General features: G+C 64.5%; 390 protein-coding genes, 13 tRNA genes, 1 other RNA gene, 8 pseudogenes and 1 riboswitch (2 of these 413 running past the window's edge). Of the genes and pseudogenes, 241 read left to right on the top strand and 171 right to left on the bottom strand.

Annotated features, from left to right (window positions below; genetic code table 11):
- The 7 genes and pseudogenes from U0042_RS15265 to U0042_RS15235 form a co-directional block, all read left to right on the top strand.
- Positions 1-154: the final stretch of a hypothetical protein gene (locus U0042_RS15265; protein ID WP_232833669.1), read on the top strand. Its footprint begins 185 nt before the window's first position; 154 of the gene's 339 nt are visible here — the last part of the coding sequence; its start codon lies off the left edge, out of view; its stop codon occupies positions 152-154.
- 95 nt (positions 155-249) lie between these two features.
- Positions 250-1,371: a hypothetical protein gene (locus U0042_RS15260; RefSeq protein WP_157977957.1), complete on the top strand. Its 1,122-nt coding sequence runs from the start codon at positions 250-252 to the stop codon at positions 1,369-1,371.
- 69 nt (positions 1,372-1,440) lie between these two features.
- Positions 1,441-1,911, top strand: coding sequence for a DUF2628 domain-containing protein (locus U0042_RS15255; RefSeq protein WP_114815496.1), 471 nt, complete (start codon positions 1,441-1,443; stop codon positions 1,909-1,911).
- Positions 1,912-2,204: 293 nt separating this feature from the next.
- Complete coding sequence (locus U0042_RS15250) at positions 2,205-2,576, top strand: VOC family protein (protein WP_114815495.1); 372 nt, start codon at positions 2,205-2,207, stop codon at positions 2,574-2,576.
- A 133-nt stretch (positions 2,577-2,709) separates the two neighbouring features.
- Positions 2,710-3,729, top strand: coding sequence for an IS110 family transposase (locus U0042_RS15245; RefSeq protein ID WP_327204977.1), 1,020 nt, complete (start codon positions 2,710-2,712; stop codon positions 3,727-3,729).
- Positions 3,730-4,093: 364 nt separating this feature from the next.
- Positions 4,094-4,384 (top strand): annotated as a pseudogene (locus tag U0042_RS15240) (helix-turn-helix domain-containing protein); the annotation flags it as partial.
- Positions 4,382-4,678 (top strand): annotated as a pseudogene (locus U0042_RS15235) (ATP-binding protein); the annotation flags it as partial. The pseudogenes U0042_RS15240 and U0042_RS15235, both read left to right, overlap by 3 nt.
- Before the next feature lie 115 nt (positions 4,679-4,793).
- Here U0042_RS15235 and U0042_RS15230 read toward each other — a convergent pair.
- The 4 genes from U0042_RS15230 to U0042_RS15215 form a co-directional block, all read right to left on the bottom strand.
- Positions 4,794-6,113, bottom strand: a complete 1,320-nt coding sequence (locus tag U0042_RS15230; protein ID WP_114815452.1) for an MFS transporter — start codon at positions 6,111-6,113, stop codon at positions 4,794-4,796.
- 410 nt (positions 6,114-6,523) lie between these two features.
- Positions 6,524-7,453, bottom strand: coding sequence for a polysaccharide deacetylase family protein (locus tag U0042_RS15225; protein WP_114815453.1), 930 nt, complete (start codon positions 7,451-7,453; stop codon positions 6,524-6,526).
- Entirely contained in the window at positions 7,450-8,364 is a 915-nt protein-coding gene (locus tag U0042_RS15220) for a polysaccharide deacetylase family protein (protein ID WP_114815454.1), read from the bottom strand. Before U0042_RS15220 ends, U0042_RS15225 begins: the two co-directional genes overlap by 4 nt.
- The gene (locus U0042_RS15215) at positions 8,361-9,041 is read right to left on the bottom strand and encodes an isochorismatase family protein (protein ID WP_114815461.1); all 681 of its coding nucleotides are present in this window, start codon (positions 9,039-9,041) and stop codon (positions 8,361-8,363) included. Before U0042_RS15215 ends, U0042_RS15220 begins: the two co-directional genes overlap by 4 nt.
- A 552-nt stretch (positions 9,042-9,593) precedes the next feature.
- Here U0042_RS15215 and U0042_RS15210 point away from each other — a divergent pair.
- From U0042_RS15210 to U0042_RS15175, 8 genes are all read left to right on the top strand, one after another.
- Positions 9,594-10,373 carry a GntR family transcriptional regulator gene (locus tag U0042_RS15210; protein WP_114815455.1) on the top strand — a complete coding sequence of 260 codons (780 nt, stop codon included), beginning with the start codon at positions 9,594-9,596 and terminating at the stop codon, positions 10,371-10,373.
- Positions 10,374-10,456: 83 nt separating this feature from the next.
- Positions 10,457-11,722, top strand: coding sequence for a 3-isopropylmalate dehydratase large subunit (locus U0042_RS15205; protein ID WP_114815456.1), 1,266 nt, complete (start codon positions 10,457-10,459; stop codon positions 11,720-11,722).
- Positions 11,719-12,237, top strand: a complete 519-nt coding sequence (locus tag U0042_RS15200) for a 3-isopropylmalate dehydratase (RefSeq protein ID WP_114815457.1) — start codon at positions 11,719-11,721, stop codon at positions 12,235-12,237. The genes U0042_RS15205 and U0042_RS15200 overlap by 4 nt, the downstream gene beginning before the upstream one ends.
- A gap of 1 nt (position 12,238) precedes the next feature.
- Positions 12,239-13,645, top strand: a complete 1,407-nt coding sequence (locus U0042_RS15195) for an FAD-dependent oxidoreductase (protein ID WP_419150436.1) — start codon at positions 12,239-12,241, stop codon at positions 13,643-13,645.
- A 5-nt stretch (positions 13,646-13,650) separates the two neighbouring features.
- The gene (locus U0042_RS15190; RefSeq protein WP_114815458.1) at positions 13,651-14,523 is read left to right on the top strand and encodes an isocitrate lyase/PEP mutase family protein; all 873 of its coding nucleotides are present in this window, start codon (positions 13,651-13,653) and stop codon (positions 14,521-14,523) included.
- Between the two features lie 208 nt (positions 14,524-14,731).
- Positions 14,732-15,892, top strand: a complete 1,161-nt coding sequence (locus U0042_RS15185; RefSeq protein ID WP_114815459.1) for a porin — start codon at positions 14,732-14,734, stop codon at positions 15,890-15,892.
- 72 nt (positions 15,893-15,964) lie between these two features.
- Positions 15,965-16,714 carry an electron transfer flavoprotein subunit beta/FixA family protein gene (locus U0042_RS15180; protein WP_114815460.1) on the top strand — a complete coding sequence of 250 codons (750 nt, stop codon included), beginning with the start codon at positions 15,965-15,967 and terminating at the stop codon, positions 16,712-16,714.
- Positions 16,715-16,729: 15 nt separating this feature from the next.
- On the top strand, positions 16,730-17,662 hold the full coding sequence (locus tag U0042_RS15175; RefSeq protein WP_114815463.1) for an electron transfer flavoprotein subunit alpha/FixB family protein: 933 nt from the start codon (positions 16,730-16,732) through the stop codon (positions 17,660-17,662).
- Between the two features lie 129 nt (positions 17,663-17,791).
- On the opposite strand, the pseudogene U0042_RS15170 reads toward U0042_RS15175, so the two are convergent.
- A pseudogene (locus U0042_RS15170) lies at positions 17,792-17,950 on the bottom strand (transposase); the annotation flags it as partial.
- 1,370 nt (positions 17,951-19,320) lie between these two features.
- Between U0042_RS15170 and U0042_RS15165 the strand changes: the two are divergent.
- The 13 genes from U0042_RS15165 to U0042_RS15105 all read left to right on the top strand — a co-directional run bounded on the left by U0042_RS15165 (position 19,321) and on the right by U0042_RS15105 (position 43,290).
- The gene (locus U0042_RS15165; RefSeq protein ID WP_198665446.1) at positions 19,321-21,996 is read left to right on the top strand and encodes a type VI secretion system Vgr family protein; all 2,676 of its coding nucleotides are present in this window, start codon (positions 19,321-19,323) and stop codon (positions 21,994-21,996) included.
- Between the two features lie 15 nt (positions 21,997-22,011).
- Positions 22,012-23,754, top strand: a complete 1,743-nt coding sequence (locus tag U0042_RS15160; protein WP_114815282.1) for a hypothetical protein — start codon at positions 22,012-22,014, stop codon at positions 23,752-23,754.
- Positions 23,755-23,830: 76 nt separating this feature from the next.
- Positions 23,831-25,075: a T6SS immunity protein Tli4 family protein gene (locus U0042_RS15155; RefSeq protein ID WP_232833641.1), complete on the top strand. Its 1,245-nt coding sequence runs from the start codon at positions 23,831-23,833 to the stop codon at positions 25,073-25,075.
- A 19-nt stretch (positions 25,076-25,094) separates the two neighbouring features.
- A complete protein-coding gene (locus tag U0042_RS15150) occupies positions 25,095-25,358 on the top strand; it encodes a PAAR domain-containing protein (RefSeq protein ID WP_114815280.1) in 264 nt (87 codons plus the stop codon).
- A gap of 189 nt (positions 25,359-25,547) precedes the next feature.
- The gene (locus tag U0042_RS15145; protein ID WP_114815279.1) at positions 25,548-26,351 is read left to right on the top strand and encodes a lipid II flippase Amj family protein; all 804 of its coding nucleotides are present in this window, start codon (positions 25,548-25,550) and stop codon (positions 26,349-26,351) included.
- A gap of 189 nt (positions 26,352-26,540) precedes the next feature.
- Positions 26,541-27,068, top strand: coding sequence for a GNAT family N-acetyltransferase (locus tag U0042_RS15140; protein WP_114815278.1), 528 nt, complete (start codon positions 26,541-26,543; stop codon positions 27,066-27,068).
- A 238-nt stretch (positions 27,069-27,306) separates the two neighbouring features.
- Positions 27,307-28,152 (top strand): protein-L-isoaspartate O-methyltransferase family protein, encoded by an 846-nt coding sequence (locus U0042_RS15135; protein ID WP_232833640.1) that lies wholly within the window; start codon positions 27,307-27,309, stop codon positions 28,150-28,152.
- Between the two features lie 210 nt (positions 28,153-28,362).
- A complete protein-coding gene (locus U0042_RS15130) occupies positions 28,363-28,728 on the top strand; it encodes a hypothetical protein (protein ID WP_157977931.1) in 366 nt (121 codons plus the stop codon).
- 607 nt (positions 28,729-29,335) lie between these two features.
- The gene (locus tag U0042_RS15125) at positions 29,336-37,567 is read left to right on the top strand and encodes a putative toxin (RefSeq protein ID WP_157977930.1); all 8,232 of its coding nucleotides are present in this window, start codon (positions 29,336-29,338) and stop codon (positions 37,565-37,567) included.
- Positions 37,568-37,577: 10 nt separating this feature from the next.
- Positions 37,578-38,390 (top strand): hypothetical protein, encoded by an 813-nt coding sequence (locus U0042_RS15120; protein ID WP_157977929.1) that lies wholly within the window; start codon positions 37,578-37,580, stop codon positions 38,388-38,390.
- 169 nt (positions 38,391-38,559) lie between these two features.
- Entirely contained in the window at positions 38,560-40,557 is a 1,998-nt protein-coding gene (locus U0042_RS15115; RefSeq protein ID WP_114815275.1) for a filamentous hemagglutinin N-terminal domain-containing protein, read from the top strand.
- An 80-nt stretch (positions 40,558-40,637) separates the two neighbouring features.
- Positions 40,638-42,410: a ShlB/FhaC/HecB family hemolysin secretion/activation protein gene (locus U0042_RS15110; RefSeq protein ID WP_419150529.1), complete on the top strand. Its 1,773-nt coding sequence runs from the start codon at positions 40,638-40,640 to the stop codon at positions 42,408-42,410.
- Between the two features lie 52 nt (positions 42,411-42,462).
- Positions 42,463-43,290, top strand: coding sequence for a peptidyl-prolyl cis-trans isomerase (locus tag U0042_RS15105; RefSeq protein ID WP_419150528.1), 828 nt, complete (start codon positions 42,463-42,465; stop codon positions 43,288-43,290).
- A gap of 282 nt (positions 43,291-43,572) precedes the next feature.
- Here the strand turns inward: U0042_RS15105 and U0042_RS15100 are convergent, their stop codons facing one another.
- The 8 genes from U0042_RS15100 to U0042_RS15065 all read right to left on the bottom strand — a co-directional run bounded on the left by U0042_RS15100 (position 43,573) and on the right by U0042_RS15065 (position 52,403).
- Positions 43,573-44,526 (bottom strand): tyrosine-type recombinase/integrase, encoded by a 954-nt coding sequence (locus U0042_RS15100; protein WP_232833638.1) that lies wholly within the window; start codon positions 44,524-44,526, stop codon positions 43,573-43,575.
- Between the two features lie 293 nt (positions 44,527-44,819).
- Positions 44,820-45,143 (bottom strand): hypothetical protein, encoded by a 324-nt coding sequence (locus tag U0042_RS15095; protein ID WP_157977928.1) that lies wholly within the window; start codon positions 45,141-45,143, stop codon positions 44,820-44,822.
- A gap of 134 nt (positions 45,144-45,277) precedes the next feature.
- On the bottom strand, positions 45,278-46,054 hold the full coding sequence (gene istB, locus U0042_RS15090; protein ID WP_327204976.1) for an IS21-like element helper ATPase IstB: 777 nt from the start codon (positions 46,052-46,054) through the stop codon (positions 45,278-45,280).
- Positions 46,044-47,570: an IS21 family transposase gene (gene istA, locus U0042_RS15085; protein WP_327204975.1), complete on the bottom strand. Its 1,527-nt coding sequence runs from the start codon at positions 47,568-47,570 to the stop codon at positions 46,044-46,046. The genes istB (U0042_RS15090) and istA (U0042_RS15085) overlap by 11 nt, the downstream gene beginning before the upstream one ends.
- Positions 47,571-47,649: 79 nt before the next feature.
- The gene (locus tag U0042_RS15080) at positions 47,650-49,137 is read right to left on the bottom strand and encodes a DUF3631 domain-containing protein (RefSeq protein WP_157977794.1); all 1,488 of its coding nucleotides are present in this window, start codon (positions 49,135-49,137) and stop codon (positions 47,650-47,652) included.
- Positions 49,134-49,625, bottom strand: a complete 492-nt coding sequence (locus U0042_RS15075) for a helix-turn-helix transcriptional regulator (protein WP_114810097.1) — start codon at positions 49,623-49,625, stop codon at positions 49,134-49,136. The genes U0042_RS15080 and U0042_RS15075 overlap by 4 nt, the downstream gene beginning before the upstream one ends.
- 338 nt (positions 49,626-49,963) lie before the next feature.
- Complete coding sequence (locus tag U0042_RS15070) at positions 49,964-51,166, bottom strand: hypothetical protein (protein WP_114810098.1); 1,203 nt, start codon at positions 51,164-51,166, stop codon at positions 49,964-49,966.
- Positions 51,167-51,176: 10 nt separating this feature from the next.
- Positions 51,177-52,403 carry a tyrosine-type recombinase/integrase gene (locus U0042_RS15065; RefSeq protein WP_114810099.1) on the bottom strand — a complete coding sequence of 409 codons (1,227 nt, stop codon included), beginning with the start codon at positions 52,401-52,403 and terminating at the stop codon, positions 51,177-51,179.
- A 134-nt stretch (positions 52,404-52,537) separates the two neighbouring features.
- On the opposite strand from U0042_RS15065, the gene U0042_RS15060 reads away from it, so the two are divergent.
- The 7 genes from U0042_RS15060 to U0042_RS15030 all read left to right on the top strand — a co-directional run bounded on the left by U0042_RS15060 (position 52,538) and on the right by U0042_RS15030 (position 58,735).
- Positions 52,538-53,086, top strand: a complete 549-nt coding sequence (locus U0042_RS15060) for a helix-turn-helix domain-containing protein (RefSeq protein ID WP_114810100.1) — start codon at positions 52,538-52,540, stop codon at positions 53,084-53,086.
- Positions 53,087-53,308: 222 nt separating this feature from the next.
- Positions 53,309-54,460, top strand: coding sequence for a PfkB family carbohydrate kinase (locus U0042_RS15055; protein ID WP_114810379.1), 1,152 nt, complete (start codon positions 53,309-53,311; stop codon positions 54,458-54,460).
- Positions 54,461-54,541: 81 nt separating this feature from the next.
- Positions 54,542-55,942, top strand: coding sequence for a toll/interleukin-1 receptor domain-containing protein (locus U0042_RS15050; protein ID WP_114810101.1), 1,401 nt, complete (start codon positions 54,542-54,544; stop codon positions 55,940-55,942).
- A complete protein-coding gene (locus U0042_RS29980; protein WP_114810102.1) occupies positions 55,939-56,646 on the top strand; it encodes a DNA lyase in 708 nt (235 codons plus the stop codon). Before U0042_RS15050 ends, U0042_RS29980 begins: the two co-directional genes overlap by 4 nt.
- Complete coding sequence (locus tag U0042_RS15040; RefSeq protein ID WP_114810103.1) at positions 56,643-57,233, top strand: 7-cyano-7-deazaguanine synthase; 591 nt, start codon at positions 56,643-56,645, stop codon at positions 57,231-57,233. Before U0042_RS29980 ends, U0042_RS15040 begins: the two co-directional genes overlap by 4 nt.
- A gap of 43 nt (positions 57,234-57,276) precedes the next feature.
- Positions 57,277-57,702 (top strand): TIR domain-containing protein, encoded by a 426-nt coding sequence (locus U0042_RS15035; RefSeq protein WP_198665257.1) that lies wholly within the window; start codon positions 57,277-57,279, stop codon positions 57,700-57,702.
- 166 nt (positions 57,703-57,868) lie between these two features.
- Positions 57,869-58,735, top strand: a complete 867-nt coding sequence (locus U0042_RS15030; protein ID WP_114810105.1) for a DUF4231 domain-containing protein — start codon at positions 57,869-57,871, stop codon at positions 58,733-58,735.
- Between the two features lie 495 nt (positions 58,736-59,230).
- On the opposite strand, the gene U0042_RS15025 is transcribed toward U0042_RS15030, so the two are convergent.
- From U0042_RS15025 to U0042_RS15010, 4 genes are all read right to left on the bottom strand, one after another.
- The gene (locus tag U0042_RS15025; protein ID WP_114810106.1) at positions 59,231-59,866 is read right to left on the bottom strand and encodes a riboflavin synthase; all 636 of its coding nucleotides are present in this window, start codon (positions 59,864-59,866) and stop codon (positions 59,231-59,233) included.
- 23 nt (positions 59,867-59,889) lie between these two features.
- Positions 59,890-61,011, bottom strand: a complete 1,122-nt coding sequence (gene ribD / locus U0042_RS15020) for a bifunctional diaminohydroxyphosphoribosylaminopyrimidine deaminase/5-amino-6-(5-phosphoribosylamino)uracil reductase RibD (RefSeq protein WP_114810107.1) — start codon at positions 61,009-61,011, stop codon at positions 59,890-59,892.
- Between the two features lie 83 nt (positions 61,012-61,094).
- On the bottom strand, positions 61,095-62,390 hold the full coding sequence (gene hemL, locus U0042_RS15015) for a glutamate-1-semialdehyde 2,1-aminomutase (RefSeq protein ID WP_114810108.1): 1,296 nt from the start codon (positions 62,388-62,390) through the stop codon (positions 61,095-61,097).
- Positions 62,391-62,646: 256 nt separating this feature from the next.
- Positions 62,647-63,132, bottom strand: a complete 486-nt coding sequence (locus U0042_RS15010) for a hypothetical protein (RefSeq protein ID WP_114810109.1) — start codon at positions 63,130-63,132, stop codon at positions 62,647-62,649.
- 169 nt (positions 63,133-63,301) lie between these two features.
- Between U0042_RS15010 and U0042_RS15005 the strand changes: the two genes are divergently transcribed.
- Positions 63,302-64,537, top strand: a complete 1,236-nt coding sequence (locus tag U0042_RS15005; protein ID WP_114810110.1) for a Bcr/CflA family multidrug efflux MFS transporter — start codon at positions 63,302-63,304, stop codon at positions 64,535-64,537.
- A 168-nt stretch (positions 64,538-64,705) separates the two neighbouring features.
- Here the strand turns inward: U0042_RS15005 and U0042_RS15000 are convergent, their stop codons facing one another.
- From U0042_RS15000 to zwf, 3 genes are all read right to left on the bottom strand, one after another.
- On the bottom strand, positions 64,706-66,622 hold the full coding sequence (locus U0042_RS15000; RefSeq protein ID WP_114810111.1) for a bifunctional transcriptional regulator/glucokinase: 1,917 nt from the start codon (positions 66,620-66,622) through the stop codon (positions 64,706-64,708).
- The gene (gene pgl, locus U0042_RS14995; RefSeq protein WP_114810112.1) at positions 66,600-67,304 is read right to left on the bottom strand and encodes a 6-phosphogluconolactonase; all 705 of its coding nucleotides are present in this window, start codon (positions 67,302-67,304) and stop codon (positions 66,600-66,602) included. Before pgl ends, U0042_RS15000 begins: the two co-directional genes overlap by 23 nt.
- Positions 67,305-67,417: 113 nt before the next feature.
- Positions 67,418-68,878 carry a glucose-6-phosphate dehydrogenase gene (zwf, locus tag U0042_RS14990; protein ID WP_114810113.1) on the bottom strand — a complete coding sequence of 487 codons (1,461 nt, stop codon included), beginning with the start codon at positions 68,876-68,878 and terminating at the stop codon, positions 67,418-67,420.
- Between the two features lie 516 nt (positions 68,879-69,394).
- On the opposite strand from zwf, the gene U0042_RS14985 reads away from it, so the two are divergent.
- The 4 genes from U0042_RS14985 to U0042_RS14970 all read left to right on the top strand — a co-directional run bounded on the left by U0042_RS14985 (position 69,395) and on the right by U0042_RS14970 (position 73,699).
- A complete protein-coding gene (locus tag U0042_RS14985; protein WP_114810114.1) occupies positions 69,395-70,642 on the top strand; it encodes an ABC transporter substrate-binding protein in 1,248 nt (415 codons plus the stop codon).
- Positions 70,643-70,767: 125 nt separating this feature from the next.
- The gene (locus U0042_RS14980; protein ID WP_114810115.1) at positions 70,768-71,703 is read left to right on the top strand and encodes a carbohydrate ABC transporter permease; all 936 of its coding nucleotides are present in this window, start codon (positions 70,768-70,770) and stop codon (positions 71,701-71,703) included.
- Entirely contained in the window at positions 71,693-72,550 is an 858-nt protein-coding gene (locus U0042_RS14975) for a carbohydrate ABC transporter permease (protein ID WP_198665258.1), read from the top strand. The genes U0042_RS14980 and U0042_RS14975 overlap by 11 nt, the downstream gene beginning before the upstream one ends.
- A gap of 30 nt (positions 72,551-72,580) precedes the next feature.
- The gene (locus U0042_RS14970) at positions 72,581-73,699 is read left to right on the top strand and encodes an ABC transporter ATP-binding protein (RefSeq protein ID WP_114810117.1); all 1,119 of its coding nucleotides are present in this window, start codon (positions 72,581-72,583) and stop codon (positions 73,697-73,699) included.
- Positions 73,700-73,792: 93 nt separating this feature from the next.
- Here the strand turns inward: U0042_RS14970 and U0042_RS14965 are convergent, their stop codons facing one another.
- From U0042_RS14965 to trxB, 3 genes are all read right to left on the bottom strand, one after another.
- Positions 73,793-74,413: a trimeric intracellular cation channel family protein gene (locus U0042_RS14965; protein ID WP_114810380.1), complete on the bottom strand. Its 621-nt coding sequence runs from the start codon at positions 74,411-74,413 to the stop codon at positions 73,793-73,795.
- Between the two features lie 73 nt (positions 74,414-74,486).
- Positions 74,487-75,272 (bottom strand): Smr/MutS family protein, encoded by a 786-nt coding sequence (locus U0042_RS14960; RefSeq protein WP_114810381.1) that lies wholly within the window; start codon positions 75,270-75,272, stop codon positions 74,487-74,489.
- Positions 75,273-75,517: 245 nt separating this feature from the next.
- Positions 75,518-76,513: a thioredoxin-disulfide reductase gene (gene trxB, locus U0042_RS14955; RefSeq protein WP_114810118.1), complete on the bottom strand. Its 996-nt coding sequence runs from the start codon at positions 76,511-76,513 to the stop codon at positions 75,518-75,520.
- 404 nt (positions 76,514-76,917) lie between these two features.
- Here trxB and U0042_RS14950 point away from each other — a divergent pair, with 404 nt between their 5' ends.
- Complete coding sequence (locus U0042_RS14950; RefSeq protein ID WP_198665259.1) at positions 76,918-79,245, top strand: DNA translocase FtsK; 2,328 nt, start codon at positions 76,918-76,920, stop codon at positions 79,243-79,245.
- Positions 79,246-79,355: 110 nt separating this feature from the next.
- Entirely contained in the window at positions 79,356-80,108 is a 753-nt protein-coding gene (gene lolA / locus U0042_RS14945; protein WP_232833297.1) for an outer membrane lipoprotein chaperone LolA, read from the top strand.
- A 39-nt stretch (positions 80,109-80,147) separates the two neighbouring features.
- Here the strand turns inward: lolA and cytX are convergent, their stop codons facing one another.
- Entirely contained in the window at positions 80,148-81,464 is a 1,317-nt protein-coding gene (cytX, locus tag U0042_RS14940; RefSeq protein ID WP_114810120.1) for a putative hydroxymethylpyrimidine transporter CytX, read from the bottom strand.
- A gap of 420 nt (positions 81,465-81,884) precedes the next feature.
- Between cytX and U0042_RS14935 the strand changes: the two genes are divergently transcribed.
- The 3 genes from U0042_RS14935 to U0042_RS14925 all read left to right on the top strand — a co-directional run bounded on the left by U0042_RS14935 (position 81,885) and on the right by U0042_RS14925 (position 84,921).
- Entirely contained in the window at positions 81,885-83,198 is a 1,314-nt protein-coding gene (locus tag U0042_RS14935; protein ID WP_114810121.1) for a replication-associated recombination protein A, read from the top strand.
- Positions 83,199-83,308: 110 nt separating this feature from the next.
- Complete coding sequence (gene serS / locus U0042_RS14930) at positions 83,309-84,601, top strand: serine--tRNA ligase (RefSeq protein ID WP_114810122.1); 1,293 nt, start codon at positions 83,309-83,311, stop codon at positions 84,599-84,601.
- Between the two features lie 229 nt (positions 84,602-84,830).
- Positions 84,831-84,921 (top strand) — tRNA-Ser (locus U0042_RS14925).
- 297 nt (positions 84,922-85,218) lie between these two features.
- Here U0042_RS14925 and U0042_RS14920 read toward each other — a convergent pair.
- Positions 85,219-86,011: pseudogene (locus U0042_RS14920) on the bottom strand (transposase); the annotation flags it as partial.
- Positions 86,012-86,404: 393 nt separating this feature from the next.
- Between U0042_RS14920 and U0042_RS14915 the strand changes: the two are divergent.
- From U0042_RS14915 to U0042_RS14875, 9 genes are read left to right on the top strand one after another with little or no spacing between them, the layout of a single operon-like run.
- A complete protein-coding gene (locus U0042_RS14915) occupies positions 86,405-87,964 on the top strand; it encodes an acetolactate synthase large subunit (RefSeq protein WP_114810123.1) in 1,560 nt (519 codons plus the stop codon).
- A gap of 37 nt (positions 87,965-88,001) precedes the next feature.
- On the top strand, positions 88,002-88,814 hold the full coding sequence (locus U0042_RS14910; protein WP_114810124.1) for an SDR family NAD(P)-dependent oxidoreductase: 813 nt from the start codon (positions 88,002-88,004) through the stop codon (positions 88,812-88,814).
- Between the two features lie 19 nt (positions 88,815-88,833).
- On the top strand, positions 88,834-89,871 hold the full coding sequence (locus tag U0042_RS14905) for a sialidase family protein (RefSeq protein WP_114810125.1): 1,038 nt from the start codon (positions 88,834-88,836) through the stop codon (positions 89,869-89,871).
- 19 nt (positions 89,872-89,890) lie between these two features.
- The gene (locus U0042_RS14900) at positions 89,891-90,406 is read left to right on the top strand and encodes a VOC family protein (RefSeq protein WP_114810126.1); all 516 of its coding nucleotides are present in this window, start codon (positions 89,891-89,893) and stop codon (positions 90,404-90,406) included.
- Positions 90,407-90,459: 53 nt separating this feature from the next.
- Positions 90,460-91,065 (top strand): amino acid synthesis family protein, encoded by a 606-nt coding sequence (locus U0042_RS14895; RefSeq protein ID WP_114810127.1) that lies wholly within the window; start codon positions 90,460-90,462, stop codon positions 91,063-91,065.
- A gap of 27 nt (positions 91,066-91,092) precedes the next feature.
- The gene (locus tag U0042_RS14890; RefSeq protein WP_114810128.1) at positions 91,093-91,971 is read left to right on the top strand and encodes an alpha/beta fold hydrolase; all 879 of its coding nucleotides are present in this window, start codon (positions 91,093-91,095) and stop codon (positions 91,969-91,971) included.
- Positions 91,972-91,974: 3 nt separating this feature from the next.
- A complete protein-coding gene (locus U0042_RS14885) occupies positions 91,975-93,603 on the top strand; it encodes a bifunctional 3-(3-hydroxy-phenyl)propionate/3-hydroxycinnamic acid hydroxylase (RefSeq protein WP_114810129.1) in 1,629 nt (542 codons plus the stop codon).
- Positions 93,593-93,922 (top strand): NIPSNAP family protein, encoded by a 330-nt coding sequence (locus U0042_RS14880; protein ID WP_114810130.1) that lies wholly within the window; start codon positions 93,593-93,595, stop codon positions 93,920-93,922. Before U0042_RS14885 ends, U0042_RS14880 begins: the two co-directional genes overlap by 11 nt.
- A 57-nt stretch (positions 93,923-93,979) precedes the next feature.
- Positions 93,980-95,449, top strand: coding sequence for an NAD-dependent succinate-semialdehyde dehydrogenase (locus U0042_RS14875; protein WP_114810131.1), 1,470 nt, complete (start codon positions 93,980-93,982; stop codon positions 95,447-95,449).
- A 21-nt stretch (positions 95,450-95,470) separates the two neighbouring features.
- On the opposite strand, the gene U0042_RS14870 is transcribed toward U0042_RS14875, so the two are convergent.
- Positions 95,471-96,196, bottom strand: a complete 726-nt coding sequence (locus U0042_RS14870; protein WP_114810383.1) for an IclR family transcriptional regulator — start codon at positions 96,194-96,196, stop codon at positions 95,471-95,473.
- Between the two features lie 302 nt (positions 96,197-96,498).
- Here U0042_RS14870 and U0042_RS14865 point away from each other — a divergent pair, with 302 nt between their 5' ends.
- On the top strand, positions 96,499-97,956 hold the full coding sequence (locus tag U0042_RS14865) for an APC family permease (protein WP_114810132.1): 1,458 nt from the start codon (positions 96,499-96,501) through the stop codon (positions 97,954-97,956).
- Between the two features lie 10 nt (positions 97,957-97,966).
- Here U0042_RS14865 and U0042_RS14860 read toward each other — a convergent pair whose 3' ends face one another.
- A complete protein-coding gene (locus U0042_RS14860) occupies positions 97,967-99,076 on the bottom strand; it encodes an ATP-binding protein (RefSeq protein WP_114810133.1) in 1,110 nt (369 codons plus the stop codon).
- Positions 99,076-99,765 carry a response regulator gene (locus U0042_RS14855; RefSeq protein WP_114810134.1) on the bottom strand — a complete coding sequence of 230 codons (690 nt, stop codon included), beginning with the start codon at positions 99,763-99,765 and terminating at the stop codon, positions 99,076-99,078. Before U0042_RS14855 ends, U0042_RS14860 begins: the two co-directional genes overlap by 1 nt.
- 736 nt (positions 99,766-100,501) lie before the next feature.
- On the opposite strand from U0042_RS14855, the gene U0042_RS14850 reads away from it, so the two are divergent.
- Positions 100,502-102,262 (top strand): ABC transporter ATP-binding protein, encoded by a 1,761-nt coding sequence (locus U0042_RS14850; protein ID WP_114810384.1) that lies wholly within the window; start codon positions 100,502-100,504, stop codon positions 102,260-102,262.
- Between the two features lie 59 nt (positions 102,263-102,321).
- On the opposite strand, the gene U0042_RS14845 is transcribed toward U0042_RS14850, so the two are convergent.
- Positions 102,322-103,821 (bottom strand): flagellar hook protein FlgE, encoded by a 1,500-nt coding sequence (locus U0042_RS14845; RefSeq protein ID WP_114810136.1) that lies wholly within the window; start codon positions 103,819-103,821, stop codon positions 102,322-102,324.
- A 306-nt stretch (positions 103,822-104,127) separates the two neighbouring features.
- On the opposite strand from U0042_RS14845, the gene fliD reads away from it, so the two are divergent.
- Positions 104,128-105,543 (top strand): flagellar filament capping protein FliD, encoded by a 1,416-nt coding sequence (gene fliD, locus U0042_RS14840; RefSeq protein ID WP_114810137.1) that lies wholly within the window; start codon positions 104,128-104,130, stop codon positions 105,541-105,543.
- A gap of 61 nt (positions 105,544-105,604) precedes the next feature.
- Here fliD and U0042_RS14835 read toward each other — a convergent pair whose 3' ends face one another.
- Positions 105,605-106,423 carry a flagellin domain-containing protein gene (locus U0042_RS14835; RefSeq protein ID WP_114810138.1) on the bottom strand — a complete coding sequence of 273 codons (819 nt, stop codon included), beginning with the start codon at positions 106,421-106,423 and terminating at the stop codon, positions 105,605-105,607.
- A 547-nt stretch (positions 106,424-106,970) separates the two neighbouring features.
- Here U0042_RS14835 and U0042_RS14830 point away from each other — a divergent pair.
- From U0042_RS14830 to U0042_RS14815, 4 genes are read left to right on the top strand one after another with little or no spacing between them, the layout of a single operon-like run.
- Positions 106,971-108,230, top strand: a complete 1,260-nt coding sequence (locus U0042_RS14830) for an efflux RND transporter periplasmic adaptor subunit (RefSeq protein ID WP_232833298.1) — start codon at positions 106,971-106,973, stop codon at positions 108,228-108,230.
- A gap of 7 nt (positions 108,231-108,237) precedes the next feature.
- Positions 108,238-111,375, top strand: coding sequence for an efflux RND transporter permease subunit (locus U0042_RS14825; RefSeq protein ID WP_114810140.1), 3,138 nt, complete (start codon positions 108,238-108,240; stop codon positions 111,373-111,375).
- The gene (locus U0042_RS14820; RefSeq protein WP_114810141.1) at positions 111,372-112,937 is read left to right on the top strand and encodes an efflux transporter outer membrane subunit; all 1,566 of its coding nucleotides are present in this window, start codon (positions 111,372-111,374) and stop codon (positions 112,935-112,937) included. Before U0042_RS14825 ends, U0042_RS14820 begins: the two co-directional genes overlap by 4 nt.
- Positions 112,934-113,935: a VirK/YbjX family protein gene (locus U0042_RS14815; protein WP_157977795.1), complete on the top strand. Its 1,002-nt coding sequence runs from the start codon at positions 112,934-112,936 to the stop codon at positions 113,933-113,935. The genes U0042_RS14820 and U0042_RS14815 overlap by 4 nt, the downstream gene beginning before the upstream one ends.
- 58 nt (positions 113,936-113,993) lie before the next feature.
- Here U0042_RS14815 and U0042_RS14810 read toward each other — a convergent pair whose 3' ends face one another.
- The 7 genes from U0042_RS14810 to U0042_RS14780 form a co-directional block, all read right to left on the bottom strand.
- Entirely contained in the window at positions 113,994-114,998 is a 1,005-nt protein-coding gene (locus U0042_RS14810; protein WP_114810143.1) for a WD40/YVTN/BNR-like repeat-containing protein, read from the bottom strand.
- Between the two features lie 8 nt (positions 114,999-115,006).
- Positions 115,007-117,391 (bottom strand): efflux RND transporter permease subunit, encoded by a 2,385-nt coding sequence (locus U0042_RS14805; RefSeq protein WP_114810144.1) that lies wholly within the window; start codon positions 117,389-117,391, stop codon positions 115,007-115,009.
- Positions 117,392-117,429: 38 nt separating this feature from the next.
- Positions 117,430-119,058 (bottom strand): DUF1302 domain-containing protein, encoded by a 1,629-nt coding sequence (locus U0042_RS14800; protein WP_114810145.1) that lies wholly within the window; start codon positions 119,056-119,058, stop codon positions 117,430-117,432.
- Between the two features lie 62 nt (positions 119,059-119,120).
- Positions 119,121-120,524 (bottom strand): DUF1329 domain-containing protein, encoded by a 1,404-nt coding sequence (locus U0042_RS14795; protein WP_114810146.1) that lies wholly within the window; start codon positions 120,522-120,524, stop codon positions 119,121-119,123.
- Between the two features lie 199 nt (positions 120,525-120,723).
- Positions 120,724-121,398 (bottom strand): cytochrome b, encoded by a 675-nt coding sequence (locus tag U0042_RS14790; RefSeq protein ID WP_114810147.1) that lies wholly within the window; start codon positions 121,396-121,398, stop codon positions 120,724-120,726.
- A 33-nt stretch (positions 121,399-121,431) separates the two neighbouring features.
- Positions 121,432-122,886 (bottom strand): aldehyde dehydrogenase family protein, encoded by a 1,455-nt coding sequence (locus tag U0042_RS14785; RefSeq protein ID WP_114810385.1) that lies wholly within the window; start codon positions 122,884-122,886, stop codon positions 121,432-121,434.
- Positions 122,887-122,924: 38 nt separating this feature from the next.
- Positions 122,925-124,268: an aspartate aminotransferase family protein gene (locus U0042_RS14780; RefSeq protein ID WP_114810148.1), complete on the bottom strand. Its 1,344-nt coding sequence runs from the start codon at positions 124,266-124,268 to the stop codon at positions 122,925-122,927.
- A gap of 421 nt (positions 124,269-124,689) precedes the next feature.
- Between U0042_RS14780 and U0042_RS14775 the strand changes: the two genes are divergently transcribed.
- The gene (locus tag U0042_RS14775) at positions 124,690-125,655 is read left to right on the top strand and encodes a helix-turn-helix domain-containing protein (protein WP_114810149.1); all 966 of its coding nucleotides are present in this window, start codon (positions 124,690-124,692) and stop codon (positions 125,653-125,655) included.
- Between the two features lie 95 nt (positions 125,656-125,750).
- Here the strand turns inward: U0042_RS14775 and U0042_RS14770 are convergent, their stop codons facing one another.
- Positions 125,751-125,873, bottom strand: coding sequence for a hypothetical protein (locus tag U0042_RS14770; RefSeq protein WP_269814034.1), 123 nt, complete (start codon positions 125,871-125,873; stop codon positions 125,751-125,753).
- A gap of 40 nt (positions 125,874-125,913) precedes the next feature.
- Here U0042_RS14770 and U0042_RS14765 point away from each other — a divergent pair.
- Positions 125,914-126,125 (top strand): annotated as a pseudogene (locus U0042_RS14765) (chemotaxis protein CheW); the annotation flags it as partial.
- On the opposite strand, the gene U0042_RS14760 reads toward U0042_RS14765, so the two are convergent.
- Complete coding sequence (locus tag U0042_RS14760) at positions 126,107-127,438, bottom strand: NYN domain-containing protein (RefSeq protein ID WP_198665260.1); 1,332 nt, start codon at positions 127,436-127,438, stop codon at positions 126,107-126,109. The pseudogene U0042_RS14765 and the gene U0042_RS14760 sit on opposite strands and share 19 nt — an antisense overlap.
- Before the next feature lie 313 nt (positions 127,439-127,751).
- Here U0042_RS14760 and map point away from each other — a divergent pair, with 313 nt between their 5' ends.
- The 5 genes from map to minE all read left to right on the top strand — a co-directional run bounded on the left by map (position 127,752) and on the right by minE (position 131,334).
- The gene (gene map / locus U0042_RS14755; RefSeq protein ID WP_114810386.1) at positions 127,752-128,537 is read left to right on the top strand and encodes a type I methionyl aminopeptidase; all 786 of its coding nucleotides are present in this window, start codon (positions 127,752-127,754) and stop codon (positions 128,535-128,537) included.
- A gap of 152 nt (positions 128,538-128,689) precedes the next feature.
- Complete coding sequence (locus U0042_RS14750; protein WP_114810151.1) at positions 128,690-129,223, top strand: GNAT family N-acetyltransferase; 534 nt, start codon at positions 128,690-128,692, stop codon at positions 129,221-129,223.
- A gap of 159 nt (positions 129,224-129,382) precedes the next feature.
- Positions 129,383-130,177 (top strand): septum site-determining protein MinC, encoded by a 795-nt coding sequence (gene minC, locus U0042_RS14745; RefSeq protein WP_114810152.1) that lies wholly within the window; start codon positions 129,383-129,385, stop codon positions 130,175-130,177.
- Positions 130,178-130,249: 72 nt separating this feature from the next.
- Entirely contained in the window at positions 130,250-131,065 is an 816-nt protein-coding gene (gene minD / locus U0042_RS14740) for a septum site-determining protein MinD (protein ID WP_114810153.1), read from the top strand.
- Between the two features lie 14 nt (positions 131,066-131,079).
- The gene (gene minE / locus U0042_RS14735) at positions 131,080-131,334 is read left to right on the top strand and encodes a cell division topological specificity factor MinE (protein ID WP_114810154.1); all 255 of its coding nucleotides are present in this window, start codon (positions 131,080-131,082) and stop codon (positions 131,332-131,334) included.
- Between the two features lie 107 nt (positions 131,335-131,441).
- Here minE and U0042_RS14730 read toward each other — a convergent pair whose 3' ends face one another.
- A complete protein-coding gene (locus tag U0042_RS14730) occupies positions 131,442-132,842 on the bottom strand; it encodes a chloride channel protein (RefSeq protein WP_114810155.1) in 1,401 nt (466 codons plus the stop codon).
- Between the two features lie 237 nt (positions 132,843-133,079).
- Between U0042_RS14730 and waaC the strand changes: the two genes are divergently transcribed.
- Positions 133,080-134,102: a lipopolysaccharide heptosyltransferase I gene (waaC, locus tag U0042_RS14725; RefSeq protein ID WP_114810156.1), complete on the top strand. Its 1,023-nt coding sequence runs from the start codon at positions 133,080-133,082 to the stop codon at positions 134,100-134,102.
- A gap of 59 nt (positions 134,103-134,161) precedes the next feature.
- On the opposite strand, the gene U0042_RS14720 is transcribed toward waaC, so the two are convergent.
- From U0042_RS14720 to rph, 9 genes are all read right to left on the bottom strand, one after another.
- The gene (locus tag U0042_RS14720; protein WP_114810157.1) at positions 134,162-134,341 is read right to left on the bottom strand and encodes a hypothetical protein; all 180 of its coding nucleotides are present in this window, start codon (positions 134,339-134,341) and stop codon (positions 134,162-134,164) included.
- Between the two features lie 159 nt (positions 134,342-134,500).
- Positions 134,501-135,817, bottom strand: coding sequence for an MFS transporter (locus U0042_RS14715; RefSeq protein ID WP_114810158.1), 1,317 nt, complete (start codon positions 135,815-135,817; stop codon positions 134,501-134,503).
- 360 nt (positions 135,818-136,177) lie between these two features.
- Positions 136,178-136,708, bottom strand: a complete 531-nt coding sequence (locus U0042_RS14710) for an energy transducer TonB family protein (protein WP_114810159.1) — start codon at positions 136,706-136,708, stop codon at positions 136,178-136,180.
- A 235-nt stretch (positions 136,709-136,943) separates the two neighbouring features.
- Positions 136,944-137,156, bottom strand: coding sequence for a hypothetical protein (locus tag U0042_RS14705; protein WP_114810160.1), 213 nt, complete (start codon positions 137,154-137,156; stop codon positions 136,944-136,946).
- Positions 137,157-137,344: 188 nt separating this feature from the next.
- Positions 137,345-138,670: an MFS transporter gene (locus U0042_RS14700; protein WP_198665268.1), complete on the bottom strand. Its 1,326-nt coding sequence runs from the start codon at positions 138,668-138,670 to the stop codon at positions 137,345-137,347.
- A 294-nt stretch (positions 138,671-138,964) separates the two neighbouring features.
- A tRNA-Ser gene (locus tag U0042_RS14695) sits at positions 138,965-139,054 on the bottom strand.
- A 75-nt stretch (positions 139,055-139,129) separates the two neighbouring features.
- Positions 139,130-140,299, bottom strand: a complete 1,170-nt coding sequence (gene hemW, locus U0042_RS14690) for a radical SAM family heme chaperone HemW (RefSeq protein ID WP_232833310.1) — start codon at positions 140,297-140,299, stop codon at positions 139,130-139,132.
- Between the two features lie 41 nt (positions 140,300-140,340).
- Positions 140,341-140,988: an RdgB/HAM1 family non-canonical purine NTP pyrophosphatase gene (gene rdgB / locus U0042_RS14685; RefSeq protein WP_114810163.1), complete on the bottom strand. Its 648-nt coding sequence runs from the start codon at positions 140,986-140,988 to the stop codon at positions 140,341-140,343.
- Positions 140,985-141,722: a ribonuclease PH gene (gene rph / locus U0042_RS14680; protein WP_114810387.1), complete on the bottom strand. Its 738-nt coding sequence runs from the start codon at positions 141,720-141,722 to the stop codon at positions 140,985-140,987. Before rph ends, rdgB begins: the two co-directional genes overlap by 4 nt.
- Before the next feature lie 231 nt (positions 141,723-141,953).
- On the opposite strand from rph, the gene U0042_RS14675 reads away from it, so the two are divergent.
- From U0042_RS14675 to U0042_RS14655, 5 genes are all read left to right on the top strand, one after another.
- Positions 141,954-142,877 carry a YicC/YloC family endoribonuclease gene (locus U0042_RS14675; RefSeq protein ID WP_017774539.1) on the top strand — a complete coding sequence of 308 codons (924 nt, stop codon included), beginning with the start codon at positions 141,954-141,956 and terminating at the stop codon, positions 142,875-142,877.
- A 45-nt stretch (positions 142,878-142,922) separates the two neighbouring features.
- A complete protein-coding gene (gmk, locus tag U0042_RS14670; RefSeq protein WP_114810164.1) occupies positions 142,923-143,627 on the top strand; it encodes a guanylate kinase in 705 nt (234 codons plus the stop codon).
- Between the two features lie 36 nt (positions 143,628-143,663).
- Positions 143,664-143,867: a DNA-directed RNA polymerase subunit omega gene (gene rpoZ, locus U0042_RS14665; RefSeq protein WP_006999799.1), complete on the top strand. Its 204-nt coding sequence runs from the start codon at positions 143,664-143,666 to the stop codon at positions 143,865-143,867.
- 108 nt (positions 143,868-143,975) lie between these two features.
- Positions 143,976-146,342, top strand: a complete 2,367-nt coding sequence (locus tag U0042_RS14660; RefSeq protein ID WP_114810165.1) for a RelA/SpoT family protein — start codon at positions 143,976-143,978, stop codon at positions 146,340-146,342.
- A gap of 62 nt (positions 146,343-146,404) precedes the next feature.
- On the top strand, positions 146,405-146,899 hold the full coding sequence (locus tag U0042_RS14655; RefSeq protein ID WP_114810166.1) for a phage protein NinX family protein: 495 nt from the start codon (positions 146,405-146,407) through the stop codon (positions 146,897-146,899).
- A 90-nt stretch (positions 146,900-146,989) separates the two neighbouring features.
- Here U0042_RS14655 and U0042_RS14650 read toward each other — a convergent pair.
- Positions 146,990-147,066, bottom strand: a tRNA-Arg gene (locus U0042_RS14650).
- A gap of 72 nt (positions 147,067-147,138) precedes the next feature.
- Positions 147,139-147,215, bottom strand: a tRNA-Arg gene (locus U0042_RS14645).
- Between the two features lie 114 nt (positions 147,216-147,329).
- On the opposite strand from U0042_RS14645, the gene greB reads away from it, so the two are divergent.
- Positions 147,330-147,890: a transcription elongation factor GreB gene (greB, locus tag U0042_RS14640; protein WP_114810388.1), complete on the top strand. Its 561-nt coding sequence runs from the start codon at positions 147,330-147,332 to the stop codon at positions 147,888-147,890.
- 111 nt (positions 147,891-148,001) lie between these two features.
- Here greB and U0042_RS14635 read toward each other — a convergent pair whose 3' ends face one another.
- Both U0042_RS14635 and U0042_RS29975 read right to left on the bottom strand, forming a co-directional pair.
- Positions 148,002-149,135 carry a porin gene (locus tag U0042_RS14635; protein WP_114810167.1) on the bottom strand — a complete coding sequence of 378 codons (1,134 nt, stop codon included), beginning with the start codon at positions 149,133-149,135 and terminating at the stop codon, positions 148,002-148,004.
- Positions 149,136-149,668: 533 nt separating this feature from the next.
- The gene (locus U0042_RS29975) at positions 149,669-149,884 is read right to left on the bottom strand and encodes a hypothetical protein (RefSeq protein ID WP_114810168.1); all 216 of its coding nucleotides are present in this window, start codon (positions 149,882-149,884) and stop codon (positions 149,669-149,671) included.
- Between the two features lie 409 nt (positions 149,885-150,293).
- On the opposite strand from U0042_RS29975, the gene U0042_RS14630 reads away from it, so the two are divergent.
- Both U0042_RS14630 and U0042_RS14625 read left to right on the top strand, forming a co-directional pair.
- Positions 150,294-150,497: a cold-shock protein gene (locus U0042_RS14630; protein WP_017774545.1), complete on the top strand. Its 204-nt coding sequence runs from the start codon at positions 150,294-150,296 to the stop codon at positions 150,495-150,497.
- A 391-nt stretch (positions 150,498-150,888) separates the two neighbouring features.
- Positions 150,889-152,049: an exonuclease domain-containing protein gene (locus U0042_RS14625; RefSeq protein WP_114810169.1), complete on the top strand. Its 1,161-nt coding sequence runs from the start codon at positions 150,889-150,891 to the stop codon at positions 152,047-152,049.
- 16 nt (positions 152,050-152,065) lie between these two features.
- Here U0042_RS14625 and U0042_RS14620 read toward each other — a convergent pair whose 3' ends face one another.
- The 5 genes from U0042_RS14620 to U0042_RS14600 form a co-directional block, all read right to left on the bottom strand.
- Positions 152,066-152,662: a chorismate mutase gene (locus tag U0042_RS14620; protein ID WP_114810170.1), complete on the bottom strand. Its 597-nt coding sequence runs from the start codon at positions 152,660-152,662 to the stop codon at positions 152,066-152,068.
- Positions 152,663-152,912: 250 nt separating this feature from the next.
- On the bottom strand, positions 152,913-153,062 hold the full coding sequence (locus U0042_RS14615; RefSeq protein WP_017774549.1) for a hypothetical protein: 150 nt from the start codon (positions 153,060-153,062) through the stop codon (positions 152,913-152,915).
- A gap of 695 nt (positions 153,063-153,757) precedes the next feature.
- A tRNA-Thr gene (locus U0042_RS14610) sits at positions 153,758-153,833 on the bottom strand.
- Positions 153,834-153,887: 54 nt separating this feature from the next.
- Positions 153,888-154,904 (bottom strand): class 1 fructose-bisphosphatase, encoded by a 1,017-nt coding sequence (locus U0042_RS14605; protein ID WP_114810171.1) that lies wholly within the window; start codon positions 154,902-154,904, stop codon positions 153,888-153,890.
- Between the two features lie 108 nt (positions 154,905-155,012).
- A complete protein-coding gene (locus tag U0042_RS14600) occupies positions 155,013-155,945 on the bottom strand; it encodes a LysR family transcriptional regulator (protein WP_114810389.1) in 933 nt (310 codons plus the stop codon).
- 123 nt (positions 155,946-156,068) lie between these two features.
- Between U0042_RS14600 and metE the strand changes: the two genes are divergently transcribed.
- Complete coding sequence (gene metE, locus U0042_RS14595; RefSeq protein ID WP_114810172.1) at positions 156,069-158,465, top strand: 5-methyltetrahydropteroyltriglutamate--homocysteine S-methyltransferase; 2,397 nt, start codon at positions 156,069-156,071, stop codon at positions 158,463-158,465.
- A gap of 182 nt (positions 158,466-158,647) precedes the next feature.
- On the opposite strand, the gene pepN is transcribed toward metE, so the two are convergent.
- Positions 158,648-161,365: an aminopeptidase N gene (gene pepN, locus U0042_RS14590; protein ID WP_114810173.1), complete on the bottom strand. Its 2,718-nt coding sequence runs from the start codon at positions 161,363-161,365 to the stop codon at positions 158,648-158,650.
- Between the two features lie 216 nt (positions 161,366-161,581).
- On the opposite strand from pepN, the gene U0042_RS14585 reads away from it, so the two are divergent.
- Complete coding sequence (locus tag U0042_RS14585) at positions 161,582-162,283, top strand: DUF4136 domain-containing protein (protein ID WP_114810174.1); 702 nt, start codon at positions 161,582-161,584, stop codon at positions 162,281-162,283.
- A gap of 144 nt (positions 162,284-162,427) precedes the next feature.
- On the opposite strand, the gene U0042_RS14580 is transcribed toward U0042_RS14585, so the two are convergent.
- The 7 genes from U0042_RS14580 to U0042_RS14550 all read right to left on the bottom strand — a co-directional run bounded on the left by U0042_RS14580 (position 162,428) and on the right by U0042_RS14550 (position 169,693).
- Positions 162,428-163,000: a TMEM165/GDT1 family protein gene (locus tag U0042_RS14580; RefSeq protein WP_042299959.1), complete on the bottom strand. Its 573-nt coding sequence runs from the start codon at positions 162,998-163,000 to the stop codon at positions 162,428-162,430.
- A gap of 57 nt (positions 163,001-163,057) precedes the next feature.
- A riboswitch (yybP-ykoY riboswitch) is annotated at positions 163,058-163,201 on the bottom strand.
- A 133-nt stretch (positions 163,202-163,334) separates the two neighbouring features.
- A complete protein-coding gene (gene guaD, locus U0042_RS14575) occupies positions 163,335-164,690 on the bottom strand; it encodes a guanine deaminase (protein WP_114810175.1) in 1,356 nt (451 codons plus the stop codon).
- Positions 164,691-164,733: 43 nt separating this feature from the next.
- On the bottom strand, positions 164,734-165,810 hold the full coding sequence (locus U0042_RS14570; protein WP_114810176.1) for an adenosine deaminase: 1,077 nt from the start codon (positions 165,808-165,810) through the stop codon (positions 164,734-164,736).
- Positions 165,811-165,878: 68 nt separating this feature from the next.
- Positions 165,879-166,913, bottom strand: coding sequence for a xanthine dehydrogenase accessory protein XdhC (gene xdhC, locus U0042_RS14565; protein ID WP_114810177.1), 1,035 nt, complete (start codon positions 166,911-166,913; stop codon positions 165,879-165,881).
- A 64-nt stretch (positions 166,914-166,977) separates the two neighbouring features.
- Entirely contained in the window at positions 166,978-167,205 is a 228-nt protein-coding gene (locus tag U0042_RS14560) for a hypothetical protein (protein ID WP_327205061.1), read from the bottom strand.
- Between the two features lie 443 nt (positions 167,206-167,648).
- Positions 167,649-168,155, bottom strand: coding sequence for a disulfide bond formation protein B (locus U0042_RS14555; protein ID WP_114810178.1), 507 nt, complete (start codon positions 168,153-168,155; stop codon positions 167,649-167,651).
- A 149-nt stretch (positions 168,156-168,304) separates the two neighbouring features.
- Positions 168,305-169,693 (bottom strand): amidase, encoded by a 1,389-nt coding sequence (locus U0042_RS14550; protein WP_114810179.1) that lies wholly within the window; start codon positions 169,691-169,693, stop codon positions 168,305-168,307.
- A 215-nt stretch (positions 169,694-169,908) separates the two neighbouring features.
- Here U0042_RS14550 and U0042_RS14545 point away from each other — a divergent pair, with 215 nt between their 5' ends.
- Both U0042_RS14545 and U0042_RS14540 read left to right on the top strand, forming a co-directional pair.
- On the top strand, positions 169,909-171,666 hold the full coding sequence (locus U0042_RS14545) for a cation:proton antiporter (RefSeq protein WP_114810180.1): 1,758 nt from the start codon (positions 169,909-169,911) through the stop codon (positions 171,664-171,666).
- Between the two features lie 112 nt (positions 171,667-171,778).
- The gene (locus U0042_RS14540) at positions 171,779-173,119 is read left to right on the top strand and encodes a gamma-glutamyl-gamma-aminobutyrate hydrolase family protein (protein ID WP_114810181.1); all 1,341 of its coding nucleotides are present in this window, start codon (positions 171,779-171,781) and stop codon (positions 173,117-173,119) included.
- A gap of 21 nt (positions 173,120-173,140) precedes the next feature.
- Here the strand turns inward: U0042_RS14540 and U0042_RS14535 are convergent, their stop codons facing one another.
- Entirely contained in the window at positions 173,141-173,704 is a 564-nt protein-coding gene (locus U0042_RS14535; protein ID WP_114810182.1) for a GNAT family N-acetyltransferase, read from the bottom strand.
- Positions 173,705-174,027: 323 nt separating this feature from the next.
- Here U0042_RS14535 and U0042_RS14530 point away from each other — a divergent pair, with 323 nt between their 5' ends.
- The gene (locus U0042_RS14530; RefSeq protein ID WP_114810183.1) at positions 174,028-175,323 is read left to right on the top strand and encodes an MFS transporter; all 1,296 of its coding nucleotides are present in this window, start codon (positions 174,028-174,030) and stop codon (positions 175,321-175,323) included.
- A gap of 197 nt (positions 175,324-175,520) precedes the next feature.
- Here U0042_RS14530 and U0042_RS14525 read toward each other — a convergent pair whose 3' ends face one another.
- Positions 175,521-177,434, bottom strand: coding sequence for a tetratricopeptide repeat protein (locus U0042_RS14525; protein ID WP_114810184.1), 1,914 nt, complete (start codon positions 177,432-177,434; stop codon positions 175,521-175,523).
- Between the two features lie 202 nt (positions 177,435-177,636).
- Here U0042_RS14525 and U0042_RS14520 point away from each other — a divergent pair, with 202 nt between their 5' ends.
- A complete protein-coding gene (locus tag U0042_RS14520; protein WP_114810185.1) occupies positions 177,637-179,403 on the top strand; it encodes an FAD-dependent monooxygenase in 1,767 nt (588 codons plus the stop codon).
- Between the two features lie 61 nt (positions 179,404-179,464).
- Here the strand turns inward: U0042_RS14520 and U0042_RS14515 are convergent, their stop codons facing one another.
- Genes U0042_RS14515 through U0042_RS14500 form a run of 4 tightly spaced genes read right to left on the bottom strand, consistent with a single transcriptional unit; the run spans position 179,465 to position 184,830 of the window.
- Positions 179,465-179,698: a formate dehydrogenase subunit delta gene (locus U0042_RS14515; RefSeq protein ID WP_114810186.1), complete on the bottom strand. Its 234-nt coding sequence runs from the start codon at positions 179,696-179,698 to the stop codon at positions 179,465-179,467.
- Positions 179,699-179,702: 4 nt separating this feature from the next.
- Positions 179,703-182,684, bottom strand: coding sequence for a formate dehydrogenase subunit alpha (gene fdhF, locus U0042_RS14510; RefSeq protein WP_114810187.1), 2,982 nt, complete (start codon positions 182,682-182,684; stop codon positions 179,703-179,705).
- Between the two features lie 14 nt (positions 182,685-182,698).
- Positions 182,699-184,264 (bottom strand): NADH-ubiquinone oxidoreductase-F iron-sulfur binding region domain-containing protein, encoded by a 1,566-nt coding sequence (locus tag U0042_RS14505; RefSeq protein ID WP_114810188.1) that lies wholly within the window; start codon positions 184,262-184,264, stop codon positions 182,699-182,701.
- Positions 184,261-184,830: an NAD(P)H-dependent oxidoreductase subunit E gene (locus tag U0042_RS14500; RefSeq protein WP_419150517.1), complete on the bottom strand. Its 570-nt coding sequence runs from the start codon at positions 184,828-184,830 to the stop codon at positions 184,261-184,263. The genes U0042_RS14505 and U0042_RS14500 overlap by 4 nt, the downstream gene beginning before the upstream one ends.
- 93 nt (positions 184,831-184,923) lie before the next feature.
- Between U0042_RS14500 and U0042_RS14495 the strand changes: the two genes are divergently transcribed.
- Complete coding sequence (locus tag U0042_RS14495; RefSeq protein ID WP_114810190.1) at positions 184,924-186,024, top strand: substrate-binding domain-containing protein; 1,101 nt, start codon at positions 184,924-184,926, stop codon at positions 186,022-186,024.
- Between the two features lie 114 nt (positions 186,025-186,138).
- Positions 186,139-186,402, top strand: a complete 264-nt coding sequence (locus U0042_RS14490; protein ID WP_017774571.1) for a hypothetical protein — start codon at positions 186,139-186,141, stop codon at positions 186,400-186,402.
- 76 nt (positions 186,403-186,478) lie between these two features.
- Here the strand turns inward: U0042_RS14490 and ssrA are convergent.
- The 4 genes from ssrA to ompA form a co-directional block, all read right to left on the bottom strand.
- Positions 186,479-186,835: a transfer-messenger RNA gene (ssrA, locus tag U0042_RS14485) on the bottom strand.
- Positions 186,836-186,932: 97 nt separating this feature from the next.
- Complete coding sequence (gene gph / locus U0042_RS14480) at positions 186,933-187,646, bottom strand: phosphoglycolate phosphatase (RefSeq protein ID WP_114810191.1); 714 nt, start codon at positions 187,644-187,646, stop codon at positions 186,933-186,935.
- 33 nt (positions 187,647-187,679) lie between these two features.
- Positions 187,680-188,378, bottom strand: coding sequence for a bifunctional 2-polyprenyl-6-hydroxyphenol methylase/3-demethylubiquinol 3-O-methyltransferase UbiG (ubiG, locus tag U0042_RS14475; protein ID WP_114810192.1), 699 nt, complete (start codon positions 188,376-188,378; stop codon positions 187,680-187,682).
- A gap of 212 nt (positions 188,379-188,590) precedes the next feature.
- Positions 188,591-189,241: an outer membrane protein OmpA gene (ompA, locus tag U0042_RS14470; RefSeq protein ID WP_026121386.1), complete on the bottom strand. Its 651-nt coding sequence runs from the start codon at positions 189,239-189,241 to the stop codon at positions 188,591-188,593.
- A 503-nt stretch (positions 189,242-189,744) separates the two neighbouring features.
- On the opposite strand from ompA, the gene gyrA reads away from it, so the two are divergent.
- The 17 genes from gyrA to cysM all read left to right on the top strand — a co-directional run bounded on the left by gyrA (position 189,745) and on the right by cysM (position 209,184).
- Positions 189,745-192,387, top strand: coding sequence for a DNA gyrase subunit A (gene gyrA, locus U0042_RS14465; RefSeq protein ID WP_114810193.1), 2,643 nt, complete (start codon positions 189,745-189,747; stop codon positions 192,385-192,387).
- A 126-nt stretch (positions 192,388-192,513) separates the two neighbouring features.
- On the top strand, positions 192,514-193,113 hold the full coding sequence (locus U0042_RS14460) for a DUF2059 domain-containing protein (protein ID WP_114810390.1): 600 nt from the start codon (positions 192,514-192,516) through the stop codon (positions 193,111-193,113).
- A gap of 251 nt (positions 193,114-193,364) precedes the next feature.
- Positions 193,365-194,447, top strand: a complete 1,083-nt coding sequence (gene serC / locus U0042_RS14455; protein WP_114810194.1) for a 3-phosphoserine/phosphohydroxythreonine transaminase — start codon at positions 193,365-193,367, stop codon at positions 194,445-194,447.
- 57 nt (positions 194,448-194,504) lie between these two features.
- Positions 194,505-195,587, top strand: a complete 1,083-nt coding sequence (gene pheA / locus U0042_RS14450) for a prephenate dehydratase (RefSeq protein ID WP_114810195.1) — start codon at positions 194,505-194,507, stop codon at positions 195,585-195,587.
- Positions 195,588-195,803: 216 nt separating this feature from the next.
- Positions 195,804-196,916 carry a histidinol-phosphate transaminase gene (hisC, locus tag U0042_RS14445; protein WP_114810196.1) on the top strand — a complete coding sequence of 371 codons (1,113 nt, stop codon included), beginning with the start codon at positions 195,804-195,806 and terminating at the stop codon, positions 196,914-196,916.
- Positions 196,917-196,989: 73 nt separating this feature from the next.
- Complete coding sequence (locus U0042_RS14440) at positions 196,990-197,985, top strand: prephenate dehydrogenase/arogenate dehydrogenase family protein (RefSeq protein WP_114810197.1); 996 nt, start codon at positions 196,990-196,992, stop codon at positions 197,983-197,985.
- Between the two features lie 13 nt (positions 197,986-197,998).
- Positions 197,999-199,303, top strand: a complete 1,305-nt coding sequence (aroA, locus tag U0042_RS14435) for a 3-phosphoshikimate 1-carboxyvinyltransferase (RefSeq protein WP_114810198.1) — start codon at positions 197,999-198,001, stop codon at positions 199,301-199,303.
- Positions 199,304-199,307: 4 nt separating this feature from the next.
- Positions 199,308-200,018 (top strand): (d)CMP kinase, encoded by a 711-nt coding sequence (gene cmk / locus U0042_RS14430; RefSeq protein ID WP_114810199.1) that lies wholly within the window; start codon positions 199,308-199,310, stop codon positions 200,016-200,018.
- Positions 200,019-200,188: 170 nt separating this feature from the next.
- Positions 200,189-201,919: a 30S ribosomal protein S1 gene (gene rpsA / locus U0042_RS14425; RefSeq protein ID WP_081884853.1), complete on the top strand. Its 1,731-nt coding sequence runs from the start codon at positions 200,189-200,191 to the stop codon at positions 201,917-201,919.
- Between the two features lie 23 nt (positions 201,920-201,942).
- Entirely contained in the window at positions 201,943-202,266 is a 324-nt protein-coding gene (locus U0042_RS14420) for an integration host factor subunit beta (RefSeq protein WP_017774584.1), read from the top strand.
- A gap of 222 nt (positions 202,267-202,488) precedes the next feature.
- The gene (locus tag U0042_RS14415) at positions 202,489-202,782 is read left to right on the top strand and encodes a LapA family protein (RefSeq protein WP_042299931.1); all 294 of its coding nucleotides are present in this window, start codon (positions 202,489-202,491) and stop codon (positions 202,780-202,782) included.
- Positions 202,783-202,845: 63 nt separating this feature from the next.
- Positions 202,846-204,021, top strand: a complete 1,176-nt coding sequence (lapB, locus tag U0042_RS14410; protein WP_114810200.1) for a lipopolysaccharide assembly protein LapB — start codon at positions 202,846-202,848, stop codon at positions 204,019-204,021.
- A 112-nt stretch (positions 204,022-204,133) separates the two neighbouring features.
- The gene (locus U0042_RS14405; RefSeq protein WP_114810201.1) at positions 204,134-205,540 is read left to right on the top strand and encodes a UDP-glucose dehydrogenase family protein; all 1,407 of its coding nucleotides are present in this window, start codon (positions 204,134-204,136) and stop codon (positions 205,538-205,540) included.
- Between the two features lie 13 nt (positions 205,541-205,553).
- Complete coding sequence (rfaE1, locus tag U0042_RS14400; protein WP_114810391.1) at positions 205,554-206,516, top strand: D-glycero-beta-D-manno-heptose-7-phosphate kinase; 963 nt, start codon at positions 205,554-205,556, stop codon at positions 206,514-206,516.
- A 10-nt stretch (positions 206,517-206,526) separates the two neighbouring features.
- Complete coding sequence (gene rfaD / locus U0042_RS14395; protein ID WP_114810202.1) at positions 206,527-207,519, top strand: ADP-glyceromanno-heptose 6-epimerase; 993 nt, start codon at positions 206,527-206,529, stop codon at positions 207,517-207,519.
- A gap of 77 nt (positions 207,520-207,596) precedes the next feature.
- Entirely contained in the window at positions 207,597-207,959 is a 363-nt protein-coding gene (locus U0042_RS14390) for a ComEA family DNA-binding protein (RefSeq protein WP_114810203.1), read from the top strand.
- A gap of 322 nt (positions 207,960-208,281) precedes the next feature.
- Positions 208,282-209,184 (top strand): cysteine synthase CysM, encoded by a 903-nt coding sequence (cysM, locus tag U0042_RS14385; RefSeq protein WP_114810204.1) that lies wholly within the window; start codon positions 208,282-208,284, stop codon positions 209,182-209,184.
- A 136-nt stretch (positions 209,185-209,320) separates the two neighbouring features.
- Here cysM and mltB read toward each other — a convergent pair whose 3' ends face one another.
- Positions 209,321-210,568, bottom strand: coding sequence for a lytic murein transglycosylase B (gene mltB / locus U0042_RS14380; protein WP_232833300.1), 1,248 nt, complete (start codon positions 210,566-210,568; stop codon positions 209,321-209,323).
- 382 nt (positions 210,569-210,950) lie between these two features.
- Between mltB and U0042_RS14375 the strand changes: the two genes are divergently transcribed.
- Positions 210,951-211,874, top strand: coding sequence for a histone deacetylase family protein (locus tag U0042_RS14375; RefSeq protein WP_114810205.1), 924 nt, complete (start codon positions 210,951-210,953; stop codon positions 211,872-211,874).
- A gap of 10 nt (positions 211,875-211,884) precedes the next feature.
- Entirely contained in the window at positions 211,885-212,697 is an 813-nt protein-coding gene (locus U0042_RS14370; RefSeq protein WP_114810206.1) for an enoyl-CoA hydratase, read from the top strand.
- 11 nt (positions 212,698-212,708) lie between these two features.
- Here the strand turns inward: U0042_RS14370 and U0042_RS14365 are convergent, their stop codons facing one another.
- On the bottom strand, positions 212,709-213,647 hold the full coding sequence (locus tag U0042_RS14365; protein WP_114810207.1) for an alpha/beta hydrolase: 939 nt from the start codon (positions 213,645-213,647) through the stop codon (positions 212,709-212,711).
- 248 nt (positions 213,648-213,895) lie between these two features.
- Between U0042_RS14365 and U0042_RS14360 the strand changes: the two genes are divergently transcribed.
- The 6 genes and pseudogenes from U0042_RS14360 (at position 213,896) to U0042_RS14335 (ending at position 220,310) form a co-directional block, all read left to right on the top strand.
- The gene (locus U0042_RS14360; RefSeq protein ID WP_114810208.1) at positions 213,896-214,930 is read left to right on the top strand and encodes a methionine ABC transporter ATP-binding protein; all 1,035 of its coding nucleotides are present in this window, start codon (positions 213,896-213,898) and stop codon (positions 214,928-214,930) included.
- The gene (locus U0042_RS14355; RefSeq protein ID WP_114810209.1) at positions 214,920-215,573 is read left to right on the top strand and encodes a methionine ABC transporter permease; all 654 of its coding nucleotides are present in this window, start codon (positions 214,920-214,922) and stop codon (positions 215,571-215,573) included. The genes U0042_RS14360 and U0042_RS14355 overlap by 11 nt, the downstream gene beginning before the upstream one ends.
- A gap of 93 nt (positions 215,574-215,666) precedes the next feature.
- Positions 215,667-216,465 (top strand): annotated as a pseudogene (locus U0042_RS14350) (MetQ/NlpA family ABC transporter substrate-binding protein).
- A 256-nt stretch (positions 216,466-216,721) separates the two neighbouring features.
- Positions 216,722-217,471: an electron transfer flavoprotein subunit beta/FixA family protein gene (locus U0042_RS14345; protein ID WP_114810210.1), complete on the top strand. Its 750-nt coding sequence runs from the start codon at positions 216,722-216,724 to the stop codon at positions 217,469-217,471.
- Positions 217,472-217,485: 14 nt separating this feature from the next.
- A complete protein-coding gene (locus tag U0042_RS14340; protein WP_114810211.1) occupies positions 217,486-218,421 on the top strand; it encodes an electron transfer flavoprotein subunit alpha/FixB family protein in 936 nt (311 codons plus the stop codon).
- Between the two features lie 98 nt (positions 218,422-218,519).
- Positions 218,520-220,310 carry an acyl-CoA dehydrogenase gene (locus tag U0042_RS14335; protein ID WP_114810212.1) on the top strand — a complete coding sequence of 597 codons (1,791 nt, stop codon included), beginning with the start codon at positions 218,520-218,522 and terminating at the stop codon, positions 220,308-220,310.
- A 145-nt stretch (positions 220,311-220,455) separates the two neighbouring features.
- Here the strand turns inward: U0042_RS14335 and U0042_RS14330 are convergent, their stop codons facing one another.
- Entirely contained in the window at positions 220,456-221,742 is a 1,287-nt protein-coding gene (locus U0042_RS14330; protein ID WP_114810213.1) for a D-amino acid dehydrogenase, read from the bottom strand.
- A gap of 141 nt (positions 221,743-221,883) precedes the next feature.
- Here U0042_RS14330 and U0042_RS14325 point away from each other — a divergent pair, with 141 nt between their 5' ends.
- Positions 221,884-222,372 carry an Lrp/AsnC ligand binding domain-containing protein gene (locus U0042_RS14325; protein ID WP_114810214.1) on the top strand — a complete coding sequence of 163 codons (489 nt, stop codon included), beginning with the start codon at positions 221,884-221,886 and terminating at the stop codon, positions 222,370-222,372.
- Positions 222,373-222,513: 141 nt separating this feature from the next.
- Entirely contained in the window at positions 222,514-223,653 is a 1,140-nt protein-coding gene (locus tag U0042_RS14320; RefSeq protein WP_114810393.1) for a PA0069 family radical SAM protein, read from the top strand.
- A gap of 48 nt (positions 223,654-223,701) precedes the next feature.
- Here U0042_RS14320 and U0042_RS14315 read toward each other — a convergent pair whose 3' ends face one another.
- Positions 223,702-224,166 (bottom strand): NINE protein, encoded by a 465-nt coding sequence (locus U0042_RS14315; RefSeq protein ID WP_114810215.1) that lies wholly within the window; start codon positions 224,164-224,166, stop codon positions 223,702-223,704.
- Positions 224,167-224,572: 406 nt separating this feature from the next.
- Between U0042_RS14315 and rpsP the strand changes: the two genes are divergently transcribed.
- The 6 genes from rpsP (at position 224,573) to U0042_RS14285 (ending at position 228,968) form a co-directional block, all read left to right on the top strand.
- Positions 224,573-224,836 carry a 30S ribosomal protein S16 gene (rpsP, locus tag U0042_RS14310; RefSeq protein WP_114810216.1) on the top strand — a complete coding sequence of 88 codons (264 nt, stop codon included), beginning with the start codon at positions 224,573-224,575 and terminating at the stop codon, positions 224,834-224,836.
- A gap of 136 nt (positions 224,837-224,972) precedes the next feature.
- A complete protein-coding gene (gene rimM, locus U0042_RS14305) occupies positions 224,973-225,716 on the top strand; it encodes a ribosome maturation factor RimM (RefSeq protein ID WP_114810217.1) in 744 nt (247 codons plus the stop codon).
- A gap of 26 nt (positions 225,717-225,742) precedes the next feature.
- Positions 225,743-226,570 carry a tRNA (guanosine(37)-N1)-methyltransferase TrmD gene (gene trmD, locus U0042_RS14300; protein WP_114810218.1) on the top strand — a complete coding sequence of 276 codons (828 nt, stop codon included), beginning with the start codon at positions 225,743-225,745 and terminating at the stop codon, positions 226,568-226,570.
- 93 nt (positions 226,571-226,663) lie between these two features.
- Entirely contained in the window at positions 226,664-227,050 is a 387-nt protein-coding gene (gene rplS, locus U0042_RS14295; RefSeq protein ID WP_017774609.1) for a 50S ribosomal protein L19, read from the top strand.
- A 149-nt stretch (positions 227,051-227,199) separates the two neighbouring features.
- Positions 227,200-227,883, top strand: coding sequence for a CoA pyrophosphatase (locus U0042_RS14290; protein ID WP_114810219.1), 684 nt, complete (start codon positions 227,200-227,202; stop codon positions 227,881-227,883).
- 149 nt (positions 227,884-228,032) lie between these two features.
- Complete coding sequence (locus tag U0042_RS14285; protein ID WP_114810220.1) at positions 228,033-228,968, top strand: CobD/CbiB family protein; 936 nt, start codon at positions 228,033-228,035, stop codon at positions 228,966-228,968.
- 63 nt (positions 228,969-229,031) lie between these two features.
- On the opposite strand, the gene U0042_RS14280 is transcribed toward U0042_RS14285, so the two are convergent.
- Genes U0042_RS14280 through U0042_RS14270 form a run of 3 tightly spaced genes read right to left on the bottom strand, consistent with a single transcriptional unit; the run spans position 229,032 to position 231,596 of the window.
- Positions 229,032-229,349, bottom strand: coding sequence for a DUF2007 domain-containing protein (locus tag U0042_RS14280; protein ID WP_198665269.1), 318 nt, complete (start codon positions 229,347-229,349; stop codon positions 229,032-229,034).
- A gap of 40 nt (positions 229,350-229,389) precedes the next feature.
- On the bottom strand, positions 229,390-230,340 hold the full coding sequence (gene rsgA, locus U0042_RS14275; RefSeq protein WP_114810222.1) for a ribosome small subunit-dependent GTPase A: 951 nt from the start codon (positions 230,338-230,340) through the stop codon (positions 229,390-229,392).
- Entirely contained in the window at positions 230,337-231,596 is a 1,260-nt protein-coding gene (locus U0042_RS14270; RefSeq protein WP_114810223.1) for a M48 family metallopeptidase, read from the bottom strand. Before U0042_RS14270 ends, rsgA begins: the two co-directional genes overlap by 4 nt.
- Positions 231,597-231,686: 90 nt before the next feature.
- On the opposite strand from U0042_RS14270, the gene orn reads away from it, so the two are divergent.
- Positions 231,687-232,319, top strand: coding sequence for an oligoribonuclease (orn, locus tag U0042_RS14265; protein ID WP_114810224.1), 633 nt, complete (start codon positions 231,687-231,689; stop codon positions 232,317-232,319).
- Positions 232,320-232,410: 91 nt separating this feature from the next.
- On the opposite strand, the gene mog is transcribed toward orn, so the two are convergent.
- Positions 232,411-233,046: a molybdopterin adenylyltransferase gene (mog, locus tag U0042_RS14260; RefSeq protein ID WP_114810225.1), complete on the bottom strand. Its 636-nt coding sequence runs from the start codon at positions 233,044-233,046 to the stop codon at positions 232,411-232,413.
- On the bottom strand, positions 233,027-233,632 hold the full coding sequence (yjgA, locus tag U0042_RS14255; RefSeq protein WP_327205060.1) for a ribosome biogenesis factor YjgA: 606 nt from the start codon (positions 233,630-233,632) through the stop codon (positions 233,027-233,029). The genes mog and yjgA overlap by 20 nt, the downstream gene beginning before the upstream one ends.
- A gap of 201 nt (positions 233,633-233,833) precedes the next feature.
- On the opposite strand from yjgA, the gene pmbA reads away from it, so the two are divergent.
- Complete coding sequence (gene pmbA / locus U0042_RS14250; protein WP_114810227.1) at positions 233,834-235,204, top strand: metalloprotease PmbA; 1,371 nt, start codon at positions 233,834-233,836, stop codon at positions 235,202-235,204.
- Between the two features lie 167 nt (positions 235,205-235,371).
- On the opposite strand, the gene U0042_RS14245 is transcribed toward pmbA, so the two are convergent.
- The 9 genes from U0042_RS14245 to U0042_RS14205 all read right to left on the bottom strand — a co-directional run bounded on the left by U0042_RS14245 (position 235,372) and on the right by U0042_RS14205 (position 243,920).
- A complete protein-coding gene (locus U0042_RS14245) occupies positions 235,372-235,875 on the bottom strand; it encodes a dihydrofolate reductase (RefSeq protein WP_114810228.1) in 504 nt (167 codons plus the stop codon).
- Positions 235,876-235,949: 74 nt separating this feature from the next.
- On the bottom strand, positions 235,950-237,353 hold the full coding sequence (locus U0042_RS14240; protein ID WP_232833311.1) for a sigma-54 dependent transcriptional regulator: 1,404 nt from the start codon (positions 237,351-237,353) through the stop codon (positions 235,950-235,952).
- Positions 237,354-237,500: 147 nt separating this feature from the next.
- Positions 237,501-238,916, bottom strand: a complete 1,416-nt coding sequence (locus U0042_RS14235) for a hypothetical protein (protein WP_114810230.1) — start codon at positions 238,914-238,916, stop codon at positions 237,501-237,503.
- A gap of 158 nt (positions 238,917-239,074) precedes the next feature.
- On the bottom strand, positions 239,075-239,896 hold the full coding sequence (locus U0042_RS14230; protein ID WP_114810231.1) for a peptidase C39: 822 nt from the start codon (positions 239,894-239,896) through the stop codon (positions 239,075-239,077).
- A 6-nt stretch (positions 239,897-239,902) separates the two neighbouring features.
- Positions 239,903-240,616, bottom strand: coding sequence for a C39 family peptidase (locus tag U0042_RS14225; protein ID WP_114810232.1), 714 nt, complete (start codon positions 240,614-240,616; stop codon positions 239,903-239,905).
- Positions 240,617-240,738: 122 nt separating this feature from the next.
- Positions 240,739-242,127: a hypothetical protein gene (locus tag U0042_RS14220; protein ID WP_157977798.1), complete on the bottom strand. Its 1,389-nt coding sequence runs from the start codon at positions 242,125-242,127 to the stop codon at positions 240,739-240,741.
- 24 nt (positions 242,128-242,151) lie between these two features.
- Positions 242,152-242,733: a hypothetical protein gene (locus U0042_RS14215; RefSeq protein ID WP_232833301.1), complete on the bottom strand. Its 582-nt coding sequence runs from the start codon at positions 242,731-242,733 to the stop codon at positions 242,152-242,154.
- Positions 242,734-242,855: 122 nt separating this feature from the next.
- Positions 242,856-243,359: a hypothetical protein gene (locus U0042_RS14210; protein WP_114810235.1), complete on the bottom strand. Its 504-nt coding sequence runs from the start codon at positions 243,357-243,359 to the stop codon at positions 242,856-242,858.
- Positions 243,360-243,434: 75 nt separating this feature from the next.
- Positions 243,435-243,920, bottom strand: a complete 486-nt coding sequence (locus U0042_RS14205) for a hypothetical protein (RefSeq protein ID WP_114810236.1) — start codon at positions 243,918-243,920, stop codon at positions 243,435-243,437.
- 531 nt (positions 243,921-244,451) lie between these two features.
- Between U0042_RS14205 and U0042_RS14200 the strand changes: the two genes are divergently transcribed.
- Both U0042_RS14200 and U0042_RS14195 read left to right on the top strand, forming a co-directional pair.
- Positions 244,452-245,843, top strand: a complete 1,392-nt coding sequence (locus U0042_RS14200; RefSeq protein WP_114810237.1) for a sigma-54 dependent transcriptional regulator — start codon at positions 244,452-244,454, stop codon at positions 245,841-245,843.
- A 90-nt stretch (positions 245,844-245,933) separates the two neighbouring features.
- Positions 245,934-246,905: a thymidylate synthase gene (locus tag U0042_RS14195; protein WP_114810238.1), complete on the top strand. Its 972-nt coding sequence runs from the start codon at positions 245,934-245,936 to the stop codon at positions 246,903-246,905.
- Between the two features lie 162 nt (positions 246,906-247,067).
- Here U0042_RS14195 and U0042_RS14190 read toward each other — a convergent pair whose 3' ends face one another.
- Entirely contained in the window at positions 247,068-249,785 is a 2,718-nt protein-coding gene (locus tag U0042_RS14190; RefSeq protein ID WP_114810239.1) for a DUF6600 domain-containing protein, read from the bottom strand.
- Between the two features lie 215 nt (positions 249,786-250,000).
- Entirely contained in the window at positions 250,001-250,714 is a 714-nt protein-coding gene (locus U0042_RS14185) for an ArsR/SmtB family transcription factor (protein WP_114810240.1), read from the bottom strand.
- A 236-nt stretch (positions 250,715-250,950) separates the two neighbouring features.
- Between U0042_RS14185 and U0042_RS14180 the strand changes: the two genes are divergently transcribed.
- On the top strand, positions 250,951-251,073 hold the full coding sequence (locus U0042_RS14180; protein WP_269814036.1) for a hypothetical protein: 123 nt from the start codon (positions 250,951-250,953) through the stop codon (positions 251,071-251,073).
- Positions 251,074-251,190: 117 nt separating this feature from the next.
- On the top strand, positions 251,191-251,694 hold the full coding sequence (locus U0042_RS14175) for an acyl-CoA thioesterase (protein WP_114810394.1): 504 nt from the start codon (positions 251,191-251,193) through the stop codon (positions 251,692-251,694).
- A 75-nt stretch (positions 251,695-251,769) separates the two neighbouring features.
- Here U0042_RS14175 and fumC read toward each other — a convergent pair whose 3' ends face one another.
- The 4 genes from fumC to U0042_RS14155 form a co-directional block, all read right to left on the bottom strand.
- Positions 251,770-253,176: a class II fumarate hydratase gene (fumC, locus tag U0042_RS14170; protein ID WP_114810242.1), complete on the bottom strand. Its 1,407-nt coding sequence runs from the start codon at positions 253,174-253,176 to the stop codon at positions 251,770-251,772.
- Positions 253,177-253,328: 152 nt separating this feature from the next.
- Positions 253,329-254,921: a phospholipase D family protein gene (locus tag U0042_RS14165; RefSeq protein WP_114810395.1), complete on the bottom strand. Its 1,593-nt coding sequence runs from the start codon at positions 254,919-254,921 to the stop codon at positions 253,329-253,331.
- A 401-nt stretch (positions 254,922-255,322) separates the two neighbouring features.
- A complete protein-coding gene (locus tag U0042_RS14160; protein WP_114810243.1) occupies positions 255,323-256,732 on the bottom strand; it encodes an MATE family efflux transporter in 1,410 nt (469 codons plus the stop codon).
- Positions 256,733-256,857: 125 nt separating this feature from the next.
- Complete coding sequence (locus tag U0042_RS14155; RefSeq protein WP_017774638.1) at positions 256,858-257,079, bottom strand: RNA-binding S4 domain-containing protein; 222 nt, start codon at positions 257,077-257,079, stop codon at positions 256,858-256,860.
- A gap of 276 nt (positions 257,080-257,355) precedes the next feature.
- Here U0042_RS14155 and U0042_RS14150 point away from each other — a divergent pair, with 276 nt between their 5' ends.
- Entirely contained in the window at positions 257,356-259,470 is a 2,115-nt protein-coding gene (locus tag U0042_RS14150) for an ATP-dependent helicase (RefSeq protein ID WP_114810244.1), read from the top strand.
- 61 nt (positions 259,471-259,531) lie between these two features.
- On the opposite strand, the gene U0042_RS14145 is transcribed toward U0042_RS14150, so the two are convergent.
- The 8 genes from U0042_RS14145 to fdxA all read right to left on the bottom strand — a co-directional run bounded on the left by U0042_RS14145 (position 259,532) and on the right by fdxA (position 264,107).
- Positions 259,532-260,299, bottom strand: a complete 768-nt coding sequence (locus U0042_RS14145; protein ID WP_114810245.1) for a DUF4088 family protein — start codon at positions 260,297-260,299, stop codon at positions 259,532-259,534.
- A 351-nt stretch (positions 260,300-260,650) separates the two neighbouring features.
- Entirely contained in the window at positions 260,651-260,971 is a 321-nt protein-coding gene (locus U0042_RS14140) for an AzlD domain-containing protein (protein WP_114810246.1), read from the bottom strand.
- Positions 260,968-261,648, bottom strand: a complete 681-nt coding sequence (locus tag U0042_RS14135; RefSeq protein WP_232833312.1) for an AzlC family ABC transporter permease — start codon at positions 261,646-261,648, stop codon at positions 260,968-260,970. The genes U0042_RS14140 and U0042_RS14135 overlap by 4 nt, the downstream gene beginning before the upstream one ends.
- Positions 261,649-261,797: 149 nt before the next feature.
- On the bottom strand, positions 261,798-262,661 hold the full coding sequence (locus tag U0042_RS14130; RefSeq protein ID WP_114810248.1) for an AraC family transcriptional regulator: 864 nt from the start codon (positions 262,659-262,661) through the stop codon (positions 261,798-261,800).
- 47 nt (positions 262,662-262,708) lie between these two features.
- Positions 262,709-263,134 (bottom strand): CreA family protein, encoded by a 426-nt coding sequence (locus tag U0042_RS14125; RefSeq protein ID WP_232833313.1) that lies wholly within the window; start codon positions 263,132-263,134, stop codon positions 262,709-262,711.
- 273 nt (positions 263,135-263,407) lie between these two features.
- A tRNA-Asn gene (locus U0042_RS14120) sits at positions 263,408-263,483 on the bottom strand.
- 64 nt (positions 263,484-263,547) lie between these two features.
- Positions 263,548-263,623, bottom strand: a tRNA-Asn gene (locus tag U0042_RS14115).
- 160 nt (positions 263,624-263,783) lie between these two features.
- Positions 263,784-264,107, bottom strand: a complete 324-nt coding sequence (fdxA, locus tag U0042_RS14110) for a ferredoxin FdxA (RefSeq protein ID WP_017774646.1) — start codon at positions 264,105-264,107, stop codon at positions 263,784-263,786.
- Between the two features lie 301 nt (positions 264,108-264,408).
- Between fdxA and pncB the strand changes: the two genes are divergently transcribed.
- The 5 genes from pncB (at position 264,409) to U0042_RS14085 (ending at position 270,693) form a co-directional block, all read left to right on the top strand.
- Positions 264,409-265,611 (top strand): nicotinate phosphoribosyltransferase, encoded by a 1,203-nt coding sequence (pncB, locus tag U0042_RS14105; RefSeq protein ID WP_114810250.1) that lies wholly within the window; start codon positions 264,409-264,411, stop codon positions 265,609-265,611.
- A gap of 187 nt (positions 265,612-265,798) precedes the next feature.
- Positions 265,799-266,461 carry a LutC/YkgG family protein gene (locus U0042_RS14100; RefSeq protein ID WP_114810251.1) on the top strand — a complete coding sequence of 221 codons (663 nt, stop codon included), beginning with the start codon at positions 265,799-265,801 and terminating at the stop codon, positions 266,459-266,461.
- A 273-nt stretch (positions 266,462-266,734) separates the two neighbouring features.
- Positions 266,735-268,177 (top strand): sodium:proton antiporter, encoded by a 1,443-nt coding sequence (locus U0042_RS14095; protein WP_114810252.1) that lies wholly within the window; start codon positions 266,735-266,737, stop codon positions 268,175-268,177.
- Positions 268,178-268,222: 45 nt separating this feature from the next.
- On the top strand, positions 268,223-269,212 hold the full coding sequence (locus U0042_RS14090; protein ID WP_114810253.1) for a 2-hydroxyacid dehydrogenase: 990 nt from the start codon (positions 268,223-268,225) through the stop codon (positions 269,210-269,212).
- A complete protein-coding gene (locus U0042_RS14085; RefSeq protein ID WP_114810254.1) occupies positions 269,209-270,693 on the top strand; it encodes a DNA recombination protein RmuC in 1,485 nt (494 codons plus the stop codon). Before U0042_RS14090 ends, U0042_RS14085 begins: the two co-directional genes overlap by 4 nt.
- An 86-nt stretch (positions 270,694-270,779) precedes the next feature.
- Here U0042_RS14085 and U0042_RS14080 read toward each other — a convergent pair whose 3' ends face one another.
- The 6 genes from U0042_RS14080 to U0042_RS14055 all read right to left on the bottom strand — a co-directional run bounded on the left by U0042_RS14080 (position 270,780) and on the right by U0042_RS14055 (position 278,269).
- Positions 270,780-271,286: a GNAT family N-acetyltransferase gene (locus tag U0042_RS14080; protein ID WP_114810255.1), complete on the bottom strand. Its 507-nt coding sequence runs from the start codon at positions 271,284-271,286 to the stop codon at positions 270,780-270,782.
- Complete coding sequence (locus U0042_RS14075) at positions 271,287-271,562, bottom strand: hypothetical protein (protein ID WP_114810256.1); 276 nt, start codon at positions 271,560-271,562, stop codon at positions 271,287-271,289.
- 51 nt (positions 271,563-271,613) lie between these two features.
- Positions 271,614-272,927, bottom strand: a complete 1,314-nt coding sequence (gene glp, locus U0042_RS14070; protein ID WP_114810257.1) for a gephyrin-like molybdotransferase Glp — start codon at positions 272,925-272,927, stop codon at positions 271,614-271,616.
- 108 nt (positions 272,928-273,035) lie between these two features.
- Positions 273,036-273,650: a molybdenum cofactor guanylyltransferase MobA gene (gene mobA / locus U0042_RS14065; RefSeq protein WP_114810258.1), complete on the bottom strand. Its 615-nt coding sequence runs from the start codon at positions 273,648-273,650 to the stop codon at positions 273,036-273,038.
- Between the two features lie 13 nt (positions 273,651-273,663).
- The gene (gene moaA, locus U0042_RS14060; RefSeq protein ID WP_114810259.1) at positions 273,664-274,782 is read right to left on the bottom strand and encodes a GTP 3',8-cyclase MoaA; all 1,119 of its coding nucleotides are present in this window, start codon (positions 274,780-274,782) and stop codon (positions 273,664-273,666) included.
- Positions 274,783-275,038: 256 nt separating this feature from the next.
- Positions 275,039-278,269 carry an Rne/Rng family ribonuclease gene (locus U0042_RS14055; RefSeq protein ID WP_114810260.1) on the bottom strand — a complete coding sequence of 1,077 codons (3,231 nt, stop codon included), beginning with the start codon at positions 278,267-278,269 and terminating at the stop codon, positions 275,039-275,041.
- Positions 278,270-279,043: 774 nt separating this feature from the next.
- Here U0042_RS14055 and U0042_RS14050 point away from each other — a divergent pair.
- Genes U0042_RS14050 through U0042_RS14035 form a run of 4 tightly spaced genes read left to right on the top strand, consistent with a single transcriptional unit; the run spans position 279,044 to position 282,210 of the window.
- Complete coding sequence (locus tag U0042_RS14050) at positions 279,044-280,150, top strand: RluA family pseudouridine synthase (protein WP_114810261.1); 1,107 nt, start codon at positions 279,044-279,046, stop codon at positions 280,148-280,150.
- Positions 280,131-280,790, top strand: a complete 660-nt coding sequence (locus tag U0042_RS14045; RefSeq protein WP_114810262.1) for an HAD-IA family hydrolase — start codon at positions 280,131-280,133, stop codon at positions 280,788-280,790. The genes U0042_RS14050 and U0042_RS14045 overlap by 20 nt, the downstream gene beginning before the upstream one ends.
- Positions 280,787-281,179 carry a Rieske (2Fe-2S) protein gene (locus tag U0042_RS14040; protein ID WP_114810263.1) on the top strand — a complete coding sequence of 131 codons (393 nt, stop codon included), beginning with the start codon at positions 280,787-280,789 and terminating at the stop codon, positions 281,177-281,179. The genes U0042_RS14045 and U0042_RS14040 overlap by 4 nt, the downstream gene beginning before the upstream one ends.
- Before the next feature lie 17 nt (positions 281,180-281,196).
- Positions 281,197-282,210 carry a S49 family peptidase gene (locus U0042_RS14035; protein WP_114810264.1) on the top strand — a complete coding sequence of 338 codons (1,014 nt, stop codon included), beginning with the start codon at positions 281,197-281,199 and terminating at the stop codon, positions 282,208-282,210.
- Positions 282,211-282,303: 93 nt separating this feature from the next.
- Here U0042_RS14035 and U0042_RS14030 read toward each other — a convergent pair whose 3' ends face one another.
- Positions 282,304-283,029: an SAM-dependent methyltransferase gene (locus tag U0042_RS14030; protein ID WP_114810265.1), complete on the bottom strand. Its 726-nt coding sequence runs from the start codon at positions 283,027-283,029 to the stop codon at positions 282,304-282,306.
- Positions 283,026-283,661 (bottom strand): Maf-like protein, encoded by a 636-nt coding sequence (locus U0042_RS14025; RefSeq protein ID WP_114810266.1) that lies wholly within the window; start codon positions 283,659-283,661, stop codon positions 283,026-283,028. Before U0042_RS14025 ends, U0042_RS14030 begins: the two co-directional genes overlap by 4 nt.
- 259 nt (positions 283,662-283,920) lie before the next feature.
- Here U0042_RS14025 and U0042_RS14020 point away from each other — a divergent pair, with 259 nt between their 5' ends.
- The 22 genes from U0042_RS14020 to nagZ all read left to right on the top strand — a co-directional run bounded on the left by U0042_RS14020 (position 283,921) and on the right by nagZ (position 304,526).
- Positions 283,921-284,571, top strand: a complete 651-nt coding sequence (locus tag U0042_RS14020; protein ID WP_114810396.1) for a DUF177 domain-containing protein — start codon at positions 283,921-283,923, stop codon at positions 284,569-284,571.
- A gap of 148 nt (positions 284,572-284,719) precedes the next feature.
- Positions 284,720-284,899 carry a 50S ribosomal protein L32 gene (gene rpmF, locus U0042_RS14015; protein WP_017774665.1) on the top strand — a complete coding sequence of 60 codons (180 nt, stop codon included), beginning with the start codon at positions 284,720-284,722 and terminating at the stop codon, positions 284,897-284,899.
- Positions 284,900-285,032: 133 nt separating this feature from the next.
- A complete protein-coding gene (plsX, locus tag U0042_RS14010) occupies positions 285,033-286,139 on the top strand; it encodes a phosphate acyltransferase PlsX (protein WP_114810267.1) in 1,107 nt (368 codons plus the stop codon).
- Entirely contained in the window at positions 286,139-287,128 is a 990-nt protein-coding gene (locus U0042_RS14005) for a beta-ketoacyl-ACP synthase III (RefSeq protein ID WP_114810268.1), read from the top strand. The genes plsX and U0042_RS14005 overlap by 1 nt, the downstream gene beginning before the upstream one ends.
- 127 nt (positions 287,129-287,255) lie before the next feature.
- A complete protein-coding gene (fabD, locus tag U0042_RS14000) occupies positions 287,256-288,188 on the top strand; it encodes an ACP S-malonyltransferase (protein ID WP_114810269.1) in 933 nt (310 codons plus the stop codon).
- 142 nt (positions 288,189-288,330) lie between these two features.
- Positions 288,331-289,080 carry a 3-oxoacyl-ACP reductase FabG gene (gene fabG / locus U0042_RS13995; protein ID WP_114810270.1) on the top strand — a complete coding sequence of 250 codons (750 nt, stop codon included), beginning with the start codon at positions 288,331-288,333 and terminating at the stop codon, positions 289,078-289,080.
- Between the two features lie 165 nt (positions 289,081-289,245).
- Positions 289,246-289,485: an acyl carrier protein gene (acpP, locus tag U0042_RS13990; RefSeq protein WP_004197638.1), complete on the top strand. Its 240-nt coding sequence runs from the start codon at positions 289,246-289,248 to the stop codon at positions 289,483-289,485.
- A 183-nt stretch (positions 289,486-289,668) separates the two neighbouring features.
- Positions 289,669-290,907, top strand: coding sequence for a beta-ketoacyl-ACP synthase II (gene fabF / locus U0042_RS13985; protein ID WP_114810271.1), 1,239 nt, complete (start codon positions 289,669-289,671; stop codon positions 290,905-290,907).
- A 79-nt stretch (positions 290,908-290,986) separates the two neighbouring features.
- Entirely contained in the window at positions 290,987-291,418 is a 432-nt protein-coding gene (locus tag U0042_RS29970; protein ID WP_114810272.1) for a protein YgfX, read from the top strand.
- A 140-nt stretch (positions 291,419-291,558) separates the two neighbouring features.
- Entirely contained in the window at positions 291,559-292,158 is a 600-nt protein-coding gene (gene rpoE, locus U0042_RS13980) for an RNA polymerase sigma factor RpoE (RefSeq protein WP_017774672.1), read from the top strand.
- Positions 292,159-292,246: 88 nt separating this feature from the next.
- A complete protein-coding gene (locus U0042_RS13975) occupies positions 292,247-292,879 on the top strand; it encodes a sigma-E factor negative regulatory protein (protein ID WP_114810273.1) in 633 nt (210 codons plus the stop codon).
- Positions 292,880-292,884: 5 nt separating this feature from the next.
- A complete protein-coding gene (locus U0042_RS13970; RefSeq protein ID WP_114810274.1) occupies positions 292,885-293,952 on the top strand; it encodes a MucB/RseB C-terminal domain-containing protein in 1,068 nt (355 codons plus the stop codon).
- Positions 293,953-293,975: 23 nt separating this feature from the next.
- Positions 293,976-295,478, top strand: coding sequence for a DegQ family serine endoprotease (locus tag U0042_RS13965; RefSeq protein ID WP_114810275.1), 1,503 nt, complete (start codon positions 293,976-293,978; stop codon positions 295,476-295,478).
- A 16-nt stretch (positions 295,479-295,494) separates the two neighbouring features.
- Positions 295,495-295,764, top strand: a complete 270-nt coding sequence (locus U0042_RS13960) for a glutaredoxin family protein (RefSeq protein ID WP_114810276.1) — start codon at positions 295,495-295,497, stop codon at positions 295,762-295,764.
- Between the two features lie 200 nt (positions 295,765-295,964).
- Entirely contained in the window at positions 295,965-297,758 is a 1,794-nt protein-coding gene (lepA, locus tag U0042_RS13955) for a translation elongation factor 4 (protein ID WP_114810277.1), read from the top strand.
- A gap of 24 nt (positions 297,759-297,782) precedes the next feature.
- Positions 297,783-298,676 carry a signal peptidase I gene (lepB, locus tag U0042_RS13950; RefSeq protein ID WP_114810278.1) on the top strand — a complete coding sequence of 298 codons (894 nt, stop codon included), beginning with the start codon at positions 297,783-297,785 and terminating at the stop codon, positions 298,674-298,676.
- A 152-nt stretch (positions 298,677-298,828) separates the two neighbouring features.
- Entirely contained in the window at positions 298,829-300,265 is a 1,437-nt protein-coding gene (gene rnc / locus U0042_RS13945; protein WP_114810279.1) for a ribonuclease III, read from the top strand.
- 98 nt (positions 300,266-300,363) lie between these two features.
- Positions 300,364-301,227, top strand: coding sequence for a GTPase Era (era, locus tag U0042_RS13940; RefSeq protein ID WP_419150516.1), 864 nt, complete (start codon positions 300,364-300,366; stop codon positions 301,225-301,227).
- Positions 301,214-302,203: a DNA repair protein RecO gene (gene recO / locus U0042_RS13935; protein WP_114810281.1), complete on the top strand. Its 990-nt coding sequence runs from the start codon at positions 301,214-301,216 to the stop codon at positions 302,201-302,203. The genes era and recO overlap by 14 nt, the downstream gene beginning before the upstream one ends.
- Positions 302,200-302,964: a pyridoxine 5'-phosphate synthase gene (gene pdxJ / locus U0042_RS13930; RefSeq protein WP_114810282.1), complete on the top strand. Its 765-nt coding sequence runs from the start codon at positions 302,200-302,202 to the stop codon at positions 302,962-302,964. Before recO ends, pdxJ begins: the two co-directional genes overlap by 4 nt.
- A 61-nt stretch (positions 302,965-303,025) precedes the next feature.
- A complete protein-coding gene (gene acpS, locus U0042_RS13925) occupies positions 303,026-303,448 on the top strand; it encodes a holo-ACP synthase (protein ID WP_114810283.1) in 423 nt (140 codons plus the stop codon).
- 49 nt (positions 303,449-303,497) lie between these two features.
- Positions 303,498-304,526: a beta-N-acetylhexosaminidase gene (nagZ, locus tag U0042_RS13920; protein WP_114810284.1), complete on the top strand. Its 1,029-nt coding sequence runs from the start codon at positions 303,498-303,500 to the stop codon at positions 304,524-304,526.
- Positions 304,527-304,548: 22 nt separating this feature from the next.
- Here the strand turns inward: nagZ and U0042_RS13915 are convergent, their stop codons facing one another.
- The 3 genes from U0042_RS13915 to earP all read right to left on the bottom strand — a co-directional run bounded on the left by U0042_RS13915 (position 304,549) and on the right by earP (position 308,479).
- Positions 304,549-305,931, bottom strand: a complete 1,383-nt coding sequence (locus tag U0042_RS13915) for a sigma-54-dependent transcriptional regulator (protein WP_114810285.1) — start codon at positions 305,929-305,931, stop codon at positions 304,549-304,551.
- Positions 305,932-306,590: 659 nt separating this feature from the next.
- Positions 306,591-307,148: an elongation factor P gene (gene efp / locus U0042_RS13910; RefSeq protein ID WP_114810286.1), complete on the bottom strand. Its 558-nt coding sequence runs from the start codon at positions 307,146-307,148 to the stop codon at positions 306,591-306,593.
- A gap of 128 nt (positions 307,149-307,276) precedes the next feature.
- Complete coding sequence (gene earP, locus U0042_RS13905) at positions 307,277-308,479, bottom strand: elongation factor P maturation arginine rhamnosyltransferase EarP (protein ID WP_114810397.1); 1,203 nt, start codon at positions 308,477-308,479, stop codon at positions 307,277-307,279.
- Between the two features lie 155 nt (positions 308,480-308,634).
- Here earP and uvrC point away from each other — a divergent pair, with 155 nt between their 5' ends.
- From uvrC to U0042_RS13870, 7 genes are all read left to right on the top strand, one after another.
- Complete coding sequence (uvrC, locus tag U0042_RS13900) at positions 308,635-310,881, top strand: excinuclease ABC subunit UvrC (RefSeq protein ID WP_114810287.1); 2,247 nt, start codon at positions 308,635-308,637, stop codon at positions 310,879-310,881.
- Between the two features lie 140 nt (positions 310,882-311,021).
- Entirely contained in the window at positions 311,022-311,615 is a 594-nt protein-coding gene (gene pgsA / locus U0042_RS13895; protein ID WP_114810288.1) for a CDP-diacylglycerol--glycerol-3-phosphate 3-phosphatidyltransferase, read from the top strand.
- Positions 311,616-311,788: 173 nt separating this feature from the next.
- A tRNA-Gly gene (locus U0042_RS13890) sits at positions 311,789-311,864 on the top strand.
- Between the two features lie 60 nt (positions 311,865-311,924).
- Positions 311,925-312,000, top strand: a tRNA-Gly gene (locus U0042_RS13885).
- 115 nt (positions 312,001-312,115) lie between these two features.
- Positions 312,116-312,189, top strand: a tRNA-Cys gene (locus U0042_RS13880).
- Between the two features lie 134 nt (positions 312,190-312,323).
- Positions 312,324-313,343, top strand: a complete 1,020-nt coding sequence (locus U0042_RS13875; protein WP_114810289.1) for an alpha/beta hydrolase family protein — start codon at positions 312,324-312,326, stop codon at positions 313,341-313,343.
- Positions 313,344-313,456: 113 nt separating this feature from the next.
- Positions 313,457-313,987, top strand: a complete 531-nt coding sequence (locus U0042_RS13870) for a GNAT family N-acetyltransferase (RefSeq protein ID WP_114810290.1) — start codon at positions 313,457-313,459, stop codon at positions 313,985-313,987.
- 22 nt (positions 313,988-314,009) lie between these two features.
- Here the strand turns inward: U0042_RS13870 and U0042_RS13865 are convergent, their stop codons facing one another.
- The 3 genes from U0042_RS13865 to U0042_RS13855 all read right to left on the bottom strand — a co-directional run bounded on the left by U0042_RS13865 (position 314,010) and on the right by U0042_RS13855 (position 316,199).
- Positions 314,010-314,927: a cytochrome c oxidase assembly protein gene (locus U0042_RS13865; protein WP_114810291.1), complete on the bottom strand. Its 918-nt coding sequence runs from the start codon at positions 314,925-314,927 to the stop codon at positions 314,010-314,012.
- A gap of 24 nt (positions 314,928-314,951) precedes the next feature.
- Positions 314,952-315,428: a copper chaperone PCu(A)C gene (locus tag U0042_RS13860; RefSeq protein WP_114810292.1), complete on the bottom strand. Its 477-nt coding sequence runs from the start codon at positions 315,426-315,428 to the stop codon at positions 314,952-314,954.
- Between the two features lie 78 nt (positions 315,429-315,506).
- The gene (locus U0042_RS13855; protein WP_419150515.1) at positions 315,507-316,199 is read right to left on the bottom strand and encodes an SCO family protein; all 693 of its coding nucleotides are present in this window, start codon (positions 316,197-316,199) and stop codon (positions 315,507-315,509) included.
- Between the two features lie 506 nt (positions 316,200-316,705).
- Between U0042_RS13855 and otsB the strand changes: the two genes are divergently transcribed.
- Both otsB and otsA read left to right on the top strand, forming a co-directional pair.
- Positions 316,706-317,458, top strand: a complete 753-nt coding sequence (gene otsB, locus U0042_RS13850; protein ID WP_114810294.1) for a trehalose-phosphatase — start codon at positions 316,706-316,708, stop codon at positions 317,456-317,458.
- A 79-nt stretch (positions 317,459-317,537) separates the two neighbouring features.
- Entirely contained in the window at positions 317,538-318,995 is a 1,458-nt protein-coding gene (otsA, locus tag U0042_RS13845) for an alpha,alpha-trehalose-phosphate synthase (UDP-forming) (protein ID WP_198665261.1), read from the top strand.
- A 45-nt stretch (positions 318,996-319,040) separates the two neighbouring features.
- Here the strand turns inward: otsA and U0042_RS13840 are convergent, their stop codons facing one another.
- Positions 319,041-320,876: an ABC transporter ATP-binding protein gene (locus U0042_RS13840; RefSeq protein WP_114810295.1), complete on the bottom strand. Its 1,836-nt coding sequence runs from the start codon at positions 320,874-320,876 to the stop codon at positions 319,041-319,043.
- Positions 320,877-321,568: 692 nt separating this feature from the next.
- On the opposite strand from U0042_RS13840, the gene U0042_RS13835 reads away from it, so the two are divergent.
- Together U0042_RS13835 and U0042_RS13830 are read left to right on the top strand one after the other, a co-directional pair.
- The gene (locus U0042_RS13835) at positions 321,569-322,633 is read left to right on the top strand and encodes a glycosyltransferase family 4 protein (protein WP_114810296.1); all 1,065 of its coding nucleotides are present in this window, start codon (positions 321,569-321,571) and stop codon (positions 322,631-322,633) included.
- 230 nt (positions 322,634-322,863) lie between these two features.
- Positions 322,864-323,754: a hypothetical protein gene (locus U0042_RS13830; RefSeq protein WP_114810297.1), complete on the top strand. Its 891-nt coding sequence runs from the start codon at positions 322,864-322,866 to the stop codon at positions 323,752-323,754.
- A gap of 23 nt (positions 323,755-323,777) precedes the next feature.
- Here the strand turns inward: U0042_RS13830 and gudD are convergent, their stop codons facing one another.
- A complete protein-coding gene (gudD, locus tag U0042_RS13825; protein WP_114810398.1) occupies positions 323,778-325,136 on the bottom strand; it encodes a glucarate dehydratase in 1,359 nt (452 codons plus the stop codon).
- A 127-nt stretch (positions 325,137-325,263) separates the two neighbouring features.
- Positions 325,264-326,559, bottom strand: coding sequence for an MFS transporter (locus tag U0042_RS13820; protein ID WP_232833314.1), 1,296 nt, complete (start codon positions 326,557-326,559; stop codon positions 325,264-325,266).
- A 423-nt stretch (positions 326,560-326,982) separates the two neighbouring features.
- On the opposite strand from U0042_RS13820, the gene U0042_RS13815 reads away from it, so the two are divergent.
- Complete coding sequence (locus U0042_RS13815; protein ID WP_114810298.1) at positions 326,983-327,762, top strand: FadR/GntR family transcriptional regulator; 780 nt, start codon at positions 326,983-326,985, stop codon at positions 327,760-327,762.
- A 92-nt stretch (positions 327,763-327,854) separates the two neighbouring features.
- On the opposite strand, the gene kdgD is transcribed toward U0042_RS13815, so the two are convergent.
- Together kdgD and U0042_RS13805 are read right to left on the bottom strand one after the other, a co-directional pair.
- Complete coding sequence (kdgD, locus tag U0042_RS13810; RefSeq protein WP_114810299.1) at positions 327,855-328,766, bottom strand: 5-dehydro-4-deoxyglucarate dehydratase; 912 nt, start codon at positions 328,764-328,766, stop codon at positions 327,855-327,857.
- 168 nt (positions 328,767-328,934) lie between these two features.
- Complete coding sequence (locus U0042_RS13805) at positions 328,935-329,927, bottom strand: LacI family DNA-binding transcriptional regulator (protein WP_114810300.1); 993 nt, start codon at positions 329,925-329,927, stop codon at positions 328,935-328,937.
- Between the two features lie 289 nt (positions 329,928-330,216).
- On the opposite strand from U0042_RS13805, the gene U0042_RS13800 reads away from it, so the two are divergent.
- Together U0042_RS13800 and U0042_RS13795 are read left to right on the top strand one after the other, a co-directional pair.
- Positions 330,217-331,050, top strand: coding sequence for an NAD-dependent epimerase/dehydratase family protein (locus U0042_RS13800; protein ID WP_114810301.1), 834 nt, complete (start codon positions 330,217-330,219; stop codon positions 331,048-331,050).
- 41 nt (positions 331,051-331,091) lie between these two features.
- A complete protein-coding gene (locus U0042_RS13795) occupies positions 331,092-331,976 on the top strand; it encodes an SMP-30/gluconolactonase/LRE family protein (protein ID WP_114810400.1) in 885 nt (294 codons plus the stop codon).
- Between the two features lie 354 nt (positions 331,977-332,330).
- Here U0042_RS13795 and U0042_RS13790 read toward each other — a convergent pair.
- The 4 genes from U0042_RS13790 to U0042_RS13775 form a co-directional block, all read right to left on the bottom strand.
- Positions 332,331-332,405: transfer RNA gene (locus U0042_RS13790), tRNA-Val, on the bottom strand.
- A 48-nt stretch (positions 332,406-332,453) separates the two neighbouring features.
- Positions 332,454-333,218 (bottom strand): DNA polymerase III subunit epsilon, encoded by a 765-nt coding sequence (gene dnaQ, locus U0042_RS13785; protein ID WP_114810302.1) that lies wholly within the window; start codon positions 333,216-333,218, stop codon positions 332,454-332,456.
- Positions 333,219-333,294: 76 nt separating this feature from the next.
- On the bottom strand, positions 333,295-333,744 hold the full coding sequence (gene rnhA / locus U0042_RS13780) for a ribonuclease HI (RefSeq protein WP_114810303.1): 450 nt from the start codon (positions 333,742-333,744) through the stop codon (positions 333,295-333,297).
- Positions 333,741-334,583, bottom strand: coding sequence for a class I SAM-dependent methyltransferase (locus tag U0042_RS13775; RefSeq protein WP_114810401.1), 843 nt, complete (start codon positions 334,581-334,583; stop codon positions 333,741-333,743). Before U0042_RS13775 ends, rnhA begins: the two co-directional genes overlap by 4 nt.
- A gap of 19 nt (positions 334,584-334,602) precedes the next feature.
- Here U0042_RS13775 and gloB point away from each other — a divergent pair, with 19 nt between their 5' ends.
- The 7 genes from gloB (at position 334,603) to U0042_RS13740 (ending at position 344,900) form a co-directional block, all read left to right on the top strand.
- Entirely contained in the window at positions 334,603-335,400 is a 798-nt protein-coding gene (gene gloB, locus U0042_RS13770; protein WP_114810304.1) for a hydroxyacylglutathione hydrolase, read from the top strand.
- Positions 335,401-335,575: 175 nt separating this feature from the next.
- Positions 335,576-337,237, top strand: a complete 1,662-nt coding sequence (locus U0042_RS13765) for a transglycosylase SLT domain-containing protein (protein WP_114810305.1) — start codon at positions 335,576-335,578, stop codon at positions 337,235-337,237.
- Between the two features lie 259 nt (positions 337,238-337,496).
- Entirely contained in the window at positions 337,497-338,741 is a 1,245-nt protein-coding gene (locus U0042_RS13760) for an MFS transporter (RefSeq protein WP_114810306.1), read from the top strand.
- 507 nt (positions 338,742-339,248) lie between these two features.
- The gene (carA, locus tag U0042_RS13755; protein ID WP_114810307.1) at positions 339,249-340,415 is read left to right on the top strand and encodes a glutamine-hydrolyzing carbamoyl-phosphate synthase small subunit; all 1,167 of its coding nucleotides are present in this window, start codon (positions 339,249-339,251) and stop codon (positions 340,413-340,415) included.
- 99 nt (positions 340,416-340,514) lie between these two features.
- Positions 340,515-343,769 (top strand): carbamoyl-phosphate synthase large subunit, encoded by a 3,255-nt coding sequence (gene carB / locus U0042_RS13750; RefSeq protein WP_114810308.1) that lies wholly within the window; start codon positions 340,515-340,517, stop codon positions 343,767-343,769.
- A gap of 154 nt (positions 343,770-343,923) precedes the next feature.
- Positions 343,924-344,400, top strand: a complete 477-nt coding sequence (gene greA, locus U0042_RS13745; protein WP_114810309.1) for a transcription elongation factor GreA — start codon at positions 343,924-343,926, stop codon at positions 344,398-344,400.
- A gap of 23 nt (positions 344,401-344,423) precedes the next feature.
- Positions 344,424-344,900 carry a DUF4149 domain-containing protein gene (locus U0042_RS13740; protein WP_114810402.1) on the top strand — a complete coding sequence of 159 codons (477 nt, stop codon included), beginning with the start codon at positions 344,424-344,426 and terminating at the stop codon, positions 344,898-344,900.
- Between the two features lie 104 nt (positions 344,901-345,004).
- Here U0042_RS13740 and U0042_RS13735 read toward each other — a convergent pair whose 3' ends face one another.
- Positions 345,005-345,547: a YhbY family RNA-binding protein gene (locus U0042_RS13735; RefSeq protein ID WP_114810310.1), complete on the bottom strand. Its 543-nt coding sequence runs from the start codon at positions 345,545-345,547 to the stop codon at positions 345,005-345,007.
- A gap of 215 nt (positions 345,548-345,762) precedes the next feature.
- On the opposite strand from U0042_RS13735, the gene U0042_RS13730 reads away from it, so the two are divergent.
- The 11 genes from U0042_RS13730 to phoR all read left to right on the top strand — a co-directional run bounded on the left by U0042_RS13730 (position 345,763) and on the right by phoR (position 358,104).
- Positions 345,763-346,437, top strand: a complete 675-nt coding sequence (locus U0042_RS13730; RefSeq protein ID WP_114810311.1) for an RlmE family RNA methyltransferase — start codon at positions 345,763-345,765, stop codon at positions 346,435-346,437.
- Positions 346,438-346,604: 167 nt separating this feature from the next.
- Positions 346,605-348,500: an ATP-dependent zinc metalloprotease FtsH gene (ftsH, locus tag U0042_RS13725; protein ID WP_017776180.1), complete on the top strand. Its 1,896-nt coding sequence runs from the start codon at positions 346,605-346,607 to the stop codon at positions 348,498-348,500.
- 80 nt (positions 348,501-348,580) lie between these two features.
- The gene (gene folP, locus U0042_RS13720) at positions 348,581-349,468 is read left to right on the top strand and encodes a dihydropteroate synthase (RefSeq protein ID WP_114810312.1); all 888 of its coding nucleotides are present in this window, start codon (positions 348,581-348,583) and stop codon (positions 349,466-349,468) included.
- Between the two features lie 42 nt (positions 349,469-349,510).
- Positions 349,511-350,869 carry a phosphoglucosamine mutase gene (gene glmM, locus U0042_RS13715; protein ID WP_114810313.1) on the top strand — a complete coding sequence of 453 codons (1,359 nt, stop codon included), beginning with the start codon at positions 349,511-349,513 and terminating at the stop codon, positions 350,867-350,869.
- 345 nt (positions 350,870-351,214) lie between these two features.
- A complete protein-coding gene (gene pstS / locus U0042_RS13710; RefSeq protein WP_114810314.1) occupies positions 351,215-352,246 on the top strand; it encodes a phosphate ABC transporter substrate-binding protein PstS in 1,032 nt (343 codons plus the stop codon).
- Between the two features lie 175 nt (positions 352,247-352,421).
- On the top strand, positions 352,422-353,426 hold the full coding sequence (pstC, locus tag U0042_RS13705; RefSeq protein WP_114810315.1) for a phosphate ABC transporter permease PstC: 1,005 nt from the start codon (positions 352,422-352,424) through the stop codon (positions 353,424-353,426).
- Positions 353,423-354,319, top strand: coding sequence for a phosphate ABC transporter permease PstA (gene pstA / locus U0042_RS13700; protein WP_114810316.1), 897 nt, complete (start codon positions 353,423-353,425; stop codon positions 354,317-354,319). Before pstC ends, pstA begins: the two co-directional genes overlap by 4 nt.
- 15 nt (positions 354,320-354,334) lie before the next feature.
- On the top strand, positions 354,335-355,183 hold the full coding sequence (gene pstB / locus U0042_RS13695) for a phosphate ABC transporter ATP-binding protein PstB (protein ID WP_114810317.1): 849 nt from the start codon (positions 354,335-354,337) through the stop codon (positions 355,181-355,183).
- Positions 355,184-355,208: 25 nt separating this feature from the next.
- Entirely contained in the window at positions 355,209-355,913 is a 705-nt protein-coding gene (gene phoU, locus U0042_RS13690) for a phosphate signaling complex protein PhoU (RefSeq protein WP_114810318.1), read from the top strand.
- Positions 355,914-355,942: 29 nt separating this feature from the next.
- Entirely contained in the window at positions 355,943-356,644 is a 702-nt protein-coding gene (phoB, locus tag U0042_RS13685) for a phosphate regulon transcriptional regulator PhoB (RefSeq protein WP_017776188.1), read from the top strand.
- 146 nt (positions 356,645-356,790) lie between these two features.
- Positions 356,791-358,104: a phosphate regulon sensor histidine kinase PhoR gene (gene phoR / locus U0042_RS13680; protein WP_114810319.1), complete on the top strand. Its 1,314-nt coding sequence runs from the start codon at positions 356,791-356,793 to the stop codon at positions 358,102-358,104.
- Positions 358,105-358,192: 88 nt separating this feature from the next.
- Here phoR and ppk1 read toward each other — a convergent pair whose 3' ends face one another.
- Positions 358,193-360,256 (bottom strand): polyphosphate kinase 1, encoded by a 2,064-nt coding sequence (gene ppk1 / locus U0042_RS13675; RefSeq protein WP_114810320.1) that lies wholly within the window; start codon positions 360,254-360,256, stop codon positions 358,193-358,195.
- Positions 360,257-360,444: 188 nt separating this feature from the next.
- On the opposite strand from ppk1, the gene ppx reads away from it, so the two are divergent.
- The gene (gene ppx, locus U0042_RS13670; protein ID WP_232833302.1) at positions 360,445-362,025 is read left to right on the top strand and encodes an exopolyphosphatase; all 1,581 of its coding nucleotides are present in this window, start codon (positions 360,445-360,447) and stop codon (positions 362,023-362,025) included.
- 116 nt (positions 362,026-362,141) lie between these two features.
- Here ppx and U0042_RS13665 read toward each other — a convergent pair whose 3' ends face one another.
- Both U0042_RS13665 and sixA read right to left on the bottom strand, forming a co-directional pair.
- Positions 362,142-362,960 carry a GNAT family N-acetyltransferase gene (locus U0042_RS13665; RefSeq protein ID WP_114810322.1) on the bottom strand — a complete coding sequence of 273 codons (819 nt, stop codon included), beginning with the start codon at positions 362,958-362,960 and terminating at the stop codon, positions 362,142-362,144.
- 168 nt (positions 362,961-363,128) lie between these two features.
- Positions 363,129-363,590, bottom strand: coding sequence for a phosphohistidine phosphatase SixA (gene sixA / locus U0042_RS13660; protein ID WP_114810323.1), 462 nt, complete (start codon positions 363,588-363,590; stop codon positions 363,129-363,131).
- Between the two features lie 135 nt (positions 363,591-363,725).
- Between sixA and U0042_RS13655 the strand changes: the two genes are divergently transcribed.
- Positions 363,726-363,802 (top strand) — tRNA-Pro (locus U0042_RS13655).
- A 184-nt stretch (positions 363,803-363,986) separates the two neighbouring features.
- Here the strand turns inward: U0042_RS13655 and U0042_RS13650 are convergent.
- The 5 genes from U0042_RS13650 to U0042_RS13630 form a co-directional block, all read right to left on the bottom strand.
- Complete coding sequence (locus U0042_RS13650) at positions 363,987-364,127, bottom strand: NAD(P)-binding protein (RefSeq protein WP_198665262.1); 141 nt, start codon at positions 364,125-364,127, stop codon at positions 363,987-363,989.
- 97 nt (positions 364,128-364,224) lie between these two features.
- Positions 364,225-365,607, bottom strand: coding sequence for a TolC family protein (locus U0042_RS13645; protein WP_114810324.1), 1,383 nt, complete (start codon positions 365,605-365,607; stop codon positions 364,225-364,227).
- Positions 365,608-365,649: 42 nt separating this feature from the next.
- The gene (locus tag U0042_RS13640) at positions 365,650-365,859 is read right to left on the bottom strand and encodes a YgaP family membrane protein (RefSeq protein ID WP_114810325.1); all 210 of its coding nucleotides are present in this window, start codon (positions 365,857-365,859) and stop codon (positions 365,650-365,652) included.
- Between the two features lie 10 nt (positions 365,860-365,869).
- Positions 365,870-369,136 carry an efflux RND transporter permease subunit gene (locus tag U0042_RS13635; protein ID WP_232833303.1) on the bottom strand — a complete coding sequence of 1,089 codons (3,267 nt, stop codon included), beginning with the start codon at positions 369,134-369,136 and terminating at the stop codon, positions 365,870-365,872.
- Between the two features lie 16 nt (positions 369,137-369,152).
- Positions 369,153-370,133 carry an efflux RND transporter periplasmic adaptor subunit gene (locus tag U0042_RS13630; RefSeq protein WP_114810326.1) on the bottom strand — a complete coding sequence of 327 codons (981 nt, stop codon included), beginning with the start codon at positions 370,131-370,133 and terminating at the stop codon, positions 369,153-369,155.
- 537 nt (positions 370,134-370,670) lie between these two features.
- On the opposite strand from U0042_RS13630, the gene U0042_RS13625 reads away from it, so the two are divergent.
- The gene (locus U0042_RS13625) at positions 370,671-371,030 is read left to right on the top strand and encodes an ArsR/SmtB family transcription factor (RefSeq protein ID WP_198665263.1); all 360 of its coding nucleotides are present in this window, start codon (positions 370,671-370,673) and stop codon (positions 371,028-371,030) included.
- A gap of 90 nt (positions 371,031-371,120) precedes the next feature.
- Here the strand turns inward: U0042_RS13625 and U0042_RS13620 are convergent.
- Positions 371,121-371,721, bottom strand: a pseudogene (locus tag U0042_RS13620) (Spy/CpxP family protein refolding chaperone).
- Between U0042_RS13620 and U0042_RS13615 the strand changes: the two are divergent.
- The 7 genes from U0042_RS13615 (at position 371,708) to U0042_RS13585 (ending at position 383,828) form a co-directional block, all read left to right on the top strand.
- Entirely contained in the window at positions 371,708-371,857 is a 150-nt protein-coding gene (locus U0042_RS13615) for a hypothetical protein (protein ID WP_157977799.1), read from the top strand. The pseudogene U0042_RS13620 and the gene U0042_RS13615 sit on opposite strands and share 14 nt — an antisense overlap.
- Positions 371,858-372,035: 178 nt before the next feature.
- Positions 372,036-374,684: a PAS domain S-box protein gene (locus U0042_RS13610; RefSeq protein ID WP_114810327.1), complete on the top strand. Its 2,649-nt coding sequence runs from the start codon at positions 372,036-372,038 to the stop codon at positions 374,682-374,684.
- A gap of 93 nt (positions 374,685-374,777) precedes the next feature.
- Complete coding sequence (locus U0042_RS13605) at positions 374,778-375,956, top strand: ligase-associated DNA damage response exonuclease (RefSeq protein ID WP_114810328.1); 1,179 nt, start codon at positions 374,778-374,780, stop codon at positions 375,954-375,956.
- Positions 375,953-377,686, top strand: coding sequence for an ATP-dependent DNA ligase (locus U0042_RS13600; protein ID WP_114810329.1), 1,734 nt, complete (start codon positions 375,953-375,955; stop codon positions 377,684-377,686). Before U0042_RS13605 ends, U0042_RS13600 begins: the two co-directional genes overlap by 4 nt.
- A 223-nt stretch (positions 377,687-377,909) precedes the next feature.
- A complete protein-coding gene (gene imuA / locus U0042_RS13595) occupies positions 377,910-378,764 on the top strand; it encodes a translesion DNA synthesis-associated protein ImuA (RefSeq protein WP_114810330.1) in 855 nt (284 codons plus the stop codon).
- The gene (locus U0042_RS13590) at positions 378,655-380,406 is read left to right on the top strand and encodes a Y-family DNA polymerase (RefSeq protein ID WP_232833304.1); all 1,752 of its coding nucleotides are present in this window, start codon (positions 378,655-378,657) and stop codon (positions 380,404-380,406) included. The genes imuA and U0042_RS13590 overlap by 110 nt, the downstream gene beginning before the upstream one ends.
- A 5-nt stretch (positions 380,407-380,411) precedes the next feature.
- Positions 380,412-383,828: an error-prone DNA polymerase gene (locus U0042_RS13585; RefSeq protein ID WP_232833305.1), complete on the top strand. Its 3,417-nt coding sequence runs from the start codon at positions 380,412-380,414 to the stop codon at positions 383,826-383,828.
- A 28-nt stretch (positions 383,829-383,856) separates the two neighbouring features.
- On the opposite strand, the gene U0042_RS13580 is transcribed toward U0042_RS13585, so the two are convergent.
- Positions 383,857-384,849 (bottom strand): dTDP-4-dehydrorhamnose reductase family protein, encoded by a 993-nt coding sequence (locus U0042_RS13580; RefSeq protein ID WP_114810331.1) that lies wholly within the window; start codon positions 384,847-384,849, stop codon positions 383,857-383,859.
- 26 nt (positions 384,850-384,875) lie between these two features.
- Entirely contained in the window at positions 384,876-385,088 is a 213-nt protein-coding gene (locus U0042_RS13575; RefSeq protein ID WP_114810332.1) for a heavy-metal-associated domain-containing protein, read from the bottom strand.
- Positions 385,089-385,364: 276 nt separating this feature from the next.
- Here U0042_RS13575 and cueR point away from each other — a divergent pair, with 276 nt between their 5' ends.
- The 3 genes from cueR to U0042_RS13560 all read left to right on the top strand — a co-directional run bounded on the left by cueR (position 385,365) and on the right by U0042_RS13560 (position 386,935).
- The gene (gene cueR / locus U0042_RS13570) at positions 385,365-385,793 is read left to right on the top strand and encodes a Cu(I)-responsive transcriptional regulator (protein ID WP_114810407.1); all 429 of its coding nucleotides are present in this window, start codon (positions 385,365-385,367) and stop codon (positions 385,791-385,793) included.
- Between the two features lie 288 nt (positions 385,794-386,081).
- Positions 386,082-386,228 (top strand): DUF3563 family protein, encoded by a 147-nt coding sequence (locus U0042_RS13565; RefSeq protein ID WP_017776210.1) that lies wholly within the window; start codon positions 386,082-386,084, stop codon positions 386,226-386,228.
- Positions 386,229-386,536: 308 nt separating this feature from the next.
- Positions 386,537-386,935, top strand: coding sequence for a hypothetical protein (locus tag U0042_RS13560; protein WP_157977800.1), 399 nt, complete (start codon positions 386,537-386,539; stop codon positions 386,933-386,935).
- Positions 386,936-386,946: 11 nt separating this feature from the next.
- On the opposite strand, the gene U0042_RS13555 is transcribed toward U0042_RS13560, so the two are convergent.
- Positions 386,947-387,792 carry a 23S rRNA (adenine(2030)-N(6))-methyltransferase RlmJ gene (locus tag U0042_RS13555; RefSeq protein ID WP_114810333.1) on the bottom strand — a complete coding sequence of 282 codons (846 nt, stop codon included), beginning with the start codon at positions 387,790-387,792 and terminating at the stop codon, positions 386,947-386,949.
- A 214-nt stretch (positions 387,793-388,006) separates the two neighbouring features.
- A complete protein-coding gene (locus tag U0042_RS13550) occupies positions 388,007-388,978 on the bottom strand; it encodes a potassium channel beta subunit family protein (protein WP_114810334.1) in 972 nt (323 codons plus the stop codon).
- Positions 388,979-389,173: 195 nt separating this feature from the next.
- Here U0042_RS13550 and U0042_RS13545 point away from each other — a divergent pair, with 195 nt between their 5' ends.
- A complete protein-coding gene (locus tag U0042_RS13545) occupies positions 389,174-389,971 on the top strand; it encodes a 3-hydroxybutyrate dehydrogenase (protein WP_114810335.1) in 798 nt (265 codons plus the stop codon).
- Between the two features lie 17 nt (positions 389,972-389,988).
- Entirely contained in the window at positions 389,989-391,227 is a 1,239-nt protein-coding gene (locus U0042_RS13540) for a DUF3734 domain-containing protein (RefSeq protein ID WP_114810336.1), read from the top strand.
- Between the two features lie 119 nt (positions 391,228-391,346).
- Here the strand turns inward: U0042_RS13540 and U0042_RS13535 are convergent, their stop codons facing one another.
- Positions 391,347-392,546, bottom strand: coding sequence for an amino acid aminotransferase (locus U0042_RS13535; protein ID WP_114810337.1), 1,200 nt, complete (start codon positions 392,544-392,546; stop codon positions 391,347-391,349).
- Positions 392,547-392,974: 428 nt separating this feature from the next.
- On the opposite strand from U0042_RS13535, the gene uvrB reads away from it, so the two are divergent.
- The 5 genes from uvrB (at position 392,975) to U0042_RS13510 (ending at position 398,597) form a co-directional block, all read left to right on the top strand.
- On the top strand, positions 392,975-395,068 hold the full coding sequence (gene uvrB / locus U0042_RS13530; RefSeq protein ID WP_114810338.1) for an excinuclease ABC subunit UvrB: 2,094 nt from the start codon (positions 392,975-392,977) through the stop codon (positions 395,066-395,068).
- Positions 395,069-395,320: 252 nt separating this feature from the next.
- Positions 395,321-395,878 carry an iron transporter gene (locus U0042_RS13525; RefSeq protein ID WP_114810339.1) on the top strand — a complete coding sequence of 186 codons (558 nt, stop codon included), beginning with the start codon at positions 395,321-395,323 and terminating at the stop codon, positions 395,876-395,878.
- 89 nt (positions 395,879-395,967) lie between these two features.
- Positions 395,968-396,300 carry a cupredoxin domain-containing protein gene (locus U0042_RS13520; protein ID WP_114810340.1) on the top strand — a complete coding sequence of 111 codons (333 nt, stop codon included), beginning with the start codon at positions 395,968-395,970 and terminating at the stop codon, positions 396,298-396,300.
- Between the two features lie 36 nt (positions 396,301-396,336).
- Positions 396,337-397,179, top strand: a complete 843-nt coding sequence (locus U0042_RS13515) for an FTR1 family iron permease (RefSeq protein WP_114810341.1) — start codon at positions 396,337-396,339, stop codon at positions 397,177-397,179.
- Positions 397,176-398,597, top strand: coding sequence for a 4Fe-4S binding protein (locus U0042_RS13510; protein WP_114810342.1), 1,422 nt, complete (start codon positions 397,176-397,178; stop codon positions 398,595-398,597). Before U0042_RS13515 ends, U0042_RS13510 begins: the two co-directional genes overlap by 4 nt.
- A gap of 384 nt (positions 398,598-398,981) precedes the next feature.
- On the opposite strand, the gene hemP is transcribed toward U0042_RS13510, so the two are convergent.
- The 4 genes from hemP to U0042_RS13490 form a co-directional block, all read right to left on the bottom strand.
- Positions 398,982-399,242: a hemin uptake protein HemP gene (gene hemP / locus U0042_RS13505; protein WP_114810343.1), complete on the bottom strand. Its 261-nt coding sequence runs from the start codon at positions 399,240-399,242 to the stop codon at positions 398,982-398,984.
- A 304-nt stretch (positions 399,243-399,546) separates the two neighbouring features.
- Positions 399,547-400,029: an SRPBCC family protein gene (locus U0042_RS13500; protein WP_114810344.1), complete on the bottom strand. Its 483-nt coding sequence runs from the start codon at positions 400,027-400,029 to the stop codon at positions 399,547-399,549.
- Between the two features lie 87 nt (positions 400,030-400,116).
- Positions 400,117-400,515 (bottom strand): OsmC family protein, encoded by a 399-nt coding sequence (locus U0042_RS13495; RefSeq protein ID WP_114810345.1) that lies wholly within the window; start codon positions 400,513-400,515, stop codon positions 400,117-400,119.
- 95 nt (positions 400,516-400,610) lie between these two features.
- Complete coding sequence (locus tag U0042_RS13490; protein ID WP_114810346.1) at positions 400,611-401,483, bottom strand: pirin family protein; 873 nt, start codon at positions 401,481-401,483, stop codon at positions 400,611-400,613.
- Between the two features lie 124 nt (positions 401,484-401,607).
- Between U0042_RS13490 and U0042_RS13485 the strand changes: the two genes are divergently transcribed.
- On the top strand, positions 401,608-402,657 hold the full coding sequence (locus tag U0042_RS13485; protein ID WP_232833306.1) for a LysR family transcriptional regulator: 1,050 nt from the start codon (positions 401,608-401,610) through the stop codon (positions 402,655-402,657).
- A 439-nt stretch (positions 402,658-403,096) separates the two neighbouring features.
- Here the strand turns inward: U0042_RS13485 and U0042_RS13480 are convergent, their stop codons facing one another.
- The 3 genes from U0042_RS13480 to U0042_RS13470 are packed head-to-tail and all read right to left on the bottom strand — an operon-like array spanning position 403,097 to position 405,053.
- Positions 403,097-403,516, bottom strand: coding sequence for an ExbD/TolR family protein (locus tag U0042_RS13480; protein ID WP_017776227.1), 420 nt, complete (start codon positions 403,514-403,516; stop codon positions 403,097-403,099).
- A gap of 18 nt (positions 403,517-403,534) precedes the next feature.
- Positions 403,535-404,254, bottom strand: a complete 720-nt coding sequence (locus U0042_RS13475; RefSeq protein WP_114810347.1) for a MotA/TolQ/ExbB proton channel family protein — start codon at positions 404,252-404,254, stop codon at positions 403,535-403,537.
- Positions 404,255-404,297: 43 nt separating this feature from the next.
- The gene (locus tag U0042_RS13470) at positions 404,298-405,053 is read right to left on the bottom strand and encodes an energy transducer TonB (RefSeq protein WP_114810348.1); all 756 of its coding nucleotides are present in this window, start codon (positions 405,051-405,053) and stop codon (positions 404,298-404,300) included.
- Between U0042_RS13470 and U0042_RS13465 the strand changes: the two genes are divergently transcribed.
- On the top strand, positions 405,033-405,248 hold the full coding sequence (locus U0042_RS13465) for a hypothetical protein (protein ID WP_157977801.1): 216 nt from the start codon (positions 405,033-405,035) through the stop codon (positions 405,246-405,248). The genes U0042_RS13470 and U0042_RS13465 overlap by 21 nt on opposite strands.
- A gap of 168 nt (positions 405,249-405,416) precedes the next feature.
- Here U0042_RS13465 and U0042_RS13460 read toward each other — a convergent pair whose 3' ends face one another.
- The 6 genes from U0042_RS13460 to U0042_RS13435 form a co-directional block, all read right to left on the bottom strand.
- Positions 405,417-405,668: a (2Fe-2S)-binding protein gene (locus U0042_RS13460; protein ID WP_114810349.1), complete on the bottom strand. Its 252-nt coding sequence runs from the start codon at positions 405,666-405,668 to the stop codon at positions 405,417-405,419.
- A gap of 268 nt (positions 405,669-405,936) precedes the next feature.
- Positions 405,937-406,821 (bottom strand): glutamate racemase, encoded by an 885-nt coding sequence (gene murI, locus U0042_RS13455; RefSeq protein ID WP_114810350.1) that lies wholly within the window; start codon positions 406,819-406,821, stop codon positions 405,937-405,939.
- 16 nt (positions 406,822-406,837) lie between these two features.
- A complete protein-coding gene (gene bfr, locus U0042_RS13450; RefSeq protein ID WP_114810351.1) occupies positions 406,838-407,317 on the bottom strand; it encodes a bacterioferritin in 480 nt (159 codons plus the stop codon).
- Positions 407,318-407,545: 228 nt separating this feature from the next.
- Entirely contained in the window at positions 407,546-409,069 is a 1,524-nt protein-coding gene (locus tag U0042_RS13445) for a fumarate hydratase (RefSeq protein WP_114810352.1), read from the bottom strand.
- 76 nt (positions 409,070-409,145) lie between these two features.
- Entirely contained in the window at positions 409,146-409,754 is a 609-nt protein-coding gene (locus U0042_RS13440; protein WP_114810353.1) for a TIGR00645 family protein, read from the bottom strand.
- Positions 409,755-409,976: 222 nt separating this feature from the next.
- Positions 409,977-410,876 carry a DMT family transporter gene (locus U0042_RS13435; RefSeq protein WP_114810354.1) on the bottom strand — a complete coding sequence of 300 codons (900 nt, stop codon included), beginning with the start codon at positions 410,874-410,876 and terminating at the stop codon, positions 409,977-409,979.
- 375 nt (positions 410,877-411,251) lie between these two features.
- Between U0042_RS13435 and acs the strand changes: the two genes are divergently transcribed.
- The 4 genes from acs to U0042_RS13415 all read left to right on the top strand — a co-directional run bounded on the left by acs (position 411,252) and on the right by U0042_RS13415 (position 415,881).
- Positions 411,252-413,234 (top strand): acetate--CoA ligase, encoded by a 1,983-nt coding sequence (gene acs / locus U0042_RS13430; protein WP_114810355.1) that lies wholly within the window; start codon positions 411,252-411,254, stop codon positions 413,232-413,234.
- A gap of 116 nt (positions 413,235-413,350) precedes the next feature.
- Positions 413,351-413,716 carry a DUF4212 domain-containing protein gene (locus U0042_RS13425; RefSeq protein WP_114810356.1) on the top strand — a complete coding sequence of 122 codons (366 nt, stop codon included), beginning with the start codon at positions 413,351-413,353 and terminating at the stop codon, positions 413,714-413,716.
- On the top strand, positions 413,713-415,731 hold the full coding sequence (locus U0042_RS13420; protein WP_114810357.1) for a sodium:solute symporter family protein: 2,019 nt from the start codon (positions 413,713-413,715) through the stop codon (positions 415,729-415,731). The genes U0042_RS13425 and U0042_RS13420 overlap by 4 nt, the downstream gene beginning before the upstream one ends.
- A gap of 59 nt (positions 415,732-415,790) precedes the next feature.
- A tRNA-Ser gene (locus U0042_RS13415) sits at positions 415,791-415,881 on the top strand.
- Here U0042_RS13415 and U0042_RS29965 read toward each other — a convergent pair.
- From U0042_RS29965 to U0042_RS13405, 3 genes are all read right to left on the bottom strand, one after another.
- Positions 415,841-416,257, bottom strand: coding sequence for an ogr/Delta-like zinc finger family protein (locus tag U0042_RS29965; protein WP_419150527.1), 417 nt, complete (start codon positions 416,255-416,257; stop codon positions 415,841-415,843). The genes U0042_RS13415 and U0042_RS29965 overlap by 41 nt on opposite strands.
- A 51-nt stretch (positions 416,258-416,308) precedes the next feature.
- On the bottom strand, positions 416,309-416,686 hold the full coding sequence (locus tag U0042_RS13410; protein ID WP_114810359.1) for a hypothetical protein: 378 nt from the start codon (positions 416,684-416,686) through the stop codon (positions 416,309-416,311).
- A gap of 585 nt (positions 416,687-417,271) precedes the next feature.
- A complete protein-coding gene (locus U0042_RS13405) occupies positions 417,272-418,243 on the bottom strand; it encodes a LysR family transcriptional regulator (protein WP_198665264.1) in 972 nt (323 codons plus the stop codon).
- 186 nt (positions 418,244-418,429) lie between these two features.
- Here U0042_RS13405 and U0042_RS13400 point away from each other — a divergent pair, with 186 nt between their 5' ends.
- Positions 418,430-419,149 (top strand): type 1 glutamine amidotransferase domain-containing protein, encoded by a 720-nt coding sequence (locus tag U0042_RS13400; RefSeq protein WP_114810361.1) that lies wholly within the window; start codon positions 418,430-418,432, stop codon positions 419,147-419,149.
- Between the two features lie 30 nt (positions 419,150-419,179).
- On the opposite strand, the gene U0042_RS13395 is transcribed toward U0042_RS13400, so the two are convergent.
- The gene (locus U0042_RS13395; RefSeq protein WP_114810362.1) at positions 419,180-419,998 is read right to left on the bottom strand and encodes an IclR family transcriptional regulator; all 819 of its coding nucleotides are present in this window, start codon (positions 419,996-419,998) and stop codon (positions 419,180-419,182) included.
- Positions 419,999-420,297: 299 nt separating this feature from the next.
- Here U0042_RS13395 and U0042_RS13390 point away from each other — a divergent pair, with 299 nt between their 5' ends.
- The 11 genes from U0042_RS13390 (at position 420,298) to U0042_RS13340 (ending at position 432,284) form a co-directional block, all read left to right on the top strand.
- Complete coding sequence (locus U0042_RS13390; RefSeq protein ID WP_114810363.1) at positions 420,298-420,657, top strand: VOC family protein; 360 nt, start codon at positions 420,298-420,300, stop codon at positions 420,655-420,657.
- 27 nt (positions 420,658-420,684) lie between these two features.
- A complete protein-coding gene (locus U0042_RS13385; protein WP_114810364.1) occupies positions 420,685-421,743 on the top strand; it encodes an LLM class flavin-dependent oxidoreductase in 1,059 nt (352 codons plus the stop codon).
- 2 nt (positions 421,744-421,745) lie between these two features.
- Positions 421,746-422,864, top strand: a complete 1,119-nt coding sequence (locus U0042_RS13380) for a flavin reductase (RefSeq protein WP_198665265.1) — start codon at positions 421,746-421,748, stop codon at positions 422,862-422,864.
- A gap of 4 nt (positions 422,865-422,868) precedes the next feature.
- Entirely contained in the window at positions 422,869-423,747 is an 879-nt protein-coding gene (locus U0042_RS13375; protein ID WP_157977802.1) for an alpha/beta fold hydrolase, read from the top strand.
- Positions 423,748-424,256: 509 nt separating this feature from the next.
- Positions 424,257-425,468: a porin gene (locus U0042_RS13370; protein ID WP_114810367.1), complete on the top strand. Its 1,212-nt coding sequence runs from the start codon at positions 424,257-424,259 to the stop codon at positions 425,466-425,468.
- A gap of 35 nt (positions 425,469-425,503) precedes the next feature.
- Positions 425,504-426,943 carry an MmgE/PrpD family protein gene (locus U0042_RS13365; protein WP_114810368.1) on the top strand — a complete coding sequence of 480 codons (1,440 nt, stop codon included), beginning with the start codon at positions 425,504-425,506 and terminating at the stop codon, positions 426,941-426,943.
- Positions 426,944-426,973: 30 nt separating this feature from the next.
- A complete protein-coding gene (locus U0042_RS13360) occupies positions 426,974-428,143 on the top strand; it encodes a CaiB/BaiF CoA transferase family protein (protein ID WP_114810369.1) in 1,170 nt (389 codons plus the stop codon).
- Entirely contained in the window at positions 428,140-428,988 is an 849-nt protein-coding gene (locus U0042_RS13355) for an FAS1-like dehydratase domain-containing protein (RefSeq protein WP_114810370.1), read from the top strand. The genes U0042_RS13360 and U0042_RS13355 overlap by 4 nt, the downstream gene beginning before the upstream one ends.
- 71 nt (positions 428,989-429,059) lie before the next feature.
- Positions 429,060-430,442 (top strand): MFS transporter, encoded by a 1,383-nt coding sequence (locus U0042_RS13350; RefSeq protein WP_114810371.1) that lies wholly within the window; start codon positions 429,060-429,062, stop codon positions 430,440-430,442.
- Positions 430,439-431,410 carry a ketopantoate reductase family protein gene (locus U0042_RS13345; protein WP_114810372.1) on the top strand — a complete coding sequence of 324 codons (972 nt, stop codon included), beginning with the start codon at positions 430,439-430,441 and terminating at the stop codon, positions 431,408-431,410. The genes U0042_RS13350 and U0042_RS13345 overlap by 4 nt, the downstream gene beginning before the upstream one ends.
- A 52-nt stretch (positions 431,411-431,462) precedes the next feature.
- Positions 431,463-432,284, top strand: coding sequence for an HpcH/HpaI aldolase/citrate lyase family protein (locus U0042_RS13340; protein ID WP_114810373.1), 822 nt, complete (start codon positions 431,463-431,465; stop codon positions 432,282-432,284).
- 511 nt (positions 432,285-432,795) lie between these two features.
- On the opposite strand, the gene U0042_RS13335 is transcribed toward U0042_RS13340, so the two are convergent.
- The gene (locus tag U0042_RS13335; protein ID WP_232833309.1) at positions 432,796-433,215 is read right to left on the bottom strand and encodes a helix-turn-helix domain-containing protein; all 420 of its coding nucleotides are present in this window, start codon (positions 433,213-433,215) and stop codon (positions 432,796-432,798) included.
- Between the two features lie 130 nt (positions 433,216-433,345).
- On the opposite strand from U0042_RS13335, the gene U0042_RS13330 reads away from it, so the two are divergent.
- Complete coding sequence (locus tag U0042_RS13330) at positions 433,346-433,804, top strand: nuclear transport factor 2 family protein (RefSeq protein ID WP_114810374.1); 459 nt, start codon at positions 433,346-433,348, stop codon at positions 433,802-433,804.
- Complete coding sequence (locus tag U0042_RS13325; RefSeq protein ID WP_114810375.1) at positions 433,797-435,179, top strand: MFS transporter; 1,383 nt, start codon at positions 433,797-433,799, stop codon at positions 435,177-435,179. Before U0042_RS13330 ends, U0042_RS13325 begins: the two co-directional genes overlap by 8 nt.
- 166 nt (positions 435,180-435,345) lie before the next feature.
- On the opposite strand, the gene U0042_RS29960 is transcribed toward U0042_RS13325, so the two are convergent.
- The gene (locus U0042_RS29960) at positions 435,346-435,453 is read right to left on the bottom strand and encodes a hypothetical protein (protein ID WP_419150514.1); all 108 of its coding nucleotides are present in this window, start codon (positions 435,451-435,453) and stop codon (positions 435,346-435,348) included.
- Between the two features lie 80 nt (positions 435,454-435,533).
- Here U0042_RS29960 and U0042_RS13320 point away from each other — a divergent pair, with 80 nt between their 5' ends.
- Together U0042_RS13320 and U0042_RS13315 are read left to right on the top strand one after the other, a co-directional pair.
- The gene (locus U0042_RS13320) at positions 435,534-435,830 is read left to right on the top strand and encodes a hypothetical protein (protein ID WP_198665266.1); all 297 of its coding nucleotides are present in this window, start codon (positions 435,534-435,536) and stop codon (positions 435,828-435,830) included.
- 63 nt (positions 435,831-435,893) lie between these two features.
- Positions 435,894-436,448 carry a hypothetical protein gene (locus tag U0042_RS13315; protein WP_114810376.1) on the top strand — a complete coding sequence of 185 codons (555 nt, stop codon included), beginning with the start codon at positions 435,894-435,896 and terminating at the stop codon, positions 436,446-436,448.
- A 1,185-nt stretch (positions 436,449-437,633) separates the two neighbouring features.
- Here the strand turns inward: U0042_RS13315 and tssE are convergent.
- From tssE to U0042_RS13295, 4 genes and pseudogenes are all read right to left on the bottom strand, one after another.
- Positions 437,634-438,059 (bottom strand): type VI secretion system baseplate subunit TssE, encoded by a 426-nt coding sequence (tssE, locus tag U0042_RS13310; protein WP_114810377.1) that lies wholly within the window; start codon positions 438,057-438,059, stop codon positions 437,634-437,636.
- 12 nt (positions 438,060-438,071) lie between these two features.
- A complete protein-coding gene (gene tssH, locus U0042_RS13305) occupies positions 438,072-440,783 on the bottom strand; it encodes a type VI secretion system ATPase TssH (protein ID WP_114810378.1) in 2,712 nt (903 codons plus the stop codon).
- 153 nt (positions 440,784-440,936) lie between these two features.
- Positions 440,937-441,422 carry an Hcp family type VI secretion system effector gene (locus tag U0042_RS13300; protein WP_012733890.1) on the bottom strand — a complete coding sequence of 162 codons (486 nt, stop codon included), beginning with the start codon at positions 441,420-441,422 and terminating at the stop codon, positions 440,937-440,939.
- 99 nt (positions 441,423-441,521) lie between these two features.
- Positions 441,522-442,058 (bottom strand): annotated as a pseudogene (locus U0042_RS13295) (OmpA family protein); the annotation flags it as partial.
- Between the two features lie 100 nt (positions 442,059-442,158).
- On the opposite strand from U0042_RS13295, the gene istA (U0042_RS13290) reads away from it, so the two are divergent.
- Together istA (U0042_RS13290) and istB (U0042_RS13285) are read left to right on the top strand one after the other, a co-directional pair.
- Positions 442,159-443,685 carry an IS21 family transposase gene (gene istA, locus U0042_RS13290; protein WP_327204975.1) on the top strand — a complete coding sequence of 509 codons (1,527 nt, stop codon included), beginning with the start codon at positions 442,159-442,161 and terminating at the stop codon, positions 443,683-443,685.
- On the top strand, positions 443,675-444,451 hold the full coding sequence (gene istB, locus U0042_RS13285; RefSeq protein WP_327204976.1) for an IS21-like element helper ATPase IstB: 777 nt from the start codon (positions 443,675-443,677) through the stop codon (positions 444,449-444,451). The genes istA (U0042_RS13290) and istB (U0042_RS13285) overlap by 11 nt, the downstream gene beginning before the upstream one ends.
- A gap of 335 nt (positions 444,452-444,786) precedes the next feature.
- On the opposite strand, the gene U0042_RS13280 is transcribed toward istB (U0042_RS13285), so the two are convergent.
- Complete coding sequence (locus U0042_RS13280) at positions 444,787-445,806, bottom strand: IS110 family transposase (RefSeq protein WP_327204977.1); 1,020 nt, start codon at positions 445,804-445,806, stop codon at positions 444,787-444,789.
- Between the two features lie 171 nt (positions 445,807-445,977).
- Between U0042_RS13280 and U0042_RS13275 the strand changes: the two genes are divergently transcribed.
- From U0042_RS13275 to U0042_RS13250, 6 genes are all read left to right on the top strand, one after another.
- On the top strand, positions 445,978-449,208 hold the full coding sequence (locus U0042_RS13275) for an ImcF-related family protein (protein WP_114811168.1): 3,231 nt from the start codon (positions 445,978-445,980) through the stop codon (positions 449,206-449,208).
- Positions 449,205-450,794, top strand: coding sequence for a type VI secretion system protein TssA (gene tssA, locus U0042_RS13270; RefSeq protein ID WP_198665310.1), 1,590 nt, complete (start codon positions 449,205-449,207; stop codon positions 450,792-450,794). The genes U0042_RS13275 and tssA overlap by 4 nt, the downstream gene beginning before the upstream one ends.
- Positions 450,795-450,804: 10 nt before the next feature.
- On the top strand, positions 450,805-452,616 hold the full coding sequence (tssF, locus tag U0042_RS13265; RefSeq protein ID WP_114811167.1) for a type VI secretion system baseplate subunit TssF: 1,812 nt from the start codon (positions 450,805-450,807) through the stop codon (positions 452,614-452,616).
- Between the two features lie 8 nt (positions 452,617-452,624).
- Positions 452,625-453,716: a type VI secretion system baseplate subunit TssG gene (gene tssG / locus U0042_RS13260; RefSeq protein WP_232833387.1), complete on the top strand. Its 1,092-nt coding sequence runs from the start codon at positions 452,625-452,627 to the stop codon at positions 453,714-453,716.
- Between the two features lie 12 nt (positions 453,717-453,728).
- Positions 453,729-454,262: a type VI secretion system lipoprotein TssJ gene (tssJ, locus tag U0042_RS13255; RefSeq protein WP_114811166.1), complete on the top strand. Its 534-nt coding sequence runs from the start codon at positions 453,729-453,731 to the stop codon at positions 454,260-454,262.
- 1,160 nt (positions 454,263-455,422) lie between these two features.
- The gene (locus tag U0042_RS13250) at positions 455,423-456,613 is read left to right on the top strand and encodes a porin (protein WP_114811165.1); all 1,191 of its coding nucleotides are present in this window, start codon (positions 455,423-455,425) and stop codon (positions 456,611-456,613) included.
- 599 nt (positions 456,614-457,212) lie between these two features.
- On the opposite strand, the gene U0042_RS13245 is transcribed toward U0042_RS13250, so the two are convergent.
- Positions 457,213-458,007, bottom strand: a complete 795-nt coding sequence (locus U0042_RS13245) for a DNA-binding transcriptional regulator (protein WP_114811164.1) — start codon at positions 458,005-458,007, stop codon at positions 457,213-457,215.
- Between the two features lie 149 nt (positions 458,008-458,156).
- Between U0042_RS13245 and U0042_RS13240 the strand changes: the two genes are divergently transcribed.
- The 3 genes in view from U0042_RS13240 to mhpD are tightly spaced (at most 24 nt apart) and all read left to right on the top strand, a layout consistent with a single transcriptional unit that may run on beyond the window.
- Positions 458,157-459,965: a bifunctional 3-(3-hydroxy-phenyl)propionate/3-hydroxycinnamic acid hydroxylase gene (locus tag U0042_RS13240; RefSeq protein ID WP_114811163.1), complete on the top strand. Its 1,809-nt coding sequence runs from the start codon at positions 458,157-458,159 to the stop codon at positions 459,963-459,965.
- Positions 459,965-460,906, top strand: a complete 942-nt coding sequence (locus U0042_RS13235) for a 3-carboxyethylcatechol 2,3-dioxygenase (protein ID WP_114811162.1) — start codon at positions 459,965-459,967, stop codon at positions 460,904-460,906. The genes U0042_RS13240 and U0042_RS13235 overlap by 1 nt, the downstream gene beginning before the upstream one ends.
- Before the next feature lie 24 nt (positions 460,907-460,930).
- Positions 460,931-461,373 carry the 5' portion of a 2-keto-4-pentenoate hydratase gene (mhpD, locus tag U0042_RS13230; RefSeq protein WP_114811161.1) on the top strand. The gene runs 343 nt beyond the window's last position, so 443 of the gene's 786 nt are visible here — the first part of the coding sequence; its start codon is at positions 460,931-460,933; its stop codon lies beyond the right edge, outside the window.

The following is a 461,373-nucleotide window of genomic DNA, read 5'->3' as shown; positions in this document are numbered from 1 at the left end:
CTGGCGGTTGCTGGTCGATTCGGTATGGAAGATCGTCGGCGATGCCTCGTATCCGGTCGACGTTCGCAGGGAGCGCCTGATTGCCCTGCGACGCAACGGCCTCATTGGTGTGCCGGTGTTTGTGGCGTGCATGAAAGCGCTCAACACGCAGTAGCCGGGTCGGCGGCGAAACGCCACCGCAACGGCGAGCGTGAACGCATGCCGGACGGTGCCCGTCGCCCGGGGCTGCATTAACCCATCTACAGGAACATGAACTCCAACAGATCATTGAAGGGACTGCACATTGTTGTGCCGGCCATCGTGGCCGGCGCGCTTCTCGGCGGCTGTGACCGTCATTCAAGGCCTGACCTCGAGGATGTCAAAAGCGCGCTTCAGGCGAGGTACGGCGAATGTCCTCTCTGGACGCTCGGCAACGTTCGCCGGATTGATGGCGCGCCGAATCCTGACGGCTACGAGGTTTCCTACTCGTTCGTTCTGACCGTGAAGGATCCAGACGCACTGACCGGTCATGGTGCGCACGTTTCAGGGGAAGATGCCACGCACATTGCGGCGGCGATGTTCGGAGACACCAGCGACCCATGCTTCTATGGTGTGTTTCCGCTTGCCACGATTGCCAGCCAGCAGCAGCCGGTGTCTCGCAGCTACCAGGGAAGCGGCGACAGGATCTTTGTGCGTAGCGAGCAGGGCTGGCATTTGAATACTGCGCCGCCCAATCCCCGCGATCCGGCGACGTACGACCAGTTCTCCCCGATCGCCGATTCCACGCCGGCCGCACAGCCCGGCAGTGACGCCGACGCCACCGGTACCGCATCCGGAGCACGTGGTGACGTCGGTAACGGGAACGTCGCAGCTACCGCGGCAGTAGCAAACGCCATCGCGGCGCCCAATGGCGGCTCGACCGTCGCGGTAGCTGCTTCCGTTCCGAATCCGCCGCCGGCCGTTGATGCAGCTTCGGCGGTTTCGCCCGCCTCCCGTGCTTCTGCGTATTCGCCTGATATGCCGGACCTTGAGGGCGACTGGCGCGGCACCTATCAATGCGGGCCATATATCGGCCTGGGCTCGGTAACGAACCCGGATGCGTGGACGACACAGGTCACGATGACCGTCCACAACGGAGCGGCGACGCTGGTGCGGCAATCGACAGGCGACGGCCCGCCGTTCCGCGAAATGCTGGCGGGCAACGTTCTTCCGGACCGGTCGCTGCCCCTCAGCGGCGCGGGTCAGGCAACCGGCGCAGATCGCCCGTGGTACGTCGATTTCATGGGCCGCTTCGGCGGCAGCACCGGCGCAACGGTATACGAGGCCCGCGGCACGATCTCCGACTGGCATCGCGATGAGGTTCGGGCCTGCCGCCTGACGCTCGCGCGCTGATCCCTACCTCTTCATTTTCTTGAGCGTCGCCGTCCGGCGGCGCGCTAACTTCAACTGGAAATCACCGTCATGGCATTTTGCGAGCAATGCGGCGCGCAGCTTGGCGCGGATGCGTCTTTCTGTAACGGCTGTGGTAATCCGGCGACCGGACAGGTCGCTCCATCCGATGCCCTTCCGGGACTCCCGGAAAAATGGCGTCGACGCTTTGCCGCCATCGGGAAGGCGGGCGGCGAGGGCGTCCGCTGGTGGCGCTGGCCGAACGCTAAGGAGCTGACACGCAGGGAGAAGCGGCTGATCACGTCCAACCTGTGGGCGTTCGTGTTCGGGCCGTTCTATTACGTGTATCTCGGGATGTGGCGTAAGGCCATCACGCTGTCGCTCCTGGCGCTTGTCATCGATGCAATTCTCGGCATGGCGGGGGACGTGCTGAACGTGCCCGTCGATGGCTTCCTGTGGATCGTCTCGGCCGTCATGTTCAAGCAGTGTGCGAACGTCGATTACTACCGGAAGACTGTGCTCAAACGGCGGGAGTGGTGGTGACGACGTTTGATGATCTCGCTCGACCGGTTTCGAATTTGCGAAGCGGGCGAATTGTGGCTTCTCGCCACGGTTCGCTTTGCCTATTGCCTCATTCGATGCAACGAGTGGGCTTGGCACGCCGTCACCAACCTTCAGCACGGGGGTAGATCATCGTGTTGCCCATGTCTGCGTGCCTGGAGCAACTCGAGTTCAGTGCGGATGCCCATATGCCGACTGCTGCCGTGTTCAGGTGTGGCGGCACGGGTTCTAAATCATCTTTGGGTTCGCACCCGCCTCACACTTCAGGAAAACTCATGTCCGACCACATGAAATTCGGAGCCAGCGGCTACGAAGCGAGCAAAGCGTTCTTCCTGAAGGCACTCGAACCGCTCGGTGTAGCGGTTGTCCCGGACGGCCCGGCGACGTATGGTTTTGAGCTTCGCCCACAGAGCAAGATTTCATTACGCCTGTACCAGACCGGGCAGACGCCAGCGCATCTTCATTTGGTGTTCACGGCTGAAAATCGCGAGCAAGTCGACGCCTTCTATCAAGCAGCTCTCGCGGCGGGTGGCAAAGACAACGGCGCACCAGGTCTGCGACCGCACTACCACGCGAACTACTACGCCGCTTGTGTCACTGCTCCTGACGGACACAACATCGAAGTGGTTTGCCACAACGAGGCCTGAGCCATTTATCAACTGGACCGGCGAGAGCAGGGCCGGCCCCACTGTTGATTTACTGAGATGGACCCGACGCCCCTTCGGGGAAGCGCGATACTGCTGAATGTCCTCTTAACGGGACCACATCGGGAGGTTCATCATGGAAATCGATATTCTCGGCATTGATCTTGCCAAGCACGTCTTCCAGCTTCACGGTGCTGAACGTAGCGGGCGCGCGGTGCATCGATCCAAGGTCGGGCGTGGAGCATTGATCGAGACGGTTCAAAAGCTTCGCCCGCGAGTCATAGCAATGGAGGCTTGCAGTTCAGCCCATCATTGGGCACGTCGCTTTACCGGCATGGGTATCGAGGTTCGCCTGTTAAGTCCTCAATATGTAACGCCGTTCGTGAAGACAAACAAGAACGACCGCAACGATGCGGAGGCAATCGCCGAAGCAGCCTCACGTCCGTCGATGCGCTTCGTTAGCGTTAAATCGGTCGAGCAGGAAGACATCCAGGCCGTGCATCGAATGCGTGCCGTCCTGGTGCGCCAGCGCACGGCAGTTATCAACCAGATCAGAGGACTGCTGGCCGAGCGCGGCCTGATCGTCGCGCGCTCGGTGCAGGCTTTCAAACGAACCATCCCGACCTTATTGAGTAACGAGAGCTCCGAACTGACGACTTTCTGCCAGGCGCTGCTTACCGACATGCTGCAGCACCTGCAGGCGCTGGAAGCTCGGATTCAATGGCTGGAAGTGGCGATAAAAGACTTCGTAAAGAACTCGGCATTGTGCCGCAAGATTACCGCGGTCGAGGGTATCGGTCCATTAACTGCGAGCGCCGTTGTTGGCGCTATCGGCGATGCCAAACAGTTTTCCAACGGGCGTCACCTTGCAGCGTGGCTCGGGCTAGTGCCCCGTCAATATTCCTCGGGGGGCAAGGCCCGGTTGCAGGGCATCAGCAAGCGCGGCGATACCTATTTGCGAACTCTTCTGATTCACGGTGCAAGAACTGTTTTGCAATACGCGTCTGGCAAAGCTGACAGACGTAGTCAATGGTTGCAGCAACTGATCGCCCGACGCGGCTACAACTGTGCGGCAGTAGCACTGGCCAACAAGAACGCACGTATCCTTCAGGTCCTGCTGAGTACTGAAGCATCGTACAACCCAGCCGTGCAATGAACGCAGTACAGGTTTAGATTCCGGCATCACCCAGCGCAGGTTTGCGTAGCTCTAGTACATGATGACGAAATCGGTAGAACCAGCATCCTGAAACCTGTCTTCCGTGCCGGCCACGTAGCTCGAGCCGTTGATTTGCTCAGGACAAGGATGCGCGGATCTCGTCAAGGCTGCGGGCGTGCTTCGGCAACTGCCCACAAGCAAGCCGGATACATGCATGCAGACCATTTCCAATCATCGTCAAGAGCTTGCAAAGCGCGTCGGGTCCATACATGCACGGAAACCTGACCCGGCCAGGGCAGTAATTTGCATCGAATATTGACCCACGTAGAACACTGACCTGCTCGGCAACGGGCAGGGGAACGGAGTGATCGACGTGGCTATATTGAGCATCATCCGACGCTGGTACTTTCGCGATCAGGTCCCGTTGCGCGAGATTTCCAGACGGCTGGGCGTGTCCAGAAACACGGTCAGGCGTTACATCCGGGCCGGCACGGTTCTGCCTGCCTATCCCGAGCGCCACAGCCCCAGCAAACTCGACGGGTTTGCCGCGAAGCTCGCAGGCTGGCTCAAGACCGAGGCGAACCGGCCGCGCAAGCAGCGCAGGACGCTCAGGCAGATACATGCGGATCTGTGCGCGCTTGGCTTCACGGGTTCCCTCGCGTACCAGATGAAGGTGGCACGCTTCCCGGCGTACCGCGACATGGGCGGGTTCGACTTCAGCTGCAGCGATGCCGACGAGGCACTGGTGCGCCAGCTGTACCAGTGCGACTTCATCGACTCGGCGCACAACATCGTGCTGGTGGGTGGACCCGGCACGGGCAAGACCCATCTGGCGACGGCCATCGGTGTGCAGGCGCTCGAACATCATCGCCGCCGCGTGCGCTTCTTCTCCACCATCGAACTGGTCAATGCCCTCGAGCAGGAGAAGCTGGGCGGCAAGCCCGGACATCCGACACATCAGTCGGATACCCCTTGCGGTCGGTCGTTTTCATCCCGCCAGGATACCAGGTCTCAATCGAGGCGTCGTAGCGTTCGGCAGACGCCCGGGCAGTTTTATCTGGCGATCAGTCAGAAGCCTTTGGGCCCAAAAAGGTTGCCAGCATAGCGAAGCCACCGGAGATGACGAGCGGAATCGCGAAGTAGCCAAATGTCGTTGACAGCGCAGTGTTTGCTGCAAGCAGTGCGCCGCCGGCCATTGGCCCCAGAACAGCGCCGAAGCGGCCGAAACCACTGGCCCAGCCGATACCTGAACTACGGAGACGCGCAGGATAGATCAGTGCCGCGAGCGAGTAGAATCCGCTGAAGCCGCCCATCAGCGTGAAGCCCATGCCGAACGCAGCTAGAAGCGTGGCGGCAAGAGACATATGCTGAACAAACAAGATCATCATGCCCGAGCAGACGAAGAAAAACAGGGCAATCAGCTTGCCGATGTCACGGCGAATGGCAAGGTAGCCGATGACGACATCGCCGAAGACGCCGCCGAGGTTCGTCAGGCTGCCGGCCCAGATAGCGTTGGATTGGCTCAGACCAGCCATCACCGAAATCTTGGGAATCCAACTCATCAGGAAGTAAAGTACGCCATAGCTCAGAAAGGTTGCCATCCACAGCGCAATCGTCCCCTTGTAGAGTTCCGCGCTGAAGAGATCGCGAGGCTTCGGCAGGTTGCCTTTTTGACTGCGCGGGGGCAGTGCGCTGATCGGCTGCATACCCAGCCGGGCACGCAGGGCATTCGATCGGTGAAGTGCATTCTTCGGTTGGCGCACTTCGAGAAATGCGACTGATTCCGGCAGCGCGATCCACACGATAGGCAGCAGGACGAGCGTGATGATGGCTGCACCGAGCATCGTTGTTTGCCATCCGAACACCGGTATGGCGAAAACGGCCGCGACACCCGTCAGCACTGCGCCGACAGGGTAACCCGCCTGAAATATGCCAACTACCAGGCTGCGACGGCCCGGCGGAGCGTATTCGGCAACCAGTGCGCCGACCGATGCCAGCAGCGTTCCCAGGCCCAGACCTGTCAAGACGCGCATTGCCGAGAAAATGGCGAGATCGTGGGTCAGGCCTGAACCTAATGAACCCAGTGTCATCAGCACCAGCGCCAGCAGAATGATGGGCCGGCGCCCCCATGAATCAGCGAACGGCGCGATCACAATGCTACCGAGGACCATGCCGGTCATGCCGGCCGAAAACACCACGCCGAGTTGTGCAAGACTGATATGCCAATCCGAGGCCATGGCGGGAGCGATGTAGGACACAATCAGCAAGTCCATGCCATCTAGCGCATTCATAACCGTACAGAGTACGACGACTGTAATCTGTAGCGCCATCCATTTCACGGCTTTGTTGCCGCAGTCTGGAGAGGATTCTGCAACGTAGCTCATAATATATCCCGTCGAATTGTTATTGATAGACCCGTATTACACGGTGTAGCCAACAATCAAAGATCCGGCCCATACGTGCTTCTCGCACGAAAAACCGCCGGGGGAATCGATGAGTTATGCAGCTATGCGTCCCCCGCCCGCCAAGCTCTTCGCATCCGCCTCAAGCATTGCGGTCAGTATGTCCAGGCGCAGATTTTGATGGGCCCGATTTGACCACGTGATATTCAAAAATGGATATCGTCGCCGAATTGCAGCCCTTGCCGTTACGATTCACGTAGCGCAGGATTATCGTGATTCGCGGCGAAGGCCACGACGACGAGAACTCGGCACACGGTGTTTTGAGATTCAGCCATGGACGTGTGGGAAAACGTTAAGGAAACGTTCGCGTTTCCAAATGCCGGCGTCGTTCGTCAGGCGGGTTGCCCGGCCTTCCAGGCGTCGAGAATTTCACCGCCCGTTGCCGACCATACACCGCGATGGCGAGTGATGTGAGTGAGCGCCTCCTCGAGTGCACGAATGCGGTATGGCTGTCCGACGACCCACGGATGCAAGGAGATCGCCATGACCCGTCCATGATCTGCGCTCGATTCCTTGTACAGCACATCGAACTGATCGATCAGTTGATCGCGGAAGTCGTCTTCCGTGTGGTGGTTCTGAATCAGGATAGTCGCATCGTCGATATCGATCGGATGCGGCATCGCGTGGATCTGGCCTGCTCGCGTGTTCATGGCATACGGCATATCGTCGTTGACCCAGTCGCATAGGTAATCAATGCCAGCCTCCTTCAGCAGATCCGGCGTGTTCCACGATTCCGACTTTGCCGGGCTCAACCAGCCGCGAACCGGCTGGCCGGAGGCCTTGCGCAGAATATCGAGCGACGTGGTGATCAACGCACGTTCCTCGTCCTCGCCCATGCCGCCGTGATGCAAGTGATCCATATCGAGCCCGTTGCCGATGATTTCCCAGCCGCGATCCACACAGGCTTTCACCAGCGCCGGATAACGCACGGCTACGGCCGCATTCATGGCGGCGCTCGCTTTGAGCCCATGTTTTCCGAGGGCGTTCATGATGCGGAAGATCCCGACGCGGTTTCCATAGTCACGCAGCGTGTAGTGGCGCAAGTCAGGGTAGGCTGTTTGCATCGCGCCCATCGGCTTGAACGGCTTGCCCTGCATGTTCAGCGGAAACCATTCGAGAGCCGGGACGATCCAGAGCGCAACCCGGCGTTCATTTCCCAAGCTGACACCGGGACGCTGCGGCAGCATCGACCAGTCATAACGCGCGTGATCCATGCCGTAGCGGCGCAGCGGGTACTCCAGATATTCTTTGTCGACACTCATGGTGCTTCTCCGACGGCATGGGCAGCCTTTGCGAAGGCATCGTAGTAATGGGTGTTGAAGTGCTCTGCGATCTCGCGGCCGGTTGCAAGCCACACCCGGTCGTGACTCGTGATGTATCCAAGGGCTTCTTCGAAGGCCGCGAGCCGGTACGGCTGGCCGATCAGATAGGGATGCAGGGGGATGCACATCACCGTGCCCGACTTCTCGCCTTCGTGATACAGGCGGTCGAACTGACGCTTGATGATGTCGCCGTAACGGCGGGGTGAAACCTGGTTCACGTTATAGACGATGGTGTCGTTCATCTCGAGCGAATAAGGAATGGAGGCAAGCCTCCCTTTCGCTGTCTTGACCGGGCCGGGCTGGTCGTCGTGGAACAGGTCGCACACGTAGGTCAGCCCCATTTCTGCCACGAGTTCCATCGTGCGGTCGGTGTAGGTCAGGGCGGGGGCCAGCCAGCCGTCGAGCTTCTGGCCCGTGTGCTTCTTGATCGTGTCGATCGAATCCTGAATGACCGCGCGTTCCTGCACTTCGTCCATGCCCATGAGATAGCGCGTGTTGTACGTGCCGTGGGAATAGAACTCCCAGCCGTTCTCCGCGCAAGCCGCGATGACTTCCGGATGATGCTCGCACATGGCGACGTTGAGCGACACCGATCCGCGCATGCCGCAGCGTTTCATGACATCGAGCATGCGCCAGAAGCCTACGCGATTGCCATAGTCGCGATACGCATAGTTCTGTACGTCCGGTGCAGGCCGCGACCACGCTGCGCGCGACGGATTGCGCGGCGGATTGAGTTCGTAGAATTCGACGTTGGGCGCGACCCAGAAGGCCACCCTCGCACCGTTGGGCCACTCGAGCCGCGGCCGTGCGTCGTACGGCAGATAATCGTAGAAATCCGGATCGCGTTTCATCGTGCTTCCTTGGCCGGAATCTTGGCGATGGATTCCAGAATCTCGTGAACGGACAGCACATCGGCATACTTCACGGCCATGTCGTACAGATTCGCGAAGTGCGGGCTTTCGTGTTTGTCGGCCACGCACTCCTGCGCCACGATCGTGCGGAAGCTGCGTTGCAGACTGTCGACTACCGTGGCGCGCACGCAGCCCGACGTCGAACCGCCGGTGACGATCACCGTGTCCACGCCGTGAAACGTGAAGATCGAAGACAGGTTCGTTTCGAAGAACGCCGACGCCATGCGCTTGTTGACGATGATGTCCCGCGTCTGGTCAATGACCAGACGCGGATCGAACTCGGAACGCACCGAACCTACCTTGATGTTCTGCAACGAATCCGGCGTGTTGCTGCGCGTGCCCCAGATGCCGCAGTCCTCGCCCGAATCCATGTAGGCCACATACGTCCACACGACTGGAAAGCCCTTGGCGCGGAACGCGTCGGCGAGCTGATTCGTGTATGCCATTTGTTTCGGGTCGGTCTCGTACGCCGTCGCGAATTCGCCAACGCTCGTGTAGGCCTTCTGCAGATCCACGTTGATGAGGGCCGGCGTGCGACCAAAGCCGAAGCGCTTGCGCGTGGGGTTCGCCTTGAACTCTTCGAACAGTTGACGTGCGGTTTTGTCGGAAGTTTGCATGCGAAAGTCCATCCGTGATGGGGGCATCAGAAATCATGCGGACCGCTGTCAGCCAGGCTGACAGCGTGCACGGGCAATACGTTCTGGGCATGATGTGAGTGCATTATTATCCTGTCAATAGGACATTATCCGACGTCCTGGCGTCTTCCATGCGGCGTGGAACGACGACAGTGAAGGCCTATCAAGATCGCTTCATGGCCGCAGGAAATGCGTCGTGCCATCGCGCGCAGTTCAGGTTCGGCCGAGCCGCCTATGATGGCGCCCAGTCGACCGGTACTCGGCCCAGTTGTTGTCGGATAGTGATAGGCAGGTTCGCATACTGAAGTTCGGCACAGAAGACGCCGCGGCGATCGAGGTACGCCACGTGCATCCTCCCGATACAAGTCAATCTGCGTTGACCCTGCTTGACACCCCAGCAAAGCTGTCCTATCGTTGGAACAATAAACTATTTCGCAGGCGCTCGCAGTCTGACATGCGACAGCGACGTGAGCGGGAATTACGTGGGAATTTCGAGTGAAACACAGCACACAGGCTACTGCAGCAAAACCGGCAATGGGCTCGCTACCGCTCCCGAAATACCATCAGATCTACCTCGTGCTTCGGCAGAAGCTCGATGAAGGTCTCTATGACGATGGCGTTCCGCCTGAAAAGGAACTGGCGCAACAGTTCGGCGTCGGGCGCGTCACCGTGCGGCGCGCTCTGGAGCAATTGGTCAACGAGAACCTGATCGTTCGCGAGGCCGGGCGTGGCACGTGGCCGGCGCCGCGTGCCGAGCAGTTGGAGACGGCGTCGCAAGGAGACAACGTCAATCTGAGACTGGCCGGCCTGCTGAACAACATCGTCCAGGCGAGCCGACGGACCACCGTCAAGGTGCTGGAGTGGAGCGTCATCCGCGCATCGCCCATGCTCGCTCAAGCGCTACAGGTCGCGGAAGGGGAGCCGGTACGAAAGATCGTGCGTACGCGCAGCAGCAGCGCTGGGCCGGTGTCCTTCATCACTACCCATCTGCCTGAAGAACGTGCGGCGAGGTTGACCCGTGCCGACGTCGCCCGCAAGCCCGTTCTTCAACTGCTGGAAGAGTCCGGCGTGGAATGGGGGAGGGTGCGCCAGACGATTTCGGCGAGCCAGGCCGATGCAACCGTTGCTGCAGAGCTGGACGTCTCGATTGGCGCGGCGCTGCTATCGGTCCGGCGGCTGGTGTACGACAGCAGTGACCGGCCCGTTCAATTGCTGCACGGCCTATACCGACCGGATCGTTACGAATATCAAATGGAATTGACCCAGTTTGGTGATATCGAAGCACGCGTCTCTGAGGGCGAGATTTCGCCATGAAGCAACTGACGTCGAGCACGATCAGACTCCGCCACGGTGCCCGAGAGAAGCACCACCGACTATAGCGTACGCTTCCGATCCATATGACTCTTCCTGCCAACTTGGCCCAGAAGCTAATCGCCCGGGCCAGCGGTCGTCCACACGTTGCACCGGGGGAAATCGTCAATTGCAAGGTTGATCTTGCGATGTTCCACGATTCCTCCGGGCCGCGTCGCTTGAAACCCATGCTGGAAGAATTGGGCGCGCAAATATGGGACAAGTCGAAGGTCGTCCTTGTCCTCGATCACTATGTGCCCGCGCGGGACGAAGATTCGCGGCGCATCGTGCGCGTCGCGCGGGATTGGGCCTCCGAGCAGCAGCTGCCCAATATCTACGATAGCGAAGGCATCTGCCACATCGTCCTTCCGCAGAAGGGGCATATCCGGCCTTCCATGTTCTGCGTCGGCGGCGATTCGCACTCGCCCACCGGCGGCGCATTTGGTGCGTATATGTTCGGCGTCGGAAGTACCGAAATGCTTGGGGTGGTCGTCACCGGAGAAATATGGGTGCGTGTTCCAGAGACCATTCGCATGCGATGGGATGGCCGGTTGCCGGAGGGCGTGACGGCCAAGGATATGGCCTTGCACATGATCGCACGGTTCGGTATGAACGGCGGAAGATATCAGGCAATCGAGTTCTGTGGCGAGGCGGTGCGCGCGCTGTCGATGCAGGAGCGCATGACCCTGTCGAACATGAGCGCAGAGATGGGCGCTCAGGTTGGACTCATCGCTGCGGATGAGACTACGCGACAGTGGTTGCGTGCTGTCGGCGTGGCTGAGGTGGAGGTCGCCCAGTGGCAGAGCGACGAGGGCGCCGAAGCGACCACTCACCATTTCAATGCCGCTGAACTTGCGCCTCAGGTGGCGGCCCCCCACAGCCCCGCCAATACCCGCCCGGTCGGTGCCTATCAGGATGTGCCCGTGCAAGTGGCCTATATCGGTGCGTGTACCGGTGCCAAGCTCGACGATCTGCGTGCGGCGGCACAGGTCCTGACCGGTCAGCGCGTCGCGTCCGGTGTTCGCCTGATGGTTGCGCCTGCCAGCGTGAAGGATCAGCAGCATGCCGAAGCGGAAGGGGTGATGGACGTGCTCAGGGGGGCGGGCGCAGAAGTGCTGCCCGCGGCGTGCGGTGCATGTTCCGGCTATGGCGGCAGTATCCCGGACGATGCGAACGTAATCGCGACGACGGCCCGGAACTTCAAGGGGCGTATGGGATCGGCGAGTGCCCAGGTATACCTGGCGTCTCCTTACACCGTAGCTGCATCGGCACTGCGCGGCCGTATCACTGATCCGCGCGAGGTGCTGGCATGAGAGTGAGCAGCATACAAAATGCGCGTGTCTGGGCCGTCGGCTCCGATATCGACACCGATCAACTGGCTCCCGGCGCGTACATGAAGCTGGGGCTGGAAGGAATTGCGCCTCATTGCCTCGAGGCGGTACGTCCAGAATTTGCCGCAGAGGTCCGTGGGGGCGACGTGATCGCGGCGGGTCCGAACTTCGGCATCGGTTCTTCGCGTGAGCAGGCGGCGGAGGTGCTGGTGCGCCTGGGCGTGAAAGCGGTCATCGCGCCGTCCTTCAGCGGGCTCTTCTTTCGCAACGCATTCAACCTGGGACTGCTGCTGGTCACGTGTGCGGACGCCGGGTTTCTGCGCGATGGCCAGAGCGTGAGCCTGAGCCTGGAAGGAACGCGTCCCCTGGTGCATCGCGCAGACGGAGAAACGCTTTACTGCGAGCCCATCCCGGCATTTCTGCTTGACATGGCGGCTGTCGGTGGGTTGCTCAATCAACTGCGCAGCCGGTTTGGCAAAGCTCTCAAGGAGTTTTGAGATGACATTCGATTTCGCTGAACATCCTGCACTTATTGTCCGTGCTTTCAGGATGCCGGGGGACACGCCAGTCGTTCCCGCTGTGATCGTCGGAGCGGGTGCATGCGGTCTGACTTCGGCCATTCGACTACGCGAAGCCTCTATCGACTGTCTCTTGCTGGAACGCGATGCGGTGCCTGGCGGGTCGACCGCGCTGTCCTCGGGTTTCATTCCGGCAGCAGAAACACGTCTTCAGCGTGCATTTGGTATTCAGGACTCCAAATCCTTGTTCGCAGAGGACGTGATGAAGAAGTCGCATGGACAAGCGGCACCTCATCTGGTTCAGGCTTACATGCACGGCGTGACTGGAGCGATCGACACGATCGAACGTCTGGGCGTCAAGTTCCACATTCTGGACGGCTTTCTCTATCCTGGCCACCGCGCGCGGCGCATGCATACGACGCCAGAACGCACGGGTGCGGCGCTGATGGCTTGTCTGGAGCGTACCGCGGTGGCCCAAGGGGCGGACGTGCTGGTGGAGTCTGTCGTTCGCGAGCTTTGGCTTGACGAGAATGACCGGGTATTGGGCGTCGGTTACGCATCGCCGGACGGCACGATGGCATACGTCGCCTGCGAAGTCCTGATTCTGGCGTGCAACGGATTCGGCGGTAACGCTGCCATGGTGCGTGAACTTCTCCCGGCCATGGCCGATGCCGTCTTCGGCGGCCATATCGGCAATGACGGCTCGGCGATCGCGTGGGGCAAGGCGCTCGATGCGCAGATGGCGGATCTTGGCGGCTATCAGGGACACGGCTCCTGGATCACCCCTCAGGGTGCACTCATGACCTGGGCCGTGATGATGGAAGGCGGCGTGCAGATCAATGCTCGCGGCGAGCGTTTTCACAACGAGAATCTCGGCTACTCCGAAGCCGCGACGGAGGTGCTCGCCCAACCCGGTGCCATCGCCTGGAATGTGTTCGACGAACCGGTTCTGACGCTCGCGCGCACTTTTCCCGACTACGTCGAGGCTGAGAAAGCCGGTGCGCTGCGTATGGCCGAGGATGTTCTCGCGCTGGCGGCCTTGATCGGTTGCGACGTGGCAACGCTTCAAGGAACGCTCAATGGAATGGCCGCCGGTGTGACCGATTCATTCGGCCGTACCTTCAAGCGTTCGCTGCAGAAACCGTACTACGCCGTGAAAGTCACGGGAGCGCTGTTCCATACACAAGGCGGCCTCGATATCGATGCCGAATGCCGCGTGCTCCGCAAGGATGGCTCGCCGTTCCCGAATCTACTGGCTGCCGGTGGTGCGGCGCGCGGTGTATCGGGCAATGAGGTATGGGGCTATCTGTCCGGCAATGGTCTGCTCAGCGCCGTCGGAGGCGGCTGGGTGGCCGGCGCAACGGCTGCGGCGCAAATTCAGGGCTGACCGACATGAAGAACGAAAACTTGAAGGACCAATTGCGCGGAGATCGGGCAGTGCTTGCTCCCGGCATCTACGACGCGTTCACTGCATTGATTGCCGAGCAGGCAGGTTTCGGTGCCCTTTATCTCTCGGGCGCATCGATCGCTTACACCCGTTTGGGCCGCTCGGATGTCGGCCTGACAACTGCGACGGAAGTGGCTGACATTCTGGCGCGCATCACCGAACGCGTCACCACCCCCGTCATCGTGGATGGAGACACGGGCTTTGGAAATGCACTCAATACTCAGCGCACCGTACGCACCTTCGAGCGTGCTGGTGCGGCGATGATCCAGCTCGAAGATCAGACCTTTCCGAAGCGCTGCGGTCATCTGAATGGCAAAGGCGTCATTCCGGCAAGCGAGATGTGCGCAAAGCTGCGCGCAGCACTCGATGCTCGTCATTCGGAGCGAACCCTGATCCTCGCACGCACCGACGCGCTCGATGTCGAAGGCTTTGAGCAAGCGTTGGAGCGCGGCGAGGCTTATCTTGAATGCGGTGTCGATGCGCTCTTCATCGAAGCGCTCCGCACTCCAGATCAGATGGAAGCCGCCTGCGAACGCTTCGCACACCGCATTCCGCTGCTGGCGAACATGGTGGAGGGCGGCAAGACACCCGTGAAGAGCGCTGACGAATTGAGTTCGATCGGCTTCCGGATCGTGATCTTCCCCGGAGGTACGGCGCGTACGGCAGCCTACATGTTTCGGGAGTACTACGGCAGTCTGCACGAAATGCGTACCACGCTGCCCTGGCAGGATCGCATGCTCGATTTCAATGCGCTAAATGAATTGATTGGCACTCCAGATCTGTTGGCATTAGGCAGGAAATATGAGAGCGGAACCTGATTGGAAGCAAAGTGGCGAGGTGGCGCCACTTGGCCGATATAGCGAGCTCGGCCGCCGGCTCTGACACGCACATAAGCCTGTAGACAATAAAAGCAGCACCATCGCGATCAAATAGAACTAGTCGCGGCTCATGCATTTTTCATGCAGTAATTTTCGCCAAAAAACGTAGTACTACTAATTGACAAGACCAGATGAAAGGAGCCTTACGATGAAAAAGTTCGCTTTGACCGTTTTGGGTATGGTGCCTTTGGTTGCTCATGCACAGTCGTCGGTGACACTCTACGGTATTCTGGACGAAGGTTTGCAGTACCAGAGTAACGTGGAGGGCGGCAAGAGAGTGTCGATGGACTCGTTGTCGGGTCCGTTCGGCAGTCGCTGGGGTATCACCGGCGCGGAAGATCTGGGCGGTGGTGTTCAGGCCATTTTCACCGCTGAATCGGGTATCAACATGCCGAACGGGCAGGCGGCGCAGGGCGGAACCCTGTTCGGTCGCCAGGTGTTTGTCGGCATCAAGAGTGCGAAGTACGGTAGTGTGACCCTGGGGCGGCAGTACGACATGGTCTTCTACTTTCCCGAATTCATCTCCGGCTATGCGCTGATGGGCGGCCCGACTTCGGTGCATCCGGGCGATCTCGACAACGCGGCAAACTCGATTCGCTGGAACAATACCGTCCGCTATATGAGCCCGTCGTTTCATGGTCTGACGTTCGGCGGCTTGTACAGCCTCGGCGGTGTGGCGGGTAACTTCACTTCGCAAAGTGGCTATTCGCTGGGCGCCGGTTATACAAGTGGCGGCCTCAAGGTCGCAGCAGCGTACGAGTTTTTCAAGAACCCCACATCTACGGCGGGCAAGGGGCTGTTCACCGATAACCAAAGCGGGGCTTCGACTCTGAGCGGTTCGCTCAACTCGGGATACCAGGTCGCCCAGTCATATCAAGTGGCGATGTTTGCCGCTACCTATGCGATTACCGACAAGTGGACGATCGCCGGTTCATATTCGAACACCGAATACGGAAATCTCGGTGGAAATTTTCTCAATAGCGAAGCGAAATTCCACAACTTCGATATCGCCGTTTCGTACAAATTCAACCCGTTTCTTTCGACGGGACTGGACTATAACTACCTGAAGGCCGATGCTGTGGGTAAGGTCGGCAATAGCGACGTGGGCAACCAGCATTACAACCAGATTGCTTGGGCAACGAACTACACGTTGTCGAAGCGCACCGATCTATACGGTTCGATCGGCTACCAGATTGCATCGGGGACGAATTCGCTCGGGCAGAGCGCGGTGGCGAACATCTGCAACCTCGGTGATTCATCAACGAACAAGCAGGTGCTCGTTCGACTGGCTATTCGTCATCGCTTTTGAAGTTCAGGCGTCGAGCAACCTCCTGGCCTGCTGCGCCTATGCGATCGTTAATAATTCAATGAGCTTGCTGATATGAGAGTCCTTGTTGCAGTAAAACGGGTTATCGATCCGAATGTGAAAGTCGGCGTGAAGTCGGACGGCTCCGGAGTCGATATCGGGAACGTCAAGATGTCGATGAACCCGTTCGATGAAATCGCCGTGGAAGAGGCCGTTCGTCTGAAAGAGGCGGGCTTGGCGACGGAAGTCGTCGTCGTGTCGTGCGGTGTCCCGCAAGTACAGGAAACCTTGCGTACGGCACTCGCGATCGGCGCGGATCGCGCAATTCATATTGCCTCGGAAGCCGATCTTCAGCCGCTGGCCGTTGCCAAGCTGCTCAAGGCTCTCATGGACAAGGAGCAACCCTCGCTGATCGTGCTGGGCAAGCAGGCAATCGATGACGATTCGAACCAGACCGGGCAGATGCTGGCCGCTTTGGCGAACCTGCCACAGGCCACGTTCGCCTCGAAGCTCTTGATCGTCGATGGAAAAGTCATCGTTTCGCGTGAAATCGATGGCGGCTCCGAAACATTGTCGTTCTCTTTGCCAGGAGTGGTGACAACGGATCTGCGCCTGAATGAGCCGCGCTATGTGACACTGCCGAACATCATGAAGGCGAAGAAAAAGCCCCTGGAGACGATCAAGCCAGACGACCTGGGGGTGGATGTGACGCCACGTGTGAAGACGCTGAAGGTTGCGGAACCGGCGAGGCGTTCCGCCGGCATCAAGGTGCCGGACGTTGCGACGCTGGTCGAGAAGCTCAGAAACGAAGCGAGAGTGCTGTAAATGGAGCAGAAGAAAATGACGAGTCTGGTTATTGCCGAGCACGACAATCAATCGATCAAGGCTGCTACGCTGAATACGGTTGCCGCAGCGCAACAGATAGGCGGTGACGTGCACGTCCTGGTTGCCGGCTACAACGCACAGGCCGCCGCTGCCGAGGCGGCGAAGGTCCCTGGTGTGGCGAAGGTACTGCTTGCCGACGCGCCGCAACTCGAACACGGGCTTGCCGAGAACGTCGAGGCGACGGTGCTGGCTGTTGCGAAGCATTACTCGCACATCCTCGCGCCCGCCACGGCCGCGGGCAAGAACGTCGCGCCGCGCATTGCCGCGAAGCTCGATGTCGCGCAGATCAGCGACATCACGGCGGTTGAATCGCCGGACACGTTCGAGCGTCCGATTTATGCGGGCAACGCCATTGCGACGGTTCAGTCGGCCGATCCGGTCAAAGTCATCACGGTTCGCACCACGGCGTTCAATGGGGTGGCACCCGTTGGCGGCAACGCCGCCGTCGAGCGACTCGAAGCGGCGGCGGACAGCGGGCTGTTGCAGTTCGTGAGCCGCGAAGTCACGAAGCTGGACCGTCCCGAACTCACGAGCGCAAGGGTGATCGTCTCGGGCGGGCGTGGTCTCGGCGGCGGCGAGAATTACACGAAGATTCTCGAGCCTCTTGCTGACAAGCTCAACGCCGCGCTCGGTGCCTCGCGTGCGGCAGTGGACGCGGGCTTCGCGCCGAATGATTACCAGGTCGGCCAGACCGGCAAGATTGTCGCGCCGGAGCTTTACGTTGCGGTGGGCATTTCGGGTGCCATCCAACATCTAGCGGGCATGAAGGATTCGAAGGTGATCGTCGCAATCAACAAGGACGCGGAAGCGCCGATCTTCAGCGTCGCCGACTACGGCCTCGTCGAAGATCTGTTCACGGCCGTCCCCCATCTTGCCGATATGGTCTGACCAGGCGTGGTGTTCCGCGTGGAGGCGAGGCGCGCGAACGTGTGAAAAAGTCCGCCGCAAATTCGCTTGCATCATGGCACTGTTTACTGGGGGCCGCTCAGCACTCTTGTTGAGGGCCGCGAAGTGGACAAGCATAAGCACGGTGAATACGACGAAGTGCAGGCCGGCCAAGGTTTCGGGCAATCGCTCGTAATCTCTGGCCAGCCGCCGGAAGCGGTTCAGCCAACCGAAACTGCGTTCGACCACCCAGCGACGTGGCAACAGAACAAACCCTTTTTTCGCTTCCGGCAGCTCAGGGGTGTTGATTTGCACTGAGTCCTGACCCCCCGGGGGGTCAGGACTCAGTGCAAATCAACATGATCGCTGCGGGTCGCGTAGCGATGGCAACATGTGCTGGCACGATATGCAAAGTGCATGAGTCGAGGAGCAGCCAGTGCCTTCCGCTCAACCCAGCCATACAGCGGCCACTCGAATGGCTCGTCCTCTCCGAAACCTGCCGAAGGCTCCAGGCGTACGTTCGACCATAGCCGGCGTTCGGCAATGGACCAATCGAGAGGCAATTAACGACTGCTTCAGGCTGTCGTTCGACATCAAGTAACGTTGCCGCGCTGAAGGAACTGGAGGGGATGCGGATTCAACCTCGAAGGCCTTGAGATCAAGCCCGAGCCCCCTCCCCTGGCGAAGACCCCTGGCCGGAGTGAAACCCGGCCAAGCGTCGACGGTGGCGCTTGTGCTCAGAGCAGCCGGGCAAGGGCAGGGCCGATGAAGGGCCAAGCACCACCGCAGAACATAGCGAGGGTGCTCCATCCAGCTGCTTCCGCTGTCCAGAACCAGTATTTTCCTGCGGTTACAGGTTCAAGCGCCCGCTGCGGATCGAGCTTTTCGCTGTCGAGCGCAACGATACGCGAGAAAAACCTCTCTCTCGCGTCGCAAATGCCCCTGCGAATTGGCATACATGTTCAGCAATGCGCACACTAGTCCGAATGCAAAAAGGGCCGCAGATGGGTATGCGCCCAGATAAATCTTCGCAGCGCTATCGCTGGCATAAATTGCTGAGACGCCCGCTAGACCAGCAGTGTTGACGAGTGCGAGTGTCCGTACCGTTTCAAGGTTCCATGTTTGGAAGGCCGCGAGGAGTTGCGGTCGCCATTCAACCAAAGCTTGCCGCACCAGGCTACGGTGATGATTGTTGGGTGGGGGTTCTGTGCTCATGGCATGGTGAGAAGATAGCTGGCTGCGGAAAGCGTACCGCAGTTGATAGGAGAGCCACGATAGCCCAGTCTTCAGCGATTTAACGGGTTCGACATATGCTCGATTGGATTGGCGCAGGCTACCGCTGATGATCAGCGCCCTTTATGCGACGTGGATATCTCCGATTTTAGTGGCAGTCGTCCAACGATAATTAACATTTCCAGGTATGAAGAATTGATAAAATCGCGAGCGCCTACCGGGGCATGGTGAAGTCTTATCAAGACGGGGTGATTGCATGGACACGCAGCGGATATCGGTAAACGCAAGATTCCCGTAGCGGGACGGTCTGGCGTTTCAAAAAAGGCCGCCACCTAGGCGGTTTCCTAAAAAGTTCATCCTTCCGGCGGCAAAACGGGGCGTCCCCAAAGGCGCGCTTCGTTGCCGATGAGATCATGCCGATATCGTCATTGACTCCCGCCTCGAACCCGCTGGCGGGGCTTTCGGATGCGTTCCAGCAGTTCGACCAGCTGCTGTCGAAGTTCACCCAGTCGCAACGGCTGCTCAAGACGCAGTTCGCTCCCGACGCCGGTCTGCCCGCCAACGCGTTGCTGCCTTACCGGCTGACCGGCAGCGAAGGCATCTGCGAACCGCTTCATTACCGGCTGCAATGCCTGTCCACCGACATCCGGTTGCCCCTCAAGGCGGTGACCGGCGTGCCCGTCGCGTTCCAGATCACCGACTTCACCGGCAGCAGCCGCACCATCTGCGCCATCGTGACCGGCGTGGACCAGCTCGCGTCCGACGGTGGCTTCGTGCTCAGCGAACTGACGTGCGAGGATGGCCTGTCCATCCTGCGCGAGCGGGTCACGTGGCGCGTTTTTCCGTCGAAGTCTGTCGTCGATATCACGAACGACATCCTGACCGCCCACATCCAGGGCAACAGCGTGCTCGCCGGCGCATTCAGGCTGGATACCGGCAGTCTCCAGGAAAGCTATCCCAAGCGCGCCTTCACGATGCAGGCTGGCGAGAGCGATGCCGCGTTCCTGATGCGCCTGTGGCGGCAGGAAGGCATCAGCTGGTATTTCTCGCACTCCATCAACGATGGCTGGCCGGTGCACACGCTGCACCTGGTCGACAATCCGCATTCGTGGAAGGACAACCCGGCCGGAACTGTCCGGTTCCATCGCGCCGATGCCACGGAGAAGGACGATACGGTCACGTCGTTCCGGGCGCATCGCAGCGTGACGTCGGGCGGTGTGCTGGGCGGCTCGTCCGACTACCGCACCGGCCGCGTCCAGCAGGTCGAGGAAAGCAGCATCCAGGATCAGGGCAAACACGGCAAGGCACTCAGCGCAACGCTGACGCAGTACCACTACGACTCGCCCCACGTCGCGGACAGCGGCGAGCACTACCGGCAGATCAACCGCCGTCGCCAGCAGGCGCACGAGCTGCGGTCGAAGTACTTCTCCGGCGAGAGCGTGGTGCGCGCGTTCAGTGGCGCGGCGGGTACCGTGTTCTCACTGTCCGGCCACGTCGAGATCGACCAGCATCCCGCCGCGCAGCGCCGGTTCGTGCTGACTTCCGTCGAGACCGAGGTCCACAACAACCTGCTGCCGCAGTCTCCCGGGGACGCCCTGAAGGGCGCCGACCAGAACGAGCCGGGTTACGTGAACCGCTTTCGCTGCGTCCGGGCGGACATCCCGGTTGTGCCGGAATACGATCCGGCCAGCGCACCGTCTGTCGGCCCGATGACGGCGCGCGTCGTTGGCGCGCCGGGGCTGGAAATCGACGTGGACGAACAAGGCCGGATCGCCGTGCAGTTTCCCTTTGCCCGGCAGGAAGAGCACCCTGTCGCGGGCGCGAGCGGGACGCCGCGCGATTCCGCACGTATCCGGTTCGCACCACCCTGGGCCGACCAGCAGGCCGGCGCCGCCCTGTGGCCCCGTGTCGGCAGCGAGGTGCTGATCCTGTTCCAGCACAACGATCCCGACAAGCCCATCGCGATCGCCAGCCTTCACGGAGCGAACCACGCCCCGACGCAGTTCTCCGGCGCAGGCAGCCTGCCCGGCAACGCGGCGTTATACGGCATCCGTTCGAAGGAAGTGGGCGGCGTCGGATATGGCGAACTGCTGTTCGACGACACGACAGGCCAGACGAAGACAAAGCTCTCGTCCGAGTACGGAAAGACCCAGCTTAACCAGGGGTGGATCGGTCATCCGCGGGCGGAAGGCAAATCCGACAAACGCGGTGAAGGCTTCGAGCTGAGAACCGACCTCTCGGGTGCGATCCGCGCGGCGCAACTGCTCATTTCGACCGATGTTCGAGCGAACGCGACCGGCAAGGTGCTGGACCGGCAGGAGCTGATCGGCCAGCTGGAAGCGGCGCTTGCCATTGCAAAGCAGCTCGCCAGCCTGTCGGAAACGCACGAGGCCGACACGACGGACACCGGGCCGCAGCAAAAGCTTGTGGACCAGATCAAACAGTGGGACAGCGGCCAGCAGGACGGTGCCGCCATTGCGATGAGCGCGCCCGACGGCATCGCGCTGTCCAGTCCGCACAACGTCGTGGCTTCTGCCGGGACGCACATCGACGTCACCGCCGTCCAGGACGCCAACATCAGCGCGGGCCGCAGGATTCTGCTGCGTGCGGCACAGGGCCTGTCGGCGTTTGCGAAAGCCGGGATGAAGCTGATCGCCGGAACGGGCGACATCACCGTGCAGGCGCAACAGGGCAAGGCTGAAATCGGCTCGTCCGAACGGTTGCATCTGTATTCGCTCAAGGAACTGCTGATCGAGGCGCCGAGCGTCGTGATCAAGGCCAACGGCGTCACGTATTCGCTGGCGGACGGGAATGTCCTTGCCTCGTCGAGTGGCACGCACAAGATCGAATCGGCGGGCTTCTCGCATACGGGCGGCGGCGGTGGCAGCCCCGACCTGCCGCACATGCCTGCTTCCACCATGAAGACCGACGAGAAGTTTGCGGTGGCGACGCGCAACGGCCGCGCCTACACGAGTCTCCAGCACCAGGTCGAGGACGAGACGAGCGCCGTGCGGGATGCGGGCAAGCTGGCGACCGATGGCGCGAACCAGAACATCGTGCAGGATGCGCAAATCCGGCCGCTGACGTTAATTCCAAAACTCTAACTTTCGACTGGCGACATGAGCACCTCCACAGCAGAAATGGATGCACAGACCGCAGTCCACCAGAAGGCCCGCCGTCGCGTGCCGCTGCAGTTCGACGAGAATGGCGATCCGTATTTCGGGAGCGTGACGAGTCCGGAGAGCTTCAAGATGCGGGCGCTGTGCGTGATGCCGCCGCGGCACGTCATTCCCGTGATCTTCGTGCCGGGCATCATGGGCAGCAACCTGTGTTCGAACGGCAAGAACCAGAAGGAGGGAGCGAGTGCGTGGACGCCACCTAACGGCATATGGCAGGGTCTTGGCGAAGTCCGGCGGCGCAGCAGCCAGACGCCGGCGAACCGCCAGCAGCAGATGTCGCCGGATGCGGTGAAGGTCGACAATACCGGTCCGGTCCATGTTCCCCGCACCCTGTTCACGCTGACGGAAAAGGAAGCGAAGCGTCGGGGATGGGGCGAAGTGCATCTCGACAGTTACGGCAAGGTGCTGGCCGAACTGGAGATGGGGCTCAACGAGCAGTACAGCGACGCGGGGACGTCGGACCACAGCCTGCTGCCGGTGTGGCAGATCGCAAAAACGCTGAAGTACAGGAACGAGGATGTCCGCAAACACTGGAACCCCGTCAATCCAGACCTGCAGCCGTTGAGCGACGATGAATTCACGCGCCTGGACTACTACTACTATCCGGTATGGGCTTGCGGCTATAACTGGCTCGGCAGCAACGAAGCTTCGTCCGACCAGCTTGTCGCCCGGATTCAGGAAGCACTGGACTGGTACGCGAAAGGCAAGTACTGGATTCCCGTGGGCAAGGTCATCATCGTGACGCACTCGATGGGCGGACTCGTTGCCCGACGTGCTGTCCAGAAGGCGCAGGACAGGATTCTTGGCGTCGTGCATGGGGTGCAACCGGTGGGTGGCGCGCCGGTGGTGTATCGACGGATGCGCGCGGGCGTCGAGACGAACGGATGGTTTGACCTTGCCGGGATGGCAGCCGCGGCGGTATTCGGCTGGAGCGCGGCCGATATCACGTGCGTGATGGCGAACTCGCCCGGTCCGCTGGAACTGTTGCCGACAAAGCATTACCCGCCGGGCTGGTTGCGGTTTGAGCAGAACAGGGGTGGGAAGACGAAGGAATTGATGCCGGCGCTGCCGCTGGCCGATCCATATACCGAAATTTATGCGAAGCGCGTACAGGACGTGTGGTGGGGAATGATCGACGAGACGCTCATCGACCCGGCGCATCTCACTTCCGGCAACGACAGGGCACCGTTCATGCAATACAAGCGGGTTCTGAAGACGGCGATGGACTTTCACGAGGCAGTGAAGCTCGACTGTCATCCCGTTACGTATGCGCACTACGGGAGCGACCCAAAGCAGGTGTCGTTCGGCAAAGTCGTATGGACGACGACGGATGACGTCGGCTCCGATGCGTTGACGGGCCTGGCTATGTCAAAGGCACAATCGTTTACCTTGTTCGGAAAGTCGACGCTTCTCTTTGGCGACCAGAAGTTGACGTTGAAGCTGGAGGGGCATGAGTCTCCGACGGAGCAGGACAATACAAACGCGGGTGACGGCACGGTTCCCCTTTCGTCAGGCGCACTGATCTCCAAAGCAACACCTGAACCGAAGGCTTTCAGTATGACCGGCTTTGATCACGCCGCGAGCTACAAAGACGAGAATGTGCTGAACAACGTCCTGTATTGCCTCGCGAAAATTGCGCAGCTGGCACCTGCTGTCAGCACGCTGCCTTCCACCAAGGGATGACATGTTGGGACGATCGGTTCTGCTGGCTGTTGGTGCCAGCCTGATTTCATCAATCTGCTTCGCGAAAGAGCCTGTGATGAGCAACGTCAAAACGTATTGCTTTGGCCGCTATCTGGTCGATCTCCCCGCCGATGCAGTAGTAAACGGGCAAGCCTACCAATATATGTTCGGTCAGATTGATTCCGAACCCACCAATATCGACCAGAAGGGTTTTTCTGACATGCTCGCGAGGCGCTCCGATAGCCTGAAGTCAACGAGCGAGCTTAAAGGTCGTACGCTCAAGGGTGTTGTTTCGAACGGTCCAACAGCCGAAGCGCTCATAACGTCCGAGAAGATTTTTGGCGAAGACAACTACGGTTTCGAGGCGTACTGGTTCACGCCTCATCGTCTGTTCACTCTCAAGACGCAGGACATGGAGCAGTCCACTTTTCAGGCAAAGGTGCTGCCGCGGTTGAAAGAGCGATTGCTACCGAGTCTTCACGCAAGGAGTCGCGACGACGTCCCGTCACAACCCGGCTTCTGCCTCAAAGACGGCTTCATCGCCGACGATGGCAAGACCGCACAGTACGAAGAAGCCGGCATCAGCTTCAAGTTTCCGCAATGGCCAGGAATACTGGTATCCGTCAACTCGTCAACCGTAACGAAGCTCGGAGAGCCAAAACTGCTCGAGCGGATGGCGCAGGTGCCCATTCCTGATGCGTACAAGAGCTTGATGAGCGCAATCCACGATATTCGAAAAGGTACGCGGGTCGCAGCTGGCCGGGAGGGCGAGGAAGTCCTGTCGACGGTACCTACCGACGGCGGCTACCGGCTTCACCAGTTCCAGTGGGAAGCGCAGGGCAGCAAGATCAACGACCCGCTCGATCCCACACTGACTGTCGAATTCGAAAGCGGGATGACTCGTATAGACGGCCAGCCCGCGCGTCCCAAGCTTTCGGACGAAGAAGCCGTTCGCCTGTTCGACGCCGTAGTCAATTCGATACGGCTTCGTCCCACGGGCGGTAGCGGCAAAGTGTCGGGCATTGAACCGGTCCCGACGCTTCCGCTCGGAACGCTGGCGCAAACCGGCAGCGTCTGCCCTCAATCCGGGTGGTGGACCTGTCCCGAAGCCAACGGTCAAGAGATTGTCGGCGGGACGCGTCAGCACTTCGCCGCGGGCACGGTAATGCCGCAGGTTCGTGTCATCAGCCGTACGGCTTTTCTTGATCGCATGCTGGGCAAGCAGCAGGAGCACGCCGTCAATACGACCTGGAAACTGGTCGGCTTTGACGAAGAGCCGCCGACGGAAACGCCTGGCGACTCCGCGCCGAACGAAGCTTGAACGTGCGCGAGGACGCAACGTGAGAAACGTTATTCGCGTAGGTGACCCGACCAGTCATGGCGGTGTCGTGGAAACTGGCGATTCGACCTTCGAGGTCGACGGCCGCGCTGTCGCGCGTGTTGGAGACATCTGCACCTGCCCGATTGCCGGCCACCAGGGTTGCGTCATCGTCGAAGGCGATCCGGCTTTCGTGATAGGTGGCCGCGCTGTCGCGTTCGATGGACACAAGACGAGTTGCGGGGCCGTACTTTGCTCCACAGCCAGTACCTTCGGCGGCGAATGAAGGAGTCGTGATGTGGCGTGTTTCGAAGCGCAGGCTACAGGTTCTCGCGGTGCTTGAGGCTTGATTGCCGAATGCATGGAAATGCCTGCCAGTTTCGGGCATTCGGTATCGACCTTCAGTTTGATGATGATCGAAGCGGCAGCAGTGCTCCGGTAGACTTAAACCCTTGGCAAACCTCGTGGCAATCGCATGGACGCCCAGCTTTTCATTATCTGCGGACTGACATTCGTAATCCACGTTATCGCGACGCTGGCCTACGCGGTACGGATCGCTGGCGTCCGCACGCGACGTATCGCTGTGTCGTTCTCTCTGTTCGGGATCATCGCCCTTGTCTCCCGAACGGCGAACTCCTTTCAAGGGCCATTCATAGCCAAGCGCGTAGAGCTTGATATCGCCCAGCATCTTGAGCGTGGCCTGCTCGGTGATTTTCGTCTCTTCCTGGTGACAGCCACGGCGGCGAGCGTAGTCGGCGCGCTGCTGATCCCAACGTTTCAGCGATATTTCAGTCGTGCTGTCGAGCACTTTCAGGCCAAACGTTCATTGCCGCGCCTCGTGCTCCACTTTTTCAGCCGTGGCGGCATCAACTATCTGCGGGACGGTGCGCGGGTTCCGTCACGCCAAAACATCTCCCAGCTCGCGAGCGGTGCCGGGGTCTCGGGTATGGTGATAGCTCTCAACGTCTTCGCGATGGCCATCTGGACTGTCGGAGTTTTCGCGTCGCTCTACGCTGGATATCTGAAGCCAGATTTGCGTGTGACGTGCGCCAATCTATCGTCGGTGATTAATGGCTTTGCGACCGTGGTGTTAGCGGTGGTCATCGACCCGCAGGTTTCCGTCATGACGGACGACGTGATCGAAGGCCGGATCTCTGAGAATAGCTTTCGGCGAGCCATCACCACCCTTGCTTGTGCGCGTGTTCTCGGGACCCTTTGTGCGCAAATAATGCTTGTACCGGCCGCGCTGATTATCGTACGCATCGCCGAGCTGATTTAGATCTGAGTGCCCCGTCCCAACACGCTGCGCTTGACCGTTGACGGAGATAGTATGGCGGCGTCCGATTCATTGGCGTCGCACGGGCCGGGCCAGTTTCCGCCGCTCGCCATGCGCACCAAATGGATAGCAATCGGGGGATCTCCACGGCGATCTAGATGACAAACGCTACAACGAATGGAGCCACAAGCGATGGCCTCAAGAAGCATCCGCCGCGCAACAGCAGATGACGTCCGAGTTATTACGCAGATCCGAAACGACGCGCATGCGAACAAGGTGGCCCATGGCGATTATGCATGGGGCAGGGACGGAGATGGCTTTTCAGAGAGGTGGGTACTGAACAGTCTCTCGCGAAGAGCGGTGTATGTTGTCGAACACGACTGCATGCCGGTGGGGACGTTTTCTCTGGATTGGGATGATGAAACGTACTGGGGGCCTCAAGAACCAATTGCCGGCTATGTGCATGGACTGTCCGTGAGAAAGGGCTTCAACGGTCGTGGACTCGGCAGCTTCATGATCGATTGGTGCGCCACCCAGGTCAACATGCAGAACCGGCGTTTTGTTCGATTGGGCTGCGACGCGAGAAACACAAAGCTCTGTGCCTACTATGAGTCGCTTGGCTTTGTCCGTGTAGGAGTAAAGCCCATGCCCGAGCTTGGCGACTATGTCGATTCACTGTTTGAAAAATCGGCGAATCCGATGCGTGGGTCAGGATGCTAGATAGCGCTGGCGCTTTCGGCGCCGAACGGCCGCTTTGAAGCAAACTGAAGGTCCGGAGCGGGTCGCGTTATGCCCTTTGCATGAGAGGCCACATCCGCGACGATCGTCGAACTCTGTCGTCGGGCGCTAGCCGGCCACTTTCGGACGTTGGACATTGCGGGCTAGATTGTCGACAACCGATAATTTCGCTCGACTTCATCTGCTACGATAGCTCTGTCCCTTTACGGAGAAACGGTCGATGACGAACGTAGAAGTGCTTCGGGCCTTTTATGCGCGATACATAACGGCCATGGGAGCGTGCAGAGACCCGAAAATCCGGGAGGCGTTTGCGGTGGTCGAAAGGGAAAAGTATCTTGGTCCCGGTCCATGGAACGCATATACGCCGACAGGATACGTCTCGACCGACACGTCCGATCCTGCCGTTCTCTATCAGGACATTCTGATCGGGCTCAAGACCGATCGAGGCATCAACAACGGTGAGCCGAGCCTCCATGCACGTTGTCTGGACGCCGCGGGCATCTCGCGAGGCGAAACCATCACACACATCGGTTCGGGAACCGGCTATTACACAGCACTTCTTGCGCACCTCACCGGTGAAGCCGGGCGTGTGGCTGCGTATGAGATTGACCCGGGTCTCAGTGCGCATGCGACGTCGAACCTTGCTCACCTGGAACACGTCCGGGTGCTCGAAGAAAGCGGAACTAACGCAGTGCTGCCGCGATCGGATTTGATTTACGTGAGTGCGGGTGCGACGCACCCGTTGGATAGCTGGCTTGAAGCACTCAATGATGGCGGCCGCCTGATTTTCCCATTGACGCCAAACCGCGGTCTTGGCGGCATGCTGCTTGTGACACGTGTTGCGGCCAACTCATACGCGGCAAAGTTCATCTCTCCAGCGATGTTCATCGAGTGTATCGGCGCTCGTGACGATGCAACCGGGGAATCCTTGGTCAGGGCGTTCGAATCAAATACAACGGCGGCAGTCAGGTCTCTAAGATGGAAAACGCCTGCGGACCAATCTGCGTGGTTCGTGGGAGCCGACTGGTGGCTATCGACCTCCGACCCGCACGGTTTCTCTTCTTGATATAAAGGTCGAATTTGCGGTTTTGGCACATGTGGCAGACGCGTATGAGTCAAGTGCCGTCTATCGCCGATGGGCACGGACCGGCCAGAATTGGACGCTCGACGGGAATCCCGGAATCGTAAACAATCAGGCGATGGACCATGAGATGAGGTTAAATTCAAATCACGGCCAAATCCTGTCCCCGCGCACGGACCCCATCCGCCAAACAGAATGACGTGGACGCCTCCACCTCAAGGCAAGAGCAATGCGCCAACGTGGTTAAAGGCGAGCCTTACTCCGCTCTATCGCCTGCTATGCGCACTTTTGGTACTAGGCGCGCTTGTCCTCATTGTGATGCAAGTATTTGACATTCCGATTCCGTTCGATACGCTCCGGACGTTTTCGCTATTTATCCTGGCCGCGGGCGTGCTCGCGCTCACACACGCCTTGCGCACTTGGTTTTTGCGCCTGCCTATCCCGACCCGATACTCCCAACCGGTGCCATATGGCTATCCAGGATGGCGCGGCTTTCTCCAAGCCCAGTTTGCTACAGGATGTTTCCTGTTTTTCTTCGGTGCGCTGATGCTCCTGCTTTGAGTCGCAAACGTCGCCGAGTCTAATGGCCGCTTTGTAGAAAGATCGTTGTCTCTTATGGGTCCGACTCCGGAAATTCGCCGTGTGAATGCGCCGCCTCCTCTGCCTGAAGAGGTGCCATTGATGAGCCAGCGCGGGACGAACACGGCGTCCTGCAACGCGTACCAGGTAGGGAGTCCTTCGTCGCTGTGCTGATCCAGCCGCGCTTTGAACTGGACCAGCACCAGGGCGTCGTGCGACGGATAGGGCAGTAGGAGCAAATGCGTTCGAGAGCGCGCCGGCTATATGGCCTAGCCCTGCGAGCGCTGCATACATTGATCGTATAGCTCTGCGGCAGAGCGGCCCTGGACGGTCGCGCCTGGTCGCCCGATATGTCGAGAGTTCTGGAATTACGACTGGACGCGCAACAGAGACACGCGACGCGGTGGACCTATAGCGCGGAGGCGCACTGTTCGGTCGCAGGGACTTTATCTATCAAGCATATTCTTCGCGGGACGTTGTAAATCACCATCGGTTTAATTCTTCCTGACAGTGTTCGGGCGGTTTTAGCTGTAAATTTGCTGCCGTGCGGTAAGAGCCGGTAAGAAAAAACAAGCAGCTTACAGAAACCATGCGAACCACGGGGAAAGACATCCTCCGTCGCGCGATGCAGCGCACGGCGGCAAGGGACAGTGCGCGCTTCGCGCATGCTGAAGACCTGAACACGGTGCGGCCCGCACTGTGGCGCAGGGTCACGGCGGCCGTCATGGTCGTCGTGACGTACTTCGCGCCTGCGGTGTTCCTGGCCGACGCAACCGCGCATGCAGCGCCCATCGTCGATCCGCGCGCCCCCATCACCTTCCAGCCGACCATCACGCAGAGTTCGGCGGGCGTTCCCGTTATCAACATTCCCGCACCGAACGCACAGGGCATTTCCGCCTCGCAGCTCCAGAGCCTGTCGGCCGGCAGTGAAGGTCTGATCTTCAACAACAGCCTGGTCGCGGGGACTTCACTCATCGGCGGGCAGGTCGGCTCGAACCCGAACCTGGCTGGCCGCACGGCGTCGGTCATCCTCGCGCAGGTCATCTCAACCGGCAGGCAGTACGCTTCCGTCATAGCCGGGCCGCTCGAGATTTTCGGGAATTCTGCATCCCTGATCATCGCCAACCCCAACGGAATCAGCGTCCCGGGTGGCACGGCGCTCACCAACATCTCGAACCTGACGCTGACCACCGGCACGCCGCAGTTCATCACGGCAGCGGGTGGCACCCCGACCGACTTCGCGCATGCCGGCGCGCTCGCCTGGAGCGTGAACGGCGGCAACATCTCGATCAACGGGCCGCCGGGTAACGATGGCACGCCCGGGGCGGGTATCGAGGGCACCGTTGGCAACATCGACCTGATTGGCGAAACGGTTTCACTGGCCGCGCCGCTGAACGCGAACAACCGCGTCAACATCGTGACCGGCGACCAGCTCGTCACACCCACCTCGTCAGGTGCGACCGGCACCACCTGGACCACCTCATCGAACGGCAGCGCCAACACCGCCACCACCAGCGGTGCAGTCGCCATCGATGCGAGCCGGTACGGCTCGGTCACGTCAGGACAGGTGTACATCGTTTCCACCGCGGCCGGCATGGGCGTCAACATGCAGGGGCCGCTCGCCGCGACTGCCGGCAACGTGACGGTCACCTCGAACGGCGACATTGCCGTGGGCGGCACGTCCGCGACCGGGAACGTCAGCCTCGCGAGCCAGGGCAACACCACGGTCTCCGGCACGGGCGTCGCGAACCAGAACTACACCGTTTCGGCGACCGGCGACATCAACGTAACGGGTAGCGCATCGGCCGGACAGGACGCGACGCTCAATGCGGGCGGCAGCCTCAATGTCGCATCGGTCGCGGCCAACGGCAACAGCACACTCACGGCTGGCAACTCGATGACGGTGGGTTCCGTCTCCGGCCAGAACCTCTCGCTCAAGACGACGACCGGCGACATCACGGTCAACTCGGGCCTGACTGCGCCCGGCACGATCGCCGCGAACGCGGGCCGCGACCTCACCGTGAACGGCGCGGTCAATGGTGGAAGCACGGTCGGTCTTGCCGCCGCGCGCAATGCCGCCATCAATGGCGCGGTCTCGGGTGTCGGCGACACAACGATCATTGCACAGGCCGGCACGGCAAACGTTTCCGGTAGCGCCACGAGCAACGGCGCACTCATCCTCTCGTCGGCACAGGGCACGACGCTGGGCGGCACGGCCCAGGCGCAGGGGCCGGTCACCATCAGCTCGCAGTCGGGCCCGGTCACGGGCAGCGGCAACGTCGCCTCGTCGCAGGGCGCGGTCTCGCTAGCGGCGGGGCAGGACATCGGGCTCACGGGCTCGGTGCAGGCCGGCACGACGGTGACGGCGACGGCAGGCGGAAACGCCTCCCTCGGCGGTACGGTCACCGCACCCGGCGCCATCTCGGTGACCGCGGGGGGCAACAGCGCGCTCGGCGGTAACGCCACCAGCGGCAGCACACTCACCGTCACCTCGGGCGGCAGTACAGCTATCAGCGGATCGGCCTCGTCAGTGGGCGACATGAGCCTCGCTGCGAACGGTGGCACGCTCTCCACGACGGGCAGCGTGACGACGCTCGGCAACCTCACCGCGAATGGCCAGCAGGGCGTGAATCTCGGCGGTAACGTCTACAGCCAGGGCAATGCGCAGATCGGCTCCGGCGTGGGCAACGTGGCCGTCGCGGGTACGCTCACGACTCCTGGCACGGCCACCATCAGTGCTGGACAGGACGTCACCGTCTCTGGTAACGCGCACAGCGGCGGTAGCACGTCCATTGCGGCCACGCGCGACGTGACCCTGAACGGCGGGCTCGAAGCCGACGGCACCAGCAATGCGACCGTCACCGCAGGCCGCGACATTACGGGCAGCGGCGCGGTCGGCGTCGCGAACGACACGATGCTCTCGGCGGGCCGCAACATTGACATCACGGGCGCGATCCAGACCGGCAACAATCTCGCGGCGACGGCGGGCACGAGCCTCTCGGTGGGCGCGACCACGGCGGTCGGCACCGAAACGCTGACGGCCACGAACGGCAGCGCCACCCTCGGAGGTAATGCGCTGTCCGGCGGCGCGATGAACGTCACGGCGGGCACCGGCATCAGCGCGCAGGGCACTGTCCAGAGTCTGGGCGACCTGGGCATGAACGCGAAGGGCGGCGACCTGACGGCGGCCAGCACGGTATCGACCGCGGGCAATGCCACGCTCAACGCCGGCGGCAACCTGAACCTGAACGGCCAGACCACCGTCTCGAAGGACGCCACGCTCACGGGCGCGAACATCACCACGCAGGGCGTGGCGGTGGGCGGCAACCTGAACGCGACCGCCACGCAGAACCTCGACACGTCAGCGGGGCAGCTGAACGCCACGTACAGCCCGAGCGCGCCGGCACTGAGTGTGAACGGCGACGCGACGCTGAAGGGTGCGAACGTCACCACGGCCAATGCGGTCATCGGCGGCACGTACAGCGCGACCGGTACCACGGGCCTGACGACGGGTGGTACCGCGGCGTACATGGGCAACGCGACGCTCGCCGGCGGCACGGTAACAAACGTCGGCTCGCAGATGGCGAAGGGCAACCTGGCCGTCTCGGGCTCGAACGTCAGTAACCAGGGTTCGCTGTCATCGCTTGCCACGATGGCGGTTAGTGCGGCGAACCTCACTAACACCGGCACGATCTACGGCCCCACTAACGCGATCAACGTCAGCGGTGGCACCACGAACACGGGCGGACTGCTGGCGACGAGTGCGCTCAATCTCGTAACGGGCGCGCTCAACAACAGTAGCGGGTTAATCTACACAGGGGACGTGAACAATCCTGGCGCCGCCGCGGGCGATGTAACCGTAACCGTGAATGGGGGCAACGGCACATTCAACAACACGAATGGCCAGATTCTCGCGCAGCACAACCTGACGCTCTACCTGCCTAACCAGGCATTCGATCCGTCCGCAGCTGCGAGCGGCACGCTCAACCTCGGCAATGTGCTCACCATCAACGCCCAGCAGTTGAACAACTCCGGTACCTGGGCGATGCCGGGCAACAATGTGTCGATCAACGCTGCGCAGGGGTTCACGAACACGGGCACGATCAGCAAGTCCGGTGACATCACGCTGTCGACGTCCGGCACGCTGTCCAACAGCGGCACGATCACCGCAGGCAACAACGTCAACCTGTCCGGCACCGTCGTGAATCAGGCGGGCGGAACGATACACGCCGACAACGACGTGAACCTCACCGGTGTGGCCACGAATGCCGGAACGGTCAGTGCAGTACGGGATGTGAACGTCAACGGCAGCAGCTACGACAACAGTGGTGCGGTGACCGCTGCGGGCCGCAACTTCAGCGCAAACCTGTCGGGCGATCTGGCCAATACCGGTGGCACGATCACGGCACAGAACGACGTCACGATCAACGCTGCGAATGTCCTGAACAATCGTGCGGGTGCAAACAGTACGACCACGACCAGTATGGGCACGACGATTAGCGCGACTGGTCTGGGCTCCGCACTGCTCAGCGCACCGCTTGGTTTGCTGACGCTGGATGACCTCAGTACCACGCCGGACGGCTCTACAGCCGATTACCGCGCGACAATCACAGGCCGCGTAGGCGACCTGCAGCTTGCTGGCACTAATACCGCTACTGCGCCTGATCTGAGCAGCGGGGCGCTTTACGGTATTGCACTTCCGACCGTCACGCGGACCATCACAACCACGCAGCCCTCAGGGGCTGCGGGTGTGATTGCTGCTGGCCACGATCTCTCGATCACAACAGGCAATCTGGGTAATCACGGCAGCACGATTTCCGCTGGCAACAATGCAACACTGAGGGTCGCGTCGCTGGACAACGGTGGCGACGCAAGCATCACGACCGTCACGGACACCATCGATGCTGCCTCCTACGCTTCCTTCCTCTCACAGCTGAAGGCGGCCTACCAGGCAGGCACACTGCAGGCCCTGGAAGGTACCCAGACGGTGGGCGGTTCAAATGGCGCGGGCGACGTCTATATCGAAACCCTGTCGATCAACACAGGCACTGCTCCGCCGTCGGGCCAGACATCGACTTTGACCACGTGGACCAGCCAGAACGCTGGGCAGATTGTTGCTGGTAACAATCTCTCACTCACCGGCACGGGTGGCGGGCTTACGAACGCGGGCAATCTGTACGCGGCCCAGGATCTGGTTATCAGCGCCGGCAGTTTTACGAATCAGGGCTATCACACCAGTAACCTGACATCGACGTCGGGGTGTGCCGCGGGCGTTGCGCAGGATCAGTGCGGCATGTTCGGGGTGAACCTGGATAGCTCCACCAGCCTGCCGTGGACTTTCCAGCGGCCGGGTCAGGCATTCACCAATCCGTACACGACCCGCTTTCAGCAGCAGTACGTTCTTGGTAGCTACTACAGAGGCTGGGTGCCGGGCAACGATGGCTCTGCGGTTTATGGAGACCAGACCAGCACGCAGAGCTACAGCTACACGCAGACGAACAACACCGTGTTTGCCGGGCGTGACCTGATCATCGCCGCGCCGACGGTTAGCAACGCATACGGCAACCTGCTGGCGGGGCGTGACGTTGTGATCGGCGGTTCGGGCACTTCGCGCGACAACACCAATCTGGCCAGTCCGCAGACCACGCTTACGCAGGCTGGCAGCCTGACGAACAGCTCGGGGAATATCCAGGCCGGGCGCGACATGGCGCTTGCCGTTAGCTCGCTTGTCAATACGCTGACCGCACCTGCCCAGATCTATCAAAACTACGGAACCACGGCGCGCTACGGCTGCAGCGGGGCGTCATATCACTTCTGCGATGCATTCGTCGATGTGCAGTCCGGCGACGCCTCGACGATTACGGCAAACCGCAACCTGTCGGTCAGCGCGGGCACTGTGACGAATACCGGCAGCCTGATCACGGCGGGCAGCCAGGCCACCGTCACGGCCTCCTCCGGCATCACGAACCAGGACCAGACGCTCAACGCGTACTGGCACGACGCGTTCAATGGAGGGGTGATCGGCGGCTCAATGCCCCCGGACAACTTCGGCTGCGGCACATCCGGCAACTGCTCAACCCTGTTCGGCAGCGCGTATCGATCGGGCGATGGTGTCCAGCCGCCCACGCCGTACCAGAGCCTGCCCGGCACGATCCAGGCCCCGTCGCTCACAGTGACCGCTGGCGGTGCCCTGCAGAACTCCGGCAACGTGATGGGGCAACAGGTGTCGCTTACCGGTGCATCACTTGTCAACGGCCTGACCTCTCCCGGTGCCTATACCCCGCAGCCGACTGTATCGCAGCAGGTCATTCCGCTCGGGCCACCTGGCGTGCCGGTGATTGCCAGCACGGCGCTGAATGGCGCTAATGGCGTCAACGGTGCCGTTTTCCAGCCGTCCTCCATACACAGTACCGTAGGCCTGAGCGCGGGCACGGCGATTGGTGATCAGTCCGTCGGTGTGCCCGGTTCACCCGCTGTCTCCCGTGCGGGCGTGCCGTCGATGAGCAGTGTGCAGGCGGTGAATGGCCAGGCTAGTGTTTCGCCCTCGTACTTGCTCAACAATCCCGCGTCGCAGGTGATCGCCAGCGTAGGGCCGGCGCAACTGATCGCGAATCTGCCGGCTAACCTGCAGCCGTCGTCGAGCATCTTCTACTACGACCCGTTCACGGAGGATCAGGTCCTCCAGCAGGCTGCGCTCAACCAGACGGGGCAGGCCAGCTTCATCAGCGGGCTCACGTACGACAGCCAGAACCAGAAGTCGGTCACCGACCAGGAAAAGTCGGTCCTGTACGCCAACGCGATCCAATACGCCGAATCGCACAACGTTGCTCTCGGCACGGCCCTCTCACAGCAGCAGATCGCGTCGCTGGACGCGCCCATGCTCTGGTACGTCGAGGAGACAGTGCCTGAGCCGGGATGCACTGCAACGGGCACCGTCAGCTGCCCGACCGTGAACGCGCTGATGCCGCAGGTCTACCTGCCGCAAAATTATGCCGTCGTAGAGCACGACGGCGCGATTACCGGCCAGAACGTGACGCTCACAGCCAGCAACGGCGGCACGATCACCAACACCGGCGCTATCACGGCGACGGATTCACTGACCGTCAATGCCGGAACGCTGACAAACCAGCAACGCTCCACGGACATCGGTACGCAGTACACGATGGTCGGCCCTTACGGGCTTCTCACGACCACGGGCACCGTCACCCAGCAAGGCGGCTTTATGTCCGCCGGCAATTACGACCTGAACGTCGACAGGCTGGAACAGATCGGGGGGGCACTCCAGAAGCTGTCCACCGATGGTTCGATCGATACGGCGGGCACAACCCAGCAGCTTGCAGCGCTCAAGGCGCAGCTTGGCAGCAGCTTCGTACAGGGCACGGCAACCAACGACCTGCATACGAGCTTCACGTCGCTCGCGGACAGCCCGGGTGCGTTCGAGATGATCGGCATGGCTGTCACGGTTGTCGTGGCGTCGTTCATCACGGCGGGATTGGCGAGTGCCATGATGGGTCCCGTCATGGCGGGCACCGTCGGCGGTTCGATGGTCTCTGCTGGCGCCGCGGGATTCGTGGGCAGCGCCGTGTCGCAGGCCAGTACCGGTCAGTTCAGCTTTACGACGGCGCTGGAAGGCGGCGCGGTGGGAGCCGTCACAGCGGGTCTGACGAACGGCATCACGTATTCCGCCGACAATGGCTTTGGCTGGTCAGGGCTTGGCGCGAAGATCAGCGACAACAGCCTGTCGGCGCTGGCTGGAGTGAAGAACGTTGGCGGCGTGCTTGTACCTCAGGCAGGTGCCACGACGGCGTCGACCATCGGTCAGGTGGCTGTCGCGATGGGAGCGGAAGCCACGATCCAGGCTGGAGTGCAGACCGCCATCCAGGGCGGCAGCTTCCTTACGAACCTGCGCAACTCCGCGGTAAGTGACCTCGCGGCAGCAGCGGCCTACGGCATAGGTAATGCCGCCAGCGTACAGGGTTCCCCGATTGCTGTCGGCACGCCTGGCTATTGGCTCGCTCACGCCGCATTAGGCTGTGCAGCCAGCGCAGCGGAAGGCACCGGCTGCGCGGGCGGGGCGATTGGTGGTGCCACGAGTGCGGTGCTGTCGCCGTGGGTAATTGGTCAGATTGATCCGACTGGAAAACCGCTTGATCCCGGCCAGGCAGCGGCGGTGGCGGCGCTGGCTACGCTCAGTTCCGGAACACTGGCTGGATTGCTGGGGCAGAACGTCCAGGGAGCGATGACGGCGGCCCAGAACGAGGCGATCAACAACGCTGCGAAACACATCGGCGGGGTGAATCCAGACGCGGCAACGCATGATCCCGGCATGCAGGGTTACGACGCGGAGAACGATACGCACCGCGTGCTGCCTTCCTCTGGAGGAGTCGCCAACGAGGCGGAAGCCGGGGACAACGTAACCGTTGGGCAAGGCACGCCTGTTGGTGCGGGGGCTGCAGCGTACGCGCCCGGACAGGCATCGTTTCAGCGCGGGATACAATTCCAAGGCGATGCGCTGTCTGCGCTCGGTCTGCCCGAGAATACCGTACGAATTACCGTCACGTTACCCAATGGCTCGCCTGTCACAGTGGTTCCAGATGCTGTGGACGGCTCAACTATTATTGAGGTGAAAGATGTTGCAAACTTGTCGAATTCAAATCAGTTCAGAGGCTATCTGGCCACAGGTAACCCGATTCAATTAATCGTTAGTCCGAACACGAAGACAATTTCTCAGCCATTGCAAAATTTGATCAACAACTCTGGCGGATCAATTCGCGTCTTCAATCCAGCAACAGGAACATTTCGTCCATGGACGTCGAAATAGTGAGTGCCACGTGAAATTCAATATGCCGACGTGTGTCAATGTGTTGAGTCCATTGTCTCTTGTTAATTCAATGGATTTCGTGGATGCGGTTCGAACATTCCAGGAGTCGCTTCCAAAAATTAATCCTGAAAAATGGGGGTGGTGGGAGCCGCTTGATCGTGATTTTGATAGTCATGACGTCCAGAAGCTTGTCCCGGAAGGCGGACACTGCGAAACTATTTATTGGCAACGTAAGAAGCGGCCAAAGGCTGAAGGCTCGTTCGCAGTTCGGTGGTGTAGTAGGTCGCCAAAAGTTTTAGATACCCATTCCAATATTAGCTTTACAGTGGAATTAGGGCAGGTCAAGCAGGAATGTCTTGTCGCTTACTTAAAGAATGCGAGTGTTCGATCGAATGCAGACTTTGCACTTGTTGATACGCTGACGCCAGGTTACAGAGAGTTTGCGGTCGAGAGTGGGTCTGCCCCTTATGGCGAGCGATTTATGGTCGTGACGCATCTTTTGCGACACTGGCTTCCAGACGTTTTCTGGGGAACCGTCTTCGGTCCTGCATATGTACGTTTTTTTGGAATGGAACGCCTTTTAACAGCTCCGGCGTATGTCGTAGAGAAATTGGGTCCGGAAATGGTGTATGTGCAGTTAACCGAACGAATCGGAGACGCCATAGAAGACAGCGTCGGATTGCAGGTTTCTCGCCAGCTCTTTAAGGAACATCTCAGACATGATGCATTCTTCTTGTCAGGCCAAGGCTATGATCGCTTGGAACGAGGTCCGATTGGAGACGTATTCGCGGTGCCGACCTTTGAGTTGAGTGCGGATCGGTAGGTGACGGTGACCACACGCCATATTCGAAATGAACTGTGGCGCTACCCGCGAAAGCCGTGGCAGCTTGTTACGCAGATAATTGCAGATGAAAAAGAATAAACAACCGGGAGCGGTGCCAAAGGGAGGCGTCCTTCACGTCCGGGGAGTGGCCTCGCTGTGGGCCGGAGCAATGTGCCTAACGGGCATCGCACAGGCCGCCGGCATCGTCGCCGACGGCGGCACCGCAACTTCGGTGAGCACGGCCGCCAACGGCTACCAGACGGTTGCCATTGCTCCCGCCACAGGCGGCGTCTCGCACAACACCTATTCGTCGTTCAACGTCTCGTCCGCCGGCGCCGACCTGAACAACACCGGCATCAACGCCCGCACGATCGTCAACGAGGTGACGAGCACGAACCCCTCGCTCATCCAGGGGGCGATCGCCGTGCTGGGCCCGCGTGCGAACGTGATCCTGGCGAACCCCAACGGCATTACCGTCGATGGCGGCAGCTTCGTGAACGCCGGCCACGTGGTGCTGTCGACGGGGCAGGTGAGCTTCAGCGACCTCACGCTCTCGCCCGGCAACATCCAGCGCAACGTTGTGCTCGCCACCAGCGGCGGCACCATCACGATCGGTCCCGGCGGCCTGTCCGGCACGCTCGTGAACCTGGATCTCGTGGCGAAGCGCCTCGCGGTCAACGGTCCGGTCACGAACGACTTCACCAGCTCGGCGGGCGGCGTGCGCGCCACCATCGGCAGCAGCACGACCGCGTGGGATACGGGCTTCTCGCCTTCGGACAACGGCCACGACTGGCTCATCGGCACCACCACTCCTGGCAGCACGGCCTCGGGGCTTGCCGTCGACATCACGGCCGCCGGCGGCCTCACGGGCGGCCGTGTGCAGCTCATCGTGACGGACCAGGGCGCAGGCGTGCGCAACCTCGGGAAACTGTACGCGAGCGCGGGCGACGTGGTGGTCTCAGGCACCGGCGACATCACCACGGTAGACGGCTCCATCCGGGCCGAACACGACGTCGCCATCACCACACCCGGCACCGTTTCGCTGCAGGGCGGGCAGATGACCGCGGCGAACAGCGTCACGGTAAAGGCGGGGACGATCACGCTTTCCGACGATGCGACCGGACCGTCGACCCTGGCCGCAGCCGCAGGATCAGTCGGCCTCACCGCCACAGGCGACATCTCGAACACCGGCAGCGTGGTCCAGGCCGGTGGTGTCGCGGCGGACGGTACGGCCACGGGTGGCAACGTCACGCTCACCGCGGGCGGCAGCATCACGAACCGCTCGACCCATGACAACCTCGGCATCGTCTTTGCCGCGAACGGCGATGCGCAGCTCGCCGCCCAGGGCGACATCGTCAACGACAACGCCCGCATCCTCTCCAACCAGGGTGCGACGCTCGCCGCGCAGGGCGATGTGCTCAACATCATCGACCACACGGGCGGCACCAATGGTGGACAGCCCGTCGCGTACTCGCACCAGGGCGGCAGCTTCCTGTTCCTGACCCACACCACGAGCGGCTTTGACGTCGATTACGGCAGCGTGACCGAGCCGTCGCAGCTGGCGTACATCGCCTCGACGGCGGGGCCCGTCACGATCTCCGGGCACAACGTCACCAACTCGGGCGGCATCATCCAGTCGAACGGCGGCGACATCACGATCCACGCCGACGACGCCTTCACCAACGCCGCCGTGTTCTCGGGCCAGGCGAGCTACTCGCGAGGCTGCTGGATCTTCTGCCACGCGAGTGCATCGAGCACGGTGCAGCCGTATGGCGGCACGATCCAGTCAGGCAGCAACATCGCGATCACCGCGGGCAGCGTCGCGCGCAACATCGGCGGCAACGTGTTCGCGCAGGGCGACATCGACGTCACGGCACCCGTCACCTACGCGCAGGGCGTGACGGGCTACTCGGCGATCAGCCAGCAGCGCGGCTTCAAGGCGTTCTTCGGCAGCACGTGGGCGCAGATCATCGCGGCCGACGTCGGGGGCGGGTTCGCTGCAAACGGCGCCGTGTACCTGACGGGCGACGCGATCATCGACGGTGGCTCGATCAGCGCGCTGAAGGGCGTGTCCGCCACAGGCACCATCACGACGGTGCGCGCGCCGTCGCGCACGCCGGTGCAGATCGGCCAGCACCTGGGACTGACGACGTGGATCGGATACTGATGCTGGCCGTGCGCGCGCGTGACCGGCAGAACCGGTCCCTGATCCTGCAGGTGACGCTGGCTGCGCTGCCCATCCTGTTCGTGGCGCTGCCGGCGTTCGCGCAGACGCCGCCTGCGGCTCCGCCGGCGCTGCCGCCCGGCACGGCGCCGCGGCCCATCCAGGACCCCGGCCAGCAGCTGATCGACGAGCAGCGCGAACAGGCGCGCCAGCGCCAGCTCGCCCAGCCGCCCGCGTCGATCTCGGTGGCGCCGCAGGCGCCGGAGACGACGCTCGACATCCCGCCCGATACCCCGGTCGACCAGATCGTGGAGACCGGCCCCACGTTTCCGGTCAGCCGCATCGTGCTCGCGGAACCGGATGGCCGCCCGTACACGCCGCTGCCCGGCGTGCCGCGCGCGAAGCTCGACGCCATCGTCGCGCCGTTCACCGGCCACGCGCTGGGCTCGCACCGCGTCAACGTGCTGCTGAAACGCCTGACCGATGCCTTCGTCGCCGAAGGCTACGTCACCACGCGCGCGCTGCTCGGTCCGCAGAACCTGGGCTCGGGCACGCTCACGGTGACGGTCCAGGTGGGCCGCATCGGCGGCTTCAGGGTGAACGGCGAGCCGGTGTACCGCCTGAAGAAGGACGAAAAGGCGGCCGGAGGCGGCTGGCTGACCGACGCCGGCTACGAAAACGCCTTCCCCGCGGCACCTGGCGACGCACTGCGGCTGGAGGACATCGACCAGGGCGTCTCACAGATCAACCGGCTGCGCCGCAACCAGGCCGAGGTGCAGATCCTGCCGGGCCAGAGCCCCGGCGAGTCGGTGGTGGCGGTCGGCAACCGGTCCGGCGACCGGCTCTACTACAGCCTGGGTGTCGACAACTACGGCAGTTCCACGACGGGCGTGACACGCTACCGCGCCGGTGTCGAGGCGGACAACCTGATCGGCCTGCAGGAATCGCTGAGCCTGAACTTCATCGACAGCCTGGACAGCAATGCGCTGGTGGGGTCGCTCGCCATCCCGTTCGGGCGACATACCTTCAGCTACACGCTGTCGGACTCGGAATACCAGCAGGTAGTGGGTACCACCGCGCTGCTGTGGGGCCGCACGCTGAGCCACATCCTCGGCTGGAACTACACGCTGCTGCGCTCGCAGGCCGACATCGTGAACCTCGATGCGACGCTGTCGTGGCGGCGCACGGACCGCGAGCTGAACGGGAGCATCGACCTGAACCCGCAGCGGATTGCCGTGCTGCGCACGGGCGCAAACTGGCTGCACAGGTTCGCGCTCAACGGGTCGGCGGGCAACGTCACGCTCGATGGCGGCGTATCGCAGGGCCTGCCGTGGCTGGAGGCCGACCACGACGCGCACGGCATCGCGCGCACCGATGCGCACAGCCAGTTCACGAAGTTCGACATGACGGCCACGTATACGCTGCCGCTGCCGTCCATCGCGCGGGTGCAGCTGGCGTACCGTGGCGCGCTGGGCGGCCAGTACACGAACGTGGCGCTGTTCGGCTCGGAGCAGCTGTACCTGGGCGGCATGGATACGATCCGCGGCTTCCGCTCGGGCGAGATCGCGGGCGACCGGGGCATCTGGTCGCGCAACGAACTCGCGTGGGTGAATACGCCCGCGTGGCACGATGGCCGCGTCGAACCCTACGTGTTTCTCGATGCGGGCAAGGCGAACCTGGTTGCCGTGCCGGGTTTCCCGTCGCTGGTGGGGGTAGGCGCGGGCCTGCGCGCGCAGTGGCAATGGCATAAACAGATGCTGTCGGGCGAGCTGCTTGCCGGACGCGCACTCACGCAGCCGGCCGTCCTCGGGCCGAAGGCGACCCTCGTTCTTGGAACACTCAACTGGACCTACTGAAGGCACAACGATGAATAGAATCTCCCTGCGGATCACGGCGGCTGCCGTCCTCATGCTTGCGGCCGGCGTCGCTGTACCCGCAATGGCGCAGACCGCGTCTGCCCCCGCCGCTGTGCTGCCGGTGGGCACGGTGGCCACCGTCAATGGCGTGGCGATCCCGCAGTCGCAGCTCGATGAAGCCGTGCGCGTCGCGGCCCAGGTGGCGCACCAGCCCGACACGCCCCAACTGCGCCAGGCGCTCAAACAGCAACTGATCGCGCGCGAGCTGTTCCGTCAGAACGCGGAGAAGGCGGGCTACGGTTCGAAGCCGGAAGTCCAGCAGGCGATCGAAGCGGCAAAGACCAATGCCGAAACACAGCTGTACCTGAAGGACAGCATCCATGCCGCGCCGGTGACCGATGAGCAGGTGAAGGCGCGTTACGACCAGATCGTGGCGTCGCTGGGCAAGAACGAGTACAAGCCGCGCGTGATCGCGGTGCCTGACGCGATGACTGCGGCGACCGTGCTCAGCGAGCTGAAGGCGGGCAAGCGCTTTGACGTACTCGCCCAGCAGTACAGCGTGGCGCCGAGCAAGGCGAATGGCGGCGAGCTGCCGTGGGTGAGCTTCAAGACGCCCGTTACGGAGGGCAGGACGCAGGGCTTGCCGCTACCCGTTGCGCAAGCCATCACGCAGTTGCCGGCGGGCGGCGTGACGCCCGAGTCGATTCCGGTCGGTAGCACGAGGCTGATCGTAAAACTCGATGCGAAGCGGCCAACGCAGGTGCCGGCGTTCGACGCCGTGAAGGAGACGATCCGGCAGCAGTTGCAGGCGCTCGCGCTGGAGAAGGCCGCGGCCGACTTCACGGCAGGGCTGCTGAAGGGCGCGACGGTCCAGCAGTAGGCAATGTGCTGTGTGCAGTGGCACTCCTGCGGGAGTGCCTGCCCCCAGGAAAACATATCGGACAGGACGATAGGTCAGCTCGATACTTGTGACGATCCTTCGTTGCCGTCGTTTATCCAAATCAGGACAGACGGGTTGCTTCGGGAAGCGATCGAGACCAGGCGTCGGAAACCACACGAGACCGGGCTCGCGACGAGACATTTGAAAGGCCTTGGGCAGCCTGGTAACTGGGCGTAGAGATACGCAGGTCAGAGGTTTGCTGCGGGTTGTCCGGCGGCGAGATCAGTACGTCACCTTGAACGTTGGCGAATCTTCGGGGCGACTCTGGCGCCGGTCATAGAGCCGGGTCGTGGCGATGTTCGCGTGCCCGAGCCATTCCTGAACCTTCGCGATGTCGGCCTCATGTTCGAGCGCGTTCGTTGCGGCCGTCGCACGCAGCCCGTGGACGCCGAGGCTGTCTATGGCGATGCCTGCCAGCGTCGCGTATCTCCGGACGCATTTGTACACGCCGTCGCCCGTCATTGCGGAACCGGTTGGTCGTATCGGCTGGAACAGTGGCGATTCGGGCGATGCGCCATGCCCTGCCGATTCGAGGTATGTGTGCAGCCGCTCTGCGCTGGCCGGGTGCAACGGCACATGCCGCAGCTTGTTTCCCTTGCCGTGAATGCGCAGATGCGGCACGCCGCGCCGATCGTGGATGTCGCGCACCTTCAGCAAACACAGTTCCTCGCGACGCAGGCCGTGATAGAGCAGCACGGCGAGCATCGCACGGTCGCGCTTGCCTTTCAACGTATCTGGATCTGGCGCGCCGAGCAGCGCGCGGGCCTGGTGGTCGCCAAGCGCAGGCGTCTTGCCTTCGTTGCTATTACCTCGGGGCCTCTTCACGCCGGCGACGGGATTCAGCAGGACCGCGTTGCGTTCACACAGGTAATCGAACAATGAGGACAACGCGGCGAGTTTGCGCCGGATCGTCGCGCCGGACAGCTGACGAGCTTCGAGACGCTTGCGCCATGCGAGCACATGCGCGCGCGTGACGGTACGAAACTCGTCTGCCTGCGCGATGCCGGTGAAGGCCATGAAGTCGCGCAGATCGATTTGGTACGCGCGGCGTGTGCGTGGGTTGTCAAGGTTGGCGAACCATTCGGCCTCAGGCGGCACGTTCCCGAGCTGGTGGAATTCGGCGGCAGTCAGTTGTCGTCTGTCGGTGTGTGCGACGTGGGTCAGTCTGTTCGGCACGGTTATCTCCGGAGAAGGGCCGGGAAGGCCGTGCGCGCAAATCAGCGGTGAAATCGGATCTTTGACGGTAGCTGAATGCCGAAGCGAGCCGCGGCGCACGGCTGCTATTGATAATGTATTTTATCAATAGCTGTTAATCGGCAATGAGCCAAACAACTTTGTCAATATCGTGAATTGGATCTGCACTTGACGGCAACTACATGGTTGCCGTCAAGTGCCTGATATATGGAAAATACCGCTTCAAAGTGCGAGCGTTTCAGGCGCTCGCTGCACCGTCTGCGTATAATGGATGCTCAGGGGGCACGCTTACGAGTCAAGCTTGGTTTACTCGCCTTATTCTTTGCAGTAGGCCCAGCCTTGGTTGCTGGAGCTTTCTTCGTGCGCGGTTCAGCGGGTGCAACCACGCGCTTCGCGTCAGAAGCTGATTCCAATGCCTTGGCGAATTGAGCCCATGTATATGTGTGGGCATTGACCTTATTCCCTTTCGGCCACCATTCAACCGAGCCTTTACTGAAATTCAATTGCCCGATCTTCGTTTTCTTTGTGCTCCAGACGGTGAGGCTATGATCGACTTTGCCGATGTCAATCTCTGCGACACCCAGTTTTACGACAGCCATATGGTCTCCTTGTGTGAAATCGCCGGAAAGTATCTCACAGGCGAGCGCGCAAATCACGTGGTGTTGATTTGCACGGAAGCCTGACCCACGATTTGCATTGAATTCTGACCCACCCCTTGGACCAGCCTTGCGGGTTATGCGGTGGGTATCTGGGTCTTCTTTCGCTCCTTCTTTGGCTGTGTTGTGCTGTTTCTGAAACGATAGCTATCGTTGCCTGTTTCTACAATGTGGCAGTGGTGTGTGAGCCGGTCGAGCAGCGCGGTGGTCATCTTTGCATCGCCAAACACACTGGCCCATTCGGCGAAGCTCAGGTTGGTGGTGATGATGATGCTGGTGCGCTCGTAGAGCTTGCTGAGCAGATGGAACAGCAGCGCCCCGCCGGTCTGGCTGAACGGCAGGTAGCCGAGTTCGTCCAGCACCACGAGGTCGGCATACATGAGCCGTGTGGCCAGTTGCCCGGGCTTGCCGCCCAGCTTCTCCTGCTCGAGGGCGTTGACCAGTTCGATGGTGGAGAAGAAGCGCACGCGGCGGCGATGATGTTCGAGCGCCTGCACACCGATGGCCGTTGCCAGATGGGTCTTGCCCGTACCGGGCCCACCCACCAGCACGATGTTGTGCGCCGAGTCGATGAAGTCGCACTGGTACAGCTGGCGCACCAGCGCCTCGTCGGCATCGCTGCAGCTGAAGTCGAACCCGCCCATGTCGCGGTACGCCGGGAAGCGTGCCACCTTCATCTGGTACGCGAGGGAACGCACTTCGCGCTCGGCAATCTCCGCCTTGAGCAGCCCGGCCAGCACCAGCGAAGCCGCCTTGTACGCCGGCGAGTCCTGCGCTGCGAGTTCGCCCAGCGCCTGGGCCATGCCGTGCAGCTTCAGTGACTTGAGCATCTGCATCATGGCCTCAGGCTGCATGGCTGTCCTCCCGGCCACGCAGGCGGTCGTAGCGGCCGACGTTGGCCTGTGGCTCGACCTTCAGTGCGAAGGCCTGCGGCGTCTGCAGCGGCGGCACAGGCGGGCTGTCGAGCAGGCGGCTGAGGATGTTCAGTACCGTCTGCTTGTTCGGCACACCCGCCTCAAGCGCCCGCTCAACTGCGGTGAGCACCATCTGTTCGTCGTGCAGCAGCACCAGCGCCAGGATCTCGACCATCTCGCGGTCGCCGCCCGGGTGCCTGAGCAGCACGCCCTGCAGCCTGCGCAAGGCCTCCGGAAACTCGGCGAACGGTGCGCCATTGCGCAGTGCGCCCGGTTTGCGCTGCAGGACGGCCAGGTAGTGACGCCAGTCGTAGACCGTCTCGCCGCGGTCATGGCTGCGGTTGATACGCCGCCCGTGCTCGGCGATCACCTGCCCCTCGGCAACGAACACCAGCCTTGCGGCATACACACGCAGGCTGATGGGCCGGTTGGCGAACGACGCCGGCACGCTGTAGCGGTTGCGTTCGAAGTTCACCAGGCAGGTGGGCGAAACGCGTTTGACATGTTCGACGAAGCCATCGAACGGCTGGCCCACCGGCATCAGGTGGGGCCGCTCGGCCGACCACGCATCCCAGACCGTCATGTCCTGCTCCGGGTGCCGCGTCTGCTGCCACAGCAGTACGCACTGGTCGGCCAGCCAGTCGTTCAGCGCATCCAGTGAACCGAACGCCGGCACCTTCTGCCAGAGGCGGTGGCGGCTGTCCTGGACATTCTTCTCGATCTGCCCTTTCTCCCAGCCCGAGGCCACGTTACAGAACTCGGCATCAAACAGGTAGTGGCTCACCATCGCGCTGAAGCGCGCGTTGACCTCGCGCACCTTGCCGGGACGCACCCGGTCAACGGCAGTCTTCATGTTGTCGTAGATGCCGCGGCGTGGAATGCCGCCCCAGGCGACGAACGCATGATGATGCGCATCGAACAGCATCTCGTGGGTCTGCAGCAGGTAGGCGCGCAGGAAGAAGGCCCGGCTGTGGCTGAGCTTGAGCTGCGCGACCTGCAGCTTGACACGCTCGCCGTTGATCACCGCCCAGTCCTCGCTCCAGTCGAACTGGAATGCCTCGCCAGGGGCAAAGCGCAGCGGCACAAACGTTCCGCGTCCCGTGGTCTTCGCCTGCTCGTGCTGTTCCTGCCGCCACCGCCGGGCAAACGCCGCCACGCGGTCATAGGAGCCCGTGAAGCCAAGCGCGCACAGATCCGCGTGTATCTGCCTGAGCGTCCTGCGCTGCTTGCGCGGCCGGTTCGCCTCGGTCTTGAGCCAGCCTGCGAGCTTCGCGGCAAACCCGTCGAGTTTGCTGGGGCTGTGGCGCTCGGGATAGGCCGGCAGAACCGTGCCGGCCCGGATGTAACGCCTGACCGTGTTTCTGGACACGCCCAGCCGTCTGGAAATCTCGCGCAACGAGACCTGATCGCGAAAGTGCCAGCGTCGGATGATGCTCAATATAGCCACGTCGATCACTCCGTTCCCCTGCCCGTTGCCGAGCAGGTCAGTGTTCTACGTGGGTCAATATTCGATGCAAATTACTGCCCTGGCCGGGTCAGGTTTCCGTGCAAATCAACACTCTGTCCAGTAATTCCTCGCCGCCGAGACTTGCAACCGAGAGCAATGGTACGAAGTTGTCGGCCATACGACTGTCCGCGACACGCAGTCGTGGCGGACGCGCTTTTTCGATTGCAGATCTGTTATCGATAGCCCACCGCACGATTTTTGATTTCAGCTGCGCGAACTCAGCCTCGTTTGCGTAGTAGAGCGGTTCGACGGTTTCATTGGACAGCTTGCGACGCAGATGGATCGGGATGCTACGGTGGTAGATCGTGGCGGGTGGTCGTCCGATCATCGCTAAGACCTTTCCGCAGAATACTGGATGGGTCTTTGGCTGACCGTTGTTCATTTTCCCGACGAACCCGCTGATGCGAGTGTGACCAGAGTTGATGATGCCGGTCAGGTCGCTGTTCTTATGTACAAAGGTGTCGCCCTCGTCGATTAACATCGTCGGCATCCAGCGCGCGATGATGTGGTACAGGTACGCGGGCGTCAGGTTGGCGGCGACTATGGGCCGATAGACGAGAAGGCGCAGCACGCCGAGCACGGTCGTCTTGCCGCAGCCCTTGGTCGGCGAGTACAGGCCAAGGATCGGCGAGAACGGCATCAGGTCCATGACATGAGAGACGATAATCCAGAGGGCGACAACGAACGACTGGACATCGGTCAGCACGGAGAATCGGCGAACCGTTTGTTTCACGGTCGCCACGAGTTCGTTGATGTCGGGCGATTCGAGAGGCCACGGTGCAATGTCAGTAGGAGCACCATCGGTCGACACATTAGACTTCGGTACGTCCGCACTATCGACGAGCACACACAATGCATCTGCTCCCATTTGTTGATGGAGGTGGACGAAACTCTCGTAGCGGTACGATCCATTATCGGCACTCGGGGTTACCAGTGGTGCGCCGATCATGCGTGCTGCCACTTCGGCTGCGGTGCGCGAAACCTCGTCGCTACACACGACGACGCGGGTGGTCCGGTGCGCACTCGCCAGCGTTGCAGCGACAATTCCAACGCAGGCGGGATTTTCGGGTACCGCGACGCAATAGGGGGTGGCCGCGAACAGCGACGCGCCGTCGGAAAAGCTCCACGTCACCAACACCGTATCCGTTTTGCATGCGCCAAAGCGTGCATAGGCACCGACGTACTCTGAGTCGCCTCGTAGCCAGATGTCGCGCTCATCGCCATCCTCGTTCGTCACGATGAATCGGAGCGAAATGATCTCGTTTGTTGAGCCTTTGAAATACGGAACGACAACGGCATTCTGAATGTCCTCGCCGTTCACGAATCCCGGCTTGCCATATACCCAGACCAAATCTTCGCCAAGGCCATATTTGCGCCGGTAGGGGTGATCTCCTTCAGGTGCGGAACTGTTTTGCCAGATGGTGTTGGCCCTTTCCGAAAAGGCGGCCGTGTCGCGCATAAGCCATTCGCCGACATCTGCACCGTCGGCGGCCGGATGAAAGGCAATCGCGTTCATGCGTTCACCTCCACGTTGATGCGAGCGTCCAGTGCGGCGACGAAGTCTTTCATGCCGAAGCCGGGGGCGGCAACGCGCGAGAGGATCGTCGCAGCCTCGATCCATCCCATGACCTCCGATTCACGCCAGGCACTGGACTTGGTCCCCGTTTTGACTTGTTTGGGGAAAAGACCGAGGGAAACGTCGCGACGCATCGCTGCCTTTGATCGGCCAATCATCGGCAGCACCTCGCGTTCCTTCATAAGGCGATCGTGAGAGCAGGAGCGTACCTGCGCAATCAGCTTATCCAGAAGCGGGCTGCTCCTGACGTAGGCGATATTGGCGCTAGCGTTTGCGATCGACGGGGAATCTGTGGTCACGGAACTGTGGGCGCTGTCGCTCGTATCGGCCGACTGGGATCGCCGCCCGCGGCGAATTTGCGCAATCGGCGAGAGTGCCTGCGTGGCTTTCTCCGCCGCCCCAGTTGAGAGGAGGGTTTTTTGAGTCATGGAAGGCTCCGTTTGTCGATTCAAGTCTGTTCAGGAGTGAACGGAATGGATTTTCCGGGGCATGCTTCGGCTAGGCGAATCATCAACTCGCTGGTCCGGTTTCGGTCGCCTTTTTTGGAGCCAAGTTCATGATTTGACGTGGTGATATGCGTATGGTAAGGCGGCGCGCCATGTGAGCAGGTATTGAATAGGGGTGCGACTGTTCGCGGCCGCCGTACGCGAGTGGCTCGGCAGATGAGAGGGTCCGCGATGGACGAGGATGGACGTTAGCCCGTCTGTACCAAATGCACAGACGGGGCTAAGTACGGGGGTGATGAGGACGGGGAGTGGGTAGAACGCTAGCGTTTCGTCTTCTTCATGTGGCCAGATAGGGATACCTCAGCGTGAACAAGCCATCCATAGAAGTGGTTCACGAGATATTTCGCGCGGCGCAGATGCGTGCGGTGCATGCCTGCCTCAAAGTCTTCCATCCATTGAGGAGCAGTCGCGTCGTCCCGTGATATGCCAATCTCTTTCGCGATCACGTTGCCTAATCCCTTATAGTCTTTGATGATGCGATCGGGGGCGAACGCGTCGGTCGGCAGGTGCTCGGCAATTCGCAAAAGCGCTTTCAGATAACGATTGCTGCTAAGCGCAGGCTCGCTGTCTCGTGACGGCTTGGGCATTGGAAATCGCTCGCCAAAATGCCGGATCATGTCGGGCTCGTTGAGGCCGGGGTGCTTCATACGCCGTTTTTGACTTTCTTTGTCGAGATCCTTATATGTCGCAGTGAGCTTTTCGCGACACAGGTTTATCTGCTTCTTGATGGGACCGAGCACGTCGATCACGGCCGTTCTGGCCCAGTCGCGATTGGCGAAATCGTCGGCCCGAAAGATGCCGCTCCACTCTACCGATTCAACGATGGCCGTCGGTGCCGTCGTTGAACAGATCCGTCCGTTCCAGAATTCACGATGCTTGTGGGCGAGGGCTTCGAACGCTGTTAGTTGTCCTTCAACGGGTATGCTGCAATCGAAGGCAACGTGAAGTAGTCTGGGTTCGTGGGCTTTCTTCTTTCGTCCTACCGCCCGGTTGAGGTTGGGGTGTGGCACGCTTACCGAGTCGTATCCGAAAGGGGTCTCGCGAAAAGTTAGCCAAGGGTAGTATTCGAGTTTCTCCGGCAATTGCCCTCGTTGTCTCAGTACCTGTGCGCTGTCCTGCTGTTCGACGCGCCTGAGCGGAAAGAACCACGAATCGCCATCGTTCTTCAATTCGGGAAGGTGTTCGCTGTCTGGATTCAGCCATGCGCTAATGCCGAATCGTTCGCGACAGGTGTTGTCATGGGCGCACGCAACCATCCCGGGATATGGCGTTTTGACGTGGCTGACGATAGCCTCAAGTTCTGACGGACTGCTTTCCTTCTGGCTGAGTTCACGGAAAGCCGCTTGGTACTCCGGATTCCACTTGAGGAACTGCCATGCGGTATCGTCGGCTCCGAATTCCTTTTCGATTTCGTCAAGCGCGAATACGTTTGGGTCGAAGGCGTAGGTATCTTTGGTGTTCATGGTCGGTCCGTCATTGTTCGATTTCTTCGTTTTGGGGGAGCGGCACGGACAGCGTGCCGCCGGCCGTCGCCTGATCAGGCAATACAAAATCGGCCCATAACTGCATCGCGGCCACCCGCTCCGGCCAATAGTCGGCGCGATTGTAGGCCGCTCGCACGCGGTTGCGCTCCACATGAGCGAGTTGGCGCTCGATCACATCAGCGCGCACGCCGCGATTGTTCAGCCAGGTACTTGCCGTTGCTCTGATCCCGTGTGGCGTGAACCGGCTGCCATAGCCCATGCGCTCGAACACGACGTTAGGAGTCGACATGCCCATCGGCTTCAGGTTGCTGCCAAGGCTTGGGAACAGATAGGCCGAGGCGAATGAAAGCGGCTTCAACTGCTCCAGTGCTGATAGCGCTTGCCGACTCAGCGGCACGACGTGGGGATCACGCATCTTCATCCGTTCGGCTGGGATTACCCACACGGCATTGTCGAGATCGAACTCGTCCCAACGGGCTTGCACAATCTCGTTCTTGCGCACGAACGTGAGCAACATGAGGAGAATGCTGAGCTTTGTCGCCGCAGCCCCGGTATCGGCGTCAAGGCGCTCAACGAATTCAGGAATCTCATGCTCCCGCAGTGGTGCGTGGCTGATCTGAGCGGGAATGTCAGTCCATCCTTGCAGGACACGAGCGGGATTCACCTCTACCTTCAGTTTCCGCCGTGCGTGGTCGAATACCTGTACTGCCGTTTGCCGAACGCGCTCGGCAGTCTTGACGCCACGTTCGCGACGAACGGCTTCAAGCACATTGAGTAGCGCGTGGGCATCGATTTGATCGAGCGGCACGTTACCGATGTTCGGATTCAGGTCGCGCCGCAGATACAGGCTATGTGCTTCACGCCAAGGCTTCGAGCGCAGCTCACTCTTGCTGTCGTACCAGTGTTTTGCGGTGGCTTCGAACGTGTCACCGAACGATGCTTGGAGGGCAAGTTTCTCGAGGCGCTTGTGCGTAGCTGGGTCAACGCCGGTGGCGAGTAGTTGCTTCGCTTCCCGGTTGCGCGCCCGAGCTTGGGAGAGAGTCATGGCTGGGTACTGGCCGTGGACGACGGTGCCCCGGCGACCAGCAATCCGGTAGTCGGTTCTCCAGGACTTCGTAGTCTTGGTGACGTACAGGTATAGGCCGTTGCCGTCGGGCAGTTTCAGCGGCTTACCCCCGGGCGAGGCACGGGTGATCTCCAGCGTGGTCAGAGCCATTTGAGTCGTTTAACATGGAAGTTTTCAATGTTGAAAACGATATAGCATCGCCTCGGAGTCGTGTGGGCTAAATAACTTTGTGCACCAACGCGATTTAATATAGTAGGTGACAAGTGTGTCGGAGAAGGAACGATATGTTGGAGAAAGAGACTAGGCGGAACTTCGATGAGCTGAGTGAGCGAAGGCGGGTGGCGATGACCTTGCTCGAAGAAGGGGTGTCTCAGGCTGACGTCGCGCGTGAGCTGGCGGTAAGTCGGCAAACTGTATCCCGCTGGGCGAAGCTGAGGGAAGAATACCCTGACGAGGAGGCGTGGCGTAGGAGGCCACTGGGACGTCCGGGCGGTTTAAGCGAAGAGAAGAAGAATGTGCTCGCCAGGATGCTGATCAATAGCTACATACTCGAGTATGGAACCGAATATGCTGCACCCTGGACGCTCGCGCGCGTAGCTCGAATGATCGCAGCCGAGTTCGGAGTGTCTTACAGTTTGGTGCAGGTAAGGAACATTCTGGCTGGCTTGGCCGGCGGTGGCCGATTACCGCTTCGTTCCAGATACTTTTGGATGCGACTTATTCTGCGAACCTATCCGATTTTGTCGGGACAGAACCTGTTCGCTCCCGGCAAGACTCAAACGCTCCGAGATGTCGTTCTCAGCTTGGGCGATGGAGATTTCCCGCAATCCTGATGTGTTGGTAGAGCAGTAGTTCGTCGAAGTTGGCCTCCGGTGCCCCATCTCCCTGACCCAGCAGCAAGATTTTTTCAAATTCGATAGCGATAGAGAAGCCAATGGCATGGGAAGGCCATGTTCGGTCGGCCTCAAAACAAACGCCAGTCAGTGAAAAAGTGCCGATGGACTCTAAGGCGATGGTACGCAATAATACCCGCGGTGCTCATATTGGAGGGGTATATGCAGATAGTCGGCGGGCTTTATCGCGAACTATGTCACGTGCCCGCTTGGGATGCCGTTTTTGGGTCCGGTGTTCGTGCTGCCGCTGCAGTCTCCGTGCTTTCCCCGGGCAGCACCCTCCACACCTATGCGGAAGGCTTCGAAAGCTTAGATGCAACTTCGCTAAAAGAACAGGGGATCGAGGTGCGCCTAAGCAGGCGTCCGACTGCCATTGTTTTTGCATACTTTCATCCGCTGTCTCGACCACACATCCAACCGCCACTCGATGAGATTACGCGTCAGCAAACAATCGAAGTCAGTGGCGATGCCGTGCTGCGCTTCGGATTTCTCGAAGGAGATGCCGTCATCAATGCGTGCCGAGCCGTCTACGATCCACAGACTTGGCGAGACCCAGCTCCATTTGGTGCGAACGGGTCAATCGCGGATGAGTTGGCGATTGTCCTCAACGAACGTGAGCTTCAATCCGCAGCGGGATTGGACGATCTTAGCTCGGCTGCTTCGCGTCTCATGGAGCGCCAAAGCGCTGCAGTCATTGTTGTCAAAGGTGGGGTTCGTGGTGCGATGGTCTTTGAGCGGGGCGGTCGGGCCGCATATATCCCGGCGTACCGCTCGCCGCGCGTGTTCAAGATCGGTACCGGAGACGTGTTTAGCGCAATCTTTGCGCATCATTGGGCCGAAGCGAGATTGCCAGCGGTGGACGCCGCTGATATTGCCTCGCGATCGGTCGCGGCCTACTGTGGCGCCGTCCAGTTACCTTTGGCGGATAATGCGCATCGTAATCTGGTGCCGGTGAAATCTGCGGCGCCAGGCACGGTCTTGATCGAGGGGGCGGCCGACACCATTGGGCAACGCTACACCATGGAAGAAGCGCGGTTCGTACTCCGCGAGCTCGGCGTGGATGTCACCAGCCCGGCGTTGGATGGTACCGTCAAGACGAACGCCGCAGCCGTACTTGTACTTGCCGATGGTCTTGGCGATGAGACCATCACACAGGTACAGCGTGCGAAAGCGGCCGGTACGCCAATTGTGGTTTTGCGCGAAGGCGGCGTGCGGGCAACAGGCGTGCCAATCGGCGGGGCCGGCGTTACGGTCACGAATGACTTTGCCTCTGCGCTTTATTTTGCTGCTTGGGCCGCAGCGGAACGCTCCTGACTTATCGTGTAACTGCCGTACGATAGCTTGTCTGCTGTATATACAACTAACGATCAAACCAAGTCGAGGGTTAATCGGCGCATGGCAGATATCTACATCGCATACGCTCGCGAGGACCACGCAATTGCTGAGAAGCTCCATGGGCTACTGTCACAGCAATGGGACACTTGGTGGGACGATAAAATCACCGGCCGCTTCTCTATGGCAATCGAGTCGGAGATTCCAAAGGCAGGCTGCATGGTCCCTCTCTTCTCCGCATCGTCTAGGAGCAAGGACACTTTCACGGAAGAGTTGAGGCTTGGCCAGAAGCATGGTGTCCAACTCTTGCCCATCCGGCTTGACGACAGTGATCCGCCCTACCCCTTCGGGGCATATAGCTACACTGAGCTGCGGAACTGGAACGGCGAGGTTTACCACCCCGGATACCTGCAGTTGCTGCGACGCCTGGCAACCATCGTGCCCCCCAAAACCAAACCACAGCGACCGCTTGCGACCGCCAACGCCCGTGTACCACTACCGACACTGTTTCTGTCGGTCTCGTCGCATGAGACGCAGCTTGTACCGGTTGAAGCCGTGCAAGCGCTCCGTGTCTTTGCGGCGCCGACTATACTCGTCTCCGCCTACGACATGGTCGCGCGCCGTAAACCACAGGTGATGATCAACGAGCTTAAGGCGTACCGGGAGAACGGGGGCTTTGTTTTGGTGGACTCTGGCAACTATGAAGCATCCCGCTTGGGCTCTCGTCGATGGAAATCGACGGATTTGAAGGAGGCACTCGCTCAGACTCCGCATGATTGGGCATTTTGCTTTGATGTGATGAACCCGAAACAAGATCCAGATCGCGCCATTGACGAGATCGTCGAGGCGGTCGAGCGGGACAGGGAGTTCACCGATGCCCCGGTGCTTCCGATCGTACACGCTCCAAAGCTCAAGCAAGGGGGGTACAAGCTCGATCACATTCCGCGAATTATCTGCGAGGTCGCGGACCGGCTTGAGCCCCAGCTCATCGCCATTCCGGAGCGCGAGCTTGGCGCCGGCTTAATCGCTCGCGCCAAGACCGTTAAGGCCATTAGGAAGGAGCTAAGTAAGCTCCCCTTCTACCAGCCGTTGCATCTACTTGGCACGGGCAACCCCTGGAGCATCGCCGTCCTTACCGCAGCAGGCGCAGACACCTTCGACGGGCTTGAGTGGTGCCGAGTGGTTGCCGATCATGCCACGGACACGCTTCACCACTTTCAGCATTTCGACTTCTTTACCTATCAAACCGCGTTAGCCGACTCGATCGCTAGTGAGGCGCTCAACGACCCGGCCATCAACTTCACTGGCAAGGTCGCGTTTCACAATCTCGACTACTTCACGCGCTTTGCGAAAGATCTGCGAGAGGCCGTTACCGAGAGTAATTTAGAGGCGTTCGTGGTAGGGCTCGTCGGCAAAGATACCGCGAACCAACTGAAGAAACACGTTTCGGGCCTCTTCAAATGAACAGGTACACTTCTGAACGGCTGTCGAGCGCCGTCGCGGCCATCTGTCCGGACGTCCAGGCTCGGGTGAAACGCCCCTCCGCGCAACCGGGCGAGCGACAGTTGTGGTGGGAATTGTCATCTTGCATTCTCAGTAGCCAGGTCCCCTATGCCCTTGCTATCGCTGCCACCGATGCAATCGACTCTGAAGGCCTACTCCTTGATAGCTGTCGTGATCCGGAACCCCTAACGGCGCGGCTCCTCGGTGTGCTATGCAAGCCTTTTATAGTGGAAGGTCAGTCCCGAGGTTACCGATTTCCTGTAGCGCGTGCCCGTCAGATCGCTCAGACTCACACGGCCATCATGATGCAAGCGCCGTCGCTCCGCGCGCTCATCGACCGCTTTCATGATGCCACGGAAGCTCGTGCCTGGTTCGTTACTCATGCGCCAGGAATCGGGCCCAAGCAAGCGAGTATGTTCTTGCGTAATGTGGGTATGAGTTACGATCTCGCAATCCTTGACAGACACGTGTTGAATTACATGACGGCACTCGGCATTTACTCGGGGGTGCGGCTTTCTATCGCCAGCCTTACCCAATACCGTCGACTCGAAGCCGCGCTGCGGCAGCATGCCGACTGTCTGGAATGCCCGGTGGGTCTACTGGACTGGGCAATATGGATCGTCATGCGCGTGGCGAACCGAAAAATGGAACCTATTGCGATATGAGCATCGTCACCCTTGTCTCGGGCGGGCTGGATTCGACCCTTGTTGCCAAGCTGGCGCAAGAGGAAGGCTTGCGCCAGCATCCATTATTCATTGACTATGGTCAGCGATCCCGCGACCGGGAGTTGGGGGCCTGCCGTCGCGCGATGGCCGATCTGAACCTGCCCGAGCCGAAGGTAGCCAACCTCTCTGGCTTCGGCGCGCTCATTCGCTCGGGACTCACTGACCCTACGCTCCATATAGCCGACGACGCGTTCACGCCTGGACGCAACATGCTGTTTCTCCTTACAGCAGCAGCGCATGCGTACCAAGTGAATGCCGACGCTGTCTCAATCGGACTTCTCCACGAGGACACCAGCCTATTCCCTGATCAAACCTCGGCATTTCTGCGCGACGCCGAATGCGTGATAGCGCGCTGCATGGGTAGGGACATCAGGGTGCTCGCGCCGCTAGCGACATTCCGTAAGCCGGACGTTGTCGCCCTCGCCCATGAGAAAGGTATTCGGAATACCTATTCCTGCCACATGGGCGGCGAAAAACCCTGTGGCGCGTGCATCTCATGCAATGAGTTCAAATTTTTGGGGGCCTGAGATGGGCGGCAGCAGCAGCGGTGGGTGGAATAGACTTGGGGACGTGCGTTCGCTCGAGGAGAAAGCGAAAGCGGCGCTCCAAGGTGGTAAACGAAACGTCTTCATCAGCTTTGCAACCGAAGACATGGATGAGGTGAACCTGCTTCGGGCTCAGGCAAAGAACGAGAATAGTGACATAGAGTTCAACGACCATTCGGTACGCGAGCCCTACGAGAGTGAGAGAGCGGAATATATCAAACGCAAAATCGCGGAACGAATCGCTCGCTCCTCCGTAACTGTTGTCTACCTTTCCAAAGATACCGCGCAGAGTCGATGGGTTGAGTGGGAAGTCAAAAAGAGCCTTGAGCTCGGCAAAAAGGTGATCGCGGTTCACCCGGGTGACAGCTTTAAGGGCAGTCGACCTAGTTGGCTCGACCAGCATCGCATCGAGGTTGTGCCGTGGTCCAGACTAGGAGATAGGCTGAAGTAGCCCGGTTTGCGGTGTTCTCTTCGCGTCAGGCTACATACCTGGTCTCAACTGCCCGGTGTAAATCCTGAACATCCATATGAGAGTTGGGCCAGCGCTTCGCCGGCCACAAACAGAGAGACCGGACGAACGTCATTCATTCTAATGCAGTGTACGCAAAGCTCGGTCTATGACTGAAAGCGACTTCCCTTCCCTGTACCAGGCCGCTGATGCGGCATCGAACGGCGCACAAAAGAAGTTTCTATGGGCGCTGGGCGTCAATCTGACACTTCTCGTCGTCGCAGCCGCTATGTCCGTCGTGAACATACAAACGCGTAGCTTTGCACTGATCCAGATAGCTCCGTTGGTGGGCACACTAGGGTTGACGATCTACTTAGCAGTGAAGCGACCGGAACGCATTTGGTACGGTACGCGGGCTCTCGCTGAGTCCGTGAAGACTGTTGCTTGGCGATACATGATGCGGGCTGAGCCATTCAATCGTGACGACAATACCGACCGAGACCACTTTAGGCAGTCGCTGACCGCAATATTCAACTCAAATAAAAGCGTTTCAGCACATGCGGTAACAATGTCATCTGGTCCGCAAATTAGCTCAAAGATGGCTGATGTGCGGCGCATGACTCTTGCGGACCGCATCGAGCTGTATGAGAGAGAGCGAGTCCAAGATCAGCACGATTGGTATAGCAGAAAGGCAAGGTCGAACCAGCGCGCCGCCTCTCTCTGGTTCGTCGCCCTGATCATCCTGAACCTTGGAGCGTTAGGTTTCGCGGCCGGCAAAGTCGCGACTCCGGCCACGGATTACTGGCCCACCGATATCCTGGTAGCCGCTGCTGCATCGGTCATGGCGTGGATCCAAACGAAGCGTTTTCAGGAACTCTCCGCCTCGTACACTTTGACGGCGCACGAAATTGGGTTGCTGCGCATTGCTCTGCCGGTACGTCCGACCGAAGATAAATTCTCGACCTACGTGGGCGATGCTGAAAACGCTTTTTCTCGCGAACACACGCAATGGCAAGCGCGGCGCGACGTCGATTGAAGATAGAACCCCATCCGAAGGGGGCATGCAAGGTAACGATTGCACGGCGGATCAACTGGCCGGTCCACCCGTTGCGGCAGCTATGTCTAGTTCTCCTCCCCAAATTGACATAAGTTTGATTCGTATTCCTGCTGCACGTCTAAACGCGCAGCCACTGATGGGGCTAGCTCAACATAGATCGTGCCACCGTTGAGCCTGACGCAGATGCCGGAAACTCTGGTATTCATTGTCGGTATCGTGTCGCCCGCACAGATTGAGAAGCAGATAGGACACTGCACGAAAGCGCTCTGAAGCGGTATTGGCGACCCACTCAGATCCCAATGCTCGCGCAGCAAGCAGCCCTCTTAAGGATAACGCAGAGGTCAAGTGTCGGAGGCGTGACGGTATACGATCCGCAGAAAACAGCCGTATACCGTCAGAAATACCGTCACCAAACCGTGGCTTTAGCTGGATTCAGTGAGACGATGGTAGACGGTGAATCCTTGGAAAACCGAATTACTTCAACGGCTTATAGTCATCCTGAGCCGTCCCGAGCATCCGCTCCACATACCGCGCAATCAGATCCACCTCGAGATTCACCCGCGTGCCCGCAGCAAGGTGCTTGAGCGTCGTGACTTCGACCGTGTGCGGAATCAGGTTGATCGAGAATTCGCAGCCGTCGGCGCGGTCTTCCACCGAATTGACGGTCAGGCTCACGCCGTTCACGGTAATGGAGCCCTTGTAGGCCAGATAGCGGCCTATCTCGCGCGGCGCCAGTACGCGCAACTCGTGCGACTCGCCTACCTGCGCGAAGCGCGTGACCTCGCCCAGGCCATCCACGTGGCCGGAGACGATATGGCCGCCCAGCCGGTCGTGTGCCCGCAGTGCTTTCTCCAGATTCACCTCGCCGGTTTCGGCAAGGCCCACGGTGCGGTTCAGGCTTTCGCGCGACACGTCCACGTCGAAGCTGCGCGTGGTCTTTTCGATCACGGTCATGCAGGCGCCCTGAATCGCGATGCTGTCGCCGATCTGCACGTCCGCCAGATCGAGACTGCCTGCGTCCACGGTAAGGCGCACGCCCGCTTCCGGCGTGGTGCCGAGCGGGCGGATCGATTCGATGCGGCCCACTGCCGCGACGATTCCCGTAAACATCGTGTCGTTTCCTGTCAGTGTTGTCAGTGCGAAGGTTGAGCGGGGGTGAGGCGCGCGAGGATGCGCACATCGGTGCCGATCCGCTCTACCTGGTGAAACTCGAAGCGCATGCGCTGTTCGAGCGAGTCGGGTGCGAGCACGTTGACCATGCTGAGCGAGTTCGCGCCGAGCAGCGTGGGCGCCAGATAGACGAGCAGCTCGTCCACGCAGCCTTCGCGCAGCAACGAGCCGTTGAGCTTATAGCCCGCCTCGACGTGCAGTTCGTTCACGCCGCGTTCAGCCAGTTCCTTGAGCATGCCGGGCAGGTCCACCTTGCCGTGCTCGTTGGCAAGGGCGACGATTTCAGCGCCCCGCGCGCGCAGCGCCTCGGCGCGCTCCGCGTTGCGTTCGTCGAGCGAGGCGCAAAAGATCAGCGTGGGCGGCCCGGCCAGGATGTGCGCGTCGGGCGGCACTTCGAGCTTGCTGTCGATCAGCACGCGGCGTGGCTGGCGCGGCGTTTCCACGGCGCGCACCGTCATGCGCGGATTGTCTTCCTTGACCGTGCCGATGCCGGTGAGCACGGCCGATGCGCGCGCCCGCCAGGCATGGCCGTCGGCGCGCGCGGCTTCCCCCGTGATCCACTGGCTTTCGCCCGAGGGCAGGCCGGTGCGGCCGTCGAGCGAGGCCGCGATTTTCATGCGCACCCACGGCCTTCCACGCGTCATGCGCGAGACGAAACCGATGTTGAGTTCGCCCGCTTCGTTTGCGAGCAGGCCGCAGCGCACGTCGATGCCCGCATTGCGCAGCATGCCGAGCCCGCGGCCCGAGACCTGCGGATTCGGGTCTTCCATCGCGGCGATGACGCGTGCCACTTTGGCCTCGATCAACGCGTTCGCACACGGCGGCGTGCGGCCGAAGTGGCTGCACGGTTCGAGCGTGACGTACGCGGTGGCGCCGCGCGGATCGTTGCCGCGCGAACGCGCGTCTTTCAGCGCGCGAATCTCGGCGTGATCCTGGCCCGCGGGCTGCGTGAAACCTTCGCCGATCACCTCGCCGTCTTTGACCAGCACGCAGCCCACGCGCGGATTCGGGTCCGTGGTGTAAAGACCGCGCGCCGCCAAGGTCAGCGCGCGCTGCATGTGGACAAAGTCGGTTTGCGAGAACATCGGCTGGGTTTCTCCGCAGCGTTCAATAAGGGCGGTGAGGCACGACGGCGAGGCCGCCGGATCAAGCGACGATCAAGCGTCGATCAGGCAACGAGCGCGGCAAATGCGCCGCGCGCCGCGCCGATCGTCTCGTCGATCACGTCGTCGCCATGCGTGCTCGACACGAAGCCCGCCTCGTACGCGGACGGCGCGAAGTACACGCCGGCGTCGAGCATCTTGTGGAAGAACGCATTGAAGCGCGCGATGTTGCTCTTCGTGACGTCGGCGAAGCTTCCGGGCACGTGCTGCGTGAAGTAGAGGCCGAACATGCCGCCGAGCGAATCGGCTGCGAACGGCACGCCGGCTTCGCGCGCTGCGTCGGCGAGGCCGCGCACGAGCCGCGTGGTCTGTGCGCTGAGGCGGTCGTAGAAGCCCGGCGCCTGGATCAGTTCGAGCGTCTTCAGGCCTGCCGCCACTGCAACCGGATTGCCCGAGAGCGTGCCCGCCTGGTAGACGCCGCCCGTCGGCGCAAGGTGAGCCATGATGTCGCGCCGGCCGCCGAACGCCGCCGCCGGCATGCCGCCGCCGATCACCTTGCCGAGGCACGTGAGATCCGGCGTGATGCCGAAGAGTTGTTGCGCGCCACCCAATGCCACGCGAAAGCCGCACATCACTTCGTCGAAGATCAGCACGCTGCCGTACTCGTTCGTGAGACGCCGCAGCGCGTTGAGGAAGTCCGGCGTCGCCTTCACGAGGTTCATGTTGCCGGCCACGGGCTCGACGATCACGGCTGCGATCTCGTTGCCGAATGCCTTGAACGCCTCTTCGAGTGCCGCGACGTTGTTGTACTCGAGCACGGTGGTGTGCTTCGCGATGTCGACGGGCACGCCCGCCGAAGTCGGATTGCCGAACGTGAGCAAGCCCGAGCCCGCTTTCACGAGCAGGCTGTCCGCGTGGCCGTGGTAGCAGCCCTCGAACTTCACGATGCGGCTGCGGTTCGTAAAGCCGCGCGCGAGACGCAGCGCGCTCATCGTGGCCTCGGTGCCGCTCGACACCATGCGTACCTGTTCCATCGAAGGCACGAGCTTGCAGATCACTTCGGCGATCTCGATTTCGGCCTCCGTCGGCGCGCCGAACGAGAAGCCCTTCACCAGCGTGCGCTGCACCGCTTCGAGCACCTCGGGATGCACGTGGCCCACGATCATGGGGCCCCACGAGCCGATGTAGTCGATGTAGCGTTTGCCGTCGGCATCCCAGAAGTACGGGCCTTGCGCGCGTTCGATGAAGCGCGGCGTGCCGCCCACGGAACGGAAAGCGCGCACGGGCGAATTGACGCCGCCCGGAATGGTGCGCTGGGCGCGTTCGAAGAGAGCCTGATTCCTGGACTGGGTGCTGGACATGAGTGACCTGACCTGCTGTGACGTTGAATGAGCGTTGAAATGCGCGTCGAGCGTGAATGAAGGGCGTCGTCGCGGCGATGGGCGTCTCGTGTGCGCGGTTGTGTGCCTGTCTTGCGCGCCCATCTGCTCAGCCGCTGCTGCCGGTACCCGGATGCGCCCTGCAGGAGCCTTGCCGCGCGGGGCGCCGCGGCCGATCGTTCCTCGAAATTGTACCGGACTCCCGCGCGGCGAGCCGGGCCGCTGCCCGTGGGGCGCGCTAACGGCGTCCGGGCAACGACCCTGCCGGTAGCGACGCCGGCCCCGGCCGCCTGCCCGTGAGCGCCGCCCAGCGCTTTTCGAGCGCGCCTTCGGCAATCGGCTTGATGGTCGTGCCCGAACTCTGCGCATCCCACGTCTGCACGGAAAACGGATGTTCGCGCAGCGCCTCGCGCCCGATCACCACCTGCTCGTGCGCATCGACGAGCCAGTCGTAGACGAAGTCGATGCAGAGCCGGTAGCCGCGTTTATACGAGGCGTCGGGCACTTCGTAGGGCGCCCGCGTCACATAGCCCGAGCCGAACAGGCCGCGCGGCTCCGACGCCACGCGATGCAGGAACACGCGGTCGCCGGGCAGGATGCCGCGGGCGAAGCCGCATCCCCAGACGTCGGCGACGGCTTCGCCTGCGGCAACGCGCCGCGCCACGTCGGGCAGTTCGGGCCACGGCCACTTCTTCGGGCTCCAGATCAACAGGAAGGCGGTCATGCTGGCTGTCTGCAGGCGGATGAGAAGGGAAACCGCGAGCTTAACGCATCGCACGGGCAAGCCGCCGTGCGCATTAAGCACCGGGTTACAATCGGCTCTGCTCCGCCTTTCACAAGGCCTGAACCGCGGCCGTAGCGCTGCGGGAACGGGCCGATTCTTCCGGATTCCCATGTCTCACGTCGTCAGACGCCGGCCCGATGCCCGGCTGATCCTGCTGCTCGGTGCGCTTGCCGCGTGCGGGCCGCTCGCTACCGACATGTATCTCCCGAGCCTGCCGGCTATCGCGCAAACGTTCGGCGTGGCGCCCGGCGTGGCCCAGTCCACCCTCACGAGCTTCATGGCCGGCTTTTCGATCGGCATGCTGCTGTATGGGCCGGTTTCGGATGCCTATGGCCGGCGGCCGGTGCTGCTCGGCGGCATCGCGCTCTTTACGCTGTCGAGTGTGGCCTGCGCGTTTTCGTTCTCGGTGGGCTCGCTCGTGTTCGTGCGGTTTCTCCAGGCGCTCGGTGCGGGCGCGGCATCGGTGCTGGCGCGCGCCATCGCCCGCGATGCACACGAGCCTGCCGACGCAGCTCGCGTGCTCTCGATGGTCGCGATCGTGACCGCGGTCGGCCCATTGCTTGCGCCGCTGATCGGCGGCCAGTTGCTTCTGCTTGGCGGCTGGCGTGTGGTGTTCGCCGTGCTGACGCTGTTCGGCGCGCTATGCGCCACCGCGGCGTGGCTGCGGGTGCCCGAGACGTGGCCGCCCGAAAAGCGCGCGAGTCCGGCGGTGCTGAAGTCGTTCGCCGCCTATGGCCGGCTGCTGCGCGACCCCGTGGTGTGGGGGCACATGCTGTGCGGCGGCATGGCGTTCGCGTCGATGTTCACGTACATCTCGGCCACGCCGTTCGTCTACATCGAACACTTTCACGTCTCGCCGCAGCGTTACGGCTTCTTCTTCGGGGCGAACGTGTTCGGCATCATGATCGGCAACTTCCTCAACACGCGCTTCGTGGGGCGCTTCGGGTCGCTGCGCATCATCTCCGTGGCGGCTACGGTGAGCAGCGCGGCGTCGTTGTTCGTTGCGCTCGTCTGCGTGACAGGGTGGGGCGGCTTGTGGTCGATCGTCGTGGGACTGTTCTTCGTGGTGGGTGTGGTGGGGCTGCTCTCCGCCAATTGCGCGACGGACCTGATGCACCGCTATCCGCACAACGCTGGTGCCGCTGCGGCGGTATTCGGCGCGATGCAACTCGCGCTCGGCGCGCTGGCGAGCATCGTGGTCGGGCTCTGGCACGACACGACGCCGACCGGCATGGGCTTCACGATCGGCGCTGCGGGCTTGCTCTGCTATGCAGGCCGGCTGATGCTCGTGCGCTGGCATGACCGGCCGGTGTCGGAGTCGGTGACGGGGCGTATGGCGCCATAGGAGAGCGGATGTCACAGCGGGCATGAATCCCTGCCGGAGCGGCAAGCCCAAAGTGCGGGCCGAACCAAAAACAAGGGCCGTGATGCTTCTTCGCATCACGGCCCTTGTCGTTTTATCGCCGTTTCACTGCCGGGGCGGCTGCGGTAGCCGCCCAGCCGCCCGCTGTCGCTAGTCCTTCGCCGAGTACGCCGCGCCGTGGCTCAGCCAGTCGAGCACCGCGCTCGCATCGTCGTCGGCGCTTTCGCGGGCTCTCGCCACCGCCTCGCTTACCTCGGCGTCCGGTGCCGCACGGCGAATGGCCACGCCCACCGCGAGGACGTCGATCATGAGCAGGTGCAGGATGCGCGAGATCATCGAAAGCTGCGACTCGCGCATCTCGATGTGATCGGTTTCGAGCGCCACCGTCGCGCGCTTGGCGAGCGGCGTGTTGCTCGAGGTGATCGCGATGACCTTCGCGCCGGCCTGCATCGCCACTTCGAGCACGCGCAGCAGTTCCGGCGCGCGGCCCGACTTCGACACCGCCACGATCACGTCGCCCTTGCCGAGCAGCGCCGCGGACGCGGCCTGCATGTAGAGGTCGCCGTAAGCAATCGTCGGGATACCGAAGCGGAAGAACTTGTAGTGCGCGTCCTGCGCGACGATGTTCGAATTGCCGAGCCCGTAGAACTCGATGCGCCGTGCGCCGTTGAGCAGTTCGATGGCGCGTTCGACATGCTCGAAGTTCAGGTGCTCGCGCAGTTGCAGAATCGCCGAGACGGTATTGTCGAGCACCTTCGCGCCGAAGTCCGTGGCCGTGTCGCCCAGGTGCACCTGGCTGTGGCTCACGGGGATCGTGCCCGTGAGGCCGGTGGCGAGCTTGAGCTTGAAGTCCGAGAGCCCCTGGCAGCCGAGCGAACGGCAGAAGCGGATCACGGTGGGCTGGCTCACGTCGGCCTTGCGCGCGATGTCGACGATCGGATCGTTGATGATGGAGCGCGGATGATTGAGCGCGAGGTCCGCCACGCGGCGTTCGGCGGGCGTGAGCGCATCGCGCATCTGGCGGATGCGCTCGAAAACGGCCGACGAGCCGCCGCCCGCGCGATTCGACAACTGCTCCGCGAGAATCGCGGAGACGCCGAGGAACGCCGGGTACTCGGCGGTGATGACGTAGGTCGGAATGTTGGCGAGATAAGCCTCGAAACGGCCCTTGGCCTCGAAGCGTTGCCGGAACGACGAACGCGCGAAGAATTCGCCAAGCCGCGGCACCACGCCGCCGCCGATGTAGATGCCGCCCAGCGACCCGAGCGTCATCGCGATGTTGCCGGCGAACGTGCCGAGAATGCCGCAGAAGCACTCCACGGCTTCGGCCGAAAGCTCGTCGCCCTGCAACGCGCGCTTGACGACTTCCGAGGTGTCGAGCGACGCCGCGACGCGCTTCTTGTCGCGCGCGGCGAGCGCCCGGTAGATCACTTCGATGCCGGGCCCCGCGGCCACACGTTCGAACGAGACGTGCGACCACTTCTTGCGCGCGAACTGCAGCACCAGATCTTCACGCTCGTCCTGCGGCGAGAAGCTCGCGTGGCCGCCTTCGCTGCCGAGCGCGATCCAGCGGTCGTCGGCGGGAATGAGGCCCGATACGCCAAGGCCCGTGCCCGGCCCGAGCAGGCCGATCACGCTGTTGGGCCGACGCTGGCCGCCGCCCACCTGCACGCGTTGCGCGTCGGTCAAGCCAGGCAGCGCCATGGCGAGCGCGGTGAAGTCGTTGACGACGAGCAGCGTGTCGAAGCCGAGCGCGCGTCGCGTGGCTTCGATCGAGAAGCTCCAGTCGTGATTGGTCATGCGGACCTGATCGCCGTCCACGGGGTTCGCGATCGCGATGGCCGCGTGGTTCACGCGCCCGATCTTCGTGTCCTTCAGGTATTTCTTGATGACCTCGGCCACGCCCGGATATTCGGCGCACGGGTAGACCATCACCTGCGAGATGTCGCCCGGTCCCGTCTCCAGCGCGAAGCGCGCATTGGTTCCGCCGATGTCGGCGAGCAGCCTCGGTCCGTCGGCGTGCTGGCCCGCGCCGGGGGCTGTTCTAGTTTGCACACCAGTAGACATCGAGTCTCACTCCCTTGTCGTTCGCCAGCATCGAAATGGCGTTTTTTTGTGGGGCCGCGGCGGCCTGTTGGAGAACTTCGAGCTTGCGCTCGCCCGCGATCAGCAGGAACAGTCGATCCACCTGCTTCAACGCGCTGAGCGACCAGCTCACGCGTGCATGCGGCGCGTTGCCGGGATGCACGGCGACGAACGGCCGCGGCGTCGAGATCGCGAAGTCCCATTCGGGCGCATCCGCGAAGATCGACGCGGTGTGGCCGTCTTCACCCATGCCGAGCACCGCGACGTCGGGCAGCTTGCGCTGCGCGTCGGCGTTGAGCGCGGCCACGTGGGCATCGAGCGTCTGCGAAACGTCGACGAGCGGCAGGAAATGCGCGTGCTGCGCCGCGTTTTGCAGCAGCGTTTCGCGCACGAGGCGCGCGTTGCTCGCGCTGTCGCTTTCGGGCACCCAGCGGTCGTCCACGAGCGTCACGTCGATGTGCTCCCAGTCGAAGGCATGGGTCGAGAGGTCCTGCAGGAACGGACGGGGGCTCGTGCCGCCGGAAACGGCAAGCGTTGCGTGGCGTGCGCCGGTCACGGGCGCGGCCGCCTGAGCAGCAAGCGACGCCTGTAATGCGTCGCCCACCGCTCTCGCCAGCGCGTCGCGTTGGACGCGCGGGTCGTCGAAAGCGTGAAGCTCGATCACTTCTCCTCCATGCTGCTTTCTTGTGGTGCGGGGCGGATCATGCTGTGCGGCCGCCGCGCGGAACGACGCAGGTTACGCGTTCCGCGCGAGGGCCGTCGCCCCGCGCGAATTCATCAATTCTCTTCTTCCAGCCAGCAGGTGCCGTGCTGTGCCAGCATCGCGCTCGATGCCGCCGGTCCCCAGGTGCCCGCCGCGTACGGCTTCGGCGGCTTGTTCGAGTTGGCCCACTCGCCGAGAATCGGCTCGACCCAGCGCCATGCGGCTTCCTGCTCGTCGCGCCGCACGAAGAGCGCGAGGCGCCCGCTGATGACGTCGAGCAACAGACGTTGGTACGCCTCCATCTGGCCTTCGCGGAAGAACTGGTCGAACGCGAGGTCGAGGTGGACGCTGGCGAGATTCATGCCTTCGCCCGGCTGCTTGGCGAGGCAGTACAGGCGAATCGTTTCGTTCGGCTGCAGGCGGATGACGAGCCGGTTCGCGCCGGGCCGCAGCGCCGTCGCGCCGAGCGCCGAATGCGGCACGGGCCGGAAGTTCACGACGATCTCAGCGACACGGTCTGCGAGCCGTTTGCCGGTGCGCAGAAAGAAAGGCACGCCGGCCCAGCGCCAGTTTTCGATTTCCACCTTCAGGGCAACGAACGTTTCCGTCGTGCTGTCGGGCTTCACGCCCTTTTCGGTGGAATAGGCGGGTACCGGCGTGCCGCGGATACCGCCCGCATGGTACTGACCGCGCACCGCGACCTTGCTGATGTCGCGCGGGTCGATGGGCTTGAGCGAGCGCAGCACGCGCAGCTTCTCGTCGCGTACGGCATCGGCATCCATGGAATGCGGCGGCTCCATCGCGATGATGGAGAGCAGCTGGAGCAGGTGGTTCTGCACCATGTCGCGTAGCGCGCCGGTGTTGTCGTAGAAATCGCCGCGGCCTTCCACGCCCAGTTCTTCGGCGATGGTGATCTGGATGCTCTCCACCCATTCGCGGCGCCACAGCGGCTCGAAGAGCGCGTTGCCGAAGCGCAGCGCGAGCAGGTTCTGAACCGGTTCCTTGCCGAGGTAATGGTCGATCCGGTAGATCTGGCCTTCGGCGAAGATCTCGCCCACCGCGTCGTTGATCGCGTTCGACGAACGCAGGTCGTAGCCGAGCGGTTTTTCGAGCACGATGCGCGCGTTCTCGTTGAGCCCCACCGAGGCGAGCGCGCGGCAGATCGGCACGAAGAGCGACGGGCCCGTGGCGAGATAGAACACGCGGATGCCGGGCAGCGTGCCCACCGCGTCGCGCAGCACGCCGAAGTCTTCGGGACGCGACAGGTCGAGCTTCACGTAGAGGACACGCTCGAGAAAGCTGGTCCACGCTGCCTCGTCCAGCCCGTTCTTCGAGACATGGGGCTTCACGTGCTCGTTGACCCAGGCGAGGTAGGCGTCGCGATTGTCCTCGTGACGTGCGACCGCGACGATCTTGCCGGTTTCGGCGAGCAGACCCGCGCGATGGGCTTCATAGAGGGCCGGCAGGATCTTGCGCATCGACAGGTCGCCGGTGCCGCCGAACAGCACGAAGGTGAAGCTTGAATCGGTTTGCATGAGTCTCCGTCGCCAGTCCTTGAGGGCCGTCAGACGCGGCCGTAGTCCGATAAAGTTTTTTTTGACACTGAATTGTAGTTTAACTACAATCCAAATCAAGAGGTAACGCTCATTCGATAAAAAAGCCGTGCGCCGCCTGCGGTGTACGTGTTTTCCCGAAGGAGCGGAACGTTCCTGCATGTTAACGGACAACGCACTCGCGCATTGTATGGCTCGCCTGCCGGGCCGCCGTGCAGCAAGGATCGCTCCGTGTGACGCACGCGGTACCTCGGGCCAGCCACCGGATCGGGCAACGTACCCGGTGCTGGCGAAAACCAGAAGAGGAGACAGTCAGTTGCATTCCGAACCACTCATCTCTTGAGCGTCCCGCGGCCGGACACCGGCACGCGGCCCTGCATCCGCAGGTCAGCACCGACGCCCGACCGCCCAGTGTTTTGCCTGTTTGAACCAACCATCGCACCCTGGCGACATCAGGGGCTCATCGTTTTTTGTTCAGGTGTCTGGAGGAGATAAGCAATGAAATTCCGTGCGATCATGGGCGCCCTGTGCGCCGCAGGTCTGATGTGTGGCGTGTCGGCGGTGCAGGCGGCCGAGTCTCTCGAAGTGCTGCACTGGTGGACCTCGGGCGGCGAATCGAAGGCGGTCGGCGTCCTCAAGGACGACATGCAGAAGCAGGGCTACACCTGGAAGGACTTTGCGGTTGCGGGCGGCGCGGGCGCGGCGGCCATGACGGCACTCAAGACGCAGGTGATCTCGGGCAACGCGCCGAGCGCGGCGCAGATCAAGGGCCCGCTGATCCAGGAATGGGCGCAGCAGGGCGTGCTCGTGAACATCGATTCGGCCGCAACGGACTGGAAGAAGAACCTGCCGCCTGAAATCGACAAGATCATGCACGCGGACGGCCACTACGTTGCCGCGCCGTTCTCGGTGCACCGCGTCAACTGGCTGTACATCAACAAGGCTGCGCTCGACAAGGTGGGCGGCAAGGTGCCGACCACGTGGCCGGAATTCTTCGCCGTTGCCGACAAGATGAAGGCCGCGGGCATCATGCCGATCGCGATGGGCGGCCAGCCCTGGCAAGACCTGACGCTGTGGGAAGATGTGGTTCTCTCGCAGGGCGCGGACTTCTACAAGAAGGCGCTGGTCGACCTCGACCAGAAGACGCTGACCTCGGACAAGATGCTCCAGGTGTTCGATACGGTGCGCAAGATTCAGGGTTACTTCGATAGCGGCCGCACGGGCCGCGACTGGAACCTCGCCACGGCCATGGTCATCAACGGCAAGGCCGGCATGCAGTTCATGGGCGACTGGGCGAAGGGCGAGTTCGCGAACGCGAACAAGAAGCCGGGTAGCGACTACATCTGCGCCGCGGTGCCGGGCACGGAGAAGGCCTACACGTTCAACGTCGACTCGTTCGTGTTCTTCCAGCAGAAGGGCCAAAGCGCCGCAACGCCGGGCCAGCTCGCGCTCGCGAAGACCATCATGAGCCCGGCGTTCCAGGAGCAGTTCAGCCTCTACAAGGGCTCCATCCCGGTGCGCCTTGGCGTTTCCATGGCCAAGTTCGACGACTGCGCGAAGAAGTCCTACGCGGATGAGCAGACGGCGATCAAGTCGGGCGGCTACGTGCCGTCGCTGGCGCACGGCATGGCTCAACCGGATGCCACGGCAGGCGCCATCACCGACGTCGTGACGAAGTTCATGAACTCGTCGCAAGACTCGAAGAGCGCGGTGGAAGCGCTCGCGAAGGCGGCCAAGACGAAGTAAATGTGCAATACGGAACGCCCGGTGTACGCTCGCGCATACCGGGCGTTTCGTTGAGCGGTTGCAGTGCAACAGAGTCACATCAGCCGGCGCAGCATGAGGCGCCGGCATAGCTCAGGAGTCGAGTAGTGGCTGCCTCTCTTAGCGGAAACGGAAAGAACGCCGCGGCCCGCCGCGCGTCGCCCATGGCCGCGCTTGCCGACCGCTGGATTCCGAAGCTGGTGCTCGCGCCCAGCATCGCGATCAGCCTGGTCTTCATCTACGGTTTCATTCTCATCACCGGCTATCTGTCGCTCACCAACTCGCGACTGATGCCGCGTTACGACTTCGTCGGGTTCGACCGCTACAGCGAACTCTTCCAGAACGACGTGTGGTGGACGTCGGCGCAGAACCTCGGCTGGTTCGGCATCCCGTTCATCGGTATCTGCGTGGTGCTCGGCCTCTTCCTCGCCATCCTGCTCGACCAGCGCATTCGCAACGAAGGCGCGCTGCGCGCGATCTTCCTGTACCCGATGGCGCTGTCGTTCATCGTGACGGGCACGGCGTGGCAGTGGATCCTCAATCCAGGCCTCGGCCTCGAAAAGGTGATGCACGACTGGGGCTGGACGAGCTTTTCGTTCAACTGGCTGGGCGACCCGGACAAGGCCATCTTCTGTATCGTGATCGCCGCCGTGTGGCAGTCCACGGGCTTCGTCATGGCGCTCTTCCTTGCCGGTCTGCGCGGCGTGGACAGCGAGATCTTCAAGGCGGCCCAGGTGGACGGCGCGACGTTGCCCACCATCTACCGCAAGATCGTGATTCCCAGCATGCGGCCGGTGTTCTTTTCCGTGCTGCTGATTCTCTGCCACATCACCATCAAGACCTTCGACCTCGTCGTTGCGCTGACGGCCGGCGGCCCCGGCACGTCGTCGTCGCTGCCCGCCATCTTCATGTACACGTTCTCGTTCAACCGCGGACAGCTGGGCGTGGGCGCGGCGTCTTCGGTAATGATGCTTGCCACGGTCGTCGCGGTGCTCGTGCCGCTCATGTATATGGAATCGAGGAGCACCCGCAATGCAGCCTAAGATGACGATCAGCCGCGCCGTCATTTACGCGGCGCTGATCCTGTTCGCGCTTTATTTCCTGTTCCCGATCTACGTGATGGTGTCCACGTCGTTCAAGGACATCGACCAGTTGCGCACCGGCAACCTGCTGACGCCGCCGTCGCACTGGACCGTGGCACCGTGGGTGAAGGCGTGGAGCGAAGCCTGCACCGGCGTGCGTTGCGACGGCATGAAGCCGTTCTTCCTGAACTCCGTGCGCATGGTGGTGCCCGCGGTGCTGATCTCGTCGCTGATCGGCGCGTTCAATGGCTATGTGCTGACGCACTGGCGCTTTCGCGGCGCCGATGCGCTCTTCACGATGCTGCTGGTGGGCTGCTTCATTCCGTTCCAGGTGATCCTGCTGCCCATGGCGCGCGTGCAAGGCATGTTCGGTATGGCCAACACCATCACGGGCCTCGTGTTCGTGCACGTGGTGTACGGCATCGCGTTCACCACGATGTTCTTCCGCAACTTCTATGTGAGCGTGCCGGCCGAACTCGTGAAGGCCGCGCGCATCGACGGTGCCGGTTTCTTCACGATCTTCGCGCGTATCCTGCTGCCGGTTTCGCTGCCCATCTTCATGGTCTGCCTGATCTGGCAGTTCACGCAGATCTGGAACGACTTCCTGTTCGGCATCGTGTTTTCGGGCGTCGATTCGATGCCGATCACGGTCGCGCTGAACAACCTCGTCAACACGTCCACCGGCGTGAAGGAATACAACGTCGACATGGCCGGCGCCATCATCGCCGCGCTGCCCACACTGCTCGTCTACGTGATCGCCGGCCGCTACTTCGTGCGCGGCCTCACCGCCGGCGCGGTGAAGGGCTGACACCCTATCAGAGAGAAGAGGATTCACAGCATGGCAAGTCTTTCCATCCGTGACGTGTACAAGACCTACCCGAACGGGGTGCCGGTTCTGAAGGGCGTCAACATCGACATCGAAGACGGGCAGTTCCTGATTCTCGTGGGCGGCTCGGGCTGCGGGAAGTCGACGCTGCTCAACATGATCGCGGGCCTCGAGACGGTCACGAAGGGCGAGATTGCGATCGACGGCAAGGTGGTCAACAACCTCTCGCCGAAAGACCGCGACATCGCGATGGTGTTCCAGTCGTACGCGCTCTATCCGTCCATGACGGTGCGCGACAACATCTCGTTCGGCCTCAACATCCGCAAGGTGCCGAAGGACGAGCAGAACCGCATCGTGGACCGCGTCTCGCAGATGCTGCAGATCCAGCACCTGCTCGACCGCAAGCCGGGCCAGCTCTCGGGCGGCCAGCGCCAGCGTGTGGCGATGGGCCGTGCGCTCGCGCGCGATCCGGTGATGTTCCTGTTCGACGAGCCGCTGTCGAACCTCGACGCGAAGCTGCGTATCGAGATGCGCTCGGAAATCAAGCTGCTGCACCAGCGCCTCGGCACGACGATCGTCTACGTGACGCACGACCAGATCGAAGCGATGACGCTGGGCGATCGCATCGCGGTGATGAAGGACGGCATCGTCCAGCAGTTCGGTGCGCCGCAGGACATCTACGATTCGCCGTCGAACCTGTTCGTCGCGGGCTTCATCGGCGCGCCGCCCATGAACTTCATTCAGGGCAAGCTGGTGGAACAGGGCACGGGCGTGGGCATCGAACTCGACACGGGCATCGGCCGTTCCGTGCTGAACCTGCCGTTCGCCGCGGGCAAGCTGAGCTCGCACGTGGGCCGCGAAGTGATTCTGGGTCTGCGTCCGGAGCGTATTACCGACGCCCGCAGTTCGCACAACGGCCACGGCGGCGAGTTGCAGCCCGTGGAGGTGAAGGTGGACGTGATCGAGCCGACCGGCCCGGACACGCTCGTGTTCGCGCAGGTGAACGGCAAGCGTATTGTGAGCCGCGTGCATCCGGGTTCGAACCCGCAGCCGCTCTCGAACATGACGCTGCTGTTCGATGTGTCGAAGGCCGTGCTGTTCGATCCTTCGACGGAAGAGCGGATCGCCTGACCGGCGGCAGTGCGTTGTGATGCGAGGCGCCCGGGCGTTGGCCGGGCGCCTCGATTCGTTTGGCGAGCCTGCTTCGTGCGAAGCGCCTGCCGCTCAATGCGGAAGCCGCACGTCGAGCCGGAACGTGACGAGCCGCGCCAGCAGAATGAAGGCCGTGGCGATCAGCACGCTATAGACGTTGTCGAAACTGCTTCTGGCGAGCAGCACGTAGAGGCAGCAGCCCGCGAACGCGCAGGTCGCATAGGGCCGCGAATCGCGCAGGATCAGCGGCACCTCGTTGCAGAGCACGTCGCGCAAGACGCCGCCGAACACCCCCGTCACCACGCCCATCATCACGCAGGTGAACCAGGGCAATTGGGCGTCGATGGCAAGCGACGTCCCCGAAATGCTGAAGAGCCCGAGACCGATGGCGTCGGCCACGAGCAGCGTGCGCTCCGAAATAAGACGTGTGGCCCACTTCAGCAGCCACGGCGCAAAGAGCGACAGCCCGAAGATCGCGATCACGTAGTCCTGATGCTCGACCCAGTAGAACGGCCGGCGCTCGAGCAGCACGTCGCGCACGGTACCGCCGCCGAATGCACTCGCCATCGCGACGAGGAACATGCCCACGGCGTCGAGCCGGCGTTTGCGCGCTTCGATGAAGCCGGAGATGGCGTAGGCGAAGATGGCGAGCGCTTCCATGAGCGAAAGCGCGAGCGTGAGGCGCGGATGAATCACCGGTACTCCGTGGAGGCTGGATGAACGACTCGGATCGGCGCCGGATGGGAGGCCTGAATGACGGCCCGGCTCAAGGTTCGAGCCCGGGTTTGATCGCCGCGCTTTGCGGATTGGCGAGCCGCGGTTGCAGCAGAACGAGCACGGCACCCGATCCACCATCGTGGCCACGAGCCTCGCAGAAGGCGATCACCTCTTCTTTCTGCACGAGCCACGTGCGCACCTTGCCCTTCAGGACCGGCTCCTTGCCCACCGAACCGAGCCCCTTGCCGTGAATTACGCGCAGGCAGCGCAGGCCGCGCTTCACAGATTCGCGGATGAACGCCTGCAGTGCCTCGCGCGCCTCGTCGCGGCGCATGCCGTGCAAGTCGAGTTGCGCCTGCACGATCCAGGCGCCGCGCCGCAGTTTGCGCACGACCTCGGCGCTGATGCCGGGGCGATGGTAGTAGAGCGTGTCGTCGGTATCGAGCAGGGCTTCCGGATCGAATTCGTCGGAAATGGCTTCGTGCAGCACGGCTTCTTCGTCGCGCCGCGTCTGCAACGGCAGCGGCACAGGCGGCGTAACCGTGCGCGGCGCGCGCACCGGAGCCGAGAGGGGCGACACAGCGCCGATTTCGCGGCGGAACAGGTCCGCGTCCGCTGCGGCTTCGCGGCGCGTCTGCGCCGCAACCGCCCGTTCGCGCTCGCGGCGCGCGGCGTCGGCCTTTAGCGCGTCGCGCAATGCGCCGAGCCCGGCGAGTCCGGTCGACGCTTGAGGCGTGGGCGTCGCCGACGCAGCCGGCGCGGCGCTGGGCACGGGTGGTTGCGCCGTGGCGCGCGGGCGCTTCGGTTCGCCCGGATGAGGGACGTTTTTCGGCATGGCGGTGACGGGCTGCGAATAGCTGAGGCGATAAAACGACGTGCGGTGCTGCCGGGTGTTTCGACGGCGTGAAGGCGGCGCGGCAGAGTGCGGCTCGCCGCGCGCAACGCATAAGGGCCGCGGCGATTCGCCTGCGGCCCTCATTCGATGCACCGCCCGCCTGGTTTCACATCCAGAACGCTATTCTAGCGGCCCGGCCGCGGACGGTTCGTGCAGGCCGGCAGCGCTGCCGGCCCGTGCCTGCTTTAGCGGTCTGCTTCCTGGCTCATCACGTGCGGTGCGCTCACTTCGTGGATGCTTTCGAGATAGCGCTGCGCGTCGAGCGCGGCCATGCAGCCCGTGCCCGCGCTCGTGATCGCTTGGCGATACACGTGGTCTTGCACGTCGCCGGCCGCGAACACGCCCGGCACGCTCGTGCCGGTCGCATTGCCGTTCAGACCGCCGTTCGTGATGATGTAGCCGTTCTTCATTTCGAGCTGGCCCGCGAAGATGTCGGTGTTCGGCTTGTGGCCGATCGCGACGAAGAGGCCTTGCAGTTCGATGTCGGTCGTCGCGCCGGTCTGGACGTGCTTGATCCGCAGACCGTTCACGCCCGAGTCGTCGCCCTTCACTTCGTCCAGCACGTGGTTCCACTTGATCTCGACCACGCCTTCCTTTTCCTTCTCGAGCAGGCGGTCGATCAGGATCGGCTCCGCGCGGAACTTGTCGCGGCGGTGGATGACCGTGACCTTCTTCGCGATGCCGGCGAGGTAGAGCGCTTCCTCGACCGCCGTATTGCCGCCGCCCACCACGGCGACGTGCTGCTGCCGGTAGAAGAAGCCGTCGCACGTTGCGCAGGCCGATACGCCGCGGCCCATGAACGCCTCTTCCGAAGGCAGGCCGAGATACTGCGCGGAGGCGCCGGTGGCGATGATGAGCGCGTCGCACGTGTATTCGCCCGAGTCGCCGATCAGGCGAATCGGCTTCTCATCCAGCTTCGCCGTGTGGATGTGGTCGAACACGATTTCGGTGTTGAAGCGCTCCGCATGCTCGAGAAAGCGCTGCATCAGTTCGGGGCCCTGCACGCCGTTCGGGTCTGCAGGCCAGTTTTCGACGTCGGTCGTGGTCATCAACTGGCCGCCCTGCGCGAGTCCGGTGATGAGCAGCGGCGAGAGGTTCGCGCGCGCCGCGTAGACAGCGGCCGTATAGCCGGCCGGGCCGGAACCGAGAATCAGGACTTTGGCGTGTTTGCGTGATGACATGATCGAAATCCGTAACGATATTCGGGTAAATGCGCGCTTCGCGTAGCCTTCGAGGCCACCCGGGCGCCCGGCGCGTAGGCGCGCCGGCACAGCGGCAGCTGTCACATCAGTTGGGTATCAGAGCGCGATTATAAAGGTGGGGGCTGGGCGCCGCTTCATGAAGCTTTCCGATCGCGGCGATAGCGCCGGGCCAGAATCGGGTTACGTGAGGCGGCACGCGGCGTCATGGAGTCGCAGGCGGCGGTGTGCGGGCCGTTACCGTCATTTACAGCCCCGGCTCCTGCAACGCGTTTACAATAGCCCGGATCGCAGAACGGGCACCCGCCGCCACCACGGCTGCCCCGCCGCAGCCGGCGCGCACGCCCGTGCCGCGGCTGCATGAAGGATCAGCACCACCAGGATCAATGGCCAAAACTCCCTATTCGACGAACGCCACCAACGCGACGAATGCGCAGGCATTGCCGCATCGCATGTCGCGTCTTTTCACCGAAATCCGCTGGATTTTGCAGGTCGCGCTCGGCGTTTTCCTGCTGATGGCGCTCGTCAGCTACAGCCGGCGGGATCCGAGCTGGACCCACGCTGCTCAGGTCGATCACATCTCGAACTGGGCGGGCCGCGTCGGGGCGTGGACCTCGGACATTCTGCTGCTGCTGTTCGGCCTGTCCGCCTACTGGTGGGTCGTGCTGCTCGCCCGGCGTATTTCGGCCAACTACCGGCGCATCACGCGCGAGACGATCGAAGACGAAGATACGCCGCGCGACCATGGCTGGCTGGCCGAAGCCGTGGCGTTCGTCGTGGTGCTGCTCGCCTGCGACGGCATCGAGGCGCTGCGCATGTGGTCGCTCAAGGTGCCGCTGCCGCGCGCGCCAGGCGGCGTGATCGGCGAAGCCGTGGCGCGCGGCGTTTCGCACGCGCTTGGGTTCACAGGCGGCACGCTGGCTTTGCTGGTGCTGCTCGCCGTGGGTCTTTCGCTGTATTTCCGCTTCTCGTGGCTTTCGGTGGCCGAAAAGGTGGGCGACTCCATCATTTCGGCCGTCACGCTCGCGAAGCTGCGCCGCGAGGCGGGCCGCGACCGCAAGCTCGGCGAGGCCGCGGCGGTCAAGCGCGAAGGCAAGGTAGAACAGAGCCGCGTGAAGATCGAAGAGCACGAGCCGGTCACCATCGTGCCGCCTGTCGCGCCTCAGCGTTCGGAACGCGTCGAGAAGGAACGCCAGGTGCCGCTCTTCACCGACCTGCCGGGCGACTCCACGCTGCCGCCCATTGCGCTGCTCGATCCGCCGCCGGCCTCGCAGGAAACCATTTCGCCGGACACGCTCGAATTCACGTCGCGTCTGATCGAAAAGAAGCTCAAGGACTTCGGCGTCGACGTGAGCGTCGTGGCGGCCTACCCCGGTCCCGTCGTGACGCGCTACGAAATCGAGCCGGCGGTGGGCGTGAAGGGCAGCCAGATCGTGAACCTCGCGAAGGACCTCGCGCGCTCGCTCTCGCTCGTGTCGATCCGCGTGGTCGAAACGATTCCGGGCAAGAACTACATGGCGCTGGAACTGCCGAACCAGCGCCGCCAGACCGTGCGCCTTTCCGAGATCCTGGGATCGAGCGTCTATGGCGACGCACCGTCCATGCTGACGATGGGCCTCGGCAAGGACATCGGCGGCAAGCCGGTGTGCGCGGACCTCGCGAAGATGCCGCACCTGCTCGTGGCCGGCACGACCGGCTCTGGCAAGTCGGTGGGGATCAACGCGATGATCCTCTCGCTGCTCTACAAGGCGACCGCCGAGCAGGTCCGCATGATCCTGATCGACCCGAAGATGCTCGAAATGAGCGTCTACGAAGGCATTCCGCATCTGCTGTGCCCCGTGGTCACCGACATGCGCCAGGCCGGCAACGCGCTCAACTGGACCGTGGCCGAGATGGAGCGCCGCTACAAGCTCATGAGCAAGCTGGGCGTGCGCAATCTGGCGGGCTACAACAACAAGATCGACGAAGCGACGAAGCGCGAAGAGAAGATTCCGAATCCGTTCAGCCTCACGCCCGACGATCCCGAGCCGCTCGCGAAGCTGCCGCATATCGTCGTCGTGATCGACGAACTCGCCGACCTGATGATGGTGGTCGGCAAGAAGGTCGAAGAACTGATTGCTCGCATCGCGCAAAAGGCGCGCGCGGCGGGCATTCACCTGATTCTTGCGACGCAGCGTCCGTCCGTGGACGTGATCACGGGGCTCATCAAGGCCAACGTGCCGACGCGCATCGCGTTCCAGGTGTCTTCGAAGATCGACTCGCGCACCATTCTCGACCAGCAGGGCGCGGAGTCGCTGCTCGGCATGGGCGACATGCTCTACCTGCCGCCCGGCACCGGCCTGCCGGTGCGCGTGCACGGCGCATTCGTCTCCGACGAGGAAGTGCACCGCGTGGTGGAAAAGCTCAAGGAGCACGGCGAGCCGAATTACATCGAGGGGCTGCTCGAAGGCGGCCTGGCGGGCGAGGGCGACGAAGGGTCCGCGGGCGAGGGAACCGGCGCGGCAGGCGGCGAGTCCGACCCGCTTTACGACCAGGCCGTGGAGGTGGTGATCAAGAATCGCCGCGCGTCCATCTCGCTCGTGCAGCGCCATCTGCGTATCGGCTACAACCGCGCGGCGCGGTTGCTGGAGCAGATGGAGCAGTCGGGGCTCGTATCGGCAATGTCGTCCAACGGCAATCGCGAAATTCTCGTGCCCTCGCGCGAGACCGAGTGAGAACGGACCGGCGCGATTTTGCGCCGGCGGCTTCTTTTGCGCCGAGCCTCACCAGGTCTTCGCCTCCCTCAAATTTCTTGCCTCGTTCCAGTTTCAACACGGAGAGTCACATGCAGCATCACGCATCGTCCGGTGCCGGTTTCAGTCATGGCGGCACCGCCCGCCGTTTAACGTTTGACCGCGGCCTCGCGCTGCTTCGCGCGCTGCCTCGCGTCATGGGCCGCGTGGCGGCGGGCGCATCGCTGCTCGCCGCCTCGCATGCCTTCGCGAGCGGCACGGAGCAGCTCAAGCAGTTCGTCGCGCAGGTGCATTCCGCGCGCGGCACGTTCGTGCAGAAGGAAGTAAAGGCGCCCAGCAACGCGCAGGGTGCGAGCGGCACGCTTTCCACGGCTTCGCGCATGGGCGGCACGTCGAGCGGCACGTTCATGTTCGCGCGGCCGGGCAAGTTCATCTGGGAATACCAGAAGCCCTACGAGCAACTGCTGGAGGCGGACGGCGACAACCTCTACGTCTACGACAAGGACCTGAACCAGGTCACGGTGCGCAAGCTGGGCGGCGCGCTGGGCGCGAGCCCGGCGGCCATCCTGTTCGGCAGCAACGATCTGGAGAAGAACTTCACGCTGCACGATGCGGGCGTGAAGGCCGGCATCGACTGGCTCGAGCTGATTCCGAAGTCGAAGGACACGCAGTTCCAGCGCGTGGGCATCGGCTTTCGCGACGGCAACCTCGAAGCCATGGAACTGCATGACGTGTTCGGCAACGTGACGCTGCTCACGTTCTCGAACATCCAGAAGAATCCGCCGCTGCCGGCGGATCAGTTCAAGTTCAACGTGCCGAAGGGCGCGGACGTCATCAACGGCTGATCGCCCGGCGTCGCTACGTGGGCGCGTGCGGCGGGGTTCCTACGCGAACGCTTGCCGCCGCACGCCGGCCAGCACCAGATAGCAGAGCGCGCCGGCCGCCAGTGCCGGCAGCGTGGCGCCCACGTTCGGCAGCCACTGGTTGATCGCGTGATAGGCTGCGATGCCGGCGGCCCAAGCCACGAACGCGCTCAGATGCCAGCCGCCTGAGTAGCCGTAACGGCCGCGCACATCGGCGAGCGCGTCGACCTCGATGCGCCGCCGGCGCACCACGAAGTGATCGGCGAGCACCATGCCGAAGAGCGGCGCGAATACCGAACCGATCAGCAACAGGAAGTTTTCGTAACGCGCCATCGGCACGACGAGCGCGATCAATGTGCAGAGCGCGCCGAACGCGGCCGAGAGCAGCGGAATGCTGCCGCGTGCCCACAGCGTGCCGGTCGAGACGGCGGCCGAATGGATGTCCGCGAATGCGTTGTCCGCTTCGTCGATCAATACCAGCAGCAGTGCGATGCCGCCGCCCGCCTGGGCCAGCGCCGTGGTGAGCAGCGCGTCGCCGCCGCCCGCGGCGAGTCCGTAGATCGCGCCGAGTGCGTAGAACCACACGTTCGCAATGCCGTAGCCGATCAGCGTGCCGCGGAAGGTTTCGCCTGCGCGCCGGCCAAAGCGCGTGTAGTCGGCGATCAACGGCAGCCACGACAACGGCATGGCGACCACGAGGTCGATGGCGCTGCCGAACGGCATCTCGCCTGTGCCCGGCCGGGCGAGCAGCGCGGCGAGATCGTGCCTCGCGAGCACGCTCCACGTGAGCCAGCCCGCGCCGGCCAGCAGCAGCCAGAGGCCCCACGTGCGCAGGAAGCGCCGCACGAACGAGAGCGGGCCGCTTACCGCGAGCAGCGTGGCGAGCAGGCCGAAGACGAGCGTCCAGATGAGCGGCGACGAGAAGCCGAAGGCTTGTTTCGCGAGCGCGTCGGCGGAATCGCGCATCACGATGATCTCGAAGGCGCCCCAGCCCACGAGCTGCACGGCGTTGATCACGGCGGGCACCGAGGCGCCGCGCACGCCCAGCGTGGGCCGCAGCGACGACATCGCGGCCAGCCCCGTGTCGGTGCCGATCACGCCGGCGAGCGCGAGCAGCACCACGCCGATCGCGCTGCCCACGGCGATGGCGACAAACGCCAGCGACAACGAGAGCCCCGGCACGAGCAGTGCGCCGGCTTGGGCCACGAGCAGCCCGATGCCGAGCGAGAACCATAGTGCGAAGGCGTCGCCGGTGCGGAACTGGCGGCGGGCGTCGGGCACCGGCGTAAGCGGCGCGTAGGTGGGGCCGGCGTCGCCGGCGAGCGGGTCTTGTGCCATCGAGAAGCTTCCCTGTCTGTCGATCTGTTGCGTGTCGGGCGACCTCGAAAGGTCGCGCGTCCATTGTTTTTGCGGCGAGGCGCCGCCATTTGAAGGGGGCGGCAAGGCATCGGCGGTCGCCTGCGAGGTGTTCGACGGAAGCCGGCCTGGTCGTGGCCTGCGGTCCTTCCTTCCGGCGCGCGCAGCATGCTGTCGCGAGCGCCCCGCCCATCGCCCTCGGCGCCGGCTGTCATAATGCAGGACGACCCGGTTTCGGCGTGCCGTTACGCACCGTGCGGCACCGTTGAACCGTCGAGCCGATTGTGCCTCGCCATGCCGCTTCGCCGGAACTGCATGGCAAAGCGTGACGACCACCGGCTCCTGCCGCCTGAAGGCGGACCCCAAGGCCGCCCCCAAAGCCGACATTATCGCGAAATCGCCATGTTTGAAGAAACCCGCGCCAACGTACCGCTTGCCGAGCGACTGCGCCCGCGCACCATCGACGAAGTGATCGGGCAGAAGCATCTGCTCGGTCCGAACAAGCCGCTGCGCGTCGCGTTCGAATCGGGCGAGGCGCATTCGATGATCCTGTGGGGGCCGCCTGGCGTCGGCAAGACGACGCTCGCGCGGCTCATGGCGGATGCGTTCCATGCCGAGTTCATCGCGCTGTCGGCCGTGCTCTCGGGCGTGAAGGACATTCGCGAGGCCGTGGAGACCGCGCAGATGCACCGCGCGCATGGGCATCAGACGCTCGTGTTCGTCGACGAGGTGCATCGCTTCAACAAGAGTCAGCAGGACGCATTCCTGCCGCACGTGGAGTCGGGGCTGTTCGTGTTCGTCGGCGCGACTACGGAGAATCCGTCGTTCGAAGTGAACAGCGCGCTGCTTTCGCGTGCCGCGGTGTACGTGCTGAAGAGCCTCGACGACGACGAGCAGCGCGAGCTGCTCGAGCGCGCGCAACGCGAACTCGGCGGCCTCACGTTCACCGATGAGGCGCGCAACGCGCTCATTGCCTCGGCCGACGGCGACGGCCGCAAGCTGCTCAACAACCTCGAAATCGTGGCGCGGGCCGCGGCGCAACAGAAGACGACCGAGATCGACGGCGCGTTGCTCGGCAGCGCGCTGGCCGAAAACCTGCGCCGCTTCGACAAGGGCGGCGACGCGTTCTACGACCAGATCAGCGCGTTGCACAAGTCGGTGCGCGGCAGCAATCCGGACGGTGCGCTGTACTGGTTCTGCCGCATGCTCGACGGCGGCGCGGACCCGCGTTACCTCGCGCGGCGCATCGTGCGCATGGCGTGGGAGGACATCGGCCTCGCGGACCCGCGCGCGGCGCGCATCGCGCTCGACGCCGCAGAGACCTACGAGCGGCTCGGCACGCCCGAAGGCGAACTCGCGCTGGCGCAAGCCATTATCTATCTCGCGGTCGCGCCGAAGTCGAACGCGGGCTACATGGCGTACAACGAGGCGCGGCGCTTCGTCGGCAAGGACCAGTCGCGCGCGGTGCCCGTCCATCTGCGCAACGCGCCCACCAAACTGATGAAGGAACTGGGCTACGGTCACGAGTACCGCTACGCGCACGACGAGCCCGATGCCTATGCGGCCGGCGAAACCTACTTGCCCGACGGCATGCGCGAGCCGCACTGGTATGCGCCGACGCCGCGCGGGCTCGAAGGCAAGATCGGCGAAAAGCTCGCGCGGCTCTCGGAACTCGACGCGCAATGGCGCAGCGAGCACAAGACGAAGAAGGGATGACCCTTGCCGCCGGGCGCGGCGGGCGGTCTTCTCGCGACACGCTTGCGCGCCGGTAGCCCTTGCCGGTGCGCTAAAATCCGTCTTTCACACAACGAAACTCCGTTCTCCCCATGCTCGACATCCAGCTGCTGCGCAAAGACCTCGACGGCGTTGCGAAACGCCTCGCCGACCGCGGCTATTCCCTCGACGTGGCGGCGTTCTCCGCCCTCGAAGCGGAGCGCCGCGCCATCCAGACCCGCACCGAAGAACTGCAGGCGCGTCGCAACAGCCTGTCGAAGCAGATCGGCGCGATGAAGGGCCGCGGCGAGGACACGTCGGTGGTGATGGCGGAAGTAGGCGGCATCGGCGACGAGATGAAGGCGTCGGCGGCGCAGCTCGACGAGATCCAGAAGCGACTCTCCGAGCTGATGCTGGGCGTGCCGAATCTGCCGCACGAAAGCGTGCCCGTGGGCAAGGACGAAAACGACAACGTGGAAATGCGCCGCTGGGGCACGCCGCGCCAGTTCGATTTCACGGTGAAGGATCACGTCGACGTGGGCACGCCGCTCGGTCTCGACTTCGAGACCGGCGCGAAGCTCTCGGGCGCGCGCTTCACGATGTTGCGCGGGCCGATCGCCCGGCTGCATCGCGCACTCGCCCAGTTCATGATCGACACGCACACGCAGCAGCACGGCTATACGGAAATCTACACGCCGTACATCGTCAACCCCGAGATTCTCTACGGCACCGGCCAGTTGCCCAAGTTCGCGGACGACATGTTCCGCGTAGAGAAGGGCGGCGGCGAGAACGTCGTCACGCAGTACCTCATTTCGACGTCCGAAATTTCGCTGACGAATACGGTGCGCGAGAGCATTGTCGACGGGAGTGCGCTGCCCATCAAACTCACGGCGCACTCGCCGTGCTTTCGCTCGGAAGCGGGCTCGTACGGCCGCGATACGCGCGGCATGATCCGCCAGCATCAGTTCGACAAGGTCGAGATGGTGCAGATCGTGGCGCCCGAAACGTCCTACGATGCGCTCGAGCAGATGGTCGGGCACGCGGAGACGATTCTGCAGAAGCTCGAGTTGCCTTATCGCGTGATCACGCTGTGCACGGGCGACATGGGCTTCTCCGCAGCCAAGACCTACGACCTCGAAGTGTGGCTGCCGGCGCAGAACACGTACCGCGAAATTTCGAGCTGCTCGAACACCGAGTCTTTCCAGGCGCGTCGCATGCAGGCGCGCTATCGGAATGCGCAGGGCAAACCGGAACTCGTGCATACGCTGAACGGCTCGGGCCTCGCGGTGGGCCGCACGCTCGTCGCCGTGCTGGAGAACTTCCAGAATGCCGATGGATCGGTGACGGTGCCGGCTGTGCTGCGTCCGTATCTGGGCGGACTCGAACGTATCGAGGCGGCCGCTTGACTGACGGCCTCAGATGACGGCCGCTTGATCGTTTGAGCGATGGTTGTATGGACGGCTGGTTCGCGCTTTCTGCAAAAAAAAACTTGGAAAGCTGTATCGGCTGTTCTATAATCTTCGCTTCGCCAAGCAGCGACCCGCTTGGTGAGAAGTCAAAAGCCGAGTCGAACTCGCAAGATTTCACAGGGTTTCAGCGCCTTCCTGGCGCGTTGCTTGTGAAGTCATCCATCCCGGAAAGGTGGCAGAGTGGTCGAATGCGCCGGACTCGAAATCCGGTATACGGTTATACCGTATCGTGGGTTCGAATCCCACCCTTTCCGCCAGAATGCAGAAAGAACCCCCGCATAGTCCATAGCTTGCGGGGGTTTTTGTTTTTCAGTTCGTCAGTCAATCTATCGGTGGTTGTCTCGGTAGGGCAATGTAGGCGTGGCCGGCCACGATCGATCAGTGCGACGCGCTCTGTACTTCCTCGCGCAACCGCATATCTTCGCCAGGTGGAGTGCGAATGCAAATCCAGATCGAGCTTCCGGTCGACCATTGATTGAGTGCTGGAGCTTCTGTCAGGCTATCGCGAGGGCCATTTCTTCGGCCGACGAAAAACCCATCGAGGGCAGCGACTGTATCACCTGCCTGGTAAATTCCGATCCGTTATTGCACAACAGCGCACGCGGTGTTCCTCGCCTGAGGCGCAGTTCCTCCGGCACCCGCAAGACATCCCACGCTCCCAGCCGCTGACCAACGTCGATTGCCAGCGCTTCGCGCGTGAAGGCATCGACGATAGTCAGCGCACGAAATCGCTGACCGCCTGCCAGCTGGTCCGCAACGAAGTCCCGATTGCACGCGTGATTTGCCGCTGTGGTCCCCCACGCGGGCGGGGCGACTCATTTGTGCCCGTCGTTTGCGACTCGGCCTGTAGCGTAGCGACCAGGCCTTCTTCCCGTTGCAACAGCACGCGAATCTTGCGGTAGCCATATCGCACACAGGTCGCCGCGATTTCGCACATGCGCTGGCGCAGTGCCGTCTGCGGGTCGCGATGACTTCGATATTGATACACCGAGCGCGACAGCATCACCAGGCGGCAAGTCCGGCGCTCCGCAATTGCGTACGTTGACTTCAGATAGTCCGCGATGCTGTGCCTCAGGTGCGGCTTCACCATTTCTTTGGGGCGTCGGTCGGCATCGCCTTGTCCAGCGTCAGCTCGGCGACCAACGTCTTCAACTCGGCGTTCTCGTCCTGAAGCTGTTTCAACGGACGCACCTGGCCCGTCTGCAGCCCGGCGTGCACCTTCTTCCAGCGATAGAAGATCCGCGCCGAGATATCCACGTGACGAATCAGCTCGGCCACAGGCATGCCCGCTTCTGCCTGCTTTAACGCAGCCACAATCTGTTCGGCACTGAAGCGCTTGCGTTTCATCACGGCTCCGTTCTCATCGGAAAGTTCGTCGAAAACTCGCTTGCATCATGGCGCTGCTTACGCGAGCCACTTACGGAAGCACGCAGGTACCGACTCCAGGCGCCTCGGCAGCGCGGATGCTGGCGGTGTGCCGCCGTGGTACAGGAGTGAGTCAAGCTCAAAGTTAATATGCAAATCCCGTATTCCGGTACATGGCGTCAATCACGTCTCGTCGGTGTGGTCGCCGAGGCAAGCGTAGCAACAGCATTGATGCGGAAAAATATGGGGTTAACGCCGATCGGATCAACATCTCTTGCTTGCTCGCTTGAATTTTGACAAATCCCCTAATACGGGATTATAGTCACTTCGACCGACCTGAACTCAACCGAGCGTGACCGCATGGAGACTCCCCACATGGCCCCCGACCAACGCAACGGCGCATGCGTCGTGCTCGAGACCGCGCGCGATGCGGGCGTAGACGTGTGCTTTGCCAATCCCGGCACGACCGAAATGCCGTTCGTGCGGGCGCTGGACCTCGTAGCCGGGGTGCGTGCCGTTCTGGGGCTGTTCGAGGGCGTCTGCACCGGTGCCGCGGACGGCTATGGCCGCATGGCCGGCAAGCCCGCCATGACGCTGCTGCATCTGGGGCCAGGCCACGCGAACGGCATCGCGAATCTGCACAACGCGCGCCGCGCCCGCACACCCATTCTCAACATCGTGGGCGATCATGCGCGCGCGCATCTGCAGTACGACGCGCCGCTCACGTCGGATATCGAATCGTTGGCGCGCCCTGTGTCGGTCTGGTATCGCAGCGTGGCGAGCGAAGCGGACCTTGGCCACGATACGAACGACGCAATCGCCGCGGCCATGGGCGCACAGCGCGGCGTCGCCACGCTCGTGCTGCCCGTCGATCTGCAATCGGTCAACGTGCCGGCATCGCGTCCTGCAGGCGCGCCCGGTATCACCGCGCCGTCGTTCGATCCCGCGAACGTGGCGGCCGTTGCCAAGCTCGTGGCCGCAGGCATGCCGCTCACGTTTCTGATGGGCGACCGCGCGCTGTCCGCTCGCGGCCAGCGTGCCGCGTCGCGCATTGCAGCCGCCACGGGATCGACCTGCTTCAGCGAGACCTTCCCCGCGCGAACCGAACGCGGCGGAGGTCTGCCCGACATCGACCGGCTTCCCTATTTCCCCGAGCCCGCGCGTGAGGCGCTGGCCGGGCGCGTCGTTGTGCTCGTCGGCGCGCGCGCGCCCGTCACGTATTTCGCCTACGAGGGCATTCCTGGCGAGCTTGCCGCGCCCGAGAACGTCGTCACGTTGGCCGCACCGGGCGAGGCGTCCGACGATGCGCTGGAAGCACTCGTTCAGTATATCGAAGCAACAGCCGACGTGCCGGGTGTGGAAACAGGCCAATGGCCCGTGGATGATGGCCCGCTCACACCGCAGGCGGTGGGGAGAATTCTTTCCAATGCGCTGCCCGACAACGCAATCGTCTCCGTGGAGGGCGGCACCTGCGGGTATCCCTTCGTGACGGCATCGGCACGTGCCCGCCGGCACACCATTCTGACCAACACGGGCGGAGCCATCGGCCAGGGCCTGCCCGTTGCGTTGGGCGCGGCGGTGGCGTGTCCGGATCGCCGCGTGTTTGCGCTGCAGTCCGACGGCAGCGCGCAGTACACGATTCAGTCGCTCTGGACCATGGCGCGGGAGCGCCTGCCCATCGTCGTTCTGATCGCCTCGAACAGACGTTACGGAATCCTTCAGACCGAGTTGAAGCGCAGCGGATTTCCGGACGACATGCCGAACTCGCGTCGCCTCACGCTGCTCGACGACCCGCCCATCGACTGGCTTTCGTTGGCGCGCGGCTACGGCGTGCCGGCTGAAGCGGTAGGCACGACTCGCGCGCTCGAACAGGCGCTCGCAGGCGCACTTGCGGACACCGATGGACCGCGCCTGATCGAGATGCGGCTGCCTTGAATCGCAACTTCACTACTTCCTGAATACGGGCTTCGTCATGGATTTGCAACTCAAAGGAAAGGTCGCCTTCATTACCGGCGGCAGCATGGGGATCGGCAAGGCGGTCGCGCTGGAACTGGCGCGCGAGGGCGTCAACGTTGCCATTGCGGCCCGCCGCATGGAACACCTCGAAACGGCCGCGGCGGAAATTCGCGAGGCGCTCGCGCCGGCCGGCGACACCGTTGGCGCGATTCTGCCGGTCAGCGTGGACACCACGAGCATGGCCTCGGTCGAAGCCGCGATGGCCGCAACCGTCGAGCGCTTCGGGCGGCTCGACATTCTGCTGAACGGCGCCGCGCATCCGGGCGGGCTCGTGCGCGCAGAGCTGGAAAACGCGGACCCCGACGGCCTGCTGCAGGACATCGACATCAAGGTGGTGGGCTATCTGCGCTGTGCGAAAGCGGCGGCACCCTACATGCGACGCAACGGCTTCGGTCGCATCATCAACATCGGCGGGCTCACGGGGCGTGGCAGCAAGCAGCTTTCGGGCATGCGCAACGTCGCGGTCGTGCACATGACCAAGACGCTCTCGGACCAGTTGGGTCCGCATGGCATCACGGTCAATACGATTCACCCCGGCGTGGTGGAAACGCCGCACATCCACGAGCTTTACGAAAAGGAAGCGCAAAAGCAGGGGCTCACAGCCGATCAGGTGGAAGCCAACTACGTGAAGGCCACGCCGATTCGCCGTGTTTTGCAGCCCGAAGAAATGGGCTGGATCGTGGCGTTCCTGGCCTCGCCGAAGTCGGGCTCCATCACCGGCGAATCCGTGGGCTGCGACGGCGGCCTCACGCGCGGCATTTTCCTTTGACATGAAGGAGTACAGATTGATGAGTGCAACAGTACTGGTCGCAACCGCGGGGCAAGGCATTCTGCGCTCCAACGACGACGGCAAGACCTGGCATCGCCTTGGCCTCGAAGAACCCATCGAGTTCGACGGCATCGTTCGCGCACTGGCGGTGGATCCTTCCACGCCCTCGCGCATCTATGCCGGAGCGGACTCGGGCCTGTGTATCAGCGACGACGGCGGCGCGCATTGGCACCGGCCAACGAATATCCTGAATGGCCTGACGGTCTGGTCCATCGCGATCGACCCGAATCATCCCTCCGTGCTCTATGCCGGTACGGGCGCGCCTTCGCGGGCAGCGCTCTACAAATCGACGGACGCCGGGCTCACCTGGACGCGTGCGACGCCCGAATTCCCGGAGTTCTGCTCGGGCGTTCATCGTCCGCGCCTGCTGACTGTCTGCGTCGATCCCGATAACAGTCGCGACGTGTGGTTCGGCCTGGAAGAGGGCGGTGCCTGGCGCAGCCGCGACGCGGGGGCGAGCTGGACCCGCATCGACGGCCCCGGTACGGCCATCCGCAACAGCGACATTCATGCCATCACGGTGCTGCCCGCTACGCCCGACAAGGCGAAAACCACCGTGCTGCTTACCGTGAACGCTGTCTACGTGAGCGAAGACGATGGCCAGACATGGGACGGCAAACTTTCGCGCGAGCGCTTCGACGGCCTTTACTACACGCGCACTGCGACGCAGTTGCCCGGACCGGACGGCGATCTGCTCATGGCCATCGGAGACGGCACGCCCGGCAGCCGTACGCGCATCTACCGTTCGTGCGACCGCGGCCACGAGTGGATCGAGATGGAGCTCGACACGCCGCCCAACTCCACGTTCTGGGCATTTGGCGTGCACGCCGCGCAGCCGGAGCGCGTCTATGCAGGCACCAAGTACGGCCATCTGTTCTGCTCGCACGATGGCGGCCGACGCTGGACAAAGCAATGGCGCGAATTCAGCGAAATCACGGCGGTGGCATGGACGCCGTTCGAGGCGCCGCTGGTCGCCCACGTGCAATCCACGCACTGATGGATGAAGGAGACCAGCCATGACGCCTTCGGAAATAGAGCAACGCGTGCGCGCAGCGAATGCATCGGGGTTGCCGCTGCGCACGCCAAAGATCCAGCGCACGCACCTGTCGCTTTTCGTGCGCGACCCTGTCGCCTCCAGCGAATGGTATGCCGAGGTGCTGGGCATGACCGAGACTGCACGCAGCGAACAGTGGGTATTCATGTCGTTCGGCAAGAAGCACCACGATATCGCGCTGATCCGTGCGGCGTCGGACGCCGAACTCGGCACCATCGGCCTGCAACACTATGGCCTCGAAATTGCCGGCGACCTCACGGAACTGCGTCGCCTCTACGGCATGCTGCTCCGGCGTAACGTGCCCATCGTGAAGATTACCGATCACAAGGTGGGCATTGGCGTGTACTTCACCGACCCGGACGGCAACCGCCTCGAATTCTTCTGCGAGATGGTGAAAGACGACGAGGAGGGAAAGCGGGTGTTGAACGAGCACCACGCCCCAAGCGATCCGACCCAGCTGGAACCGCTGTTCGAGTAACCCATGACCGATGTGCCGTGCACGTCCAACTCATACATTTCGGAGTACTGTTAATGAGCAAGACCGCCAATTTCGAGACCTATCACATTCGCAAGTGGTACACGCAGATCGAAGACGCGCTCGCCAACGAATCGGGTGAACTGGCCGACGGCGAACCGCTGCGCAAGATCGTGATTGCCGCCGTGATCCACAACCCCTACGCCGGACGCTTCAGCCAGAATCTGGATGAACTCGTGGCGCCCTCGCCTGCGCTGGGCGCGGAGTTCGCTCGCAGAATCCGCGAGCTGAATGGCGACTCCAACATCGAGAGTTACGGCAAGGCTTGCCTCGTCGGCTCAGCGGGCGAGTACGAACACGGTAACGCACTGCTCACGGCGATGTTTGCCGACCCGGTGCGCAAGGCGCTGGGCGGCGGCAAGGCCTGGGTGCCGTCCACGGGAAAACGCGGTGGCATCAACACGGTGATCGATGTCCCGCTCGCGCACAAAGACGCCCTGTACGTCCGGTCGCACTACGACACCATGACGTGTCTGTTCCCCGATGCCCCGAACGCCGACGAAGTGGTCGCCATCTTCGCTTTCGCGACGCGCGGCCGCCTGCATGCGCGGCTCGGCGGTCTCAAGTCGTCGGAGGTCGTCGGCAAGGACGGCCTCGTCTAGACAGAACAACAGCGTGGAGAGCGAGCGATGAACACCTTGCCGGCGCAGGAAGGCTGGATAGCGAGCGACGGGCTGCGGCTGCGCTACGTCACCTGGGGACACGAGGACGCGCCGCCCATCGTGATGCTGCATGGCCTGCGCAGTTATGCGTGCACGTGGGAGCCCGTGGCAGCGGCACTGGTCGACCGTTACCGCGTGATTGCGCTCGACCAGCGCGGCCGCGGGTTGAGCGACTGGGACCCGCAGCGCAACTACTACGCCGAGGCCTATGTCCGCGATCTCGAAGTGCTCGTGGACGCGCTGGGGCTGCGCCGGTTCGTGCTCGCCGGTCATTCGATGGGCGGCGCCAACGCGTTCGTCTACTCGGGCAGGCATCCCACGCGCCTCGCGGGTTTGGTGATCGAAGACATGGGGCCCGGCGCGTCGGCAAGCTCGCAGGGTTCGGAGCGAATCAGACGCGAATTGCGCGACACGCCTGATGCCTTCGACTCCTGGGACGACGCGCGCGCGTTCTGGCGGCGCCAACGGCCCAACATACCGGATGCCGCGCTGGACTCGCGCGTCGCGCACTCGCTGAAGGCCGCCGAAAGTGGCCGCATCGTCTGGCGGCATGACGCGGCCGGCATCGCCGCGGCGCGTCTTGCCGCAACGCCCGAGCAACTGGTGGATTTGTGGCCGTTCGTGAGGGGCCTGACGATGCCGACGCTCGTGGTGCGCGGAGGCGATTCGGATTTTCTTTCCGAGGCGACGCTGAAGCAGATGGCCACGGCTTCGGCGCACATTTCTACGGTGAGCATTCCGCACGCAACGCACTACGTCCACGACGATCAGCTTGCCGCGTTCAACAACGCGCTGCGTGCGTGGCTCGACAATCTGAACGACGCAGCCTGGCGCGAGGGGACGTAAGCCGTGAAGACGGACAACAGACACCGGCCGTCGGTCGTCGTCGTGGGCGCAGGACCCAACGGCGCCGCGATGGCCAACATGCTGGGGCTGTACGGCATCGACACGGTGGTTATCGAAAAGACCCCGGAAATCGTGGAGTTTCCGCGCGCGGTCGGCATAGACGACGAAGCGCTGCGCCTCTTCCAGACCGCGGGGATCGCAGACGAACTGTGCCGCGACATCATCCAGAACGTGCCGCTGCGCATGTTCAAGGCGAACGGGCAGTGCTTCGCCGATATCCGGCCTTCCGGGCGCGAATTCGGCTGGTGGCGACGCAACATCTTCATGCAGCAGCTTGCGGAAAAGACCTTGCGTGCAGGGCTCAAACGCTATCCGCACGTATCGCTTCGGCTTACTGAAGAAGTGGTGGATCTGCAGCAGGACGACGCCGGCGTGACGTTGCACGTTCGCCGCGCAGACGGTCAGACGTACGTGCTCGAAGCCGACTATGTCGTGGCGGCGGACGGCGGCCGCAGTCCGCTGCGCGAGATGCTGGGCGTGAAGCTGGAGGGCACGACGCATCCCATCAAGTGGGTGGTGACCGACGTCAGGAACGCGGACATGGACCAGCCCTGTACGGCGCTCGTGTGCGACCCGCGCCGGCCGAACGTCTGCGTGTATCTGCCGTTCAATTACCGGCGCTGGGAGTTTCTCGTGTTCCCTCACGAGAACGAGGAAGAGATAGCCACGCCCGCATCGATCCGGCGGCTCATCGCGCCGTACGTCAACAACGTCGACGAAATCGAGATCGTGCGCGCGCGAACCTACACGCACCATTCGCGCGTGGCCAGCCGCTTCCTGGTGGGCCGCGTCGCGTTGATCGGCGACGCGGCGCATCTGACGCCGCCCTGGATCGGCCAGGGGCTCAACGCGGGCTTGCGCGACGTCGGCAACCTGGCGTGGAAGCTGGCGGGCGTGGTTCAAGGCCGGCTGCGGCCCGAGGTGTTGCGCACCTACGAGTCCGAGCGGCTCGACCACGTGCGCGCCATGATCGATCTGGCCGATACCTTCGGGGCCATGCTCATGCCAACGAATCGCGCGGCGGCATGGCTGCGCGACAGTTTCTTCAGCCTCGCGCGCCTTGCACCCGGACTGCGCAACTACGTGCTGCAGATGCGCTTCAAGCCCATGCCAAGCTACACGAACGGCGTCGTGCTGCCAGGCACCTCCAGCGCCACGGGCAAGATGATCGTGCAGCCCGACGTTGAAACGGCGGACGGCGTGCGCCGCAAGCTCGACGACGTACTGGGTCCGTGGTTCGCGATCGTGGGCTGGCGTTGCGACCCGCTCGCGTATCTCTCGGCTGAAGACCGGCGCTACTGGCATGCGCTCGGCGTGAAATTCGTGCAGGTGAACCGCTCGCGCAGCGGCAGGTCGCGCGAAGGCCGCGTAGATAGCGCGTACGGCAGCGAGTGCGTGGAGGACGTCGACAACGCGCTGGCCGACTGGTTCGAGAAGCATCCGGGGCCCATCGTGCTCGTACGGCCCGACCGTTACGTTGCTGCCCAGACCGACGTGATGGGGCTGTCGCATCTGGCCAGCCGCTTTCAGGCGTTCGCATCTTTACAGCGGGAGGAAGCCGATGTTTGTTGAGCAGCGTATCTACACGCTCGTGCCGGGCGGCACAGTGGACTATCTGCGGCTGTATGCCGAGCACGGGCGCGAGGCGCAGGAACGCATTCTCGGCACGATGCTCGGCTGCTATACGACCGAAGTCGGTCCACTCAACCAGCTCGTGTATCTGTGGGGCTTCGAGTCGCTTCAGGACCGCGCCGAACGTCGCGCGCGGTTGATGGCCGACGCTGCATTCAAGGACTTTCGCGGCAAGGTGCGCCATCTGCTCGTGCGACAGGAGAACCTGATTCTCAAGCAGGAAATCGGCGGCATGCTCGCGCGCCGGCCGCTTCAGTGATGTGGCGTTCGCGAGCGTGATCGAGTCACTCAAGACCAACCCCAGTTGAATACGCCCATGTCATCGAACGTCTCTTCTTCGCCGGCGCATGAGTCGGTCTATCCGTCGCTCTGCTTCTATATCGATGGGGTGTTCCATGCCGCCGGCCATCGTCGCACGCGCGCCGTCTTCGACCCCGGAACGGAGGCGGTGATCGGAGAGCTGCCGCTTGCCGACGCAGACGACGTCGCGCGCGCCATCGATGCAGCGCATCGCGCATTCGGACGATGGAAAAACGAGTCGCCGCTCGCGCGTTCCGACATTCTGCGCAGGGCAGCGGCGCTGATCCGCGAACGAGCCGCCGACATTGGCCGCCATATCACGATGGACCAGGGCAAGCCGTTGCACGAGGCAGTCGCCGAGGTGGCATCGTCGGCCGAACATCTCGAATGGCACGCCGAAGAGGGGCGGCGCGTCTACGGGCGCGTGGTGCCGGCGCGTTCGCCCGACGTGCAGCAGACGGTGTTGCGCGAGCCGGTTGGCGTGTGCGCCGCATTTTCGCCGTGGAATTTTCCGTTCAACCAGGCGTTGCGCAAGATTGCGGCCGCACTCGCCTCCGGTTGCACGCTCGTGTTGAAAGGACCGGAAGAGGCGCCCAGCGCCATCGTTGCGCTTGCCCGTGTGTTTCACGACGCGGGGCTGCCGCCGGGCTGCCTGAACGTCCTGTGGGGTGTGCCGTCCGAAGTCTCGACGCAACTCATCGAGTCGCCGAAGGTGCGCAAGATTTCATTCACGGGATCGGTGCCCGTCGGAAAGCAACTGGCCGCACTCGCCGGCGCGCACATGAAGCGCATGACGATGGAGCTGGGCGGCCACGCGCCCGTAATCGTCTGCGACGACGCCGATGTGGGGCGCGCCGCGGCCATGCTCGCCGCCTACAAGTTTCGCAATGCCGGGCAGGTGTGCGTCTCGCCCACACGCTTCTTCGTGCAGCGCCGCGTGTATGAGCGCTTCGTCTCGGCCTGGCTCGACGCGATGGCGACGCTGCGCGTGGGTCACGGCCTCGAACCCGGCGTCACGATGGGCCCGCTCGCGCACGCGCGGCGCGTGGCCGAAATGGAAGCCTTCGTGAGCGACGCCAAAGCGAAGGGCGCAGACATCGCAGCGGGCGGCACACGCCTTTTCAGTCGCGGCCATTACTTCGCGCCGACCGTGGTGCTTGCGCCAGCCGCCGATACACGCCTGATGTGCGAGGAACCGTTTGGTCCCATCGCTGCGCTCGTGCCGTTCGACGAACTCGACGCAGCGATTGCCGAAGCGAACAGACTGCCCTTCGGGCTCGCGTCTTACGCGTTCACCGCCTCGTCGCGCAACGCGCACCGCATCAGCCGCAACCTGGAAGCGGGCATGGTCAACATCAACCACTTCGGCATGGGGCCCGCCGAAATTCCGTTCGGCGGCGTGAAGGAAAGCGGGTTCGGCAGCGAAGGCGGCACGGAAACCTTCGACGGCTATCTGGTCACGAAATTCGTGACGCAACTTAATTGAAAGAAGGCGGGTATCGACAGTTCAGATGGCCTCGCCGATTCGCGTCGCCGCATCGACCAGAAGCTTGCCGAGCACGCTCTGGTCGAACAGCGAAAAGTGCTCTTCGCGAAACACCAGCGACACGCTGCTGCCGATGTCGCCGCTGCTCGCGGCAGCGATGGGCGCGGCAATACCGACGAACCCTGAGTCCAGTTCGCCGCGCGAAATGCAGTAGCCGGTTTCAACGATGTGCTGGCAGTGCCGCCAGAACGCGGTCCACTCTTCGAATTCGCCCATTTCCGCGCGGTGCCGTTCGTGCAGGCGCTTGAGGCGTGTGCGCGACATCGAAGCGACGATCGCCTTCGAAGACGCGCCGTGAAAGAGCGGCATGATGCGCCCGCGTCCGAAGCCCAGTTGCAGGTTCTCCACGCCGGTTTCGTGCAGGACGTTGATGATCTGTTCGTCGTACAGGCTCGAAACGAGCGCATCGCCGCCCGTAAGTTGCGCGAGCTTTTGCACCACGGGCGTGGCTGCCTTCAGCATCGGGTCCGACTGGCGCATGTTGTAGTCGAGATGAATGATGCGCGGGCCCAGCGTGTAAGCGCCGTTGTGGCTCACGAGCAGGCCCACGGAAACCAGTTCCTTGACGTAGCGGTAGCACGTGGTGCGGGAGAACCCCATGTGTTCGGCGATGCCCTCCGCCGTCATCGACATGGCCGAAGACGAGAAGACATCGAGAATGGAGAGCATTTTGGTGAGGCTCGACATGAACGATCCGTAGTGAAACAGGTTGGGCAAAAAGGCTTCGACGAGGGCCGCTGTGGTCAGATCCGGCCTTTCGCGGCAGGCTCGTATTGCGGGATTTCAGCAGGGAAATCGCGTTTTATGGCGTGGTAGTTTATCGCCAATCCTGCATTGTGCCGATTCGGGCTAACGGCGCGAATAATGGACTTCTAACATCGGGTTCGTGTAGCCGGATCGACGCGCGGGCGTGTGTGCCGCACCTCCGGCGCGGGACCGACGGGCGGTGTGCCGGCCCGACTATACCTACACATGACGGAGGAGACGTAATGCTTCAGCAGACGCAGGCCCCGCACCCCGGGCTCAGGCAGGGCGCCTTGAGTATCGGCTTCATCATCTTCTTCGTCGTTTCTGCGGCGAGCCCGTTGAGCGTGCTGGCGGGCGGCTTTCCCATCGGCATCATGCTGGGCAACGGCCCCGGCACGCCCGCGCTGCTGCTCCTGACGCTCGGCATTCTGCTGACGTTTTCCGCCGGGTATACCGCGATGGCACGCCACGTCACGAATGCCGGGGGCTTCTACGCGTTTTCGTGCCGCGGCCTGGGCGGTCTTCTGGGCGGTGGCGCAGGCATGCTCGCCATGTTCTGCTACAACATCCTTCAGATCGGCGTCTATGGTCTCTTCGGCGCCGTTGTTTCGGACACCGTTTCAACCACCTTTCATCTGGTGTTGCCGTGGTGGGTCTATTCGTTCATGGCGCTGGCGAGCGTCGCGATACTCGGCTACCGGCAGATCGATCTCTCGGCGCGCCTGCTCTCCGTCATGGTGACGGCCGAGTATCTGACCATCCTCGTGCTCGATGCCTGCATCCTGCTCAAGGGCGGCGAAGCGGGCGTCAACCTGGACGCGTTCAAACCGGCCGCCGTATCGAGCGGTTCGCCCTCCATCGGACTGCTGTTCTGCTTCGCCGCGTTCATCGGTTTCGAGGCCACCACGATTTACGGCGAAGAAGCGCGAGACCCGAAACGTGCCATTCCCATTGCCACGTTTGCGGCCGTGCTGCTGATCGGCGCGTTCTATTCGCTCTCGCTCTGGGCGATGGTGGTGGGGGCGGGCGCCAACAAGATCGTTCCCGCGCTACAGGCCATGCAGGACCCCACCACCTTCATCTACGGTCTGTCGGACCGCTATGCAGGCCACGGACTGACGCAGGTGATCCGCGTGCTCTTCATCGTGAGTATCTACGCCGGGCTGCTCGCCTTCCATAACTCCGCGGCCCGATATTTCTTCGCCAGCGGACGCGACCGCTTGCTGCCGCAAGTGCTGGGCCGCGCCCATTGCCAGCATCAGAGCCCGCACGTCGGGTCGCTGCTGCAATCGTGCATCGCCGCGGTGGTGGTGGGCCTGTTCGCGCTGCTGCATGCGGACCCGGTGCTCCAGCTGTTTGCGTGGCTTTCGAACGTGGCGACGCTGTGCGTGATCCTGCTCATGGCGATCACGTCGGCTGCCGTGATCGGTTTTTTTCGCAAGCGCTCGGCCCATCATTCCGTGAGAGGCGAGAGCTGGATGCGCACGCAGGCACTGCCGGCCATTTCGTGCGTGCTGCTAACTTATGTGCTCGTGACGGCGATCAGGCATTTCGACGTGTTGACCGGTGCCAGCGGCTGGCTGGCCGACGCGTTGTGCTCGCTCGTGCCGCTCGCGGTGCTGCTTGGCGTGGCATTGGCCGCGCGGTTGCGGCGGGTGTCGGCGGAGCATTATCGGCGGCTGGGTACTTACACGCCGTAGGCGCCCGGCATCACGGTTCGGGTTCGGGAACGGGCGCGCGCGGAATGTCGATTTCGAAGATGCTGCCGCCCGCGCTGGACGGCACATAGCGCACGTCGCCGCCATGGGCCATCGCGATGGCGCGCACCACGGACAACCCGAGCCCCGAGCCGCCGGATTCGCGCGAACGCGATGCGTCGCCGCGCGTGAACGGATTGAAGGCGTGACGCGCGAATTCCGGCGTGAGGCCAGGGCCGTCGTCCTCCACGCGCAGCACCACATGCGTGTCGCGCGGCTCCACGTCGATACGCAGCCGGCCGGGATGCGCATAGCGGCGCGCGTTGTCGAGCAACGCCAGCAGCGCCTGCCGGATGCGAGGGCCGTCGCAACGCAGAATGACCGGCACGATGCGAAGTTCGGCGCGCAGCCCCGCTTCTTCCAACGCAGGACGAATCGAATCGACGGCATGTTCCACTTCGGCGCCGATCTCGGTAGGCTCGATGCGCATTTGCAGGCGGCCGCTGTCTTGCAGCGTGACGACGCGCAAGTCTTCGACAAGACGCGAGAGGCCTTCCACCTGGAACAGCAGTCCGCGGAAAAGCGCTTCGTGCGGCTCGAACACGCCGTCGCTCAACCCCTGCAAGCGCCCCTTCAGAATGGTGAGCGGCGTGCGCAGTTCGTGCGCAATGGCGGCGTTCCAGGCGGCCATGTCGGCGGCCATGTCCTGGAGTTTCATGGCCATCGTGTTGAAGTCGTCGACGAGATGCGCCGTTTCGCCGAGCGAACGGTCGCCCGGCACCGCGCGCGCCGCAAGGTCGCCCGTTGCGATGCGGCGTGCGCTCTCGGCAAGCGAATTGAGCGGCGCGAGAATGCGCCGCGCCAGACGCAGCGCAATGATGACGGCGACGATAAGCGCCACGAGCAGCAGCGCGGCGAAGATCAGGTAGTCCGGCGCCTGCGGAATGAGCATGTCCTCGGGCGGACCAGGCGGGGGCGGCAGGAACGTATAGAGCAGGCCGTAGATCACGAACGAGCCCACGAACGCGATCAGTGTCGTGATAAGCGCGACGAGCCCCATCGACATGACGATCTGCCGGCTCAACCGGCCGCGCTGCGGCATCGGCCCTTCGGGCGTGGGCATCAGCTTTCCATGAGGCGGTAGCCTACGCCGCGCACCACCGACATCATGCCCGGCGCACCGCCCTGGTCTAGCTTCTTGCGCAGATTGGAGACGTGGCTGTCCACGGTGCGCTCCAGCGCGTCGCCGCCCGGCAGGCAGGCGTCGACCAGTTCGCCGCGGCTGAACACGCGGCTCGGCGATTTCGCGAGGTGCGCCAATATGCGGAATTCCGTCAACGTGAGCGCGAGCGATGCTTCGCCCGCTTCGCTGATCACCTTGGCGACGTAACGCTCGGTATCGATTTCGAGCTTGCCGACGCGCAGCACTCCCGGCGCGCGCGACACGCCGACACGTCTCAACACGGCGCTCACGCGTGCGACGACTTCCACGGGATTGAAGGGCTTCACGATATAGTCGTCGGCGCCGAAACGCAGGCCTTGCAGGCGGTCGATGGCCTGGTCGAGCGCCGTCAACATGATGACGGCCGTATTGCTGCGACGACGCAATTCGACCAGCACTTCCCAGCCGTCTTTCTTCGGCATCTTCACGTCGAGCAGCACGAGGTCCGGCTTGAGTACGGGATGCACGTCAATGGCGGTTTGCCCGTCGGTGACGCGGTAGGTGCGAAATCCTTCGCGTACGAGGTACGCATCGAGTATTTCGGCAATTTCCGGTTCGTCTTCGGCAATCAGGATCAGCGCATTGTTCATGCTGTTGTCTCGGGTCTCGGGCCGCGATCGGTCACTCGTTCAGGACTGCCATGCTGGCACAGTGCGAGACACCGGTTAATGGTCTCCACGGAATCTCCATGGTATCTCAACACGATCCGGCGCCCGCGCGCCTATGATGGGCGCACGCCGATACAGCGCGGCTGCAGGGCGCGTTCATGCGCACTTCACGACACCGCGCACCGCGGCGCTTCGGAATAGACGCGAAAACAACACGACGAGGTACGGGGATGCGCTTTCGCAGACGGGATGGTGTCATCGTGGAAGCCAGCCGCTGGTTTTTCCCGGAGAAACATCCGCACGTGCAGCTTCGCTGCGGCAAGTGGATGATGGCGACGCCTGACGGCTGGCGCGAAGTGAACGCCGGAGACTGGATTCTGACGGACGACACGGGCCATTCGTGGCCGATGTCGAACGTTTCGTTTTGCGGAGCATACGAGCCGGCTGGCGAAACGTAAGCCCGAGCGTGGGTGTCGTGCAGTTCGCCCGAGGCTCCGCGCGTTGGTCCGTGGAGTAGGAGCCTCCCTGGCCAGCCCTTGCGGGTTGGCCTTTTTTCATGGTGAAGGCGAATCCGCAGGCGAATCGCAACGGCCGCGCGGTGGTGATGCCCGCACAAGCCTTCATCGAATCTCCATCGAAACTCCATACGGCGTGGCGACGAACAACCGAGGATGCGCGTGCCGACGAGCGGCGTCGGTTCGCTATCCAGAGGTATTCGATGAGTCGCCACACGCATGCTGCGAGGCATGCTTACCTGCGCAGAATTCTCGCGCTTTTCAAGCCCTATTCGTTGCAGTTCGCCGTCGTGCCGGCGTTGATGCTGTTCGCCTCGATTGCCGGCGTGGCCGGTCCGTTCGTCATTCGCCGCATCATCGACGAAGCGCTCCCGAAGGGCGATCTGCGTCTTCTGCTGGGGCTGGTCGCGGTATTGGTCGCCATCGCGGCCGCCACCGCCATCGCGAGCACGATTCAAACCTTCGTGTCGACCCGCATCGGGCAGGCCATCCTGCACGACCTGCGCGTTCGCGTATATGGGCATTTGCAGAACCTGTCGCTGTCGTTCTTCACGAACACGCGGTCGGGCGAAATCCAGGCGCGCATTGCCAGCGACATCGGCGGCCTGCAGGCGCTCATCACGCACACCGCCGTGGAAGCCGCCCGGAACGCAAGCGTGGTCGTCATGACGTCGGTTGCCATGCTGGTGCTCGACTGGCGCCTCGCGCTGCTTTCGTTTGCGGTCATACCGGGGCTCGCGTGGCTGCAATATCGCATCGGGCTCATGCGCGAGGCCATCGTGCACGAGCAGCAGAAGCGTATTGCGGATCTGTCCTCGACCATTCACGAGTCGCTTTCCGTGGGCGGCATCGTGCTCGCGCGCACCACGGGACGTCTGCGCCATCTGCTGGGCGGATTCACGCGCACGTCGCGCGATGTGGCGCATCTCGAAGTGCGCTCGCACTCCGCAGGGCAGTGGGAGTGGAGCCTCGTCTACTTCGCGCTTTCCGTGCTGCCCGCGCTCACGCTGCTTGCCGGCGCGACGTTCATGAATCTCGGCATGCCCATGACTATCGGCACGCTCGTCGCCATGATCACGTTGCAGGAGCAGTTGTTCTGGCCGCTCGAGGAAATTCTCGCCGCCGGTATCGAGCTGCGCACGGCGCGTGCCCTGTTCGTGCGCATCTTCGATTATCTGGACAAACCGGTGGGCATTACCGAACGTCCGCACGCCGTGACGCTTTCGCGCGCGGCCATGCGTGGCGACGTGCGGCTCGATAACGTGACGTTCCGCTATGAAGGCAGCGATGGGCCGGCGATCTGCGGCGTGAGCATCGACATTCCGGCAGGCTCGCACGTGGCCATCGTGGGGCCCACGGGTTCGGGCAAGACCACGCTGGCCTACCTGCTCGCGCGCCTCTACGACGTGCAGGGCGGGCGTATCTGCTACGACGGTATCGACGTACGCGACATGAGCCTGGCGTCGCTGACCGACATGCTCGGCGTCGTGACGCAGCAGCCGTATCTGTTCAACGCATCCGTTGCGGACAACCTGCGTTTCGCCAAACCGGACGCGAGCGACGACGAACTGATTGCCGCTGCACGCGTGGCGCAGGTGCACGACGTGGTGGCGTCGCTGCCGCAGGGCTACGCCACGCGCGTAGGCGAAGGCGGTTATCGCTTTTCGGGCGGCGAGAAGCAGCGGCTCGCGCTGGCGCGCACCGTGCTGCGCAATCCGCCGGTGCTGCTGCTCGACGAAGCGACAAGCGCGCTCGATACGCGAACGGAGCGCCTGCTTGCCGATGCACTCGACGCGCTCGCGAAGAACCGCACGACCATCACCATCGCGCATCGGCTTTCGACAGTACGCAACGCGGACCAGATCATCGTGCTCGACAGGGGACGCGTCGTCGAGCGCGGAGACCACGAGAGCCTCGTCTCGCACTGCGGCATGTATGCCGAACTCGTCGGATCGATGAGCTGAATTCGGCGGTTCCTGCCGGCTTCAGCGGCAGGAACGGTTCACGGACAGGCGCCGGAGCGTTACAGGTTCATGAGCGTCTGATCGACCATGCGCTGCGTCTTGATGGTTTGCGCGTTGGCCTGGTAATTGCGCTGCGCGGTAATCAGGTTCACCAGTTCGTTGGTCAGATCGACGTTCGAATTTTCGGTTGCTCCGCCTTGCAGCGTGCCGTGGTTCGTCGAGCCGGGCGCCGATATCTGCGCGACGCCGGACGCGGCCGTTTCCTGAAACGCGTTGTTGCCCAGATTCACGAGACCGTTCTGGTTCGCGAAGTTGGCGAGCGCGATCTGACCCAGCGCCATCGTCTGGCCGTTCGTGTATTTGCCTGTCAGCATGCCGTCGTTGCCTATCGTGAAGTGCGTGAGCTGGCCTGCGGAGAAGCCGTCTTGCGCGAGCGCGTTGATGCCGTCCCGGCCACCGAACTGCGTCGTGCCGCCCAGCTTGAGCAGCAAGGGTTGCGGCGTGGCGGAACCGTTGCCGTTGGCGACAGCGAAATTGAACGCGAGCGCCGTGGCGGTCGGTTTGCCCGTCGCATCCACCGTGCCGGCGAGGTTGCCCGAGGTGTCGAATTTCGTGCTGCCGATGGGTGTACCCGGCACGTTGCCGGGCACGCCCGCATAGACGTCCCATGTGCCGGGCGCCTTCTTCACGAAATACATCGCGACCGATTGCTCGCCGCCGAGCGAGTCGTACACGGGCACCGACGTCGAAAAGTTGTAGGTGGAACTGTCCGTTGCGTTGAACGCGATCGGGTTCGGCGTGACGGTCACTTTGTCGCCTGCCACGGCTGCGCCGGTGAGCGTGAGCGTGGCGCCCGTCGCGAGTTTGATCGGCGCATTGGCCGCATACGTCAGGCCCGTTTGCGACACGCCGGAACTCGACGTCAGGTCGTAAGTCGTGGGGCTCGTGAAGGTCAGCGTCCACGTGTCCGCGTTGCTGCCCTGGGTGGCGTCCGTGATGACCGCGCCTTTGCTCTTCAGCGCACCCGTTGCGGTGACGGTGGGCGTGCCGAGCTTGAGCGCGTCGCGCGCGTTCAGGTTGAGGCTCGCTGTGATCGTCGTCGTGGCGGTCGGCGCGATGTTCGTGGTCGGCACTTTCAATGGAACCGTATTCGCCGTTTCGACAATACCGTTCGCATTCGCGGCGTAGCCCATCAGCTTCAGGCCGTCTGCGTTCGTGATGAAGCCGTTGCGGTCCAGCTGGAACACGCCGTTACGCGTGTACGTGAGCGCGCCCTGGTTCGACATCTGGAAAAAGCCATTGCCGTTGATGGCGACGTGCAGCGCGACGTTGTCCGTCGTGATGGTGCCTTGCGAGAAGTTCTGCTCGACGCCGGCGAGCCGCGAGCCTAGGCCGATCTGGTTGTGCACCGCCGTGGCGACCGAGTTTGCATAGATGTCTGCGAATTGCGCCTGCCCTTGCTTGAAGCCGGTGGTGTGCGCATTCGCGATGTTGTGGCCGATCACGTCGAGGTCTTTCGACGCGCCTGCCAATCCGCTCAGTCCTTGCTGATAACCCATGATGGTCTCCGTTTCCAGTTGAAGCCGCCTGCGTGGGGATGATGCTGACGGCCATCGAAGGCAGGCCGCTTCGCGCGGACATGCTGTGGCCAAACGCATCGGCATACAACGCGGTTCATCGAATCTCCATCGTGTCTCGACACGTGAGATCGCAACGCCACGAACGCCGCGGCGCGACGTCGTTCACGCGCTCGAATGGCAAACGGAATTCATCAGATATCCATATGAATTCGACCGAACCTCAACGGAACCATGCGTCACTAGCGGGGTAATCAGTTAAACGAACCGCCTGCCCGGAGCCCGCGCATGACGACGACCACTTCTTCTTCGAACGATACTGCTGCCCTGATCCGGCAAGCGACGCAGTCCATCATCAGCGGCGCGACGCGCTCGTCCATCGACGTCGATACGCTCGTGTCGGCGCTCGTTACCGCGAAGACCGCGGGGCAATCAGACATGCTCGGCAGAAAGCAGAGCGCCGATAACGTGGAGCTTTCGGCGGTCGGCAAGATTCAGGCGGTGCTTGCGTCGCTGCAATCCGCATTGCGGGGATTCACGGACGGCACGGCGCTCAATACCCTCACGGCGACGATGAGCGGCAACGGCCTGAAGGCGACGGCCGCGACGGACGCGGCCCCTGGCACGTACAGCATTGCCGTGAACCACCTGGCCAGCGCGAACAAGATTTCGTCGCAGGCATTCGCGCGCGACGAGCGTCTGGGCGCCGGCACGCTGACGGTCGGCGTGGGCGGCCGCACGATGCAGATCGACGTTGACGCGGGCAGTTCGCTTGCGAGCCTCGCCAAGGCCATCAACGCGGCCACCGGCAACCCGGGTGTTTCCGCGGCCATCGTGACGGCGTCGGACGGGCAGCACCTCGTGCTCACGTCGAAGCAGACCGGCGCCGCGAGCGCCATCACGATCTCGGCCGGCGGCGGTGCCAACACGAAACTCAATACGTCGAGCTTCCGGCAGATCACCGCGGGCAAGGACGCGAGCCTTTCGATCGACGGCAATACCGTGAGCAGTGCGAGCAACACCATTGAAGGCGCGCTGACAGGCATCACGCTCGTCCTGACGGGCGAGGCCGTGGGCACGACGCAAACGCTCTCCGTTACGCGCGACACGGCGGTTTCGACGAAAGCCATCACCGATTTCGTCGCGGCCTACAACGGCTACATCGCGACGGAGAAAAGCCTGACGTGGGACGCGTCCCAGCCCGTGGCCTCGCGCGCGGGCCCGCTGCTGGGCGACGCGATGACCCATGCCATCACCAACCGGCTCGGCAGTCTGATGAGCGGCGGCGTCGCCGTTGGCGGGCGAACGTACAGTCTGTCGTCCGTCGGCATCGATCTGCAACACGACGGCACGCTTTCCGTGAACACGGCGAAGCTGCAAAAGGCGCTGACTGAAGACAGTGCGGCGATCCCGGCGTTGTTCAATCCGACCAACGGAGTGGCGGTGAAGCTGAACACGTTCATTGGCACGTACACGAGGCCGAGCGGCACGCTCGAACAACGCACGCGCGCATTGAACGCCGACCTCGGCAAGGTGACGAACGATATGACGCAGCTCAAGCGCTACCAGGACACGCTGACGGCGCAATACAACGCGCAGTTTCGGGCGCTCAACGTGCTCATGACCACCATGCAGAACAACACGCGTTACCTGAATCAACTGTTCGGCGGCGCCGGCGCGGCCGGTACGCTGAATCGCCGGTAGGACGGCACCCCTCTCGCAGCAGGTGCGGCGCGCGGTATCACAGCGCGCCGCTTTTTTGTGCTTATTGCAGGAGCTTCAGCACTTGCTGCGGCAGCGAGTTCGCTTGCGCGAGCACCGAGATGCCGGCTTGTTGCAGCACTTGCGCCTTCGAGAGGTTCGCCGTTTCCGAAGCGAAGTCCGCATCGACAATCTGCGAGCGCGCCGAATTCAGGTTCGTCGATTGCGTCTGCGTGTTGCTGATGGCGGACTGGAACGTGTTCTGCGTGGCGCCCAGCGTGGCCTGGAAGTTATTGACCTGCGAGAGTGCAGCGTCGATGGCGGTGATCGCGTTTTGCGCGCCCGAGGTCGTCGAGATGTCGATGCCGGAGACGCCGAGGCCCGATGCGTTCCACGTGGTCGAACCGAAGTTCGCCGTGATCGTCTGGTTCGCCGATGCGCCGATCTGGAAATTCACGCTGCCCAGACCGCCGAGCACGGCCTGACCGTTGAACGTCGTCTGCGTCTGGACACGGTTGATTTCGGTGAGCCGCGTGGTGACTTCCGTTTGCAGGTTCGCTTGCGCTGCCGAACCGAGCGAGCCGTCGCCCGATTCAACGGCCAACTGACGAATGCGCTGCAGGTTGGCCACGGTCGACGAGATCGCGCCCGAAGCGGTCTGCACCATCGAAATGCCGTTGTTCGCGTTCATCACGCCTTGATTGAGCGCGTTGATGGCGGCAGTCTGACTGGTGGCGATGGCGAGGCCGGCAGCGTCGTCCGCGGCCGTGTTCACGCGCTTGCCCGACGAGAGGCGGTTGATGGCTTGTGACAGCGCGCTTTGCGAACCGGAAAGGTTCGTCTGCGTTGTCAGCGACAGAATATTGGTATTGATGTTGAGCATCGGTGTCCTCTTGAGAGTAAGAGATGGATAACGTGCGGTCAGGTTGCCGGCGACGAAAATTTGCAGCGTTCGCGATCAACCTGACTCCGTTATCGGCCGACGGTTATTTTTATTTAGGATGATTAATTAAAAAAATACCGGCCTGTGGCCGGTAGAAAAGAGCAAATGCTCTTGTTAAGGAAGCGTGCCAATTGTCTGCGCCGATTATGGATTTCTTATTGAGATTTGATGGACCGCATTGGAATGCGGATGGAAAGGCAGCGCCTTCCCTGTCTCCATCGAATCTCAACAATATCTCAACACGATATGGGTTCCGCGCCCGGATGATGCGACCGTCCCTTGCGTATCCCGGTATGGCTGCGAGCCGTAGATCGTATGCACAGACCTGGGGGAATGCGAGAGATGAACTGAAAGCCGTTTGCACAAGGCTCCGGCAAGGCCCTCGGAATGCCGGAGTCGTTTGGCCGACCGCTTTTTGGGTCGGCCATTTTTTTATAACGGCCGGCATGGCCGAAAAAGCTGTGAAGTCGTGGAGAGGTTGATCGACATGAGAGGTAATCGCATCGCGAAAGGCGTCGCGACGATGGCGATGCTGACGTTCCTCGCTGCGTGCAAGGAACCCGGCAGTGCCGCGAACCGGGAGGCGGCTCACGAACGTCCGGTCGCGCAGGTCAGCGTGGTGACGCTGCGCGCGCAAACCGTGCCGCTCACGACGGAACTCTCGGGGCGCGTGGTCGCTTCGCTCGAGGCCGAGGTGCGTCCGCAGGTGACGGGCATCATCCAGAAGCGTCTGTTTCGCGAAGGCGGCGAGGTGAAGGTCGGCGAAGCGCTGTACCAGATCGACCCGGCGACCTATCAGGCCGCGTACGACAGTGCACGTGCGGCGCTCGTGAAAGCCGAGGCGGCCGTGCCCGGCGCGCTCGCGAAGGCCGACCGCTACAGCGACCTGGTGCGGCGCAACGCCATCAGCAAGCAGGAATACGAGGACGCAGTGGACGTGCTCGCGCAGGCGCGGGCCAACGTGGCCGTCGCGAAAGCCGCCGTGGAGACGGCGAGAATCTCGCTCGACTACACGACCATCCGCGCGCCCATCTCGGGCCGCATCGACCGGTCATCGCTCACGCCGGGGGCGCTCGTCACCACGGGCCAGGCTACAGCGTTGACCACGATCCGCCAGATCGACCCCATCAACGTCGACCTCACGCAGTCCAGTGCGAGTCTGCTTGCCTTGCGTCAGGCGATCGAATCGGGACGGCTTCAGTCGGCGGGGGCCGGCATGGGCGTGAAGTTGAGGCTCGAAAACGGCACGGTCTATCCGCACGCCGGAAAACTCGAATTCGCCGAATCGAGCGTCAATCAAACCACCGGCACGTACATCCTGCGGGCCGTGCTGCGCAACCCGTCACGCCTGCTGCTGCCCGGCATGTACGTGCGCGCCGTGGTGGACGAGGGCACCGTGCCGCACGCGTTTCTGATTCCGCAGCGCGCAGTGAGCCGCGGCCTGCGCGGCGAGGCCACGGCGCTCTTCGTCCGCAATGGCAAGGTGGTGGAGCAGGCGCTGGCCGGCGCGCGGCAGATCGGCAACGACTGGCTCGTGCAGACCGGTGTGGCCGACGGCGACCAGGTCATCGTGGAAGGCAGCCAGCTCGTGAGAGAGGGCGACACCGTGACGGCCGTGCACGTCGAACTCGACAAGACGACGGGTGCCGTTCGTCCCACGCGTGCCGTCGCTCGTGCGGATGGCGCCGATTCGCCGGACACGCTGCGCCCCGCGTTGATTCGCGACCGGCAGGCCAGCCGAGGTTGAGGGCGCAATGTCGGCGTTTTTTATCAGGCGTCCTGTATTCGCGTGGGTCATCGCCATCGTCGTCATGCTGGGCGGGCTGCTCGCCCTGCGCACGCTGCCCGTTGCGCAGTATCCCGAGATCGCGCCCACCACCATATCGATCAGCGCGTCTTATCCGGGCGCCGATGCGCAAACGGTGGAGAACTCCGTCACGCGCGTAATCGAGCAGGGCATGACCGGTCTCGACAATCTGCAGTACATGTCGGCCACGTCGAGCGCCACGGGTGACGTGGAGATTCGCCTCACGTTCACGCAGCAGGCGAACGCCGACGTGGCGCAGATGCAGGTGCAGAACAAGCTGCAGCTCGTCGTCTCGCAGTTGCCGCAGATCGTCCAGAGCACGGGCCTTTCCGTGACGAAGTCGTCGGCGAGCTTCCTGATGGTGCTGGGCGTGGCTTCGATGAACGGCAAATTGTCGTCTGCGGATCTGGACGACTACGTGGGCAGCACGCTCAACGAGACGATCAAGCGCGTGCCGGGCGTCGGCAACACGCAACTGTTCGGTTCGGGTTACGCCATGCGGATCTGGCTCGACCCCGACAAGCTCGCCCGCTATGCGCTGATGCCGGGCGACATCGAAACGGCGCTTCGGGCGCAGAACACACAGGTGTCGGCGGGTCAATTGGGCGCGCAGCCCGCGCGCGCCGGGCAGCAGCTCAATGCAACCGTCACCGCGCGCAGCCGTCTGCAAACGCCCGACGAGTTCCGCGACGTCATCGTGAAGAGCGCGACGGACGGCGCAATCGTGCGCCTGCGCGACGTGGCCCGCGTCGAGATCGGCGCGGAAAACTACACGTTCGTCTCGCACTACAACGGTAAGCCGGCCTCGGGCCTCGGCATCAACCTCGCGACGGGCGCGAACGCCGTGGACGTCGCGCGGGCCGTCAAGGCCACAGTCCGTTCGCTTTCCGGCACGCTGCCCGCGGGCGTCGAGGTGTTCTATCCGTACGACACCACGCCCTTCGTCACGCGCTCCATCGACGAAGTGCTGAAGACGCTGGCCGAAGCCGTGGTGCTCGTGTTCGTCGTCATGCTCGTGTTTCTGCAGAACGTGCGTGCCACGCTGATTCCCGCGCTGGCCATTCCCGTGGTGCTGCTCGGCACGCTCGGCGTGCTCGCTATCGCGGGCTATTCCCTCAACACGCTGACGATGTTCGCGATGGTGCTCGCCATCGGCCTGCTCGTCGACGACGCCATCGTGGTCGTGGAAAACGTGGAGCGCGTGATGGCCGAGGAGGGGCTGTCGGCACGCGAGGCAACGCGCAAGTCGATGGCCGGCATTACGGGCGCGTTGATCGGCATTGCCACGGTGCTTACTGCTGTGTTCGTGCCGATGGCGTTTTTTTCGGGCGCCACGGGCGTCATCTATCGGCAGTTTTCCATCACGATCGTCACCGCCATGCTGCTCTCGGTGCTCGTGGCGCTGACTTTTACGCCGGCGCTGTGTGCGACGCTGCTCAAGCGTCACGATGCACACAGTCACGCCCAGCACAATGGCCGCGGCTTTGGCGCCTGGTTTGCGCGCACGTTCCAGCGCGGCTCGTTCGCGTATCGCGCGGGCGTGCGGGGCGTCATGACGCGCGGCAATCGCTTCCTGCTCGTGTTCGTGGCGCTCGTGGTTGCGCTCGCGTGGCTCTTCACGCGGCTGCCGGGTTCGTTCCTGCCGGTCGAAGATCAGGGCATGGTGATGACCTCCGTGCAACTGCCCGCGGGCGCCATGCGCGACCGGACCGCTCGCGTGCTCGACGAGGTCACGCGCTACTACCTGGAGAACGAGCGCGACGCCGTGGAAGGCGTCATGACCATCGAAGGCTTCGGCTTTGCCGGATCGGGGCAAAACGTGGGCCTCGTGTTCGTGCGGCTCAAGGACTTCGACCAGCGGCGTTCGAAGCGGCTCTCGGCAGCGGCGGTCGTGCAGCGCGCAGGCGAAGCGTTCTCGCGCATCAAGGACGCGCAGGTGTATGCGCTGCTGCCGCCTGCCATCGAAGGCATGGGCAACTCGAACGGCTTCGATCTCTATCTGGAAGACAGCAACGGCGGGGGCCGCGACCGGCTGATGCGCGTGCGTGACCAGTTGGTGACCGCGGCGGCGCGCAGTCCGTTGCTGGCGAACACGCGTCCTGCCGCGCAGGACGATGCGCCGCAATTCGCCGTCGATATCGACGAAGAACAGGCGAGCGCGCTCGGCGTGAATCTGCACGACATCAACACGACGCTCTCCATTGCGTGGGGCAGCGACTACGTGAACGACTTCATCGACCGCGGACGCATCAAGAAGGTTTATCTGCAGGCGGACGCGGATTCCCGCATGCAGCCGTCGGATCTCGACAAATGGTTCGTGCGTAACGCGAGTGGCGCGATGGTGCCGTTCTCCTCGTTTTCGAGCGGCCGGTGGACCTCGGGCCCAGCACAACTGGAGCGCTACAACGGCAACGCCGCCGTGGAAATACAGGGCGAAGCGGCCGGCGGCGTGAGTTCGGGCACCGCCATGAAGGAGATCGACCGCATCGCCGCGCAACTGCCCGTGGGCTACCGCCACGAGTGGACAGGGCTCTCGTGGCAGGAGCGTCTCTCGCGCAATCAGGCGGCCGCGCTCTATGCGATGTCGGTGCTCGTGGTGTTTCTCTGTCTCGCCGCGCTCTACGAAAGCTGGACCATTCCGCTCGCGGTCATGCTGTCGGCGCCCATCGGCATTGCGGGTGCCGTGGTGGCCGCGCTTGCCTTCGGCCAGACCAACGACGTCTATTTCAAGGTGGGTTTGTTGACGACGATTGGCCTCGCGGCGAAGAACGCCATTCTCATCGTGGAATTCGCGCTGCAACGCGAGGCGCACGGCGCGACGGCCGCGCATGCCGCGCTCGACGCGGCCACGCAGCGGCTGAGGCCCATTCTGATGACGTCGTTCGCGTTCATTCTCGGCGTCGCGCCGCTCGCGTTCGCCACAGGCGCGGGGTCGGGCGCGCAGAACGCGATCGGCGTGGGCGTGATGGGCGGCATGCTCGCCTCCACGGTGCTCGGCGCGTTCTTCGTGCCGCTGTTGTTCGTGGCGGTACGCATGGCGTTCCCGCCGGCTCGCACGAACGACGAAAGGGACGGCGCGCGATGAAAGCCATCCCATCGAACGTCATGAATGCCGCCGCGACGCATCGTGCGCGCAAGGCGGCCGCGCTGGCGAGCGCGCTCGTGCTCGCATCGTGCGCCGTGGGTCCGGACTATCAGCCGCCCGATGTGCCGGTGCCCGAGCGATGGGCCGGCATCAGCAGCATGACGCCGGCAAGTCAGCCGCAACTCGCGCAATGGTGGACACGGCTGAACGATCCATTGCTCGATGCGCTGATCGACGAAGCGGTCGCGGGAAATCTCGACGTGGCGACGGCGCGGGCGAAGGTGCGCGAAGCGCGTGCGGTTTATCGGCAGACGGCGGGCGCGTCGTGGCCGGCGTTGAGAGGAAGCCTGTCGGAAACGCGTTCAGGAGGATCGGGCCGCACGCTGTCCGGCGCTTCGAATGCCGGTTCGTCGAACGCCAGCACCAACAGCAATACCAACGGCAACGCCGGCACGGGCAGCACGGGCGACCTGTTCCAGGCCGGCTTCGACGCCAGCTGGGAACTCGATGTGTTCGGCGCGAACCGGCGCGCGGCGCAGGCCGCGAAGTACGGCATCGACGCGGCGCAGTGGGGACTCGGCGCAACGTTGCTCACGTTGATCGGCGACGTGGCGTCGTCGTATGTGCAGGCTCGCGGTTATCAGGCGCGGCTTGCGTTGGCGCGCGACACGGCGGCATCGCAGGAAGAGACGGCGCGCATCACGCGGCTCAAGTTCGAGGCCGGCGCGACGTCGGGACTCGATGCGGCCAACGCGGCGGGCGCCGCGCAAAGCACGCGTGCCGCCATTCCCGCCTTCGAGGCCGCTTATGCGCAGACCGTCCATAGCCTTTCTGTGCTGACGGGCCAGCCGCCCGAGGCGTTGCTCGAACGCATGAAGCAGCCGCGGGTGCTGCCCACGCCGACGCTACCCGTCTCGCTCGGCGTGCCCGCGGACGTGCTGCTCGCGCGTCCCGACGTGCGAGCAGCAGAGCGTCGCTATGCGCAGTCCACGGCGAAAGTCGGGCAGGCCGAGGCCGCGCGCTACCCGAGCGTGAGCCTCACCGGAAGCGTCGTGACGTCGGCGACGCGGCCGGGCGACCTGGGCCAGCGCTCGTCGATCGGCTGGTCGTTCGGGCCGTCGCTCACGGTGCCGCTCTTCAACGGCGGCCGCCTGAAGGCCGGCGTCGAAATTGCTCAGGCCGAGCGCGACCAGTCTTTCATTGCCTGGCGCGCGGCCGTGTTGAATGCGCTCAAGGACGTGGAGGGCGCAAGCGTCGCGCTGTACCAGGAAAGCGAACGCACCGCGGCGCTGCGCGAGTCTGTGGCGTCGTACCGCACCGCGACGGACCTGGCCCGCATGTTGTACCGCGCGGGCTCCACGAGCTTTCTCGACGTGCTAACGGCAGAACGCTCGCTCTATCTGGCGGAAGACGCGCTTATTCAAAGCCGCGTGCTGTTCACGACGTACTACGTCGCGTTGAACAAGGCACTGGGCGGAGGCTGGAACGGACACATCGATACTTCGGTACCCGAAGTAACGGACACCCATACCGGTCCACATTTCGACACGACACGCGATTGACCTCACACCCCAACACTCATCCCGTCACGCGAGACACCATCATGCCCGTTGCACACGCATCGCGTCTTCTGCGCGAGTTCGTTCCTGGACACGACCTGAAGTCGCGCTTCAGAAGAGTCCGTATCTGGATGTATGCGCTGCTTCATCCGCGTGCCGCTTATTGCTGGTTCAATGCGCTGGCCCAGCACCGCCTGCTTGCCGATATGGCGCGGCACGACCGGCGTTTTGCGGAGCGGCCGTTTCATGGGCTCGCGCAGGCGCATCTTGGCGCGTTCGCGCGCGTGGCGATGATCCGCGACCACTACGTCTTTGCGGAGCGCCTGCTTGGCGAGTCGCTCACGCGGCGCGTCTATCTGGCGGCGCAGCCGGTCGTGCTGGCCGCGTGTCCGCAGTTCGCGATCGTGTTGAAGGCCGTGACGCGCTGCCGACGCGAAGGCCTGCTGACGATCGCATGCACGGACACGGAGACGGGCGTCGATCTCGCGTGGGCAACGCTCACGCTCGAAATGCGGCAGGGCACGCGCACGCCGGCGCTGTTCATCGGCGGCTTGCAAGGGCCGGGCGGCGAGCATCGCGAGCGCGTGCGCATCGTCACGCGGGCGAGCCACGGGCTGCGGCCGAAGGCAGCCGTCATGGAAGCGATCGGCGCGTTGTGCGAGCTGCTGAATATCGGGCGGCTCACGGCGGTGGCGCGCTCGGCGCATGTATCCAGCGCGGGCACGGACGCGTTTCGCTCCGACTACGACGCGTTCTGGCAAGAGTTGGGCGGAACGCGAGCGGGCGAACGTTTCGTGTTGCCGCTCGCGCCGCCGCATCGCACGATCGAGCAGGTGCCGTCGAACAAGCGCGCGGCGTTCCGGCGTCGGCAGACGTTGATCGCGCAGATGAAGGAAGCGCTTCGGCACAACGTGATGCGCGCGAAGTACGAGAACGCGCCGCGTACCGATGCGCCGTCACGACAGGAGGCCCCGCCTGCGCTGGCGTATGCGGTGCATTGAGCCGTAAGCCGAAGAGGGCGTCGGCAACGCGAGGTCTGCCGACGCGATCATGCCGAGCCTATTTCGCCGACGCCTGGCTTTGCGCCTCGGGCACCACGCCTTCGCGCGAGTACAGCACCGCGTGGCAGGCGGCGTCGAATGCAACGGCGGTCAACGGTAAGCGGTCCGCGCGCACGTCGGACACGAACGATGCGCCGCCGTCGTTGCTGCGCACGACGAGACCATCCAGACCCACGCCGACGATGCTCGAACCGCACAACGCCAGCGACGTGATGGACGACTTGCTGTGCGTTTCGACGCGTTGCCACGTTTCGCCGTGGTCGGCACTTCGGTAGAGCGAGCCGCGCAGGCCGCCGACGAAGAGTGTGCCGTCCGTGCCGGCCACGCCGGTCCAGAACGACCCCTTGTAGCCGGTGCCGAGGTAACGCCAGTGCGCGCCGCGATCGTCCGAACGCAACACCGTGCCGCGTTCGGCCGGCGCGTAGAGCCGATTCTGCGCGTCCACGAAGAGGCCTTGCAGGTTCAGGTCCGCGCGTTGTCCGCCGCCGGGCGAAGGCAGATCGACGGTATGCCAGTGGACTCCGCCATCGGCGGTTTCCAGGATCAGCGACCACAGGCCGACGGCCACGCCGTGATCCGCGTCGAAGAAGTGAACAGCGAACAGCGGACGGTCGGTCTTCGTATCGCTGCGTTGCAGTTGCCAGCTTTCGCCGCCGTCCGTGGTACGCAATACGACGCCCCAGTGGCCCACGGCCCAGCCCTGCCGCGCATCCACGAAAGACACGGACGTGAGCGCCACGTCCACCGGCACGTGCTTCGCCTGGCGTTGCGTTTTGCCCCCGTCGTCGGAGAGCAGCACGATGCCGTGATCGCCCACGGCGACGATGCGTGAACCGGCCATCGCGGTGGCCAGCATCGTGGCCGTGGTCGCATACGGCACGGAAACGGCGGGCGCGGCCAGGGGCGCGGGCGGTACGTTGTCCGGCGCAGCGGCTGCGGCCCGGGCGACGAACGGCATGGACAGCAGCGCGACGCAGGCGAGAGCGGAGAAGCGAGAAGTCATGGCGGCGCTCAGTGGTGTTGAAGTCCGGTTGCGTGCACGGGGCGGTGGCGCGGGAAGAGTCTTTCTAGCCAGACCACCATGGCGGGCAGCGCGGTCATGGCCATCACCATGTTCACCATGAACATGAACGCGAGCAGCTTGCCCATGTCGGCCTGGAACTTCAGTTGCGAGAACGACCAGGTGGCCACGCCGATGGCGAGCGTGATGGCCGTGAAGATGGTGGCCGTGCCCACTTCGAGAATGGCATGTTCGATGGCCTTCACGGTGGGCTGGCCGTTCGCCACGTGCAGCAGCAGGCGGTTGTAGATGTAGAACGCGTAATCCACGCCGATACCCACGGCGAGCACCATCACGGGCAGCGTGGCTACCGTGAGGCCGATCTGCAGTTCCTTCATGAACCAGTAGCCCACGAAGGTGCCCACTGTGAGCGGCAGGCAGCACGCCACTACCGCGCGCAGATCGCGATAGACGAGGAACACCAGCATCACGATGGCCGCGTACACGTAGAGCATCATCGGCAGTTCGCTTCGCGCCACTTCGTCGTTGATGGCCGCCAGCACGCCGGCATTGCCCGACGCGAGCCGCATGCTCACGCCCGGCGGCACATTGCTGCGGAACGCCTTCACTGCATCGATCACGCGCTGGATGGTGGTGGCCTTGTGGTCCGTGAGGAACAGGTTCACGGCGGTCATGCTGCAGTCTTTGCGCATCGTGCCGCGTACGCGGGCGATTTCCGTGGAGAGGGCGGCGTAGTTCGCGGCGTCGATAGGCACCACGCTCATCTTCGGGTTGCCTTCGTTATAGCCTTCGTTGTAGAGCCTCAACTGCCCGGCGTAAGAGGCCGCCGACAGTACGCCGTCCACGTGCTGCATGGCCCACGTAAAGCGGTCCTGATAGAGGCCGATGTTGACGTTGCTGCAACTCTGCGGCGGCGCTTCGAAGATCACGGTGAGCCAGTCGAGGCCCGTATCGAAGTTGGTGGAGATGGCCACGGCATCGCGGTTGAAGCGCGAATCGGCGCGCAGCTCCGGGGCGCCGGGCTGCAATGTGCCCACCACGCGGTCGCGCCCTTGCCATACCGCTACCGCGAAAACGCCTGCGGTGAGCACCAGCACGACGAGTGCGTTGCGCGGTTCGGCCACGCGAGCCACCACGCGCAGCCACGATGCCTGGTGTTCGCGGCGAATCAGCGCCTTGTCCGCGTAGGCCTTGCTCACGTTGAAGAACGACGCCGCCACGGGCAGCATGACGAGGTTCGTGACGATCTTGTACGCCACGCCGAGCGACGCCGCGATGGCCAGTTCCCGCACCATCGGAATCGGGATCAACAGCAGCGTGATGAACGAGACGAACGCGGTGACGAGCGCGAGCGTGCCGGGAATCAGCAGTCCGCTGAAGCTGTCGCGGCAGGCATCGAAGTTCGAGTGCCCATGCGAAATGCCGCGCACGATGTAGTTGATCTGCTGCACGCCGTGCGACACGCCGATGGCGAACACGAGAAACGGCACGAGCACCGCGAGCGGATCGAGACCGAAGCCGAGCAGGCGCAGCGTGCCGAACTGCCAGACCAGCGACGTGAGCGAACACAGAATGGGCAGCAGCGTAAAGCGCAGCGAGCGGCAGTACCAGTAGACGGCGGCGGCCGTGAGCAGCAGCGCGATGGCGCAGAACTTGAGCACGGAACGCGCGCCGTCGGCAATGTCGCCTATCTGCTTCGCGAAACCGATGATCTGGATTTCGAAGTCGCCGTCTTCGAACTTCGAGCGGATGCGCTGTTCGAGCAGGTGGTTGTATTCCACATAGTCGAGCTTCGCGCCGCGAGCATCGTATTCGAGCAGCTCGGCGGTAATCATCGCGCTCGATTCGTCGCGCGATACCAGCGTGCCCACGAAGCCGCCCTGTCTTGCCGCGCGCCGGATATTGCCGATGGTTTCGCTATCGAGTTGGGCGGGCGTGATGGTGCTGTCGATCAGCGGGTCCGCGCGAAAACCGTCTTCGGTAATTTCGTTCACGAAGCTGTTGGGTGTCCACAGCGACTGCACCCCCAGGCGTTCGATGTTGGGCAGGAAGATGACCGCCTGCGTCACGTCGTAAAGCCGCCTGAGCGCGGCGGCATTCCAGATGTTGCCGTGGCGCGCCTTGACGACGATGTTCAGGCGATTCGCGCCCAGCGTGTCGTTGCGATATTTCTCGAACGTCTGGATGTACTCGTGCCCGACGGGCATCTGCTTGTCGAAGCCCGCGTCCATGCGCAACTGCGTGGCGAACCACGCCATTACGAGTGTGAAGACGGCTAGCGCGGCAAGAATGAGGCGTCGATGAGAAAAGACGAAGGCTTCGAAGCGGGACACGGCGCGTTGAAGCGCCGTGGTGGTGTCGGGCGGAGTAGGCATGGCGCAGGAACGGTTCGCTTGAGAGGGGACGGCCGCGGTCAGAAGTTGCGCGACAGCGTGAGGCCGACGAAATTGCGGTCGCGATACGGCTGGTCGAATACGCTCTTGCCGCCGAAGAATGCGGAGTAGTTGATGGCCGCCTGCCAGTTCGCCGGGTTCTGGATGAAGGTCACCACGAGGTTGACCGACTTCGCGCCTTCCATGAATTGACCCACGGCGTTCGGCGTTCTACCGCTCACCGCCTGGAAGTAATAGACCTCGGGAATCACCTGCCAGCCCGGAATCAGCTTGCCGTCGTACACCCAGCTGAAGTCGAGGTTGTAGCCCCACGACGTTTTCGTGCCCACTGGCCTGGGCGTGCCGTTGGCGTCGTACTCCTGGCCCCATCCCCATGCGCCCGCGGAAATCGGGTCTTTGCCGTAGTACTGCTTGAGACCCGGGTAACTCACCACGACGGCTTCGGCCATGAGCGTGGCGGTGTCCGCGCCCAGCAGTTTCAGGATGGTGTGCGCGTTGCTCGGCGTAAGACTGAGCATGCCCGTGAGGTGCCACTGGAACTTCTTTTCGTTGGCCCAGCAGTTGCCGTTGTTCGAGGAGCAGCCGCTCACGGCCGGGTTGAGCGCGACGGCGTCGCGCGGCCGATACGACAGTTCGGTGCCGATCGCCCAGTCGCCGATCGGCATGTTGGCGCTGATGCCGAAGAGGCGCCGGTCTTCGGCATAGGCCCAGCCCGAACGGCCCGTGCCGCCCGCATTCGTGCTGAAGTTCGGCGACTTGTCGTTGTAGCTCATCACGTAGAAGCCCAGATTCACCGGCGTGCCGGCGGGCTGCCAGCGCAGTGCAGTGCCCCATTGCCCGCCGTTCTTCGGCTTGACCTCGATGAGGCCATAGGCGTCGTGGCCGCGGCCCATGCCGTTGGCGAACGACCAGTAGCTGCCCGAAGGCGGCAGGTAGTTGCCGTTCCAGTTGCTCTGGATATAGGTTTCCAGGTTGAGCCCGTGCCCCAGGCCCGTGGCGAAACTCGCGATAGGGGCGGGTAGCACGGCCTCTTTCAGCTGAGTGCCGGGTTGCGAGAGGCGCATCACGTCGATGGCGTTGGTGGCGTTGATGCCGCCCGGCAGAAACAGGCTTTCGCCCCAACTGATGACCTGATTGCCCACGCGCACACGCGCCGTTTCACCGAACAGCTGAAACGACTTGCTGACCCACAGATCGAGCAGGCGAGCCTTGAAACGCAGGTCCGAACTCGCGTCGGGCGCCTGGCCGCTCGTCAGGTACGACGGCGTGGCAGGGCTCAGGTATCCCGTGGTGTGCGTGGCGGTGAAGTCGCGTATCCAGTTCACGCGCCCGAGGAAGGTGAAATCGTCGGGCATCTTGAGCAGCAGTTCGTGGCTGCCTTTCAGGTACGTCGTGAACGCATCGCCTTTGGCGTAGTTCAGGTTGCCCTGATCGCCCATGGACGAGGTCGGCGCGAGGCAACCGGCAGGCGCGCCGGCGCCGGTGGCCCCCCTCGTGATGAGATCGCAGGCGGGCGACTTGGCGCGTATGCCCGTACCCACCGAGACGGTGGAATCAAAGCTGCCTCTCACGCCGCTGAATTCGAAGTTGGCCGCCTGTGCGCCGACCGCCGAAAGCAGGCCGCAGACAGAAGCGGCCGCCGTGCGCATGCGAATCCCCTGGACACCGGACATGGTTGATCTCCTTGGCTTGTCTGTTTTGTGGAGGGCGTTCAGCGTTCGCTGATGGCCCGCAGGTTTTCGGAGGTATAGAAGTCGGCACGCATGCGCGGACCGGTGGGCTCGGTGAAGTAGCGAACGTCCTTGCCGACGCCGGCAGCGTGCGTATCGAAGACGTAGCGGCCTTCGGCCAGGTTGTTCTGCACCATGGCCATCACGTCGCAGGTGCCGGTTTCGTAGACGGGAATGAGGAAGCCTTCGCGCATCTTGGCGAGCTTGTCCTGGCCGTCGAAGTCGTCCATCAGAACGGGGGCCCAGCTGTCTTCGTCCAGATACACGATGCGCCGCGGGGCCGAGTGGCGCATGCCGGCCTTCACAGTGGCCTCGACTACCCACACGCGATGCAGTTCGTAGCGGCGATGATTCGGCGCGATGAAGTTGTCCTGCGCGATGTCTTCGAATTTCGACTGGAAGTCGAAGGCGCCGAAGTCGTTGTAGGGCACGTAGATTTCCTTCTTGCCCAGAAGCTTCCAGTTGAAGCGATCCAGCGCGCCGTTGAATACGTTCGGCTCGTCGAGCGTGTACTGGTTTTCCATGCCGATCTGCGGCGCGTCGTGCGAGTAAGCCGGCATGCGGCGCACGCGGCGCTGGCCCGGGAAGTAATAGAAGGTCTCGTTTTCAGGCTGATTCAGATACTGCGTGATGGCGAGCGCCTGGCCCGCGAGCGCCGTGGGCGAAAGATAGGCGAAGTACACATAGAACTCGACAGGCGGGTAGGACGAGAGCGCGTGCGATCCTTTCTCGCCCCACGGAATGAAGAGCGTCTGTTCGGATTCGGCGCGAATCCATTCGCTGCCGCCGCGGCGCGGCGACACGGCCGTGATGGTTTTCTTGTAGTCGATCCCCACGCCGCGATAGCGCAGCTTCGCGTTCCACATCGCCTCCACGCCGCTGGAGGGGATCGGGAACGGGTAGCCGGGCACCGTGGCGTCCTTGATGCTCCAGCCGTCGTCGTTAAGCCTGGCAGTGCCAACGTTTTTGCGCGTGTTGGCAGCCACGAAGTCGGGCACACCGCAGGTCCGATGCGAAGGGTAGACGTCCATGCGATAGCCCTTCGTTTGCCGGATCATGGCCGCCTCTCCGGCGGAGAGATGGTCGGCGTATTTGTCGACGTTCGAGGCGTCGATGGAAAAAAGCGGCTTTTCGTCCTTGTGCTTCCAGTAGGCGAGGCGCAGCTTGCCCCATTCCCAGCCGGGCAACGGCGCTTCGGCGCCTTGCCAGGCGGGAATCGTGCCGTCCTTGTTGCCTTCTTTTTCCGCGCCCGACGGCGTGAGCCGGTCCAGAGCAGCCGGGTCGGCCCCTGCGGCCATGCCGGCGCCAAAGACGAGGCTGGCTGCGAGCGTGGTGGTCAGAACGGCCTTCGCGCAGGTGGTTGGCCGGAATCGTTTCATGGTCATGTTGTTTCCTCGAGTGAGTTGAATCGCTTTCGATGCTGCGGATAGAGCGGGCGCGATCTGCTCATTCGTGGGGACGACCGGCATTTCGCGGACGAACGCGTCCCCCACGAGGCCGGCCTGAAGGCGGACAACGTCCGGCCTTCAGCGCAGGGCTTCGTGCTGTCGGGATCGCTTGGGGAATACGGAGCGGCTGGCGGCGCTAACGGTGGTTCGGTTGGGCGCCCGCCGTGGGTGGGCTCGCGCTGGCTTCGTCCTGCCGCGCGAGCGGCAGCATGCGTTTGAGCACCGCGTCTTTACGCACGAAGTGATGCACGAGTGCCGCGCCCGCATGAATCACGATGAGCGGCCAGGCCACCCATTGGCCAATGAAGCTGTGCACGGCCCACATCACGTCTTCGAGCCCCGTTACCGAGAGGCCGAAGATCGAGCGGATCCACGCCGCGAACGCGGTGTTCCTGCATGCGGGGACGACGAAGAAGCCGAAGTTCGTGGGGTCATACGTGGTCATGTAGCCCGATATGGGCATCAGGATCAGCAGCGCGTAGAGCGCCCAGTGCGCCACGTCCGCCGCGCGGTTCTCGATGCGCGAATGCGAGAGGTGACGCGGAACGATGCCGAAGATTCGCCACAGCAAACGGGGCAGCGTGAGGAACCCGATCGTGATGCCGAGGATCCAGTGAATGTTCAGAATGGGCACCACGCGCGCCGCGTTCGGCGTGGTGCCGAACAGGGCGGGCTTGATGCTCGTCTCCGGATCGACGAACCAGATGACGTAGTAGACCACCACATACGCGGTGATGAACGCCGCGGCGGTCAGCCAGTGAAACAGCATCGAGACATTGCCGTAGGACTCCAGCGTGTTTCTCCAGCGCATGGCGGTCTCCTTTGTCGATTAAGGGCGGAAAGTTCAGGAGGGCAGTAGAACCGTGACGACTTTCTCTTCGGTGTAGGCGAGCGCGCCGGTAATGCCGCCTTCGCGCCCTATGCCGCTACGCTTGAGGCCGCCCCACGGCAGGTTCGCATCCAGCGGGCTCCAGCAGTTCACGCCGACGGCCCCCACCTTCACCTGGTGCGCCACGCGGTGTGCGCGCGCGAGGTCGTTGGTCCAGAGCGTAGCTGCAAGCCCGTAGTCCGAATCGTTGGCGATGGCAATGGCTTCTTCTTCGGTATCGAAGGCGATGATAGTGCCCACCGGTCCGAAGATTTCCTCGCGCGCGATCGTCATGCCGTTGTGCGCGCCCGCGAAGATGGTTGGCTTCACGAACCATCCCTTCGTGGGATGCGATACGCCGCCCGCCAGCAGTTCGGCGCCTTCGTCGAGGCCCGCCTGAATGTACCGGTTCACGCGCTCGAATTGCTGCTGTTTCGCGAGCGGCCCCATCTGCACACCGGGTTCGCGCGGGTCGCCCACCTGGATGGTGGCCGCCGCTTCGGCCATTGCCGCGGCGAAACGCCGGGCCAGTTTGCGCTGCACCAGAATGCGCGAGCCTGCGGCGCATACCTGCCCCTGATTCACGAAAATGCCGAGCGCACAACCGCGCACGGCTTCGTCGAACGGCGCGTCGTCGAACACGATCTGCGGGCTCTTGCCGCCCAACTCCAGCGTGACGCGCTTGAATTGCGCGCCCGCGGTGCGCTGAATGGCGCGGCCCGCCTCGGGGCTGCCCGTGAAGCTGATCTTCGCGACGTCCGGGTGCTCGCAGAGCGCGCGGCCCACCACGTCGCCGCGGCCCGTGACCACGTTCACGACGCCATCGGGAAAGCCGGCTTCCTTGCACAGCGCGGCCAGATGCAGCGCGGACTGCGGCGTTTCCTCGGCGGGCTTGATGACCACCGTGCAACCTGCGGCGAGCAGCGCCGCGAGCTTCCAGGTGGTGATCATGAGCGGCGAATTCCACGGCACGATGGCGCCGACTACGCCGATGGGCTCGCGCACCGTGTACGAGAGCGTCTTGTTTCCCATGTAGCCGGCGGTGGGAATGGTCCGTCCTTCGAGCTGGTTCGCCCAGCCCGCGGCGGCACGAAGATTGGCGACGGCGTTCGGCACGTCCATCATGCGCGGCTCGATGGGCGAGCGGCCGATTGCGTGGGCGTCCATGTCGGCGAGCAGTGCCGTGTCGCGTTCGACGAGGTCGGCAAGCCGGATCAGCAGACGGGCACGCTGTGCGCCGTCCAGCGTGCTCCAGGCACCGCCGTTCAATTGCGCGCTGGCGGCGGCAACGGCGCGTTGCACGTCTTCGGCGGTGCCTTCGGCGGCCGTGGCGTACTCGAGCTCGTCGACCGGGTTCAAGAGACGCATACGGCCGCCGTCGGAGGCATCGGCCGGCACGCCGTTAATGAAGTGCTTCAGGTTCTGGCTCATGCTCATGGATTCATTGGCAGTAGGGAACGTGGCCCGCTTTAGCGGACGAACGGCACTTCCTTGAAGGCGGCGTCGAGCGCGGACACGATGCGATCGATCTCAGGCTGCTGGATGACGAGCGGCGGCGACAGGATGATCTTCGTGCCTACCGGACGCACGACGGCACCGTTGCGGCGCGCGACTTCCGCGACGCTATAGGCGTACCCCGACATCGGGCTGATCGGCTCGTGCGTGGCCTTGTCGTTGACCAGATCGATGGCGAGCATGAGACCTTTGCCGCGCACTTCGCCAATGGCTTCGAAGCGATCCACGAACGGCTGCAGTGCTTCGAGCAAATACGCGCCTTGCTTGCCGGCGTTGCCGGGCAAATCTTCACCCACCACGATGTCGAGGCTCGCGAGCGCGGCGGCGCAACCCACGGGATGGCCCGCATACGTGTAGCCGTGCATGAGTTGGCCCGAGAAATCCTGATTCGTCTCGAAGGCCTGCGCCACGCGGTCGTTGAATACCGTGGCACCCAGCGGCACGTATCCCGAAGACAGGCCCTTGGCGAAGCACATGAAGTCGGGCTTGACGCCCCAGCCCCGCACGCCGAACAGGCTGCCGGAGCGGCCGAAACCGGTGACCACTTCGTCCGCGATCAGCAGTACGCCGTATTTGTCGCATACCGCGCGTACTTTGGGCCAGAAGCTTGCGGGCGGCACGATCACGCCGCCTGCGCCCTGAACCGGTTCGGCGATGAACGCGGCCACGGTGTCCGGGCCCTGGAACTGGATCTCACGCTCCAGCAGATCGGCGCACAGCGTCGACAGTTCTTCCGGGTCGCTCGTGAACGGATTGCGATACACCCAGGGGTTCTGCACCTGGAAGCAACCGGGCATGAGCGGCTCGTAGTTGCGGCGGAAGACGGCATTGCCGTTCACCGATGCGCTCAGGAAGTGGCTGCCGTGATAGCCCTCTTTCAGCGAAATGAATTTCGTGCGGTCTTTCTGGCCGAGAATCTTCCAGTACTGGCGTGCAAGCTTCAATGCCGTTTCTGTGGAATCCGAACCATTTGAGCTGAACACCACGCGTTTCATCTCCTCCGGCGCGAGCACTTCCATCAGACGCGCGGAAAGCGCTTCGGCAGGCGGGTTCGATACGCCGTCGAACAGCTGGAAGTACTCGAGTTGATCGAGCTGCTTCACGATAGCCGTCTTGACCTCGGGGCGGTTGTGGCCCACGTTGACGTTCCACAGTCCGCCCACGCCGTCGACGAAGCGGTTGCCGGATTCGTCGAAGACGTAGCAGCCGTCGCCGCGAACAATGCGCAAAGGCTTGCGTTCCTTCATCGCGGCGGGATGCATCATGGGGTGCCAGAAGCGGGCGTTTTCGTAAGTCATCGTGTCTCCGTTCAGTGCGTAGATGCGCGGGGAAGCGCAACGGGTGCTGGAGCGGCGTGGGCGGTTGTGGTGCCCGACGCTCGCCGTGTGAACGAAGTTTCATTGCGAACATCGGCGCGGCGGTATCCCAAATGAGCAAGTTCGAAAAGCGCTTCGCGCGCCGAGGCCACATCGACGCAAACGGGAAGACGTGCGGTGTCCCCGCGCTGGTGCCTGTGCACTTTTTTGCGACAGCGTGGTTGCCGGCTCACGCGCACAACGGGTGCAGCGCGACGGGTTATCCCTGGTAGAAGGTCGCGAATGCGGGTGGGCACAATCACCGCATCCCCCGATGTTGACTGGCACGGTCTGTGCATCGACGCTTAGGAATGCGTCGGAGTGATTCTTTCGGAACCCGTTCATCAACAGGTACATCAGCGTCATGAATCAAAGCATCAGCCGGTTCCAGGACGTGCATATGCATGCCTGCGCGGTGCGGGACTGGAACCAGACCTACAGCCAGATATCGGCGGGACCGCTGGAAAGCTCGTTGATGCAGCTGAAAAGCACGCATGCCCACGTCTTTCGCGAGCAGATCAGCCAGCGTGTCGTGCAGCACGGGGAAGCACCGAAGGGCAAGATGTGTTTCGCGATCCCGGCCGCCGTGTCGGGCACCGTGCGCATGCAGGGCCGCGAGGCCGACGCGAACAGCCTCTTCGTACTGCGCGGCGGCGAAGAGTTCATGTTCCATATGCCGATGGGCATGGACATGCTCTCCATCACGTTCGACGGCGAGTTGTTCGAAAGCGCGCTGGAAGCCATGCCTTCGCCGGGCGACATCCGGACGCTGCTGCGGCAGCCCGTCATCAAGGTGCCATCGCAGCGGCTCGAGGAATGCCGCGACCAGCTGCTGGCGCTTTTTTCGAGCGCACTTGCAATCGATGCACCGGACGCGTCGGATGCATCGAGCGGTACGCCGGACCTCGAAAGGGATCTCGAGCGCGAAATGCTCGACGGTCTACTCGGGTTGCTTGCCGACCCGACATGCGACAGAAACCAGCGCCCGGGGAGTTCGACGCAAAGCTTCATCGTGGACAAGTGCCATCGGCTGACCGTATCGGATGCGGCGAACGCGCCGAGCGTGATCGAGCTTTGTCAGCGTTTGCAGATCAGTAGACGCACGGTGCAGAACAGTTTTCGCACCGTCGCCGAAACCACGCCCGTGAAGTATCTGCGGTCCGTGCGGCTCAACGGCGTGCGGCGCGAACTGATGGCCACGCGTGCCAGCGACCTCGCCATCGGCGATGCCGCGGCCAACTGGGGCTTCTTCCACATGAGCCACTTCGCCGCCGACTATCAGGAACTGTTCGGCGAACTGCCTTCGCAGACGAGGCGGGCGGGTCGCTAGACGCGGCTCTGGCGAACGTCGTCACGAATGCGGCCGCTTGGGCCGTATCGAATCGTTGTGCTCTTGTCCGAATCGCCGCTACCCGCACAGTCATTTCAAGCGGTTGCGAGCATGAGACGCGTGGGCGTCACGCCGATGCACAGCCCGTCATCGCGGTTGGCCAGATAGCGCTGGTTCAATTCTCCGGGCGTCCACGCATGGGTATGGCTGAATGCCAATGCACTCCGTATAGGTGATGCAGGAGATCCGCTCCTGCGGCCCACGCGCATGGCCAATGCGCCGCCGTTCGTCAAAGGCGTGATCAACCTGCGCGGCGTGATCTGCGTCTGAAGTTTGTGCCGGAACGCGCGGAGTACGACGACTCCACGGTCATCATCGTGCTCAACGTCGCGGCCCGCACGGTGGGCGGGGTGGAGGACGCGAGCTTCATCACGGATCTCGCGTGTGTCGCCTACGTCGACGCGTCGCCGTTATTGGTGCGTGAGCGTCGCGAGCGTGTCGTCGATTTGCGAGCCTTTTTTACCGGCGCAGTTTCGTTGGCATTCCCGATTTGTTCGGATGCTGATGCCGATGCAGGTGCCGCTTCTTTCGCCGGATGCGAGGTGTCGACTTCAGGCGCGTCGTCACTCTTCTTCGCTGACTTGCGCGATGGGCGCTTGCCTCGCCGGGTGGGTTTCGCGGCGTCGTTCAATTCGTCGTGGGTGGCGACCTGGGGCTTCGCGCTTTGCGTGTCGGCTTGTTCTTCCGTTGCCGGCTCGGCTGGGGCGATTTCGGTCCGCTGCGCCTCCGCCGTCTCTATAGGGGCTGCGTCGTTGCTCACAATCGTTCCAGCGGTGGCGCGGGTATCGGACGATGAGCGCTGCCGGCGGCGTCGTGCGTTTTTCTGGACGTCGCCTGCTTCGCTGTCGCGGTGCGTGTCGTCCACGTCATGAACGGCGTCGCTGTTTCCGCTCCCGTCGGGGCTCCCGGGACGCTGCACGAACGTCCCCGACTTCTCGTCGCGCCCGATCTCGAGGAAGCCGCGCGCCTGCGCTTCTTCCAGCAGGTTGCCGAACGCGCGAAAGCCATAGCGCGATTCGTTGAAGTCGGGCCGGCGTCGCTTGATCGCGCTTTTCAGCACCGATGCCCAGATCTTTCCGCTGTCTCCGCGTTCGGAGACGAGCGCGTCGAAGGTGTCCACGGCGAATGCGATGGCCTTTGCCTTGCGATCTTCCTGGTCGGGCTTCGCGGGGCGCTCGTCGTTGGCGGGGCGCTTTGCCGTGGCGCTCTTCTCGTTCTTTTCGCGTCGCGCGGCTTCGCGTTGCTGCTCGCGCACGAGGTCGTCGTAGAAGATGAACTCGTCGCAGTTTGCCACCAGCAGGTCCGACGTCGAGTTCTTCACGCCCACGCCGATCACCTTCTTGGCGTTCTCGCGCAGCTTCGAGACGAGCGGCGAAAAATCCGAATCGCCGCTCACGATCACGAACGTGTCGACGTGCGACTTCGTATAGCAGAGGTCGAGCGCGTCGACCACGAGCCGGATGTCGGCCGAATTCTTGCCCGACTGGCGCACGTGCGGAATTTCGATCAACTCGAAACTCGCTTCGTGCATGCCCGCCTTGAAGGTCTTGTAGCGGTCCCAGTCGCAGTAGGCCTTTTTCACGACGATGCTGCCCTTGAGCAGCAGCCGCTCCAGCACGGGCTTGATGTCGAAGCGGTCGAACTTCGCGTCGCGCACGCCGAGGGCGACGTTCTCGAAGTCGCAGAACACTGCCATGCTGATGCTTTCCTGGGGTGAAGCCATGAATTCTCCAACGGTGTTTCGCGACCGGGCGCCTGATCGGACATCACCTTCGCAGTCGCGGCGCGGATGGGATTTCCCGAAGTTTACGCCGAAGCGTGTGCCGGCCCGCGTTCGTTTATAGCGCAGGTGGAGGAGGAAGTGCGAAATCGCCCGCAGAAATGGCCGGTCGGCGAAGGGCGAGGGCCATCCAGCGGGCCTGTACAATTGCTCCTGTCGTGCCGCCCGAGGCGCCGTGGCGCCCAGGTGCGCCATGCCGGCGGCAGGCGGCACAGGGCGCCTTGCGGCGCCGTCCGAACTTCTTTGCCTCTATCCGATGGCCATTACCTACAAGACTCCCGACGACATCGCGCGGCTGCGCATCTCAGGCCGGCTCGCGGCCGAAGTGCTCGCGATGATCGGCGAATACGTGCAACCGGGCGTGTCGACCGACGAGCTCGATGCGCACTGTAACGACTACATCGTCAACACGCTGAAGGCCGTGCCTGCGAACGTGGGTTATCTCGGCTTTCCGAAGACCGTCTGCACGTCCGTGAACCAGGTGGTCTGCCACGGCATTCCCGATCGCAAGGAAATTCTCAAGGACGGCGACATCATCAACATCGACGTCGCCGTGATCAAAGACGGCTACTTCGGCGACACGAGCCGCATGTACTGCGTCGGCCAGCCGAGCACGGTCGCGCAGGTGTTGATCGACACCACCTACGACGCGATGGTGGCCGGCATTCGCGAGGTGAAGCCGGGCGCCACGCTTGGCGACATCGGTCACGCGATCCAGAAGCGGGCGCAGCGCGACGGCTTTTCTGTGGTGCGCGACTACTGCGGCCACGGCATCGGCACGGTCTATCACGAAGAACCGCAGGTGCTCCATTTCGGGCAGCCGGGTCAGGGCGTGCGGCTGCGTCCCGGCATGGTTTTCACCATCGAGCCCATGGTGAATGCCGGCCGTGCCGGTACCACCGTGTTGCGCGACGGTTGGACCGTCGTGACGAAAGACCGCTCGCTCTCGGCTCAATGGGAGCACATGGTGGCCGTCACCGACGACGGCTTCGAATTGCTTACGCCCTGGCCCGACGGCACGGGCCGCTACGAAGCGCCGTAAGACGAAGCGAGCGACGCCCCTGCCGCGGGTTGCGCCATGGAGACGCCGCATGGCCGCGGCATGGTGTTCATGATCGAGCCCCGCCGGGATTTGACTCTGCGCGCCGTTCGGTTAAAGCTATATGGAAGCGTCCTACCGAGGTTCACGTCTGCATGAATCCTTCATTGACCGTTCGCCGCATCGCTGCTGACCAGGGCGACGTGTTTCGCGAACTGCGCACTGCATCATTGCGCGATGCGCCCTACGCTTTCGGCGATACGCTGGAAGATGCGCTGGGCGCGGACGCTTCTGTCTTCGACTCCACCGCGGCCGAACATGCCGCTTCCCGCACTGCCGCAACGTTCATCCTCTATACCGAAGGTCATCCTGCCGGACTCATCGGCGCCTGTTTCGACGACACACCGCAGCGCCGTGCGTTCGTGCGCGAGTTGTGGGTGGCGCCCGCCGTGCGTCATCTGCGCGGGGGCGAGCTGCTCGTGAATACCGCGAGCGAATGGCTTGCGAGCGAGGGGGCACGCGAGATCCATGCATGGGTGGCCGATGAAAACCGCAACGCCATGCGCTTCTACGAGCGCCTCGGCTTCGGACCCACCGGCGACCACGCCCGCATTGCCCGGGCTCCGGATCAATGGGAAACGCTGCTCGTGCGCGACGTGCGCTTCGCGCCCGGTGTGCAGGAGCACTGACTGCATTTCCGTGCGGTCGCTTTGCCGGCCGCCACGCAAACCTCCTCCGTGATGACGCTCGTGCCCGCATGTCTGCGCGCGCGGCGGGCCGACTCATCTAAAAATACTGATCGTGCGTCAGGACGCCTGTAAAATACGCAAAATTTTTTGCCGAACGCCATGTCGCCCAGGAAATCGCCTTACTTTGAACTGAAGAGCGGGACCGTCGATACGCTCCTGTTCGTAGTGAAAACGACCGAGCTCGATGCCATGCGCGCCGAACTCACCCGGCGCTTCGAGGCGACGCCCGAATTCTTCGCGAACGACGTAGTGGCGATCGACGTGCGCCGCCTCGGCGAGCAGGAGCGCGTGCCGGTTGCCGAGATCGCACGGTTGCTCGAGAGCGTGCGGATGAAACCGGTCGGCGTTGTGGCAGACGCTTCGCAGCACGAGTGGGTGGCCGAAGCGGGTCTGCCGTTTCTCGAAGCGCGCGACCGCCGTTCGACCAACGCGAAGACCGCGGACGAAGAACGTGAGGCGCCGGATGCTGCTGCTGAAGCAACGGAATCGGCCGCCGCGACCACGCCCGCCGCTGGCGACTCGGCAGCGCAGGCGGAGTCCCAGCCTTCGGCGGCCGTTGCCCAGACGCTCGTGATCGACAAACCTCTGCGTTCGGGGCAGCGCGTGTACGCAAAGGGCGATCTGGTCGTGCTCGCAATGGTGAGCAACGGTGCGGAAGTGATCGCGGAAGGCAACATCCATATCTACGCGCCGTTGCGCGGCCGCGCGCTTGCCGGCGTGCACGGCAACCACGACGCGCGCATTTTTTGCACGTGCCTCGAACCGGAGCTGATTTCGATCGCGGGCATCTACCGCACGACCGAAAATCCGCTGCCGGCAGACGTGCAGGGCAAGCCGGTGCAGGTCCGGCTCGACGAGGAAAGACTGTTATTCGAACCGTTACGGCTCACGTGAAGCCGCCGCGGCGTGCGCGATGCGCAGGCGGCGAACCCCGTAGACGAAAATTGACGAACGCAAGGTAAGGGAATGGCAAAAATCATTGTGGTGACTTCGGGCAAGGGTGGCGTGGGCAAGACGACCACGAGCGCGAGTTTTGCGTCTGGCCTCGCGCTGCGCGGCCACAAGACCGCCGTGATCGACTTCGACGTCGGCCTGCGCAATCTCGATCTCATCATGGGCTGCGAGCGTCGCGTGGTGTACGACCTGATCAACGTGATCCAGGGCGAAGCGAACCTCAACCAGGCGCTCATCAAGGACAAGAAGTGCGAGAACCTGTTCATCCTGCCCGCCTCGCAGACGCGCGATAAAGACGCGCTCACGCAGGAAGGCGTGGAGAAGGTCATCAACGACCTCGTCGCCATGGACTTCGAGTACATCGTCTGCGATTCGCCGGCGGGCATCGAGTCGGGCGCGCTGCTCGCCATGCACTTCGCCGACGAGGCGCTCATCGTGACGAACCCCGAAGTGTCGTCGGTGCGCGACTCCGACCGCATTCTCGGTATTCTATCGTCGAAGACGAAGCGCGCGATCGAGGGCAAGGACCCCATCAAGGAGCACCTGCTCATCACGCGCTACAACCCGAAGCGCGTCAGCGAAGGCGAGATGCTTTCGCTCACGGACATTCAGGAAATTCTGCGCATCGAGCTGATCGGCGTGGTGCCCGAATCGGAGGCCGTGCTGCATGCGTCGAACCAGGGCGTGCCGGCCGTGCATCTCGACGGCACCGACGTGGCCGAAGCGTACAAGGACGTGGTCGCGCGCTTTCTCGGCGAGGACAAGGCGCTTCGCTTCACCGATTACCAGAAGCCGGGCCTGTTGCAGCGCCTCTTCGGCACCAAGTAAGGGGGGCGCACCTAATGTCGATTCTTTCGTTTTTGCTGGGCGAGAAGAAGAAGTCCGCGTCGGTAGCGAAGGAACGCCTGCAGCTGATCATTGCCCATGAGCGGGCCGGCGGCCATGCGCCTGCCGATTATCTGCCGGCGTTGCAGCGCGAACTCGTCGCGGTGATTTCGAAGTACGTGAAGATCTCCAACGACGATATTCGCGTGAGTCTGGAGCGGCAGGACAACCTCGAAGTGCTCGAGGTCAAGATCGAGATTCCGCAGGCCTGAGAGGCGGGCCGGGGGCGCGGATTCGTCCGGCCCCATCGCGTTTTTGACGTCGCCCCCGCGCCGTTGCTTTGATCGCCGCAGCGAGCCGGGGCCGGCCGCGTTGCGGGTCAGCGGTGCGGCCCGGCGTCCGACGCTGCGGCCGTCTCGTCGGGCTCGGTGGCGTTCAGTGCCTCCGGTACTTCCGGCACGGGCGCCGGCGCGGGTTGCGGCAGCGGCGCCATGTAGCGCTCCGAGAGCGATTCATAAAGCGGCGGCGCGAGTAGCCGCGACACGCGGCTCGCAACGAGCGCCGTGGCCATCAGCGAAATCACCAGCGCGTGGCCATTGATCATCTCCATCACGATCACGAACGACGTAATGGGCGACTGCGTTACGGCCGCGAGATAGCCCACCATCGCGAGGGCGATGAGCATCTGCAACTGCAGACTGCCGAACACCATGTGCAGCAGATTGCCGAAGCCGGCTCCGATCGAGAGCGACGGCGCGAAAATGCCGCCCGGAATACCGGGCAAGTACGAACCCACCATCGACGCCATCTTCAGGAACGGGTAGAGCACGGAAAGCTGTTCGTGGCCGTCCAGTAGTCCGCGTGCTTCCGCGTAGCCGCTGCCGAACGTCGTGCCGCCCGACAGCGCGCCGATTACCGCAATGACGAGTCCGCACAGCGCGCCGAATGCGACCGGCCGCTCACCGTGAAGCTTGCGCAACGGCGCCGGAATCCAGCGTGCAGTGTTGAGGAGCAACCACGCGAAGACACCGCCCGCGAGGCCGGTCACGACAGCGGTCAACAATACCGCTACGGCCAGCAGATCCGGAAAATGTGACCCGATCTGGATGGTGCCGAAGTAGGTGTAGTTGCCGTTCAAGCCCAGCGCAATGACACCGGCGATGATGATGGCGGTGATCAGCACGCCGCTTGCGCGCGCCTCGAAGCTTCGCGTGAGTTCCTCGATGGCGAACACGATGCCCGCGAGCGGTGTGTTGAATGCCGCCGAAAGCCCGGCAGCCGCGCCGGCCAGCACGAGTTGCCGTTCGATCAAGGCGTTCGACCGTGGGTAGAGCCGCCTCAGGTTGAACATGAGCGCGGCGCCCACCTGAACCGTGGGACCTTCGCGCCCAATCGTGAAGCCGCCCAGTATGCCGAGGAACGACACGGCGATCTTGCCGAGCAGGATGCGCAGCGTGAGAAGGCGCGCACCCGACTCGCCCGGCTTCGCATGGAGCGTCGCGATGACCTGCGGAATGCCGCTGCCTTCCGCGCCGCGAAAGAGGTGCCGCGTGAGCCACACGGACGCCGCCGCCACGGCCGGCGTGATGATGAATGGCAGCCACACGTGATCGTGCTGGGCGGTGCGAAACACGCCATATCCCCAATCGATGAGACGTGCGTAAAAGACGGCGATGAGGCCTACCGCGATGGCGCCTAGCCAGAACACGCCGTACTGGCGCCAGAGGCGCCGCGCACGGCGTCCGACATGGGAAGGGAAGGAGGGCAACGTTCGGCGCATTGTTTTTTGGCCGCGAAAAGACGTGAGTATACCGGCGGCGTTATTGTGGCGCTGAGTGCAAATCGCATCTTCCACAATGCGCAAGCCAATCGCGATGGGCCGCCCATGCCGCGCTCGCATTTACATCTTGTAATACGAAAGCTCTCGCGCCCCTAATTTGTGGGCCCGATTTCCCTCGGTCGATGAAAGGATCGTCCGCTAAAATCTGCGTGGCAAACGATAAAACGAAACGCAACAATGAAACGAATCCTCATCGTCAAGGTGACCTCGCTCGGCGACATCGTGCAGGCGCTGCCCGTGGTAGCCGATATTCAGCGCGCATTCCCTGGCGCGAAAGTCGACTGGGCTGCAGACGAAGCGTTCGCGGACGTCGTGCGATGGAACCGTCGCGTGGACCGCGTACTGTGCGCTCCCTTGCGACGTTTCAAAAAGGCGCGGCGCTGGGCCGACTTCAAGGCGATCGCCGCGTCGATCGCTGAACTGCGCGCGCACCGCTATGACGCGGTGATCGACATTCACGGGGTCTACAAGAGCGCGATCATCGCGAGGCTTGCGCGCGCATCGCGACGCTTCGGTTACCGCTCCAGGGATCTCGGCGAACGCGGTGCCGCGTTCGCCTACAACGGCCGCTTCGGTCCGCGTCCCGATTGCGACGCGTGGCACGGCATGCGCGTCAGTACGGGCGAGGCGCTCGGCTACGAGGTGGAAGGTCCGCCGGTCTACGACCTTCGCGTGCCGCGCAATGCGCCGGCAGAGCGCGTTATGCCGGCAGTGCCAGGCACGCAGCCGCTCGCGCTGTTCTTCCACGCCACGTCCAAGGACGAGAAGAAGTGGCCCACATCCCGTTGGGGTGAGTTGGGCCGCGAGCTCACGAGACGCGGCTACCGTATCGCGCTGCCGTGGGGCTCCCAGGCCGAGCATGCCGCTGCGGTGCAGATTGCGAGTCTCGTGCCGGGTGCAACGGTCCTGCCGCAGCTCTCCATCGTCGAGCTCGCTCGGAAGATCGAAGAAGCGTCGCTGGTGGTGGGCGTCGATACGGGCTTCGTGCACCTCGCTCATGCCTTGATGAAGCGCACCGTGATGATCTTCACGGCTACCTCGAAGGACCATTGCGGCGTGCATGCGCCGTACCGCTCCACTTCACTCGGCAGCCCAGGCCAGGTGCCCGAGGTGAAGGAGGTACTCGACGCCATCGACTACGTGCATGGTGAGCCGCGTATCGAGGAGCCGATGAGAATCGGCTCCGTTGCCGCAGCCTGACTGCACGAAACAGCGGACGCGGCATACCGTCGGCAAGAGCCGCACGTCCGCTTAGGTGCTCAGGCCAGCAGCATTTCGAGCGCAACCACCGTGCCGACGGCGACCACGTTGGCCGCGACCGCCTCGGCCAGAATGCCCTTCCAAGTGGATGGGCGAAAGCGTATGGCGAGAACCAGCGCCCCGATCAGCGCCAGCGCGATGACAGCCACGACGTCGGCATTGCTCAAGTGAAGCTTCATGGTCGGCTCCCTGCAAGGCTGCTCATTCGTCCCTTCGCACTCGGTAAGGCGGCTTCGCGCCGCGGGTGAGGGACGACCTGTTTGCAGTATAGGCACGCGCAAATGAGCCCCGCAATTCGGGGAATGCACGCAGTGTGCCGTCCCCGGTAGCCGGCTGCGCTAGATCAGGTTCGCGTCGCGCGTCTCGCGCATGCAGAGCACGCCGACAAGGCTCACCACGGCCGCGACGGAAACGTAGCCGCCCACCCACGCGAGTCCGCCGTGCGCCGCGAGCAACTGGGCGATATAGGGCGCCACGGAAGCACCCAGAATCCCGCCCAGGTTGTAGGCCACGCCTGCGCCGGTGTAACGCACCCGCGTGGGGAAGAGTTCCGGCAAGAGCGCGCCCATCGGTGCGAAGGTCACGCCCATCAGGAACAGCTCGATCACGAGAAACAGCAGCACGAGCGGCGTGGACCCGCTGCCGAGCAGCGGCTGCATCGCGAAACCGGAGAGAATCGCCGCCGCGATGCCGACGACGAGCACCGGCTTGCGGCCAAAGCGGTCGCTAGCCCAGGCCGACAGCGGCGTGGCGAGACCCATGAAAACCACGGCCACGCACAGCAGACCGAGAAACTCCGGACGCGAGAAATGCAGCGTCGAGACGCCGTACGAGAGCGAGAACACCGTCGAGATATAGAACAGCGTGTAGCACACCACCATCGCGAGCGCGCCGAGCACGGTTGCTCCGCCATGCTCGGTCAACAGCGTCGCGAGCGGCACGCGCACGCGTTCTTCGCGTTCGACAGCCGCCTTGAACGCGGGCGTTTCGGCGATCTTGAGGCGCACGTAGAGGCCGAGCGCGACCAGCACCGCGCTCACGAGAAACGGTACGCGCCAACCCCAGCTACGGAACTGTTCGTCCGAGAGCGACAGCGCAAGACCGAAGAACAGGCCGTTCGAGGCAAGAAAGCCGACCGACGGTCCAAGCTGAGGAAACATGCCGAACCAGCCGCGCTTGCCGGCCGGGGCGTATTCCGTGGCGAGCAGCGCGGCGCCGCCCCATTCGCCGCCAAGACCAATGCCTTGGCCGAAGCGCAGCACGCACAGCAGGATCGGCGCCAGGCTGCCGATGCTGTCGTAACCGGGCACAAAGCCGATTAGCGTGGTGGACAACCCCATGACGAGCAGCGACGCGACCAGCGTCGATTTGCGTCCGATGCGATCACCGAAATGGCCGAACAGGAACGACCCGATCGGCCGCGCAACGAACGCGATGCCGAACGTAACGAATGCCGAGAGTGCTTGCGCCATGGCGGAGCTGTGCGGAAAAAACACGGGGCCGATTACGAGCGCGGCTGCGGTGGCGTAGACGTAGAAATCGTAGAACTCGATGGCCGTGCCGATGAAGCTCGCGAAGATGACGCGCGAAGTTCTGATCGATGCAGCGGTGTCCTCGGTGTCCGCGCGTGCGGAGGAAAGCGGCGATGTGGACATGCAGTGTCTCCTGTTCGAGGCGGCACGCTACGGCGGTGCCGGCGGCGTGCCGACCCCGCGCCGTGAGGGCGGGGCGTGTGTTGTCGTTCGGTGCTGATTGCCGTGATGGCGGTTGCTGCGATTGTCGTCGGCCCTAGTGCGGCCTCGCTTCGATCGGCGTGAAGCGTGTGGAGACTCGGCCGGGCTCTGACCGCACGTCGCGGCCGGCGCGGATGGCGTGGCTGCATGGCGGTTATGGTTTGCTCGCGCAGCAGGGTAGTGCGCAGCAAGTGCCGGCGTGCCGGCGGGAAAGTCGCGGGAAATTATAACGAGCGTGCGAGCCCGCGTGGAAAGCGCCGAAGACCGTTTGCTTGCCGCGCGTCAGTTGAAGTTTTGAGCCTGCGGGGACGCGAGCGTGCGCAGCTGGAACTTGCCGTTGTCGTTGAACAGCCAGTCTTCCATCAGTTCCAGCTGGCCGCGTGTGTTGAGCAGTTTCGAAGGCGGCTGCGGCAGCGGCGAGGCGCGCCTGAGCGTGGCGAGCGCAGTGCTCTCCGCTTCGTCGTCGCCATTGGTGCGATATACCGACGAGGTCACTACGCCGCCGCGGCTGTCCACCGTGAAGGATACGACCACGAGCGAACGCAGCATGGCTTGAGGCGAACCATGCAGCACGTAAGAGGGATTGCGCTCGAGAATGCGTTGAGCGACGGCGGACCGGTACTGGTCCAGCGTGAGGCTGTTGACCGCGGCGGGCGGTGTGATCAGCGCCGGTCGGCCGGGCGGCGTGATCGTGAAGTTGCAGGCCGACACGGCGAGGCCGAATGCCAGAGCAGCCGCGCTGCGCGTGAGGCGCAACGGGGTCGACGCACAAGCCGTGGTGACGCAACGAAGGTGACGTACGCGAAGGAGCATCGCCAGGAACTCAGATGCCGAACGTGATTCGATGCTAGGTCAAATTCGTGCGGTTGCAATCCGCATTCGCCCTGCGCGACTGGAGGCAAGCGCGCGAAATGAGCGACGGCGTACGGAGCGACTTGCGCCGCGGCAAGTCTTTACGCAAACAGAGGGGTGGCTTCGAACGCGGCAGACAGCGGTTCAAGCGGATCGTCGGCCGGCGCCATGAATAGCGACGTGCCGACGTCGTCAATCACTCGACGGGTATCTGCGCGCAAGGCTGGCTCATGGCCGAGGCGCACATGTACGAGTACTCCGTGCTCTTCAGAACGAGTTCCTTGCCTTCGTGCAGACCGAAGCGGAATTCGGGCGAACTTTCGTACGCGATGAAGGCGGAGCAGAGAAGCGCGGCGAACACGACGAGCGAGAACGCGATTCTTTCAAAAAGCTGAAAACGGGCAGGCATGGCGGTATCTTCCGGGTCTGGCCGCCATGATACCGGATATAAGGGTTTTCACCTAGATTTGCGTCGCGTGGGCGTTGTGCCTTTGCAGCGTCTGCCGGGCCATTGCAACGCTATTTCCACGCCATTCCGGCGCCGGTCGCCCGCCGGACGGGGCTTTGCGCCCGTCCGGCTGTCCGTGCCACCGTTTCTCAATGGTTGATCGATTCGAGCGCCTGACCGCGGGTGGACGGCCCCAGCAGGATCATGCAGATGCCGACCACCATGGACGCCCCAATGAACACCGCGACGCCCGGCACGCCGTACAGATGCAGCAGGATGCCGATGGCGAGCCCCGCGAACGCCGCCGAGATCCGGCTCCACGAGTAGACGAAGCCCACGGCCCGAGCCCGCACGCGCGTCGGATACAGCTCGGCCTGGTAGCCGTGGTAGGCGTACGACATGATGTTCGAGGCCAGCGTGAACACGACGCCGAGCGCGATCAGCAGCCACGGTTCGGACGTCTGCGAGAAGATCGCGATGACGATGCCCATCACCAGCAGGCCCGCGCAGATCTGCGTCTTGCGCTCCAGCCGGTCCGCGAACCAGGTGCCGAGCAGCGGCCCGAACGGATTGGCGATGGCGATGATGAACGCGTATTCGAGGCTCGCCGTCACGTGGATGCCGCGGTGGATCAGGAGCGTCGGCACCCAGGCGGCGAAGCCGTAGAAGCCGATCACCTGGGCCATGTTGAACACCGAGAGGATGATCGTGCGCTTCAGGTAGAGCGGGCCGAAGATTTCGGCATAGGAGCCGCGGCCTTCCTTCTCGGGTCGCGCGGGCTGGGGCGGCGGCAGCGTGATGCCTTTCTCGGCGGCCACGCGGCGCTCGATGTCGGCGACGATGCGTCCAGCCTCTTCGAACCGGCCGTGGCGGGCGAGCCAGCGCGGGCTTTCCGGCACGTTACGGCGAATGATCCAGACGAAGAGGGCGCCCACCGTGCCGATCAGGATCACGACGCGCCAGTAGTCGAGGCCGAACGGGTGCGTGCCCTTCAGCGCATAGGCGAGGAACGCGACCACCGGCACCACGAGGAACGTGATGAACTGGTTGGTGGCGTACGCGCGTCCGCGCTCGGCGCTGGGGATCAACTCGGAGATGTACGAGTCGATGGTGACGAGTTCGACGCCGATGCCGATGCCCGCGATCAGGCGCCAGAGGTTGAGTTCGAGGCCCGTAGTCTGGAACGCCATGATCGCCGTGCAGACCATGTACCAGACCAGCGACCAGGTGAAGATGAAGCGCCGACCGAAGCGGTCCGCGACGAAACCGAAGACGAGGGCGCCGATCCACAGGCCTGCGAACGTCGAGAAGACGAAGGTGCCGAAGCCCGCGACGGCGAGCGGCTGGAGCGCCGCGAAGAAGCCGAGCGACTCCGGTTTGAACAGTCCGGACTCCACCATGCCTGGCGCCACGTAGCCGGTGAAGAAGAGGTCGTAGAACTCGAAGACGCCGCCGAGGGAGATCAGGATCACCATCGTCCACACGGTGCGTGAAGGGGGCAGGCGGTCGATGCGTGCAGCAATTTCCGCCGATTGTTGTTCTGACACGTGGGCCTCTTGATTGTGATTGTCGAAAAGTTTGTAAGGACTTCCTGCGGAACAGGCTCATTTCACACGTCATTTCGACAATGTTCAAACCGGGGCAATACGGATATCGAACGGCGAACAGGCGGGCGGAGGCCGGTGTTGAGGGGGGGGGTGCCGCATGGGGCGCGAGGGTGGACGCCAGAAAGCAAAAACGGGCCTGGCGGCCCGTAGTTGTCGACGTTCTGGCGGAGGCGGTGAGATTCGAACTCACGGAAGGGTTGCCCCTTCGCCGGTTTTCAAGACCGGTGCATTCAACCGCTCTGCCACACCTCCGAAGCCCGGCATTGTAACCTGAAACCGCCGTCCGGCCGAAGCGTCAGGCAGCTCGCAAGGACGTCGCGCCCCGTCTTACGCATCGTCCTTGAGAAAGAGCGCCTGCAGGTCGTTCAGGAAGCGCTGGCCGAGCGGGGTGGGCGCGATCGTTTCGTGGTCGCGGGCAATCAGGCCGCGCCGTTCGGCTTCCTGAAGTGCGGGTTCGATCGACGTCATGGGCAGCCCCGTTCGTTCCACGAAGCGATGCACCGGAAAGCCTTCCACGAGACGCAGCGCGTTGAGCATGAATTCGAAAGGCAGATCGTGCGGGCCGACTTCATGTTCTTCCTGCACCGGCGCGCCGGCACGCGCGTGATCGATGAACGTGGCCGGATGCTTGTAGCGCGCCTGTCGCAGCACGCGATGCGGAAACGACAGCTTCGTGTGTGCGCCCGCACCGATGCCGAGGTAGTCGCCGAAGCGCCAGTAGTTGAGGTTGTGCTTGCACTGCCGATGCGGCTTCGCGTATGCCGAGACCTCGTAGTGTCCGTACCCCGCGGCGGCCATGCGCTCGTGAATCCAGTCCTGCATGTCCGCCGACGCGTCGTCGTCCGGCAGTGCCGGCGGAAACTTCGCGAACTGCGTGTTCGGCTCGAGCGTCAGGTGATAGAGCGACAGATGCGGCGGCGCGAACGAGAGCGCCGTTTCGATGTCGGCCTGGCATTCGGCCAGCGTCTGCCGCGGCAGCGCGAACATCAGGTCGAGATTGAAATTGTCGAACGTGTTCGCGGCTACCTCGACGGCATGGCGCGCCTGCGCGGCATCGTGGATACGCCCCAAAGCCTTGAGGTGCGCCTCGTTGAAGCTCTGGATGCCGACTGAAAGCCGGTTCACGCCGCTCGCCCGGAACTGCGCGAACTTCGCCGCTTCGAACGTGCCGGGGTTGGCTTCGAGCGTGATCTCGGCATCGGCGTCCAGCGGCAGTAGCGCGCGCACGTCGGAGAGCAGCCGGTCGAGCCCTGCGGCCGAGAGCAGACTCGGCGTGCCGCCGCCGATAAACACCGTATGCACCTGGCGACCCCACACGAGCGGCAGCGCCTGTTCGAGATCGGCGCGCAGGGCGTCGAGATAGTCGTTCTCGGGAAACTGGTCGCCCTTCCACTCGTGCGAATTGAAATCGCAATACGGACACTTGCGCACGCACCAGGGGAAGTGGATGTACAGCGCAAGCGGCGGCAGCGAGGTGAGGTGAATGCGGCCCGGCATCGTGAACGTGCCCACGACGCCCTTGCCCGTCGATGCAGCGCTCACGCTTCCTCCTTCAGTCGCGCGAGCAGCTGGCGCAGTGCCATCGCGCGATGGCTCGTCGCGTTCTTGACGGCCGGCTCCAGCTCCGCTGCCGTGGCGGCGAGCGCCGGTACGAAGAAGTACGGGTCGTAGCCGAAGCCGTTCGCGCCGCGCGGCACGTCGAGCACGAGGCCGTGCCAGCGACCCTCGGCAATCAGCGGCTCCGGATCTTCTGCGTGGCGCACGAGCGCGAGCACGCAGTAGTAGTAGGCGCGACGGTCGTCGTGTCCCTTCAATTGATCGACGAGGCGGGCGTTGTTCGCCGCATCGCTCTTTTCGCCGCCGGCAAGCTGCGCGTAGCGTGCGGAATAGACGCCCGGTGCGCCGCGCAGCGCGCGCACGCACAGGCCCGAATCGTCGGCGAGCGCGGGCAAGCCTGTGAGCGTCGCCGCATGGCGCGCCTTGGCGAGCGCATTTTCGACGAAGGTGGGATGCGGCTCCTCGGCTTCCGGCACGCCCAGTTCGCCCTGGGCAACGAGTTCGATGCCGGCCGCGCCGAGCAGCGCGGAGAATTCGCGCAGCTTGCCCGCGTTGTTCGAGGCGAGCACGACGCGCGCGAGCGTGCTGTCGCTCGCGGCGTGCGGACTCTGTGGCTTCGGGTTCGTCACGCGCGGTTCTCCAGCGCGGCCTTTTGCATCTCGATCAGCGATCGGATGCCCGACTGCGCGAGATCGAGCAGCGCGTTCATCTCGTCGCGCGTGAAGGGCACGCCTTCAGCGGTGCCCTGAATTTCGACGAAGCCGCCGTCGCCTGTCATGACGACGTTCATGTCGGTGTCGCATTGCGAGTCTTCGTCGTAGTCCAGATCGAGAACGGGCACCCCGTCGAAGACCCCCACCGAAATGGCCGCGACGTAATCGGTGATGGGCGATGTTTCGATGCGCCCGGTCGCGAGCAGCTTCGCAACGGCATCATGCGCCGCGACGAACGCGCCCGTGATGCTCGCCGTGCGCGTGCCGCCGTCGGCCTGGATCACGTCGCAGTCGAGGTGAATGGTGCGTGCGCCGAGCCGTTCGAGATCGAACACCGAGCGCAGCGCGCGGCCGATCAGCCGCTGGATCTCCTGCGTGCGGCCGGTCTGCTTGCCGCGTGCCGCTTCACGGTCGCTGCGCGTGTGCGTGGCGCGCGGCAGCATGCCGTACTCGGCGGTGAGCCAGCCCTGGCCGCGGTCGCGCAGGAATTCGGGGACGCGCTCCGTCACGCTGGCCGTGCAGATCACCTTCGTGTCGCCGAACTCGACGAGCACCGAACCTTCGGCGTGCTTCGTGTAGTGGCGCGTGATGCGTACGTCGCGCAACTGGTCGGGACGGCGGCCGCTCGGGCGTTTCGTGGTGTCGTTCATCGTGGGGAGTGTGAAAGCGAAGGGGAACTGCACATTTTAGCGCCGTTCGGAGAAGCGCAATGGCGCCCCACCGCGGGCCTTTTCCCGGCGTGCCGCGTGCGCCGGGCTTCGTAGCCAAAAATGGGATAATGTCGGTCTTGCGCGCCCCGCGTCTCGTACACGCCGGGCGCCTCACATCCAACGCCATGCGCGATCCTGGCGTCGCGCATCGGCCTTTTCGCGAGGCGAACGATGATCTACAGCATGACCGGCTATGCGAGCGCGACGCGCGAGCTTACCTCGGGCGAGGGTAACGGCGGCGTGAGCGTGTCTGTCGAACTGCGCACGGTGAACTCGCGCTTTCTGGACCTGAACTTTCGCATGCCTGAGGACGTGCGCGCCTGCGAGCCCACACTGCGCGAAATGCTCATGACGAAGCTCTCGCGCGGCAAGGTCGATATCCGCATCAACCTGCAGCGCAGCGAGCAGGCCGCCAACGCCGGCGCGCTGAACCGCGATTCGCTCGAACAACTGGCGGTGCTGCAGCGCACCGTGCTCGCGGCGTTCCCCGACGCGGGACCGCTGCGCACCGGCGAAATCCTGCGCTGGCCCGGCGTGCTCACGGAAAGCGAGATCTCGACCGACACACTGCGCGAAGCGGTGCTCGAATGCGGCAAGCGCGCCATTGCCGATCTGATCGACGTGCGGGCCCGTGAAGGCGCGCAACTGGCCACGATGCTGCTTGGCAACGTCACCGAAATGGAAGCGATCGTGGCGCGCATCACGCCGCTCGTGCCCGAGCTGATTGCGAAGCATCAGCAGAAGATCGTCGAGCGACTGCAGGAGGCGCTCGGCATCGCGGCGGCGGACCAGCCGGCCACTATCGTCTCGCGAGAGGAAATCGCCGAGCGCATCCGCCAGGAAGTGACGATGTACGGCATCCGCATCGATATTGCCGAAGAGCTTTCGCGGCTCACCGCGCATCTGAACGAAACGCGTCACGTGATCGAGAAGGGCGGCAAGGTCGGCAAGCGGCTCGACTTCATGATGCAGGAACTGAACCGCGAGGCGAACACGCTGGGTTCGAAGGCGGCGGCCAAGGAGCTCGCGGATGCGTCGATGACACTCAAGCTTCTCATCGAGCAAATGCGCGAGCAGGTGCAGAACCTCGAGTGACGCAGGCGGCAAACACACTCAGATACAGATGGAAGGACTTCGGCAATGACCGGACAAAGCAGCGACACCCCCGATTCGAGCAAACGCCGCAATCCGTATGCGGGCGTTTATCCGGGCAATCTCTTCATGGTGGTGGCACCTTCGGGCGCCGGCAAGTCGACGCTCGTGAACGCGCTTCTTGCAGAAGACGAAGCGATTCGTCTGTCGATCTCGTACACCACGCGTGCCCCCCGCTCGAAAGAACGCGACGGCGAGCACTATCACTTCACGACCGTCGACGACTTTCTCGCGCGCCATGCGGCCGGCGAGTTCCTCGAGAGCGCGGAGGTGCATGGCAACTACTACGCGACCTCGCGCGTGTGGATCGAAGAGCAGATGAAGATCGGCCACGATGTGCTGCTCGAAATCGACTGGCAGGGCGCGCAGCAGGTGAAGAAGCAGTTTCGCAACGCGGTGGAAATTTTCATCCTGCCGCCGTCGCTGGAAGCGCTTGAAGAACGGCTGAAAAAGCGTGGCCAGGACGAGCCCAACGTCATCACGCGACGCCTGCTTGCAGCGGGCAGCGAGATGGCGCATGCGGCCGAAGCCGAGTACGTCGTGATCAACGAAAACTTCGATCGCGCGCTTGCCGAACTGCGTTGCCTCGTCGCTGCCACGCGGCTGCGTTTTGCGTCCCAGTACGCACGCCATACAGAGCTCTTCGTTCAGCTCGGCATTCACCTGCCTCAGCCCGGCGCATCCGGCACATAAGGTAGAATAGACACCATATCGAGAAGGAAGACCAACATGGCCCGCATCACCGTCGAAGACTGTCTCAAACAGATTCCGAACCGCTTTGAACTGGCGCTCGCCGCCACCTATCGTGCCCGTCAGCTGGCACAAGGCCATACGCCGAAGATCGAAAGTCGCGACAAGCCCACCGTGGTTGCGCTGCGCGAGATCGCGGCCGGCCAGGTCGGAATCGAAATGCTGAAGAAGGTGCCGGTATAAGGCACTCGCGTTGAACGCACCTGCGATTGCCATTTGATTCACACCGCGTGCAGACACTCGAGCGCCACGCTGCGGTCAACCTGCGGCTCACCTGATACGGAGGCGAACATGAGCACGACACCGTCGCCCGCCGCCACGGAAGTGGAACAGGAAACCGACACGAGTTCGTCTGCACGCAACTACATCGACGCAGTCCTCGAACAGTCGTTCCGCCACCTCTTCGGCCCGACTGCCACGCCGGAGCAGCCACGCAAGCACGGCGTCGTCTCCATCGCGAACCTCACGAGCGCGCTCTCCACGTATCTCGCCGCTGACGAGATCAAGGAGGTCAAGGCCGCGTTCCATTTCAGCGACGAGGCTCACCTCGGTCAGTATCGCCAGAGCGGCGAACCCTACATCACGCATCCTGTTGCCGTCGCGGAAATCTGCGCCGGCTGGAAGCTCGACGCCCAGGCCATCATGGCGGCGCTTCTGCACGACGTGATGGAAGACCAGGGCGTGACCAAGACCGAGTTGGCCGAGCGCTTCGGCGCGAAGGTGGCGGAGCTGGTGGACGGCCTCTCGAAGCTGGACAAGATGGAGTTTCGCAATCGCGAGGAAGCGCAGGCGGAAAACTTCCGCAAGATGCTGCTCGCGATGGCGCGCGACGTGCGCGTGATTCTCGTGAAGCTCGCCGACCGGCTGCACAACATGCGCACGCTCGGTGCCGTGCCCATGGAAAAGCGCCGCCGTGTGGCGCGCGAAACGCTGGACATCTATGCGCCCATTGCGCACCGGCTAGGCCTGAACAACACGTATCGCGAGCTGCAGGATCTGAGCTTTGCGAACTTCAATCCGAATCGCTACGCCACGCTCGAAAAAGCGGTGAAGGCGGCTCGCGGCAACCGGCGAGAAGTGGTCAGCAAGATTCTGGAATCGGTGCAGCGCGCACTTGCCGAGGCGAAGATTTCGGCCGAGGTCACTGGCCGCGAGAAAACGATCTTCAGCATCTACAAGAAGATGCGTGACAAGCAGCTGTCGTTTTCGCAGGTGCTCGACGTGTACGGTTTTCGTGTCGTCGTGGACACGCCGCTCGAGTGCTATACCTGCATCGGCGCGCTGCATGCTCTTTACAAACCGGTGCCCGGCAAGTTCAAGGACTACATCGCGATTCCGAAGGTGAACGGCTACCAGTCGCTGCATACGACGCTGGTGGGGCCGTTCGGCGCGCCGATCGAGTTTCAGGTGCGTACGCGCAAGATGCACGAGATCGCCGAGGCCGGCGTGGCCGCGCACTGGATGTACAAGAACGGTGGCGCCGACCTCAATGACGTGCAGAAACGTGCGCATCAGTGGCTCAAGTCGCTGCTCGACATTCAGAGCGAAGCCGGCGATTCGAGCGAATTCCTCGAACACGTGAAGATCGACCTCTTCCCGGACGCCGTCTACGTGTTCACGCCGAAGTCGAAGATCATGGCGCTGCCGCGCGGCGCCACGGCGCTCGACTTTGCGTATTCGATCCACAGCGACCTCGGCAATCAATGCGTCGCCGTGAAGATCAACAACGAGTTGCTGCCGTTGCGCACCGAGCTCAAGAGCGGCGACATCGTCGAAGTCATCACGGCGCCGTACTCCAAGCCGAATCCGGCGTGGCTCGGCTTCGTGCGCACGGGCAAGGCCCGCTCGGCGATCCGCCACTACCTGAAGACGATGCGGCTCACGGAGTCGGTGCAGCTTGGCGAGCGGCTGGTCGACCAGGCGCTGAAGGGCTACGGCTACGCCCTCGCGGACGTGACGCCCGAGGTGTGGGACAAGCTGGTGCAATGGACGGGTAACAAGAACCGCCAGGAAATCTTCGCCGACATCGGATTGGGTCGCCGCGTGGCCGCGGTGATGGCCAAGCGCATCGAGGTGCTGATGAGCGGCCACGACGCGGACGACGACGAGCACCCGCGCGGTGAGGCGGCCCATCATCCACATGCGCCGCCCGTCGTCATCACGGGAACCGAAGGCATGTCGGTGCAACTCTCGGCGTGCTGCCGCCCGATTCCGGGCGACAACATCATGGGCTATATCGGCATCGGCCTTGGTATGGCGATCCACACGACGGATTGCCGCGTCGCGCAGCGCATTCACCGTCGCGACCCGGGCCGCTGGATCGACGTCGCCTGGGCGCCTCAACCCGGTCGTCTGTTCGACGTCGCGGTGAAGGTGCTGGTCAAGAACACCAAGGGCGTTTTCGCGCGCGTGGCCGCCGACATCACGTCTGCGGACGCGAACATCGTCCACATCGCGATGGACGAAGACCTGTCCCAGGAATCCACCTTGCTGCGCTTTGTGATCCAGGTGAGCGACCGCGTCCATCTGGCGAATGTCATGCGACGGGTTCGGACGAACCCCGACGTAATGCGTATTGCGCGGGAGCGGCCGAGCGACGAGCCCCACCATCGCCACGATGGCGGAATGCGCATCGACCGGGAGCGGGCGGACTATTGAAGCCAGGCTGCCGGGCAGGCCTGTTCGCACGCTCACCAATCGGTTGTGGGAGGGACGACGTGATGAAGGTAGCTGACCTGGCAGGCATGGCGCTCGATTACTGGGTGGCGCGCAGCCTGCATGACTTCGTGCGGGAAATCCATTTCACCGACAGCGGGAACACAGTCGCCGTCCGCGGCACGGATCGCGGCCGCCCATGGGACGGCCGCTTCACGCCGTCGTCGTCCTGGGATGCCGCCTCGGTGGTGCTCGAACGCACCCAGCGGCTCGAAGTGCAGGAGCCAGCCCACCAGCGCGGCTCCGCTCACTGCGTGGTGCAGTTCGAAGGCGGCGATGAGAGCGTGGAAGGGCGGGGCGAGTCGTTTCGTATCGCACTGCTCCGCGCGTTCGTGACGAGCCGGTTCGGCGATACCGTGGGCGATGTGGTGCGACAGGCGCAGGCGCTCATCGGGCTGCGCGCCGAGCCGATAGCGGAGCAGAGCGCGCTATGGTCGGTGGAGGACACACCGAGGCCGGACATGCACATTGGGGATATCGGGTCGGCGCCGCGACCCTGACCGCCAGCGGGCGTGCGCTTCGAGTGCGGTATGAGCAGATCGAGATAGCGCCAAAGAAAAAGGGCCTTCCGATGGAAGGCCCTTCGTAGGTGGCGCGGCTGGCAGGATTCGAACCCACGACCCCTTGGTTCGTAGCCAAGTACTCTATCCAACTGAGCTACAGCCGCACGCAAAAACGGGTACTGCGGTAATGCAGTCTGAAACGAAAGGGCCTTCAGGAAGAAGGCCCTTGGAAAAGGTGGCGCGGCTGGCAGGATTCGAACCCACGACCCCTTGGTTCGTAGCCAAGTACTCTATCCAACTGAGCTACAGCCGCACGCAGAAGCGAAATTATAGCAAAGCTGCGGAAAAATGGAAGCGTCTCGGCGCGGTTTGTATCGTCCGGGCGTTCGTGTAACCTTGGGACCGATGTCTACTGCGGTTGCGTATGATGAACAAAGCCTTCGTTAAAGAGTCGAGCGAGGACAGTGGCGACGACCTCGATATCGCCCAGGCCGAAATCCCGGCGGGTGCCAAAAATTACATCACGCCGGCGGGTTACGAGCGTATGCGCAGCGAACTGCTGCATCTCATCGACGATGAGCGGCCGGAGGTCGTGAAACTCGTGTCGTGGGCGGCATCGAACGGTGACCGGTCGGAGAACGGGGATTACATCTATGGCAAGCGGCGTCTACGGGAAATTGATCGGCGCATCCGCTTTTTGACCAAGCGACTGGATCTTGCCGAGGTCGTGGACGCGGGTCGTCAGGAAAATCTCGATCAGGTATTTTTCGGGGCGACGGTGGACTACGCCACGCAGGACGGCGAAGAGCATACGGTTACCATCGTCGGCATCGACGAGGTCGATCTGGACCGCGGTCACGTGAGCTGGATTTCGCCCGTGGCGCGCGCGTTGCTGAAGGCGCGGATTGGGGACCAGGTGACGCTGCACACGCCGGCGGGACCGGAGCCGATCGACGTGCTCGACGTGAGATACCCGGCGCGGCAATAAAGGTCTTCAGCCTCCAGCAGGAGTTTTGGCGGCTGCCTCGCTCAGCACGGCAAGCAATAAAAAAAGGCGCCGCAAGCGGCGCCTTTTCGTGCTGCAGTACTACCCGCTGCTTTAGAAGCGGTGACGCAGGCCAGCCGTCACAGCGACCTGGTTGTTCGTGCTCGACGCAGCGCCCAGGCCGTTGATGTTGGCCGTCAGACCGGAACCTTCGTTCACAGTCTGATACACGCCTTGCAGGTAGACGTCGGTGCGCTTGGACAGCGCGTAGTCCGTCTGCAGGTTGACCTGGTTCCAGTGGGCGTGCACGCCGCCGAGGCTCGCGCGCGTGTACGTGTACGCGCCAGCCAGGCTCAGTGCCGGGGTCAGGGCGTAACGGACGTTGCCTTCGAAGTTCTGGAAGTGCGCGCTGTTGCCACCGAAGCCCGTGATACCGCTCGAGAAGCCCGAGGCGGCCGACGAGATGCTGTTGAGACCCGTCAGGTTGGTTTGCGTGTACACGATGCCTGCGGTTGCCGGGCCGAACGTGTAGTTCGCGCCTGCGCCCCACGTCTGCTGGCGCTTGGCGCCGAACGTGAAGTCATCCGACACAGCGCCGCCAGCATTACCCGTACCGGCGTTGTTCAGTTGCAGGAACGCGGCACCGACATTCAGGCCGTTCCACGAGTACGAACCACCGGCGCTGTACGCGCGGTTGTTCGAGAAGCCACCAGCCTGGTTCGAGAAGCCATACAGGCCGCCGAACTTGAAGCCAGCGTAGTTCGTGCTCGTGTACTTGATCGAGTTGCTGACGCGGAACGAGTTGTTCAGGTTGTCGTTGTCGAACGGGTGCGCGAACTGCGTGCCGCCGTATTGCGTGCCGGTCAGAGCCAACGGGCCGACGAAGTCGACCATGCTGTCGTACTGGCGACCCAGCGTGACGGCGCCGAACTGGTCACTTGCCAGGCCGACGAACGCTTGACGGCCGAATTCACGACCGCCTTGCTTGAACGTGCCGTTGTTGATGCCGAAGCCGTTTTCCAACGTGAAGATTGCCTTCAGGCCGCCACCCAGGTCTTCCGCACCACGCAGGCCCCAGCGGCTGCCGTTGATCGAACCGCTGGTTTCTTGCCAGGCGGCGTGGCCGTGCTGGTTGTTCGTGTACGTGATACCGGCATCGATCAGGCCGTACAACGTAACGCTGCTCTGCGCGTGAGCTGCCGTTGCAAAAACGCCCGACAGGGCAGCGACCATGAGAGTCTTTTTCATCTTTGTAAACTCCGAGTACAGGATGGGTTTTGTGGAACCCAGGCTTGAAGGAAACCCATCACGCGAGCGCTGCGAGAGGCGGGATTCGCGTGAAAGCGCGCAGACGAGCAAGCGCGCCGGTTTCCGGACAGGCAAAGTGTAGAGAGGCAGTCCTGCAGCGCGCATTCCGATTTCCGCAATAAAGTATTACCTTGCGAGAAATTATGTCGAAAAGTGACTGCGTGCCTTGTCGGCAAAGGGTTTGGAGGCGATGCGCCGTGTGCGTGACTGCGTGTCAATCGCGGGGCGTTGTGCGATTACGACACAAAACTAGAACTGGCAACAATGCCAAACTCGTAAAAATCAGATTGTTGCAGTATGAGGAATAAATGGTTGTGTAGTGTGCTGTTAATCGGGGCTGGCGCTGCCCGTTATACTGACGTCACTGCTTTTCGAAGCAGACTTTTTCGTTGACGAAAAAGATCTCCAAACCTTTGTCAGCGCGGCTTCTGCCGCGCTTTTTTTTGCCTGCACTCTGACCAAAGCGGCCGGCCCTATTGCCGCGGCAGCCCTCCGGTCGGCTCGGGCTGAAACGCGGCGACAACGCTCCAATCCTCCATTACGTAGTGGCGAGCGTCCATAGGCGCTGACAGCAGGTTCTGCCAGTGATCGCCATGCCACGTGGAGTCCAGCGATCCTGAAGGCGACGTGGTGGGTGTGACGGGACCTATAAACGACGCGGCGAGATGAAGGAGTTTGCGCAATAGCATGGCCTTCTCCGAAAGGCTGATCAATGGCTTCCATGGTGAGATGAGGACTGCCGGGCGACAACCGGTGGAAACACTTACGATTGACATGTTTTGTTACATTCAGGTAATTATTTCCTTATCTGCGCAGGGGCTGCGTAGTTAATACGGATTTCGCGGGGTGCGGCGTGGCGAATGGTAGTTTTTCCGCTCGCGCTTTATGCATGACAGCTCCATTCTGTCCGAAACGAACTCGCTATCAAAAATTCTCTTGACGCCTCATTGGGCCGCCCTTATAAAAGCATGGCTGATTTTCGACGTGCGACCTGGTCGATGGAAAATTCACCATATTCTTCCGCGATGACGGAATACCGCTTCGTTTTTCGGCGTATGGGCTTAGCCCGCTTTTTTTAATTTTGAGGGAAACTGCAACATGGAAACCGGTATCGTCAAATGGTTCAACGATGCTAAGGGGTTTGGCTTCATCACGTCGGACGCAGGCGGTGAAGATCTGTTCGCGCACTTTTCGGAGATTCGCGCAGACGGCTTCAAGTCGCTGAAGGAGAACCAGCGCGTCTCGTTCGACGTGAAGGTCGGCCCGAAGGGCAAACAGGCGGCGAACATCCAGCCGCTGTAAGTCGGTGCGCCCCTGTGGCGCCAGAGCGTCGAGCCCCGGCCTTCCAACCGGGGCTTTTTATTTTTCCGCTTGACAGTAATGCCGAGTTCAATCTGATGTCGATTGTCATCCGCTTGTTGCTTAAATGACCGGGTTAACCCCGAGATAATCTCGCTCGTTGGTGTCAGTATCGCTGGCCGGCCTAATGTGGTTGCGTTACGACTGTCCAGAATTGTGTGCGAGACGTATTGGTGAAGGCATTGCTTTATTGCTCGATATCAGAACCTGCCTCCAATAAAAAGTGTTCCAGACGGTACATAGAATACCAGCGTCTCCTTCTGGCTTCGTTATGCCGCAGCGCGAACTGGTGCATACTTTGCCCCACACCGCGCTTGCCCTGTAACGTTCGCCCATGTCCGAAACCTTTTCGCCCTCCGTTCCCGTCACCGATCTGCCAATCGTTTTTGTCGACCTCGAGACAACCGGGGGATCGGTCGGGGTCGATCGCATCACCGAGGTCGGCGTAGTCGAAGTCGGACCAGAGGGTGTGGCGCGCTGGAGCACGCTCGTCGATCCCCGTCGACCCATCCCGGCGTTCATTCAGCAACTCACGGGCATCAGCGACGCCATGGTGCGCGGCGCACCTACTTTCGAGCAGATCGCGCCGTCGCTCTTCGAGCGGCTCGCCGGCAAGCTGTTCGTCGCCCACAACGCCAATTTCGATCGCGGATTTCTGCGTGCTGAGTTTCAGCGCGCGGGTCTGGCGTTCAATCCCGACGTTCTTTGCACGGTTCGCCTCTCGCGTGCTCTGTTTCCGGCCGAAAAGCGTCATGGGCTCGACGCGCTCGTCGAGCGGCACGCGCTTGTGCCGGCAGATCGGCATCGCGCGCTCGCCGACGCCGATCTTCTGTGGCAGTTCTGGGGGCGCCTTCATGCGCTCGTGCCGACGGATACCCTGCGGCAGCAGATCGACCGCACCATGCGCCGGTACCGGCTCGCCGGCGACATTACCGATGACCTGATCGAGAGTGCCCCGGCCGGGTGCGGGGCGTACGTGTTCTATGGCGAAGCGGGTGAGCCGCTGTACGTCGGGCGCAGTGTGCGAGTGCGTCAGCGTATTCGCGCCCATCTTTCCGGCGAGCGACGTTCGTCCCGCGAGCTGCGCATGGCGCAGCAGGTGCGCCGCGTCGAGTGGCGCGCAACCGGCGGCGAACTCGGTGCGCTGCTGCTCGAGGCTCAGTGGATTGCTCGCCTGCGGCCCGCATTCAATCGCGTGCCGCGCGTTTCAAAACACGATCCCGTCGACCCGCCCTGGCCGTTCGGCACCCCAGTGGCGTTCGAAGAGCACGACGTGCCAGGCGATGTGCGCGCCTTCCACGTGGTCGACCGTTGGCGCTACATCGGCCATGCGGCTTCGCTGGACGAGGCCGCCGCACTGGCCGTGGCAACCGCTCCAGGCGCGTTCGAGCTTCCCACCTACCGTATTCTCCAGACGCACCTCGCTCGTGGGCTGCGCGCGCTCCCGCTGACGGGCCTCACGATGGCGGGCGAACCGGCAGGCGCGGCTGTCTGAACCGTCTGACCGGACGTCAGGCTACGCCGCCTACGCCACCCGAGGCGCACACATGCTCAAGCGCCTTCGTCAGCGCTTCGGCGCGCGCGGCGTCGTACCGCGTGAGCGACTTCCAGTTGGCGATGCCGCGGGCGACGCGGGTCGGACAATCCGACGCGTTTCGCACCGGCTGTACCCGTGCCAGGCCGGCGATGAGCGACTGCGTCAGCTGATCGAGCCGGGGGCGCGTACTCGTTGCCAGATCCGGGGCTGGACCTTCGGGTGGGCGCGTCGTCCGCCAGTTCTCGAACAATGCGTTCTGCACGATCTTGCTGGCTTCGATCTGATCCTGAAAGAACGCGCGTGCGTAGGCCGGATCGGCGTTTGCGGCGGTCGCGCGTTTTTCGACGTCGGCGAGCAGGGCGGCTTCGCGCGGTGCATCAGTGATCGATTGGTGGTGAGCCCATTTCCACCGCGCCACCGGTTCGGCAAGCGACAGCCGCTCGGAGGCGAGAGCAATCAGGTTGGTAAGAGCTGTATCGTCACCGTCGGCGTGGGCAGTGCGGGGCAGAGCCAATGTCGTGATGAGCGCGACCACGACGGAAGACGCGGCGAGGCGAAAGGAGAACGTCATCGGGAGAAGGCCGTAGCGGGCCGGAGCAGGAAAAGCGCAGGATAGACGATGTACCGCCGAGGTATCGGCGAAGGCGGCAACCTGCTCTATGCGAGGCGATGCAGGAGGGCGCCGGCCCCTGCAAAAGCGTAGCCGTCAGTCGAATGAGCCTAGTCTGTGCGGGGCCCGCCCGGCGATGGGTGATTGGCGCGCGTGGACGGCCGCCGTACCGTCGGTACGGCAGCGAGCGCAATGGCCTTTGGCCGTCGCTTCATTTGGGCTCGTGCGCCTTGCGTTGCTCTTCGAAAAAGGCGCGCACGTGTTCAGGCAACTCGGCCCCGAGGAACTCGACGCCCGCGGGCTCCGGATCCGGGCTGAACACCTTGTCCGGGGTCGGAATCGTCGGCGGTTTGGCATCCATGATCTTTCTCCTGTGTAGGCCGATTATCAGCCTCGGCTCTTCGTTTGTGCCAGTGACCTGGCATGGCGCAATGCTTGTGGCTGCGCTTTTGTTGCTTTAACGGCACAAGACAGCAGTATTTAAAGAATTGGGAATAAAATTTTCCGGTTGGCGCTAATTCAGCACGTACCGTTCGTCGCTACTGTTCGGTACCCGGCATTTACTCCCGGTGCGTGGTGACCTTGTCGGTCGATTCTTCCGGACTGTCTCCCGCGCTGGCATTTTGCCGCTGCGTCCCCGTCGCTGGCCGTGCTATCGGGCTCTTCAGCGAGCCGCTCTTTCTCAACGACTAATCCCCACGTTGCGTTGACCTTGGCGGCGGAAACGGTCTTTTCCGCAGGCGGGCGGGAATCAATACGCGAGCGGCATGCGCGTTTATCACGCCCGTTCGTTAAAGCCGGTTTAAATCATTTCGCTAGAGATAAGTCGCGTATTACGGCCAGGAGGTGCGTAAGCGGCGAAGGAACCGTTTTCGACAGCGGGCATGGTGTGACGGTAGGCGAAGCGGGCGACATTACGCGACCGGCCCGGACACGCTTCTCGAGAGGAGGCTTCGGCGCAGGCGCCCCGCAGAAACGAGCGCGAGGCGCCGGGCGAGCGCCCAAAATGAAAAACCCGCATGGCCTTTCGACGATGCGGGTTTCTCGAATGATGCTTGGTGCCGGAAAGAGGAATCGAACCCCCGACCTTCGCATTACGAATGCGCTGCTCTACCGTCTGAGCTATTCCGGCATCAGGAGAACCGCGATTATAGGGACTTCTTGATCAGCTTGGCAAGACCCTTGCTCACTTTTTTGCTTCGAGGTGATAGCGCGTCACGCGATCCACTTCGTTCTTCGACCCGAGGAACACCGCCACGCGTTCGTGCAGGCTCTTCGGCTGGATGTCGAGAATGCGCTGTTCGCCGTTGGTCGCCGCCCCGCCGGCCTGCTCGACGATGAACGCCATCGGGTTCGCTTCATACATCAGGCGCAGCTTGCCGGGGCGGTCAGGCGTGCGCTTGTCCGCTGGGTACATGAAGACGCCGCCGCGGTTCAGGATGCGATGCACGTCGGACACCATCGACGCAATCCAGCGCATGTTGAAGTCCTGCTGGCGCGGGCCTTCGCTGCCCGCGTTCAACTCGCCGATGTAGCGCTGCACCGGCTCGTACCAATGGCGCGCGTTCGATGCGTTGATCGCGTATTCGCGCGTTTCCACGGGAATACGCATGTCGCTTTGCGTCAGCACCCACGAACCGAGCTCGCGGTCCAGCGTGAAGCAGTTCACGCCGTTGCCCGTGGTAAGCACTAGCACGGTCTGCGGACCATACACGGCGTAGCCCGCGGCAACCTGGTGAGTACCGGGCTGGAGGAACGACTGTTCCGTGGCCTGCTGACCGTCGGGACAGCGCAGCACGGAGAAGATCGTGCCGATCGACACGTTCACATCGATGTTCGACGACCCGTCGAGCGGATCGAACACGAGCAGGTACTCGCCCTTCGGATAGTTGGCCGGAATCGGGAAGAACGTCTCCATTTCCTCGGACGCCATCGCGGCCAGGTTGCCGCCCCATTCATTGGCGTCGAGCAGGATTTCGTTGGAGAGGATGTCGAGCTTCTTCTGCACCTCGCCCTGCACGTTCTCGCTGCCGGCCGAGCCGAGCGCGTCGCCCAGCGCGCCTTTACTGACGTGATAGCTGATCGCCTTGCAGGCGCGCGCGACAACTTCAATCAGCAGGCGCAGGTCGGCGGGCAGGTTGTTGTTCTCGCGCTGCTGCTCGATCAGGTACTTCGTGAGAGTGGTACGACGTTGCAAGGACATTGCTGTGCTCCGGGGATGCCAGTGAATACCCCGAATTCTAACCGCTCGCCTCCGCCGGGCTTTGCACTTCTTTCGCTTGCGGCGGCGCCGAAGCCGCGGCGCTGGCCGCTACAGCAACTCGATCTGCGCGAGATTGACGAGGCTGGTTTCGCGCATGATTGCGACGAAGTCGGCCGCATACGGGCGTTTCGAAAACGCGGGCAACGTTGCCGCGTACAGCTCGCCCGTTAGCGGCGTGTCGGCTGCGGTCAGTACCGGCCGCGACGTCACATAGCGTTTGTCCAGGTACGCGGCCACCGCCCACAGCGGCAATGCCGCGATGCCTCGCCGGCTGGCCACCAGCTGGAGGATGGCTACCGTGAGCTCTGATGTGCGCCGCTTCGGCTCGATGCCGGCCGGTTTGAGCACCTGCCGCACGATGTCCAGCATGTCGTCGGCGACGGGGTAGGTGATGACGGTCTCGTCGCGGAAATCGTCGGCCACGAGCGCGTCTTTCGTGGCGAGCGCGTGGTCGTTGGCGACGAGACCCACGATCTGGAAGCGAAACAGCGGGTGATGCACGACGCCTTCCTCGGGCTCCGCCTGCGCCACGATGGCGAGATCCGCGCGGTCCTGATGCAGCAGGCCGACGGGGTCCGCATGAAAACCGGAGACGATGTCGAGCTCCACTTCCGGCCAGCGCACGCGGAAGGCGTCCATGGCCGGCATGAGCCAGTCGAAGCACGTGTGGCACTCCACCGCAATGCGCAGCGAGCCGCCCGCGCCGTCGGCGAGCCGGGCGATGTCGCGCTCGGCTTCCTCGACGGCGGGCACCGTGGCCTCCGCCAGGGCCAGCAGGCGCTTGCCGGCAGGCGTGAAGGTGAGCGGTGTCGATTTGCGCACGAAGAGCGGCAGCCCGAAGTGTCCTTCGAGCGCCTTCAACTGATGCGAAAGCGCCGACTGCGTGAGACACAGAAACTGTGCGGCCCGCGAGAGATTGCCGGTATCGCGTAGCGCGAGCAGCGTTTGCAGATGCCGGAATTCGAGCGGAGAGCGAATCATGAACGGAGGCCACGGCAGCCTCGCCGCGCGCAAGTTGAAAAAAATTAATGATAAACCGAAAAAACTTTCGTTTGAATAATGATTCGATGAACTCGATACTGCCCTTCCTTCCTGGAGGAGCAGATGAGTACCGCACACGTCCTGGGTTTTCCGCGCATCGGCGCGCACCGTGAATTGAAATTCGCGCTCGAGGCCTACTGGCGCGCCGGCATGACGCCTGCAGCCGAACACGACCTTATCGAGACGGGCCGCGCGCTGCGTCTCGCGAACTGGCGCGCGCAGCGCGACGCCGGCCTCGATTACGTCACGGTCGGCGACTTCGCCTTCTACGACCACGTCTTGAGCACGCTCGCCCTGGTTGGCGGGCCTCCGCAGCGCTTCGGCTTCGCAGCGCACGAGCTCACGCTTGCGCAGTACTTTGCGCTCGCCCGCGGCAACGCCGACCAGCCGGCCATGGAGATGACCAAGTGGTTCGATACCAATTACCACTACCTCGTGCCCGAATATTCGCCCGCCACGACCTTCGGCGACGGTGTGAACTGGCTCTTCGACGAAGTGGCCGAGGCGCAGGCAGCCGGGCATCGTGTGAAGGTGGCGCTGGTCGGCCCGCTCACGCTGTTGTGGCTCGGCAAGGCGCGCGACGGGCTCGCGGACCGTCTGGCATTGCTGCCCAGCCTGCTGGCCGCCTACCGGCGCGTACTTGAGCGGCTTGCGGAACAAGGCGTCGAGTGGGTGCAGATGGACGAGCCGCTGTTCGCGCTCGATCTGCCGCCGGCGTGGCTTGCCGCGGCCCGCGAGGCGTACGCGACATTGGCGCTGGAAAGCACGGGAGGCGCCGAAGGCACTGAAGGCCGCGGGCAAACGCCCAGGCTTCTGCTTGCCACCTGCTTCGGCGACGTGAGCGAACATGCCGGGCTGCTGACGTCGTTGCCCGTCGATGGTCTGCACATCGACCTCGTTCGCGCGCCGGCGCAGCTCGACGCATTCGTTCGCGCCTGGCCGGCCGGCAAGGTGCTATCGTGCGGCATCGTGGATGGACGCAACGTCTGGCGCAACGATCTGGACGCGTCGTTCGCGCGACTCGCGGCCGTGCACGAAGCACGGGGCGAAGCGCTTTGGGTCGGCACGAGTTGCTCGCTGCTTCATGTGCCGGTAGACCTCGCCAGCGAGACGAAGCTCGACCCCGAACTGCGTGACTGGCTCGCGTTCGCCACGCAAAAAGCGCGGGAAGTGGCGGTGCTCGCGACCGCGCTACAACGCGGCCCGGCTACCGTGGCCGCCGAATTCGAAGCCTCGCGCGCCGCAGCACAGGCGCGACGCACGTCGACGCGCATTCACAACCCGCTCGTGAAGCGCCGCGCCGAGGCATTGACGGACAACGACGCGCACCGCACGTCGCCCTACGCCCAGCGCGCGGCGGCGCAGCGCGCCCGCTTCGGACTGCCGTTGCTGCCCACCACGACGATCGGTTCGTTTCCACAGACGCCGGCTATCCGCGCCGCGCGTGCCGCATACCGCGAGGGCCGGCTCGGTCATCTCGACTATCTCGAAGCGATGCGCGAGCACATCCGCTTCGCCGTCGGCAAGCAGATCGGCTACGGGCTGGATGTGCTCGTGCACGGCGAAGCTGAGCGTAACGACATGGTCGAGTACTTCGGCGAACTGCTGTGGGGCTTTGCGATCACGGACCACGGCTGGGTGCAGAGCTACGGCTCGCGCTGCGTGAAGCCGCCGCTCATCTATGGCGACGTCTACGCGCCGGAACCGATGACCGTAGGCTGGGCCGCTTTCGCGCAGTCGCTCACCGATAAGCCCGTGAAAGGCATGCTGACCGGTCCGGTGACGATGCTGCAGTGGTCGTTCGTGCGCGATGACCAGCCGCGCGCCCAGACGGCGCTACAGATCGCGCTCGCGTTGCGGCTCGAAACGCAGGCGCTGGAGGGTGCGGGCATCGGCATGATCCAGATCGACGAGCCCGCGCTGCGCGAAGGCTTGCCTCTCAAGGCGCGCGAGCACGCGGACTATCTGGCGTGGGCGGTGCGTGCATTCAAGGTGGCGTCGTCGGGCGTGGCCGACGACACGCAGATCCATACGCACATGTGCTATTCGGAGTTCGGCGACATCCTGCCCGCGATCGCGGCGCTCGACGCGGACGTCATCTCGATCGAGACCACGCGCTCGAACATGGAACTGCTCGACGCCTTCGAAACCTTCAATTACCCGAACGAGATCGGCCCAAGCGTCTACGACATCCACTCGCCGCGCGTGCCGGACACGAACGAGATGGCCGGTCTGATCGAGCGCGCGCTGCGGCGCATTCCGGCGGAGCGGCTGTGGGTGAATCCCGACTGCGGCCTGAAGACGCGCGACTGGGATCAGGTGGACCCGGCGCTGCGGGCGATGGTGGAGGCGGCGAAGCGCGTGCGGAAAGCGCTGGGCGAGGCAAGGAAGATAGCGCGACCGTCCATGACGGACAAGGGCGGTTGCCACGCAAAGCAGGGCAAGGCCGCCATCGCATGATGCTGCTGCGGCGGCCTCAGCCTCAGGCCTTCGTCGCATCACAGCCGGCGTCGAGACCGACATCACGACCAAGCCGAAACCGACGCCAGGCTTGCGGCCCGCAGCGACTACGCGTGCACTCAACACACGCATGCCGCTGCGGTCCACGCCTCAGCGCCCTCAGCGCCGAGACGCGCAAAACCTCACGCGAGCGCCTTCTCCACGATCTCGCGCACGTCGCGCGACTTCGCCTGCGCCGCCACGTTCTCGAGCGCCTCGCGCATCTTCTCGCGCAGGGCCGGCGTGAAGCGGCGCCACAACTCGAGCGCGCGCGCGAGGCGTGCCGCGACCTGCGGGTTGAGCGCGTCGAGCGCAATCACCTGTTCGGCCCAGAACGCGTAGCCGGAGCCGTCGGGCGCGTGGAACTGCGCCGGGTTGCCCGAGCAGAAGCTGAAGATGAGCGAGCGCGCGCGGTTCGGGTTCTTGAGGTTGAACGCGGGATGCGCCATCAGCCTGCGCACGGTTTCGATCACGGGCCGCGCCTTCGTGCCGCGTTGCGTGGCTTGCAGGGCGAACCACTTGTCGATGACGAGCGGCTCGTTTTCGAAGCGGCGGTAGAAGTCGTCGAGCGGCTCATCGGCCCAGGTGCTGCCCGCCGTCGCCGCGGCATTGAGCAGCGTGGCGAGCGCGGCGGCACGGTCCGTCATGTTGTTGGCCGCGTCGTATTGCGCAGTCGCGAGGCGCACCGCCTCGGCCGGGTCTTCGAGTTCCGCCAGATACGAGAGCGCGAGATTCTTCAACGCGCGATGTCCGGCGGCTTCCGGCGTGGCCTGGTAGGCGCCCGGCGTGCGGTGACGTTGGTAGACGGCGAGCCAGTCCGCCTTCAGTGCCTGCGCAAGACGCCGGCGGACGAATTGACGTGCCGTGTGCACCGCAGCCGGATTCGACTCGGCCATCTGCTCGGCCAGATACGCCTCGGACGGCAGCATCAGCGCGAGTTCGCGGAACGCGGGCGAGAGCGTCTCGTCGTTGAGCACGCGGCCGAACGCGGCCACCACGGCGTCGTCGAGGGCCAGCGGCGCGTCGCTGGCAGCGCGTGCGGCGAGCGCCAGCAACTCGCGCGTGGCGAGGCGCTGGCCGGCTTCCCAGCGATTGAACGGGTCGCTGTCGTGTGCCAGCAGGAACGCGAGTTCGTCGTTGCTGTAGTCGTACTCGACGATCACCGGCGCCGAGAAGTTGCGCAACAGCGAAGGCAACGGCTTGGCGGCGACGTCCTCGAACGTGTAGGTCTGCGCGGTGTCGGTCAGTTCGAGCACGCGCGTCGTGCCGCGCGCTTCGGTTTCGCCTTCGAGGCGCAGCGGCAGGTCGCGGCCGTCCGGTCCGATCAGGCCGATGGCGAACGGAATCAGGAGCGGCCCTTTCTGCGTTTCGCGGGCGGCGGACGACGCCTCGCCGTAGCCTTGCGCGAGCGTCACGACATAGCGGCGTGCGGCTTCGTCGTAACGCGTTTGCACCGTGACGCGCGGCGTGCCGGCCTGGCTGTACCAACGCTCGTACTGCGCGAGGTCGCGTCCATTGGCGTCCGCCATCGCGTGGCGGAAGTCGTCGCAGGTCACGGCCTGGCCGTCGTGCCGCTTGAAGTACAGGTCCATGCCCTTGCGAAAACCGTCGCGGCCGAAGAGCGTCTGGTACATCCGCACGACTTCCGCGCCCTTTTCGTAGACGGTCATCGTGTAGAAGTTGTTGATCTCGACATAGCTTTCGGGGCGCACGGGATGCGCCATCGGGCCCGCGTCTTCGGCGAACTGCATCTGCCGCAGCACGCGTACGTCTTCGATGCGCTTCGTCGCGCGCGCCGCGGCGCCGCCCGCGCTGTTGGCGGCATTGCCGGCTTCCATGTCCGCGGAAAACTCCTGGTCGCGAAACACCGTGAGCCCTTCCTTCAGGCTCAGCTGGAACCAGTCGCGGCAGGTCACGCGGTTGCCGGTCCAGTTATGGAAGTACTCATGGCCCACCACGGCTTCGATGTTGGCGAAGTCGGTGTCCGTCGCGGTCTCGGGGTTCGCCAGCACGTACTTCGTGTTGAAGATGTTGAGCCCCTTGTTCTCCATCGCGCCCATGTTGAAGTCGCTCACGGCGACGATCATGAAGCGGTCCAGATCCAGTTCGAGCCCGAAGCGCTCTTCGTCCCAGCGGATGGCGTGGATCAGCGAATCCATCGCATGGCGCGTCTTCGGCAGGTCGTGCGGCTCCACCCACACCTGCAGCAGCTTTTCCTTGCCGGAGCCCGTGCGGATGCGTTCCTCGAGCGCCACGAGCTTGCCCGCCACCAGCGCGAACAGGTAGCTCGGCTTGCGGAACGGGTCTTCCCAGCGCGCGAAGTGGCGGCCGTCGGGCAGGTCGCCTTCTTCCACGAGGTTGCCGTTCGAGAGCAGCACCGGATAGGCCGCCTTGTCGGCGCGCAGCGTGACCGTGTAGGTGGACATCACGTCGGGGCGGTCGAGGAACCACGTGATGCGGCGAAAGCCTTCCGCCTCGCACTGCGTGAAGAAGTTGCCGCTGGAAACGTACAGGCCGGAGAGCGTGGTGTTCGCCGCGGGATTGCAGATGCCGACGAGCGTGAGTTCGAACGCATCGGGCACGTTCTCGACCGTGAGCCCGCGCTCGTGCACGCGCACGGCGGCGTACGGCTCGCCGTCGAGCGCGGCACTCACGAATTCGAGCGCTTCGCCCATCAGCTCGAGATGCGGCGCGCGGCCGGACGCGTTCGCGGCGTCGGGATTGCGGCGCACGCGCAGCGTGCTTTTGACGGTGGTGCGTTCGGCGACCAGATCGAATTCGAGCGCGACGGTGTCGATCAGAAAGGCGGGAGGCGCGTAGTCGGCGCGGCGGATGACGGCGGGCGTGGCGGTATCGGACATGGCGTATGAGGTAGGAAGGGGGAAGCCGCATCCGGGCCGTGGAGGGCGGTTGGCCGCGAGCGTTGCGCCTCGGGCCGTCCCGCCCGGATAGCGGGCATGTCGGGCCATTGTACAAAGCCTTGCGCAAGGCGTGCACGGCGAACTTTTGGCGGGCGGGGCCGGTCAGCGTATCATCGGGCCGCCGCCTCTGCTGGGCCTGTACCAATAAGGATGACCATGAAGTTCGACCAATGGACGCGCCGCGCGCTGCTGATGCTGGCCGCGCTGGCCGTGACGCTATCGGGATGCACCACCTACGTGACGACGCAGGTCACGGCGTTCTCCGACTGGAGCGGCAGCGACGCCACGCGCACCTACGCGTTCTCGCGCACCGCACAGCAGCAAAACAGCATCGAACAGAGCACTTACGAAGGACTGGTGGCGAACGAACTGGCGACCTACGCATTTCGCCAGACGCCCGTGGACCGTGCGCGCTATCTCGTGGCCCTGACCTACGGGAGCCGCACGGATCAGATGACGGTCGCCCAGCCGGTCTACTACGACTACAACCCGTGGCCGGGACCGTTCTGGCGTCCGTACGGTCCGTGGGGGCCGCTGGGTCCGTTCCCGCCGACCTATGTGAACCAGACCTACGCGGTGTTCACGCATTCGCTCGGTATCCGCATTACCGAGCGTGCGACGGGCAAGGAGGTCTATAACGTGACGGCGCGCAACGCGGGCGACGAGCCGTCGCTGGTTCGCGCGATGCCGTATCTGGTGCGCAGCGCGCTTGCCGACTTTCCGTTGTCCAACGGTGCGGTGCGTACCGTGAAGCTGCCGGTGGACCGGCATGGCGGCGTGGCATCGAACGAGGTGCCGGTCGCGCCTGCGGCACCTGCCGGAGCGTCCGCGCCTGCGGCGGCGAAGAGTCCGCAGTAAGCAACGCGCAAGAGGCCCGTTCAAAACCGCAGCAGCTCCCCGCCTTCACCTTCGTTACAACGAGGCGGGCACGGCCATCCAGCCGGTGCCCGCCGTTCCCGGTCCGCGTGCCCATGCCGAGGCGCGGGCCACGCAGTTCTCCCGTCAAATTCCCACGCCCAGCAGCGCCAGCACACCCAGCACCACGAACAGCACGGCGGCGATGCCGTGCACGAGCTTCGTCGGCAGCCGGTGAGCGAAGCGGTCGCCGAGCAGAATGGCCGGCACGTTGGCGAGCATCATGCCGAACGTCGTACCGGCCACCACGCCGAAGAAATCGTGGAAACGCGCCGCCAGGGCGACCGTCGCGATCTGTGTCTTGTCGCCCATCTCGGCGAGAAAGAAGGTGAGCACCGTGGTGCCGAACACGCCCAGATGCGAGCGCGTCAGGTGAGTCTCGTTTTCGTCGAGCTTGTCGGGTACGAGAATCCACAGGCCCATCACGACGAACGAGAGCGCGAGCGCCCAGCGCATCACCGAAGGCGTCAGCAGTGTGCCGAGCCATGCGCCCAGTGCGCCCGCGCCGGCATGGTTGATGAGGGTGGCGGCCAGCACGCCGAGAATGATGGGCATGGGCTTGCGGTAGCGTGCCGCGAGCACGAGCGAAAGCAGTTGCGTCTTGTCGCCGATTTCGGCGAGAGCGACCGCGCCGGTCGAAATCAGAAAGGCTTGTTCCACGTTTTGATCGATCCCCGGGCCGAGATGTGTGCGAGCGACGACCCACGGCTCGCCGGGCCCTGTGACGGCGGCGGTGGGTCATCGGTCTCGCCAGGCCAGAGGCTGTGTCCGCCATGGCCGCGCGGGCCAAGTCTGTTGACGGACACCCCCGCTCGCGTATGCAGATACGGAACGGGGCGGCTACTCCCCAATGAGGGGCGGAGTATAGCAGCAATCGTGGCGGCAAAACCCGAATCACCGTGCGCGCGGCGCGGAAATTGCGGGGGCATGCCGCATTAATGCGGGCCTCGTCGCGTTCGCCCGTTCCTGTGCGGAATGGAGCGAGGCCAGCGCGTCAGTGCGCGGCCTGAAGCACAGCCGGCCGCGCGCCGATACCGATCCCCGCGCCACGCACGCCATCGCGCCGATGCACGCACCGACCCGCCGCGTAGGTGGCGAAGACGGCGCGGTCGTCGCCCAGCAGCGCGAACGCGAACAGCCGTTCTTCGAGCGTCTCGGCGCGCGCCATGCGTCGCGCGAGCAGCGGCGTCGCCTGCGGGTCGAGCACGACGAAATCGGCCTCGGCGCCGGGGGCGAGCGTGCCGACCTTGTCCGCCAGATCGAGCGCCGCGGCTGCGCCCGCCGTCGCGAGCCAGAACATGCGCGTGGCCGTGAGATGGTGGCCCGTGAGGCGTGCCACCTTGTGCGCCGCGTTCATGGTCTGGAGCATGGAGAACGATGTGCCGCCGCCCACGTCGGTGGCAAGCGCGACGGGCATGCCCGCGTCGCCGGCCTTCTCGAAATCGAACAGGCCGCTGCCGAGGAACAGATTCGAGGTCGGGCAGTGCGACGCGACGGCGCCGGTCTGCGCCATGCGCGCACGGTCCTCATCGTCGAGATGGATGCAGTGGCCGTACACGGCGCGCCGACGCATCAGCCCGTAGTGATCGTAGACGTCGAGGTAGCTGCGATGCCCGGGGAACAGTTCCGCGACCCACTTCACCTCGTCGAGATTCTCGGCCACGTGGCTCTGGATGAAGACGTCGGGGTGGCGCTTCGCGAGTTCGCCGCACGCGGTGAGCTGCGCTTCGGTGGACGTGGGCGCGAAGCGCGGCGTGAGCGCATAGAGTTGCCGTCCGCGGCCGTGCCAGCGTGCGATGAGCTCCGCGCTGTCGTCGTAGCCCGATTGCGCGGTGTCGCGCAGGAACTCGGGGCAGTGGCGGTCCATCAACACCTTGCCGGCCACCATGCGCAGATTGCGCGCCTCGCTTTCGGCGAAGAACGCATCCGCCGACTGCTTGTGCACCGTGCAGTAGACGAGCGCCGTGGTGGTGCCGCAGGCGAGCAGTTCGTCGATGAAAAAACGCGCCGTCTCGCGGGCAACGGCTTCGTCGGCGAAGCGCCGCTCCGTGGGGAACGTGTACGTCTCGAGCCAGGGCAGCAGCCCCGGCGCGGGCGAGGCGATCATGTCCGTCTGCGGATAGTGGATGTGCGTGTCGATGAAGCCGGGCACGATCAGCTTGTCGCGCATCTCGTGCACCTGTGCGCCCGGCACGAGCCGCGAGGCGAGCGCGGCATAGGCGCCCGCCGCCACGACGCGGCCGTCTTCGACGATCACGAGGCCGTCTTCGTCGAACACCGCCGCGTTGGACGATTGCGCGGGATCGCCGGTGAAGGTCAGCAGTTGCGCGCGGTAAGCCGATTGAGTCATGGGTACGACGTCTCCTGAATCGAGAGGTGTGCTTGTTGTGTTGTTATGAGGCGCTCACGCCGACACCACCGCCATGCTCGCCATGGTCGCGGTGCCAGTAAGCGTCGAGCTTCGCGATCAGTGCCGCGCGTTCAGCGGGCGTGACGAACGACGCCTCGAAGCCGTTGCGCACGATCGTGTACACGTCGGCGTCGTCGAGCTTCAGCGCTTCGATGGTGGCCACATAGTTGTCGTTGACGTAGCCGCCGAAGTAGGCCGGGTCGTCCGAGTTCACGGTCACGGCCACGCCGCGATCGAGCAGATCTTTGAGCGTGTGCTTCGTCATGTCGTCGAACACGCAGAGCTTCACGTTGGAAAGCGGGCATACCGTGAGCGCGACGCGCGTGTCCGCGAGGCGTGCCACGAGCGCCGGGTCTTCGATGCTGCGCACGCCGTGATCGACGCGATCCACCTTGAGCAGATCGAGCGCTTCGTACACGTACGAAGGCGGTCCTTCCTCGCCCGCATGCGCCACGAGCTTGAGGCCCTTCGCGCGCGCCTTCGCGAACACGCGCTCGAACTTCGACGGCGGGTGGCCGCGCTCCGACGAATCGAGGCCCACGCCGATCAGCCGGTGACGGTACTGATCGAAGAGCGGCAGTGCCGCTTCGAAGGTGGCGAGCGCGTCTTCTTCCGGGAGGTGGCGCAGAAAGCAGAGGATCAGCTTGCTCGACAGGCCGCGCGTTTCCGCATCCGCGAGCGCACGGTCGATGCCGGCCACCACCGTGGCGATGGGCACGCCGCGTTCGGTGTGCGTCTGCGGATCGAAGAATATTTCGGTATGCACAACGTTGTCGGCCAGCGCGCGTTCCACGTAGGCGGCGGTCATGTCGTAGAAGTCCTGCTCCGTGAGCAGCACGCTCGCGCCGGCGTAATAGATGTCGAGGAACGATTGCAGATCCGTGAACGCGTAGGCCGCGCGCAGTGCCTCGATGGATTCGTAGGCGAGCTTCACGCCGTTGCGCTGCGCGAGGCGGAAGATCAGCTCGGGTTCCAGCGAGCCTTCGATATGGATGTGCAGTTCGGCCTTCGGTGCGCCTGCGGCTTTCTGTACGAGAGAGGCGGGGACGGAGCTATTCATGTCGAGATCGAATTATTTTCGGTGCCTGGGGTAAAGGATGACGTGTAGGGTGCGCCTTGCGCGACCGTTCACGCGGGCTCGCGCGGGAGGGCGCTTGCCGTGGCGTTCGCGTGAGCCTCCACGGCCTGCAGTAGTTGCGCTGCCGCCGAGATCGCGATGACTTCGGGTGCCTTATCGACGATGCCTTCCACGCCGATCGGACACTTCATGCGCGCAAGCTGCATGGGATCGATGCCGCGCGCCGCAAGTTGATGCTCGAACTGCTTGCGTTTCGTATGCGAGCCGATCATGCCGAAGAACGCGTAGTCGCCGCGACGCAGGATACGTTCCGCGAGCACGAGGTCGCGTGCGTGGTCGTGCGTCATGACGATGAAGTAGGTGCCGGGGGCGGCGGTGTCGACGGCGTCGTCGGGCGCGTCGCCCGGTTCCATGACGACGTTCGGGGCGCCGTACGTGGCGAACACGTCCGGCGCGGGGAACGCGGCTTCGCGGCGGTCTATCCAGCGCACGCGGCACGGCAGCGTGCCGAGCACGCGCACGAGCGCGTGGCCCACGTGCGAGGCGCCGAACAGCAGCACCTCGAATTCGTTGGGCGCGATGGTTTCGGTCAGCAAGGCGCCGTCGTGGCCGAAGCCCGCGCCTTCCCACAGCAGGCAGTCGGAACCCTGCACGCCGGGCTCGGGATCGGTGAGCATCACGGCGTCAGCCGCGGGGCCGAACGATACGCTGCGAACGGTCGAGACGCCGGCTGCGAGCCGTTTGGCGAGCGAAGTGAGCCAGCCCAGGTCGCCGATGTCGAGCCGCTCGAATGCAAGCACCACCGAGCCGCCGCAGCATTGCCCGAGACTCGGGCCCAGCGCGAGCCGCTCGAGCCGCCGCGTGTGCGGTGTGCGCATGCCGTCGCGCAGCACCTGGCGGGCGATCTCGATGGCTTTCCATTCCAGATGCCCGCCGCCGATGGTGTGGCGCGCGCTGTCTCGCGTGACGATCATCTTCGTGCCGGCATCGCGCGGCACCGAGCCTTCCACGCGCGCGACCGTCACCAGCACGGCGGCGTCGCCGTGTGCCAGCAGGTGTTGCAGATCGGTGAGCCAGGCATGCATCCGGCTTTCTCCAGCTGGGCCGCGCGAGCGCTTGCGAGAGCACCCTGGCGGCGGATTGATCGTTTCAGTGCTTGTGCCGCACTCGCATCGCGGGGCCCGCGGGCGCGCGAACGTTCAGGACGTCTTCGCGTATCCGGCGGATGCGTTGTAGTGAATGCGCGCACGTGCCGTGGCGGTGGTGCGGACGGGAAGCGTCTTTGCGCTGACCGGCGGCCGCGATACGCGCGACCGGTACGCCGTGCAATTCGCGGACCGCGAGCGGAGGGAGGAAGCGGATGGTTTGCGTTGTCATGGTGGATCCAGGAGACATTGCGGATCAGGCGCGCGTTACGCATCGGGGCGGCCGCAGCCGGCCTCGCGCACGTAGATCGCCATCCAGGTTCGAAGATAGCACCGCTCGCGGTCAAAAATATTTCCCGCGCATGATGAAGCCTATCAGCCGGCTGTCATGGCCCTCTTACGATCCGGCGGCGGGGAATAAGTTGCGCAGCGGCCGGGGATGGGAGGGCGCCGGGCCGCGTTGCGGGCCACGGCAGTAGAGCGGGCGCTGCAGCCATGGCCGCAGAGACGTGAACAGACAGACGGAAAGCGCGATACGCGCGAGACGAACGCACGAGGCAAACGCCTGGGGCGAACCCGCAACGCAAACGCGCGATGCAGACGCACAACGCAAGCGGGCACCGCGCAGGCAAAGCGCCGCAACTGCGCTTTGCCGAACCATTCAACGACCGAGGCTCAACGCCGGCCGCGATTGCGCCACAGGCTCAGCACGAGCGACACGAACGCGAGCGCAAAGCCGACGAGCGCCCAGGCCGGCAGCGAGAGGCCGAGAATCGGCGGATACGGCGTCTCGCACAGGCCCGCCACCTTGAATACGCCGGGCAGCCAGCGCGCGGGCGGCAGGCTGTCTACCAGCGGTTGCAGCGCGTCGAACCCGCAGCTGAAACCCGGATGAGCCTGCACATAGACGTGGCGCACCGCGGTCACGATGCCGCCCAGCGCCGAGAGCGCCGCCAGCGCTTCGAGCACGCGCACGCCGCCCCAACTGCGAAAGCGCGCGCCGAGGAACGCGAAGATGGCGATCAGCAGGAAGAAGTAGCGCTGGATGATGCACAGCGGGCACGGGTCTTCGTTCCTGAAGTACTGCAGCCAGAGCGCGCCGCCCACGAGCGCAAGGCAGATGAAGCCGAGCAGGACCAGCAGGGAGCGCTCGCGGCGCAACAGGGCATCGTTGTAGTTCATATCGGGTCGTGTGCGAAACGTGTGCAGATCGTGTGGTGAGGGGGGGGCGAAGCGTTGCGCGATTCTAGCGCGAAGCGTCTGTCGTTCGTCGCAGCGCCGGCCTTATGCGCGAGCGGCGCGGCGCTTGCTGCGCGTCGTGCCGTCGTGCTTTAGCGGATCGAGTTCAGTACCGCCTCCACGGCGCGGCCCGTGGCGAGCAAGGCGTCGTCAGCATAGGGCGCGGCCGCGAGCATCAAGCCCGCGGGCGCCGCACCGCGCACGTGGCACGGCAGCGAGAGCGCGCAGGCGTCGAGGAAATTGAACGCGGACGGGTTGCGCAACACCAGGGCGTTGGTGCGGCCGAAGGCGTCGTCGTCGTGTTCGAGGTCTGCCACGCGCGGTGGCGCGATGGGCACGGTGGGCGCCACGACCGCGTCGAAGCGTTGCCACAGTGTGGCTTGCGCGGCTTCGAGCATCGCGGCGCGCTCGGCCATGAGGTCCAGATAGTCTGCGGCGGTGGCCGGTTCACCCTTCAGAATGCGCGCCAGCACCCGCGGATCGTAGGCGTCCCGATGCTTTGCGAGCAGCGGACGGTGCCACGCGTAAGCCTCGATGGGCGAGAAGCCGAAGCGGTTGATCTCGGGCAGCCGGTCGAACGGTGCGAACCGCACCTCGCTCACGATGGCGCCCGCAGCTTCCAGGTGCTTGAGTGCCGTATCGAGCGTTGCGGCGACGGCGGGCTCCACGCCATCCGTCACGTAGTTCGTCAGCACGCCGAGCCGCAGGCCCTCGATGCCGCGCGCCGCCGGAACGTGCGGCTCCAGCCCGGCGAGGATGCGGTCCACCAGCGCGCAGCAGGCCACGCTCACGCCGATGGGCCCGAACGAATCCAGCGTGGTCGACAGCGGCACGCCGCCTTGTCTCGGAATGCGTGCGGCCGTGGGTTTGAAGCCGGTCAGGCCGCACAGCGCGGCGGGAATGCGGATGGAGCCGCCTGTGTCGGTGCCGAGCGCCACGGCGGCCATGCCGTCCGCAACGGATGCCGCCGCCCCCGACGACGACCCGCCCGCCACCCGCTCGTCGCCCTTCGCGTGGCGCTGCCAGGGCGAGAGCGGATGTCCGTAATGCGGATTGAGCCCGAGCCCGGAGAACGCGAACTCGCTCATGTTGGTGCGTCCCACGATCACGGCGCCCGCGCGTTTGAGCCGTGCCACGGCGACGGCGTCGGCTGTGGCCGGCGCAGCGCTGGCGAGCACGCGGGAACCGGCGCGCGTCACCTGGCCTTCGATGTCGAACAGGTCCTTCACCGACACGGGAATGCCGGCGAGCGGCGAGAGTACCGTCCCGGCGGCGCGCAGGCGGTCGTGGGCGTCGGCGGCAGCGCGGGCGCTCGCGGCATCGACCTGAAGGAAGACGGTGGAACCCTGGCCCGCCGGGTTGGCGATGCGTTCGAGCGCGGTCTCGACGAGCGCACGGCTCGTGGTGCGGCCCGCGGCGAGGTCGGCGGCCAGTTGGGCGAGCGGCGGAAAGGGAACGGCGGCGTCGGAGTGGGTCGTCATGGTCGTGCGGCGTGCAGGTGGTGGGGCGCGCTTCGCTTTGAGCGCCGAGGCGCTCGGGCGGCGTGGACGTGGGCCACATTCTAGGGCCTGTTCGTGGCTGCGACCGGCTTGCGCTCACGGCCAGAAGGGTCGGGCGCCCGGCGAGCGCGGTTGGGCGGCTTCCTCGCGTGCGGTACCATCGCGGTTCACATTACTGTCTGTAAGGAACCGTCTTCATGCACCACGGCATCGGCTTCATTCAGGATCTGGCGGTCGTGATGGTGCTCGCGGGTATCGTCACCGTGCTGTTCCATCGCCTGAAACAGCCGGTGGTGCTCGGGTACATCGCGGCGGGCGTGATCATCGGCCCGTACACGCCGCCGTTCCAGCTGATTCACGACGAGCAGACCATCCAGACCCTCGGCGAGTTGGGTGTGGTGTTCCTGATGTTCTCGCTCGGCCTCGAATTCAGCCTGCGCAAACTCTTTCGCGTGGGCGCGACGGCCGTGGTGGCCGCGCTTTCCGAAATCGTGCTGATGCTGTGGATCGGCTTCGAAATGGGCCGCGCGTTCGGCTGGAGTCCGATGGACTCGCTCTTCCTCGGCGCCATCCTCGCCATCTCGTCCACGACGATCATCGTCAAGGCGCTCTCCGAACTCGGACTCAAGCGCGAAGGCTTCGCGCAGCTCGTGTTCGGCATTCTGATCGTCGAGGATATTCTGGGCATCGCGATGCTCGTGCTGCTCTCGGGCATCGCGCAGACGGGCCAGCTTTCGGCGGGCATCGCGTTCGTCACGCTCGGCAAGCTGCTGCTCTTCATGACCGTCTCGCTCGTGGCGGGCATTCTCGTGGTGCCGCGCGCGCTTGCCTACGTGGCGCGTACGGGCAGTGACGAGATGCTGCTCGTCGCCGTGCTCGGCTTCTGCTTCGGCTTTTGCCTGCTCGTCGTGAAGCTCGATTACAGCATCGCGCTGGGCGCGTTCCTGATCGGCGCGATCATGGCCGAGTCGCGCCACCTGCATCGCATCGAGCATCTGATCGCGCCGCTGCGCGACGCGTTTTCGGCCATCTTCTTCGTGACCATCGGGCTGATGCTCAATCCGCTCGTGCTCGTGGACTACGCGCTGCCCATCGCGACGATCACGGCCGCGGTGATTCTCGGCAAGCTGGTGTCGTGCGGACTCGGCACGTTCCTCGCGGGCAAGGACGGACGCACGGCGATGCGCGTGGGCATGACCGTTTCGCAGATCGGCGAGTTCTCGTTCATCATCGCCTCGCTCGGGCTCACGCTGAAGGTGACGAGCGCGTTTCTCTACCCCGTGGCAGTGTCGGTCTCCGCGCTCACGACGCTTACCACGCCCTATCTGATCCGCGTGGCCGACCCGCTCTCGCGGCGCGTGGCGAACGCGATGCCGCCCACGCTCGCGAACGTGTTCGGCCTGTACGGCCAGTGGCTGCGCAGCCTGCGGCCAGCCAGCGGCGAGCCCACGGTGCTCGGCATGACGTGGCCGATCGTCGTGCAGATCGCCGTCAATCTCTCGCTCGTCGCGGCAATCTTCCTTGGCGTGTCGTACAGCGCGCCCTGGACGAGCGGGTTCCTTGCCAACTGGCTCGGCGAGGAATCGATGCGGCGCGTGGTGCTCTGGAGCGGAGCGCTCGTGCTGTCCATGCCTTTTCTCGTCGCGGTGTGGCGCAAGGCGACGTCGCTTGCCATGCTGCTCGCCGAGGTGAGCGTGCAGCCAGCCACGGCCGGACGCTTCACGGGCGCGATCCGGCAGACGATTGCCCAGCTCGTGCCGGTGGTGTCGATGATCGGCGTGTTCCTGCTGGTGGCCGCGCTATCCGGCGCGATTCTGCCGCCGGTGGGACTGCTGGCGGCGGTGCTCGTTTGTGCGGCGCTCCTGATGGCGGTGCTCTGGCGTTGGTGCGTGAAGATCCACGCGAGCATGCAGATCGCTTTCAAGGAAACGCTCAACGAGCAGCCGGACCCGTGAAGTGCGGGGCGGAACGTGCGCGAAAGACGCCGGTTTGCCGTGCGGCGACGTGCTGGCGGATAATCGGCCTATGTCCACCCGTGTGCGTGCGGCGCGCGCCTGACCCGAAGTCATGAGCGAAAACAATCCCCCCTCCACCGGTCTTGCCGGTTCCCCTTCCGCTTCTTCCACCGAACTTCCTGGTTTGTCGAACACGGCGAGCGCGCCGACCGCGGCCGCTGGGCGTCCAACGCCGCCGCAAGAGGCGCCGGGCAAAGATGCCTCCGCGGCGGAGCGTGCGTCCACCGACGCGCCCTCCAGCGCCTCCACCGTGACCACCACGGAGCAGAAGGCGCCGCAAGGCGCAGCGGAGCGGGCCACCGCGCAGGCGGAAGCGGCCGAGGCGCAAGCGGCGCAGGCCGAAGTTGCACGGGCCTCGTCGTCTTCCGGCGGTGCGTCTGCGGCCGCGGCTTCGTCGGCCCCATCGGGCGAGGCATCGGCCTCGCGCCCCGGCACCGCGCCCGCCGGCTTCGGCCAGGCGCCCGACTTCACGGCGCAGAATCCGCCTCCACCCAACGCGTTACCGCCCGGCACGCCGCGCTATCTGCATCAGAACGATTCGGCATGGTCGGTGTTCGGGCGCATCATCGCGGCCCGCGCGCGGCAGATTTTCGATCGCGCCGGGCAGCGCATCACGCAGCGCACGCTGCGCATCGGCGTGTCGGCGCGCATCTTCCATCCCGAGCCGGGTGCGGTCGGTCTGCGCGGCAAGACGCTGCAGTATCTGGAGGAATCCATCGCGCACTGGGTGATGTCGCGCGACGTGCTGGTGTTCATGATCCCGACGGTGGGGCATCAGGGCATGCTGCATCCGAGCAACATCCGTCTGCGCGATTACGCGAAGCATCTCGACGGGCTGCTGTTGCAGGGCGGCGCGGACGTCTCGCCGCAAACCTATGCCGACGGCGCGGCGCGCCCCGAATGGCCCGGCGACCGCGTGCGCGACATGTACGAGCTGGAGCTGCTGCACGAGTTCGTCGAGTCGGGCAAGCCGGTGCTGGGCGTATGCCGCGGCTGCCAGCTGATCAACGTCGCCTTCGGCGGCACGCTCTACCAGGACATCGCGACCGACGTGCCCACCGCCGGCGTCCACGTAAGCGAGCATTACGACCAGCATCGCCACGCGATCCACTTTCCCGAAGGCTCCACGCTCTCGCACATGTTCCCGGGGCGGCGCGAGGCCATCGTCAACTCGATCCACCATCAGGCCGTGAAGACGCTGGGCCGCGACCTGAACGTGGAGGCAGTCTCCGCGGGCGATGGGCTGATCGAAGCCGTGCGCTACCGGCGTGCGCCGTTCGTGGTGGGCGTGCAGTGGCACCCCGAGTTTCACCGCGCGGGCGGCCCGGAACTGCTCGACTGCACGCCGCTGCTCGATACCTTCCTGCGGGTGGCGCGCGAAACGCGCTTCTAGCGCGTAGCGGGGGCGGCCGGTTCAGCGTTGCGCGTCCAGCCGGTACACGTAGCGCAGCGCGGTGATGTCGATGCCGCCCATCCTGTCCGGTTCGGCGCCCGAGTATTGCCAGCCCTGGCTTTCGTAGAACGCGATGGCCGGGGCATTCCCCTTCAGCACGTACAGATACAGCTGCATCTCGCCCTGTTCGCGTGCCCAGTCTTTCGCCGCGCGCATCATCAGCTTGCCGGCGCCCATGCCCTGCCATGCCGGCATCGCGTGAAGGTTATCGAGCAGCACGCCCCACGGCGAGCCGATCTGCCGTTCGACGCACATGAAGCCCACCGGCTCGTGCGGGGCGCGTTCCGCGATCTGCACGAGCCGGCGCTCGCCGCCGGGCGCTTCGAGTCTTGCGCGCCAGTAGGCTGCACGGTCATTGCCTACTTCGGTATCGAGGAACTCGTCAGGCAGCAGCCCGCGATAGGTGGCTTGCCAGCTCGCCGCGTGCATGGCGGCGATGAGCGGGGCGTCGGCGGACGTCGCGGTGCGCAGGGTCAACGTGATCGGGGTAAGCGGGGCGGGTGTGGCGGAGCGGTCGGCGTGCATCGGGCTGCATCGAAAACGGAGGTGAGGGTAGAGTGTACTGCCACCTTTGTGACGGGTGGTGTAAGTCAAACGTAGGAAAGTGCTGGGCGGTGCGCGTCATGGAGCGGACCGGCGCGCGATCAGACGACGTTCGGCACGATGCTCGGTGGATCAGGTTTAACCCTGATATCGACGCCGCGACGAGCCGCGCATAATGGCCCGCCCCAGCGCGATAAGGGTAGACCCTATCAGGGAATTCCCGGGTCGCCCCGCCACGGTGCGGCGCCCGTCGTCAACTCATAGCCGTGCGGCCATGCCGCGCGGCGCGCTATTCAGAGAGTGTCATGTCAACTGCGTCCCACGCATCGCCCAACGAGTCGAAAGCCCGGACCGTGTTCCGCGTCGTCAGCGGCAACTTCCTGGAAATGTACGACTTCATGGTCTACGGCTATTACGCATCGGCGATTGCCAAGACCTACTTCCCGAGCGGCAACGCTTTCGCTTCGCTCATGCTGTCGCTCTCCGTGTTCGGTGCCGGCTTCCTCATGCGGCCCATCGGCGCCATCGTGCTCGGCGCCTACATCGATCACCACGGCCGCCGCAAGGGCCTCATCCTCACGCTCGCGTTGATGGCGCTCGGCACGCTCACGGTGGCCGCCATTCCCGGCTACGCGACGATCGGCGCGCTCGCTCCCGTGCTCGTGCTCGCGGGACGACTGCTGCAAGGCTTCTCGGCCGGTGTCGAGCTGGGCGGCGTCTCCGTGTATCTCTCCGAGATCGCGACGAAGGGCAACAAGGGTTTCTATACGTCGTGGCAGTCGGGCAGCCAGCAGGTGGCGGTGGTGTTCGCCGCGCTGATCGGCGTGATCCTGAACCGCGCGCTGCCCGCCGAGGAAATGACGGCCTGGGGCTGGCGCGTGCCGTTCCTGATCGGCTGCCTGATCGTGCCGTTCCTGTTCCTGATTCGCCGCTCGCTCAAGGAAACGGACGAATTCCTCGCGAAGAAGCATCGTCCCTCGATGGGCGAGATCCTGAAGTCGATGGCGCAGAACTGGGGCGTCGTGCTGGCGGGCATGGGCATGGTGATCATGACCACCGTGTCGTTCTACATGATCACGGCCTACACGCCCACCTTCGGCAAAGAAGTGCTCAAGCTTTCCGCCATCGATACGCTCGTCGTGACCGTTTGCATCGGCCTGTCGAACCTGATCTGGCTGCCGCTTTCCGGCGCGTTGTCGGACCGTATCGGGCGGCGTCCGGTGCTGATCGCCTTCACGGTCCTCACGATTCTCACGGCGTACCCGGCGGTGCAGTGGCTCGTGGCCGATCCGTCGTTCGGCCGCCTGCTCGCCGTCGAGATGTGGCTCTCGTTCCTCTATGGCAGCTACAACGGCGCGATGGTGGTGGCGCTGACTGAGGTGATGCCGTCCGACGTGCGCACCGCGGGCTTCTCGCTGGCATACAGCCTCGCGACGACCATCGGCGGCTTCACGCCCGCGATCTCGACGCTGCTCATTCACGTGAGCGGCAACAAGGCGGCGCCGGGTGCCTGGATGGGCGTGGCCGCGATCTGCGGACTCATCGCGACGCTCGTGCTCTATCGCACGCCCGAAGCGCGCAATCAGTACAAGGCGGCGTGAACGGTGTGCTGGCCGGCTGCGCCGTGGATGTTCAGGCGCGGTGGTAAGAGGCCGCGACGCGATATAGCAGTCAAAGCCGCACGGTTCTCAAGCAACAGCCCCGCACTCGCGATTGGCGAGTGCGGGGCTGTGTGTTTTTGCGGCGCCTTGCGCTTGCGTTCAGGCGTGATCGGTGGGCAAGGCAGGAGACCGCTACGCTACGCTTCGCGCAGCGCCGCCGCCACGCGCTCCACGACGCTCGCCCAATCTCCCGGCTGCGGCTGGCGCACGAGCGTAGCCGTCGGGTACCAGGGGCTCTCGTCGGTGCCCGCGAACCAGCGCCAGTCGGCGGCGAACGGCAGCATCACCCAGAGCGGTTTGCCGAGCGCGCCGGCCAGGTGCGCAATCGACGTGTCGATGGTGACCACGGCATCGAGCCGCTCGACGATGGCGGCCGTATCCGCGAAGTCCGCAATGCGGTGACCGATGCGGTGTATCGTGCCGGCGCGCGGATGAGCGTCGAGTGCGGCCTGTTCCGCCGCGCCCAGTTCAGGTTGCAGCACGAGCCAGTCGATGTCTTGAAGCGCGAAGAGCGGCTCCAGCGCGGCGAGCGGCATCGAACGGTTCTCGTGTTTCTGGATGCGCCCCGACCACGCGAGCCCGATCTTGCGCTTCGCCTGACCTCCCAGCGAGCCGCGCCACTTGCGCCGATACGCGGCCGGCGGCGCGAGGTAGGGGGCGCGTGAAGGAATCGTGTCGAACGTTACGCCGAGCGTGAGCGGCAGGCTGAGCAGCGGACAGTGCAGGTCCGCTGCGGACCGCGCGCCGCCTTGCGATCCATCGGCGTTGCGTGCGACGAGCGTGATGCGCCAGGCTTCGGCTGCCGGCGCGATCAGCGGCACCAGTTCCGGCTGAACTTCGAGCACGATGCGTCCCACGCGCTGCGCCACGAGCGGAATGAAGCGCACGAACTGCAGTGTGTCGCCGAAACCCTGTTCGGCCTGAATCAGCAGCGTGCGGCCCGCCGCCGGCTCGCCTTGCCAGCGCGGCAGGGGCGGCGTGCGCGGTGAGGTGTGTGCCATGCCCGCTGCCGATGGGCCGATGGCGAATTCGCTGTGCGCGAGCGCATCGAGCCGCCATTCGTATTCGGGCAGGCCGCGTGCGAAGTCGCGCAGCGTGAGCCACGTGAGCGCGCGGTTCAGGTGGGCGGCAGCGAGATCGGGGCGCAGGCGCAACGCTTCATCGAACGCCCGCAAGGCCGCCGCATGCCGGCCGAGCGCATGGTGGGCCGTGCCGAGCGCAAGCCACGCGAGCGCGAATTTCGGATCGTGCCCGATGGCGCGCTCGAAGCGGGCCACCGCTTCTTCGTGCCGGCCCAGCCCCGCGAGCGCATTGCCGAGCGCGAAGAGCGCGGGGGGCAGGTACGGTTGCTGCGCGAGAACGGTTTCGAAGGCGTCGATGGCCTCTTCGTGGCGACCGAGCGCATCCAGCGTATTGCCCAGGTTGAATTGGGCCGCCGTGAATTGCGGCTCCACCGCGAGCGCCTCACGGAAGTGCTGCAAGGCTTCGTCGGTGCGTCCCAGCGCGTTGAGGGCCATGCCCAGGTTGTTGTGCGCGCCCGCATGCCGGGGGCGCAGGGCGAGCGTGCGTGTGAACGCTTCGATCGCTTCCTCGTGACGCCCGAGCGCATGCAGCGCGTTGCCGAGGTTGTTGCTGGCCGAGGCATCGTCCGGTTGCAGCCGCAGCGCGCGATCGAACGCGTGCGCCGCGTCTTCGTGGCGGCCCAGCGCCGCGTAGGCATTGCCGAGGTTGTAGTGGGCGAGCGCGAAAGTCGGGGCAAGCGTGAGGGCGTTGCGAAAGCGTTCGATGGCGCGATCGAGCTGCCCCATCGCCTTCAGCGCGTTGCCGAGGTTCAGTTGCAGTGCAGCGTCTTCGGGGCGCAGGTCGACGGCGCGGCCCACGAGGTCGGCTGCCTCGGCATGCTGACCCTGCTGGTGACGCAGCACGCCGAGCAGATGCAGCGCATCGACGTGCACGGGGTTGGCGTCGAGCGTCGCGCGGTAGCCGCGCTCGGCATCGTCGAGCCGGCCGTCGCGATGGGCCGCGTAGGCGCGGGCAAAAACCTGTTCCATGACGGTCGCGGGAGGCCTGCAAAAACAAAACGCCGCATTTTCCCACATTCGCCGGAGCGTCCTACGGGCCCCTAATTTGATGCACTGCGATTTGAGGTGCCACCGGATGGTCGCCGCGCGAACGTGTCACGCGAAGTTGTGAGCGACAGCGAAATGGGGCGGCGTACACTAACCGGCATGTCGACCTTCGGAGGTTCGATGCATGGCAGCCGTTTCTGACCTGCACCCGGTGCTCGTCGTCGGCGCCGGCCCGACAGGGCTCGCCGCAGCGATGAGCCTTGCGCGCGCGCACATTCCCGTGCGCCTGATCGACCGCGCGCCCGAGCCGGCCCGGCATTCCCGCGCCATCGGCATTCAGGCCCGCACGCTCGAACTCTTCGAGCAGCATCGCGTGGTCGAGCCGTTTCTCGAACTGGGCCATCGTGCGCGCGTGGCCAACCTCTACTCGAACGGGCAACGCCGCGCGCGGCTCGATTTTGACCCGTTGCAGACGCGCTATCCGTACCTGCTCTTTCTGGACCAGACGGTGACGGAGCGCATCCTCGCCACGCACCTGGAGTCGTTCGGCGTGAAGGTGGAGCGCGGCGTGGAACTCGTCGAGTTTTCGCAGGGATCGGCCGGCGTGCACGCCACGTTACGACGGGCCGACGGGCATACCGAAACGCTGCGGCCTTCGTATCTCGTCGCAGCGGACGGCGCGCACAGCACGATTCGGCATCGGCTCGGCATGAGCTTCATGGGCAAGGCTTTCGAGCAGACGTTCCTGCTCGCCGACGTGAACGCCGAAACGGAATGGCCCGACGACGAGTTTCACCTCTTCGCGTCCGGCGAAGGCCTGGCTGGACTCTTTCCGCTCGGCAAGGGCTGGTACCGGTTGATCGCCGATCACACACCGGCTGCGATGCCCGCTGGGGAGAGCGAGCATGCCGAGGTGCACGTATCGACTGCCGCGAGCCCCGCTGCGCCTTCTCTCGACGAATGCCGCGACGTGGTCGAACGGCGTGTGCATCACGTGGTGAGGCTCTCCGAACTCTCGTGGTCCTCGTACTTCCACATCAACAGCCGCATGGTGGAACAACTGCGCGTGGACCGCGTGTTTCTTGCCGGCGACGCCGCGCACGTGCACAGTCCGGCGGGCGCGCAGGGCATGAATACGGGCATTCAGGAGGCGTTCAATGTGGGCTGGAAGATTGCGCGTGTGCTGGCCCACGGCGCACCGGACCGCCTGCTCGACACTTATCACATGGAGCGGCATCCCATCGAGCGTGACGTGCTGCGGCAAACCAGTTTCGTCACGCAACTGGTGGGCGCCGAGCACGGGCCGCTCAAGCTGCTGCGCGAGCGCGTGATGCCGCTGCTCGCCGCGTTCGGACCGCTGCGCGACGCGGCGCGCGCCACGGTCAGCGAGCTTGCGATTCAGTACCGGCGCAGCCCGCTCACGCTGGAACGCGTGCTCGATGGAGGGCCGCGAGCCGGCGAACGAGCCCCCGACGCGCTCGTTCACGTGATTGACGGTCCGTTAGGCAAGGCGCCCGGTAAGGGCTGCATCTTCGATCTGCACGATCCCGGCTGCTTTTCGCTGTTCGTGCTCGAAGAGCGCGAGGCGGAAGCGATGGATGTAGCCGCTGACGCGGCGCACGCACCGCTTGCCATCGACGAACGCGTGACGCTCGCGGCAACCGCGAATGGCGACGGAAACAAAGACGACCTCGCGCGTCTTGTCTCGGCCGTGGAGTCGCTGCTTGGCGAGGCCGTGCGCGTCTGGCGCGTGACCGACACCGAAGGCGAGGGCGCGGCACCGCTCGTGGAAGCGTATGGCCGCACGCGGCCGGCGTTCTACCTCGTGCGGCCGGACGGCTACATCGCGGCGCGTGGGCGCCCCGCGTCCGACCTCAATGCGCTGCTGCGCCACTGCGAGGCCTGGTTTGTGCGCGGCGCGGACGACGCCGGCGCGGCTGCGCAGGGCTGACTTCGCGTCAGCCACTGCACGACGTCGCACCACACGCCGTCACTGCGGACCCGGCGTTCTCTCACGCCGCGACGGGCGTCAACTGCTCGCGATACTTCGTGAGCGCGTTGCTCACGATCTCCGATATGCCCGGCGTGCCGGTATCGAAAGCCGCGTACAGCGCGCGCCGCATACGCGGCTCCCAGAAACGGCGAATGTGATCGGCAACGCCCGCCGTGGCTTCTTCGCGATCCGGCATCGATTCGAAAAAGCCGCCGATCTGGTTCGCCATCTCGATCAGGTGATGTTGATCCATTGCGTCACTTCCCTGCGGTCACGGATTCGGTCGCACCCGCCGCGCTTCGCTGCCGCAACAGTTCGAGCTGTTCGGCGTTGAAGCGCGAGTAGTCGCGCTGCCACTGCGACGGCTGCTGCACGAGACTTACCTGCACCGCGGTCACCTTGTACTCGGGGCAGTTGGTGGCCCAGTCGGAGCTGTCCGTGGTGATCACGTTCGCGCCCGACTCGGGGAAGTGGAACGTGGTGTAGACCACGCCCGGCTGCACGCGGTCGGTCACCTTCGCACGCAGCACAGTTTGCCCCGCGCGCGATTCGATGCCCACCCAGTCGTCGTGGCGAATGCCGCGCTCCTCGGCGTCGTGCGGATGGATCTCGAGACGGTCTTCGTCGTGCCAGCGCGAATTCTCGGTACGACGGGTTTGCGCGCCCACGTTGTATTGCGTGAGGATGCGCCCCGTGGTGAGCAGCAGCGGGTACTTGCGCGTGACCTTTTCCGGCGAGGCGATGAACTTCGTGATGACGAAGCGGCCCTTGCCGCGCACGAACGTATCGACGTGCATGGTGGGCGTGCCTTCGGGCGCTTCCTCGTTGCACGGCCATTGGATGCTGCCGAACTGGTCGAGCTTTTCGTACGAGACGCCGTGGAACGTGGGCGTGAGTGCCGCGATCTCGTCCATGATTTCGGATGGGTTCGCGTAGTCCATTTCGTAGCCGAGGGCGCGCGAGAGCAGCAGCGTCACTTCCCAGTCCGCGTAGCCTGCGAGCGGCGGCATCACCTTGCGCACGCGCGAGATGCGGCGCTCGGCGTTGGTGAACGTACCGTCCTTTTCGAGGAACGACGAACCCGGCAGGAACACGTGCGCGTACTTGGCCGTCTCGTTGAGGAAGATGTCCTGCACGACGATGCATTCCATCGACGAGAGCGCCGCCGCCACGTGCTGCGTGTTTGGGTCCGACTGCACGATGTCTTCGCCCTGGCAGTAGAGGCCCTTGAAGCTGCCGTCCAGCGCGGCATCGAACATGTTCGGAATGCGCAGACCGGGTTCGGGCTGCAGCGTGACGTTCCAGGCGTCCTCGAACAATGCGCGCACCTTTTCGTCGCCGATGTGGCGATAGCCCGGCAGTTCGTGCGGGAACGAGCCCATGTCGCACGAGCCCTGCACGTTGTTCTGGCCGCGCAGCGGATTCACGCCCACGCCTTCACGGCCGATGTTGCCCGTGGCCATCGCGAGGTTCGCAATGCCCATCACCATCGTGGAGCCTTGCGCGTGCTCCGTGACGCCGAGGCCGTAGTAGATGGCCGAGCGTCCCGCGGGCATGCCGGGCGCGCTGCCGCCGCGCGCGTAGAGTCGCGCCGCTTCGCGCACCTGTTCGGCGGGCACGCCGGTAACGTCGGCCGTGGCTTCCGGCGAGTTTTCCGGCAGCGCGACGAACGCGCGCCACTGGTCGAACGCGCGCGGCTCGCAGCGTTCGGCGACGAAGGCTTCGTTGAGCAACCCTTCGGTCACGATCACATGCGCGAGCGCATTGACGATGGCGACGTTGGTGCCGGGGCGCAGTTGCAGGTGATACGAGGCCTTCACGTGCGCCGTATCGACGATGTCGATGCGGCGCGGGTCGATCACGACGAGCTTCGCGCCTTCGCGCACGCGGCGCTTCAGGCGCGAGCCGAAGACGGGGTGGCCGTCGGTGGGATTCGCGCCGATCACGACGATCACGTCCGCGCGCTCGACCGAGGCGAAGGTCTGCGTGCCCGCCGATTCGCCGAGCGTCGTCTTGAGGCCATAGCCGGTAGGCGAGTGGCAGACGCGCGCGCAAGTGTCCACGTTGTTGTTGCCGAACGCGGCGCGCACGAGCTTCTGCACGAGATACGTTTCCTCGTTCGTGCAACGCGAAGACGTGATGCCGCCAATCGAGTCGCGGCCGTGCTTGTCCTGAATGCGGCGGAATTCCGAGGCCGCGTAGCGGATCGCTTCGTCCCAGCTGACTTCGCGCCACGGGTCCGTGATCTTCGCGCGGATCATCGGCTTCGTGATGCGGTCCTTGTGCGTGGCGTAGCCCCAGGCGAAGCGGCCTTTCACGCAGGCGTGGCCTTCGTTGGCCTCGCCGTTCTTGTACGGCACCATGCGCACGACCTGCGAGCCCTTCATCTCGGCCTTGAAGGAGCAGCCCACGCCGCAATACGCGCAGGTGGTGATGACCGAATGCTCCCCCTGGCCCAGCAGCGTCACGCTCTTTTCCTGCAGCGTCGCGGTGGGGCAGGCAGCTACGCACGCGCCGCACGACACGCATTCGGAGTCCATGAACGGCTGGTTCTCGCTTGCCGCCACGCGCGACTCGAAGCCGCGGCCCGCAATGGTGAGCGCGAACGTGCCTTGCGTCTCTTCGCACGCGCGCACGCAGCGGTTGCAGACGATGCACTTCGACGGATCGTAGGTGAAGTACGGGTTCGATTCGTCTTTCGTGTCGCGCAGATGGTTCGCGCCGTCGAAGCCGTAGCGCACTTCGCGCAGGCCCGTCACGCCTGCCATGTCCTGCAGTTCGCAGTCGCCGTTCGCGGGACACGTGAGGCAGTCGAGCGGGTGATCGGAGATGTAAAGCTCCATCACGTTGCGGCGCAGCTTCTGCAAACGGTCGGTTTGCGTGCGCACCTTCATGCCCGCTTCGACGGGCGTCGTGCACGAAGCCGGATAGCCGCGCCGGCCTTCGATTTCGACGAGGCACAGGCGGCATGAGCCGAACGGTTCGAGCGAATCGGTGGCGCAGAGCTTCGGTACGTTGATGCCCGCTTCGATCGAGGCACGCATCACCGAGGTGCCCGCCGGCACCGTGACGCTCTTGCCGTCGATCTCGATCGTCACGTCCACGTCGGCATGGCGCAGCGGCGTGCCGTAGTCGGTGTCGTCGAACGGATTGCGGGCGGCGCGTTGCTGCGCCTGCGACTTGCAACTGCAGTTGCCTGAACCGCAACCGCCCGTGCTGGAATTGAGCGCGTCTGACATCCTTGTCTCCATCGTCAGGCCGCGGCCGCAGCGGGACGCTGCGACGCGGTGTCGAGACCGAAATCTTCGGGGAAATGCTCGAGTGCGGAGAGCACCGGGTACGGCGTCATGCCGCCCATGGCGCACAGCGAGCCTGACACCATCGTGTCGCAGAGATCGCGCAGCAGCTCGACCTGCTTCGGCGAGCGGTCGCCGTTGCGGATGCGCGCAATGACTTCGACGCCGCGCGTGGAACCGATGCGGCACGGGGTGCACTTGCCGCACGATTCGATGGCGCAGAAGTGCATGGCGTATTGCGCGAGTTCCGCGAGGTTCGACGTGTCGTCGTGCACGACGAGCCCGCCGTGGCCCACCACGGCGCCCACGGCGGCATAGGCTTCGTAATCGACGGGGATGTCCCACTGGCTTTCGGGCAGATAGGTGCCGAGCGGCCCGCCCACCTGCACCGCGCGCGCCGGCCTGCCGCTTGCTGTGCCGTCGCCGTAGTCGTAGAGCAGTTCGCGCAGCGTCACGCCGAACGCGAGTTCGACGAGTCCGCCCTGGCGCACGTTGCCCGCGAGTTGAAACGGCAGCGTGCCGCGCGAGCGGCCCATGCCGTAGTCGCGATAGGCCGCCGCGCCGCGCGCAAAGATGATGGGCACCGTGGCGAGCGTGATGACGTTGTTGATGACGGTCGGCTTGCCGAACAGGCCCGCGAGCGCAGGCAGCGGCGGCTTGGCGCGCACGACGCCGCGCTTTCCTTCGAGCGATTCGAGCAGCGCGGTTTCCTCGCCGCACACATAGGAGCCCGCGCCCTTGGCCACATAGAGATCGAAACGCCGGCCGCTGCCCAGCACGTTCTCGCCCAGCCAGCCCGCTGCGCGCGCTTTTTCGATGGCGGCTTCGAGCGCCGCGATGGAATGCGGATACTCGCTGCGCACGTAGATGTAGCCGATGGTCGCGCCGGTCACGACGCCGGCGATGGTCATGCCTTCGATCAGCACGAAGGGGTCGCTTTCCATGACGAGGCGGTCCGAGAAGGTGCCCGAGTCGCCTTCGTCGGCATTGCAGACCACGTACTTCTGGTCGGCGTGGGCGCCCAGCACCGTGCGCCATTTGATGCCGGCCGGGAAGGCGGCGCCACCGCGTCCGCGCAGGCCCGATTCGATGAGCGCTTCGCAGGCATCCGCGGGCGTCATGGCAATCGCGTGCCGCAGACCGTCGAGGCCGCCGTGCGCGACGTAGTCTTCGGGCGAGAGCGGGTCCGTAATGCCGATGCGCGCGAACGTGAGCCGCTGCTGACGCTTCAGATACGGGATCTCGTCGACGATGCCCACGTGGCGCGCGTGTTCGCGACCTTCCAGAAAACCCGTGTCGAATAAGGAACCGACATCGCTTTCCTCGACGTTCGCGTAGCCCACGCGACCGAGGGGCGTGTCGACTTCCACAAGCGGTTCGAGATAGAGCAGGCCGCGCGATCCGTTGCGCACCAGCTCCACGGCGACGCCGCGCGCCGCGGCTTCGCGGACGATGGCGGCGGCAATGGCGTCGGCGCCCAGCGCGAGCGCCGACGAATCGCGGGGAACATAGACGCGCATCATGCCGGCTCCTTCGTGTGGGTTGTCGTCTCGTCCTTTGCCTCGCTTTCGGCCGCTTCAGTGGCGGCGGCAAGGATCGTGTCGAACTTCTGCGGCGTGACCTTGGCGTAGAGCGTGCCGTTCACGGTCATCGCAGGAGACAGCGCGCACTGGCCGAGGCAATAGACCGATTCGAGCGCGACCGTGCCGTGATGTCCCGCGTCGTGGCCCTGATCGAAGCGGCAGCCCGTGCGTGCCTCCATATGCTGCGCGAGCGCTTCCGTGCCCATGCTGCGGCACGCCTCGGCCCGGCACAGTTGCACGGTGACCGGCGCGGCGGGCGAGGTACGGAAGTGGTGATAGTAGGTCAGTACGCCGTGCACTTCGGCGCGCGAGAGGTTCAGCGCGCGCGAGAGCGGCGTGACCACGGCTGGCGGCACGAAGCCCACTTCGTCCTGAATGGCGTGCAGGACGGCCACGAGCGACCGGCCAGACTGCACATGGCGCCGGACGAGGTCGTCGGGCGCGAGGGAGGTTGTCTCGTCCAAAGTGGGGCTCCTCGGAAAGTCATATATGCACTTGCCCTTCATAAGGCGCGCACGTATGCTTTCTTATCTCATAAACGTTTAGGCGAACAATAGGCTGCTGCAATGAACTGCGCAATAGGAAACCGGATTGCATAAATGATCCAGATAAAGTGCCATGCCGAGCTGGTGGTGCGCGACGTAGACGGCCGCGAAGCGAGCTTGACCGACGTGGTGCCGTTGCTCGCGCTCGTCGACGAGACGGGCAGCATCGCGCAGGCGGCGGAACGGCGCGGTCTCTCGTATCGCCACGCCTGGGGTTTGCTGCGCGCGCTCGAGGAGCGTCTGGGCGGCGCGCTGATCGCGAAGGAGCGTGGCCGCGGCTCGCAGCTCTCCGCGCTTGGCGAGGCGGTGTTGCGGGCGCAGCGGCTGTGCGTGGAGCGCCTCGACGGCAACATGCAGGCGCTCGCGAGCGAGGTGGCGAGCGACCTGAATCGATGGCTCTCGCCCCCTTCGCTGAACGTGCGGATCTACGCGTCGCACGGCTATGCGGTAGCGGCGCTCGTGACGGCGCTTGTCGCTTCCGACTTGCCGGTCGACATCAAATATCGCGACAGCGCCGACGCGATCGCGGCCCTCGCGCGCGGCGAGTGCGATCTGGCCGGCTTTCACTTGCCGCGCGGCGAATTTCGCGACGCGTGCGCGGCGGTCTACCGGCGCTGGCTCGATCCGGACCGCCACGTGTTGATTCATCTGACGCGCCGCAAGCAAGGACTCTTTCTCGCGCGAGGCAATCCGAAGCGGATCGGCTCGCTGCGCGACCTGTCCCGCGACGACATCCGCTTCGTCAACCGGCAGCCCGGCTCAGGCACGCGCATGCTGCTCGATCTCGCGCTCACGCGCATCGGCATCGACCCGGAACGCGTGAACGGCTATGCGTCGGCGGAACTCACGCATTCGGCCATTGCGGCGTTCGTCGCGAGCGGCATGGCGGATGTCGGCTTCGGTGTCGAGCCGGCGGCACATCACTTCGGGCTCGACTTCATTCCCGTAGTGGACGAAGACTATTACTTCGCCTGCGAGCGCTCGCGTCTTGCGCGCGAGCCGCTCGCTGCAGTGGTCGCCTTGCTGCGCAGCGAAGCGTTTCGCGCCGGCGTGGCGGGTTTGCAGGGCTACGATCCGCGTGCGTGCGGGACGGTGGTGGACCTGGAAGAGGGGCTCGCGGCGGCGTCGGCCGATGAATCCGGTAAGACGCAGTAACGCGACGCAAGGGCGGGCCGACGGACACGCGCTGCAACTCGCCGCCGTTTTTGCGATACTTTGCGCTACGTTTTGCTTTCTGCCTTGACCGCGCGAATGCCGCGCCCATCCGACATGAAATTTCTGCTCAATGCTTGTGTGGCCGCCGCGACGGCCGGTACGCTCTTCGCCACCGTTTCGATTGCCTTCGCCCAGAACTCGCCGGGTGTGCCGGGCGGCATCCTGCAGGACGAGTTCCGGCTGCAGGAGCATCCGCAGATGCAATTCGCGGCGTCGGCTCCGTCGAAGAAATATCAGAAGGGCGCGCCCTCCAAGATGCGTCGTCGCGGTGACGATGGCGATCCGAATGGCTGCAACCTGCAGTGTCCGCAGGATTGAGCAGGCAACAAAAAACCCCGAGAGCGTTCAGCTGTCGGGGTTTTTTGCAATCCGTGTCCGGATGCTCGAGGTGTCTTGGTGGAGCCGGCGGGAATCGAACCCGCGTCCGCAAGTAGTCCACAACCAGTTCTACATACTTAGTTCTGTCGTTTGATTTAACCGCACCGACGCGGACGAACACGCTTCGTTACGGCGAGTCACTTGATTTTCGGCCCCGGCGCCGTGACATCGCAGAGGATTATCTGACGTGAATGACCTCGCTGGTCTTGCGACCCTGACCCGTCAGCGAGTCAGTGCGAGGTTGGCGGGGTTAAGCCGCCAATGCGTACGTTTCGTCGTTCGCAGTTACTTAAGTCCCATTGATTTACGAGGTGACGGGTCCTCGGTATGCCCTGAGCTGCTTCGTTACCCACGTCGAAACCAGGTCGGCCCCAAGTGGAACAAGCATTATCCCATAGAAGCCAATATGAGGCTAACTCGCGGGGTTTCAAGAGCGCGCTGATGAAGCGAAGCGCCTAAAGCGCCGCGCTTCAGGCGATGTCGCGCAGGAGCAGGCGCAGCTCGGCCGTGGATTCGACGACATGCTGCGCATGCCAGTGGGAAGGCGGCAGGTCGTCGCCGCAATAGCCATAGGCGGCCGCCACGGTCACCATGCCGGCCGCGAAGCCCGCCTGGACGTCCCGCAGATCGTCGCCGACATAGACGACGCGTTCCGGCTCCATGTTGAGCGCCTTCGCCGCATGGAGCAGCGGGGCCGGATGCGGTTTCGAGTGCGGCGTGGTGTCGCCGCTCACCACGCAACCCGCCCGCTCTTCAAGGCCAAGCAGGGCAACGAGCGGCTCGGTGAGCCGTGTGACCTTGTTCGTCACGATGCCCCAGCGCACGCCACGCGCATCGAGTTCGTCAAGCACCGTATCGATGCCCGGAAAGAGCGTCGTTTCGATGCACAGATCGGCCTCGTAGTTCGCGAGGAACTCTTCGCGCAGGCTCGCGTAATCGTGATGATCGGGCCCAATGCCAAACGCACCGCCGATCAGGCCTCGCGCGCCCGCCGACGCAAGCGGGCGCAACCTGTCGAGGGGCACCATCTCGAGGCCGCGCTCGTGGCGCATACGGTTCACGGCCGCCGCGAGGTCGGGCGCCGTGTCGGCGAGCGTGCCGTCCAGGTCGAACAACACGGCCTGGCAAAGACGAATGGAGGCGTCATCGCTTTCGCGTTGGGGCAAGGGCGTCGGGTCGCTCATGAATCGTGGCTCGGGCGTGTGAAGGGTCGAGGCTCAGGCCTCACGCCGGCAGGCGAGCAGGTAATTGACGCTGGTGTCGTCGGACAGCGCGAAATGCTTGCTGATCGGGTGGTAGACAATGCCTTTGATGTCGGCCGTGTTCAGCTTGGCTGCGCGCACGAAGCCGGCCAGTTCGGATGGGCGGATGAAGCGCGCATAGTCGTGCGTGCCTTTCGGCAGCATGCGGGCGATGTATTCGGCACCGACCACGGCAAGCAGGTACGACTTCACGTTACGGTTGAGCGTGGAGAAGAACACCCAGCCGCCGGGTTTGACGAGCGACGCGCAGGCTGCGACGATCGCCGCCGGCTCGGGCACGTGCTCGAGCATTTCCATGCACGTCACGACGTCGTACGAAGCCGGCTCACGGGCCGCAAGGGCCTCTGCGGCAATTTCCTCGTACTCGACGGTGACGCCGCTTTCCAGGCTATGCAGGTCGGCAACGCCGAGCGCTTCGTGGGAGAGGTCGATGCCTTTGACGCTTGCGCCAAGCCCGGCCATGGATTCGGACAGGATGCCGCCGCCGCAGCCGATATCGAGCACGCGCTTGCCCGCGAGATGCGCATGTGCGTCGATCCAGCCGAGCCGCACCGGATTCAACTCGTGCAGCGGCTTGAACTCCGCATTCGGGTCCCACCAACGATGCGCGAGATCGCTGAATTTCTGCAGTTCGTGGGGATCGGCGTTGGTCATGTGTCGGACGGCCTTGATGGGCGCGCAGGAGCGGGAAACGAGGATAAACCCGGAGTATATAGGCGACGTGCCGAGGCGGCAAAATGCGGCACTGCGGATTGCGCGTGGTCAGCTATCGGCTGGGCAACGCCGAGCGGTGTCGTCTTTGGTCAGCGCCGGACGAAAAAAAGCCCCGCCGAAGCGGGGCTTTGGATGCTGCGGTAACTTGCTGCTTACTGCTTCGAAGTACCGACAACTTCGACTTCCACGCGACGATCCGGTGCGAGGCAGGCGATGAGTTGCTTGCGGTTCTTCTGGTTGCAGCCCGTCGTGACCGGGTTACGCTTGCCCTTGCCTTCCGTGTAGATACGGTTGGCGTCGATGCCCTTGCTGACCAGGTATGCCTTCACAGCTTGAGCGCGGCGCAGCGACAGACGGTCGTTGTACTTGTCCGAACCGATGCGGTCCGTGTAGCCCGTTGCAACGACCACTTCCAGGTTCAGGCCCTGGATCTTCGATGCGAGTTCGTCAAGCTTTTGCTTGCCGGCCGGCTTCAGGACAGCCTTGTCGAAGTCGAACAGCGTGTCGGCTTGATACGTGATCTTCTGGCTCGTGATGGGAGCCGGTGCCGGCGGTTGAGCGACCGGCGGTTGCGGTGCCTGGGCGACCAGTGCGCCATCGCACTTTGCGTTAGCCGTTGCCGGCGTCCAGAACGCATCGCGCCAGCAAAGCTCGTTCGTGCCGTTCATCCACACGTATTCGCCGGTGCCGTTCACCCAGTTGTCATTCGTGGCTTGTCGCGACGCCGGCACCGACTGTGCCGAAGCGGATGCAGCCATAACTGCGGTAGCTGCAATGAACGCGAGCTTTGAAAGTTTATTCATATTTCTCCTCTCGAAATTGAGATTACCGCAGGTTTACTGCGAGCCTGATGACGAAGACAAGTCATACATTGCTCGAAGTATAACATCGGTGCGTTGTGAGCGACGCTTTGTATAGACTTCGAGCAGCGTCTGACTTTGTGCGTTGGCATTTTGCCATATCGTTCCCGTCCGACGATAAAAAAAGCCGCCCCTCCTGGCAGCCCGGTTCCAATTGTGGTGCATGCGCAACAAAAGGCCGTGCGACGCGGGTTTGCGGGCGCATGCCGGGCCGCGCGCCATTGGCGACGCCTTCGATCGGTCTCGTGGAGGGTCTTTTTGCCGCAGCTTCGAGGTGCCGCGTTGGCCGTTCTCTAATAGGTATACGTAGGTGCGGGGCGGAAGTTGCCGCGTGGTAGAATCGCGTGATGCCCAGCGCCTCCCCATGGCTCAGCTTTAGCTGGTAAAGAAAGCGCGTGCGGAGGAGCGGTGCGGCACCCGAGCAAGTACGCACAAGACACGGATAAATGGATCAATTCGCCAAAGAGACCCTGCCCATCTCCCTCGAGGAGGAAATGCGTCGCTCGTATCTCGATTACGCGATGAGCGTGATCGTGGGGCGTGCGCTTCCGGACGTCCGCGATGGCCTGAAGCCTGTTCACCGGCGTGTACTTTACGCCATGCACGAACTCAACAACGACTGGAACCGCGCGTACAAGAAGTCAGCGCGTATCGTCGGCGACGTTATCGGTAAGTACCACCCTCACGGCGACACGGCGGTCTACGACACGATCGTGCGGATGGCGCAGGACTTCTCGCTGCGCTACATGCTCGTAGACGGTCAGGGCAACTTCGGTTCCGTGGACGGCGACAATGCCGCCGCCATGCGGTACACCGAAATCCGCATGGCCAAGATCGGCCATGAACTGCTCGCCGACATCGATAAGGAAACGGTCGATTTCGGGCCCAACTACGACGGCAGCGAAAGCGAGCCGCTGATCCTGCCGGCCCGCATCCCGAATCTGCTGATCAATGGTTCGTCCGGCATTGCGGTCGGTATGGCAACGAACATCCCGCCGCACAATCTCAACGAAGTCGTCGACGCGTGCCAGCACCTGCTGAAGCACCCCGAGGCGACGATCGACGAACTGATCGAGATTGTTCCGGCCCCCGATTTCCCGACAGCCGGCATCATCTACGGCGTCGCCGGTGTGCGCGACGGCTATCGCACCGGCCGCGGTCGTGTCGTGATGCGCGCGACCACCCATTTCGAGGAAATCGACCGCGGTCAGCGCATGGCGATCATCGTCGACGAGCTGCCGTATCAGGTCAACAAGCGCTCGCTGCTCGAGCGCATCGCGGAATTGGTGAACGAGAAGAAACTGGAAGGCATCTCGGACATCCGCGACGAATCCGACAAGAGCGGCATGCGTGTCGTGATCGAGCTCAAGCGCGGCGAAGTGCCCGAGGTCATCCTCAACAATCTGTATAAGGCCACGCAGCTGCAGGACACCTTCGGCATGAACATGGTTGCGCTCGTCGACAACCAGCCGAAGCTGCTGAACCTCAAGGAAATGCTGGAGTACTTCCTCGCCCACCGGCGGGAAGTGCTCACCCGGCGCACGATCTACGAACTGCGCAAGGCGCGCGAGCGGGGCCACGTGCTCGAAGGTCTCGCCGTTGCGCTCGCCAACATCGACGAGTTCATCGCGATCATCAAGGCCGCGCCTACTCCGCCCATCGCCAAGCAGGAATTGATGGCGCGGTCGTGGGACTCGTCGCTCGTGCGCGAGATGCTGACGCGCGCAGAATCCGAGAACGTGACCGCCGGCGGCCGCGCTGCGTACCGTCCGGAAGGCTTGAGCCCGGCCTTCGGCATGCAGGGTGACGGACTTTACCGTCTGTCGGATACGCAGGCGCAGGAAATCCTGCAAATGCGATTGCAGCGCCTCACGGGCCTCGAGCAGGACAAGATTATTGGCGAGTACCGCGAAGTCATGGCTCAGATCGCCGATCTGCTGGATATTCTGGCCCGCCCCGAGCGCGTAACGGCCATAATCTCCGACGAACTCGCAGCCATCAAGGCCGAATTTGGCGACAAGCGTCGCTCGACGATCGAGCTAAATGCCACGGAGCTGAACACCGAGGACCTCATCACGCCGCAGGACATGGTCGTGACGATGTCGCACGCAGGCTACGTGAAATCGCAGCCGTTGTCCGAATATCGAGCCCAGAAGCGGGGTGGTCGCGGCAAGCAGGCCACGTCGATGAAGGAAGACGACTGGATCGACACGCTCTTCATCGCCAACACCCACGATCACATCCTGTGCTTCTCGAACCGCGGCCGGGTGTACTGGGTGAAGGTCTACGAGGTGCCGCAAGGTTCGCGCAACTCGCGCGGCCGTCCTATCGTGAACATGTTCCCCCTGCAGGAAGGCGAAAAGATCACCGTCGTGCTGCCGGTGAAGGAATTTTCGGCCGACAAGTACGTTTTCATGGCAACGGCGCTCGGCACGGTCAAGAAGACGCCGCTCGAGGCTTTCAGCAGACCATTGCGCAAGGGTATTATTGCGGTCGGTCTCGATGACGGCGACTACCTGATCGGGGCGGCCATCACCGACGGTCAACACGACGTGATGCTGTTCTCCGACTCCGGCAAGGCGGTGCGCTTCGACGAGAACGACGTGCGGCCGATGGGGCGCGAAGCGCGCGGCGTGCGTGGCATGCAACTCGAAGACGGCCAGCAGGTAATCGCCATGCTGGTGGCGGGCGACGAGCAGCAGTCGGTGCTCACGGCCACGGAGAACGGTTTCGGTAAACGGACGCCGATCACGGAATACACGCGTCATGGCCGCGGCACGAAGGGCATGATCGCGATCCAGACCTCGGAGCGCAACGGCAAGGTGGTCGCCGCGACGCTGGTGGACACTGAATCGGAAATCATGCTGATTACGACGACGGGCGTGCTGATCCGCACGCGTGTCTCGGAAGTCCGCGAAATGGGCCGCGCAACGCAAGGTGTTACACTCATCAGCCTTGACGAAGGAACGAAGCTTTCGGGTCTGCAGCACATTGCAGAGGCGGAAGCTGAAGCTGAAGGAGACGCCGACGCGTCGGCTGCTGACGGTGGCGAAGCGGCTGACCCGGGTGACGACGGCGCGGAAAGTTAAAGCCGCGCCCGCCCGCAGGCAACGGTAAGGCCGTGCAGGCTGGAAGCGGCGCCAGACGAGAACCGATGGCGCCGTTTTTTTGAGTCCGCAGGCAAGAGTTCGACTAATTTATCTTAGGGAGTAATGATGCAAAAACGATTCAAGCAGGTAATGTTGCTGGCCGCTCTCGTGCCGACCTTCGCAATGGCCCAGGCCCTGCAGAGCCAGGCGCCGGCAGAGAGCACGGCCGCAGCACCGGTCGATCCGGCCAAGCAAGCCGCGATCAAGGACCTGCTCGACGCAATCGATGCACAGAAGCTCGTCGGTGCGATCGGCAACAGCGCCCAGATGCAGGCCAAGCAGCTCGTGCCGGCCATCCTGTCGGACGCGCTGTCGGAAAACAAGACGCTGTCAGACAAGCAGAAGCAGGCCGCCGTGCCGACGCTGCAGAAGAACGCCGTGCCGAAGCTGGTTGACTCGGCAGGCCAGGTGTTCGCGACGGATCAGTTCCGTCAGGACGCCATGCAAGCTCAGTACGACGCCTATGCGAAGTACTACAGCGCGCAGGAAATCAAGGACCTGACCACGTTCTACAAGAGCCCGACCGGCCGCAAGTTCATCCAGGTACAAGACCAGGTGGGCCGCGACGTCGTGAACGGTCTGATGCAGAAGTACATGCCGCAATCGATCAAGGCCACCCGCGACCAGGCTGACAAGGAAGTCGCTTCGGTCAAGCCGGCCAAGTAAGAAAATGGGCGAAGCGCCGCCGGTCGGCGGCGCCCGCCTGTCTCGCCCGACCCAGAGGTGTGTGCTTGCGGCATCGTTCGTTGCCTCGGGCTGCACGCCTGAAAGCCTCGCGGCATAGGCCGCCTGGTTTGGCGGGTTGGTGGCGAGGGTGCGATAATGGCCGTTTGCGCGATCTGCGCAAGCGGCCTTTTCTTTTCTGGGCGCGGTATCCGGTCTTTCTTTGCCGCAGCGCCTGCCTCGGGGTTCCTCACATGCGCGTCTTTAACTTCTCCGCCGGACCAGCGGCATTGCCCGAAGAAGTGCTTCGCCAGGCCGCCGACGAAATGCTCGACTGGCACGGTAGCGGCATGAGCGTGATGGAAATGAGCCATCGCGGCGCGGATTTCATGTCGATTCACCAGGAGGCGCTCGTCGATCTGCGTGAGCTGCTCGAGGTGCCGGCAAGCCACCACATTCTTTTCCTGCAGGGCGGCGGCATCGGCGAAAACGCCATCGTGCCGATGAACCTGTTCGGATCGAAGCCGCGCGCGGATTTCGTCATCACCGGGTCGTGGTCGCAGAAGTCGTACAAGGAAGCGCAGAAGTACGGCACGGCCCACATCGCGGCAAGCGGCAAGACGGAAGACGGCTTCACGCGGGCGCCTGCGCGCGCGGAGTGGCAGCTGTCCGAGGATCCGGCCTACGTGCACCTGTGCACGAACGAGACGATCAACGGCGTCGAGACGTTCGACATCCCTGACCTGGGCGACATTCCGCTCGTGGCCGACGCGTCGTCGCACATCCTTTCGCGTCCCATGGACATCGCCAAGTACGGCGTGCTCTATGCCGGCGCGCAAAAGAACATCGGCATTGCCGGCGTGACGGTGGTGATCGTGCGCGAGGACATGCTGGACCGTGCCATGGCGATCTGCCCCTCGGCATTCGAATGGAAGACGGTGGCGGAGAACAACTCGATGTTCAACACGCCGCCTACCTACGCCATCTATATCTCGGGCCTCGTGTTCAAGTGGCTCAAGCGTCAAGGCGGTCTCAAGGCGATGGAAGCCCGCAACATGGAAAAGGCGAAGCTGCTTTACGATGTCATCGATTCGAGCGGCTTCTACATCAACAAGGTGGAGCGCCATGCGCGCTCGCGGATGAACGTACCGTTCTTCCTTGCCGATGAGTCACGCAACGAAGATTTCCTTGCCGGCGCGAAAGCGCGCGGGCTGTTGCAGCTGAAGGGCCACAAGTCCGTCGGCGGCATGCGGGCGTCGATTTACAACGCGGTGCCGCTCGAGGGCGTGAAAGCGCTCGTCGAGTACATGAAGGAATTCGAAGCGCGTTGCGCCTGACGCGCTGCGTCTGCGCACACTTCCTTTCTGTCCTTTCTGATACGGCCGGTTTCACGCATGGACGACGAACTCAATTCACGCCTCAAACCCTTACGCGAGCGCATCGACGCGATCGACGCCCAACTCATCGCGCTCCTGAACCAGCGCGCGGCGGTCGCGCTCGAAGTGGGTGAGGTCAAGAAGCACTTCAACGCGCCGGTGTTTCGCCCCGAGCGCGAGCAGCAGGTGATCGCGCGCCTGCAGTCGATGAGCGAGGGGCCGCTCGCCGCCGAGCACATCAGCGCGATCTGGCGCGAAATCATGGCCGCCAGCCGTTCGCTGGAAAAGAGCATCAAGACTGCTTTTCTGGGGCCCGTAGGCACCTACAGCGAACAGGCCATGCACGAGTACTTCGGGCAGTCGATTGAAGGGCTGCCGTGTCCGTCCATCGACGAAGTGTTCCGCGCCGTCGAAGCGGGTGCCGCCGAATTCGGCGTGGTACCGGTCGAGAACTCCACGGAAGGCGCAGTCTCGCGCACGCTCGACCTCTTCCTGCAAACGCAACTCGTCATTGGCGGCGAACTGGCGCTGCCTATCCATCACAATCTGCTGACGCTTTCGGGCAACCTCACCGGCGTGAAGCGCATATGCGCCCATGCGCAGGCGCTCGCGCAGTGCCAGCACTGGCTCACGGCGAACGCGCCGCATCTGGAGCGCCAGGCGGTATCGAGCAACGCCGAGGCTGCGCGTATCGCCGCCGAAGATCCCACCGTAGCCGCAATCGCCGGCGATCGCGCGGCGGCGCACTACGGCTTGCAAGTGGCGTATGCGCTGATTCAGGACGACCCGCACAACCGCACGCGCTTCGTGATGATCGGCAAGGAGCCCGCAGCGCCAAGCGGGTACGACCAGACGTCGCTCATCGTCTCCGTGAAGAACGAGCCGGGCGCGATGTTCCGTCTGCTCGAACCGCTCGCGCGCCACGGCGTTTCGATGACGCGCTTCGAGTCACGGCCAGCGCGCTCGGGCACGTGGGCGTACTACTTCTATATCGACCTGGAAGGTCATCGCGACGACGCGCCGGTTGCGGCTGCGCTCGCTGAGCTCGAACAGAAGGCGGCGTTCCTCAAGATTCTCGGTTCGTATCCGCGTTCCCGTTGAACGATCCGGAGCGACGTCGCGCGCGGCCTCGTACCGGCCGTGCGATGTGCCGATGCCCCGAACGCAATGCGGTCGCGGCACGTCAGCCGGCTCCCACCGCGCGTGACGAGCCTTAACGCGTCGCCAACGAGCGCTGCCGAGCAACCATAACGGAACGCGCCGTTCCCGTCGCCCTAACTACTAGCCGCACACTGCCATCGCCGATCTGGAGCCATCATGTCAATGCAATTCGGTCCTTCCTACGTGCGCGCCATCGCGCCCTACGTCGCCGGCAAGCCGATCTCGGAAGTCGCCCGCGAATTCGGGCTGGACGAAGCGCGCATCGTCAAGCTCGCATCGAACGAGAATCCGCTCGGCATGCCGGAGTCCGCGCAACGCGCGATCGCGCAGGCCGCAAGCGAACTGGGCCGTTATCCCGACTCGAACGCGTTCGAACTGAAGGCCGCGCTCGCCGCGCGCTACGACGTGCCGGCCGACTGGATCACGCTCGGCAACGGCAGCAACGACATCCTCGAACTCGCGGCTCACGCGCTGGTGGAGAAGGGGCAGTCGATCGTGTACTCGCAGTACTCGTTCGCCGTGTACGCGCTCGCCACGCAAGGGCTGGGCGCCCGCGCCATCGTCACGCCGGCCGTGCACTACGGTCACGATCTGGACGCGATGCTGGCCGCAATTGCCGACGACACACGCCTCGTGTTCGTCGCGAACCCGAACAACCCGACGGGCACGTTCATCGACGGGGCCGCGCTGGAAGCGTTCATCGCGAAGGTGCCGGGCCATGTGGCCATCGTGCTCGACGAGGCTTACACCGAATATCTGTCCGCCGAAAAGCGCTACGACGCGATGAGCTGGGTGAAGCGCTATCCGAACCTGATGGTGTCGCGCACGTTCTCGAAGGCGTACGGTCTGGCCGGCCTGCGCGTGGGCTTCGCTATCGCGCAGCCGGAACTCACCGACCTGCTGAACCGCCTGCGTCAGCCGTTCAACGTGAACACGCTTGCGCAGGCCGCGGCGATCGCTGCGCTCAACGACAGCGCGTTCATCGAGCGCAGCGCTGCACTCAATGCCCAGGGCTATCGGCAACTGACTGAAGCGTTCGAACGCCTCGGGCTCGAGTACGTGCCCTCGGACGGCAACTTCGTCCTCGTGCGCGTGGGCAGCGACGACGGCGCGGGCAACCGCGTGAATCTGGAGCTTCTGAAGCAGGGCGTGATCGTGCGGCCCGTCGGCAACTACGGTTTGCCGCAATGGCTGCGCGTGACGATCGGTTTGCCCGAGGAAAACGGGGCTTTCGTCGCGGCGCTCGAGAAGACGCTCGTCGTGGCATGAACCCCCTCGATGGGGCGTTGAACAGTACGGCGTGCGGCCGCTCGCAAGGTGCCGCGGCACGTCTCTTTTCCGGTTGGGCAGCGTGGTGGCGTTTTCTTTCGACAAACTTGTGATTTTCGGCGTCGGGCTGATCGGCGGTTCGCTCGCGCGCGCACTGCGCGAGCGGCCCGGCGTGACCGGCGCGCGTGAGGTGATCGGCGTGGCGCGTTCGGCGAATTCCGCTGCGCGCGCGGTCGAACTCGGCGTGACAGACGCCGCCGTGGCCCTCGACGACGACAAGGCGCTCGCCGCCGCGCTCGCCGGCGCCGATATCGTGCTGCTCGCCGCGCCCGTCGCGCAGACGCGTCCGCTCATGGAGCGCATCGCGCCGTTCCTCGACGCCGCCACGATCGTCACCGATGCAGGCAGCACCAAATCCGACGTCGTCGCGGCCGCGCGGGCAGTGCTTGCCGAGCGCATCGGCCAGTTTGTGCCGGGGCATCCTATTGCGGGCCGCGAGTCGAGCGGTGTGGACGCGGCACTTGCCGACCTGTACGTGGGACGCAACGTCGTGCTCTGTCCGCTGCCGGAGAACGTGCCGCAGTCGGTGGCGCGCATCGAGGCAATGTGGCGCGCGACCGGCGCCGTGGTGGGATCGATGTCCGCCGCGCAGCACGACCGCGTGCTGGCATCGGTGAGTCACCTGCCGCATGTACTCTCGTACGCGCTCGTGGAGCAGATTCTCGGTTCGCCCGACGCGGAGCTGAAATTCTCGTTCGCCGCGGGCGGTTTCCGCGATTTCACGCGCATCGCCGCGTCGAGCCCCGAAATGTGGCGCGACATCTGCCTTGCGAACCGCGAAGCGCTGCTCGACGAACTGGACGCCTATACCGCGGTGCTCGCGCGTCTGCGTGCGGCCATCGACGCCGGTGACGGCGCGGCGCTCGAAGCGGTCTTTGCGCGCTCGCGCGTAGCCCGCACCGCCTGGCAGGAGCGCGGCGGCAAGCTGGCAGCCGCCGGCGAAGCGGCTCACGAACCCGCCGCAGCAACACCCGAGGCGCCGCCCGAAGACGGCGCGCCCGCTGAATAAACAGGACACGCATATGGACTACCTCGACCTCGGACCGTTTACCCGCGCCGAAGGCACGGTTCGCCTGCCCGGCTCGAAGAGCATTTCGAACCGCGTGCTGCTGCTTGCCGCGCTCGCGGAAGGCGAAACGACCATCACGAACCTGCTCGATTCCGACGACACGCGCGTGATGCTCGACGCGCTGGAAAAACTCGGCGTGCGGCTTCAGCGCGACGGCGACACCTGCGTCGTGCAGGGCACGCGCGGCGCGTTCACGGCGAAGACGGCGGATCTGTTCCTCGGCAACGCGGGCACGGCCGTGCGGCCGCTCACCGCGGCGCTGGCCGTCAACGGCGGCAATTACCGGATTCACGGCGTGGCACGCATGCACGAGCGCCCGATCGGCGACCTCGTGGACGGGCTGCGGCAGATCGGCGCGAAGATCGATTACGAGGCCAGCGAGGGCTATCCGCCGCTGCGCATCCGCGCGGCGCCGCTCTCGGTGGATGCGCCCATCCGCGTGCGCGGCGACGTGTCGAGCCAGTTCCTCACGGCGCTCCTGATGAGCCTGCCGCTCGTGCGCGCGAAAGAGGGCGTCACGACCATCGAGGTGGACGGCGAGCTGATCTCGAAGCCCTATATCGACATCACGATCCGCCTGATGGCGCGCTTCGGCGTGACGGTGGCGCGCGAAGGCTGGCAGCGCTTCACCATTCCCGCGGGCGTGCGGTACCAGTCGCCGGGCCGCATCATGGTGGAAGGCGACGCGTCGTCGGCGTCGTATTTCATTGCAGCGGGCGCCATCGGCGGCGGACCGTTGCGCGTGGAAGGCGTGGGGCGCGCGAGCATCCAGGGCGACGTGGGTTTCGCGGACGCCATCGAGAAGATGGGTGCCGACATCATCATGGGCGACGACTGGATCGAGGTGCGCGGTAGCGGCCGCGTGGGCGGCGGGCTCGAAGCCATCGACATGGACTTCAACCTGATTCCGGACGCGGCCATGACGATCGCCGTGACCGCGCTTTTCGCGCGCGGCACGACGACGCTGCGCAACATCGCGAGCTGGCGCGTGAAGGAAACCGACCGTATCGCCGCAATGGCCACCGAACTGCGCAAGGTCGGCGCACAGGTCGAAGAAGGCGCCGATTACCTCGTGGTGACGCCGCCCGCGAAGCTCGTGCCGAATGCCGCCATCGACACCTACGACGACCACCGCATGGCGATGTGCTTCTCGCTGGTGAGCCTGGGCGGCGTGCCGGTGCGTATCAACGACCCGAAATGCGTCGGCAAGACGTTCCCTGACTACTTCGAGCGCTTCCTCACGCTCGCGAAAGCCTGACCTGATGAAACCGACCCGTCCCTTTCACCAGACGCCCGTCATCACCATCGACGGCCCGACCGCCTCGGGCAAGGGCACCGTGGCCGCGCTCGTGGCGGCGCACCTCGGCTTTCACCTGCTCGACAGCGGCGCGCTGTACCGGCTCTCCGCGCTCGCGAGCGTGCGGTACGGCATCGCGCCGGAGGACGCCCACGGCCTTGCAAAGCTCGTCGACGACCTGCACATCACGTTTCGAGAAGGCCTCGCGCAGCTGGACGGCGTGGACGTATCGACGGAAATCCGCGCCGAGGAGATCGGCAAGCGGGCCTCGGCCATCGCCGTTCATCCCGCTGTGCGCGCGGCGCTCGTGGCGCGCCAGCGCGCCTTTCGCAAGCCGCCCGGCCTCGTCGCGGACGGCCGCGACATGGGCACCGTCATCTTTCCGGACGCCGCGCTGAAGGTCTTTCTGACGGCCAGCGTGGAGGCCCGTGCAGCGCGCCGGCATAAGCAATTGATCCAAAAAGGTTTTTCTGCTAATATGGATGACTTGCTCCGGGATTTGCGCGAACGCGACGAGCGCGACAGTACGCGTGCGGCCGCGCCGCTCAAGCCTGCGGCAGATGCAAGGCTGCTCGATACCTCGGCGCTCTCCATCGACCAGGCGGTGGGTGAAGTGGTGCAGTGGTACCGCGCACTGCCGGGCGTCCAGCATGACGGCGCCCACGGCAAACAGTAGACAGCAGTAACTAGCAGCGAGCAGTAGGTGCTCCGTCGTGAAACGCGGAGCGTGTGTTAAACCCTTTAACCCCGTATGGCTTTCGCATCGGGCCGCGAACATTTCCGTCGCGGCGCAGCAGTCGGCAGGCGTGCCCTCTGGCGCGTCCAGCAAGTCGAGCGGCGAAAACCATGCAACTTCCGATTTTTATGTCCGACCTGCAAACCTCTACCCCGAATACCGAATCTTTCGCGGCTCTGTTCGAAGAGTCGCTGACCCGCCAGGACATGCGTGCCGGCGAAGTCATCTCCGCCGAAGTCGTGCGTGTCGATCACAACTTCGTGGTCGTCAATGCCGGCCTCAAGTCCGAGGCCTACATTCCCATCGAGGAATTCCTGAACGACCAGGGCGAGGTTGAGGTTCAGGCGGGCGATTTCGTTTCCGTCGCGATCGACGCGCTGGAAAACGGCTACGGCGACACCATCCTGTCGCGCGACAAGGCGAAGCGTCTGGCTTCGTGGCTGTCGCTGGAAAAGGCCCTCGACAACAACGAACTCGTGACCGGCACGATCACGGGCAAGGTGAAGGGCGGCATGACCGTGATGGTCAACGGCATCCGCGCGTTCCTGCCGGGTTCGCTCGTCGACACGCGTCCGGTCAAGGACACCACCCCGTACGAAGGCAAGACGCTCGAATTCCGCGTCATCAAGCTCGACCGCAAGCGTAACAACGTCGTGCTGTCGCGCCGTGCCGTGATCGAAGCCACGCAAGGCGAAGAGCGCGCGAAGCTGCTCGAGACGCTGAAGGAAGGCGCGATCGTCAACGGCGTGGTCAAGAACATCACCGACTACGGCGCGTTCGTCGACCTGGGCGGTATCGACGGCCTGCTGCACATCACCGACATCGCATGGCGTCGTGTGCGTCACCCGAGCGAAGTCCTGTCGGTTGGCCAGGAAGTCACCGCGAAGATCCTCAAGTTCGACCAGGAAAAGAACCGCGTTTCGCTGGGCATCAAGCAACTGGGCGACGATCCGTGGGAAGGCATCTCGCGCCGCTACCCGTCGGGCACGCGCCTGTTCGGCAAGGTCACGAACATCACCGACTACGGCGCATTCGTCGAAGTGGAATCGGGCATCGAAGGCCTCGTCCACGTGTCGGAAATGGACTGGACCAACAAGAACGTTGCGCCGTCGAAGGTCGTGCAGCTAGGCGACGAAGTCGAAGTCATGGTCCTCGAGATCGACGAAGACCGTCGTCGTATCAGCCTCGGCATGAAGCAGTGCAAGCCGAATCCGTGGGACGACTTCAGCCGCAACTTCAAGAAGGGCGACAAGATCAGCGGCGCCATCAAGTCGATCACCGACTTCGGCGTGTTCATCGGTCTGCCTGGCGGCATCGACGGCCTGGTTCACCTCTCCGACCTGTCGTGGAGCGAGACCGGCGAAGAAGCCGTGCGCAAGTACAAGAAGGGCGACGAAGTGGAAGCGGTCGTGCTCGGTATCGACGTCGAGAAGGAACGCATTTCGCTCGGCATCAAGCAGCTCGAAGGCGACCCGTTCAGCAACTTCGTGGCCATGAACGACAAGGGCTCGATCGTCGACGGGACGGTCAAGGCCGTGGACGCGAAGGGCGCTGTGGTGCAGCTCACGGCTGACGTCGAAGGCTACCTGCGCGCGTCGGAAATCGCTCAGGACCGTGTCGAAGACGCACGCAACGTGCTGAAGGAAGGCGACAAGGTCAACGCGATGATCATCAACATCGATCGCAAGTCGCGCGGCATCAACCTGTCGATCAAGGCGAAGGATTCGGCCGAGCAGCAGGAAGCCCTGCGCACCATCTCGTCCGACACGAACGCGGCGGCAAGCGGCACGACGAACCTCGGCGCGCTGTTGAAGGCCAAGCTCGACGGCCAGAACCAGTAAGCCTCGAGGAGGCTCGCTGAAGTATGACCAAATCTGAATTGGTCGCGCAGCTGGCTACGCGATTTCCGCAACTTGTTCTCAAGGATGCGGATTTCGCGGTCAAGACGATGCTCGACGCGATGTCCGAAGCGCTTGCGAAAGGACATCGCATCGAAATTCGCGGCTTTGGCAGCTTCGGGCTGAACCGCCGTCCGTCGCGCGTGGGGCGCAATCCGAAGTCGGGCGAAAAGGTGCTGGTACCGGAGAAGCACGTACCGCACTTCAAGCCGGGCAAGGAACTGCGCGAGCGTGTGGACCGGCGTTCGGGCGAACCGCTCAAGGCCGAGGAGCCGGACGACGATCAGTAAGCGCCGTCTTCCGATGGTCCTGCATGCAGCCGGCGGCTAACGTCAGACGGCATGGATAAAAAAGCGCCTCCGGGCGCTTTTTTTCTGCCTGCTTTCCGCGGCTTACCGCCCGCGTCTGTTGGGCGGGGGCTTCATTTACAATACGGGTCACTTCGGCGCGGACCTTCCGCGGTGCGGCATCCCGCGGCCGGCGCCGCCCTGCAACTGCCAAGAGACCTCTTCATGAAATTTATCGCCTGGCTGATTCGTGTACTGGTGTTCGTCTTGCTGCTCGTGCTTGCGCTCGCGAACACGCAGACCGCTACGCTGAATTTCCTTGCCGGCTACGCGTGGCAGGCGCCGCTGATCCTGATCGGCCTCGTCTTTTTCGTGGTCGGGCTGCTGGCGGGGCTCGTCTCGCTGCTGCCCCAGGTGTTTCGCTTGAGGCTCGAGAACGGGCGCCTGAAGCGCGATCTGCGCGCTGCGCGCGAGACGCCGGCACCCGTAGCCGAGCCGCCCATGCCGCCGCTCATCTGACGCAATTCCCGTCGCCGTGCGCCCCTCGCGCGCGGCTTTGTTCCTGCCTTTACCATCGTTCGCATGGATCTGGATTTCTGGTGGCTCCTCGTCATACCGGTCGCGTTTGCGCTCGGCTGGATGGCGGCGCGCTACGACCTCAAGGCGTTGCTTTCCGAAAGCGCCAATCTTCCGCGCTCGTATTTCCGCGGCCTCAACTTCCTGCTCAACGAGCAGCCCGACAAGGCGATCGATGCCTTCATCGAGGTCGCGAAGCTCGACCCCGAAACCGTGGAACTGCACTTCGCCCTCGGCAATCTGTTCCGTCGCCGCGGCGAAACGGACCGGGCGATTCGCGTGCATCAGAATCTGCTCTCCCGTGCCGACCTGCCCGCGAGCGAGCGCGATCACGCGCTTTATGAGCTGGGCCAGGACTTTCTGAAGGCGGGCCTGCTCGATCGCGCCGAGGAGACGTTCCGCGCGCTCGAAGCCGGCGACTACGCGCTCGGTGCGCAGCGCGCGCTGCTCACCATCTACGAGATCGAAAAGGACTGGAATCGGTCCATCGATACGGCTCGCAAGCTGGAGACCATGGGCGCGGCTTCGCTCGATCTCGAAATTGCGCAGTTCCATTGCGAACTCGCGCAGGAAGCGCTGCAGCAGAAGAAGCCCGACGAGGCGCGTCGCCAGCTCGATCTCGCGCTGAAGGCCAATGCCCAGAACGTGCGCGCCACGATCCTGACGGGCGACGTCGAAGCAGCGGCCGGCCATCACGAGGCGGCGCTCGCGCAATGGCGCCGCGTCGAGGAGCAGAACGCATCGTATCTGCCGCTCGTCGCCGAAAAAGTGATGAAGACGTACGAGGCGCTGGGCCGCGCCGAAGAGGGCGTACAGCTGCTCACGACGTGGGTGGACCGTTATCCGACGAACGATGTGCTCGACGTGGCGTACCGCTACGTCGAGAACCTGCGCGGCCTCGATGCCGCACACGCGCTCGCGCGCGCGCAGATGCAGAAGTCGCCGAACCTCGCCGGCATGATGCGCCTGCTGGAAGCGCAGCAAGCCACTGCCGAGGAACCGCGCAAGAGCGAACTCGAACTCATGCGCACGCTGATCCGGCAGCGCACCAAAAATCTGCCACGGTATACGTGCCAGAATTGCGGTTTCCGGGCGCGCCTCTTCTACTGGCAATGCCCCGGCTGCAGTGGCTGGGAAACCTACGCGCCGCGCCGCGTCGAGCCGATTACCGCTTCGAGCTGAAGCGTCGCCGCAGCAGCCCCGTTCGCGCGGGCGCTTGCGGCAGGAACATTGCCCGGGCCTTCCCGGAACCCGTCAACGAACTTCATGACCGGAATCTAGACCCGGAACACGTATGAAAATCACCATCATCGGCACCGGCTATGTCGGCCTTGTCACGGGGGCCTGCCTCGCTGAAATCGGCAACGACGTTTTCTGTCTCGACGTCGATCCGCGCAAGATCGGCATCCTCAACAACGGGGGCGTGCCGATTCACGAACCCGGCCTGCAGGAGATCATCGCGCGCAATCGTGCGGCGGGGCGCATCACGTTTTCGACCGACATCGAAGCGAGCGTCGCGCATGGCGACGTGCAGTTCATCGCCGTGGGCACGCCGGCTGACGAAGACGGCTCCGCCGACCTCCAGTACGTGCTCGAAGCGGCGCGCAATATCGGCCGCTACATGAACGGCTTCAAGGTGATCGTGGACAAGTCCACGGTACCGGTGGGCACGGCGCAGCGCGTGAGCGACGTGGTGCGCGCCGAGCTCGCGCAGCGCGGCCTGGCGGACAACGCGCAGCATCGTTTCTCGGTGGTGTCCAATCCCGAGTTCCTCAAGGAAGGCGCGGCCGTAGACGACTTCATGCGGCCCGACCGCATCCTGATCGGCAGCGACGAAGACGAGGACGGCCTCGTTGCGCGCGAGAAGATGAAGCGCCTCTACGCGCCGTTCAACCGCAACCACGAGCGCACGCTGTACATGGACGTGCGCTCGGCGGAATTCACGAAGTATGCTGCGAACGCCATGCTCGCCACGCGCATCTCGTTCATGAACGAGCTTGCGAACCTGGCCGACCGCGTCGGCGCGGATATCGAAGCAGTGCGTCGCGGCATTGGTTCGGACCCGCGCATCGGCTATCACTTCCTCTATGCCGGTTGCGGCTACGGCGGCTCGTGCTTCCCGAAGGACGTTCAGGCGCTGATCCGTACCGCGGCCGAGATCGGTGAGCACCTGCGCATTCTCGAAGCGGTCGAGGATGTCAACCATGCGCAGAAGGAAGTGCTCGTGCGCAAAATCACGAAGACGCTCGGCGAAGATTTGCGCGGCCGCACGTTTGCCGTTTGGGGGCTCGCGTTCAAGCCCAACACGGATGACATGCGCGAAGCGCCGAGCCGCCGCGTGATCGCCGATCTGCTCGCACGCGGCGCGCACGTGCGTGCCTACGATCCCGTTGCCACCGAGGAAGCGCGCCGCGTCTTCGCCATGGACCTGGAGAACGCACCGGAGCACCTCTCGCGGCTGCATTTCACGGGCACCCAGGACGAAACGCTCGCGGGCGCGGACGCACTCGTGATCGTCACCGAATGGAAGGAATTCAAGGCGCCGGACTTCGCGCATCTGAAAGCCGTGCTCAAGACGCCGCGCATCTTCGACGGACGCAACCTCTACGAGCCCGACGCGATGAGCGAACTCGGCATCGACTATTACTCGATTGGACGGCCCCATGTCGCAATCCAGAATGGCTCCGGCGTCGCAGTCTGAGGGCGCGCGCCTCATGGCGCCGGGTAGCCGGCTGGCCCCTGAGGTCGGCGTCGTGCCGCGCGAGCGGCTTGCCGGCGCGCGCGTGCTCGTGGTGGGCGACGTGATGCTCGACCGCTACTGGTTCGGCGACGTCAATCGCATCTCGCCTGAAGCGCCCGTGCCCGTGGTGCACGTGCAGCGCCAGGAAGATCGCCTGGGCGGTGCGGCGAACGTTGCGCGTAACATTGCGGCGCTCGGAGCGCAGGCCGGTCTGCTCTGCGTGGTGGGTCACGACGAGCCCGGCGAGCGCATCGTCGAACTGCTCGATGCGAGCGGCGTTACGGCGTACCTGGAGCGCGATCCGGCGCTGCCGACCACCATCAAGCTGCGCGTGCTCTCGCGCCAGCAGCAGTTGCTGCGCGTCGACTTCGAGAACACCCCGGCGCACGAAGTGTTGCTCGCCGGACTGGCCCGGTTCGATGCGCTTCTGCCGTCCCACGACGTAATCCTGATGTCCGACTATGCGAAGGGCGGGCTCACGCACGTCACGCGCATGATCTCGAAGGCGCGCGAGGCGGGCAAGGCCGTGCTCGTGGACCCGAAGGGCGACGACTGGGAGCGTTATCGCGGCGCGAGCATCATCACGCCGAACCGTGCCGAATTGCGTGAGGTGGTGGGCAAGTGGAAATCCGAGGAGGATCTGCTGGCCCGCGTGACGAAATTGCGCACCGATCTGGACCTGGGCGCGCTGCTGCTCACGCGCTCGGAAGAGGGCATGACGCTCTTCTCGGACGACGGTGTCCTGCACGCGCCGGCGGTAGCACGCGAAGTGTATGATGTCTCGGGCGCTGGCGACACGGTGATCGCCACGCTCGCCGTCATGCTGGGCGCGGGCCTGACGCTCTTCGAGGCCGTGTCGCTGGCCAACCGTGCGGCGGGCATCGTCGTGGGCAAACTCGGTACGGCAACGGTCGACTACGACGAACTCTTCAACTGACACCACGATCATGACTCTCATCGTGACCGGCGCGGCCGGCTTCATCGGCAGCAACATCGTCAAGGCGCTCAACGAGCGCGGCGAACAACGCATCATCGCCGTCGACAACCTCACGCGCGCGGACAAGTTCCGTAATCTCGTGGACTGCGAGATCGACGACTATCTGGACAAGACCGAATTCGTCGAGCGTTTCGCGCGCGGCGACTTCGGCAAGGTACGCGCGATCTTTCATGAAGGCGCCTGCTCGGACACCATGGAAACCGACGGCCGCTACATGATGGACAACAACTTCCGCTACAGCCGTGCGGTGCTCGACGCGTGCCTCGCGCAGGGCACGCAGTTCCTGTATGCGTCGTCGGCGGCCATCTACGGCGGGTCGAGCCGCTTCGTCGAAGAGCGCGAAGTGGAAGCACCGCTCAACGTCTACGGCTACTCGAAATTCCTGTTCGACCAGGTGATCCGCCGGGTGCTGCCCCAGGCGCGCAGCCAGATTGCAGGCTTTCGCTACTTCAACGTGTACGGGCCGCGCGAGACGCACAAGGGGCGCATGGCGTCGGTGGCGTTCCATAACTTCAACCAGTTCCGCGCCGAAGGCAAAGTGAAGCTGTTCGGCGAGTACAACGGCTACGGCGCGGGCGAACAGACGCGCGACTTCGTCTCGGTCGAAGACGTGGTGAAGGTCAACCTGTTCTTCTTCGATCATCCCGGGAAGTCGGGCATTTTCAATCTCGGCACGGGTCGTGCGCAGCCGTTCAACGACATCGCCACGACCGTGGTGAACACGCTGCGCGTGCTCGCGGGCGAGGCGCCGCTTTCGCTCGCCGAACAGGTGCAGCGAGGCTTGATCGAGTACGTGCCTTTCCCTGACGCGCTGCGTGGCAAGTATCAGTGCTTCACGCAGGCCGACCCCACGAAGCTGCGCGCGGCGGGCTACGACGCACCGTTCCTTTCGGTCCAGGAAGGCGTGGACCGTTACGTGCGTTGGCTATCCGGCCAGGTGTGAATCGGGCTTCGGTCTCCCTACACTGAGGTCTCCTGCTGGCGATGGGCGCCAGTCAGGTGTCCTGAGGGAGATCCAGCATGTTCAAAAAAATTCTCGCTGCCGCGGCGCTCGTTGCTGCATTCGGTCAGGCGTTCGCCGCAGTCGACGTCAACACCGCCAACGAAGATGCGCTGCGCGGCATCAAAGGCATTGGTCCGGCAAAGGCCAAGGCCATTCTCGACGAGCGCGGCGCGCACGGCCCCTTCAAAGACCCTGCCGATCTCGGCAAGCGCGTGAAGGGCATGGGCGGCCATACCGTCGAACGCTTGCAGGCCGAAGGTCTCACCGTTGGACCGTCCACGCCGGCAACCGGCACGCAGACCGCGGCGGTTGCACAGGCGCACGCCACGCCGGCCGCCGGCACGCAAAAGCCGGCGCCCGCCACCCCGGCGAAGAAATAGGCGCGACGCGCGGCATCCCGTTTCAGGTCACGTCCCCTGCGTGCACGTTCCCACCCTCGTGTACGCGCCCAGAGCGGGTTTCGGGTCCACGACGAAACGCGCTCCTTCAGCCGTCGTTCCGATGACTGGCTCCCGCGGCTTCGGCCGCGGGCTTTTTGGCGTCCGGTATCCCGTGCGACGTGCGCCATGCAGTTCGATTCACTTCCGCTTCACTTCCCTTCGCGCAGAAGGGTCGGACGGCACCCGCACCCGGTGTGGTTTAGAATCGGCGAATCCCCTTGTTCGCGCACCGCTTCATACTGCGCCCGACTGCAACCCGCGTATGGCCTACAAGACAATCGAAGACACGATCGGCAATACGCCGCTCGTGCAACTCGTCCGGCTTCCGGACGATGAAATCCGCAGCCGCAACAACGTGATTCTCGGCAAGCTCGAGGGCAACAACCCCGCAGGCTCCGTGAAAGACCGGCCGGCGCTCTCGATGATCCGCAAGGCCGAAGAACGCGGCCGTATCAAACCGGGCGACACGCTAATCGAAGCCACGAGCGGCAACACCGGCATCGCGCTCGCGATGGCCGCCGCCATCCGCGGCTACAAGATGGTGCTGATCATGCCGGAGGACCTCTCCGTCGAACGCCGCCAGAGCATGGCAGCCTACGGTGCACAGATCGTGCTCACGCCCGTGAAGGGCGGCATGGAATACGCGCGCGATCTCGCGGAGCAGATGCAGCGCGACGGCAAGGGCATCATCCTCGACCAGTTCGCCAATCCCGACAATCCGCTTGCGCACTACGAGACCACCGGTCCGGAAATCTGGCGCGAGACCGAAGGCCGCATCACGCACTTCGTTTCGTCGATGGGCACGACGGGCACCATCATGGGCGTCTCGAAGTATCTGAAAGAGCAAAACCAGGCGGTCGAGATCGTCGGTGCGCAGCCTGAAGACGGCTCGCGCATTCCCGGCATTCGCAAATGGCCCGAAGCCTACCTGCCGAAGATCTTCGACCGTAGCCGCGTGGATCGTGTCGAGAACGTCAGTCAGGCCGCGGCGGAAGCCATGGCGCGGCGTCTCGCTTCGGTGGAAGGGATCTTCGCGGGCATTTCCTCGGGCGGTGCGTGCGAAGTCGCGTTGCGCATTGCGCGCCAGGTCGAGAACGCTACGATCGTGTTCGTGGTGTGCGACCGTGGCGACCGGTATCTCTCGACGGGCGTGTTCCCGGCATGACGCACAACGTTTCGGAAAAGGCGGGCGTACGTGACTGCGCGCTCGCTGAATGACAAAACGCCGGCAAAGTCCGGCGTTTTGCTTGTCTGAACGACGACTCAGAACTCAGGCTGCAACGCAGCTGCGATAGAGCGCCTCAGTCTGCCGAGGGCGCGGCGGGTGCCGGGGGCACTGTAGGCGCCGACGGCGCAGGCAGCGTTCCCCCCGGCGCGGAGGTGCCCGGCATGACGCCGTTCTGCGCAGGAATGCCGGGCGCGGCGGGAGTGCCGCTCGGCACCGAAGCCGCTTGCGGCGCAAGAGGCGCGGCTCCCGTACCGGACGTCGCACCCGGTACGCCGCCGTTGCTCGCCATCATCTGCGCCTTCACCTTCTGCCCGAGCTGATACACCGCCAGCGCGTAGAAGAAGCTGCGGTTATAGCGGGTGAGCACATAGAAATTCCGCAGCCCCAGGACGTATTCCGTTGCGCGGCCCGGCGTGGGCAAGTCGACGATCGTGACGGGCGTACCGGCTTCGGCGGCAATGTCGATATCGGGCTGGTTCAGCAGGAGGCCAGCGCGCAACAGTTGTTCGAGCGGCCAGTGCGGCTCCGGCTGCCCGTCCGCGGCGGCCTGGGCGACGCCCTGGCTACCCGGGTCGCCGGCAATCTTCCACACCACGGGCCGTCCCGTTTCCCAGCCGTTCTGCTTGAGATAGTTCGCGACGCTGCCGATCGCATCGGCCTGGCTCGTGCGCAGATCGATCTGCTTGTTGCCGTCGTAGCTCACCGCGTATTTCACGATGCTGCTGGGCAGGAACTGCGGGATGCCAATGGCGCCTGTGTACGAACCCAGCACGCTGTTAGGGTCGATCTGCGAGTCGCGCGTCCATACCAGGTAGTCTTCGAGATTCTTGCGGAACGTCGCCATGCGATCGGCGCGGTTGGGCGTATCCGGATAGTCGAAGGTCAGCGTGGTGAGTGCATCGAGCACGCGGAAGTTGCCCATGAAGCGCCCGTAGATCGTCTCCACGCCGATGATGCCGACGATTACCTCGGGCGGCACGCCGAACTCATCGTAGGCGCGTTGCAGCGTCGCCTGGTTCTCGCGCCAGAAACGCACGCCCGCATTCACGCGTATCGCATCGAGAAAGCGTGCCTGGTATGCACGCCAGTTCTTTGCCGCGGGCGTAGGCGACGGCAGCACGAGCTTGACCGCGGTCGCCGAGTAGCTCGCATGTGCAAAGAGTGCGTGCAGGGACGCGGGATCGAAGTCGTAGCGGGCAACCATGTCGTCGACGAAGGCATCGACGTTGGGGTTGTTCGCGTAACGCTGCGGGATGATCTCTTCTTCGAAGGTCTGCCCCTGGGAGACGGGCGCCTGAGGCTGGGCCTGGGCGAGGCGCATGGCGGGCGTAGAACTTCCGGTCTGAGCGAACGCCGTACAGGGCGCCGCGAGCGTCTGTAACGCGATGCATGTCGCAGCGGTGAGCGTCGAGGCGGACAGGCGGCGGAATACGGGCGAAGCAGACTTGAAGATCATGGGCAGCAAGGCGGGAGAACAGACGAAGCAAAACGGTTCGGCGCAGTATAACCGACGACTCTTGCGCCACTAACCTCGCCGAACGGCCGGGGCGCGGGACGTGCCGCCGGGCGCCGGGCCCTTGCCGCAGGGGGCCGCTGCGTCGTGTGGTAACGTGACGGCTATTACCCGCGGCGCGTTGCCGCGTGCATATGAAGGAGACCTGCGGCGCACGAGCCGATGCCGCGCGCTGCAGAACGAACGAATCATGGCAACAGCCTTCTACTCCCACGCCGACTGTCTGCTGCACGAGATGGGGCAATGGCACCCCGAGTGTCCGGCGCGGCTCCAGGCGATCGAAGATCAGCTGATCGCGAGCCGCATCGATGCCCTCATCGAGCGGGAACCGGCGCCGCTCGCCGACGAAGCCGCGCTACTGCGCGTGCACACGCAGGCGCATGTCGATCACATTCGGGACGCCTCGCCGATCGAGGGCTACGCGCCCATCGATCCCGACACGTCAATGAATCCACACACCTGGCAGGCGGCGCTGCGTGCAGCGGGCGCGGCGATTGCCGCCACGGACGCCGTGATCGCGGGCCAGTACGATAACGCGTTTTGCAGCGTGCGGCCGCCGGGACACCACGCGGAGCCCGCGCGCGCCATGGGATTCTGCTTCTTCAACAACGTCGCGATTGCCGCGCGGCATGCGCTCGAGGTTCACGGCCTCGCACGCGTGGCGATCATCGACTTCGACGTGCATCACGGCAACGGCACCGAGGCTGCATTCGCCGCAGACCCGCGCGTGCTGATGTGCAGCTTCTTCCAGCACCCGTTCTATCCGTTCACGGGCGCGGACAACCAGGCGCCCAACATGGTGAACGTGCCGATGCCAGCGCGTTCGAAAGGCATGGCCGTGCGCGAGGCGGTGGACGTGCTGTGGCTGCCGCGGCTGCACGACTTCAAGCCCGAGATGATCTTCATCTCCGCAGGCTTCGATGCTCACCGTGAGGACGACCTCGGCAACATGGGGCTTGTCGAAGACGACTACACGTGGATCACCGACCGCGTGCGCGACATCGCAAACCGCTATGCGCGCGGACGCATCGTGAGCTGCCTCGAAGGCGGATACAACCTGTCGGCGCTCGGCCGCAGCGCCGTCGCGCACATTCGCTCGCTGGCCGACGTTTGAGGAGGCGAACATGAGCACGCAACCCGTTTCGTCGAAGGCGAGCGAAGCTGGCTCGCTGATCGAGATCGCTCACGATGCTTACGGTGTGCACGGCGTGGTGAGCGTGACGCTCAATCGTCCCGATGCGTTCAATGCGTTATCCGAAGCGCTGCTCGACGAATTGCAGCACGCGCTCACGTCGATTGCCGCCAGCGATGCCCGCGTCGTCGTGCTGGCCGGTGCGGGGCGTGCCTTCTGCGCGGGACACGACCTGAAGGAGATGCGCGCGGCACCGTCGCTCGAGTATTACCAGGCGCTGTTCGCGCGCTGCACGAAGGTGATGCTGGCAATCCAGCGCATGCCCCAGCCGGTAATCGCGCGCGTGCACGGCGTCGCGACGGCAGCCGGCTGTCAGCTGGTCGCGATGTGCGATCTCGCGGTGGCATCGGACGAGGCGCGTTTCGCGGTCTCCGGCGTGAATCTCGGTCTCTTCTGTTCGACGCCCTCAGTGCCGCTCACGCGCAACGTGCCACGCAAGATGGCCTTCGAGATGCTCATGACGGGCGAGTTCATCGACGCCCACGAAGCCCGTCGCCGCGGGCTCGTGAACCGCGTGGCGCCCGCCGGCGAACTGGATGCCACCGTGTCGGCACTGGCCGCGAGCATCTGCGCCAAGCCGCGTACCGCGGTCGAGGCCGGCAAGGCGTTGTTCTACCGGCAGCTCGAAATGGGCGTCGAGGCCGCTTATCAGCTTGCGGGACAGACGATGGCCTGCAACATGATGGAGGACGCCACGCTGGAAGGTGTGCAGGCCTTCATCGAAAAGCGGGCGCCGCGGTGGTGAGCTGAAACGCCTCAGCTCCGCGCCACTATCCACTCGATCAATGCGCCGATCACGCGGTCGCGGTCCAGATCGTTCATCGCCTCGTGATAGCTGTCTTCGTAGAGCGTGAGCGTCTTGTCCGGCGAGCCGACGTGGCCGGCGAAATCGCGGCTGCCTTCCGGCTCGGTCAGCTTGTCGCGCGTGCCGTGATAGACGAGAACGGGAAGGCGCAGATTCGCGCGTCCGCGTTCGATGCGTTCCATGGCCAGCAGAATCTCTGCGCCCGTGCGGGCCGGAACGGCACCATGGTGAACGAGCGCATCGCGGCGGTTCGCCTCCACCACGGCAGGGTCGCGCGACAGTAGCGCTGCATCGATCTTCATGGCGGGAAAGCGGGGCCATACGCGGCTCATGATGCGGCTTGCCGCGATCATCCAGCGGGGCACGTCGCGCCCGGGCGCGAGCGCCGGGCTCGACAGAATCAGACCAGCGATGTCATGACGGCTCGCCGGCAGGCACTCCACGGCATACAAGGCGGCGATTGCGCCGCCCATGCTGTGACCCATCAGGAAGAGCGGACCGCCGTGCGGTGCGGCGGCGTCGACGAGTGCTTCGGCGTCGAGCAGGTAGGCGTCGAAGCGCGGCACCCACGCGCGAGCGCCGGGCGCGAGTCCGTGGCCACGGAGATCGACGGCGACCAGCTCAATGCCGGCGGCGTTGAGCCGCGCCGCGAGCGGCGCGTATCGCCCGGCGTGTTCGGCGAGACCGTGGACAAGCGCAACGGTGGCGCGTCGCGTTCCCGCGACCGGCCAGTGGTAGAGCGGCAGGGTTGTGCCATCGGCGGCCGTTACGGTGGCGCTGTGCGGCAGTACGCGATCGGGCGCCTTGATGTTCCCGTGGGCGAGCGTCTGCGCCGATACCGCATTTCCACTTTGCGGGGTTGCGGCATCGAAAGGCTTTGTCGTCTCCATGACTGATGGCCCGCCATTTCCTGTTGATAATGCGACGGATCATATCCGCGCCCGTGGACGGTACGCGAGCGCAGCCCGCGGCGCGCCGCTCTAATTCCCTAGCGTTATGAAAGGATCGAAATTGATTATTAAAGAGAATTTCGCCGCCAGGTTAAAATCGCGGCCCACACACCAATAAAACAGCGGCGGCCATTGCCGGCATGCATCGGCCCAAGGCCTGCCCGGCAGGACCGCCGTTTCGTTTTTCCATGATCGAACTACGCAATGTGTCGCAGCGCTTCGCGGGGCCCCGAGGCTGGGTCGAAGCGCTCCACAACATCAATCTCACGATTCCCCCAGGCGAGGTATTCGGCATCATCGGCCGTAGCGGCGCCGGCAAGAGCACGCTGGTACGCACCATCAACCTGCTGACGCGGCCCACCGAAGGCGAGATCGTCGTGAACGGCCGGGCGCTTACCTCGTTGCCCGCAGCCGAGCTGCGTGCCGCGCGCCGCGAAATCGGCATGATCTTTCAGCACTTCAATCTGCTGTCGTCGCGCACGGTGTACGAAAACGTCGCGCTGCCGCTCGAGCTGGCGGGCATGAAGCGCGGCGCGATCGAAGAGACAGTGCTGCCGCTGCTCGAACTGGTCGGCCTGACCGCGCAGAAAGACCGCTATCCGGCGCAGATCAGCGGCGGGCAGAAGCAGCGCGTCGGCATTGCGCGCGCCTTGGCCAGCAAACCGAAGGTGCTGCTCTCCGACGAAGCCACCTCGGCACTCGATCCCGAAACCACGCGCGCCATTCTCGACCTGCTGCGCAAGATCAATCGCGAACTCGGTCTCACCGTCGTGCTGATCACGCACCAGATGGAGGTCATCAAGCAGGTGTGCGATCGCGTCGCCGTGCTGGATGCGGGCAAGGTGGTGGAGGAAGGCCGCGTGATCGACGTGTTCCTGCAGCCGCATCACGAAGTCACGCGCGCGTTGCTGGGCGACGTGATCGCGCAGGAGTTGCCGCCCGCGCTCAAGGCGCGTGTGGCCGAGCGTCTGAAGACGGGCAACGGACATCTGCTGCGCCTCGCCTTCACGGGCTCGGGCGTAGACCAGCCGGTGCTCTCTGAAACGATTCGCCGCTACGAACTGGACTTCAACATTCTGCACGGGCAGATCGACGAGATTCAGGGGCAGGCGTTCGGGTCGCTCGCGGTACTCGCGAGCGGCGAGGCGGTGAAAGTCGCGCAGGCCATCGCGTGGCTGCGCGAGCAGGGTGTCGTGGTGGAGGAGCTTTCGTATGTTGAGTGAAATGCTCGATATGTTCGTGCAGTCGTTCTGGGAGACGCTCGTGATGGTCGGCATCTCGGGCCTGATCGGTGCACTCGTGGGGCTGCCGCTCGGCGTGCTGCTCCATCTCACCGACCGCCAAGGTGTACTGCAGAACCTGGCCGTGAATCGCGTGATGGGCGTGCTCGTGAACGCGGTGCGGTCGACGCCGTTCATCATTCTGCTCGTTGCGGTGATTCCGTTTACGCGGCTCGTGGTGGGCTCTTCGATCGGCACGGCCGCAGCCGTCGTGCCGCTCACGATCGCCGCTGCGCCGTTCATTGCACGGCTCGTCGAGACGGCGCTGCGCGAAGTGGATCGCGGCCTGATCGAAGCCGCTCAGGCGATGGGGGCCACCACGCGCCAGATCGTCTTCAAGGTGCTGCTGCCCGAAGCGCTGCCCGGCATCGTGGCCGGACTCACGATCACGTTCGTCTCGCTCGTCGGCTATTCGGCGATGGCGGGTGCGATCGGCGGTGGCGGACTGGGCGATCTGGGCATCCGCTATGGCTATCAGCGCTTCGAGCCCGAAGTGATGGTCGCAGTGGTCGTGATTCTGATCGTCTTCGTGCAACTCGTGCAGTCGTTCGGCGATTGGCTCGTGCGGCGCCTGGGTCACCGCTGATTCGATGCAAGGCCCGTGGCGTTCGCGACGCGGGCCACGCGTCAATGCATCAATAAACAACACACGAAACAACACACGTTTGGGGATTGAGTTATGCAACGTCGCTTCGTATTGAAACTGGCCGCCGTGCTCGGTGCGGCTACGCTGTTTGCCTCGGGCGCCGCGCGCGCCGATGAAACCATCAAGGTGGGCGTGACGGGCGGCCCGCACGCCCAATTGATGGACGTCGTGAAGACCGTGGCCGCGCGTAACGGCCTCAACATCAAGATCGTCGAGTTCTCGGACTACGTGCAACCGAACGCAGCGCTCGCGGGGGGGCGACCTCGACGCGAACAGCTATCAGCACGAGCCGTATCTGCAGGCGCAGGTGAAGGACCGCGGCTACAAGATCATCAAGGTCGCCGATACGGTGACGTTTCCGATGGGCATCTACTCGAAGCGCGTGAAATCGCTGGCGGCGCTGCCCACGGGCGCGAAGATCGCCCTGCCCAACGACCCGACCAACGGCGGCCGGGCACTTCTACTCCTGCAAAAGCAGGGCCTCATCAAGCTGCGCGCCGATGCGGGCCTGAAGGCCGCGCCCATCGATATCGTCGACAACCCGAAGAAGCTCAAGATCGTGGAACTGGACGCCGCGCAGATTCCGCGTTCGCTGGGTGATGTGGACGCGGCCGCCATCAACACGAATTTCGCGATGGAAGCGGGGCTCAAGCCTAAGCAGGACGCCATTGCCATCGAAGATCCGAATGGCCCTTACGTGAACATCATCGCGATTCGCGAGGCCGACCGTAACAAGCCCTGGGTGGCGAAACTCGTGGCGGCGTACCACTCGCCCGAGGTGAAGCAGTACATCGAGACGAAGTTCGGCGGCGCGGTCGTGGCGGGCTGGTAAGCGACACAAGGCGACGGTCGCGATACAGACCACCGGGCCGGGGACGCGGCCAGCAAAAAAATTAGAGGCGTCGGTCGGCCCATGGGCTTGGCGTCCAGGTCTTCCCAAGGCTAAAATCGCACGACCGTTCGCTATTGCCGAAGCCCCGCCCAAGGGCGGTATTGTTGATCGAAACGGCCTGCGGCGCCGCAGCCCGCAAGGGGCTGTCGCTATAATGTCCCGCAGGTTGACGTATTCGTAACTTTGGAGCGTGTGCATGAAAATCCTGGTGCCAGTCAAGAGAGTGGTCGACTACAACGTGAAGGTCCGCGTGAAGACGGACGGCACGGGCGTCGACATTGCAAACGTGAAGATGTCGATGAACCCGTTCGACGAAATCGCCGTCGAGGAAGCGGTGCGCCTGAAGGAAGCGGGTGTGGCGACCGAGGTGATCGCGGTGTCAGCTGGCGTGGCGCAGGCGCAGGAAACGCTGCGCACGGCGCTCGCCATCGGCGCGGACCGGGCCATCCTGATCGAATCGAACGAAGACCTGCAGCCGCTCGCCGTGGCGAAGCTGCTCAAGGCGCTCGTCGACAAGGAACAGCCGCAGCTGGTCATTCTCGGCAAGCAGGCCATTGATGACGACTCCAACCAGACCGGCCAGATGCTCGCCGCGCTTGCCAACCTGCCGCAGGCAACGTTCGCCTCGAAGGTAACCGTCGCCGACGGCAAGGCCACCGTGATGCGCGAAGTGGACGGCGGCGCCGAAACGCTCTCGCTGAAGCTGCCCGCCGTGGTCACCACCGATCTGCGCCTGAACGAGCCGCGCTACGTGACGCTGCCCAACATCATGAAGGCGAAGAAGAAGCCGCTCGAAACCATCAAGCCCGAGGACCTCGGCGTAGACGTGACGCCGCGTCTGAAGACGCTGAAGGTCGCCGAGCCGCCGAAGCGCTCGGCCGGCGTGAAGGTGCCGGACGTGAAGACGCTGGTGGAGAAGCTGAAGACCGAAGCGAAGGTGCTGTAAGGGAGCGAGGACAAATGACGATTCTGGTAATTGCGGAACACGACAACGCGACCGTGAAGGGCGCGACGCTGAACACCGTGGCGGCCGCCGCGAAGATCGGTGGCGACGTCCACGTGCTGGTGGCGGGCCACAACGCGCGGGGCGCGGCCGAAGCGGCAGCGAAGATCGCGGGCGTATCGAAAGTGCTGCTTGCCGATGCGCCGCAACTCGAAGCAGGCCTCGCGGAAAACGTCGAGGCGACGGTGCTGAATATCGCGAAGGACTACTCGCACATCCTCGCGCCGGCCACGGCCGCAGGCAAGAACGTGACGCCGCGCATCGCGGCGAAGCTCGACGTGGCGCAGATCAGCGACATCACGGCCGTGGTCAGTGCCGACACGTTCGAGCGCCCGATCTACGCGGGCAACGCGATTGCCACGGTGCAGTCGGCGGACCCGATCAAGGTCATCACGGTGCGCACCACGGGCTTCGACGCCGTGGCGGCTGAGGGCGGCAGCGCGTCCATCGAGAAGATCGAGGCGGCGCCGGACGCGGGCATCTCGCAGTTCGTGAGCCGCGAGGTCACGAAGCTTGACCGTCCCGAGCTGACGAGCGCGAACATCATCGTGTCGGGCGGCCGGGGCCTCGGCAGCGGCGAGAACTACACGAAGGTGCTGGAGCCGCTCGCCGACAAGTTGGGCGCCGCGCTGGGCGCCTCGCGCGCGGCCGTGGACGCGGGCTATGTGCCCAACGATTACCAGGTGGGTCAGACGGGCAAGATCGTGGCGCCGCAACTGTACGTGGCGGTGGGCATCTCCGGTGCGATCCAGCATCTCGCCGGCATGAAGGACTCGAAGGTGATCGTCGCGATCAACAAGGACCCCGAAGCACCGATCTTCAGCGTGGCCGATTACGGCCTCGTCGGCGATCTGTTTGCGCTCGTGCCCGAACTCGTCGGCGAACTCGGCTAAGCGCGGTACCCGCGCCTCGCAGAAGGCTATCGGCACACGAAGGGGCGCACTCGGCGCCCCTTTTTTATTGATATCAGGCAGTAGAGGAGACTGACCCAATGAGCTACATCGCCCCCGTCAAAGACATGCTGTTCGTGATGAACGAACTTGCCGGCATCGAACAGCTCGCGAGCCTGCCCGGCTTCGAAGACGCCACGCCGGAAACCGCGCAGGCCGTGCTGGAAGAGGCCGTGAAGCTGTGCGGCGACGTCATCGCGCCGCTCAACGTGGAAGGCGATCGCAATCCCAGCAGCTGGCACAACGGCGAAGTGAAGGCGACGCCGGGTTTCGCCGAAGCTTTCCGGCAGTTCGCGGAAGGCGGCTGGCAAGGCGTTCAGCACCCCACCGATTATGACGGCCAAGGCTTGCCGAAGCTGATCGCCACCGCGTGCATCGAGATGCTCAATGCCGCGAACCTGTCATTCGCGCTGTGCCCGCTGCTGACCGACGGCGCCATCGAAGCGCTGCTCACCGCGGGCACGGAGGAGCAGAAGCAGCGCTACGTGCCGAAGCTGATTTCGGGCGAGTGGACCGGCACCATGAATCTCACGGAACCGCAGGCCGGCTCCGATCTCGCGTTGGTGCGCACGCGTGCCGAGCCGCAGGGCGACGGGACGTACCGCATCTTCGGCACGAAGATCTTCATCACGTGGGGCGAGCACGACATGGCGAGCAACATCGTGCATCTCGTGCTCGCGCGCACGCCGGGCGCGCCGGAAGGCGTGAAGGGCATTTCGCTCTTCACCGTGCCGAAGTTCCTCGTCAACGACGACGGTTCGCTCGGTGCACGCAACGACGTGCATTGCGTGTCGATCGAACACAAGCTGGGCATCAAGGCGAGCCCCACCGCGGTGCTGCAGTTCGGCGATCACGACGGCGCCATCGGTCAGCTGGTCGGCGAGGAGAATCGCGGCCTCGAGTACATGTTCATCATGATGAACGCTGCACGTTTCGCCGTCGGCATGCAGGGCGTGGCGGTCTCGGACCGCGCCTACCAGAAGGCGCTCGCCTACGCGAAGGAGCGCGTGCAAAGCCGGCCCGTGGACGGATCGGCGAAGCAGGCGGTGACGATCATCCACCACCCCGACGTGCGCCGCATGCTAGCTACGATGCGTTCGCTCACCGAAGCATCGCGCGCACTTGCCTACGTGGCGGCCGCGCACAGCGACATCGCGCATCGTCACGCCGATGCGGCGACGCGCGAGCGGCATCACGCGATCTACGAGTTCCTCGTGCCGGTGGTGAAGGGCTGGAGCACGGAGCTTTCGCTCGAAGTGACGAGCCTCGGCGTGCAGGTGCACGGCGGCATGGGCTTCATCGAGGAAACGGGCGCGGCGCAGTACTACCGTGACGCGCGCATCCTGACCATCTACGAGGGCACGACGGCGATCCAGGCGAACGACCTCGTGGGTCGCAAGACGGTGCGCGACGGCGGCGCGGTGGCGAAGGCCCTGCTCGCGGAGATCGGGCAGACCGTCGAGGCGCTTGGCGCGCATGAGGGCGCCGCGTTCGACGCCATGCGCACGCAGCTGGCGCAAGGTCAGCGTGCGTTGCAGTCGGTGGTCGAGTACGTCGTGGGCAACGCGAAGGGCGATCCGAACGCGGTGTTCGCGGGAAGCGTGCCGTATCTGAAGCTCGCCGGCATCGTGCTGGGCGGCTGGCAGATGGCGCGCGCCATGCTGATCGCAGCCGGCAAGCATGCCGAGGACCCGGCGTTCTACGAGGCGAAGATCGCCACGGCGCAGTTCTTTGCGCAGCACGTGCTGCCTCAGGCGGGGGCGCTCGAGGTGTCGATCGTCACCGCGAAGGGTGGCGAAGGCGTGTTCGCGCTTGCGGAAGATCAGTTCTGATGCCCGCGAGCCGGTGAACCGGGTGCCCTGCGATGAGCGGGGCGCCTTACCGGTGAAACGCCATCCATAAAGCAGAAGGCGCCCGACATAGGCGCCTTCTTTTTTGCTTGCGCGTACTTATCGCGCGAGGCTCGCGCGAGGCCGATCAGGCGTATGCGGGGCGTCCCGTGCCGCTCGTTTCGCCGAGGTAGCGATGAACCGAGAGATCGTCGGCACGAATGGCGGGTTGCTTGCCCGACATCAGGTCGGCGAGCAATTGGCCCGAGCCGCACGACATCGTCCAGCCCAGCGTGCCGTGTCCCGTGTTGAGGAACAGATTCGGCATGGGCGTGCGGCCTACCACCGGCGTGCCGTCCGGCGTCATGGGGCGCAGACCGGTCCAGAAGGTGGCGTTCGAGGTGTCGCCGCCGCCCGGGAACAGGTCGTTCACGCACATTTCGAGCGTCTCGCGGCGCGCATCGCGCAGGCGCTTGTCGAAACCGACGATCTCGGCCATGCCGCCCACGCGGATGCGGTCGTCGAAGCGCGTGATGGCGATCTTGTACGTTTCGTCGAGCACCGTTGAAACCGGCGCGGCGTTGGCATCGACGATCGGTGCCGTGATCGAGTAACCCTTGAGCGGATACACGGGAATTTTCACGATGCCCGAGAGCAGCTTCGTCGAGTACGAGCCGAGAGCGACCACGAAGGCGTCGGCACGCACGAGTTCGCTGCCGCACTGCACGCCGGCAACGCGTCCACCGGCAACGGCGAGGCCGTCGATCGCCGTGTTGTAGCGGAAGCGCACGCCCAGTTCCCCGGCAAGCGCGGCCAGACGCGTGGTGAACAGCTGGCAGTCGCCGGTTTCGTCGCCCGGCAGGCGCAGGCCGCCCGTGAGCTTGTGCGACACGGCGGCGAGCGCCGGCTCGGCGCGCGACAGCTCTTCAGGCGTGAGCAACTCGTAGGGCACGTTCGCGTCTTTCAGCACGGTGATGTCCTTCGCGGCGCCCTCGAGTTGCTGCTGCGTGCGGAACACCTGAAGCGTGCCGCCCTGGCGGCCTTCGTACTGGATGCCCGTTTCGGCGCGCAGCGCCTGCAGGCAATCGCGGCTGTATTCGGCAAGGCGAACCATGCGGCCTTTGTTGACGGCGTAGCGCCCGGCCGTGCAGTTCTGCAGCATCTGCCACATCCATTGCAACTGGAAGCGCGTGCCGTCGAGGCGGATGGCGAGCGGCGCATGCTTCTGGAACATCCACTTCACGGCCTTGAGCGGCACGCCGGGAGCGGCCCAGGGCGAGGCATAACCCGGCGAGATCTGGCCTGCGTTCGCGAAACTCGTGTCGAGCGCGGGGCCGCTTTCGCGGTCGATCACCGTGACCTCGTGACCGGCGCGCGCCAGATAATAGGCGCTCGTCACGCCGACGACGCCACTGCCCAGAACGACGATTCGCATAGCTGCTCCATCCAGAAAAGGGAAACCGATGCGCAGGCCGGAAAAACTTGAAATATGGCGTGCATCCAGTATTTGCGGCTATGCTATTGCGGTTCATGTAGGTTTTGTTATTGTATTTTTTCAGTTTTTAGTAGAAAAACCATGCGCACGCAACGTCAACCCGTCCGGACTCTCGATCGCATCGACCATCGCATCCTGAAACTGCTCCAGCAGGACGGACGGATGGCGATGAAAGACCTCGCCGAGCAGATCGGTCTCTCGGTCACGCCGTGCACGGAGCGGGTGAAGCGCATGGAACGCGACGGCGTCATCACGGGCTACTACGCGCGCGTGAATCCCGAGATGCTGGGCGCGGCGCTGCTCGTGTTCGTGGAGATCACGCTGGACCACAAAAGCGGCAACATGTTCGAGCAGTTTCGCCGCGAGGTGCAGAAGATTCCGGAGGTGCTGGAGTGCCACCTCGTCTCAGGTGATTTCGACTACCTCATCAAGGCGCGTATCGGTGAGATGGCGGACTACCGCAAGCTGCTCGGTGACATCCTGTTGCAGCTGCCCGGCGCGGTTCAGTCGAAGAGTTATGTGGTAATGGAAGAGATCAAGGAAACGCTGACGATCGCTGTGGGCGATTGATCGACCGGCCCGGCGAAGCGACACGAAGGACGGCTCGACAAACGGCCGAAGTACTGTATATTTGTACAGTACTTCGGCCGCCTCGTATGGCGCGGCCGCTTTTCGTTTATTCCGGTTTGTCCGGGTTTGTCGTGTGCCGCCGTGAACGATTCCGATGCTGAATATTCCGAGTACCCGGTAGCTCCGCCCGTCCCGCACAAGGGGCGGGGCGCTGTAACCAACCTGCAGGGCCGCTACGAAGTCGACCAGCGCGAGGCGTTCGACGACGGCTGGACGCACCCCGACTGTGCGGACGGCGACGCGCCGCCTCTGCTGCGGACCCAGGTGTTCGAGGAGCACGCAAAGAGCATCCTGACGCGAAACCAGTCGCCGGACATTCCGTTCAGCATTTCCCTGAATCCGTATCGCGGGTGCGAGCACGGCTGCATCTACTGTTTCGCGCGGCCCACGCACGCGTATCTCGGCCTGTCGCCTGGGCTCGATTTCGAAAGCCGCATCTATGCGAAGGTCAACGCGCCGGAATTGCTTGCGCGTGAGATTTCGAAGAAGTCCTATGTGCCCGAGCCGATCGCGCTCGGCGTGAACACCGACGCCTGGCAGCCGGTGGAGCGCGACCTGCGGCTCACGCGTCGCGTGATCGAGGTGCTGCACGACCGCCACCATCCGTTCGCCGCCATTACGAAGTCCTCGTTGATCGAGCGCGATCTGGACTTGCTGGCGCCCATGGCGGACCGTGGCCAGGTGATGGCCGCGATCACCATCACCACGCTCGATGCAGGTATTGCGCGCACGCTGGAGCCTCGCGCGGCCTCGCCTGCGAGGCGCCTGCGCACCATTCGTACGCTCACGCAGGCGGGTGTGCCGGTGGGCGTCAGCATCGCGCCGGTGATCCCGTTTGTGACCGAGCCCGATATGGAGCACATCCTGGAAGCGTGTGCCGAGGCTGGCGCGACGAGCGCGAGCTACATCGTGCTGCGGCTGCCCTGGGAGGTCGCGCCGCTGTTCAAGGACTGGCTGGCGGCGCATTTTCCGGACCGCGCCGATCGCGTGATGAGCCGTGTGCGCGACATGCGCGGCGGCAAAGACTACGATTCCTCGTTCGGACGCCGCATGAAGGGCGAGGGGCCGTGGGCCGATCTGCTGCGGCAGCGCTTCGAGAAGGCCGTGCGGCGGCTCGGTCTCAACGAGCGGCGGCGCGGCATTCTGGACATCTCGCAATTCCGCCGCGAACCGGTCGTGTTGCGGCGCGCGGCCGACGACCCGCAACTCGACCTGTTCTAGCGCTGCCGCCTGGTCGTGTGTTGTCGTCTCTGCTCGTCGGTGGTCCGCTTACTGTGAGATCGACTTCGCAGCTTCGACCTGCGACTCGAAATAGGTCTGGAACGAGAGCGCAAGCCCCGTCATCAGCAGGAAGGCGCCGATCAGCAACGAAAAGATGACGACGAAGATCACCGCCCAACCTGAGCGGCTGTGGCGGCCGGCGTGCGGGTTGAACTGGGCGTCCCACTTCTCGTCGGGGCGCAGTCCGTAGACGATGGCGGCGAGAAACGCGGCCAGCAGCGACACCGCGCCCGGCAGCGCAAGCGACCATCCGAGCGCAGACTCGCGCTGCGTGGCGGCGAGCAGCAAAAAGCCGGGAATGCCGATCACCGTGCCCAGCAGATGCGCCCATCCCCACACGTCGCGCGGGCCGTACAGATAGAAGCGATGTGCCCCGATGCTGCCGAAGAAGAAGGCGAGAGCGGCAGTGAGCGTCTTGGAGCGAAAGCGCGATGAATTCGAAGCGGTGGGCATGGGAACGTGTGATTGTTGGGAGCGCTGCCTGCCGGGCCCGCAGGCCTGCGTCACGCTGCTCGGGATTCCGAGCCGAGGCGAATTCTACGCCGAGCGGAGGGTGCCAGACGTAGGAGGCGGTCGAAGAATCCGTCTCGCCGGGACAGAGGGCATGCAGGGGTTGCGGCGCGCCGGAACGAGGCAGTCAGCGATGGCCATGGCCGCGGCATAGGGACCGGCATGTGGGGCCACAGAAGGCCGCGGGCAAAGGCCGTAAGAGCGGCGAGCCGGCTCGCGCGGCCGGGCGTGTCTTGCCGTCAGAGTCCGATTTGCATGATTCCCCGTTAAGTGTTTGTTATGGCGTTGGTTTCAGGCTATAATCGCCGGTTTCAGTGGTCCCGAACCCCCGGTTTTCAAGGATTCAAGTATGGTCATCATCCGTCTGGCTCGCGGCGGCTCGAAGAAGCGCCCGTTCTACAACATCGTTGCAACCGATTCGCGTAACCGTCGCGACGGCCGCTTCATCGAACGCGTCGGCTTCTACAATCCGGTCGCGACGAAGGGCGAAGCGCTGCGCGTCGCGCACGATCGCGTGACGTACTGGCAAGGCGTGGGTGCCCAGCTGTCGCCCGCCGTCGAGCGTCTCGTGAAGCAGGCGCAGAAGGCGCAGGCAGCGGCTCCGGCTGCGTAATTCCCTTGCGTGAGCTTGCCCGGTTCCGTGAGGTCCGCGCTTGTGGCTGTGCATTCCCGGTTGCGGCGCGCAAATGCTGCGACGCGCGGCCGGTCGAGTGTGCTCCGGCAATTGAAACTGGCTGCGAGGTTCGCTGATGTCCGCACGTGATTCCGAGCAATCGGGGCGCGCTGGACCAGCGGAGCGCAGCCAGCGTCGTGTTCAGCCGTCCGGTTCCGGCGAGCCTGCGGCACCGTTCGGTGCATTCGTGCGCAAGCCCGGCCGCGCCCGCGAAGCAACGCGTGGCGAGTCGCAAGTCGCAGCAGAGGCGCCGGGCATGCGGCTCGAGTCGAAACAAAGCTGGCCGTCCGACGCGGTAGAAGTGGGCGCGATCGTCGATGCGTATGGCTTGAAAGGCTGGGTCAAAGTGGCGGCGCACGCGCAGGCCGGTCGCGGCGGCGACGCGTTGCTCGCCGCGAAGCGCTGGTGGCTCGAAAAGGGCAGCGAGCGCAAGTCGGCGGCGGTCGTGCTGGCAAAAACGCACGGCGACGCCGTGGTGGCGCAACTGGGCGGCACGGCCGATCGAGATGCGGCCCTCGCGTTGCGTGGCCACCGCGTGTATGTGAGCCGCCACGAGTTTCCCGCGCTCGAAGCCGACGAGTTTTACTGGGTCGATCTTCTCGGTCTTGAAGTCGTCAACGAAGGTGGCGAAGTGCTCGGCAAGGTGGCTAGCATGATCGATAACGGCGCCCATTCGGTGCTGCAGGTCGAATATCCCACCACCGGGAAGGACGGCAAGCCGGTAACCGGCGAGCGGCTGATTCCGTTCGTCGGTGTCTATGTGAAATCGGTGGATCAGGCGGCGAAGCGGATTGTCGTCGACTGGCAAGCCGACTATTGAACAAGATTCGCTGAACGGAGAGAGCGATGCAGTTCGATGTCGTGACGCTCTTTCCCGAGATGTTCCGTGCGCTGACCGACTGGGGCATCACCAGTCGCGCCGCGAAACAGCAGCGTTACGTATTGCGTACGTGGAATCCGCGTGATTTCACAACCGACAACTACCGCACCATCGACGACCGTCCCTATGGGGGCGGCCCCGGCATGGTGATGTTGGCGAAGCCGCTCGAAGACGCCATTGGTGCGGCGAAGGCGGCTCAGGCGCAGCAGGGCATCACCGGTGCGAAGGTCGTGTTGATGTCGCCGCAAGGCGCGCCGCTCACGCACGAACGCGTGATGCAGTTCGCGCAGCAGCCCGGGCTCGTATTGTTGTGCGGCCGGTATGAAGCCATCGACCAGCGCCTTGTCGACCGTTGTGTCGACGAAGAAGTGAGCCTCGGCGACTTCGTGTTGTCCGGCGGCGAGCTTCCGGCCATGGCGCTGATGGATGCCGTCGTGCGACAACTGCCGGGTGTGCTCAACGATGCACAGTCCGCGGTGCAGGACAGCTTCGTGGACGGACTGCTGGATTGTCCGCATTACACGCGGCCGGAGGAATACGACGGCATGCGCGTGCCGGATGTGCTGCTTGGCGGGCATCATGCGGAAATCGAGCAATGGCGTCGCCGTGAAGCGCTACGCAACACGCTCTACAAACGGCCCGATCTGATCGAGAAGGCCAGGAAGAACAAGATGTTGAGCCGTGCCGACGAGGCATGGCTCGCAAGTCTCGCGAAGGAAGCGCGGAAGGCATCGTCTTCTGCGCCCGCTGGCGAGGCGAAAGGCGGCGCTGCTCCATGCGTGGACGGTGCCTGATGTGAACCCATCCTCTATCGGGGCCGTGGTGCCGGAATGCAGTCCAAGCCGGTACAGGCACGAACGCCGACAAGATGGCTTAAGGAGTCAGTGATGAACCTCATCGGAAAACTCGAGCAGGAAGAAATCGAGCGCGTGCTCGCAGGCAAGACCATTCCCGAATTCGCCCCCGGCGACACGGTGGTGGTGAACGTGAACGTCGTTGAAGGCAACCGCAAGCGCGTTCAGGCATACGAAGGCGTCGTGATCGCGAAGCGTAATCGCGGTCTGAACTCGTCGTTCATCGTGCGCAAGATCTCGTCGGGTGAAGGCGTCGAACGTACGTTCCAGACGTACTCGCCGCTGCTTGCCAGCATCGTCGTGAAGCGCCGCGGCGATGTGCGTCGTGCGAAGCTGTACTACCTGCGCGAGCGTTCGGGCAAGGCTGCCCGGATCAAGGAAAAGCTGGTGTCGAAAGACCGCGCAGCTGCCGCAGAGTAAAAGCTGTAAGAAAAAGCACCCTCCCAGGGTGCTTTTTTGTTTGCCAGGTCAGAATAGCGATATACGCAGATGTCAGCGCGACATCTGCGATGTCCGCTATCCGGCGCAGCGCGCTACCACGCACGCCGGTGCCCGCTCCGGGAGACCCGTTGATCCGTCCTGTATTCGAGCCTGAAAACCTGCCGGTCGAGTCGACTGGCACGGACCTGCCGCCTGTGCCGTCTGTCCGTTTGACGCCAGACGGCCTGCGCGCGCGCTTCGAGCAACGTCTGTTGTGGTCCCCTGAGCCCTTCGAGCCGCGCCTCACCGAAGACGTCGACCCGCGCGACGCCGCGGTGCTCGTGCCGCTCGTGGTGCGAGAAGAGGGCCTGACGGTGCTGCTCACCCAACGCGCCGATCACCTCAACGACCACGCCGGCCAGATCAGTTTTCCGGGCGGCCGTCGCGAACCCGAAGACGCGGATGCCATTGCCACCGCGCTGCGCGAAGCAAACGAGGAAGTGGGCCTGGATTCCCGGCGCGTGGAGGTGCTGGGCGCCTTGCCGGACTACATCACCGGTACGGGCTTTCTCGTGGCCCCCGTGGTGGGCCTCGTGCATCCGCCTTTTACCGTGTCGGCGGATACGCTCGAAGTGGCGGACATCTTCGAAGTGCCGCTCGACTTCCTGATGAACCCTGCGCACCACGAGGTGCGCGTATTTCGCTGGGAAGGCGGCGAGCGGCGCTTCTTCTCCATGCCGTATCCGCGCGATGGCAGCACCGGCGGTCACTACTTCATCTGGGGCGCGACGGCCGGCATGTTGCGCAACTTCTACCGCTTTCTTGCGGCATGAAACCGTATGCCGTTGTCGCGTATGGCCCGCACACGTCGCGCCCGTTGTTGTTTCGATGTTGCGGCGCGACCGGCGCGCATTCAGGCCCATCTGACCCTGTGCTATCGTTATAAAAGAATTCCAAACTTCCGAATTGCACGGCGCGTCGCATGACTTTTTTCTCTGTATTGCTGGCTCTCATCATCGAACAGGTGCGTGCGCTGTCGCCGACCAATCCGGTGTCCGCGCTGCTTCAATTTCACGCCGAGTCCGCGGCGCAAGGGTTCGACGCCGGCAAGAAGAAGCATGGACTGCTCGCCTGGCTCGCCGTGGTGTTGCCGTGGACGCTCGCCGTCGCGCTTGTCTATTACGTGCTGTATCGCATCAGCTTTGTGCTGGCGTTCCTGTGGAATGTCGTGATCGTGTATTTCACGCTCGGCTTCCGGCAGTTCAGCCACTATTTCACGGACGTTCATCTCGCTCTGAATAGCGACGACGTGCCTCGCGCCCGCGAAATTCTCAACGAATGGACCGGCATGGAGACCGTGGACATGCCGGTCGGCGAGATCGTGCGCCACACGCTCATTCACGCGGTCGTGGCATCGCATCGGCACGTGTTCGGCGTGTTCTTCTGGTTCCTCGTGCCGATCGGGCCCGCGGGCGCGGTGTTGTATCGAATCGCCGAATATCTGGCACGCGCCTGGTCGCGCCCCGCCGACGATCGCACCGCCGCGTTTTCGAGCTTCGCGCAGAATGCGTTCTTTCTGATCGACTGGGTGCCTGCACGGTTGACGTCGCTCGGCTTCGCGATTGTCGGCAACTTCGAGGACGCGATTTACGCCTGGCGCAATCACGCGCACACGTGGCCGGACACCAACGAGGGCGTGTTGCTCGCCGCGGGTAGCGGCGCACTGGGTGCACGCCTTTCGGGACCGCTCGCCGAGCCGTCGAGCCTCGACGCGCTCGCCACAGGCGACGGCGGTCCGCTGCAGGTTGGCGACGATTGCACGCCGCGCACGTTGCAATCCGCGGTGGGACTGGTGTGGCGGGCAGTGATCCTGTGGATGCTGCTGCTCCTCATGCTGACCATCGCGATGTGGTTCTGAACCCACCGCGCCCGTCGAACCGCTTCAGCCTCTTTCTTCCGCCTCTGCGCCGCTGGATGCAAGTCAGTCCAGCGGATTGCGCGCCGTCCCACACTGCCAGCACACCGTGAACTGCGCTTCCAGCGTCTCGCCGCATTGGCGACAGCGCCACGGCGCAGCGTCGGATGGCGGCCCGCTCACCGCGGCCGCGAGCAGCTTGCGCGCCTGCACTTCGTCGCGTTCGTCGACGAGCCACAGTTCCGGCGCGCACTGTTCGGCCGGAATCTCGCCCATCGCGCCGCTCAGATAGCGGTTGTGCAGCTGGCAAGCAATCCCGGCCGTCTCCAGTACGTTCAGCCAATGTTGCGCCGTCAGCAGGTTCGGCGCGCTGGTGAGTTTCAGCATGTCTGCGAGTGGGCGGACGGTTGCGGCGACGGGACGCTCAACGCACGATCTGGCTTGCTTCGTGAACGAGCTGCGCGTAGAGCGCATGCCGTTCGCGCGCGATGCGTCCATCTTCCACGGCCGCGAGAATGGCGCATCCCGGCTCGTGCAGATGATGGCAGTTGTAGAAGCGGCAGTGTGCGAGCAGCGGCCGGAACTCCGGAAATGCGCGCTCGAGCCGCCCCTCTGTGAGATGGTGCAGGCCGAACTCCTGGAATCCCGGCGAATCGATCAGCGCGCCGCCGCCCGCAAGCGGGTAGAGCCGCGTGAATGTGGTGGTGTGCCGGCCGCTGTTGAGCGCGGTCGAGATCTCACGCGTTGCGGCTTCGGCGTCTGGAATCACCAGGTTCACGAGCGTCGATTTGCCCATGCCCGACTGGCCGAGCAGCAGCGTCGCATGGCCGTGCAGGTGTTCGGCGAGCACCGCGTGCGCGGCCTCGGGCGCGGTCTTGATCGACACCTCGAGCACGGTATAGCCGAGCGCGCGGTACCGTTCGAGACGCGCGCGCGCCGCCGGCAGTGCTGCTGCGACGTCGGTCTTGTTGAGCAGGATGAGCGGCTTCAGTTCGTTCGCTTCGGCGGCGACGAGCGCGCGACCCAGCAGGTCTTCGCTGAAGTGCGGTTCGGTGGCGAGCACGATCAGCAACTGGTCGAGATTGGCTGCGAAGAGCTTCGACTTGTACTGATCCGACCGGTAGAGCAGGTTGCGCCGCTCGCCGATGGCGACGATCACGCCCTGATCCACGGACGTCGGCTCGTAGGTCACATGGTCGCCTACGGCGACCTCGCTGCGCTTGCCGCGTGGAAAGCACTGCAGCGCCGCGCCGCCGCCGTCGGGGGCCACGAGGTAATGGCGGCCATGCGCTGCGATCACGCGTCCTTCCAGACGCTTGCCCTGCGCGCGGCTCTCGGCGGCGCCCTGCGCCGCTTTCGGTGCGCGCCGTGTCATGCGTGCCGCAGCAGCCGGTCGATGCGCTGCGAAGCAGGCGGGTGCGAGTAGTAGAACGCGGTGTAGATGGGGTCCGGCGTAAGCGTGGAGGCGTTGTCTTCGTAGAGCTTCACGAGCGCATTCACGAGGTCCTTCGCGTCGGTTTGCGTGGCGGCGAACGCGTCGGCCTCGAACTCGTGCTTGCGCGAACTGAGGCTACCGATCGGCGTGACGAAGAACAGGAACACCGGCACCGCGAGGAAGAACAGCACGAGCGCGAGCCCGCTGTTGTCGCCGATGAGCGACGGCCGCACGCCGAGGCCTTCGTAGAACCACACGCACTGCGAAAGCCAGCCGAGCAGCGCGAGCATGGCGAGACTGATCGCAAAGGTGACGATCATGCGCTTGATGACGTGATGGCGCTTGAAGTGGCCCAGCTCGTGTGCGAGCACGGCTTCGATCTCGCTGCCGGAGAGGCGCGAGAGCAGGGTGTCGAAGAACACGATGCGCCGTGCCGACCCAAAGCCCGTGAAGTAGGCGTTGCCGTGTGCCGAGCGGCGGCTGCCGTCCATGACGAAGAGGCCCTTGGCCGCGAAGCCGCAGCGCTTCATGAGCCCTTCGATGCGCGCGCGCAGCGCATCGTCCTTGAGCGGTTCGAACTTGTTGAAGAGCGGCGCGATGACGGTGGGATAGAGCACCAGCACGAGCATCTGGAACACGACCCAGACCACCCACGTCCACAGCCACCACACGCTGCCCGCCTGGCGCATCAGCCACAGCACCACGAACAGCAGCGGCAGGCCGAACGCGGCACCGAGCAGCACGCCCTTGATGCGGTCGGCGAAGAAAATGCCCTTGCCCATGCGGTTGAAGCCGAAGCGCTCTTCGATCACGAACTGCCGGTAATAGTCGAACGGCACCTCGACAATGCCCGAAATGGCGACGACGGCCGCCACCAGCGCGATCTGCCCGAGATACCCGCGGCCAAGCCAGTCCGAAATCGCGAGGTCGAGCGTTTGAACGCCGCCCAGCAGCGTGAGCCCGATCAGTACCGCCGCCCCCACCACGATCTCGACCATGCCGAGACGCGTGCGTGCGACCGTGTAGTCGGCGGCGCGCTGGTGGGCGGAAAGCGGGATGGCCATCGCGAACTGGTCCGGCACGATCTCGCGGTGCGCGGCGACGAAGCGGATCTGGCGCGAGGCGAGCCAGAGTTTCGTGACCACCATGGCGAGCACGGCGAGGGCGAACAGCGCGGTGAAGTACAGGGTAGGCATCCGGGGAATCCGTGGTATCTATGCGACAATTATATGTTCTCGCCGACCGGCCGGTGCGCCCCGCACCCCGCGACACACAAGGTTGCTTTCATGACTGACATTCTCGACTCCGTCACGCCGCCCGCGCTCGCGCGCAGCGACATGAACCTCATCTGGCTCGACATGGAAATGACGGGGCTCGATCCCGACAACGATCGCATCATCGAGGTCGCCGTCGTCGTCACGAATTCGACGCTGGACAAGATGGTCGAAGGGCCGGTGCTCGCCATCCATCAGAGCGACGAGACGCTCGGCAAGATGGACGAGTGGAACCGCAACACGCACGGCCGCTCGGGCTTGACGGACCGGGTGCGCGCCTCGACGGTGGACGAGGCTTCGGCCACGGAACAGCTCATCGCGTTTCTGTCGCAATACGTGCCGCCGGGCAAGTCGCCGATGTGCGGCAACTCGATCTGCCAGGACCGCCGCTTCATGGCGCGCTGGATGCCGGAACTGGAACGCTTCTTCCATTACCGCAACCTCGACGTGAGCACCTTGAAGGAACTGTGTCGCCGCTGGCAGCCGGCCATCTACAAGGGCTTCCAGAAGCGCGCGATGCACACCGCGCTCGCCGACATCCACGAGTCGATCGACGAACTTCAGTACTACCGCAAGCACTTCCTGATTCCGGCGGCGAGCGACTCGCTTGCCATCGACGCAAGCGCCGCGCAGGTCGACAAGTAAGCGGGCGAATGAGGCGGCAAACAGGCCGACACATGAGCCCGAAAATGAGCGGACACGCCATCCGCCCATTCTGAACGGGCCATGCCGGCCGCTACGCCGTGCGCGGCGCTCGCCGCGCGCTCTTCGGCCGGAACGCCGCCACGACGGCGTCGTTGGTTTCCACATACGGGCCGCCGATCAGGTCGATGCAATACGGCACGGCCGCGAAGATGCCCAGTACCTTCACGGCGCCGGTCTCGTCGCGCAGACCTTCCAGCGTTTCCCTGATCGACTTCGGCTGGCCAGGCAGGTTGACGATCAACGCCGCGTGCGTTGCCGACGTCTGGCTTTCGCGGATCACCGCGACCTGGCGCGAGAGAATCGCGGTGGGCACGAAATTCAGGCTGATCTGCCGCATCTGTTCGCCGAAGCCCGGCATTTCCTTCGTCGCTACCGCGAGCGTGGCTTCGGGCGTCACGTCGCGCCGCGCGGGGCCGGTGCCGCCCGTCGTCAGCACGAGGTCGCAGCCCACCGTGTCGACCAGCTCCACGAGCGTCGCGGAAATGGTCGCGGCCTCGTCGGGGATGAGCCGCGTTTCGGCGCGCCAGGGAGAGCTCAGCGCCGCGCCCAGCCACGCGGTGAGCGCCGGAATGCCTTCGTCCTGATAGACGCCGCTCGTCGCCCGGTCGCTGATCGACACGAGGCCGATCACGATTTCGTCGGGATGGTTACGCGTGGGAGTCGTCATCGTCGGTTCCTTCGGAGGCTTCGCCGGTGTCGTCGTCTGCGCTGCCGCTCGCGTCCTTGATCCACTGGAAAAGCTCGCGGAAGTAGCGGGGCGGCTTGCCCAGCTGCGCTTCCTTGCGCGCGTTGCGGATCAGGGTGCGGCCTTCCTGGGCGTCCGCCGCGGGATGCTCGCGCAGGAACGCCGTGAACGCGGCGTCGTCGGCGAGCAGTTGCTCGCGGGTGCGTTCGATCCAGTGCAGTTGCGCCGTCGCCGCGCGGTTCACGCCGCGGTACGTTTCGAGCGCCGTGCGCAGCGCGCCGGTTTCTTCGTCGGTCAGCCCCCGCATCACGCGGCCGACGTACTGCAACTGGCGGCGCTTGCCTTCGTGGTCGGTGATGCGGCGCGCCTCGGCGACGGCATCGGCGAGATGTTCGGGCATCGGCATGCGCTTGAGCGCGTCTTTCGGCAGCTCGACGAGCGCCTTGCCCAGCTCCTGCAACGCGTGCATTTCACGCTTCAGTTGCGATTTGCTGGGGCGGTCGTAGCCGTTGTCGTCGTCTTCCTCGACTGCGGCGTGGATAGGTTGGATGCGGGTTTTGCGTGTCATGGGCCGTATTGTAGCGTGGGGGCGCCCCGGGACAGCGCTCGCGCCGTTCGCCGGCGCGCCGGAGAGCCGCGCCGGCCAAGGCAGCCAGCCGACGGCGCATGTCTTTGCGCGGACCTTGCTATGATCGCGTGATACGTGACGAAATCGCCACGCACATCACTCCCGGGCCGCCCAAGGCCCCGAACCCGGACAGCAAACACAATGGCAGCAGACATCGAAGCCCGGCAACGCTTTTTCCCGCATACCCAGGACGAACTCAAGGAGATCGCGTCGGACATCCTCCGCCACGCGAAGGCGCTCGGCGCGACCGACGCCGGCACCGAGATTTCCGAAGGCGACGGCCTCTCGGTGTCGGTGCGGCGCGGTGAAGTGGAGACCATCGAGCACAACCGAGACAAGATGGTGGGCGTGACGGTCTACATCGGCAACAAGCGCGGCAACGCGAGCACCTCGGACTTCTCCTCGCAGGCGCTCAAAGACACGGTCGCGGCCGCCTACAACATCGCGCGCTTCACCGCTGAAGACGACTGCGCGGGACTCGCCGAAGCCGAGTTGCTCGAAACGGCGCCGCGCAACCTCGACCTCTACCATCCGTGGAACCTCACCGCCGACGAGGCCGTCGCGCTTGCCCGCCGCGCCGAAGAGGCCGCGTTCGCCACCGATCCCCGCATCCGCAACTCCGAAGGCGCGAGCGTGTCGGCGCAGCACTCGCAGTTCGTGCTGGCCACCACGCGGGGCTTCCTCGGCGGCTATCCGTATTCGCGTCACTACATCGCCTGTGCGCCGATTGCCGGCGAAGGCCGCCACATGCAACGCGACGACTGGTACTCGTCGAAGCGCAGCGCAGCGGAACTGGCGCAGCCCGAGGCCGTGGGCCGCTATGCCGCCGAACGGGCGCTCGCCCGCATGGGCGCGCGCGGGCTCGATACGCGCAAGGTGCCGGTGCTGTTCGAGGCGCCGCTCGCGTCCGGCCTGCTCGGCGCGTTCGTGCAGGCCACGAGCGGCGGCGCGCTGTACCGCAAGACCTCGTTTCTGGTGGACAGCCTCGGCAAGCCCGTGTTCGCGCCGCACATCCAGATCGTCGAAGACCCGCATGTGCCGCGCGCCATGGGCAGCGCGCCGTTCGACGAAGAAGGCGTGCGCACGAAGCAGCGTTCGGTCGTGAAGGACGGCGTGGTGGAAGGCTATTTCCTCTCGACCTATTCGGCGCGCAAGCTCGGCATGCAGACCACGGGCAACGCGGGCGGCTCGCACAACGTCTCGCTGCTCAGCACGCAAACGCGGCCCGAAGACGACTTCAAGGCGATGCTGAAGAAGCTCGGCACGGGCCTGCTGCTCACCGAGCTCATGGGGCAGGGCGTGAACTACGTGACGGGCGATTATTCGCGCGGCGCCTCGGGCTTTTGGGTCGAGAACGGCGAGATTCAGTATCCGGTGGAAGAGATCACCGTGGCGAGCACGCTTCAGGAGATGTTCCGCAACATCGTCGCGGTGGGCGCGGACACCATCGTGCGCGGCACCAAGCAGACCGGTTCGGTGCTGATCGAACGGATGACGGTGGCCGGGCAGTAAGTAGCGCGTACAGCAACGTACAATCAACCGCAAGAGAGCGGGCTGGCCTGCGCGAGGCGAGTAGTTGATACGGGCCGCGGCACGTCGCGGCCCATCGGCGAGCGGCGCGCACGGCCGCTCGCTTTCCCTGCGGTTCTTCTTCCCCGCTTCTTCTTTCCGAATACGCCTCAAGCCGCCGGCTTGCGCGCGTACACCACAAACGCGAACTCGAAGTCATTGGGCGCCGCCGCCCGATGCGCTTCGCGCGAGACTTCGTTCCACGTGGCCGGGTCCGGCGCCGGGAAGGTGGTATCGCCTGCGATGTCCGCAGCAATCTCGGTGACGATCAGCTTCTGCGCGCGCTCGAATCCTTCGCGATAAAGCTCGGCGCCGCCAATCAGGAAGGCTTCTGGGGCACCGTCGCGCGCGGCGAGTGCGAGCGCGGCGTCGAGACTCGTCACGGTGTCGCAGCCTTCGAAGCGGCGCGCCGGGTCGCGCGTGACGACGATGTTGCGCCGGCCCGGCAGCGGCCGGCCAATCGACTCGTGCGTCTTGCGCCCCATGATGATGGGCGCGCCCATCGTGGTGCGTTTGAAAAACGCGAGGTCTTCGGGCAGCCGCCAGGGCAGCTGGTTGTCGCGGCCGATTACGCCATTGCGCGCGCGCGCCACGATCAGGGTGAGCGTCGTCATGAAAACAGGAAGGGCAGTCGTGAATCTCTCGATTCTAACCGACCGCCCTTCGTCGCCCGCCCGCGTGCGCGGCGTTACTCGCGTCCTTCCGCTTCGCCGCCGAACAGGGTCTTCTCGTCGCTTGCGCTCGCGTCGCGCAGGCCGTGCGCGCCCATCAGCCGGTACAGCGTCACGCGCGAGATGCCGAGGTCGGTGGCCGCTTCGTTGAGCCGGTGACGGTGGCGCAGCAGCGCCGACTCGATGGCGCGCTTCTCCGCGGCCTCGCGTGCCTGCGCGAGCGTCATGGTCTGTTGCGCCGTGAAGTGCTCGAGGTCGAGGTCTTCGGCCGAAATCAGCTTGTTCTCCGCCATCACGATGGCGCGGCGCACGCGGTTGATCAGTTCGCGCACGTTGCCGGGCCAGTTGTAGTTGTACATGGCCTCGATGGCCGAAGGCGTGAAGCCGCGAATCTTGCGCGCGCTGTCGGTCTTGAACTTGTGCAGGATGTGATGCGCGAGGATCTCGATGTCCTTGCCGCGCGCGCGCAGCGGCGGTTCGTCCACGCGCAGCACGCAGAGGCGGTGAAAGAGGTCGGCGCGAAAACGGCCGTCGCGCATCGCGGCTTCAAGATCCACGTGGGTCGCGGAGATGATGCGCACGTCCACCGGAATCGACTCGTGGCCGCCCAGCCGCTCGATCTTGCCTTCCTGCAGGAAGCGCAGCAGGCTCGCCTGGCTTTCGAGCGGCAGGTCGCCGATCTCGTCGAGGAAGAGCGTGCCGCCGTCCGCCGCTTCCACGCGGCCGATCTTGCGCTGGTTCGCGCCCGTGAACGCGCCGCGCTCGTAGCCAAAAAGTTCGGACTGCAGCAGGTGATGCGGAATCGCGCCGCAGTTGATGGGCACGAAGGTCGACTTGCGACGCTGCGAGCGCTCGTGGATGGCGAGGGCCGTGAGTTCCTTGCCCGTGCCCGATTCGCCCGAGATGAAGACGGTCGCGTCGGTGTTTGCCACCTTGCGGATGGTGCGAAAGAGCTGCTGCATCGCCTCGCAGGTGCCCACCATTTCGTCGTCGCCCGCGGTGGCGACGCCCGCCACGAAGTCGAGGTCGCAAAGCGTGACCATGCCGTAGGCGTGGCCGACGAGATAGTCGATGGTTGCATTGGCAACCGGGATCTTCACGTAGTCGAAGCAGTAGTGGCGAATCAGGCGCCGCACTTCCGGGTCGGCGAGCCGCTCGTTGTTGGCGAGCGCGATCCAGCCGATCTGCTGCTGGCGCAACGCGGACTCGAGCCCGGCAATGTCGCGCGCGGCGAAACTCGTGAGATCGACAATGCCCGCGCACGTTGCGTCGGGCCTCGCGAGCCGCGCGACGTCGTGGGTGGAGCGGGCGATGGAAATGTTCCAGCCGCGGCTCTTCAGGTGTGCCGCCAGGTCGTCGTCGGGGGAGCGCGCGACGTAGAGCAGCAAGCGTTCGGCCTGAGCAGTCGTCAAAGGTGTCATGTCCTCGGTTCGTGCGGGCGGCGTGTTCTTGTGGCGCTGCGCTTCGATCTTGTCCGGGTTCGTCGTGACGAGACGGGGACCCGAGCCCGCTAACGACGTAACTGTACCGCTCAAGTGGGGTGATTCGCGCACGGTGAGCCTCTTACATCAGAAAGTGTAGGGAAAGCGCACGCCAACCACGAAGTTCGGCGTATCGGGCGTGAGACCGATCGACACCGAGCCGTTGATGGTCAGATGCTTGTTTACCACGTGATTCAGGCCGAACGTCACCGCCGAGGCGGTGGTTTCGCTGCCCGGCACCTTCGACCAGGCGCCGCCGGGCGCCTTCGTTTCGGTGGCCGGTTCCAGCGCCATGGTGTAGGCCACGCTCGCCGAGTCCTTGTCCGAGAAGGCGAGCGCCACGCCGCCGCCGAACTGGATCACGTCGCCCAGCTTGACGGTGGCGGGCTGCGTCTGTCCGACCACGGACGAGATGTCCGCGAACGAGCGCGCCACGTTGTACGTGTACGAGAAGCTGCCGAACAGCACGACCGGGTCGTAGGTCTTCAGCACCGAAAGACCGCCCGTGATGTTCCAGAAGCCCGTGCCGGTGGGCAGCTTGGTGGGCGCAACGAGATTCGTGTTGTTCGCATCCACCTGCACGACCTTGATGCCGAAGGGCGAGGTGCCGGTGGGCGCCTTCACGCGCAGGCTCGCCACCACGTCGGGCAGGTTGCCGGTTTCCTTGAGCAACTGATAGTAGAGGCCGAAGTTGACGTCGCCGAGCGCATGCGAGCTGGCGGACGCATCCGACATCGTGCTCGCCGACCCGCCGGCGCCGCCCACGATAAAGTTGCTCGTGCGGTACATGTAGGGCACGTCCGCATCGATGCTGATGCGGTCAGTGAGCCCGTAGCGCACGTCGAGATCCGACATGACCTGGTGCGACTTCGTCTCGCCCAGGTTGATGTTGCCGAGGAAGATCGCGTCGAGCGCGAGGAAGCCCGAGAGCTGCAGCTGCCGGCGATCGTAATAGGTGTCGTTGATGCCCCAGTCCAGCGTGAGCTTGTGGTCGAAGAGCGGGGCGTGTTCGCGTTGCACGACGGCTTCTTCGGCCTGCGTGCGGGCGGGTTCGGCGGCCTTCTGGGTTTGACCGATGGCGCCCGGCGTCTCGCCCGTGCCTGCGGTCCTGGCGCTCGCGCCTTCGGGCACCGGCGGCGTGACGGGCACGCCCGTGGCCGTGCCCGTGCTGCTGCCCGGCGCATTCGCGTTGGGATTGATCTGCGCGAGCGGCGGCAGCGGCACCGGCAGGCCGTCCGCGCCGGGCTGCTGGGCAGCCGTGCTGTCGGCTGCGCCGTTGTCGGCGGGCGCGGCGCCTGCGCCCGGCAGGCCGCGTCCGCGTTGTGCCATCTGGAGATCCGTCACCTGGCGCTCCAGCGAATTGATCTGCCTCTGCTGCTCGTCGACCACACGCATCAGCGTGTTGAGCCGATCTTCCACCGACTGTTGCGCAAGCGCCTGCGCGCCTGCTCCCTGCGATATGGCCAGCAGCATCACTGCTGCCGGAATGGCCGCCAACGCCATGCGCGGCCCCCTGGTCCTCTGCAAGCTGTTCATTATTGGTCCCCCGGTGTTGCGGCCGCGCAGCACTGGTCTCCTTGGGCGTGCGCGGCTGCGTTCTTCTTCCGTGTGCTGCTGTTGCCGCGCGTCTTCGGTGACGCGCGTGCGGGCCGGCTGCCCGCTTATCTCCTCACACCGTTTTGCAGGGCTTGTAGTACGCCGAGCTGGCGTAGCGCGTCGGCCGACATCGGCTGCGTCTGCAGATGCAGTTGCAGCTGGTTGGCCACTTGCTGGTTATTGCCTGCGATCTGAAGGAGTTGGCCGATCATGCTCGCCTGTTGGGCGTTGGTCGGCGCAACCGTTTGCGTGGCGATGCCTGCGGGAGTCTGCAGGGCCACCTTGATGCCGCCGCTGCCGAACGTGATGCCGGCTTTGACCGAACCGTCGGCACTGCTGGCGGCAGCCGAGGTCGTGTTGTTCCCGGCGACGGGCGACGTGTGAGCGTTCGTGGCCGCATTGAAGTCGATGGCGGCCTGGTTGCTGCCGATGTTGCCGTTGCCCGCGATCTGGGTGATCTGCGAAACGCCGTTCACGCTGGCGTTCTCGCCGCCCGTGGCACCTGCGTTCGGATTGGCGCCATTGTTGCCGTTGCTCGCGTTGTTTGCGTTGTGCCAGGGCTCCGTGACCGAAGCCTGCGAACTCACCTGGGCGGCAACCTGGTTGAGCTTGCCGGTCACGAGCGAGAGCGTGCCTTGCGCGACGGCCGTGGCCCCGTTCGGCATCTTCCAGCTGGAGAGCAGTTCCACCACGACCCCCGAGATGATGTCTCCAGCCAGGCCCTTACCGGTTTGCGCGGCGAGCACGTTGTCGTCCACGGCTTGAAGCCTGAGCGCCGGGACGTTGTCGAAAACGGTCGAACCTTGCCCGGCAGCATGGGCGACCGAAGCCAGACCGAGCGTGGTGAGGCACAACGCGCAGCCGGCGGTGAGAAGGTTTCTATCCATGACGAGTCAGAACAACTCTGCCTTGATCAGACCGAACTCTACGAAGGGAATCGCTGCGGTTCCGTCTTCCAGCGCACGTTGGCGCAGCTTGAGCGCATGCGATTCGTTGCCCTGCAAAAGCGGAGAGTCCTCCAGAAAAGGTTTGCCGACGACGGCAAAGACGAGCCCGTTCCACTTCTTCACGAAGTCGTCTTCGAGCACGATGCGGTTGCCGAGCGCGGGGTCGGCGACGAAGATGCGGCCGTACTCCGCGTGCTTGACGATGACGAAGTGCTCGTAGCCGTCGCTGTTCATCAGCACGAGCACGGGGATCTGCAGGTGGTAAAGCGCCTCGGAGGTGACGCGAAAGCCGCGGCCGCGCAGCCCGATGGTCTCGACGAACTTCTTCATGTCGAGCATCGAAAAGCCGTTCTTGACGACGACCTCGGGTGTCGAGAACGCCATCATGCGGGCGATGAGTTCGCTTTCGGGAATGTCGATGCCGTAGCCGTACTTGAGCAGCGTGGCAAGCGCAGCGGACCCGCAGCTGTAATCGAACTGCTGGGTGACGATGTGGCTGTAGCGCAGCTCGCGCACCGAGCGCACCTTCACGTTGAAGGGCACGCCGGCCGCGGCGTTCATGTTGAGGGAAGACTGCGCGCGCACCGCGTGCGGCACGACGCATGAGACGGCCAGTGCCAGCGCGGACAAAGCAGCGGCCCTGCTCGTTCCAACGAACATGATGTCCCCCTTGGTGATGCGGGCCTGCCGGCCTCGACATCAGGTCCGGACCGGCCTCGACGCCGATGTCGAGGCCGGCCGGTTTTCCCCGTGCAGTGCTGTTGCCTGCGGTGGGAGGTGGCTTAGTGCGATACCACGCTCGCGACTGCGAGGCCGTTGTGTTGCAGGTTGCCCACGCCCGACGCGATGTTCACGCCGATGTTGCCCGTGGCGCCCACGAGCGCGCCGGCGCCGAGGTACGACGAGCCGGTGAAGCTGCCCTTCACGCCGGCTTCGGCGGTCTGGCAGTTCTGGTCGCTCGCGATGACTTCGCCGCCGTTGCCGCTGCGGCGCGGATCGCTCCTCGAGACCGTCGTGGACGACACGGCGAGGCTGTTGTTCTGCACGTTGCCCGCACCCGACGCCACGTTCACGCCGACGTTGCCCGACGCGCCGGCGAGCACGCCGGAGCCAACGGACGCCACGAAGTTGAGCGGACCCACCTTCGCCTTGCCCGACGAGCTTTGCGTCGAGAAGATCTGCGCGCTGCCGAACACCGGGCCCACGTCCATGTTGGCGAGCGCCGCGTCGTTGGACTGCGCGTTGTTGGCACCCGTGGCCATGTTCACGCCGATGTTGCCCTGCGCGCCTGCGAGCGCGCCGGTGTCGATCGTCGCGGCCATCGTGGTCGTCTTGCGCGTGTCGATGTGCTCCGTGACTGCGCCCGTCACCGTCACGCTGCCGGCGTCTTCGGCGTAGTTGCGGTTCCAGCCGTAGGCGTGAGCGTGCGCCGAGTAGTCGTTCGACGTGAACGAGCCGCTGCCGCTGTTCGTGTGCGTCGCGCTGCTCTGGCCGCTTGCCGCGAAGCCGCCCCATGCCACGTCGTAGCCGTTCGCGCTGCCATGGAAGCCGCCGCCGAAGTTGGACGACTCGTGCGTGTTGAGGGCGCCCGCGAAGCCTGCCGCGACGCCGCCGAAGATCACGCCGGGGCCGCCGCCCAGACCCGCGATGAAGCCCGCGGCGATGAAGCCGTTGGCGGACTGATGCGTGTTCGCGTACTGGTAGCCGCCATAGTTGGCCGAGATGCCCGAGGCGAAGCCGCCGCCCTTCACGAAGCTGGCGCTCTTCGACCAGTTCGAGGTGCTCGTGTGCGTGTTGTTGTACGCATAGCTATCGTTCTTGTACGAGTCGCTCACGCTCCAGCTGCTGCCGCTGCCGCTTGCGTTGTCCCAGCGGCGCGTGGTGTTCACGGCCGTCGTGATGCTGCCTTTGGTGTACGACTGCGGCGGGCCCTGCATGTCCACGCCGCCGATGTTGACGCTCTGCGAGTTGTTGACCGTCGCGCCCGAGCTGGCCGCCACGTCGACGTGACCGCGCAGCGTGATGAAACCGAATTCGCCGATGTCGGTGTAGATGTTGGTGGCCGTGAAGAGCTCGGCCGGGTCGCAGCCGGATCCGCAATTGCGTTCGCCCGCATAGGCGCCGGTGACCATCATCGACAGAACAGCCGTTGCAATGAGAGTGCGTTTCATGATTACGCTCCGAAAGACATCAAGTTAAAAAAAGGTGCCCGCCGGGGGACGGAGCACAAAACTGTTGGAACTGACGTTGCCTGCTCCGGCTGTCTGGTTGATCTGCAGGACGCCGTTGACGTTTTTGAATGCGCCCGCACCGATGGACGCTTCGCGCACGTCGTGGCTTCCCACGGATCTCGCCAGCCCACTGCCGTTGGCGGTCGTAGCGGATAGCACCCCATCCGATACGATCTCCGCTTCACCCGGAGCAGAACCGATCAAGGCACTGTTCCGCTGAAGATTCGCTACGCCTGCCGACTGATTCAGCTGAATCACGCCGGAGGTATTGGAAAATGCGTTGCTCGCGATCACGCTGGCCGCGTTCGTGGCGCGCGCATTGGCACTCGCGCCTTGCGCGCTTGCCGTGAGATCGATGGGCGTCGACCCGGTCGTGACCACAGCCTGGTTCGCCTGAACGTTGTCGAGGCCGCTCGCCTGATTCACCGCGACCACGCCCACCGCGCCGGCAACTGCCGCGCTGCCGATCACGGAAAGCGCGTCGACGCGTTCCGGCGCCGTCTGCGCGTGGGCGACGACACTGGCCGCGCTCGCCGCGCCCGCCACGGCGCAGGCCACGAGCGTGCGGCCGAGGGCGCGTCCGACCGTGCCGCCGGCAGCGCGCCCTGGTTCCGCGCGCCGGTGTGCGGCACTCGCGAGGAGAAGACGATGCAGAAGGTGCGACGTGCTCATTTCGCGGCTCCCAGGGCGGCGCCGAGCGGCGACAGCGCGCTCGTCACGGTCTGTGCAATTGAGCTGCCGAGGCCGGCAAGACCGGCGCCCGCCGCCGCGTTTGCGCCGACCGGAACGGAGTTGCCCGTGGCGCCCAACACCTGGCCCATGCCGCCCACGCTCGCGAGCGTGGAGCGCACGCCGCCGCCGGCGATGCCGCCGGAGCCGTGCGCGCCGTTCAGATCGAGGTCGGTGGCCATGGACGCGATCGCGCCGTCGAACGTGGCGCGCGGGAAGGTCTCCACCTGGACGGCGATGGGGTCCTGGCTCTTCGGCACCGGCACGAACGCGTCGCGCGGTGTGATGGTGCGTTCGATCACGAGATTGCCCGGCTGCGTGCTGGGCTGCATGAGTTGCTGCGCGGCCGCGGGCGTTGCCGCCGCGGCGGCAGCGCATCCGAGCGCGCACAGCAGGGCGGCAAGCGGTACGCCGCGGCGCGGCGCTGGAAGTGAGGCGGTCATGTCGGTTCCTCGAAAACGGGCGGACGATGTGAGCGCGTGGCTCACGATGCCGCGCCCAGTGGCTCTCAACTGCGCCTAGTTGCCGTTGCGCTGATACGTCGTGACGTTGCTCTGCGCGGTGCGCGCGGCATCCACGGGGACAGGCAGCGGCGCGGGCGGGGCGATTTCGTCCCACAGCGTCACGCCGTTGCCGCGCATGAATTGCGGTGTGGCGGCGACCATCATCATTCCCACCGCACCGCCGCGCTGACGCGAGAGCACCTGGTCGTCGAGCGCGATGTCGCTCGAGGCGGTCGCGTCGGGAACGCCCATTGCTTGCGTAAACGGGATGGCCGCGGGGGCGGGGGCCGTGCCGGTGTCGGCCGTGGCCACCGTCGGCGGCGGCGTCACCGCTGCGGACGGCGCGTCCGCGAGGGTGGCGACCGCCACGTCGGGTGAGGCGGCGGGTGCGGCTTCCTGCGCCGAGGCGCCGGAGGCGGCAAAGAGCAGCGCGAGCGAGGCGGCGAGCACGAGCGGAGCGCGCCTGGCCATGCATCTGTCTACGCAGTCGATGAGTCGCATGATGTTTCTCCCTGGTGGCCCTCGTTTAGCGAAACGTGTGCCATCGCCCGGAAACCATTGACGCGACAGGAGAAAGTCAAATCGACTGCCCGGTCTCGGCCGGAAATCGCGCCGAAACGTTTCGGCCGTGAAACGGCGGGAAGAAAATACCGCTTATTCCGCAATGCGGTAGTCACATTGCAGAGGTAATCATCGCAATGGCGCAGAAAACGTTTTATGTAATTCGTCAGACTTGCGCCGATGTCGCACAGCCTTGTTGCATATGGCGCAGAGCGATCTAATTTGAATATTTGCTGTTGGCCGGACGACGCGTATAGTAAGCTCCTGACACGAGCCGACTTTTAAAAAAAATCTCATTCGGCCGTTTGAACGCACACATGCCGCTTTCGGGTATCAGCCGTCCACACAAAAATGAAATGGTCGTTCGGTATTTTTTGCCATAGGGCAAATGCCGCCCGCCGTCCGCATGTCCGGAGAATCAGGGGCGTGCTGTCGCAGTTTCGAGCGCACGTTGACGAGAGGATCTGAAGAATGGAACCCGCAACACGGCAACTCGTTTATGTCACGCGCAACCCCAGCCCGGAGTTGAGTTCGCGCTTTCGCGACCGTGGCTGGCATGTCGATGTCGTGGAAAGCGCGCGCGACGTGCGCCGCGCTGTCCGCGCCGGCAGCACGGCCGGCGGTCTGCTGGACCTCGCCAGCCGGTTTCAGCCGCATGAAATCGTGACCTTCGAGTCGTGTCTCACCATGCCCAACGTGGGCTGGGTGGCGGCCACGACGGCCGGGCAACTGCAGGACGCGTCGCTGCGCCGGCTGGTCCGCGATTACTGTTTCGACTATGTAACGATGCCCTGGACGGGCGAACGCGTGGTGGATTCGGTGGGCCACGCGTTCGGCATGGTGGAACTGGGGGAGCCGGCATCGAACGAATCCACCACGGGCGCCGAGGGCGAAATGGTGGGCTCGTGCGACGCGATGCTCGCGCTCTTTCGCTCCATCCGCAAAGTAGCGATGACCGATGCGCCGGTTTTCATCTCGGGCGAATCCGGCACAGGCAAGGAACTCACCGCGGTCGCGATTCATGAGCGCTCCGCGCGGCGCAACGCGCCGTTCGTGCCCATCAACTGCGGCGCCATTCCGCCGCATCTTCTGCAGTCCGAACTGTTCGGCTACGAGCGCGGCGCCTTCACGGGGGCGAACCAGCGCAAGATCGGGCGCGTGGAAGCTGCCAATGGCGGCACGCTGTTTCTCGACGAAATCGGCGATCTGCCGCTCGAAAGCCAGGCGAGCCTGCTGCGCTTCCTTCAGGAAGGCAAGGTGGAGCGGCTGGGCGGGCATCAATCCATTCCCGTGGATGTGCGCATCATCTCGGCCACGCACGTAGACATGCAGACCGCGATGATCGAAGGGCGCTTCCGGCAGGATCTCTATCACCGCCTGTGCGTGCTGCAGATCGACGAGCCGCCGCTGCGCGCGCGCGGCAAGGACATCGAACTGCTCGCGCGGCACATGCTCGAACGCTTTCGCAAGGACGCGAGCCGTCGTCTGCGCGGTTTTTCGCCCGACGCCATCGCGGCGCTGCACAACTACAGCTGGCCCGGCAACGTGCGCGAACTCATCAACCGCGTGCGGCGCGCCATCGTGATGTCGGAGGGACGCGCCATCACGGCGCGCGACCTCGAACTCTCCGAGTACGTGGAGATCGTGCCGGTCTCGCTCGCGCAGGCGCGCGAAGCGGCCGAGCGCCAGGCCATCGAACTTGCGCTCTTGCGTCATCGCGGGCGCCTCGGCGACGCGGCGCAGGAACTCGGCATTTCGCGCGTCACGCTGTACCGGCTGCTGTGCGCGCACGGCATGCGCCACATGGAGGGCGATCTCGGCCATCAGGGCGGGGACTTGCCGGCGAGTGTCCCGCATCTGTGATGCGCCAGGTGAGCCGCACGCGCGCTTGCTAGAATCGGGGGCTTCAGTTCATCCAAACGGCGCCGCGCCGGCCCGAAGGAAGCCCCCCGAATGAAACAGTACCTCGACCTCGTCCGCACGATTCTCGACACCGGCACGTGGCAGGAGAACCGCACCGGCATCCGCACCATCAGCATGCCGGGCGCGATGATGCGCTTCGACCTCCAGCAGGGCTTCCCCGCGGTCACCACGAAGAAGCTGGCGTTCAAGTCGGCGGTAGGCGAACTCGTGGGCTTTCTGCGCGCTTCGCGCAGCGCCGCGGACTTCCGCGCGCTCGGCTGCAAGGTGTGGGACGCCAACGCAAACGAGAACGCCCAGTGGCTCGCGAATCCGTACCGCGAGGGGCCGGACGACCTCGGCGACGTCTACGGCGTGCAATGGCGCCGGTGGCCGGCCTACAAGGTGCTCCATGCGTCCGCGACGGCGCAGCTGGCCGACGCGCAGGCGCGCGGCTTCAACGTAGTGACGCAGTTCGAAGAGGCGGGCGTGCAGAAGGTGCTGCTGTACAAGGCGGTGGACCAGTTGCGCCAATGTCTCGACACGATCATGCAGAACCCGGCCGACCGCCGCATCCTGTTCCATGCCTGGAACCCGGCGGTGCTCGATCAGATCGCGCTGCCGGCTTGCCACCTGCTGTACCAGTTCCTGCCGAACGCCGCCCGTCGCGAGATTTCGCTGTGCCTCTACATCCGCAGCAACGACGTGGGGCTGGGCACGCCGTTCAACCTCACCGAAGGCGCGGTGCTGCTTCACCTGGTGGGGCGCCTCACGGGCTACACGCCGCGCTGGTTTACCTACTTCATCGGCGACGCCCATATCTACGAAAACCAGCTGCCGATGCTGCGCGAGCAACTCACGCGCGAGCCGTACGAGAGCCCGCGGCTCGTCATTTCGGACCGGGTGCCCGACTACGCGAAGACCGGCGTCTATGAGCCGCAATGGCTGGAGCAGATCGAGCCGTCGGATTTTTCGCTGGCGGGATATCGGCACCACGAACCGCTGACGGCACCCATGGCCGTTTAAGTCGACGTGCGATGCGGCGGCCTTCACGTGCCGCCGTAGCGTTGCAGGACTGAAACGGTCGCGCCCCAATACCTCAAACGATCACGCCCGCTCTGCGATTTCGCAGCGCGGGCGTTTTTATTTGCACAGGGACCTTTCTCCCTTCGCGGGCAAGCCCGCCCCCTAGCCGTGCCGGTGCTCGTCGTGCTGACCGGCGGTGGGCGCGGGCGCCGCGTGCGGCTGGACGGTCTGCGGCGGCGGATGGAACTCCTGACGCGGCTGAGGTTGCGGCTGCGGTTGAGGCTGCGGGTGGAATTCGGCACGCGGTTGCTGCGGCGGCGGACGGAACTCGGCACGCGGCTGAGGTTGAGACTGCGGACGAATTTCCGCACGCGGCTGCATCGCCTGCGGTGCGCGTACTTCTGGCCGCGGCTGCTGCACCTGCGGGGCCGCCATCGGAGCGCGCGGCTCGAACTGCGGGCGCGGCGCTTGCACCGCTTCCTGTGGTCCCCGGACGGCTTCGCGCGGCTGTGGCTGGTGTACCTGGGGCTGGCCGCCCGGCTGCGCGCGCATTTCGGGCACACGCGCAGCCTGCGCGCCGCCTTGCGGCACGAAGGCCTGACGTTGCTGGCCCGCGGCCTCCGGCGCATGCGGCACAGGCTGGCCGCCTTGCGGCGCAAACGCCTGACGCTGCTGGCCCGCAGCCTCGGGTGTGCGAGGCATGGGCTGTCCACCTTGGGGGGCGCCACGCTGTTCTTGCGGCACGGCCTGTGCGCCGTTGACGCGCGGCTGGCCTTGCATGGCCATCGGCGTGTGGGGTTGGGTCCAGACGGGCTCGCGCCGTGCGTTCGCTTCGCCGGGTTGCGGCTGCTGAGCGCCTGGGGCGACGGCGCCGCGCGGCATGCCGTTCTCCGCGCGCATGCCGGGTTGTGGCGGCCTCGGCACGCCATTGCCGGGCTGCGGCTGCCGCTCGAGCGCGGCCATCGGCGTGCCGGGTTGCGGTCGCGCGCCGCCCGGTACGGGCGCCATGCCGGGCCGTTGTGCCGCCTGAGGAACCGCGCCGGCTGTCGGCATGCCAGGTCGCGCGCCGGGTCGCTCCGCTTGTCCGGGCTGTCCCGCTTGTCCGTTGAAGGGCTGTTGATGCCCCGGCCCCCTCATCCCTTCCGCGGCCAGCGTCGGCGAATGCGGCGGCACGAGTCTCACGTTCGGAATGGCCTGCGCCGCAGGGTTATGCAGCACGTTGCCGATTAACCCGCTGCGCGCCGGCACCGACGTCCTCACGACCGGCGCGCCCGCGCCCGGCACCACGCCGCCGTGCGCCGCGCGCTGCGCCAGTGCATCGTGGAAGGCCGGCGGCGCGACGGGCCGCCGCGTGGCGACCACCTGGCGCTCGCCCGCGCTCGCGGGTGGCCGGAAGCCGGCGTTACGCAAGCCCGGGCCGAAACTCTCGCGCACCGGCGCGATGCCCGGCGTGCCCGGTTCGATCCTGGCGTGTTGCCACTGCCGCGGATCGACCTTCTGCGCGAATCGTGAGGCGGGTTGTCCGTGCACGAACGCCGTGGCCGGCACAGCCGTGATCGCGCCCGGCGCCCGGTAGTTGATGTAGGTGTTGTGAACATTCGTGATGTTGGTGATGTTCACGTTGTTGCGGTAGTTGTTGATCACGACAGGCTGGTTCACGCGTTCGTAGTAGCGCGGGCTCCAGTTGCACCAGCGCGGATGCCACGGCTCGCCCGGGCCGAGCGGGAACCACGCCACGCCTGCCGCCGCTGCGCCGCCCAGCGTGAGGCTCACGCCCCAGTCGACGCCGCCGCCCCCACCGCCCACGAACGCCACCAGCGCCGGGGCATAGACGGGCGGCGCGGCCTCCACCACCTGACCCGGCACCCAGGCCCACGTGTCGTCCACGTAGGCCCAACGGCCGTAGTGGTACGGCGCGAAGCCCCAAGGCGCGTCGTCGACCCAGGTCCAGCCCCACGGCGCCTGCCACACCCAGTGACCGTCGTGATAGGGCGCCCAGCCGGCCGGCACCGCGTTCGGGACCCAGACGTTGCCGTATTGCGGATCGTCGCGCCAGGACCCGTTGGCATCGAGGTCCTGGTAGCCCGGAATCTCGCGCGAGACGTAGCGCGCGGACACCGAGCGGTCTTCGGCCGCGTCGCGCGCGCCGCTCCACTGGTCGAACACGTCCGGCGCCGGCGCGCCGCTTGCGGCGACCTGCTGCAGGTTCGTGCCCGCGAACTGGATCTGCTGACCCGCCTCGACGGGCATCTGGCCGCCGTCGCCGTACACGGTGGCACTGCCGCGTCGCACCGTGACGGTGGTGGTGCTGCCGTCGGGCGCGACGTCCACGCGATAGTCGCCCGCGCCGTTCACGCCGAGCGCGAGGTTCGGCGTGTCGATCTCATAGCTGCTGCCGGGCGGCAGTGAGCGGACGTGAGTCGAGAGCGTGCCCTGCGCGACCTTCAATTGCGTCGAGGTGTCGTCGAGATTGAGGACGTCGAGACTCGTCTCTTCGTCCATGCGCACGGCCGTGGAGCCGATGTGCAGTTCCGAGCGCGCGTTGCGGTCGTTCCAGAGCTGGTCGCCCGTGGTGAGCGGCCGGTTGATCTGCGCGTACGACCAGTCGGATGCCCCTGCGGGCTGCGTGGTCACGGCGCCGGCCATGTAGTCGAGCCGCGCGACGCGCCCGGGCGGGTCGCCGGCTTGCGCGACCGCTGCACCGGGTGCATTGGGTGCGAGGGGCGGCGTTTGCGCGAGCGCCGGCAAGGTGGCGACGTTGAACGCGGCGAGCGCCGCGCAGACGATGACGGCCGGGCGGCTGACGCGGCGCACGCGACTGATGCGAACCGTGGGACCTGAGTGTTGAGACAGCGTGAGCGATGTGGCGTGCGGTTTCATTGTGTGTCTCCGACGGAGCGGAGCCACCGCGCACGATCGCGGCTGGCGGCGCTCCCTCGGATTCACTCTATCCGCCGTGCGTGTTTCAAGGGGCAGTCATTTGTAAGGGCTCCGTGGTGCGCTGTAACAAAATTTGTCCCCGAATTCGGAGACCTTCGGACGCCTCGCGGCCGGCTGTCTTGTGGGGCTGCGCGGCTCCTCATGTGACCGGGCAATCAGTCCGACAAAAATTCGTCGAACGCGCGCTTACCCGGCGGCGTGATGCGAAGAATGCGCGGACGGTCCGTGTGCTCCACCCAGCCGCGCGCGGTCCAGGCATCGAGCAGCGCCGCGCCGAGCGAGCCGCCCAGGTGCGGCCGGCGTTCGCTCCAGTCGGGGCACGTGCATGCAAACCGCCGGCGTCGCCGACGCTGCGTGGCGACGTCGATGCCCCAGTCCTCAAGCCGCACGGCGCCGGCCGGCGTGGCGTCGAGTTCGTCGCCGTGCGCGCTCAGCAGTCCGTCGCGGACCAGCCGGTCGAACACGTTCACGGCCAGTTCGCCCGCCATGTGGTCGTAGCAGGTGCGCGCGTAGCGCATGTCGACAGGCACGGTGCGCGCCGGACGCGGGGCCGGCCGTTGCGGCGCGGCGGCTTCGGCTAGATGCGCAAGGGCCTCGATCGACGCCGCGATTTCCGGTGTGGCGATGCGGAAGTAGCGGTGGCGGCCGCGCACTTCGAGCGCGAGCAGTCCGCTTTCCGTGAGCCGCGCGAGATGGGCGCTCGCGGCCGAGGGCGAAAGTCCCGCGATCAGCGTGAGTTCGCCGGCGGGACGGGCGCTGCCGTCCATGAGCGCCCACAGCATGGCGGCGCGGCCGGGGTCGGCAAGCAGCGCGCCGATACGCGAAAGCCCCGGGAAGTGGCTGGAATCGGCGGAGTGGGGCAGGGACATCGGGACCTCCTTTCGGTGCAGCGGTGCAGCAACCGGACGCGGCGCGCTGCGCGATTGGCCTGTTTCGTCTGCACTGTAGCGGATGCCGGCATTCGACGTTTCAGGGCGAGGTGAAGCGTGGGCTGCACGGGGCGGCCCTCTGCGGCGCTTACCGGCCCTGCGCTAGAATCGGTGACTTCAGCTTTCCGATGTCAGCCGTCCCGCCCGCCATGAAATGTTCCTGGATCGTTGCCGCCATGCTTGCCTGCGTTCTCTGTAGCGCCTGTGCCGCTGGCGGATCGTCTCAGTCGTCGGGCGGGGAAAGCGGCATCACGATGTACGGCACCATCGACGAAGGCATCAGCTACCACAGCAAGTAATGCAGCGGCCTGCTCGGGTCGCCTCCCCACGGAACCACCAACGCGCTTTATGGCGCCCCGTATAATCGGCTCCTTCCATATACATCCGCACGAGCGGAGTCAATGACCGGAGTCAAGATGAGCACGCCCTCGAACGCACACGACCGTTCCGAAACCACGTTCCGGTTTCTGGCCGAGCCAAGCTCGGTGAATTTCGGCGGCAAGGTCCATGGCGGAGCGCTCATGAAGTGGATCGACGAAACCGCCTATGCCTGCGCGGCCGTGTGGTCGAGCCGCTATTGCGTGACGGTGAGCGTGGGCAACATCCGGTTCCGGCGCCCCATTCATGTCGGCAACATGGTCGAGCTGCACGCGCGCGTCGTGGCGACGGGGCGCACCAGCATGCACATCCACGTCTCGGTGCACGCGGGCGACCCGAAGAGCGGACAGCTGCGCCAGACCACCGACTGCCTCGTCGTGTTCGTTGCCGTGGACGAAACGGGCACGCCCGTGCCGGTGCCGTCCTTCGTGCCCGAGACCGACGAGCAGAAACGCCTCGCCCGTTACGCGATGGACGTGAAAGAAGCGCTCGACGCCATCGTCGAACTCAAGCCCGAAGAGGTCGCGGCGGGCGTGGTGTGAACGGTTCGAACGGCTTGCGTGGCGGGGTGCAGGCAGTGAACGCCTGCGCCACGCCCGAGTTGCTCGCCGACGCGGTCAGCCCTTGCCCGACGGCCGCCCCACCATGTTCTGCGGCCGCACCCACTCGTTGAACTGCTGCTCCGTCACGTAGCCGAGCGCGAGCGCCGAAGCCTTCAACGTGGTGCCTTCCTTGTGCGCCTTCTTGGCGATCTGCGCGGCCTTGTCGTAGCCGATGTGCGGATTGAGCGCGGTCACGAGCATCAGCGACTCGTTGAGCAGCGCGTCGATGCGCTCGCGATTCGGCTCGATGCCCACCGCGCAGTTGTCGTTGAAACTGCGCGCGCCGTCGGCGAGTAACCGCACCGATTGCAGCACGTTATGCGCGATCATCGGGCGATACACGTTGAGCTCGAAATTGCCGCTCGCGCCGCCCATGTTCACGGCCACGTCGTTGCCGAACACCTGGCAGCAGAGCATCGTGACCGCTTCGGACTGCGTGGGATTCACCTTGCCGGGCATGATCGAGCTGCCCGGCTCGTTCTCCGGAATCGACAGTTCGCCGAGCCCGCAGCGCGGGCCGCTCGCGAGCCAGCGGATGTCGTTCGCGATCTTCATGAGGCTCGCGGCCACGGTCTTGAGCGCGCCATGCGCGAAGACGAGCGCGTCGGCCGCGGCCATCACTTCGAATTTGTTGGGCGCCGTGACGAAGGGCAGCCCGGTCAGCTTCGCGATGGCTTCGGCCACCTTCTGCGCGAATTGCGGATGCGCGTTGAGTCCCGTGCCCACCGCCGTGCCGCCCTGCGCGAGTTCGTAGAGATGCGGCAGCGTCGACTCCACATGCCGGATGCCCTGATCGAGCTGCGCAACGTAGCCCGAAAATTCCTGGCCGAGCGTGAGCGGCGTGGCGTCCTGCAGGTGCGTGCGGCCGATCTTCACGATATCCGCGAAGGCCTTTGCCTTGCCGTCGAGCGTCTCGCGCAGCGTCTTCAGCGCGGGCAGCAGGTGCATGACGATGCCCACCGCGGCCGCGACGTGCATTGCGGTGGGAAACACGTCGTTCGACGACTGGCCGCGATTCACGTCGTCGTTCGGATGCACCTTGCGCGCTTCGCCGCGCACGCCACCCAGCAATTCGCTCGCGCGGTTCGCGATCACCTCGTTGAGGTTCATGTTGGTCTGCGTGCCCGAGCCCGTTTGCCACACGGCGAGCGGGAACTCGTGGGCGTGCTTGCCTGCGATGATCTCGTCCGCGGCGCTCATGATGGCGCGCGCCTTTGCTTCGTCCAGCACGCCCAGTTCGAGATTCACCTGCGCGGCAGCGCGCTTGATGGTGGCGAGCGCCGTGATGATTTCGGGCGCCTGCTTTTCGGTGGAAATGCGGAAGTTCTGCAGCGAGCGCTGCGTCTGCGCGCCCCATAGCTGCGCGTTGGGCACGGCGATTTCGCCGAACGTGTCGCGCTCCATTCTGACGTCTTCGGTCATAGCTTCGCTCCGTATGACGAGCGTTGCCGGTCGCGGGACGGCCGCAACCGGCAGAGGCTCTGGGTGGATGGCGCATCGTCGTGAAACCGTGCGCCGCAATTCTTTGCTTCGGGGACGTCCGCGCGGGCGGGTGGGTCAAGGCGCGGCGGGCTTCAGAGCTGGTCGTCCACCGGCAACAGCAAGAATAGCCCGGTCAGCAGATTCCTGTAGAAACCTGCCTGCGGGTCGAAGTTGTAGGTGCGCATCTTGCCGTCGTCCTCACCGGTCCACACGAGCGGCGAGGGCGGCGCGCCGATGCGCCTCAGCGACGCGGCCTCTTGCGGCGAGGCCAGTTGCACGCGATAGCTCGCCGAGGGCGCCGTGGCGCTCTTGAAGAGTTCCGCGACCTGGCCCGCGATCTGCGGGCTGTGCACGATGAGCGCGAGCTCGGTATTCAGATGCACCGAACGCGGATCGAGATTCAGCGAGCCGATCACGAGCGTGCGGCGGTCGATCACATAGGCCTTCGCGTGCAGGCTCGCGCGCGAGCGCGACCCCGTGAGCCCCACGCTGCGGTCGCGTTGCACCGGCTTGAATTCGTAGAGATCGACTCCGTGCTCGAGCAGCGGCACGCGGTAGGGGCTGTAGCCGGCCTGCACGGCGACGGCGTCGGTTGCCGCCAGCGAGTTCGTGAGAATCGCCACGTGCACGCCGCGTGCCGTGAGCTGCGAGAGCGCGTTCACGCCCACTTCGTGCGGCACGAAGTAGGGCGAGAAGACCAGCAGACTCTCGTGCGCGCCGCGCATCAGCTCGAAGAGCCGCTGCGCGGGCGGGCTCTTGTAGTCGGCCTTCGGCACGGCCACCTTGTCGGGCGTGTCGGCCTTGAATTCCGCGGGCGCCCAGACGAGACCCAGCTCGTCACGCGCGATTTGCTGCGCAAGCGGCGTCGCGTTGATGGGCTTGGCATCGTAGGGATCGGCATTCTCACGCCAGTGCTCGCGCAGCGCGTCGCGCGCTTCGTCGAGATCGTGCGGGTCGAAGCTTTGGCGGTTCAGCACGCGCAGTGGATAGGCGCTCGCACTGTTCCAGTAGCGATCGAAACTCGCGGAGATGTCCGCGACGATGGGACCGGCGGCGAGCATGTCGAGATCGCGGAACTCCAGCGTGGGGCTCGCGTTGAAATACTCGTCGCCAAGATTGCGTCCGCCCACGATGGCGAGCTGGTTGTCCACGATCATCGCCTTGTTGTGCATGCGGCGCGTGAAGGTGTCGATGCGCGTGAACAGGTCCGTGGTGCGCTCGAACATGCTCAACTGCTCGCTGCCGAACGGATTGAACACGCGAATCTCGATCTTCGGATGCGTGTTGAGCGCGGCCATCAGCTTGTCGATGTCCTTGAAGTTCAGGTCGTCGACCAGCATGCGCACCCGAACGCCCTGATCGGCCGCATAGAGTGCCGCGCCCAGCAGCAGCTTGCCGGTGGTGTCCTCGTTGGCGATGTAGTACTGCATGTCGAGGGTTTGGGTGGCGGCGCGCGCGAGCGCAATGCGCATCTGCAGGGCCTCGGTGCCGGCGGAGAGCAGTCTGAATCCCGACTGGCCGCCGTGCGCCTTGACGGGTGCGGCGAGGGCTTCGGCTAGGGGCGTGGAAGCGCCGGGCGGCAGCGCGTGCGTGACGTCGCGCGGGTAGGCCGTGGCGGGCGGGCGCGTGGCGCAGGCGCCGAGCGCGAGCGCTGCAACGAAGGCGAGCAGAAGGCTTGAGAGCAGGCGCGCAAACCCGGTGGGCGCCTCATGGCGAACGCATGCAACAGGCGTTGCGCGGACGCGCCTGCGCCACAGGGCTGCGACGGACCGGTCGATGTACGGCAGCACGCCTCGTTCTCCACGGTGGTGTTGTCGGCACCGGCCTGACGGGGCCGGTACCCTGTTGTGAAGAACATTCTACGGGCAATTGTTAAGGCAGGCTGGGCTGCCGGCATAGCGTGGGGCGTGAGGCGGGGGGGCGTGCGCGAAAAAAAGCCCGCGCATCGCGCGGGCCCAACCCTGTCAGAGGAGTGTCACGGAAAACGGCTTCATCGTAGCGCGCGTCTCGGGCGCCACCAACCAACCATCCGTGCGTTGCTTATCGCCGTCGTGCTGCGATGCTTCGTTCGCCCGCCGCTTTGACATCACGACGAACGGCCGTCTTGCACCGAGCCGGGCTTTCGCTGAAGGCTCAGGCGGTGAAAGCGCAGCGTCATCAGGACGGCCACGCTCGCGAGCCCCGCGGCGAGTCCCCACCACAACCCGCGTGCGCCGAGGCCGAAGTGAAACGCGAGCGTGTAGCCGGTCGGAAAGCCGATGCCCCAGTAGCCGAACGCCGCCGCGATCATGGGTATGCGCGTGTCCTTGAGGCCGCGCAGGCAGCCCGAGGCGACCGTCTGCATGCCGTCGACGATCTGGAAGATCGCCGCCACGCCGAGCAGCGACGCGGCGAGTGTGACCGTGCTCGCGTTGGCTGGGTCGTCGAGCTTGAGGTAGAGCCCGACGATCCAGTGCGGCGCGACGATCAGCACGAGCCCCGAGAGCGACATGAACGCGACGCCGAGCGCGAGCGCGACGAAGCCCGCATGGCGCGCAGCGAGCGGCTGCCCCGCGCCTTCCCAGAAGCCGACGCGCACATTGGCCGCCTGGCCGATCGCGAGCGGCACCATGAACGACACGGACGCCACGTTGAGCGCGATCTGGTGCGCCGCGAGCTGTGCTTCGCCGAGCACGCCCGCCATGAGCCCGGTTGCGAGAAAGAGCGTCGATTCGACCCCGTACGTGATCGCCACCGGCCAGCCGATGCCGAACAGCTCGCCCATCAGCGGCACGGTGGGACGCCGTGCGGCGACGAAGTGCCGGTAGCGCGGCCGCAAATGGAGCAGCGCCGCGAGCACGAGCGCGGAGAGCCAGACGGTGAGCGTGGTGGCCGCAGCCGAGCCGAGAAAGCCGAGCCGGGGCAGTCCGTACGCGCCGTGGATGAGTCCGTAGTTGAGAAACGCATTGACGAAGACGCTCGCAATCGAGACACCGAGCAGCCGCCGCGCCGCGCCGATGGCCGGCAGAAACGAGCGCAGCAGCCCGATGCCCGCGAGGCTCGCCGGTGCGGCCCAGCGCAACACGGCGCAGTACTCGCCCACGTTGCGCGCGAGCAGCGGCGGTTCGCCGAACGCAAGCAGGATCGGCGTGGCGAACGAGAGCAGCACGAACGCCGGTACGGTGAGCAGGAGCGACAGCACGAAGCCGGTCCAGTAGATATGCGGCACGTGATGCTCGTTGCGCGCGCCGCGCGCGTTGGCCACGGTCACGCTCACGGAGGTGAGCACGCCTTGCAGCAGGGTCACGACGACGAAGTACAGCGCGGCGCCGAGGCCGCCGGCGGCGAGCGCATCGGCGCCGAGGGAGCCGAGCAGCACCGTGTCGGTCACGCTCATCGCCATCTGGGCGAGCTGCGCGATGGCGAGCGGGGCGGCGAGGCGGGCGGTGTCGGCGGCGTGACGGGAAAGCGTGGGCGGCCTCGTGCCCGCGCGCGAGAAGCTCGATTGCTGGGTCATGGGAAGGGAAAGACGGCGCGAGCGTGTCGGCGCGCCGCGTTTCTTCTGATTTCTTTCGGGACGAACAGCTTATTGCGGGAACGGCCGGCTGTCGATGAAAAGGCCCGTTTCTGGTGCAGTTTCTTTCAATCGGCTTCGCGCACGGCGATGCGCGTGTCGCCGAACAGCACGACCTGCCCCGCGCGGATCTTGCACGTCTTGCGCAGCTCCACCTGGCCGTCCACCTTCACTTCACCTGCCGCCACGAGCTGCTTGGCCGCGCCGCCGCTGTCGGCGAGGCCGGTGATCTTCAGCAGGTTGTGGAGTTCGACGTAGTCGCCGGTGAGCGGGAAATCGAGATTGGGCATGGCGCACGCGAGGAGATCGGATTCAAGGGCTCGCATCATAAGCCCGCGGGCGCCGCCGCGTCGAACGGATTGCGCGCAGTTCGCGGGTGCGCGGGCGGGCGAGGGTTCGGCGCGCTTGTCTCGCGAGGGTGTATGGATATACAGTGTGCGTCGCCATCGTCCCGTTCTGCTTACGCCGTGCCTTCCGTTTCCCCCCCGGTTTCCGCTTCTGTTCGCGATTCGTCTGCCCTCGTCGAGGACGTTGCTGCCCTTGGCGGCGCAAGCCCGGCGGCCGGAATGGCGTCGGCCGTTGCGCCGGAAGTCGCGTCGAAAGTCTCCGCCTGGCTCGCGAAGCTCAACGACGCCCAGCGTGCGGCCGTCGAGCACGGCGTCGGCGAGCCTGGCGCGCCCGCGCCGCTCGTGGTGATCGCCGGCGCGGGCTCCGGCAAGACCAATACGCTTGCGCATCGCGTGGCGCATCTCGTCGTGAACGGCGCGGACCCGCATCGCATTCTGCTGCTCACCTTCTCGCGCCGCGCCGCCGACGAAATGACCCGCCGCGTCACGCGCATCGCCGCCGGCGTGCCGGGCGCAGCAGCGGCACTCGCGCACGGGCTCATGTGGGCCGGCACGTTTCACGGCGTGGGCGCGCGGCTTCTGCGCGAGTACGCCGAGCGCATCGGCCTCGCGCCGGGCTTCACGATCAGCGACCGCGAAGACTCCGCGGACCTCGTCAACCTCGTGCGTCACGAACTCGGGTTTTCGGCGAAGGAACGGCGGTTCCCGTCGAAGTCCACCTGTCTCTCGATCTATTCGCGCGTCGTGAATACCGGCGCGTCTCTCGCCGACGTGCTCGCCCGCGCGTTTCCGTGGTGCTGCGAATGGGAGGCGGACCTGCGCGCACTCTTTGCCCGCTACGTCGAGGCGAAGCAGGCGCAGAACGTTCTCGACTACGACGACCTGCTGCTCTACTGGTCGCACATGGCCGCCGAGCCCGCGCTCGCCGCGGAACTCTCCGCGCGCTTCGATCACGTGCTCGTGGACGAGTATCAGGACACGAACCGCCTGCAGGCGTCGATCCTGCTCGCGCTCAAGCCCGACGGGCGCGGCCTCACCGTAGTGGGCGACGACGCCCAGGCCATCTATTCGTTTCGCGGCGCCACGGTGCGCAACATCCTCGACTTCCCCGCGCAGTTCGATCCGCCCGCGCGGCAGGTCATGCTCGAGCGCAACTATCGCTCCACGGCGCCCATTCTCGAGGCGTCGAATGCGGTGATCGGGCTCGCCAAAGAGCGCTTCGCGAAGCAGCTCTGGACCGAGCGCGCAAGCGCGCAGCGTCCGCGGCTCGTCACTGTGGGCGACGAAGCCACGCAGGCACGCTATGTCGTCGAGCAGGTGCTGGAGGCGCGCGAGGCGGGCATGAAACTGAAGTCGCAGGCCGTGCTGTTTCGCGCGGCGCACCACAGCGCGGCGCTCGAGGTCGAACTGGCACGTCGCAACATTCCGTTCGTCAAGTTCGGCGGCCTGCGTTTTCTCGACTCGGTGCATGTGAAAGACGTGCTTGCCGTGCTGCGCTGGGCGGAAAATCCGCTCGACCGCGTGGCCGGCTTTCGCGTGGTGCAGTTGCTGCCCGGCGTCGGACCGGCCACGGCGGCGCGGCTGCTCGACCAGGTCGCGGCCTGCCAGGGCACCTGGCATACGGCCGAGGCTCTCGCGGCGTTCGCGCCGCCGCCGCGGGCCGCGCAAGACTGGGCCGCGTTCGTCGCGATGATGTCGACGGTCTGCTCGCGCGCGAGCGCGTGGCCCGCCGAGTTCGAGCTGATCCGCCGCTGGTACGAACCGCATCTGGAACGCAATCACGAAGACGCCGCCATGCGCCACGCGGACGTGCTGCAGATGGAGAGCATCGCGGGCACGTACCCGTCGCGCGAACGCTTTCTCACGGAACTCACGCTCGATCCGCCCGATGCCACGAGCGGCGAGTCCGGCGTGCCGCTGCTCGACGAGGACTACCTGATTCTTTCCACGATCCATTCGGCGAAGGGCCAGGAGTGGCGCAACGTGTTCGTGCTCAACGGCGTGGACGGCTGCATTCCGTCCGACCTCGGCACGGGCAGCGACGAAGAGATCGACGAGGAGCGCCGCCTGCTCTACGTGGCGATGACGCGCGCGAAGGAAGACCTGCACATCGTGGTGCCGCAGCGGTTCTACGTGCACAACCAGACGCAATCGGGCGACCGGCACGTCTGGGCCTCGCGCACGCGCTTCATTCCGGCGCCGCTGCTGCCGCTGTTCGAGGCGCGCGCGTGGCCGCCCGCGCCGGTCGTTGCCGCGCCGACGGCGGCGGGGCTGGCTGCGGCGGCTCACGCCAAGGTGGAGATTGCGGCGAAGCTCAGGAAGATGTGGGACTGAGCGAGGCTACCGCGCGGAATATCGCACTGAAGCTGAAGCCGAAGCGGTAGGCGAACCGCCCTCAGCGCGATTGACGCTGCTGTTGTTGCTGGTTGCGTACGGGCGGTGTGAAGACGTTGCGCAGCCACGCGGCGAGACGGGCGAACACGTCGTAGGGTTCTTCGACGAAGATCTCGGGCTTGAGCAGGCGCAGGTACTCCATGATCTGCTGCGCTTCCTGCTTCTGGAACGAGCCGTGCGAAATGCCGAGGCGCAGCAGCCCGCGCAACTCGCCCAGCTTTTCGCGCGATGCGCTGCCCACGCTCGTTTCGCAGGCGATCTTCGCCTCGTAGATGCGCTGGCGCAGCGATTCCGCGAGCCGCCACGCCGGCGTCTGCATCACTTCTTCGAGCGTCTGGATGTCCTGCACGGCCGATTTGATCTGCGCCGAGAGCGGATCGATCAGGTTCGGCGCGGCCTGGGCTTCGTTGACGATCGCCGTGGCCCAGTCGCGGCAGTGCCGGGCGAGTTCGTCGGGCGTCCATTCGGAGCGGGCGGCGAAACCAAAGCCGTACTCGGCGGCCTGGCGCATCAGGATGGCGACGACGTCCGGAAATTCCTTGTCGAGGGTGCGCTTGGCCCACGCGTACTGCCCGCCCTGGAGCATGCGCTGCACCGCGTGCTCGGTGAGCGGCACCATGTTGTCGAGCAGCTTCGCGCGCAGGAAGTCCTCGAACGAAGGCGTCGCGAACTGCGGGTCGAGCTTGAGCGACACGCGCAGGAACGCGTCGAAATCCTTGCGTAGCGACGCAAGGGTTTCTTCCTTCAGCGTAAGGGTGATCTGGCCCATGTGGTTATCCCGTTTTCCCGGTCCGCCCCTGTCGGTGGCGCCGTGGCGTATCTGCTGTGTGCCGGCGGTGCGTCCTTCGCGCGGGTTGCTGGCGTCTTCGCGTTCATGACGGCTCTGTGAACGGACGACGCGCCGCGTGCGATTCAGGCGCGATCCGGGTGCATTCGCGCCGCAAGGCCTGCGGGCACCACGGCCGGAGCCGGCGCGAAAAAGCGGACTTCGATCGGCGGACTTCGATCTGTTTAACGGCCCGCGAGGACGAAACTTGAGCAAGCCATGACGCAGCGCAGGAAACGCCGGGCCCCGGGCGTGGCGCCGGGGGCTTGCGTCGGAGGGAAATGCCCGGTGGCGCTAACGCAGCACGATGCCCTGCCAGACAAAGAACACGGCGAGACCGACGGCGATAGTGAGCAGCGGCCGGCGCGTCAGCGCACTCGCCGCAACGGCCGCGAGCGCCCCGACGAGCTGCGGATTGCGCCACGTCAGTTCCGGACTGCCGTGCGGCGCGATCGCCATGGGAACGATGAGCGCTGTGAGCACGGTGACGGGCACGAAGCCGAGCGCCGTGCGCACGAGCGGCGGAAAGACGACGCGGTCGCCCAGTACGAAGACGGCCGCGCGGATCGCCCAGGTGATGAGCGCCATGCCGAGGATGAGGAGCGCGTAGTTCATCGGTTTGCCTCCACGGCGCGTCCGCGCGAGGCGCCCGGCAGCGACAGCGCGACGCCCACCGCGACGCCCGCGAGCACGGCGCCCAGCAGCCCGAGCTTGTAGGGCCAGGCCTGCCAGAGCAGCGCCAGCGTGCCGGCGGTGATGGCCGCCGCGAAGTAGCGGACGGCGACGAGCTGTGGCACGACGATGGCGATGAAGGTCGCGACCATCGCGAAGTCGAGCCCGAGCGACTGCAGACCCGGGAACGCCGCGCCGAACAGCAGCCCGGCCGCCGTCCACAACTGCCAGTTCACGTACATGGCGAGCCCGGAGCCGAAGAAGTACCAGGGGCCGATGGCGTCGAACCGCCCTTGCGGCTGCCGACGATAGTGGGCCCAGGCCACGGCGAACACCTCGTCGGTGAGCAGGCCGGCGAGCACGAGCCGCCAGCGCAGCGGCAGATGCGCCACATAGGGCGCGAGCGTCGCGCTGTACAGCAGATGCCGCAGATTCACCACGAACGTGGTGCCGAGCACGACCGGGAAGCTCGCGCTGCCCGCAATCAGGCCGAGCGCGATGAACTGCGCCGAGCCGGCGAATACCGCGAGGGACATTAGCTGTCCTTGCCACACGTGAAGCGGTCCCGACGTGACGAGCGTACCGAAGATGACGCCGAACGGAGCGGCGCCCACCATCATCGGAATCGTGTCGCGCGCGCCCGCCGTGAAGTCTTTGAAACGAATGGAACGGGTCACTCTCTCCTCCTTTTGCCGCGAGCTTAACGGAGGGCGCGAGAAGATGGCTTGTACGTTCTTGCGGGGTGAGGACGATTGTTCGCCCGCGGCGCTTATGCCGCCTGCCAGCGCCCCGGCGGCACGCCGAACATGCGGCGGAAATGGCGTGTGAAATGGCTTTGATCGACGAAGCCGCTCGCCGCCGCGACTTCGGCCACGGGCCGGCCCGCACGCAGGGGCGCAAGCGAACGTTGCAGGCGGATCTGGTTGCGCCAGGCGTGCGGCGGCAACCCCGTGGCCTCGGCGAAAAGACGGGCCGCGTGAAACGGCGAGAGGCTGACCGCCGCCGCCAGGTCGGCGAGCAGAAGCGGCGTGGCGAGATTGCTGGCGAGACGCTCTTTCATCGTTGCCACACGCGGATCGCCTGCCGGGCGGAACACGCGTTCGGGTTGCGTGCGACCGTAGCGAACGAGCAGCGTGGAGAGCGCGTCGAGCAATGCCGATTCGGCGGCAAGCGGGTCCGCTTGCGGTGTTCCCGCCGTGGCCGGTAATCCGGCGGCGCCGGCTTCGAGCAATTGATGCGCGCGTGAGAGACGACGCGCCAGGTCCGGGTCGCGGATCACGTCGGCGTCGAACCAGGGCAGCGGCTGAGTGCAGCTCGCGATGTCGTGCGCGAGGTGGTGCATGTACTCGATCGGCACGTACATGACGCGGTAGCGCCAGCCTTCGTCCACGGCGCGCGAACCCGTATGCACCTCGCCGGGATTGATCACCGGCACGCTGCCCGCTTCGGCCACGTAGTGCGTGGCGCGGTAGCGATAGCGCTCCGCGCCTTCCTCGATCACGGGAATCGTGTAGGCGTCGTGCCAGTGCGGCGTGAACTCGTGATCGTGATATTCGGCGGTGAGCAGGTCCGCACCGGGCAACAGCGGCGTGCGCCAGTAATGCGCGGAATCGCGGAAGCGGGTGACGGTCATGGCTTCGGGTTTGCGGGCTCTTCAGTCCTCAGTCGTGTGCGGCTGGCCTACTTCAACGGAATCGGCGTTTCCGCAGGCACAGGTACGGCGCTCACGCTGTTCTTCGCGCTGCCGCTCACCACGCGGTCACTGTAGGTGAGATAGACAAGCGCGTTGCGCTTCGCATCCACGACACGCACCACGTGCAGCGTCTTGAAGATGAACGACATGCGTTCGGTGAATACGTCGGACTGCTGCTTGAGCGTGCCCGCGAAGTGGATGGGCCCCACCTGACGACATGCGATGGACGCCTCCGTCGGGTCTTCGGCCACGCCCAGCGTGCCCTTGATGCCGCCCGTGCGCGCCCGGGACACATAGCAGGTGACGCCGTTGACGAGCGGATCGTCATAGGCCTCGACCACGACGCGGTCGGAGCCCGTGATGCGGAAATTCGTGTTGACGCTGCCGATCTCCTCGGCGCGTGCGGCGCCCATCGTGGCTGCGATGAAGGTGGTGAATACGGCACCGAGCACGGCAACGCGACCTGCGGCGGCACGCCTGGGCGGCCTGGGCGTCGTGGAGAAGGGGTGCGGGCGTGGGGCGAGGTTCATCGTAGACAGATCGGCAGGAATGGCAGACCCACATTATCGACGAACTCGCGCGGCAACTCGTCGTGCGCGCGAAGGGCGTATGTGGCTGCGTCGGAGCCCGCGCCTGGAAAAGAAAAAAGGGATTACGTGAAAACACGTAATCCCTTCGATATCTTTTGGCTCCCCGACCTGGGCTCGAACCAGGGACCTACGGATTAACAGTCCGGCGCTCTACCGACTGAGCTATCGGGGAACAGCAATACAACCGTTCACTACGTAAAAAAGCCCGTTATGGTTAACGGGCTTTTGCAATTTCTTGGCTCCCCGACCTGGGCTCGAACCAGGGACCTACGGATTAACAGTCCGGCGCTCTACCGACTGAGCTATCGGGGAACAACAAAAGCAGAGAAACGAAATTCTATGGGGTGCTTCAGGATCTGTCAATACTTGGGGCTTCGGCCCGGCGCATTTCCTGCGCGTCGGCGTTTTGCCGTAGCTCGTGCCGTGGGCGGCCTGGCTGGCAAGCCCCCAATGTGGCAAGCCCCAATGGCGCTTAGCGCTGCAGCAGCGACAGCTTGTCCTTCACGTCCTTGAATTCGTCGGCTTCCGGCAGCGGCTGCTTGGTCTTCGTGATGCTGGGCCATGCCTTCGCCAGTTCGGCGTTCAGCGGAATGAAGTCCTGCTGGTCGCCCGGCACGTCTTCTTCGGCGTAGATCGCGTTCACCGGGCACTCGGCCACGCACACGGCGCAGTCGATGCATTCGTCCGGGTCGATCGCGAGGAAGTTGGGACCTTCGCGAAAGCAGTCCACCGGGCACACATCGACGCAGTCGGTATAGCGGCACTTGATGCAGCTTTCGGTCACAACGTGAGTCATTCAGGCAGCTCCTGCTTGCAGTATCGGGGTGGCAAAACGCCAAAAGCGGTATTGTAACTGAACGTCAAAAGACGAATCCACACGCTGACAGGCAGCGTTATATCGTTTGGTGATTAGTTTATGGGCGGCGCCGCGGCTGCCGCGGGGCGATGGCCTCGGCACACCGGTGTGCCGGCGGCGGGCCGTGCCGACGCCTTGGGGTAACATGGCGACCAAAGGGCGCAGGGGGCGCGTCCTTCAAGCGCGTGCGCGCGGACGTCGTGACCGCTCGCCCGTCCCACCGCAGTCCGGCTGGCTCACCATGATCATTACTTCGCTGCTCGATACCGATCTGTACAAGTTCACGATGATGCAGGTGGTGCTGCATCATTTCCCCGCCGCGAGCGTGGAATATCGCTTCCGTTGCCGCACGCCGAATGTCGACCTCGTTCCCTACATCGACGAGATTCGCAGTGAACTGCGCCTGCTCTGCAAGCTGCGTTTCACGGAGCCCGAGCTCGACTATCTGCGGCAGATGCGCTTCATCAAGAGCGATTTCGTCGACTTCCTCGCGCTCTTCCAGCTCAACGAAAAATACATTTCGGTGACGCCGTCGCCGAAGGGCAACGGCGAGATCGACATCGAGATCAAAGGACCGTGGCTGCACACCATTCTCTTCGAGATTCCGGTGCTCGCCATCGTCAACGAGGTCTACTTCCGCAACACGCAGCAGCAGCCCGACTACGCGGTGGGTCGCGAGCGGCTGCGCGAGAAGATCACGCTGCTCGGCGCGAAGCCCGAGTTCGCCGACTGCAAGATCGCCGACTACGGCACGCGCCGGCGCTTCTCGAAGCGCTGGCACGAGGAAGTGATCCTGACGCTCAAGGAGGGCCTCGGCCCGCAGTTCGCCGGCACGAGCAACGTGTTCTACGCCATGAAGCACGGCCTCACGCCGCTCGGCACGATGGCGCACGAATATCTGCAGGCGTGCCAGGCGCTGGGCCCGCGGCTGCGCGATTCGCAGATCTATGGCTTCGAGATGTGGGCGAAGGAGTACCGCGGCGACCTCGGCATCGCGCTCTCCGACGTCTACGGCATGAAGGCGTTCCTGCGCGACTTCGACATGTATTTCTGCAAGCTCTTCGACGGCGCGCGGCATGACTCGGGCGACCCGTTCGACTGGGGCGAGCGCCTCATCAGGCACTACGAGGCGAATCGCTGCGACCCGCGTACCAAGGTGCTCGTGTTCTCCGACGCGCTCGACATTCCCAAGGTGCTGCAACTCTACGAGCGCTTCCGCGGCCGCTGCAAGCTGGCCTTCGGCGTCGGCACCAATCTCACCAACGACCTCGGCTACAACCCGCTGCAGATCGTCATCAAGATGGTTCGCTGCAACGGCCAACCGGTAGCGAAAGTCTCCGACTCGCCGGGCAAGAACATGTGCGACGACAAGGCGTACCTTGCCTACCTGCGCCAGGTGTTCGGCATCGAGCAGCCGGCCGAAGACGAAGCCTCGGGCAAATAGCAGATAGAACGCGCTTTGCGGCGGGGCGGCGGAACCGCCTCGTCGCCCATGCTGCGACGGCCGCGCATTTGCCGCGCGTTTGCGACTATCCGGCCGTTTGGAATAGCCCGTTTGCCCGCGCGGTCGCGCACACCCCGCCGGTATAATTCCGCGATACTCGATCCGCCCACGACACGAGGACCGCTTCATGGACACATCCGTTGCCCGCCGCAACATCCTCGCGCGCATTCGCGCCGCACAGGGGCGCGACGCCGAACCCACCGCGCCGGAGCGCGAAGCGGCCGCCGATTACGTCGCGCGTCACCCGCCAGGCCCGCGTCCACCGTTGCCCGCCGATCTGAAGACCTGCTTCATCGAGGCCGCCGGCAGAATGGCGACCACGGTGGACGAAGTGGACACGCTCGCCGAGGTGCCCGCCGCCGTTCGCGGCTACCTGGACGCGAACGGCCTGCCGCTCACCGGCGTGGCGTGGGCGACGCTCACTGAGCTGGCCTGGGCCGATGCGGGGCTCACCATCGAATTCCGCAAGCCCGTCGACACCGACCTCGTCGGCATGACCGGTTGCTTTTGTGCGGTCGCGGAGACGGGCACGCTGGTGCTGCTCTCCGGACCCGAGACGTGGGCCTCCGGTGCGCTGCTGCCGGAAACGCACGTCGCCATCGTGCCGGCTTCGCGCATCGTGGCGGGACAGGAAGATGCGTTCGCACTCATTCGCGCCGAACGTGGCGAATTGCCTCGTGCCGTGAACTTCGTCTCGGGGCCGTCGCGCACCGGCGATATCGAACAGACCATCGTGCTGGGGGCGCACGGTCCTTATCGCGTGCATGTGGTCATCGTGCGTGGGGCGTGACCCGCGTGCCCGAGGCCGCATGCGCGGGCCATGCGGCTTGCCTGGTGCCGCTGCGCCATGCGTTCAACGCAGGTCGCTGCGGACGAGCAATGCAGCCGGACTGACTGGACTGAATCGAACACCGGCCGAACACGAACCCGCCCCGCCACACGGGCATGTCGCCCCCCAGCTTCGAGCGACGTGTCGGGGCGTTGAACCCATTCCACTGGCCGTGCCGCCGTCACGTTTCACCTTGACGGCGCGCCACGGCGCTTGAACAACAAGGATCCGAACATGACACGACACGCCGCGAGCGCAGGCGTGGCCCTCGTTGCCGCATTTGCCACGTTTGCCTTGTTGGCCGCGTGGCCCGCGCCCGCCGTTGCCGCGACGCTCGATGCGGCCGCCCTGTCGGCCTCATGGACAGTACCGTTCGCCGGCATGCTGCTCTCCATTGCCATCTTGCCGATTGTCGCGCCGGCCTTCTGGCATCACCACTTCGGCAAGATCGCGGCCGCGTGGGCTGCGCTCTTCATCGTGCCGTTCGGCGCGACGTTCGGCATGGGCACCGCATGGCGCACGCTGTTGCATGCGCTCATGGAGGAATACGTCCCGTTCATCGTGCTGCTGACGGCGCTCTATACCGTGGCCGGCGGCATCTGCGTGCGCGGCAATCTGCACGGCTCGGCGCGCGTCAATACGGCGATGCTTGCGCTCGGCACCGCGCTCGCCAGCATCACGGGGACCACAGGCGCGGCGATGCTGCTGATCCGGCCGCTCCTGCGCGCCAACGACAATCGTCGGCACGTCGTCCATGTCGTCGTGTTCTTCATCTTCCTCGTGGCGAATGCAGGAGGCTCGCTGTCGCCGCTCGGCGATCCGCCGCTCTTTCTCGGCTTCCTCAACGGTGTGGGCTTCTTCTGGACGACCCAGCACCTCGCGCTACCCATGCTGTTCGTTTGCGGCGTGCTGCTGGCGCTGTTCTACGCGCTCGATGCCTACTACTGGGCGCGCCGCGAGGAGCAGCGCCCGGCGAGGCTCGACCCGACGCCCGACACGCTGTCGTTCGGCATCGACGGCAAGATCAACCTGCTGCTGCTCGCGGCGGTGGTCGCGCTCGTGCTCGCGAGCGGTCTGTGGAAGCCCGGCGTGGTCTTCGACGTCATGGGCGTACACGTTGCCCTGCAAAACGCCGTGCGCGACGTGGCGCTGGTTGCGGTCACGCTGATCTCGCTCGCCGTGACGCCGCGCGTGGCGCGTATCGGCAACGGCTTCAACTGGGCGCCCATCGAGGAAGTCGCGAAGCTCTTTGCGGGCATCTTCGTGACCATTGCGCCCGTGATCCTGATCCTGCGCGCGGGCGAAGGCGGCGCCTTCGGCGGTATCGTGCATCTGGTCAACGACGCCGCCGGCCAGCCACGCGACGCCATGTACTTCTGGGCGACAGGACTCCTTTCGTCGTTCCTCGATAACGCACCCACGTACCTCGTGTTCTTCAACCTCGCGGGCGGCGACGCATCGTCTCTGACTACCACGGGCGCCACCACGCTCGCGGCGATTTCGGCCGGCGCGGTGTTCATGGGCGCGAACAGCTATATTGGCAACGCGCCGAATTTCATGGTGAAGGCCATCGCGGAGTCGCGCGGCATACGCATGCCCAGCTTCTTCGGCTACCTGCTGTGGTCGGGCGCCGTGCTGTTGCCGGTGTTCGTCGTGACGACGTGGATATTTTTCTGACGCCTCTTTACGGGCAAACGGAAACTGAGAAAGCGGAGAAAACCGATGCAGAAGATTCTCGTGGCACGTCCCATCTTTCCGGACGTGATCGAGCGGTTGAAGCAGCACTTCGACGTGGAGTGGAACAACGGCGACGTGCTGAGCGCCGACGAACTTGCGCGGCGTCTCGCGGACAAGGACGGCGCGCTCACGGCGGGCGACCCCATCGGCGCGGCCACGCTCGCGGCGGCGCCGAAGCTGCGCGTCGTGTCCAACATGGCGGTGGGCTACAACAACTTCGACATGGCCGCGTTCAATGCGGCCAACGTGCTGGGTACCAACACGCCGGATGTTCTCAACGAATCCACGGCTGATTTCGGCTGGGCGCTCATGATGGCGGCCGCGCGGCGCATGGCGGAGTCGGAGCATTGGCTGCGCGCGGGCCACTGGCAGAAGTGGTCGTACGACGGCTTTCTCGGCGTCGATCTCTATGGCTCCACGCTCGGCGTGATCGGTATGGGGCGTATCGGCCAGGCGCTCGCGCGGCGCGCGCGCGGCTTCAACATGCGCGTCGTCTATCACAACCGTTCGCGTGTCGCGCCGCAGATCGAAGCCGAACTGAACGCCACGTACCTGCCGAAGGCGGAACTGCTGCGCGAGGCAGATCACGTCGTGCTGGTGCTGCCGTACACGGCGGAGAACCACCACACCATCGGCGCGCCGGAACTCGCGTTGATGAAGCCCACCGCCACGCTCACGAACATTGCGCGTGGCGGTATCGTCGATGACGCTGCGCTTGCCGAAGCGTTGCGGGAAAAGCGCATCGCCGCAGCCGGCCTCGACGTGTTCGAAGGCGAACCGAACCTCAACCCGGCGCTGCTTACGGTGCCCAACATCGTGCTCACGCCGCATATCGCGAGCGCGACGGAGCGCACGCGCCGTGCGATGGCCAATCTCGCCGCCGACAACCTGATTGCCGGTCTCGGCGAAGGGCCGCGCGCGGGGCAGCCGCCGAACCCCATCAACCCTGAAGTGATCGGAAGGGCACGCTCATGACGGCGATGCTGTTGATGTCGATTGCCGTGATCGTGCTGGCTGCGGCGCTCGTGATCGCGCTGGTGGTGGCGATGCGCGGGCGCGATGGCTCGGCGCAAGCGGCGCTCGACGAACTGGCCGACCGCCTCACGGCATTCAACGATGCGCAGATGCGTACCGCCGAGCGGCTCGAACGCGAGCTGCGCACGGACATCGCGCAGACGGCGCAGGCCTCTCGCACCGAACTGGGCAGCGGCCTCGCGCAATTCCAGCAGACGCTCGCGACGCAGCTCACGAGCGTCGCGACCGTGCAGAACAATCAGATCGACGGCTTCGCGCAACAGCTCGTCAAACTCACGGAGACCAACGCGCAGCAACTCGAAGCCGTGCGCCAGAGCCTGCAGCAGCAGGCGCTCCAGGCGCGCGACGAACAGGGCTCGACGCTCAAGCGCTTCGGCGACACGCTCACGCTGCAACTGTCGCAGCTGACCGAAGCGAACGACCGGCGTTTTGCCGAAGTGCGCGCCACGATCGAGCAGCGGCTCAAGGACATCGAGGCGAACAACGCGACGAAGCTCGAAGAGATGCGCCGCACCGTGGACGAGAAGCTGCATGCCACGCTCGAGCAGCGCCTCGGCGAATCGTTCAAGCTGGTGTCGGACCGGCTCGAGCAGGTGCATCGCGGGCTGGGCGAAATGCAGACGCTGGCCGCAGGCGTCGGCGACCTGAAGAAGGTGCTCACGAACGTGAAGACGCGCGGCACCTGGGGCGAAGTGCAGCTCGAAGCGCTGCTCGAACAGATGCTCACGCCGGACCAGTACGCGAAGAACGTCGCGACGGTGCCGAAGAGCGGCGAGCGCGTGGAGTTCGCAATTCGACTGCCGGGCCGTCCTGACGCGACGGGCACCGTGGCGCCGGTATGGTTGCCCATCGACGCAAAATTTCCGCGCGAAGACTACGAACGGCTGATCGACGCACAGGAACGCGCCGACGTGGCGGCCATAGACGAGGCGGGGCGTGCGCTCGAAGCGCGCGTGCGCGGCGAGGCGCGCACCATCGCCGAGAAATATCTGGCGCCCCCGCATACCACGGACTTCGCGCTGCTGTTCCTGCCCACCGAAGGGCTGTACGCGGAGATTCTGCGGCGCCCCGGTCTCACTGACCTGTTGCAGCGCGACTATCGCGTGACCATCGCGGGCCCCACCACGTTGACGGCGCTGCTGAACAGTCTGCAGATGGGCTTTCGCACGCTCGCCATCGAAAAGCGTTCGAGCGAGGTGTGGCAGGTGCTGGGCGCGGTGAAGACCGAGTTCGGCAAGTTCGGCGACGTGCTCGCGAAAACGAAGTCGCAGCTCGAAACGGTGACGCGCTCCATCGAGGCCGCCGAGGTACGTACGCGGGCGATGAACCGCAAGCTGCGCGACGTCGAAGCGCTGCCGGGCGAAGAGGCGAGCGGTGTGCTGGGCGAGGCGCTGTCAGGCGCGGATGCGGACGAGCCCTGAGTTCTTGCTCAAGGCGTGAGCTTGCCCTGAATTTGCGTTGGCCGCGGTGCCGTGCGGCGCGGCCAACGCAGCCGTCGTTCCCGTTCTTAGCGAGGCTGCGCGCTTGCGGGCGATGCCGCGTCGGCGAGGCGGTCGATGGCGTCGCCCGTCATGCGCACGATGCGCCAGTCGGGCAGCACGGTGGCCCCCAGCTTCTCGTAGAAATCGATAGCCGGCTGATTCCAGTCGAGCACCGACCACTCGAAACGTCCGCATTGACGCTCGCGTGCCAGCGCCGCGAGGCGGCTCAGCATGGCCTTGCCGAGCCCCGTGCCGCGCTGCGACGGCTGCACGTACAAATCTTCGAGATACAGCCCGCGCCGGCCCAGAAAGGTCGAGAAGTTTTGGAAGAAGAGCGCGTAGCCGACCACGCGTCCGTCGTCGTCGGCCACCAGCGCTTCCGATGCTGGCCGCGGTCCGAACAGCGCATCGTCGAGACCCGCCTCGGTCGCGACGAACAGGTGCGTGAGCTTTTCGTATTCGGCCAGTTCGTACATCAGCGCGAAGATCGCGCCGACGTCGGCCGGCGTGGCGGGACGAACGACAGCGGTCATTTACGCTTCCTCGGGCACATCGGAGAGATGGATTTCGATGCCGCCGAAACGCGAGGCGACCCAGTTGTACGCGTGGCACGCAATCCACAGCAGGACGAAACCGAGAATCGCGTTGAGCAGCAGCGCGCTGAACACGGTGCTCAGCTCCATCGAACCATAGCGAATGAACGCCACGAGCATGCCGAGCAGCACGATCGGCACGCTGAAGGTCAGGTAGACCAGGATGAGCGCTTTGGCGGTCTGCCCCGGAGCGATGAAGGAGATCTGCTTTTTCATTGAGTCGAGACCCGTGGTCGTGTTGTGTGTTGGTTGGTGAAAGACAGTGATTCAGACGAGCGCATCGAACAGCATGATGTCGACGTTGTCGCCCGCGTCGAGATCGGCAGCATCGTGCGCAAGGACGATGAAGCAGTTGGCTTCGCTCATCGAACTCAGCGCCGCCGAGCTTTGCGAGCCCGTGGGCGTGACGTGCCATTGACCGTGCGCGTCGCGTCGTGCGATGCCGCGCTGGAATTCCGTGCGGCCCGGCCGCTTGCGGATGGCGACCGCGCAGGCGGCGCCGACGAGCGGCACCGGGTCCACCGAGGCGCCTGTCATCGCGATCAGCGCCTCGCGCACGATCTGATAGAACGTGACCATCACCGCGACGGGGTTGCCCGGCAAGCCGAAGAACAGCGCGGGATGACCGTCCCCGGCACGTGCGCCGGACCAGATGCGGCCGAACGCGAGCGGACGGCCGGGCCGCATGGCGAGATTCCAGAACGCCACGTCGCCGATGGTGTCGAGCAGTTTGCGCGTGAAGTCCGCTTCGCCCACCGACACGCCACCCGAACTCAGCACGACGTCGGCATTGGCGGCCGCGCTGCGAATCGTGGCTTCGAGCGCGCCCGGTTCGTCGCGCACGACGCCGAGGTCGATGGCTTCCACGTTCAGGCGGCGAAGCATCGCGAAGAGCGTATGCCGGTTGCTGTCGTAGACGCAGCCGGTTGCGAGCGGCTCGCCGATGGAGCGCAGCTCGTCGCCGGTCGAGAAGAACGCCACCCGCAGTCGCCTGCGCACCGATACCTCCGCGATGCCGAGCGAAGCCACGAGCCCGATGTCGGCGGCGCGCATCCAGCGGCCCGCACGCAGGGCCGGCTGCCCCGCCGCCAGATCTTCGCCGGCGCGGCGGCGGTTGGCGCCGGGCCGAACGGCGTCCGCGGCGAACGACACCGTCTCGCCTTCCACCTTCGTGAGTTCCTGCGGCACGACCGTGTCGCACCCGGCGGGCATCGGCGCGCCGGTCATGATGCGCACGCAGGTGCCCCGCGCGGCTTTGCCGTCGAACGGATGTCCCGCAAGTGCCTTGCCGGCGATCTTCAATTCAAGCGTGCGCGGGCCGTCGCCGTTTGGGGTGCTCGTGCCGAGGGCGGCGCTGTCGAAGGCGTAGCCGTCCATGGCGGAGTTGTCGTGCGCGGGCACGTCGATGGGCGAGACGATGTCGGCGGCCAGCACTCGGTCCAGCGCATCGCGCAGCGGCACGTGTTCAGCGGACGTGACCGGCGTGGCCCACTGACGCACGATGGCCTGGGCAGCGGCGACGGGCAGCGCCTCGGGATCGTAGTCGGCGACGCAACGGGACAGGTTGTTAAGCGTGGTCATTGATTGGAGATGCGTCGCGCCTGGAAGGGGATCCGGCGGTCGTACCAGGATGAGCGGCGATGTCTTGCGGGGCCCGCACGCGCGCGCATCGTTGCGCGCCTGGCGTCGTCATGCGCGCCCGAATTCGGCGAGTTCCTGCAATGAATTGATATTGTAAAACGCGCGTTCATCGGCAAAGGCCACTTCAACGGCCTTGTGGCGCGCGTACCACGCGCGAACCTTGCGCTCGCCCGCGGCCAGAAAGGCGGCGAGGTCGTCGGCAAGCGAAGTGCGCAGTAAAACGAAGACCGGATGCAGCGAGGTTTCACCGGTGGCGTTGACGGTCTTCGCGGTTGCGATGTCGGCGCCGTCGGGTTCGACCGCCTCGGCAAGACGCAGGGCGAGATCGGACGGCAACCACGGCGAGTCGCAGGGCGCGGCGAGCAGCCATTCGGTACGCGCGGCGCGCATGCCGGCGAGCAGCCCTGCGAGCGGACCGGCGTAGTCGGGCAGGGCGTCGGCCACTACCGCGGCGTGCCACGGCGCGCCGAGCGCGGCATAGGCGTCCTGATGCCGGTTCGCACTGACGAGAAGCGGACCGACCTGTCGCGCGAGACGCCGCATGACGTGCAGTGCCAGCGCTTCGCCTTGCAGCATCTGCAGACCCTTGTCGGCGCCGCCCATGCGGGCGCCGCGTCCGCCGGCGAGCACGAGTCCGGTGATGCGATCGGCGGGCAGGTTCATCGGCGTGTCTGGTTCAGCCGCCGATGTACGACATTTCGATCCGGCTGCCGTCGCCCGACGGCAATTGCGCGGCGCCGCTGCCGCGCAATTGCGAGTAGCGGTCGGCGCGGCCTTGCCAGATATGAGCGATGGCGTCGTCGACGTCGTCGTCCGTGGCGTTGCCGCGCACGAGCGCGCGCAGGTCGTAGCCGGCCGAGGCAAAGAGGCACAGATAGACCTTGCCTTCCGTCGAGAGGCGCGCGCGCGTGCACGTGCCGCAGAACGCGCGCGTGACGCTGGAAATGACGCCGATCTCCCCGGCGCCGTCGGCATAGGCCCAACGTTGCGCGGTTTCGGCGGCGCTGTGCGCCTCGAGCGGCACGAGCGGAAACTGCGCGTGAATGCGCGCCACGACGTCCGCGGACGGCAGCACTTCGACCATGTTCCAGCCGTTCGACGTGCCCACGTCCATGTACTCGATGAAGCGCAGCACGATGCCCGAGCCGCGGAAATGGCGGGCGAGGGGCAGAATTTCGGCGTCGTTGGTGCCGCGCTTGACGACCATGTTGACCTTCAGCGGCGCGAGTCCCACGCCCTCGGCGGCCGCGATGCCGTCGAGCACGTCGGCGACGGCGAAGTCGGCGTCGTTCATGCGGCGAAAGAGCGCATCGTCGAGCGCGTCGAGACTCACGGTGACGCGCGTGAGGCCGGCGTCCTTGAGGCTGCGCGCCTTGCGCGCGAGGAGCGAGCCGTTGGTGGTGAGCGTGAGGTCGAGCGGACGGCCGTCCGGCGTGGTGAGCGCGGCAAGGCGCTCCACGAGGTGCTCGATGTTCTTGCGCAGCAGCGGTTCACCGCCCGTGAGGCGGATTTTTTCGACGCCGTGCGCGACGAAGCGCTTCGCGACCCGTTCGATTTCCTCGAAGGTCAGCAGGGCGCTATGCGGCAGAAAAGGGTGGTCCTTGTCGAAGACTTCGCGCGGCATGCAGTAGACGCAGCGGAAGTTGCAGCGGTCCGTCACCGAAATGCGCAGGTCGCGCAGCGGGCGCTCCAGCGTATCGAGAAGCACGCCGCTCGGCGCACTGGTGGCTCCGGCAGCGGAGCGGGGAACGGTGAGCGCGTTGGCGTCGGCGACGAGGATGATGCGACGGGACATGGTGGTTTTAACAAGGCTTGACCATGCATTTTAGCCGAGCAGCCGTTTTGCCACATGGGAGTAGACCCGCTGTGTCCGGCGGCTGGGCAGTTGGCGCGGTGAAGATGTGCGCGGAATGCCGCCCCGTTGGCCGCCCCGTGTTACCAGCGTTGCGGGCGATGACGGCGCCGACGCTCAGGTATCGGACAAAAAAAGCCCGCCGGTGAGGGCGGGCTTTTCCGACGCGGCGCAGCTCGAAAGACTGCGTGCGGGCTTATTACTGCACGTGCTTGACGGTCTCGACCTGTTGCATCGGCGTCGAGTCCCCCGGTGGCAGCGGCTTGCGTTCGCGCGGCGCGCGCGGCGGCTTCACCACCTGGGCCGCGGCTTCCTGCGCCGCGCGCAGCTTGTCGGCGTCCGTGTTGACCCAGACGAGGCCAGCGTTCGCCAGCATCGGCTGCAATGCTTCCGGCGAGAGGCCGTTGGCGTGCGGTGCGGCCTGACGGGGCTTGGCTTCGACGGGTGCCGGCGGTGCCGCAGGTGCCGTTTCGACGGGGATTGCGGCGACGGGCACGGCTGCTTCATGTGCCGGAACCGCAGCCTGAATCACGTCCTCGCGAATGACCGGAACCGGCTGCACGGCGGCGGGAACCTCTTCCACCGACGGCGTGGCGGCTTCCGGCACGGGTTGCGCGGCGGGCGCCGTTTCGGCCGGTGCGGCTTGAGGCGCAGCAGCGTCCTCTGGCGACGCAACCGCGGCGGCCTCAACCGGAGCGACTGGCACGGTTTCGATCGCGGCAGCCGCGGGAGCCGTTTCGACCGGTGCCGGCGCAGGTGCCGGTTCAGCAGCCGGCGCGACTTGTGCACGACCCGCTTCCGTCGCTGCGGCACCTTCTTCCGCGGACACGATCGGCGCGATGGTCTCAATCTTCGCTGCGGCTTGCGCGGCGAGTTCGGGAGCGTCCGTTGCGGGCTGGAGTTCGGTCACGACGACCTTCTCCGTCGCGACGGCGGCGACCACGGCTTCCACCGTGCCCGCCGGCTTCACGCCGTGATGCTCGACTTCGTGAACGGCTTCCGTTGCTTCTTCCGGTTCCGTATCGCTGCCGGCTTCCGCAAGGTCGGCCGTATGCGTCAGGTTTGCGCCTTCGGCCTCGCGCTCGCGACGACCGCCACGGCGGCCGCGGCGGCGACGGCGACGTTCTTCGCCTTCACGCGGCGCGGCGCCCTGGTCTTCCGGTGCAATGCCTTCAGCCATGCCCGCCTGGACGGCAGCTTCCGATTCCGGCGTCGACACTTCGGTCGGGACGTTCAGTTGCTCGGCTGCCGCCTCCGCTTGCGGACGACGGCGTTCGCCACGTTCCGCGCGTTCGCGACGCTCACCACGCTCCTGGCGCTCCTGCCGTTCGCCGCGCGGCGTGGCTTCGGCGTCGGCGCGTTCCTGACCGCGCTCCACGCGCTCGATGCGTTGCTCGCGTCCTTCCCGACCCTCACGTCCCTCGCGGGCTTCGCGCGGTTGACGTGGCTCGCGAGCCTCACGGCCTTCACGACCTTCGCGCGGTTCGCGTTCCTCGCGGCGTTGCGCCGGTTGCTGCTGGCGTCCGCCCACGGCGGCACCTTCGCCGCGCGCGGCCGCGTCGCGTCCGCCGCGGCGGTTGCGATTGCGGTCACCACCGCGCTCGCCGGCCGGGCGCTCCGCGCGCCCTTCGCGTGCCGGGCGTTCGGTCTTTGCGGGCTGTGCGGGCGCCGGAGCGGGTGCCGCCGGAGCCGGCTGCACGCCGAACAGGCCCTTGAGCCAGCCGAAAAAGCCGCCGCTTGCGGGCGCAGCAACGGCCGGCACCGGTGCCACCGGGGGCTCCGCTGCCTTGACCGGCGCGCTGGGCGCCGGACGCTCGGGCGTAATGCCCTTCACCGCGGCTTCCTGCTTCGGCTTCACCTCTTCGCTGCGCTTGCTGTAGCCCGTTTCGGACTCCATTTCGCGTGCCGCGTCTTCGGCCATCTTCCAGGACGCGCGCGGCTCGTCAAGGCGTGCGTCGTCGTGGCGCAGGCGCTCGAGCTTGTAGTGCGGCGTGTCGAGGTGCTTGTTCGGGATCAGGACGACGTTGACCTTGAAGCGCGACTCGATCTTGTTGATTTCCGCGCGCTTTTCGTTCAGCAGGAAGGCCGTTACTTCAACCGGCACCTGGCAGTGGATCGCCGCGGTGTTTTCCTTCATCGCCTCTTCCTGGATGATGCGCAGGACCTGCAAGGCCGACGATTCGGTGTCGCGGATGTGCCCCGTGCCGTTACAGCGCGGGCAGGTGACGTGACTGCCTTCGGAAAGCGCCGGGCGCAGACGCTGGCGCGACAGCTCCATCAGGCCGAAGCGCGAGATCTTGCCCATCTGCACGCGAGCGCGGTCGTGCTTGAGCGCGTCTTTCAGGCGCTGCTCGACTTCGCGCTGGCTGCGGGCCGACTCCATGTCGATGAAGTCGATCACGATCAGGCCGCCCAGGTCGCGCAGGCGCAGCTGGCGGGCCACTTCGTCGGCGGCTTCCAGGTTGGTGCGCGCCGCGGTTTCCTCGATGTCGGCGCCCTTGGTGGCGCGCGCCGAGTTCACGTCGATGGCGACGAGCGCCTCCGTGTGATCGATCACGATGGCGCCGCCCGAGGGCAGCGGCACCGTGCGCGAGTACGCGGTTTCGATCTGGTGCTCGATCTGGAAGCGCGAGAAAAGCGGCACATCGTCGTGGTAGCGCTTCACCTTCCCGACGTTGTCGGGCATCACGATGTCCATGAAGGCGCGGGCTTGATCGTAGATGTCCGTCGTATCGATCAGGATTTCGCCGATATCGGGCTGGAAGTAGTCGCGGATCGCGCGGATCACGAGGCTCGATTCCAGGTAAATCAGCATCGGCTCGCCCTGGCGGCCGCTTTGCGAAGCGGCCTCGATGGCGCGCCACAGTTGCAGCAGATAATTCAGGTCCCACTGGAGTTCTTCGGCGCTGCGCCCGATGCCGGCCGTGCGCGCGATGATGCTCATGCCATCGGGCAGTTGCAGCTGGCCCATGGTTTCGCGCAGTTCCTGACGGTCGTCGCCCTCGATACGCCGGGAGACGCCGCCGCCGCGCGGATTGTTCGGCATCAGCACGAGGTAGCGGCCGGCGAGCGAAATGAACGTGGTGAGCGCCGCGCCCTTGTTGCCGCGCTCTTCCTTCTCGACCTGGACGATGAGTTCCTGGCCTTCGCGCAGGGCGTCCTGGATGCGTGCCGAGCGCATGTCCACGCCGTCGCGGAAATACTGGCGAGCCACTTCCTTGAACGGCAGGAAGCCGTGGCGGTCTTCGCCATAGTTGACGAAACAGGCTTCGAGCGACGGCTCGATGCGGGTGACGATTCCCTTGTAGATATTGCCCTTGCGCTGCTCGCGCCCGGCGGTTTCGATGTCGATGTCGATCAGCTTCTGACCGTCGACGATGGCAACGCGCAATTCCTCCTGCTGCGTCGCATTGAACAGCATGCGTTTCATTGAACGGCTCCAGAGCGGCCTTGCCGGCCCACGTCCCGTGGTTGTCAGGCACGGAGACGCTGGCGGGCGACGGCATGCCGCGCCTTATTGTGTTGTCACAAGCACGCTGGAGCAGGAACGATGGCGGGGAGAATTGCCGTCAGAGGGCCCATCCGGCAAACGGATGGAAGGGCCGCGGGGCACGTGCGAATACGGCTTCAAACAATGGCTCGATACGCCGCGCGGAATGCGGTGGTCCGAATGCTTCCGGTTTCTCCGACGCTTGGGCCTGCTGCGCGCAATGTGCTGCGCGCGGCCTTGCTGCGCGTTGAAACCTGCGGTCGTGCCGCATGCGGGAAGCTGATCTGGAACGCCCGTCTTCCCCCTCGGGTGTCTCGCCTCATTTTGACGTCGCCATGTTCCGCCGTTTTCTCGGAACGCTTCGGGCGCACGCCGTATTTTCGCCACTGGCCGCCTTGTGCCGCGCAACCGCGCAAACTTTGGAGCGCGAGAGAAGGCCTGCCAGACAAATTCTTTGTACCAACATTCCGTTACCGTCGGAGCCGACGTGACCGAACGTGCCTGTGGGCGCCGTCCCTGCCCGTTGCGGGATCCGTGCGTGCAACTCGTTGCATCTCGTTGTCAGGGTGAGCAACCAGCCCCGGGCGCAAGTAAAATGACGATTTATCGCTTGCTGCCTGCGCAGACCGTGCGGTTTGGGGCGCCTCGAAGCCGTTCGAACCGTTCGAACGCGAAGGCCGGCCGCGCCGGTACGCTGGGCAAATTATATTCAGAATGAAAGGGTTAGGCAAAATTTCCCAGAATCAGGTCGCAAGCGACCAGGTTTCCTTCGTCGAAGTAGACGAGAACTCCGCCGGTCAGCGCATTGACAATTTCCTCACGCGCGTCTGCAAGGGCGTGCCGAAGAGCCACATTTACCGGATCCTGCGAAGCGGGGAAGTGCGCGTGAACAAAGGCCGGGTCGATGCCCAATACCGGCTCGAGCAAGGCGACATGGTGCGCGTTCCGCCGATCCGGGTCGCGCAGACCCAGAGCTACGACGCCGCGTCAGTGCCCTCTGCCCAGTTCGACATCCTGTTCGAGGACGATGCGCTGCTCGTCATCGACAAACCCGCGGGTGTGGCCGTTCACGGCGGCAGCGGCGTGGCGTTCGGCGTAATCGAGCAGATGCGCGAAGCGAGGCCGCACGCGAAGTTCCTCGAACTGGTGCACCGGCTGGACCGCGAGACCTCGGGCGTGCTCATGCTGGCCAAGAAGCGTGCGGCGCTCGTGGGCCTGCACGAGCAGATTCGCGATAACCGCATGGACAAGCGCTACTACGCGTGCGTCCACGGGCAGTGGGCGAGCGACTGGGGCCGCCGGCGCGTCGTGAAGGAGCCTCTGCACAAATATCTGACCCCGGAAGGCGAGCGACGCGTGCGCGTCCAGTCGGACGGTCTGGCGTCGCACACGGTTTTCAATCTGGTCGATCGCTGGCCCGAGTACGCGCTCCTCGAAGCTGAGCTCAAGACCGGCCGTACACATCAGATTCGCGTGCATCTGGCCCATCTTGGCCTGCCGATCGTGGGCGACGCCAAGTACGGCGACTTTGCGCTGAACAAGGCGCTGGCTCGCGCCAATGCCGTTCCCGGGCTGAAGCGCATGTTCCTGCACGCGCACCGGCTCAAGCTCGTGCATCCGCTAACCGGCGAGACCTTGCAGTTCGAGGCGCCGTTGCCCGCCGAGTGCCGGCGTTTTCTCGCCCAGCTCACGGCGCTGCGCGACGGATCGGCCAGTACAGGAAACGCGCCGCACGCCGCGGCGCCGCAAAACCCGGCCGGGTATAACCACGATACCGATATCGAAGGGGAGACGAACGCGCATGGCCCGACAGCACTTTGACCTGATCGTCTTCGACTGGGACGGCACGCTCATGGATTCGACCGCGCACATCACGTGCAGCATCCAGGCCGCGTGCCGTGACCTGGGTCTTCCCGTGCCGGCCGACGAGGCGGCGAGCTTCGTGATCGGGCTCGGGTTGCGCGACGCGCTGCAAATCGCCGCGCCGACGCTCGACCCGTCCGACTATCCGCGTCTCGCCGAGCGGTACCGGTTCCACTATCTGGTGAAGGACCAGCACACGGAGCTTTTTGCCGGCGTGCGCGAAATGCTCGAGGAACTGCGCGACACCGGCTATCTGCTGAGTGTCGCCACGGGCAAGAGCCGCGTGGGCCTGAACCGGGCGCTGGACCAGGCGCGTCTCACGAGCCTCTTCGACGGCACGCGCTGTGCTGACGAAACGTTCTCGAAACCGCACCCCGCCATGCTGCAGGAACTGGCGCGGGAGCTCGGCCAGGACCTGGAGCGCACCGTCATGATCGGCGACACGACGCACGATTTGCAGATGGCGATCAATGCAGGCACGGCCGGCGTGGGCGTCGCCTATGGCGCGCATCCGGCGGACTCGCTCGCTGCGCTCGAACCCCGCTTCGTGGCCCACAGCGTCGGCTCTCTCGTCGCATGGCTGCGGGAGAACGCATGAGTGCCGCGGTGCTCGATCCCGTGCGTGTCTGCGCGGCGCACGAACTCGTGGAAGGCGGCGTGGGCGTGCGTTGCCGTGCCTCGTACGCAGGCGGGGAGGCGGTGGTGTTCTTCGTGCGCTACAACGGCCGGCCCTACGGCTATCTCAATCGCTGCGCCCATGTGCCCATGGAACTCGACTGGGTGGAGGGTCAGTTCTTCGAATCGTCCGGTTTATACTTGATGTGCGCAACGCATGGCGCGATTTACGAGCCCGATACCGGCCGGTGTGTCGGCGGTCCGTGCCGCGGCGGCAGGCTTCGCCCGGTGCAGGCTGACGAACGGGACACGCCGGAAGGCCGCGCCGTATTCTGGCTGCCGGACAACGATCTGCGTCCGGCCGATTCCTGACCTTCCACACGCCACGCATGTCCGACCAGCCGACTTCCGATCCGAACGACACCTCTTCTTCGGGCACGAAGCCCGCTACTGTCACCGCCGCCGGCGAGCCCGGCTGGGAGCGAGCGGCGCTCGAAGGCATCGCGCTGGCAGCGATCAACGAGCAACGCGCTGCCCGGCGCTGGAAAATTTTCTTCCGCTTCGCCTTTCTTGCCGTGCTGCTGCTGGTCGCCATCGGGCTGCTCGACGTCTCGGGCGGCAAGGTGTCCAGCACGGGGCGTCACACGGCACTCGTCTCGCTGGACGGCGAGATTGCATCGGAGAGCACGGCGAACGCCGAGGACATCGACACCGCACTCCAGAATGCCTTCGAGGACGAGGGCACGGCCGGCGTGATCCTGCGCATCAACAGCCCGGGCGGTAGTCCGGTGCAGGCCGGCATCATGTACAAGGAGATTCGCCGGCTGCGTGCGAAGTACCCGGCCATCCCCCTCTACGTCGTGGTGGGCGACATGTGCGCCTCGGGCGGTTATTACGTTGCGGCAGCGGCCGACAAGATCTACGTGGACAAGGCCAGCATCGTCGGCTCGATCGGCGTGCTGATGGATGGCTTCGGTTTCACGGGGTTGATGGAGAAGCTCGGGGTCGAGCGGCGGATGCGTACTTCGGGCGAGAACAAGGCGTTTTACGATCCGTTTTCACCCGATACGCCGAAGATGGACGAGCACGCCCAGTCCATGCTTGATCAGATCCATACCCAGTTCATTTCAGCCGTGCGCGCGGGGCGCGGCAAGCGTCTGCACGAGACGCCCGACATCTTTTCGGGGCTTTTCTGGACCGGTGAGAAAAGCGTGGAACTGGGCCTGGCCGACGGTTTCGGCGATATGGACTATGTAGCGCGCGACGTCATCAAGGCGCCCGACATCGTCGATTACACGGTGAAGGAGAGCCTCACCGACCGCGTCGCACGCAAGTTCGGCACCGCCGTGGGCAGTGCCGCCGTGCATACACTGATTTTGACCGGCAAGGTGAGTCTGCGCTAACGGCGGTAGGGAGCCGGTGAGTGGGCGCTAGCTTTTGCCGGCTGAACCAAACAGCAGGCACGCGCAGTTTGGGCCAGAGACCGCCGCTGAGCGCTATACCGCGAGCAGCAGGAAAATCGCGGGCCGTTTCTGGAGATCCAGCGGCGGCGCTTTTTTCCAGGCAGACACCGTCCGGCTCGCAACGATCTCCGTGGGCAAGGTCAGGTCGGCGGCCACGCACACGAGTGTCGAGGGCGCGCACGTGGAGAGGAGCGTGTCCAGCAGCGCGCGGTTGCGGTACGGCGTCTCGATGAAAATCTGCGTCTGTTTCGACTTGCGCGACTGCTGCTCAAGTTCGCGTAGCCGCTTTGCGCGTTCGCCGGCATCGACGGGCAGGTAGCCGTGAAACGCAAAGCTCTGGCCGTTCAGGCCCGACGCCATGAGCGCGAGCAGAATCGAACTGGGTCCAACGAGCGGCACGACCTTCACTCCGCGCTCATGCGCGCGACGCACCAGAAGCGCCCCCGGGTCGGCTACCGCAGGGCATCCCGCTTCGGACACGAGCCCAGCGTCCGTACCGGCAAGCACCGGTTCGAGCAGTTTGTCGACCTCGCCGGGCGGCGTGTTGACGTTCAATTCGCGAATCTCGATCGCCTGAATGGGCTGTTCGGTGCCTACTTTCTTCAGGAAGGCCCGCGTGGATTTCGCGTTTTCGCCAATGTAGTAGCGGAGCCCGGCCGCGCGCGTGCGTACCGTCTGCGGCAACACGGCGGCAAGCGGATCGGCGTCTCCTTCGCTTTCGCCCAGCGTGTTGGGAATCAGGTAAAGCGTGCCGCTCATGCCGCCTCCAGCAATGGATAACCGGCGGCGAGCAACATCCGCGTCAGCGCGATCAGCGGCAAGCCGATCAGCGCCGTGGGATCGTCGGACTGAATGGCTTCGAGGAGCGCAATGCCGAGCCCTTCGGATTTGGCGCTGCCTGCGACGTCGTAGGGCGTTTCGGCTCGCAGATAGGCGTCGAGCGTGGCGTCCGGCAGTCGGCGGAAACGCACGTGGGTTACGACGTCTACCGATTGCGCCTCGGCCGACGCGCTGTCGAACAGGCATAGCGCGCTGTGAAACAGCACTTCGCGGCCCCGCATGGCCTGCAATTGGGCAAGCGCGCGTTCGTGCGTGCCCGGTTTGCCGATCTGCTTGCCGTCGAAGGTCGCAACCTGATCGGACCCGATGACGAGCGTGCGCCCCGCGTTCGCCGGCAGCGTAGCCGCCACGGCTCTCGCTTTCGCTTCGGCGAGCCGCAGCGCGGTGGCTTCCGGCGTTTCACCGGGCAGGGGCGTTTCGTCGATCGCGGGTACCGCTACGTCGAAGGGAATGCGCAATCTTTCGAGCAGTTCGCGCCGGTAGGGCGAGCTGCTGGCGAGAATCAGGGCTGGTCGGCCGGCTGAAGGCAGGCGATCGGAGAAATCCGGCATGGTTTCCTGAGATGAAAGACGGATGGCAAGGGCGTTGCCGAGAGGCCGCGGCGGCGCGCAACCGTACCGCGACCGTACCGTTAACGCGCCGCAAACGGCGGTGATACGGGCGATTTCGCGCGAGCCCTTAAGTGTTTGACTCGAAAAGATAAAGGCGCTATGATCACCGGCTTTTCATCGGTGCTCTTTCGCGGGTTCTTGCCGGTTCTTCGTTGGCAACGAAGCTGCGCGAAATTTTTCACCGATGCAGGAGCCGCACATGACCGAACATCCAGGCAAACCTGCCGGTCCGGCCAGCATGCATGAACTCGATCTCTTCGAGTTCGCGCGCAGCGGGCGTCAGGCTGCGGGTGTGGTACGCGTCTCGCAACTGCCGCGCATGTTAAACGAAGTCCCGGCAGACGCGCCAGATCGCGATACGTCGTTCACGTGGCAGGCAGAAGGCTCCACGCAGCCGGAATTGCAGGACGACGGTACCGAGGGTCCGCAGCCGTATTTGCGGCTCGCCATTCACGGTGCCGCGTGGCTCGAGTGTCAGCGGTGCCTCACGCCTTATGAGCAGGCCTTCGACGTCGACGCGATTTATCGCATCGTCCAGACGGAAGCCGAGGCCGAGGAGTTTCCGCTCGACGAGGACGAAATCGAAGTGATCGTGGGCTCGCGCCAGTTCGATCTCATCGAGTTGATCGAGGAAGAGCTGCTGCTTTCGCTGCCGTTGGTGCCGAAGCACGAGGTCTGCCCCGAAGTCCACGAGAGCCTTACCTCGGGCGCGAGTGGCGACGATGCCAGCGAGCCGCCCGAAGAGGACGGCGAAAGTGTCGGTGAGCCTGAGCAGGGCGGTACAACGAAGCCCAATCCTTTTGCGGCGCTGGAAGCGCTCAAGAAGGGCGGGGCGGGTGACAAGCATTGACGGCGCTTTAAGCGAGCGCTGAACAAACAGGTTGCTGGGTAGCACGATACGCCTTGTCGCAGTCCGGGCGGATGTTCAGGACGGGTGTCAGGGTTGGCTAAGGCCGGATCGTGCTGTGTTAGAATTCAAAAAATTTTCAGGAGTTATCATGGCAGTTCAACAGAACAAGAAGTCGCCGTCGAAGCGCGGCATGCACCGCTCGCACGATTTCCTTCAGTCGGCTCCGCTGGCTGTCGAGCCGAGCACGGGTGAAGTGCATCTGCGTCACCACGTCAGCCCGAATGGCTACTACCGCGGCAAGAAGGTCGTCAAGACGAAGAACGACTAATCGCCACATCGCGTTGCGCCTTCTGGCGTTTCGCATGGCGATCCGTTCGCTTGACTACGTTCCTGCTAGGCAAAAAGGCGGCATTCAACTGCCGCTTTTTTGTGTCTGAAGTGTCTGAAATTCGTCGCATTCCATGACTGTAAAGCTCACGATTGATTGCATGGGAGGCGACCACGGTCCGTCCGTCACCGTCCCCGCTGCGGTCCATTTCGTTCGTGCGCATCCCGACGCGCACCTGATGCTCGTCGGCGTCGAGACGGCGATTCGAGCGCAGCTGAAAAAGCTCAAGGCACTGGACGACCCGGCGCTCTCCGTCGTGGCAGCAACCGAGGTCGTCGCCATGGACGATCCGGTCGAGGTCGCGCTGCGCAAGAAGAAAGACTCGTCGATGCGCGTGGCGCTCAACCGCGTGAAGGACGGCGAGGCGCAGGCCTGCATCTCCGCCGGCAACACCGGCGCGTTGATGGCCGTCTCCCGCTATGTGCTCAAGACGTTGCCCGGCATCGAGCGCCCCGCTATCGCGTTCGCCATGCCCAACCCGCACGGCTACACGACGATGCTCGATCTCGGCGCCAATGTCGATTGCGGGCCGCAGCATCTGCTGCAGTTCGCCGAGATGGGGCACGCGCTCGTGTCTGCACTCGAAGGCAAGGAACGTCCGAGCATCGCACTCCTGAACATCGGCGAAGAGGTCATCAAGGGCAACGAGACCATCAAGCGCGCAGGCGAACTGCTGCGCGCGAGCACGCTGAATTTTCGCGGCAACGTGGAAGGCAACGACATTTACAAGGGCACCGTCGACGTGATCGTCTGCGACGGTTTCGTTGGAAATGTCGCGCTGAAAACGTCGGAAGGATTGGCCCAGATACTCGCCGACATCATCAAGGAAGAGTTCGGCCGCTCCTGGCTCACGAAGCTCATGGCGCTCGCTGCGCTGCCCGTGCTGTCACGTTTCAAGAAGCGCGTGGACTATCGTCAGTACAACGGTGCGGCTCTTCTCGGCCTGCGCAGTCTCGTCATCAAAAGCCACGGTTCCGCGGACGCCTACGCGTTTGAGTGGGCGATCAAACGCGGGTATGATGCCGTCAAAAATGGCGTGGTGGAACGTCTTGCGCGCGCCATGGAAGAGAACGCGGCACCCCTCGAGCAGGCCGCGCGCGAAGCGGGCGGCGCGGGTTTTGCCAGCCCAGCTGCCGGCCAGCCGGCCGAGCCCTACGCAGCATTATCCCCGAAGGCATAATGGCTCAATCGACTCTATATTCCCGCGTGGCCGGTACTGGCAGCTATCTGCCGCCCGATCGCGTCACGAACCAGGAACTGGCTGAACGTCTCGCCAAGAACGGCATCGAGACGAGCGATGAATGGATCGTTGCCCGCACCGGCATCCATGCGCGCCATTTCGCCGAACCCGACGTTCCCACCAGCGAACTCGCACTGATCGCTTCGCGTCGCGCGATCGAAGCCGCGGACATCGATCCGCAATCCATCGATCTGATCATCGTTGCGACGTCCACTCCCGACTACGTGTTTCCGAGCACGGCGTGCCTGCTGCAGAGCAAGCTCGGCATCAAGAGCCACGGCGCGGCATTCGACGTGCAGGCCGTATGCTCCGGTTTCGCCTACGCATTGGCTACCGCCGACAGCTTCATTCGCGGCGGACAGGCGCGTACGGCACTCATCGTCGGAGCGGAGACGTTCTCCCGCATTCTCGATTTCAACGATCGCACCACGTGCGTTCTGTTCGGCGACGGCGCGGGCGCGGTGATCCTTCAGGCGTCGGAAGAGCCTGGTGTGCTCTCCAGCGCACTGCATGCCGACGGTAGCTACGCGAACATTCTCTGCACGCCCGGCAATGTGAACGGTGGCGTGGTCGCAGGCAGCGCATTCCTGCACATGGATGGCCAGGCGGTGTTCAAGCTCGCGGTGAATCTGCTCGAGAAAGTCGCCGTCGAAGCGCTGGAAAAAGCTCATCTCTCAGCCGATCAAATCGACTGGCTCGTTCCGCATCAAGCCAACATCCGCATCATGCAGGGCACCTGCCGCAAACTCCACTTGCCGCAAGAGCGCATGATCGTCACGGTAGGCGAGCACGGCAACACGTCCGCCGCTTCCATTCCGCTCGCTCTCGACGTCGCCGTGCGCGACGGACGCATCCGGCGCGGCCAGAACGTGCTGATCGAAGGCGTCGGGGGCGGCTTCACCTGGGGCGCCTCGGTCATCCGTTATTGACGGCCGCTGCGGGCGCGCTGCCTGAACGCGGCGACTACCTTATGGGGTCGCCCTGTGCGGCGACCGCGCCGCGATGCGCACGCCGCGCGTGTGCATCCGCTTCTGAATTCAACGAATTGGGGACGTTATGAAATTCGCGTTCGTTTTTCCCGGACAGGGCTCGCAGTCGGTCGGCATGCTGAATGCGTTTGCTGATCACGCCGTGGTGCGCGAGACCGTCGAGGAAGCCTCCGACGCGCTCGGCCAGGACCTCGGCAAGTTGATTGCCGAAGGCCCCGCCGAGGAACTCAATCTCACGACGAATACGCAGCCGGTCATGCTCACCGCGGCGTATGCGGTCTATCGCGCCTGGCAACAGGCGGGTGGCCCCGCGCCGGCCATGGTGGCCGGCCACAGCCTGGGTGAGTACACGGCGCTCGTCGCGGCCGGCGCGCTCGCGTTTCGCGATGCTGTGCCGCTCGTGCGTTTTCGCGCGCAGGCGATGCAGTCGGCGGTGCCGGTGGGCGAAGGCGGCATGGCTGCGATCCTGGGTCTCGACGACGACACGGTACGCGCCGTGTGCGCCGAAGCATCCGCTGCGGGTGTTGTCGAAGCCGTGAATTTCAACGCGCCGGCGCAGGTGGTGATCGCGGGTCACAAGGCAGCGGTCGAAAAGGCCTGCGAAGTCGCGAAGGCAAGGGGCGCGAAGCGCGCGCTGCCGCTGCCCGTGTCGGCACCCTTTCACTCGTCGCTGCTCAAGCCGGCTTCCGATCAGTTGCGCGAGTATCTCGCGAGCGTCGAGGTGCGTGAGCCCGCCATTCCGGTGGTGAACAACGTCGATGTCGCCATGGTCAGCGACCCGGCTGCGATTCGCGACGCCCTGGTGCGTCAGGCCGCCGGTCCCGTGCGCTGGGTGGAGTGCGTGAAGACGATCGCGGCGCAAGGCATGACGCACGTGATCGAATGCGGTCCCGGCAAGGTGCTGGCCGGCCTCACGAAACGGATCGACGGCAACCTCGTGGGTGTAGCGATCGTCGACCCGGCTTCGCTCGACGAAGCATTGAAGCTCGCCGGCGCCTGATGCCGCGAACGGGGTCGCGCGGCGGCCTGCGCTGACAGCTATGCCAGGCGCTTTCGCCGCAAGGTGTGGGCGACCAGCGCTCCCAGTGTTACTTGCCCGCTAATTCGATACTTATCGGGCCATTCGCAACCCGGACTGAACGATGGAAAAGACTCTCGACAAACAGATCGCGATCGTGACGGGCGCATCGCGCGGCATTGGCCGCGCCATTGCGTTCCAACTGGCCCGCCAGGGCGCGACCGTGATCGGCACGGCAACGAGCGAAGCGGGCGCAACCGCAATCGACGACGCCTTCAAGGCGGCGGACCTGAACGGCCGCGGTGCTGTGCTCGACGTCAACGACGCCGGTGCGGCCGAAGCGCTGATCGAAGCCACCGTCAAGGAGTTCGGCGGCCTGGGCATTCTTGTGAATAACGCCGGCATCACGCAGGACCAGCTCGCCATGCGCATGAAGGACGAGGAGTGGGATGCCGTGATCGACACCAACCTGAAGGCGGTGTTCCGTCTGTCGCGTGCCGTTCTGCGTCCCATGATGAAGGCGCGTGGTGGTCGCATCATCAACATCACGTCGGTGGTGGGTTCGGCGGGCAACCCGGGGCAGGTGAACTACGCGGCCGCGAAGGCCGGCGTGGCGGGTATGACGCGTGCGCTCGCGCGCGAGATCGGCAGCCGCAACATCACCGTGAATTGTGTCGCGCCGGGCTTCATCGATACCGACATGACCAAGGTTCTGCCCGAGGAGCAGCAAGCGGCGCTCAAGGCGCAGATTCCGCTCGGCCGTCTCGGCAGCCCGGACGATATCGCTCACGCCGTCGCGTTCCTCGCGTCGCCGCACGCCGGCTACATTACCGGCACGACGATGCACGTCAACGGCGGTATGTACATGTCGTAACCGGATTCAGGTACTATCCGCGCCTTGATGCGCTCGTCGCAAACACCATCGAAGAGCGCAGCGCGGATTGGCCGTCTGGAACCCGTGGGCGCAGCTTTTTTGCCAGGTCAAACCTGATAAAATGCGCGCACTCGTATTTATGAACTTTCTTCCCTTGGAGGGGTAATGGACAACATCGAACAGCGCGTCAAGAAGATCGTCGCGGAACAACTGGGCGTAGCCGAAGCGGAAATCAAGAACGAAGCGTCGTTCGTGAACGATCTCGGCGCGGACTCGCTCGATACCGTCGAACTGGTCATGGCCCTCGAAGACGAATTCGGCATGGAAATTCCGGATGAGGAAGCCGAAAAGATCACGACCGTCCAGCAGGCTATCGACTACGCCCGCGCGAACGTCAAGGCCTGAGCCGGTTCGCGTCCGCGTTCCGCGCGCTGCCTGTCGGGCCGCGCCGCTGCCCGCTCATCCGCCAGTGCACCTGCGAGCACATTTGCAAGCGCATCTGCCGGCTAACAGCCACAGGGCTCACAGGAGCATTTCCTGTGGCCCCTGTGGCTTTTGCTTTTGTCATTCTATGGAAAAGGGGTTACCGTGAGCCGTCGTCGAGTTGTCGTTACAGGCCTGGGGCTGATTTCGCCTGTTGGCAATAATGTTGCCGACGGCTGGTCCAATCTCGTTGCCGGCACGTCCGGCATCGCCAACATCACGAAGTTCGACGCGTCGAACTTCTCGACGCGCTTCGCCGGCGAGGTGAAGGGCTTCAACATCGAGGACTACATCCCCGGCAAGGAAGCGCGCCATATGGATACATTCATCCATTACGGCGTTGCGGCGGGTATGCAGGCGATGCAGGACAGCGGACTCGAAATCACCGAGGCAAACGCGGAACGCGTGGGCGTGGTGGTGGGGTCCGGCATCGGCGGGCTGCCGATGATCGAAATTACGCAGACCGAACTGCTCAATCGCGGTCCGCGCCGTATTTCGCCGTTCTTCGTGCCGGCTTCGATCATCAACATGATCTCGGGCCACCTGTCGATCAAGTTCGGCATCAAAGGCCCGAATCTCGCAATCGTCACAGCCTGTACGACGGGCCTGCATTGCATCGGCGAGGCCGCGCGCCTCATCGAATACGGCGATGCGGACGCGATGATTGCGGGCGGCGCGGAATCCACCGTGTCGCCGCTCGGCATCGGCGGTTTCGCGGCGGCGCGCGCGCTCTCGCAGCGCAACGACGATCCCGCTACGGCGAGCCGTCCCTGGGACAAGGACCGTGACGGCTTCGTGCTGGGCGAGGGTGCGGGCGTGATGGTGCTCGAGGAGTACGAGCACGCGAAGGCGCGTGGCGCGAAGATCTACGCCGAAGTGGCCGGCTACGGCATGAGCGGCGACGCGTACCACATGACGGCTCCGCTCGAGGATGGCGATGGCGCTCGCCGCTGCATGCTGGCTGCAATGAAGAACGCGCGCATCAATCCTGACGAGGTGAGCTATCTGAACGCGCACGGCACGTCGACGCCGCTGGGCGATCTCGCGGAAACGACGGGCATCAAGCGCGCGTTCGGCGATCACGCGAAGAACATCGTCGTCAACTCGACCAAGTCGATGACGGGCCACCTGTTGGGTGGCGCCGGCGGTCTCGAGTCGGTGTTCACCGTGCTGGCCGTGCACAACCAGATCTCGCCGCCCACCATCAACATCTTCAACCAGGACCCGGAGTGCGATCTCGACTACTGCGCCAACACGGCGAGGGAGATGAAGATCGACGTGGCGCTGAAGAACTCGTTCGGGTTCGGCGGCACCAACGGCACGCTGGTCTTTAAGCGCGTCTGATCGCTTGACGCCGCTCTCCCGGGCGGGGTGTCCGCCGGGCGTTCGGGACGGACGGCGGCCTGCGCCGGCGTCCGGAGGAGTGGCGCATCGCCACGCGGCGCGACGCATTGCGTTGCGGCCGTCAGGCGGGTTGCGGATTGCCGTCTTCTGTTTCATCGCGGTTGCCGTTGCCGCAGTCCAGACGAGCCTCGCGCCATGGCTCGGCGGCTGGCGTGCGTTACCGCTTTCTCTCGCCGTTCTGGCGCTGCTCGGCCTGGTTTCAGCAGCGCTTCGTCGCAACGGTGCTGCGACAATCGAAATCGGGCCAGACGGTGTGTCCGCGTTCGACCACCACGGCGTGCGCATTGCCCAAGGTCACATCACCGCCAGTTCACGGTGGGGCGCGTGGCTGCTCGTTCTCATTCTTGCCTCGGGTCGGCGCCGGTATTCGCTCGTGATTGCGGCCGACGCGCTTCATCCCGACGCTTTTCGCGAACTCGCTGTCATCGCGCGTTGTGGCGGACGCGGATGATGGGAGTTCGTCCGTTGTCGCTGGAGCGAACGGACCACCACCGGTAACGCCTGTAACCGCTGTTACCGGCGTAACGTGAGGGTCCAGTCGGAACGCTACAATGGTGCCCCGCGGGGCATCCCCATTAACGGATTTATCAGGTGAGCGAAAAAGAAATCGACCAGTTGCTCGTCGAGCGCGTGCAGAAAGGCGACAAGGCGGCGTTCGAACTTCTGGTCTCCAAATACCACCGCAAGATCATCCGGCTGATCTCGCGTCTCGTGCGGGACCCCGCCGAGGTCGAGGACGTGGCGCAGGACGCCTTCATCAAGGCATACCGCGCGCTGCCGCAGTTTCGCGGCGAATCGGCGTTTTATACGTGGTTGTACCGGATTGCGGTGAATACCGCCAAGAACTACCTTGCGACCCAGGGCCGCCGGGCGCCCACGTCGACGGAGGCGGACGCCGAAGAGGCGGAAACTTTCTCCGACGCCGATCAACTAAGGGATATCAATACGCCCGAGTCGATGCTGATGAGCAAGCAGATCGCGGAGACGGTCAATGCTGCCATGGCGCTTTTGCCGGAAGAACTGCGCACCGCCATTACGCTCCGGGAAATTGAGGGATTGAGCTACGAAGAGATCGCCGAAATGATGGGGTGCCCGATCGGCACCGTCAGATCGCGAATTTTTCGTGCTCGAGAAGCCATTGCGGCAAAATTGCGTCCGCTGCTGGACACACCGGAAGGCAAACGCTGGTAAGCGGTACTGGCGGCCAGAAGGGCACGAGCGCAATCATCAGGGTTCGGGTGGTGTCACTACGGGGTGTCTGTAAGGAATGGGGATCATCATGGGGTCGGTCTCAATGCAATCGCAAGCAGGCTCGCGCGGCGAGCACCTGTCCGCTTTCGTCGATGGCGAAATGCCCGGTGACGGGCAGTTGAACGCGTTTCTCGGCGGGCTGAACGACGAGGAACGCGCGGTGTGGTCCAGCTATCACCTGATCGGCGACGCACTGCGTTCCGATGATCTCGCGATCAGTCCCGCGGCGAGCGGCGCTTTTCTGGCGGGTTTTGCCGCGCGTTTCGAGTCCGAGCCGCATCTGCTCGCGCCCGCTTTGGCACCGGTCACGCGCCGTTTGCTCGCGCTGCGCCGCCGGGTCGTTCCTGCGTTCGCCGTCGCGGCTGCTGCGGCAACGCTCACCTGGATCGTCGTGCCTCAGCTTCAGGGCGCGGGCGGCGTGGCCGGCCATGGCGGCACCCAGCTCGCGGCGGTTCAGTCCACCGACAGCGTACAGCACGTCGCGATGGCTTCCATGCCGGCGGCCAATGTGCAGCCCGTAGCGATGCAGGACGCCAATATCATCCGCGACGCGCGGCTCGATCAGTATCTCGAGGCACACCAGCAGTTTGCCCAGCAACCGATGGTTCCCGATTCCATGCCGCTGATCCGTGCCGCAGCGCTTACTACGCAAGGCCAATAAGTCTGATGCAGACCCTGCGGTTGAATAAAACGACGATCTGGGGACGGCTGCCGGCATTTCTGTGCTGTGCAGCCGTGTTGTTATCGGCGCTGTCGGCCACCGCCCGCGCCGAGGCACAAGGGACTTCCGCTGGCGTCGGGGATCCGGCTACCACGCGCCGCGTGGCGGTCGAATGGCTGAACCGGATCCACCAGGCTGCCCAGCAGCAAAACTACGAGGGTGCCTTCGTTTATCAGCGCGGCACGTTCGTCCAGACTTCGCGCATCACGCACTACGCCACGCACGGCGATGGCGAGTATGAGCAGCTCGAAAGCCTCGACGGCAAGCCGCGCAAGATGCTGCGCCATAACGACGAGCTTTATACGTTCGTTCCGGAGCGTCATCTGTGCGTAGTCGAAAAGCGCCAGAACAAGGATTCGTTCCCGGCGCTACTCGCCGCCAGTGCAGATCAGGTGTTGTCGGTCTATGAGCCGAAGCTGGTGGGCACCGACCGCGTGGCCGGGGTCGACAGCCAGGTGATCGAACTCGATCCGAAAGACGCGTATCGCTTCACGTACAAACTGTGGGCTGACACGAAGACCGGTTTGCTGCTGCGCGCGCAGACGCTGGACGCCGGCGGTCAGGTGCTCGAACAGCTGTCGTTCTCGCAGATCCGCATCGGTGTGCCGGCCGACAAGACACCGATCGCCAACGGCATCCGCAATACGGCGGGCTGGACCATCGTACGGCCGCCCGTCGAAGCCGTGGACATGGAAGCGCAGGGCTGGCACTTCGCGTCTACCGTGCCGGGCTTCCACAAGATTCGGGAGCTGCGCCGGCCCATGGCCGCGCGCGACCCTTCGAGTCCGCCCATTCCGGTCGACCAGGCTGTCTTTTCGGATGGGCTCGCCGCCATTTCAATTTTTATCGAGCCGGTCGAGAACAATACACGCAAGGAAGGGACGGGCAATAGCGGAGCGACGCACGTTCTCGTGAAGCGCAGCGGCGACTATTGGATCACGCTGCTCGGCGAGGTGCCCCAGGCAACGTTGCAGCAATTCGCGTCTGCCATAGAATACAAGGCTCCGCGATAAACCCTCCTTCGGCTGACTACGATATGACGACTTTTTCGGTGCGCAAATTCTTCGCGGCCGCAGCGGTGGCGGTCTGCCTGCCGTTCGCGCCGCACGTGGCGTCCGCGGCCCCTGCGGCCAATCTGCCCGATTTCACCGACCTTGTTGACAAGGTCGGCCCGGCAGTCGTCAACATTCGCACCACCGCTCGCGTGCCGACGTCGCAGCGTGGTCTGCCGCCCGGACTCGACGACGGTGACATGTCCGAGTTCTTCCGCCGCTTCTTCGGCATTCCGATGCCGCAGTCCCCGCAAACGCCGCAATCGCCGCGCGGCGGTCAGGGCGGTGGTGGTCAAGATTCGTCGCCCGACAGCGGCGGCAACGACGCCGAGCAGAGCAGCGGTGTCGGCTCCGGCTTCATCCTCTCTGCCGACGGCTACGTGATGACGAACGCGCACGTCGTGGACGGCGCCGACAGTATCTACGTGACCCTCACCGACAAGCGCGAATTCAAGGCGAAGCTGATCGGCGTAGACGACCGCACGGACGTCGCCGTCGTGAAGATCAGCGCGTCGAGCCTGCCGGCGGTGACGATCGGCGACTCGAACAAGGTTCGCGTCGGCGAATGGGTGGTGGCCATCGGCTCGCCGTTCGGACTCGAAAATACGGTGACGGCGGGCATCGTCAGCGCGAAGGGCCGCGATACCGGCGACTACCTGCCGTTCATCCAGACCGACGTCGCGGTGAATCCCGGCAACTCGGGCGGCCCCCTCATCAACATGCAGGGCGAGGTGATCGGCATCAACTCGCAGATTTATAGCCGTACGGGCGGCTTCATGGGTATCTCGTTCGCCATTCCCATCGACGAAGCCATGCGCGTCGCCGACCAGCTGAAGTCCACCGGCAAGGTGGTGCGCGGCCGGATCGCCGTGGCGATCGGCGAAGTCACCAAGGACGTAGCGGACTCGCTGGGCTTGCCGAAGGCGCAGGGTGCGCTCGTCAGCAGCGTGGAGCCGGGCGGCCCGGCCGACAAGGCGGGCATCCAGCCGGGCGACATCATCCTGAAGTTCAACGGTCAGTCCGTGGATGCGGCAACCGATCTCCCGCGCATGGTGGGCGACACGAAACCGGGCACGAAGGCGACGGTCACGATCTGGCGTAAGGGCCAGACGCGGGATCTGCCCATCACGGTGGCCGAAATGCAGACTGACAAGACCGCGAAGGCGGACCAGAAGCCGGTCCCGGCACCGAAGCCGCGTGCGTCGAACGCCCTCGGCATTGCCGTGAGCGACATTCCCGAAGATCAGTTGAAGTCGCTGAAGCTGCGCAGCGGCGTGCAGATTGACGCTGTCGAAGGGCCGGCGGCGCGCGCGGGTCTGCAGAAGGGCGACATCGTCCTGCGGGTGGGCGACACGGACATCAAGAGCGCGAAGCAATTCGAAGAGGTGGCCTCGCACCTCGATTCGCAGAAGATGGTCGCGGTGCTCGTACGCCGCGGCGAGAACACCCAGTTCGTGCCGCTGCGTCCCCGCGCAGCCACGAAATGACGAAGCACAGCGCCTGATGTCCACCGCCCGCGCAACCCTCACGCTGTACGGGCGCGCGTGGTGCCACCTTTGCGACGATATGCGCGCCGCGCTCGAGCCGTTGCTGGCCGAGTTCGGCGCGACCGTCGAAGTCATCGATATCGATACGGACCCGGCGCTCGAGGCGCGCTACAACGAGCTGGTGCCGGTGCTCGCGTTCGAGGGCGGCGAGTTGTGCCGCTACCGGTTCGAAGAGGGGCCGGTGCGAGCTGCGCTGACGCGGCGCGCGGCGTCAGCGCGAGGATGAATGCCGCAGTTGCCTCACGGATGATCCAGCCGTCCTGGATGCTTGTCCGTTTCTACGCCCGAACGCGCTGAAGATTGGCCGAGGCCGCCCAAAGCTGCCTCTGGAAGGCCTTTTCGGCTAAAATAGTCCGGTTTTTCATTTGCTTACAAGGCGTGCTCTGCAATCGTCCGGGCGCGCCTTTTTCGCTTGATCGGCACTGAATGGATCATATTCGTAACTTCTCGATCATTGCGCACATCGACCATGGCAAGTCGACGCTCGCCGATCGCATTATCCAGTTGTGCGGCGGCTTGTCCGACCGTGAAATGGAATCGCAGGTGCTCGACTCGATGGATCTCGAGCGCGAGCGCGGCATCACTATCAAGGCGCAAACCGCGGCGCTGACCTATCGTGCGCGCGACGGGAAGGTTTACAACCTCAACCTGATCGACACACCGGGCCACGTGGACTTCTCGTACGAAGTGAGCCGCTCGCTGTCGGCTTGCGAGGGCGCGCTGCTCGTCGTGGACGCAAGCCAGGGTGTCGAAGCGCAGACGGTCGCGAACTGCTACACGGCCATCGACCTCGGTGTCGAAGTTGTACCGGTGCTCAACAAGATCGATCTGCCGGCAGCGAATCCCGAAAACGCGATTGCCGAAATCGAAGACGTGATCGGCATCGACGCAACCGACGCCACGCGCTGCAGCGCGAAGACAGGCGAGGGCGTGGAGGACGTGCTCGAGGCGCTCGTTGCCAAGGTGCCGCCGCCGAAGGGCGACCCGGAAGCGCCGCTTCAGGCGCTCATCATCGACTCGTGGTTCGACAACTACGTCGGCGTCGTCATGCTCGTGCGTATCGTCAACGGCACGCTGCGCCCGAAGGAGCGCATCAAGCTGATGGCAACGGGCGCTCAGTACCCGGTGGAGCACGTTGGCGTCTTCACGCCGAAGTCGAAGGACCTCGAGGCGCTTTCGGCAGGCCAGGTGGGTTTCATCATCGCCGGCATCAAGGAGCTCGCGGCCACCAAGGTGGGCGACACGGTCACCAACGCGGCAAAGCCCGCCGCGAAGCCGCTGCCGGGCTTCAAGGAAGTGAAGCCGCAGGTGTTCGCGGGGCTCTATCCCGTCGAGGCCAACCAGTACGACGCGCTGCGAGAGTCGCTCGAAAAGCTGAAGCTCAACGACGCGTCGCTGCAATACGAGCCGGAAGTCTCACAGGCGCTCGGCTTCGGCTTCCGCTGCGGCTTCCTCGGCTTGTTGCACATGGAGATCGTGCAGGAGCGGCTCGAACGCGAATTCGACATGGACCTGATCACCACGGCGCCTACCGTGGTGTACGAAGTGGTGCTGGCCGACGGCAGCACGATCATGGTCGAGAACCCGGCGAAGATGCCGGACCCGTCGAAGATCGAAGAGATTCGCGAGCCGATCGTCACCGTGAACCTGTACATGCCGCAGGACTACGTGGGCTCGGTCATCACGCTGTGCACGCAAAAGCGCGGCAACCAGGTGAACATGCAGTACCACGGTCGCCAGGTACAGCTCACCTACGAAATTCCGATGGCCGAGATCGTGCTCGACTTCTTCGATCGGCTGAAGTCGGTGTCGCGCGGCTACGCGTCCATGGACTACGAGTTCAAGGAATATCGCGCGTCGGACGTGGTCAAGGTCGACATGCTGATCAACGGCGACAAGGTGGATGCGCTTTCCGTGATTGTCCACCGTTCGCAGTCGCAGTACCGCGGCCGCGAAGTGGCTGCGAAAATGCGCGAGATCATTCCGCGCCAGATGTACGACGTCGCGATCCAGGCGGCGATCGGCGCGCACATCATCGCGCGCGAGAACATCAAGGCGCTGCGCAAGAACGTGCTCGCCAAGTGCTACGGCGGCGACATCACACGCAAGAAGAAGCTGCTCGAGAAACAGAAGGAAGGTAAGAAGCGGATGAAGCAGGTCGGCTCCGTCGAAATTCCGCAAGAGGCATTTCTCGCCATCCTTCGTGTCGAAGACAAATAAGATCAACACGGGAACCGGACCTACATGAATTTTGCCCTGATTCTTTTTGTGCTCGTCGTTCTGACGGGCGTTGCATGGGTGGCGGACAAACTGGTTTTCATGCCGCAGCGGCGGCGGGCGGCAGAAGCAGCAGTGGCGGAATTCGACCGCCAGCAGGCCCGCGTCGGCGAGCGCTTCGCAGACGAGAACGCGCCAGCCACGCGGGCTCGTTTACGCGAGGAAAAGCTGCGTCAGCCCTGGTGGCTCGAGTATTCCGCGAGCTTCTTTCCCGTCATCCTCGTGGTTTTCGTGGTGCGCTCGTTCGTGATCGAGCCGTTCAAGATTCCGTCGGGATCGATGGTGCCCACGCTGCTGGTCGGCGACTTCATCCTCGTCAACAAATTCGACTATGGCATCCGTCTGCCCATCGTGAATACGAAGCTCACGCAGGGCCGTCCGCTCGAACGCGGCGACGTGGTGGTGTTCCGCTACCCGAAAGACGAGTCGGTGGACTACATCAAGCGCGTGATCGGCTTGCCTGGCGACGTCGTCGCGTACGAAGACAAGAAGCTCACCATCAACGGCAAGCTCGTTCCCGAAACCGCGCTGCCCGACTACTTCGACGAGGAACGCATCGGCTACGCGAAGCAGTTCGAAGAAGACATCAACGGGCGCAAGAACGCGATCCTCAATAATCCGGCGGTGCCGCCGTTCGTGATGGGCGCGGAAGATTATCCGTACCGCGAGAACTGCCAGTACAACGACCGCGGCGTCGTGTGCAAGGTGCCGGCGGGCCACTACTTCATGATGGGCGACAACCGCGACAACAGCGCCGACAGCCGCTACTGGGGCTTCGTTCCGGACAAGAACCTGGTTGGCCGCGCCTTCTTCATCTGGATGAACTTCAGCAACCTGAAGCGCATCGGCTCGTTCAACTGAGCCCGCATCGTCACGATGCGTTTCGCACGCCGCGCGCATCGCATCGTGTTCGCACGGCACTTTAACAACGTGCGATAACGCCGCTTCACCACGCTTTTTCGCCCGCCGCCCCGTGTGTTCGCCGGGGCAGGTCGGCGCGTTATACTCTGCCCATGCCCCTATCTCCGCTGGAAAGCCGCTTGCGCTATGAATTTCGTAATGCGGAATTGTTGCGCCAGGCTTTAACCCACCGCAGTCACAGTGCCACGCATAATGAACGGCTCGAATTTCTGGGCGATTCCGTTCTGAATTGCGCGGTGGCTGCCCTTTTGTTCCAGCGCTTCAGCAAACTGGACGAAGGCGACCTGTCGCGTGTGCGGGCCAATCTCGTCAAGCAACAGTCGCTGTACGAGATTGCTCAGGCCCTCAATATCTCGGAGAGCCTGAGGTTGGGGGAAGGCGAGTTGCGAAGCGGCGGCTTTCGCCGTCCGTCCATTCTGGCCGATGCGCTGGAGGCGGTCTTCGGCGCGATCTTCCTCGACGGCGGCTTCGACGCCGCCCAGACGGTCATCAAGCGCCTCTACGTCCCGATTCTCGATCATATCGACCCTCGCACGCTCGGCAAGGATTCGAAGACGCTGCTGCAGGAATACCTGCAAGGGCACAAGATCGCGCTGCCCACCTATACCGTGGTCGCTACGCATGGTGCGGCGCACAATCAGCAGTTCGAGGTGGAATGCACGGTGCCGAAGCTCGACGTGAAGGTGTCGGGCTCAGGCGCGAGCCGCCGCGCCGCCGAACAGGCCGCGGCCAAGAAGGCGCTGGAAGAGGTGATGGCCGTGGCGCCGGCGCTCACGACCAAACCGAAGCGCTCGAAGAATTCGCGTGCCGCCAAGGCGGAGCCGGAAGTCGTGCCGGGCGTAACGGGCGTGCAGGCCGCGCTGGATCTGCGCGCCCCGGAACGCCGCCCGGATCGCGCGGCACGTGCCGCGGAAAAGGCGGCGGCCCCGGCCGAACCGGATACCGAGCGTGCCCCTGCTGTTCCTCCCGTAGTACAAGCTTCGGTGCCACCCGCCGCGCCGCTGGCCGTCATTCGCGCCGCTCATGTCGGCTCGACCCAGGGTCTGGAGAAAACGTCCGAAAAGCCGGCTGAGAAAAGCATCGAGAAATCCGCGGAAAGGACGGCGGACCGAAGCGCTGAGAAGCTCCACGACAAAGCACCCGAGAAGAGCGCCGAAAAGTCGCAATCGAAGGAAGACACTGCTGTAGAGAAGGTCGAGTCAGCCTCGGCCGAACGCGGTCGGTCCGAGAAATCCGAGCGCCCTGAGTCGCGCGCCGACCGTTCTGCCGAAAGGTCGGAGTCCCCTGACGCTGCCGCGACGGCTGTGTCTGGCACACCGGCCGTCAAGGCTGCCGTCGCGGATCGCGCCGAAGCCACCGTCCATAGCATCGACCGCTCCGGCGAGCGTAGCGACGCATCGTCCGGCGCGCGTCCGCCCGCGGACAAGTCCGCCGCACCGCGCGGTCGCGATGTGTCGTCCGGCACGTCCGAAGACGCAGTCGCGGCGCCCGGCGCCGTACCCGTCCGCGCCGCGGACGCGGGCCACTGAAACAATGTCGCCGGCGTGCGCCGCACGTTGGTGAAATCCGCTGTCACCCGACCATGAACGCTCCTCTTTCCTCCTCGTCTTCCGGTTTTCGCTGCGGCATGGTCGCGATCGTCGGCCGCCCGAACGTCGGCAAATCGACGCTGATGAACGCGCTCGTCGGTCAGAAGATCAGCATTACGTCGCGCAAGGCGCAGACCACGCGCCATCGCATTACCGGCATCAACACGATCGAGGACGCGCAGTACATCTTCGTCGACACGCCCGGTTTCCAGACCCGCCACAGCTCGGCGCTGAACCGCTCGCTGAACCGGGCCGTCACGTCGACGCTGAGTTCGGTGGACGCCGTGCTGTTCGTCATCGAGGCAGGCCGCTTCGGGCCCGACGACCAGAAAGTGCTCGACCTCATTCCGCCGTCCGCGCCCACCTTGCTGATCGCCAACAAGCTCGATCGCGTCTCGGACAAGAACACGCTCTTTCCGTTCTTCCAGCAGATGAACGCGCTGCGGGAGTTCAAGGAAATCGTGCCGCTTTCCGCGAAGAACCCGGACGACATCAAGCGTCTGCTTGCCACGATCAAGCCGTATCTGCCCGAGGGTGAGCCGATTTACGGCGAGGACGACCTGACCGATCGCAGCGAGCGCTTCCTCGCCGCCGAAATCCTGCGCGAGAAAGTGTTCCGCTGGACCGGCGACGAGTTGCCTTACACGAGCACGGTGCTCATCGACAAATTCGAAACCGAAGGGCGGCTGCGGCGCATCTTCGCGACCATTCTCGTCGAGCGCGACGGCCACAAGGCGATGGTGATCGGTCAGAAGGGCGCCAAGCTCAAGCAGATCAGCACGGAAGCGCGGCTCGACATGGAGAAGCTGTTCGATGGCCCGGTCTATCTGGAGACCTTCGTCAAGGTGAAGAGCGGTTGGGCCGATAACGAAGCCGGGCTGCGGGCGTATGGGTACGAATGACGCATGGATGACGCTCGACCCAGGCGTCCATCCCGTCGATCGGCTCGATCCCGACGAGGCCGAAGCCGCTGAAACTGTGCCGCGTGCGCGGCGCGGCCGCAAGGCGGGCACCGAGATCAAGGCGGCAAGCGATCCTGCGCGCGGCACGCCTGACGAAGCCGGCGATGAAAACGGCGGACGCGCAGGGCCGAGCCGCGCGAGCGGCGAACGAAGCCGCCCCTCCAGGCGCCGCGTTCCACGCGCGCCGTCGCCGTCCACCCCTCAGTATCGAATCGCCGAGCAGCCGGCCTTCGTGCTGCACAGCTATCCCTATCGCGAAAGCAGCCTGATCATCGACGTGCTGTCGCGCGACCACGGCCGCCTTGCCCTTGTCGCCAAGGGCGCGAAGCGCCCGCACTCGGCGCTGCGCGGCGTGCTTCAGACCTTCCAGCCGCTCTCGCTCTCGTGGACCGGCAAAGGCGAAGTCCGCACGCTGACCACGGCCGAATGGGTGGGCGGCATGTTGCCGCTCGCGGGCGATGCGCTGCTGTGTGGTTTCTACGTGAACGAACTGCTCGTGAAGTTCTGCGCGCGCGAAGATCCGCACCCGCAACTGTTCCATCACTACGTCGTCACGCTCACGCGTCTCGCGCACGACGAGCCCGCCGTGCAGGTGCTGCGCTCCTTCGAGCGCGTGTTGCTGCGCGAGACCGGCTACGCGATGTCGCTCGACAAGACCGCATCGCGCAAGCCGGTGCTCGCGGAGGGCCGCTACGTGTTCGATCCGGAACGCGGCGTGCGCGAAGCGTCCGACGACCTGCCTGCGCAATGGCCCATCATTGCGGGCCAGACATTGCTCGACATGGAAGAGGACGATTACCATCGTCCGCAGACCGTCGCGCAAAGCAAAACGCTGATGCGTTTTCTGCTCAACACTTACCTTGGCGGCGCGCCGCTTGCCACACGTCAGATCCTGATCGACCTGCAAAACCTATGAGCTTCTTTCTCACCTCGCCGAACGTGATCGAGCTGGGCGTCAACATCGACCACGTCGCCACGCTGCGCAACGCGCGCGGCACGTCGTATCCCGATCCGATCCGCGCCGCGCTCGCGGCAGAAGAGGCGGGCGCCGACGCCATCACGTTGCATCTGCGCGAGGACCGCCGCCACATCGTCGATGCCGACGTCCGCGGGCTGCGCCCGCAGCTGAAGACGCGCATGAACCTCGAATGCGCCGTCACGCCGGAAATGCTCGACATTGCGTGCGAGGTGAAGCCGCACGACGCGTGTCTCGTTCCCGAGAAGCGCCAGGAGCTGACCACCGAAGGTGGCCTCGACGTCGCGGGCCAGTTCGACGCGGTGCGCGGCGCGTGCCGCCAGCTTGCGGACGCCGGCATTCGCGTGTCGCTTTTCATCGACGCCGACGAGACGCAGATCCGCGCCGCGAACGAAGCCGGCGCGCCGGTGATCGAGTTGCACACCGGCCGTTACGCCGAAGCGCACGACGCGAGCGAACAGCAACGCGAATACGAGCGGGTCGTACGTGGAGTGGAATTCGGCATCGGGTTGGGGCTCAAGGTCAACGCGGGGCACGGTCTGCACTACACGAACGTGCAGCAGATCGCTGCCATCGACGGCATTGCCGAACTCAACATCGGCCACGCGATCGTGGCGCACGCGGTTTTCGCCGGCTGGGAGAACGCCGTGCGCGAGATGAAGGCGATCATGGTCGCCGCGCGTCTCGGCGCGCGCGGCTGATCTTCGACACCTCGCGATTGCCCGTCTCATTTTCAGCGCTGACGACACACAAACCACTTCCATGGCGATCTACGGCATCGGCACAGACATCGTTCAGGTGAGCCGCGTCGAGGCGGTGATGACGCGCACCAACGGGCGCTTCGCAGAGAAGGTGCTTGGCCCCGACGAGCTGCGCGTCTATCACGCGCGCAACGCGCGTTCGCAGGTGCGCGGGCTCGCGTTTCTCGCCACGCGCTTTTCCGCCAAAGAGGCGTTCTCGAAGGCGATCGGTCTCGGCATGCATTGGCCCATGACGTGGCGCGCGATGCAGACGCTCAACGAGCCGAGCGGCAAGCCCGTGGTGGTGGCGTCGGGCGAACTCGCCGAGTGGCTGGCCGCGCGCCGCATCACCGCGCGTGTGACCATCAGCGACGAGCACGACTACGCCGTGTCGTTCGTGATTGCCGAAGTCGACGACAGCATCGAAGCCGGCCCCGCCGCATGATTCCCGAACGCGCGGCACACCCCGCGCTCTTTCTCCCTTCCCCGACACGATGAAAACCCGACCCGGCCCGGTGATGCTCGACGTCGCCGGCAAGACGCTGACCGACGCCGACCTGAGCCGCCTCGCCCATCCGATGACGGGCGGCGTGATCCTGTTCGCGCGTCACTTCGAGAGCCGCGCCCAGCTTGTCGCGTTGACTGACGCTATCCGCAACGTGCGTGAGGACATCCTGATCGCCGTGGACCACGAGGGCGGACGCGTGCAGCGCTTTCGCACCGACGGCTTCACGGTGCTCCCCGCCATGGGCCGGCTAGGCGAGCTGTGGGACAAGGACGTGCTGCATGCGACGAAGGTCGCGACGGCGGTCGGTTACATCCTCGCGGCGGAACTGCGCGCCTGCGGCATCGACATGAGCTTCACGCCGGTGCTCGATCTCGACTACGGTCACTCGAAGGTCATCGGCGACCGCGCGTTCCATCGCGATCCGCGCGTCGTCGCGCTGCTCGCCAAGAGCCTCAATCACGGTCTTGCGCTCGCCGGCATGGCGAACTGCGGCAAGCATTTTCCGGGACACGGCTTCGCCGTGGCGGATTCGCATGTGGCGGTGCCCATCGACGATCGACCCCTCGACGCCATCCTCGCCGAGGACGTGAAGCCTTACGACTGGCTGGGTCTCGCGCTGCAATCCGTGATCCCCGCGCACGTCATCTATCCCCAGGTGGACGACAAACCGGCCGGCTTCTCGCGCGTGTGGCTGCAGGACATCCTGCGCGGCAAGCTGGGCTTCACCGGCGCCATCTTCAGCGACGATCTTTCGATGGAAGCCGCGCGCCAGGGCGGCACGCTGACCGAGGCGGCCACCGCCGCGCTCGAGGCGGGCTGCGACATGGTGCTGATCTGCAATCAGCCGGAAGAGGCGGGCAAGGTGCTGGATGCGCTGGCGTTCGAGCCGTCGAAGGCATCCCGCCAGCGCATCAAGGCGATGCGCCCGCGCGGCAAGGCGCTGGAATGGACCCGGCTCGTGAGCCAGCCGGCCTATCAGCGCGCCCAGGCGCTGCTGCGCAGCGCGTTGGGCTGATGCCTGGGCGCAGTCCGTCTCGTCAATTGAGCCGCATGCGCTGCAGCTTGTTGTAGAGCGTCTTGGGGCTGATGCCGAGCAGCGACGCGGCGCGATGCCGCGTTCCGCCCACCGCGTCCAGCGTGGCGCGAATCAGCATTTCTTCGACATCGGCGAGCGGCGTGCCGACCGTCACCTGGACGCGTCCGCCGTTCAGGTCGCGCATGCCGCCGCTGCCGGTTTCGTCCGCGCGCAGCGTTTCCAGCACTTCTCCGGACGCGTGATACGCGCGCCGCACGCGCTCCTGCAATTCGCGCACGTTGCCGGGCCACTCGTACGAAAGACACTCGCGGATGAATTCGGGCGAGATCAGCCGCGTGGTGCCCGTGAGGCCGCGCGCGTGCGTTTCCTGGTTCAGTTCGTCGACGAATGCCTGCGCGAAAAGCGCGGCGTCGTCTTCGCGTTCGCGCAGCGGCGGCAGGGCGAGGGCGGCCGCGTCGAGGCGCAGCCACAGGTCTTCGTGCAGCCGGCCTTCGGCCACGGCGTTGCGCGGCACCGTGCGGGTGGCCGCCACGAGCCGGAAGTCGGTCCCCACCTTGCTCGTGCCGCCCACGCGCATGAAGGTCTGCGAATCGAGCGCGTGCAGCAGCGCTTCCTGCTGCGGGCGCGGCAGGTCCGCGAGTTCGTCGATGAAGAGCGTGCCGCCGCTCGCCTGATCGACGAGTCCCGGTTCGCGCTGCTCGGCGCCGCTGAATGCGCCGCGTTCATGGCCGAAGAGCAGGCTTTCGAGCGGGCGGCCATCTTCCTGGGCGGCGGCCTTGCGGCTGTCGAACACCACGAAAGGTCCTTTGCGGCGGCGGCTCATCTCATGCAGCGTGCGCGCTGCGATCTCCTTGCCCGTGCCCGCTTCGCCGCTGATCAGCACGGCGGCCTCGGTGGGCGCAAATTGCTCGATGGCGTCGTAGATGTGCTGGATGGCCGTGCTGCGCCCGATCATGCGGCCGAAGCGGCCCATCTGCCGCAGCGTGGCGCGTAGGGTGCGCACTTCCTCGGTCAGTTCGTAGGGGCGCGGAATGCGCGCGAGCAGGCTACGCAACCGCGGGATGTTGACGGGCTTGAGCAGATAGTCCCAGATGCCGTGCCGCAAGCCTTCGATGGCGCTTTCCACCGTTGCGTTGCCGGTCATCACGATTACGGGCAACGCGCCGCCGGGCGGCTGCGCGGGCAGATGCTGAAGCAGGTCGAGGCCGCTGCCGTCGGGCAGATTCAGATCGACCAGTACCACGTCAGGGATGAAGCGCGCGAGCGCGCTGCGCGCCTCGGCAAGCGTGGCCGCGGTGTCCACCGAAAAGCCGTCTGCACCGAGGATGGCGGACAGGCCGGACAGGCTGTTGGGATCGTCTTCGACAATCAGGGCGTGTGGCATGGCGGGGCGCAAGTTACAGATATTGGGATGCGTAGGGCGAAGTCGCGTGGCTGCCTGCCTGACGTGAGCCGGCGGCCGTCGCGATTCGACGCGTTCGTTGTCTTGTCATTCGGTCCTTGTCGAAAACGCCTGCGGGCGCGACGCGGCAGTCGCATGCCGCGTTCTGTGGAGTGTCTCCGGGCCACGCTTCGCGGTCGTGGTGCCTGCGTCCGGGCTCCTTGAGCGTTACGGTGTTACGGCCGTCCTTCTTTGTCTGCATCGAAGAACGGGCACACTTCCCGTTACGTTTCGTCGCGAGCCCTGCCCATGAGCCGCTTCCACTTGCCTGCTGCGATGTCGTTATTCATGGCGCGCGTCTCCTGAATCTCGAGGATCGGGAATGCAAGCCTCGCAAAGACTCATCTGCTCTCAAGCAGGGACTATGCCACCTTGTGTTGTCTGGATTGACCCCCGCGCTGCGCGGCGCCGCGACGGTCTGTGGGCCGGAGCGGATGCGGAACGCCGTGCAAAAGCGGTAAAGTTTTCCCAAACATACACGGTCGACGGAAAAAGAAAAAGCGCCCAAAAGGGCGCTTTTATTCGCGGAGGGCGCTTTATTTTTGCGCCGCCCCGGATAGTACCGCGGCAGCTCCGGCGAGTACGGTCTGCCTGGCCGGAACTCAGGCGCGGCTGCGGTACTCGTTCGTACGCGTATCGATTTCGATCTTGTCGCCGATGTTGCAGAAGAGCGGCACTTGCAGCTCGAAGCCGGTGTTCAGCTTCGCGGTCTTCAGCACCTTGCCTGACGACGTGTCGCCCTTGACTGCCGGCTCCGTGTAGACGATCTCGCGCACGAGCGTGGTGGGCAGTTCGACCGAGATGGCCTTGTCGTTGTAGAACACGACTTCGCAGGCCATGCCGTCTTCGAGGTAGTTGAGCGCGTCGCCCATCATCTCGGCTTCGACTTCGTACTGGTTGTAGTCGGCGTCCATGAACACGTACATGGGGTCGGCGAAATACGAGTACGTCACTTCCTTGCGGTCCAGCACGACCACGTCGAACTTGTCGTCGGCCTTGTACACCGATTCCATGCCCGCGCCCGTCAGCAGGTTCTTGAACTTCATCTTCACGACGGCGGCGTTACGGCCCGACTTGTTGTATTCGGCCTTCTGCACGACCATCGCGTCGCTACCGATCATCACGACGTTGCCGGTGCGGAGTTCCTGTGCAATCTTCATAAAACTGTCCTGTCCAAAAATTTAAATCGCTTCGAATGCGCTTCGAATGTTTTCTACGGCATACGACCCTGGGCGGGTTCGCGCTGCATGCTGCGCCTACCCGGGGATGCGCGTTCACGGGTAACCGCTTATTTTAGCTGAGTTTTTGCAAATCCGGCCAGATTCGCGGCGAGGTCGCCCACCTGCGCAAGCTCGCTTGCCCATTCCGCCGCGCGCGCCTCGAACTGCGCGCGATGGTGGTCGAAATCGGCCCAATCCGGCACGCCGTTGCCGTTCCATGCATGCCAGAACCGCGCGAGCGAGGCCCGGGCGGCACCCGGCAGCGTGCGCGTGTAGTGGGCGAGGGCGGCGTCGAGCTTCGGCAGGTGAGCATCGTCGGCCTGCGGATAGATCTGCCAGACGAACGGACGCGCGGCCCACTGCGCCCGCACGAACGAGTCCTCACCGCGTACAAAATTGATGTCGCTGGCCCATAGCAGAGCGTCGTAGCCGTTCTGGTCTGTGAACACGAGGCCATGTGCCGTGAGCGATCCGCGAATTGCATGCGCTTGAGCGCCAAACGACGGCGCCCCGAAAAAGCGTGCCACTGCCCCGGAGATCCGGCCTTCGGGCACGAGCAGCACGATGGGTGCCGCGCTGTCGCGCCACTGGCCGAGCAAGGCGTCCACGGCCGGGTTCTCATAAGCGAAGAGCGAGATGACGGTAGCGCCCTCGGCAGGAGGCGGCCCGCCTGTCGCGCGTTGCCACCAGTCGGCGCGCGCCTGCGCCGAGGCCTCGAAGGCCGCGCGGCGTGCATCGAGGTCCTTTTCCTTCAGCACGCCGCCCGTGCCGTGTCCGAGTCCCGGGAAGAAAAACGTTTTCGTGAGCGCATAGCGCGGGTGCGGCGACGGGCGCAGATGAAAGTCCGCCACCCAGTCTTCCGCACTCAGATATTCGAGATTGAGCCACACCGGCTTGCGTTCGCGTCTGGCCATGGCTGCGACGTAGACGGGCGGCAGCTCGCAGGCGAACGCCTCGATCACCACGTCGGCAATCTCCAGCACGTCGCCTGCATGCGCAGGCGTGTGCCAGTGCTCCACGACAATGCCGTCCACCGTCTGCCGCGCCTTGTCGAGCGCCAGCGCCGGGCACAGCTTGTGGAACGCATGCAGGTCGTCCACGAAGACGCGCACCTGCCAGCCGTGTTCGTGCGCAAGCTGCCGCGCGAGCCGCCAGCTGACGCCGATGTCGCCGAAGTTGTCGATGACGGCGCAGAAGATGTCGCAGGCGATGGCCGTCGCGGTGTCCTCGGGAGGCGAGCCGGGACGGGAAGAGGGGGACGGAGGGAGCATGGCGTCGGCGCGCACATCGCAAAGCCTGGCGCAGCGCCGCAAGCGCCCGCCTGCGCCGCGATTCGGACGCACGTGGAATGTTCTAAACTGGCGATTCTAAAGCACATCAGCCGTCGAGGCGGCGCGCGCGCAAGCGCGTCGTCGCCCGTTTCTGCATGACCGAATCCGAAGACTTCGAACCGAAAAAAGTACTGGCGCAGCTGCCGCATCTGCCAGGGGTCTACCGCTATTACGACGCCGCCGGCGCGGTGCTGTACGTGGGCAAGGCGCGCGACCTCAAGAAGCGCGTGTCGAGCTACTTCACGAAGACGCTGCTGTCGCCGCGCATTGCGATGATGGTGACGCGCATCGCGCGCATCGAAACCACGGTGACGCGATCCGAGGCCGAAGCGCTGCTGCTCGAAAACAATCTGATCAAGGCGCTCGCGCCGCGTTACAACATCCTGTTTCGCGACGACAAGTCGTATCCGTACCTCAAACTCACGGGGCACGCGTACCCGCGCATGGCGTACTACCGCGGCGCTGTCGATCGCAAGAACCAGTACTTCGGGCCGTTCCCGAGCGCGTGGGCGGTGCGCGAGAGCATCCAGATCCTGCAGCGCGTGTTCCAGCTGCGCACCTGCGAAGATTCGGTGTTCAACAACCGCACGCGGCCGTGCCTGCTGCATCAGATCGAACGCTGCTCGGCGCCTTGCGTGAAGGCGATCAGCGAAGAGGACTACGCTCGCGACGTGCAGAACGCCTCGCGGTTTCTGCTCGGGCGCCAGACCGAGGTGATGAAGGAGCTCGAGCAGAAGATGCACGCCTTCGCGGCAGAGCTGAAGTTCGAGCAGGCCGCGGCGGTACGCAACCAGATGAGTTCGCTTTCCACGGTGCTGCATCAGCAGGCCATCGAGACGGGCGGCGACAACGACGTCGACGTCCTTGCCGTGGTGGCGCAGGGCGGGCGCGTCTGCGTGAATCTCGCGATGGTGCGCGGCGGCCGGCATCTGGGCGACAAGGCTTATTTCCCGGCGCATGTGGAAAGCGCGCTCACGGCCGACGAAGGCGGGGTGGGCGACGAGTCGGAGGAGGGGCTCGATGGTGGTGAAGAGTCGGCGTCAGTAGACCGCGATGGTCGCGCCGCGATCCCTCTTCAGAACGCCGGGGGCACACTGGCTGTGACGAGCGACGTGCCCGCGCCGCGCGGCGCTCAGGCAGGGGCCGCGGCAGGCGCTGCCGATGAAGATGCACCCGCAACGACAGACGACACCGAAGCCACCGCAGCCGACTTTCCGGACGACGCCCTCGCGCTAGCCGAAGCCCTGCCGCCCGAAAGCGACGACGAAGAAGCCGACGCGGCAAGCGCAGACCGCAACGTCGCGATCGAGTCGGAAGTGCTCGATGCCTTCATCGCACAACATTACCTCGGCAACCCCGTGCCGCCCGTGCTGGTCGTGAGCCATCCGCCTGCAAACCGCGAACTCGTGAATCTGCTCATGGAGCAGTCGGGGCACAAGGTGACGGTGCTGCGCCAGCCGCAGGGCCAGAAGCGCGCCTGGCTCACGATGGCCGAGCAGAACGCGCAGCTCGCGCTCGCGCGGTTACTCTCGGAACAAGGCTCGCAGCAGGCGCGCACGCGCGCGTTGGCCGATACGCTGAGCCTCGAACTCGATGACCTCGCGCATCTGCGCATCGAGTGCTTCGACATCAGCCATACCATGGGCGAAGCCACGCAGGCGTCGTGCGTGGTCTATCACCATCACAAGATGCAGTCGGGCGAGTACCGGCGCTACAACATCACGGGCATCACGCCCGGCGATGACTACGCCGCCATGCGCCAGGTCCTGACGCGCCGCTACGAAAAGATGGTCGCCCAGGCCGCGCAGAATGCCGCCGACGAAGCCGGGTCGCTGCAACCCGAAGACGCGGCGAGCGCCGGTGGCGACGTAGCAGAGCAACCGGCGGCGGGCGGAGCGCTGCCGAATATCGTGCTGATCGACGGCGGCAAGGGCCAGGTCGAGATTGCCCGCCAGGTGTTCACGGAACTCGGGCTCGACCGGGGCATGCTGGTGGGCGTGGCGAAGGGCGAAGGCCGCAAGGTGGGTCTCGAAACGCTCGTCTTCGCCGATGGACGCGCGCCGCTCGAACTCGGCAAGGAAAGCGCGGCGCTGATGCTTGTCGCGCAGATCCGCGACGAGGCGCACCGCTTCGCCATTACGGGCATGCGCGCCAAACGCAGCAAGACGCGGCAGACCTCGCGGCTCGAAGAACTGGAAGGCGTGGGCGCGAAACGCCGGCAGCGGCTGCTTGCCCGTTTCGGCGGTATCCGCGGCGTCATGGCCGCGAGCGTCGAGGACCTCGCGAGCGTGGAGGGCATCTCGCGCTCGCTCGCGGAGCAGATCTATCAGCAGCTTCACTGAGGCGCCGTCTTGCCGTTTCGCCGGGTCGTGCGCCCGGCCTTGCCCAGCCTGCGGGGTTCGGCGGCCTTTGCCGGGCTTTGCTTGTAGCAGGTGCGACGACACGGCACAATTGCAACTCCCTTGACAGATGGCGCCCGCCGATGCCGTTCAATTTCCCGATCTTCCTGACGTGGCTGCGGATCGTGCTGATTCCGCTGTTCGTCGGCGTGTTCTACCTGCCTGACATGATGATGAGCGCCGGGCATCGCAATCTGGCGGCGGCGGCCATCTTCATCCTCGCGGCGCTGACGGACTGGTTCGACGGCTATCTGGCGCGCAAATGGAATCAGACGTCGTCGTTCGGCGCGTTTCTCGATCCCGTCGCGGACAAGCTGATGGTAACGGCGGCGCTGCTTGTGCTCGTGCAGATCTTGCGTCTCGACGCGGCCATCGCGCTCGTGATCGTGGGCCGGGAAATCGCCATCTCGGCGCTGCGCGAGTGGATGGCGCAGATCGGCGCGTCGAAGAGCGTGGCCGTGAACCAGCTCGGCAAGTTCAAGACCGCGTGCCAGATGGTCGCCATCCCGATGCTGCTGCTTTACGGGCCTGTGCCGCTGGGCGGCGGCTTCGTGCTCGATACGCGCGTGTGGGGGCTTTGGCTCATCTACGTGGCGGCCGTCCTGACCATCTGGTCGATGCTTTATTACATGAAGCTCGCGTGGCCCCAGATCCGCGAGCGCGGCGGGCGGGCCTGACTCTCTCTGAGGTGAATGGCGCGGCCCTGTGTCACGGTCGCGGCTTCAGGAAGAGGAAAAACTTGCGCGGGGCTTGACACGTTTCAGCGGCTTATACATAATCTCATCTCTCCGGTGCATGCGGTTCTGAACACCGGAGTTGCTTTAAGAAGGCGGCAAAAAAGCAGCAAAACGCGGGAGTAGCTCAGTTGGTAGAGCGCAACCTTGCCAAGGTTGAGGTCGCGAGTTCGAGACTCGTCTCCCGCTCCAGATTTTCGATGCGGCGTTTTGCGGTTTTGTCTGTTCCGAAAGCGTCGTAAGCAGGACCACGCGGGAGTAGCTCAGTTGGTAGAGCGCAACCTTGCCAAGGTTGAGGTCGCGAGTTCGAGACTCGTCTCCCGCTCCAGATACACGGGGAAGCTGCGCTTCCCTTTTTGTTTGGCAGGCCGCAAGGCCGTCGCACAAATCTGCCGGGCCGTTTCAGGCGCAACCTGTTCGATCCGATCCGGTAGTCCGCTTCTGGCGCGATAGCAAAGCGGTTATGCAGCGGCCTGCAAAGCCGTGTAGGCCGGTTCGACTCCGGCTCGCGCCTCCAGATAGAAAGCCCTGATCCGTCAGGGCTTTTCTTTTTTGCGCGCATGCCGGGGCCCTAGGCTGCCTGATCCCCGAACGCCTTTGCTATGCTTCTTCGCCACCGCTCGTCCCGAGCGACATGCGAGGAGCCACGCCATGCGCTGGATAGTGACCGTCGTGCTGTTTATCGCGTTTGCTTGCGCTGCCCGGGCTGAGACCGATGCAGCGCGCTTCAATGCGGGCGTCATCCGCCTGACTGTCGCGGACCCAACCGCGCCCATCGACACCGTCGTCTTCTATCCCACCCGCGATCCAGACACGGCCTGGCACGCGGGGCCGTTCCTGATTGAAGCGACCCGCAACGCCACGCCCGTCGCGGACAGGCGTTTTCCCGTCGTGCTCATTTCGCATGGCCGGCGCGGCGGTCCGATGAGTCATCGCGAACTGGCGACCGCGCTCGCGCGCGCCGGTTTCATCGTCGTCCTCCCGACGCACGTGGGCGATGCGTACGGTTCGCCGCCGGCACCGACCCAGTCGCGGATTCTGATCGACCGTCCCCGGCAGGCCGAGGCTTCGCTCAACGCCGTCCTGGCTGATCGACGGTTCGCGGCCAGCGTCGACGAACACCGTATCGGCATGATCGGCTTCTCGGCCGGCGGCTACACCGCGTTGATCCTTGCGGGAGCGAAGCCGGACTTTCGTGCCGCGATCGCATACTGCGCGATGCACGACGATCCCGGTTCGTGTCCGCGTCGAGCCGCGGAGGGTGGAACCCAACCCGTCGCTGAATCGACCTCGGCCGTCACGCCCGAACTCGCGGCATGGAAGCCGCCTCTGGACCCGCGCGTGAAGGCGCTCGTGCTGATGGACCCGCTGGCCGTCATGTTCGATGCGTCGGCGCTCGCTGCGGTGCATGTGCCCACGCTGCTCTATCGTCCGCAAAACGAGGCCTATCTGGGCGCTGCGGCCAATGCGCTCGCCGTTGCGACCGGCTTGCAGCCAAGGCCTCAAACGGAGGTCGTGCCGGGCAATCACTTCGTCTTCATCGATCCTTGTCCCAACTCGATTGCGGCCGATGAGCCCTTGGTGTGTCAGGATGCGCCGGGCGTCGACCGAGCGGAGATTCATCGGCAAATCGAGCGCGACGTGGTCGGCTTTTTACGCGCGCATCTGTAGCGTGGGCCGCCCGCGGCGAATGTCCGCGGGCGCAACGCGGCGTCCGGGCGGCTCTGCCCATTGCCCGGCGAGCACGGCATAATCGCGTATTCCCGCAGTGTTCCGAACGTCCCATGGCCGAGCAACCGAGCATCCCCGAGTTTCCGCAGGTCGAATGGCGCTGGAAGGCCTTCGACGACCTCACGACCGTCGAGGTCTACGACATGCTGGCCGCCCGCGCGGCGGTATTCGTGATGGAGCAGAACTGTCTGTACGGCGACATCGACGGCCTCGATACGACCGCGTGGCATCTCTTCGCCTACGGCGTCGATCCGGCTGAAGCGGACGGAGCGGCCGAAGGTGCCGCGAAGAGCGTCCGTCCGAAGGTGGCGGGTTATCTGCGCGTGCTGCTGCCCGATGCATCGGACCCCGACATCCGCATCGGCCGGGTGCTCACGACTGCGCCGTTTCGCGGTATCAAGCTCGGCAACGCGATGCTGGACCGCGCGCTTTTTCATATTCGCGCGCAGTGGCCTCACGTGCCGATCCGGCTCCATGCGCAGGCGCATCTGCAGAAGTTCTACGGCGCCTTCGGGTTCGAGCCGATCTCCGAAATTCACGAAGAAGACGGCATCCCGCACGTCTGGATGCGCTCGGCGGGCTGAGCGCTGTCCGGCGCCGCCGTCTTCAGGCGCCGCTCTTCGCCGTCGCGGCGCCGGACTCGCCGGTGCTTTTGCCGACGGTGTCGCCGTCATGACGGGCCGCTACCGGCGTGGTCCCGACCCGTTCCTCGCGCAGCCGCGCACGCGCCGATAGCCGCATCCAGTGCCGCAGGGCGAGCACCGCGCCAATCACGCTCATCATCGATCCCGGAATCCACAGCAGCAGCCCGCCGATCTGCTGATCGCGCAGCGGACTGAGCCACGTGAACGCGCGTCCGCAGATCGAATAGATCGGATAAAGCTCACGCGGCGAAAAGAAGATGAACGCGCCGAGCACGATCTGCGGCGGAATCGCGGCGATCACCACCAGCACGCGCCGGCCCGGCGAGAGCCGCGCGGGCGGCGCGGGCCGCGAGTCGAGCACGAGCCACCAGAACATCAGACCGTCGATCACCATGCTCCAGTTCATGACGCGATAGAGCCGCCAGTCGAGCATCGCCATGAAGTGGATCGGCGAGAGCAGCCAGAAATAGATGAGCCCCACGAACAGCACGACGGCAACAACCGGATGCATGACGACGTCCACGACGGCCCGCACCGGCCGCGCCGCAAGCGCCGGCCGCACGAAGCGCTGTCGCCACGCGAACGGAATGCCGGCGCGCAACGCGGCGCCCGGGTAGGCGAGGGCGATGAAGAACGGTCCCAGGTGATGCAGCACGAGATGCTGCGCGCGGTGCATGAAAAACTCATGCTCGAAGAAGTAGTCGAGCCGTGTATGCAGCGCGACGTAGAGTCCCGCGAGGCCGAGCCAGAACGAGAAGCGGCGCGCCATCGACACGCGGGCCTTGCGCTGTCCGCGCACGAACAGCACCGCCGCGACGACGATGGCGATCACGACCGTCGGCGACGGCTCCCAGGGTTCGAGCCAATAGAGCAGATTCATCACGATGTCAGCCGTGCCTGCCGCTCACTGTGCGCCGGTGGGCGGCTTCACCGGGAACGCGGTATCGAGCGTCTCGCCGTCCGAGAACTTCAGCTTCAGATGCACGATGCTGCCCGGCATGATCTTGTGCGCGGGCTTCTCGAGCATGAGGTGATAGCCGCCCGGCGCGATCGCGACGGAGCCGTGCGCGGGCACCGTGAGCTTGTCGACCATCACCATCTTTTGCGTGGAGCCGTTCGATACCGTCTGATGCAGCATCGCGCTGCCGTAGTCGTCGCTCGAAATGTCGAGGAGATCGACCGGCTTGTCGCTGTCGTTGGCAAGCGTGACGTAGCCGGCCGCCGGCAGATTGTTGGGTAGCCAGCGCACCCAGGCGTCGCGTGCGGTGAGCGCGTGGGCTTCGGCGGCCAGGGCCGGGGCGCCGATGAAGACGGCACCGAAAAGCGCGGCCAACGTGGCCGCGCGAGCGTGGGAAGCAAGCAATGGATGGCGGATCGACATGGTGAGGTGGGTGGGCAAGGGAATGGGCTTGGCTTCAGTTGAGCGGTTCAGTTAAGCGGCGCAGAGAAAACGAGCGGCTTATGACGCGGACGACGCGGATTCGATTACGCGCCGCACGTCATGCGCGATAGCATCGGGCGAGTCCTGATCGGTGGCGATGAGCCGGGCCCGCCCTTGCGCATCGAACACGTAGACCGCGGAACTATGCGTGACCTCGTAGTTGCCGTTGGGATCGCGCTTTTCCATCTGATAGGCCACGCGGTAGCGCTGCGCGATGGATTCGATCTGGCCGTCTGTGCCGGTGAGGCCGCGGGCGTGCTCGGCGTCGAAGGCGGCGACGTAATCGTGCAGGGCACGTGCGGTATCGCGGGCGGGATCGACGGTCACGAAGAGAATGCGCACCTTCTGCGCGTCGGGGCCCAGCTTGCCGATCACTTGCATGAGCCGCGCCATCGTCTCGGGGCAGACGTCGGGACAATGCGTGTAGCCGAAGTACAGGAGCACCGTTTGCCCCTTGAATGCCTGCGCGGTGGTGGGCCGGCCGTCGTCGCCAGTCAGCGAGAAGGTCAGGTCGGGCAGATGTCCGCTCACGTTCGTAAGCTGCCAGGGCTGGCTGTCGCGCGAGCATGCAGAGAGACCGGCAAGCGCTGCCGCGAGCACGAGAGATGCTACGACTCTGTGCCGGCGCGGTGGTCGGCGGGTGGGCGGGTGCCGCGAACCTGGGCGGTTGCCGGCTCCCAGTTTGTTTCCAGGTGCAAAGATGGGGAACAAAGGCGTGTCCGGAAGTTCGATCTTCAGTGCACCGCCGTGGTGGCGAGCCCGCGTTGGCCGTTGCTTTAGCTGAGCCTCGGCCGACTAACTGACGTAGATGGCGGTGCGCAACGATGCTGCGGAGTGGCGCAGTGAATGCGACGGCTTGTCGCGTCCTGGCTGCGACTCTAGCAAAAACGGCTCCCCGCTGCCTTGCAGTGGCCTTTCCGGGCGCGCAAAAGGCGCTGAAAAGGCGGGGAAAGCAGGAGGCGGCGAGGCAATTTGCCGCAGGCGGTGCGCGCGCCGTGAGCGCGGTGAAAGGCGCATGCAGCCCGATTGTTCGGGATCTGCATGGAAGCGCTCCCCACGGCGCTCCACCCGCCACGACACCCCGCGCGCTCGCGTCGTCGCTTCGTCGTGCAAGGCTCTTCAGGTTCGCGCCGGACTGACGTGGTCGAAAAATTGTCTGATGCGCGGTAAGATTCGCTCACTTTTCCGGCGCACGGCGCCGAGAGGCCAGAAAACAGATGCAACTCCTTCCTGCCGTGGTCACGCCCTCCCAGACGGCATTCTTCTTCGATTTTGACGGCACCCTCGTCGAACTGGCCCCTACGCCGGACGGCATTCTCGTGCCCACCGAAATGGTGTCGCTGCTCCACGACCTGCGCCGTCTCTCGCATGGCGCGGTGGCCATCGTGTCGGGGCGCGGCATCGACAGCATCGATTCGTTTCTCGGCATTCCCGACCTGCCCGTGGCGGGCATGCACGGCGCCGAGCGGCGTGACGCGAACGGCGACACCCAGCGCATCGGTTTCAACGACGAGCGCCTGCTGCGCATGGAGCAGGTGCTCGCCGACGTGGTGAGCCGCAATCCCGGCATGCTGCTGGAGATCAAGGGTGCCGCGCTCGCGCTTCACTACCGCAACGCACCCGAGCGCGAAGCGGTCGCCCGCGCGGCCACGGAACGTCTGGTCGCCGACTATGCCGGCGCCTACGTGTTGCAGCCCGGCAAGATGGTCTACGAGATCAAGCCCAAGGACGTCGACAAGGGCCGCGCACTGCGCGCCTTTCTCGACGAGCCGCCGTTTGCCGGCCGCACGCCGCTCTTCGCCGGCGACGATCTGACCGACGAGAAGGGCTTCGCCGTGGTCAACGAGCACGGCGGACTCTCTATCAAGGTCGGTGCCGGCGATACCATCGCTCGCGCGCGGGTCGAGTCGGTCGACTCGCTGCTCGCCTGGCTGGGCTCGATCGTCGCGCACGCCCAGGGCGCGGCGTGAGCTTGCGCGTCGCGGTACGTTGCGGCCTTCGCCGCGTGCCCGCGTCGCTCCATTTGTCTTCGTACGGAACCTGCCTTTCATGAGCCGATTGATCATCGTGTCGAACCGCGTGGCGCCTATTTCGGAGGGCGGCCCTGCGGCGGGCGGTCTGGCCGTCGGCGTCTACGACGCGCTCAAGGAAACCGGGGGCATGTGGTTCGGCTGGAGCGGCGACGTGCTTTCGTCGGGACAACTGGAGATCCAGCTCGAAGAACGCGGCCCTGTGACATTCGCGACCATCGGCCTCTTGAGGCGCGATTACGATCAGTACTACCGAGGCTTCTCGAACGCGACGCTGTGGCCCGCGTTTCACTACCGCGCCGATCTGATCCAGTACGATCGCCACGACTTCGAAGGCTATTGCCGCGTCAACACCTGGCTCGCCCAGCAACTGGTCCCGCTCCTGCGCCCTGACGACGTGATCTGGGTCCACGACTATCACCTGATTCCGTTCGCCCAGGCCTTGCGCGCGGCCGGTGTGAAGAACCGCATCGGCTTTTTCCTGCACATTCCGTTTCCCGCGTCGCAGGTGCTGCTCGCGGTGCCGCCGCATCGCTCACTTGTCGAGGCGCTCTGCGCGTTCGATCTGCTCGGTTTCCAGACGGCGCCCGACCTGCGCGCGTTCTGCGACTACATCGTGAACGAGGCGGCGGGCGCGGTGGAAGTGCGGCCCGACGGTCTCACGAGTGTGCGGGCGTTCGGCCGCACGCTGCGCGCGGGAGCCTATCCGATCGGTGTGTATCCGGACGAGATCGCCGAGCTGGCGAAAGCCGGCGAGCGCGGCAAGCCGGTGCGCACGCTCAAGGCGACGCTGCATTCGCGCAAGGTCATCATGAGCGTGGACCGGCTCGACTACTCGAAAGGGCTCGTGGAGCGCTTTCGCGCATTCGAGCGGTTGATCGACCTTGCGCCCGCGCAGCGCAATCAGGTGTCGTTCCTGCAGATCGCCCCGCCCACGCGCGCGGATCTGCACGCGTATCAGGACATCCGGCTGCGGCTCGAAGCCGAGTCGGGCCGCATCAACGGGCGTTTCGCCGAACTGGACTGGACGCCCATCCGCTACATCCATCGTCAATACGAGCGGTCCGTGCTGGCTGCGCTCTTTCGGGCGTCGCACGTGGGCTACGTCACACCGCTGCGCGACGGCATGAATCTCGTGGCGAAGGAATACGTCTCGGCGCAGGACCCGGAGAATCCGGGCGTGCTGGTGCTGTCGCAATTCGCGGGCGCGGCGCAGGAACTGGGCGGCGCGCTCATCGTGAATCCGTTCGATATCGACGGCATGGCCGACGCGCTGGCTATCGCGCTTGCGATGCCGCTCGAGGAGCGGCAGGCCCGCTATCGGGACATGATGGCGCAGCTGCGCGAGAACAACGTCTCGGTATGGCGCGACAACTTCATGCGCGACCTGGCGCGTGCGGGCGAGCGTAGCGAAGATGCTGTGCCGCCCGCGGCGAGCGACGGGCCCGTGCCACAGGTGCCGCTGGCGGCAGAGTAGGGACTGGAGTGGTCGATGCGCGTCGCCGGACGAGGCCTGCCGGCCTCAGGCGACGTGCTTTTCGTTGACCTTCTTGCTGCCCAGATGCAGCGCGGAAGTCTTGCCGTACTGCTTGGCGAGCAGGTCGCGGTACAGGCCCGGGCGCTCGCGCAGCTCTTCGGGGCTGCCGTCGTCGATTACCTTGCCTGTGCTCATCACAATGATGCGATCGAAGTTGTGCAGCGTCGACAGGCGGTGCGCGATGGCGATCACCGTGCGGCCCACCATCAGTCTGTCCAGCGCCTGCTGGATGGCTTCTTCCGACGCGCTGTCGAGTGCCGACGTCGCTTCGTCGAGCAGCAGGATCGGCGCGTCCTTCAGGATGGCGCGCGCAATCGCGATGCGCTGCCGCTGACCGCCCGAGAGCTTCACGCCGCGGTCGCCCACGATAGTGTCGAATCCCTCCGGCATGGCTTCGATGAAGTCGGTGCAGCGCGCCTCGCGCGCCGCCGCGATCACTTCTTCGCGCGTGGCATCAGGGCGGCCGTAGGCGATGTTCTCGTAGATCGTGCGGTGAAAGAGCGAGATGTCCTGCGGCACGAGCGCAATGGCGTGACGCAGGCTGTCCTGCGTGACTGCGGCGATGTCCTGGCCGTCGATCAGAATGCGGCCGCCCTGCGGGTCGTAGAACCGCTGCAGCAGCGCCAGCACGGTGGACTTGCCCGCGCCCGACTTGCCGATCAGACCCACGCGCTGGCCGGCCTCGATGCGCAGGTCGAAGTGGTCGAGAATCGGCTTGCGGCGCGGATACGCGAACGTGACGCTGTCGAACTCCACGCGTCCGCCGGTGGCCACGAGCGTGGTGGCGTCGTTGCGGTCCGGCATGCCGTGCGGCTCCAGCAGTGTCTGCACGGCTTCGGCAAGCCGCGCGATGTGCTGGGTGACGTCGACCAGCGCAACGGCGAGGTCGCGCGTGCCGTGCAGGATCGTGAAGCCGAGCGAACTCACGAGCACGATGTCGCCCGAGGTGGCGCGCCCCTGGTTCCACAGCCACAGCGCCCAGCCGAGCAACCCCGCCGAGAGCAGCGCGGTGATCACGGCGTGCAGCAGCCGCAGCTTTTCGAGATAAAGCAGGCTGTTCTGGCGCGCGTCCATCTCGGCCTTCACGGTGGCGCCAAAGCGCTTTTGTTCGCGCAGCGTCATGCCGAACGCGCGCACGAGCGCCATGTTGGCGATCACGTCGACGAGTTCGCCGTCCACCGACGCGGCGCGCGTGGCGAACTGGTGGTGCCGCGCCGAGCCGCGGCCCGCGAGCTTGTAGAGGATGACCGACAGAATGGCCGAGCACAGCAGCAGGCCGCCCGCCATCAGCGGGTTGACCGTGATGATCATGACGATCGCGCCCATCACCGCAATGCAGGGCGGCAGGACGTTCCACGCCATCGTGTTCTCGGCCGTGTAGACGGCGTTCGAGGTCGCCGTGATGCGGCTCGCGAGCGTACCGGGCTGTTTTTCGGCGTAGTACGTTGGCGAGTGGCCGCTCAGGTACTGGAACAGGTCGCGGCGCAGGTCGCCGGTTACGGCGACGAACGTGTGAGCCGCAACCCAGCCGCCTACGCGCCACAGGAGATTGTCGGCGGCGATCAGGCCCACGAGGATGGCGAACGCGCCCCACAGCGGCCCCGGATGGTTGCGCCCGGCGCCCAGCACGTCGATCAGATGCTTGATGGCGTACTGCGATGCAAGCGCGCAGCCCACGGCCGCGAACACGCTGGCGAGCACGATGGCGTGCGCCAGCGGATGGCGGCGGATGAAGCGGAAAAGGAACGCGAGCGGCCGGTGCGCATAGCTCGCGAGCTTTGCGTTCTGGGCGTTACGCTGGGCGGTAGTCAAATGTTCCAATTGAGCGTGTCGTCGGTCAGCAACGGGTGGTTGGCTACGCGGCCGGGTTGCGGAGATGCCGCAACGGCGAGTGACGGCGAGAGCGGATAGGCGTTCCGGCATTTTAAACGTGCATGCCGCGCTCCGCTGTACGGTTTGCCGCATGGGCCGCGCATCATAGCGCGACAGAACGGCGGGGTGCATGCCTCGTCGACCCGTTGTTGCTGCGGTGGTTCAACACGGATATCGGGGGCAATTAACGTTACAATTACAGATTGCATTCGGTCCCGGCGCGGGGACTTGAGCAAGGCGCGGGCCGGCTGGATGCCGGTAGCGCACCGGACCGCCCGAACAAACCCCGCAAGGGCGGCCGCGGGAGCGTTCCAATCTAGAAGTCTCTTAGAAAACAATGGGTTGCAAAGTGTTTCGGCTTTGTAACAACGTAAAGATTTTGAAATGTTGGGCTCGGCCGAATTGTTGCAGCGCGGATAATACGCCTCGCCTGGCCGGCAAATTACAGAATTTTGAAGAACTGTCAACGCCAGTTCTTTCTGAACGTTTACCGCCGGTGTACCGTCCTGTCATGAGGGCAGACGGGCGCTGCCGGGAATGGGGCTTGCTGCCGGGGATGGCCCGCACAGTCCATAGCGGTGGCCAATCAGTCAACCTGCAGTATTTTTGCCCGATTTATTACGAGGAAGGAGTTCTCCACTATGCGAATCGCTCAAATCGCTCCGTTGCACGAGGCGGTTCCTCCCAAGCTGTATGGCGGCACGGAACGGGTGGTGTCCTACCTGACCGAAGCGCTCGTCGAACAGGGCCACGATGTGACGCTCTTCGCAAGCGGCGATTCGCAGACTTCCGCAAAGCTCGAAGCGTTCTGGCCGCAGGCGCTGCGCCTCGACCCGACCATCCGCGACACGGTCGCGCCGCACATGCTTCTGCTCGAAGAAGTGCGCCGCCGCGCCGATGAGTTCGACGTGCTGCACTTCCACATCGACTATTACCCCTTCTCGCTGTTCTCGCGTCAGCCGGTGCCGTTCGTCACGACGATGCACGGCCGTCTCGACCTGCCCGAACTGCAGCCCGTGTTCAGCACGTTCAACGACGTGCCGGTCGTGTCGATTTCCGACAACCAGCGCATTCCGCTGCCGCAGGCCAAGTGGATGCAGACCGTCTATCACGGTCTGCCGGACAATCTGCTCACGCCGCGCACGGATACCAAGCCGAGCTACCTCGCGTTCCTCGGCCGCATTTCGCCGGAAAAGCGTCTCGACACGGCCATCCGCATCGCCGAGCAGGCCGGTATGCCGCTGAAGGTTGCCGCCAAGCTCGACAAGGCCGACCGAGCCTATTACGACGAAGTGATCAAGCCGCTGATGGCGTTGCCGCACGTCGAGTACATTGGCGAAATCAGCGAAGCCGAGAAGGCCGAGTTCCTGGGCGGCGCGCACGCGCTGCTGTTCCCGATCGACTGGCCGGAGCCCTTCGGTCTCGTGATGATCGAGGCGATGGCCTGCGGCACGCCGGTGATCGCGTTCAAGCGCGGTTCGGTGCCCGAGGTGATCGAGAACGGCGTGTCGGGCTTCGTCGTGGAAGACGAGATCAGCGCGGTGGCTGCCGTGAAGCGTCTGTCGAGCCTGCCGCGCGAGAACGTGCGCAAGGCGTTCGAAGCGCGCTTCTCGTCGAAGGTCATGGCGAGGAACTACGTGGCCGTCTACGAAGAACTGCTGCGTCAGAAGCGTCGCACGGTGCTGCGCGAAGTCGCCGCGGGCTGATCGCAGTCGCGCTTAGGCGCGTTTCGAGGTGCACGTGCTGTTCTGAAGCGCCGCGAACAACGCCCCGTTTGCCTCCGGCAACGGGGCGTTGTTGCGTCTGCGCCGCACTGCGCAGACGGAAAGCATCGCGAAAGGTGTTTTTCGGCACGTGAGGAATGAGGCGCCATCCCAATATCCCTATAATGGCCGTGCCGTAAAAATGCGGCGCCGCACACGACAGGAGAATCGCCTTGACGAGAACGAAACAGACGCGCGCGAACGCGGCGCCCGGCGCGGGCACGCTCTTCGCACTGCGCGCCATCGGTCTCGTGATTCTCGTCCGTTGGCTGTTTTCGATGTCGGAGATGCATCTGCTCTCCGCACTCACCGCCATGGCGTCGTCGCCGTGGGCCTGCATCAACCTCGTCTTCCTGTTCCTGCTGATCTTTTTGCCCGGTGCGCGGGCGCGGGCAGAACGTCCGTTTCATCCGCTGCCCCAATGGCTGCGCCAGGCGCTGCGGCTCTTCGCCTTTCTCGGTTTCCTCTTTGCTGTCTGGACGGTGGGCGCGTTCGTGTGGACGGCGGGATGGCGCCGCGCCGTCCATGCTGTCGCGGATACGAATGGCTGGCTCGTGGCGGCCCCCACGCTTTATGCCGTCGTGCTCTGGATTTGTCGGCCGCGCGCGCTGTGGAGAACCAACATCGCCGCGCGTCGGTTTGCGATTGGCCGCTACGCGGTATCGCTCGATGGGACGACGCGCACCGCGGTGGTCTGGGCAGAAAGCCGCAAGATCGGGCAATACGACGCCCGCGAACTCTCGGTGCGCTGGCCTCGGACGACCCAGTCGCCTGCACCGGCTTCTGCGCCTGGTATGTCTATTTCATCGTTCGCCGCAGGCGTGGGCGAGCCTGGCTCAGATCCCGTTCCGGCCGGTACGGGTGCGGCGCTTCCCCGGGCGGTGCGCGCTACACCGAACCGGGCGAGCCTTGCAGGCTGGGGACGCTGGCCGAGAGTCGAATTGCTGTGGGATTCGCCGGCGGCCGCAGGCCATAACCGGCAGACGGTGTTCCGCGTCCCGCTCGTCACCGAGCGGGACCGCATCGCCGCCCGCGCGCTCGATGCTACCTTGAAGCAGGCGTAGTCGCGCGCGACAGGTGCCAGGCGTTACGCGCCGCGTACGAGGCAGGGGCGCTTGTTGTCGAAGGTCCAGTTCGGGATCAGGTACTGCATCGCGACGCTGTCGTCGCGTGCGCCCAGGCCGTGCTGCTTGTACAGCTCGTGCGCCTTCGCCACCTCGTCCATGTCGAGCTCGATGCCAAGCCCCGCGCGCTGCGGCACCGCCACCTTGCCGCCCACGATCTTCAGCGGATCACGCGTGAGACGCTGCCCGTCCTGCCAGATCCAGTGCGTATCGATTGCGGTGATCTTGCCGGGCGCCGCGGCCGCCACATGCGTGAACATGGCGAGCGACACGTCGAAGTGGTTGTTCGAGTGCGAGCCCCACGTGAGCCCCCAGTCGTTGCACATCTGCGCCACGCGCACCGAACCTTGCATGGTCCAGAAATGCGGGTCGGCGAGCGGAATGTCCACGGACTGAAGCTGGATGGCGTGGCCCATCTGGCGCCAGTCGGTAGCGATCATGTTGGTGGCCGTGCGCAGGCCCGTTGCGCGGCGGAACTCGGCCATGACCTCGCGCCCCGAGTAGCCGTTTTCGGCGCCGCACGGGTCTTCGGCGTAGGCGAGCACGTCGTGCTGGTCACGGCACAGGCGCACAGCCTCGGCGAGCGACCACGCGCCGTTCGGGTCCAGGGTGATGCGTGCCTGCGGAAAGCGCTCCGCGAGCGCGGTGACAGCCGCGATCTCTTCGTCGCCGCGCAGCACGCCGCCCTTCAGCTTGAAGTCGTTGAAACCGTAGCGCGCGTGCGCCGCTTCGGCGAGGCGCACCACCGCGTCGGGCGTGAGCGCCGGCTCGTGGCGCAGGCGCGTCCAGTCATCGGTGGCATCGGCGCCTTCGGCGTAGGGCAGGTCGGTCTTGCGGCGATCGCCGATATAGAACAGGTAGCCGAGCATCTCCACGTCGTCGCGCTGCTGGCCTTCGCCGAGCAGGGCCGCGACCGGCACGCCGAGGTGTTGGCCCAGCAGATCGAGCAGCGCCGCTTCGAGCGCGGTGACGGCGTGAATCGTGGTGCGCAGGTCGAAGGTCTGCAGGCCGCGGCCGCCCGCGTCGCGGTCGGCGAAGCGCCGGCGCATTTCGTTCAGCACATTGTTGAAGGCCCCGATGGGCTGGCCCACCACGAGCGGGCGCGCGTCGTCGATGGTCTGACGGATCTTCTCGCCGCCCGGCACTTCGCCTACGCCCGTGTGGCCGGCGCTGTCCTTGAGGATCACCAGGTTTCGCGTGAAGAAAGGCCCGTGCGCGCCGCTCAGGTTCAAGAGCATGCTGTCGCGACCGGCGACGGGAATGACCTGAAGGTCGGTGACGCGCGGCGCGTCGGTGGGGCGCAGGGAATCGGAAGCGTTCATGATCGGATGCAGTGTGGTGAAAAAACGCGGGAGCAAGGGGTAAAACACAGGCGCGTGGCCGCTTGTCGCAAGGCCGCCACGCAGTGGACACGGCAGCGCGATGCGCCGTGCGACGCAGGGCGAGGCATCAGGCCGGGGCAATCAGCGAGCGCTTCAGTTCGACGCGGCGAATTTCGCCCACCACGAACAGATAGCACCCGACAGCAACCAGCGCGTTGGCGCCGACGAACACCAGAGCAGCCGCAAACGAGCCGGTGCCCTGCACGAGGTAACCGATGACGATCGGCGTCGTGATACCCGCCGTGTTGCCGAATGTGTTGAAGAGCGCGCCGCACAGGCCGCTCGCTTCCTTCGGCGCGGTGTCGGCGACCACGGCCCAGCCGAGCGCGCCCACGCCCTTGCCGAAGAATGCGAGCGCCATGATCGCGACGATGAGCCACTGCGTATCGACGTAGTTGCACGCGATCATGGCCGTCGAAAGCAGCATACCGGCCACGATCGGGACCTTGCGCGCGAAGGTGGTCGAGTGGCCGCGCCGCAGCAGCGCATCGGAAATCAAGCCGCCCAGCACGCCGCCCAAGAACCCGCAGATCGCCGGAATGGCTGCGACGAACCCCGCCTTCAGGATCGACATGTGCCGCTCCTGCACGAGGTAGATGGGAAACCACGTGAGAAAGAAATAGGTGATCGTGGTAATGCAGTATTGGCCGATGAAGACGCCGAGCAGCATGCGGCTCGCCAGCATCTCCTTCAGGCACGCGCCCACTTTGACGCGCGACGCAGGCCGGGCGGCGGCGCCGCGCTGCCGGTCGAGGTCGACGAGCGCGCCGCCTTGTTCGATGTAGTGCAGTTCCGCTTCGTTGACGAGTGGATGCTCGCGCGGCGTATAGACCGTCTTCATCCACAGGCCGGCGATCAGGATGCCGAGCAGACCCATCACCGTGAACACGTGCGGCCAGCCGAAGGCGTGCGTGATCCAGCCCATGATCGGCGCAAACAGCACTGTCGCGAAGTACTGGGCCGAATTGAAGATGGCCGCGGCGGTGCCTCGCTCGGCGGTCGGGAACCACGTCGCCACCAGACGACTGTTGCCGGGGAAGGAGGGCGCTTCCGCCGCGCCGACGAGAAAGCGCAGGGCGAACAGCGCGGCGACCGCGGTGCCCACCGCAAGCCCGGCCACCCAGCCTTGCATCATGGTGAGCACCGACCAGAAGAAGATGCTGAGTGCGTAGGTGCGCTTCGAGCCGAACCGGTCGAGCAGCCAGCCGCCCGGCAATTGCGCGATCACGTAGGCCCACGCGAATGCCGAAAAGATGTAACCCATCGAGACGGGCGTGAGGCCAAGCGCGTGCTGCATCGCCGTGCCGGTGATGGAGAGCGTGGCGCGGTCGGCGTAGTTGAGCGTCGTCACGACGAACAGCATGAGCACGATCAGATGACGGGCGCGCGTGCGTCGTGCGTCGCTTCTTGCGCCCGCCACGGCTGCCGGCGCGGCGGACGGTTGCTGAACGACGGCGGATGCCGATTCTGCCGAAGCGCCGATACGTTTGTTGAATTCAGTCATGACGAAGGACCGGACCCGGGAAGGGACTGCTGGCAATGGATTGCCGCGCTTGAGCGGACGCGAGCGGGCCGCAGGATGGCGAGAGGCCGGCGCTCAGGAGCGGATATGACTCAATATCATCAGTCATCAGATGACATGTGACGCAGTATAATGAACTCAGCTTTGAGAGACCTACCCCGCGTTAACCCTTAAAGACGGCTTGAAAGCGTCTTGAACATCCCTTCAACGAGCCTTGGACCGGCGCAATTTGCCTACCGGTCTGTCGCGAGGATTTTGCCCATCATGTCTGCGCCCACCGTGCCGCCGCCCGCCGCCAGCCCCGCCGGAGCCTCGCCCCGCCGCCGCGGGCGCAGCCTCGCCCAGGAGGTCGTCGACGCGCTCACGGCGCAGATCGAGGCCGGCACGCTGCGTCCCGGTGACAAACTGCCCACGGAAACCGAGGTCATGCTGGCTCAAGGCGTGAGCCGGACGGTGGTGCGCGAGGCCATCTCGCGGTTGCAGGCCGGCGGCCTTGTCGAGACGCGGCACGGCATCGGCAGCTTCGTGCTGGCGCGCGCGAGCCGGCCGGTGGGCATCGATCCGGCCACCATCACGACGATCCGCGACGTGCTGGCCATTCTCGAACTGCGCATCAGCCTCGAAAGCGAATGCGCGAGCCTCGCGGCGCAGCGCGCTACGCCCGACGACCTGGCTGCGCTGAGGCGCGCGCTCGACGCCATTTCAGCCGCGGCGAAATCGGGCGGCGAGACCGCGACGCTCGACTACGCGTTTCACCTGCAGATTGCGAAGGCGACGGGCAACCGCTATTTCGTCGACATCATGGCGCAGCTCGGCACGACGCTGATACCGCGCACGCGGCTCAACTCGGCGAGCTTCGCGGAAGACGATGCCGACCGCTATGCCGCGCGCCTCGGGCAGGAACACGAGGACATCTACGAGGCGATTGCGCGGCGCGACCAGGAGGCGGCGCGCGCCGCGATGCGGACGCATCTGGCGAAAAGCCGCGAGCGGCTGCGTCGGGCGCACGAGGCGGCCGGGCAGGCAGGCGGCGATTCGGCTTGATTTGCGATTGAACGGTAGCGGCGTGCCGCCGGAACGAAACCGGCGGTGACCGGCCGCAACCTGCCGCGACCGACGATAGGCGACGCGCGCGATTACTGCGCGCCGACCGACTTGATGAGTGCGTCGAGCTTCTCGCACTCTTCGTCGGTGAGGTCGGTGAGCGGTGCGCGCACCGGGCCGGCGTCGTGGCCCACTAGGCGTGCGCCGGCCTTGACGATGCTCACGGCGTAGCCCGCACGACGGTTGCGGATTTCCAGATACGGCAGGAAGAACTGGTCGAGCAGGCGGCCCGCCGTCGCGTGGTCGTCGTTCGCGATAGCCTGGTAGAACTCGACCGCCGTTTTGGGAATGAAGTTGAACACCGCGGACGAATACACCGGCACGCCGAGCGCCTTGTACGCCGCCGCGTACACTTCCGCCGTCGGCAGGCCGCCCAGGTACGTGAAGCGGTCGCCCAGCTTGCGGCGAATCGTAACCATCAGTTCGATGTCGCCGATGCCGTCCTTGAAACCTACGAGGTTCGGGCAGCGGTCCGCGAGACGCGCCAGCGTGTCGGCCTGCAGGCGGCACGCGCCGCGGTTGTACACCACCACACCGAAGTTCACGGACTTGCACACCGCTTCCACGTGCGCCGCGAGGCCTTCCTGCGACGCTTCCGTGAGGTAGTGCGGCAGCAGCAGCACGCCTTGCGCGCCTACGCGCTCGGCTTCGCGCGCAAACGCGATGGCGGTGCGCGTCGGGCCGCCGGCGCCCGCGAGAATCGGCACCTTGTTGCGGCAGGTTTCGACCGCGGTGCGAATGATGTCCGTGAACTCGTCCGGCTGGAGCGAGAAGAATTCGCCGGTGCCGCCCGCGGCGAAGAGGGCGCTCGCGCCGTAGGGCGCCAGCCATTCGAGGCGCGCCGCGTAGGTGTCCGGGCGGAAATCGCCGTTGGCGTCGAAGTCGGTGACGGGGAACGACAGCAGGCCCGAAGAAAGGACGGTCTTGAGCTCTTGAGGGGTCATGGTAGACGTGCGCGGCGCGCGGTTCGTTGAAGATGTCGGTCATCGTACAACATGAATTGGGCGACCGGCAATGCTTTTGATTGGGGCGGGTTGGCGCTGCCGGGGCGAAGCCGAGCTCGCCCCGGCGTTGGGCCCATCATGCCGCGGGTGGCATGCCCGGTTGCTCCTTCAATCGCGCCGGATCGTCGACTCGCGCACGATCAGGCGGGGCTCGAAGGTCGCGTAGCCGCTTTCGCGCTTGCCAGCAAGCGCCTCGATCAGTTTCTGCATGGCGAGCTCGCCCATCTTTTCGCTCTGGATGTCCACCGTCGTGAGGGCGGGCGACGCGTATTCGCCGTACGGCACGTTGTCGATGCCCGTAACCGACACGTCTTGCGGCAGCCCGAACCCGAGCGAGGCCGCTTCTTTCATGAAGCCGAGCGCGATCAGATCGTTGTAGCAGATCACCGCGTCGGGCCGGGACGGCCCGAGCATCACCGACGAACAGGCTCGCTCGCCCGCCTGCGCCGTGGGCGCATGCGCGTCGTACACGTCGAGCGTGAGATCTGCCTCGGCGAGGCACTCGCGCGCGCCGCGAATCCGCTCGTCGTTGACGCGCGCCTGTCCGAAGCCGAGATAGGCGACCCGCCGATGCCCCTGGTTCACGAGATGGCGCGCGAGCATGTAGGTGGCCAGATGGTTGTCGATGCCCACGCTCGGAATCTGCAGATGCGGGCTGCGCCGCAGCAACACCACGGGCTTGTTGAGTTCGAGCATCCAGTCCGACGCTTCGTCAGGCATGCGCGAACTCACGATCAGGCCGTCCACGCGCAGCGCCAGCGCCTCGATCAGCGGCCGCTCGCGCGCCTGGTTTTCTTCCGTATCGACGAGCAGCAGCGTGTAGTCGTGCTGCAGCGCGACCCGGTTTGCCCCCTTCACGATGTTCGTGAAGTGCGGATTGGAGATATCGAGAACCGTGAGCCCGATGGTGCGCGTCTTGCCCGTGATCATCGAGCGTGCGAGCGGATTCGAGCGATAGCCGAGCGCCTCGATAGCGGCCTTCAGCCGTGCCTCCACGGGCGCGGAAAAGCGCTGCGCGCCGTTCATGTACTTCGAGACGGTGGCGACCGAAACGCCCGCTGCGGCGGCGACGTCACGGATGGTAGGGGACGATTTCTTCATCGATGGAGGTAACGTTTTCTCGGATTGTTAACTGCATTTTCACGGAAGACGACCTTTCCTGTCACTCATCCCTTCGCCCCGCCTCGTTTTCGTTGTCGTATCTCGGCTTCCTTTGTCGACAGGACTTGACGAAACGCCGATCAGACAGGCGCGGTAAGGCCCGATTGACTCGTCCACTGCACCACCTTATTATCAGGAAAACGTTTTCTCTCGCGCCGCCTGCGCCCCGGAGACAAGGGTGAGGCAAATCCATTACTGAACCATTACTCAATCCATCTGGGTGGCATTCATGAGCAACGAATCAGCGGCACCGCGCAAACCTTTCCGGCGGCTGCTTCTGACCGGCGCAGCCGGCAACCTTGGCAAACAGTTGCGCGGGGCGCTTGCACAATGGGCGGATACAGTCCGCATCACGGACGTCGCGCCGCTCGATGCGGTAGCGGCGCACGAAGAGGCATCGGTGGTCGATCTGGCCGACCGCGCGGCCGTGGATGCGCTGCTCGAAGGCGTGGACGCGGTCGTTCACCTCGGCGGCATTTCGGTGGACGCACCCTTCGACGACCTGATCGAAGCCAACATCCGCGGCACCTACAATCTCTACGCCGCCGCGCAGCGCCACGGCGTGAAGCGCGTCGTGTTTGCGAGTTCCAATCACGCCATCGGTTTTCATCCCGTGACCGAAGTGCTCGACGCCGATTCGCCGCAGCGTCCCGACAGCCTCTACGGCGTGACGAAATGCTTCGGCGAGGCACTTTCGCGTTACTACTACGACCGCTTCGGCATCGAAACGGTGTGCCTGCGCATCGGTTCGTCGTTCGAAGAGCCGAAGAATCCGCGCATGCTCGTCACCTTCCTCAGCTATCGCGATTTCATCGAACTCGTGCGCTGCTCGCTGTTCACGAACCGTGTCGGACACGCGATCGTCTACGGCGTATCGGACAACCCCGCCAGGTGGTGGGACAACACCAAGGTCGGCTTTCTTGGCTTCCGCCCGCAGGACAGCTCGGCGCAGTTCGCGGACCGCTTCCCGGTGAGCGCGCCGACCGCCGCGTACGACGACCCTGCGCAACGCTTCCAGGGCGGCGCGTTCGTGGTGGGCGAGCCGATGGAGCGCAGCCGGTGAGCGGTACGGTCCGCGTCGAACGCATTGCCGCTGCGGGGCGCATGCAGGTGGGCGAAAGCCCGGTGTGGCGGGCGCAGGAGAATGCGCTGTACTGGGTCGACATTCCGGCGCAGAAGATCGTGCGGCTGCGCATGGACGACAGCGCGCGCACGGAGTGGCTGCTGCCGGAGCGCGTGGCGTGCATCGCGTTCGCGCAGGGCAGTGGCCTCATCGCGGGGCTCGAAACCGGCGTGTTCGCGGTGACGCTGCCGGAGGCGGGCAGCATTGGCACTGCGTCCGACGAAGCGCCACGAGCGCAGGTGAAAAAGCTCGCCGCACCCGTACACGCCGCGCCCGACATGCGCTTCAACGACGGCCGCTGCGATCGCCAGGGGCGCTTCTGGGCAGGCACGATGGTGCAGGACATGTCGCTCGCCAATCCGGCCGGTGCGCTTTATCGATTCGACGCCGAGGGCGTGCTGTCGGCGCCCGTCATCGGCGGACTCGTTACGCAGAATGGCCTCGCCTGGTCGCCCGACGGCAAGACCATGTATCTCTCGGACTCGCATCCGTCGCGTCGACTCGTCTGGGCGTTCGACTTCGACACGGATACCGGCATGCCGCACAACCGCCGCGTGTTCGCGGACCTGCATCACTACGTGGGCCGGCCCGACGGCGCGGCCATGGATGCCGATGGCTGCTACTGGATTTGCGCCAACGACGCCGGGCGCGTCTTGCGCTTCACGCCGCAGGGCGTGCTGGACCGCGAGATCGCAGTGCCTGCTGTGAAGCCTTCGATGTGCGCGTTCGGCGGAAGCGGGCTCGATACGTTGTTCGTGATGTCGATCCAGCCGGCGAATCGGGCATCCGAAGACGACGGTGCGGTCTTCGCCGTGAAGCCCGGCGTGGCCGGTTTGCCGGAGCCGGAGTACGCGGGCGCGTTGTGAACGCGCGAGGGCATGCGAGGGCGTGGCGTTTTCCTCGAATCGCGAGCAGCATGCTCGCGCCGCATAGCGCGATAAGGGCCACGCTCACGCGTGCGCGAAACACGAACATCCAGATCGGCTCACCCAGAAAAGCGTGAGCGCGAAGAGGTCCGCAACGCGGGAGGATGGTTGTGCAGCAGCTTCGGTTCGGGCGAGTTCAGATCAAGCGCGAGCACCGCACCGCGAGAGACACAAAGGACGCACCGAACGCGCACCAAAAGGGCATTCTGCGAGGTTTGCAAACGCAAAGAAAAAGGCCCTCGGCTTACGCCTGAGGGCCTTTGTTCTTCGGGCTTCCGACACACCCACGAATTCTGGTGGGCGGTACTGGGATCGAACCAGTGACCCCTGCCGTGTGAAGGCAGTGCTCTACCGCTGAGCTAACCGCCCGAAGAGCTGCGCATTATGTCAGACTCCTCGCAGCTCGTAAAGTACTTTTTAAGCGACCTGCGTATCGACAGCTTTGCCCGCCCCTTGAGCCTCAGCGGCCGGCGCGGGTTCGAAGCGCCAGACGCTCGTTCCCTTGACCGCCTTGTCGAGACCGTCGAGCACGGACTGATGCGCGGCCAGTTCCTCGTCGGTCGCGAGGATCACGGGTAGGGCGAGCGAACTCGCCTGCAACAGCGGCGCGCCGGCTTCGCCAGCGGCGACGGCCGTTTCCCCGATCATGTCGATCACGAGGCTTTCCTGGCCGCGTGTCATCGCCAGGTAGACTTCCGCTAGCAGTTCCGAGTCGAGCAGCGCGCCGTGCAGCGTGCGGTGCGCGTTGCTGATGCCGAAGCGGTCGCAGAGCGCGTCGAGCGAATTGCGCTTGCCGGGGAACATCTGCTTGGCCTGCACGAGCGTATCGATGATCTCGCCGCAGTGCTCGCGAAACGACGGCAGTCCGAGCAACGCAAATTCCGCTTCGAGAAAGCCGATATCGAACGGCGCGTTGTGGATGATGATTTCCGCGCCGCGCACGAAGTCGAGCAACTCGTTGGCGATCTCGGCGAATTTGGGTTTGTCGCTCAGAAATTCGGTGGTGAGGCCGTGTACGGCGAGCGCGCCCGGGTCGCTGTCGCGTTCCGGATTCACGTAGAAGTGCAGGTTGTTGCCGGTCAGCCGGCGGTTCACCAGTTCCACGCAGCCAATTTCGATGATGCGGTCGCCGGAACGCGCATTGAGGCCGGTGGTTTCGGTATCGAGAATGATCTGGCGCATGTTGGGCGGTTTTACGTTGAAGTGTTGCGGGAAGCGGGTGCGGCCGCTTGCCTGAGTGCTGGGTGCGAACCCGGCATCACGTTGGAGCGAGCGCGGCGACGCCGCGGTTGGCGAGCGCGTCCGCGCGCTCGTTCTCCGGATGACCGGCGTGACCCTTGACCCAGCGCCATTCGATGTCGTGGCGCCCGACGAGCGCATCCAGCCGCTTCCACAAATCGTCGTTCTTCACGGGCGTTTTCGCCGCGGTCATCCAGTTCTTTTTCTTCCAGCCGTGAATCCACTCGCTGATGCCTTTCTGCACGTACTGCGAATCGGTGTGCACGACCACGCGGCAGGGACGCTTGAGCGCGTCCAGCGCCGCGATCACGGCCATCAGTTCCATGCGGTTGTTGGTGGTCTGCGCCTCGCCGCCGAACAGTTCTTTTTCCTGCGTGCCGAAGCGCAGCAGCGCGCCCCAGCCGCCCGGACCGGGATTGCCCTTGCAGGCGCCGTCCGTGAAGATTTCGACGAAGTCGGGAGAAGTCATGAGTTCCTGTTGCGTGGATGAGGGGTGGCCGCCGGCGCGAGGCCCGGCGCCAGCACGGGCTTTTTCACCTTCACGGGTCCGACGAGACGCATGCCGCGCACGCGCTTGATCGCCGTCACCATGTAGACGGCGCCGAAGATGGGCCACCAGCGGTCGCCCGCGCTTTCCATGAAGGCGTAGCGCGCGAGCCACTGGTCGGTGGCAAGCGGCGGACGATAGCAGCCGAAGCGCCCGCGTTCAAGTTCGAAGCCGAGCAGCTTGATCCAGTCCTTGAGGCGCGTGAACGCGATGAGGTCGTGCTCGCCGGGCAGGAACGGGCGGCCCGCCACCTTGCCAACCGACTGGCGGGCGCCCCAGAGGCTCAGTGAATTGAAGCCGAGGATCACGAGCTGCCCCTCGGGCATGAGCACGCGCTCGGCCTCGCGCAGCAGCCGGTGGGGATCGCTCGTGAACTCGAGCGTGTGCGGCATCACGATGAGGTCGACGCTTTGCGTTTCGAGCGGCAGGTCGAGCAGGTCGCACCACACCACGCTGCGGCCCTCGGGCGCGTGGCGCGGCGCGGGCGCCGGCCAGACGGGCGCCACGGGTCCCGCGATGCCGGCGTCGCGCGGCAGGGTGTAGGGGGCGCTCGCGACGCTTTGGGCGTCGAGCAGCAGGCCGCGGCACGGCATGCGGTTTTCGCGCAGCCCGTCGAGTTGCGGCAGGCCGAGTTGCAGCGCGTGATAGCCGAAGACGTCCGACACCACGCGGTCCAACTGCTCCTGTTCCCAGTCCAGCACGTAGCGGCCGGGCGGCGAGGCGATCCAGGCGGGCCAGTCTATAATCGGTCGGTCAGACATATTGAAGAATGCGTCGCCCATGAATGCGCTTGCGTACGAATACGTACCCGTCCCGGCGTTTGAAGACAACTACGTCTGGGTCGTGTCGGACGGTCGCGATGCGATCGCCGTCGATCCGGGCGAAGCCGGCCCGGTACGCGCGTATCTGGCGAAGCGGGGCTGGCGGCTCGCCGCTATTTTACTCACGCACCATCACAACGACCACGTCGGCGGAGTGGCCGATCTGCTGAAAGGCCAGGCGGTGCCCGTCTATGGTCCGGCAGCCGAGCAGATTCCCTGCGTCACGCACCCGCTCGCGGGCGGCGACCACGTTCGCATCGCCCAGCCGGCGCTCGAATTTTCCGTGATCGACGTGCCCGGCCACACGCGTGGTCATATCGCGTACTTCCAGGCGGCCGACCCGCGCGGGACGCCGCACGTGTTCTGCGGAGACACGCTCTTCGCCTGTGGCTGCGGCCGGCTGTTCGAGGGCACGCCCGCGCAGATGCTGGCGTCGCTCGACGCGCTCGCGGCGCTGCCCGGCGCGACCGAGGTGCATTGCGCACACGAATACACGCTTTCCAACATCCGGTTCGCGTTGGCCTGCGAGCCGGCCAACAGCGATCTCGCAGCCTGGCGCGACGAAGCCACCGCCCGGCGCGAACGAAACGAGCCCACGCTGCCCACCACCATCGCGCACGAGCGAGCGGTGAATCCGTTCCTGCGTGCCGACGAACCGGCCGTGCAGGCCGCGCTTGCACAGTCGCTTCACGAAACGGTGCCGGACCGCTTGACGGCCTTCACGCTCATGCGGGAATGGAAAAATCGCTTTCGTTGAAGCGTTGTCGAGGCACTTTGGACCCGTTGTAAATCGCGGCAATCTTCATCCCATCACTATGGAAAATTGGCCAAGCATCGGATTTAGCTGGGTTTTTCCCGTTATTTCCAATTGACGGAAACGCTTGGCTTCCCGTACCATCGGCTCCAAATTCCAGCCTTGCGGAAGCCGATTCATGCGATTTATCTTTAGTGCGCTAGTGGTCCTCATGCTTGCTGCGTGCGCGAGCCAGGGACCGACTGCGAGTCAATCTGCCTCACCCGATCCCAATACCCAGCAAGTTGTAGCCGATACCCTCCGCAAGACTGCCTCCGCGAAAGAAACCATCGACGTCGACAACGGTTCCGTCGATCAGCTCACCAGCGCCGATACCGATCTGTGGGCGCGCATCCGCCGCGGTTTTCAGATGCCTGACCTGCAGAGCGACCTGGTCGACATGCAGGCCAACTGGTATGCGCAGCGCCCCGATTACGTGGCTCGCATGACCGAGCGGTCGCAGAAGTACCTCTATCACATCGTCGAAGAGCTCGAAGCGCGACATATGCCGACCGAGCTCGCGCTGCTGCCGTTCATCGAATCCGCGTACAACCCGCAGGCGCTTTCGGTCGCGAAGGCGGCGGGCATGTGGCAGTTCGTGCCGGGCACGGGCCGCACCTACAACCTCAAGCAGAACATGTGGCAGGACGAGCGCCGCGACGTGCTTGCATCGACCAGCGCTGCGCTCGATTACCTCTCGCGGCTGCATGACATGTTCGGCGACTGGTATCTCGCACTCGCGGCGTACAACTGGGGCGAGGGCAACGTGCAGCGCGCCATCGCACGCAACCAGGCGGCGGGGCTGCCCACGGATTACCAGAGCCTGCGCATGCCGAACGAGACACGCAACTACGTGCCGAAGCTGCAGGCCGTCAAGAACATCGTGATGAACCCGCAGCAGTACGGGCTCGCGCTGCCCTCCATCCCGAATCACCCGTACTTCGTGACGGTCACGACGTCGCACGACATGGACGTCGACGTCGCCGCGAAGCTCGCGAACATGTCCACGGACGAGTTTCGCTCGCTCAATCCGTCGTTCAAGAAGCCGGTCATCCTGGGCGCGACTCAGCCCCAGATCCTGCTGCCGTTCGATAACGCGAGCGCGTTCGAGCACAATCTGAAGGCCTATAAGGGCCAGCTCTCGTCGTGGACCACGTACACGGTCACCGAGCGCGCGCGGCCTGCGGCACTCGCCGAGAAGATCGGCGTGGACGCGGACACGCTCATGTCGGTCAACAAGATTCCGGCGGGTATGCGTCTGAAACCGGGCTCTACGCTGGTGGTGCCCCGCAGCGGCGATGACGACGACGAAGACATCAGCGCCGACGTCGCCGAAAGCGCCGTGCTCGCCATGGAGCCCGACGTACCCGATACGCGCAAGATGCTGATCCGCGTGCGCCGCAAGCAGTCGATGGCTGCGGTGGCGAGCCGCTACGGCGTCTCCCTCGGCCAGCTGCAGGCATGGAACCGCACGCACCGTACGCTCGTCGGTCCGGGGCAGGTGCTCGTGTTGCACGTGCCGGTCGGCAAGTCGATGCCGAGCGAGCCGGGCCCCGAGAAGCTCGCCACCAACGTGCAGGGCGGCGGCGTGGAAAAGGTGAGCGCCAGCGTTCCGGACAAGCCCAGCGCTTCGCGCTACGATAAGAAGCACGGTCACGCTCGCACCGGCGTCGTCAAGGTTTCCGCGGCGGCGAAGAAAACGTCGGTCACGTCGAAGGCGCCGGCAAGCGTTTCCAGCAAGGCATCGAAGCCTGCGGCAAGCCGCCCGAAGACCGCAGGCGAAGCGCGCAAGCGCAAGTAAAACAAGCGGCCCGCCTGGGGTGACCACATGCGTTGCGGGGGCAGCGCATGAAACGCGCTCCGATCACACCTGGTATTTTCATGCGCCGTCACCTTTGCGTGACGGCGTTTTCATTTCCGCCGCAGCTGTTCTTGTCGCGGTTCGATGCGGATTCGTCGGCGCGTGGCGTCGAACCCGCGGCCGGCGAGCGCAGCCGGTTTCCAGTATCGTTCCGGTTTCGCGCTGGCCGGTGCGCCGGCCGTCACACAGCCTCGTGCCTATGTCGCCTGCCCAACTGCGTGTGTTCGTGCTGTTTTCCGCCGGGTATTTCGTCTCGTACGTGTTCCGCGGGGTCAATCTCGGCTTCGCGCCGTTGATCACGCGCGAGCTGGGGCTTTCCGCAGCCGATCTGGGTCTTCTCACGAGCCTCTACTTTCTCGGCTTCGCCGGTGCGCAGATTCCGGCAGGCGTACTGCTCGATCACTACGGCGCGCGCCGCGTGACGGCGGGGATGCTCCTGTTCGCAGCCGCCGGCGTATGGGTCTTCGGCGCCGCTCAGGGCGTGGCGGGGATGATGGCGGGGCGGCTGTTGATCGGCGTGGGCGTTTCCGTATGCCTTGGCGCGGCCTTCAAGGCGCTTGCCCAGCATTACCCGCAGGCACGACTGCCGCTCATGAATGGACTGGTGATGGCGGTCGGCGGATTGGGTGGCGTCGCGGTTGGATCGCCGCTCACGTGGCTGTTGACGTTCGCGGGCTGGCGCATGGTGTGTATCGGGCTAGGCGTGCTTACGGTGGGCGTGTCTGTCGCGCTCTGGCTCGGTGCGCCGGAAGTGCATGACCCGCGGCATCGTCAGGGTGGCCTCGTGAACCAGTTCAAGGGCACCTGGCACATCATGCGCAGCGCGGCGTTCTGGAGGATGGCGTCGTTCTCCGTCGTCACGCAAGGCGTCTTTTACGCGATGCAATCGCTGTGGGTCGGCGCATGGTTGCGCGATGTCGGGCGCTTCACGGGGCCATCCGCTGCCGCGCTCGTATCGGTGCTGGGATTCGCGATGATGGCGGGCTGCGTGGGCTTCGGCGCGGCGGCTCGCAGCCTTGAGCGCCGAGGCGTTTCCCTGCACGCGTTTTGCGGCATCGGCATGGCGCTGTTCGTCGTTACCCAGGTGTTGATCGTGTGCGACGCGCCGCTGCCCGCTGGTTTTTTGTGGGCCGCTTACGGATTCTTTGGCGGTACGGGCATCCTCAGTTACGCGGTGATGGCGCGCCATTTCCCGGCGCATCTGATCGGGCGTGCCAATACGACACTCACGCTCGTGATCTTTCTGCTCATATTCGGTTTTCAGATCGGCGTGGGGGCCGTGCTGTCGCACTGGCCGGAAACGGGTGGCCATTATCCGCGGGCGGCGCATCTCGCTGCCTGGGGCATCCTGATTGCCCTGCAGATCGCAAGTGCGGTGTGGTATGTCCTGCCGGGTCCGGCGATGGCGGAATCGGCGGCGCTTTCGGCCGAGCGGCAGTTCTGAGCGACGCGACCCGAGGCGGGTTGGATGCAGGGTGAAGCGCGGTGCCGTTCCAGTGTTCGTGGGTCGTGATTCCGAGCTTCGCTCGCACGCGCGGCACCGAACCGATCCGCCGCCCATCGTACCTCCGTGGACTTATAGTGAATGCGCAGCCAGCGAACCGCCGTGGTTCTGGCCCGAACGGCCCCGCATTTGAAGATAACCTCGCTTTCAGGCTATAATTCGAAAGTTTCAGCTTATCAACCCGCACCCTAGCGCCTACCTCCTCCAAACCGTTCATCCGCCGCGCGTCGGCGTGCATTCGCACGCAATATGGACGCAACAGGCAGCGGAAGGCGCGCCGCAGCTCCCGTCCGGTCCGCTCGTTCAGAGCCGGGGCCGCCCGCCGCGAGCGCGACGCCTGCCGCCAGCCGCGACCGGGCTCTCGCGCGCATCGAACGATGCCGCCGCTTCAGCCCGTACGGTCGGATCAACAGGTCGGCAACAGGGTGTTCCCCCAAGGAGTCTCCCGTGTTGCCGTCTTTTTCTCCTGCTTTGCTCGCGCTTGCCGACGGCACGGTCTTTCGTGGTTACTCGATCGGCGCGCCGGGCCACACCATCGGCGAAGTCGTGTTTAACACGGCCATGACGGGCTATCAGGAAATCCTGACCGACCCGAGCTACGCCCGCCAGATCGTCACCCTCACGTATCCGCACATCGGCAACGTCGGCGTCAACGCTGAAGACGTCGAAGCCACGAAAGTCCATGCCGCCGGTCTCATCATTCGCGACCTGCCGGGGCTCGCGTCGAACTTCCGCATGGAGCGTTCGCTTTCTGACTATCTGCGCGACGAAAACGTGGTCGCGATCGCGGGCATCGACACGCGCAAGCTCACGCGTATCCTGCGCGACAAGGGCGCGCAAAACGGCGCGATCGTAGCGGGCTCGGCCGACGAGGCCCAGGCCGTCGAACTGGCGCGCTCGTTCCCCGGCCTTGCCGGCATGGACCTCGCGAAGGTGGTCTCGACGCAGCGCGAATACGTCTGGACTACGACCGAATGGCAACTGGGCGAAGGCTACGGCGTGCAGAACGAGCCGAAGTATCGCGTGGTCGCATTCGACTACGGCGTGAAGCACAACATTCTGCGCATGCTCGCGCAGCGCGGCTGCCACGTGACCGTGCTGCCGGCGCAGGCGAGCGCCGCCGACGCGCTCGCGCTCAATCCTGACGGCATCTTTCTCTCGAACGGCCCCGGCGACCCGGAGCCGTGCGACTACGCCATCGCGGCCACGAAAGAATTCATCGCGCGCGGCATTCCGACGTTCGGCATTTGCCTCGGCCACCAGATCATGGGGCTCGCCGTCGGCGCAAAGACGATGAAGATGAAGACCGGCCACCACGGCGCGAACCACCCGGTGAAGGATCTCGCGGACGGCCGCGTCGTGATTACGTCGCAGAACCATGGCTTCGCCGTGGATGCCGATACGCTGCCCGCCAACGCGCGTGTGACGCACGTGTCGCTGTTCGACGGCACGCTGCAGGGCTTCGCGCTGACCGACAAGCCGGCGTTCTGCTTCCAGGGTCACCCGGAGGCATCGCCGGGGCCGCACGACATCGGCTATCTGTTCGACCGGTTCACGGCGCTGATGGACGCCGCCCGCAACGCCGGCGCGACGGACCGCACGGCTGCCGCGTAAAGACCCGGCACGAACGACGCAGCGCAGGCAGCGCGAATCACGCAGCCGCCCAGGCGCGCGAGCAAGCAAGGAACACAGGAATACATCTACGAGAGCGTTATGCCCAAGCGGACAGACATCAAGAGCATCCTCATCATCGGCGCCGGTCCGATCATCATCGGCCAGGCGTGCGAGTTCGATTATTCGGGCGCGCAGGCGTGCAAGGCGTTGCGGGAGGAGGGCTACAAGGTCATTCTCGTCAATAGCAATCCGGCGACGATCATGACCGACCCGAACACGGCCGACGTCACCTACATCGAGCCGATCACGTGGGAAGTGGTGGAGCGCATCATCGCGAAGGAACGCCCGGACGCGATCCTGCCGACGATGGGCGGTCAGACCGCGCTCAACTGCGCGCTCGACCTGTTCCGCGAAGGCGTGCTGGCGAAGTACGGCGTCGAGCTGATCGGCGCGTCGCCCGAGGCCATCGACAAGGCCGAAGACCGCCAGAAGTTCAAGGACGCGATGACGAAGATCGGCCTTGGCTCGGCGAAGTCGGGCACGGCGCACTCGATGGAAGAGGCGCTCAAGGTGCACGCGGAAATCGCGCAGGCCACCGGCACCGGCGGCTACCCTATCGTGATCCGTCCTTCGTTCACGCTGGGCGGCTCGGGCGGCGGCATTGCGTACAACCGCGAAGAGTTCGAGGAGATCTGCAAGCGTGGGCTCGATCTTTCGCCCACGCGCGAGCTTCTGATCGAAGAATCGCTGTTGGGCTGGAAAGAGTACGAGATGGAAGTGGTCCGCGATAGAAAGGACAACTGCATTATCGTGTGCTCGATCGAGAACCTCGACCCGATGGGCATTCATACCGGCGACTCGATCACCGTCGCGCCGGCGCAAACGCTCACAGACAAGGAATACCAGATCCTGCGCGATGCCTCGCTCGCGGTGCTGCGCGAGATCGGTGTGGATACGGGCGGCTCGAACGTGCAGTTCTCGATCAATCCGCAGAACGGCCGCATGATCGTGATCGAGATGAACCCGCGCGTGTCGCGTTCGTCGGCGCTCGCGTCGAAGGCGACGGGCTTCCCCATCGCGAAGGTCGCGGCGAAGCTCGCCGTGGGCTACACGCTCGACGAACTCAAGAACGAGATCACGGGCGGGCAGACGCCGGCCTCGTTCGAACCGACCATCGACTACGTGGTCACTAAGATTCCGCGCTTCGCATTCGAGAAATTCCGCGAAGCCGACCCGCGCTTGACGACGCAGATGAAGTCTGTGGGCGAAGTGATGGCCATCGGCCGCACGTTCCAGGAGTCGTTCCAGAAGGCGCTGCGCGGTCTCGAAGTGGGCGTGGACGGGCTCGACGAAAAGACCACGAACCGCGACGAAGTGATCCGCCAGATCGGCGAGGCTGGTCCCGACCGCATCTGGTATGTGGGCGACGCGTTCCGCCTCGGCATGACGCGAGAGGAAGTGTTCGAGGAAACGTCGATCGATCCGTGGTTCCTCGCACAGATCGAACAGATCGTGCTTAAGGAGAAGGCGCTCGCCGGCCGCACGCTCGCGAGCCTTTCGAAGGAAGAACTGTACTTCCTCAAGCAGAGCGGCTTCTCGGACCGACGCCTCGCGAAGCTGCTGGGCGCGACGCAGACCGACGTGCGCCGCCGCCGCATCGAACTCAACGTGCGCCCCGTGTACAAGCGCGTGGATACGTGCGCAGCCGAGTTCGCCACGAAGACCGCGTACATGTACTCGACCTACGAGGAAGAGTGCGAAGCGCAGCCCACCGACAAGAAGAAGATCATGGTGCTGGGCGGTGGCCCGAACCGCATCGGCCAGGGGATCGAATTCGACTACTGCTGCGTGCATGCCGCCCTCGCGATGCGCGAAGACGGTTACGAAACGATCATGGTGAACTGCAACCCCGAGACCGTTTCCACCGACTACGACACGTCGGACCGTCTGTACTTCGAACCGCTCACGCTCGAAGACGTGCTCGAAATCGTCGACAAGGAAAAGCCGCTCGGCGTGATCGTGCAGTACGGCGGCCAGACGCCGCTCAAGCTCGCGCTCGACCTCGAGGCGAACGGCGTGCCTATCGTCGGTACGTCGCCTGACATGATCGACGCGGCGGAAGACCGCGAGCGTTTCCAGAAGCTGCTGCAGGACCTGAATCTGCGTCAGCCGCCCAACCGCACCGCGCGTACCGAAGACGAGGCACTCAAGCTGGCCGACGAGATCGGCTATCCGCTCGTCGTGCGCCCGTCGTATGTGCTGGGCGGCCGCGCCATGGAAATCGTGCACGAGCCGCGCGACCTCGAACGCTACATGCGCGAGGCCGTGAAGGTTTCGAACGACTCGCCGGTGCTGCTCGACCGCTTCCTCAACGACGCCATCGAGTGCGACGTGGATTGCATCTCGGACGGCGAGGCCGTGTTCATCGGCGGCGTGATGGAACACATCGAGCAGGCCGGCGTGCACTCGGGCGACTCGGCGTGCTCGCTGCCGCCGTATTCGCTCTCGCAGGAAACGGTTGCCGAGCTCAAGCGCCAGACGGCCGCAATGGCGAAGGCGCTCAACGTAGTCGGCCTGATGAACGTGCAGTTTGCGATCCAGCAGGTCCCGCAAGATGACGGCTCGAAGCGCGATGTGATCTACGTGCTCGAAGTGAATCCGCGTGCGTCGCGTACGGTGCCGTACGTTTCGAAGGCGACCAGCCTGCCGCTCGCGAAGATCGCCGCCCGTGCGATGGTGGGTCAGAAACTCGCGGAGCAGGGCGTGACGCGCGAAGTGGTGCCGCCTTACTTCAGCGTGAAGGAAGCGGTGTTCCCGTTCGTCAAGTTCCCGACCGTCGACCCGGTGCTCGGACCGGAAATGCGTTCGACCGGCGAAGTGATGGGCGTGGGCAAGACCTTCGGCGAGGCGCTCTTCAAGTCGCAGCTCGCAGCGGGTTCGCGCCTGCCGGAGTCCGGCACGGTGCTGCTCACCGTGATGGACGCCGACAAGCCGAAGGCGGTCGAAGTCGCGCGCATGCTGCACGAACTCGGCTACCCGATCGTCGCGACGCGCGGCACGGCTGCGGCCATCCAGGCGGCCGGCGTGCCGGTGAAGGTGGTGAACAAGGTGAAGGACGGCCGTCCGCACATCGTCGACATGATCAAGAACGGCGAGATCGCGCTCGTGTTCACGACGGTGGACGAGACCCGATCGGCGATCGCGGACTCGCGTTCCATCCGCATGAGCGCACAGGCAAACAAGGTCACGTACTACACGACCATGTCGGGCGCGCGTGCCGCGGTGGAGGGCCTGCGTTACCTGAAGAACCTGGAAGTCTATGATTTACAAGGACTCCATGCTCGCCTAAACTAAGGCTTCGATCACCAGTCCAATTCGTAACTGCCGCGGTTAGGCGGCGTCCCGAAGGCTACGGCCTGATACCTGCGTATCGTGGCCGGTTCCGCACCGGGATGCACTTAACCGCGGTGATTTTTTTTATGGCCGTTTTTGGCCACACGAGTCGTCTATGAGCACTATTCCCTTGACCAAACGTGGCGCGGATCAACTGCGCGACGAATTGCAGCGTCTGAAAACGGTTGAGCGTCCCGCTGTCATTAATTCGATCGCGGAAGCCCGCGCGCAGGGCGACCTGTCGGAAAACGCGGAATACGACGCCGCCAAAGAAAAACAGGGTTTTATCGAAGGCCGCATTGCCGAGATCGAGTCGAAGCTTGCCGCGGCGCAGATCATCGACCCCGCCGCGCTGGAAGCGGACGGCCGCGTCGTGTTCGCAGCAACGGTGGAACTCGAAGACCTCGAATCGGGCAAGACCGTGACGTATCAAATCGTCGGCGACGACGAAGCCGACCTCGAGCACGGCCTCATCTCCATCAGTTCGCCCATCGCGCGTGCGCTCATCGGCAAGTCGGAAGGCGACGTCGCCGCCGTGCAGGCGCCAAGCGGCGTGCGCGAGTACGAAATCATCGAAGTCCGTTACGTCTGAGCGGCGCCGTGCAGGTGTCCTCGATGCCTCACCGGGTATTCCGGCTCATCGTCGTGGTCTGGGTCGGCAGCCTGCTGACTGTCGGCTACGTCGTGGCGCCCGTGCTCTTCGCTTCGCTCGACCGTATGACGGCGGGCAGCGTTGCGGCACAGCTGTTTCGTATCGAAGCAGTGATTGGTGTGGTGTCTGGCGTATTGTTGCTCGCGCTCGGCAATCTGTTCGTTCGGCGTGGCAACGACGCTTACCGGCGGCTGCGCTGGATGATTGCGGGCATGCTGGTGTGCGTGCTCGTCGGTTATTTCGGACTGCAGCCGTTCATGAACGCGCTGCGTGTCGCGGCCTTGAATGCTGGTACGGACGTAGGCCATTCCGCGTACGCCAGCCGGTTCGGCCTGCTGCATGGCGTCTCCAGCCTGTTCTATCTGGTGGAGAGCTTCTTCGGTCTGGCGCTGGTCTGGATGCTGCCGGGCAGTGTGGCGCAGAGCGCGCCGCTCAGGTAGGGCGCACACCGCGTGCGCCTTGACTTCCGTAAGGCGCGCCGAGGCGGTTTGATGCGCCTGCGGCGAAAGGCGCGGGCCGCGCCTTGCCGAATTCCGTTGCGGCCTTACTTGGTGCCCTGGTGCTGTCGTTTCGCACCCGTCTGGCGCTTTTTCGCCCGTTTCACGTTTCCGCCCGCCGTCACGCGCTCATTGCCGCGTACCACGACGAGTTCGGGCCTGTTTCGGCGCATCGGGTTGTCGCTCGGTTTAACCACTTTGACGACGCGCGGGGCGCGGCCTTTCGACTCGCCCGCGGCGCCGGCAGCTCGTGCCTCGCGCGCGCCGGGCACGGCTGCTTTGCGAGCCGCACCCCGCTCCGCCGTGCGTTCGGCGGGGCGGGGCTTCCAGATCACCAGCAGCTTGCCGATATGTTGGATCGGCGCGGCGTTGAGCCGGTCGCAGATTTCCTCGTAGATGGCGAGGCGCGTTTCGCGCTCGTCGCCGAACACGCGGATCTTGATGAGTTCATGGGCCGCGAGGTGCACCTTGATCTCTTTGAGGACGGCATCGGTCAAGCCTTCGGCGCCGACGAGTACGACCGGTTTGAGCGCGTGCGCTTCGGAGCGCAGGGCGGCGCGCTGGTCGGAGGAGATTTGGAGGGCGGGCATGGCGGCTGTGGGAGTCCGGGACTCGACTAGAATGGCGGCGCCCGCTCGCCGCATGGGCGCGAGGAGCGGCTCGCCGGAACAAGGGAAAAAACGTGGGGGAATGCAACAACCCGCAAGCCGCCTGTGGCCCGACACGGGCGAGGGCGGCAGCCACGCGAATAAAACGCGTATTATCCGCTAAAAGTGCGGCATCACGCAGCAACAGTTCAACGGTAATGGCAAAAAATCGATTCAATCAGTCGTGGCTGCACGACCACATCAACGATCCGTACGTGAAGATGGCGCAGCGGGAGGGCTATCGCGCCCGCGCCGCCTACAAGCTCAAGGAAATCGACGAACAGGACAAGCTGATCCGGCCGGGGCAAGTCATCGTCGATCTCGGCGCGGCGCCGGGCAGCTGGAGCCAGTACGTGCGCAACAAGCTCGCGCAGGGCAGCCGGCGTGACGCGGCGCGCCAGGGCGGCATCGACGGCACGATCATTGCGCTCGACCTCTTGCCCATGGAGCCCATTGCCGACGTCCACTTCATCGAAGGCGATTTTCGCGAGGAGAGCGTGCTCGCCCAACTGGAGGAGGTGGTGGGCGACCGTCCGGTAGACCTTGTAATTTCGGACATGGCACCCAACCTGTCGGGTGTGGCGGTTGCCGATGCTGCGCGCATCGAGCATGTCTGCGACTTGGCGCTGGAATTCGCGCAGCAGCACCTCAAACCGGATGGCGCCCTTTTAGTCAAGTGCTTCCACGGCAGCGGGTATAGCCAGATCGTCGAGAAGTTCAAGCACCAGTTCAAAATCGTGGCGGCCCGCAAGCCGAAGGCGTCACGTGATAAATCGGCTGAAACGTTTATTTTGGGCAGACAGCTGAAACGTCCGGACGCCCGCGACAAGTGACGGTTGCTCGGTGTTGCCGGATGCCGCCAGGGCCGCTTCTGGCGCGGTTTCCGGCTATCCCTGCGGTAGCGATTCGTTATGGCAGGGGTCTGCGGACTGGATTAGAATGCTTTCGTGGTGCCGCAAGGCAAATGTAGGCGCCCGTCTATGAGTGAAGGAGTGGTGCTTTGAACAACAACATGTTTTCGAAGGCAGCAGTGTGGCTGGTCATCGCACTGGTGCTGTTTACTGTGTTCAAGCAGTTCGATAAGCCCCGCGTCCAGGAAGGCGTCTCGTATTCGCAGTTCATGGACGACGCCAAGAACGGTAAGGTCAAGAGCGTCATCGTACAGGGGCGGAACCTCACGGTCACTCCGTCAGACGGCCAGAAGTATCAGATCGTGTCGCCCGGCGACATCTGGATGGTCGGCGACTTGATGAAGTATGGCGTCCAGGTGAGCGGCAAGGCAGACGAAGAACCCAATGCGCTTGTCTCCGCGCTGTATTACCTCGGGCCAACCATCCTCATCATCGGCTTCTGGTTTTACATGATGCGACAGATGCAGGGGGGCGGAAAAGGCGGAGCCTTTTCGTTCGGCAAGTCCCGTGCGCGTCTGATCGACGAAAACAACAACGCGGTCAATTTCTCCGACGTCGCGGGCTGCGACGAAGCCAAGGAGGAAGTGTCCGAACTGGTGGACTTCCTGCGTGATCCGCAGAAGTTCCAGAAGCTGGGTGGTCGCATTCCGCGCGGCGTGCTGCTCGTCGGCCCGCCGGGTACCGGTAAGACGCTGCTTGCGCGCGCCATTGCGGGCGAAGCGAAGGTGCCGTTCTTCAGTATTTCCGGTTCCGACTTCGTTGAAATGTTTGTTGGCGTGGGCGCGGCCCGCGTGCGCGACATGTTCGAGCAGGCGAAGAAGCACGCGCCCTGCATCGTCTTCATCGACGAAATCGATGCGGTGGGTCGTCATCGCGGCGCCGGCATGGGCGGCGGCAACGACGAGCGCGAACAGACGCTGAATCAGATGCTCGTCGAAATGGACGGCTTCGAAGCGAACTCCGGCGTGATCGTGATCGCCGCGACGAACCGCTCCGACGTGCTCGACAAGGCGCTGCTGCGTCCGGGCCGTTTCGACCGCCAGGTATATGTGGGCCTGCCCGATATCCGCGGCCGCGAGCACATCATGAAGGTTCATCTGCGCAAGGTGCCGATTGCCAACGACGTGGACGCGGCGGTGATTGCGCGCGGCACGCCGGGTTTCTCGGGCGCCGATCTCGCGAATCTCGTGAACGAGGCTGCGCTCTTCGCGGCTCGCCGCGGCAAACGCATCGTCGAAATGCAGGACTTCGAAGACGCGAAGGACAAGATTTTCATGGGTCCCGAGCGCAAGTCGGCCGTGATCCGCGAAGACGCCAAGCGTGCCACGGCGTACCACGAGTCGGGTCACGCGGTAATCGCCAAGCTGTTGCCGAAGGCGGACCCGGTGCACAAGGTCACCATCATTCCGCGCGGCCGGGCGCTCGGCGTTACGTGGCAATTGCCCGAGCACGACAACGAGACGTACTCGAAGGACTATCTGCTCGATCGCCTGGCAATACTGTTTGGCGGACGCGCAGCCGAAGAACTGTTTCTGAACCTGATCAGCACGGGTGCATCGGACGACTTCAACAAGGCGACGCAGACGGCACGCGCCATGGTGGCCCGTTTCGGCATGACGGACGCGCTCGGGCCGATGGTGTACGTCGACGATGAGAACGACGCTTCGCCGTTCGGCCGCGGGTTCACGCGTACGATCTCGGAGGCCACGCAGCAGAAGGTCGATGCGGAAATTCGCCGCGTGCTCGACGAGCAGTACAGCCTTGCAAGGCGCCTGCTCGAAGAGAACCGCGACAAGGTCGAGGCGATGACCGCCGCGCTGATGGAGTGGGAGACGATCGACGCCGATCAGATCAACGACATCATGGCGGGTCGTCCGCCGCGCTCGCCGAAGAGTGCACCGCCGCCGGCCAGCGACGCCTCTTCGTCCGGTGGCAGCAATACGGGCACCGAGGTCAAGCCGGGCAGCGCTGCCGCACCGGCGTAATAGAGGCCGCATAACGTTACGGGCCGGTGTGACACCACACCGGCCCGTTTTGCATTCCCCGTCACATCGAAAGCGTTTTCGTGTCCAGCATCGAATTGCGGTCTTATCCGCTTCCTGCGCCGCTACAGTGCGGTCGCTTTACCCTGTCGTTCGAGCGTCCGCTCGTGATGGGGATTCTCAACGTCACGCCCGATTCCTTCTCCGACGGCGGCAAGTTCATCGCACGCGGCGATGCGCTGCGTCAGGCCGAACGAATGATGCTGGATGGCGTCGACCTCATCGACATCGGCGGCGAATCCACGCGGCCCGGCGCGCCGCCCGTGCCGCTCGATGAAGAACTCGAACGCGTGATTCCGATGGTCGAGCAACTGCGCGACGCGAACGTGCCGCTGTCGATCGATACCTATAAGCCGGAAGTAATGCGGCAGGCGTTGGCGGCGGGCGCCGACCTGATCAACGACGTCTGGGGTTTCCGGCTGCCGGGCGCCATCGATGCGGTTCGCGATAGTCGCTGCGGCTTGTGCGTCATGCACATGCTCGGCGAACCGCAAACCATGCAGCGCGGAGAGCCCGCCTATACGAACGTGGTCGACGACGTGCGCGCGTTTCTCGATGAGCGCGTGCGTGCGCTGACCGATGCGGGCATCGCCCGCGAGCGCATCAGCGTCGATCCGGGCTTCGGCTTCGGCAAGTCCGTGGTCGAGCACAATTACGCGTTGCTCGCCCATTTGCGCGACACGGCGCCGCACGCCGATCCGTCGTTTCCGATTCTGGTGGGCATGTCGCGCAAGTCGATGCTGGGCGCGGTGGCGGGACGTTCGACAGCGGAACGCATGGCGGCGAGCGTGGCCGCAGCCGTGTGCGCGGCGGAACGCGGGGCAGCGATCATCCGGGTGCACGACGTGGCACCGACGGTGGACGCGTTGAAAGTATGGGCCGCGGTGCGCGACGCGACACGTCGCGTCTGATCCGCACGCGCCCTCAATATAAGGAAGGGAGGACCACAAGCAATGGCACGTCGCTATTTCGGTACAGATGGCATTCGAGGCAAGGTCGGTGCGGCGCCGATCACCCCAGAGTTCGTGCTGCGCCTCGGCTTTGCTGCCGGCAAGGTGCTCGCCGGCGCGGATCGCTGGGCTCGCTCGGGCACACGCCCCACGGTACTGATCGGCAAGGACACGCGCGTTTCCGGCTATATGCTCGAGGCCGCGCTCGAATCGGGCTTTTCGGCGGCCGGCGTCGACGTGATGCTGGCCGGTCCGATGCCGACGCCCGGCATCGCGTATCTCACGCGCGCGTTGCGCCTCGCGGCCGGCGTGGTGATCAGCGCGTCGCACAATCCGTACTACGACAACGGCATCAAGTTCTTCTCGGCGGATGGCAACAAGCTGCCCGACGAGGTCGAACTCCAGATCGAAGAGCAACTCGAGAAGCCGCTCGATTGCGCGCCCTCCGAGCAACTCGGCAAGGCGCGGCGGCTTGATGACGCCGCGGGCCGCTACATCGAGTTCTGCAAGGGCACCTTTCCGCAGGCGTTCGACCTGCGTGGCATGAAGCTCGTGGTCGATTGCGCGCACGGCGCGGCCTACCACATCGCGCCGCACGTGTTCCACGAACTGGGCGCGGACGTGATCCCGATCGGCGTGGCGCCGAACGGTTTCAACATCAACGACGGGGTGGGCGCGACCGCGCCCGACGCATTGGTGCGCGCGGTGCGTGCGAATCATGCGGATCTCGGCATCGCGCTCGATGGTGACGCCGACCGTCTGCAGGTGGTGGATGCCGCCGGTCGCCTCTATAACGGCGACGAGCTGCTTTACGTGCTGGTTCAGGACCGCATCGCGACAGACGGGAAGGTCGAGGGCGCAGTGGGTACCTTGATGACCAACATGGCCGTCGAAGTCGCGCTGCAGCGGGCCGGCGTGAAGTTCGTCCGCGCGGCCGTGGGCGACCGGTACGTGCTCGAGCAGCTGCGCGAGCATGGCTGGCAGCTGGGCGCGGAAGGGTCCGGTCATATTCTGTCGCTGGATCGCCATTCCACCGGCGACGGCATCGTGTCGGCGCTGCTTGTGCTCGCCGCGATGAAGCGCAGCGGCCGCACGCTCGCCCAACTGCTGGAAGGCGTGAAGCTGTTTCCGCAGAAGCTCATCAATGTCCGTATGCAGCCGGGTTCGGACTGGAAGGGCAGCGATGCGATTCGCCACGCGATCCGTGAAGCCGAGACCGCATTGGCCGATAGCGGGCGCGTGCTGATTCGCGCCTCCGGCACGGAGCCCGTGCTGCGCGTCATGGTCGAGGCACGCGCCGAGCAGGACGCCGTACGCCATGCTGAAGCCATCGCCGACGTGGTGAAGCGCGCGACAGCGTAATCATCCATCGGCCGAGGCAGGCCGAATACCCGAGCGCCGCGCGGCACGATGCCGCCGCGGCGTCGCTCCCGCTGCACCAACTTTGTGTACGATTCGCGGCGACATTGCACTCACCCTTCAGCCCGCGCAAACGTTCGCGTCGCGGCCCGCTTGCCGGCAAAAGCCTTGCTGCGCCTGGCTCGGCGTCACGTAGCCGCCAAATGAGGCGCCCGCTTAACGGCACGCCCTCCCTTTCACCTGGTAATAAGACTGTCATGTGACTTTCACGCAAGGTCACATTACTGTCATAAAGAGACCCTAAGCTTCGCGGTGTTGTGTCATCCGCTCACACCACTGGAGGTCTCAATGAAATTGATGCAAACCGCGCTTGCTGGCATTGCTGGCGCGCTCTTCGCGATCGCCGCACATGCTACCGACATCACCGGCGCGGGCAGCACCTTCGCAGCACCCATCTACACGAAGTGGGCTGACGCCTACCAGAAGTCGGGCGGCGGCAAGGTCAACTATCAAGGCATCGGTTCGTCGGGCGGTATCAAGCAGATCATCGCGAAGACGGTCGACTTCGCCGGTTCGGACGCTCCCCTGAAGGACGACGAACTCGAGAAGCAAGGCCTCTTCCAGTTCCCGACGGTGGTGGGCGGCGTCGTGCCGGCGATCAACGTGCCGGGCGTGAAGGCCGGCGAACTCGTTCTGTCGGGCGAAGTGCTGGGCGACATCTACCTCGGCAAGATCAAAAAGTGGAATGATCCGGCCATCGCCGCACTGAATCCGAAGGTCAAGCTGCCGGATCTCGACATCGCCGTGGTGCGCCGCGCCGACGGTTCGGGCACGAGCTTCATCTGGACCGACTACCTCTCGAAGGTGAACGCCGAGTGGAAGTCGAAGGTGGGCGAAGGTACGACGGTGAACTGGCCGGTCGGTACGGGCGGCAAGGGCAACGACGGCGTCGCGGCCTTCGTGCAGCGTCTGCCGGGCTCGATCGGTTATGTCGAGTGGGCCTATGCGAAGCAGAACCACATGACCTATGCTGCATTGAAGAATGCGTCGGGCGCGGTCGTCGAACCGTCGACCGAGACGTTCAAGGCAGCCGCCGCCAGCGCCGACTGGAAGAAGTCGTTCTACCAGATCCTGACCAACGAACCGGGCAAGGAAGCATGGCCGGTCGTCGGCGCGACGTTCGTGCTGGTGCATACGGCGCAAGACAAGCCGGATAGCGGCAAGGAAACGCTGAAGTTCTTCGACTGGGCATTCAAGAACGGCACGGAAGCAGCGGATCAGCTCGACTACATCTCGCTGCCGGCGTCGGTCGTGAGCGAAATCCGTACGCAGTGGAAGACGAAGGTGAAGGACGCTTCCGGCAAGGCTATCGCCGAGTAAGTCGTCAACGCCGGCCCAGAGGCTGCGCCGTGTGGCGCAGCCTTCGCGATCCGGTTGTGTGCGCCGCTTCGCCCCGGGTTTCGGGACGAGGCGGCTTGCGGTTTCCTCATGCCAGTCTTTACCTGGCTGCACGCCGACGCCAAGCGTCGCCGGGCGGCTTCTGAAACAGGCCAACATGTCCGACATCCAACTCGCGCCCGGCGTCGCCCGCCCGGCTCCGCCAGGAGGTTCGGCGCAGCAGAAGGCGCCCAGCCCCCTCGGCGACGTCATCTTCGGCAGCCTGACCCGCCTCGCGGCTATCGTCACGTTACTGTTGCTCGGCGGCATTATTGTGTCGCTGATCGTTTCGTCGATGCCGACCATCGAGAAGTTCGGCCTGCGCTTTCTCTGGACCGCCGAGTGGGATCCCCCTTCTGAGCAGTTCGGCGCGCTCGTGCCCATCTACGGCACCATCGCGACCTCGCTGATCGCGCTCATCATCGCGGTGCCTGTGAGCTTCGGCATCGCGCTTTTCCTGACCGAGCTGTCGCCTGCCTGGCTGCGTCGGCCGCTTGGCATCGCCATCGAATTGCTGGCCGCCATTCCGTCGATCGTCTACGGCATGTGGGGCTTGCTCGTGTTCGCGCCGATCTTCGCCGGATGGTTCGAAAAGCCGCTCGGCACGTTGCTCGGCGGCATTCCCATCGTCGGCGCGCTGTTCCAGGGCGCGCCCATCGGCATCGGCATTCTGTGCGCGGGCGTGATCCTCGCCATCATGATCATTCCGTACATCGCCTCGGTGATGCGCGACGTGTTCGAAGTGACGCCCGTGCTGCTCAAGGAGTCGGCATATGGCATCGGCTGCACGACGTGGGAAGTCATGTGGAAGATCGTGCTGCCGTTCACCAAGTCCGGCGTGATCGGCGGCGTGATGCTGGGCCTCGGCCGCGCGCTCGGTGAAACGATGGCCGTGACGTTCGTGATCGGTAACACCAATCTGCTCGACAACGTCTCGCTGTTCTCGCCCGGCAACAGCATCACCTCAGCGCTTGCCAACGAGTTCGCCGAAGCCAGCCCGGGCCTGCATACGTCCGCGCTCATGGAACTCGGTCTGATCCTGTTCGTGATCACTTTCATCGTGCTCGCGATCTCGAAGCTCCTGCTGCTGCGCCTCGAAAAAGCGGAGGGTGGTCGGTCATGAGCGAATCGCATATGAAAATACCGGGCGCCATCTACGGCGAAAAGCTGGAAGTGATGCGCGCACGGCTGCAAAGCCGCCGCCGCACCGTCAACGCCATCGCGCTCACGCTCTCGCTCGCGGCCATGGCGTTCGGCCTGCTCTGGCTCGTGTGGATTCTCTTCACGACGCTGCAGCTCGGCGTGGGCGGGCTCTCAGTGCAGCTCTTCACGCAATCCACACCGCCGCCGAATACCGACGGCGGCGGTCTTGCCAACGCGATCGTGGGCAGCCTGATGCTCGTCGTGATCGCGACGTTCGTGGGCACGCCGATCGGCATTCTCGCCGGCGTGTATCTGGCCGAATACGGCCAGAAGAGCTGGCTTGCGAGCGTCACGCGCTTCATCAACGACATCCTGCTGTCGGCGCCGTCCATCGTGGTGGGCCTCTTCGTCTACGCGCTCGCCGTGGCGAAGATGGGGCACTTCAGCGGCTGGGCCGGCGTGATCTCGCTCGCGCTGCTGCAGATTCCCATCGTGATCCGCACGACCGAGAACATGCTGAAGCTCGTGCCGAACGCACTGCGCGAGGCAGCCTTCGCACTGGGCACGCCCAAGTGGAAGATGGTGATGTCGATTACGCTGAAGGCGTCGGTGGCGGGCATCATCACCGGCGTGCTGCTGGCCGTTGCCCGCATTGCCGGCGAAACGGCGCCGCTGCTCTTCACGGCGCTGTCGAACCAGTTCTTCTCTTGGGACATGAACCAGCCGATGGCGAACCTTCCGGTCACCATCTTCAAGTTCGCGATGAGCCCGTTCGCGCAGTGGCAGTCACTCGCGTGGGCAGGCGTTTTCCTGATTACGCTCGGGGTGCTGGGACTCAACATCCTCGCACGCACGGTCTTTTCGAAAAAGTAAGGGCGGAGCAATCCGATGAACATGGCAGAGACTCACCTGAACACCGATGGCCGTGCCACGACGCCTGCTGGCATGGATCCCGCCCAGGGCACGCACGCGAAGCCGATGGGTGCATCGAAGATCGAGGTCAAGGACCTGAACTTCTTCTACGGCAAATACCACGCGCTGAAGAACATCAACCTGAGCATTCCCGAAGGCAAGGTGACCGCGTTCATCGGCCCGTCGGGTTGCGGCAAGTCCACGCTGCTGCGTACGTTCAACAAGATGTACGCGCTCTATCCGGAGCAGCGCGCCGAAGGCGAAATCCTGATGGACGGCGAGAACCTGCTCACCACGAAGCGCGACATCTCGCTCTTGCGCGCGCGCATCGGCATGGTGTTCCAGAAGCCGACGCCGTTTCCGATGTCGATCTACGACAACATCGCGTTCGGCGTGAAGATGTTCGAAACGCTCTCGCGCTCCGAAATGGACGACCGCGTCGAATGGGCGCTCACGAAGGCCGCGCTGTGGAGCGAAGTGAAGGACAAGCTGGGGCAGAGCGGTTACGGCCTCTCGGGCGGCCAGCAGCAGCGCCTGTGCATCGCGCGCGGCATCGCCATTCGCCCCGAAGTGCTGCTGCTCGACGAACCGTGCTCGGCGCTCGATCCGATCTCCACGGGCCGCATCGAAGAGCTGATTGCCGAACTGAAGAGCGACTACACGGTCGTGATCGTCACGCACAACATGCAGCAGGCCGCGCGTTGTTCGGACTACACGGCGTACATGTATCTCGGAGAACTGATTGAATTCGGCGACACCGAGAAGATCTTCATCAAGCCGGTCCGCAAGGAAACGGAAGACTACATCACCGGCCGTTTCGGCTGATTCCCGCCGCCGTGAGGAGCACGACATGTCCGACAAACATCTCTCCAGCCAGTTCGACGCCGACCTGAACCTCGTTTCATCGAAGGTGCTCGAAATGGGCGGCCTCGTGGAATCGCAGATCGTCCACGCCATGCAGGCGCTCAACGCGTTCGACACCGAGATCGCCGACCAGGTGATCACGAACGAAGAGCGCGTGAACACGATGGAAATCGAAATCGACGAAGAGTGCAGCAACATCATCGCGCGCCGCCAGCCGGCCGCACGCGATCTGCGTCTGCTGCTCGCCATTTCGAAGACCATCACGAACCTCGAGCGCGCCGGCGACGAAGCGGAAAAGATCGCCAAGCGCCTCAAGCGCCTGACTGAAGACGGCGCCTCGCGCACGGTCAACATCGCCGAGATCAAGGTCTCGGGCGAGATGGCCGTCTCGATCCTGCGCCGCGCGCTCGACGCATTCGCGCGTCTCGACACCGTGGCCGCCGCGCAGATCGTGCGCGACGACAAGGCGATCGACGAAGAATTCCGCGCGTTCGTGCGCAAGCTCGTGACGTACATGATGGAAGATCCGCGCACCATCAGCGCGGGCCTTGAATTCCTGTTCATCGCGAAGGCGATCGAGCGGATCGGCGACCACGCCAAGAACATCGCGGAATTCATCATCTACATCGTGAAGGGCACCGACGTGCGGCACAAGTCGCGCGACGCGCTCGAACGCGAAGCGCTCAGCTAACTCTCTTTCGTAAAGGTCACGAGGTGCCGATGCCTAGCAGCATTCTTGTCATCGAAGACGAACCCGCGATTTCCGAGCTTATTTCGGTGAACCTCCAGCATGCGGGCCATTGCCCGATTCGCGCGTACAACGCGGAGCAGGCGCAGAACCTGATCAGCGACGTGCTGCCGGATCTGATCCTGCTCGACTGGATGTTGCCGGGCAAGTCGGGCATCGCTTTCGCCCGCGATCTGCGCAACAACGAGCGCACGAGACACATCCCCATCATCATGCTGACGGCGCGTGGCGACGAGCAGGACAAGGTGCTCGGCCTCGAGATCGGCGCGGACGACTACGTGACCAAGCCGTTCTCGCCGAAGGAACTGATGGCGCGCATCAAGGCGGTGCTGCGCCGTCGCGCGCCGCAGCTCACCGAGGACGTGGTGGCGATCAACGGTCTCAAGCTCGATCCCGCCACGCATCGTGTGGCGGCGCATTCGGACGGCAGCGAAATCAAGCTCGACCTCGGCCCCACCGAATTCCGTCTGCTGCATTTCTTCATGACGCATCCGGAGCGCGTGCACAGCCGCACGCAGTTGCTCGACCAGGTGTGGGGCGATCACGTGTTCGTCGAAGAGCGCACCGTGGATGTCCATATCAAGCGTCTGCGGGCCGCGCTCAAGCCGGCGGGCTGCGACGCCATGATCGAGACGGTGCGCGGCAGCGGCTACCGTCTTGCGAAGAGCGCCTGAAGGAAGCTCGCGGTGCCGGCGGGTAGAGACGTACCGCCGGGGCGTACCCCTATAATCAGAACGACAACCCGGCGGAGCGCGTGACGGCACTCCGCCGTTTCTTCGCGCGGACGTGTTGCGCGTAACGCTTTCCCATCGCTACATCCATGAACATCATCTGGGTGCGCTCCATCGTGTCGGTCGTGTTGCTGGCTGTGCTGTGTGCAGGCGTCGGCGCGTTCTTCGGCATCAAGGCGGCCTTGATTCTCGCGGTCATCGTGTTGCTCGCGCAGGGCTTCTTCAGCACGTTTCACAAGCAGCAGCTCTGGCGGCTGCTCGATGCGCCCGTGTACGGCGAGGTACCGAGCGCGCCGGGCGTGTGGGGCGAAATCTATTACCGGCTGCACAAGCTCGCCAAGCGCTGGCATGCGCAGGTGCGCCAGGTGGAACAGCAGCATTCGCGCTTCATCCAGGCGATCCAGGCGTCGCCAAACGGCGTGGCCATGCTCGACGACCACGACCAGATCGAATGGTGCAACGCGATCGCCGAAGTGCATTTCGGACTGGACGCGAAGCGCGACCTGCGCCAGCACATCACGCATCTCGTGCGACAGCCCGAGTTTGTCCGCTATCTGAACTCGCAGCAGTACGACGAGATGCTGATCATGCGCGGCATGGGCGAAAAGCGGCAGAACGTGCTGTCGGTGCAGGTGTTTCCGTACGGCGAGAACCGCAAGCTCGTGCTTTCGCAGGACATCACCGAACTCGAACGCACGGATTCGATGCGCCGCGATTTCGTGGCCAACGTGTCCCACGAACTGAAGACGCCGCTCACGGTACTGTCGGGCTTTCTCGAAACGATGCGCGAACTGCCGCTCAGCGAGTCCGAACGCGCACGCTATCTCGACATGATGGAGCAGCAGGCCTCGCGCATGCGTCACATCGTGACGGACCTGCTCGTGCTCGCGAAGCTAGAAGGCGAAGCGAAGCCGCCGGGCGATCGGGTTGTCGACATGTCGGCCGTGTTGCGGCACGTACGCGACGATGCCAGCACGCTCTCCGAAGACCGGCATCGCATCACGTACGACATCGACGAAGGGCTCACGGTGAAGGGCGCGGAAACCGAGATTCTGAGCGCGCTCGGCAATCTCGTCATGAACGCGATCCGCTACACGCCGGACGGGGGCAAGGTGCACGTCAACTGGCACAGGGAAGGCAATAGCGCCGTGTTTTCGGTGACGGACAGTGGACTCGGTATTCCCGCTGCCGACATTCCACGCCTGACCGAGCGCTTCTATCGCGTGGACCGCAGCCGTTCGCGCGACACGGGCGGCACGGGTCTGGGGCTCGCCATCGTCAAGCATGTGCTGCAACGGCACGATGCACAGCTTGAAGTGAAGAGCGAGGAAGGGCGCGGCAGCAAGTTCACCGTGCGGTTCCCTGCAGCGCGTACGGCGCGCTGCCAGACCACTGCGGCTTGAGCGGATTCGCCTGAGCGCGGCGACAGAGATAGGCGGAGGAAGCGAGCAATTGAGGCCGGCACGATGCCGGCCCTTCAACTTCCGGGACTCAGGAACAGAACTTCGCGAGCAGGCTCAACTGCGCATTTCGCGACGACTTGCCGGGACGGCGCCGGCGATAATGCCCGTCGCTCTGCATGAGCCACGCCGACTGATTGTCCCCCAGGTACACCGAGAGCCCTTCCGCAATCACGCGACGTTTCAGGCGCCGGCTCTTGATGGGGAACGCCACTTCCACACGCCGGAACAGGTTGCGATCCATCCAGTCCGCGCTCGAAAGGTAGACGTTCTCTTCGCCGCCCGCATAGAAGTAGTAGATGCGATGGTGCTCGAGAAAGCGGCCTACGATAGAGCGCACCGTGATGTTCTCGGAGAGTCCTTCCACACCGGGCTGTAGCGCGCACACGCCGCGCACGATGAGGTCGATCTTCACACCGGCCTGCGACGCTTCGTAGAGTTCGTCGATCACGCTCGGTTCGAGCAGCGCATTCATCTTTGCGACGATGCGCGCCTTCCTGCCCGCGCGTGCGTGCTCCGCTTCAGCGCGAATCGAGCGGATCAGTTGCGGGTGCAGCGTGAACGGCGATTGCCAAAGGTCGTGCAGGGCCAGTTCGCCGCCAATGCCCGTCAGCTCCTGGAATACGTGGTGCACGTCTTCGCAGATCTTCGGGTCGGCGGTCATCAAACCGAAGTCGGTGTAGAGGCGCGCCGTGCGCGGATGGTAGTTGCCCGTCCCCAGGTGCACGTAGCGCTTGAGAACCATCTTGCCGTTGATGGGCGTGCGCCGCACGATCAGCATCATCTTCGCGTGGCATTTGTGGCCCACGACGCCGTACACCACGTGCGCGCCCACCGCTTCCAGCTGCGACGCCCAGTTGATGTTGGTTTCCTCGTCGAAGCGCGCAAGCAGTTCCACGACGACGGTCACTTCCTTGCCGTTGCGCGCGGCCTGCATCAGCGCGTCCATCAGCGGCGAGTCGGTGCCGGTCCGATAGATGGTCTGCTTGATGGCGACGACGTTCGGGTCTTTAGCAGCCTGAAGCAGCAGTTCCAGCACCGGCTGAAAACTCTCGTACGGATGATGCAGCAGCACGTCGCCCTGATCGATGACGTCGAAGAGGCTCGTGCTGGCCGCGACCTGCGAGGGGATAGCGGGAATATGCGGGACGAACTTGAGATCGGGGCGGTCCACCATTTCGGGCAACTGCATGAGCCGCACGAGATTCACCGGACCGTCCACGTAATAGCAGTCCTTTTCCGAGAGCGCGCTTTCATCGAGCAGGCGCTTGACGAGATGCGGCGGTGTTTCGGCGGAGACCTCGAGCCGCACGGCGTTACCCAGGTGACGCGCCGGCAGTTCGCCTTGCAGCGCAACACGCAGGTTCGTGATTTCGTCTTCGTCGACGAAGAGCTCGCTGTTGCGCGTAATGCGGAACTGGTTGCAACTGCGCACGACGAGATTCGGAAAGAGCTCGTTCACGAAGCGCTGCAACAGCGAGCTCAGCAGCACGAAGCCGTGGGCGAAGCCGGAAAGCTCTTGCGGCATGCGTACGAGTCGCGGCAGCGCGCGCGGCGCCTGCACGATGCCCATCATCGCCTGGCGGCCGAAGGCGTCTTTGCCTTCCAGCTCGACGACGAAATTCAGGCTCTTGTTAAGCACGCGCGGAAAAGGATGCGCGGGGTCGAGTCCAATCGGCGTGAGCACGGGCAGCAGTTCGTCGAAGAAATAGCCGCGTGCCCATTCCGTCTGCGCTTCGTTCCACGCTTCGGTGCCGTGGAAATAGATGCCTTCCTGTTCGAGCGCGGGCAGCACGGTGTCGTGCAGCATGGCGTACTGGCGATGCACGAGCTTCTGGGCGCGTTCGACCACAAGGTCGTACACGTGCTGCAGCGACATGCCGTCGGGCGAGAGTGCGCCCGGATTGTCACGCATCTGCTCGTGCAGGCCCGCCATGCGGACTTCGAAAAACTCGTCGAGATTGCTGCTCGTGATGCAGATGAAACGCAGCCGTTCGAGAAGCGGCACGGCGGGGTCGGAGGCTTGAGCGAGCACGCGCTCATTGAAGCCCAGGATGCCCAGTTCGCGATTGAGAAGGGGGTAGCGGGCGGACATCGGTTGGGAGAATGGCGTGTCGGTAGACTTTAGAGGACCGTCGGAAATTCTCACAGTAACGTGGCATTCTTATGAAATTCGGACTGTCACAAATTCTACGCTGTATTTTCGTGCCGCCGTAAATAGGATTCGGTATTGAGCAGTATTCGGGCGCGAGGAGCGACATCGTGAGGTCCGCAACGCTTAAAATGGCGACTTTGAACAGCGCTGCGCTGGCCCGTGCGGCCTTGCTCGCGCGTATGGAACCCGCTCAATCGATGGTCAATACTCCGCATCTTCTCGCCGCAGTGGATCTCGGCTCCAACAGTTTCCGGCTGATCGTCGGCCGCGTCGAAGAGACCGAAGCCGGCAGCCAGATCTACCAGGTCGATGCCCTGCGCGAACCGGTACGCCTCGCCGCCGGCCTTTCGAAAGACAAGATGCTCGACCGCGCATCGCAGGTGCGCGGCTGGGACGCTCTGAAGCGTTTCGGCGAACGGTTGCGCGATTTTCATCCTGATCACGTGCGTGCGGTGGCCACCAACACGCTGCGTATCGCGAAGAACGCGCGCGAGTTTCTCGTGGAGGCGGAAGCGGCGCTCGGCTTTCCGATCGAGGTTATCGCGGGCCGTGAGGAAGCGCGGCTCATCTATGCGGGCGCAGCACATTCGGTGCCCGCGAGCGCGGGCAAGCGGCTCGTGGTCGATATCGGCGGCGGCTCGACCGAATTCATCATCGGCCAGCATTACACGCCCATCAAGATGGAGAGCCTGTATATCGGCTGCGTGAGCCATAGCCGCGGCTTCTTTCCGGCAGGCAACGTCGACGAGTACACCATGCGTCAGGCCGAGCTCGCTGCGCGCCGCGAAATCCAGATCATCTCGACCGAATACAAAGAGGCGGGCTGGGAGCAGGCCGTGGGTTCGTCGGGCACCGCACGCGCGCTGGCCGAACTCGTGGAGGCGAACGGCTTCAACGACGCCGGCATTACGCACGGCATTTCGCGCGGCGGCCTGGAGCGGTTGAAGCGCGCATTGATCAAGGCCGAGAACGTCAACCGGCTCAAGCTCGTTGCCCTCAAGGCTGATCGCGTGCCGGTACTCGCGGGCGGACTGTCGATCATGATTGCGGTATTCGACGAGCTCGGTATCGACTACGTCGATACGACCGACGGTGCGCTGCGTCTTGGCGTGCTCTACGACCTCTTGGGCCGGTCGCAACACGAGGACATGCGTACCGTGACGGTGGAAGGCTTCATGCGCCGTTACGGTGTGGACCGCGCGCAGGCGGCGCGCATCGGCGACCTCGCCGTGCAGTTCTACGATCAGTTCGAAGAGGCCGACGAGGAGGTGAGTGCCGAGAACCGCATGTTCATTTCGTGGGCGGCGTCGCTGCACGAGATCGGACTTTCCATTTCGCACAGCGCTTATCACAAGCATTCGGCGTATATCGCGAGCAACGCGGACATGCCGGGTTTCTCGCGTACCGATCAGGCGCGCCTTGCGGCGCTCGTGCTCGGCCACGCCGGCAAGCTGGGCAAGCTCTCGCAGACGCGCGAAGTGGAGTGGCAACTGCTGTTTTGTCTGCGGCTCGCCGCGTTGCTGTCCCGGCGCCGTGCCGACGTCGGCTTGCCCGAGATCACTGTGGCCCGCGAGGGCAATGGTTACGAAGTGCGCTTGCCGAAGGAATGGGTGGTGAACAATCCGCTGACCGACTACAGCCTCATCCAGGAAGCGGCGGAATGGGAAAAGGTTGGCATTCCGTATCGTGTGGTCTACACGGACAAGTAGGATTTTCGCCGCGGCGGCACATCTTCATGAGGTGCCGCTTCGTTCGACGTCCCGATAAAAAAAGCCCGGCATGCCGGGCTTTTTTTGTTCACGCGACTGCTGCGTCTGCGCGGATTTCAGCGCGGCAACGCGTCGCCCAGGAAGTGGCGGGCGTAGCGCGCGTTGATTTCCGAGAGGCGGAACAGCGTGAGGAAGTCGGCCGTGTTGAAGTCGGGGTCCCAGGCCGGCGCGCCGCAGATCTTCGCACCAAGGCGCAGATAGCCCTTCACGAGCGGAGGCGCCACCGCAACGGCGCCCGTGCGCAGCTCGTCCACAGGCAGCGGCGTGTGCGGGAACGCGCGATATTCCGGCGCCGTAAGTGCGCTTTCGTCGAGCGATGCGTAGAGGTTCGCAGCATAGTGGCCACCGTCCACCATCGGCACGCTCGCGCAACCCAGCATCGTTTCGTAGCCGTTCTGCATCATGTACGAGCCAAGACCGGCCCACAGCGACATGATCACCGAACCGCTGCGATAGTCGGGATGCACGCACGAACGGCCCACTTCGACCATCTTCGAGCGCAGATGCGTGAGGCGCGAAATGTCGAATTCGCCCTCGGCATAAAGACGGCCGATGCGCGCCGCCTGATACGGCGGCAGCACGCGGTAGGTGCCGACGACCTTCAGCGTGTCGAGATCGCGAACGAGCAGGTGGTCGCAATAGGCGTCGAATGCGTCGACATCGAGGCCGACGGGACCCGTGAGACGCGCGCCCATTTCCTCGGCGAAAACGCGGTAACGCAGACGCTGCGCTTCGCGAAGCTCTTCGTCGCTGCGTGCCCAGGCCACCTGCAGCCGATGCTGGGCTGTGATCGTTTCCTCCGCGTGCGGCAGACGCCGACGCGGCTCGAACGGAATCGAAGCGAGGGGCAGGGTGGGCGTCGGCAGTTCTCGCATGTGGCGTTCCTGGTCGTAAAAAGGGGCTTCACTTGAGCGCCAAATATAGTAATGACGGGTGACGCTTCCATGGCAAACGAGTGACGATTCGATGACGTATCGTAAGGCTGACATGCGCGACCCGTCGAGCGCGGAACGACCCTTTCGCGCTTTTTATGCCTTCTGTATTCAGACCAGATCCGGGCTCATGACGGCGCGCAGGACGGCCTGGTCATGGCCATTACGCTCGCGGCTTTCGAACCACCATAGCCCGCTTTTCTTCACGGCCCAACTGTTTTCGCCGTTGCCCGTGAGCAGCAGCGCAGCGACTTCGCCGAGCGTGGGTTGATGCCCGACCACGACCACCGTCGACGCGATGCCGTGAGGCCAACCGGCCGCGGAAAGGATGTCGCCTGCGCTCGCGCCCGGTGCGATGTCGCGCACGACACGGTATTGGTCCGAGAGCGCCTCCGCGGTCTGCACCGTTCGCGTGGCGGGGCTCGCGATGACGACGGCATCCTCGTCAAGCCGGGACCTGAGCCACCGCGCAACGTTTTGCGCCTGCTTGCGGCCGCGCGTGGTGAGCTGGCGCGCGAGATCGGTGGCGGCGATGTCCTCGGCTTCGGCGTGGCGCCATAGGATGAGGTTCATGTGGCGTCTCCTTGGGTTGGCGTATCTCGCATGGTGCATGCGGGACGCCCGGAGCGGCAAGACGCTGTGAGCGGGCGGCAGGCGTTCCCTCAGTTTGACGGCTAGTACGCGTTCTGGTTAGAATGTCGGATTGCTCGGAGCGTAGCGCAGCCTGGTAGCGCATCTGATTTGGGATCAGAGGGTCGTAGGTTCGAATCCTATCGCTCCGACCAGCAACACCAAGGGGTTACCCGCCTTCCGGCCGGTAACCCCTTTCTGTTTTTTCCCACGTGAATTTCACTGCTCACGAAGAAGCATCACGCCTTCAGCTTCTTCGTTCCCAGCCAATCCCCGCCGTCACGCTCACCGTCGACTCGATCAGGAATCCCATTTTCGACACGCCAGTGGGCACGCGTATCACCTCGATCGGCACGAAATGGCAAGGACCTGTCCGCCCGCCACGACCGTGACCCGATCGTCGTGACGTGCCGCCTTGCGCATTGCGTAGGCCATCGACAGGCCGCCGAGGCCTGCCCCCAGAATCACGATATGAGCCATGGTGTCTCCTCCTTGGGTGCGCACGTGGCGCCGGGAATCTCTTTCTGTCGCCCGCCTTCTTCTCCATGGAGCGGTACGGTCCGCGCGACCCATGCGATCAGCGCAGCATCGCGTTGATCCGTGCGAGCTGCTCCTCGTCCAGTTCCCCGGCCGCCGCAGCAAGCCGCAGCTGGTTCAGCGCAATCTGATAGCGCGCCGCCGCCAGATCGCGTCGCGTCGCGAACAACGCCTGCCCGGCGTTGAGCACATCGATCGAAGGCCGATCACCTGCCTCGAAGGCTGTGCGGTTGGCGTCCAGTTGCAGTTCGGCCGAGTGCAGCGCCTGCGTGAGCGCCGTGACCTGGACCTTCGAACTCTGCAAGCCGAGGAACGCTTGCCGCACTTCGCGCGCAACGGCGACGCGCGCGGCGTCTTCGTCCAGCCCCGCGCGGTTGAGGAGCGCTGCGCTTTCTTCGGCCTTCGCGCTGCGCAGGCCGCCCGTGTAGAGCGGAATGGTGACCATGATGCCGACCACGGCGCTGTTGCTGCGCATCGAGCTGTTGCCGCCGTAGCCTGCACCGTTCATGCGGTCGCCGATGTACGAGGCGAACGCATCGACCGTCGTGCCGGCGCCGGGCCGATAGCGCGACGTTTCGGCCTGTGCGTTGTCCACGCCGAGCCGGCGCAGTTCGATCAGCGGATTGCCGGTCATGGCGCGCGACTGCCAGTCGGCGAAGTCGCCCGCCTGGAGGGACTCCAACGCGGACTTCCCGGCCGCCGTGTTGCCGGGGCGGCGCAGCGCCGTGTCGGGATTGCCGGTGAGGTCGCGCAGTTCGGCGCGCTTGAGGTCGAGCGCCGTTTGCGCGGCCAGCATCTGTGCTTGGGCGAGATCGGCACGCGCCTTGGCGTCGTTGACGTTGGTGATCGCGGTATCGCCCGCTTCGAAGCGGCCCTGGGCGATGCGGCTCGCTTCGAGCGCCGCTTCGCGCGTGGACTTCAACGCGGCGACGTCGTCTTCGGCCGCGAGCACGGCGAAGTACGCCTGGGCAACCTGGAGCAGCAGCGTTTGCCGCGCGAGCCGCAGCGAGGCGTCGCCCGCGTCGGCCGCGTTGTTCATCTGCCTCGCGTCGGCGTTTTTTGCCGCGCTGTAGAGGTTCTCCTTGATCGTCACGGCCCAGCCTGCACCCGTGGCGCCCGCCGCGCGTGTATCGAACGCGATGCCGTTGCTCGAACCGAACCCGCCGCCGGCAAAGTGCGCGCCGGTCGTTTCCTGATCGACGGTTCCGTAGCGCACGTTGCCGGTCGCGAAGACCTGGGGCAGGAAGCCCGCGCGGCCTTGTTTGCGGCGCGTCGCATCGGCCTGGTTCTGGGCCACGGCGGCGGCATAGACCGGATCGTGCGCGAGCGCATCGTGGGCGGCGGCGAGCAGGTCGGTCTCGGCGTGTGCCGCTGAACTGACCGCCGCGAGCGCGATCGCCCATGCAGCAAGGCTGAATTTCATGGCAGCCACCGTTCGGTACGCGACATCATCGGCCCCCGCGCTTCATGCACCGCCGCGCACGCCGAGCTTGCGCAGGAAGATTTCCATCGGACACCACTGCGTCAAGCCGCTCTGCAGCAGGTTGGCGCCCACGAATGCCGTGACCCAGAACCACCCGCTGCTCATGAAAAGCGGACTGGCCGGCGCGCCGAGCGCCAGCGTTGCGAGGATGACGATGCCCGCGAAGACGCGCGTGATTTGCCAGGAGGTCATGATCGACTCCTTAGGAGTGGGAAGGGAAAGACGGAGAGGACGGCGCGGCCGCGAAACGCCGCCGGTACGCCGTGTAGTAGAGCAGCGGGATCACTACGAGCGTGAGCAGTGTCGAGACCAGCACCCCGAAGATGAGCGAGACGGCGAGGCCATTGAAGATCGGGTCGTCGAGGATGAAGAGCGCGCCGATCATCGCGGCCACCGCCGTAAGCAGAATGGGCTGCGCGCGCGTGGCGGCCGACTGCACGACCGCGTCGCGAAACGGCACGCCCGCTGCCACCTGCAGATTGATGAAGTCCACCAGCAGGATCGAATTGCGCACGATGATGCCGGCGAGCGCGATCATGCCGATCATCGACGTCGCCGTGAACTGCGCACCCAGCAGCGCGTGCCCCGGCATCACGCCGATGATGGTGAGCGGGATGGGCGCCATGATGATGAGCGGCGTGAGGTACGAGCCGAACTCTGCGACCACGAGCAGATAGATGAGCACGAGGCCCACCGCGTAGGCAATGCCCATGTCGCGGAACGTTTCGTAGGTGACCTGCCATTCGCCGTCCCACTTAATGGAGAAGCCGCGATACGGGTCGTCGGGCTGGCTCACGAACCATTCGCCGAGCGTGCCGCCTCCCGGCACGGGCAGCTTCGCGAGGCGACTGCGCATCTCGAACATGCCGTAGAGCGGGCTGTCCACCTTGCCGGCCATGTCGCCCACCACGTAGGTCACCGGCAGCAGGTCCTTGTGATAGATGGGCTGCTCGATGTGGGTGTCGCGCTGTCGCACCAGTTCAGAGAGCGGTACGAGCTGCCCCTCGCTGCCGCGCACGGTCAATGCGAGCAGGGCCGACGCGTCGCCGCCCAGGGTGGCGGGCAACGCAAGGTGCACGGGCGCGGGAAATTTGCTGCCGTCGCGGACATAGGTGACGTCGTCGCCGGTGAGCCCTGTGCGCAGCGTCTGGGCGACGTCCTGCTGCGATACGCCGACGAGGCCCGCCTTGCGCCGGTCGAGTTCGAAGTCGCGCTGGGCCGCGGCCACCACGGTGCTGTCGTCGATGTCGACCACGCCCGGCGTCGCGGCGAACACGCCGCGCACCGCATGCGCGACGGCATTGCGCTGCGGCGCATCTGCGCCGTACACCTCGGCCACGATGGGTGCGAGCACCGGCGGTCCGGGCGGCACTTCCACCACCTTCACGCGCGCGCCGTTACGCTGTGCGATCCGCTCCAGCGCGGGCCGCACCGACGTCGCTATGGCATGGCTTTGCCGGTGGCGCTTCGACTGCTCGACGAGATTGACCTGGATGTCGCCCACGTTGCCACCTGCGCGCAGGTAGTACTGACGCACGAGTCCGTTGAAGTTGATGGGCGCACTGAGCCCGGCGTAGGCCTGCCAGGTCGCCGTCTCCGGCACCGTGGCGAGGTAGGCGCCCATCTCGTTCAGCACGCTTGCCGTGCGTTCGAGCGGCGTGCCTTCGGGCATGTCGACCACGACCTGGAACTCCGACTTGTTGTCGAAGGGCAGCATCTTCAGCACGACGAGCTGAAGCACGGGCAGCGCGAGTGACAGCGCAATGGCGCCCGCCACGCCGAGCCACAGCAGCTTGCGGTTGCGCGAGCCGCGCGTCTCGTCCAGAAACGGCGCGAACGCGCGGGCAAAGAACGGCTGGAGCTTCGCGCGCAACTTGCCCTGGACTCCCTCGCCGTTCGTGCCGTCAGAGCCGTCGGCGCCGTGATGGCCGTGCGCCAGCCACATGCGCGAGAGCCACGGCGTGACGATGAACGCGACGGACAGCGAGATGGCCATGCCCATGCTCGCGTTGATCGGAATAGGGCTCATGTACGGCCCCATCAAGCCCGTGACGAATGCCATGGGAAGCAGCGCCGCAATCACCGTGAGCGTGGCGAGAATGGTGGGGCCGCCCACCTCGTCCACGGCGCGCGGAATCACGGATGCGAGCGGCGCATGAGGTTCCAGTTGCCGGTGGCGGTGAATGTTCTCGACCACGACGATGGCATCGTCCACGAGAATGCCGATCGAGAGAATCAACGCGAACAGCGACACGCGGTTCAGCGTGAAGCCCCAGGCCCACGATGCGAAGAGCGTCGCGGTGAGCGTGAGGATCACGGCCACGCCGACCACCGACGCCTCGCGCCAGCCGAGCGCGAAGAGCACGAGCACCACGACCGAGGTGGTCGCGAACGCGAGCTTCTCGATCAGCTTCATCGCCTTCGCATTGGCCGTCACGCCGTAGTCGCGCGCCACTTCCACCTGCACGTCGGCGGGGATCACGGTGTTGCGCAGCGTGTCTACCCGTTGCAGTACGTTCTTCGCGACCGTGACCGCGTTTTCGCCGGCCTTCTTGGTGACCGTGACGGAGACGGCCGGATACTGCGCGGGATGCGTGCCGGCGATGCCTTCCCACACGTAGTGCGTGGGCGCGGGCGGGCCTTCCATCACGGTTGCCACGTCGGAGACGAACACGGGGTGACCGTTGTGGACCGCGACGATCACGTCGCCCACGTCGCGCGCGTTTTCCAGCACCGGGCCGCTTTCGACGTGGATGCTGCTGTTCTCCCGCACGAGGTCGCCCACCGTTGCACTCGCATTGGCGGCAACGAGCACGCGCCGTAGATCGTCTACCGTGATGCCCGCCGCGCGCATGCGACCAGGATCGAGCAGCACGTTGACGGCGCGTTGCGGGCCGCCAATGGTGGTCACTTCGCGCGTGCCGGGCACACGCTTCAGTTCTGCCTCGATGGAATGGCCCACGCGCTCCAGATCGTATGCATTGCCGCCTTGGCGCGTGGAGGAGAGCGTGAGCACGACGATGGGCACGTCGTCGATGCCTTTGGGCTTGATGAGCGGCGGCAGGACGCCGAGGTTTTTCGGCAGCCAGTCCTGGTTGGAAAACACGGTGTCGTAGAGCCGCACGAGCGCTTCCGTGCGCGGCACGCCCACCTTGAACTGCACCGTGAGCACCGCAAGCCCCGGGCGCGACACGGACATCACGTGTTCGATGCCGCTGATCTGCGCGAGCACCTGCTCGGCCGGTCCCGCCACCATGCGCTCCACGTCGCGCGCACTCGCGCCCGGGAAGGGCACGAGCACGTTCGCCATCGTGACGTTGATCTGCGGCTCTTCTTCGCGCGGCGTCATCACCATGGCGAAGAGGCCGAGCAGCAGGGCGACGAGCGCAATGAGCGGCGTGATGCGGTTCTCGAGAAAGAACGCGGCAACGCGGCCGGAAATGCCGAGCTTCGGCGTCTCAATCGTCATGACGCAGCCTCGCCCTTCAATGCTTTGCGGCAGCCAGCGGGTCGAGCGCGATGCGCTCTCCCGCCGACAGTCCCGCGAGAATTTCGACCTGGTCGGCGCGCGTCTCGCCGGGGCGCACCTGGCGCAGCGACGCGCTGCCGTCGTTGGCGACGACGTAGACCGCCGTGACCTCGGTACGACGCACCACGGCGGCAAGCGGAACCATCAGCCGCGGACGGGGTGCGCCGACGACGAAATGGGCGCGCGCGAACATGCCGGGGCGGGCCGCAACGCCTGCCGACGCGGGCAGCGCGAGCCGCACCTTCACGGAGTCGCTCAGCGAGTCCGTGACGGGCAGAACCGTGACCGACGCCGCGGTTTGCCAGTGTTGTGCGCCCGGCACGTCGGGCAATTCGATGCGCACGGGCAGGTCCGTGCGCAGCGCCGTGGCGCGCGATTGCGGCACGGTGGCGACGGCGCGCAGCGCGGCGGGATCGAAGAGGGCGACGAGCGGCATGCCGGGCATCGCCATCGAACCCAGCTCCACGTCTACGCTCGCGATGGTGGCGGCATACGGCGCGGCGATGTTGTGCAGGCTGGGGCCGACGGCGGCCGCGCCGGCGTCGGCCTGTCTTGCCGCCGTCATGGAAAATGCCGACTGGTAACGGGCTTTCGCGCGGTCCAGTGCAGCCTGGCTCACGTATTTGCGGTCGAACAGGAATTGCGTGCGTTCCAGTTCGCGTCGTGCGACATCGAGTTCCGCTTGCGCGGCGGCAGCCTGGGCCCGGACCGCCGCCAGTTGCTGGTCGGCCGCGCGCTGGTCGACGGCGAGCAGCTTTTGCCCTGCGTTCACGCGGTCGCCGGTCTTCACGAAGAGCCCCGTGATGCGGCCCGCGACCTGGGCCGCGATGTTGGTCTGGCGCGCCGATTCCACCACTGCGTCGGTAACGAGTTCGTCCGCAACGGGCGTGGGTTGGACCACGAGCGTGGCCAGCTTTTCGGCGTGAGCCGCGGGCATGGCCACACTCAATGACGCGGCGAGCGCCCACGTCGCCCACAACGGAGCCACTCCATTGCGGGCGCGGTCTCCCTGTGTCGGGCCGCTGCGCTGCGCGCGCACAGCGTGTGCCGTTTGCGCAGACATTCCCGTTGGTCTCGACGCGTGTTCTTGATGTTCATTGTTCATGGTGTGGCAACCATCGATGATGCAGATGCTGGTTTGCAGCCGATGTGCACCGTGAGCGCCATCTGCCGCACGTTCAATCTTCGACCTGCGTTTCCTGCTACTTTTGATTCACCTCAACGCCCGCTTCGTGCGCGAAGCGTTCCGGCGCACCGGTACAATGCCGACGCACTGTCAGCAGCAAAGCCGCATCGGGCCGAACCCTGGCCAGCGCGAACCACGTAGCTGCTCGTTGCAGTGACAGGACCGCAGAAGGGCACCACCTGGGACCGCTGGGAGTCCGCCAGGACTCATCTCGCGCGCCTTTCGATATGCGAAAATATAATATATATTTTTATATATTGTTAGTCAATGATGACCGGACAGGACGTCATGAAAAAGATGCAAGCCTCCATACCGACACAGGCGCTCACCGGGCTGCGCAAGTCCGCGGCGCAATGCAGCGCGCTGCTCAAGGCCATGGCGCACGAAGACCGTCTGCTGCTGCTCTGCCAGTTGACGGAAGGCGAGTTCAACGTCGGAGAGCTCGAAGAGCGGGTTGGTCTGCATCAGCCCAGTCTGTCGCAGCAACTGGGCGTTCTGCGCGAGGAAGGCCTGATCGCGGCGCGGCGCGACGGAAAGTACATGTATTACAGCCTCGCGAACCCGGCAGTCGTCTCCATTATGGAAACGCTTGCCGAGTTGTACTGCGGACGCCCGGCGCGCAAGACGAGTTCGGGCTCACGCAGCTAGCGACGCAACGCCCAGGCGTTGGCGCGCCGCCTTCGCGGCACCTCATTCGCTTCTCCCCGCAATGCCGCCATACCGGCACGACAGCCGCGCTCACCAGCCGAGTTCTTCCTGCTGGTTTTCGAACGTGCGCAGCTTGTCGAGCTGCGCTTTGGTCAGCACCGCTTCCATGCGCTTGTGAGCCTCTGCCGACGAGTCGATCATCTTTTGACGGATACCGTCGATCGCCTTGTACGCGTCGTCGATTGCAGCGGCGTCGCGTTTGGGCGCGTCGTAGAGATCCCGCAGTTTCGCCTGCTGGTCCATCATGCTGCCCATCAGCGCCCAATGCGTCTTGCGCGTTTCGTCCTGTATCTGGTGGATTTTCCCGCGCTGTTCGTCCGTCAGAATTCAGGCCGCCTGTCCACGCGTCGGACATCATCATGCCCGGGCCCATGCCGTAACCGTAGCCGCGCATCATGCCGCCGCCCGCACCGTAGCCCATCATGCCGCCGCCATAGCCCGGCCCCCGACCACCCATCATGCCGGCCCCCCATCCGTAGCCGCTTCGGCCGCATGGCGTCTGCGGCGCGGCGTCCTGTCGCGAGGTGGATTGCGCAAGCGCGCTTCCTCCCAGCATTGCCGCGAGTGCGACGCCGGCAAGGCCAAAAGCAGCGCGTTTCAGGTACGAAGCAGTAGACATGGTCATCTCCATTCGATGGGTGGGCCGCGAGGCCAGGAGCGCATCTGAGCCGAGTCTGGAAACAGCGGCGATGACCCCGTTGACCCACGTCAACGGGTATCCGCTGAGCGTGGCGTCGCGGCACGGCGCATTGACCGGCGAGCGGTGAACCGGGCGGCGACGCCTTGCGAGGCCAGCTGCCTTTTTCCCGCGGCGCGGCTGGAATTCCCGCATCGCTGCCGGCTTATCGTTGCGCTATGCTTGGCGAATGAATGCCAGCCCCCCCTTTGCCCGCTACGCGGCCCCGGGGAGCTGGGGCAGATCTCACCTGACACGCGCGGGGCTCCATGGAAAACATCGGACATGAGACGCCCGAGGGGCAGGCCGGCGCGTTGCCGCTGGACACTGCGCGCCTTGCCCAGATGGTCGACAGTCCGCAGGCCCTGCTGCATCTGTTGAGCGTCGTGTTGAACCTCGTTCGCGAGTCCGCGTATCTCATCCACGAGGACGGGCGCTTTCTCTACGTCAACGACGAAGCCTGCCGCTCGCTCGGCTACGACCGCGAACAGGCGCTCACGCTGCGCGTCATGGACGTCGATTCCCAGTGGACCGAGGCGCGCTGGCGCGAGGCCTGGAACGAGTTGCGCGCGAAGGGCTGGCTCGTCGTCGAATCGACCCATCGGCGCAAGGACGGCGTGAGCGTGCCCGTCGAGATCACCGCGAGCTACTTCGAGCACGGCGGGCGTGCCTACAACCTCGCGCTCGTGCGCGACATCACCGAACGCAGGCAGGCCGAAGTGCTGGCGCTCGCGCAGCGCGAACTCGAAGCGCAGTTCCGGCGGCTTGCGGAAAGCACGCCCGACATCATCTGCCGCTACGACGGGCAATGCCGGCTCGTCTACGCGAATTCGGGTCTTGCCGCGATCATCGGCCGGCCTGTGCACGACATGCTGGGCGCGACGCCCACCCAGCACATCGACGATCCGCAGTTCGCCGCTTACGAGGCCGCCATCGCGGCAACACTGGCGACGGGCGAGTCACGCACGCTCGAATTCGTGTTCGGCGCACACGGGCGCGAGGTGCGCTATCACCACGTCCGCATTACCGCAGAACGCGGGCCGCGCGAGGAGATTACGGGCGTGCTCGCCATCGGGCGCGACATCACCCAGCGCCGCAACGCGGAAGAGCGGCTCCATGCGAGCGAGCAGGCGTTTCGCGCGCTCGTCGAGCATTCGCCCGACTACATCGCGCGCTACGACCTCGCGTTCCGGCGCGTCTATGCCAACCCGGCGCTGCTTGCACTGCTCCCGCCCGGCGAAGTTCGCGCGAGGGGTGTGGAGGCCATCGAGACGTCGCCCATCACGGACATTCCCGGCTACGTGGAGCAACTGCGGCACGTCGTGGAAACAGGCACGGAATGGGTGGACGAGGTGCGGTTTCGCAATCGCGAGGGCGAGCTGCGCTGGGGCCATTTGCGGATGGTTCCCGAGTTCGCGCCCGACGGCAGCGTGGCCACCGTGCTCGCCATCTGCCGCGACATCGACGGACTTAAGCGCAGCGAGGAGCGCTTTCGCACGCTGGCCGAGAACTTCCCGGATCCGCTCCTCCGCTTCGATAGCGAATGCCGTTATCTCTACGTGAATCCGCGTGTGTCGGCGACGATCGGCGCTTCGCAGGACGCGTTCGTCGGCCGCCGGATCAGCGAGATGAGCGCGGACGTCAACGGCGTCCAGGTACGCATGCTGGAGGACGGCATCCGCGAGGTGTTCGCCACCGGCGAGGCGCGCGGGCTCGAAACGCGCTGGGCCGTGAACGGCGTCTGGCGAATCTACGAAGCGCGCCACATTCCCGAAAAGAACGCGGAGGGCAAGGTGGTGAGCGTGCTCGCCGTGGCGCGCGACATCACGCCGCTGAGAACAGCCGAACTCGCAGCGCGTGCGAGCGAGGCCGCATTTCGCACGCTGGCCGAAAACGCGCCGGAGATGATCGTGCGTTACGACCGCAACGGTCGGCATGCTTACGTGAACCCGCGGTTCGAAGCGGTGTGCGGGGTATCGGCCGAGGACGCGCTCGGCAAGACGCCCGCCGAACTGCCGGGCACGGCCATGCCCGAACTGCCGGCCATCACGACGACGCTCGAAGAGGTCATGGCAAGCGGCGTCGGCAAGCGGTTCGACCTCACATGGGAGCGCGACGGCAAGCCTGTCGGCTGGCACGTGAGCGCCGTGCCCGAGCGCGACGCGGGCGGCGAGATACGCGGCGCACTCACCATCTGGACTGACATCACGGACCGGCTGTGCGTCGAGCGGCAGCTGCGCGATTCGTATGCCTTGCTGCAGGAACTCACGTCGCGGCGCGAAACCGCCCGCGAAGAAGAGCGCAAGCGCATTGCACGCGAACTGCACGACGAACTGGGGCAGCACCTGACCGCGTTGCGCCTCGGCGTGTCGGCGCTGCGGCTCGAATTTGCGCCGCACCATCCCGTGCTCGCCGAGCGTTGCCAATACCTGCTCGGACTCGCCGACGACACCATCGGGGTCGTGCGCAACGCCGTGGCCTCGCTGCGGCCCGCGGCGCTCGACGCGGGCATTGTCGCCGCGCTCGAATGGCTCGCGGCCGAGCTTGCGCGCGATGGCCGCATCCGTTGCAGGCTGCGCGTGCCCGACGACAGCTTCGTGCTCAACGAGGCACTGGCCGTCGCGCTCTTTCGCATCGTGCAGGAGGCGCTCACGAACGTGGTGCGGCACGCGTCGGCGGCGCAGGTCACGATCTCGCTCACGCAGGTGGAAGACGACTGGGTGCTGGAAGTGCGCGACGACGGCCGCGGCTTCGATTCCAGGACCGTGCGCGAGCAGTCGTTCGGCCTCGTCGGCATGCGCGAGCGCGCGCTGATGCTGGGCGGCGAGATATCCATCGCGAGCGCGCCGGGCTGCGGCACCTCCGTTGCCGTACGCATTCCGATGGACGGTGCACAGCGCATCCGGCGCACGGACTGAACGCACCGTGCGGCTGATGGGGCGTGGCCGGCGTGCATCGGCGGGCGCCGTTAAACTGACGAAATCGCTTACGTCCTGCCGCAAGCTCCCGTCTTGAATCCTTCCGCCGACCTCGTCGTTGCGCGCCCCGAAGGCCTGTATTGCCCAGTGGGCGATTTTTATATCGATCCGTGGCGCCCCGTTCCGCGGGCCGTCATTACCCACGCCCACGCCGATCATGCGCGGGCGGGGCACGGCCATTACCTCGCGTCGGCGGCCGGTGCCGGCGTGCTGCTCGCGCGGCTGCCCGGCATCAGCCTGCAAGCGGTGGCGTATGGCGAGCGGCTCGCCATCAACGGCGTGACGGTGTCGCTGCATCCGGCCGGCCACGTGCTCGGCGCGGCCCAGGTGCGGCTCGAATATCGCGGCCACGTGTGGGTGGTCTCCGGCGACTACAAGCTCGAAGTCGATCCCACCTGCGACGCCTTCGAACCCGTGCGGTGCGACACCTTCATCACCGAATCCACCTTCGGCCTGCCCGTGTACCGATGGGAACCCGCGCACAGCGTGTTCGAAGGCATCGATTCATGGTGGCGCCACAACGCGGCGCAGGAGCGGGCGTCGGTGCTGTTCTGCTATTCGTTCGGCAAGGCGCAGCGCATTCTGGCGGGCATCGATGCCGCCATCGGTCCCATCTTCTGTCACGGCGCGATCGAACCGCTCAACGGCGCGTATCGCGCGGCGGGCGTGGCCTTGCCCGAGACGCGGCTCACGGCCGACGTGCCGCCGAAGGCGCGCGACGTGTACAAGGGCGCGCTCGTCGTTGCGCCGCCGTCGGCACAAGGCAGCGCGTGGCTGCGTCGCTTCGGGAATTACAGCGACGCCTTCGCGTCGGGCTGGATGCGGCTGCGCGGCACGCGTCGCCGGCGCGGCGTGGACCGCGGCTTCGTTCTTTCCGATCACGCGGACTGGCCCGGGCTTCTGAGCGCGATTGCCGCGACGGGCGCGGAACGCGTCATCGTCACGCACGGGCATATCGAGCCGCTCGTGCGCTGGCTGCGCGAGACTGGGCTCGAAGCCGAAGCGTTCGCGACCGAATACGGCGGCGACGCGGTGGAAGCGGATGCGGCGGCGCAGTCGCCCGATGCCGCGGCGGCGGGTGGATCGTTCGAATCGCTCGCACGAAAAGAGGCGGCATCGCGACATGATGCGGACGCGGACGATAGCGCGAAGGACAGGGAGCGCCCGGACACAGGCGATGACGCGGACACCGCAGGAGACCCCTCGTCATGAGGCGCTTCGCTGCGCTCTACACGGCGCTCGACGCCACCACGTCCACGCGCGACAAGCTCGATGCGCTCATCGCGTACTTCCGCACGGTGCCGCCCGAAGACGCGGCTTGGGCCTCGTACTTCCTCGCGGGCGGCAAGCCGCGGCAATCGGTGCCCACACGCTTGCTTGTCGAAATCGCGCGCGAGCGTGCGGGCCTGCCCGAATGGCTCTTCGACGAGTCGTACGAGGTCGTGGGCGACCTCGCCGAAACCATCGCGCACGTCCTGCCGCCCGTCGGGCGCACGACGGAGCTGGGCCTCGCGCAATGGATCGAGGACCGGCTGCTGCCCTTGCGCGGCGCCGCGCCCGAGACACTGCGCGAGCGGCTCACCGCGTGGTGGGACGAACTCGACTGGAGCGGTCGCTTTCTGCTCACCAAGCTGATTGGCGGCGGGTTCCGCGTGGGCGTGGCGCGGCAACTCGTGGTGCGTGCGTTGGCCGATGTGGCGGGCGTCGATCACAAGCTCATCGCGCAGCGCATGGTCGGCTGGACGGATTCGCGTCAGACGCCGGACGCCGCGCGTTATCTGCGCCTCGTCGCCCCCGCGTTGCAGGCGAGCACCCACGACGGCGACGCGCATGCCGCGCACGAGCCGTTGCGCGCGGACCTCGCGACGCAGGTGCATGCGGGCGACGCGGGCTTGCCGTATCCGTTCTTCCTCGCGCATCCGTTGCAGGACGAACCGTCGTCGCTCGGTGCGCGGGGCGACTGGCTTGTCGAATGGAAGTGGGACGGCATTCGCGCGCAACTCGTCAAGCGCGCGGGATGCGTGTGGCTGTGGTCGCGCGGCGAGGATCTGATTACAGACCGCTTTCCCGAGATCGAGGCGCTGGGCCGCGCGCTGCCGGACGGCTACGTGATCGACGGCGAAATCCTCGCCTGGGCGCCCGGCGCCGCCGTGCCGCTGCCGTTCGCGCAGTTGCAGCCGCGCATTACGCGCAAGACGCTCACGAAGAAGGTGCTGGCCGATTATCCGGCCACCTTCGTAGCCTACGACCTGCTCGAAGCGCAAGGCGAAGACCTGCGGACGACGCCGCTCGAAGCGCGTCGCGCGTGGCTCGAAAGGCTCGCGTGGCCCGACGTGCTGGGGGCGTCTGCGGCGGCCGAAGTCGCCGCGCGGCCGCTGCGGCTGTCGCCGCTCGTCACGGCGGCCGAAGCGCCGGACTGGAGCGCGCTCGCCGCGCTGCGCGAGGAGAGTCGCGAGCGCGGCGTGGAAGGGCTAATGCTGAAGGGGCGCGAGTCGCTGTACGGCGTGGGGCGCACGAAGACGGCGGGCGCGTGGTGGAAATGGAAGATCGATCCCTACGCGGTGGATGCGGTGCTCCTCTACGCCCAGCCGGGACACGGCCGGCGCGCGAGCCTTTACACGGACTTCACCTTCGCCGTGTGGGACGAGGCCGGCGGCGTGCGCACGCTGGTGCCCTTCGCGAAGGCCTATTCAGGCCTCACGGATGCGGAGATGCGCGAGGTGGATGCCATCGTGCGCAAGACGACGGTCGAGAAGTTCGGCCCGGTGCGCAGCCTGCGACCCACGCTCGTGTTCGAAATCGGCTTCGAAGGTATTCAGGCGAGCGGGCGGCACAAGTCGGGCGTGGCCGTGCGGTTCCCGCGCATGCTGCGCTGGCGTACGGACAAAAGCATTGAAGACGCCGATACGCTCGCTACGCTGAAGGGCTTTATCAAGGGCTAGAACAGGCGCGTCGAGGGTCGCGATGCGTGCCCTGTTTATGCCGGCAGCGCGGTTTTCCCTTCCCCGTCAAAACCTCTTTTCCTTCCTTCTTCGATACTGTATAAATATACAGGTGTTGGCGTGGTTTCCGGTATCCGGTTCCCGCCGCCGGTGACAGTTCCGCCTTGCCCGGTTTGTGCCGGGAGGGCGGCGTATCCCCTTTTGAAAGAGCATCACACGAATCATGGCTGCAGCACTCCATGCCACGAGCGCCTTGCCCTCCCGGCTGCGCAGCCGGGTGTGGCAAGGGGACCAGCTTGCCGGGGCAACCGCGGGCGTCGTGTCGAGCGGGTACGCCGCTCTCGATGCGCTGCTGCCCGGCGAAGGCTGGCCTGCCGGCAGCCTGACCGAGCTGCTGGTGGAGCACGGCGGCATCGGCGAAATGCGGCTCGTCGCGCCGGCGCTGAAGACCCTCACGGCGCGCGACGGTAAGCACGTCGTGTTGGTCGCGCCGCCCTGGCAGCCCTATGCGTGCGCGCTGAAGGCGTGGGGCATCGCACTCGAACGCGTGGTCTGGGTGCGCGCGCGCGAAGACGAAGCGCCCTGGGCTGCCGAGCAGGTTTTGAAGCAGGAGGGCATGGGCGCGGTGCTGGTGTGGCTTGCGAAAGCGCGTCCGGATGCGGTGCGTCGGCTGCAGGTCGTGGCGCAGGATTCGCGCGCGCTCGCTTTCCTCGTGCGGCCGGCGCACGCGCGCAGCCAGTCTTCGGCGGCGCCGCTGCGCATCGCATGCGAGCCGGTGCTGCCGCCCGATGCCGACACCATCGACCGGCATCGCTGGCTTCAGGAAGCGGCGGTGTCGGTGGACGTTTTCAAGCGGCGCGGGCCGCCTCTCGCCCGGCCGCTCTCCGTCACGTTGCCGTTGCAGGCCGGATTGCTGCCGTCGCCGCAGTCCCAGTCCGGCCATCAACGCCAATGGCACGAGAGCAATCATGTTGTGGATCGCAGTTACCTTGCCCCTGTTGCCGCTGGAGGCGGTGAAGCCGCCTCTGGCGCTCCCGCGGCAGCCCGAATACCCGGACGCTCCGCGCAACCGGCATGAGGCCGGCGCGCTGCTTGCCGAAAGCGGTGCCGCGAGCCATGCGGCTATCGCTGGAATCGTTCGGGACGCCGAAACGGTCGGAGCGGCCGCCGCCGTCTCCGCTCGCCCGCCTTCGCCGAACGCGCCGTCGGCGCAGTCCGGCACCGATGCCGCGAACGTGCGCTGTCATGCGCTCGCCGATCATGTGCGCATCCTGATTCCCGATCTGGATGCGCACCGGTTAGGCGTGCGTGCGGGCAACACGCGTTCGCATGCGCTCGCGCTGGCGCCGCAGATCGCGATGCTCACGCCCGACCCGGCGCGCGAGAAAGCGGCGCTCGAAGCGCTGGCGCTGGCGCTGCTCGCCTTTACGCCGAACGTGGCGTTTGCCGAAGGTCATACGCTGCTGCTGGAGGTGGGCGCGGGATTGCGTCTTTTCGGCGGCCTGCGCGTATTGTTCTCGCGAGTCGCCTCGACCGTGGAGACGCTGGGGCACACCGCACGCTTCGCCTGTGCCCCCACGGCGTGGGGCGCCTGGCTGCTGGCCGCGGCGCGTGCCGAGCGGGCGGGGCGGCGCTGGCGCGTGGTCAAGCAGGCGACGCTGGCGCGCACGCTCGATACGCTGCCGGTTTCGCTCTTGCCCTTCGCCGCCGAACATGGCGACGTGTTCGAGCAGATCGGCTGCACGACCCTCGCCGATCTGCGCCGTCTGCCGCGCGCGGGCATCGTGCGCCGCTTCGGCGACGACGTGCTCACGCTGCTCGCGCAAGCCTTCGGCGAGCATCCCGATCCGCGCGAATACTTCCAGGCGCCGGCTTCGTTTCACGCGCAGCTGGAACTGCAGGCGCGCGTCGATAGCGCCGAAGCCTTGCTGTTTGCGGCGCGCCGGCTCGTCGTGCAACTGGCCGGCTGGCTGGGCGCCCATCACGCGGCCTTGCGCAAGTTCGAACTGCGGCTCGAACACGAGCTGGCCTCGCGCCATGCGCCGCGCACGTCGGTGCTGAGGCTTGGCTGGGCGGTGCCTTCGCGCGATGCCGATCACCTCATCTGGCTGCTGCGCGAAAAGCTCAATCAGACGGCGCTGGCTGCACCGGTGATCGGCCTGAAACTCGTCGCCGACGAAGTGAGCGAATACGCCGCGCCCAGCGGCACGCTCTTTCCCATGCCGGAGGCGTCGGACGAATCCATGGCGCGTCTGATGGAGCGGCTCGGCGCGCGGCTCGGCGCACAGAACGTACTGCAGCTTTCGACCCACGAAGATCATCGCCCCGAGCGGGCGATGCAGGCCGCCGCTTATCGCGAGCCCGCAGCGGGACGCCGCAAGCCGTCGCGTGCGAAAAAGCCGGCCGCCCAAGAGGCTGGCGCCGCGCAACAACCGCCGCTTCAGGCCGTGCTCGATCTGCCCGAGAGCCCACTGCCCTCGCAGCCGCGTCCGGTATGGATGCTCGAACGGCCGCTGCGGCTCGTGGTGCGCGACGAGCGTCCGGTCTACCGGCGTCCGCTGAAAACGCTCACGCGCACCGAACGCATCGAGGCCGGGTGGTGGGATGGCGAAGGCGTGGAGCGTGATTACTACGTGGCCGGCGACGATCAGGGCCGCATGTTCTGGGTGTATCGCGAGCGCTTGAGCGGGCAGTGGTTCCTGCAGGGCCTCTTTGGCTGAACGCCATGTCGACCGTCGATACAGCGTCCCATGCCGGGAAGGGCGCCGCGCCTCCGATGCCGCAATTGCCGGCGTATGCCGAGCTGCATTGCCTCACCAACTTCACGTTCCTGCGCGGCGCGTCGCGTCCCGGTGAGCTTGTCGAGCGGTCCATCCAGTGCGGCTACAGCGCACTCGCGATTACCGACGAGTGCTCGCTCGCCGGTGTAGTTCGTGCCCACAGCGCGCTCAAGATCATCGAAGCGGAACGTGAGAAGGAACGGAAGGCATGCAGTGAAGGAGAAGAGGAAGCGCCACCCGGCCCGCCGCTGCATCTGCTGATCGGCAGCGAACTCAATCTCACCGATGAAGCCGGTGCACCGTTCTGCACGCTCGTAGCCATCGCGATGAACCGCGAAGGCTACGGCAACCTCTCCGAGCTCATTACGCTGGCACGCTCGCGTGCGGCGAAGGGCAGCTACCGGCTGCATCCCGCCGATTTCACCCACCCGCCGCCCGAACTCGCGCATCTGCGCCATTTGCCCGACTGCGTTCTGCTGCTCGTGCCGCAGCAGGCGGCGACGCTCGCGCAAACGCTGCGCTGCGCGTACTGGCTCGCGGGCATCGCGCCGGATCGCGCGTGGCTCGCGCTCGAACTCTGGCAAACCGGCAACGACGAAGTGCGCATCAACGCAATGCGCACCATTGCGCAGCAAAGCGGCCTGCCGCTCGTCGCCGCGGGCGGCGCGCTGATGCATGCGCGTTCGCGCAAGCCTTTGCAGGACACGTTGACGGCCATCGGTCTTAACCAGTCGCTCGCGCAATGCGGTCATGCGCTCGAACCCAACGCGGAGCGGCATCTGCGCACGCGGGTGCGGCTCTCTTCGCTATACCCCGCGGATACGCTCGCCGAAACGCTGCGCGTGGCAAGCCGCTGTGCGTTCTCACTCGATGAACTCGCGTACGAATATCCCGAAGAACTCGTGCCGCCCGGCGAAACGCCGGCAAGCTGGTTGCGCAAGCTCGTGATGGAAGGCGCGCACACACGCTGGGCGGGCAGCATGAGCGAGCGGCAGCGTGAGCAGATCGAAAAAGAACTCGCACTGATCGCGGACCTGCGCTACGAAAAGTACTTCCTCACGGTGCACGACATCGTGCGCTTCGCGCGCGAGCAGGGCATCTTGTGCCAGGGGCGCGGCTCGGCGGCCAACTCGGTGGTCTGCTATTGCCTCTACGTGACCGAGATCGACCCCGTGGACATGAACATGCTGGTCGAGCGGTTCATTTCCCGTGCGCGCAACGAGCCGCCCGACATCGACGTGGACTTCGAGCATCAGCGTCGCGAAGAGGTGATCCAGTACGTTTACGGCAAGTACGGCCGGCGCCGCGCCGCGCTCGCGGCTACCGTGATCTCGTATCGCACGCGCAGCGCGCTGAAGGATGTCGGCAAGGCGCTCGGCCTCGAGCCTGCGGTAATCGAGCGCATCAGCGGTGCCCAGCAGTGGTGGGATGGCCCCGAGGCCGTGGCGCGCTACCTCGCCGAAGCCGGCTTCGATTCCGAATCGCACGTCACGCAGCATCTGATCCGGCTCACGCGCGAACTGCGCAATTTTCCGCGGCATCTGTCGCAGCACGTGGGCGGCTTCGTGATCGCGAAAGACAAGCTCTCGCGGCTCGTGCCCATCGAAAATGCGGCGATGAAAGACCGCTGCGTGATCGAATGGGACAAGGACGACATCGATGCCCTGAAGCTGCTGAAGGTGGACGTGCTGGCGCTCGGCATGCTCTCGGCGATCCGGCGCGCGCTGGAATTCGTCGCGCTGCGGCGCGGGTGGCCGGCGTATCGCATGCAGGACGTCCCGCGCCGCGATCCGGCCGTCTACGAAATGTGCTGCCACGCGGATACGATCGGCGTGTTCCAGATCGAGTCGCGTGCGCAGCAAAGCATGCTGCCGCGGTTGAGGCCGCGCGAGTACTACGACCTCGTCATTCAGGTGGCGATCGTGCGGCCCGGGCCGATCCAGGGCGGCATGGTGCATCCGTATCTGCGGCGCAGGCAGGGGCTCGAAGCCGTCGAATACGAGAAAGAGGATCTGAAGCCGGTGCTCAAACGCACGCTTGGCGTGCCGATCTTCCAGGAGCAGGTGATGCAGCTCGCGATGGTCGCAGCGGACTACAGCGCGGAAGAGGCCGACCGCCTGCGCCGCGCCATGGCCGCGTGGCGGCGCGACGGCGACCTGCGGCCCTATCAGAAAGACCTCACGGACCGCATGCTGGCGAAAAAATATACGCAGGAGTTTGCTGACCGTATCTGCAAGCAGATCGAGGGCTTCGGCGATTACGGTTTTCCCGAAAGCCATGCGGCGAGCTTCGCGCTGCTCGTCTATGTGAGCGCGTGGCTGAAGCGCTACGAGCCCGCGGCCTTTCTCGCGGGCTTGCTGAATAGCCAGCCGCTCGGCTTCTATTCGCCGTCGCAGCTCGTGCAGGACGCGAAGCGGCATGGCGTGACCGTGCTGGCGCCCGACGTGTCGGTGAGCGACTGGGAAGCGGTGCTGGAGGTGCGCGGCCGGCCCGGCGTGCGGTTGGCGGCCGACGCGGCGGCGCGGCGTGCCGAGGCTTCTCGCTATGCGCAGTTGCTGCGTGCCGTTCCGGTGCCGAAGAACTGTTTTGCCCGCACCGTCAGGCGCGTTGTGAGGGCGCCTATCAAACTGCCGGCACGCGCCTATGGGCGGCGCGGGCCGGCGGTGCGGCTCGGGCTGCGGCTGGTGAAAGGCCTGCCCGAGGAGGCGGCGCGTCGCGTGATGGAGGCGCGTCGCGAGGCGCCGTTTACCGACGTCGACGACCTTGCGCGGCGTGCGGCGCTGACGCGGCGCGAACTCCAGGCGCTGGCCGCGGCGAATGCGCTCGCGAGCATCGCGGGGCACCGGCGCGAGGCATGGTGGGCCGTTACCGCGCAGCATGCGGTGCCGAAGCTGCTGCGCGACGCGCCGATCGCCGAGGCGCCGCTCGCGTTGCCGCGCGCAACCGAGGGCCGCGAGATCGTCGCCGACTATTCGAGCCTTGGACTCACGCTGAACCGGCATCCGCTCGCGCTGCTGCGGCCGGGGCTCGCGAAGCAGCGTTTTCGCACCGCCGCGCAGCTCGCCATGTGCCGGCACGGCACGCTGGTGCGCGCCTGTGGCATCGTGACGGTGCGGCAGCGGCCCGGCACGGCGAGCGGCACCATTTTCGTGTCGATCGAAGACGAAACCGGGGCGATCAACGTGATCGTGTGGCCGTCGATTGTGGAGACGCAGCGCCAGGCGCTGCTGGGTTCATCGCTGCTGGCGGTCTCGGGCGTCGTGCAGCGCGAGGGCGAGGTGGTGCATCTGGTGGCACACCGGCTGGAGGACCACAGCCGCTTGCTGGGACGGCTCGCTACGGCGAGCCGCGATTTTCACTGAGGACGTGCGCGGGTCGTCGCTCATCGTCTCAGCTCGCGACCTGGGGGGCGTCGCCGGGGCGCCACGGAAAGGCGCGCAGCACGTCGCGAATGCCTGTGTCGAACGGCGTGCGCCGTCCGATGCCGAGCGCTTCGAGGCGACTCGAATCGAGATGGCAGTTGTAGGGGCGGGGCGTGGCATCGGCGGGCGTGGTCTGCGGCACGAGGGCAACGTCCATCTCCAGCGCGGCGGCAAGACGCTGCGCGATTTCGTATTTCGTCATCGGTTCGTTGCCCGACCACTGCGCGATGCCGCACAGCGGCTGCCCGTCGGCGAGCCGCTCGAGCAGTTGCCCCACGACGTACGCGACGTCCGGCGTGAAGGTGGGGTAGCGAATCGCCCAGGCATCCATGACAGCAGGTTTGACGGCCTGCGCTCGATCGCCCCTCTCTGAGGCGGAGGTGCTTCGCGCCGATGCCGCGATGGCCGGCACGAGGCTCGTCACCGCGGATTCCTGCCAGTCCACGATCGGACCGTAGAGCAACGGCAGACGCAGCACGAGACCGAGGTCCGTGGCGTCGAGCAACGCGTGCTCGCCTTCAAGCTTGCTGCGCCCGTAGGCGTTGATGGGCGAGGGCGGGGCGTCGGCGCGATACGGCGGGCGCGTGCCGTCGAACACGTAGTCGGTTGAAATGGACAGTACCCACGCGCCGCGCCGCTTCGCTGCACGTGCAATCGCGGCCACCGCCTCGACGTTGAGCGCGCGGGCGAGCGCCGGGTCCCGTTCGCAGATGTCGGGCCGCCGCTCGGCGGCCGCGATCACGATGGCCTGGGGCGCCTCGCGTTCCATGAACCGCTCGACCGCGTGCGCATCACGGATGTCGAGCGAGAGCTGGCCCGGCGCGGCCCGGCGAAACGCTGCCTCCACGACTTGCCACGGCTCGGTGGCCACGTGTGGCGCATGCTCGGCACGTTGCCGTAACCGTGCCGCGATGGCACGCCCCAACAGCCCGGACGCACCCAGCAGGCCAACCTTGAACATGCGTCGCTCCTTTGTCTCGATCGCGCTTATTGCGCCGGCGACGATGCGCCGACCACCGTGTAACCGGCTTCGTCGATGGCCGCCTTGAGCACGTCCTGCGGCTGACTCGACTCCACGAGAACGAGGCCCGCGGGCAGATCGACCTGCACGCCCGCGTTGGCATCGTGTTTGTGAATGGCGCGCGTCACGGCGGCGACGCAATGCTGGCAGCTCATGCCTTCTACCTGGAACTGGATCATGGTCTGGACTTCCTTCGAAGTGGAGTGAAACAACGGTTGAATTATGCCCGTCGAAATACATCTACCGTGCTGACCTTCCCATCATGGGAAGCTGTACGATCGACCGACATGGTGAACTTGCCGCTGCTCGCGCTCTTGCCGCGGCAGCGCAGGCGGCGGGCAGAGGAGAAACGCATGAAAACGGCTGGTTCGACGCTCAACATGCCGGCGGGCAAGGCCGGCAAGAGACTCAACACGACGACGGACATTGCCCCGAAGGTTGCGCTGGGCAGCGCCATGAATATCGGTGAAGCGGCGCGCGTGTCGGGCGTCACGGCGAAGATGATCCGGTACTACGAGAGCGTCGGGCTGCTTGCCGCGAAGGCGCGCACTGCGGCGGGGTACCGCGTCTATGGACCTGAGGAGGTGCACTCCCTGCGCTTCATTCGCCAGGCCCGGCGGCTCGGCTTTCTCGTGGAGGACATCCGCCGCCTGCTGGCGCTCTGGCACGACCGCTCGCGCGCAAGCGCCGACGTCAAGGCCATTGCGCTCGAGCACGTCGGCGAACTGGACCGCCGCATCGCCGAGCTGACCCAGATGCGCGATACGCTGGCCCACCTGGCCGCTCACTGCCACGGCGACGCACGGCCTGATTGTCCGATCATCGAGCAACTGGCCGACGGAGGAGGCGCCACCGGGTCTTGCTCGCAGTGCCACGACGCGTGAGGAAAGACGGCCGGCGCCGACCGCCGGAATGCTGCGGCAAATGCGCACTATGTTGGTGCTTTGCGTGCTCGCGTGGGGTGCGCCGGGCGGTGGGTCGAGGAAAAATCTTTTTAAAGTCAGGTGCTTGAACCAATTTCGTGCATGCACCATTCCAAAACGGAATGCACGCCATTCGGGCATTTCACTACCGAGCCACGCCTGTCTCGCTATAATTCGGGTTAACCCTTTTAAGGGAAATCCCTGACATTTGATCCACCGGGGATTCATTCCTGATCCTTGGAGAACATCATGTTTGCGTACATCCTCGACAAGCTGAGCACCTGGTTCGAAACCGCTGAACGTAACCGCCGCGAAGCCTATCTCGCGCAGTCCACGGACATCGTCCAACTCGAACAGCGCCTGCGCTCGCTCGAATCCAACGGCTACTCGCTGTAAATCGCGACAGGCCGGGTTTACCTCGGCCTCATTGCGTTGCGATTCCGTCCAAAGCCCCGCTCTGTCGGGGCTTTGGTGCATCTGGAGCAACAGTTTTGCCCTTCCGGGCTCAGAGGCCCGGCGTGGGACGGACGCTGTTCATCCGTTTGACCTGCCAGACGGACTAGTCTGAAGCCTGCCATCGCGGTAAGGTAAAGCGTTTCTTGCGCGGGCTGCAGTACCGGACCCATGTCGGGTTGCGTTGGAGTTGTTGCCGGCCCGTGCGTCATCCTTTTCACAACAACGATTTCGCCGAACGGGGGCTGTTCATGGCCGCACTTCGTTATCTACGCGTCGCTGCGTGGTCGATCTTGCCGACGGTGGGGATGTTCTCGACCTTCGTCTCGTCCGCTGCGCAGGCTGCCTCGGGCGGGCAGCCGCTGATTCTGGATACTCAGCGCGGCATTAGTGATGGCCAGAGCGGCACGGTGCTGCAAACGGCGCCGCTCGTGAAGGCGCCCATCGTGGCGCCGCAGCCCATTGCGGAACCGGCGCAACTTGCGCCTTCCGGTCAGTCCATTCCGTTGTACGTGGCGCCCTACATCTCCGTGGGCGGGCCACAGCAGCAGACAGTCGCGCCGGGGGCCACGACTCCGGCAACTCCCACGCATCCGTCTCACCCGGTGCACATCCAGCCGGGGCCGCCTCGCATCGTGCCGCAACAGTAGACGTGCCGCGCCTAGTCCATCCGGTGTTCGAGTTTGAACTGGGCGTTGTCGTCCTGCCCCAAGGCTTTGACCAGCCACGGCAGCGTCTCCTTCATCGCGGCCGCGAGCGTATAGGGCGGGTTCAGGACGAACATGCCGCTGCCGTACAGGCCGAAGCCGTCTTCCGGCGGCCGGCTCACAGTGAGCGTGGCATGCAGCCAGTTGGTGCTCTGTAGCTGCTTGAGCTGTTCGGGAAAGCGTTGCGATTCGGGCCGCGTGACCTGTGGGTACCAGATCGCATAGGTGCCGGTGGCGAAGCGTTTCAGGCATTCTTCGACGCAATTCAGCGTGCGCGCGTAGTCGCGCTTGTCTTCGAACGACGGGTCCACCAGCACGAGCGCCCGGCGCGGCGGCGGAGGCAGCAGCGCCTTGATGCCTTCGAAGCCATCTCCCGCAAACATCATCACGCGACGGCCCGCTTCGCGAAAGTTATGGCGCAGTACTTCGATTTCGGTGCTGTGCAGTTCGAACAGACGCATGCGGTCCTGTTCGCGCATCAGGCGCCACGCGAGGTACGGCGAGCCGGGGTAATAGCGCAGCTCGCCGTCCGCATTGAGCGCGGCCACTTCGTTGATGTAATCGGCCAGCGCTTGCGGTAGATCGCGCCGGTTCCACAGTTTCGCGATGCCGCTTTCGTACTCGCCTGTCTTCGTCGCGTAGCCTTCCTGCAGCGAATACGCGCCGGCACCGGCGTGTGTGTCGATATACCAATAGGCCTTGTCCTTTTTGCCGAGGTAGCGCAGCAACTGCACGACAACGGTGTGCTTGAGGACGTCGGCGTGATTGCCGGCGTGAAAAGCGTGGCGGTAGCTGAGCATGATGAGCGGACGACGATGTGATGCGGCGAAATGAAGCAGCGAAATGAGACGACGGAATGCGGCGAGGACGAGGACGCAGGAGGTGCGGCAGCGGCGCTATGCACGCACATGCACAGGACAGGTGGCGACATGCATAGGCGACGCTCGCGTATTGTACGCGAGCGTCGCTCCTAGCCTGCCTCTGTTCGCGTTGTAGCGCGTGGACGCTGCGTGGTCAGTCGTATGCGTCGCCTACGATTGCCTCGATGTTCTGCTTGATCTCGGGCGTGATTTTCGCCGCGATTTCCTGTGCCTTCATGTTCTCGGCGATCTGCTCGATGCGGGACGCGCCCGTGATGACCGTGCTCACGTTTGGATTCTTCAATATCCACGCGATAGCCAGTTGCCCGATCGTGCATCCCAGTTCATTCGCAACGGTGCCGAGTTTCCCGACGATCGCATTCTTCTCTGCGTCGATGAGGCGTTCGCGCAGCCAGTCGTAACCCTGCAGTTGCGCGCGACTGCCTTGTGGCACGCCTTCGCGGTACTTGCCTGTCAGAAGACCTGAAGCGAGCGGGCTCCACGTGGTCAATCCCAGTCCGATATCCTCGTAAAGCCGGCGATATTCGTCTTCCACGCGCCTGCGGTGAAAGAGGTTGTATTGCGGCTGTTCCATGACAGGCTTGTGAAGATGATGGCGTTCGGCAATCTCCCAGGCACAGCGGATCTCTTCTGCGCTCCACTCAGACGTTCCCCAGTACAGCGCCTTGCCGCGCGTGATCATGTCGCTCATGGCCCACACCGTTTCCTCAATTGGCGTGTTCGGGTCCGGGCGATGGCAAAACACGAGGTCGACGTAATCGAGCTGCAACCGCGCAAGCGAACCGTCGATGGCGTTGAGCAGATATTTGCGATTGAGCGTGTGGTACTGGTTCGGTGCTTCCTGCAGCCCCCAGAAAAATTTCGTGGACACCACGTAGCTCACACGCGGCCAGCCGAGTTCCTTCAGCGCGTGCCCCATGATCTCTTCGGACTTGCCGCCTGCGTAAACTTCGGCGTTGTCGAAGAAGTTGACACCCGCGTCGCGCGCAGCGGCGAGCGATTCCCGTGCAGCGCGGCGGTCCACCTGGTTGCCGTAGGTGACCCAGGAGCCAATGGACAATTCGCTGACCTGCAGGCCGGAGCGGCCGAGCCTTCGATAGTTCATGAATTCCTCCGTGGAAAAACGTTGGCGCAACCGGCAGCTTAGTCCCGTCCGGATTTATTCGCCGTGTGCCCTGCTTCATGCACAATAGCGTGGTTGGCCGCGGCGCAGTATCTTCCGTCTGGCATAGGCCATCCGGACGAGTTTGCGCCACCCGCGCGCCGTGGTGTCATTTCATCTACTGCATGGAGGTGCTGGATGTCTACAGTGAATACGAGGCTCGACGGCAAGGTCGCGGTTGTCACCGGCGCGGCGAGCGGAATCGGCAAACAGATCGCGCTTTCCTTTGCCCAGGCAGGGGCGGCCGTCGCCATTGCCGACCTGAATCCGGAAGGCGCGAACGCGGTGGCGGAAGAGATTCGCGCCGCAGGCGGCAAGGCACTTGGCGTTGCGATGGACGTCACGAACGAAGACGCCGTGAATCAGGGCATCGACAAGGTCGCCGCCGAGTTCGGGTCGGTGGACATCCTCGTTTCGAACGCCGGCATCCAGATCGTCAATCCGATTGAAAACTACGCGTACGCGGACTGGAAGAAAATGCAGGCCATTCACGTGGACGGCGCGTTCCTTACGACGAAGGCCGCACTCAAGCACATGTACAAGGACGATCGTGGCGGTGTGGTCATCTACATGGGCTCAGTGCACTCGCACGAGGCGTCGCCGCTCAAGTCCGCATACGTTGCCGCCAAGCACGCGTTGCTGGGCCTCGCGCGCGTGCTCGCCAAGGAGGGCGCAAAGCATAACGTGCGCTCGCACGTCGTGTGTCCGGGCTTCGTGCGCACGCCGCTCGTGGACAAGCAGATTCCCGAGCAGGCGAAAGAGCTCGGCATCAGCGAAGAGGAAGTGATCAAGCGCGTCATGCTGGGCGGTACGGTAGACGGCGTGTTCACGACCGTCGACGACGTCGCTCAAATGACGCTCTTCCTCGCCGCCTATCCCACGGCGGCGCTGACGGGGCAGTCGTTTATCGTCAGCCACGGCTGGTACATGCAATAACGGCACGGAGTGCGGCCATGGCGCAACCGAAGGTAAAACGGGCCCGGGCCGGCACGGCTGGCGATGGCGCCGGCGAGCGTGCCGGCGCCGCGTCGCAGGTTCGGGCGGAAGGCCCCGTCAAGCTGCCGCCCTATGAGTGCATCGCGTTGATGCTGCAAGGCGGCGGGGCGCTAGGCGCCTATCAGGCGGGGGTCTTTCAGGGGCTGGACGAGGCGGGCGTTGTGCCGAACTGGCTGTGCGGCATTTCGATCGGCGCACTCAATACCGCCATCATCGCGGGTAATGAGCCGGGGCATCGCGTCGAGCGTTTGCGCCAGTTCTGGGAAACCATTTGCCAACCCGCATTCGGGCCGCCGCTGCCGCCTTTCCTCGAGCACGCGCTCTTCAATTCCGGCGACGTGTTGCGCAAGACATTCACGGCGATGCAGGCGGTCGGGGCCGTCGTGGAAGGGCAGAAAGGTTTCTTCGTGCCGCGGTTCCCGCCGCCCATGCCAGCCGGCTCCGGCGCGCCGCAGGCAGCCAGCTACTACGACACTGCGCCGCTGAAGGCGACGCTCGAGCGCCTGTGCGATTTCGATCGTATCAACTCGGGCGAGATTCGCGTGTCGGTCGGCGCGGTGAATGTCGCCACTGGCAACTTCGCGTATTTCGACAATCGCCACCAGCATCTCAAGGCCGAGCACTTCATGGCGTCCGGCGCGCTGCCACCTGGCTTTGCGGCTGTGGAAATCGACGGCGAGTACTACTGGGACGGCGGCCTTATGTCGAACACGCCGCTCTACGAGGTCATCCAGACCACGCCGCGCCACGATACGCTCGCATTCCAGGTGGACCTGTGGAGCGCGCGCGGCCCCGTGCCCGACAACATCACGGACGTGCAAGGGCGCGTGAAGGACATCCAGTACTCGAGCCGCACGCGTCTTGTCACCGACATGATGCAGCGTTCGCAACGCTTCCGGCACGTGCTACGCGAAGTGCTCGAGCGCGTCTCGCCGGATGAGCGCGACGATCCCTGGTGCCAGCTCGCAGACGAGCTTTCGTGCTCGAAGAAGTACAACGTGTTCCATCTGATCTACCGCCAGAAGGAATACGAGGGGCACTACAAGGACTACCAGTTCGGACTGTCCACCATGCGCGCGCATTGGGAAAGCGGTTTGCAGGACATTCGCGCGTCGCTTGCCCAGCCCGGCTGGCTCGACATGCCGGACAACGACGCGGGGTTTGTCACGCACGACATCCATCGCGATCTGCGCTAAGCGGCGCAGAAACGAAAACGGCGCTCCACGATGGAGCGCCGTCAGGCGTGCGGTAGAAGCAAAGCGATACGCCGCAGCAAAGCCGACGACGTCCGCAGCCGTATCACCGGCTCTTGCAATTACTTCAACACTTGCGCGATCGCATTGGCCACTACGTCGAGATTGCGCGTGTTGAGCGCGGCCACACAGATGCGACCCGTGCTCACGGCGTAGATGCCGAACTCTTCGCGCAGACGGTCCACCTGTGCCGCCGTCAGGCCCGAGTACGAGAACATGCCGCGCTGGGCATTGACGAAGCTGAAGTCGCGCTGCACGCCCGCTGCCTTCAGGCGTTCCACCAGACCGTTACGCATGGCGCGGATACGGTCGCGCATTTCGCCGAGTTCGGCTTCCCACGTCGCGCGCAGTTCCGGCGAGCCGAGCACGGCCGCCACGATGGAGCCGCCGTGCGTCGGCGGATTCGAGTAGTTCGTGCGAATCACGCGCTTCAGCTGCGAGAGTACGCGAGCGGCTTCTTCCTTGCTGCCCGTCACGATCAACAGTGCGCCGACGCGTTCGCCATAGAGCGAGAACGACTTCGAGAACGACGACGAGACGAACACGTTCAGCTCCGCCGCCGCGAAGAGGCGCACGGCCGCTGCGTCGGCATCGATGCCGTCGCCGAAACCCTGGTACGCGATGTCGAGGAACGGCACCAGTTCGCGTGCCTTCACGACTTCGACGATCTGCTGCCACTGCGCCGTGTTCAGGTCGACACCGGTCGGGTTGTGGCAGCACGCGTGCAGCACGACGATCGTGCCGGCCGGGTAGCTGTTGAGCGCCGCCAGCATGCCTTCGAAGTTCACGCCGTGGGTAGCTGCGTCGTAGTACGGATAGGCGACCACCTCGAAGCCGGCGCCCTCGAACAGCGCGCGGTGGTTTTCCCAGCTCGGGTCGCTGATCGCCACCTTCGCTGTGGGGTTCAGGCGCTTGAGGAAGTCCGCGCCAATTTTCAGCGCGCCCGTGCCGCCCAGGGCCTGGGCCGTCACGACGCGGCCGGCCGCGATCAGCGGCGAATCGTTGCCGAGCAGCAGCTTTTGCACGGAAGCGTCATAGGCCGCAATGCCTTCGATGGGCAGATAGCCACGCGGCAGCGCTGCTTCCACACGCGCCTTCTCCGCTTCGCGCACGGCACGAAGCAGCGGAATCTTGCCTTCTTCGTTCGTGTAGACGCCGACGCCGAGGTTCACCTTGGTGGTACGGGTGTCGGCGTTGTAGGCCTCGTTCAGGCCGAGGATAGGGTCGCGCGGGGCAAGTTCGACAGCGGAAAAGAGGGACATGATGGTTCGACAGTAGTCAAGGAAGGAATGCGGGTGTCGTGGGCGGCGGCGAGCCAAAGGCTTGCTGGCCCGGCGCCTCGCCCGGAGCGGGGCGATACGCCGCGGCCACGGACAGAAGTCGGGCACATCGGCGCGCGCAACGCGACATTGTAACGAATCCGGGCGTCGTTTTTGACCGGGAAGCGGCGTTTTTGCCCACAAAGGCGGCACGCGGGACGACTTCGCCGCCATCGTCGGTGTCCGCTGCTGTCGGTACAAGCGAGGACGCGGACGCTCTCCTCACCACCATTCGCCCGGCCCGCAATCCGCTCCCGACTGGCACGCGAAATCCCGCTGCTATGGCGAAGAGTTCGCCAGATCCGGCCCCCGCCCGTCCTTTTGCAAAACGCTAGAATAGTCGTTTGCTTGCGGCTGAGGATCCTGCTCCCATGTCCGAACACCATCTGGCCGAAGTCGACGGCACGCTTGACGAATCGAAGTTCGTCTCTTTCGAAGGTTCTCCTTTTCAGCTGTACCAGCCGTATCCGCCCGCCGGCGACCAGCCGGATGCGATCAACACGCTCGTGGAAGGCGTCGAGGACGGTCTGGCATTCCAGACACTGCTGGGCGTGACGGGCTCCGGCAAGACGTTCACGATGGCCAACACGATTGCGCGGCTGGGGCGTCCCGCGATCGTGTTCGCGCCCAACAAGACGCTCGCGGCGCAGCTCTATTCGGAGTTCCGCGAGTTCTTTCCGCGCAACGCCGTCGAGTACTTCGTCTCGTACTACGACTACTACCAGCCGGAAGCCTATGTGCCGCAGCGCGACCTGTTCATCGAAAAGGACTCGTCGATCAACGAGCATATCGAGCAGATGCGCCTGTCGGCCACGAAGAGCCTGATGGAGCGTCGCGACGTGGTGATCGTCGCGACGGTGTCGGCCATTTACGGTATCGGCAATCCGACCGAGTACCACCAGATGATTCTCACGCTGCGCACGGGCGACAAGCTCGGCCAGCGCGACATCATCGCGCGGCTGATCGCGATGCAGTACAACCGCAACGAGGCCGACTTCCAGCGCGGCACGTTCCGCGTGCGCGGCGACACCATCGACATCTTCCCGGCTGAACACGCCGAGATGGCGCTGCGCGTCGAGCTCTTCGACGACGAGGTCGAAACGCTGCAACTGTTCGATCCGCTCACGGGCCGCGTGCGGCAGAAGATCGTGCGCTTCACGGTGTATCCGTCGTCGCACTACGTGACGCCGCGCGAAACGGTGCTGCGCGCCGTGGAGACGATCAAGGCCGAACTACGCGAGCGGCTCGAATTCTTCAACCGCGACGGCAAGCTCGTGGAGGCGCAGCGGCTCGAACAGCGCACCCGCTTCGATCTGGAGATGCTCCAGGAACTAGGCTTCTGCAAGGGCATCGAGAACTACTCGCGGCACTTTTCCGGCGCGGCGCCGGGCGAGCCGCCTCCCACGCTCGTCGATTACCTGCCGCCGGATGCGCTGATGCTGCTCGACGAGTCGCACGTGCTGATCGGCCAGCTGAACGGGATGTACAACGGCGACCGCGCGCGCAAGGAGAACCTCGTCGATTACGGGTTCCGGCTGCCGTCCGCGCTGGACAACCGGCCGCTCAAGTTCGCCGAGTTCGAGCGCAAGATGCGCCAGGTGATTTTCGTCTCCGCGACGCCCGCCGACTACGAACAGAAGAAGGCGGGCCAGGTGGCCGAGCAGGTGGTGCGGCCCACGGGCCTTGTCGATCCGCAGATCGAGGTGCGGCCGGCGTCGACCCAGGTGGACGACGTACTCTCCGAGATCAACGAACGCGTGAAGGCCGGCGACCGCGTGCTCGTCACGACGCTCACGAAGCGCATGGCCGAGCAGCTCACCGAGTTCCTCACGGACCACGGCGTCAAGGTGCGCTACCTGCACAGCGACATCGACACGGTGGAGCGCGTCGAGATCATCCGCGACCTGCGGCTCGGCACGTTCGACGTGCTGGTCGGCATCAACCTGCTGCGCGAAGGGTTGGACATACCGGAAGTCTCGCTGGTGGCCATTCTCGACGCCGACAAGGAAGGCTTTCTGCGCGCGGAGCGCTCGCTGATCCAGACCATCGGTCGCGCGGCGCGCAACGTGAACGGCAAGGCGATCCTGTACGCGGACCGCATCACCGACTCCATGCGTCGTGCCATCGATGAAACCGAGCGGCGGCGCGCGAAGCAGATCGCGTACAACGAGCGCATGGGCATCACGCCGCGCGGCGTGGTGAAGCGCATCAAGGACATCATCGACGGCGTTTACAACGCCGACGAGGCGCGTGCCGAACTGCGCGAGGAGCAGGAGCGCGCGCGCTTCGAAGACATGTCCGAGAAGCAGATCGCGAAGGAAATCAAGCGCATCGAGAAGCAGATGATGGAGTACGCGAAGAATCTCGAGTTCGAAAAGGCTGCTCAGGCGCGCGACCAGCTCGCGCTGCTGCGGCAGCGCGTGTTCGGCGCGAATGTCGGCGATCACGTGGCCGGAGCGGGTTGAGCCTCGACCCGAGCGAGTCGAGCCGCCGGCTGCCCGCGGCCTCTGTCGCATCTTCTCCATAATGCCGGCCGCCGCCGCGCCGAAAACGGCCGGCGGCTTGCTGGAAACCCTCCTGCCGTAAGGCTTTCATGACATTTCGATTTGTTGATGGCTGGGAACGGTGATACACTCGCGCATGTATTGAGAATTGTTCGCATTAGCGTTCGTTGTCTCAGCCTCACGAAGGCGGGTTCATAAAAACAAGGAGTTTCGATGCAGGTCTCATTTTTTGTGCGCGGCGGTGTCGCCGTTGCGGCAGCGGCTGCCCTTGCAACCGCCGTCACGGCCCAGGCGGCTGAATACCCGATCGGCAAGCAGCAGATTCAGGGCGGCATGGAAATCGGTGCGGTCTATCTGCAGCCGATCACGATGGAACCGGAAGGCATGATGCGCAAGGCGTCGGATTCGGACGTCCATCTGGAAGCCGACATTCATGCCGTGAAGAACAACCCGATCGGTTTTGCAGAAGGCGACTGGATGCCGTACCTGCAGGTGCGCTACGAGCTCACGAAACCCGGCTCGGCCTACGCGCAGAAGGGCGACCTGATGCCGATGGTGGCGAGCGACGGTCCGCACTATGGCGACAACGTCAAGCTGGCGGGCCCGGGCAAGTACCACCTGACGATCTACGTCGAACCGCCGATGCAGACCGGTCACATGGCGTTCGGTCGCCACGTCGACAAGGAAACGGGTGTCGGCCCGTGGTTCAAGCCTTTCACGCTCCAGTACGACTTCACGTACGCGGGCATCGGGAAGAAGGGCGGTTACTGATTGAATGGCAGCATCCGGGCGAGTTCGCTTAACCGCGGCTTCGCCCGGCAAGAGTCGTTCGCGCGTCACGCTTTGCTCAGGAAGAGTCGATGGGAATCAACAGAAAGATCGTTTGGGTCGCGCTGGCGGCAATGATGGCGGGCACCGCCCATGCCGAAGACCTGCCCACCTTCAAGCTCGAAATGGCGGACGGCAAGCTGAACCCCGCGCGCATTGAAGTGCCGGCCGGCAAGCGCATCAAGATCGAGGTGCGCAATACGGGCAAGGGCGCCGCCGAATTCGAAAGCGTGCAGCTGCGCAAAGAGAAGGTGCTGGCGCCCGGCGCCGATTCGTTCGTCGTGATCGCGCCGCTGTCACCCGGCGAATACAAGTTTTTCGACGACTTTCATCAGCAGGCGCAGGGTGTGATCGTCGCGAAGTAGTTGCGACCGCAGGAAGCAAGCAGCAGGAGAATTTCGATGGGTCAGATTCTGTTTGTCGTATGGCGGGAGAGCGTGGAAGCGCTGCTCGTCGTTGGCATCCTCTACGCGTGGCTGAAGAACGGCGACGAAGACGCGCAGCGCGGCATCCCGTATCTGTGGACGGGCGTCGGCCTGGGTGTGCTCGCGGCCGTGGCGCTCGGCGCGGCGCTCGTGGGCTTCACGGAGGTGCTCTCCGGCGACGCGCAGGACTATTTCCAGACCGCGATGGTGCTCATCGCCTGCGTGCTGATCGTGCAGATGGTGCTCTGGATGAAGAAGCACGGCCGCACGCTCAAACGCGACATGGAGCAGTCCCTGGCACTTAGCGCGCGCGATTCGAACTGGTGGGGCGTCGCGGCGCTCGTGGCGCTCGCTATCGCGCGCGAAGGCAGCGAGACGGTGATCTTTCTGTACGGCATCGGCTTCGGGCAGTCGGGTCACGTGGACGCGAGCCAGATTCTCGCGGTCGTGATCGGGCTCGCGCTGGCGTTCCTCACGTTCTATCTGCTGCAACTGGGCGGCAAGGTGTTCTCGTGGCGCCACTTCTTCCGCGTCACGGAGATCATGCTGCTGTTCCTCGGCGCGGGCCTGTTCCAGACCGGCGTCGACAAGCTCATCGACAAGGAATTGCTGCCCACGCTCGTGGATCAGGTCTGGAATACCTCCGCGCTGCTCGACGATTCGAGCACCTTCGGTTCGCTCGTTGCCACGCTGACCGGTTATCGCGCGCATCCGGCGTTGATGAATCTGATCGCGTACGCCGTCTACTGGGGCGTGGTGTGGCTGCTCGTGCGCCGCGCCAGCCGTCAACCGCTTCAGGCGGCGGGACGGCCGGCATGAGCTGCGTTCCTGCCGGCACGGCGCGCCGCGATCGCGGCGGCCGGCTTGCGGCCGTCGGACACTGGATGCAGCGCCACGGCGCGGTGATTCGCGGCATCCAGTGGGTCGTCGTGGCGGTCTACGCCTTCCTCATTCTCGTGCCGGCGTTCACGCCGCTCCCCGACGACACGGCGCATCTGTGGAACAACCTCACGCTCGCGGCGCAATTCGTCTTCTGGGGCATCTGGTGGCCGTTCGTGCTGCTCTCGATGGTGCTGCTCGGCCGCGTCTGGTGCGGCGTGCTGTGCCCGGAAGGCGCGCTCTCAGAATTCGCGAGCCGTTTCGGCCGCGGCCGTGCCATTCCGCACTGGATGCGCTGGGGCGGTTGGCCGTTCGTCGCCTTCGGGCTCACTACCATCTACGGGCAAATGGTGAGCGTCTACCAGTATCCGAAAGCCGTGCTGCTCGTGCTGGGCGGATCGACGGTGGGCGCCATGGTGATCGGTGTGCTCTACGGACGCGAGAAGCGCGTCTGGTGCAAGTACCTGTGCCCGGTCAACGGCGTGTTCTCGCTGCTCGCACGCCTCGCGCCGTTTCACTACAAGGTCGACGAAGACGCGTGGCGCCGCTCGTACAAGGCCGGCGAGCACGGCCACCGCGTGATTCCCGTGAATTGCGCACCGCTCGTGCCGCTGCGCAACATGAAGGGCGCCGCGGCGTGCCACATGTGCGGCCGTTGCAGCGGGCACCGCGACGCGATCGAGTTGACGTGGCGTTCGCCTTCGAGCGAAATCGTGCAACTCGGCGACCGGCAGGCGAGCGCGTGGGATACGGCGCTCGTGCTGTACGGTCTGCTCGGCATTGCGATTGGCGCGTTTCACTGGACGGCATCGACGTGGTTCGTCGATCTCAAGCAGTTCATTGCGACATGGCTGGTTGATCGCGACATCACGTGGCCGCTCGAAACCAACGCGCCGTGGTTCCTGTTCACGCATTACCCCGAGCAGAACGACGTGTTCTCGTGGCTCGACGGCACGATGGTGATCGGATACATCCTCGCGACGGGGATGGTCTACGGCACGGCGCTGCTTGCGTTGCTGTCGGGCGGCACGCGCATGCTCGGGCGCTTCCAGGCCCGGCGTCTTCACCACTTCGTGCAGGCGCTGATTCCGCTTGCGGGCGCCGGCGTGTTTCTCGGTCTTTCGGCAACGACGCTTTCGCTTTTGCGCGCCGAGCACGTGCCGCTCTGGTGGGCGTCGGATTTGCGTATCGCGATACTTGCCGTTTCCAACGCATGGAGCGCGTGGCTCGCCTGGCTCGTGACACGCCGCTACAGCGCGAAGCTCTGGCAGCGGGGCGCGGCGATGCTGTGGTTCGTCGCGGCGCTCGCCGTCGTGGACAGCGCGTGGTGGCTCATGTTCTGGGGCTGGGCGCGGTGATGGGCTGCCGGCGTAGTTCGAGCCCAGCCTCGCTTTGCTGAGGTGAGCTGAGGTTCCGGAACCGCATCGATCAGCCTCGAACACTCTTGCCGGAGCACGAATACGCGAAGAACGTGGTGTCGGCGAGGTCTGGAAAAACCGCAGGAGGCGTGCCGCTTCCTGCGGTTTTTTGTCGATCAAATGTTTGCCGCAATGTCGAACCGCCGAGCGTCTTGATGGCTCGACGGTGGCGCAGAGGGAACCAAAAAAGCGGCCTGGCTGGCTGCGACGGCTAGTGTGTGTTTGCGCGAAGGGGTCTGGTATCCGTGCAAAACCGTCGTGACTGGCTAATGCCTAACACCTCTCGAGGAGGTGGTCCCCACAATACCCGGTGCTATCTCGCGTCTATTTCGTGAGAATGAGTTTGCCGAGACGCGTGGCGCGCAGCTGATACGTCTCACCGTTGTGCGTGATGCTGACGTGGCTGCGTCCCTGCAATAGCGTCTCGCTGCTGACGGTGCGTTCGGCCGCGGCGGTGCGGCCTTTCACTTCAGCCGTGTTGGGCGCTGCTGTCGTGACGGCCTTCTGGCGGTCCCCGACGAGCGCGCCCGCCGTGATGGTGGGACGGCGCGAGCCGGTGGTGGAAGAGCGCGTCATGTCGTTCATTGCGTCACCGCTTGTCGATTCGTTGGAGTTGATTCTAAATGATAACGGTTCGCATTTACTAGTCTAATGAATTGATCGAAAGCGAATATTGATAGGTGCGGTTCATCGTCGGGCTGCCGCGTGATCAGTCGCGGCGCGAACAATGAGCAGGCACGGCGAAGAGGAGAGGTGACGCTAAGAAGCGGGCCGAACGACAGATCGTGGGAAAGGAGCGCAGCCCACAGCGCGGATGCGCCGTCGCCGTAGCGAGCGTCCACGCCAACGCTCACCTGTATGGGGCCGGGCAGGCCGGTATCGCTCGGCCTCAGTGCACCGAGTCCGGCTCGCCGCCGCCCAGCATGTATTGGCGGATCAGCCGTACCGTATCGATGTCCGATTCGCGATACGCCGACTTCACGATCTCTTCGGTCTGCCGCGAATCCGCGTCGAGCGCGGCGGGGAGGGTGGTGCGGTACTCGAAGCGCAGGAAGAGTTGCAGTTCGTCGGGCTGCTCGATGCTCATGGTGAGCGAGCCGCCTACGTGCGCTTCCGTGGCGAGGATGTCGTAGCGAACGCTCTCGTTGGGCATGAGCGTGACACGGTCGCGCACCGTGGCGTGCCCGTAATGCAGCTCGCGCTCTATCGTGCTTTCGGTGCGCGACAAAATCGTGCAACTGTCGAGGCCGAGCACGAACAGCTGCGGTTGTTCGGCGCGCAGCACCAGACCGTTCCACAACTGCTCGCGCGTCATCGTATCGACGAACGGGTTCAGTGGGTCGTTTACCTGGATCAGATGTTCGAAGTTCAAAACTGCGTTTTCCTCTAAAGACGCCCGGCGTAAAACGGGTTCATGCTCATGCGGGGCCTGCGGCCTGATCATGCGCCGTCACTGGGCTCAAGCCGCGGCGAGTCCCGTACGGATCGTGATCGGCCGGGTGAGCACCTTGTGCACGGGGCACGCATTGGCGATCTGCAACAGCCGTTCCCGCTGCTCGTCGGACAGATTGCCTTCAAGCACGATCTGCCGGTCGATTGTCGAGCCGCCGTCGCCGGTTTCGAGCGACAGCTTGACGCGCACGTTTTCAAGCGGCCAGCCCTTGCGCTCGGCATACATCTTCAATGTGATCGACGTGCAGGCACCGAGGCTCGACAGCAGGAGCGCGAAAGGCGTCGGGCCGCGGTCGCCGCCGCTTGCCGATGCGGGTTCATCGGCGAGCCACGTGTGTGTGCCGTCGTCGAAGAAAACCTGAAAGGGCTGCGGGCCGGTGTGGGCGGTGACTACGGTGTCTGCCATGCGCGTTTCCTTGGAACGATGACGGGGCGCGCCGCGGGCGCGGCGAGCCCCTATTGTGACGGAAAGTCGTGCAGGTTGCGGCGAGGGCGCTGCGCTCAGTGCGCGATCTGTCCCATGCGGCCGGCCTGGTAATCGAACACTGCCTGACGGATCTCGTCTTCGGTGTTCATCACGAAGGGGCCGTAGCGCACCACCGGCTCGTTGAGCGGCGCGCCGCCGATCAACAGCACGTCGAGCGGTTCGTTGCCCGCGGCGAACGTTACCGTGTCGCCATCGTTGCCGAAGATCACCATCTGCTGCGCGCCGATCTCCTGGCCCGCGGCGCCGTAGTGTCCCGTGCCCGAAAGCGCGTAGGCGAAGACGCGAAACTCGCGCGGCACCGGCTGTTCGATGCGCGCGCCCGGCGCCAACGTGTAGTGCTGGTACAGGATCGGCGTGCGCGTTTCGATGGCGGCCTTCACGCCGAGCGCTTCGCCTGCGATTACGCGCACGCGCACTTTGCCGTCCGCGGAGGTCGCCGCGGGGATGCGCTCCGACGGAATCTCCTGGTAACGGGGCGGGACCATCTTGTCCGCGCGAGGCAGGTTCACCCAGAGCTGCAACCCATGCACACGACCGCCGCGGCGCGTGAATGCTTCACCTGGCATCTCGCTGTGCACGACGCCTGCGCCGGCGGTCATCCATTGCACGTCGCCGGGCCGCAGTGTGCCCGAGTGGCCGGCCGAGTCCTTGTGGCTGAATTCGCCCTCCAGCATGTACGTCACGGTCTCGAAACCGCGATGCGGATGGTCCGGCGCGCCGCGCGCTTCGCCCGGTGCGTAGTCGACCGGTCCCATCTCATCGAGCAGCAGGAAAGGGTCGAAGTCCATCAACATGCGCGTGGGAAACGGACGGTGGACGATGAAGCCGCCGCCCTCGGTCGTGCGAACGGCTGGATGCGTACGTTCGATCGTACGTGTCGTGGTCATCGATATGTCACCTCAAAAAAGGGGAATAGCGTTATTTCTGAAACACCCGGCTATTATAGGAACGGTCTTTACGCCGTTCAGTCGCCCTGCGCGCAATGGATTGTCCTGCTCATGGAACAATGAGATGAAGATCGATTCCCACAACCTGAACGACCTGATGTATTTCTCGCAGGTCGTGGAGCATGGCGGCTTCTCCGCAGCGGAACGCGTGCTCGGCATTTCGAAGTCGCGGCTCTCGCGGCGGCTCTCGGAGCTCGAGGCATCGCTCGGCGTGCGTCTGTTGCAGCGTTCCACGCGCAAGCTCGCGCTGACCGAGGCCGGGCAATTGTTCTACGGGCACTGCCAGGCCATGCTGAGCGAGGCGCAGGCCGCCGTGAACGTCGTGCAATCGCTGCGATCGTCGCCGCGCGGCACGGTGCGGGTGAGCGTGCCGGTCACGCTTTCGCAGACCATCCTTTCGCGCGCGATTCCCGACTTCATGATTCGTTATCCGGAAGTGCGCGTGGTGATGCGCGTGACGAATCGCGTCGTCGATCTCTTCGAAGACTCCGTCGATGTCGCGTTGCGCGTGCGCTCGGACCCTCCGGAAAATGCCAACATCGTGGTGCGACCGCTATGGCGCACCGAGCAGATGCTGGTGGGCGCGCCCAGCCTCTTGAGCCAGAACGCGCCGCCGCTCACGCCTGCGGACCTCTCGCGTTTCGACACGCTCGATACGCCCACGAGCGACGGTCGTCACATGTTCCAGCTCATCGCGCCGGATGGCACGCGCCACATGCACGAGCACGAACCGCGCCTCATCACGGCGGATCTGTCGACCATTCGGGAAGCGGCGCTCTCGGGGCTTGGCATTGCCGCGTTGCCGGAGATGATGTACGGCGCCGCGCTGCGAACAGGCAAGCTGTCGCCGGTGATGCCCGGCTGGACCTTGCCGACACCGCAGCTCTACGCCGTCTTTCTCTCGCGCCAAGGGATGGTGCCGGCGGTGCGTGCATTCGTCGATTATCTCGTCGAAGTGCTCGGCAGGAGCGATGCGCATAGCGAATGTCCCCTGCAAGACGACGTGATGGCTGTGGTCGCGGCGAATGCGGCGGCCAGCACGGTTAATGCCGACGATGCGCGCGCGGTGGTCGGCAATCCGGCGAGCAAGAAGTCCGGCGTCGAGGTGGTATAGCGCCGCAGCGGCGCGACCTATATGCGCCCTTCAACATCGCGAGGCCACGAGCAGCAGGCCTCTTCGCCGACGCTCATTTCTTTTGTCATTTAAGCGTCGCCGGCAATCACTTCTTTCAATTGCTCGATGCTTGAATGCGCGCGGCACGAGGCCTATATTGAGGGTGCCTTTCGCCAAGCCTGTTGCTTGAGCGGGAGTTGATGGCAGCTATCATAGCGAGCCTTCTAGGGCAGAGCACAACCGTGGCAATCACGGCATGTTGCATGCGTTCGCGCCGGCCACGTCAATGGCTGTCGAGTCCGCCGCCCGAATGCGCCGCGTGCGCACGAAAAAAGGCCTTCATCTGACGATGAGGGCCTTTTACTTTATGCGACTCCTTACGTTCCGACCTGCTGTCCCGCGCGGGACGATCGCGCCGATGGAGCGTGGGAGTGTGTGTTTACCGCGCGTTCGGATCGGTCACAAAACCGATCTTCGTCAGCCCGCCCGCCTGCGCTGCGGACATCACCTGCGCCACTTTCTCGTAGGGCACCTTGCGGTCTGCGTTCAGGTGCAGTTCGGGCTGCGGCTGCTGTTGAGCCGCAGCCGCGATCTTCGCGCGCAACGTGTCGAGATCCACGGGCGTCTTGTCCCATACGATCGTGCCGTCGGCCTGCACGGAAACACTCACTTGCGCGGGCTTCGTCTCTTCTTTCTGGCTGCTCGCATGCGGCAGATCGATCTTCACGGCGTGGCGGATCACGGGAATGGTCACCATGAAGACGATCAGGAGTACCAACATGACGTCGACGAGCGGTGTCATGTTGATCTCGTTCATCAGGCCGTCGTCATCGTCGGCGGCGAAGGGGCTCATTGCCATCGGGTACCTCGCCTCTCGTTACTGGCCGCGCGCGGCGAGCCGCAGATTGTTCTTCGACGACGAGAGCTGCGTGCCTGTCACGAAGAACGCGTGCAGGCCGTGCGCGAAGCGCTTCAGCTTGCTCACCACTGACTTGTTGGCGCGCGTGAGCGCGTTGTAGCCAAGCACGGCGGGAATCGCGACGAAGAGGCCGAACGCGGTCATGATGAGCGCTTCGCCCACGGGGCCGGCCACCTGGTCGATGGACGTCTGGCCTGTCGCGCCGATGGTGAGCAGCGCGTGATAGATGCCCCACACCGTGCCGAACAGGCCGACGAACGGCGCGGTGCTACCCACCGACGCCAGCACCGCGAGCCCGCTTTGCATGCGCGAGATGGCTTCGTCCATCGTGTCGTTGAGACAGCGCGTGATCCAGTCCGATACGTCCATGCGATCGTGCAGATGCGGTTGCGTCTGATGATGATGCTCGGAGGCTTCCTGGCCCGAGAGCGCCAGCGCGAGGAACGGATTGTCGGCGCGGGAGCCGCTGCCGAGCTTGCGCACGCCGTCGGCGAAATCGTCGGAATGCCAGAAGGCTTGCTCCGCGTGCTTCGTGAGACGTTTCAGACGCATCACGTTCCAGCCTTTCAGCGCGATCACGCTCCACGACAGCACCGACATCACCGTGAGCGCGATGGCGATGCCACGCGTCACGAAATCCCCTTGCGCCCAGACGTGGGCGATACCGTAGTTCTGCATTTCGATCCTCTTGTTTTGCGTGCCGGTCTCGGCAAAAGCGGCTTCAGTCGTGCAGGCTGAAGTCGAAAGGCTGGGTGTAGGCGGCGCGCACCGGCTCGCCGTTTTCCAGGTACGGCTTGCAGGCACTGTCGCGCATGGCGTCGAGCGCCGCGTCGTCGAGCCGGCTGTAACCGCTGCTTTTCTTCAGCTCGATGTTCTCGATCGAGCCCGTGAGGCCCACCACGAAGCGCACGTACGCGATGCCTGTCTCGCCGCGGCGCCTGGAGAGCGCAGGGTAGTCGGGCTGGGCGATGCGGCAATCCAGGTGCGAGACGTTGCGAGGCGCGTTCAGGGCCATGGCCGGCTTCGCAGACGAGGACGGTGCGGCGGCAGAGCCCGAAGGAGCCGCGGACGTGGCGGCAGGTGCCGGCGTGGCCACGGGAGCCGGCGCGGGCGTCGCCTCCTGGGCCGACGGCGCCGCCGCTTGAGGCAACGGCGTCGGGGCAGGCTTGGGCATCACCTTTTGTTGAGGCTTGGACGGCATTTTGGTCTTTTCGCGCGCGACAGGCGGCGCGGGCTTAGGCTCCGGCGTCGACTGGATCGCAGCCGGAGCCGCCGCGGGTTCGGGCCGCAGCAACTCGGCAGTAATGGTGTGCGACTGGAGCGCGAGCGGCTGCGCGTTGTCGTTGCGCACGCGCAGCGCGACGGCCAGCAGCGCGGCATGGATGGCGGCCACAGTCGCGACCGCAACGACAACGCGGGGCTTCATGCGAAAAGAGGGGGCCGGGTTCATGCCGGCATGGAGACTGAAAACCTGCATGTTAGCGTGGTCGCGCGGCCGGGCGTGCGTCGAAAGGGCGGCTTTTCGCAAGGTGCGGCGTCATTTGTGGAAGATCAGCAAAGAGATGCACAGCGTCATGACGAAACCCATCAGCAATTCCATCCCGGACTCCTCGTCGAGAATGAGCGTCAGCTGGCTGGTTCCGGAACTGGCTTGCTGTCGGTGGTGAAGTGAAGCGCGGCGTTACGCGTGTGGCCGTTACGTCATGCGCTTCGACGCGGCGCTTTGGTGAAACGTGTAATCAGGTCTCGTGGCGCAACACGATGCCGACGTTGCGCTTGCGGTTTCGGCTGCATGGCTCGCGGGTCGTTGCGCTGCCCGGTGTGGTGCGCCGAAGACGCGTCATGCCGCCTTGCGGCCGTAGAACGTGACTGCGGCCGTGACGGGCTGCGCGGCCGGCCGGTCGTGCGCCACGCCGCATTGGCTCGCACAGACACCGCTCTCGGCCATGGTCTGGCGGACGGTTTCCTCGCACTTGCCGCAGCACGTCGCTACGCCGAGCTCGAACTGGAGTTCCTCGAACGTGTCGACGCCTTCCGCGATGGACGCGCGAATCTTCCGGTCGGAAACGGACTTGCAGACGCAGACGATCATGGCTTGGAGCGATAGCTAACGGTAATGCGAATTATTATCATTATGTTGGGCGCATTTGGCAAGTCCCGGCCCTTTCCCCGGAAGGGGATTTTTGTAACGAAACCACTCACATGGGGGCGGAGCGGGCCGGAGGCCGCCTGTATGGGCCCGCCGGGAGTGGCGCGGGCGCGCCGGGCGGCCTTCCCGCGGTCGCCCGCTTGGGCCGGCGGCGCGCCTTGCGGGCCACCGGCGCGGCGACCGGCGTGTGCCTTCGGCAGCGCGGAACGCCTCAGGCCGCCTGCGGCGCCGTCGCGGTCCGTCGCGATGGAATATCGACGCGTTCGACCGGTGCGTCGATATGTAGCAGCGTGAGCGCCATCTGGCGCAGGTGGGCGCCGTCGGCCGTGGAGCAGAACCGCGGTATCGACAGGGACGCGTCGGGGGCTGCCAGCAGGTCGTTTTGGCCAAGCACGCGCTCGAGCTGGCGCGCAATGGCCACGCTCGTATCGATGAGCGTCATGCGCTCGCCCACGATGTCGCGGATGGCGGCATCGAGAAACGGATAGTGCGTACAGCCCAGCACGAGCGTGTCCGCGCCGGCCTCCAGCATCGGCGCGAGGTAGCCTTGCAGCCGCGCGTGCAGGTCGGGCGAGCCGACGTCGCAGCGCTCGATGGCCTCCACGAGTCCGTGCCCGGGCTGGCACAGAAAGCGGCAATCGCCGCCGTGGCGTTCGAGCAAGGCTTGAAAGCGCGCGCTTGCGAGCGTGACCTGAGTGGCGAGCACGCCCACCACCCGTGACTTCGACTGCTGTACGGCCGGCTTGATGCCAGGCTCCACGCCGACGAGCGGCACGGAGAGCTTCTCGCGTACGAGGGCGATCGACTCCGCCGTTGCCGTATTGCACGCCACCACGAGCGCCTTCGCGCCTTGCGCCACGAGCCACGAGCAGATCGCGAGCGTGCGGTCGGCGATAAAGTCCGCGTCGCGCGCGCCGTAGGGCGCATAGCGGGAATCGGCGGCGTAGACGATCGATTCGGCGGGCAGCATTGCGTGCACGGCGCGCAAGACGGACAGGCCGCCCAAACCCGAATCGAAGATGCCGATCGGTGCCTGGCGCGCGAGGGACGGGCCGGAAGGGGAGGCGGGCGCGAGCGCGCCCAGGTTCGGGCTCATATCGGGATTCGGCGCATCAGGATTCGGCGGAACCCATGGCCGACTGCTGGTAGTTCTGGATGCCGACCTTGTCGATGAGATCGAGCTGGGTTTCGAGCCAGTCGATGTGCTCTTCGGTGTCGTCGAGAATCTTCACGAAGATTTCGCGGGAAACGAAGTCGCGTACCGACTCGCAATACACGATGGCTTCCTTGCAGGTGGCCTGGGAGCCCTGTTCGAGCTTCAGGTCGCATTCGAGGATTTCCTTCGTTTCCTCGCCCACGAGCAGCTTGTGCAGGTCCTGCAGGTTCGGCAGTCCGTCGAGCATGAAAATGCGCTCGATCAGCCAGTCGGCGTGCTTCATTTCGCCGATCGACTCGTCGTACTCGTGCTTGCCGAGCTTCTCGAGCCCCCAATGCTTGTACATCCGTGCATGCAGGAAATACTGGTTGATCGCGGTGAGTTCGTTCTTCAGCTGGGCGTTCAGGTATTCGAGGACTTTCTTGTCGCCTTGCATGGTGATGTTCCTTGTGTCTTTTTGGGTCTTCGGCAGGATTCCGACCGGCGTTTGGGCTGAGGTTTTCAACGATAAACGCTGAAATCGCAAAAGCCAAGGCCGGCGGGCCTTACTGACGCTTCCCGAACGAACCGGGGCCAGCCGCTATGACTGGCCCCGGCATCTTGCATGTGCCCTCGCGGGCACTGCGATTCAGACGGCCATGCAGAGCGCGATTCGCGCCCCGGCTCAGGCCGTGGCGACCGGAATCTTCCCGATCTTCGCCTGCCATTCCTTCGGACCGGTCTGGTGCACCGACGTGCCGGTCGAGTCGACGGCCACGGTCACGGGCATGTCCTGCACGTCGAACTCGTAAATGGCTTCCATGCCGAGGTCTTCGAATGCGAGCACCTTCGCGCCGCGAATCGCCTTCGACACGAGGTACGCCGCGCCGCCCACGGCCATCAGGTAAGCGGCCTTGTGCTTACGAATCGCCTCGATGGCCACCGGGCCGCGCTCGGCCTTGCCGATCATCGAGATAAGTCCGGTCTGTGCCAGCATCATTTCCGTGAACTTGTCCATGCGCGTGGCCGTGGTGGGGCCGGCCGGGCCTACCACTTCGTCGCGCACCGGATCGACCGGACCGACGTAGTAAATCACGCGGTTCGTGAAGTCCACGGGCAGCTTCTCGCCCTTCGCGAGCATGTCGGCGATGCGCTTGTGCGCGGCGTCGCGGCCCGTGAGCATCTTGCCCGAGAGCAGCAGCGTCTGGCCCGGCTTCCAGCTTGCGACTTCTTCAGGCGTGAGCGTGTTGAGGTCCACGCGCTTGCTCGTTTCCGTGTTCGGTTGCCATTGGACCTTCGGCCAGGCGTCGAGCGAGGGCGGTTCGAGCTTCGCGACGCCCGAGCCGTCGAGCGTGAAGTGCGCGTGACGCGTGGCCGCGCAGTTCGGGATGATGGCGATCGGCTTGGACGCGGCGTGTGTCGGTGCAGCCATGATCTTCACGTCGAGCACGGTAGCGAGGCCGCCCAAACCCTGGGCGCCGATGCCGAGTGCGTTGACCTTCTCGTGCAGTTCGACGCGCAGTTCCTCGATCCAGTCCCGCGGGCCGCGCGCGATGATCTCCTGAATGTCGATCGGGTCCATCAGCGATTCCTTGGCCATCAGCATCGCCTTCTCGGCGGTGCCGCCGATGCCGATGCCGAGCATGCCCGGCGGGCACCAGCCCGCACCCATCGTCGGCACGGTCTTGAGTACCCAGTCGACGATCGAATCGGACGGGTTCAGCATCGCGAACTTCGACTTGTTTTCGGAGCCGCCGCCCTTGGCCGCGACCTGCACGTCGACCTTGTCGCCCGGCACGATCTCGTAGTGGATCACGGCCGGCGTGTTGTCCTTCGTGTTCTTGCGCGCGCCCTCGGGCGGATTCACGATCGAGGCGCGCAGCACGTTGTCGGGATGCGTGTAGCCGCGGCGCACACCCTCGTTGATCATGTCGGTGACGCTCATGGTCGCGCCGTCCCACCGCACGTCCATGCCCACCTTCACGAACACCGTCACGATGCCCGTGTCCTGGCAGATGGGCCGGTGGCCTTCGGCGCACATGCGGCTGTTGGTGAGAATCTGCGCGATCGCGTCCTTCGCCGCGGGGCTCTGTTCGAGTTCATAGGCGCGGCCGAGCGCCTGGATGTAGTCGAGCGGATGGTAGTAGCTGATGTACTGCAGAGAGTCGGCAATGCTCTGGATCAGGTCTTCCTGTTTGATGACGGTCATGACTAGGCTCAGTGGGGACGGGAACGACGTTGTGCCGGCATGGCACGGCGTCGTTCGCCGCGCCATGCCGGCGAATTCAGTGTTGTGTATCGATGGCGGCCTGCGTTGCCGCTGTCGGCTGACGCGCCGCGAGTTCGTGGAAGTGCTCGGGATGCGTGCTCGTGGTCAACCGGTCGATCCACGCCATCACGAGCGCCGACACGAGGAACGCGCCGTGGATGATCACCTGCCACATCACCGTGTGCGTGGAGTGCTGGTCCGGATTGATGAACGTCTTGAGCAGATGGATCGACGAGATGCTGATGAGCGCCATGGCGAGCTTCACCTTGAGCACGCCGGCGTTGACGTGATCGAGCCATTCGGGCTCGTCGGGGTGGCCTTCCACGCCGAGCCGCGACACGAACGTCTCGTAGCCGCCGATGATCACCATGACGAGCAGGTTCGAGATCATCACCACGTCGATCAGGCCGAGCACGATCAGCATGATGCTGGTCTCGTCGAGTGACATGGAAGCCGTCACCAGATGCCAGACTTCCTTGAGGAACAGGACCACGTACACCGCCTGCGCGACGATGAGGCCGAGATAGAGCGGCACCTGCAGCCAGCGGCTCATGAAAACGAGCCTCGGGAGCGGACGCATGGGCCGGCGGGCGCCGGTTCGCGGGTCGGGACGTGCAGCGGACATAGACAGTGGCGGTATAGGCAGGTGGCGCCGGCGAGCCGGCGATTCGCCGGTGCTGCGCGCCGCAATTCGCGGTTCGGGGCCGGCGGCACACATGAAGAGCGCTGCGCGGCGGGCGCGTTATTGTACAGCGTGGCGGACGTCGGCCGCCGCGACGCGGGCGACGCGCGTCATGCTTCCTGTTGTCGATGCAGTCGTGCAGGCGCCGTGGTCATCCGCGATCGATCAGGGCGTTATGGACGGCACCCGCTTGCTCTTGAGGCTCGCGAGCGCGATGCCTGCCACCACGCACGCGAGGGCCACGCCGTGCGCGAGCGTCGGCCGCTCGCCGAGAAACACGATGCCGTAGGCCGCCGCGGCCACCGGCAATACCGCGCTGAACACGCCGGCCAGACTGCCCGGCACGTGGCGGATTCCCTTCATCCATAGCCAGAAGGAAAAGATGCTGGCCGACAGCGCATACCAGAGCGCGAGCGCCCAGATGCCGGTCGGCACGGCGGCGAAGTGGAACTGCGCGAGCGGCGCGATGCCGAAGGGCAGCATGAGCAGCAGGCCGAAAAAATGCGTGTAGGCGCAGATGTCGATGGGCGCGAGAGTCTGCGTAAGGCGCCGCGACAAGATCACGTAAAACGACTCGCAGCATACGGCGCCGAGCACCATCAGGTTGCCCGTCAGCGAAGACGGTGCCTCGCCGCTCGACGCATCGCCGGCGTGCGCGAGGTTGATGACCACGATGCCCGCCACGGCGAGCGCGATGGACGCGAGCGCGCGGCCGTCCGGCCGCTCGCGCAGGAATAGCCACGAAAACAGCGCGACGACGGCTGGAATGGTGCTCGTGATCACGCCCGCCGCGACCGCGCTCGTGCGATGGACGCCGTTGAGCATGAGCAGCGTAAACCCGAATGTACCGAAGAGCGCCTGAAGGAACAGATTGAACCATTCGCCCCGTCTCACCTGTTTCATCTTCGACAGGCGCAGGAGCGGCCACAGCACAGCCATGGCGACTACGAAACGCAGCAGCGCAAAGAAGGGGACGGGAACAAAGGCGACAATGGATTTGCCGATACCGACGTTGCTGCCCACGAGCAGCATGGCGGCGATGAGAAAGAGGGCGTATCGGTTCAAGCTTCAATCCGGTGGGCAGGTCAGTTAGCATTGTAAGAGCCTGCTTACGAAGGCGTATAGCGCGACCTCGCATGTGCTGAAGCCAGTGCCCGCGCAGGTGAGCGGTGCGCTCGCGTAAGTGCTCGGTAAGTTACCGCGCTTATCGTTACAGGCGGACGGGGCGGTAGCCGCCGCGGTTCTGCCATGATGCAGCGCCGCATGCGGTGCCGCCTCGCGGCGCATCGGCCGGTTGGCTCGTCGAGCATTTCACGGACGCCATGCGCGAGGGCTGGAGACAAATACGGACGGTCCGCCATGAGCGGTGCCGCCAAAGATACGGCGCGCAGCATGCGCGCCACAACGGTTTCACGTTTCATCTTCACCAAGGGGTAGTCGATGTCTGCGATTGAATCGGTTCTTCAGGAACGCCGTGTGTTTCCGCCGCCCGCCGCCATGACGGCGAGCGCATCCGTGCCCGGCATGGATGCCTACCTTGCGCTCGTAGCGGAAGCGGAGCGCGATTACGAAGGTTTCTGGGCGCGTCTTGCGCGCGAGACGCTCACGTGGAAGAAGCCTTTCACGAAGGTACTCGACGAGTCGAATGCGCCGTTCTACACGTGGTTCGAAGACGGCGAACTCAACGCGTCGTACAACAGTCTCGACCGCCACGTCGAAGCGGGCAACGGCGATCGCGTCGCCGTGATCTTCGAGGCCGACGACGGCGCCGTCACCCCGGTCACGTATCGCGATCTGCTCGCGCGCGTGTGCCGCTTCGCCAATGCGCTCAAGAAGCGCGGCATCAAGAAGGGCGACCGCGTCGTGATCTACATGCCGATGTCGATCGAAGGCATCGTCGCCATGCAGGCCTGCGCGCGCATCGGCGCGACGCACTCTGTCGTGTTCGGAGGGTTCTCGTCGAAGTCGCTCAACGAGCGGCTCGTGGACGTGGGCGCTACCGCGCTCGTGACCTCCGACGAGCAGATGCGCGGCGGCAAGGCGCTGCCGCTCAAGAACATCGCCGACGAAGCGCTCGCCATGGGCGGCTGCGATGCGGTGAAGAGCGTGATCGTCTATCGCCGCACGGGCGGCAAGGTGGCGTGGGACGAAGGCCGCGACCTCTGGATGCACGAGATCGTCGCGAACGAGTCCGATACCTGCGCGCCCGAGTGGGTAGGCGCCGAGCATCCGCTCTTCATCCTCTATACGTCCGGTTCCACCGGCAAGCCGAAGGGCGTGCAGCACAGCACGGGCGGCTTCCTGCTGTGGGCGGCGCAGACCATGAAGTGGACCTTCGACTGGAAGCCCACGGACGTCTTCTGGTGCACGGCCGACATCGGCTGGATCACGGGTCACAGCTACATCACCTATGGCCCGCTCGCGATGGGCGGCACGCAGGTGGTGTTCGAAGGCGTGCCGACCTATCCGAACGCCGGCCGCTTCTGGGACATGATCGCGAAGCACAAGGTGAACGTGTTCTACACGGCCCCTACGGCCATCCGTTCGCTCATCAAGGCCGCGGAAGCGGATGCGAAGGTGCACCCGAAGAGCTACGACCTGTCGAGCCTGCGCATTCTCGGCACGGTGGGCGAGCCGATCAATCCGGAAGCCTGGGTCTGGTACCACGAGAACGTGGGCGGTGCGCGCTGCCCCATCGTGGACACGTGGTGGCAAACGGAAACAGGCGGCCACATGATCACGCCGCTGCCGGGCGCAACGCCGCTCGTGCCGGGCTCGTGCACGCTGCCGCTGCCGGGCATCACGGCAGCGATCGTCGACGAAACCGGCCAGGACGTGCCGAACGGGCAGGGCGGCATTCTCGTTATCAAGCGGCCGTGGCCTTCGATGATCCGAACCATCTGGGGCGACCCGGAGCGCTTCAAGAAGAGCTACTACCCCGAGGAACTGGGCGGCAAGCTCTATCTCGCGGGCGACGGCAGCGTGCGGGACAAGGAGACCGGCTACTTCACGATCATGGGCCGCATCGACGACGTGCTGAACGTTTCCGGCCACCGCCTCGGCACCATGGAGATCGAGTCCGCGCTCGTCGCGAATCCGATCGTGGCGGAAGCGGCTGTGGTGGGTCGCCCCGACGACACGACGGGCGAGGCTGTCGTCGCGTTCGTGGTGCTGAAGCGGGCGCGTCCGCAGGGCGAGGAAGCCGTGAAGCTCGCCAACGAACTGCGCGCATGGGTAGGCAAGGAGATCGGGCCGATCGCCAAGCCGAAGGACATCCGCTTCGGCGAGAACCTGCCCAAGACGCGCTCGGGCAAGATCATGCGACGCCTGCTGCGCTCCCTTGCGAAGGGCGAGGCGATTACGCAGGACGTGTCCACGCTCGAGAACCCCGCGATTCTCGAACAGCTCGGCGAGTCGGCGTGAAGCAATGGCTTGAAGCAGCAACCTGATCCACCGGCCTGACGCAAACAAGAGGCCAAAAAGCGCGCTGCGCGGACAATCCCGATTGCCTGCGCAGCGCGTTTTTGCTAAATAGGCGCATGGCCGCGCCGCACCTTTCCTCCCGAACCCCGATCAATCCCTTGCCCGAGCCGCCCGTGGTCACGCAGGCCATGGCACGCGCGCATCGTCGTTACTGGCGCTTCAACGTCGCGCTGATCGCGGTGCTGATGACGATGGGGTTTCTCGTCTCGTTCGTCGTACCGCTCGTGGCGCCCCATGTCGCCAATGTGCGTTTCGCGGGCTTCAGCCTGCCGTTCTATCTGGGCGCGCAAGGCGCCATCCTCGTGTACCTCGCGCTCATCGCCGTCTACATCGTGTTGATGCAGCGCGCGGATCGCGTGCTCCAGACCGCGCTCAACGAAGAGGCCGCTGCGCTGGCCGGTCAACGCCAGCCCAGCGCATGAAGCTCGTCCATCGTCTTATCCGCTCTTACGCGTTCTATACGGTCGGCTTTCTCGCCTTCATCTATGCGCTGTGGCGCGTCGAGTTGACCACCGGGCCGGGCATGTGGATCGGCTACGTGTTCCTGTTCGTGCCGATCGCCGTTTATGCGGTGATCGGTTTGCTGTCGCGCACGTCGGACCTCGTCGAGTATTACGTGGCCGGGCGGCGTGTGCCGTCCGTGTTCAACGGCATGGCCACCGCGGCGGACTGGCTCTCGGCTGCGTCGTTCATCGGACTTGCGGGGTCGATCTATGCCACCGGCTACGACGGCCTCGCCTACATGATGGGCTGGACCGGCGGCTACTGTCTCGTGGCCTTTCTGCTTGCGCCCTACGTGCGCAAGCTGGCGCGCTACACGATTCCCGACTTTCTCGGCACGCGCTTTTCCAGCAATCTCGTGCGGGGACTGGCCGCGGCCGCCGCGATTCTGTGCTCGTTCGTCTATCTCGTCGCGCAGATCCAGGGCGTGGGGCTCATCGCGACGCGCTTCATCGGCGTGGACTTCGCGATCGGCATCTTCTGCGGGCTCGCGGGCATCCTGGTGTGCTCGTTCCTGGGCGGCATGCGGGCGGTGACGTGGACGCAAGTGGCGCAGTACATCATCCTGATCGCCGCGATCCTCATTCCGGTCTCGCTGATCGCACACAAGGACGGGCTCGGCTGGGTTCCGCAATTCAACTACGGGCGGCTCATGGCGCGCGTGGAAGGCCTCGAGCAGAACGTGCGCGATGCGCGCAGCGAGGAAAGCGTGCGCGAGCAGTACCGGCTCGACGCACAGCAATGGCAGACGAAGCTCGACACGCTGCCGCAGTCGTACGTGAAGGAGCGCGGGCGCATCGTCGATGAACTCAACGATCTGCGCCGACACAACGGACCGTTGCGGCAGATCGATGCCCATGAGCGCGCGCTGGCGGCATTCCCGCGCGACGCCGACGCCGCACGCGTGGTGTGGACCCGCAATCGCGACGACCTGCTCGCGCGGGCCGCGGCGCCCGTGCCGATGCGCGAGCCGTTCCCCGCGGCCACCGAAGAAGCGCGCCGCACGCACGAGCGCAATTTCCTCTCGCTGCTGCTGTGCCTCTCGCTCGGCACCGCGAGCCTGCCGCACATTCTCACGCGCTACAACACGACGACCTCGGTGGCGTCGGCACGTCGATCCGTGGGCTGGACACTCGTCTTCGTCGCGCTGTTCTATCTGACCGTGCCGGTGCTGGCCGTGCTCATCAAATACGAGATTCTGACAAACCTTGTCGGTCAGCGATTCGCGGATCTGCCGCGATGGGTGATCGAATGGCATCGCGTCGAGCCTTACCTGATCAGCGTGACCGACGTGAACGGCGACGGCTTCGTGCGCTGGAGCGAGATCCAGATGCAGCCCGACATGGTAGTGCTCGCAGCGCCGGAGATTGCGGGCTTGCCGTACGTGATGTCAGGGCTCATTGCGGCGGGCGCGTTGGCCGCCGCGCTTTCGACCGCCGACGGCCTGCTGCTCACGATCGCAAACGCGCTCTCGCACGACGTGTACTACCACATGGTGGCGCCGCGCGCGTCGAGCCAGCGGCGCGTGACGATATCGAAAATCCTGCTGCTCGGCGTGGCGCTGTTCGCGTCGTGGGTGGCGTCGCTCAACACGGGGAACATCCTCTTCCTCGTGGGGGCGGCGTTCTCGCTCGCGGCGTCGAGCCTCTTTCCTGTGCTCGTGCTGGGCGTGTTCTGGAAGCGCACGACACGGCTCGGCGCAGTGGCGGGCATGGTGGCGGGGCTCGCTGTCTGCGTCTACTACATCGTTGCGACCTATCCGTTCTTCACCCAGTTGACGGGCTTCGCAGGCCCGCGATGGTTCGGCATCGAGCCGATCAGCTCCGGCGTATTCGGCGTGCCGGCGGGCTTCCTCGTGGCCATCGCGGTGAGTCTGCTGGACCTCAAACCCGACGCTTACACGATGGCGCTGGTGGACTACATTCGCCACCCCTGACGGGCATGCGGCACCCTTTGTGCCGGGCACGAGGACTCTGCTATAATTCGCGTCCCGCCGGAGAGATGGATGAGCGGTTTAAGTCGCACGCCTGGAAAGCGTGTATAGGTTAATAGCCTATCGGGGGTTCGAATCCCCCTCTCTCCGCCAGAACGCCTTCCCGAGTAGTTCCAAGAAATCCCGCAAAGCCAAGCTGTACAAGGCTTTGCGGCGAATCTGAAGCTCCAGCTAGTCTCGCAAAATCCCGTAAGATCGCCGAAAATGTCGGGTACTTTTTTTCGTCCTCAACCCCATGGCAGAGAGTCTTCTTCGCAATCTTCAGTGCCGTTCGGCTAAGCCCCGTGCGACCGTGTACCGGCTGAATGATGGTGGCGGAGGGCACAACTGTGCGTACCGCTTCGAGGTGCGCAATGTAGACGTGGCCACGTTCCTCGTTCTCGCAGCGATAGCGTATTTCCCGCAGCGTGTCAGACAGCTTCCGGATCGATCGGGCCACGGCCCGCGACTGGCAGACCGGACAGGCAATGGAAACGGACGCAGGGCCTGGAGGGCACCTTCGAGTTCAGGGGTCACCTGCCTACTGTGTAGCATCGTATTGAGCGCAGAGGGAGCAAATCTTCCTTCCAGTACGCCCTTCACGAGCCCACCCGCAGGTACCCAGCCGGTCCTGCTGCGCCAGTGCGCCCAGATCGACGCTGCCCACCACAGCGGCCAGTTCCCCCCGCATGGTAGCCCTGAACGGCTCAGCCAGGCGTCGCAGTTCCGCCTCGATGATGTCGCCGCCGGCCGCCGCAACGGCGCGCGCCATGGCTTCTCCGCACTGCGCCAGCGCCGAGCGAGCAACCTGCTGCACATGCGCATCGACCGCTTCCGAATGCGCGCACTCGTAGGTTACGGCGGCCCTGTCGGCTGCAATGGTTGCCTCGACGAGCGCGCGCGTCATTTCAGCGACCATCGCGCGGTATTCCTCGATGAGGTCTTCGACGTCGCGCCGCGCGGCGAACCGTCCACGAAAACATTGCCCTGACTGACAGCTGGTCCGCAGCTATCCACGGAACGCTCATTCGGCGCGAAGCCGGCACACAGCATCGCTGTTTCACTCGCCGTCCACACGGGCTTTGCAAGCCATTTCGAAAAGAACAGGCTCCACGCGCCAATAGAAGGCGATCAGTTCCTTGATGGCATATTCGGGGCTCTGGGGATGGGTTCAGTGTCATAGCCGGATCTTGTCCAAACTCAGTCCGTCTTCTTTCTTTTTTCGTGTGATCTATCGTGTCGAGTGTTCAACCCCAGAAGACCGGTTGTCCTGCCTTACGGGACTGCCCTATTAGATCTCCGCACAGCTTGCTACTGATTTGTGACCGACAGTGGCCGCCACCCACGACTTGCTGTTGTGCTCCAAGTCCAGTACAGCGCATTTCGAAGCCCCGACCGTTCAGAGAGTAGCTGAGGTCCCTGCGGGCCGAATCGTCGATTTCATGGCGAAGTCCGGAGGAATCGAAAAGCCGGTCGATACCTCCTGGCTGAACCATCAGTTTCGTCACAATTCCGGTTCACTTTTCTCCGGGTCGTGGCGTAATGCGGCCCTGCGATGCAGTCTCGCCTGGGCAGGTAGCGGCTCCTCGCAATTGTCCAGCAACTGACACAATGAGTCGAAAACCACGCGCACGCGTGCCGGCATCGGCGTCCGGTAGGGCCGGTACACGTACATGACGGCGGCCGCCGGGCGCAATGTTTCCAGAACCGGGACAAGGCGCTTTTCACGCAACAGCGGCGTGGCGAGATGCCCCGGCAATTGGCCGAAACCCATGCCGGCCAGCACGGCTTCGCATTCCGCTTCCGGATCGTCGGTGACGAATACTGGATTCGACGGTACGAAAGGTTCTGCGCCGTTCAGCAACCATGGCCATGGGCGGCCGGTATTGCGGTCGATCAGCATGGTGAGCGGAGCCTTCTCCAGTGCCGTCTGGCTTTCGGGGGCGCCCCATCGCACCACGAGTTCCGGCGAGCCGACAATCACCAGCGATGCGCCCGATACCGCTCTCGCAACATGGCTGCTATCGCGCATCGGCCCGATGCGTACGCCGATGTCGATTCGTTCGTCGACGACATCGGCGAGCACTTCCGACAAACGTAAATCCACGACAAGACCCGGATGACTCGCGACGAGCGGCGCGAGCCCTGGTGTGATGACGCGCCGTCCCAGTGCGGTCGGAGCGGCAATCCTCACCGTGCCGGCGAGCTCGCGAGGGGCGTGAGCGGCACCATGCGCAAAGATTTCGTCAATGCCTGCAATCGCGGCGGCGCTCTTTGAGGCGAGCCGCTCGCCGACGTGTGTGAGCCGCACCCCACGCGTGCTGCGATGAAAGAGCGGCTCGCCGAACTCCGCTTCCAGTTCCCGCATCACGCGCGTAATGACCTGCGGCGACACGCCCATTCGTGTGGCAGCTGCCCGGAAGTTGGCACTTTCGGCGGCTACACAAAAAATTCGCAACGCTTCGAATCGGTTCATGCGCTTCTCCACATGGCGTTCCGGATACAGGAATTGAGAAATCGCGGTGCATTCATTTACGCGATTACCGGCACGGTCGACACTAGCCGACGCATACCCGATCCACTGCCTGATGGCCGCTGCTCCACATTTCCTGACGAAACTCGGGCCGGCCCCACGGGCATCACTTCAAGGCGAACAACGCACATGCATTCCATCCTGATGATTCTGACTGGCGCGACAACATGGACACAGAAAGACGGCACGCAACGTCCAACCGGCTTCTGGGCCGAAGAGTTCGTCACGCCGCATGACATCTTCGTACGGGCCGGCGCCCGCATCACACTGGCTACGCCGGCCGGCAAGCCGTCGATTGTCGATGCCTTGAGCCTCTCGCCGCAGGCCAATCAAGGCGATACCGAAAAAGTCGCCGAACTGGCGTCTTACCTCGAGCGCTTTGCCGATGCCCTGCGCGCGCCATTGCCCACAGAGGACGTGAACGCTGCCGACTTCGACGCCGTGTTCGTGCCGGGCGGACACGGCCCCATGCAGGATCTCGCAGTCGACGCAGGCGTAGGCAGGCTCCTGCAAGCGGCACTTCATAACGAGCGACAGGTCGTTGCAGCGGTATGCCACGGGCAGGCGAGCTTCCTGTCCGCGGGCGACGCTCAAGACTGGGCGTTCAAAGGCAGAAGAATGACCGCCTTCACCAACGATGAAGAGACGCAAGTCGGTCTTGCCGCCAACGCACCCTGGTTGCTGGAAGATCGTCTGCGCGCTGCCGGCGCCTTGTTCGAAGCGGGCGCGCCGTGGAGCAGCCACGTAGTGATCGACGGCAACCTCGTCACGGGGCAGAACCCCGCATCGGCGGGCGCGGCCGCTGATGCGGTGCTGCACCGGCTTGCGTCGCTCGCTGTCTCCGCTTGAGCACACTGCGCCGCCCCGCGCGCGAGCGCATCAGTTCGCCGCGTCGCTCTGCGAGCGGGGGCGACCACCCAGCAGGGCGGTCGCCCGTGCCGCGGATTCGAGCAGTGCGACCACATGCTTCGAACCGGGCTCGAAGTCCAGCACGGTGTCGGCCCCGACGAGGCTGATGACGAACTTGACGTCGCCGGTCCAGTTGATGACCGGCGCCGCAATAGACGCGTAGCCCGCAATGTCCGAACGCCGCATGGTTGCGTAGCCGTTCGCCTGCAGTTCATGCATCACGTCTGCGTGGAATGTTTCGATCGCGTCGCCGCCTGCTTTGCGTGAGGCCAGTTCCTGTTCGAGAAACGGTCGCGTCACGGCGAGCGGCAGGCTCGCGGCGAACACCTTGCCTGCTGCCGTCGAGAGCAACGACATCAGACCCGTGCGTAGCTCGAATGCGCCGCGCTGCTGTCCTTCGAGTTTGAAGAGGCTCAACACGCCATCGGTCGTCCACATCGTGATGGCCCCGCTGCACTGCGTGGCGTCGCGCAATTTTCCCAATTCGCCCCGCACCACGTCGAAGCCGTCGATCTGCCGCGTTGCGCTGACCCCCAGCATCAGTGCCGCCGGGCCAAGCCTGTAGTAGCCCGGTTTCTCGTCCGCCGCGGCAAGACCCGTGCGCACGAGACTCACGAGATAGTTGTTTGCGGCACTGGGTGTCATCTCCGCGCGCGTCGCGATCTCTTTGAGCGGCAGGGCTTGCTGCGTGTTCTGCAATGCCATCAATAGCCGGAAAGCGATTTCGACGGACTGAATACCGCGCCGCTCGTTCTTTTCAACCGGTTCTGAAGTGTCTGGTTGTTCCATTTCTCGTCAATTCCAGCAAGTCAAATGCATGCGTTCGTCTAGGGATTAACCCGGGCCTCGCACGCAAGCCATGGCGCGCGCCGCGGCGCGCAACCCCTGCTCCCACAACGTTTTGCGACCGTTCCCCGCATTTTTGCACGCGTTGAGCACCCCGCGCCCTTGCATTGACAGGCCGCGCACACGGCGCATAATACAACTATGCACCACGCGTTCAACAATATAACACGAACACCGACGCAAAAACAGTGCGGCCGCATGGGGCCGCGACGGCGGTCGTTTTCCAGTCAGGAGAAGCAGGCATGGCGATCCAGAAGATTCAAAGCGTCTACACGGTCGTACGCGACATGGACAAGGCGCAGGCGTTTTACGAGCGCGCCTTGGGGCTCACGCTGAAGTTTCGGGACGGCTCGAAATGGCTGCAGTTCGGCGTGGGCGGTTCGAACTTCGCGCTGAGTTCCGTAGAGGAGGCCGCGCCTCGCGCGACGGGCAGCGTCGTCGTTTTCGAGGCGGATAGCGTCGACGGAATTCGGGAGAGCGTCGAAGCCGCCGGCGGCGAGTTCGTGTCGGAGCGCGACATGGGCTCCCACGGCAGGGTGCTGGTCTTCCTCGATGCCGAAAGGCAGATCTTTCAGGTTTTTTCCCGTCAGCCATCCGCGTGATAGCCCGGACATCAATAAGGAACCCTCATGAAATTCGGCATTTTCGATCAAAACGACAGGAGCGGCCGTCCGCTCGCGCAGCAGTACGAAGAGCGTCTTCAGCTTGCGGAGCTGTTCGACGCCAACGGTTTCTACTGCTATCACACGAGCGAGCATCACGCGACACCGCTCAGCATGACGCCGTCGCAGAATGTGTTGATGTCGGCTATCGCGCAGCGCACGCGCCATCTCCGGCTCTGTCCGCTCGTTTATCTGCTGCCCATTCATCATCCGGTGCGGCTTGCTGAAGAGATCTGCATGCTCGATCACTTGAGCCAGGGCCGCTTCCAGTTCGGCATTGGCCGCGGCGCGTCTCCGCATGAACTCGCGGCAATGGGCATCGATGCCGCGAATGCCGGAAAGATGTATGCGGAATCATTCGACGTCATCGAGCGGTTCTTCGCTTCCGACCGACTGAATTTCGCGGGCCAGTTCTGGCAATTCGACGACGTCCCGGTAGAGATCAAGCCGCTGCAATATCCGCATCCGCCGGTGTGGTACGCGCTCGCGTCGCCGGATTCGACGGTGTGGCCCGCGCAGCGCGGCATCAACATCGTGTGCGGCGGTCCGGTCGAACGAATCCGTGCGGTCACGGACCGTTATCGCGAAGAGTGGAGCAAGACGCACGATGGTCACGACCAGTTGCCGCTGATCGGCGTGAACCGCTACATCATCGTGGCCGATACGGACGAGGCTGCGCTCGAGATCGGTCGCAAAGCATGGCCGACGTTCTTCAGCAACTTCATCCGGCTGTGGCGAAAGCACGGTACGGAACCGGTCAACGCGAAGCTGCCGCCCGACTTCGACTCGCTGCTTGCGAGCCGTCACGCGGTGGTGGGCTCGCCCGAAACGGTCACGAAGGAACTCGCCAGCCAGATCGCCGATGGTGGGCTCAACTACCTGATCGGCAGCTACGTGTTCGGCGACATGGCGCACAGCGACGTCGTGAAGTCGGTGAAGCTGTTTTCCGACCATGTGATGCCGCATCTAAAAGATCTGGGGCAAGCCGCTTTTCGCCCTGTCCTCGAAGAAACGCAGCGGGTGTGACCATGAGCGATACGAGCCGGTTCGATGCGAAGGAACTGCGCCAGGTGCTCGGCTCCTTCGTGACGGGTGTCACGGTGGTCACGACCGCCGACGCCGAGGGCAAGCGCTATGGCGTGACAGCCAATTCGTTCAGCTCGGTATCGCTCGATCCGCCGCTGGTGCTGTGGAGTCAGGCGACGAAGTCGCCGAGTCATCCGGTCTTTCTCGAAGCGCCGCGCTTCGCGATCAACATTCTTGCCGAGGACCAGATCGAGTTGTCGAACCGCTTCGCGTCATCGGGCATCGACAAGTTCGCAAACGTCGAGACCGACAGCGGCAGGGGCGGGGTGGCACTGTTGCGCGGCTGTTGCGCATGGTTGGAGTGCAGCGTCGTGTCGCGGCTGCCGGGCGGCGATCACGTGATTTTCGTCGGGGAGATCGAGGCGTTCCGCCGCACGGCCCGCAAGCCGCTAGTGTTCGGCGGAGGTCAGTATCTGGTCGCCGATCCGCACGATTTTGGCAAGCCGCCGCCAGGCATCTCGACGACCGTGCAGTCACAGTTGCACGCGATGCGTGTCGGCGCGCGCGCCATGGCGCGTCTCGCGAAAGACTTCGATCAGACGCTCGCGCTCGCCGTATGGGGCAATCACGGGCCGACTATCGTCGCGTGGGAGCCGTCGTCGGAGCCCGTCAGCCCGCAACTGCCGGTCGGACTCACGCTGCCCGTGATGTCCACGGCGACGGGCGTTGCGCTCGCGGCTTATCTACCGCCGGAGGCGACGAACCGCTTTGTCGGCGCCGAACTGATTGCCGCTTCGGCGGGCGAAGTGGACTGGCCGGCCACGCCGCAGGCGTGGGCCGACGAACTGGCAAGCGTGCGCCTGCACGGGCTCGCGAGGCGTACGCCCGGAGCGTTCTACGGCGCGCACACGATCATCCACGCATTGAGCGCACCGGTGCGCGGCGCGGATGGCACAGCGGTGCTCGCGATAACGGCGGTAGGCGACGCGGCGCGCTTCGAGCCGGAATTCGACAGCCCGTTTGCCCGCGCGCTGCGCTCGACCGCAGCCGATCTGTCGCGTCGGCTGGGCTACGTCGGTCAAACGGAGTCGCCGGATCTTACACATGCCGCCGAGGGTTGATGCGATGGCCAACCTCTCTTCTGCCGATCTCGCCTTGCTCGAGGCCGACCTTCCGCCAGCGATGCGCGTCGAGATCGACTCTAACCGTTATGCGACGGAACGCGGTTATGTCGAACTGCGCGCAAGCGGGCCGGCTGACGCGCCGGTGATCGTGTGCCTGCACGGCATCGGCTCGAACTCGGCAGGCTACCGCGCGCAGCTCGCGGGTCTGTGCCACCGGTTTCGCGTCATTGCCTGGAATGCGCCGGGCTTTGGCGCCAGTACGCCGCTCGCCATGGCGGAGCCTCACGCCGACGACTACGCCGACGTGCTTCTGAGTCTGCTCGACCGGTTGCAGTGCACGCGCATGGCCGCGTTGGTCGGCAGCTCGTGGGGAAGCGTGATCGCGATGGCGTTCGCTGCGCGCTACCCGCATCGGCTCGCGCGGCTCGTGCTCGCGGCACCCAATACGGCGCGTGGCCGTTTGGAAGGCACGGCAAAGGAAGAAGCGCTCGCACGCATGCTCGATTCGGGTAGGACACCTGATGAAGCGTCGCGCGCGGCAGTGGTTGCTCGCCTGCTCCCGGCCGATGTGCCGTCGCAAGTACGGGAACGGGTGGCTCAACTGCGCGATGCGGTGACGCCATGCGGATGGGCACAGGCGGTTCGAATGCTGTTCTCTATGCATACGCCTTCTCTCGTCGGCGATATCCGATGCCCGATCGACATGCTCGCCGGTGCGCGCGACACCCTGGCTCCGGTCGAACAACATGCATTGCCGTTGTGCGAAGCCGCCCCCGGAATCCGGCTTCACGTGTTCGAAGACTGTGCACACATGTTGAAGCTCGAAGCCCCGACGCGCTTCAACGCCATCGTCCGCGATGCGGTTGATCGAGCAGGCTGACGGGTCAACCCTGACGGACGCCGCAACGACGCCCGCAAGACAAAACAGATGGAGACGAACGTGCAAACGGATTCGACTGCGCCTACGCGCAGGCATGGGTGGATGGCAGCGATGTTGTACGTCATCAATGCGGTCGCATTCATCAACCGCACAGCGCTGCCGCTTTTGATTCAGCCGATCCGGCAAGGTGAGCGGACTGCATTTTTCCTGGGTTGGCGTAACAGGATTGGCCGTCGCGCCGACCCTCATCGCGGTGTTTGCCGACCGCTTCTTCGATGCCGTTCCGCAGGCCCTTGGCAACGCCTTGGCGAGCGCGAGCACCGTGTTTTGCGCGGCGGGGGAGATCTGCCTTCCTGGGGTCTTAAGGCAACGCACCGAGAGTCCAGGCACGAACCCGAGCTGGCGCATACCGGCTGACATGCGAAATGCGCCGTACCCGCACGGCTGGCGACTGACGGCCAATTGAGCCGCGGGAAATCACAACAAAAAAATCTATCCTGGAGACATGAATGAGGAAGAGACAGATAGCGGCCGGTGCGCTAGGGATATTCGCGGCCGCCGCTCATGCGGAGTCGAGCATGACGATCTATGGAATATACGATGCAGGCCTGCGCTACCTTCATGAGGCGAACGCTGCGGGCCAAAGTTCGGTAAGCATGGGCTCGAACGGCACATCGACGCCGAATCGGCTCGGCTTCAAGGGCGTCGAAGAACTGGGCGGCGGGTTGAGCGCGCACTTCAACCTCGAAACGGGCTGGAACGCCGGCAACGGCGCGCTCGAATCGACAACCGGCTCGCCCATCACAGGCAACCGGGCGTTGTTCCAGCGGTTGGCGATTGTCGGAATCTCGCACGTGCGCTGGGGAACGATCGACCTTGGCCAGAACTACAGCGTGGGCTGGCGCACGAGCTACGACTACGATCCATTCAACTATCGTTATCCGACCATCGATCCGGTCAGCGCCATCGTCCCCGGCAGCAGCGTCTCGCAAGTGACCGCCGGCGTGCGTTTCCACAACGATGTGCAATACACCGGCGTGTTCGGGCCGATCACCGTGCGGGCCGAACACGCGTTCGGCAACGTCGCGGGCGCCGTTACGGCGAATACGGCGACTGCGGGATCGCTTGCGTACAAGTCAGGGCCGTTAGTGATAGCGGGCTCGTATACCACTCGCAAGATCGCGACGACAGGCGGCGTCTTCACCGGTGCGCCAGCGGTTGCGGGGCCGCCGGCCGTTGCCGGCGAGCCCACCGTCAACGCGAACACGCCCACCTATGCGGATCGCTCGTGGACTGCCGGCGCCGCGTACAGATTCGGACCTGTACGGGTGTCAGCCGGCTACAACGACGAGCGCCTTGCCGGAGCGCTCAACAACGTCGTCGCCGGACTGCCGTTGACACCGGCGCAAGGCGACACACGTGTGCGGGTCGGCTGGTTCGGCGCAAACTGGACTGTGTCTCCATTCTTCAATCTGGCGGGCGGCTGGTTTCGCACCCTGGTCGACACGCCGATCGCGCGGGCGGCGGGCGCCGCTTCCGGGACCAGTGGCAAAAAAGATCTGCTGATGTTCGCGGCGACCTGGTCCTTGTCGAAAACCACCTACCTGTATGGCGAAATCGATAGAACCACGCTCTCCGGAAACCAGGTGCTCGGCTATGGCACGAAGACGACGCAGCGTCATCCGCTGGGCGTCTCAACTGGGCTTGTCGTGGCATTTTGAACCGCTACAAGAGACGCACTTTTGAAGGAACGGTTATGACTGATGTGCTGAAGGCGCTGTCGCGCTTCGCCGCCGAGGCTGCGTACGACGACCTGCCGCATGCGATCGTGCATGAAGCGAAACGTGTGCTGCTCGATTCGATCGGCTGCGCGCTCGCGTCGATATCGTCGGAGAAGGGGCGGCTGTGCATTGCGTTGTCCCAACGGCTTGGCGGTCCGGCCGAGGCGTCCATCATCGGTGTAGCAGGCAAGGTGTCGTCCTGCAACGCGGTGCTCGCGAACGGCGAACTCATCAACGCGATGGATTACGACGCGCTCGTGATTCCCGGCGGCCACGTGTCGCCCTACGTCGTACCGCCCGTGATGGCGATTGCCGAGCAGCGCAACGCTTCGGGCAAAGACCTGATCCTCGCGACGGTGCTGTCGCACGAAGTGGCGATGCGCGTTACGCGCGGCATGTCGCCGATGATCCAGGTGTTCGCCGAAGGCCCCGACGCGCAGCGCTACGAATGGACGACACCGTACGGCGGCTCACGGTTCAACGTCGGTGCTGCAGCGGGTGTCGGGCGCTTGCTCGCGCTCGACACGCAACGGATGACGCACGCGCTTGGCCTCGCAGGGCATTACACGCAGGTGCCGACGCACGGCAAGCTGTCGTACAGCGTGCCCATGTCGATGGTGAAGTACGGCACGCCGGGATGGCAGGGCACCGGCGCCATCGTCGCCTGTTATCTCGCCGAAATGGGCTACCTCGGCGACGAGACGCTGTTCGACGGCGTGAGCGGCCTGTGGCGCTTCACGGGAAGCGATACCTGGATGCCGGAACGCGTGCTGCCGGGTCTGCACGACGAGTGGCTCTTTGCTGAACAGCAATACAAGCCTTATCCGTGCTGTCGCGTGCTGCACTCGAGTCTCGACCTGTTCTACCGCATGGTGGGGCTGCATGGATTCACGCCGGACGACATCGACAGCATTCGTGTGTTCGGCCCGCAATACTGCGAAAAACCGCATCTGCAAAACCGCATCATTCTCAGCGCAATCGACGCCCAGTTCAGCGCGGCGTACAACTTCGCGGTCGCCGCGCACGGGGTAACGATCGGCCCGGAGTGGCAGGACGAGGCCACGATGCACGACGCGAAAATTCTCGCGTTCATGGACAAGGTGACGTGTGAAGTACACCCGGAATACACGCGCCGGCCGCTCGCGGATCGCTTGATGAGTCTCGGTCGCATCGAAGTGACCGCGAATGGCCGCACGTACACCGACGAGACAACATTCGCGTCCGGCACGCCCCGTCCCGGGTTCGAAATGGACGATGCTGCGCTGATCGGCAAATTCAGGCACAACGCGCGACGCGTGTTGACGCCGGCGCAGATCGATGCCGCGGTCGACGCACTGATGGATCTGGAGAACGTGCACGCGGTGTCCGGTTTGATGCAGCACATCGTGCCCGCGCATGGCAGCGACGCGACCTGACTCACAGAAAGCAAGGCAAGGAGAGATCACATGTCCGCATCGGCGGCAAAGCAGACGAACACGAAACCACTGGAAGGGCTTCTGGTGGTCTCCATAGAGCAGGCGCTGGCCGCGCCGCTGTGCACCGGCCGGCTCGCTGAAATGGGCGCGCGTGTCATCAAGATCGAACGCGCGGAGGGCGACTTCGCGCGCGGCTACGACGACGCGGCGAACGGCGAGTCGTCGTACTTCGTCTGGACCAATCGAGGCAAGGAGTCGCTCGTACTCGACTTCAAGCAAGCGGAAGATGCGGCATTGCTCAAACGCATCGTTTCGAAAGCGGACGTCTTTGTCCAGAACCTCGCGCCGGGCGCGCTCGCACGTGCCGGCCTCGACAGCGCAGCGCTGCGCAGGAGCAACCCGCGTCTCATCACGTGCGACATCACCGGTTACGGCGAAGGTGACGCGAGCGCGCTCAAGGCCTACGACATGCTGGTGCAATGCGAGAGCGGGCTCGTGTCGATCACGGGCACGCCCGAAGGTTACGGACGCATCGGCGTGTCGATCTGCGATATCGGCGCGGGCATGAACGCCACGATCGCAGTCCTTTCCGCATTGGCGCTGCGTGAACGAACGGGGGCGGGCACGGGCCTCGCGGTATCGCTTTTCGATGGCGCTGCCGACTGGATGACGATTCCGTACGTCCACGAAATGTATGGAAAGGGCGCGCCGACACGGCAGGGCGTGCGGCATCCCTCGATTGCGCCCTATGGTGCCTACACGACGCGCGATGGCCGCGACATCGTGATCAGCATCCAGAACGAGCGCGAGTGGCAACAGTTTTGCGCCGTCTTTTTGCGCGAGCCCGATGTCGCGAACGACGAACGCTTCGCGACGAACAATGCGCGCGTGTGCAACGGCGCCGCGCTCGATGCGGTGATCGCCGGGGCGTTTGCGTTGCTGGATGTCGAGCAAGTGCTGCATCGGCTTGCCGAAGCCAATACGGCATTCGCACAGGTGCGCTCCGTTGCGGAAATGGCGAAGCACCCGGCTCTTCGTACGTGGCCGATGCAGGTGGGCGACTGCGAACTCGAACTGATCGCGCCAGCTGTGCGTGCGCCGTGGGATGCACAGCGGTTCATGCCGGCACCGCGGCTGAATCAGCAGGGAGCCGCACTACGCGAGGAGTTCGCGGACGTAGCGATAGGAGAACCGTCATGAGTCGTGTGGATATGGCGCATCTGAAGCAATGGGTCGGCAGGCAGACGTCGGACGTCGATACGTTGTCGATTCGTCATGCGCACCTGATGGCCGCCACGCTGGGCCTCGATCCCGCCGCGCTGGTCGACGGCGCGCCGCTGCCGCCGCTATGGCACTGGATCTACTTCCTGAGCGGCTCCCCGCCATCGGAGCTCGGGCGCGACGGTCATCCAGCACGCGGCGGCTTCCTGCCGCCCGTGCCGCTGCCCAATCGCATGTGGGCAGGCGGCCGGCTCGAGTTTCTCGCACCGCTGCCGTTGGGCGCGAGCGTCGAGAAGCGTTCGCGGATCGTCTCTGTCGAACACAAGCAGGGGCGCAGCGGTGAACTGGTGTTCGTGACCGTGCGGCATGACGTGCTACATGAGGGCCGCATCGCAATCAGCGAGCATCACGATATCGTCTACAAGGAACCGGCGCCGCCCGGTTCGCGCCCGCCTTCGGCCGCGCCGGCCATGCCCGCGGCGCAGCACAGCAGGCGCTTCGAACCCACGTCGACCACCTTGTTCCGCTATTCGGCGCTGACGTTCAACGGCCACCGTATTCATTACGACGTCGACTATTGCCGCGAGGTGGAGGGCTACAGCAACCTCGTGATTCACGGCCCGCTGCACGCGACGCTTCTGGCGATGTACACCGAAGAGGTTGCGGGTAGATCGCTCACGACGTTCCGCTACCGCGGCATGCAGCCGAGCGTGCTCGGCACCGTGCTCACGATCAATGCACACGCGAGCGGCAGCGATGCAACGGTCTGGACGGCACTGCCGGACGGCAGCGTATCCATGCAGGCCGACGCGACGTTCGGCTGACGTTCCGCTGACTTAAGCGGCGCGCGCCGTTGCGATGCCGCGCCGGGAAATCCAATCGAGGAGACATTGCCATGAATCAGCCGACAGCCGCGAGCCTCTCGCCGGCGGCGAAACGTTCCATGTTCGGTGGAGCGTTCATGATGTTCATCGACACGTTCGACATCTATCTTCCGGCATTCATCCTGCCGGCAATCATCGGCTATTTCATACCGAAATCGCTGCCCGAGTCGATTCAGGTCACGGTCAGCACGCTGATCTTCACCGCCACGCTGCTCGGTCGTCCGCTGGGCGGTTTGATATTCGGACATCTCAGCGACAAGTACGGACGTAAGAAGATCGCCATGCTGGTTTCGGCCGGATTTACCTTCGTCACGTTCGTGCTGTCGATCATGCCCGGCTATGCACAGTGGGGCTATGGGGCGGTGGTGCTCTTCATTCTGCTGCGGTTTCTGGACGGCATTTTTCTCGGCGGCGGTTATGCGTCTGCACTGCCGCTCGCGCTCGAACGTTCGCCCATCCCGATGCGCGGGCTTGTCGGCGGGCTGATGGCCGCATCGGCCGTGTTTTCGGTGATCGCCATCAACGCCATCCAGTTCGTGCTGCTGCTCTTCATCTCCAGAGCGCAGTACAGCGCGTGGGGATGGCGCCTGCCTTTTCTGGCCGGCGTGTTGTTCGGGGTGGTCTATCTGTTTTATTACGCGAAGGTGCCGGAGCTGGAGTTCAAGGGCCTGCACGGCACGCGCGCCAAAAAGCAACCGCTCGGCGAGCTTCTGGGCAATCGCGCGCACGTGCGCAAGGCGGGCATTCTCTTTCTGATGATGACCGGCTACTGGTTCAGCAACCAGATGGCACTCTCGCTGCTGCCTTCCCTGATGATGGGCTATCTGCACGTGCCGGCTTCCATCTTCACGAAATGGGCGATCGTTGCGAACGTGGCGGTGATGATTGCGGTGGTCGCGTTCGGCGTGCTCAGTCAAAAGATCGGGCGACGGCGGATGTTGATGATCTTCGGTGTCGCGATCACGCTGTCGCCTTTTCTCTATCACACGATCGTCGAATACGGCAAAGGGGCGCACGACGCCGCAGGCATGGGTGTCGCGATATCCGTCTTGATGATTGTCGCAAGCGGGTCGCTCGGCGTCGTCATCACGTACCTGAACGAATGCTTTCCGACGCGGATGCGTTCCACCGGCTATTCGCTTGCTTACTACCTGAGCGTGATCGTGCCGGGCCTCTACAGCTTCTGGCTGCTGGGCTTGCAGAAGTTCATGCCGTACGAGTACACACCGCTGGTGCTCGAATGCGTCGGTGGACTGCTGTTTCTCTTCAGCGCATGGGCCGGACCCGAGACGCGTGATGTGGACCTGCTCGCCATTGCCGAGGGCCGTGCGCCGAGCCACGAGGAGAGTCCGCGCGAAGCGCTGAAGCGCATCTCGGGAGAAGTCGCGCGATGAAGGTGTGTGTCTATGGAGCCGGAGCTATCGGCAGTCTGATCGCCGGGCGCCTCGCTTGCGTTTCGGGTATCGAGGTCAGCGTCGTTGCGCGCGGCGAACAACTGGATGCAATCAGCCGGCAGGGCATACACATTGTCGACGCCTCGGGCGAGGTCACGGCACATGTGAAGGCAACGGACAACCCCGCGTCGCTCGACGTACAGGACTACGTGTTCCTTGCGCTGAAGCAGCATCAACTGCTGGATGTGGTGAATTCCATCGAGCCGCTCATCGGCGAAAATACTTCGCTCATTCCACCGACCACCGGCATTCCTTATTGGTACTTCTACGGGCAGCCGGGCGCGCATGGCAATCGCCGCATCGACCGGCTCGATCCCGGTGGCACGCTATGGCGTGCTATCCCGCCGCAGCGTGTACTCGGTTGTGTGTTTCGCGTCGCGGCACAAGTCGTCGCGCCGGGCGCCGTTCATCAGGACGGTAGCTACGCAAAGCTGCCACTCGGCGAGCCGGACGGTTCTGTATCGGCGCGTGTGCGGCGTCTGTCGGAGGCGATGTGCGCCGCGGGCTTCGAATCGCCTGTAGTCGACAACATCCGTAGCTGGCTATGGACCAAGATGATCAGCAGCTTGTGCTGGAATCCGGTAGCGGCGTTGACGCTCGCAACGTGGGGCGAGCTGGCGGCGAGCCCAGGCGTCGTGGACGTCGTGCGCCGCATGATGCAGGAAGCCGATGCCGTGGCGTGCGCGCTGGGCGGGCCGCCGCCCATTGCGGTTGAAGAACGGCTGGCTGCGGCGCGCTCGGCACCTCATCACAAGATGTCGATGCTGCAGGATCTCGAGCGAGGACGTCCGCTCGAATATCAGCCGCTCGCCGATTCGATCGAAGCCATGCGCGACATCGCCGGACTTGGCACACCGACCATCGACAGCGTGCTGGCGCTTTTGCGTTTGCGCGCGAACAGAGGGTGAATGTCTGCGACGGTGCACACGACCACCGTGCACACGGACCATAAGGAACGACATGACAGAACATGGCGCTGGGAAACACCGCTCCTATCTCTTTGTACCAGGAAGCAGGCCGGAACGCTTCGATCGTGCGATGAAGAGCGGCGCCGACGCGGTAATCATCGATCTGGAAGACGCGGTTGCCGCGGCGGACAAGATATCGGCCCGCGATTCTGTCGCTACCTGGGCGCGAGAAGACCGCGTGGTATATGTCCGTGTCAATGCCCGTGGCACGCCGTGGTTCGACGAAGACGCACAGTTGAGCCGTCTGCCGGGAATCGCGGGGCTCGTGCTGCCGAAAACGGAATGTTCCGCCGACGTAGCCGCTCTCGTCTGCGCAGTGGGGCAGCAAACGGCTGTCTTCCCGCTCATTGAAAGTGCGAAGGGCATGTGCAACGCACTTGAAATTGCGAACGCGCCATGCGTGCGTCAGCTCATGTTCGGCACGCTCGACTTCATGCTCGATATGCAGATGGACGTGGACAACGAGGAACTCAACGGCTTTCGGGCCGAGCTCACGAAAGTCTCGCGTGTGGCCGGTATCGATGCTCCTGTCGATGGCGTAACGGTCGCGGTGCACGACGCGTTGCAACTCGAACGCGACACCCGCAACGGAAAGCGATTTGGGTTCTTCGGCAAGCTCTGCATTCACCCGAAGCAGGTGGCCACGGTGAACGAGGGTTATGCGCCATCGGAAAGCGACATAGCGTGGGCGCGATGTGTGCTTGATGCGGCGCAGGACGGGAAGGGCGTCGCACTGATGACAGATGGAAGCATGGTGGACCGGCCGGTCGTGCTACGGGCGGAACGGATCATGAAGCTTGCTTCGTCAAACTGACGTAACGTTAGGCGCTCCCTACCATTGCCGAAAGCGTTCAAGCATCCAGATAGCTGATCGTGGGCTCCCGCGTTCGGCCATGCTTCGCGAAGCGCATCGGATTGACGGCGAGACGCGCGCATACATCACTGCCCAGATGGAAAACACCGATCAGCTCAACGCCTGTACCAGGACGGCCGACGAGATCTGGGAGCAGACCAGTTGCCGGGGTCGAGCCGGCAGAATCTGCCGTGCTGTCGGGTGGCCCAATCGGGGCGCACAAGATAGACGGGATCGGTGCGGGCTATGTCGTGCCGCTTTGGCATGATGGCATCGCCGACGAACTCGAGCGTGTCTCAACGGACGATGCGAGAGCCATGGCGTTCCGGCTAGCCGCTGAAGAGGGGCTCTTCAGCGGTACGTCGACTGGATTCAAACGTAACGGGCGCATTACGACTCGCCGAACCCGTCGCCGGTTCGAGCGGTTCATCGGTGCCGATGCTGCCGGGTTTCATTGCAGGCTCCCCATCGATTATCGAGCATCGACTGCCGCGACGACTCGAATGTCGCGGACGAGGAGATCCAGTACGACCTCGTGGCGGCCATGTCGAAACAGCATCGCGCGAGACGCAATTCCTGCGCGGTCCGGCTCAGTCGTCTCGGGCACGCGGGTTCGGCCGGGCGTACTGCCGCTAGGTTTTCGAGCACGGCCGCAACTTCGCTTCCGCCGAGCCGGTAATTGCGATGGCGGCCCATCGTTTTCCGCGACTAACAGGCCGCCTTTGAGCAGCTTGCTCAGGTGCGAGCTTGCCGTTTGCGCCGTGATGCCGGCGACACGGGCAAATTCACCGGCGGGGCGAGCCTGACCGTCCAGCAAAAACATCAACATGGCGGCGCGGGCGGGATCCGCAATCAAAAATGCGACATTCGCAACATTATGGTCCTGGCACATAGCGATCACCTTGAGTCGTCAGAGAGGATGCTGGCTGAGCAGACACGATCATGTTTCGATGCGCATCGAAGCATCTCAAATATTTTTGCCACTAAGCTGCCAGTAACTTCTCACCGGCACATCCCATACCATGAACACAAATTGCGATGCGGCTGTTCTCAATATTTACGAAAAATGGCATCAGGCTATCGTGAGCCGCGATCTCGACGGGCTGATGGCACTGTATGCGGAGGACGCCATTCTAGAAACCCCATTGATCGTCGTGGTTTGTCCTGATAAAACCGATGGCGTTCTTCGCGGAAAACCCCAGATTAGCGATTTTTTCGATGCCGGATTGCGTAAGCTCCAGAACAGTCTGGGCCGCTGGTATAGAAACGGCGTGTTCTTCTCTAATGGTCGCCAGCTCACCTGGGAATATCCGCGTGAGACGCCATCTGGGAATCAGGTCGATCTCGTCGAAGTGATGGACCTTGCGGATGGGCTTATCGCCCATCACCGGGTTTACTGGGGATGGGTGGGATTTCAGTCGTTGATGGCGGCAGCGAACGCGGCCAACCCGCAACCGGGAGCGCGTGTGAACCATGGCTGAGCTCGTATCGACCCGCGGCGCCGCGCAACGCGTGCTGGCCGCAACCAGTATCAGCTACACGGTCGTGCTACTCGATGCATCGATCGTGAATGTCGCTCTGGAACGGATCGGTCATACGCTAGGCAGCAACGTGGCGGGGCTGCAGTGGATCATCAATGCCTATACGCTGAGTTTCGCCAGTCTCTTGATGACCGGCGGCACGCTTGGCGACCGCCTGGGTGCCCGCAACGTTTATTTGGCAGGACTTGCGATTTTCACGCTCGCATCGGCAGTGTGTGGGCTTGCACCGGACCTCGGTACGTTGACGATCGCACGTGCACTGCAGGGTATCGGGAGCGCGATGCTCGTGCCGTGTTCGCTTGCGCTCATCAACGATGCCTATCCCGCTCCCTCCGAACGTGCCGCGGCCGTCAGCGTGTGGATGGGTTGCGGCGGTGTCGCGATGGCGTCGGGTCCGCTTGCCGGCGGGTTGCTGATCCATCTGGCCGGTTGGCGCAGCATCTTTTTTATCAACGTACCCATTGGGGTTATCGGCCTGTGGCTAACGCTGCTGGTCGATCGCACTGCGCCTTCGCGCAAGCGGCATTTCGATCTGTGGGGCCAGTTGGCCGTGATTGTCGCGTTGGGTACGCTAATTGCCGTACTGATCGAAGGACCGGTGCTCGGATGGCGATCTGCTCCGATTCGCGCTGGTGCGGTGACAAGCGGCGTCGCGTGGGCTGTGTTCTTCGTTGTCGAGGCGAGGGCGCGCAATCCGATGTTGCCGCTGCAATTCTTTCGCAACGCGTTATTTGCAGGTTCGACATTTGTGTCGATGGCGTCGGCATTCGTCTTTTACGGCATGCTGTTCACGTTCAGTCTTTACTACCAGCACTTGCGCGGCTACTCCGCGCTCGATACGGGCCTCGCCTTTCTGCCCATGACCGGTATGGTGGCGGTGGGCGGACTTCTTTCGAGCCGGCTCGTGAAGCGCCTGGGCAGCATGCCGTCGATGTGTATCGCGTTCGGCTTCTATGCGGCAGGTGCGATCGGGATGATGTTCTCGACCGCGAATTCGCCTTACGCCCTGGCTGTGGTTCCCCTGCTCGCGATAGGTATGGCATCCGGATTCATTTCGCCAGCGGCGACATCGCCGGCGCTGGGTACCGTCGACAAAGGCCGCGCCGGTGTCGCGGCGGCGGTGCTGAACTCGGCGCGCCAAAGTGGATCGGCGTTAGGGGTGGCGATTTTCGGCACGCTGATCTCGATGGTGAATGCGTTTGAGACGGCCATGACGGTGATTCTGGGCATCGTCGTTGCACTGTCACTGATGGCGGCCTTAGTCTGGTGGGGTACGTCGCGCGCGGTGAGGGCGGGTTGCGTGGCTTCCGGTTGATTTCGATGTTTCACTTCGAGGTGGCATCCTGCGGTTTCACCATTGCGGTGAGCATTCGTCCGCTATTCGGCTCTACTTTCCCTCGGCATTTCGGAAGTTTCTCGCGCAGTTCGCAACGTCGTCCCTCCGACCCACAGCACGTTGCGAGTACCTGGAATCAGAAGCATCATGGATTCGCTTTTTTCGTGCAAATCTTTCGCCATTCCCAGGTGTCGATTGACGATGGTGTAGGAACAGTTTCCGGATGGGTATGCCGCTCACCGAGATAGTCCATTGTCTCGCGCTCGGCTTTTCAGAGGTTAAAGGCAATTTTCCGGCAAGCTGCTGTTCGCAATCCCTGTGCTGCAGACAACCGTGAAGGCCATCGACCCCGTCTATCTCTTGTGGCTCGCGTGGTGCATCGCGCGAAGTGGTTCTCCAAACGCCAGCGCCGGCCCCGCGCAGCCCGTCACGTTCGTGAACGGCGTCTTGCTGCTATGGCTCGATCCGAAAAGCTGGGCAATGACGGCAGCTGCGCAATATCACCGCCGATTGGGAACGCGCAGCAAAAAATTGGAAAGCGGCCATGAACCAATTCGCTATCCTCTACCCGGATCGATTCGTTCGACCGTCCGTGTGATTCTCAACCCGCCTCGAACACGGAAATTCTGATACCCTCACGCACCCGAACATTTAATTCCAAAGCAGTCCTTTTCAACCTCAACCCATTACGCGATGAAGCGCTCAATATCTCTCATTGGCTTGTGCCTCTCGACCGGCTCTGCTTTTGCGGCCAGCCAGGTTCTGCTCGAAACCCCGGTCACCTACGCACCGGATGCCAGTGTCGTTCAGCAGGTGAAAGACGAATGCCATCTCGAAGACATGCTGGCACGCCACGTCGGCGACACACTTCGCAAGATCAACAGGACAGGCGACGGCACCCTCGCATCACAAGCCGATGCGGGCGACGCAAAGGTCCTCAGGTTGCAGATTACCCACGTACTGGGCGTCGGCGGTGGCGCATGGAGCGGCCCCAAGGCCATGACTGTCTCTGCAGACCTGATCGAAGACGGCAAGGTTGCCCGTCATACCAAAATCAACCGCTGGTCTGTTGGCGGAATGTGGGGAGCGTTCAAGGGCACCTGCTCGATACTCGACCGGACGACCGTTGCGATCAGCAAGGACCTGGGTCGCTGGGTGTGCGACCCGTCGTATGAAATCAAGGAAGAGGCGCCCCCAAAGGAGGCTTCGTCGCCGACGGCTGAAGCCGTGCCGACGAAGGCTGAATAAACCGGGCACCGATGCCGGGCTCGGCGCTGTCCTGGTGCGGCGAATCTCTGTGCGGGCAACAGGGATTTGCCACGTCACGCCACTGCGGGCAGTTGTTGACGACAGTTAACTTCGTGCTATGCCATATGCGTATCCTCAATCGGTAGTCACGAGAGCAATCCGGCCAGGACCGCGTGCGAGGACGCGTCAAACGTCCATCCGGTCCGTTCATCTCGTATTCAAGTTTTCGCGAGGCGATGGCGGAGACTTTCCATCCGACGGCATTGCAACGCTGCGAAGGCGTCGAGCGCCGAGAAAGTGGTGGGCAATTGGGCGGGACAAAGATAACGGCGTAAATGGAGCCAGCCGTGAGTGATGTGCCAGTGGCCCTCCGCCAGTTGAAAGCAGCTCCCCACCGCGGACGAAAGGGCGGGTAGCGGGCTCGCCGTGCTTGTCACGAAGGTGCTGCGTTAGGGCGCCGCTGCACCCCGTTGTTCCATGCCGGCGACGAAATTGCGGCCGTCTGCATAAACGAGTCAACGCTAAATTCGAGAAAGCGCTGTGAGATTGGCCGTATGGGTGTCGATGGCTATACCCTTAACCCAAGGTGTCCAGCCAGGGCTCGGGCACGGGGCTGTGTTGCGTCCGCCGTTGATCGTTGGAGGCCATCAACCTGTGCGTGTGCTTCGTAAATGCGTTTGCAAAAAAGCCACAACCGCCGAATACAAAACGGTGTGCATGTTCCGTTACGGTAGTGAGCTCCCTGACCCCTCATCCGCGCGGAAATCTGCATGTTGGCCGGTATTCGTCGGCATGTTCTTCAAGCGCATTTCCTGATGTCAAAGGCTCACCGCGTGTCGCGCGTGAATGCGGCGATGGGGTCCGTGGCTGACGCCGCCCGTTCGCCGCGGCGGACACGCTGCACCGTACGCTTCTCGCGAGCCTCGGAACGACGCAGAGGTTGGCTGGAGCGGGGCGTGGTTGCTGGGTGTTTTTGCGCCTCCTGCTTGAGTTCTGCGGGACTCAACCACTGTTCCCGGTATTCTGCGCGAGCGAATCCCGCTACAAAGAGAAGCACGAACGACGCGAAGAAGCGTTGCACGTGACGACCGGCGTGCTACCTGTTCGCCACAGTCATATTGGTCAGTTGCGCGCCCGAATTGCGCGACATCAGAAATCGCTCGTTACTGCTGTTCCGTAATTGCATTACGTGCGCTCCTGTTCGCGCCGCTTCAGACGCATGCGTCCCGGCGGCTCGAAATACGTGCCGAAGCGCACGAGTCCAGCCTTCCTGAGATGACACGTCAGCTCGAAGCTCACCAGCACGCCTGGGTCGTTGTTTTCGATGATGTCGACGTCGATGGACCGGATGCGCGGCTCGTACTTCAGCAGCGTTGCCTCCATCTGCTGCTTGAGCATGTGCGAGGAGGCGGGCAGGGCCTTGTAGATGTTGGTGAGGTCCGGCAGGCCGTAATCAGGCAGATGCTTGAGGGCGCCCGCGCGCGTGTTGAGAATGCGCTGCACGTTCTGCTGCACGCTCATGCATTCGAGCGTGCGGTCGTCATATGCGGCCAGCGGCTCGCCGCCGATCTGCCCGAGCAGCATGTCGTAGAGGGAGGGACCGGCCGGCATCGTGTGGGGCCCTCAGGCGGTTACGGATGTGGGCGCGGCGTTGGTTTGCGCAACGTTGGCCTCGTCAACGAAATCGATCGTGAGGTTGCCTTCGGCCGAACTCGAGAGCGCGATCTTTGCCGGCGCCGTGCCGCCCGCCATGCGCGCGAGCAACTCGCGCGATACCGTCGGCAGGATGCGCTGGTTGAGGAACGCATCGACATTGCGTGCGCCGGACTCGCGCGCCAGGCACAGTTCTGCCATCGCGCCGACAAGCGATTCGTCGCACGTCAGTTCGACGCCGTGCTGGCGGTGCAGGCGGTCGGCGACCTTCGCGAGCTTCAGGCGCACGATGGAGGCCAGCGCCGCGACATCGAGCGGCCGGTAGACGAGCGTCTGGAAACGCGCGAGCAGCGCCGGCTGGAAGTGCGCGACGAGTTCGGGATGAATCGCGTCGAGCAGGGCGGCGTGCGCAATTTCCGGATTGTCGGCCGTCGCCCCGTCGATCTGTGCGCTGCCTAGGTTGGAGGTCATCAGGATCACGCAGTTGCGGAAGTCGATCTCGCGACCTTCGCCGTCGCGCATCGTGCCGCGGTCGAACACCTGATAGAACATGTCGAGCACGTCGCGATGTGCCTTCTCGACCTCGTCGAGCAGCACGACGCTGTAGGGCCGTTGGCGCACCGCTTCCGTGAGGACGCCGCCGCGGCCATAGCCGACGTAGCCGGGCGGTGAGCCCTTGAGCTGCGAGACCGTGTGGGCTTCCTGGTACTCGGACATGTTGACGGTCGTGAGGGCGGCTTCGCCGCCGAACAGCAGGTCGGCGAGCGCCAGCGCCGTCTCGGTCTTGCCGACACCCGACGGTCCGGCCAGCAGAAACACGCCGAGCGGCGCGTGCTCGCTGCGGAGGCCTGCCTTCGCGGTGCGCAGGCTTTCGGCAAGTGCGGTCAGCGCGTCGTCCTGTGCCACCACGCGTCTGGCCAACTGCGCTTCGAGCGTGAGCAGACTCTGCAGTTCGTCTTCCACGAGGTCGCCCACCGGCACGCCGGTCCATTCGGCCACCACGCGCGCGACGGCCTGCGCGTCGACGTCCGCGAAGACGAGCGGCGTCTTGCCTTGCGCCTGGAAGAGTGTCTCGCGGGATTGTGCGAGCGACGCTTCATCGCGCGCGGCCGGGTCGATGCCACGTTGTTCCAGCAGCGTCTTGACCAGTTTCAGTTCGCCGTCGTAGCGGGCCTGCAGCTGTTCCAGTTCGGTTCGTGCCTGTTCCAGTGCGCTATCGAGCGTAGTGCGACGCGCCGCGCCATCGCCGATACCGGCGCGTGCGTCGTTATCAAGCGTGGCGCGTTCCAGTTCCAGCGCCGCCACGGCGGCGCGTGCCCGCTGCAGTTCGGCGGGTGGCGATTCCAGCCCCATGCGCACGCGCGCCGCGGCAGTGTCGATCAGGTCGACGGCCTTGTCGGGCAGTTGCCGCGCGGGAATGTAGCGGCGCGAGAGCTTCACCGCGGCGACGAGTGCGTCGTCGCGGATGTGCACGGCGTGGTATGTCGCGTAACGGCTCCTGAGACCGCGCAGCATCAGGCAGGCGGCGTCGTCGTCGGGCTCGTCGACCTTGATGACCTGAAAGCGCCGTTCGAGCGCGGCGTCGCGTTCGAAGAATTCCTTGTATTCGGACCACGTGGTGGCTGCGATGGTGCGAAGCTCGCCGCGCGCGAGCGCGGGCTTGAGCAGGTTCGCCGCGTCGGCGCCGCCGGCAGCATTGCCTGCGCCGATCAGCGTATGGGCTTCGTCGATGAAGAGCAGGACCGGCACCGCCGACGCCTGCACCTCGTCGATCACGTTCTTCAGACGCTGTTCGAACTCGCCCTTCACGCCGGCACCGGCCTGCAGCAGGCCGAGGTCCAGCGTGAGAATGTGCACGTCGCGGATCACGTTGGGCACGTTGCCTTCGGCCACGCGCAGCGCGAGCCCTTCCACCAGCGCGGTCTTGCCGACACCCGGCTCGCCGACGAGGATCGGGTTGTTCTTGCGGCGGCGCGCGAGCACGTCGACCATCTGCTGGATCTCGCGGTCGCGTCCGAAGACGGGATCGATCTGGCCGTTGCGGGCCTTCTCCGTCAGGTCGATGGCGAAGCGGGCGAGGGCTTCGCCTTCGGTGCTGCGACGGGATGGCGGTGCCTGTGCGGCATCGCCAGCGCCTGCGGCCGGTGGGATATCGGTGGTGGGACCAGCCTCAGCTTCTTCTGCTTCCGGCTCCTCGTCTTCGAGACTGTCCTCGCATGACAGGTGACCAAGACGCGGCAGCAGCCGTCCGATCTGCGCGCTGCTCACGGACAGCAGCGGCCAGGCTTTCTGCGCGCGCAGCGCGTGCGGCGTATCGACAATTGCCTGCAACAGGTGTCCCGAGCGGATCAGGCTGTCCTCGTCTTCGTCGGACGCGCGAACCCACGCGGCTTGCAGCACCGTGGCGAGCTGGACGGAAAGCGCTGGTCTGCCCCTGAGGTTGCGCGGCAGGTGACCGATGGTGTCGAGCAGCGCCTCCCATACGAAATCGATGTCCACCCCGTAGTGGTTGAGGATGGCGGGAATGTCGCCGTCGCCTTCCTCGAGAAACTTCAGCAGCCAGTGCTCGACGAAGATCTCGCCCGCGAGGCGTCCCTGACAGAGGCTGGCAGCGGCCTCCAGTGTCTTCGCGCAGTGGGGATTGAGCCGGCGGAGGAGGTGGGTCGTATCGCGGAGGGTCATGACGGGGTGGTCGGATGGAAAGGAGGCCTCAGCGTTCAGCTAGCTGTGCGACTCCGGGTAAAGAAAGACCAGCCCGCAAACCTGACTGTCAGGCAAACGGACCGGCAAAACGGGACCGGCTGCGAAGGCCGGTCCCGGCACACGCCGCGGATATCAGGAACGCTCGTTCCAGGTGTCCTTGTGGATGATGTTGCCGTCCTTGTACGACCACGTGATGGTCTCGTAGCGCAGTTCGACGTTTTCCAGATGGTTGTGCTTCTCGTAGTCCGGGTTCTTGATGTCGTACATCACCGGATTGACTGCGACGATCTTGACGTTGTCGAGCTTCGTGTTGAAGTACTCCTTCTCCTTGCCAGCGTCGTCGATCTTGTACCACTTGATCTCGACCGACTTGAGCGTCTGACCACTGGTCACGGCTTTGTACAGGTACGGCGTGGATGCGTCAGTTTCCTTCGTCAGGGTGATGGGCTTGTGGACGCGCGTGCCGGTCAGCTTGCCGGTGTTGCCGTCGGTCGGGATATGCACGCCGTGATTGAATGCGACGAGCTCGACGCTACCCTCGCGGCCCTGCACCGTCACCGAACCCTTGATGTCGGCACCGCCGTCGTCCTTGAGCCACATGTAGGCCGGAATTGCCATTGCTTAACTCCTTATTACGCACTACTTACTACGACAATCGCCCGGAGCCTGCGACCGGGCATTGGAATCCCGAAGCAGACCGCTTCGGGGACTAAAGCGCTAACTCCCCGGTGCTTCCGGTGATGGCGCGTTTTTCGCTGTGTCGGGGATCAGCGTGATTTCCACGCGCCGGTTTCTTGCGCGCCCCTCGGGCGTATCGTTGGTTGCGACCGGACGTGTGTCGCCATAGCCCTGGATGGCGAACTGTGTAGCGGGAATGCCCGATGCCTCGATCAGCCAGTCGCGCACAGCCTCTGCGCGTGCTGCCGACAGATTCAGATTGCTCTTCGGTGTGCCGACGTTGTCGGTGTAGCCGGCGACGAGAATCCGCTTGTCCGGGTGTGCCTTGATCATCTCCAGTGCGCCGACCATGGCGCGCGTCGAACCGGGCCTGAGCTGTGCCTTGCCGCTGTCGAACAGCGACATGCTGTCGAGCGTGACGACGGCCGGCGGCGGAGGAGGCGGGACATACGAGGCGATCGCTTCGTTGAGCGACGGCACCAGCCGGGCGCCGCGAAACATGCCGAACGACAGACGCAGCGGGACGCCGATGCGCGCGTACCGGTCCAGTTCGTCCCGGTCGGAGATGAGAGCCTGTTGATTTGCACGGAAACCTGACCCGGCCAGGGCAGTAATTTGCATCGAATATTGACCCACGTAGAACACTGACCTGCTCGGCAACGGGCAGGGGAACGGAGTGATCGACGTGGCTATATTGAGCATCATCCGACGCTGGCACTTTCGCGATCAGGTCTCGTTGCGCGAGATTTCCAGACGGCTGGGCGTGTCCAGAAACACGGTCAGGCGTTACATCCGGGCCGGCACGGTTCTGCCGGCCTATCCCGAGCGCCACAGCCCCAGCAAACTCGACGGGTTTGCCGCGAAGCTCGCAGGCTGGCTCAAGACCGAGGCGAACCGGCCGCGCAAGCAGCGCAGGACGCTCAGGCAGATACACGCGGATCTGTGCGCGCTTGGCTTCACGGGCTCCTATGACCGCGTGGCGGCGTTTGCCCGGCGGTGGCGGCAGGAACAGCACGAGCAGGCGAAGACCACGGGACGCGGAACGTTTGTGCCGCTGCGCTTTGCCCCTGGCGAGGCATTCCAGTTCGACTGGAGCGAGGACTGGGCGGTGATCAACGGCGAGCGTGTCAAGCTGCAGGTCGCGCAGCTCAAGCTCAGCCACAGCCGGGCCTTCTTCCTGCGCGCCTACCTGCTGCAGACCCACGAGATGCTGTTCGATGCGCATCATCATGCGTTCGTCGCCTGGGGCGGCATTCCACGCCGCGGCATCTACGACAACATGAAGACTGCCGTTGACCGGGTGCGTCCCGGCAAGGTGCGCGAGGTCAACGCGCGCTTCAGCGCGATGGTGAGCCACTACCTGTTTGATGCCGAGTTCTGTAACGTGGCCTCGGGCTGGGAGAAAGGGCAGATCGAGAAGAATGTCCAGGACAGCCGCCACCGCCTCTGGCAGAAGGTGCCGGCGTTCGGTTCACTGGATGCGCTGAACGACTGGCTGGCCGACCAGTGCGTACTGCTGTGGCAGCAGACGCGGCACCCGGAGCAGGACATGACGGTCTGGGATGCGTGGTCGGCCGAGCGGCCCCACCTGATGCCGGTGGGCCAGCCGTTCGATGGCTTCGTCGAACATGTCAAACGCGTTTCGCCCACCTGCCTGGTGAACTTCGAACGCAACCGCTACAGCGTGCCGGCGTCGTTCGCCAACCGGCCCATCAGCCTGCGTGTGTATGCCGCAAGGCTGGTGTTCGTTGCCGAGGGGCAGGTGATCGCCGAGCACGGGCGGCGTATCAACCGCAGCCATGACCGCGGCGAGACGGTCTACGACTGGCGTCACTACCTGGCCGTCCTGCAGCGCAAACCGGGCGCACTGCGCAATGGCGCACCGTTCGCCGAGTTTCCGGAGGCCTTGCGCAGGCTGCAGGGCGTGCTGCTCAGGCACCCGGGCGGCGACCGCGAGATGGTCGAGATCCTGGCGCTGGTGCTGCTGCACGACGAACAGATGGTGCTCACCGCAGTTGAGCGGGCGCTTGAGGCGGGTGTGCCGAACAAGCAGACGGTACTGAACATCCTCAGCCGCCTGCTCGACAGCCCGCCTGTGCCGCCGCTGCAGACGCCGCAGGCCTTCGCACTGAAGGTCGAGCCACAGGCCAACGTCGGCCGCTACGACCGCCTGCGTGGCCGGGAGGACAGCCATGCAGCCTGAGGCCATGATGCAGATGCTCAAGTCACTGAAGCTGCACGGCATGGCCCAGGCGCTGGGCGAACTCGCAGCGCAGGACTCGCCGGCGTACAAGGCGGCTTCGCTGGTGCTGGCCGGGCTGCTCAAGGCGGAGATTGCCGAGCGCGAAGTGCGTTCCCTCGCGTACCAGATGAAGGTGGCACGCTTCCCGGCGTACCGCGACATGGGCGGGTTCGACTTCAGCTGCAGCGATGCCGACGAGGCGCTGGTGCGCCAGCTGTACCAGTGCGACTTCATCGACTCGGCGCACAACATCGTGCTGGTGGGTGGGCCCGGTACGGGCAAGACCCATCTGGCAACGGCCATCGGTGTGCAGGCGCTCGAACATCATCGCCGCCGCGTGCGCTTCTTCTCCACCATCGAACTGGTCAACGCCCTCGAGCAGGAGAAGCTGGGCGGCAAGCCCGGGCAACTGGCCACACGGCTCATGTATGCCGACCTCGTGGTGCTGGACGAACTCGGCTACCTGCCGTTCAGCCAGACCGGCGGGGCGCTGCTGTTCCATCTGCTCAGCAAGCTCTACGAGCGCACCAGCATCATCATCACCACCAACCTGAGCTTCGCCGAATGGGCCAGTGTGTTTGGCGATGCAAAGATGACCACCGCGCTGCTCGACCGGCTCACACACCACTGCCACATTGTAGAAACAGGCAACGATAGCTATCGTTTCAGAAACAGCACAACACAGCCAAAGAAGGAGCGAAAGAAGACCCAGATACCCACCGCATAACCCGCAAGGCTGGTCCAAGGGGTGGGTCAGAATTCAATGCAAATCGTGGGTCAGGCTTCCGTGCATGTATGGACCCGACGCGCTTTGCAAGCTCTTGACGATGATTGGAAATGGTCTGCATGCATGTATCCGGCTTGCTTGTGGGCAGTTGCCGAAGCACGCCCGCAGCCTTGACGAGATCCGCGCATCCTTGTCCTGAGCAAATCAACGGCTCGAGCTACGTGGCCGGCACGGAAGACAGGTTTCAGGATGCTGGTTCTACCGATTTCGTCATCATGTACTAGAGCTACGCAAACCTGCGCTGGGTGATGCCGGAATCTAAACCTGTACTGCGTTCATTGCACGGCTGGGTTGTACGATGCTTCAGTACTCAGCAGGACCTGAAGGATACGTGCGTTCTTGTTGGCCAGTGCTACTGCCGCACAGTTGTAGCCGCGTCGGGCGATCAGTTGCTGCAACCATTGACTACGTCTGTCAGCTTTGCCAGACGCGTATTGCAAAACAGTTCTTGCACCGTGAATCAGAAGAGTTCGCAAATAGGTATCGCCGCGCTTGCTGATGCCCTGCAACCGGGCCTTGCCCCCCGAGGAATATTGACGGGGCACTAGCCCGAGCCACGCTGCAAGGTGACGCCCGTTGGAAAACTGTTTGGCATCGCCGATAGCGCCAACAACGGCGCTCGCAGTTAATGGACCGATACCCTCGACCGCGGTAATCTTGCGGCACAATGCCGAGTTCTTTACGAAGTCTTTTATCGCCACTTCCAGCCATTGAATCCGAGCTTCCAGCGCCTGCAGGTGCTGCAGCATGTCGGTAAGCAGCGCCTGGCAGAAAGTCGTCAGTTCGGAGCTCTCGTTACTCAATAAGGTCGGGATGGTTCGTTTGAAAGCCTGCACCGAGCGCGCGACGATCAGGCCGCGCTCGGCCAGCAGTCCTCTGATCTGGTTGATAACTGCCGTGCGCTGGCGCACCAGGACGGCACGCATTCGATGCACGGCCTGGATGTCTTCCTGCTCGACCGATTTAACGCTAACGAAGCGCATCGACGGACGTGAGGCTGCTTCGGCGATTGCCTCCGCATCGTTGCGGTCGTTCTTGTTTGTCTTCACGAACGGCGTTACATATTGAGGACTTAACAGGCGAACCTCGATACCCATGCCGGTAAAGCGACGTGCCCAATGATGGGCTGAACTGCAAGCCTCCATTGCTATGACTCGCGGGCGAAGCTTTTGAACCGTCTCGATCAATGCTCCACGCCCGACCTTGGATCGATGCACCGCGCGCCCGCTACGTTCAGCACCGTGAAGCTGGAAGACGTGCTTGGCAAGATCAATGCCGAGAATATCGATTTCCATGATGAACCTCCCGATGTGGTCCCGTTAAGAGGACATTCAGCAGTATCGCGCTTCCCCGAAGGGGCGTCGGGTCCATCTCAGTAAATCAACAGTTACGACGCCGGCAGGCGCGCAGCGTCCGTTAACCACGACGATCAGGGCCAACCGTCGGGACAAGCCGACCGGGCTACATTGCTTCGCAATGCCCTGCGCGACCGTCACGGTTTCCGTTGGCGCTACCGCGAACGCTGGGTACTCGTCGCCGGCGACGAACCGCTTGTAAAGCGCCTGGCGCCGGGACTTGTTGACAAGGGGTATCTGATCACCGGCGACACGGTTTTGCTCTACGCAAAGCAGACCACCACCACCCTCGACACCGATTGGCTTAACCAGATCCGCCGCCTGCGCCGCCGTCGCCCGGTCGATGCCATGGTAGGCATCGTGAGCGACCGTACGTCCTCGAACACCCCGTTCGACACCGACAGCCTCTCGCAGCGGCTCGCCCGTCATGCCCGCGCTCTGCGCTGGGCAGCACCCGCGTACCTGCTCAACGTCACCGATTTCGGCAGCGAAGCATCCGGTCCCGACGACGCCATCGGCTTCACGTGGTCACGCCCGCGCGTGAGCCCGGACGAGATCAACCGGTCCCTGCAGGGGCTCTCGTACAACCTCGCCGACGCTGGTGTCGTACGACTCACGCGGAATGCCACCGATCGCTATCCCGTCGAACTCTCGCGACATATCGACCGGCTGCGCGACGGGTTGACAGGCCTGGTCCTGCAGACGTCGCAGTCCCGCGTGTGGCGGCATGCTATTCACGGCGTCCTTTTTGCACCGCTGTTCAAGGAACGGGAACCGGCGCCACCCGCGTCTGCTGGCGCGAACGACGATGAGCCGGCTGCCGGCCCGCTACACCGCACCGTCTGGCAAACCATCGCCACCCACAGCCGCAAGGTCCACGGCCGCCGCGTCGGTTTCTCGCTATCGACCACCGCAGCATGGCTCACCACCGCCATGCTCGCCCTGTGGATCACCGACACGATGATCTCGGGCTTCACGAACCGCGCAACCATCCGGGCCGCTGGCGACACGCTGACGAAGCTCTCCGCCTCGCAGGACCGCACGCGGGCCCTGCAAACGCTCGACCGCCTCGACCGCCAGATCGACACGCTCGAAACCCGCCAACGCGACGGTGCGCCCTGGATCACGCGCTTCGGCCTGAACCACGACGGCGCGCTGCTGGCCGCCCTGTGGCCGGGCTATGAGAACGCCGCCGCTCGCATCCTCGTCGGTCCCATCCGCGAGAAGCTGGAGTCGCGATTGCGCCAGCTCGCCTCGCTGTCGGACGCCGAGATCGCGAGCGGCGGCAATGCTCAGGTGCAAGCTGCCTACGACACGCTCAAGGCGTACCTCATGCTCGCCAAACCCGAACGCGCGATGGCGGCATTCCTCGCGCCGCAACTGGTCGCGACCTCGGTGCCCGCGCGACCGGAGAATTCGCCCATGTCAGCGGGCACCTGGGAGGATCTGCGCCAGCACACCATCGCATTCCTTGCGAACCATCTGGGACGCGGCGCTTCGGCAGATGGCTCGTCGCTGGCCATCGTGCCCGACGGTGGCCTGATCGCGGCCACGCGCCAGACCGTCATCGGCGTGCGCGGCATCCAGAACTCGAGGGACGCGCTCTACCAGCAGATCATCGCGGACGCCTCTCCGAAGTACCCGCCGGTGTCCCTTGCCACGTTGCTGGGCGACACCACGGGCCGCGGCCTCTTCAACACGACGGCGACGATTCCCGGCGTGTTCACGCGCACAGCGTGGGAGGAGCGCATCTCGAAGGCCATCGACGAGGCGAGCGGGCAGCGCGACGTCGCCGGCGACTGGGTGCTCTCGGACACGAAAGCGACGAATCCCGCGCTATCGACGCTGAAGGCCGAACTGCGCCAGCGTTACTTCGACGACTACACGCGCGCGTGGGCGTTGTTCCTCAACAGCCTGCGCTGGCAGGCAGCGCCCACGCTCTCGGCCACGGCCGACCAGCTCACGCTGCTGGGCGACTCGCAGCGCTCACCGCTCGTGGCGCTGATGAACGCCATCGTCTGGCAGGCCGGCGCAGGCGCGAATGCGCAGTCCCTGTCCGATACGCTGATCAGCAAGGCACAGCAGCTTGTCGGCGCCGACGAAAAAAATCCGTCGAAGCAGACACAGCCGCAGCTGGCGCCGCTCGCGGTGGCATTCGGACCGATCCTGCGGCTCACGGGCAGCGACCTGGTTCAGGCCGCGCCCGCCGGCAGCAAGGCCGCGGCCCAGCAGGCCGCGACGGGCGACCTGAGCCTCGCGCGCTACCTCGAACGCGTCACGGCGATGCGCCTGAAGGCCACGCAGATCGTTTCGGGCAGCGACCCGGACGCGATGGCCCGCATGGCCGCGCAGTCGGTATTGCAGGGCAAGACGTCCGACATTGCCGAAAGCCGCGACTACGCGAGCCGCGTGGCCGCCAGTCTCGGCGAGCAGTGGGCCGGTTTCGGCGAACTGTTCCGCGCCCCTCTGGACCAGACCTGGCAGGCGGTCGTGCAGCCGGCCGCGTCGAGTCTCAACGACATCTGGCGCAGTGCGATCGTCGCTGACTGGAACCGCTCGTTCGGCGGCCGCTATCCGTTCGCGGATTCGGACAACGACGCATCGCTGCCTGAGATGGCGCGCTTCATGCGGCCCGACAACGGCGTCATTGCGCAATTCGTGACGACGCAGCTTGCCGGCGTGGTGGAACGGCAGGGCGACCGTTGGGTGGCGGCGCAGGGCGCGGACCACGGCGCGCTGACCATCGACCCGGCGTTCCTCAGGAGCCTCAACCAGCTCACGCGGATTTCATCGGTCGTGTTCCCGTCCGGCGACGCGCACGTGCGCTACGAGCTGAGTGCGGAGCCCACGCCGGGCGTAACCGACATGAAGTTCGTGCTGGCCGGGCGGGAGCTGCATTACTTCAACCAGAAGCAGGAGTGGACGCCGTTCGAATGGCCCGGCCAGTCGCTGGAGAACGTCTCGCATATCGAATGGCAGACGGCGCAGGGCGGTTTGCGCAGCGCGCTCGACGCGCAGGGCCGGTTCGGTCTGATCCGGCTGCTTGAGCGCGCGAAGGTTTCGCAGCAGGACAGCGCACGCTACCTGCTCAGCTGGACGCCCGACACGAGCCAGGGCATTGCGCTCAAGGTCCAGCTGCGCAGTGAGGCGGGTGCAGGCCCGCTCGACGTGCTTCAACTGCGTCACTTCGCGCTGCCGTCGCGAGTGTTCATCACAGGCGCGTCTACGGGCGGACCGAAGCTCTCGGGCATCAGTCCGCCGCCGTTGCCGGCGTCTGCCCTTGCCGCGGCAAAACACGCCGCCATGCCGCTGCCCGGCGGCTACGTACCGGAGGTTCAATGATGTTGGGCGGACTGTTCAAGCGCCTCTTTCCCGCCCGCGACGACGGCGAACAGCTAGCACGTGCCCGGCTCGATGCCTGGGCCGCCTGGGTCCAGCCGCTGCCCGGCGAGGGCGGCGCAGGCCGCGACCCTGGCTACGAAGACGTGTTCTTCGAACTGCGCGAGGAAACGCAGAAGCTCTCGGGCATCGACGACGGCCTCGTCGTCCGTTCCTGCGAGCAACTGCTGAAGGAGACCGGCAAGGATCTGCGCCTCGCCGGCTATTACGCGTTCGCGCGGCTCCGGCAGGACGGTGCCGCCGGTTTTGCGGACGGCCTCGAACTGGCGGCTGCGCTCGTCGACCGCTTCGGCGAGGCACTGCTCCCCGCACGTGCCGAAGCGAAGAAGGGCGCGCTCGAAATGCTGGCCACCACGCGCATGATCGAGCTGCTCGAGAGCCGCGGTGCGTTTGCGCCGACGGATCTTGAACGCGCGCTCGCCGCGCTCGACGTGCTGCTCGAACGCACGGCAACGTGGCCCGAAACGGCGCGGCCGAACCTGCAGCCGCTCGTGTCCCGCTTCGACCAGAAGGCCGAGCCTGCGCGCAAGGTGGAAGCCGACGCCGGCATGTCGACACCGGTTCCAATGTCGTCGGCCACGACGTCAAGTCCCATCGAGTCCACACGCGACCTGCTCGACCAGGCCCGCACGATGGCCGTGTGGCTGCGCGATCAGGAAAATGGCTATCTGCCCTCCGTGCGGCTCGTGCGCAGCGTGCGCTGGGACACGCTGCACGAGGTGCCGCCTGCTGACGCTGCGTCACAGACGCGCCTGCCGCCGCCGCGCGGCGAACTGCGCCAGCAGATGAAGCGGCTCGTGCTGCAGAAGCAGTGGCACGAACTGCTGGAGCGCGTCGAGGGCGCGTTCATGGAAGGCGTGAATCACCTGTGGTTCGATCTCCAGTACTTCCAGCACGTCGCGCTCGATCACGTCGGCGCGCCGTACAGCACCTGGCGCGAACTGTTGCGCGCGGACTTCGCGCTGTTCCTCGAACGGCTGCCCGGCATCGAGCGTCTTTCCTTCAACGACGGCACGCCGTTCGCCGACGACGCCACCCTCGAGTGGATCGCGCGACACGCGGTGGTGCGCGACCTTGAAGCGGGCGAGACCGTGGCGCCGTTCCCGGTATCGGCCGACAAGGAAGGCGAGGCGGCCGGCGACTGGCCGGAGATCGAGGCGCAGGCACGCGACGTGTCGGCGCGCGAGGGTGTGGAGGCGGCGTTCGGCTGGCTCGAAGCGCTGCCCGGCATGAAGACGGAACGGCATCGCTACCTGCAGCGGCTCGTGATGGCGCGCCTTGCCGACTACGGCGGCAAGCCCGACACGGCCCTCGCACTGCTGACCGAACTCGACGGCGCGGCACGCTCGCTGCCGCTCGCGCGCTGGGAGCCCGCACTCGTCTTCGAGATCAAGCAGCAGTTGCTTCGCACGCTCAAGGCCATGAGCAACCGCAAGGACGCGGACAAACCGGCACTCGCGCGGCGCATCGGCGAACTGCAGGCGGAACTGACCGTGCTCGATCCGGCGCGGGCTCTCGCCCTCTCATAAGAACGAAACAATGGAAAACGACGATCCCATCCTGCGCTACTACGAAGCCGAGATGCGCTACCTGCGCGAATCCGGCAAGGAGTTCGCGAAGGCACATCCCGACCGCGCGCGCCTGCTCAACCTCGACCGCGTGGGCGACCGCGATCCGTACGTCGAGCGGCTCTTCGAAGGCTTCGCGTTCCTCACCGGGCGGCTGCGGCAGAAGCTCGACGACGAGCTGCCCGAGCTGACCGAAGGCCTCGTGAGCCTGCTCTGGCCGCATTACCTGCGGATGATCCCGTCGCTCTCGGTGGTCGAACTCATTCCGCTCGCCGAGAAGCTCCAGAAGACCGAGGTGGTGCCGGCCGGCGTGCCGGTGCGTTCCGCGCCCATCGCCGTGCCGCCGGCGGGCGCGGAAGGCACCACGCCGAAGACGGTGCAGTGTCTGTACCGCACGACGCAGGACGTTACCGTGCAGCCGCTGTCGATCACGCACGCCGGGCTGACGGTGCGCCACGACGGGCGTTCTGTCATCCGCCTGGGTTTCCAGCTGCACCACTCGGCGCGCCGACAGGAGATCGACCTATCGTGCCTGCGCCTGTATCTGAACGCGGACCTGCCCACGGCGTTCGCCATGCATCTTGCGCTCACGCGTCAGGTGGAGGCGGTTCACTGGCGTGTGCCGGAAATCCGCGATGGTGAAGCCGTGCCGCTTGCCGGTGTCACGATCGAGCCCGCGGGCTTCTCGGCAGAAGAGCGGCTGTGGCCCAAGGCCGATGCCGCGTTCTCCGGCTACCAGTTGCTGCTCGAATACTTCACGTTCCGGGAGAAGTTTCTCTTCGTCGATCTGTGCGGTCTCGATGTCGCGAAGCTTCCGGAAAAGTCGGACCGTTTCGAACTGGAGATCGTGCTGCAGCACGCCTGGCCCGCCGACCACCGGTTCGATGCCGCGAACGTGCGCCTGTTCTGCAGCCCCGTGATCAACCTGTTCGAACTCGACGCCGAGCCCGTCGTGATCAACCATCACGAGACGGAGTACCGCGTGGTGCCCGCAGGCCACCAGGGCGCGCACGTGGAAACCTACTCGGTCGACGCCATCGAGACCTTCGACCACGAAACGGCCGAGCGCTACGAATACGTGCCCTTTGCCACCTTCCGGCACCGCGGCGGCATGCTGCGCCACGAGGCACCCGAGCGCTATTTCCACAGCCGTGTGAGACCGGGCGTGTCGGGGCTGCACGAGACGTGGGTGATCCTCGGCGGACACGCGTGGGAAACGATGGACACGCTGCCTGAGGAAAGCCTTTCGCTGCGCGTGACAGGGACGAACGGCCTGCTGCCGCGCAAGGGTCTGCGCGAGGCGAGCCTCGACGAACTGGCGGCTAGTACGCCGAACGTGGCCGGCGTGCGCAACCTCGTGTCGCCGACGCTGCCGCTCTATCCGCCCACCCAGGACCGCTTCCAGTGGCGCCTGCTGTCGCATCTCGCGCCGAACTTCCTCTCGATGATGAACGCCGAGGTGCTGCGCGGGGCGCTCGCTCTCTACGACTGGACCGACGACGAACTCAACCGCCGCCGGCTCGCGGGCATCCTGCGGGTATCGCAGGAACTGGTCGAGGAGGTGACGGGCGGCGCGGTCGAACGCGGCGTGCTGATCGAGGTGACGCTCGATTCCCACGCGTTCGCGGGCGAGGGCGACGTGATGCTGTTCGGTGAACTGCTGCATCGCTTCTTCGCGCTCTACGCCGACATCAACCTGTTCACGAAGCTCGCGATCGTGAGCCTGCCGTCGCAGGCACGGGTGGAATGGTCGCGCAGCAAGGCACAGCGGGCGCCGTTATGAGTGCAGCGATGAAATCGGCCCTGGACGCAGACGGTCTGTCTCATGTTGAGCCGCTCATGGCGTCGCTGCTTGCGCGCGCGCCGCAGATGAGCTTCATGCAGCTGTGCCGGCTGCTGGAAGCGCGTGCGCCGGATCAGCCCGGCATCGGTACGCGCGATACGCCCGAGCATGAGCCCGTGCGCTTTCGCCCGCGTCCGCGGACCGGCTTCCCAGCAGGGGAGATTGCCTCGGTCGGGTTCGACGAGGAGCATCCCGACGCACCGCCCTCCGTGCGCACGACGTTCATGGGCCTCTATGGCGTCGATGCCGCGATGCCGTCGCACATGATCGACGACATCGTGATGCGGGAGGAGGGCCACGAGGCGGTTGAATCGTTCCTCGACCAGTTTAATCACCGTTACGTCACGCTGCTGTATCGCGCGTGGAAGAAGTACCGGCATGCGGAGAGCTTCCGGCCGGGTGGTGCCGATGCTCATTCGCGCAGCCTGCTTTGCCTCGCCGGCTTCGGCTGGGGCGACAAGCCGGCGCGTGCGGGCCTGCCCGACTCTCGCATGCTCGCGCTGCTCGGCCTGCTGGTCCAGCGCACGCGTACGCCCGAGGGGCTCGCGGGCGTGATCGCGCTGGCGGTGCCCGGCGTCGACGTGCGTGTGGACGAGTTCTGGCCTGTGACGACGTCGACCGGCAAGCCACAGCCGCTTGGCGCGGCCACGAACGAAGGCAGCGGAGGCAAGGGGCTCGGCGGCGGCTACGTGCTGGGCCGGCGCATGGCGTATCGCAGCCGCGCTGTGCGCGTGACGCTGCGGCCGGCCGATGGGCGTCAGGCGCACGATCTGTTGCCCGGCGCGTCGCTGCACCGCGAGCTGATGGCCTTCGTGCAGCTTTACGTGGGCGTGAAAGCCGACGTGCATCTGCGCATGGAGATGTCGTCGCGGCACGCTCCGCCGCCTTCCGTCGGCTCGCCTGGCGCTGGCCCGTCGCCGCGTCTGGGCTGGACCACCGTGCTGCCGGCGCAGGCCGAGCGGCTCATCAATATTTCGCTGGGGGTGTATGAGGCGTTTCCGCGCGCCGCGGCTGTTTCAGCCTCACCCCAACCCGCCTGAGAAGGACTGAAGATGTCGATCCGTTTCATCACAACAACCGTCCCGCTGGCGCTGGCGCTGTCGGGTTGCGGCGCCTGGCAGGCCGTCTCCGACTCGACGGCGAGCGCGTATCACGCCGTGTTCTTCAAGCAGATCAAAACGCTCAATATCGATGTGTCTGCCCGGGAAGCGTTGAATCCTGATGAGGCCGGCCGCCCCACATCGGTAGCGGTGCGTGTGTATCAGCTCAAGGACCGCAAGCTGTTTGACGGCGCGTCCTACGACGATCTGCTGAAGAACGATCGTGCCGTGCTTGCGCAGGATGTGCAGGCGGATATGGCTACCGTGCTGAATCCTGGGGCATCGGTGAGCCTGTCGCAGCCTATGGCGCCCGAAACAAGGTACGTGGCGATCGTGGCGCTCTATCGGGAGCCCGGTAAGGACGGCGAGTGGAAGCGCGTCGTCGAAAAGAAGAAGCTGGACGCGGACAAACCGCTCAGGCTCTCACTCGTCGACCAGAAGATCGAACTGCCGGCTACGACTGTGGCAGGGCAAAGCGCGCCGTAACGTTGATGGTCATAGGGCGGCCGCAGACGTATTGCGGCAGTGAGCGCGACGTAGCGAAGATACCGGAAGCGGGCGCGAACGATTACGTGGTCAGGCATCCGTACGATGCATCGAGCTCGCTGCGCGGGTCGCAGCGCTGCTGTGCCGCGTCCATCCGCACACAAGACGGGAAGCGTGCGGTATCGAGCTTGGCGACTACGTGATCGACATCAGGGACCGGACCGTGGTGCTGGATCGAAACCGGCGGGTGCTGTCACCGCGCAAGTTCGATTTCACCCGTCTCGTGCTCCGGCATCCGGGTCGGGTTTTTCCTCACGGTGAACTTTACGGGGTATCCGCAGTGCCTTCCGTGAATCCCGTCATCAAGCAACCATCGGTCAGCATCTCACGATGCCCCAGCACTCATGTAGTGCTCGCGCTCGATATCGTGGTCGAAGAGACGCCCGACAGATTCGCGCCTGGTACGGCGACGGCGGTCGGGAAGGGTACTCGTCTTCCACAACGAATGCGGCAGCCGTTGTGTGGCCGATAGCCTGGCAATGCTGACCATGGCGCGGTTGATCGTGATCAGCCGTGCAAGCGCATTGCAAAATGTGCCCCCCAAAAAAGTCATCTGGGGCGAAATGTCATTTCTCTATCCCCATTCCGCTCTTTACGAGTTGTCGCCTACACTTTGAGATAGCGCCGTCGCACATCGCTTTTCTCATGAAGCCAAAAGCGAATGCCAATATCACCGTCTACCCACCTCGATTTTCAATATTTGCCACATTGCGAAACTGGAAACACGAGCTGAGATTGTCTCGAGGATTCTGCCCCTTCAGACAAGCCAGATAAAACCTACCGCGCAGCCAGGCATGCTTTCTGGCTTTCCTCTCAATTTTACGATCGGGCCAGTTGCAGTTCTTAACATTCGAAAAATCGAATCGCTCGGCTTAAATCTGGGTAGCGGCCATCGCGACATATGCCAACGGCATTAATAAACTCACCTCACAGTAAGTTCCAGCTCGTCACAGATTATTTGCTATTTATCAAAGTTGCGTCGGATAACCTGGTCTCGTTGTATGGCAACAACCGTCGAATTGGCATCCGATGTCACCATGCCCCCCGTTCACCGATGCGGTTGTTGACGCTACGAAACTTCGATAACAAGGAGAAACCTCATGAAAAACAGTCTCAAGAAAACCCTCGTCGCCTTCGGTGTGCTGGGTGCATTCAGCGCGGCAGCGCACGCGCAGAGCAGCGTGACGCTGTATGGCTCGCTCGATGCGGGTCTTGCCTATGTGAACAACGCGGGCGGCAAGAGCCTGTGGGCGCAGTCCAGTGGCCTGATGTCCAACACGTACTTCGGCCTGAAGGGCGCGGAAGACCTGGGCGGTGGCATGGCCGCGATCTTCAAGTTGGAATCCGGATTCAACCTGAATAACGGCCAGTTCAGCCCCGGCTATTTCACCGGCCAGTCCTCTGGCATGTTCACGCGTCAGGCTTATGTCGGCGTGCAAAGCCGTGACTACGGCACCGTCACGCTCGGTCGCCAGTACGACACCTTCACCGACTACCTGTCGCCGCTCGGGCTCGCCGGTCAGGCCGGTGGCATCAACCTGGCTGCTCACCCGTTCAACAATGACAATATCGGTGCCGAGTATTCTTACCTGAACGCGCTCAAGTATCAGAGCGCCAATTACGCCGGCTTCAGCTTCGGTGGCATGTACAGCTTCAGCAACCAGGCCGGTGCCTTTGCCGACGGTCGCCAGTGGAGCCTCGGCGCAGGTTATAACCGCGGACCTCTGAAGGTCGCCGCCGCTTATAGCCAGATGAGCACCCCGGGCGCCAATGCCAATAGCGCGTCCAATGCCGTACTCAATTCCGGCCTGTTCACTGTTAATGGTGCGAGCGGAAATACGCAACTGGCCGGCGTGCAGCGCACCGTCGGTGTTGGCGCCAATTACGCGTATGGTCCGGGAACGGTCGGGTTGCTGTGGACGCACACGCGCCTGCAGGATGTTGGCAGCGTCGGTTCGGGCGTGAGCATGCGCTTTGACAACATCGAGGTGAACGGCACCTATGGATTGACGCCGGCACTGGCGCTCGTGGGCAACTACACCTACACGTGGAGCAACCTGTCGGCCAGCAATGCTGAACTCAGCCCGAAATGGCATTCGGTCACGCTCGGCGCGGACTATTCGCTGAGCAAGCGCACCGATTTGTATCTGGCAGGTGTGTACCAGCACTCGTCGTCGGAGAACATCGGCGGCTTTTCGTTCTCCGCCCCGACGTCGATCGGTGGCATCATTCCGTCCTCGACCACACAAAACCAGGTGGCCGTTGCCACCGGTATCCGTCACCGCTTTTAAACGGGTGTGAGCAGTGCTACCCCGGCCGGGGTAGCGCTTGCGACGGGCACGTCAGCCAGATCAACGGCGGACGTGCCCGTTTTGCCTGATGCAGGGCGCCGCACACAGTTCGCGATCGCGTCTGCCATTCTCTGCGCGAGCGCAACGAGCCGATTCCCTGCAGGTTGTTTTATTACGACATAACTCGATAACATGAATATCAGTAGTTCGAAAACTCCTGTTTGGGGATGAGCTTCCCTACATGCATGACTCCGAGCTTGAAGAGCCGCCTTTTCCCTGCCGGGAGGCGGCTCCTTTTTTTGGGAAGGGCAGAGTCCCTTACCTTCCTTAAATGGCTTTTTCGCCGCCGTTCCTCTTCGGAACGGATGCTACACCGTCAGCATCCTGATCTCGCGGAGCAGGTCAGGTCTCGCACTCGCCGTATGAGCATGATTCGTGCTTCAGCGGGAAGATTGCAGATTTCCGGATCTATCGCGGCGCGTTGTCCGCGACTGAGGTCGCCGCGCTCGCGGCGTGTCGAGCGAGGCGTAGCCGTTCAACGCCTGTTGCGTCTTCGTCCGCGCTGACTGGTGCCGCGAGGTACGCCGGCGCACTCGTCGTTACCCGGCAGCAGGCCCATCGAGTGCCTCTGCGATCTCCCTGGCCGCCTGCTCCAGCTCTGGAAGAAAGCGCTTCACCGCCTCTTTCGCGGCAATCGCTTTAGACAAATAGATCACGTTGAGGCTCGCCAGCACGCGCTCATTCGATCCGACTGCCACCGCCAGCGCGCCGATCTTCTTTTGTTCAGACCAGTCGCCATGGTTGGACCCGAAGCCGTCTTCCCGCGTCTGGCGCACGAGGTTGCGAATGTATGCGTCGTCGCACGCAAGACTGCGCTGATCGTCGCCGCCCGCGCCTGAGCGCAGCAGGTCGAGCATGTCCTCGCGTTCTGCGTCAGGGCACGTCGAAAAGTACACGCGGCCCGCGGCCGTAAGCAGAATCGGCAGCCGCCGTCCCACCATGGAGCGGTGAAACGACAGCGGGCTGAAGCGATGTGTGGTCTCGCGAATCAGCATTGCGTCGCCATCCGGCGTCGTGAGGTCGGACGGCCAGACCACGCGTTGCAGCAGCCGTCCCATGATGGGCGGTGCGACCATTGCGATGCGCTCGTCGTCGGTAAATCCTTCGCTCAACGAACGAACGCCGAGCGCCAGCCGGAAACTGTCGTCGGATGTGCTGCGCCGCACGCAACCGTCTTCAACAAGCGTCTCGAGAAGCCGGCGCACCGTCGTGCGGTGCAGGCCCGTCGCTTCGCTGATCTGCTGGCTGGTTGCCCGGCCGCCCTCCATCGCATTGAGCGCCCGAAGCACCTGCAGGCCCCGCGCGAGGCCGCGCACATTGGCGTACTTCGTCATAAAAATCCTTTAAAAACAACACTGTGCATTCCGTGCACATTATTGTCAATTGTTTGAGCGCGACCGGGACGCTCCTTAGACTTTCCTCAAAAGCGGCCTGGACCCATCCCATGTGTCCCTGATATGCCGCGTCGACACAGGAGAGAGACATGTCCCCAGTCAACGGAGCGCGCACGGACGCGCTCGCGGCCGACGTCGCGATCATCGGCGCCGGGCCGGTTGGCCTCACGATCGCCAACCTTCTTGGGCAGCAGGGCGTTAGCGTGATCGTGATCGAGAAGCTCGATCAGATCATCGACTATCCGCGCGCAATTGGTCTGGATGACGAAGCATTTCGTGTGTTTCAGTCGATCGGTCTCGCCGCAACCTTGCTGCCTCACATCACGCCGGACCACTGGATGCGCTTTACCACCGGCGACGGCCACTGCTTTGCCTCGATCGAGCCACGCACTGACGAGTTCGGCTGGTCGCGCCGCAACGCCTTCCTGCAGCCGCTCGCCGATCGCGTGCTCTACGACGGGTTGAAGCGCTTCCCGCACGTCGACGTGCTGTTCGGGCATAGCGTCGTGTCGTTCATCCAGAACGAGCAGGGCGTGACGATCGAAGCGGAAGATTCGAACGGAGCGAGGCGCACGATTTGCGCGGCCTACATGGTGGGCTGCGACGGCGGCGGGAGCAGCGTGCGCCGCGGTCTCGACCTGCCATTCGAGGGGCGTACCAAGCCGAATCAGTGGATCGTGGTCGATGTGAGGAACGACCCGGTGGGCACACCTCATGTCTATCTGGTTTGCGATAACGAGCGACCTTATGTGTCGGCCGCACTGCCGCACGGCATCCGCCGCTTCGAGTTCATGGTGATGCCCGACGAAACCGAAGAGGAACTCTCGAAGCCCGAAAACCTCGCGAAGCTGATGCGCAAGCTCGTCGCGGAACCGGACAAGGTCGACTACATCCGCAAACGTGTGTACACGCACAACGCGCGTCTTGCGAGCACGTTTCGCGTCGGGCGCATTCTGCTCGCCGGCGACGCAGCTCACATCATGCCGGTGTGGCAGGGGCAAGGCTACAACAGCGGCATGCGCGATGCGAGCAACCTCGGCTGGAAGCTCGCGATGGTGGTGAAGGGCATTGCGGGTCCCGGCCTGCTGGACAGCTACACCGTCGAGCGCCGCGCCCATGCCCGGTCGATGATCCACCTTTCCGAAGTGGCCGGCGACATCGTTGCGCCCACCTCGGCGCTCGGCAAGGCAATGCGCGCGGCGCTGATCAGAAGCGCGTCGCTTTTCCCCGCCGTGAAGCGCTATTTCGTGGAGATGCGTTTCAAGCCGATGCCACGCTACGAGCGCGGCGTGGTGTTGTTACCCGAGCCGAAGCAGACAGGCGGTTGGCTCGCGCGTCGCCTTGAGCGGGCGGGCGACGGTCCGCTTGGCCGCTTGCTCAATCTGATGTCGCAGAATCGCGCGTCGCTGATCGGGCGCCTTGCCTACGGTCGCGATCCGCTCGAGAAGTCGCCGGTTGGTCGGATGTTTATCCAGCCGTATGTGCGTACGCCGGCCGACGAAGTCGTGCGACTGGACGACGCCATCGGCAACGGCTTCACGGTGCTCGCATGGGGCGCCGATCCCACCTTCGGATTGAGCGACGAAGCGCGCCAGATCTGGGAGCGCCTCGGCGGCCGCTTCGTGTTCGCGAAACCCGATGTTCAGATGACCTATACAAATGACGTGCCACCCGGCGTGACGGCACTCGGCGATGTACAGGGGCGCCTCAAGGACTGGTTCGGCGCGCAGCCGGCATCGGTCGTGCTGTTGCGCCCAGACCGCTTCGTTGCAGGCCTGTGTGGGCCACATGAAGTGTCGGCCGCGATTGTCGAACTGGCCCGCAAGCTCGATTTGCGCACCGCGCCCTCCGTACCGAAACAACGCGCTGCCGTCTGCGAAACGGTTGGAGCCCTGTAATGCCGATTCACCTCGAATGTTTGTCCCATACCCCGCTGCACGGCTACTACGACCCCGCGCCTGAGGTCGTGGCCGAAGTGGAGCAGGTCGTGGCCGCCGCCCGCGAACGCGTGCGCCGGTTCGATCCTGAACTCGTGATCGTTTTTGCGCCGGACCACTACAACGGGTTCTTCTACGACCTGATGCCGCCGTTCTGCATCGGTGCGGCGGCGACTGCCGTCGGCGATTTCAAGAGCCTCGCCGGTACGCTCGATGTGCCATCCGATGTCGCGCGACAGATGGCCGAAAGCGTGCTTGCCGACGATGTGGACGTGGCCTTGTCCTACCGCATGGAAGTGGACCACGGCTGCGCGCAGGCGCTTGAAGTGCTGACGGGCGGACTCGATCGTTACCCATCGATCCCCGTGTTCATCAACTCGGTTGCGCCTCCGATGGCCACGCTGCGTCGCTCGCGTCTCCTTGGCCAGGCAGTGGGCCGCTTTGCGGCACGCACCGGCAAGCGCGTGCTGCTGGTCGGTTCCGGCGGCATTTCGCATGAGCCGCCGGTGCCCGAACTCGCAGGCGCGAACGATGAAGTGGCGCAGCGTCTGATCTCGGGCCGCAACCCGACGCCCGAGGCGCGCGCGCAGCGCCAGCAACGCACCGTGGCCGCGGCCCGCGCATTCACCGCCGGCGACGCGCCCAACATGCGTGCGCTGAACCCCGAGTGGGACCAGGCCTTCCTCGCGCGTCTCAAGGACGACTTACTGGCTGTGGACGGTATGACCGACAGCGCCATTACGCGTGACGGCGGCCGTTCGGCGCATGAGATTCGCACCTGGGTCGCCGCGTTCGGCGCCCTGGCCGCAAGCGGGCCATACGACGCACATATCGATTTCTACCGCGCGATTCCCGAATGGATCGCAGGCTTCGCCGTGATGCACGCGCAGCCGTCGCATTGAACGGTCAGGAAAGGAGCATCAGGAATGCTGAATGATGACGCCATAAGAGCGCTTGCCGCGCGTTTGCGGGAAGCAGCGCGCGCGCGTGAAGTCGTGGACCCCGTGCGCGGCGAGATCGCGCTCGACGACATGGCGAGCGCCTACGCCGTGCAACAGGCTAACGTCGATGCGCGCGTAGCCGCGGGCGAGCGCATCGTCGGGCGGAAGATCGGGCTGACTTCGCTCGCGGTGCAAAAGCAGCTTGGCGTGGACCAGCCGGATTTCGGCACGCTGTTCGCGAGCATGGCCTACGGCGACAGCCAGCCGATGCCGCTCGCCAGCCTGATCCAGCCGAAGGTAGAGGCGGAAATCGCACTCGTGCTCGAACGCGATCTCACGGCCGGCAAGCACACGTTCGCCGACGTCATCGACGCGACCGCTTACGCGCTCGCCGCCATCGAAGTGGTGGACAGCCGCATTCGCAACTG

The sequence above is a fragment of the Paraburkholderia kururiensis genome, from assembly GCF_034424375.1.
GTDB classification, from domain to species: domain Bacteria; phylum Pseudomonadota; class Gammaproteobacteria; order Burkholderiales; family Burkholderiaceae; genus Paraburkholderia; species Paraburkholderia kururiensis_A.
The sequence above is the reverse complement of the archived record's forward strand: the minus strand, read 5'-3'. Positions and strand labels throughout refer to the sequence as shown.

Excerpts from the sequence above, each read along its gene's own strand:
- U0042_RS13370 (WP_114810367.1), top strand. The coding sequence starts at position 424,257 with ATGAGGAAGAGACAGATAGCGGCCGGTGCGCTAGGGATATTCGCGGCC.
- fliD (WP_114810137.1), top strand. The coding sequence starts at position 104,128 with ATGACGACGACCACTTCTTCTTCGAACGATACTGCTGCCCTGATCCGG.
- U0042_RS13965 (WP_114810275.1), top strand. The coding sequence starts at position 293,976 with ATGACGACTTTTTCGGTGCGCAAATTCTTCGCGGCCGCAGCGGTGGCG.
- U0042_RS13585 (WP_232833305.1), top strand. The coding sequence starts at position 380,412 with ATGTCGACCGTCGATACAGCGTCCCATGCCGGGAAGGGCGCCGCGCCT.
- U0042_RS13235 (WP_114811162.1), top strand. The coding sequence starts at position 459,965 with ATGCCGATTCACCTCGAATGTTTGTCCCATACCCCGCTGCACGGCTAC.
- U0042_RS15135 (WP_232833640.1), top strand. The coding sequence starts at position 27,307 with ATGACGAACGTAGAAGTGCTTCGGGCCTTTTATGCGCGATACATAACG.
- rpmF (WP_017774665.1), top strand. The coding sequence starts at position 284,720 with ATGGCAGTTCAACAGAACAAGAAGTCGCCGTCGAAGCGCGGCATGCAC.
- U0042_RS15225 (WP_114815453.1), bottom strand. The coding sequence starts at position 7,453 with ATGAGTGTCGACAAAGAATATCTGGAGTACCCGCTGCGCCGCTACGGC.
- U0042_RS14155 (WP_017774638.1), bottom strand. The coding sequence starts at position 257,079 with ATGCCCAATCTCGATTTCCCGCTCACCGGCGACTACGTCGAACTCCAC.
- U0042_RS13400 (WP_114810361.1), top strand. The coding sequence starts at position 418,430 with ATGCATTCCATCCTGATGATTCTGACTGGCGCGACAACATGGACACAG.
- U0042_RS14490 (WP_017774571.1), top strand. The coding sequence starts at position 186,139 with ATGAAATTTCTGCTCAATGCTTGTGTGGCCGCCGCGACGGCCGGTACG.
- U0042_RS13365 (WP_114810368.1), top strand. The coding sequence starts at position 425,504 with ATGACTGATGTGCTGAAGGCGCTGTCGCGCTTCGCCGCCGAGGCTGCG.
- tssF (WP_114811167.1), top strand. The coding sequence starts at position 450,805 with ATGGAAAACGACGATCCCATCCTGCGCTACTACGAAGCCGAGATGCGC.
- U0042_RS14355 (WP_114810209.1), top strand. The coding sequence starts at position 214,920 with ATGTTGAGTGAAATGCTCGATATGTTCGTGCAGTCGTTCTGGGAGACG.
- U0042_RS13805 (WP_114810300.1), bottom strand. The coding sequence starts at position 329,927 with ATGAAGAAATCGTCCCCTACCATCCGTGACGTCGCCGCCGCAGCGGGC.
- U0042_RS14460 (WP_114810390.1), top strand. The coding sequence starts at position 192,514 with ATGCAAAAACGATTCAAGCAGGTAATGTTGCTGGCCGCTCTCGTGCCG.
- pstB (WP_114810317.1), top strand. The coding sequence starts at position 354,335 with ATGAACATGGCAGAGACTCACCTGAACACCGATGGCCGTGCCACGACG.
- rplS (WP_017774609.1), top strand. The coding sequence starts at position 226,664 with ATGAACCTCATCGGAAAACTCGAGCAGGAAGAAATCGAGCGCGTGCTC.
- U0042_RS13510 (WP_114810342.1), top strand. The coding sequence starts at position 397,176 with ATGAGCTGCGTTCCTGCCGGCACGGCGCGCCGCGATCGCGGCGGCCGG.
- U0042_RS14325 (WP_114810214.1), top strand. The coding sequence starts at position 221,884 with ATGCGCACGCAACGTCAACCCGTCCGGACTCTCGATCGCATCGACCAT.
- tssH (WP_114810378.1), bottom strand. The coding sequence starts at position 440,783 with ATGACCCTCCGCGATACGACCCACCTCCTCCGCCGGCTCAATCCCCAC.
- carB (WP_114810308.1), top strand. The coding sequence starts at position 340,515 with ATGCCCAAGCGGACAGACATCAAGAGCATCCTCATCATCGGCGCCGGT.
- glp (WP_114810257.1), bottom strand. The coding sequence starts at position 272,927 with ATGACCACGCTTAACAACCTGTCCCGTTGCGTCGCCGACTACGATCCC.
- U0042_RS14835 (WP_114810138.1), bottom strand. The coding sequence starts at position 106,423 with ATGCTCAACATCAATACCAATATTCTGTCGCTGACAACGCAGACGAAC.
- U0042_RS13975 (WP_114810273.1), top strand. The coding sequence starts at position 292,247 with ATGGGGTCGGTCTCAATGCAATCGCAAGCAGGCTCGCGCGGCGAGCAC.
- U0042_RS14630 (WP_017774545.1), top strand. The coding sequence starts at position 150,294 with ATGGAAACCGGTATCGTCAAATGGTTCAACGATGCTAAGGGGTTTGGC.
- U0042_RS13425 (WP_114810356.1), top strand. The coding sequence starts at position 413,351 with ATGGCCGCGCCGCACCTTTCCTCCCGAACCCCGATCAATCCCTTGCCC.
- U0042_RS14800 (WP_114810145.1), bottom strand. The coding sequence starts at position 119,058 with ATGCGCACGGCGGCCGCTTCTGTCTGCGGCCTGCTTTCGGCGGTCGGC.
- U0042_RS14205 (WP_114810236.1), bottom strand. The coding sequence starts at position 243,920 with ATGCGACTCATCGACTGCGTAGACAGATGCATGGCCAGGCGCGCTCCG.
- hemW (WP_232833310.1), bottom strand. The coding sequence starts at position 140,299 with ATGCCGGGCCGCATTCACCTCACCTCGCTGCCGCCGCTTGCGCTGTAC.
- U0042_RS13395 (WP_114810362.1), bottom strand. The coding sequence starts at position 419,998 with ATGGAACAACCAGACACTTCAGAACCGGTTGAAAAGAACGAGCGGCGC.
- gph (WP_114810191.1), bottom strand. The coding sequence starts at position 187,646 with ATGAGCGACCCGACGCCCTTGCCCCAACGCGAAAGCGATGACGCCTCC.
- ppk1 (WP_114810320.1), bottom strand. The coding sequence starts at position 360,256 with ATGTCCGCCCGCTACCCCCTTCTCAATCGCGAACTGGGCATCCTGGGC.
- U0042_RS15055 (WP_114810379.1), top strand. The coding sequence starts at position 53,309 with ATGCAGATAGTCGGCGGGCTTTATCGCGAACTATGTCACGTGCCCGCT.
- acpS (WP_114810283.1), top strand. The coding sequence starts at position 303,026 with ATGGCGATCTACGGCATCGGCACAGACATCGTTCAGGTGAGCCGCGTC.
- efp (WP_114810286.1), bottom strand. The coding sequence starts at position 307,148 with ATGAAGATTGCACAGGAACTCCGCACCGGCAACGTCGTGATGATCGGT.
- U0042_RS14375 (WP_114810205.1), top strand. The coding sequence starts at position 210,951 with ATGGCAACAGCCTTCTACTCCCACGCCGACTGTCTGCTGCACGAGATG.
- xdhC (WP_114810177.1), bottom strand. The coding sequence starts at position 166,913 with ATGCATGCCTGGCTCACCGATCTGCAACACCTGCTGGCACACGGCGAC.
- U0042_RS14620 (WP_114810170.1), bottom strand. The coding sequence starts at position 152,662 with ATGACGTTCTCCTTTCGCCTCGCCGCGTCTTCCGTCGTGGTCGCGCTC.
- U0042_RS14405 (WP_114810201.1), top strand. The coding sequence starts at position 204,134 with ATGAAAATCACCATCATCGGCACCGGCTATGTCGGCCTTGTCACGGGG.
- U0042_RS29980 (WP_114810102.1), top strand. The coding sequence starts at position 55,939 with ATGAACAGGTACACTTCTGAACGGCTGTCGAGCGCCGTCGCGGCCATC.
- U0042_RS13515 (WP_114810341.1), top strand. The coding sequence starts at position 396,337 with ATGGGTCAGATTCTGTTTGTCGTATGGCGGGAGAGCGTGGAAGCGCTG.
- U0042_RS14935 (WP_114810121.1), top strand. The coding sequence starts at position 81,885 with ATGTTTGAAGAAACCCGCGCCAACGTACCGCTTGCCGAGCGACTGCGC.
- fabD (WP_114810269.1), top strand. The coding sequence starts at position 287,256 with ATGAAATTCGCGTTCGTTTTTCCCGGACAGGGCTCGCAGTCGGTCGGC.
- U0042_RS14370 (WP_114810206.1), top strand. The coding sequence starts at position 211,885 with ATGAGCACGCAACCCGTTTCGTCGAAGGCGAGCGAAGCTGGCTCGCTG.
- pgsA (WP_114810288.1), top strand. The coding sequence starts at position 311,022 with ATGCCGTTCAATTTCCCGATCTTCCTGACGTGGCTGCGGATCGTGCTG.
- U0042_RS15065 (WP_114810099.1), bottom strand. The coding sequence starts at position 52,403 with ATGGCTCTGACCACGCTGGAGATCACCCGTGCCTCGCCCGGGGGTAAG.
- U0042_RS15050 (WP_114810101.1), top strand. The coding sequence starts at position 54,542 with ATGGCAGATATCTACATCGCATACGCTCGCGAGGACCACGCAATTGCT.
- U0042_RS14085 (WP_114810254.1), top strand. The coding sequence starts at position 269,209 with ATGACGGCGATGCTGTTGATGTCGATTGCCGTGATCGTGCTGGCTGCG.
- mltB (WP_232833300.1), bottom strand. The coding sequence starts at position 210,568 with ATGCGCCTCGCCCAGGCCCAGCCTCAGGCGCCCGTCTCCCAGGGGCAG.
- U0042_RS13385 (WP_114810364.1), top strand. The coding sequence starts at position 420,685 with ATGAAATTCGGCATTTTCGATCAAAACGACAGGAGCGGCCGTCCGCTC.
- tssG (WP_232833387.1), top strand. The coding sequence starts at position 452,625 with ATGAAATCGGCCCTGGACGCAGACGGTCTGTCTCATGTTGAGCCGCTC.
- U0042_RS14190 (WP_114810239.1), bottom strand. The coding sequence starts at position 249,785 with ATGAAACCGCACGCCACATCGCTCACGCTGTCTCAACACTCAGGTCCC.
- U0042_RS14005 (WP_114810268.1), top strand. The coding sequence starts at position 286,139 with ATGGCTCAATCGACTCTATATTCCCGCGTGGCCGGTACTGGCAGCTAT.
- U0042_RS15160 (WP_114815282.1), top strand. The coding sequence starts at position 22,012 with ATGAGCACCTCCACAGCAGAAATGGATGCACAGACCGCAGTCCACCAG.
- rnc (WP_114810279.1), top strand. The coding sequence starts at position 298,829 with ATGCCCCTATCTCCGCTGGAAAGCCGCTTGCGCTATGAATTTCGTAAT.
- U0042_RS13340 (WP_114810373.1), top strand. The coding sequence starts at position 431,463 with ATGACAGAACATGGCGCTGGGAAACACCGCTCCTATCTCTTTGTACCA.
- bfr (WP_114810351.1), bottom strand. The coding sequence starts at position 407,317 with ATGCAAGGCGACAAGAAAGTCCTCGAATACCTGAACGCCCAGCTGAAG.
- U0042_RS14100 (WP_114810251.1), top strand. The coding sequence starts at position 265,799 with ATGGACACATCCGTTGCCCGCCGCAACATCCTCGCGCGCATTCGCGCC.
- U0042_RS13815 (WP_114810298.1), top strand. The coding sequence starts at position 326,983 with ATGTCTGCGCCCACCGTGCCGCCGCCCGCCGCCAGCCCCGCCGGAGCC.
- U0042_RS15005 (WP_114810110.1), top strand. The coding sequence starts at position 63,302 with ATGTCTCACGTCGTCAGACGCCGGCCCGATGCCCGGCTGATCCTGCTG.
- U0042_RS15030 (WP_114810105.1), top strand. The coding sequence starts at position 57,869 with ATGACTGAAAGCGACTTCCCTTCCCTGTACCAGGCCGCTGATGCGGCA.
- trxB (WP_114810118.1), bottom strand. The coding sequence starts at position 76,513 with ATGTCATCACGCAAACACGCCAAAGTCCTGATTCTCGGTTCCGGCCCG.
- U0042_RS13635 (WP_232833303.1), bottom strand. The coding sequence starts at position 369,136 with ATGACGATTGAGACGCCGAAGCTCGGCATTTCCGGCCGCGTTGCCGCG.
- U0042_RS13575 (WP_114810332.1), bottom strand. The coding sequence starts at position 385,088 with ATGATCCAGTTCCAGGTAGAAGGCATGAGCTGCCAGCATTGCGTCGCC.
- lapB (WP_114810200.1), top strand. The coding sequence starts at position 202,846 with ATGGATCTGGATTTCTGGTGGCTCCTCGTCATACCGGTCGCGTTTGCG.
- U0042_RS13350 (WP_114810371.1), top strand. The coding sequence starts at position 429,060 with ATGAATCAGCCGACAGCCGCGAGCCTCTCGCCGGCGGCGAAACGTTCC.
- U0042_RS14090 (WP_114810253.1), top strand. The coding sequence starts at position 268,223 with ATGCAGAAGATTCTCGTGGCACGTCCCATCTTTCCGGACGTGATCGAG.
- pmbA (WP_114810227.1), top strand. The coding sequence starts at position 233,834 with ATGGCAGCAGACATCGAAGCCCGGCAACGCTTTTTCCCGCATACCCAG.
- U0042_RS15200 (WP_114815457.1), top strand. The coding sequence starts at position 11,719 with ATGAGAGTGAGCAGCATACAAAATGCGCGTGTCTGGGCCGTCGGCTCC.
- U0042_RS14890 (WP_114810128.1), top strand. The coding sequence starts at position 91,093 with ATGAACACCTTGCCGGCGCAGGAAGGCTGGATAGCGAGCGACGGGCTG.
- U0042_RS14160 (WP_114810243.1), bottom strand. The coding sequence starts at position 256,732 with ATGACCCAGCAATCGAGCTTCTCGCGCGCGGGCACGAGGCCGCCCACG.
- U0042_RS14150 (WP_114810244.1), top strand. The coding sequence starts at position 257,356 with ATGGCGTCGGCCGTTGCGCCGGAAGTCGCGTCGAAAGTCTCCGCCTGG.
- U0042_RS14025 (WP_114810266.1), bottom strand. The coding sequence starts at position 283,661 with ATGCCGGATTTCTCCGATCGCCTGCCTTCAGCCGGCCGACCAGCCCTG.
- rfaE1 (WP_114810391.1), top strand. The coding sequence starts at position 205,554 with ATGGCGCCGGGTAGCCGGCTGGCCCCTGAGGTCGGCGTCGTGCCGCGC.
- U0042_RS14225 (WP_114810232.1), bottom strand. The coding sequence starts at position 240,616 with ATGTTCGTTGGAACGAGCAGGGCCGCTGCTTTGTCCGCGCTGGCACTG.
- U0042_RS14865 (WP_114810132.1), top strand. The coding sequence starts at position 96,499 with ATGCTTCAGCAGACGCAGGCCCCGCACCCCGGGCTCAGGCAGGGCGCC.
- U0042_RS14705 (WP_114810160.1), bottom strand. The coding sequence starts at position 137,156 with ATGCCTGCCCGTTTTCAGCTTTTTGAAAGAATCGCGTTCTCGCTCGTC.
- U0042_RS14750 (WP_114810151.1), top strand. The coding sequence starts at position 128,690 with ATGAATCCTTCATTGACCGTTCGCCGCATCGCTGCTGACCAGGGCGAC.
- U0042_RS14185 (WP_114810240.1), bottom strand. The coding sequence starts at position 250,714 with ATGTCCCTGCCCCACTCCGCCGATTCCAGCCACTTCCCGGGGCTTTCG.
- kdgD (WP_114810299.1), bottom strand. The coding sequence starts at position 328,766 with ATGACCCCTCAAGAGCTCAAGACCGTCCTTTCTTCGGGCCTGCTGTCG.
- U0042_RS14390 (WP_114810203.1), top strand. The coding sequence starts at position 207,597 with ATGTTCAAAAAAATTCTCGCTGCCGCGGCGCTCGTTGCTGCATTCGGT.
- fumC (WP_114810242.1), bottom strand. The coding sequence starts at position 253,176 with ATGACCGAAGACGTCAGAATGGAGCGCGACACGTTCGGCGAAATCGCC.
- U0042_RS14495 (WP_114810190.1), top strand. The coding sequence starts at position 184,924 with ATGATCCAGATAAAGTGCCATGCCGAGCTGGTGGTGCGCGACGTAGAC.
- U0042_RS15130 (WP_157977931.1), top strand. The coding sequence starts at position 28,363 with ATGACGTGGACGCCTCCACCTCAAGGCAAGAGCAATGCGCCAACGTGG.
- pstA (WP_114810316.1), top strand. The coding sequence starts at position 353,423 with ATGAGCGAATCGCATATGAAAATACCGGGCGCCATCTACGGCGAAAAG.
- U0042_RS14360 (WP_114810208.1), top strand. The coding sequence starts at position 213,896 with ATGATCGAACTACGCAATGTGTCGCAGCGCTTCGCGGGGCCCCGAGGC.
- U0042_RS14950 (WP_198665259.1), top strand. The coding sequence starts at position 76,918 with ATGGCCAAAACTCCCTATTCGACGAACGCCACCAACGCGACGAATGCG.
- U0042_RS14080 (WP_114810255.1), bottom strand. The coding sequence starts at position 271,286 with ATGACCGCTGTCGTTCGTCCCGCCACGCCGGCCGACGTCGGCGCGATC.
- U0042_RS14845 (WP_114810136.1), bottom strand. The coding sequence starts at position 103,821 with ATGGGTTATCAGCAAGGACTGAGCGGATTGGCAGGCGCGTCGAAAGAC.
- U0042_RS14420 (WP_017774584.1), top strand. The coding sequence starts at position 201,943 with ATGACCAAATCTGAATTGGTCGCGCAGCTGGCTACGCGATTTCCGCAA.
- U0042_RS13315 (WP_114810376.1), top strand. The coding sequence starts at position 435,894 with ATGAAGCGCTCAATATCTCTCATTGGCTTGTGCCTCTCGACCGGCTCT.
- istB (WP_327204976.1), top strand. The coding sequence starts at position 443,675 with ATGCAGCCTGAGGCCATGATGCAGATGCTCAAGTCACTGAAGCTGCAC.
- U0042_RS13645 (WP_114810324.1), bottom strand. The coding sequence starts at position 365,607 with ATGAAATTCAGCCTTGCTGCATGGGCGATCGCGCTCGCGGCGGTCAGT.
- aroA (WP_114810198.1), top strand. The coding sequence starts at position 197,999 with ATGGACTACCTCGACCTCGGACCGTTTACCCGCGCCGAAGGCACGGTT.
- U0042_RS14050 (WP_114810261.1), top strand. The coding sequence starts at position 279,044 with ATGAAAGGGTTAGGCAAAATTTCCCAGAATCAGGTCGCAAGCGACCAG.
- U0042_RS13480 (WP_017776227.1), bottom strand. The coding sequence starts at position 403,516 with ATGGCAATGAGCCCCTTCGCCGCCGACGATGACGACGGCCTGATGAAC.
- U0042_RS14860 (WP_114810133.1), bottom strand. The coding sequence starts at position 99,076 with ATGCCCACGCCCGAAGGGCCGATGCCGCAGCGCGGCCGGTTGAGCCGG.
- U0042_RS14605 (WP_114810171.1), bottom strand. The coding sequence starts at position 154,904 with ATGTCCTTGCAACGTCGTACCACTCTCACGAAGTACCTGATCGAGCAG.
- U0042_RS14820 (WP_114810141.1), top strand. The coding sequence starts at position 111,372 with ATGAAAGCCATCCCATCGAACGTCATGAATGCCGCCGCGACGCATCGT.
- U0042_RS14905 (WP_114810125.1), top strand. The coding sequence starts at position 88,834 with ATGAGTGCAACAGTACTGGTCGCAACCGCGGGGCAAGGCATTCTGCGC.
- U0042_RS13485 (WP_232833306.1), top strand. The coding sequence starts at position 401,608 with ATGAAGATCGATTCCCACAACCTGAACGACCTGATGTATTTCTCGCAG.
- U0042_RS15145 (WP_114815279.1), top strand. The coding sequence starts at position 25,548 with ATGGACGCCCAGCTTTTCATTATCTGCGGACTGACATTCGTAATCCAC.
- U0042_RS15060 (WP_114810100.1), top strand. The coding sequence starts at position 52,538 with ATGTTGGAGAAAGAGACTAGGCGGAACTTCGATGAGCTGAGTGAGCGA.
- U0042_RS14335 (WP_114810212.1), top strand. The coding sequence starts at position 218,520 with ATGAGCTACATCGCCCCCGTCAAAGACATGCTGTTCGTGATGAACGAA.
- U0042_RS14075 (WP_114810256.1), bottom strand. The coding sequence starts at position 271,562 with ATGAAAAAGCAGATCTCCTTCATCGCTCCGGGGCAGACCGCCAAAGCG.
- U0042_RS14180 (WP_269814036.1), top strand. The coding sequence starts at position 250,951 with ATGCTTGCCTGCGTTCTCTGTAGCGCCTGTGCCGCTGGCGGATCGTCT.
- U0042_RS14615 (WP_017774549.1), bottom strand. The coding sequence starts at position 153,062 with ATGGATGCCAAACCGCCGACGATTCCGACCCCGGACAAGGTGTTCAGC.
- U0042_RS14560 (WP_327205061.1), bottom strand. The coding sequence starts at position 167,205 with ATGACAACGCAAACCATCCGCTTCCTCCCTCCGCTCGCGGTCCGCGAA.
- map (WP_114810386.1), top strand. The coding sequence starts at position 127,752 with ATGGCCATTACCTACAAGACTCCCGACGACATCGCGCGGCTGCGCATC.
- U0042_RS14730 (WP_114810155.1), bottom strand. The coding sequence starts at position 132,842 with ATGCGCCGAACGTTGCCCTCCTTCCCTTCCCATGTCGGACGCCGTGCG.
- U0042_RS13775 (WP_114810401.1), bottom strand. The coding sequence starts at position 334,583 with ATGTCTGACCGACCGATTATAGACTGGCCCGCCTGGATCGCCTCGCCG.
- U0042_RS13460 (WP_114810349.1), bottom strand. The coding sequence starts at position 405,668 with ATGATCGTCTGCGTCTGCAAGTCCGTTTCCGACCGGAAGATTCGCGCG.
- U0042_RS14235 (WP_114810230.1), bottom strand. The coding sequence starts at position 238,916 with ATGGCGTTGGCGGCCATTCCGGCAGCAGTGATGCTGCTGGCCATATCG.
- U0042_RS14340 (WP_114810211.1), top strand. The coding sequence starts at position 217,486 with ATGACGATTCTGGTAATTGCGGAACACGACAACGCGACCGTGAAGGGC.
- greB (WP_114810388.1), top strand. The coding sequence starts at position 147,330 with ATGAACAAAGCCTTCGTTAAAGAGTCGAGCGAGGACAGTGGCGACGAC.
- rsgA (WP_114810222.1), bottom strand. The coding sequence starts at position 230,340 with ATGACACGGCGCGCACCGAAAGCGGCGCAGGGCGCCGCCGAGAGCCGC.
- U0042_RS13865 (WP_114810291.1), bottom strand. The coding sequence starts at position 314,927 with ATGAATCTGCTCTATTGGCTCGAACCCTGGGAGCCGTCGCCGACGGTC.
- U0042_RS13420 (WP_114810357.1), top strand. The coding sequence starts at position 413,713 with ATGAAGCTCGTCCATCGTCTTATCCGCTCTTACGCGTTCTATACGGTC.
- U0042_RS15105 (WP_419150528.1), top strand. The coding sequence starts at position 42,463 with ATGCTTGCGGCCGGCGTCGCTGTACCCGCAATGGCGCAGACCGCGTCT.
- era (WP_419150516.1), top strand. The coding sequence starts at position 300,364 with ATGGTCGCGATCGTCGGCCGCCCGAACGTCGGCAAATCGACGCTGATG.
- gudD (WP_114810398.1), bottom strand. The coding sequence starts at position 325,136 with ATGAACGCTTCCGATTCCCTGCGCCCCACCGACGCGCCGCGCGTCACC.
- U0042_RS13860 (WP_114810292.1), bottom strand. The coding sequence starts at position 315,428 with ATGTCGATCCGCCATCCATTGCTTGCTTCCCACGCTCGCGCGGCCACG.
- U0042_RS13650 (WP_198665262.1), bottom strand. The coding sequence starts at position 364,127 with ATGGCTCATATCGTGATTCTGGGGGCAGGCCTCGGCGGCCTGTCGATG.
- U0042_RS14805 (WP_114810144.1), bottom strand. The coding sequence starts at position 117,391 with ATGCCTACTCCGCCCGACACCACCACGGCGCTTCAACGCGCCGTGTCC.
- U0042_RS13300 (WP_012733890.1), bottom strand. The coding sequence starts at position 441,422 with ATGGCAATTCCGGCCTACATGTGGCTCAAGGACGACGGCGGTGCCGAC.
- U0042_RS14500 (WP_419150517.1), bottom strand. The coding sequence starts at position 184,830 with ATGAAGGGCAAGTGCATATATGACTTTCCGAGGAGCCCCACTTTGGAC.
- U0042_RS14315 (WP_114810215.1), bottom strand. The coding sequence starts at position 224,166 with ATGCCCACCGCTTCGAATTCATCGCGCTTTCGCTCCAAGACGCTCACT.
- U0042_RS14345 (WP_114810210.1), top strand. The coding sequence starts at position 216,722 with ATGAAAATCCTGGTGCCAGTCAAGAGAGTGGTCGACTACAACGTGAAG.
- cmk (WP_114810199.1), top strand. The coding sequence starts at position 199,308 with ATGAAACCGACCCGTCCCTTTCACCAGACGCCCGTCATCACCATCGAC.
- U0042_RS13520 (WP_114810340.1), top strand. The coding sequence starts at position 395,968 with ATGGGAATCAACAGAAAGATCGTTTGGGTCGCGCTGGCGGCAATGATG.
- otsB (WP_114810294.1), top strand. The coding sequence starts at position 316,706 with ATGCAACTCCTTCCTGCCGTGGTCACGCCCTCCCAGACGGCATTCTTC.
- U0042_RS13495 (WP_114810345.1), bottom strand. The coding sequence starts at position 400,515 with ATGGCAGACACCGTAGTCACCGCCCACACCGGCCCGCAGCCCTTTCAG.
- U0042_RS13800 (WP_114810301.1), top strand. The coding sequence starts at position 330,217 with ATGAGCAACGAATCAGCGGCACCGCGCAAACCTTTCCGGCGGCTGCTT.
- U0042_RS15080 (WP_157977794.1), bottom strand. The coding sequence starts at position 49,137 with ATGAACGCGATTGCCTTTCATCCGGCCGCCGACGGTGCAGATGTCGGC.
- U0042_RS13765 (WP_114810305.1), top strand. The coding sequence starts at position 335,576 with ATGCGATTTATCTTTAGTGCGCTAGTGGTCCTCATGCTTGCTGCGTGC.
- U0042_RS15195 (WP_419150436.1), top strand. The coding sequence starts at position 12,239 with ATGACATTCGATTTCGCTGAACATCCTGCACTTATTGTCCGTGCTTTC.
- U0042_RS14790 (WP_114810147.1), bottom strand. The coding sequence starts at position 121,398 with ATGCGCTGGAGAAACACGCTGGAGTCCTACGGCAATGTCTCGATGCTG.
- U0042_RS14660 (WP_114810165.1), top strand. The coding sequence starts at position 143,976 with ATGAGCACGACACCGTCGCCCGCCGCCACGGAAGTGGAACAGGAAACC.
- U0042_RS13525 (WP_114810339.1), top strand. The coding sequence starts at position 395,321 with ATGCAGGTCTCATTTTTTGTGCGCGGCGGTGTCGCCGTTGCGGCAGCG.
- U0042_RS15230 (WP_114815452.1), bottom strand. The coding sequence starts at position 6,113 with ATGAGCTACGTTGCAGAATCCTCTCCAGACTGCGGCAACAAAGCCGTG.
- zwf (WP_114810113.1), bottom strand. The coding sequence starts at position 68,878 with ATGCAAACCGATTCAAGCTTCACCTTCGTGCTGTTCGGCGGCACCGGC.
- fdhF (WP_114810187.1), bottom strand. The coding sequence starts at position 182,684 with ATGTCAGACGCGCTCAATTCCAGCACGGGCGGTTGCGGTTCAGGCAAC.
- U0042_RS15040 (WP_114810103.1), top strand. The coding sequence starts at position 56,643 with ATGAGCATCGTCACCCTTGTCTCGGGCGGGCTGGATTCGACCCTTGTT.
- U0042_RS15140 (WP_114815278.1), top strand. The coding sequence starts at position 26,541 with ATGGCCTCAAGAAGCATCCGCCGCGCAACAGCAGATGACGTCCGAGTT.
- phoU (WP_114810318.1), top strand. The coding sequence starts at position 355,209 with ATGTCCGACAAACATCTCTCCAGCCAGTTCGACGCCGACCTGAACCTC.
- U0042_RS14125 (WP_232833313.1), bottom strand. The coding sequence starts at position 263,134 with ATGGGCGCCGCACGCGCCGAGGAGATCGGCAGCGTCAACACGAATTTC.
- fabG (WP_114810270.1), top strand. The coding sequence starts at position 288,331 with ATGGAAAAGACTCTCGACAAACAGATCGCGATCGTGACGGGCGCATCG.
- U0042_RS14285 (WP_114810220.1), top strand. The coding sequence starts at position 228,033 with ATGACTTTTTTCTCTGTATTGCTGGCTCTCATCATCGAACAGGTGCGT.
- rpsP (WP_114810216.1), top strand. The coding sequence starts at position 224,573 with ATGGTCATCATCCGTCTGGCTCGCGGCGGCTCGAAGAAGCGCCCGTTC.
- U0042_RS13915 (WP_114810285.1), bottom strand. The coding sequence starts at position 305,931 with ATGCCACACGCCCTGATTGTCGAAGACGATCCCAACAGCCTGTCCGGC.
- U0042_RS13375 (WP_157977802.1), top strand. The coding sequence starts at position 422,869 with ATGGCCAACCTCTCTTCTGCCGATCTCGCCTTGCTCGAGGCCGACCTT.
- U0042_RS15000 (WP_114810111.1), bottom strand. The coding sequence starts at position 66,622 with ATGTCTACTGGTGTGCAAACTAGAACAGCCCCCGGCGCGGGCCAGCAC.
- earP (WP_114810397.1), bottom strand. The coding sequence starts at position 308,479 with ATGCTCCCTCCGTCCCCCTCTTCCCGTCCCGGCTCGCCTCCCGAGGAC.
- U0042_RS14550 (WP_114810179.1), bottom strand. The coding sequence starts at position 169,693 with ATGACGACCCACTCCGACGCCGCCGTTCCCTTTCCGCCGCTCGCCCAA.
- U0042_RS14135 (WP_232833312.1), bottom strand. The coding sequence starts at position 261,648 with ATGATGGTGGGCGCCGCTCCGTTCGGCGTCATCTTCGGTACGCTCGTC.
- U0042_RS14040 (WP_114810263.1), top strand. The coding sequence starts at position 280,787 with ATGAGTGCCGCGGTGCTCGATCCCGTGCGTGTCTGCGCGGCGCACGAA.
- U0042_RS14245 (WP_114810228.1), bottom strand. The coding sequence starts at position 235,875 with ATGACGACGCTCACCCTGATCGTGGCGCGCGCGCGCAATGGCGTAATC.
- U0042_RS15190 (WP_114815458.1), top strand. The coding sequence starts at position 13,651 with ATGAAGAACGAAAACTTGAAGGACCAATTGCGCGGAGATCGGGCAGTG.
- U0042_RS13970 (WP_114810274.1), top strand. The coding sequence starts at position 292,885 with ATGCAGACCCTGCGGTTGAATAAAACGACGATCTGGGGACGGCTGCCG.
- sixA (WP_114810323.1), bottom strand. The coding sequence starts at position 363,590 with ATGAACCTCATCCTATGGCGCCACGCCGAAGCCGAGGACATCGCCGCC.
- U0042_RS14035 (WP_114810264.1), top strand. The coding sequence starts at position 281,197 with ATGTCCGACCAGCCGACTTCCGATCCGAACGACACCTCTTCTTCGGGC.
- rfaD (WP_114810202.1), top strand. The coding sequence starts at position 206,527 with ATGACTCTCATCGTGACCGGCGCGGCCGGCTTCATCGGCAGCAACATC.
- U0042_RS14675 (WP_017774539.1), top strand. The coding sequence starts at position 141,954 with ATGATCTACAGCATGACCGGCTATGCGAGCGCGACGCGCGAGCTTACC.
- minE (WP_114810154.1), top strand. The coding sequence starts at position 131,080 with ATGTCGATTCTTTCGTTTTTGCTGGGCGAGAAGAAGAAGTCCGCGTCG.
- U0042_RS14760 (WP_198665260.1), bottom strand. The coding sequence starts at position 127,438 with ATGGCTTCACCCCAGGAAAGCATCAGCATGGCAGTGTTCTGCGACTTC.
- guaD (WP_114810175.1), bottom strand. The coding sequence starts at position 164,690 with ATGACTCAATCGGCTTACCGCGCGCAACTGCTGACCTTCACCGGCGAT.
- U0042_RS13380 (WP_198665265.1), top strand. The coding sequence starts at position 421,746 with ATGAGCGATACGAGCCGGTTCGATGCGAAGGAACTGCGCCAGGTGCTC.
- greA (WP_114810309.1), top strand. The coding sequence starts at position 343,924 with ATGAGCACTATTCCCTTGACCAAACGTGGCGCGGATCAACTGCGCGAC.
- U0042_RS15180 (WP_114815460.1), top strand. The coding sequence starts at position 15,965 with ATGAGAGTCCTTGTTGCAGTAAAACGGGTTATCGATCCGAATGTGAAA.
- U0042_RS14795 (WP_114810146.1), bottom strand. The coding sequence starts at position 120,524 with ATGACCATGAAACGATTCCGGCCAACCACCTGCGCGAAGGCCGTTCTG.
- ompA (WP_026121386.1), bottom strand. The coding sequence starts at position 189,241 with ATGAATAAACTTTCAAAGCTCGCGTTCATTGCAGCTACCGCAGTTATG.
- serS (WP_114810122.1), top strand. The coding sequence starts at position 83,309 with ATGCTCGACATCCAGCTGCTGCGCAAAGACCTCGACGGCGTTGCGAAA.
- U0042_RS15070 (WP_114810098.1), bottom strand. The coding sequence starts at position 51,166 with ATGAACACCAAAGATACCTACGCCTTCGACCCAAACGTATTCGCGCTT.
- U0042_RS15185 (WP_114815459.1), top strand. The coding sequence starts at position 14,732 with ATGAAAAAGTTCGCTTTGACCGTTTTGGGTATGGTGCCTTTGGTTGCT.
- fdxA (WP_017774646.1), bottom strand. The coding sequence starts at position 264,107 with ATGACTCACGTTGTGACCGAAAGCTGCATCAAGTGCCGCTATACCGAC.
- U0042_RS14710 (WP_114810159.1), bottom strand. The coding sequence starts at position 136,708 with ATGCTCCTTCGCGTACGTCACCTTCGTTGCGTCACCACGGCTTGTGCG.
- tssJ (WP_114811166.1), top strand. The coding sequence starts at position 453,729 with ATGTCGATCCGTTTCATCACAACAACCGTCCCGCTGGCGCTGGCGCTG.
- gmk (WP_114810164.1), top strand. The coding sequence starts at position 142,923 with ATGACCGGACAAAGCAGCGACACCCCCGATTCGAGCAAACGCCGCAAT.
- acpP (WP_004197638.1), top strand. The coding sequence starts at position 289,246 with ATGGACAACATCGAACAGCGCGTCAAGAAGATCGTCGCGGAACAACTG.
- U0042_RS14600 (WP_114810389.1), bottom strand. The coding sequence starts at position 155,945 with ATGATTCGCTCTCCGCTCGAATTCCGGCATCTGCAAACGCTGCTCGCG.
- U0042_RS15010 (WP_114810109.1), bottom strand. The coding sequence starts at position 63,132 with ATGACCGCCTTCCTGTTGATCTGGAGCCCGAAGAAGTGGCCGTGGCCC.
- U0042_RS13630 (WP_114810326.1), bottom strand. The coding sequence starts at position 370,133 with ATGCCCGCGGCTCACGCCGAAAAGCTGGCCACGCTCGTGGTCCAACCC.
- U0042_RS13960 (WP_114810276.1), top strand. The coding sequence starts at position 295,495 with ATGTCCACCGCCCGCGCAACCCTCACGCTGTACGGGCGCGCGTGGTGC.
- U0042_RS14910 (WP_114810124.1), top strand. The coding sequence starts at position 88,002 with ATGGATTTGCAACTCAAAGGAAAGGTCGCCTTCATTACCGGCGGCAGC.
- cysM (WP_114810204.1), top strand. The coding sequence starts at position 208,282 with ATGGCCTACAAGACAATCGAAGACACGATCGGCAATACGCCGCTCGTG.
- U0042_RS14850 (WP_114810384.1), top strand. The coding sequence starts at position 100,502 with ATGAGTCGCCACACGCATGCTGCGAGGCATGCTTACCTGCGCAGAATT.
- U0042_RS14220 (WP_157977798.1), bottom strand. The coding sequence starts at position 242,127 with ATGAAACGCACTCTCATTGCAACGGCTGTTCTGTCGATGATGGTCACC.
- U0042_RS14895 (WP_114810127.1), top strand. The coding sequence starts at position 90,460 with ATGAGCAAGACCGCCAATTTCGAGACCTATCACATTCGCAAGTGGTAC.
- U0042_RS14140 (WP_114810246.1), bottom strand. The coding sequence starts at position 260,971 with ATGAACTACGCGCTCCTCATCCTCGGCATGGCGCTCATCACCTGGGCG.
- U0042_RS14855 (WP_114810134.1), bottom strand. The coding sequence starts at position 99,765 with ATGAACAATGCGCTGATCCTGATTGCCGAAGACGAACCGGAAATTGCC.
- lolA (WP_232833297.1), top strand. The coding sequence starts at position 79,356 with ATGCAGCATCACGCATCGTCCGGTGCCGGTTTCAGTCATGGCGGCACC.
- pstC (WP_114810315.1), top strand. The coding sequence starts at position 352,422 with ATGTCCGACATCCAACTCGCGCCCGGCGTCGCCCGCCCGGCTCCGCCA.
- U0042_RS14830 (WP_232833298.1), top strand. The coding sequence starts at position 106,971 with ATGAGAGGTAATCGCATCGCGAAAGGCGTCGCGACGATGGCGATGCTG.
- U0042_RS13795 (WP_114810400.1), top strand. The coding sequence starts at position 331,092 with ATGCAGGTGGGCGAAAGCCCGGTGTGGCGGGCGCAGGAGAATGCGCTG.
- acs (WP_114810355.1), top strand. The coding sequence starts at position 411,252 with ATGTCTGCGATTGAATCGGTTCTTCAGGAACGCCGTGTGTTTCCGCCG.
- U0042_RS14535 (WP_114810182.1), bottom strand. The coding sequence starts at position 173,704 with ATGCACGCCGACCGCTCCGCCACACCCGCCCCGCTTACCCCGATCACG.
- U0042_RS13325 (WP_114810375.1), top strand. The coding sequence starts at position 433,797 with ATGGCTGAGCTCGTATCGACCCGCGGCGCCGCGCAACGCGTGCTGGCC.
- U0042_RS14655 (WP_114810166.1), top strand. The coding sequence starts at position 146,405 with ATGAAGGTAGCTGACCTGGCAGGCATGGCGCTCGATTACTGGGTGGCG.
- U0042_RS14720 (WP_114810157.1), bottom strand. The coding sequence starts at position 134,341 with ATGAAGCTTCACTTGAGCAATGCCGACGTCGTGGCTGTCATCGCGCTG.
- U0042_RS13735 (WP_114810310.1), bottom strand. The coding sequence starts at position 345,547 with ATGCCCGCCCTCCAAATCTCCTCCGACCAGCGCGCCGCCCTGCGCTCC.
- dnaQ (WP_114810302.1), bottom strand. The coding sequence starts at position 333,218 with ATGCGCCAGATCATTCTCGATACCGAAACCACCGGCCTCAATGCGCGT.
- U0042_RS13360 (WP_114810369.1), top strand. The coding sequence starts at position 426,974 with ATGTCCGCATCGGCGGCAAAGCAGACGAACACGAAACCACTGGAAGGG.
- U0042_RS14095 (WP_114810252.1), top strand. The coding sequence starts at position 266,735 with ATGACACGACACGCCGCGAGCGCAGGCGTGGCCCTCGTTGCCGCATTT.
- rnhA (WP_114810303.1), bottom strand. The coding sequence starts at position 333,744 with ATGACTTCTCCCGACTTCGTCGAAATCTTCACGGACGGCGCCTGCAAG.
- rimM (WP_114810217.1), top strand. The coding sequence starts at position 224,973 with ATGTCCGCACGTGATTCCGAGCAATCGGGGCGCGCTGGACCAGCGGAG.
- U0042_RS14515 (WP_114810186.1), bottom strand. The coding sequence starts at position 179,698 with ATGGATCAACATCACCTGATCGAGATGGCGAACCAGATCGGCGGCTTT.
- uvrC (WP_114810287.1), top strand. The coding sequence starts at position 308,635 with ATGACCGAATCCGAAGACTTCGAACCGAAAAAAGTACTGGCGCAGCTG.
- U0042_RS13870 (WP_114810290.1), top strand. The coding sequence starts at position 313,457 with ATGGCCGAGCAACCGAGCATCCCCGAGTTTCCGCAGGTCGAATGGCGC.
- U0042_RS14520 (WP_114810185.1), top strand. The coding sequence starts at position 177,637 with ATGGCAGCCGTTTCTGACCTGCACCCGGTGCTCGTCGTCGGCGCCGGC.
- U0042_RS14365 (WP_114810207.1), bottom strand. The coding sequence starts at position 213,647 with ATGGAGACGACAAAGCCTTTCGATGCCGCAACCCCGCAAAGTGGAAAT.
- U0042_RS13665 (WP_114810322.1), bottom strand. The coding sequence starts at position 362,960 with ATGCGAGAACTGCCGACGCCCACCCTGCCCCTCGCTTCGATTCCGTTC.
- U0042_RS13345 (WP_114810372.1), top strand. The coding sequence starts at position 430,439 with ATGAAGGTGTGTGTCTATGGAGCCGGAGCTATCGGCAGTCTGATCGCC.
- pheA (WP_114810195.1), top strand. The coding sequence starts at position 194,505 with ATGGACGACGAACTCAATTCACGCCTCAAACCCTTACGCGAGCGCATC.
- U0042_RS15250 (WP_114815495.1), top strand. The coding sequence starts at position 2,205 with ATGTCCGACCACATGAAATTCGGAGCCAGCGGCTACGAAGCGAGCAAA.
- lepB (WP_114810278.1), top strand. The coding sequence starts at position 297,783 with ATGAATTTTGCCCTGATTCTTTTTGTGCTCGTCGTTCTGACGGGCGTT.
- hisC (WP_114810196.1), top strand. The coding sequence starts at position 195,804 with ATGTCAATGCAATTCGGTCCTTCCTACGTGCGCGCCATCGCGCCCTAC.
- U0042_RS15255 (WP_114815496.1), top strand. The coding sequence starts at position 1,441 with ATGGCATTTTGCGAGCAATGCGGCGCGCAGCTTGGCGCGGATGCGTCT.
- U0042_RS13555 (WP_114810333.1), bottom strand. The coding sequence starts at position 387,792 with ATGCTCAGCTACCGCCACGCTTTTCACGCCGGCAATCACGCCGACGTC.
- U0042_RS15115 (WP_114815275.1), top strand. The coding sequence starts at position 38,560 with ATGTGCCTAACGGGCATCGCACAGGCCGCCGGCATCGTCGCCGACGGC.
- U0042_RS14045 (WP_114810262.1), top strand. The coding sequence starts at position 280,131 with ATGGCCCGACAGCACTTTGACCTGATCGTCTTCGACTGGGACGGCACG.
- U0042_RS13550 (WP_114810334.1), bottom strand. The coding sequence starts at position 388,978 with ATGAACTATCGAAGGCTCGGCCGCTCCGGCCTGCAGGTCAGCGAATTG.
- U0042_RS13560 (WP_157977800.1), top strand. The coding sequence starts at position 386,537 with ATGGCCGCACTTCGTTATCTACGCGTCGCTGCGTGGTCGATCTTGCCG.
- U0042_RS14810 (WP_114810143.1), bottom strand. The coding sequence starts at position 114,998 with ATGACTTCTCGCTTCTCCGCTCTCGCCTGCGTCGCGCTGCTGTCCATG.
- U0042_RS14195 (WP_114810238.1), top strand. The coding sequence starts at position 245,934 with ATGAAACAGTACCTCGACCTCGTCCGCACGATTCTCGACACCGGCACG.
- U0042_RS14145 (WP_114810245.1), bottom strand. The coding sequence starts at position 260,299 with ATGGGCCAGATCACCCTTACGCTGAAGGAAGAAACCCTTGCGTCGCTA.
- U0042_RS14970 (WP_114810117.1), top strand. The coding sequence starts at position 72,581 with ATGGCAAGTCTTTCCATCCGTGACGTGTACAAGACCTACCCGAACGGG.
- U0042_RS13490 (WP_114810346.1), bottom strand. The coding sequence starts at position 401,483 with ATGACCACGACACGTACGATCGAACGTACGCATCCAGCCGTTCGCACG.
- cytX (WP_114810120.1), bottom strand. The coding sequence starts at position 81,464 with ATGGCACAAGACCCGCTCGCCGGCGACGCCGGCCCCACCTACGCGCCG.
- gyrA (WP_114810193.1), top strand. The coding sequence starts at position 189,745 with ATGGATCAATTCGCCAAAGAGACCCTGCCCATCTCCCTCGAGGAGGAA.
- U0042_RS15125 (WP_157977930.1), top strand. The coding sequence starts at position 29,336 with ATGCGAACCACGGGGAAAGACATCCTCCGTCGCGCGATGCAGCGCACG.
- U0042_RS13330 (WP_114810374.1), top strand. The coding sequence starts at position 433,346 with ATGAACACAAATTGCGATGCGGCTGTTCTCAATATTTACGAAAAATGG.
- U0042_RS15095 (WP_157977928.1), bottom strand. The coding sequence starts at position 45,143 with ATGGCTGTCGTAAAACTGGGTGTCGCAGAGATTGACATCGGCAAAGTC.
- U0042_RS15075 (WP_114810097.1), bottom strand. The coding sequence starts at position 49,625 with ATGACTCAAAAAACCCTCCTCTCAACTGGGGCGGCGGAGAAAGCCACG.
- otsA (WP_198665261.1), top strand. The coding sequence starts at position 317,538 with ATGAGCCGATTGATCATCGTGTCGAACCGCGTGGCGCCTATTTCGGAG.
- U0042_RS14200 (WP_114810237.1), top strand. The coding sequence starts at position 244,452 with ATGGAACCCGCAACACGGCAACTCGTTTATGTCACGCGCAACCCCAGC.
- U0042_RS13410 (WP_114810359.1), bottom strand. The coding sequence starts at position 416,686 with ATGGTCGCTGAAATGACGCGCGCGCTCGTCGAGGCAACCATTGCAGCC.
- U0042_RS14570 (WP_114810176.1), bottom strand. The coding sequence starts at position 165,810 with ATGAATAGCTCCGTCCCCGCCTCTCTCGTACAGAAAGCCGCAGGCGCA.
- hemP (WP_114810343.1), bottom strand. The coding sequence starts at position 399,242 with ATGAACGACATGACGCGCTCTTCCACCACCGGCTCGCGCCGTCCCACC.
- U0042_RS14230 (WP_114810231.1), bottom strand. The coding sequence starts at position 239,896 with ATGGATAGAAACCTTCTCACCGCCGGCTGCGCGTTGTGCCTCACCACG.
- U0042_RS14875 (WP_114810131.1), top strand. The coding sequence starts at position 93,980 with ATGTCATCGAACGTCTCTTCTTCGCCGGCGCATGAGTCGGTCTATCCG.
- phoR (WP_114810319.1), top strand. The coding sequence starts at position 356,791 with ATGAACATCATCTGGGTGCGCTCCATCGTGTCGGTCGTGTTGCTGGCT.
- U0042_RS15260 (WP_157977957.1), top strand. The coding sequence starts at position 250 with ATGAACTCCAACAGATCATTGAAGGGACTGCACATTGTTGTGCCGGCC.
- U0042_RS14960 (WP_114810381.1), bottom strand. The coding sequence starts at position 75,272 with ATGCCGAAAAACGTCCCTCATCCGGGCGAACCGAAGCGCCCGCGCGCC.
- U0042_RS14775 (WP_114810149.1), top strand. The coding sequence starts at position 124,690 with ATGAATCAAAGCATCAGCCGGTTCCAGGACGTGCATATGCATGCCTGC.
- U0042_RS29975 (WP_114810168.1), bottom strand. The coding sequence starts at position 149,884 with ATGCTATTGCGCAAACTCCTTCATCTCGCCGCGTCGTTTATAGGTCCC.
- U0042_RS13245 (WP_114811164.1), bottom strand. The coding sequence starts at position 458,007 with ATGACGAAGTACGCCAATGTGCGCGGCCTCGCGCGGGGCCTGCAGGTG.
- U0042_RS13590 (WP_232833304.1), top strand. The coding sequence starts at position 378,655 with ATGTTGTGGATCGCAGTTACCTTGCCCCTGTTGCCGCTGGAGGCGGTG.
- U0042_RS13875 (WP_114810289.1), top strand. The coding sequence starts at position 312,324 with ATGCGCTGGATAGTGACCGTCGTGCTGTTTATCGCGTTTGCTTGCGCT.
- glmM (WP_114810313.1), top strand. The coding sequence starts at position 349,511 with ATGGCACGTCGCTATTTCGGTACAGATGGCATTCGAGGCAAGGTCGGT.
- U0042_RS14240 (WP_232833311.1), bottom strand. The coding sequence starts at position 237,353 with ATGACACCTTTGACGACTGCTCAGGCCGAACGCTTGCTGCTCTACGTC.
- U0042_RS29960 (WP_419150514.1), bottom strand. The coding sequence starts at position 435,453 with ATGGACTATCTCGGTGAGCGGCATACCCATCCGGAAACTGTTCCTACA.
- tssA (WP_198665310.1), top strand. The coding sequence starts at position 449,205 with ATGATGTTGGGCGGACTGTTCAAGCGCCTCTTTCCCGCCCGCGACGAC.
- U0042_RS13475 (WP_114810347.1), bottom strand. The coding sequence starts at position 404,254 with ATGCAGAACTACGGTATCGCCCACGTCTGGGCGCAAGGGGATTTCGTG.
- tssE (WP_114810377.1), bottom strand. The coding sequence starts at position 438,059 with ATGCCGGCCGGTCCCTCCCTCTACGACATGCTGCTCGGGCAGATCGGC.
- recO (WP_114810281.1), top strand. The coding sequence starts at position 301,214 with ATGGGTACGAATGACGCATGGATGACGCTCGACCCAGGCGTCCATCCC.
- U0042_RS14330 (WP_114810213.1), bottom strand. The coding sequence starts at position 221,742 with ATGCGAATCGTCGTTCTGGGCAGTGGCGTCGTCGGCGTGACGAGCGCC.
- U0042_RS14900 (WP_114810126.1), top strand. The coding sequence starts at position 89,891 with ATGACGCCTTCGGAAATAGAGCAACGCGTGCGCGCAGCGAATGCATCG.
- U0042_RS15175 (WP_114815463.1), top strand. The coding sequence starts at position 16,730 with ATGACGAGTCTGGTTATTGCCGAGCACGACAATCAATCGATCAAGGCT.
- U0042_RS14625 (WP_114810169.1), top strand. The coding sequence starts at position 150,889 with ATGTCCGAAACCTTTTCGCCCTCCGTTCCCGTCACCGATCTGCCAATC.
- mobA (WP_114810258.1), bottom strand. The coding sequence starts at position 273,650 with ATGAACCTGCCCGCCGATCGCATCACCGGACTCGTGCTCGCCGGCGGA.
- U0042_RS14530 (WP_114810183.1), top strand. The coding sequence starts at position 174,028 with ATGTCAACTGCGTCCCACGCATCGCCCAACGAGTCGAAAGCCCGGACC.
- ppx (WP_232833302.1), top strand. The coding sequence starts at position 360,445 with ATGGCGACTTTGAACAGCGCTGCGCTGGCCCGTGCGGCCTTGCTCGCG.
- phoB (WP_017776188.1), top strand. The coding sequence starts at position 355,943 with ATGCCTAGCAGCATTCTTGTCATCGAAGACGAACCCGCGATTTCCGAG.
- pstS (WP_114810314.1), top strand. The coding sequence starts at position 351,215 with ATGAAATTGATGCAAACCGCGCTTGCTGGCATTGCTGGCGCGCTCTTC.
- U0042_RS14825 (WP_114810140.1), top strand. The coding sequence starts at position 108,238 with ATGTCGGCGTTTTTTATCAGGCGTCCTGTATTCGCGTGGGTCATCGCC.
- murI (WP_114810350.1), bottom strand. The coding sequence starts at position 406,821 with ATGAGCCCGAACCTGGGCGCGCTCGCGCCCGCCTCCCCTTCCGGCCCG.
- hemL (WP_114810108.1), bottom strand. The coding sequence starts at position 62,390 with ATGTCCAGCACCCAGTCCAGGAATCAGGCTCTCTTCGAACGCGCCCAG.
- U0042_RS13565 (WP_017776210.1), top strand. The coding sequence starts at position 386,082 with ATGTTTGCGTACATCCTCGACAAGCTGAGCACCTGGTTCGAAACCGCT.
- U0042_RS14585 (WP_114810174.1), top strand. The coding sequence starts at position 161,582 with ATGAAGTTCGACCAATGGACGCGCCGCGCGCTGCTGATGCTGGCCGCG.
- U0042_RS13640 (WP_114810325.1), bottom strand. The coding sequence starts at position 365,859 with ATGACCTCCTGGCAAATCACGCGCGTCTTCGCGGGCATCGTCATCCTC.
- U0042_RS14210 (WP_114810235.1), bottom strand. The coding sequence starts at position 243,359 with ATGACCGCCTCACTTCCAGCGCCGCGCCGCGGCGTACCGCTTGCCGCC.
- U0042_RS14415 (WP_042299931.1), top strand. The coding sequence starts at position 202,489 with ATGAAATTTATCGCCTGGCTGATTCGTGTACTGGTGTTCGTCTTGCTG.
- yjgA (WP_327205060.1), bottom strand. The coding sequence starts at position 233,632 with ATGACACGCAAAACCCGCATCCAACCTATCCACGCCGCAGTCGAGGAA.
- U0042_RS13250 (WP_114811165.1), top strand. The coding sequence starts at position 455,423 with ATGAAAAACAGTCTCAAGAAAACCCTCGTCGCCTTCGGTGTGCTGGGT.
- U0042_RS15155 (WP_232833641.1), top strand. The coding sequence starts at position 23,831 with ATGAGCAACGTCAAAACGTATTGCTTTGGCCGCTATCTGGTCGATCTC.
- gloB (WP_114810304.1), top strand. The coding sequence starts at position 334,603 with ATGAATGCGCTTGCGTACGAATACGTACCCGTCCCGGCGTTTGAAGAC.
- U0042_RS13465 (WP_157977801.1), top strand. The coding sequence starts at position 405,033 with ATGGAGACTGAAAACCTGCATGTTAGCGTGGTCGCGCGGCCGGGCGTG.
- U0042_RS13445 (WP_114810352.1), bottom strand. The coding sequence starts at position 409,069 with ATGACCGTCATCAAACAGGAAGACCTGATCCAGAGCATTGCCGACTCT.
- U0042_RS13580 (WP_114810331.1), bottom strand. The coding sequence starts at position 384,849 with ATGTTCAAGGTTGGCCTGCTGGGTGCGTCCGGGCTGTTGGGGCGTGCC.
- ribD (WP_114810107.1), bottom strand. The coding sequence starts at position 61,011 with ATGTTCTCGCAAACCGACTTTGTCCACATGCAGCGCGCGCTGACCTTG.
- U0042_RS14020 (WP_114810396.1), top strand. The coding sequence starts at position 283,921 with ATGACCGAACATCCAGGCAAACCTGCCGGTCCGGCCAGCATGCATGAA.
- U0042_RS14055 (WP_114810260.1), bottom strand. The coding sequence starts at position 278,269 with ATGAAACGCATGCTGTTCAATGCGACGCAGCAGGAGGAATTGCGCGTT.
- U0042_RS13535 (WP_114810337.1), bottom strand. The coding sequence starts at position 392,546 with ATGTCCCTCTTTTCCGCTGTCGAACTTGCCCCGCGCGACCCTATCCTC.
- U0042_RS14175 (WP_114810394.1), top strand. The coding sequence starts at position 251,191 with ATGAGCACGCCCTCGAACGCACACGACCGTTCCGAAACCACGTTCCGG.
- U0042_RS14870 (WP_114810383.1), bottom strand. The coding sequence starts at position 96,196 with ATGTCGAGCCTCACCAAAATGCTCTCCATTCTCGATGTCTTCTCGTCT.
- U0042_RS13355 (WP_114810370.1), top strand. The coding sequence starts at position 428,140 with ATGAGTCGTGTGGATATGGCGCATCTGAAGCAATGGGTCGGCAGGCAG.
- U0042_RS14555 (WP_114810178.1), bottom strand. The coding sequence starts at position 168,155 with ATGAACTACAACGATGCCCTGTTGCGCCGCGAGCGCTCCCTGCTGGTC.
- U0042_RS14540 (WP_114810181.1), top strand. The coding sequence starts at position 171,779 with ATGAGCGAAAACAATCCCCCCTCCACCGGTCTTGCCGGTTCCCCTTCC.
- minD (WP_114810153.1), top strand. The coding sequence starts at position 130,250 with ATGGCAAAAATCATTGTGGTGACTTCGGGCAAGGGTGGCGTGGGCAAG.
- nagZ (WP_114810284.1), top strand. The coding sequence starts at position 303,498 with ATGAAAACCCGACCCGGCCCGGTGATGCTCGACGTCGCCGGCAAGACG.
- U0042_RS13615 (WP_157977799.1), top strand. The coding sequence starts at position 371,708 with ATGGTCATCTCCATTCGATGGGTGGGCCGCGAGGCCAGGAGCGCATCT.
- U0042_RS13440 (WP_114810353.1), bottom strand. The coding sequence starts at position 409,754 with ATGTCCGCTGCACGTCCCGACCCGCGAACCGGCGCCCGCCGGCCCATG.
- U0042_RS15220 (WP_114815454.1), bottom strand. The coding sequence starts at position 8,364 with ATGAAACGCGATCCGGATTTCTACGATTATCTGCCGTACGACGCACGG.
- U0042_RS14985 (WP_114810114.1), top strand. The coding sequence starts at position 69,395 with ATGAAATTCCGTGCGATCATGGGCGCCCTGTGCGCCGCAGGTCTGATG.
- ubiG (WP_114810192.1), bottom strand. The coding sequence starts at position 188,378 with ATGACCAACGCCGATCCCCACGAACTGCAGAAATTCAGCGATCTCGCG.
- lepA (WP_114810277.1), top strand. The coding sequence starts at position 295,965 with ATGGATCATATTCGTAACTTCTCGATCATTGCGCACATCGACCATGGC.
- U0042_RS15205 (WP_114815456.1), top strand. The coding sequence starts at position 10,457 with ATGACTCTTCCTGCCAACTTGGCCCAGAAGCTAATCGCCCGGGCCAGC.
- rpoZ (WP_006999799.1), top strand. The coding sequence starts at position 143,664 with ATGGCCCGCATCACCGTCGAAGACTGTCTCAAACAGATTCCGAACCGC.
- U0042_RS14130 (WP_114810248.1), bottom strand. The coding sequence starts at position 262,661 with ATGACCGTCACCCGCTTCCGCGATTCCGCGCATTACTGGCGCACGCCG.
- U0042_RS14545 (WP_114810180.1), top strand. The coding sequence starts at position 169,909 with ATGCACCACGGCATCGGCTTCATTCAGGATCTGGCGGTCGTGATGGTG.
- U0042_RS13625 (WP_198665263.1), top strand. The coding sequence starts at position 370,671 with ATGAAAAAGATGCAAGCCTCCATACCGACACAGGCGCTCACCGGGCTG.
- U0042_RS14505 (WP_114810188.1), bottom strand. The coding sequence starts at position 184,264 with ATGATGCGCGTCTATGTTCCCCGCGATTCGTCGGCGCTCGCGCTGGGC.
- U0042_RS13540 (WP_114810336.1), top strand. The coding sequence starts at position 389,989 with ATGGCGCAACCGAAGGTAAAACGGGCCCGGGCCGGCACGGCTGGCGAT.
- imuA (WP_114810330.1), top strand. The coding sequence starts at position 377,910 with ATGGCTGCAGCACTCCATGCCACGAGCGCCTTGCCCTCCCGGCTGCGC.
- U0042_RS14785 (WP_114810385.1), bottom strand. The coding sequence starts at position 122,886 with ATGAGCCAGAACCTGAAGCACTTCATTAACGGCGTGCCGGCCGATGCC.
- U0042_RS14975 (WP_198665258.1), top strand. The coding sequence starts at position 71,693 with ATGCAGCCTAAGATGACGATCAGCCGCGCCGTCATTTACGCGGCGCTG.
- orn (WP_114810224.1), top strand. The coding sequence starts at position 231,687 with ATGACTGACATTCTCGACTCCGTCACGCCGCCCGCGCTCGCGCGCAGC.
- U0042_RS13390 (WP_114810363.1), top strand. The coding sequence starts at position 420,298 with ATGGCGATCCAGAAGATTCAAAGCGTCTACACGGTCGTACGCGACATG.
- istB (WP_327204976.1), bottom strand. The coding sequence starts at position 46,054 with ATGCAGCCTGAGGCCATGATGCAGATGCTCAAGTCACTGAAGCTGCAC.
- U0042_RS15245 (WP_327204977.1), top strand. The coding sequence starts at position 2,710 with ATGGAAATCGATATTCTCGGCATTGATCTTGCCAAGCACGTCTTCCAG.
- U0042_RS13280 (WP_327204977.1), bottom strand. The coding sequence starts at position 445,806 with ATGGAAATCGATATTCTCGGCATTGATCTTGCCAAGCACGTCTTCCAG.
- mog (WP_114810225.1), bottom strand. The coding sequence starts at position 233,046 with ATGACGACTCCCACGCGTAACCATCCCGACGAAATCGTGATCGGCCTC.
- U0042_RS15210 (WP_114815455.1), top strand. The coding sequence starts at position 9,594 with ATGGGCTCGCTACCGCTCCCGAAATACCATCAGATCTACCTCGTGCTT.
- U0042_RS14700 (WP_198665268.1), bottom strand. The coding sequence starts at position 138,670 with ATGGTGATCCTGATCTCCCTCGGCGGCGTCTTCGAGTTCTACGACCTC.
- rph (WP_114810387.1), bottom strand. The coding sequence starts at position 141,722 with ATGAACGACACCACGAAACGCCCGAGCGGCCGCCGTCCCGACCAGTTG.
- U0042_RS14635 (WP_114810167.1), bottom strand. The coding sequence starts at position 149,135 with ATGAAAAAGACTCTCATGGTCGCTGCCCTGTCGGGCGTTTTTGCAACG.
- U0042_RS13730 (WP_114810311.1), top strand. The coding sequence starts at position 345,763 with ATGGCAAAAAATCGATTCAATCAGTCGTGGCTGCACGACCACATCAAC.
- serC (WP_114810194.1), top strand. The coding sequence starts at position 193,365 with ATGCGCGTCTTTAACTTCTCCGCCGGACCAGCGGCATTGCCCGAAGAA.
- U0042_RS14715 (WP_114810158.1), bottom strand. The coding sequence starts at position 135,817 with ATGTCCACATCGCCGCTTTCCTCCGCACGCGCGGACACCGAGGACACC.
- cueR (WP_114810407.1), top strand. The coding sequence starts at position 385,365 with ATGAATATCGGTGAAGCGGCGCGCGTGTCGGGCGTCACGGCGAAGATG.
- pncB (WP_114810250.1), top strand. The coding sequence starts at position 264,409 with ATGATCATTACTTCGCTGCTCGATACCGATCTGTACAAGTTCACGATG.
- minC (WP_114810152.1), top strand. The coding sequence starts at position 129,383 with ATGTCGCCCAGGAAATCGCCTTACTTTGAACTGAAGAGCGGGACCGTC.
- pepN (WP_114810173.1), bottom strand. The coding sequence starts at position 161,365 with ATGTCCGATACCGCCACGCCCGCCGTCATCCGCCGCGCCGACTACGCG.
- U0042_RS13470 (WP_114810348.1), bottom strand. The coding sequence starts at position 405,053 with ATGCAGGTTTTCAGTCTCCATGCCGGCATGAACCCGGCCCCCTCTTTT.
- U0042_RS14780 (WP_114810148.1), bottom strand. The coding sequence starts at position 124,268 with ATGACTTACGAAAACGCCCGCTTCTGGCACCCCATGATGCATCCCGCC.
- U0042_RS15215 (WP_114815461.1), bottom strand. The coding sequence starts at position 9,041 with ATGCAAACTTCCGACAAAACCGCACGTCAACTGTTCGAAGAGTTCAAG.
- U0042_RS14270 (WP_114810223.1), bottom strand. The coding sequence starts at position 231,596 with ATGCCTACCCTGTACTTCACCGCGCTGTTCGCCCTCGCCGTGCTCGCC.
- U0042_RS15025 (WP_114810106.1), bottom strand. The coding sequence starts at position 59,866 with ATGTTTACGGGAATCGTCGCGGCAGTGGGCCGCATCGAATCGATCCGC.
- U0042_RS14525 (WP_114810184.1), bottom strand. The coding sequence starts at position 177,434 with ATGGAACAGGTTTTTGCCCGCGCCTACGCGGCCCATCGCGACGGCCGG.
- U0042_RS13835 (WP_114810296.1), top strand. The coding sequence starts at position 321,569 with ATGCGAATCGCTCAAATCGCTCCGTTGCACGAGGCGGTTCCTCCCAAG.
- rpsA (WP_081884853.1), top strand. The coding sequence starts at position 200,189 with ATGCAACTTCCGATTTTTATGTCCGACCTGCAAACCTCTACCCCGAAT.
- metE (WP_114810172.1), top strand. The coding sequence starts at position 156,069 with ATGAGTACCGCACACGTCCTGGGTTTTCCGCGCATCGGCGCGCACCGT.
- U0042_RS13740 (WP_114810402.1), top strand. The coding sequence starts at position 344,424 with ATGCCTCACCGGGTATTCCGGCTCATCGTCGTGGTCTGGGTCGGCAGC.
- moaA (WP_114810259.1), bottom strand. The coding sequence starts at position 274,782 with ATGTCCCGTCGCATCATCCTCGTCGCCGACGCCAACGCGCTCACCGTT.
- U0042_RS13600 (WP_114810329.1), top strand. The coding sequence starts at position 375,953 with ATGAGGCGCTTCGCTGCGCTCTACACGGCGCTCGACGCCACCACGTCC.
- U0042_RS13545 (WP_114810335.1), top strand. The coding sequence starts at position 389,174 with ATGTCTACAGTGAATACGAGGCTCGACGGCAAGGTCGCGGTTGTCACC.
- trmD (WP_114810218.1), top strand. The coding sequence starts at position 225,743 with ATGCAGTTCGATGTCGTGACGCTCTTTCCCGAGATGTTCCGTGCGCTG.
- plsX (WP_114810267.1), top strand. The coding sequence starts at position 285,033 with ATGACTGTAAAGCTCACGATTGATTGCATGGGAGGCGACCACGGTCCG.
- U0042_RS13405 (WP_198665264.1), bottom strand. The coding sequence starts at position 418,243 with ATGAACCGATTCGAAGCGTTGCGAATTTTTTGTGTAGCCGCCGAAAGT.
- U0042_RS13760 (WP_114810306.1), top strand. The coding sequence starts at position 337,497 with ATGTCGCCTGCCCAACTGCGTGTGTTCGTGCTGTTTTCCGCCGGGTAT.
- U0042_RS13610 (WP_114810327.1), top strand. The coding sequence starts at position 372,036 with ATGGAAAACATCGGACATGAGACGCCCGAGGGGCAGGCCGGCGCGTTG.
- U0042_RS13820 (WP_232833314.1), bottom strand. The coding sequence starts at position 326,559 with ATGCTGTTCGTCGTGACGACGCTCAACTACGCCGACCGCGCCACGCTC.
- pdxJ (WP_114810282.1), top strand. The coding sequence starts at position 302,200 with ATGAGCTTCTTTCTCACCTCGCCGAACGTGATCGAGCTGGGCGTCAAC.
- uvrB (WP_114810338.1), top strand. The coding sequence starts at position 392,975 with ATGTCCGAACACCATCTGGCCGAAGTCGACGGCACGCTTGACGAATCG.
- U0042_RS14030 (WP_114810265.1), bottom strand. The coding sequence starts at position 283,029 with ATGAGCGGCACGCTTTACCTGATTCCCAACACGCTGGGCGAAAGCGAA.
- U0042_RS13335 (WP_232833309.1), bottom strand. The coding sequence starts at position 433,215 with ATGTGCCAGGACCATAATGTTGCGAATGTCGCATTTTTGATTGCGGAT.
- U0042_RS14880 (WP_114810130.1), top strand. The coding sequence starts at position 93,593 with ATGTTTGTTGAGCAGCGTATCTACACGCTCGTGCCGGGCGGCACAGTG.
- U0042_RS13240 (WP_114811163.1), top strand. The coding sequence starts at position 458,157 with ATGTCCCCAGTCAACGGAGCGCGCACGGACGCGCTCGCGGCCGACGTC.
- waaC (WP_114810156.1), top strand. The coding sequence starts at position 133,080 with ATGAAACGAATCCTCATCGTCAAGGTGACCTCGCTCGGCGACATCGTG.
- U0042_RS14915 (WP_114810123.1), top strand. The coding sequence starts at position 86,405 with ATGGCCCCCGACCAACGCAACGGCGCATGCGTCGTGCTCGAGACCGCG.